Raw genomic sequence first — 373,575 nt, forward strand, 5'->3', positions numbered from 1 at the left:
TTTGAGGTCAGCGCGCGTATCGGCAATTTCGCGCTCGGTTTCAATCCGGTCACGCCGCGGAATCAGCCCTTTTTCCTCGAGCTGTGTCTCGATCTGGTAGCGCTCCTGATTGATTGCGAGGAGTTCCTCGAGATTGGCGCGACGCTGATCGATGAAAGCGGACTGCAAGGCCCTCTGCTGTTCGTGGTGACGACGCAGCTGCTCTTGCTGTCTGGTCAGCGAATCCACCCGGGTCTGCTTGGCGCGCATTTGGGCGAGGAGCGCTGGCTGGCTCAGACGCGCAACGATCTGCCCCTGGTGTATTTGATCACCCACTCCAACGGACAGATCACTAACGCGTCCCGCGGTGGTCACGGTGACGGGCTGGACGCCACCGGTGCGGATGAAAACGCCCTGGGCGTCGACGCGGGTCGGCACCACGCCGATGACGCCCCAGACGACTAGGCCGACGATCAGCAGCATGAGCCCGGCCAGGGCCAGCCAGCCGCGCCGCGAGGTCACCACCATCAATGCATCCAGCTGCTCGGGCGAGGACAACTGATCCAGCGCCTTTTTGCGAAACATCGTTGACTGGGGCATGGACCAACGCTATCCCGGGCGCGTGGTGCGCGTTTGATCGCCCATTCGGCTTACTTTGCGGGACGTTTGCGGGTGTACTCAGGCCGAGAGGTGGTGGAGCCAGTGCTCGTAACGACGGTCGACACAACCCGGATCGGCAACCGGCTCGGTGGCGGCCAGCCCCTCGCGGCGCACCGTGCTCGGGCATACACCGTAGCGACGGCGGAAGGCCCGGCTGAACGCCGCATCGCTCGTGTAACCACTGGCCAATGCGATATCGAGGAGCGTGCGATGGGCCTCCTCGGGGCTGACCAGGGCCAGCATGGCCTGCCGCAGCCGTCGCTCCCGGATATAGGCCCCCACACCGCCCAACCGCTCGAAGAGCTGGTAGAGCTTGGAGCGCGACATGCCCACCTCCGCGGCGATCCAGTCGGCGGAGAGGCGCGGATTGGCCAGATTCGCCTCGATGAAACGCCGGATCGCCGCGAGCCGCACCCTCGCGATGGCGTTATGCTCAAACGGCGACTCCGCGGTGATGGAGTGGTTGAGACAGGTACTCACCATGCCCAGTGTGACGGGCAGTAGTTCGCTGGCCTGCTGCAGGGTGAGGCAGTCGGCAAACCGCTTGAGCATGCGCATGTGGTCATGCAGCATCCGCACCGTGGGGTGGGCCGGCGCGAGCATGCGCATGTGCTGACTATCGGGTTGTCTGAGCTGAGGCTCGAGCAAATCCCGCGGGATGATGAGCGATAGGTTGCAGAAATCGGTGGTCCGGGACACCGCGGGACGCGTGAGATCGAAGACCACCAGACCGTCCCGGGGTAGCTCGCGACGCCCGGCGCCGACCTCCCAGCTCATTTGCCCGCGCTCGAAGAGCTGGATCATGTAATGATCCATGCCGTCGCGGGCCATCACGGCCTCATTGCGTTGCCAGTCATGCTCGGTGGTGGCCGATCGGGCCAGCATGAGCGGACCGAGCATGTGGGCATCAACGCGCGCGAAGAAGCCCTCCTCGCGCCGATTCCTCGCCGTATCCACCTCAAAAATACAGGAAATACTGTCCTGCCATACCTCGTAGCGCTCCCGCGTGGGCACCTCGTCGAGTTCGAACACCGCGTGCGGTGGCGCCTGAACGGCCGCTTCGCCTCGGCCTGGCCGATAATCCTGCATGCCCCTCCCCCTTCGTCGGCAGACCAATGCCCGCATTACCGACGAAACCTTTCAGCAGAGCCTGTCACCAGGTGAGACTCGATTGCAAATACATGGTACTGCCGCCCGCCTCAGCCGCCCTGATTGGCTTTCCAGCCGGCCCAGATCAGCGTTGCCCAGGCAAACATGAGGATCTTGCCACCCACCGGCGAGAAGGACGAAAACGGGCATGAGCCGCCTTCCAGGTTGAAGGATCGGGGATCCGAAAAACCGCCGCGACCGTATCGCAGGGCAACCGGTGGCTGCGAGCGCGTTTACGCAAAGACATCAGGACAGACGGTCAAATGCCGACGCATCACACACCCCACCCTGATGTGGAGACTATTCAAAGGAGAGATTCCACATGTCCAGACAGGCAATAGAGCGTTTCCTGAACCAACTGACTGATGACCAGACCCTGCGGACCCGGCTCTCGGCAGCGCTGGAATCCGGCGATGAGGGTCAGACCGGCGAGACCGTGATTGCCTTTGCCAGCGATGCCGGTTTCGAGGTCGACCTCGACGATCTGGTCTGGCTGCAGGATGCGCTGGCCGAGGTGACTGATGAAAATGGCATCCTGCAGCCCGAGGAGCTCTCGGACGATGAGCTGGACGCCGTGAATGGCGGCGTGCTTGGCGCCATCTCCTATATCGGCAATCAGGTCAGGCAAGGGGCGGTGACAGATAATCCGAAAAACGCCCTCAACCCGTTCAACAAAGCGTTCTGGTGGTAGCGGCGTCGGGCGTTGACCCCGGCTTCGGGGCAACCTGGCTGGCCGATGCAACCCGCGATACAGTCACGCTTCATCCAGACGGCGCCGCGCCGATGCCCATGTACTTGGGATCCACCGCAGCGAGGGATGAACCGACCAGACGCGCCAACGGCGTGATGCCGGACTGCTCGGCAGCCCTCACGCCTGAACACCGGACGCATCGCGCCTGTTTCAGGCTTATGCCGCCCGACTGCATATTCAACCGTTCGCTGTTCTGAGTCCACAGTCGGCCATGCCGTTTGGTCCCGTCCCGGCGCATGCGCTGCCAGGCGGCTGACCTGGTGCTGATATCGGCGGCCGCGAATAGATATCCGGCAAAACAGGCTGGACCGCCAGTGAGGTGTGCTATTCCCAGGTCGGTACGTTGGGGTTGGCAAATGACCGAAGAGGAATAGCCATGAAGACTGAGACTGCACAGGCCTTCCTGAACCAGCTGGCCGAAGACACGGCCTTACAGACGAAGATGGCTCGAGCCGTCGAAGCCGCCCCTCGGGATGGGATTGCCGACGCCATTCTCGCCACCGCCAATGAGGCCGGACACCCCATTACCGCAGACGATATGGTCGCGATAGCGGAGGCCATAGCCCAGTCCGACGAGCTACCGGATGATGCCCTCGATACGGTAAGCGGCGGTTATGACATCGGTTTCCTCAATGCCAAAATCACCTCCAGTGACGTGAAAGACTTCTTCAGCAATCCGTTTCAGAAGCAATACTGGAAGTAATCACGGGCCCAGGGCATCCGGCGCATTCGCCACCGTCGCCGCGGTGCGTCACTGGATCAGCCCAATGCGCCCCGAATGGCCTCTGCGACGTTGGCGCCGGAATGCGTCGTTTGATCAGACATACCGAATAAACCAACATCCATGTACCCAGGTGCGGCGCTGAAAGTCTTTCGGGATAGACCACGCCGTGCGGTCTTCGATGCTGAACTGCTCATGCAGCACCGGGTCGAGCCTGAAGCCTTTGCGGTTGGTGGAAAAGATCAGTAACCCGTCCTCACTCAAACACGCGGCCGCCGCCTGGATCAGCGCCACATGATCGCGCTGGATGTCCAGACTGCCGGCCATGCGCTTTGAGCTGGAAAAACTCGGTGGGTCCAAGAAGATCAGGTCGTACCGCCGATCACAGCCCTTCAGCCACGCCATCACATCCTCTTGAATCAGGGCATGTACGGGGTTGTTGAGCTGATTGCGATGCAGATTGCGCTGCAACCAGGCGAGGTAGGTTTTTGATAGATCCACGCTGGTGGTGCTGGCCGCTCCCCCCAGGCCCGCATGCACGGTGGCGGCACCCGTGTAGGCATACAGGTTCAGGAAATGCTTACCCCGGGCGTTCTCACCAATCCACTGCCGCACCGGCCGGTGATCCAGAAACAGGCCCGTATCGAGACGATCGGTGAGGTTGACCAGCAATCGGCAGGGCCCTTCCTGCACCTCCAGATACTGGCCCTGTTCCGCCAGGCGCTGATACTGCTGCTCGCCACGCTGGCGCTGGCGGACCTTGTAGACCAGTTTTGAAGGGTCGGTGTCGAGTGCGCCGGGCAACGCACTCAGAGCGGCGCGCAAGCGGGCCTGCGCCTTGCCGGCATCAACGGTGGCGGGGGCGGCATACTCCTGGACATGCAGCCACCGGCCGTCCTCGCTGTTGTACACATCCACGGCCAGGGCGTACCCGGGGATGTCGGCGTCATAGACCCGATAGGCATACACATCCTCACGCGCCAGCCATTTCTTCAATTGCCGCTGGTTTTTATGCAGGCGGTTGACCAGGTCCTGCGCGGGTGTCGCGTCCCCGCCTCCGGCTTGCAGCTCGAAGCGCTCGAGGCGGCATTCAATGGGCCCATTGAACACCTGCCAACTGCGCTCGGGTTTCAAGCCGAGCGCACAGCCCGAGCCATTGAGCACCATCGCCCGCCAGCCCGCAAACCGCGTCTTCAGGGTCTGGCCCAGGCTCAGGTACAACGGCACCAACTCATGTTGCTCGGCCAGGCGCTGGCCATAGGGTGGGTTGGTGATGACCAGACCGCGCGGCCGATCGGCCGGGCGTTGCAGCTGGCCCACCTCCGCGCACTCCACAGGCACCCAATCAGCCAGACCCGCTCGACGCAGGTGATCGCGGGTGGTGGCGACCGCCTCCTCATCCTGATCAAACCCCAGGATGGTCGGTGGATTTTCAGCCCCGCGCTCCTGGCGCTCCAGCGCTTCGTCGATCAGGGGTTTCCACAGGGCATCATCGTGGCCACGCCAGTGATGAAAACCAAACCGTGTGCGCAATAGACCCGGCGCAGTGTCGGTCGCCATCCACGCCGCCTCGATCAACAGCGTGCCCGAGCCACACATGGGGTCAATCAACGCCCCGCCTTGGGCGGCCAGTGCGGGCCAGTCGCCGCGCAACAGCATGGCCGCGGCCACGTTCTCTTTTAACGGCGCCCTTCTGCCCTCGCGCCGATAGCCGCGCTGGTGCAGGCTCTCGCCCGACAGATCAATCGCCACCGTCACCGCCGCTTCCATCATGTGAACGTTCACCCGCACATCGGGCTGATCGGTGTCCACGGACGGCCGCCCGCCATTGGCGTCACGCAGCTGATCGACCACGGCATCCTTAACGCGCTGCTGAGCGAATCGGCTATGGGCGATGCGCGCCCGCACCCCGGTGAAGTCCACCGCCAGCGTGTTCTCCACCCCCAGATGCGGCGACCAGTCGATGCCCTGCACCCCGGTATACAGGGCCTGTTCGTCCTGGGCCTCAAAGTGGGCGATGGGCAGGAGGATGCGGTTGGCGAGCCGGGACCACAAACACGCCCGGTAGGCACCCGCCAGCGATTCGGTGAAGGCGACTCCGCCGCGCTGCACCCGCGCGCTGCCCAGGCCGAGGTCGCGCAACTCAGCGGCCAGCAGCTCTTCGAATCCGCGCGGAGCGGTGGCGAAAAATTCAGTCATTGGGCGTGTGGCTCGGTTGCGCCGGGGCAAGCAGGTGCATGACCAGCCGCAGCAAGCAGGGTCAGTGCCGTGAGGCCATTGTCATTCAGGGTCAACGGCATACCTTCCTGGCGCAGGTAAAGGAGAAACAGGAAGGCGCCCGAGCGCTTGTTGCCATCGGTAAAGGGGTGATTTTTGATCACGAAATACAATAGATGGGCGGCGCGTTCTTCGCGCGTCTTGTATAGCGGCTCGCCGAACATGGTCTGCTCGATGCTACCGAGGATCGCGGCCAGTCCCTCGCCCCGGTCACGAGCGAATAGTTCGTCGGCCTCGCCACGGCTTTTCAACTCGTTCGCCAGCGCATCGAGCGCCCCACGTGCTTCGTCCAGGTTCAGCACGCCGCGTGCCGGCTGACCTCCGGCCAGTTCACCGAGCTGGTCTTCGTCGTAATCGAGCAGCAAGCGCCAGGTACGGGCATACCCGAGCACCAGACCGATCACATCGCGCCCGATGTCGCTCACCCGCTCCTGGCGCACCAATGTTTCGCCCAGCAGATGGACGGCCTGCTCCAGTTCGGTCAGGCCGCGTTGCCCCAACCGATGCTGATTGAGGCTGTAGCCCTGAGTGAGATGCTCGCGAAGGACGTGGGTAGCCCATTGGCGGAAGCGGGTAGCGCGCATGGAGCTGACCCGATAGCCCACCGAGATAATAGCGTCTAGGTTGTAGTGTTTGAGGCGGCGCTTGACCTGCCGGGCGCCTTCCTGACGAACCACCGAGAAATCCTCGGTAGTTGCGCGTTCATGCAATTCCCCGTCTTTGTAGATATTCTTCAAGTGCAGCCCGATGTTGTCCGTCGAGGTGTCTAACAGAGCCGCCATCTGCGACTGGCTGAGCCAAACGGTCTCCCCTTCCAGCCGCACTTCTACCTGCTGGGCATCGTCTTCGAAAATGATCAGATCGCTCATCGTGGAACCCTGAAGTGGACCCCGGTTTTCGGACCAGGTGAGACGTAAAGATGAGGAGCCTTCACCATGACTCGAGGACCTCGTCCACCCAAGCGGGCACCACCTCGCTGGCCGGACCCTCGATGACACGGTCGAAGGCATCGCTCGCCTCGCTGCGGCCCAAATTGATCTCCACCGTGTACGCGCCCAGTTGGCCGGCCACCTCCACGAATCCAGCGGCAGGATATACCGTCCCCGAGGTCCCGATGACCACCAGCTGCGTGGCGCGTCGCAGGGCCTGCTCGATTTCGTCGAGGTGATAGGGCATCTCGCCAAACCAGACCACATCGGGGCGACAGGTGCTCTGCCCGCATGCCGGACATGCCGTCTGGGTTGATAGCTGTGGCGGCGATGGCCAGCAGTGCGCGCAGGCAGCGCAGACGGCCCGGTCAACCCGGCCATGCATGGCGTAGAGCCGACGGCTGCCCGCGCGCTCATGCAGACCGTCGATGTTCTGGGTGATCAGCGTGACCCGGCCGGGCAGAAGGCGCTCGAGTCGGGCCAGCGCCTCATGGGCGGCATTGGGTCGGGCAAGCGCGGCGTTCTCCCGGCGGGTATTGTAGAAGTCGTGGACAAGCGCCGGATTGCGAGCGAACCCCTCCGGCGTTGCGACGTCTTCGAGCTCGTACTGGTCCCAGATTCCTCCGGCATCGCGAAAGGTTCCCAAGCCGCTTTCGGCGGACACCCCGGCACCGGTGAGAATGACGATGGATTCAGGCATGGTGGCTGGCTACTACTGGATGTGGATTCAGTATAAGCGTTGAAAGCGACACGCTACGCACTTCGAAATCAGGAATGCATCTGTGGCGGATTACTACTCGGACAACGCCGAGGCCCCCTTTCGAGCGCATTGCGCGCGCCGTTGTGGCCTATCTGCCCATGCTGCTGGGCGATTGATGGTCGTCGCGTCATCAGTCACGCCGATCCCCATCGTCATCTGACGGTCGATTCAGCAGCCGGTAGACGGATTCGTTGTGCCGGCGGACGGTGTGATCGCCCCAGATGATCGCCGCGATCCAGCACAGCACGGGGCCAATGAGCGTGCCCGCGCTAGCAAGCGCCACCAGAATCAACACGATGGCCCCTGCCGCGCTGGAGTAAAAAACGCCCAGAGGCCCGAACACGAATGTCAGGATCGCGGAGGTGGTGCGGGATTTCTGGCGCAGATTCATGGGGGCTCCGGGTGTTCTTAAACGTCTAACCGACTGTCGCCACGTACTCGGCCAGCACCCGCAGATCAAAGGCTTCGTCCTGCGATCCGGCGGCTGATTTGGTCGGTACGCCTTGAACGATACATCCTGTGGACACCGGACCGGAATCAGTGAAGTAATCATGGCGGAGTATTATTCGGACAACGCCGACGCGCTTTTCGAGCGCTACACCGCTCTCGATTTCGAGACGGTCCATGCCGAGCTAATGCCTTGTCTTCCCGATACCGCTGGCGCCGCGCTGGATGTTGGCGCGGGGGCGGGCCGGGACGCGCTCGCACTCGCCAAACGGGGCTGGGAAGTGATTGCCGTGGAACCGGCACGGCGGCTGCGTGAGCGGGGTGCGGGTCACACCAATGGCCATCCTGTGCAGTGGATGGATGACCGGCTTCCGGGCCGATGGCCCGAATCAGGTCTGGTCGTGGGACACGACATGGCTGCCGGGTCCCGTGGTCGGGTTGTTCTTCTACCTGACCCTCATCATCGATCTCTACAGCCGCAAGGTAGTGGGCTGGGAGGTCGAAGCCCGGGAGTCATCGGCACTGGCCGCCCAGGTCCTGGAGCAGGCCCTGCTCAAGGAGCAGTGCTTCAACCAGCCGCTGGTGCTGCACTCCGACAACGGCAGCCCGTTCAAGGGGGCGACCCTTAGAGCCCGACTGACGGCCTTGAACATCGAGCCCTCATACAGCCGGCCGCGGGTGTCCAATGACAACCCGTTCTCGGAGTCCATCTTCGCCACCTGCAAGGCCATGCCAGCCTATCCGGCCAACGGCTTCGGAAGCCTGGAAGCCGCCCGGAAATGGGTCCAGCGCTTCGTGCAATGGTACAACCGCGAGCACCGGCACAGCGGCATCCAGTACATCACGCCGGTGGAGCGGCACAACGGCGAGGATGCGGCTATCCTTGCCCGACGCCAGCAGGTCTACGCCGAGGCGAAGGCCCGGAATTCGCGCCGCTGGAGCCGGGAAACCCGAGACTGGCGCCCCGTCGGCGCGGTCCATCTCAACCCGGAGAAGGAGCGCCGGGACTCAAGCTTGGCCAGGGTGGCCTGAAACGCTTTGAGGCGACAACTTTGTTGACAGACACCGTAGGGAACAGGTCATAAGTAGACACTTCTGCCATCCTTGAGCGTAAGCGATAGGAGAAGTGGCAATGGGGAAGTCCCGTTTCAGCGAGAGCCAGATCGTCTCGATCCTCAAGGAGGCCGAGAACGGTCGTAAGGTGAAGGACCTTTGCCGGGAGCATGGCATTAGTACGGCCTGCTTCTATCAGTGGAAGTCGGAGTATGGCGGGCTCGAGGCCTCCGACCTGAAGCGCCTGAAGGAGCTGGAGGCCGAGAACAACCGGTTGAAGAAGATGTATGCCGACATGGCCCTGGAGCATCAGGGCATGAGGGATCTTCTGGGAAAACACTAAGGCCATCCGACCGCCGTTGGGCGGCCGAGTACCTGACGCAGTTCTGGTCGCTGTCCATATCCCGTGCCTGTGGGCTTGTCGATCTTGCGCGCAGTGCCTGGTATCGCGGAGAGACAGCAGAGAAGCAGGCGCAGGCCGATGCCCCGATAATTGACGCACTCAACCACATTATCGAAGACCACCGACGCTGGGGGTTCTGGAAGTGCTTCGGCACGCTCCGCAACCGGGGCCATCACTGGAACCACAAGCGTGTCTGGCGCGTATATCGGGCCATGGGGCTCAATCAGAAGCGGCGGACCAAAAAGCGCCTGCCGGATCGCGAACGCCAGCCGCTGGAGGTGCCGGCGCAGATGAACCACACCTGGTCGTTCAACTTCGTGAGTGATGCGCTGCACTGCGGCCGCCGGTTCCGGTGTCTCAACATCATCGACGAGGGCACACGGGAGGCGCTCGGCGTTATCCCCGACACATCGTTGCCAGCAGCACGGGTGGTGCGCGAGCTCAAGCAGGTTGGCTCCGTTAAAGGGCTGCCGGCCCGCATCCGCATCGACAACCGCCCTGCGATGCACGCGCAGGCGTTCACCGACTGGTGCGAGGACAACGGCATTGAGCTTGCCTATATCCAGCCCGGCAAGCCATACCAGAATGCCTACATCGAGCGGTTCAACCGCTCCTTCCGCGATGAGTTATTGGACCCGTACCTGTTCACCAGCCTGAGCCAGCTCCGGGAGATGAGCGCTGCATGGATGATCAGCTACAGCGAGGAGCGACCCCATGACTCGCTCGGACGAGTACCGCCGGCGGACTTCCGGCGGCAGACAACCGGCGAAGTGTCTACTTTCAAACTGTCCGCTTGGCGGGGGAGCATACGAATTGGCTGTATGAAATTTTTATCACACCGACCCCTTGAGTCGTGGAACCATCCAAAGACCAAGAGCGAACTAATCCACCATATTCTCATTCATGATGCGGTCGGTTTCTGACAAAATTTTCAAAATGCGTTGGTAGTGTTTAATGTCGTCAAAGGACAGCGTTCGGCCCTTCCGGTCTTTAAGCCATTTTTGAGCGGGTTGGTATCCTCCCATGTAGAAAACCCATGACACCTCGGGCACATCCGAGAAATATTGCGTTTCGTTGATCCAAATCTTCCCATATTTGAACTCGGGCCTTTCGACAATGTTGCCGCCACGGGTCCCGTCCACAGTCGTAAAGGGATAAGGCGTTCGCCCGATGGTGACGGGATCCATCAAGTGCAGCTTTCGCAACTCGGTGCCCTTGCACGAAACTTCCCAAAATTCATCGGGGGTGGTAGGCCACGGGATTCGGGGAAAGTCGATTTTCAGAAATTCGGCGTAAGTGTCGCGATACGCGGGGGAGTGCAGGACGCCGTAAATATAGTCGAATACTTGAACCTCGTCTGGCGTTCCGTGTTCGGGATGTTTGGCCAGCTCTTGTAGCCTCTCGTATAGCTTGGGATCAAAGTTAACCCGGCGGGTTTGATCGAAATCTTGTCCGTCTGGGAAGAGGTAGAGAGGCGCAGCTTGGGAAATGCCTTTGTTGCTATAGACACCACGATTATCAAAGATATGCTTTGATACCAGAACATTCACAGGGGGCGCATCTGACCTTACCGTCTGTCGCGAAAAGATAAGCGCAAAATTATCTGCAGCGACAAGGTTACGCATAACCCTCTTGCGCCACCTCCAGAGAATGCGATTATCAAAGTACGTCATCTTAACATCGAAAGGCCTGTATGTAATCGGTATCGGTTTCAAATCGGCAGTAGATAAGTTTGACTTGTTCCCAAGTATCCATTTTGCATAATTCTTCCCCAATGAATACTTTTCTTTGAGACTTGATTCCGTGTGATCCGTGCTTATAAAATCCGTTAATTTTTTATTCAACTGCAAGGCTGTCTCTGCAATCGCAAAGCCATCTCCCATTGTCACTATACCTGTTGTGTTTTCGGGCATAAAGTCAGTCAAATCGAAACCTTCCCAATAGGCTTTAATCGGTGAAATATCACGCGGGACAAAAGGATATTGCGGGGCAGGACTTGCGATCTTCTGTGTGATGAGGTCACCAAAACCTTCTGAACCCAGGGCTTTGTATTTGTATTCCCTTGTCCCCCAAAGGTCGCCGTAGCAAACCTCTGCTAAACCTTGCTTTTTGGTGGCTGTCTTTACGGCAATAATGATTGCCACGCCTTGCTGGATGTCGAAAACGTTCTTGTCGACTTCTCCATCAGGCCCAATCTCTTTCCGATTTGTGTTCCCGTGGAGGTTGAGTATATGAATTCGGTCGAAAGTGTTTAGGAGATGCCAGCGCATCCCGCGAAACGTCGGGTTGTCGAGATAGCCGTGATTGGTGATTAAACCAAGAACGCCCTCGCCGTTCTCCTCCATCAGGCGCTCAGAGAGCCGGATGAACTTCACATAGTCGTCGTGTAGCCAGTGTTTACGCTCGCCAAAGTGTTTCCCATCGACGTACTTGTAGTCATCGATTAGCCCTGTGATCCAACTTCCCATATTCTGCGATATACCCGAATACGGGGGGTTCCCGATCACGCACATGATGGGCAGATCGTGCTTTATGGTATTCGCCCCCTTGGCCTCTCGGCTCAGCCATTGGGTAAAAGGTAGACTTTGATTGGCTGGTTCGGCCTCTTCCAGCGAATTGGTCAGGTAGACCGAGAGGCGCGGTGGCGCTTTTTTTGGGTTATAGCCCAGTTCGTTCAGGATCATATCCAGCTTCATGTGGCACATGGCGTATGAGGCCATTAGCAACTCGAACCCATGCAGGCGCGGAATAAGGTCATCTTCGATAAATTGGGACCACATCCCGGGGGCGACGTCTTGGACTGTCGGCGCAATTTGTTTAATCACCTCGGCGAGAAAGGTGCCGGTGCCGGTGGCCGGATCAAGGATCTGCACGCGGTGCACATCTTTTTTAATCGTGACTGCTTTGCCTTTCTTGTCAGTCTGACCGACGTCCCAGTCAATTGTTACCTTGGATGTATCGGCCAAGCCATCAGGCAGGCCGAATTCGGTTTGCAGCACATCATCGACGGCGCGCACGATGAAATTGACCACGGGTTGTGGGGTATACCACACACCGCGCGCCTTCCGTTTGGACGAGCTATATGCGGCGAGGAAGGTCTCGTAGAAGTGCAGGAAGGGATCATTATGGCCAGTCAGCTTGCCGAAGCCTTCCATGAGTTTTGCGACGTCGCAGGCGCGGAAGACGCGGGCTAGATCGTCGATGATCCACGCGATGCGGTCGTCAAGGTCATAGCCAGCCACATAGGCAAACAAGCTGCGCAGGAAAGGGTTGGATTTTGGTAAGAGGTCAAGCGCCTCTTGGCGGCTGAAGGTGTCCAACGAGGCATCGTGCAGGCGCGCGGCGAACATGCCATAAGCGATAGTTTCGGCATAAATATCCGCGAAATCCTCAGGCGTAATATCGTGGATTAGGTTTTCCTTGAAGGCGTGGTATTGGGCTGCCAACTCTGATTGCAGATTTTCATCTTCGCGCAGGGTGTTACTCAAAACGTCTTTGATCAGGGTGGCCTTGCCTGCCATCCGTTCGGCGAGTTCTTTGGGCGACGTGATGGTTTGGGGGCGTTGCGCGATGAAATTTTTCAGAAGGTTTTCAAGAGTTTCAAATTGGTCGGGGTTGGGCTCAATGCCCGTGACGAAATCGGCAATGGTGACGGATGCAACCAGTTCGCCGTTACGGTAGAAGTCCCAATCCAGCGCGTTGGAGTAGATCAGGTTGGATAGGGCGGCCCTGTACCGCTCTTGCTGCTTCTTATTGGCGTCTTTCATGTCGCGCAGGCCGACGTGCAGGTCTTTCGCCTCGATATGACCGATCACGATATCGCCTCGAGTCACCATGAAATCAGGCGCACCGCATTTCACACGTTGGGGTTCGTTCAGAGCATTTATGTCATCGCCCAGCGCCGCAAACAGAGATTCAAAGGCAGAGCGATAGGAAGGTTCGGTCGCGTTGCCGGTGGCATAAATAGACTGTACCTTAGAAAGGAATTCCGAGATCAACGACATGCGATAGTTCCTTGGATTTTTCTGGATGACCGTAACCGGTGCAATCAGTCTGCGAAAATCTCTGGAGGGCGCGAGGTTAACTGGTCAAGGCGCCCACCAGAATCATGTGTCCCGTCCAAGCCAGCAAGCGCTAGTTGTAATCTCTCAGTAGAGTTTCGTCGGAGGAGCTTTTGGGGGCGCTGAGTTTGTGGACTTAGTAACCCAATGAAGGCTCCCTTGGACATACACCAGAATACGGCGCTGCACCGAGCAGGCACTTGGGCCGAATTAGGCCTGTGGGCTATGAAAGCCCTCGCCAACATGACATACGCCGGCCATTGCATCAGCATGGCCACTAAAGCGGCAATAAAAATGTGTCCATCAGCAACTTGCATCCGCTACCTAAGTTATCTTGGCGTCAGACCCCCACAAAACCATCGGCATTAATACTTGCCTCTCCCTCCCTGCGATAGGCCGTCAGTTTCCCCTCTGGCGCCGGTTCTGTGACGGTATAGTCAAGGCAGGCTACTCGATCACTCATGGGCTCAGGCGTCCCCCGGAGCCAATAGTGGCCGACGAATACGGGCTTTTCGTCAACGTACCCCGGCAAAATTTCGGGGAGGACTGGCTGATCTGAGAGAGTTTCCCGAGTAGCGTCATCCAGTATGGCGACGGACCGATAGGTCCCAGCGCCCGTTCCCCACCAGCGCGTGCGGATATGATGGCCCTCATAGCCGTCCTTATCGAAGAAGGTCTCGCCCGCCGGGAGCGGTATCTCAAGGCCCTTTAGCACGGTTTCAGCGGCGGCATACGCATCAGTTCCTTTGCGCGCAGCGCCCTGCCAAGCGGCTTCCCGCAAACACTGCTGCTGATCGAGAAGCGGCCTCAGAGTCTCGAGCGCCTCGTCGTGCCAGCAGGCTTGCACGCCCCGCAGCCCCTTGAGGTCGAGGTAGAGCGGCAGCGTTTTAACCAGGCGACAATCTCGTCATGCAGGGCGCTGTCTTCGCCAACCTGTTCAAGGAAGGCCGCGTGCTGGTTGCGGTTCTTTTCGGTGTGCGGTCGAAGGCGCTCGCCGGGTTGCTCCGGGTGCGGCGTCTTAAAGGCGACGGCGTTGAATTCGTGATTGCCCATTACGGCAAGTGCGGTGCCACGGTCGATCATCGAGCGCACCAGGCGGTACGTCTCGATCTGCTCCGGGCCGCGGTCGATGAGGTCGCCAACGAAGATAGCCTGGCGATCCGGATGCCGCCATCCGTCAGCGTCCCGCTCGTAGCCCATGCGCTCGAGCAACTGTTCAAGGCGACTGGCATGTCCATGAATGTCGCCAATGATGTCGTACATGACCTGCTCCCTGGCCCTAGATGGCTATCACGGTACTAATGGTTGACCTCAACCGCCACCCCAAGCTGCACCCGCTCTATTGAATTACCGAGGTTAAACGGACACTCCGACAGCAGGGGTCGCAAGTCCTATCTAGGCTGTCGCTATGAGCATGTTGATCGTGACTGAGACCGGTGAACTCTGGTCGTTTAGAGATTTTTGCCGCAGCGAGCACGCAAAGCCCATACCGCCGAAGGCGTACGGCACGAACCACTCCATGGACGACCTGAGCGCAAAGGAGGAGGTGGGGCGGTGGGTCACCTATTCGCGCCTGGACGGGGTGCCATGGTGCATCGCGATTGCATCGGATGGACGAGTGTCTTTTCTCGCCCGCTGCGACGAATCAAGGAAAGCGAGTCATTACGTCGACAGTCGCTACAGCACTCGGGCTAGCGTCATGGCGCTTGGCCGATTGCTCGGCGTTCTGCTCGCGATTCTTCGTCGGCGAGGGCCAGCGAGTTTGCCCGAGGTCTCCTTCGATCCCGAGAGCCCCGCCCTCGGTATGGTATTCCGGCATATGACTCAAAACCCTTGGACCCTGGAGGCGTTCCGGAGCGAAGGCTTATACCTTGTCGGTCTCTCTGGCGAGGCCATCCGATTCCGGCGTTAGTCACCGCATGCGACCATTCGCTGCATCGCTTTCTAGCGGCTACCTCCAAGCCTTCAGCTCCGCGACCTTCATGATTGAGGTCTTATCTTCCGAGACGCAATAAATACGCAGCTCGCTCGCGGGTTTCAGCCAGTCGGCCGTCAGCCCGGTATCCACCCAGTTCTGGAGTGGTTGGCGTGTCCCGGGACCCAGATCGTAGATCGTCACGCTCCAGTAAGTGCTTGGCCGAATGCACCGTCGCGTCCGAATCCAGCCCGCCGTAACCAGATGTCGAATAATGGCGGCCCGCGCGCGGCCCTCGCAGCCAAAACGCTCGGCTTCGCCGTGCTCGGCATAGACTGCTCGCAACCACTCATCGGTAGCGTCAAAGCGGGCCGGGTCCGCAATGACGGCCGCGATGTGCGAGGTGCGAACGTCGAGGCACTCGCCATCCGGGGCGATCCAGTGGGCCGGGGTCAGCATCAATCGGTCACCGTGCCGTCGGGGTGATGAACCTCCACCGGGACGCCGGCCAGACGCTCGGCGAGCGCATCGGCGCCCCTGGCACCGCCAGAGACAAGCACAGCCGGCAGATGGGGCTCGAGCACGGACTCAAGCCGTGCATAGTCCTCAAAATCCCGGGAGCCGATCACGGCAATGCGTTTGAGCGTGGGATCCGCCATCAGTCGAGCACCCAACCTGCTTCGATGACCGCATCCGGCGTATCGAAGGACTCCACAGTGTCTATCTCGCGCCGGGAAATCACGAACCGGCCCATCAGCAGCTCATCAATCGGCATCAGTCCGTAGCCGCCATCGGCGTTTTTAAAGTTGGTGTATTCCCAGGCGAAGCCAAGCATATCCAGTCCATGGCTCTCGAGCGCCTGGCGCGTTTGATTTGTCAGGGTGTCAGACCACTGGATGGATGACATAGCGGGACCTCCTCTGCGATTGGACGTAGAACGTAACGCGTCACTCCGACGGCTAATGTCGCACTCACGAGGTATTGTTTCCCGGCAATGGGCCATCACCGCCCATCCTCTCCCTGCCGGAAAAGGAGGCAAAACCATGCCCGGTATGCCATCCATCGAGCGTCATGCCTTCAAAGTCGACGGCTTTGACTACGTCCTTGTCCTGCGCGAGGCAGGCCAGATCACCCTCGCTCTCACCGGCGGCCACATCCCCGGCCGCGGTCACCTCTTTGATCTCTACCGCGAATACGATCCCTTCGAGAAATGGGAGGACTATGTGCCGCGTATCGAGCTGTTCGACGACATCGATACCGGTGTCAACGCTTTCCGGCTGATGCGCGCCGTGCAGGGGCGCATGAACGGCTGGATCAACCGGGCCCGGCCGAGCTACTTCGTCATCGCGCCGAACAGCACCCGAAAGGCGACGGTCTATAACCGTGCAACCGCCCTGCTCGCCCGGCGCATCCGTGGCTATCAGTGCCAACAGATCGACCAGCGCTTCTATTTCTTTCGACTCGCGACAGGTGCGACCGGGCAGGCCCACGGGAGCAACGACGCACGGGAGGCCGCCGATGCTTGAGCCAACAGCGCTCGAGCAACTGCTTCGTGGGCGCATGGCTGCCCTCGACCTGTCCCGCGGGGATATCGGCCAGCGCTTGAGCCCGAGCAACCCGAGTAAGGCGCTGCGGCGGCTCGATGCGTTCGCGGCAACCGGTGAATGTCCGGAAGACAACCTCTGTGAGCGCCTTGCCAACGCGCTGGACCTATCCATTCCTCGCATCGTCACCGCGGCACGGGCCACCCGCGAGGCCATCGAGGCGCAGGCCGAAGCCGACTACCGCGCCCACTTCACCCCCCATGCCATCTGGACCACCGCCCGCAACACCCCGAGCTCCACGGCCATGGCGGGGTTCATTAACGCGCCGGCGAGACTGGTCCTGACATTCCCCTCGAATCTACCCAGCGAGTCGTTCATTGCCTACTGTCAGGATCATGCACCGGCGGGCGTTCCCCTCTATGGCCCGGTCACTGGATTCATCATCAATTACACCCCGGACCACGCATGTCGGTATGACCGGGAAGGGCAGCGACTCGAGACGCTGCTGAGCGCGGTCCGGGTTGGATGCGCCTTGACCCGGGTCTAGTGATATCCGCCGGGCCCTTGCGCCCTGGCTGGCTGCGGGCTCAAGGTTTAGGGCATCGCCATGGCTGGCACAAAAAGGAATCAAGGATGGCACCAGGAAAGGCACGGGTCATGCCCACCAATATCGCCGAGCTCCGGCTCGGTGGTGCCTCGGAGGCCGAGCTGGCGACGCTGCAGCGCCTCGCTGATGAGTTATCTGCCGAATACACGGTTTTCTATAGCCGCCATGTCGCCCACCTCACGCCCCGCCGGCAGGCATTCGGTGAGATCGACTTTGTGATCGTCAATCAATCCGGCGACGTCCTGCTGATTGAGCAGAAGAACGGATCATTGCAGGAGGCGGATGATGATCTCGGCATCCGCTACGCCGGCCAGGTGCAGCCGAAGTCTGTCGTTGAGCAGATGCACCGCTCGCGGGCGCTGTTTCTGCAGGCGTTAAAGGCGGCCGATCTGCCACCGGTCACCGTCTCATCCCTACTCTATTGCCCGGACCATCGGGTCGAACAGGTGAATGCCGCCGGCCTCTCGATTGAAGGCATCGTCGATGCCCGGGACGACAAATCACTCGCAATGCGCGTGGAGCAGTTGCTGCCCGCGGCGCACAGCCAGGACCAGACGCCGCGGTTGATGCGCGACTTCCTCATGCATTCGCTCTCGCTCGAGCGGGATATGACGCGGACGACGGAGCGGCATGAAGCGGTCTATCAGCGACTGGCGAGCCCGCTCCAGGAACTGCCTGCCGCGCTCGACTTCAGCCCCTGGCGCCTGCGCATCCAGGCGGCGGCGGGGGCCGGCAAAAGCCTGGTGGCCATCGAGGCGTACGAACAGGCGATCGCTAACGGCGAGAACCCCTTACTCGTCTGTTTCAATCGGCCTTTGGCCGACGCACTGCAGACCCGCCTGGGAAACGCCGAGAACGTCAACAACTTCCACGGCCACTGCCGGCAGTGGCTCAGGGCGTTCGGTGATGCGGACCGCCTACAAGCCAGTGAATCCGATGGCAGCGCATTCTGGGACGAGCTTGTCGAGCAGATGACGGATATCGCTGATCAGGCCGGGCCGTTTGATGTACTGATCATCGACGAAGGCCAGGACTTCAAGCCCGACTGGTACGAGGTGCTCAGGCTCGCCATGAAACCCGATTATCGCTGCCTATGGCTGGAAGACGCCGAGCAGGCGCTCCTCGGCAACGATCCGGTACCGCTGGAAGGCTTTGTTCGCTACAGCAACCATCGTAACTTCCGGACACCCGCGCGCATTGCCCGCTTCATTGATGGGCTCCTCGACAAGCACGTGGACTGGGCCAACCCGTTGGATGGCTGCATCCCGGTTGTCTCCACCTATGCGACCGAGGGCGGGCAACGTGAACAACTGGAGCAGCGGGTCCAGGCCTTGATGCGTCAGGGCTTTCAGGCCGAACAGATCGCCATCGTCAGTCTGCGGGGGCAGTCGTCCGCCGTTTATCGGGATCTGAGCAGCGTCGCCGGTAAGGGGATTCGGCGTTTCACCGGCCGATACGACGACGACGGCAACCCCGTCCACACGGTTGGCCCCCTCCACGCCGAAACCATCTACCGCTTCAAGGGCCAGCAGGCGCCGGCTATCGTCCTGACGGATATCGACCTATCCGGCGAACCGGTCCAGTGCGACCGCGAAACAGCGCTCCTCTGGTGCGGCCTTACCCGCGCGACCGTTGCCTGTGAGCTCCTGGTACAAGAGGAATGCGGTTGGTTGAAGGCCTTGCAGCGGGCCCGAAAGTAAGAGGGCCTCGTCTTTCCCACCGGCAGTGGACACCTGAGTAAGTTAATAGACTGGAGGTAAACCATGGCAACAGCAGCCAACGACATGCCCAAGCGCAAGAAGGCCCGCTACAACGCGGAGTATCATGCCGACGCTTTGGCACTCGCCGAACGCATCGGTGTTACGTACCTGCCACAAATCACTAGCACTCACTCGCATCAGTCTGCGAGGCGAATGAAAAACCCAGCTCCAACCCGATCGAAAGGGCCATCCTTCTGGATGAGTCGGACTCGGTCTTCAAGCGGTGCGTCGTAGAGCAGATATGCACGACCGTCCACTTCCGCCGCCGGTGCAAGCAGACTACTCGATTCGCCATCGACCCGGAATTTTGTCGGATGGTGGGCATCTGGACTCAGCATGAAGCTGATCGCGGACATCTCACCTTCCATGGCCGTGAAATCATCACCCGTCTGTAACGCAACGCGATGGTATGCGGGCAGGCTGGCCGATTCGCTCACGGCAATGAAGTAGGCATGATCGGCACGTGGCGCATTAATAACGGGGATCTCGCCCTCGATCGTGACCTCAAAGCCGGTATCTGTGGTCTCTAACTCAAAATCGTCAATCGCCATGTACTGCTCGAGGATGTCGCGGACAGCATCGACCTGCGCCCGCTGCTCGTTGTCGAGCTCTCCGAGGTTGGAGAATACGGCCTCGAACTCTGCCATCACTTCAGCACCATCCGCCGCCGACTGGAGCTGCTGGACATCGAGCTCGACTTCCACCTCGTCGGCTTTACAGGCGACGAGCACGATCGCTGCACCCCCGAGAATGAGCGCCCGCCTGACGTATCGAGCTAAAGAGGTCTTCATGGCTACTGCTCCATTCAGGTGAGTTCGACCTAGACGCTACCCGGGTCGAGTAACATTGAACAGAAGCAGGTGGCCTTCCCTGGCCAAATCCGGCCTCACAGCCCGATCGCGTTCCCTGCGGAAAAGACCTTAATGGCATGAGGCGTCATATCGTGTCGCAGGTAATGCTAGCCCCGTCCAGCGGCATACCGCGCATAGTCTCCGTCCGGTATCCACGCATGTTCCGGCACTGGGCGGTTATAGCGATAGGCCTGGACTGGGATCGCCTCGCCGCTGGCCACAAGCCAGGCCATCACCGTCGTGCGAATATAGAGCGAGCCGGCGGGATCAGCGGGGTTGTAATCCTCGAAGGCGTCGAGCGCGGGTAGACGGGCGTCGTCCACCGCGCAGATCTCGCCGTGGACAACGCCATCGCCGGGTACCAGGCCCGGATAGCCGCCAAGGTCGTAGAGCAGACCCGATGTTGTCGCCGCGCCCAGCGGCCGAGCATCACCCAGCAACCCGGCGCCCTCGAAACCCGGTCGCAACAGCCCGTAGACAAAAATGCGTTTCACAGATCACTCATGATGAGGCGTATATTCAGACGTCATGGACACCATCGAATTTGAGGACTTCGCCCGCGTTGAGCTGCGCGTCGGCACGGTGATCGAAGTGGAGGCATTTCCCGAAGCCCGGCAGCCCGCCTGGCGACTGCGCATCGACTTCGGCCCGGAGATCGGCGAGCGCAACTCCAGCGCGCAGATCACTGACCTCTACGATCGGCAGAGCCTGCTTGGCCGCCAGGTGGTGGCCGTCATCAACTTCCCGCCCAAACAGATTGGACCATTCCGGTCGGAATGCCTCGTCACCGGTTTTCACCGGGCGGATGGGGCCGTTGTGTTATGTGCCCCTGATGGCGCCGTCCCCAACGGCAGCCGGCTGGCGTGATCACACCCCAGGCAGCTTACCTCCACCACAACTGTAGGTTATATCTTCCCATGGGCCCGCAAGTCATCCAGAAGTGCTTCATAGGAGATGGTCGGTTCGGCGACCCGGTCCTTAAAAGCCGCGAGATCCTCCTGATCTTCCGCTAGAGAAGATCGCTCGGCCGTGCGGCGGATGGCATCGGCGACCCGTTCGGGATCGGCGTGGTGGGGCATATGACCCATCCCCTCGACACGGGTGAGGTTGACGCTATCGACGGCCGCGGCAAGGCGCTCCGCGTGGTATTGAAGGCCAACGGTTCGATCGGCCCGTCCATGCACGACCTCAATGGGAATGCTCAGGTCGGGATACTCCGGGACCATTGCCTCGAGATAACCCTCGAGCCGGTCGATCTGAAGCGCATTGATCTGCATCTGGCGGGTCCTTAGCGTGAGCTCGAGCCCAAGATGATCCAGATACCCGTCGGGCACCTCATTGGGCTGGAAGACGCGCTCAACCGAGGCATTCACCAGCTGCCGGGGCGCGATGTGCGAGATCGTCGGCAGGACAATATGCTGCCCGAGGGGTGAAGCGGAGAGCTCACGCCAGAACCCAAGCCCTCCGGGCCATGGGTGAGAGGCCGGCGCGAGCAGCGTCAGACCCGCCACGTCATCACCGGCGCGCAACGCCCAGGCAAGGGCCACGGCGCCACCGTAGGAATGCCCGAGCACAATGGGCTGATCAACCCCGAGCTGCCCGGCCGCTCGGCGCAGGATCTCGGCCTGCTCCATCGGGCTGAGCGGCTCGCCGAGGCTGTCCGAATAGCCGAACCCCGGCCGGTCAAAGGCGATCACCCGAAATTCATCAGCCATCCGGTCGATCAAATCAAAGCTGAAATCCCGCGCGTTGCTGCTCGCGCCGTGGATCATCACCAGGTCCGGGCCCTCGCCCTTCACAATGGCGTGGACCCGCCCTTGCGGCAGCGTGATGAACTGCCCCTCCGGGCCCATCTCTACATGCGGCATGTGGTCCTCCATTCCGAGCGAACAGGCGGTGATCACCGCCATGCCCAACAGCAGCGCTAGCCTCTTGGCGCAGGCACCTTTTTGACGTACGTTATAGACCATGTTCTTCATGGAGACCGATCGCATGAGTGCAAACACGGACAAAAAGCAGGAGCGAATTAACCTCAGGCTACAGCCTCAGGCCAAAGCAATGCTGGAGCGTGCCGCGAGCTTTGAAGGCAAGACCGTGAGCAGCTTCATCCTAGCCAGCGCGATCACGCACGCCGAAGAGAAGATCCATGAACATGAGACCATGCAGCTAGCCGCCCAGAATGCCAATGAATTCTTTCAGGCGCTGGACAAGCCTGTTCGATTCAACCCGAGGCTCGTCGCGGCGCTCGAGGAACATCAATATCGCGTCGCGAATCATTAGCACAGGCCTCGAGAGGGATGCACGACCTCGTCATCGAAGCGCTGAGTTCTCGACACGATAGAACCGGCTTTTCCAGCGCTGAGCCCTCTCTCGACGAATATCTCCGTAAGCGTGCACGACAGGATGTCAAACGCCAGACCAGTCGGGTATTCGTGGCAACTACATACGACAACCCTTTGGTCATTCTAGGGTATTACACACTCTCCAGCCTCTCGATAGCGCTGAACGACCTCCCGGAGGACCACGCGCGCAGATTGCCACGCCATCCAATCCCGGCGGCGTTACTTGGCAGATTGGCCGTGCGGAGGGATGTTCAAGGACAAGGCATTGGCCGGCTGCTTTTGGCCGATGCCATCAAACGCACCCTGGGCGTGAGCGAAGAGATCGGCATTTACGCAATGATAGTCGACGCGATCAACGAAAGCGCCCACAACTTTTACGAGCAATACGGTTTCATGCCCCTAGGCCACTCCAGCACCCGATTATTCTTGCCGCTGAAGCGGATTTGATCGCCTGGCGGGCTTGCAAAACCTTTCACTCACCCTGCAACGTCATCACCAGCGTCCGCGGCCCGCCCCGGTCGCGGTGCTCGCAGAAGTAGATGCCCTGCCAGGTGCCGAGGTTAAGCCGCCCCTCGGTGATCGGGATCTGCACGCTCGCGCCCATCAGGCTCGCCTTGATGTGGGCGGGCATGTCATCCGGGCCCTCGATGGTATGGGTGTACCCGGTCGGCCCCTCGGGGACGAGTCGGTTCATGCTGGTCTCGTAATCCACGCGAACCGAAGGGTCGGCATTCTCGTTGATCGTCAGCGATGCCGAGGTGTGCCGCATGAACACGTGCAATAGACCGACACGGAGCTGAGCGATCTCGGGCATCGCCTCGCACACCGCCTCAGTCACCAGATGAAAGCCCCGCGGCCGGGCGAGTTCAATTTCCCGCTGAATCCACATATCGCTTAGGATACAAGATTAACCGGGCAATAATGGACGTGACTGTGAACACCCGGCTGCCACCGCCCGTTATCCTGCTGTTCGCCGTCGCCGCCGTCTGGGGAATCGACTGGTTGGCACCCGCGACGCGGTTTGAGGCGCCCTGGCTGACCCCGATGGCGGTGACGCTCGCCGCGGCCGCCGCTGGCATCATGCTGGCCGCGGCACTGTGGTTTGCCCGGCAGAAGACGACGCTCAACCCCATGCACCCGGAGCGGGCCCGCCATCTGCTGACCACCGGGCCATATGCGGTCAGCCGCAACCCCATCTACCTCGCGGACGCCGCGCTGCTCCTTGCCTGGGCACTATGGCTCGGCAATGCGGCCGGGCTGCTCATGGTGCCGGTGTTCATACGCACCCTGACCCGCCTGCAGATCGACCCCGAGGAGCAGGCGCTCGCCCATAAATTCGGCGAGGCCTATCGCGACTACTGCCGCCGGGTCCGGCGGTGGCTGTAAAGGGCGTTTCAACCCACCACCGCCCTGCCCTCTGCCTCGCGGATGACAACAGGATCCCTCGCCGCATCGGTGCATAGATACTGCGGATCCACCTTGATCCCCACCCGCGGCAGGTCCAGGCGGTCGGCATCCCAGCAGGTCGCGATCGTGGCATCGGCATGCGTGCGCTCGACGGTATGGCCCCGGCAGGCGATGACAAGCAGATCGAGCTCCGCGTCACTGGCCGGCAACAGTCCCTCGGCGTGGTAGGCAAGCGCCAGTTCAGCGCCCTTCGGGCCGTGTTCTATATCCCAGCCATCGGTTTCGCGGCAGCTGTCATGAAAGAAGGCAAACAGCTCGATGACCCGGCGATTGGCACCGGTAGCGCCGGCAAGCAGCAGCCCGTTGCGGCGCACACGATGCCAGTGATCCGGCCCATGCGGGCTGTGGTCGGGCAGCACGAAACAGCCGCTGGTGTATTCAAGAACCGCCTCGCGTTCTGCGGCGGAAAGCGCCTCGGCGATGGTTGATTGATTCAAATCGAAGTCCTCACTCAGCCGACTGGGCAGGCGGCAAATTGATGAGTCTGCGCCACGCCTGCATGATCTCGCGGCAGGGATTGCGCGGGAAGTTGCCCTTGGCGGTGGGTTTAAGCCCCTTCCCGCCAATGGCCTCGGCGAGCAGGCCGAACAGCTGCGCGAGGGGCGCATCGGGCTCGCTCTCAAGCACGGTACTGACCTGTAGTACGTCGGGGGATTCCAGCGGAAAATGCAGTAGCTGCCGCATCTGGTCAGGGGATAAGCCGCGAAAATCCTCGAAACAACGATGGTTGCGCTGGAACTGAAACGAATCCAGGAACGCCTGCAGTTCTTCCGTGGAGCCGAACTCCCGATCGCCAATCGCCTGCTCGAGCTCCTCGATCGCCGCCGTGGCCGGCCCACCCAGGGTTGGATCATTCCGACCGATCTTGTTCAAGGACATCACTGCCTCCCCAGCGGGTCATTCGTAATGGCTCCACAGGCTCAAGACTCTAACAACATCGTTCTGGGCTTGCTCGTGTAAACCCAGCACCACTGGGGTGATCAGATTGTACGTTATGATGACGAAAATCAGTGGTGAACCCCATGTCCGTAAAGCCTTTGATCCGCTTATACCCCCTGCTGCTCTGCGCTGCCCTGCTGCTTGTCTTCGCGACGGCCGGGGCCGATCACCGATCACAGTCAGGCATGGTTGTGGCGGCCCATCCGCTGGCGACCGACGCGGGGGTCGAGATCCTCGAGGCCGGCGGCACCGCCATTGATGCGGCGATCGCAATACAGGCCGTCCTGACCCTGGTTGAACCGCAGTCCAGCGGGATCGGCGGCGGCGCGTTCTTGCTGCACTACGACGGCGCAACCACCGATGTGCAGGCCTATGACGGGCGCGAGACCGCTCCCGCAGCGATTGAGTCCGACCACTTCCTCACCGAGACCGGCGCCCCGATGGACTTCCTCGATGCCGTCCCTGGTGGCCAGTCGGTGGGCGTACCCGGCACCCTGCGCATGCTCGAGCTCGCCCATGCGGAACATGGCGAACTACCGTGGGGATCACTCTTTCAGCCGGCCATCCGCCTTGCCGAGGCCGGCTTCGAGGTGACACCCCGGCTGGCCGGGATGCTGCGCATCGATCTGCCACTGGCGGCGTTCGAGCCCATGGCCGGGTATTTTTTCCCCGATGGCGCGCCGGTCAGCGCCGGGATGACACTGACCAACCCGGCCCTTGCCGAAACCCTTGCGGCAATCGCGGACCGCGGCGCGGACGTCTTTTATGAGGGCGCGATTGCGGATGCCATCGTGACCACCGTGCAGGCCCACGGGGGCAAGCTCACCCGTCAGGACATGGCGGATTATCGGGCGGTTGAGCGCCCGCCCGTCTGCCGATCGGTCACGGGGCACTCAGTCTGCGGCATGCCGCTCCCCAGCAGCGGGGGTATGACCGTTCTGCAGATCCTCCGCCTGCTCGAGATCGCGGGCGCTGAAAACAATGACAGTATCCGGCTCGCCTGGGCGCATTTACTGCTCGAGGCGTCGCGCCTTGGCTTCGCGGACCGCAACGAATACCTCGGTGACACCGACTTCGTCGAAGTCCCCGTGGAGACTCTGCTGAGTGAGCGCTATCTGACTGAGCGCGCCGGGCTGATCTCGCCGACGCAGTCCATGGGCAAGGCGCGCCCGGGCCTGAACGATCCCGACACCGCCATGAGCGGCGCAAAGCCCATCAATCACTCCACCAGTCACTTCAGCGTACTCGACGCCGCCGGCAATGCCGTCTCGATGACCAGCTCAGTCGAGATGCCCTTCGGCTCGCGCCTGATGGTGGGCGGCTTTGTGCTCAATAATCAGCTCACGGACTTTCGGTTTGATCCCGCGGCGGCCGATGGACGCCCGCATCCCAACCGGGTCCAACCCGGCAAGCGCCCCCTGTCCTCCATGTCACCGATGATCGCCCTCGACCGGGACGACCAACCGCGGTTGATCATCGGCTCACCGGGCGGGACACGGATCATTGGCTATGTGGCACAGCGCGTGGCCGATGTGCTGATGCGCGGCGGAGAGATCAAACCGGCGATTGAGACCGGGAATCTCGTCAACCGCAACGGCGCGACGCAGGTGGAGGCCGGCACCGAGGCGCAGGCCCTGGCTCCCGACCTTGAGGCACTGGGCCATGAGGTCGAAGTCGAGACCATGACCAGCGGGCTCCACGGCATCGAGCGCCTACCGGATGGGGTCATCCGCGGCGCAGCCGATCCGCGCCGGGAAGGAACGGTCGGTCGTCCCGGCCCTCCGTAGTCGAATCATCGCGATTGGCATCTGAGATGTTGCACTGCATCAGCCGACTTGATATATTGCACTGCAACAAGACGGCGAAAGCCGTTAAATGCCCCAAACGAGCGATGAGGACGACATGATGAATACCGATATGTTTACCAAGTACACCGAGCAGGCCGAGAAGCTTTTCATGGGCCCGACCCGCAGCTACGCCAAGCTGGCGATGGACTACACCCAGAAAGTGATGGATGCCCAGATTGAGGCGGCACGCACCTACACCGATCTTGGCATGCAGCAGGCCCGCGCCGCGCTGGATATCAAGGACCCGACCGCCCTTCACCAGTACGCCGAGAAGCAGCAGGAAGCCGCCAAGAACCTGGGCGAGCGCGTCAAGGCGGACGGTGAAAAGGTCGTGGCCCTGAATCAGGACTTTGCCAACGAGGCCCGCAAGCTGGTCGAGTCCAGCGCCCAGAGCGCCTCGGAGACCGCCAAGGAGACCGTCTCGGCCGCCCAGAAGGCGACCAAGGGCAACTAAACCGCCCTCCGGACCACAATCCGGAATACCTCGAACCGCCGGCCATCCACCGGCGGTTTTTTAATGCGCGATCTTGCAGATCCAGCGTTCATGAGCCGGCAGACCCTGAGGTGTAACTACGTGCTGATCGAACCTGCCGACAGCGGACCGCGGGGCTGAGGCCGGAATCGTGCAGGCCGTCATCAACCTCGCGCTCCCCTTCTTCGCGCTGATCTTCACCGGCTACCTCGCTGCCTCGGCACGGATGCTCAGTGAACACACAGTCGGCGGTCTGAACACCTTTGTGTTTTATTTCGCGCTCCCCGCCCTGCTGCTCATCGAAATCTATCAGGCACCGGCTGCGTCAGGTGATCTCGGCGCACTCATCGCCGGTTATTATCTACCGGGGATCGCGCTGTTCTTCACAGCGCTATTAATCGCCCGACGGTTCATTGGACTCCGGCTCGCCGATGCATCGATACAGGCGCTCGCTGCCGTGTTCTCTAATGTCGGCTTCATCGGACTGCCGCTTGTCATCCTGCTTTTCGGGAGCGAGGCAGCGCTACCGGCCGTTGCGATTGTGATGGGCGATACCATTGTGATGCTCGGTCTCGCGACGGCGCTGATCGAGGCGGATCTTGGCGACCCGCGTGCGCTCTCCGCACTGGCCTGGCGGATCGCCGCGGGCGTGGTGAAAAACCCGATCGTCATGGCTGGGGTGGTCGGACTAACGCTGAATCTCACCGATGTGCCCGTCGCTGACCCGCTGATCCGCTATGGCGGTTTACTGGCTGATGCCGCCGGTCCGTGCGCACTTTTCGCGCTGGGCGCGACACTCGCTGGCCGTCCGATCAGTCAGGGCGCAGGCGAGACCGCTTGGATCTGCCTTCTCAAACTTATCGTACATCCGGCGCTGGTGGCCGTCGCGCTGATCGGCGTATTCGACCTGCCTCCCGTCTGGATCGCCGTCGGCATTCTCCAAGCCGCGCTGCCAGTCGCCGCTAACGTCTACGTCCTGGCCCAGCGCTATCAACTTCGCCCCGCACAGGCCTCTACCGGGATCTTCTTCTCAACCGCCCTCGGCATCATCACGCTCAGCCTGCTGATTGGCTGGCTTTATCCGCTCTGATCCGCCGGCCACCCACCGGCGGTTTTTTAATGCGCGATATCGAACTCGAAGTGGTCCCAATGACCGCCCCGATCATCGTATTCAATGACCCGCCATTCGCCCGGTCGATTCCAGAAGACAATGAACGAGCGCAGCTTGTGCGAGTGGGGCCCCAGCAACTTCTTGAGCTGCCGGCTGCTTCGCGTATCGCCGGCCGAGGGCGCCGTTCCACCCTCGTGGACGGGATGGTTGTGATACTGACGGATCTCGTCGCAACCCAGTCGATCCAGGTGATCGCGCCACTTCGCCGGGTCGTCGGCCGGCCGGCACCGATACCGGGACCCGATTGACGCCGTCGCCCGAACCACCACGCCCTGGCGCACGAAGGCGGTCACGAAGACCTCACGGCCCTCGCGGTACATGCCCACGGCAAGCGCCTCCTCCAGGCTCGGGACATCCCGCCCCGCAAGCCCGTACGCCTTTTTAAACGACTCTCCCTGCCGCCGGCGGCGGAATGCGCCAAAGCGCGCAGCGAGGGCCTGCTCAAGGGTTCTGACTTCGACGCGGATCGCCGAGGCGCGCTGACAGGCCGCGCGATACCACCGGGACACCAGCAGCAGGGCGCCATGAGCCATTGCGGGGGTGATCACCATCGCGACCGCGCCCTGAGTCAGCCCCTGTACGGCGCGGTCCGCCAGGCCATAAGCCACGACCACGACCGGTATCGTCACAAGGCTCAGCACAAGGATCTGTTGCTTGCGAAGGATCAATGCCTCGGCATTGAGGCGTTCGTAGGTGGACACGCGAAATCCCCGCCATCAGGGCTTACGAAAAACGAAAATGCCCCAGGTCAGGTCGCCGCGATGGCCCCCATCCACCCAATGCTGCAGGCCGCGCTTCATGCGCTCGATGTACGCCGTGCTCACGGCCTGGGCGATCTGCGGTTCCTCGTCTGTCAGGACATCAAGCACCCGCCCGTAATGCGCGGCGATCATGTCGCCTCGCTGATCAAAGTTGAGTTCTTCAAGGCCGAGGGCTTCGAGCGTGTCGCGATAGAAAGCCGGGGAGCCGAGGGACTCAAGGTGCAGGCGATCAAGAATGGGCTGCAGCCCCTCATTGCTGCGGTCATCCGCCTGCATCGGATCGGTGAAGATGAGGGTTCCGCCCGGGCGCAGCACACGCACCGCCTCCTCCATCACGCGGCGCCGATCACCACTATGCAGAAAGGCCTCCTGCGAGCGTACGACGTCAAAACTGTCATCGGCGTAAGGCACGTCTTCGAAATTGCCACCGACAATCTCGATGCGCTCGGCGAGGCCCTGCTCGGCATTCTGGCGCCGTGCACGCGCATTTTCCCGCGCGCTGAGATTCAGGCCGACGCCCGAGCAGCCATAGTGGCGGGCGAGGTAGCGCAGCGCACCCCCATAGCCGGACCCCAGATCGATGACCCGCGTATCGGCGTTGAGTCCGGGGGTCAGCTCGGCCATGACCTGATTGCTGCGACGGCTTGCGGTATCAATGGCCTCCTGCGGATGGTCGTAGAGACCGACATGGATGTCCTCGCCGCCCCACACGAGCGCATAGAAATTGTCGGCGTCCTCGCTATCGTAGTAATCATGCGCAGTCTGGACCGCGGCGCTGTAGCGTTTCTCACTCATCATCGTCTCCCGTCGCTCAGGCCAGGGAAAGCTCAATCGCCACCACGATCGCGAGCGCCAGCCCAGCCGGCCAGGCTCGGCGTAGAAACACCCCGAAAAGCGTCAGCGGCACCAGCACCGTGAGCGCAGCCAGAATATGGGGCAGCGACGCGGCACCGCTCGCCGCCATGCTCCAGACCCGCACCCCGCCAAGCAGACCCAGCAGTGCTCCCAGCCAAAGACTGCGATCGGCGATCATCGCTCCCCCATCAGCATCGGCGCCCGCGTCCACGGGCCAGTCCGGTTTCGCGCTGTATCCACATGGCGTCGATCCTATCGTATCAGGGGATTACTTGTGCCCCTGTGCCTGAGCATAGGCGGTTACGCCGTTATCAGGTAGGCTTCGCAACGATTCAGACGACGTCCGACCCTGAGACAACCACGAGGCAGATATGGAAGGCACCCTGGCGCTGGCGGCGGACAACCTCACCTCGCCGATCATTCTTTTCTTTGTGCTCGGCGTCGCGGCGGCTTTCGCGCGATCGGACCTGTCCATCCCCGAGGCCATCGCCAAGGGCCTGTCGATCTATCTGCTGTTTGCGATCGGCTTCAAGGGCGGCGCGAGCGTCGCCAATCACGGTGTCGATGCCACGCTGGTCCTCTCGCTGGTGGCCGGGATTATCCTCTCGTTCGTCCTCCCCCTGGTGGCGTTCGGACTGTTGCGGGTGATGTCGCGACTCTCGGTCACCGACGCCGCGGCCGTCGCCGGGCATTACGGCTCGATCTCGATCGTGACCTTTGTCGCGGCCACCTCGGTGGCGGAGTCGGCGGGGCTCTCGCCCGAGGGCTATATGGTCGCGGTTGCCGCCGTGATGGAGGCGCCGGCCATTCTCTCGGCGCTTTGGATCATCGCCCGCTCCGGCCAGCAGTCCGGAGAAATGGAGCAGGGGCTGGTCCGTGAGATCCTGCTCAATGGCTCCATCGTCCTGCTGGTGGGATCGTTTCTGATCGGCGGGATCACCGGCGACGAGGGCATGGCGATGATCGCGCCATTCATCGAGGAACCCTTCCAGGGCGTGCTCTGCCTGTTCCTGCTCGACATGGGACTGGTGGCCGGGCGCGGCCTGCGCGAGGCGAAGTCGGTCCTGACGGCGGGGCTGTTCGCCTTCGGGGTGGTCATGCCACTGATCGGCTCAGTATTCGGTCTGGCGGCCGGGCTGGCGCTGGGGCTGAGCACCGGCGGCGTCCTGCTGTTCATGACCCTCGCCGCGTCAGCATCCTACATCGCCGTGCCGGCCGCGATGCGCGTGGCGCTGCCCGAGGCCAATCCCTCGATCTACCTGACCCTGTCGTTGGGTGTAACCTTTCCGTTCAACCTTACGCTGGGGATACCGATCTATCTGGCCCTGTCACAGACCCTGACCGGAGGCTGATGCCATGCAGACTCACAAGGCAAAACGCGTCGAAATCATCATCGAGTCGATCATGGAGGACCGCCTGAGCGCGGCGCTCATCAAGGCGGGCGTCACCGGATTCAGTGTGCTGCCCGTCCTTGGTGGCTCGGGCCGGTCCGGGCACTGGAGCGGCGAGGGACAGGTCAGCCGGGCGGGCGGCATGGTCAATGTCGTCTGCATCGTCCGCCCCGAGCGCGTCGACTCGCTGCTTGATGCCGCCTTTGAGGTGGTGGATCGCCATATTGGTGTGGTCAGTGTCGCCGACTGCGAGGTCCTGCGCGCCGAGCGCTTCTGAACGCCGCCGCTTCAGCCGCCTGCTGACTGACACACAGCCCGCCGGGCGGCGGCCGGCTCAAGCCCCTCGCCGGACGGCAGCACGGCACCCGGATCGGCGATGAACCGGCGGATGTCCGCGAGCACGGCCGCAGCGCCGGTATAGCGGGTTAGCATGTGATAACCCCCGGGGTAGAGGGCGGCGCGCCAAGGCGCGTCGTCGGGCAGAGCCCGGAACAGCGCGCAGACCGCCGCCGGGGGGATGACCTCATCCGCGCTGCCGTACTGAATGAGTGTGGCGGGGCCATTGAACCCGGAGGCGCCGCGGAGCGCCTGATCCATGAGATCACTGACGCCGACAATCGCCTCAAGCGTTGGCGCGCCAATCCACCGCGGATCAGCCTCAAGTGCCTGCAGCACGGCTGGATCATCGCTCGGCTCAATGCCGATCCACTCGTTGCTGACCCGCAGCCCCGGCGCCATCCTTTCGGCGGCCCACAGGGCGAACCGCTGATAGGCGGGCATGGCCGAACCGCCCCAGAAGGCCGGCCCGACCAGCACGGCCGCTTCCGGATGGAGCGTCGGCGCATCGTCCAGCGCGAGTGTCGCTACGGCCGCGCCCATGCTCAACCCCATCACGACGATGGGGGTGTCGGGGTAGCGGCGCTGGAGTGATCCCAACGCCCAGCGTGCGTCGCTGACCAACACGCCGGTGCCGGGCCAGTCGCCGCGTGACCCGGTCGCGCCAAAGCCGCGCTGGTCATAGGCGTACACGGCAATGCCCTCCGGCACCAGCGCTGCGGCGGTGGCCACGAATGCACCCGCATGATCGTTGAATCCATGCAGCCCGAGCACCACCGCCTCGGGTGATTCCCCGGCCTCGGGCGCCGGGCCCCAGCGTCTCAGCGGCAGCGCGGTATCATCCGGCGCGACCAGACGATGCGGCGTGGCCTCGTGCACGCTGAATGATTGAGTGGGCGGCTCGGGGGGTTGGCGCAGCGCTTCGGGGGCGAGACGCAGCCCCGGCTCAGACGCCGTCACGGCCGTGGTGAGCGCGAGGCCCATCATCGCCGCCAGACGACCTGGGCGTGTATCGTACTTCACGAAGGCTCCCTGTGCCGGATGGCGGGTCACCATGATAAACGCAGTCACCACTGGAGGTGTCCATTGCTCGCAATGATCCATCGCAGCACCCGACGCATTCTCATGCTGAGCGCCGTGGCGATCGCGCTGGCCGGCTGCCGGGCGGATGAGGTTGAACTGACCGTCAACAGCACTCAGCTGCGCTCGGCGCTCGCGGGCAACGAGGTCGTGGCCGAGTTCCAGGCCGTTTTCACCCATGACCGCCCGTTGAATACCCGCCAGAGCGCGCAGGTCGACGATGTCTGGAGCGTATTGGATGAGTACATGGACATCTCGGATTTCTCACGCGAGAACGTCGATGGCGGGCTGAAAGTGACGATTGAGGGCGAGATCCCGGTGCGGACCTCGCGCACTGCGCGTGATGCCTATTACCTTTCGCTGACCGAGTCACGCACGTTCAACGGGCTCCATCGGGTCAACCTGCAGGCCGGGGAGCAGTTTGAGGCGATGCGTCAGGCGCTTGCCGCGGTGAATTTCGAGCTGGACATGGCGAAACACCACCCTACCGTCATGACGGTCACCGGACGCTCATCCCGGCTCATCGCTCCGTCGGCGGCCATGGCCGACGAGGCGCATCTGGTCTACGAAGGCCGGCTCGATGGGTCGGTGAGCTTCCGCCAGGCCGGCGAAGGCTTTGACCAGACCGGCCCGGGGTTTTTCATCCGCCTCGATGGGTGAGCGGAGATTGCCTTCTCTGTGACTTCGTCACTCGGATCACCTGGGCTGTCCGTTATCATATTTGCAATAGTTCCAAACTGATAACGCAATCCTCAGGATGACGCCCATGGCTATGGAAGTCTCGCTACTCACCGTGTTCATCGCCGCGCTGATCACCGCGATCACCACCGGGATCGGCGCCTTTCCCCTTGCTTTCGCGCACCGGGTCGGCGATCGCTGGCTGGCGATTGGTGCGGCCTTGGCCGGGGGGCTGATGCTCGCGGCCAGTCACAGTCTGGTCTCCGAGGGCAACACCCTGGACGCCTGGCGCACCCTGATCGGCATCGGCAGTGGCCTGGTGCTGGTGGTGCTGGCCGATCGCTGGGTGGATCAGCATGACACCCCTGACATTGGCGACCTGCAGGGCGCCAACGCCCGCAAGGCGCTGATGATCGTCGGCATCATGACCATCCATTCCTTCGCCGAGGGAATCGGCGTGGGCGTAGCCTATGGTGGCGGTGAGGAGCTGGGCGTGTTCATCACCACGGCCATTGCCATTCACAACATCCCCGAGGGGCTTGCCATCGCCCTGGTCCTGGTGCCGAGGGGTGTATCGGTGTGGAAGGCGGCCGGCTGGTCGGTGTTCTCCAGCCTGCCGCAGCCACTGATGGCCATTCCCGCCTATCTGTTCGTGTCGGTGTTCGAACCTTTCCTGCCCATTGGCCTGGGGCTGGCGGCCGGGGCGATGATCTGGATGGTCTTTGCCGAGATGATCCCGGATGCCAACAAGGGACTGACCGCCTCGGGCGTCGGTATCGTCATCGTGCTGGCCTTCATGGGAATGTTCGCCTTCCAGACGCTCATCCCGCACTGATTGCAGCCCGTAGGCAGGATCTGCAAACTATATCGGTTGGGACTGAGTGAGGTGCCCTGCGGGCACTGACAGGACATAAAAACGAACGCCTGACTGGAGGAGATTGGCCATGAACCTGGCGCTGATCGTTCTCATGGCGCTGTTGCCGCTGGTGACCGTCGCCGTGTTCCTGGTGATGCTGCGCTGGCCGGCGAAGTACGCCATGCCGCTGGCCTATGCCGTCGCGGTGGCCGTGGCCCTTGGCTTCTGGGGGACCGATCTGAATATCGTGGCCGGTGCATCGGTCAACGGGGTCGTCACCGCCCTCAACATCCTTTTCATCGTCTTTGGCGCCATTCTGTTGCTCTACACGCTCCGCGAGAGCGGTGCGATCAGCGTGATACAGAAAGGTTTCGAGGACATCTCGCCCGACCGGCGCGTTCAGGCGATCATCGTTGCCTGGCTGTTCGGCGCGCTGATCGAAGGCGCCTCCGGATTCGGCACACCCGCCGCCATCGCCGCGCCGCTGCTTGTCGCCCTCGGGTTTCCCGCCATGGCGGCGGTGGTCTCGGCGATGATCATCCAGTCGACGCCGGTCTCCTTCGGCGCCATCGGCACGCCGATCATCGTCGGGGTCAACGCCGGGCTGTCCGACCAGTCGGTGACCGATCGCATGGTCGAGGCGGCCGGCATCCCCTATGCCCAATACCTTGACCAGATCGGCATGCAGGTCGCGCTGCTCCATGCGCTGGTGGGGGTTTTCATCCCGCTGATCATGGTAGGCATGCTCACGCGCTTTTTCGGCGCGAATCGCTCGTTCGTCGAGGGCCTGCGCGCCTGGAAGTTCGCCCTGTTCGCGGGCGTCGTGTTTGTAGTGCCCTACTACGCCGTGGCCGCCCTGCTGGGTCCGGAGTTTCCGGCACTGATCGGCGGGTTGATCGGGCTTGGCATCGTCATCCCGGCGGCGCGTCGCGGCTGGTTTCTGCCGAAGGACACCTTCGAGTTCGAGCCCCGCGAACACTGGCAGCCCGAGTGGATCAGCTCGCTGCAGGATGCGGTACAGCCCACGCGGGACGAGAACCAGCCCCTTTCCCAGCTGCAGGCGTGGATGCCCTACATCATCGTTGCCGGCCTGCTGGTCATCACCCGCGTGATACCGCCGGTCACCGATGCGCTGCGCGCCGATGCCGTGACCCTGGCGATCCCCAACGTCTTCGGCTCGGGCATTACCGCCGCCTCGCAGCCGTTGTATCTGCCGGGCTTCGTGCTGCTGGTCACCTCGCTGATCACCTATTTTCTGCACAAGATGTGGACCCATGGCGATTATGGTCGCGCCTGGAAGACCGCCGGCCGGACCATCGTGTCGGCCGGCTCGGCACTGATCTTTGCCGTGCCCATGGTGCAGGTATTCATCAACTCCGCGCCGGACGGCCACGACACGGTGGGTGCCATTCAGTCGGCACTGGCCAGCGGCATCCCGATGGGCACCCTTGATCAGGTCGCGAGCATGCCCGAGATGCTTGCCCAGGGCGTCGCTGCGCTGACCGGCCAGCTCTGGCCACTGTTTGCCCCCACGGTGGGCGGCCTGGGTGCCTTTCTGGCGGGCAGCAACACCATCAGTAACATGATGTTCTCGTTCTTCCAGATCTCCACGGCCGAGCAGATCGGTCTGGGCTCGTTCGGCGCCTCGATGGTCGTCTCGCTACAGGCGGTCGGCGGCGCAGGTGGCAACATGGTGACCGTGCACAACGTAGTCGCGGCGTCCGCCACCGTGGGCCTGCTGGGTCGGGAAGGCGATGTCATCCGCAAGACCCTGATCCCCATGGCGTATTACATGATCGCCGCGGGTCTGCTGGGAATGGCGATCATCACCGGTGGCACGAACTTCTGGTACGCCGGATGGCTCGGTTTTCTAGGGGTTGTGCTGGCATTCATGCTCACCAATCGCGGAGGCCGATGACGTGGCGGTTATCACCTGCATTGACGATCTGAAGCGTATCTACCGGCGCCGGGTGCCGAAGATGTTCTACGACTACTGCGAGACCGGAAGCTGGTCGGAGCAGACGTTCGAGGAGAACACCAGCGACTTCCGGTCGATCTATTTCCGTCAGCGGGTGGCCATCGACATGACCCGGCGCACCACCGAAAGCCGCATGCTTGGCGAGACCGTGAGCATGCCGGTGGCACTGGCCCCGGTGGGCCTGACCGGCATGCAGCACGCGGACGGCGAAATCCTTGCCGCCAAGGCGGCCGAGGACTTCGGCGTGCCCTTCACGCTCTCGACGCTGTCCATCTGCTCGATCGAGGATGTGGCGGCGGAAACCACCCGGCCTTTCTGGTTCCAGGTCTACACACTGTCCGATGATGACTTCATGCGCCGGCTCATGGAGCGGGCCCGGGCGGCGAACTGCTCGGCCATCGTCATCACGCTGGACCTGCAGGTGCAGGGTCAGCGCCATAAGGACCTGAAAAACGGGCTGAGCGCTCCGCCCAAGCTCACCATCAAGTCCATCGCCAATCTCGCCACCAAGGTGTCGTGGGGGCTGGAGATGCTGGGCGCCCGGCGGCGCACCTTCGGCAATGTGGTCGGTCATGCCCAGGGCGTCACCGATTCCAGCTCGCTGTCCTCCTGGACCGCCGAGGCGTTCGATCACTCCCTCGACTGGGATCGGGTCAAACAGCTCATGGACATGTGGGGTGGCAAGGTGGTGCTCAAGGGCATCATGAACCGCGAGGATGCCGAACGCGCCGCCGAACTGGGGGCCGATGCCATCGTCGTATCCAACCACGGCGGACGCCAGCTCGATGGGGCACTCAGCAGTATTCGGGTGCTGCCGGACATCATCGCCGCGGTGGGTGATCGCATGGAGGTGTACTTCGACTCAGGCATCCGCTCGGGCCAGGACATTCTCAAGGCCCTCGCGCTGGGGGCGGACGGGGTCATGATCGGCCGGGCCTGGGTATACGGCCTGGGCGCCATGGGCCAGGAGGGGGTCACCCGATCCCTCGAGGTGCTGCATAAGGAGCTTGATACGACCATGGCGCTGTGTGGCCATCGCGACATCAATGCCGTCGACCGCAACATCCTGCATGTGCCCGAGGACTTTGCCGGACGCTGGGCCGTCTGAACGCGGCCGGGAGGACAGATCCATGAGCCAGACCCAGGCAATGATCGAGCGCCTGACGGCGATCGCCGGCGCCGGACACGTACTGACCGACGAGGCGGCGACGCGGCCTTACCGCACGGGCTACCGCTCGGGCAGCGGCGAGGTGGTGGCGGTGGTACATCCGGGCTCGCTGGTCGAGCTCTGGCACTGCACTCAGGCGGCGGTCGAGGCCGGCGCGGTGATCGTGCCGCAGGCGGCCAACACCGGCCTTACCGAGGGCTCGACCCCCAAGGACCACTACGACCGCCCGGCCGTTGCCATCAACGCGATGCGCATTAAGGGTCTGCAGCTGCTCGGCGACGCCGAGCAAGCCATCGCCCTGCCCGGGGCCACGCTGTTCGAGCTCACCCAGACCCTCGCGCCGTACGGGCGTGAGCCGCATTCGGTGATCGGCTCGACGTCGCTGGGCGCCACCGTGGTGGGCGGTGTCTGCAACAACTCCGGGGGCGCACTCTGCCGGCGTGGGCCCGCCTACACCGAGCTCGCCGTCTATGCCCGGATCAACGCGCACGGTGAGCTTGAGCTGATCAACGAGCTGGGAGTGGCACTCGGTGACACCCCCGAGACCATCCTCGATCGCCTCGAGCGCGGTGATTACCGGCCCGAGGACGTGGACTGGCACGCCGGCAAGGCCAGCGACGATGGCTATCCCGAGATCATCCGCGGGGCCGATGAACCCGGCGCGGCACGATTCAACAACGACCCGCGCCTGCTCTACGGGGTATCCGGCAGCGCCGGCAAGGTCATGGTGTTCGCCGTACGCATGGACACCTTCGAGCAGGAGTCGGACGTGCGCACCTACTACATCGGCAGCAACGATACCGCGCAGCTCGCACAGTTCCGCGCGCGGTTCCTGCGCGAGGCGAGCAAACTGCCGATCACCGCCGAGTACCTGCACCGCGAGCTGTTCGACGTAGCGCGGCGCTACGGCAAGGACAGCTTTCTGATCATCAAGAAACTCGGCACGGCGCGGCTACCCGGGGCGTTCGCCCTCAAAAACCGCATCGACCGGCTGTTCCGCCCGCTGCCGCTGCTCCCCGACCCGATCACTGATCACGTCCTCCAGCGCCTCTCCCGGCTGCTGCCGGATCCGCTACCGGCGCGGGTGGTGGAGTGGCGCGACCGCTTCGAGCATCACCTGATCCTGCGGGTCAACGGTGACATGGTCGAGGAGACCGAGGGGTTTCTTGACGAGTGCTTCCCCGAGGCGTGGTTCCGCTGCACCGCGGACGAGGCCGAGCGGGCGATGCTGCATCGCTTTGCGGCGGCCGGGGCGGGCGTGCGCTACCAGACCATCCATCATGACGAAGTCGAGGACATCCTGGCGCTGGACATCGCCCTCGCGCGCAACGATCGGGACTGGTTCGAGGAACTGCCCGAATCGATCAGCCGCGACCTGGTGCACCGGCTCTACTACGGGCATTTCTTCTGCAACGTGTTCCACCAGGACTATGTATTCCGCAAGGGCGCCGATGTGGCGGCCCACAAGGCGAAAATGCTCGAGATCCTCGATGCGCGGGGCGCGGAATACCCGGCGGAGCATAATGTCGGGCATCTGTATCCGGCCAAGCCACCGCTGGCCGCGTTCTACCGCCGTCTCGACCCGACCAACACCTTCAACCCCGGGGTCGGCAAGCTGCCGCGCGATCCTTACTACGGCCGCCCCGCCGAGGGCTGATCACGCCCCGGCGGGCTCGGCATCAAGGCCGAGGTCGAGGATCGGCGCACTGTGGGTCAGCGCACCCACCGAGATGATGTCGACACCACTGGCCGCCACCGCGGCCACGGTGTCGCGGCTGACACGGCCCGAGGCCTCGGTGACGGCGCGGCCATCGACCCGCCGCACGGCCGCCGCCAGCGTGGCCGGGTCCATATTATCCAGCAGCACCGCATCCGCCCCGCCGGCGAGCGCCTCATCGAGCTGATCCAGGGTGTCGACCTCGATCTCGATTTTCACCAGATGCCCCGCCGCCGCCCGGGCCCGCGCCAGTGCCGGTGCAATCCCCCCGGCCACGGCGATGTGGTTGTCCTTGATGAGCATTGCATCATCGAGCCCAAAGCGGTGATTGACCCCACCGCCGGCGCGCACGGCCTGCTTTTCCAGTGACCGCAGGCCCGGCGTGGTCTTGCGGGTGCAGGCAATGCGGGCGGGCCAGTCCGCCACCGCATCGACCAGCGCCGCGGTGGCGGTAGCGATTCCACTGAGATGACAGAGCAGGTTGAGGGCGACACGCTCCGCCGCGAGGATCGCGTGGGCCGGACCATCAACCGACAGCACGGTCGTGCCGGCTTCGACCCGCGCCCCGTCGGGCTGTGCCACCGCGACGTTCACCGCCCCGTCCACTAGGTTGAAGGCCAGTGCCGCCGCCTCGGCTCCGGCGATGCGCCCGGCCTCGCGACTGCGCACGACCCCCTCCATGGGGGTATCAGCGGGGATGACCGCATTGCTGGTGATGTCCCCCGCCCGGCCCAGATCCTCGGCCAGCGCCGCCCGGATCAGCGGTTCAAGGCCGGGTTGTGTCAGTGCCACACGACTCATCGGACCGGCCCGCCTGCCGCTACCAGCGGCTCGTGAGTCGCCGGCGGCTGCGGGCACAGCGCGGCAAGCGTCAACGCCTGCCTGGCCGGCGGCGGTGACTGCGTGTGTGCAAAGTCCCGGCGCAGGTGCCCGCCCCGGCTCTCGCAGCGCCGCTGCGCCGCCGTTGCGACGAGAAGCGCGGTCAGCGCATGGTCGCGCTGCGGATCGTCCCGATCAAACGCTACGGCCGAGAGGGCATCGATTGCCCGCGCCAGCCCGTCGTTGTCGCGGACCACACCCACCGAGCGGCTCATCAGCGCCCGGATCCACGGTGCGACCCATGGCGCGGTGGGGACCGTCGCGGTGGGCGGCGTCGGTCCATCGCCGGCATCCGCCACTGAGCGGACGGGCGATGCGGCAATGTCTTCGGCAATCCAACGCGCGAACACCAGCCCCTCGAGCAGGGAATTGCTGGCCAGGCGATTGGCGCCGTGGAGCCCGGTGCAGGCCACTTCGCCGCAGGCCCAGAGGCCGGGCAGGTCAGTCCGTCCCCGGTCATCAACCGCGATGCCGCCCATGTGGTAGTGGGCCGCCGGCCGGATCGGAATCAACTGGGTGGCCGGATCGATGCCGGCCGCGCGGCAGGCGGCATGCACCGATGGATAGCGCTCGGCGAAGGCGCTGCCAATCGCGCGGCGCCCGTCCAGGTAGACCCGATCGCCCGCCGCCAACGCCGCATGGATCCGCCGGGCGATCACATCGCGCGCCGCCAGATCACCGCCCGGCGTATCGGCCATCAACCGCTCGCCAGCGCCATTGACCAGGGTCGCGCCCTCGCCGCGAAGCGCTTCGGTGGCAAGCGGCATGGGATCGCGCCCCACGGCCATGGCGGTGGGATGAAACTGAACAAACTCGGCATCCGTGACGCCCGCGCCGGCGCGGGCCGCCATCGCAATGCCCGCGCCCACGGCGCCCAGGGGGTTGGTGGTCTCGGCGTAAAGCCCACTCAGGCCGCCGGTGGCCAGCACCACGGCGCGGCCCGGCAATGCCCCCTCCGCCAGTCGTACGCCATGGACGCCGCCGGCGTCGGCCAGCAGGCCGTTGACCGGCGTATTCTCGGACACGGTAATGGACGGCGTGGAACGGACCTGCTGGATCAGCGCGTTGAGGATCGCCACACCACTGCCGTCGCCGCCGACATGCACGACCCGGCGCCGGCGATGCGCGCCCTCCAGGCCCAGCGCCCAGTCGCCCTGGGGGGTGCGATCAAAGCGCGCGCCCCACTGCTCGAGCTGCGCGAGACACTCGGGTGCGGCCGCCGTGACCGCCCGGGCAACCGCCGGATCCACCAGCCCGACGCCGGCGGCCTCGGTATCCGCCTGATGCAGAGCCGGGGCATCGTCATGGCCCAGCGCGGCGGCAATGCCGCCCTGCGCCCAGGCCGTGGCGGTGTTCTCGCGCAGGGCACCGGCGGTCAGGACCCGCACCGGCAGCGGTGCAAGCCGTAGCGCCGTCGCCAGCCCGGCGATCCCCGCCCCCACGACAATCACTGGGGGTGACGTGGCTGCGACCCGACTCACTGGACCGCCAGCATCCGCGTGACCGCCTGACGGGCGCGATCCGCCACGCCGGGGTCAATCTCGACGCGCGGGGCAAGCTGCTCCAGCGCCTGGCGGATCTTTGGCAGGGTAATGCGCTTCATATGCGGACACAGGTTGCAGGGCCGCACGAATTCCACCTCGGGCACTTCAGCCGCCACGTTATCGCTCATCGAGCACTCGGTGACCATCAACACCCGTCGCGGCTGGCGGGTCTTGACCGCGTGGATCATCTGCGCGGTCGAGCCCACCTGGTCGGCGGCGTCGAGCACATCCGGCGGGCACTCGGGATGGGCGATGACCATCAGGTCATCGTGGGCCTGGCGGTAGGCGCGGATCTCGTCGCCGGTGAATCGCTCGTGCACCTCGCAGTGGCCCTGCCAGGCAATGATCTGGACATCGGTCTGCAGCGCGACATAGTGGGCGAGGTACTCATCCGGCAGAAAGATCACCCGGTCGACGCCGAGTGACTCCACCACGGCCACGGCGTTGCCCGAGGTCACGCAGATATCCGATTCCGCCTTCACCGCCGCGGAGGTGTTCACGTAGGTCACCACCGGCACCCCGGGATGGCGTTCGCGCAGTGCCCGCACATCGGCGGCGGTGATCGATTCGGCCAGCGAACAGCCCGCCGCAAGATCCGGAATCAGCACGGTCTTCTCGGGGCAGAGCAGCTTCGAGGTCTCCGCCATGAAGTGCACCCCGGCCTGGACGATGACATCGGCATCGGTCTCGGCCGCCCGGCGCGCCAGCGCCAGGGAATCGCCGACAATATCCGCGACGCCGTGGAAGATCTCGGGGGTCTGATAGTTGTGGGCCAGAATGACGGCGTTGCGTTCAGCCTTGAGGCGGTGAATGGCATCGATGTCGGGCTCCAGCGCGGGCCATTCGATGGGCGGAATCACGTCCTTCAAACGCTGCTCGGCCGCGGCCGTCTGCTCCATTACCTCTGCCATGAACCGCTCCTTATGCTCGATCTGAGCATTATTGGCGTCAACAAAATGCCGCTTATGCTGAGTTGGAGCATAAGCCCGCGGGCAGAGTTCAATCAATAGCGGTGGGTGCTGCGACTGCCCGTCTTGATGCCCACCCCCGGGGCCGGGCGCTCGAGGGTAACGGCTGGTCGAAACCGCATCAGCCTTGCCGGCCGCCCGCCGGTGCGGGTTTCATGCTGGCCCGTGGCCTCGACCAGCTGCTGGCGCTCCACCAGGCGACGGAAGTTCTGCTTGTGCAGCCGCGTGCCGGACAGTGCCTCGGCGGTGCGCTGCAACTGCAGCAGGGTAAAAGTGGGCGGCATCAGCTCAAAGAGCAACGGGCGGTATTTGATCTTGCCCCGTAGCCGGCCCATGGCCGTTGCCAGAATGCGACGGTGATCCGTCGCCATGGATTGATCAACGCGCGTCGCCACGGATTCCGGTGGCTCGGCGCCCTCGTCGTGCCACGCCTCCGCCACCAGCCGCGCGCCGTAGAGCAGCTCATAACGCTCCAGCGAGCGCTCCTCATCCCAGGGCGTCGAGCCATTGGCAAAGGTCAGGCGCAGCCGCTCGGCCCGCCGCCGGCGTTTGGGCGCGCTGGGCGCCTGATCCCGCCAGTCGGCCAGCGCCGCGAGCAGTCGATCGACCACCGGCGGGCGCTGGGTGCGCCAGTCCTCCCAGGGCAGATAGTCATACCAGGGCTGCCAGGCCGTCGCGCGACCGGTCTGCGGATCAGCGTCGTGAACCAGGGCCAGATAGGCCACCGAGACGGGGCGAACGTCCTGTTCCGGCGGGCCGTCATCGCCGCCGGCCCGGTTGCGGTCGGCAAAGGTATAGAGCTGCTCCATGTAACCGAGCCGCAGCCCGGTCTGGTACTCCACCCAGCTGCGCAGGCCCGCCTGGAGTGTCCGGTGGTCGGGCTGCAGGGGCCCGCAGGGCAGCGTATCGGGCTCACCCGGCCCGGACTGGACGGTCAGGATGCAGGGCTCGCCGTCGATCATGGCGACGATGACCGCCGTCAGATCGACCGTGGCGGGACTGGCGCGCTGGTCGAGCTCGATCATGCACTGTCCCGGTCCGGTTCACCCAGCGCATGACGCTGCAGCCGCTTGACCTCGTCACGCAGCTTGCCGGCTTCCTCGAACTCGAGGTTGCGGGCGTGCTGATGCATCTTCTGCTCCAGCTCCTTGATGCGCTTGACCGCCTGGGCGGTGCTCAGATCGGCATAGGCCTTGGCCTCGTCGGCAACCTGCGCGTAGTGCTCGGCACTATCCGGCGCGCTCGCCCCGCCCCGCTCCATGACATCGGCGATGGCCTTCTGGATGCCCTGGGGCGTGATGCCATGTTCCTCGTTGTGGGCGATCTGTTTCTCGCGCCGCCGTTCGGTTTCGTCGATGGCCTTTTTCATGGAATCGGTCATCTGATCGCCGTACAGGATGGCCTGGCCGTTGACGTTCCGCGCCGCCCGGCCAATGGTCTGGATCAGGGAGCGCTCGGCGCGCAGGAAACCCTCCTTGTCGGCATCGAGGATGGCCACCAGTGAAACCTCCGGGATATCCAGTCCCTCGCGCAGCAGGTTGATGCCCACCAGCACGTCAAACGCCCCCAGCCGCAGGTCACGGATGATCTCGGTGCGCTCGACGGTGTCGATATCCGAGTGCAGGTAGCGAACCCGGACGCCGTTTTCCGCCAGGTATTCGGTGAGATCTTCGGCCATGCGCTTGGTGAGCGTGGTCACCAGCACGCGCTCGCCAGCCCGGCTGCGCTCATTGATCTCGCCGAGCACATCATCGACCTGCGTGCTGGCCGGGCGCACGTCGATGGCCGGATCCACCAGGCCGGTGGGCCGCACCACCTGTTCGGCAACCGCCGAGGAATGCTGCTTTTCATAGGGCCCGGGCGTCGCCGAGATATAGATGCGCTGCGGCGCGATGGTATCGAACTCCTCGAACTTCAGAGGCCGGTTGTCGAGTGCCGAAGGCAGCCGGAAGCCATACTCCACCAGCGTCTCCTTACGGGCCCGGTCGCCGCGGTACATGCCGCCCACCTGCGAGACGGTGACATGCGATTCATCGATGAACAGCATGGCGTCATCCGGCACATAGTCGAACAGGCACGGCGGCGCCTCGCCCGGCCCGCGTCCCGACAGATAGCGCGAGTAGTTCTCGATGCCGTTGCAGTAGCCAAGCTCCTGCATCATTTCCAGGTCAAAGCGCGTGCGTTGCTCAAGGCGCTGGGCCTCGAGCAGTTTGCCGGCGCCCTGGAGCTGCTCGAGGCGCTCCTTCAGCTCGACCTTGATCTTCTCCACCGCGCTCAGCACCGTCTCGCGGGGCGTGACATAGTGGGACTTGGGATAGACGGTCAGCCGCTGGACCCGACGCAGGACCTCGCCGGTCAGCGGGTCGAACCAGGCGAGGCTCTCGATCTCGTCATCAAACAGTTCGACGCGCACCGCCTCGTCCTCGGACTCGGCCGGGAAGATATCGATGACATCGCCCCGGGCCCGATAGTTGCCGCGGGCGAAGTCATAGTCATTGCGCGCGTACTGCAACTGCGCCAGCCGGCGCAGGATCCGGCGCTGATCGACGGACTCCCCCACCTCGAGATGCAGCACCATTTCGAGATAGGCGGTGGGGTCACCCAGCCCGTAGATCGAGGACACCGACGCGACGATGATGGTGTCGCGGCGCTCGATGATCGCCTTGGTGGCCGACAGGCGCATCTGCTCGATGTGCTCGTTCACCGAGGCATCCTTCTCGATGAAAGTGTCCGAGGACGGCACATAGGCCTCGGGCTGGTAGTAGTCGTAGTACGAGACGAAATACTCGACGGCGTTGTTGGGGAAAAACGCCTTCATCTCGCCGTAGAGCTGCGCGGCCAGGGTCTTGTTGGGCGCGAGCACCACCGCCGGGCGCTGCTCTTTCGCGATCAGGCTGGCCATGGTGAAGGTCTTGCCCGACCCGGTCACCCCCAGCAGGGTCTGATGCGGGTGGCCGGCGTGCAGGCTGTTGGCGAGGGTCTCGATGGCCGCCGGCTGATCACCGGCGGGCTCGAAGTCGCTCTGCAGCTGAAAACGCAGTGTCTCGTCAGTCATGGCAATGCAGGCCCTGTCATGTTTGGCGTATCATCTCGGCAAACGGTAAAAAAACGGAGACCATCCTTGGCTATTGAACTCTCTGAGCGCGTCGGGCGCGTGAAGCCTTCCCCGACCATGGCGGTCACGGCCCGCGCCGCGGAAATGCGCGCGGCCGGTCACGACATCATCGGTCTGGGTGCCGGCGAACCGGATTTTGATACCCCTGATCATATCAGCGCCGCCGCGGTGCAGGCGATCCAGGCCGGTCAGACCCGCTACACCCCGGTCGACGGCACGCCGGCCCTCAAGCAGGCCATTCAGGCAAAGTTCGAGCGCGACAACGGCCTCGAGTACGACGCCAACCAGATCCTGGTGTCCTCAGGCGCCAAGCAGAGCCTCTATAACCTGTTCATGGCGGTGCTTGGCAGTGGTGACGAGGTGGTCATCCCGGCCCCCTACTGGGTTTCATACCCGGACATGGCGCTGCTCGCCGATGGTGTCCCCCGGATCATCGAAGCCGATCAGTCGCAGCGCTTCAAGATCACGCCGGCGCAGCTTGAGGCCGCCATCACCGACCGCACCCGGATCGTGGTCCTCAACAGTCCTTCCAACCCCACTGGGACCGCCTACAGCCGGGCCGAGTTCGAAGCACTGGGCGAGGTCCTGCGCCGCCACCCCGACCTGCTCATTGCCAGTGACGACATTTATGAGCCGATCCTCTGGACCGACGAGCCGTTCAGCAACATCGCCATGGTCTGCCCGGATCTGGCTGAGCGCACGGTCGTCGTCAACGGCGTCTCCAAGGCCTATGCCATGACCGGATGGCGCATCGGCTATGCCGCCGGCCCCGCGAACGTCATCGGTGCCATGAAAAAGATCCAGTCCCAGAGCACCTCCAACGCCAGCTCGATCTCGCAGGCCGCTTCCGTTGCAGCACTCAATGGAGACCAGAGCGTGATCGGGCCCATGGTCAAGGCATTCCGCGAGCGCCATGACTTTGTCGTCAAGCGGCTTAATGCCATGAAAGGCGTGAGCTGCATCGCCGGAGACGGCACCTTCTATGCGTTCCCCGACGTCAGCGGTGCCATTGCTGCCATCGACGGCGTGGATACCGACACGGCGCTCGCCGAGCACCTGATCGCCGAGGCCAACGTGGCCCTGGTGCCCGGCACGGCGTTTGGTGCGCCCGGCCATGCCCGGATCTCCTTCGCCACCAGCATGGAGAATCTGGAAAAGGCGATGGATCGCCTCGAGGGCGCCTTCGGGCGCGGGTAGGTGCCGTTTTGATGCGCCGCGCCGGTTGACGGCGCGGCGTAAAACGCTAGACTACGCAGCGAGCTAGAGAGCGATTCCCCGGTAGCTCAGTGGTAGAGCGAGTGACTGTTAATCACTTGGTCGGCGGTTCGAATCCGTCCCGGGGAGCCATTCCGAACAAGTAGTCACCTCCCTGCATCGACTGCGCCGCCGCCCTAGGGCACCAGCCACTGCGCCGCCCAATCCTGAGAGCGATCAAACCCCGCGCGCCGATGGCGATGGCCGAGGTGCAGCGCCTCGAGGTAGACGACGTTCAGCTCGATGACCGCGAAATCTTCAGGCTGGGGCCAGACGGCATAATCCAGCGCATCGGTAATGGCCAGGCCAGACGCCGGCTGAAAGCCGTAGCAGCGCTGCGCATGCGCCGAAAGCCCACTCCATATCGACTCAACAGCCGTCCCGGTATGGACCACGGCCTCAGCCATCACCCGGATCTGCAGGTGCGCGGTCTGATCCCAGACATGCAGCGAAGCCCGGGGCGCCGCCGCGAGTTCTGCAACCTTGCCTGCTTTTCGATCGGTATAGACGCGCAGCTGTGAGGCCGCCCGATCCGCGCCCCGCAGCACCACCGTCCGCACCTGAGGCCAGCCGTTCGCATCAATGGTGGCCAGCGTGGGATGCCGCGCCGCCGCCCGCCGGTCAGCCACTCCGCGGCCAAATCGCTTCCAGGCCTGCTCGAGCAGTCCATCCAGCGATTCCGCCCAGTCATGCCGCTCCTGTGTCATCCTTCGCCTTCTCTCATGTTTCTAACGGAGTGAGTGCATGCGCTGGGACCCGCGTCTCACCGGAATGTTGCAGCTGATGGGTGCAGCGCTACGCCCGCCGCCCGGCAAGGGCCGCGTCGCCCTGGCACTCGGTATGGGTATCGTGACACATCTCGCGTTTGCCGGCGGTGTGCTTGCCATGATGATCGCCATGTTCAACGGCATGAGCGCGACCTTCGGGCGTATCCCCCAACCCTGGGCCTGGGGTGTCAACGCGCTGCTGATCCTGCAGTTCCCACTGGTTCACTCCCTGCTGCTGACCCGCCGGGGCGGGCGATGGCTCAGTCGGCTGATCCCCGGCCCCCACGGCGGCACCCTGGCGACCACCACTTATGCCCTGATCGCGGCTTTGCAGCTGCTGGCGCTTTTCACGCTCTGGACGCCCAGCGGTATCGTCTGGTGGCGCGCTGAGGGCATGGTTTTCTGGGTAATCGTCGCTACCTACGGACTGGCCTGGCTGATGCTCACCAAGGCGAGTTTTGATGCCGGCGTCGAGGTCCAGTCGGGCGCGCTGGGATGGATGTCTTTGCTGGCCCGGATCAAACCCCGCTTTCCCGATATGCCGACACAAGGGCTTTTTCGGGTGATCCGCCAGCCGATCTATGTGGCCTTCGCCCTCACACTCTGGACGGTGCCGGTGTGGACGCCGGATCAGCTATTGCTGGCCATCAGCTACACGGCTTACTGCCTGCTGGCACCGCGGCTGAAGGAGCGTCGCTTTGCGGCGCGCTACGGCGAGCGCTTCGCGCGCTACAAAAACGCCGTACCCTATGCCCTACCCCGATTGCACCGCCGAGGCGAGGATCACAATGCGCAATAATCTGGCCCTTTATGACGACGTCGCGGATCAGTGGTGGTCGGACGACATCCGCTGGGTGCGAACCCTGAAAAACCTGGTCCCGGGACGACTGGCGTGGATGGACCGGCAGATCGACTGGCGCGACCGCGCCGTACTCGATCTGGGCTGCGCTGGCGGATTCATGGCCGAGGCACTAGACGACCGCGGCGCCCGTGTGAGCGGCATCGACCCAGCCGCACGGGCCATCGACGCGGCTGAGCAGCATGCCCGGGCCGAGGGGCGGGCCATTGATTACACCACCGGCGTTGGTGAGGCCCTGCCCTACCCCGATCAGGGCTTTGACGCCGTGGTCTGCGTTGATGTCCTCGAGCACGTGCAGGACCTCGATCAGGTGCTCGCGGAGGTCTACCGCGTGCTCCGACCCGGTGGCTTGTTTCTGTTCGATACCATCAACCGCAACCCATTGGCGCGGCTTGCCACCATTACGGTCGCCGAAGATATCCTGCGGCTGTTGCCCCGGGGCACCCACGACCCGGCGCTGTTCATCAAGCCGACCGAACTGCGCACGGCACTCGCCCGCGCCGGGCTTGAGGCGGGATCGTTCACCGGCCTTGGTCCCCGCGGCATCAACCGCCGCGGGGACCTGACCTTTGGCCGTCTGCCACTGACCGCGATCCTCTACATGGGCACTGCCCGGCGGCCGGTGGACGACGCTGACTGACCGGGACTAGCGCGATTCAACCTCGCGCCAGATCTGCTGCAGGAACTCGAGCGACTCACCCTGCAGGCTGGGGATGAAGGTCAGCCGTTCCATCTGCTCGTCGGTGGGCAGGATCGGCGGCTCCTGCAACACCGCATCAAGCATGGGCAGCGCCGCTGCATTGGGGCTTGAGTAGTAGTTCCAGTTGGACAGCTGGGCGCCGATCCGGGCCTCAAGGATATAGTTGATGAAGGCGTGGGCGAGTTCGGGATTGGGGGCGTTGGCGGGGATCATCATGTTATCCACCCAGCGCTCGGCTCCCTCTTCGGGGATGACGAAGCGGATATCCTCGAAGCCTTCCGGGTCCTCGCTCTTGTAGAACAGGTAATCGCCGTTGAAGGTCATCCCGGCGGCCACCGAGCCGCGCACGAGCTGCTGGAGAATGGGCGTGCCCTGGACAAAGCCGGCGAAGTTGTCACGCTGCTTGGCGTCGAGCACTTCACGGGCCGCCGCCTCAAGGGCATCCCGGCCTATGCAGTCATAGCCCTCGCCCTGATAGGCGCACGCCGCCCCAAGACTCACCTGGGCGTCCTCGGGCACCGCGAACGGGGCATCCGGGTTGACCGTCGGGTCGAACAGGACCGACCAGCTGTTCGGGACATCGCCAAGGGCGGACTCGTCGTAGACCAGGCCCGTGGTGCCCCACTGGTAGGCAACGCTGTATTCGTTGCCCGGGTCAAAGGACGGGTCCAGGAAGGCGTCCATCAGGTTATCCAGATTGGGCAGCCGATCGTGATCGAGCGGCTGCACCAGGTCGCTGTTGATCAGCCGCGGGACATAATAATTCGACGGCACGATGACGTCGTACTGGCTGTCGCCGCCGGCCTGCAGTTTGGCGAACAGCTCGCCGTTGGAGTTGAAGTAATTGCGGACGACCTCGACGCCATGGCGATCTTCGAACTGCTGGATGATCGCCGGATCCATGTACTGCGACCAGTTGAATAGATAAAGGGTCTCACCCTCGAACTGGGCGCTGGCGGACCCCGCAGCGGTGGCGAGGGTGGTGGCGAGCAGACCCGCCCTGAGCGTTGGATGCGTCATGATGAGGCGCTCCTGTTGGTGGTGGATGAGGCCGATGGCCGTCGCTGGACGACCAGACTGATCAGGGCCATGAGAAAGACGCTGCCAATCATGAGCGTGGCGATGGCGTTGACCTCGGGCGTCACCCCTTTTTTGATGGCACTCCAGATATAGATTGGCAGTGTGGTGCTCTCCGGGCCGGCGGTGAAAAAGCTGATGACAAAGTCATCGATGGACAATGTCAACGCCAGCAGGAAACTCGAGACGATCGCCGGCGAGAGCACCGGCAGCAGAAAGAAGCGGGCACGCTGCCAGGGCGCGGCGTAGAGATCCTGCGCCGCCTCGAACAGCTGCGGGTCGAGCGCCAGCAACCGGGCATTGACCAGCAGGGCGATGAACGGCACCTGAAACGTGACATGGGCGATGATCATGGTGCCCAGCCCCGGCGCCAGAATGCCAAGGCGCTCGTCGATGGCGATGAAAAAGATCATCTCGGCGATGCCGAAAATGATGTCGGGCATCACCATGGGCAGGTAGATCAGCCAGATCAGCCAGCTGAGCCGTCGCAGCCGGTAGCGGTAGAACCCGTAGCCCAGCATCCCGCCGATCACGATGGCGATCAGCGACGAGGTGAGCGCAAGCGCCACGGTGTTGAGCAGCGCCCCGATGATGGCATCGTTGCTGAACAGCTGTTGGTACCAGGTCAGCGAAAACCCGGCGAAACGCGCCGATGAGTTGATGGCGTTGAACGAGTAGAACACCACCACCGCGAGCGGCGCGTAGAGAAACGCGAGCAGCAGATACCAGAACACCCGCAGGCCGCGGTCCATTGCCCGAGCGGTCATAGCAGCACCTCACGGTCACCGCCGACGCGCCGGCCCAGGTCGCGCAGCACCTTGAGCCCCACCAGCGTCACCACGATCATGATGATCGCGCCAGCGGCGCCCAGTGGCCAGTTGCTGGCCTGGACGAACTGCCGGGCCACCAGGTTGCCGATCATGGTGGCCTTGCCACCCCCGAGCAGCTCGGTGACCACGTACATACCGAACGCCGGTATCGCCACGAGCACCGTGCCGGCCATCAGTCCGGGCAGGGTCTGCGGAAAGACCGCATGCCGGAACACGGCCACCGGCGAAGCGAACAGATCACGGGCGGCCTCGACCTGCTCGGTGTCGAGGCGCTCGAACGCCGCGTAGAGCGGCAGCACCATGAACGGCAGGAAGTTGTAGACCAGGCCCACGATCACCGCGAACTGCGAGGGGAAGAGCCCCATCTGCGGCTCGGTCAGTCCTACGCGCACCGCCAGGTCCGAGACCACGGTGTCCGGCGCGAAAATATTCATCCAGCCCACCGATCGGATCACCTGATTGGTCCACGACGGCACCACCACCGCCAGCAGCATGACGGCCCGCCAGCGCACCGGCTGGCGGCTGATGAAGTAAGCGGCCGGATAGGCGATGACGATCACAATGGCAGTGGCGAGCAGGCTCTGCCAGACCGAGCGGATCAGTGTGTAGAGGTTGCCGGGCGACCAGCCGAGGAACCCGAAGCCGGCCAGCTCGCGGAACGCATCCAGCGTGAGCGGCGCGGTGGGCAGACCGTACGGTCCATTACTGAGGAATGCCATGGCGACCAGGTAGGCGCTGGGCAGGACCAGAAAGACAACAATGAAAAACACCCCGGGGGCGGTGGTCGCCAGCAGATAGCGGGTATCGCGACGCAGTCCGGACAATCGATGCGGCCTCCTAATCTGAAACGGTCGCGGTGCCACGCGGTGAGACGCCGACGCGGATGGTCTCGCCCACCTGGTGCTCGGGCTGGCCGCGGTTGGCGCGACTCGCCAGCAGTCGCAGCCCCCCGCAGGCCAGGCGATACTCGGTGGTCTCGCCCCGGTAGAGCCGCTCCTCGACGGTTGCCTCGAAACGGTTGGGGACCGTCTGCGCCTCGTCACCCAGGCGGATGGTCTCGGGGCGCAGCAGCAGATGATCGCCCGTGCCGAATGCGCCCTCAAGGCGCCCCAGCGGGGTATCGACGCCCGCCGCGTCGCGGCCATGAATGGGGACGAAATTCTGATGACCCATGAAGCGCGCCACGAACAGCGCCGCCGGTGCCTCGTAGATGGCATCGGGCGGGCCCACCTGAACGATCCGTCCGGCATCGAGCACCGCCATGCGGTCGCTCATCACCATGGCCTCCTGCTGGTCGTGGGTGACAAACACGAAGGTCATGCCCAACCGCCGCTGGAGACGCTTCAGTTCGAGCTGCAGCCGCCCGCGCAGATCGGCGTCCAGGGCGGACAGCGGCTCGTCGAGTAACAGCACATCGGGCTCATTGATCAGCGCCCGGGCCAGGGCGACGCGCTGGCGCTGCCCTCCGGATAGCTGCGCGACTTCGCGATCGAGCAGACCGTCGATGCCAATGAGTTCAGCCATGCGCCGGGTTCGCGCGTCGATCTCGCCGGCGTCCGTCCCCCGCATTTCGAGGCCAAAGCCGATATTGCGCCGGACATTGCGGTGCGGGAACAGCGCATACGACTGGAACACGGTGTTCACACTGCGCCGGTGCGGCGGGACGCCGTCCATCACCTGTCCGCCGATGGTGATGCGTCCGCTGTCAGGCTGTTCGAGCCCGGCCAGCAGTCGCAGCAACGTCGTCTTGCCGCAGCCCGAGGGTCCCAGCAGCGTGAAGAACTCCCCCGCGCCGACTTCAAGATCGACGGCATCGACGGCCCGGACGCCCTTTTCGAACGATTTGCTCGCGGCGTCCACGCGGATCGCGGATTCGGTTCGCGGGGAACCGACGGCTCGATCGGCCATGGGCAGCATCCCTCGACGGCTTTGTTTCGATGGATCGGCCAGTATACCGAAACTCGGCCGCCGATGGCGGATCAGGGCGCGGGGAGATTGGCCTGTTCGCGGGCGAGCCGCTCGCGGGCGCCACTGCAGACGATGTCGCAGAGGTCGAAAATGAACGGCGCGGTAATCTCGAAATACGCGCGATTGCCGGCCTGGCGACGCCCGACAAGCCCCGCGGCCCGCAGCGTGGCGAGGTGCTTGGAGACATTGGAAGGGCTTGCGCCGGTGTGCGTCGCGATCTCGCCCACCGTGCGTTCGCCGTCTTGCAAACAGTGGAGGATGCCCAGACGCTGGGCGTCACCCAGCACCCGGAAGTACTGGGCGATGAGCTCCATGGTCTCGGGGCGCTGGGGATCAATATCCGGCATGGTCAACTCCTTTACTATGTGAGCATGTACGCATATAGTGAGATTTCTTTCAAGGATCAGGAGCACTCATGGGTCGCCGGATTGCCAGTCTTGCCATGCACCACCCGCGAATGGTCTTTGTGGCCACGTTGCTGCTCACCCTCGTCGGCACGGCCCTGATCCCGCTCATCCAGATCGACACCGACCCTGAGAACATGCTGCCCGCCGACCAGTCCGATCGGGTGCGCCACAACGCGATCAAGGACCAGTTCAACCTCCATGACATGATTGTCGTGGGTGTGGTCAATGAACAGCGCGAAGAAGGCGTGTTCAACCCGCGCTCGCTGGCGGCCGTCCATTCGCTCAGCGATTCGGTGGCGGACATCGACGGCGTCATCCGCCGCGACCTGCTCTCGCTGGCCACCGTCGACAATATCGCCCAGGCCGGCCCTGGCACCATCCGCTTCGAGTGGATGATGAACACGCCGCCGACCACCCAGGCCGGCGCCGACCGCATCCGCGAGGCCACGCTCGATCTGCCGCTGTTCCGCGACACCCTCATCTCGGGCGACGGCGAGGCCACCGCGCTCTACGTGCCCATCGAGTCCAAGGATCAGAGCCATCGCATTGCCGGCGAGATCGAAGAACTGATCGCGGGACTCGACAGCAGCGATGAATACCACATCACCGGCCTGCCAGTGGCCGAGGATACCTTCGGCGTCGAGATGTTCATCCAGATGGCCATCTCCGCCCCGCTGGCGGCGCTGGTGATCTTTGCCCTGATGTGGGGATTCTTCCGCTCGGTCACGCTGGTCGCAGCGCCCATGCTGATGGCCTTCGCCGTGGTGCTCACCACCATGGGGGCGCTGATCGGCATGGGCTATACCGTGCATATCATGAGCTCGATGATCCCGATCTTTCTCATGCCCATCGCGGTGGTCGACTCGGTTCATATCATCAGCGAGTTCGCGGACCGCTATCGGCCCGAGCGGGGGGCGCGCGAGACCATGAAAGATGTCATGGGTCACCTGTTCACGCCGATGCTCTACACCTCGATCACCTCGGGCATCGGCTTCGCCTCCCTGGCGTTCACCCCGATTCCGCCGGTGCAGGTGTTCGGGCTGTTCGTCGGGGCGGGCATCATCCTGGCGTTTATCCTCACCATCGTGTTCATCCCCGCCTATGTGGTCAGCCTCCGGCCCGAGCGGCTGGCCGCCATGCAGGCCGCGAGCCAGCGCCGCGACCCGGAGCACACACCCCTTGCCCGGGGTCTGCAGGGGCTGGGTGGACTGGCGCTTCGGCATGCCAAATGGGTCGTGAGCGGATCGGTGATCGCGATCATCATCGCCGGTTATGGCATCAGCCAGATCACCGTCAACGACAACCCGGTCCGCTGGTTTCAGTCGGATCACCGTATCCGGGTGGCCGACCGGGTGCTCAACGAGCACTTTGCCGGCACCTACAGCGCCTATCTGCGGCTTGAATCGGATGTCGCCGAAGACGCTCCCGAGCGCCTGCGCGAGACCGCCGGTTCAATCATCGATAACGCCGAGCAGGAAGGCGTCTCGCTGCAGGCCCCGTGGGAGCGGATGCGGGCATCGGCACGGGCGGATAGCGAGACCTTCGAGGCCGAGCTCGAGGCGCTCGGTTCGGATCTCTCGGATCGGGTATTCACCGCCGACGAGGCCGCCGTTCCCTATTGGGAGTCACTGCTCACGGCCGTGGATGAGACCCGCGGCGCGTTGAATTACTTCCAGCGCCCCGAAGTGCTGCGCTACATGGCCGACTTTGAGCAGGCGCTGGTGGAATCCCCCAAGGTGGGCAAGGTCAACAGCCTCACTGACCTGGTGCGGACCGTCTATCGCGAACTGCGCAGTGGCGAGTCAGCGGACTATCGCATCCCGGATTCGCGCCGGGGCGTCGCCCAGACGCTGCTGAGCTTTCAGGGCTCACACCGCCCACACGATCTGTGGCGGATGGTGACGCAGGACTACCAGGCGGCCAATCTCTGGCTGCAGCTCTCGAGCGGTGACAATCAGGACATGCAGGCCGTGGTGGACCGCGCTCAGGCCTATGTGGCCGAGAACCCCCTGCCCGAGGGCGTGAGCATGAGCTGGGGCGGTCTGAACTACATCAACGTGGTCTGGCAGGACGCCATGGTCAAAGGCATGGCCCAGAGTCTGGCGATTGCCTGGGTGATGGTGGCGATCATGATGCTGGCGCTGTTCCGGTCACTGCGCTTTGGCCTGCTTGCCATGATCCCGATGACCGTCAGCATCGCGCTGATCTATGGCGTCATCGGGCTGATTGGCAAGGCCTATGACATGCCCATCGCAGTGCTTTCGTCGCTGACGCTGGGTCTGTCGGTGGACTTCGCCATCCACTTCATCGAGCGCAGCCGCGAGGCCTATCGGCGCACCGGCCGGTTCATGGAGAGCATGCGATCGGTGCTGGGCGAACCCGCCCGCGCGATCAGCCGCAACGCCATCGTGATCGCGCTGGGTTTTACGCCCCTGCTGGCGGCGCCACTCGTGCCCTACAACACGGTCGGCATCTTTCTGGCGAGTATCATGGCCGCCTCGGCCCTGGCCTCGATCGTCCTGCTGCCGGCGATCCTGTCCCTCGGGCGGTCGAAGTTCATGCCGGATACCACCCCCCACACCGATGACTCGACGGAGGTGCACTCATGACGCCTGCACTCAGACTTGCCCTGGTACTCACCGCCGGCCTGCTGACCGGCGCGGCTCAGGCCCAGATGACCGATGCCACCGCGATCGTCGAGGCCGCCAATAAGGCCTCCTACTACGCCGGCGACGACGGTCGTTCCGCGGCCCGCATGATGATCGTCGATGGCGACGGCAATCGGCAGCGCCGGCAGTTCACGCTGCTGCGTCAGGACGTCGCGGATGGCGGCGATCAGCGCTATCTGGTGGTGTTCAGTCGCCCGGCGGATATCCGCGGCACGGTCTTTCGTGTGGAAAAGCACGTCGGCGAGAGTGATGATCGCTGGCTGTATCTGCCGGCCCTCGATCTGGTCAAACGCATCGCCGCGGGCGACAAGCGGACCAGCTTTGTCGGCTCGCATTTCTACTACGAGGACATTTCCGGGCGCGGTGTTGGCGAGGACCGGCATGCTCTGATCGAGACCACCGACGACGCCTATATCATCGAGAGCACGCCGCGCGATCCTGCCGCGGTGGCGTTCGCGCGCTACCGCACACGCATCGACCGCGACACCCTGCTGCCCATGCGCACCGAATACGAGCGCGAGGACGGCGAGGTGTACCGGCGCATGGAGATCACCGAGGTGGAGACCATCGACGGCTACCCCACCGGGACCGAGACGCGCATGACGGATCTGGACAGCGGCGGCTATACCGTCACCCAGTTCCGCTATTCGGAATACGACATTGGCCTGCCGGCGGACATCTTCAGCGAGCGCTCGCTGCGCAACCCGCCACGGGAATGGCTGCGCCGGAACTGAGTGCAGGAGGCCATCGCTCATGCTCCACACAGCACGACCCATCGCCGCAAGGCTGGTTCTGCTCATCGCCCTGGGCGGACTGGCACCGGCACTCGCCGGCGCCCAGGACACCGATGAGGGCTGGGACGACGAGGGCTGGGGAAGCGACCCCTGGGCCGAGGAGCAGACCGGCTGGCAGTGGTATGGATTCATCGAGGGGGCGGTGGCGCCCCGCCTGCAGTCCGATCCGGCCGTCAATGACGACTTCACCCTGGCCGAGACGCGCCTGCAGCTGGAAGGCGAGCGTCGGCTGGGCGACTACACCGCCAACCTGAAGGGCGATGTCTGGCTCGACGGGGTCGAGGACGGCGGCCGCGGCGACCTGCGCGAAGCCAATCTGACCGGCCGGCTGACCGCGCAGACCGACGTCGTCGTGGGTCGCCAGATCATCACCTGGGGCACCGGTGATCTGGTCTTCCTCAACGACCTGTTCCCCAAGGACTATGTCGCGTTTTTCAGCGGCCGCAGCGACGAGTATCTGAAAGCTCCCACGGACGCGTTGAAGCTCTCCTGGTTCGGCCCGCTGAACGTCGACTTTGTCTGGATGCCCCGGGCGGTCCCCAACCGGTTCATCAGCGGCGAGCGCCTGTCCTATTTCAGTCCACGGGCGGGTCGACGGGTGGCGGCGCCGCCCAAGCTCGATCCACGCGATCGCGATGACTTCGGTGGCGACAGCGAACTGGCCCTGCGGTTATACCAGACCCTCAACGGCGTGGAGGTGGCGGGTTACGCCTACCACGGGTTCGACAATCAGCCGAGCGCCCGGGACGCCGACGGCCAGGCCTACTTCCCGCGTCTGTCATCCCTGGGAGCGAGCGTCCGCGCGCCGGTCCTCGGCGGGATCGGCAATCTGGAGACCGCCTATTACCACGGTGAGGACGATAGCGGCCGGGACCCGGACCGGCCCAACGACCAGTGGCGCTGGCTGGCGGGATACGAGAGCGAGCCGCTGTCGGATCTGACCGTGGGCTGGCAGTACTCGCTGGAGTGGATCCAGGACCACGACGCCCTGCTCGCCGCCCTGCCGCGGCAACAGCGTCGCTATGCGCCTGACGAATACCGGCATCTGCTGACCAACCGCATCACCTGGCAGAGCCCACGACAGGATCTGACCCTGTCGATGTTCACGTTCTATTCACCCTCGGACGCCGATTACTACCTCCGGCCCCGGGCGCAGTACCGCTTCAGTGATTCACTGACCGGCACAGCGGGCGCCAACCTGTTCGGCGGCGAGGATGACTGGACCTTTCACACGCAGCTCGAAGACAACAGCAACCTTTACCTGCGACTTCGATACAGCTTCTAGGAGGAACTGCCAATGAGTGTTAATGAGGGCCTGCGGGCGATGGCCGGATTCTTTGTGCTGCTGAGCGTGGCACTCGGCACCTGGGTGCATCCGGCCTGGTATCTGTTCACCGCGTTTGTCGGCGTCAATCTGCTGCAGTCCGCCTTTACCCGCTGGTGTCCGGCGATGGCCATCCTGCGCCGTATCGGCCTGCGCGAGGAATCAGACGCAGGGAAGGCCGCGGAATGACCGGTCAGCGCTCGGTCAGATAGCGGGCGAACGCCTCGCCGAATTCGGGGTGTTTGACCCCGAACTCGACGGTGGCCTGCAGGTAGCCGAGTTTATCCCCGCAGTCATAGCGGGTGCCCTCGAACTCGTAGGTGAAAACGGGGGCATCCTGCATGAGCGCGGCGATGGCATCGGTCAGCTGTATCTCGCCACCCGCACCGGGCGCGGTGGCGCGGAGTTTCTCGAAAATACGGCCATCGAGCACATAACGCCCGACAACGCCCAGATTGGAAGGCGCCCGCGCCGGGTCAGGCTTCTCGACAATGCCTTTCAACCGGCCCAGACGCGGCGATACCGCCTCGGTATCCACGACGCCATAGCGGTCCGTGCGCTCCGGAGGCACACGCTCGACACCGAGAATACTCGCGACCTGTTCGTCGTAGCGCTCCACCATCTGGGCGAGGCAGCCGCCGTTGCGCTCATCATCGATCAGGTCGTCCGCAAGGATGACGGCGAACGGTTCGTCGCCGACCACTGGCTCGGCGCAGAGCACCGCATGACCGAGACCCAGCGCCTCGGACTGGCGGATATAGATGCAGGCCACCTCGGGCGGGACGATGTTGCGGACCGCTTCAAGGCGCTCGAGCTTGCCCGACTCCTCAAGCTCGGTTTCAAGCTCGTAGGCCTTGTCGAAATGATCGGGAATGCTGCGCTTATTGCGCCCGTTCACGAAAATCAGGGTTTCGATACCGGCCCGCACCGCCTCTTCGGCGGCGTACTGGATGAGTGGCTTATCAACGACCGGCAGCATTTCCTTGGGATTGGCCTTGGTCGCCGGCAAAAAACGCGTTCCCAGGCCGGCAACCGGAAAAACGGCTTTGCGCACTCGCTGAGTCATTGCCACTACTCTCCCTGTTGGACACTTGTTGTTTTGGCATTGAGCATAAACCAAGCCGGCAGACCTGTCAGGCCTGCCGGCGGTGGCTGGGCATGAGTGATTGCGGGCCGAGACTCAGTCGAGGGTCACCGACTCGCGCAGACTCTCGAGGGTGGCCTCGCCGATGCCGTTGACCCGGGTCATGGCGTCAATGCGCTCGAAAGGCCCGTTCTCCTCCCGGTCCTGGATGATGGCTTCGGCAGTCGCGGGCCCCACTCCGTTGAGCTGCTGAAGACGGTCGATGCCCGCCTCATTGACGTTGACGGGATCAGTGCTCGCGACGGCGGCACCGGCGATCAGGCTGGAAGCGGCCAGTAGGCCGAGGGAACGCGAAACAGTCATAGCAGGCTCCTTGGTTGGGCTAATGACACCCGAAGCCTAGCCCGCGTCCATCGCCGCCGCTGTGAGCTGGATCTCAGAGACCAGGGTTTCCACGGCCTGCGCCGGATCGGCGGCCTCGGTGATGGGCCGACCCACCACCAGATCCGTCGCCCCGGCCTGAATCGCGCCGGCGGGCGTGAGCACCCGGCGCTGATCACCGCGGGCCGCGTCCGCCGGGCGCACCCCGGGCGTTACCCGCCGAAAACCCGCCCCGGCCTGGTCCCGCACGGCGGCGGCTTCTTCGCCGGAGCAGACCACGCCATCCAGACCGGCGGCGGTGGCCAGCCCCGTGAGCCGGGCCACCGCATCGGCGGGTGTCCCGCGCAGCCCAATGGCATCCAGGGTGGCCTGGTCGTGGCTGGTGAGCACGGTGACCGCCGTCAGCAGTGGCGCCGGCCCCGAGCGCGCGTCAAGCGCCGCCCGCGCCGCGGCCAGCATCGCCGGCCCCCCGAGGGCATGAACGTTGACCATCCAGACACCCAGATCGGCCGCGGCCCGGCAGGCCCCGGCAACAGTGTTGGGGATATCGTGGAATTTCAGATCCAGGAAGACCTCCCAACCGGCGCGGGTCCATTCCTCGATCAGCGCCGGACCGGCCCGGGTGAACAGCGTCTTGCCCACTTTCAGCCGACACCGACCGACCGGCAGCGTATCCACCAGGCGGCGGGCGGCGGCGGGATCGTCGTAGTCGAGCGCAACGATCAGGCTTGGCGCGGGGTTCATTCTCCCTCCAGTCCGCGACGCGGCTTGATGGTGGACCAGGCGCGGCAGCTGGGGCACTGCCAGTGCAATTGACGGCCCTCGAACCCGCAGCTGACGCAGCGGTACGGCAACCGGTCGGCGAGCAGGGCCTGGAAGAGCTCCCGCAGGACCGTCAGATCACGCTGGCGGCGCGGGTCCATGTCGTCGTCCTGGATATTGAGCTCGATCAGCCGATTGAGGCCGCGCACCGACGGGCGCTCGCGGAGCTGCGTCGCGAGAAATTCCACGGCCGCCTCACGCCCCTCGTCGGCCTCGATCAGCTCGCTCAGCTTGACGATCACTGAGACCGTGGGCTGGCGGTCGAGCAGGCGCTTCAACTCATCGCGATACCCGTGGCGGTCGTTGATGGCCAGGCAGGCGGCCTCGAGTCGCGGCAGCGCCTCCGGGATGTAGTCGGGATCCTGATGTTTAACCGCCTGGCAGGCCTTGATCGCCGCCCGCCAGCGCCCCTCATCCCGCTCCAGGTCGGCCTTTAGCAGCGACGCCCGCACACAGTTGCGATCGAGATGGGTGGCCCGGCGCAGGATCTGGCGAATGGCTGACGGGTCGCCATGCTGGCGGCGCAGGCGCTCGGCCTGTTCGCAGGCAAACTGCGCCATTTCCGTCTGCAGGCTGCGCCCGTCGGCGCGCTGCAGCCGTTGGGCGGTCGCGATCGCCGCCTCCCACTCGCCCTCCTGCTGATAGATCTCGAGCAGCGACTGGAGTGACTGAACCCGGAACCCGGGGAACTCCTTCGCCTCAATGAAAAGGGTCTCGGCCCGATCCAGCAGGCCCGCAGCCAGATAGTCTCGACCCAGCTCCAGCAACGCCGCCGCACGCTGCTCGGGAGCCAGCGAGGGGCGCGCGATCAGGTTCTGGTGGATGCGCACCGCCCGGTCGGCCTCGCCCCGCCGGCGAAACAGGTTGCCCAGGGTCAGGTGCGTCTCAACGGTCTCGGAATCCACCTCGACCATGCGGGTGAACACTTCAATGGCCCGGTCGGGCTGTTCGTTGAGCAGGTAATTGAGGCCCTGGAAGTAATCCGCCGGCAGGCGGGGAGTGGGTGATCCCGACCGCGTCGACCGGCGGCCGATCCACCAACCGGACAGGGCTGCCAGCGGGAGCAGCAGCCAGAGCGCCTGCCACATGGTCAGTTGTGAGTCCGGAGCGGCAACTTGCGTAGTTCCGAGACCTCTTCGCGCGACGAGGCAGCCTCGCGCCGAAGCCGTTTCAGTTGCCAGCGCTGGCGGGTGAGGATCCCCAATGCCGAGCCCAGGCCCAGCAGAACACCGACCGCGAGGGCCAGCACCAGCCAGAGTGATACCGGGAGCGAGAGCGCCCCGAGGTAGAAATCAAGGGTGATCGGCTCGGAGTTGAGCATGGCAAAGCTCAGGCCCAGCGCCACCACGATGAGCGCCAGCAGCAGGACGATCAGGCGTTTCATGCGTCCTCCCCCGCGGACCGCCGCCCGCTTTCATCGACACGCTGGCGCATCGCCTTGCCGGGCTTGAAGTGCGGGACGTACTTGCCGGGCAGGGAAACCGGCTCTCCCGTGCGGGGATTACGGCCGATGCGTGGCGGGCGATGGTGGAGAGCGAAACTCCCGAACCCGCGGATCTCGATACGCTCGCCGCCGGCGAGGGATTCACTCATCTGCTCGAGCAGCGTCTTGACGGCCAGCTCGACATCCCGCTGAGCGAGTTGCTGTTGCTGGCCGGCAATCCGGTCAATCAGTTCGGACTTGGTCATGGCGACTCAACCCCCGTTACGGTGCCGGTGGCACGCCGTCGCTGCGGCGCGCCACCCACACTGCCGACGGCTTCAGCTGTCGTTGCCGCGGTCACCCATCTGCTCCTTGAGCAGATCGCCCAGCGTCGTCGTACCGGCCGCGCCGGTGCTGCCAAAGCCTTCAAGCGCCTCACGCTCATCCTGCTGGTCCTTGGCCCGGACCGACAGGCTGATCATGCGATTGCGCCGGTCGACCGCCATCACCTTGGCCTCGACCTCGTCGCCCTGGCTGACCAGCGAGCGCGCATCATCGGTGCGCTCCTGTGCCAGATCGGCGGCGCGGACATAGCCCTGAACCTCTTCGTCGAGATCCACGACCACGCCCTTGGCGTCGACTTCGCTGGCAGTCCCGGTAACCACGGTGCCCTTGGGATGGTTGGCCACCCACTGCGACACCGGATCCTGCGCCAGCTGCTTGACGCCGAGGCTGATGCGCTCGCGCTCCGGGTCCACCGACAGCACGACGGCCTCGACCTCTTCGCCCTTCTGGAAGTCGCGGATCGCCTCCTCGCCGGCGTCGCTCCAGGACAGGTCCGAGAGATGCACCAGACCATCGATGCCCCCCTCGAGCCCCACGAAGATACCGAAGTCGGTGATCGACTTGATGGTACCGGTCACGCGGTCACCCTTGTTGCGGGTGGCGGCGAACTCATCCCACGGGTTGGGCTGGCACTGCTTCATGCCCAGCGAGATGCGGCGGCGCTCCTCGTCGATGTCGAGGATCATCACCTCGACCTCGTCGCCCACCGACACCATCTTGGCCGGGTTGACGTTCTTGTTGGTCCAGTCCATTTCGGAGACGTGGACCAGACCCTCGACGCCCTCTTCGATCTCGACGAACGCACCGTAATCGGTGATGTTGGTGACCTTGCCCACCACCCGGCTGCTTTCCGGGTAGCGGCGCGCGATGGCCTCCCACGGATCCTCGCCCAGCTGCTTGAGGCCCAGCGAGACGCGGTTGCGCTCGCGGTCGAACTTGAGGACCTTGACCTCGATCTCCTGGCCGACATCCACCACCTCGGACGGGTGCTTGACGCGGCGCCAGGCCATATCGGTGATATGCAGCAGGCCATCGATGCCCCCCAGATCGACGAATGCGCCGTAGTCCGTGAGGTTCTTGACGATGCCCTTGATGGACTGGCCTTCCTGGAGCTTTTCGAGCAGCGCTTCACGCTCGGCGCTGTACTCTTCCTCGACCACCGCGCGGCGCGACACGACCACGTTGTTGCGGCGGGCGTCGAGCTTGATCACCTTGAACTCGAGATCCTTGCCCTCGAGATACGTGGTGTCGCGCACCGGTCGGATGTCCACGAGCGAGCCCGGCAGGAAGGCGCGGATGTGCCCGAGATCGACGGTGAACCCGCCCTTGACCTTGCCACTGATCTGACCGTTGACGGTCTCGCTGTTCTCGTAGGCCGCCTCGAGTACCCGCCAGGCGCGGGCGCGCTTGGCCTTCTCGCGGGACAGGCGCGTTTCACCGCTCCCGTCTTCGACCGCGTCGAGGGCGACTTCCACCTCGTCACCGACGCTGACTTCGACTTCGCCGTTTTCATTGGTGAACTGACGAAGCGGGATGACCGCCTCGGACTTCAGTCCCGCATTGACAACAACGTCCTCGCCGTCGATGGCGACCACCTGGGCGGTGACAATGGAGCCCGGCCGCATATCGGTCTGTACAAGGCTCTCTTCGAAAAGTTCTGCAAAGCTTTCGCTCATGGGATGATTTGATCCGGGATCGACAGGCCGATCCATTTGGTTGCTGAAAAAAACGGCGCCGCTCCGGCGGCACCCCCTACTGGAGACAGGCCCTGGCCTGCTCCATCACTGTCTGGACCACCGTGTCGATCGACGCCCCGGTCGTATCCACGGTGACCGCGTCTTCTGCCGGTCTGAGCGGCGCGGTCTGACGCTGCGAATCGCGGGCGTCACGAGCCTTCAGCTCTGTCAGAAGATCGTCGAGACTAGCAGTAACACCCTGTTCCATCAACTGCTTATGCCGCCGGCGCGCCCGCTCCTCGGCACTCGCGGTCAGGAAAATCTTGACCGGTGCATCGGGGAAGATGACGGTCCCCATATCGCGCCCGTCGGCGACCAGTCCGGGGGGCTGGCGGAACGCCCGCTGGCGTGCCTTGAGTGCCTCGCGCACCGGTGGCAGCGCGGCCAGCACCGAGGCGCGCTCGCCGCAGGCCTCATCGCGGATGGCGTTGGCCACGGGCTGGCCGTCAAGTATAGCCTCCCCCGCGTGCTCGCCGTCGGTCCGGAAATCGATGTCCAGCTGTTCGGCGCGCCGGGTCAGGCCCGCCAGATCGTCCGGTGCGATCCCGTCCCGCAGCGACGCCAGTGCCAGCAGCCGATAGATGGCCCCACTGTCGAGGAGATGAAAACCCAGCCGTTGCGCGAGCGCCCGGGCGATCGTGCCCTTGCCGGCACCGCCGGGGCCGTCGATGGTGATGACCGCGGAATGCTCCGTCATGCCCCTCCCTCCTCGCTGCGGATCCGCAGGCCCGCCTCGCGGGCGCGGTCGACGAACCCGGGAAACGACGTATCCACCTCGCTGCAGCCATCGATGGTGATCGGCGCATCCGCCACCAGTCCGGCCATGGCAAAGGCCATGGCGATGCGATGATCGCCCCGGGCCTGGATGTGACCGCCACGCACCGGTCCGCCGACAATGCGGATCCCGTCGGGCGTCGGCTCGGCCTGGATGCCGAGCGCACCGAGCCCATCGGCCATGACCGCGATGCGGTCACTTTCCTTGACCCGCAGCTCCTCGGCCCCGGTCAGTGTGGTCTCACCCTCGGCGCAGGCCGCCGCGATGAACAGGGCCGGAAACTCGTCGATCGCCAGCGGCACGCGGTCGGGCGGAATCGCGATGCCCTGCAGCCGCGACGGCTCAACGGTCAGCGTGGCCACCGGTTCGCCGGCACCGCTGCGCTCGCGCTCGACGTGGATCCGCGCCCCCATGCGCTGGAGGATGTCGATGACGCCGGTGCGGGTGGGATTGAGCCCGAGGTTGGTCAGTGTCAGCGGCCCCGTCCCGGCAATCGACGCGCCGACCAGGAAGAAGGCCGCCGATGAGATATCGCCGGGGACCACGACCGCGCCGCCCTGCAGGCTGCCGCCCCCGCGCACGCTGACCTGCGATCCGGCCACGCGGACATCCGCGCCAAACGCCTCGAGCATCCGCTCGGTGTGGTCGCGGGTGACGGCGGGCTCGGTAACGCGGGTCTCGCCGCTCGCGTACAGCCCGGCCAGCAGCAGCGCGGATTTGACCTGGGCGCTTGCCACCGGCAGTGGGTAGTCGATGCCCTCGAGGGCGGCCACCGGCTCGATCACCAACGGGGCAGTCCCGCTGGGCTCGGTGTGGATGTTCGCCCCCATCCGCGCCAGCGGTTCGGTCACCCGGCGCATGGGCCGTTTCATCAGCGAGCGATCCCCCACCAGTCGACTGGCAAACCGCTGGCCGGCCAACAGCCCGGCGAGCAGCCGCATGGAGGTGCCCGAGTTGCCCAGATCCAGCGCCCCGGCGGCGGCCTGCAGCCCCCGCAATCCGACCCCCTGAATGCGCAGCCGCCCCTGTTCGGGCCCGTCGATGGCGACCCCCAGGGCGCGCATCGCCGCGAGGGTGGCCATGGCGTCATCCCCGTCCAGAAAGCCGCTGACCGCGGTCTCGCCTTCGGCGATGGCGCCGAGCATGACCGCGCGGTGCGAGATCGACTTGTCGCCGGGAACCTGCAGCGTGCCGCTCAGGGCCCCGCCCGGCTCCACGACGAACCGGCGTTCGGGCTTTTCCGTCATGATCGTGTCCGTGACTGCATCAGCGCTCAAATCCATGTTTGTGGGCGTCGCGGGTCGCCTTGGCGCGGCGGAACACCCCTTCGAGCCCGGCGGCATCGGCCGCCTCGACTTTTTCGGTCAGCTGTTCGAGGTCGCGGCGGAAATGGCCCAGCGCCTCGAGCACCGCGTCGCGGTTACCCAGACAGATGTCCCGCCACATCACCGGGTCGCTGGACGCGATGCGGGTGAAGTCACGGAATCCACCGGCGGCGTAGCCGAGGATCTCCTCGTGGTCCGGGTCTTGGGCCAGCATATCCACCAGGCCGAAGGCGAGCAGGTGCGGCAGGTGCGAGGTGATCGCCAGCATCCGGTCGTGGTGGGCGACCGACATGGCCGTCACCTCGGCGCCGGCCTGGCGCCAGAGCCAGTCGACGGCGCTGACCGCCGCCCCGGCACTGGATTCCAACGGCGTAATGATGACCCGGCGGCCATCGAACAGCTCGGCGAATGCCGCCTCGACGCCGCTATGCTCGGTGCCGGCGATGGGATGACCCGGCACGAACCCCGCAGGCAGCCCGCCGAGGACGGTGCGCAGGTCGTCGACGACGCAGCCCTTGGCGCTGCCCACGTCGGTGATCACCAGGTCATCGCGCAGATGCGGGGCGAGCTCGCGCATCACCGTCGCGGTGGCACCCAGAGGCACCCCCAGCACCAGCAGTTCGGCGTCGGCCAGGGCCTCGGCCGGGTCGGTGGTGGCGTGGTCGATGGCGCCGACGGCCCGGGCCCGGGCCAGACGCTGCGGATCGCGCCCAAGGCCGGTGATGCGCTCGGTGACGCCGGCGCGCTTGAGCGCCAGCCCGAGCGACCCGGCGATCAGGCCGACGCCGACCAGACAGATCCGTTGTGGCTCGGTATTCAAGCGCGCGCCCTAGACCACCGAGCGCGGATACGAACCCAGCACCTTGAGCAGACTGGCGAGTTTCTGCATCTCGCCCAGCGCGCGCTTGAGATCGGGATCCTCGGCATGCCCCAGCAGATCGACGAAGAACACGTACTCCCACATGCCCTCCGGCGATGGCCGGGATTCGAGCCGGGTCATGTTCAGCCCGTACCGCGCCAGCGGCGCGAGCAGCCCCGCCAGTCCGCCGGGGCGGTTTTCCCGGGCGATGACCAGTGAGGTCTTGTCCTCGCCGGTGGGTTCCGGGCTCTCGCGGCCCAGCACCAGAAACCGCGTCGCGTTACGCGATCCGTCCTGCATGGCCGCCTGCAGGATGGGCAGCTCGTAACGCTCGGCGGCCGCCTCGGAGGCGATGGCCGCCGCGCTGTCATCGAGGCTGGCCAGCCGCGCCGCCTCGGCGGTGCTTGCCACCGGGATACGGTCCACCGCCGGCAGGTGGCGGTCGAGCCATGACCGGCACTGGGCAAGCCCCTGGCTGTGGGAGTAGACACGCTGGATGGAGGCGACATCGGCGGCACGGGTGGCGAGGCTGTGAACCACCGGCATCTCCACCTCACCGACGATCTGCAGCGGCGAGGACGGCAGTCGGTCGAGGGTGTGGGTGACCATGCCCTCGGTGGAGTTTTCCACCGGCACGACGCCATAGGCGGCTTCCCCCGACTCCACCTCGCGGAACACCGCATCGATGTTGTCCATGGGCCGGCTGTCGACGGAGTGGCCGAAGTGCTTGAGCGCCGCTTCCTGGGTGAAGGTGCCCTCAGGCCCCAGAAAGGCCACGGTCAGGGGACGCTGCAGGGCCAGGCACGAGGACATGATCTCGCGGAACAGACGCGTGACGTCGCCATCGTTGAGCGGCCCGGGGTTGGCATCGCGGAGCCGCCGCAGGACTTCCGCCTCGCGCGCCGGGCGGTAGAAATCCGCCGACTCGCCGGCGGCCTGCTTGGCACCGGCCACCTCGGCCGCCGCCGCGGCCCGCTCATTGATCAGCGCCAGGATCTGGTCATCAATGCCGTCAATGCGCGCCCGGATGCGCTTCAGCGTTTCGTCGTTCACGCTCGCCCCCCGTTGTCAGTCGCTAGATGACCCGAACCATGAGCACGCCATCAATGCCCTGCAGGCGCTCGATGACCGCTGGCGGGATCGTGCCGTCGACATCGGCGACGCTGTAGGCCAGTTCGCCCTGCGACTTGTTGTACATGTCGTCAATGTTGAGGCCCGCCTCGGCCAGCGCCGAGGAGATCTGCCCGAGCATATTGGGGACGTTGGCGTTGACCACGGTCAGGCGGTCGCCCCCGGCATTGCGCGGCAGGATGAGCTCGGGAAAGTTGACGGCGTTGGTGACGTTGCCCGTCTCAAGGAAGTCACGGACTTCGTCGGCCGCCATGATCGCGCAGTTTTCCTGGGCTTCATCCGTCGAGGCGCCGATGTGCGGCAGTGCCACCACGCCATCGTGGCCCTTGAGCGCCGCGGCCGGGAAGTCGCAGACGTAGCGGCTCAGCCGACCCTCGTCCAGTGCCTTGATGATGGCGTCGTCATCGACGATGCCGGCGCGGGCAAAGTTGAGCAGGACCTGGCCTTCGCGCGAGGCCGCCAGGCGCGCGGCGTTGATCATGCCGCGGGTTTCATCCACCTCGGGTACATGGAGGGTGACGATGTCAGAGGCGGTCATCACCTCGTCGACGCTCTGCGCCCGGTATACCCCCGACTCGAGATTCCAGGCGCTGCGCACGGTGATCTTGGGATCGTAGCCCACCACCTTCATGCCCAGCGCGGCGGCGGCGTTGGCGACGCTGACGCCAATCGCCCCAAGGCCGATGACGCCCAGCGTGCGCCCGGGCAGTTCGAAGCCGGTGAACTGCTTCTTACCGGCCTCGGCCGCCTTGTTCATCGCGGCATCATCGCCTTCAAGCGTCTGGGCAAAGGCCCAGGCGGGGCAGATGTTGCGCGCGGCGAGGAACATGCCGGCCAGCACCAGCTCCTTGACCGCGTTGGCGTTGGCGCCCGGGGCGTTGAACACTGGGATGCCGCGCTCGTTCATCGCCGCCATGGGGATGTTGTTAACGCCGGCACCGGCCCGCCCTACGGCCTTGAGCGTGTCAGGCACCGCCCAGTCGTGGAGCTTGGCGGAGCGCAGCAGCACCGCATCAGGGTGCTGGATCTCGGAGGAGACCTCGAACCGCTCGCGCGGCAGGCGCTCGAGTCCGCGGGTGGAAATATTGTTGAATGTCAGGATCTTGTACATTTTTCTCGGTTATCCGTGGCGTCGCTCGAAATCGGCCATGAAGTCGATGAGGGCATCCACTCCGGCCTCGGGCATCGCATTGTAGATGCTGGCACGCATGCCGCCTACCGAGCGGTGCCCCTTTAGGGTCTCCAGCCCGGCCGCACTCGCTTCCTTGAGGAAGGTCGCGTCCAACGAATCATCGGCCAGCACGAACGGCACGTTCATCCACGAGCGCGCATCCGGGGCCACCGGGTTGCGGTAAAACGCCGAGGCATCGATGGCCTCGTAGAGCCTGGCGGCCTTGCGGCGATTGATCTCGCCGATCGCGGCCAGCCCGCCCTCGTCCTTGAGCCACTGGAAGACCAGGCCGGCGATATAGAGGCTGTAGGTGGCCGGCGTATTGAGCATGGAGTCGGCTTCGGCCTGGCGCCGGTAGTCCCAGATCGCCGGCACCTGGGCGCTGGCACGATCCAGCAGGTCATCACGGACGATGACCACGGTCAGTCCCGCGGGACCGAAGTTCTTCTGGGCCCCGGCGTAGATCACGCCGAACCGCGAGACATCCAGCGGCCGGGACAGGAACGTCGACGACATGTCGCTGACCAGCGGTACGTCACCGGCATCCGGGATCTCGGGGAACTCGACGCCGGTGATGGTCTCGTTGGCGCAGTAGTGCAGATAGGCGGCGTTGGGATCGCACTGCCACTCGGCCTGCGGCGGAATGGCCATGGGATCACCATTGCCCCCCTCGGCCGCCACGTTGACCGCCGTGTACTTGCGCGCCTCGGCGATCGCCTTTTTCGACCAGCTGCCGGTGTTGACATAGTCGACGCTCGAGGCATCGCCGATCAGGTTCAGGGGCACTGCGGAGAACTGTGCCGTGGCACCGCCCTGCAGGAACAGCACCCGGTAGTTGTCCGGCACCTGGAGAAGTTCACGAAGATCGGCCTCGGCCCGCTCGGCGATGGACACGAAGGACTTGCCGCGATGGCTCATTTCCATCACCGACATCCCGGTGCCGTGCCAGTCGAGCATTTCCTCGGCGGCCTGGCGCAGGACCGGTTCCGGTAACGTCCCGGGCCCCGCGCTGAAGTTGTATACACGCGACATAATGCGCTCCCGCTGATTGATTGACTGCGTATCGGAGGGGCTCAGTCGTCGCCGGCCCCGTCGTCGGCGCCGGCCTCTTCACCCAGCGCCTCGACCCGGGCCAGGCCGACCAGCGCCTCCTCCTCGGACAGGGCGATCAGCTTGACCCCCTGAGTGTTACGGCTCAGCACCGAGATTTCGGCGGCCCGGGTGCGCACCAGCGTCCCGCCGTTGGTGATGAGCATGATTTCGTTGTCTTGGGTGACCTGCAGCGCTCCCACCACGCCGCCATTGCGCGCCGTGGTCTGGATGCTGATCACGCCCATCCCGCCACGCCCACGCAGTGGGTAGTCCGCCACCGGGGTCAGCTTGCCGAAGCCGTTCTCCGTCACCGTGAGGACATCGCCTTCATCGAGTATCAGGGACTGGATGACGGTCTGATCAGTTCCCAGCCGCACACCGCGCACGCCGGTGGCGGTGCGCCCCATGGCCCGCACTTCGGATTCATTGAAGCGGATCGCCTTGCCGGCGTTGGTCAGCAGCATGACATCGCGCTGGCCATCGGTGACGCCCACGTTCACCAGGCTGTCGTCGTCGCCGAGATTGAGGGCGATGATGCCGTTGGCGCGGGGCCGGGAGAAGTCCACCAGCGGGGTCTTCTTGACGGTGCCCTGGCGCGTCGCCATGAACACGAAATGATCGGCGTCGAATTCGCTCACCGGCAGCACGGCATTGATGCGCTCGTCGGCCTCCAGCGGCAGGAGGTTGACGATCGGCTTGCCCCGCGCCCCGCGGCTGCCGTGGGGCAACTCATAAACTTTGAGCCAGTAGCATTTGCCGCGACTGGAAAAGCACAGCAGCGTGTCGTGGGTGTTGGCCACCCAGAGCTTGTCGACAAAGTCCTCGCCGCGCATCTGGGTGGCGGCCTTGCCCTTGCCGCCGCGGCGCTGGGCCTGATAGCCGTCGAGCGGCTGCGACTTCGCGTAGCCACTGTGCGAGAGCGTGACCACCACGTCCTGCGGCGGGATCAGGTCCTCGATGGACAGATCGAGCCGGGTCTCGAGGATCTCGCTGCGGCGCTCGTCGCCGTAGCGCTCGCGGATGGCGGTCAGCTCGTCGCGGATCACCTGCATGAGCCGGTCACTGCTGGCGAGGATGTCCAGCAGATCGGCGATGGTCTCGAGGATCTGCCGGTACTCGTCGACGATCTTGTCCTGCTCGAGGCCGGTCAGCCGGTGCAGGCGCAGATCGAGGATGGCCTGGGCCTGCGCCTCGGTCAGGCGATAGCCACTGTCGAGCCAGCCGACACCCGCCCCGAGTGATTCCGGGCGTGACGCCTCGGCCCCGGCCCGCGAGAGCATCTCGCTGACGATACCGGGGGCCCAGTCGCGGCTGACCAGCGCGGCCCGCGCATCCGCGGATGACGGCGACGCCTTGATCAGCGCAATCACCTCGTCGATGTTGGCCAGCGCAACGGCCAGACCTTCGAGGACATGGGCCCGGTCCCGGGCCTTGCGCAGCTCGAACACGGTGCGCCGGGTGACCACCTCGCGGCGGTGGCTGATGAACGCATCCAGCACGTCGCGCAGGTTGTGCTGGCGCGGCTGCCCCTCGTGGAGGGCGACCATGTTGATGCCGAAAACCGTCTCCAGCTGGGTGTGCTGGTAGAGATTGTTCAGCACCACCTCGGGCACCTCGCCGCGGCGCAGCTCGATGACCATGCGGATGCCGTCCTTATCGGACTCGTCACGCAGCTCGGTGATGCCCTCGATGCGTTTTTCCTTGACCAGCTCCGCGATTTTCTCGAGCAGTCGGGCCTTGTTGACCTGGTAAGGGAGCTCTTCGACGATGATCGACGCCTTGCCATTGGCGGGATCGTGCTCAAAGCGGCAGCGCGCCCGCATCACCATGCGTCCGCGCCCGGTGCGGTAGGCCTCGCGGATGCCCTCGACTCCGTTGATGATGCCGCGGGTGGGCAGATCGGGACCGGGGATGTACGCCATCAACGCCTCGACGTCGAGACTGTCGTCATCGATCAGCGCCAGACAGGCGTCGACCACTTCGCTCAGATTGTGCGGCGGGACGTTGGTGGCCATCCCCACGGCGATGCCCGAGCCACCGTTGACCAGAAAGTTGGGCACGCGGGTGGGCAGGACCTCGGGCTCCTGCTCGGAGCCGTCGTAGTTGTCGCCGAAGTCCACCGTTTCCTTGTCGATATCGGCGAGCAGCTCATGGGCCATGCGCGCCATGCGCACCTCGGTGTATCGCATCGCCGCGGCATTGTCGCCGTCGATGGAGCCGAAGTTGCCCTGCCCGTCCACCAGCAGATAGCGCATGGAGAAGTCCTGCGCCATGCGCACGATGGTGTCGTAGACCGCCGTGTCGCCATGCGGGTGGTACTTACCGATGACATCACCCACCACCCGGGCGGATTTCTTGTACGGCCGGTTCCAGTCGTTGCCGAGCTCGCGCATCGCATAGAGCACGCGCCGGTGCACCGGCTTGAGCCCGTCGCGCACATCCGGCAGGGCTCGGCCCACGATGACGCTCATGGCGTAGTCCAGGTAGGACTGACGCATCTCGTCTTCGAGATTGACCGGGAGGATTTCCTTGGCAACGCTGGACATGGCGGGGGGTCTCGACCGTCGTAGAATTCGCTGTAATTAAGCCACTAGTCTAACACGCGCGGGCGGCCGCGGCACGGCGGCGGCGCGGCGACGCTCAGTCGCCATCCACCCGCCGTGCCGCCTCCACCACCACGGGATCCACCGGCACATCGGCCATGCCGTTACGGCGCCCGGTCTCGCCCGCCGCGATGCGATCCACCACCGCCATGCCATCGATGACCCGGGCAAAAACGGCATAGCCGAAATCGCGCTCGCCATGATCGAGGAAGGCGTTGTCGGACAGATTGACGAAGAACTGCGACGTCGCGCTGTCGGGGTCGCGGGTACGCGCCATCGACAGGGTGCCCCGCTCGTTCAGGCGGCCGTTGTCGGCCTCGTTGACGATCGGCTCACGGGTGGGCTTGCGCTCAAGCCCGGCGGTGAAGCCGCCGCCCTGAATGACAAAGTCGGGGATCACCCGGTGGAAGATGGTCCCGCGATAGAAGCCATCGTCGACATAGCCGAGAAAGTTCTCGACGGTCACCGGTGCGTCGTCCTGGAACAGCTCGATGCGAATGTCGCCGGCGGTGGTCTCGAAGACCACCTGCGGGTTGGCGGCGCCCGCCGCGCCGGTGCCGATCGCGGCGGCCAGGGCGAGACTCAGGGGGAAGGCTTTCATGGCGATGACTCCTGCATTGCGGGTAAAGCCGGCAGTATCCCATATCCGGCGCCGACAGGCGCTGCCGTGCTACCATGACAGCATTATTCAAGCGGACCACGAACGGACAGGCCCCATGCGCGAGCAGAACGCGGACGCGGATGAAATCGCCAAATTCGACGACGCCGCGGACGCCTGGTGGGACCCGGAAGGCCCCTTCGCCCCGCTGCATGCCATCAACCCGCTGCGGCTTGACTATATCGAGCGTCACAGCGGGCCGATCCGCGGCCAGCGGGTTGCGGATGTGGGCTGCGGCGGGGGACTGCTGAGCGAGGGGCTGGCGGCACGCGGCGCGCAGTCGGTGGTGGGTATCGACCTGGCCGCCGACAGCCTCGAAGTGGCTACGCGTCACGCCCGCGGGCGGTTTCCGAACATCGAGTACCGCTGCATGGCGGCCGAGTCCCTCGCCGAGGCCCAGCCCGGCGAATTCGACCGCGTGACCTGTCTCGAGCTGCTCGAGCATGTCCCCGACCCGGCCGCCATCGTCCGGGCCTGCGCCCGGCTGGTGCGCCCCGGCGGGTCGGTGTTCTTCTCGACGATCAACCGGAACACCCGGGCCTGGCTGCTGGCGGTGGTGGCGGCGGAACGGGTCCTCGGCCTGCTGCCGCGGGGCACCCATGACGCCCGAGGGTTCATCCGCCCGGCCGAGCTCGCCCGCTGGGCGCGCCAGGCCGGGCTGCAGCTGCGCGATCTGACCGGGCTGCACTACCACCCGATCAGCCGCGAGTACACGCTGGGCGGCGACACCTCGGTCAACTACCTCGCCCACTGCCACCGCCCGGAGGCGCCATGACGGCCGCCACCGGGGAGCGCGCCCATGGCGTGCTGCTGGACCTGGACGGGACAATGCTCGACACGGCACCGGATCTGATCGACAGCCTCAACCGGCTGCGCGGCGAACAGGGACTGGCGCCGATGGCCGATGCGGAATTCCTGCATGCGGTCGGGCACGGCAGCATCCCGATGATTGCCCGCGGCTTCAACCGCCATCCCGGCGATGCCGGGTTCGATGCCCTCCGCGACCGGTTTCTGGCGATCTATGCCGAATCGGTCAGTCGCCGCACACGCCCCTATGCAGGCATGGAGGCAACCCTGCAAGCCCTCGAGGCGGCGGCCATTCCCTGGGGCATCGTCACCAATAAGCCGGGCTGGCTGACCACTCCGCTGCTTGCGGATCTGGGCTATGCCGGCCGGCCGGCCTGCGTGGTCACCGGCGACGACCTGGCGCGGCGCAAGCCCCATCCCTACCAGATCACCGAGGCGGCCCGGCAGCTTGATCTGCCCGCCTCGGCCTGTCTGGTGGTGGGCGACACCGAGCGCGACATCCGCGCCGGCCATCAGGCCGGCGCGCTGACCGTGGTGGCGCTTTACGGCTACCTGAGTGGCGACGATCATGTCGAGCACTGGGGTGCCGATGGCCTGATCGGCCAGCCCGCCGAGCTGCTGCGCTGGGTGGCGGACCCGGCAGCGCCCCACCGTCAAGCCATCGCGGTCTAGATTATGGAACCGGTCGAATACTGCCGGCGCAAGGTCGCGCCGGACGGCTCAAGCACCTATTACGCCCTGCTGTTCGCACCGCCGGCGGCGCGCGACGGTCTGGCCGCCCTGGCCGCCTATCGCGCCGAGGTACTCGAGATCCCCCGCGAGGTCAGCGACCCGGGGGTGGGGGCGGTCAAGCTCAACTGGTGGCAGGAAGAGCTCGAACGGCTCGCCGCGGGGGCGCCCCGGCATCCCGTCAGTCAGGCCCTGCTCCCCGCCCTCGAGGCCCATCAGCTGGAGATGGACAGGCTCGGCGAGGTGATCGAGGCGAGCCGCATGGACCTCGAGTACGGGCGCTACCCGACGCTGCGCGAGCTCACGCTGTACTGCCACCGTGCCGGCGGCGCGGTGGCGGATCTGGCCTGGCGGATGACGGGCTCGAGTGGCCTCGAGGCCGCGCCGTTCGCCCACGACCTCGCCATGGGGCTTGAGCTCACGCGCATGCTGCGCCACCTGCGCCGGGACGTCCGCGCCGGCCGGCTGTACATTCCCGAAGACGAACTCACCCTGAGCGGGCTCGGCAGCGAGGATCTGCTGGCGGCCGATCAGGCGGATGCCGTGCGCAGCCTGCTGTCCCGTCAGGGCAATCGCGCGCGGCAGTTTCTGGACAGCGCCATCACCCGACTGCCCTATTCGGCGCGGCCGGCACAGGCCTACGGGCTGGTGCTGGCGGTGCTGCACCGGCGCCTGCTGGACGACATGGCCGCCGACGGCTATGCCGTGGCCGAGCGCCAGGTCCATCTGACGCCCCTGCGCAAGCTCTGGCTCGCCTGGCGGACCGCGCGGCGTCCGCACAAAGTCCACCCGCTTCCGGAGTCCTCCTCAACATGAACCAGCCCCTGCCTGCCCCCGCCGATGCCACCCTCGATCCCACCCGCCTGTCCGGGCAGCGCATCCTCATCACCGGCGCCGCGGGGGCGCTGGGCAGTGCGCTGGCCGAGCAGTTGGCCGCGCAGGGCGCCGATACGGTTCTGCTCGACAAATCACTGAACGGGCTGGAAGCCCTTCACGACCGCATCGAGGCGGCCGGCCATGGTCAGCCGGCGCTTTATCCGCTGGATCTGATGGGCGCCGGACCGGATGACTATGCCGAGCTGGCCGACAGGCTGGCCGAATCCCTGGGCGGAGTCGATGCGGTGGTGCATGCGGCGGCGGATTTCGGGTCGCCCGCGCCACTGAGCCTCTACGATCCGCAGGCGTGGCTCAAATGCCTGCATGTCAACATCAACGCCGCTTTCCTGCTGACCCAGGCGCTCCTCGGTCTGTTGCGCGACAGTCAGGGCCGGGTGATCTTCATCTCCGATGCGGCCGGGCGCAGCGGTCAGGCGGCGATGGGGGCGTATGGGGTGAGTAAATGGGCGGTGGAGGGGCTGGCGGCCACGCTGGCGGCCGAGTATTCGGCGGCGCATCCGGTGATCAGCTGCAGCGTCGACCCCGGGGCCATCCAGTCCACGCTGCGGCGACAACTTTTTACCGGTGAGACGGTCGATGAAGTACCCACGGCCGAGATCGCTGCCCGCGCTGTGGCGACGCTTGTCGATCCGGCGGCGACGCCGGCCAATGGCGCCATGTACCGGGTCTCGCGCTGACAGAGATTGCAGGCTTGTGACAAGGCCGGTGGAAGTGCAAGCATGCGCAACATTTGAACGGGACTGGAGAATAACCCCATGGGATTTGCCCTATCGGCCATGCAGGCGCGCAGCAACGCGTTCGGCCCCCATCAGCCCATTCCGGTGCGCTATACCGGCGAGGGTGAAGACATTGCACCGGCGCTTCACTGGACCGGCGCGCCCGAAGGCACGCAGGGTTTTGCGGTCATCTGCCACGATCCCGATGCGCCGCTGGTCAATCCCGGCAGCTACGGCTTCGTCCACTGGGTCTACTACAACATCCCCCACGATGTGACCTCGCTCGAGGAAGGCAGCGAGGCCTACACCCACGGGGTGACCGACTTCGGGCGTCAGACCTATGGCGGGCCCATGCCCCCGGAAGGGCACGGCGTGCATCACTACTACTTCTGGGTGCTGGCGCTTGATCAGGCCCTGCAGCTCGAGCCCGGGCTGACCATGCGCCAGTTCCTCGAACAGGTCGAGCCGCATGTGATCGGCATGAGCCGCCTGATCGGCACTTACGAGCGCTAGGCCCCGTCCAGCTGGCTACGGCCGTGATCGCAGGCCGGCTGCAGCGGACAGGCGCTGCAGCGCGGCAGCCGCGGCCGGCAGTAGTCCTTGCCCACGCTCACGATCAGTGCGTGGGCCTCGTTAAAGCGCGCCGCATCGCGCGGCAGTTCGGCCTCGAAGGCCGCCTGAAGATCGTCATAGCCGATGCTCGCCGGCACCACGCCAACCCGTGAGAAGATCCGCCGGGTGTAGGCATCCACCACGAACACCGGCCGGTGGAAACCGTAGAGCAGGACGTCATCGACGCTCTCCGGCCCCAGTCCCCTGACCGCCAGCAGCTCGGCCCGAGCCGTCGTAGTGGGCATCGCGTCGATCCCCGCCTCACCGCCCAGTGCCAGCCAGGTCTCGCAGGCGGCGCGCAGGCGCTGGGTCTTGACGTTGTAATAGCCACTCGGGCGCAGGCACTCCCGCAGCTCATCGACGGGTGCGTTGACGATGGCCGATGGCGACAGCCAGTCCCGGGCCCGGAGTCGGGCGATGGCGGTCTCGACGTTACGCCAGGCGGTGTTCTGGGTGAGCACGGCGCCGACCAGCACCTCGAAGGCGCTCTCGGCCGGCCACCACTGCTGGGGGCCGAACGCCCGGGTAAGCCGATCCAGCAGGGCCAGCAGGCCGCGTGACTGCCCGCTCATGAGCGGTTACGACGGTGGGCGCGGGGGCGACGGTCGCCGTCACCGGCCTCGGCCTCGGCCAGGCCGACGCGATGGGCCAGATCGCGGACCTCGCCGGCGGTGAAGGCCTGAATCTGGCCCTCGCGCAGCCGCGGCGGCATTTCATAGGGGCCGTACTGGACGCGGATCAGCCGGCTGATCTGCACACCCTGGGATTCCCATAGCCGCCGCACCAGCCGATTCTTGCCCTCACGAAGCCGCACGCGGTACCAGGAATTCGCCTGCTCGCCGTGATCCAGCGGCTGCAGCGACTCGAAGGCCGCCCGACCGTCATCCAGCTCGACGCCGGCCAGCAACCGCCGGCAGATCGAGTCGTCCACCGACCCGAAGATGCGCACCGCGTAGTCGCGCACCATTTCATACGAGGGATGGGCCAGCCGGTTGGCCAGCTCGCCGTCGTTGGTGAACAGCAGCAACCCCGAGGTATTGATATCGAGGCGGCCGACCGACAACCAGCGCCCGCTGCGCAGCCGCGGCAGGCGCCGAAAGACGGTGGGCCGGCCCTCGGGATCATGACGCGTGACCACCTCGCCGGTGGGTTTGTGATAGGCGATGACCTGGCGCTCGCCGGCACTGCGCGCGGCAGCGCCCACCACCCGGCCATCGACGCGGATCCGGGCCCGCTCGTCGACACGGTCGCCAAGGCTTGCCCGGCGGCCGTTGACTTCGACGCGACCCTCGTCGATGACACGCTCCATCTCGCGGCGCGAGCCGATGCCCGCGCGGGCCAGGACTTTCTGCAGTTTCTCCGAGGTCATTCGCTCCCCTATTCCGGGTGTTCGGTCAATGTGGGCAATTCATCGAGGCTGGCAAGATTGAAATGGTCGAGAAAATCGCGGGTGGTGGCGAATACCGCCGGCCGGCCGGGGCTGTCCCGATGGCCGGCCACCCGGATCCAGCCGCGCTCCTGGAGTGTCTGCATGATCGCGGTACTCGGCGGGACTCCACGGATCGCCTCGATCTCGGCCCGCGTCACAGGCTGTCGATAGGCAATGATGGCCAACGTCTCGAGCACTGCCCGGGAATAGCGGGCGGGTTTTTCCTCCCACAATCGGGCCACCCATGGCGCGCAGCGCTCGGGCACCTGCAGCCGCCAGCCGCCGGCGACCCGGCAGAGCTCCACACCGCGGTCGGCGAGCTGCGCCTCAAGCCGTGCCAGGGCCGCCTCGAGGCTGGCACGATCCGGCGGATCATCGCCGAACACGGCCTGCAGCTGCGCGAGATCCAGCGGCGTCCCGGCGGCGAGCAGAGCGGCCTCGAGGATCACCTCCGGCGCGGGTTCGGCCGCCGCGCTCATGCCGTCTCAGCGCCAGACGCCTGCGTGCCCCGGGCGCGCAGGTACAGCGGGGCGAACGCCTCGGACTGGACGATCTCGAGCAGCGCATCCTTGAGCAGCTCGAGAACGGCCAGAAAGGTCACCACCACACCGGCGCGCCCCTCGCGCGCATCGAGCAGTTCAGTCAGTGGCACGAACCGCTCGCTCTGGAGCCGGGCCAGCGTCCCGGTCATGCGCTCGCGCACCGACAGGGCTTCGCGGCGGACCGCGTGATGGGTATTCAGATCGGCCCGCGCCATGACCGCGGCAAAGGCGTCAAACAGTTCATCAAGCGCCAGCGGCGGCGCGGGGCGGGTCGCCGCTGCCGGGGGGTGACCGGCCTGGGCCGGGAACACATCCCGCGCCACCCGCGGCAGTTGATCGATCCGCTCGCCGGCCGCCCGGAACTGCTCGTACTCGCGCAGCCGCCGCACCAGTTCAGCACGCGGGTCGGGGTCGTCCCCGTCATCATCCTCACGGGGTGCCCGCGGCATGAGCATGCGCGCCTTGATCTCGGCGAGCATGGCGGCCATCACCAGGTATTCCGCCGCCAGCGCCAGGCGCCGGTCGCTCATCAGCTCAACGTAGTGCATGTACTGATCGGTGATGCGGGCGATGGGGATATCGAGAATGTCCAGATTCTGCCGCCGGATGAGGTACAGCAACAGATCGAGCGGCCCCTCGAAGGTCTCGAGGAACACCTCGAGGGCATCCGGCGGGATGTAGAGGTCGTGGGGCAGCGCCTCGTAGGGCTCGCCCCGCACCGTCGCAATGCTCATCGCTGGCGGTAGTCCAGTCCAATGGCCGAGCGGACTTCCTTCATCGTGTCGCGGGCCACGTGGCGGGCCCGGTCACAGCCATCGTTGATGATCTGCTGGACATGATCGGGATCGGCCTCAAGCTCGGCGGCCCGCTCGCGGATCGGCGCCACCTCGGCCTGGACCGCGTCGATGAGGGGTTTCTTGCAGTCGAGACAGCCAATGCCCGCCGACCGGCAGCCCTCCTCGACCCAGCGCCGCGTGGCGTCATCGGCGTAGACCTTGTGCAGATCAAACACCGGACATTTTTCGGGCTCGCCGGGATCGTTCCGCCGCACCCGCGCCGGGTCGGTGGGCATGGTGCGGATCTTGCGATCAATGTCGGCGTCCGATTCGCGCAGGGACAGGGTGTTGCCGTAGGACTTGGACATCTTCCGGCCATCCAGGCCCGGCATGCGCGGCGCCCGGGTGAGCAGCGCCTCGGGCTCGGTGAGTACGCTGCGCCCGCCACCGTCGAGGTAACCGGCCAGACGGGCGCGGTCGGCGATGGTCAGGTTCTGCTGATTCTCGAGCAGCGCCTGACCTTCGCTGAGCGCCTCGCCATCGCCGGCCTCCTGATAGCGCCGCCGCAGCGATCGATAGAGCCGGGCGTGTTTCTTGCCCATCTTGGCGATGGCCGCCTCGGCTTTTTCGGCAAACCCGGGCTCGCGACCAAACAGATGGTTGAACCGTCGCGCCAGCTCACGGGTCAGCTCGACGTGCGAGACCTGATCCTCGCCCACCGGCACGCCACTCGCCCCATAGATCAGGATGTCGGCACTCTGCAGCACCGGGTAGCCGAGGAACCCGTAGGTCGCCAGGTCCCGGTCCCGCAGCTCGGCGATCTGATCCTTGTAGGTCGGCACCCGCTCCAGCCAGCCCAGGGGGGCGATCATCGAGAGCAGCAGATGCAGCTCGGCATGCTCCATGACCCGTGACTGGATGAACAGCGTCGAGAGATTGGGATTGACGCCGGCGGCGAGCCAGTCCACCACCATGTCCCAGACACTCTGCGAGATCACTTCGCGGTTTTCGTAGGCCGTGGTCAGCGCATGCCAGTCGGCGACAAAGAAAAAGCACTCGTGGGAGGCCTGCAGCGAGGTCCAGTTGCGCAGGACCCCGTGGTAGTGCCCCAGATGCAGGCGCCCGGTGGGGCGCATGCCCGAGAGGATGCGATCGCGACTCGCTGGCGATTGGCTCAAGGTGACCTCCGCATAGACCGTTGACTGGCCCCCATCATAGCCGATCAGCCCTCGAAAACGTGTGCATCACCGGCGCCACGCCGGATCACTTCGGGCCGCTCGCCACTGAGATCCACCACCGTGCTCGGTTCGAGCCCGCCGGGACCGGCATCGATGATGGCATCCACCTGGCGGCCGAGGCGCTCACGCATGTCCACCGGATCGGTCATGGGATCGGTCTCGCCGGGCAGCAGCAGCGTGCTGGTGGTCAGCGGTTCGCCCAGCGCCTCGAGCAGCGCCTGGGCCACCGGGTGATCCGGCACGCGGATACCGATGGTTTTACGGCGGGTGTGCTGCACCCGACGGGGGACCTCGGCAGTGGCCCGCAGCACAAAGGTGTAGGGGCCCGGGACATGGGCCTTGAGCAGGCGGAACGCCGTGTTGTCCAGGCGGGTATAGCTGCCGATATCCGAGAGATCACGACAGGCCAGGGTAAAGTGATGCCGCTCCTCAAGCCCACGCAGCTGGCGGATGCGGTCGACGGCGGCCTTCTCGCCCATCGCACAACCGAGCGCATAGGTGGTGCCGGTGGGATAGACGATCACCCCGCCATCGCGGAGTATCTCGACGGCGCGCCGGATAAGCCGGGGCTGCGGGGTTCGCGGATGAATCTCGAAATACTGACTCATGGGGCAACTCCTCGGGTGTCCACCGCACCCAGTTATGATAGCGTCCCGACAGTCTAACGAACGGAAGCCTATGTACTACGCGATTATCAGTGAAGACGTGAGCGACAGCCGCGAGCGTCGGGCCGGTGCCCGCGACGCGCATCTCGAGCGGCTCCGGCAGCTTCGCGATGACGGCCGTCTGCTCGTGGCCGGCCCCAACCCGGCCATCGATGCCGACGACCCGGGCGAGGCGGGCTTCAGCGGGAGCGTCGTGATCGCCGAGTTCGACTCGCTGGCGAGCGCCCGGGCCTGGGCCGACGCCGACCCCTATGTCGCCGCAGGGGTCTACAGCGCCGTCACCGTCAAGCCGTTCAAGAAGGTGCTGCCATGAGTGATGTCCCGCGCAGCGAGCGGCCGGCCATGATCCGGTCGCGACTGGAACACAGCCTGTCCATCGACTCGCTCGAGGTCCAGGATGACAGCCATCGGCATGCCGGCCACGCCGGCGCCCAGGCCGGTGGCGGCCACTACAGCCTGCGGATCGTCAGCGACGACTTCGCCGGCCGGCGTCGCCTCCAGCGGCATCGTCTGGTCTACGACGCGATGGGGGATGCGATGCGCAATGACTGCATCCACGCCCTCAGCATCGAGGCGCTGACGCCCGCCGAGGCCCGCTCCCAATCCCCCGAAAGCCAATGAGTACTACAATGTCATTCAGTCCCCTTACCGCCCTTCGCCTGACCCTGCCCGCCCTCGCCCTTGGCGCCGGAATGGGCATGGCCCAGGCTCAGGAATCGGCCGATGGCGCGGACAGCGCCGAGGTCGAGGTGCTTGCCGAGATCAATGGCGAGACCATCACCGCCCGCGAGCTCGATCAGCTGGTCTCACAGCAGACCCAGGGCCAGTCCGAGATCCCGCCGCCGCAGCGCCGTCAGTTCCTCGAGGAGATCATCAACCTGATGCTGCTCGCCCAGGCCGGTGACGCCGCGGGCATCGATGAAAACCCGGACGTCGCCGCGCAGCTCAACAACGATCGCCGCCGCACCCTGGCCCAGGGCTTTGTGCGCCAGCTTACCGAGACCGAGCCGGTTGCCGAGTCGGTGCTGCGCGACCGCTACGATGAGATCTATGGCGGGGAAGCCCCGCGCGAGTACAAGGCCCGGCATATCCTTGTCTCGGATGGCGAGCAGGCGGCCGCCCTGATCGACCGGCTCGACAGCGGCGAGGCGTTCGTCGAGCTCGCGGGGCAGTACTCCGAGGATGGCACCTCGCGGGATGGCGGCGATCTGGGCTGGTTTGCCCCGGGTGACATGGTCGAGCCGTTTTCGGCGGCGGTCGCCGAACTCGAGCCCGGTGAGGTGACCGACGAGCCCGTGGAAACGCGCTTCGGCTTTCATGTCATCCGGCTTGATGACACCCGTGAGACCGACGCGCCCGCGTTTTCCGACGTGGCGGGTCAGCTGCGCATGAGCATCGTCAACGAGCGCATCCAGGCCGAGCTCGGGAGCCTGCGCGAGGAGGCCGACATCGACTACGAGGCGGCCTGGGCCCAGCCCGACAACGGCTGACGTCTAGTTGATCAGGGCGTTGAAGCCCGCCTCATCGAGGACCGTCACCCCCAAACTGTCGGCGCGGTCGCGTTTCGAGCCCGGCTCGGCGCCCGCGACGACATAATCGGTGCGACTGGACACGCTGCTCGTGACCTTGCCCCCAAGGGCCTCGATGCGGGCACGGGCCTGATCGCGGGTCTGGCCCTCGAGGGTGCCGGTCAGCACAAAGGTCTGCCCGGCCAGCGGCTGGGCGGGTGCCGCTTCGGCCGCTGATCCGGGGTCGGGCCAGTGCACGCCCGCCTCGCGCAGGGCCTCGATCACCTCGCGATTATGCGGCTGGGCAAAGAACTGGCGCACCGATTCCGCCACCACCGGCCCGACATCGGGCACCGCCGTGAGATCCTCCTCGTCAGCGGCCATGAGCGCCTCCAGGCTGCCGAAGTGCGTTGCCAGGGCACGGGCGGTCACCTCACCCACCTGATCAATGCCCAGGGCGTAGAGGAACCGCGCCAGCGTGGTCTCCCGCGAGGCCTCAATCGCGCTCAGCAGATTGGTGGTGGAGCGCTCGCCCATGCGCTCGAGGCCGAGTAGATCGCTGCGGGTCAGGGCATACAGATCGGCGGCGGTGCGCACCCGCTCGTGGGAGACCAGCTGCTCGATGAGCTTTTCACCCAGCCCATCGATGTCCATCGCCCGCCGTGAGACAAAGTGCATCAGCGCCCCCATGCGCTGCGCCGGGCAGTAGAGCCCGCCCATGCAGCGATGCGCCGCCTGGTCATCGATCCGCACGACGTCGGATCCGCAGACCGGACAGGCCGCCGGCATCTGCCATGCCCGGGCGTCGGCGGGCCGGCGTGATTCGATGACACTGACCACCTCGGGGATGACATCGCCGGCCCGGCGGACCATCACCGCATCGCCCTCGCGGACATCCTTGCGATGGACCTCGTCGAGGTTGTGCAGCGTCGCGCGGGTCACGGTCACACCGCCGACTTCCACCGCCTCCAGGTCGGCCACCGGAGTGATGACGCCGGTCCGGCCCACCGAGGGCAGAATGGCCCTGACCCGGGTGGACGCCTCGCGGGCCGGCAGCTTGTGGGCGAGCGCCCAGCGCGGTGCCCGCGCCGTGGCCCCCAGCCGCTGCCAGACCTGACGATCATTGACCTTGTAGACCACACCATCGATTTCATAGTCGAGGCGGTCACGGACCTCGACAAGATGCTGTTGGTAGGCGAGGCAGCCGCTGACACCGGTCACGCGCTGGACCTGGTCATTGACCCGGAACCCCCATTGCCGGAGGGTTTCGAGGACCGCCTCGTGGGTGGCGGGCAACGCCTCGCTGGCCTCGCCCGTGCCAAAGACAAACAGCGTCAGCGGGCGATGCGCGGTGATCCGCGAATCGAGCTGGCGCAGGCTACCCGCCGCGGCATTGCGCGGATTGGCGAAGGGGCGTTCACCGCGCGCCAGACGGCGTTCATTGAGGGCCTCAAAGTCGGCGCGCTGGATCACCACCTCGCCGCGGACCTCGATCACCGCCGGCACCTGATCACCCTGCAGGCGCAGCGGGATGCTGCGGATGGTACGGGCATTGGCGGTGATGTCCTCGCCCACGCGGCCATCACCGCGCGTCGCCGCCGTCACGAGCTGTCCCGATTCATAACGCAGGTTGACGGACAGACCGTCGAGCTTGGGCTCGGCCATGTAGTCGATGTCGCTGACGCCCAGCGCCTCGCGCAGACGCCGGTCGAAGTCGGCCACATCCGCTTCGCTGAAGGCATTCGCCAGCGACAGCATGGGCTCGCCGTGGGCCCGCTCGACAAAGCTCGACAGCGGCGCCGAGCCCACCCGCCGGGTCGGCGAATCATCCCGCTGCAGCTCGGGATGATCGCGCTCGAGGGTCATGAGCTCGTCCATCAGCCGATCGTATTCGGCATCGGCGATGGTCGGATCGTCGAGGACGTAGTAGCGGTAATTGTGGGTCTCGAGCTGGTCGCGAAGGCGGGCGGCACGCTCCGCCGGGGCGTCCGCTGCGCTCATGGGCGGCCGCCCGGCCGCCGATCGGCGACCCGTGCCCGGCGTCGGTACTCGAGCAGCGCCTCACGCCAGTGTTCGATGGCCTGGGGTGTCAGATCGCAGCGCCGGCCATCCAGCAACTGGCCCCCCAGGCTCTGGGCCACGCGCCGGGCCGTCGCCAGCATGCGCTCGAAAACCGCCAGCCCGTCGAACGGCGCGGGCACCTGCATGATGAAAACGATCCCCGGCGTGGTGGTGGCCGCCGGGTCGGTCCGGTCAAAGGTACCCGGCTCGACAATGCTGGCCACGGTATAGAGCGCGATGGTCTCGCCGTTCACGCTGAGCGGGCGCTCGAAAACGCCCTGATCGGTCAGACCGAGTCCCGCCGCCTCGAGCACCTCGGCGATGGATCCGCCATCATAGGGTCGCCCCTCGGGCGCCATGACCGACAGCGCGATAATCCACTCCTCGCCGACCGCTCGACCCCGCACATCCTCCAGCTCGTCCTCCAGCTCGTCCTCCGAGTGGACGACCCGGGCGGGGCCGACAATGCCCTCGCCGCCGGGTGTCTCCGCGGGGTCAGCCGCTGGCAGGTCATCGTCAGCGATGGGATCGTCGGCGACAGGTTCCCCGGCCAGCGGGTCGCCGGCGTCCAGCGCCGGCTCCTGATAGTCGGCGAAGGGCTCGCGCTGCGGGCGCGCGCGACGCCGCCACGGTGGGCCGTCGCGGCGCCAGTCCTGGAGGCGGGTGTAGCCATAGACGCCGGCGATGATCACAACGCCAAGGCCCAGAAGAATCCAGCGCAGTTCGTTCATTCCCAGTTCCGTTCCCCCATCTCCCTGTCAGGTTGCAACGCCACCTGTCTCAACTCAAGTCTCGCCGGCGGTCATTTCCACGGCCGCCTCGACGTCCACGGCCACCAGCCGCGAGACCCCCGGTTCCGCCATTGTCACCCCGGCCAGGTGGCTGGCTGCCTCCATGGTGGCCTTATTGTGCGTGATCACGATGAATTGGACGCGATCCGACAGGCTGCGCAGCAGATCGCAGAAACGCCCCACATTTGCTTCATCCAATGGGGCATCGACCTCATCGAGCATGCAGAACGGGGCGGGGTTGAGCTCGAAGATGGCGAACACCAGCGCCACCGCCGCCAGCGCCTTTTCGCCCCCGGAGAGCAGATGGATGTTGCTGATGCGCTTGCCGGGCGGTCGGGCCATCAGGGTGACGCCGGTCTCGAGCAGATCCGCTTCAGTCATCTCGAGATAGGCCTCGCCGCCGCCGAACAGCGTCGGGAAAAGCCGCTGCAGCCCGGCGTTGACCTCGTCAAACGTGGCCCGGAAACGGCTTCGCGTCTCGCGGTCAATGCGCTGAATGGCGTTCTCCAGCGTCTCGAGGGCGGCGCTCAGGTCGGCCTGCTGGTCGTCTAGATAGGTCTTGCGCTCGGCCAGCGTGGCCTGCTCGTCAATGGCCGCGAGATTGATCGCCCCCAGTGCATCAATGGCCGCGGCAAGGCGCTCGAGCTCGGCGATGTAGGCCGATTCATCGGCGTCCTCAGGTAACGCTCCGGCGATGGCGTCGCCGTCCACCGGCAGCGCGGCAAACTGCTCACGCCGGTCGGCAAGCCGTGCCTCCACCTCAACCTCGCGGTGGCGCAGGCCATCGCGGGTCTCACGTCGCTCGCGCACCGCCTGCTCCGCCAGCGATCGCTCGGTGTCGAGCTGGCGCAGCATGGCGGCCTGATCATCAAGACGCCGACGGGCACCCTCGAGGGCGCTCTCACGCTCGGCCCGACGGCTCAGTAGCGACTGCCGCTCATTCGCCCGGGTGGCGTCCGGGTCACCCAGGGCGTCGATGGTGGCCTGCAGTTCATCGGCGCGTTGCTGCAACTCGCTGGCCTGGGCGGCCAACCGGGCGATGGCCTGATCCCGTGACTGCCGCGCGGTCTCGGCCCGCTCCAGACGCAGGGCGACCGCCTGGCGCTGATCGCGGGCCGCCGCGGCCGCCGCCCGGGCGCGCTCCAGGCCCGCCCGGGCGGTGTCCAGCGCTTCATCCAGGGGGATCCGTCGATCACGGGCGGACTGCACCTGAATCCGGGCGGCGTCGCGCTCGGCCACGGCCCGGTCGATGGCCGCGCGGGCCTCATCCCGCGACTCGGTGAGCTCCGTGCGCTCGCGCATCAGCCGTTGGCGCTGCTCAGCCTGTGCCCGCTGCTGATCGATGGCCGCCTGTTGTCGGGCGCGTGCCGCGGCGAGTGCCTGGTCCAGGCTCTGACGAGCCTCCACCGCCCGCTGCCGGTCGGCCTTTGCGTCGGCGCTGCGCGCATCGGTGGCCTCCCGCCGGCTCATGAGATCATCCAGGGCATGCCGCGCCCCAGCAATCTCGGCGGTGACGGCCTCGATGGCCCGGCTCCGCGCCACCACGCCGGCTTCCGGATCGGTCGCGGTGGCGCGCAGACGCCGCCAGCCATGGCCATACCAGGCCCCATCCGCGGTCATCACCGACTCGCCCGGCGCAAGGCGGCTCAGCCAGCCGCGCGCCTCGGCCCGGCTATCCGCCGTCCGGATACGGGCCAGCAGATCGGTCACCGCGGCCGGACCCGCCACCTTCGCGGCCAGCGAATCGGGCGGGGCGTCGGCCCCGGGTACGGCACTGAAGAGCATCACCTCGCCGGCCTGGGGCGTGTCCGGGTCGGCGTCGCCGGCCTCCACGGCCTCCAGCGCGCGCTCCAGGGCCCACTCCACCGCCATATCCCAGCCAGGCGCCACGGCAAGCTGATCCCCCAGGCGCCGATGTCCTTCAAGCCCCTGGGCCTGCAGCCAGCGGGCCATTTCGTCATGCCGGCCCAGGGCCTCGTCCTGGAGGGTCTGCAGCGATTCGCGCCGGGCTTCGCAGGCGTTCAGCCGCGAGCGCTGCTCATCGATCCGGGCATCCAGCGACTGGCGCTCCTCGGCCGCCGCGGCCAGCTGCGTATCGGCCGCCGCAATACGGGCGTCCAGCGGTTCACGATCGGCCACCAGCGCCTCGATATCGGCACGGTCGGTGGCGTCGGCGGAAGCGTCCTCGCCCGCCTGCAGATCGAGTTCCTCGGCAATGCGCGCCAGACGCCGGTCCTGATCGGCGACGCGGGCCTCGAGCTGATCGATCCGGGTCTGCTCGAGCTGCATCCGGCGCTCGGCCTCGGCGTGTTCCTGCCCCACCGCATCGCGTTGCTCGCGGGCTTCATCGAGGCGGGCGCCCGCCGTGGCAACGGTCTGCTCGGCCTCCGCGAGGGCCTGGTCAGCGGCGGCGAGCGCCGGCGTTTCGGTGTCGATGGTCGCCGTCAGCGTCTGACGTTCATCGCGGTCGTCACTGAGGGCACGGTCGTTCTCAGCGATAGCGGCCCGTGTCTGCTCAAGGGCCTGGCGGCTCTGGCTGAGCGTCTCCTGGTCGTGGCGGATACGCTGCTCGAGGGCGGCCAGCGTCGATCCGAGTTCGTAGTACTCGGCCTGCACGGCATTCAGGTGATCACTCGCCGCGGTCTGTTCGGCGCGCACCGATTCCATCCCGCGCTCGCAGCGCCGCTGTTCCGCCAGGCGTGCCTCGAGGGCGGTCTCGGCATCGGCTCGCTGGGTCTGCAGATCGGCCTGTTCAGCCTCGAGCTGGCGGATACGCAGCAGGGTCAGCTCGGCATGACACTGACGCTCATCGGCCTTCAACTGGCGGTAGCGCTCGGCCGTCCGGGCCTGATCATTGAGCCGGTCGAGCTGGCGGGCGACCTCGGCGCGCATGTCATCGAGCCGCTCGAGGTTCTCGCGGGTGTCGCGGATCCGCCGCTCGGTCTCGCGGCGCCGTTCCTTGTACAGGCTGATCCCGGCGGCCTCTTCGAGGTAGCCGCGGAGTGCCTCGGGGCGCGCCTCGATCAGTCGCGAGATGGTGCCCTGCTCGATGATCGAGTAGCTGCGGGGCCCGAGCCCGGTCCCCAGGAAGACATCGGTGATATCGCGACGCCGACAGCGGCTGCCGTTGAGAAAATAGGCCGATTGCCCGTCGCGGTTGACCTGACGGCGGATGGCGATTTCGCTGAAACCGGCGTACTGCCCGCCCAGTGAACCGTCGGCATTGTCGAACACCAGCTCGATGCTGGCCTGCCCCACGGGTTTGCGGCTGCCGGATCCACTGAAGATGACATCGGCCATCGAGCCGCCACGCAGATGCTTGGCCGACCGCTCGCCCATGACCCAGCGCACGGCATCGATGATGTTGGACTTGCCACAGCCGTTGGGGCCGACGATGGCGGTGATGCCCGAGCCCAGCGGGACCGGCGTCGTGTCGACGAAGGATTTGAAACCGCTCAGGCGGATTTTACTGAGCCGCATCCACGCGGGCGTCCCTGTTGCCGTGCAGCATTCAAGATACTCATTTTCCCCGGGAGGAGGAACCAATGCGCCGGTAGAGGGTGCTGCGACTGATGCCCAGCGTCTGCGCGGCGCGACTGACGTTACCGCCGTGCTCCGCCAGTGCCGCCTGAATATGGCGTTGCTCCACGGCTCGAAGGTCGGTATCCGGACAGGCCTCAGCCGACATGTTTCCGACGTCCGTCTCCAGGATGACATCAGGCAGGTCCGCCCGTGTCACCGGCGCGCCCGGTCGGCGTAACGCCAGCGCCGTCTGCATGACGCTGTGCAGCTGACGCAGATTGCCGGGCCATGAATAGGCGAGAAGCCGCGCGCGGGCATCCGGCGAAAGCCTCGCCATGGGATCCTCCTCGGCCAGAAGCCGGTCGATCAGCGGCTCACGATCGCTGCGCCGGCGAAGCGGCGGCAATTCGATCCGCAGTCCGCACAGCCGGTAGTAAAGGTCGGCGCGAAACGCACCGGCCTTGACCCGGGCTGCCAGATCGCAATGAGTGGCGCTGACCAACGCAAAGTCCACCGCCCGGGGCTGACCGCCACCCACCGGCAGGACGGTGCGCTCCTGGAGGACCCGCAGCAGTCGGGTCTGAAGCGCGACCGGCATGTCGCCGATCTCGTCGAGGAAGAGTGTTCCGCCATTGGCTTCGGCGATGCGACCGTCGGCACCGCGCGGGTTTGCACCGGTAAACGCCCCCGGGGCATAACCAAACAGTTCGGCCTCGGCAAGGCTCTCGGGGATTGCCGCGCAGTTGACGGCGACGATCGGCCCGTTCGCCCGCGGCCCCGCCGCATGGAGGGCCCGCACCACCCATTCCTTGCCGGTGCCGGTCTCGCCCTCGATCAGAAGGGGGATATTACGGACGAAGACACGATGGGCACGACGGAGTGTATCCGCCACTGCGTCATCCCCGGCGTGCAACCGCTCGAACGTCGTGCCATCGGACAGCGCAGCCGCCGGCGTCGAACCGTGGATGCGCGACGGCGGCGCGACCAGTCGCAGGCAGGTCATGATCCCACTGAGAGTCCGCCGCAGCGGCATCGATTCGTCACTGCGCAGCAAGCCCTCGAACGTCTCCTCAAAAAGCCCTTCGAAGCGCTCGCCCACGCAGTCGTCACCGAAGTAGCTGCGCGCCACCTCGTTCAGGGCCAATACCCGTCCATCACCATCGAGCGCGAGAATCCCCTCGCTGAGGGTGCCCAGCAGCTCCGGCCGCGCATGGAGATGAAGGTGAAAGCTGTCGGCGAACTCCGCCGTGAGCCAGCGGTTTTCGATCATTCGTGCGCCCATCCGCACCAGCCCCAGGGCATGGATCTGACGGGCCGACTGATCCCCGGAGACATCCAGCAGGCCAATCACGGTCCCCGCCGTGTCACGGATCGGCGCCGCCGCACAGGTCAGGAACGTATTGCACTGCAGATAATGCTCGGGGCCGTGGACCGACGCTGGACCGGCCTGTGCCAGCGCGAGGCCGATGGCGTTGGTCCCGCGCACCGGCTCGCCCCAGCATGCACCCGGCGCCAGTGCAACGCGCTGACTGCGGGCATGGAAATGCGGGTCACCGTGGCGCTCGAGGATCGTGCCGTGCGCATCGCAGAGCAATACGGCACTGTTGCTGCCGCTGATCTGGTGATACAGGTTTTCGATTTCCGGCAGCGCCAGCGCGATCAGCGACTCGTTGTCGGCCCGGGCCGCCCGCAACGCCGCCGCATCAAAAACGGCATCAGCCGCCTGTTGCCGCGGTGAGAGCCCGGCCGCCGCCACCCGCTGCCAGGAGGCCGCCACCCCATCCGCCACACCGGCCGGCGTGCGCTCACCCGCCAACAGCTGACGCCGCGCGCCGGCAAGCCGGGCGCGATCGTTAAACGGCCGCTCGTCCATCGCCCTCCTCCTCTGTCGCAGTCCGCGACAGACTGTTCTAAAACGGCACACCGGCCACCCGTCTCTAGCGGACAGGTTGAACAGCACGATCGCCCAGTCCCGGGCGCGACGCAAGCGCCGGGCGCGCAGCCATCAATTGGCGCGGATCTTGCTGGGTGCCTGGTGCGGGCACGCATCGCGTCCCGACCCATAAAAACGGAGGAGAGACCATGATCTACGCCAATCCCGGCAGCACGAACGCCATCGTCCATTTCAAAAGCGAATATCAGAATTTCATCGGCGGCGACTGGCTGGCCCCGCTCGACGGCGAGTACTTCGATAATCCCACACCGGTCACCGGGCAGACCTTCTGCCGCATTCCGCGCTCCAAGGCAGCCGACGTCGAAAAGGCGCTGGATGCAGCCCACGCGGCAAAGGCGGCCTGGGGCAGGACGGCGGTGGCCGAGCGCGCCGTCATTCTGAACACCATCGCCGATCGCATGGAGGCCAACCTCGAGGCGCTTGCCGTGGCGGAGACCTGGGAGAATGGCAAGCCGGTCCGGGAAACGCTGGCGGCCGATCTGCCGCTCGCGATCGATCACTTCCGTTATTTCGCCGGCGTCATCCGTGCCCAGGAGGGATCACTCGGCGAGCTCGATGACGACACGGTGTCCTATCAGATCCATGAACCCCTCGGTGTGGTCGGTCAGATCATTCCCTGGAATTTCCCGATCCTGATGGCCACGTGGAAGCTGGCGCCGGCGCTGGCGGCCGGCAACTGTGTGGTACTCAAACCCGCCGAACAGACACCGGCCAGCATTCTGATGCTCACCGAGCTGATCGCCGACCTGCTGCCGGCCGGTGTGCTCAATATCGTCAACGGCTTCGGCGCCGAGGCGGGCAAGGCGCTTGCCTCGAACCCGCGGATCAGCAAGGTGGCCTTCACCGGAGAGACCACCACCGGGCGACTGATCATGCAGTACGCATCGGAAAACCTGATTCCGGTCACGCTGGAGCTGGGCGGTAAGTCACCCAACGTGTTTTTTGATGACTGCTTTGCCGCCAATGACGGCTTCCGGGAGAAAACCCTCGAGGGGTTCGCGATGTTCGCCCTCAATCAGGGTGAGGTCTGCACCTGCCCGTCACGGGCACTGGTGCAGCGCTCGTTCTATGGCGACTTCATGGATGCTGCGCTTGACCGGGTGGCCCGCATTAAAACGGGCAATCCGCTTGATACCGAGACGATGGTGGGCGCGCAGGCATCGCGCGATCAGCTGGAAAAAATCATGGCCTATCTGGATATCGGCCGGCAGGAGGGTGCCAGAGTCCTCGCCGGCGGTGAGAGTCTGGACCTGGGCGGCGAACTGAGCGGTGGCTACTACGTTCAGCCCACCGTCTTCGAGGGCGACAATCGCATGCGCGTCTTCCAGGAAGAGATTTTTGGCCCGGTGGTCTCGGTCACCGGCTTTGACGATCGGGATGACGCCCTGAGTATCGCCAATGACACGCTGTACGGGCTCGGCGCGGGCCTGTGGACGCGCAACGTCAACACGGCCTATCGCATGGGCCGCGGCATTCAGGCCGGCCGTGTCTGGACCAATTGCTATCACCTCTACCCCGCGCACGCGGCGTTTGGTGGCTACAAGCAGTCAGGCTTCGGTCGCGAAAACCACCTCATGATGCTCGCGCACTACCAGCAGACCAAAAACCTGCTGGTGAGTTACAGCGAGTCCCCCATGGGACTGTTCTAGGCGGGCGGACAACGCCGGGCGGGCGGGTCACGCCCGCCCGGTGCTGCGGACGAGGAGACGAAAATGAGCACGAATGAAATGGGCGTTGTGGCGACACCTGCGGCAGAGGCACTGATCGCCGAGCTGCAGCGGCGCCACGGGCCATTGCTGTTTCACCAATCCGGCGGTTGCTGTGACGGGAGTGCACCCATGTGCTATCCCCGCGACGAATTCAGGGTGGGCGCGCGCGATGTCCATCTTGGCGACATCGGCGGACAGCCCTTTTACATCGGCGGCGACCAGTATGCGCTCTGGGCGCACACCCGATTGATCATCGACGTGATCGAGGGGCGTGGCTCCGGATTCTCACTGGAAGCGCCCGAGGGCAAACGCTTCCTGACCCGGTCTGAACTGTGCAGCGTACCTCCGCGGGATCAGCCACCGGCGGCCAGATAGCGCTGGATGCGACTCACCGCCGTTGCCAGTCGGTCGGTGTCGGTGGTGTAGGCGAAGCGCAGATGCCGCTCGGGTGCCGTGCGTTCAAAATCCAGTCCGGGGGTCACCGCCACACCGGCCTGTTCAAGCAGTCCGCTTGCAAGATCGGCGCTGTCATCGCCGAGCGCGGTGATATCGGCATACAGATAGAACGCCCCGGCAGGATTGCCCGGGATGTGGAAGCCGAGGTCGCGCAACGCCGGCAGCAGAAAGTCCCGACGCTGGCGGAACGCCTCGCGTCTCGCCTCGAAGATCTCGCGGGACGCCTCGGTAAAGCAGGCCAGCGCCGCATACTGGGCGGGCGTCGAGGCGCTGATGAACAGGTTCTGCAGCAGCTTTTCGGCAACCGGCACCCAGTCGGCGGGGACCACCATCCAGCCAAGCCGCCAGCCGGTCATACCGAAGTACTTCGAGAAACTGTTCACCACAATCGCGTCCGGCGCATGCGCCAACGCCTGGGCGGGCGCGCCGTCGTAATGCAGTCCGTGATAGATCTCATCGACGATCAGCCCAATGCCCCGGCGCTGGCCGAGGGCCGCGAGTCCGGCCAGATCCGCGCTGCTCGCCAGCGTGCCGGTGGGATTGCCCGGCGAGCCCACGAGCATCGCCGCCGTACGCTCGTCACAGGCCGCGGCCGCCAGCCCGGGCGTCAGCTGATAATCGCTGCCGGCGTCCACGCGCACCGCCCGCGGCGTGGCGTCCACGGCTTCGACGAAGTTGCGGTTGCACGGATAGCCCGGGTCGGGCAGCAGGACGTTGCGGCCCGGATCCGCCAGCATGGCCAGGGCCACCAGCAACGCCCCGCTCGCCCCCGGGGTGATCAGAATGCGACCGGGATCGACCTCCACGCCATGGTCACGCTGGTAGTGCCCGGCGATGGCCTCACGCAGGGCCGGCAGCCCCGCCGCCGGCTGATACCCGGTCCGCCCGTCGGCGAGCGCCTGGCGGCCCGCCTCACGCACCGGCGCCGCCGTGGGGAAGTCGGGCTCACCGATCTCCATATGGACAATGTCGGCGCCGCCCGCCTCAAGCTCGCGCGCCCGGGCCAGCAGGGTCATGACGTGAAACGGTTGGATGCGGTGACTGCGCGCGGACAGATCAGGGCGTGGCACGGCGACCTCAGCGAATGACTGGACTCGCAGTGTAGCAACCCGCATGGCAAGCTGAGGCAACAACGCATGGATGGTGCTATGACCGACACGCGCTACATCGGCCGCTTCGCCCCCAGCCCGACCGGGCCGCTCCACCGCGGCTCGCTGATCGCGGCGCTGGCGAGCTGGCTGGACGCACGGGCGGCCGGCGGCGAGTGGCGATTGCGTATCGATGACGTCGACCGCGGCCGCGCCCGGGTCTCGGCCGCACGTGACATCCGCGCGGCACTGGAGGCCCTGGGCCTCGAATGGGACGGCCCGGTGCAGGTCCAGGACGCGCGGCGCGATCATTATCAGGCGGCCCTCGAAAGGCTCCAGGCAAGTGGCGACGCCTACCCCTGCGCCTGCACCCGGCGCGAGGTGGCCGCGGGCGGCGAGGCCGGCCCGGCCGGTATCATCTATCCCGGGACCTGCCGCGACGGCCTGCCCGCCGGCCGTGAAGCGCGCAGCTGGCGGTTCCGCGTACCCGATGGCCCCCTCGGCTTCGAGGATCGGCGCCTGGGCCCACAGTCCCTGGTCCCCGCGGCCGTGATCGGCGACTTCGTGATCCGCCGTGGCGATGGCCTGCACGCCTATCACCTGGCCATGGTGGTGGATGACGCCGCGCTGGGCGTCACCGATGTGGTCCGGGGTGCCGACCTGCTGCCCGCGACGCCACCGCAGATGCTGCTGCGCAGCGCCCTGAGCCTCCCGCAGCCGCGCCACCTGCATGTGCCCGTCGCCACCGACCCCCAGGGCCGCAAGCTCAGCAAAACCAACGCGGCCCCGCCCGTGGATACCCGTCGGGCGGGGGCCGCCGTGGCCGACGCGCTGGCCTTTCTCGGGCATCCTCCGCCGGCCGACCTGGCGGATGCCCCACCCGCGATGCTTCTGGAATGGGCGGTTGGCCACTGGCAATCCGGGGCAATTGCGCGCGATGGCTTGGCATCAGGCCTCCAACACCCGCAGTATAGGGCTTATAAGATTTAGAACAGACGTCGAACGCTGTCATTTACGAGGAGAAAACGGCATGGCCGCAGAAAAACGCTATCCGGTGCCGCCGGAAACCGCCGATCACGCATTGCTCAGCCGCGAAGCGTACGAGCGCATGTACCGCCGGTCACTGGAAGCGCCGGACGCATTCTGGGCCGAACAGGCGGAGGCCTTCCTCACCTGGTTCGAGACCTGGGACCGCGTAAGTGATAACGACCTCACCAAGGGGCAGATCCGCTGGTTCGAAGGCGGCAAGCTCAACGTCAGTTACAACTGCCTGGACCGGCACCTCGACACCCACGGTGATCGCAACGCCATCATCTGGGAAGGCGACGAGCCGGGCGTCACCCGGCACATCACCTACCGCGAACTGCATGCCGATGTCTGTCGGCTGGCCAACGTGCTCAAGTCCCGCGGCGTTTCGCGGGGTGACCGGGTCTCGATCTACATGCCGATGATCCCGGAAGCCGTGGTCGCCATGCTGGCCTGCACGCGGATCGGGGCGGTGCATTCCATCGTCTTCGGCGGGTTCTCGCCGCATGCCCTGCGCGATCGCATCGTCGATGCCGACTGCCGCACCGTGATCACCGCCGATCAGGGCCTGCGCAGTGGCAAGCCGGTCCCGCTCAAGGAAAACGTCGACAAGGCCATTGATGGCCTCGACGCCGTGCACTCGGTGATCACGGTCCGCCACACCGGCAACCCGGTGTCTTGGAACGACGCGCGCGACATCGACTATGGCAAGGCGCTGGCTGCCGCGTCCGATGAGTGCGCCCCCGAGGCGATGGACGCCGAGGATCCGCTGTTCATCCTTTATACCTCGGGGTCCACCGGCAAGCCCAAGGGGGTGCTGCACACCACCGGGGGCTATCTGCTGCAGGCCGCGATGACCTTCAAGTACGTCTTCGACTACCACGACGGCGAGGTCTACTGGTGCACCGCCGACGTCGGCTGGATCACCGGCCACAGCTACATCGTCTACGGGCCGCTCGCCAACGGCGCCACCAGCCTGGTGTTCGAGGGTGTTCCGACCTATCCCGATGCCGGGCGTTTCTGGCAGATCATCGACGACCATCAGGTCAACATCTTCTACACCGCTCCCACCGCGATCCGCTCACTGATGGGTCAGGGCGAGGAACTGGTCAAAAAGCACTCCCGCCAGTCGCTGCGGGTGTTGGGCACGGTTGGCGAGCCCATCAACCCGGAGGCCTGGGAGTGGTACTACCGCGTAGTGGGCGACGAGCGCTGCCGCATCGTCGACACCTGGTGGCAGACCGAGACCGGCGCCATCATGATCTCGGCACTGCCCGGCGCCATCGACCTCAAGCCCGGCTCCGCCACACTGCCATTCTTTGGCGTTGAACCGCAGCTGGTGGACAACGAGGGCAACGTGCTCGAGGGCGCCACCGAGGGTAACCTGTGCCTCACTCAGGCCTGGCCCAGCATGATGCGCACCATCCACGGCGACCATGAGCGGTTCATGAACACCTACCTCACGACCTATCCGGGCAAGTACTTCACCGGCGACGGCGCGCGCCGCGACGAGGAAGGCTATTACTGGATCACCGGGCGGGTGGACGACGTCCTCAATGTCTCCGGCCATCGCATGGGCACCGCCGAAATCGAGAGTGCGCTGGTGCTGCATGATGCCGTCGCGGAGGCGGCGGTGGTGGGATACCCCCACGACCTGAAAGGCCAGGGGATCTACTGCTACGTCACGCTGGTGCAGGGCACAGAGCCCAGTGACCATCTGGAAAAGGAACTGGCCAGTCTCGTGCGTAGCGAAATCGGCCCCATCGCCAAGCCCGATGTCATCCAGTGGGCGCCGGGCCTGCCCAAGACACGCTCAGGCAAGATCATGCGGCGCATCCTGCGCAAGGTGGCCACCAACGAGCTGGACAGTCTGGGAGACACGAGTACGCTGGCCGACCCCGGTGTGGTGGATGATCTGATCAGCCAGCGGGCCAACCAGTAGCAACCACTGCCCGGCGAGGCCCTCAGGGGTGTCGCCGGGCGATCTCAAAACAATGAATCGAGCCAGGGAGGATCTGACCAACCGGACGAGATTTCGACGCATCCATAATCACAAAAAGCGACAGGTCGCTGGACGACACTGTCATACGACATCACCGCAGGAGGAGCGGAAGCATGGCTTCTAATCAGGAACAGGCCGCCATGGCCTACTGGAAGGAGAACGTCAGACTGCTGATCACACTGCTGATCATCTGGTTTGTCGTCTCTTATGGACTGGGCATCATTCTCGCCCCATTGCTCAACAACATAATGATTGCGGGCTATCCCCTCGGCTTCTGGTTCGCCCAGCAGGGCGCGATTTACACGTTCATCGTCCTGATTTTCGTCTACGTGTTCCGAATGAACGCGCTGGATCGAAAATACGACGTGTACGAAAAGTAACGAGGGGAATTCGACATGGATCTCGCACTCACCACCTATCTGATTGTCGGCGCCACCTTCGTCCTGTACATCGGTATCGCGATCTGGGCCAAGGCCGGAAGCACCGGCGAATTCTACGTCGCAGGCAAGGGGGTTCACCCCATTGCCAACGGCATGGCCACCGCAGCGGACTGGATGTCCGCGGCATCGTTCATCTCAATGGCCGGTCTGATCGCCTTTCTGGGCTATGACGCCTCCGTCTACCTGATGGGCTGGACCGGCGGCTATGTGCTCCTGGCACTACTGCTTGCGCCGTATCTGCGCAAATTCGGCAAGTTCACGGTCCCCGAATTCATCGGCGACCGGTTCTACTCCAAGACGGCCCGCGTCATTGCGGTCATTGCCCTGATCGTTGCCTCGATCACCTATGTCATCGGTCAGATGAAGGGCATTGGCGTCGCGTTTTCGCGTTTTCTTGAGACGAGCTACGAAGTGGGGCTTTTCATCGGGATGGCGATCGTCTTTTTCTATGCCGTGATCGGCGGTATGAAAGGCATCACCTATACCCAGATCGCCCAGTACTGCGTGATGATCTTCGCGTATACCATTCCGGCCATCTTCATATCGCTGGCCATCACCGGCAATCCGGCACCACAGCTGGGTCTGGGCGGGACCGTCGCCGATGGCACCTATCTGCTGAACAAGCTGGACAACATCCTTGTTGATCTTGGCTTCTCGCAGTACACGGCGATGAAGGGCACCACGCTCAACATGTTCTTCCTGACCATGTCGCTGATGATCGGTACAGCCGGTCTGCCCCACGTCATCGTGCGCTTCTTCACGGTGCCGCGGGTCCGGGATGCCCGACTGTCGGCCGGATGGACGTTGATTTTCATCGCCATCCTCTACACCACGGCACCGGCCGTGGGCGCGATGTCGTTCTACAACCTGATCAACACCGTCCAGCCGGGCGAGATCGGGGCCGAAGACGGCAACCTGGCGTACGAGAACGTGCCGGGCTGGTTCTCGCGCTGGGAAGAGACCGGTCTTCTCGCCTGGGACGACAAGAATGATGACGGCCGTATCCAGTACTACAACAGCGACAACCCGGCCTTCGAGCCCACGGCCGAGTCCTATGGCTGGGAAGGCAATGAGCTGACCGTTGACCGTGACATCATGGTCATGGCCAACCCCGAGATCGCGCAGTTACCCAACTGGGTGATCGCCCTGACCGTCGCGGGTGGCCTTGCGGCGGCCCTGTCCACGGCGGCGGGACTGCTCATGGCGATCTCCTCATCGATCTCCCATGACCTGATCAAGGGCGTCATCAATCCGAAGATCGGCGAGAAGAGCGAATTGCTAGCGGCTCGAATCGCAATGGGTGTGGCGGTCCTTGTGGCAGGCTACCTGGGTCTGAACCCACCAGGGTTCGCGGCACAGGTCGTTGCACTGGCCTTCGGGTTGGCGGCCTCGTCGCTGTTCCCGGTTCTCATGCTCGGCATCTTCAACCGGCGCATGAACAGTGCCGGCGCCATCGCGGGCATGCTCTCGGGTCTCAGCTTCACCCTGGTGTATGTGTTCATCTTCAAGGGCTGGTTCTTCATCCCTGGCACCAACATGCTGCCGGACACGCCGGAGCACTGGCTGTTCGGGATCGGACCGCAGTCCATCGGTGCCATCGGCGCATTGATCAACGTCATCGTTGCATCGCTCGTGTCACGGGCAACGGCGCCGCCGCCGGAGAACATCCAGGAACTAGTGGAGAGCATCCGGGTCCCGCGCGCTTCCTGAGCGCCCTGGCCCGTCAGAAAAACCCCGGTGGCCCCGCCACCGGGGTTTTTTTATAGCTGGAACCGCACTTCGAGCTTTTTGTGAAGCCGCCGCGCCTCGCGGAAGGCCTCCTTGAGGATCCGCCGATCCATCGGATTGACGTTCTCCGGATCCAGCCGATTGCCCATGGTGTCGCCGGCCACCGACTGCTGCTGGTGCTCGCGCATCCTCAGCAGCTGCACAAAGGCGAACGAGCGCTCGAACGCCCCGGCATCCTCGGCGCTCAGCACCCCCGCGCGGGCCAGCTCGCGTAGACGCGTCTGGGTGTGTCCATCGGCGATCCCCGCCTGCAGGGCCAGCACCCGGGCGGCATCCACGAACGGGGTCAGGCCACGCACCTTGAGATCCAGTCGATGCACACCATCGGCATCGCGATCGGTGACGAAGTCCCGGAACACGCCGAGCGGCGGCTTGATGGCCAGGGCGTTGGCCGCAAGGGTGTGCAGGAAGACCGAGTTGCCGGCCGCCAGCTCCACCACCCGGCGCTGCAGGGCCTCGCCGGTGACCAGATCCCCCCACACGGGCCGAAAATCGAAGTAAATGGTCGAGCTGAGCACGTTCTCCGGCGTGGCACTGGCCACCAGCCGGCCAAAGGTGGCCTCCCACTCCGCAAAGCTCAGGCAGAGCCCCGGATTGCTCGCCATGACATTGCCCGTGCACAGCGGAAAACCGCAGGCGTCGAGCACCTCGTTGATGCGCCGTGCCAGCGGCAGCAGACGCTCGCGTACCGCCTCCGGCGTCTCATCGCCGGGGTCAAACAGAATCCCGTTGTCCTGATCGGTCACCCGCGTCTGCTCGCGTCGACCTTCGCTGCCAAAGGCAATCCAGGTAAACGCCACGCCGGGGTCGTCGCGCTCGGCCAGGACCAGTTCAATGGCGCGGGTCACCGTGCGGTCGTTGAGCAGCGTGATGATGCGGGTGATCTGCTCAACGCCGGCGCCGTGGGCCATCATGCTGTCGATCAGCGCCCCCACCTGGCCGCGGGCCAGCACCAGCGCGTCCACGTCCTCGGCGCCGGTGATCGAGCGGGTCAGATGCACCAGGTTGATCCGCTGCAGGGCAAAGATGTCGCGCTCGGAAATGACACCGGCGAGCCGGCCCTGCGGATCGGTGACGATCATATGCCGGATGTGGTGACGCGCCATTTCCACCACCGCCTCAAACGCATAGGTCTGGGTGTCGAGGGTGACCGGCTCGCGGGTCATCACCGCCGCCAGCGACTCGTCCAGGTGACTGCCCTCGGCGACGACGCCCCGCAGGTCATGCAGGGTGAAGATGCCCTGCGGACGCTCGTCCGGGTCGGTGACCAGCACGCTGCCCACCTTGCGCGCATGCATGGTGGCCACGGCCTCCCGCACCGAGGTATGCGCCTCGCAGGTCAGCGGGTGGCGGTTCATCAGCTCTCCCAGCGGCGTATCCATGGTGGTATCGCTGCCCAGATTGCCGGCGGCACGGTGCTGGATATCCTGCTGGACCTGCTCGAGCAGCCCGCTCACCCCGCGCAGACAATAGTCGCGGAACAGCGGGCTTTCGCTGACGAGGTGCTCGAAGGTGGTCCGGGGAACGCGCAGACACTGGGTGGGCGTGCTGGCGCGATAGACCGTGCGCGTGGCCCGCTGACCGATCATTGCGGCCATGGGAAAGTTATCCCCGGGGCCCATCTCAAAGCGCTCACCGCCGGGGCGCTCCGCGCGCACCTGCCCGTCGACGATCAGGTAGAAGTACCCGGCGGGCTCCACCGACGGCTCGAGGATGACGGTGCCGGCGGTGTAGCGGCAGACCTCGCAATGCTCGCGGAAATGCTGCTGCAGGGCCCGCGGCAGGCGGTCAAAGGGCGCATGCGCGTCCAGAAATCCGCGCACCACCGAGGCATCGGTATCGGCCGTGTCGTCGCTCATCGCTGTCTCCCGCGTGGTTCATCGGCGTCTACCGGCAGCGTACCTCGACAAACGGGCATGGGAGTAGCCTATACTGGCGGAAAAGAGGAGGAGGCAGCATCCACGGATGCTGAGTGGCTGATGGTTAAAACAATTCTGATTGTCGACCATGAATCCAACCTGACCAGTGCCCTGCGTTTTCTACTCGAGCAGTCGGGCTTTCGCGTGGCACTGGCCAACAGCGGCAACCAGGCCGAGGCAGCGATGGCCGAGGCCGCCCCGGATGTCGCCCTGGTCAACACCACATTGCCCGACCGCAACGGGTACGACCTCTGCCAGCGCCTGCTACAGGGGTCAGGCCCGATGGGCCTGCCGATCCTGATGCTCACCTCGCACAGCCTCGAGGTGGAGCGCGAGAAGGCGTTTTCGCTGGGTGCCACGGACTTCATCGTCAAGCCGTTCGATCCCGCGGCCATCCTCGGCCGGATCCGGTCGCTGGCGAGCGGAGCCGCCTGAGGGTGAGAGCCTTTCGGCTCCCGCGGCTGCGCAAGCGGCTATGGGGATCGACAGCGGCCATCGCCCTGCTCGCTGGCCCCGCGGCATTCCTGCTCAGTGGGCTGCATCCGCTGCTGGCCGGTGCGGTGGCGGGGCTGGCACCGCTTATCGGCGGCCTGCTGCTGGATCGGCGCGTGACCCGTCCGCTGAGTGCCACCGAGCGCGGGGCCGGGATTATCGCCGGCTCCAACCCCGGCCATCGGCTGGAGCTGCCGTCGCGGCACTGGCTGGGCCGCCTGCCCGAGACCATCGAGCAGCTCGGTGGCACCCTGGCACGCAGTCGCCGCGAGATGGAAGAAGCCGCCTCGGCATGGACCACCCGCATCGAAGCCCGCAAGGCCCGGCTCGAGACCATCCTGCGCGAGATCCGCGAAGGCGTCGTGGTCTGCCGCGACGACGGTCGCATCACCCTCTACAACCGCACCGCGCGCGTGCTGCTGGACGCCGAACCGGCGCTGGGTCTGGGGCGCTATCTGCATGAAGTCCTCAACGACGGGCCGCTACGGCATGCGCTGAGCCTGATCGATCCATCCGCCGATGCCGCCAGCAACGCCGACACCGAACTGGTCTGCGCGACCGCCAGTGGCGAGCGACTGCTGCGCTGTCGGGTGGCGCGGCTGATCACCGACGATCCGGGGACCGACGGCTTTGTCATCACCCTCACCGACGTCTCGCGCCAGACCCGGGCGGTGCTGCGGCGCGAGCAGAGCCTGCGCGAGGCGGTGGAGTCGCTGCGCGATCCGCTGACCAGCCTGTGCACCGTCAGCGAAAGCCTGCGACTGGCCCAGCAGGCGCAGATGGGCGAGGACGCCGAGCGCTTCGGGCGCATGCTGCATGAAGAGACCCGACGCCTGACCGATGCCTTCGCGCACCTGTCCGACGAGACCGCCTCGATGGTCACCGATAACTGGCGGCTGGAGGACCTGCACCTCGGCAGCCTGATCGCCGGCATCAAGAAAAACGCCGCGGCAGGCCGGCTGCCCCGGGTGCAGTGCAGCGCCGATGTGTGGGTGTCCGCGGAACCCTATCTGCTCAGCCAGGTGATCGAGGCGCTGCTGATGCGTCTGGCCGATACCCTGGCGGTCAGCGCCGTCGCCGTGTCCGGACGCGGTCAGGGCAGCCTGGTCTATCTGGATATGAACTGGTCGGGCGACGTCGTCAGCCCCGATCAGCTCGACGAGTGGCTGGATGCGGGCCTCGATGATGTCGGCGGGACGGTGACCCTGCGCGAGGTGCTGCAGCGTCATGACACCACCGTGTGGAGTCAGCCGGACCTGTCACGGCCCCACCGGGCGCTGCTTCGACTGCCACTGCCCGGTGCGCCGGCGAAGACCGAGGCGCCCACCCCGGTCGCCGCGCGGCCCGAGTACTACGACTTCGCCGCCGACGAGGCCGAGCCGGTGCGGGCGCTGGGCGAGGCGGCCGACACCCGGCTCGGCGACCTCGACTATGTCGTCTTTGACTGCGAGACCACGGGCCTCGAGCCCGGTCATGGCGATGAAATCGTCGCCATCGGTGCCGTGCGCATCCACCAGGGACGGGTCATGCACGGCGAGACCTTCGAGCTACTCGCCAACCCGGAGCGCCCGATCCCCGCGCTGGCATCAAGTATTCATGGGATTCATGACGAAGACGTGGCCGATGCCCCGCCGGTGGACGAGGTGATCCGGCGCTTTCATGCATTCGCCGGCGACGCCGTGTTGGTGGGCTTCAACATCGCTTTCGACATGCGCTTTCTGCGCCTCAGGCAGCGCCGCTGCGGGGTGCGCTTTGATCATCCCACGCTCGACGCCCTGCTGCTGTCCATCCTGCTGCACGACCACACCGGCGAGCACACCCTTGAAGGCGTCGCCCGGCGGCTGGGGGTGGGCGTCGGTGGGCGTCACACCGCGCTGGGGGATTCGCTGACCACCGCTGAGATCATGATCCAGCTCTTCGGACTGCTCCCCGAGGCGGGCATCAACCGGCTTGAGGAGGCGATTGACGCCCAGGAAAAAATGGTCGAGTTCCGCCGCCAGCAGCGCGCCTTCTAGACATGAAAAACCCCCGGGGCCCGAGGGACCGCGGGGGTTCTGACCGTCCGGGCGGGACGATAGCGGTAATCAGCTCTCGGCCTCTTCCTCGCCAAGCGCCTTGATGCTCAGGCGGATACGGCCCTGGCGATCCACCTCGAGGACTTTCACCCGCAGGTTCTGACCCTCGGCGAGCTCGTCGGAGACGCTCTCCACCCGCCGGTCCGAGATCTGCGAGATGTGCACCAGCCCATCGCGACCGGGGAGGATGTTCACGAAGGCGCCGAAGTCCATCAACTTGATGACCTTGCCCTCATAGACCTGTCCGACCTCGACGTCGGCGGTCAGCAGCTCGATCCGGCGCCGGGCCTCCTCGCCGGCCGCCTTGTCCACCGATCCGATGGTGACCACGCCCTCATCGGTGATGTCGATGGTGGTGCCGGTCTCCTCGGTGAGCTGGCGGATGGTGGCGCCGCCCTTGCCGATTACGTCCCGGATCTTGTCCGGATCAATCCGCAGGGTGATCAGTCGCGGCGCGTAGGCGGACATCTCCTCGCGGTGCTCGGCGATGACGCCGTTCATCTCGCCGAGGATATGCAACCGCCCGTCGCGGGCCTGGCTCAGGGCCTGTTCCATGACCTCGCGGGTGATGCCATCGATCTTGATGTCCATCTGCAGCGCCGTCACACCACTATCGGTGCCGGCCACCTTGAAGTCCATGTCGCCGAGGTGATCCTCGTCACCGAGGATGTCGGTGAGCACGGCAAAGTCATCGCCTTCCTTGATCAGCCCCATGGCGATACCGGCCACCGGCGCCTTGATCGGTACGCCGGCGTCCATCAGCGACAGACTGGTCCCGCAGACCGACGCCATGGAACTCGAACCGTTGGACTCGGTGATCTCGGAGACCACGCGCACCACGTAGGGGCAGTCCTCGGGCTCTGGCATCACTGCCTGGACGCCGCGCTTGGCGAGCTTGCCATGGCCGATCTCGCGGCGCTTGGGCGAGCCCATGAAGCCGGCCTCGCCGACGCTGTAGGGCGGGAAGTTGTAATGCAGCATGAACGGCTCGCGGCGCTCGCCCTCAATGCCGTCAATGATCTGCGCATCGCGGCCGGTGCCGAGGGTCGTGACCACGATCGCCTGGGTCTCGCCGCGGGTGAAGATCGCCGAGCCATGGGTGCGCGGCAGCGACCCGACCTCGATGTCGATGGGCCGCACGCTCTGGTTGTCACGCCCGTCGATGCGCCGCTCACCGGCGAGGATCCGACCACGCACGATGGTCTTCTCGAGCGCCTTGAAGGCATCACTCACCGCTTCCGCGGACCAGCCCTGCTCGCTGTCGTCGACGGCGACCAACGCCGCGTTGACGGTCTCGCGCACACTGGCGACAGCCTCCTGCCGGGCCTGCTTGTCGGCCACGGCATAGGCGTCGGTGAGCGGCTTCTCGGCGTGCTCGCGTACCCGCTCGGCCAGCGTCTGGTCGGCCGTCTCCGGTGACCAGTCCCAGCGCGGCTTACCGGCCTCGGCCGCCAGCTCGTTGATGGCCATGATGGCCGACTGCATCTGCTCGTGACCGAACAGCACCGCGTCGAGCATGGTCTGCTCGGGCAGCCGGTCGGCCTCGGACTCGACCATGAGAACACCCTGCTCGGTGCCCGCCACCACCAGGTCCAGTGCGGAGTCCTCGAGCTGCGAGATCGCCGGGTTGAGGACGAATCCGCCATCCCGATAGCCGACGCGCGCGGCGCCGATAGGCCCATCGAACGGAATACCGCTGACCGCGAGCGCCGCCGAGGTGCCGATCAGTGCCGGGATGTCGGGATCGACCTCGGGATTCATGGAAATCACCGTGGCGACGACCTGCACCTCGTTGGTGAAGCCGTTGGGGAAGAGCGGCCGGATCGGCCGGTCGATCAGACGACAGACCAGGGTTTCCTTCTCGGACGGCCGGCCCTCGCGCTTGAAGAATCCGCCAGGGATCTTGCCCGCCGCGTAGGTCCGCTCCTGGTAGTTGACCGTGAGCGGCAGAAAGCTTCGTCCGGGCACGACTTCGCGCTTGCCGACGACCGTGACAAGGACAACGGTATCGGCCATGTTGACCATGACCGCCCCGCTCGCCTGCCGGGCAATCCTGCCGGTCTCGAGCGTGACGTTGTGTTCCCCGTATTGGAAAGATTTTTTGACGGCGGTTGGAGTCACTGAGTTTTATCCCCTGGTCTTCTGTGGAGCGGCTTACTTACGCAGGCCGAGTCGCTTGATCACCGTCTGATAGCGCTCGAGGCTCTTGCGGTGGAGATAATCCAGCAGCTGCCGACGCTGATTGACGAGCTTGAGCAGCCCGCGGCGGGAGTGATGGTCCTGTTTATGGGTGGCGAAATGATCGGTGAGGTACTGGATCCGGGCGGTGAGAAGCGCGATCTGCACTTCCGGGGATCCGGTATCACCTTCCGCCCGCCCGTAATCACGGACGATCTCCTGCTTCTGCTGCGCGCTGAGCGACATCAATGACTCCTGAATGAAAAACTGATTAACAACAATTCGATATTCTATCCGTGGGGGCGTCGCTGAACAAGCAAACGCCGGGGCGCGACGCCGCGGTCGCCGGCGCGCTCACCCAGGCCAAGAAAACCCTCCGCCTCGGCATAGACCCGGCAGAGCCCGGTCGGCGCCGTTTCGTCGGCCGCCAGGGCCACCGCCTGCCCCTGGCAGAAACGCGCCGATTCGCCGCTGGGGAGCGTCACCGCCGGATAACCGCGCAGTCCGCGGTCGGGCGGCAGGAGGCAGGCATCCAGCGCCCCGGAACCGCTCTGGTAACGCTGCTCAAGGGCGTCGAGGGTCCACATGCCATCACCGTCGAAGGGCCCCAGTGCGGTGCGCCGCAGCGTTTCAATGTGGGCGCCGCAGCCCAGTGCCTCGCCGATGTCGGCGGCGAGGCTGCGGATGTAGGTGCCCTTGGAGCAGCTGACCGTCAGCCGCAGCCGGTCGGCCTGGATCCACTCGCCGGTCAGCGAGTGAATGGTCACGGGCCGGGGCGCCCGCTCCACCGTCCGGCCCTCGCGGGCCAGCTCGTGCAGGCGACGCCCCTGATGCTTGAGTGCGGAGACCATGGGCGGGACCTGCTCGATGGGCCCGCGGAACCGCGCCAGCACCGATTCGAGGTGCCCGGCATCAACGGCGGGCACCGGCCGTTCATCCAGCGGCGTGCCGTCGGCATCGGCGCTGTCCGTGACCACCCCCAGGCGCACGGTCGCCACATAGGCCTTGTCGGCATCCAGCAGCCAGCCACTGATCTTGGTGGCCTCACCGAAACACATCACCAGCAGACCCGTGGCCAACGGATCGAGATTGCCGGTATGCCCCGCTTTGCGGGCGTCCAGCCAGCCGCTGACCCGTCTCAGGGTCTGATTGGAGGTCTGCCCGGCGGGCTTGTCCACCGTCAGGATCCCGTCCACCGCGCGGCCCCTGCGACGCCCCATCGCCCCGGGTCAGTCCGAATCCCGCGAGCCCGACCCGTCATCCGGCTGGACATCGTCGATCAGGCGGTTGAGCCGCGCACCCCGCTCGAAGGTGGGATCGTACTGAAAGCGCAGTGTGGGCACTTTGCGCAGGGTCAGTCGCTGTGCGAGCTGATGGCGCAGAAAGGCGCCGGCGCCGGTCAGCACCCGGACCATGTCGCGGGATTCATCGGCGTCCATCCCCAGACCGGTGACGAACACATCGGCGTAGGAAAAGTCGCGGCTGACCTGGACCTCCGAGACGGTGACCGACCCCACGCGGGGATCGCGGACCTCGTCCCGGATGAGCCCGGCCAGCTCGCGCTGGATCTGGTCGCCGACGCGGCGGGCCCGTGAGAAGTCCCGTGGCATCCCTAGAGGGTCCGCTCGACGGTGATGCGCTCGTAGCACTCGATCTGGTCACCGGCGCGCACGTCGTTGTAGTGCTTCACGCCGATGCCGCACTCGGTGCCCGACTGCACTTCGCGGACGTCGTCCTTGAAGCGGCGCAATGATTCGAGCTCGCCTTCGAACACCACCACGCTCTCGCGCAGCACCCGGATCGGGTTGCGACGCCGCACGACGCCGTCCACCACGAGGCAGCCGGCGATCTGGCCGAGCTGTGACGAGCGGAACACCTCGCGCACCTCGGCGGTGCCGATGATATTCTCGCGGGTCTCCGGCTCAAGCATGCCGCTGATGGCATTGCGCAGCTGATCGATGGCGTCGTAGATGATGCTGTAGTAATGCGGCTTGACGTCGTTTTCCTGCGCCAGGCGCCGGGCCTTGGCATCGGCACGGACGTTGAAGCCGATCAGCAGGGCTTCGGAGGCGATCGCCAGGTTGACGTCGGACTCGTTGATCGCGCCGACGCCGGTGGCCACGGGCACGATGCGCACCTCGTCGGTGGACAGGTTGGCCAGCGACTGGGTCAGCGCCTCGACCGAGCCCTGCACGTCGCCCTTGATGACCAGATTGACGGTCTTCACCGCCTCGTCCTGCATCGAGTTGAACAGCTCGTCCATCTTGGCCGCCTTCTGCGCCTGCAGGCGCTTGTCGCGGCTCTTCTCGCGGCGCCGGTCCACCAGCTCGCGGGCCTTGCGCTCGTCCTCGACGGCCAGGACCTCGTCACCGGCTTCGGGCAGTCCCGAAAGCCCCAGGATGACCACCGGTGTCGATGGCCCCGCCGATTTCACGCGCTCGCCCCGCTCGTCGAGCATGGCGCGGACACGACCGAACTCGGTGCCCGAGATGATCGTATCGCCCTGCTCGAGGATGCCGTTCTGCACCAGAATGGTCGCCACCGGACCGCGGCCACGATCGAGGCTGGATTCCACCACCACGCCCGAGGCCGGGCAGTCGCGGACGGCCTTGAGCTCGAGGAGCTCCGCCTGCAGCGCCACCGCCTCGAGCAGTTCCTCGACGCCCTGGCCGTTGATCGCCGAGCAGGGAATGAACTGCGTATCGCCGCCCCATTCCTCGGGGACGACTTCGCGGGCCACCAGCTCGTTTTTGACGCGATCGGGATCGGCCTCCTCGCGGTCGATCTTGTTGACCGCCACCACCAGCGGCACACCGGCCGCACGGGCATGCTTGACCGCTTCTTCGGTCTGCGGCATGACGCCGTCATCGGCCGCCACCACCAGGATGACCACGTCGGTGACCTGCGCCCCGCGGGCCCGCATGGCGGTGAACGCCTCATGACCGGGCGTATCGAGGAAGGTCAGATCGCCCCGCTCGGAGTGCACCCGGTAGGCACCGATGTGCTGGGTGATGCCACCCGCCTCGCCGGATGCCACTTTGGCACGCCGGATGTAGTCGAGCAGAGTCGTCTTGCCGTGGTCGACGTGGCCCATGATGGTCACCACCGCCGAACGCGGCTCTTCGGTGCCCTCGGGCTCGGTGGTCTGACTGAGCACCTCGTCCTCGAGGTCGTCCTCGCGCACGATGTGCGGGCGATGCCCCAGCTCTTCGACCAGCAGGACGGCCGTGTCCTGATCGATCGCCTGGTTGATGGTGGCCATCACACCCTGCTTCATCATTTCCTTGATCAGGTCCGCCGCCTTGACGCTCATGCGCTGGGCGAGGTCGCCCACGGTAATGTTCTCGGGCACCTGGACATCACGCACCACCGGAGCGGTGGGCTTTTCAAACCCCTGCTGGAGTGCCGAGCTCGCTGCACCGGCGGCGCCGCCCTTGCGCGCCCGCCGGCCACCGGACTCGGCCTTCTTGCGCGCCTTGCCCTTGCCGCGCGACGCCTTGCGGGCGGCCCGCTCCTCGGCCTCACGCTCGCGCTTGGCCTCGGCCTCGAGGCGCTTGCGCTCCTTGTCGTCCTCGATTTCCTTGTTGCGCGCCGCTTCCGACTCGGTCTTCTGCGTCTGCGCTTCGAGATCGGCCGGCGACTGGGCCGGCTCGGCGGCGGTCTCGCTGCCGGCGGTCGCGGACTCGGCGTCGGCCGCGGTCCCACCCTCGGCGGCGCGGGCCTCGGCCTCGGCGGCTTCCGACGCCTCGCGGGCCTGCCGGTCGGCCTCGGCCTGGGCCGCCGCTTCGGCCTGGCGCTGGGCCTCGGCCTGACGCGCTTCCTCGGCGGCTGTCACATCCTGCTGGAGGACACGCTCAAGCACCTGGACATCCTGCTCGGCGGCCTCGGCCTCGACCACGCTGCGCTTGACGTAGGTCCGCTTCTTGCGCACCTCCACGTTCACGGTCCGGCCGGCGCCGGCGCCGCGGCTGCCCCGCGGACTGCGCCGCTCGCCGCCGCCCGAGGGCATCTTGAGCTGACTGTGACTGCGTCGCTTGAGAGTGATCTGCGATGGCCCACCGTCTTCGCTGTCATCGCGCCGACCGTGGGTCTTGCGGATATGCTCGAGCAACGCGGACTTGTCCGCATCGGAGAGCGTCGCGTCGGGATCATCGCTGGCAAGCCCCGCCTCGCGGAGCTGGATCAGCACCCGATCCAGCGGCACGCCCGTCCTGTCTGCAAAATCCCGGACTGTGCTCTGCGCCATATTCAATACCTCCGTCCCGGCTTGACCGAGATTAGTCCTGACCCTCGCCGGCGTCGGCGAACCAGGGCTCTCGGGCCTTCATGATCAGCGCTCCTGCGCGCTCCGCATCAAGACCTTCGATATCACTTACATCATCCACCGACTGCTCGGCCAGGTCCTCCATGGTCTGGATTCCCCGCGCGGCGAGCTGCTCGGCGACGGCCGTGTCCATACCCTCAAGCCCGAGCAGGTCCTCAGCAGGCGCCTCCGCCGCTGCGGCCTCGGCTTCACGCTCGGCCAGCACGTCGCGGGCGCGCTGCCGAAGCGCGTTGACGAGGTCCTCGTCAAAGCCCTCGATCTCGAGCAGCTCGACCACCGGTACATAGGCGATTTCCTCGAGACTCGAGAAGCCCTCCTCGACCAGCAGCCCGGCCAGATCTTCGTCCACATCCAACGACTGAGCGAATCGATCGACCAGCTCCGCCGCCTCGGACTCGCTCTTGGCCTCAGCCTCGGAAGCGGTCATGACGTTGAGCTCCCAACCGGTCAGCTCACTGGCGAGGCGGACGTTCTGCCCACCACGACCGATGGCCTGGGAGAGCTGATCCTCACCCACGGCGATATCCATGCTATGGCGATCCTCATCGACGACGATGGACTCCACCTCGGCCGGTGCCATCGCGTTGATGACGAACTGGGCGGGATTCTCGTTCCACAGGATGATGTCGATGCGCTCACCGGAGAGCTCGTTGGACACGGCCTGCACGCGCGAGCCACGCATCCCCACACACGCCCCCACCGGGTCGATGCGGCTGTCCAGCGCATTCACCGAGATCTTGGCGCGCAGGCCCGGGTCGCGGGCGGCGCCCAATATGTCGAGCAGCTCCTGGCCCACCTCGGGCACCTCGAGCTTGAACAGTTCGACGAGAAACTCGGGTGCCGAGCGGCTGGCGAACAGCTGCGGCCCACGGGCCTCTTCACGCACCTCGCGCAACCAGGCCCGCAGTCGGTCGCCGGGGCGCACCGCTTCCCGCGGAATCATCTCCTCGCGGGGGATGAACGCCTCGGCATTACTGCCCAGATCCAGAAACACGTTGCCCCGTTCGACGCGCTTGACCACGCCCGAGATCAGCTCACCCGTGCGGTCGCGGTAGGCCTCCACCACCTTCGCGCGTTCCGCGTCGCGGACCCGCTGGACGATCACCTGCTTGGCGGTCTGCGCGGCGATACGACCGAACTCCACGGACTCCAGCGGCTCCTCGATGGTGCCGCCCACCTCGACCTCGGGGTCGATGGCACGGGCTTCGCTGAGCGTCAGCTGCTGATCGGGATACTCCTGCTCGGCGTCATCCTCGACCACCTCCCAGACACGGAATGTCTCGTAATCGCCCGTGCGCCGATTGACCGAGACCCGGGCACCAATCTCGCCCTCATGGCGCTTCTGCGTCGCCGAGGCAAGGGCGGCCTCGATGGCTTGGAAGATCACTTCCTGCTCGACACCCTTCTCGTTTGCGATCGCGTCGACTACCAGCAGAATTTCCTTGCTCATCGTCTACCGTTCTCCGATTGGATTACGCCGCGGCTTACGGCTCCAGCTCAATATGTGCATTGTCGATGGCCTCCAGCGGCACGACCCGGCGACCGTCCTCGGACGCCACCGCCACGCCCCCGTCGGTCAGCCCCTCAAGTCGACCGCTGATCCGGCGCTGCCCGTCGATCCGCTCGCGAAGCCGCAGACGCACTGTCTCGCCGGCGAACCGCTGGTAATCGGAAGACTTGAAGACCGGGCGATCGAGCCCGGGAGAAGAGACCTCGAGGTGATAGTCCCCGGCAATCGGGTCTTCAACGTCGAGCACCCCACTGACCTGATGGCTGACCCGGGCACAATCATCTACGGTGATGCCCGCCGGGGCGTCGATGAATACGCGCAGACAGGCATCGCGCCGGCCGGGCTGAAACTCCAGGCCGACACATTCGTAGCCCAGTCCTTCGATGACCGGCTCAAGCAGTTCAGTAACGTGTTCGGGCGCTTTCATGTCTGTTCGTATCCGGTCCCTGCCGGAACAAAAAATGGGCCCGAGGCCCATTTCAACGCCGGCTGTCGCCACTGCAACACCGGCAAAAAAAAAGGCCGCAAGCGGCCTTCTCGAAGATGCCTAATTGGTAGCGGGGGCAGGATTTGAACCTGCGACCTTCGGGTTATGAGCCCGACGAGCTACCGGACTGCTCCACCCCGCAACCGACTCGAGGAATGTTAGACGCTCCGATCGCATTTTTCAAGACTCGCGACGCCGCCCGCGACGCTGAAGCCGGCGGCGAAGATCGTGATGGTAGATGAATCCCGGCAGCGCGAAGACCGCGAACAGCGACAGGTTCATGACCCAGAACTCCCAGCCCTGCGCCTGCAGCTGCCCCTGGGTGCGGTATTCAAGCCCCGCGGCGATGAGTCCGACCAGACAGAACAGCAGCAGCCATTCCACCAGCCGGATCCATTCCGACTTACCGCGTGCGGGCGGCGTCCCGACAAACGCCACCCGCTCGCTCATCCAGGGCAGGTTGGCGGCGATAATGGCCACCACCAACAACGCGATGATCGCTGTCTGCGTCGCCATCGTCGGGTCAGAGCCCCAACGCGATCCGGCAGATTTCAATCAGCCGGTCCGGGAACAGCCCAAGCAGCAGGATGGCGCCGCCGTTCAGCGCGACGATGACCCGCTGGCCGGCGGGCGCTTCGATCGGCACTGGCGACTCGAGCCGGTCAAAGTACACCGCCTTGAGCACCCGCAGGTAATAGAACGCCCCGATGACGGCGAACACGACCGCCACCACGGCCAGCCATATCATGCCGGTGTCGATGAGCGACTGCAGCACCAGCCACTTGGCATAGAACCCCACCGTGCCGGGGATGCCGGTCATTGAGAACATGAGCAGCAGCATGACCAGCGCGAAGCCGCTATGGCGGTCGTTGAGCCCCCGCATGTCATCAATCATCTCAGCCTCGAACCCGCGCCGCGAGAGCAGGATAATCATCCCGAAAGCGCCACTGGCCATGATCCCGTAGCTGATCGCATAGAACAGCGCCGCCGAATAGCCCTCGGGCGTTCCGGCGATCAGGCCGAGGAACAGAAAGCCGATATGCGAGATGGTGGAGTAGGCCAGCATGCGCTTGAAGTTGGTCTGCACCAGCGCGAACAGATTGCCGACCGCCAGCGACCCGACCGCCAGCAGCACCGCCATTGCCTGCCACTGATCATGCAGATCGCCCAGCCCGTCCACCAGCAGACGGAGGAACAGAGCCAGCGCCGCGATCTTGGGCGCGGTGCCCAGGAATGCCGTGGCCGAGGTCGGCGCGCCCTGATAGACGTCCGGCAGCCACATGTGAAAAGGCGCGGCACCAAACTTGAAGGCGACCCCCACCAGCGCGAAGGTCATGCCGAAGGCCATGAGCAGCAGATTATCGCCGGCCGCCGCGTGACTCGCGATGGTGTCGATCAGCAGACTGCCGGAAGCGCCGTAGATCATCGACATGCCATAGAGCATCATCCCCGACGACAGCGCGCCCAGGACGAAGTATTTCATCGCCGCCTCGGCACCGATGCGGCTGTCACGGTCGAAGGCGACCATGGCATAGAGGCTCAGCGAGAGCATCTCGAGTCCGACGTACAGGACCAGCAGGCTGCTGGCCGATGCCATGACGAACATGCCCAGATTGGCGATCAGCGCCAGCAGGTAGAACTCGCCCTTGAGCAGATCGCGCTGGCGCAGGTAATCACGACTATAGCCAAGAGTGACCATGGACAGACCGGCCACCGTCACCTTGAGCACCGCGGCGAGGCTGTCACTGACATACATGCCATTGAAGGTGATCGCCCGCTCCACACCCCAGTGGGTGTAGAGCGCGAGACCGATGGCCCCCAGCAGCGTCAGCTGGGTCAGAAAGAACGCAAGCCGGCTCTGCTGGCTGCGGTCGAACAGATCGGCGATCAGCACGACACAGACCATCACCCCCAGCCAGATCTCCGGGGCGGCCATCGCGAATTGCGGCATTTCGAAATTCATTATCGTCCTCTGGCCTGCATACTAGAGAGCGGGCATCACGATGCCCAGAAGGGCTTCCAGCGAAGGCGCCATGACATTGATCAGGGGGGCCGGATACACGCCGAAGAACAGCACCACACCCACCAGGCTGCCGAGCAGCAGGCGCTCACGCGCATTGATGTCGCGCAGCTCATCCACCTGCGTGTTCCTGACCTGGCCATAGACCACGCGCTTGATCATCCACAGGCTGTAGGCGGCGCCCAGAATGAGGGTCAGCCCGGCGATGGCCGCATACCAGAAACCCGCCTGGAAGCTCGCGAGGATCACCATGAATTCACCGACGAACCCCGAGGTGCCCGGCAGCCCGGCATTGGCCATCGCAAAGAACACGAACAACCCGGCAAACACCGGCATGCGGTTGGCCACCCCGCCATAGTCGGCGATACGCCGGGTGTGCATGCGGTCATAGAGCACACCGACACACAGGAACATCGCCGCCGACACGAAGCCGTGCGAAATCATCTGCACCAGCCCGCCCTCAAGCGCCAGCAGCGCGCCATCGCGGGTGCCCTCGCCGGCCACGATGCGGAAGATCAGGAAGAACGCCAGAGTGACGAAGCCCATGTGGGCGATGGATGAGTAGGCGATGAGTTTTTTCAGATCCTCCTGCACCATCGCCACCAGGCCGATGTAGACCACCGCGATCAGCGACAGCCCGATCAGCAGCCAGTCCAGCGCCATGCTGGCCTCGGGCGCGATCGGCAGACTGAAGCGGAGGAAGCCGTAACCACCGATCTTGAGCGTGATCGCCGCGAGGATCACCGAGCCGCCGGTGGGGGCCTCGACGTGCGCGTCGGGCAGCCAGGTGTGAACCGGGAACATCGGCACCTTGACCGCGAAGGCGGCCAGGAACGCCAGAAAGATCAGCACCTGGGCCGCGAACGGCAGCCCCAACCCATAGAAATCCTCGATGGCAAAGCTGCCCGCCTGGCCGCGCAGGTAGATCAGCGCGACCAGCATCATCACCGACCCGAGGAAGGTGTAGAGAAAGAACTTGAGGGTCGCGTAGATGCGGTTCGGCCCACCCCAGATGCCGATGATCAGGAACATCGGAATGAGCATGGCCTCGAAAAAGACGTAGAACAGCAGCGCATCGAGGGCACTGAACACCCCGATCATGATGCCTTCCATGATCAGGAAGGCGGCCAGGTACTGGGCGGGTTTGTAGCGCACCACCTCCCAGGCCGCGATCACCACCAGAAGCGTCGAGAAGGCGGTCAGCACCACCAGCGGCATCGATATGCCATCGACGCCCAGGTAATACTCGATGCCGAAGGACTCGATCCACGGCGCCCGTTCAACGAACTGCATCCCGGCGACGCCGGTCTCGAAGCCAAACCACAGCACCAGCCCCAGGATGAGGGTGAGCCCGGCGACCGCCAGCGCCGACCAACGGGCCCGATCCGCGTTATCGCGCCCCGTCCACAGGACGACCGCGCCGCCCAGGATCGGCAGCCAGATCAACAGGCTCAGCAAAGGCCAACCTCCCAACATGTTCAGAACCACCCCCGCCAGCTACCCACGAACACCGTCAGCAGAACCAGCAGGCCGACAATCATCACGAAGGCATAGTGATAGAGAAAACCCGTCTGCCCGCCCCGCAGCGCCGTGGCAAGCCGCCCGACGGTGCGCGCGGTGCCATTGACGATGACACCGTCAATCAGCCCCTGATCGCCACCGCGCCACAGGGCCCGGCCGAGCAGGCGCCCACCGCCGGCGAATACGGTGTTGTAGACGTCATCGAAGCCGTACTTGCGCTTGAGCACCCGTACCGCAAGGGACAGCCGCGCGTTGATGGCAGGCAGCAGATCGGGCCGCTTGAGATACAGGAACCACGCCAGTACCGCGCCGGCAACGGCCAGCCAGAACGCCGGATTGACGGCCGCATGCAGGCCGAAGGCGAATGGCCCATGGAAGCTCTTCGCCTTTTCGGCCAGCACATCGTTGGCGGGCGCCACCTGGATCGCCGAGCCGAAGAAGTCCCCGAACAACAGCGGCTCGATGGTGAAGTACCCCAGCACCACCGACGGGATCGCCAGCGCCACCAGCGGCCATTCCATCACCGGCAGCACGTACCGGGGCAGCTGCTTGATGTGCTCCTTGGCATGGGGATCAATCCGCTCCTCGCCCCAGAACACCAGAAAGTACAGGCGGAAGCTGTAGAGCGCGGTAATGAACACGCCCAGTAGCACCGCCCAGTAGGCGAAGCCGGCCCCGAAGCGATCGGCGAGATGCACCGCCTCGATAATGGCGTCCTTGGAGTAGTAGCCCGAGAAGAACGGCGTACCGACCAGCGCCAGCGTCCCCAGCAGCATGGTGATGTGGGTGACCGGCAGATAACGGCGCAGGTTGCCCATGCGGCGCATGTCCTGCTCATGGTGCAGGGCGACGATGACCGCGCCCGCCCCCAGAAACAGCAGCGCCTTGAAAAACGCGTGGGTCATGACGTGGAACACGCCGGCGGCGTAGGCCGACGCGCCCAGGCCGACGAACATATAGCCCAGCTGCGAGAGCGTGGAGTAGGCGATCACCCGTTTGATGTCGGTCTGCACCAGCCCGACCAGCCCCATGAACAGGGCGGTGACCGCGCCCAGGATGAGCACCACCGACAGCGCCACGTCCGAGAGTTCGAACAGCGGCGAGAGCCGCGCCACCAGGAAGATGCCGGCGGTCACCATGGTGGCGGCGTGGATCAGGGCCGAGATGGGCGTGGGGCCCTCCATGGAATCGGGCAGCCAGACATGCAGCGGCACCTGCGCGGATTTGCCCATGGCCCCGATGAACAGCAGGATCGCCGCGACGGTGGCCACCAGTGCCTCGGTACCGAACAGCGTCATGGTCTGATCCGGCGCGGCGGCCGCGGCCGTGAAGACCTGGGCGTAATCCAGGCTGCCGTAGTAGGTCAGCACCGCGGCAATCCCCAGCAGAAACCCGAAGTCACCCACCCGGTTGACCAGAAACGCCTTGAGGTTGGCGAAGATCGCCGTTTCCTTCTGGTACCAGAAGCCGATGAGCAGGTAGGACACCAGACCGACCGCTTCCCAGCCAAAGAAAAGCTGCAGGAAGTTGTTGGCCATCACCAGCATGAGCATCGAGAAGGTGAACAGATTGATGAAGCTGAAAAACCGCGCGTAACCGGCGTCGTCGTACATGTAGCCGATGGTGTAGACGTGGACCGCCAGCGACACCGTGGTCACCACCACCATCATCAGCGCGGTCAGGCGATCGACCAGAAACCCGACCTCGAGGTTGAGACCGCCGACCAGCGCCCATTGATAGAGCGATTCATTGAAAACGCCGACACCGCCCCAGACATGCTGGTAGAGGACCACCAGCGACAGCAGCGCCGACACCGCCACCGCCCCCACAGTCAGGCGGTGCGCGTTCTTCCAGCCGATGCGCCTGCCGGCAAGCCCGGCCACTGCGGCGCCGAACAGCGGCGCCAGCACGATAAGCAGATAGATCGACTTCATTCCCTAACCCCGCATGGTATCCAGGTCGGCGACATTGATGGTGCTCCGGTTGCGGAACAGCACCACGAGAATCGCCAGGCCGATGGCCGACTCCGCCGCCGCGACGGTGAGGATGAAGAACACGAACACCTGGCCGTGGATATCACCGAGGAAATGCGAGAAGGCGATGAAGTTGAAGTTCACGGCGAGCAGGATGAGCTCGATGGACATGAGCAGGACGATGGCGTTCTTCCGGTTGAGAAAGATGCCCGCCATGCCAATGGAAAACAGCAGTGCGCTGAGGACCAGATAGTCGGAGAGCGCTAACATGTAAGCCCCGGTTGTTGTTATGAGTCGGAATCGCGTTCGCTTGGCATCCGCACCATCCGCAGCCGATCGGCCTTCCGGGTGCGGACCTGCGCGGCAATGTCCTGATGCTTGGTATCACCCCGCCGCCGGTGGGTGAGCATGATGGCCGCGATGATCGCCAGCAGCAGCACGATCGCCGCCAGCTCGAACGGATACACGTAGACGGTATAGAGCACGCTGCCGAGCAGGCGGATGTTGTTGCCGTCCAGCGCCCCGCCGGCCGCCGCCTGCTGCGCGGGCTCGAGATCGATCACGCCGGCGCCGATCACCAGCAGCATCTGCAGGACCATCACCAGCCCCACCAGGACCCCCAGCGGCAGGTAGCGCGCGAACCCCTCGCGCATCACCGACAGGTTGATGTCGAGCATCATGACCACGAACAGGAACAGAACCATGACCGCCCCGACGTATACGAGCACGAGTGCGATGCCCAGAAACTCCGCCTCGATGAGCAGCCACAGCGCCGCGCTGCTGAAAAACGCCAACACCAGGGACAGCGCGGAGTGCACCGGGTTGCGGGCGGTCACCACCAGCGTCGCCGCCAGCAGCAGGATCGCCGCGAAAAAATAGAATATCGCTTTCTCAATCACGTCGTGCCCCTACCCCCCCTGAGGCTTATCGATATGGTGCGTCGGCGGCGCGGTCCTTGAACAGCTGGCCTTCGTACTTGTCGCCGACCGCGAGGAGATCCTGCTTGGTCATGATCTGCTCGCCGCGCTCCTCGAAATGGTACTCGTGAATGCGCGTCTCGACGATGGAATCCACCGGGCAGGACTCTTCGCAGAAGCCGCAGTAAATGCACTTGAAGAGGTCGATGTCGTACCGCGTCGTCCGACGGGTGCCATCCTCGCGCTGTTCGGAATCAATGGTGATCGCCAGCGCCGGGCAGACCGCCTCGCAGAGTTTGCAGGCGATGCAGCGCTCCTCGCCATTGGGATACCGGCGCAGCGCGTGCAGACCGCGGAACCGCGGCGACTGCGGCGCCTTCTCCTCGGGGTATTCGAGCGTGTACTTGGCCTCGAACAGGTGCCGACCGGTCAACCGCATGCCCTTGAGCAGTTCGGTCAGCATGAACGTGCCGAAAAATTCCTTCACTGACTGCATGGTCGCCTACCTACCTATGAAAACCACGGACCGACCTCGCCCAGGCTGAGGCCCGCAACAACAATCAGCCAGACCACGGTGACCGGAATGAGTACTTTCCAGCCCAGCCGCATGATCTGGTCGTACCGATACCGCGGGAACGTACCCCGGAACCAGATGTACAGGAACAGGAACAGGCACACCTTGAGCAGGAACCAGACCAGTCCCGGCACCCAGCCGAACAGCGGCCCCAGCAGCGGCAGTCCCTCGAACGGCGAATACCACCCGCCCAGGAACAGAATGGCCGCAAGTCCCGATATCAGGATCATGTTCGCATATTCGGCCAGGAAAAAGATGGCGAAGGCCATCCCGGAGTACTCCACGTGGAAGCCGGCGACGATCTCCGACTCGCCCTCGGCCACGTCGAAAGGCAGACGGTTGGTCTCCGCCACCCCTGAAATCCAGTAAACGACGAACAGCGGCAGCAGGGGCAGCCAGAACCAGTTCCAGAATGGCCCCTGCTGCGCCTGGATGATCTCGCCCATGTTGAGGCTGCCCGCCGCCATCAGCACGCCGACCAGCGCGAAGCCCATGGCGATCTCGTAGGACACCACCTGTGCGCCGGCCCGAAGGGCACCGAGCAGGGCGTATTTGGAGTTGGAGGCCCAGCCGGCCAGGATGATGCCGTAGACCCCCATGGAGGTCATGGCCAGCACGTAGAGCAGACCGGCATTCACATTAGCGATGACCAGTCCGTCGGCGAGCGGCAGTACCGCCCAGGCCGCCAGCGCCGGCATGATCGAGAGCATGGGTGCGAGCACGAACAGAAAGCGGTTGGCGTTCTGCGGCAGCACCACCTCTTTCATCAGCAGCTTGAGGGCATCGGCAAACGGCTGCAGCAGGCCATGCCAACCGACCCGGTTGGGGCCCCGCCGCAGCTGCATCGAGCTGATGACCTTGCGCTCGGCATAGGTCATGTACGCCACCGCCAGGAACAGCGGCACGATCAGCGCCACGATCTTGGCGGTAATCCAGCTCAACTCGATCAATGCGTTCATGCCGCGGCTCCGTCCGCCACCACCTCGATGGCTCCCATCAGCGCACCCAGACCGGCGCTGCCTTCGACGCCCGCCGGAATCCAGACACTGCCCGCCGGCACGGCGTCGCTGACCGCCACCGGCAGCCGCCGGGCCGCACCCGACTGGCGGACATGGACGGCATCGTCCTCAGAGACACCGAGACGCCCGGCGTCCACCGGATTCATTACTGCCCGCGCCGGGGCCGCATGATCGGTCTGCTGCAGCGAGGCGGCATGCCGGGTCAGCGGATCCACGCCGAACATCGCCGGATAGCCGATGCGGGTGAGCTCACTCGGGGCCGGCGTCTGCGCCGCGATGGGTGCTGACGGCCGGGCGACCCCCGTACCTTCGGACAGGCGCTGGAGCTCGTGATGGATCTCATCCGGGGCCTGGTAGTTGAAGCCCTCAAGGTCCAGCACGTTGCCCAACACCCGCAGGAGCCGCCAGGCCGGCCGGGCATCGCCCTGCGGATAGCCGACGCCGGCGAAGGTCTGCCAGCGGCCCTCGGCATTGACCAACGTGCCAGCGGTCTCGCCCAGCGTCGCGATTGGCAGCAGCACATCGGCATGCTCGCGCAGCGCGGGGCTGTCATAGGCCGACAGGGCCACCACGGCCTCGGCCCCGGCGAGCGCCCGAGTGGCCGTTTCACCGTCAAAGAAGTCGTGCTCAGGCTCGGCATTCATCAGGATATAGCCCTGACGGGGCGTCGCGAGCATTGCCGCGGCATCCAGGCCGTCAGTGGCTTCGCCGTTGGCCGTGCGACCCGGCACGGCCCCCGCCAGCCAGGCACCCGCCGTGTTGGCGCCCGGCGTCAGCTCGCCGTAATCGGCACCCGTGAGGCGCGCGATTTCCGCCGCCAGATAGCGCAGCTCGGCGCCGGCCGGATGGCTGTCAGCCAGACCGCCCAGAAGCAGCGCGCGCCGGCCATCGCCCACCAGCGCCGCCGCGATCTGTCGGGCGGGTTCGTCGGCCTCGGCCGTGCCCAGCCACTGCTCGAGTCCGGCGGGTTCATCCACCCCGCGGAGCGCCGCCGCGGCCCGTGCGACACCCGCCAAGGCCCGGGGCATGGCGTCCGCCGGGACCACCTGCTCCACGCCGAGCGGCAGATTCCAGTCGAAGGCCCGCGGGTTGAGCACCATGACCTCGGCGCCATTGCGGGCGGCCTTACGCAGGCGGTGGTTGATCAGCGGCTGTTCATGGCGCGGATAGCCGCCGATGACCAATGCCGCGTCCAGATTCTCGAGGTCGGCGACGGGCGTTTCGAGCCCGGCGAACCCGGCGGTCTCGATCCCGTCACGGAAGTCGCCGCGGCGCAGCCGCGCGTCGATGTTGTGGCTGCCCATGGCCCGGACGATCCGGCCCAGCAGATACATCTCCTCGAGCGTCGACGACGGCGATACCAGCGCCCCGAGCGCTTCGGGGCCATGACGCTCAACGCTGTCCCGCAGGTGATTGGCCGCCGCCTCGATGGCGGTCTGCCAGTCGACGCTCTGCCATTCGCCGTTCTCGCGGATCTGCGGGGTGGCAAGCCGGGCATCGCTGTAGATGCCCTCATACGAGAACCGGTCGCGGTCGCTGATCCAGCACTCGTTGATCGCCTCGTTGTCGCGCGGGACCACGCGTTTGACCGTGCCGCGGACCTGGTGGAGATCGATGTTGGAACCCTGGCAGTCGTGCGGGGCGATGCTCGAGTGACTGAGCATTTCCCAGGCCCGGGCGGTGTAGCGATAAGGGCGCGATGTCAGGGCTCCCACCGGGCACAGATCGATGATGTTACCGGACAGTTCCGAGTGCACACCGCTGCCCACCAGGGTGCTGATCTCGGTGTGCTCACCACGGTACATCGCCCCCAGCTCAGAGGTGCCGGCGACTTCATCGAGAAACCGCACGCAGCGCGTGCAGTGGATGCAGCGGGTCATCTCGGTGGCGACCAGCGGCCCCAGGTTTTCATCCTTGACCACGCGTTTGCGCTCGGAGAAGCGCGAAACACTGCGACCATAGCCCAGCGCCAGATCCTGCAGCTCGCACTCGCCGCCCTGATCACAGATCGGGCAGTCGAGAGGATGGTTGATGAGCAGAAACTCCATCACGCCGCGCTGCGCCTTGAGCGCCCGCTCGGAGGTGGTCTGCACGACCATGCCGTCCGCCACGGCCGTAATGCAGGCCGGCAGCGGCTTGGGCGCCTTGCGGCCGTTCATCTCCACATCCACCAGGCACATCCGGCAGTTGGCCGGCGCCGAGAGTTTGCTGTGGTAGCAAAAGCGCGGGATGTCGATGCCATGCTCGTCGGCGACGGAGATCAGCGAGGCCCCCTTGGGCGCCTCGATGGACTGGCCGTCGATGGTGACGTTGACCGTCTCGGGGTTCTGGGTCTTGACTTCTGCGCTCATGCGGCCGCCTCGACAATGGAACGCTTGTGTTCGATGTAGTGTTCAAACTCGTGACGCCAGTGCTTGAGCACGCCCTGCACCGGCCAGGCCGACGCCTCGCCAAAGGCGCAGATGGTGTGGCCGGCGATCTGCCCGGCCGCCGAGTCCAGGAGCTCCAGGTCCTCGGGGCGACCGTGCCCTTCGTAGATGCGCTTGATCACCCGGTACATCCAGCCGGTGCCCTCGCGGCACGGCGTGCACTGACCGCAGGATTCGGCGTAGTAGAAGCGACTGATGCACATCAGCGCCCGCACCATGTCGGTGGTCTCGTCCATGACCACCACACCGCCCGAACCCAGCGCCGAGCCGGCCTCCATGAGGGCATCGTAGTCCATGGTCAGCTCCATCATCTGATCACCGGGGATCATCGGCATCGATGACCCGCCGGGGATGACGGCCTTCAACCGCCGGCCCTTCCAGACGCCGCCGGCCATGGCCAGCAGATCACTGAACGGCGTCCCCAGCGGCACCTCGAAATTGCCGGGGTTCTCGACGTGGCCCGACACCGAGAAGATCTTCATCCCGCCATTGTTGGGCTTGCCCAGCTCGAGGAACCAGTCCGCACCGTTGCGCATGATCGACGGTACCGAGGCGATGGTCTCGGTGTTGTTGATCGTGGTCGGACGGCCATAGATACCTGACTGGGCCGGGAATGGCGGCTTGTTGCGCGGCATACCCTTCTTGCCCTCGATGGACTCCATCAGCGCCGACTCCTCGCCGCAGATGTAGGCACCGGCGCCGACGTAATTGTAGACCTCGAAATTGACCCCCGAGCCTAGAATATCGCGGCCCAGATAGCCGGCCTCGCGGGCTTCCCGCACGGCCTGCTCCATCCGCTCATTGGGCTCGCGGATGAACTCGCCACGCATGTAGTTGTAGGCCACTTCCACGCCCATGGCATAGCCCGCGATGATCATGCCCTCGATCAGGGCGTGCGGGTTGTAGCGAAGGATGTCGCGATCCTTGCAGGTCCCCGGCTCGGACTCATCGGAGTTGACCAGAAGGTATTTGGTGCCGGGGGCGTTGCGCGGCATGAAGCTCCACTTGATGCCGGCCGGGAACCCCGCACCGCCACGGCCGCGCAGGTTGGCGGACTTCACCGTCTCGATGATGTCTTCCTGGCTGATGCCGTCGCGGAGCACCCGCTCCAGCGCTTCGTAGCCGCCGATGGCCCGGTAGTTCTCGAGGGTCCACGGCTCGTCGAATTGCAGTGTCGTGTAGCAGACGTTGGTCATGGCTACTCCAGATCGTCGAGGATCCGATCGACCTTCTCGGGCGTCAAATCCGTGTAAAACACCTCGTCCACCAGCATCATGGGCGCGCTGCGGCAGGCTGCCAGGCATTCTTCCTCGCGTTTGAGGGTGATGCGACCGTCACTGGTGGTTTCGCCAAGGCTGATTCCCAGCTTTTTCTCGACATGCTCGACGATCTCATCCGACCCCCGGAGCATGCAGGAAATGTTGGTACATATATTGACCCGGTGACGGCCACCGGGTTCGACCTCGAACATGCCGTAGAAGGTGGCCACTTCGTAGACCCGGGCCGGCGCCATGCCGAGGTACTCCGCCACCGCGTCCATCCGCCCGCGGGGCAGCCAGCCGGTGTTGTGCTGCACCACATGCAGCGCCGGAATCACGGCCGACCGGCGCCCCTCGGGGGTGTCAGGAAACTGTGCCAGCCAGCGGTCGATTTCCTCGCGCTCGGGCGCAGTCAGTTCATTCTGATCCGGGCTCTCGGCTGTGCTCACCGGTCCACCTCTCCAAAAACGATATCCATGGTTCCCATCACCGTGACGACGTCCGCGAGCATGTGGCCGCGGACCATTTCGTCCATGGCCGACATGTGGGCGAAACCCGGAGCGCGCAGCTTGAGCCGATAGGGCTTGTTGGCCCCGTCGGAGACGATGTAAGCGCCAAATTCGCCCTTGGGCGCCTCGACCGAGGCATAGACCTCGCCGGGCGGTGTGCAGTAGCCCTCAGTGAACAGTTTGAAGTGATGGATGAGCGACTCCATGTCGTCTTTCATCTCTTCGCGGCTCGGCGGGACCACCTTGTGATCACCCAGGATGACCGGGCCGTCATTGCGCCGCAGCCAGTCGGCACACTGGCGGATGATCCGCACCGACTGACGCAGCTCTTCCATGCGCACCAGATACCGGTCATAGCAGTCGCCGTTGGTGCCCACGGGGATATCGAAGTCCATGCGGTCGTAGACCTCGTAGGGCTGCTTGCGGCGCAGATCCCACTCGACCCCCGAGCCACGCAGCATGGGCCCGGTAAAGCCGAGCTGCAGGGCCCGCTCGGGCGGGACCACGGCCACGTCAACCAGGCGCTGCTTCCAGATGCGGTTGTCGGTCAGCAGGGTATCGATCTCGTCAATGGTGCCCGAGAACCGGTCGCAGAACGCCTCGATGAAGTCGAGCATGCTGCCTTCGCGATCGGCATTCATGCGCTTGAGGTCCTTGTCGCTGCGATACTCCGAGTCGCGGTATTTGGGCATACGCGCCGGCAGATCGCGGTAGACACCGCCGGGCCGGTAGTAGGTGGCGTGCATCCGCGTCCCGCTGACCGCCTCGTAGCAGTCCATCAGCTCCTCGCGCTCCTTGAACGCATAGAGGAAGACGGTCATGGCGCCCACATCCAGCCCGTGCGCGCCGATCCACAGCAGGTGATTGAGGATCCGGGTGATCTCATCGAACATCGTGCGGATGTACTGGGCCCGCTCCGGCGGCTTGATCCCCAGCAGTTTCTCGATGGCGAGCACATAGGCATGCTCGTTGCATATCATCGACACGTAATCGAGCCGGTCCATGTAGCCGATGCTCTGGTTGAACGGCTTAGTCTCGGCGAGTTTTTCGGTGGCGCGGTGCAGCAGGCCGATGTGCGGGTCGGCATGGCGGACCACCTCGCCGTCCATTTCGAGCACCAGACGCAGTACGCCGTGGGCGGCCGGATGCTGGGGGCCGAAGTTGACGGTGTAACTACTGATCTCAGGCATCGGGGGCCTCCTGCTTGGAGGGGTCGGCGTAGCGGTTGTCGTCGCGGATCACCCGCGGCACCAGCACACGCGGCTGGATGGAGACCGGCTCATAGACCACTCGACCCCGGTTTTCGTCGTACCGCACTTCGACATTGCCGATCAGCGGAAAGTCCTTGCGGAAGGGATGGCCGACAAAACCGTAGTCAGTCAGGATCCGGCGCAGGTCGGGATGCCCGTTGAAGATGACCCCGAACAGATCGAACGCCTCGCGCTCCTGCCAGTTGGCCGATGCATAGAGCGGCACGATGGAATCGAGCATGGGCAGATCATCATCGGCGGCAAAACAGCGCACTCGCAGGCGATGGTTATGGCTGACCGAAAGCAGATGATAGACCGCCGCAAAGCGGCGCCCGGTGCTCTCGCGGACCGGCTGGACGCCGTAGATGCCGGTCAGCCCCAACCGCCCGGTGCTGAAGCCATCGACGCCCCGGCTGAAGCCCGTGTTGGTGGCCTCTTCGGTGATCCACTCATCCTGCCCGTAGGCCGCGTAGTCGACGCCGGCGATGTCCAGCAGCTGGCTGAAAGCCAACCCGGGCTCGTCGCGCAGGATCTGCATGGCCGCATAGAGATCGCCGGGAGCGACTTCGATTTCCGCCTCGCGGTATTCGCAGCGGCTGGCGACGACCTGGTCACCCAGCGATGAACGGACCTGTTCGAGCACCTTGTCAGCCGTCAGGGCCATGGCGATTCTCCCTAGCGTGCGATGGTGTTCGTGCGGTGGATCTTGTTCTGCAGCTGGACCACGCCATAGAGCAGCGCCTCGGCGGTGGGCGGGCAGCCGGGCACGTAGATGTCCACGGGCACGATCCGGTCACAGCCCCGTGTCACCGAATAGGAGTAGTGGTAATAACCACCGCCGTTGGCGCACGAACCCATCGAGATCACCCACTTGGGATCGGGCATCTGGTCGTAGACCCGACGCAGCGCCGGCGCCATCTTGTTGACCAGCGTGCCGGCGACGATCATCACGTCGGACTGCCGTGGCGACGGCCGGAAGATCAGCCCGAGCCGATCCATGTCATAGCGGGCCGCGCCGGCATGCATCATCTCGACCGCGCAGCAGGCCAGACCAAAGGTCATCGGCCATAGCGAGCCGGTGCGCGCCCAATTGATGAGCTTGTCCGCCGAGGTTGTGACGAAGCCCTTGTCGAGAGCGCCTTCTATTCCCATTCCAGAGCCCCCTTCTTCCACTCATAGAGGAAACCGACCAGGAGAACGCCAATGAATATCGCCATGGCGCCGTAACCGAACAGCCCGATCTCGTCGAGCACGATGGCCCACGGAAACAGGAAAGCGATCTCCAGATCAAAAATGATAAACAGGATGGCGACGAGGTAGTAACGCACGTCGAACTGCATGCGCGAGTCCTCGAACGCCTCGAACCCGCACTCGTACGGCGACAGTTTTTCGTGGTCCGGTCGTCGGGGTGCAAGGATGAAGCCCGCGGCGAGAGGCGCGATGCCAATCCCCATTGCGATGGCGATGAACACGAGGACGGGCAGATAGCTCTCGATCATAGGCGAATGCCACCTTTCAGTCGAAACGGTTGGTAGGACCAAGATGGTGCGGATGGCCGGACTCGAACCGGCACGGCTTGCGCCACTGCCCCCTCAAGACAGCGTGTCTACCTGTTCCACCACATCCGCGGCACGGTGGCCTTGAACAATCGAGATATTACCAGCGCAGCCCCCGGCGGGCAATCCGCAGGGGCCGCGCAGCCAGCTCAGTCGGGGGCGGGCGCCGGGGCCGAGCTGCCCTCACCATTGCCCGCGTCATCGGCCGCTGGCGCCGGTGCGCTTTCGGTGGCCGGAGTGTCGGTGGCCGACCCGTCAACGACACTGCCGCCGGAACTGAAGGTGCCGGCCATGATCGCCAGCGTGAGGCTGGTGGCGAAAAAGCCCACGCCGAGAATGCCGGTCAGCCGCCCTAGGAAGGACGCCGACCCGCGGGCGCCGAAGACCGTGTTGGAAGCGCCGCTGCCAAAGGCGGCGCCGGCGTCGGCGCCCTTGCCGTGCTGGAGCAGCACCACGCCGATCAGCACCAGTGCGAGCCCAAGATGGATGGCCAGAACAATCGTGTACATCAGTCAGTCGATTCCGTTTGTTGACGGGGGTCAGCCCCGCGCTGCCGTGGCGCAGATGGCCACAAAATCATCGGCCTTGAGCGATGCGCCGCCAATCAGGCCACCGTCGATATCCGGCTCGGCAAGCAGCTCGCCCGCGTTGGCCGCCTTCATGCTGCCGCCGTAGAGCAGTCGCATCCGCTCGGCCAGGTCGGCATCACGTGCCGCTAGCGTCTGGCGGATGAAGGCATGCATGGCCTGCGCCTGCTGTGCGGTCGCCGTGCGGCCCGTGCCGATGGCCCAGACCGGCTCGTAGGCGATCACGCCGTTGCCGAGCCCGATGTTGGCATCAAGCCGGTCGATCACGCCATTCAGCTGACTGGCCACCACCGATTCGGTCCGATCGGCCTCACGCTCTTCAAGGGTTTCACCGACACAGAGGATGGGCCGGAGCCCCTGCTCGAGGGCCTGGGCGTAGCGCGCGGCGATCAGCGCGTCGTCCTCGCCATAATGCTGGCGCCGTTCAGAGTGGCCGAGGATGACGTAACGCACGCCCAGATCCGCCAGCATTGCCGCCGAGACCTCGCCGGTGCGGGCGCCCTCGGCGGCATCGGCGCAGTTCTGCGCGCCCACCGACAGTGCATCGCCCACCCGGTCACGGACCGTGTCGAGGTGGACGAACGGCGGGCACACCGCGATCTCAACGCCGCCCAGGCCAGCGACGCCCTGTGCCACCGCAGTGGCGAGGTGGCGGGCGTCGTCGCCCAGGCCATTCATTTTCCAGTTACCGGCAATCAGCGGCGTGCGCATGGCAGTCCCCTGCTAAAAACCGGGAAGGTTACTGATCGGACCGCGCCGAATCAATTCACATTGGCCCCGGCCGGCTCGGTCACACCACACAGGGCCCGCACTTCGGCGGCTAGCGCACGGGCCTGCGCCTCGACCTGCGCGGCCTCTTCGCCCTCGACCATCACCCGCAGCAGCGGCTCGGTGCCCGAGGCGCGCAGCAGCACCCGACCGCGCTCGCCGAGCTCGGCCTCGAGGGCTTCCACGGCACGGGTGATCCGCGCGTCGCTCATGGGCCGGCTGCCCCGCTCAATGGGCACATCCACGCGGTGCTGCGGCATGGCCGTCATGCCGTCGAGCAGATCCGCCAGCGGCCGCCCGGCCCGGACCATCGCGCCCAGCACCTGCAGCGCCGATACGGTGCCGTCACCGGTGGTGGTGCAGTCCAGGCAGACGATGTGCCCCGAGGATTCGCCACCTAGTGTGCCCGCGTGCTCGCGGAGCATTTCCAGGACATAACGGTCCCCGACCCGGGCACGATGGAAGTCGATATCGAGGCTGCGCAGCGCCCGCTCAAGCCCCAGATTGCTCATCTGCGTGCCCACCACCGGCCCGCGCAGCGTGCCCTGACGGGCGCGCTCGGCGGCGATGATCCACAGCAGCTGGTCGCCATCGAGAACCTCGCCGCGATGATCGACCATGATCACCCGATCGCCATCGCCATCCAGGGCGATGCCGGCATCAGCCCCCTGCTCGATGACCGCCGCCTGCAGCCCCGCGGGATGCGTCGAGCCGCAGTCGACGTTGATGTTGAGGCCATCGGGATGGGTACCGCGACGGATCACGGTGGCCCCCAGCTCCTCGAACACCGCCGGGCCGACCTGATAGCCCGCGCCGTTGGCGCAGTCCACCACCAGCCTGAGCCCGCGCAGATCAAGGCCGGCCGGACGCGCGGCCTTGCAGAATTCTATGTATCGCCCCGGGGCGTCCATCAACCGCGTGGCCTTGCCGAGCTGGGCCGATTCAACGGTGGCGAGGGGCTCGTCGAGCTGCGCCTCAATGGCCAGCTCGGCGGCGTCGTCAAGCTTGAAACCGTCGGCGGAGAAGAACTTGATGCCGTTGTCCTGATGGCCGTTGTGCGAGGCGCTGATCACGATGCCCGCGCTGGCCCCCAGCGTGCGGGTGAGATAGGCGATCCCCGGGGTCGGCATGGGGCCCAGCAGACGGATATCGATCCCGGCCGCCGAGAGCCCCGACTCGAGGGCCGACTCGAACATATAGTTGGACAGCCGCGTGTCCTTGCCGATCAGCACTTCCCCGGCGCCATGGCGCGCGCCGATGACGCGCCCCACGGCCCATCCCAGCTTGAGGACGAAATCGGCGGTGATGGGCGGCTCACCGACCCGACCGCGGATGCCATCCGTCCCGAAATACCTGCGCGTCATGCGTCCCCTCCTCCATGTTGACGGACATACGCCATCAGATTCACCGCATCCAGGGTCTCGGCCACGTCATGCGCCCGAATGATGGATGCCCCATGCCACGCCGCCAGCGCCGCAGCCGCCACGCTGCCGGCCAGGCGATCGGGCAGCTCGCGCCCCAGCACGCGGCCCACCAGCGACTTGCGCGACAGGCCCGCCAGCACTGGCACGCCCAGCTCGGTCAGGGCCGGCAGTCCGGCCAGTAGTCGGGCATTATGCGGGTCCCGCTTACCAAACCCGAAACCCGGGTCGACCAGCAACCGGGATCGCGGGATGCCTGCCGCCGCGGCGGCGTCCAGCCGCTGGCGCAGGAAGGCGGTGACTTCGCCGAGGACGTCGCTGTAGGTGGGATTGTCCTGCATGGTCGCCGGCGCGCCCTGCATGTGCATCAGGCACACCGGCAGTCCGGTCTCGCGCGCGGCCTCCAGCGCGCCGGGACTGCGCAGGGCGGTAATGTCATTGATCAGGCCGGCGCCGGCCGCCGCCGCCGCCTTCATGACCCCGGGCTTGGTGGTATCCACGGACAGCGGCACCTCGACGGCCCCGTGGAGCGCCTCGAGCATCGGGATCACCCGATCCAGTTCTTCCTGCTCCGGGACCCCGGTGGCCCCGGGGCGGGAGGACTCGCCGCCGACATCGATGATCGCCGCGCCGGCTTCCTGCATGGCCCGGGCATGATCGACGGCGGCCTGGGCGCCGACGAAACGACCCCCGTCCGAGAAGGAATCGGGGGTCACGTTGAGAATACCCATCACGCGGGGGTGACGCAGCGACAGCTCACGCCCCCCGCAATCCAGCGTCTCCGTCACGGCGGGACTAATGCTCGCTGGCGGGCTTGCCGACGCCGACTCCGTCATCGGCGACCTGACCGTCGCCCTCGTCGGCGGTGCCACCGCCCGGTGCCGTGCCCGAGGGGCCTTCGCTTTCCTTGGGCGGACGCGGTGGCCGTCCGTTCATGATGTCGTCGATCTGATCGCGATCGATGGTCTCGTACTTCATGAGCGCGTCGGCCATGGCATGGAGCTTGTCGTCGTGGGCCTTGAGCACCCGGGTCGCCTCGGCATAGTTCTCCTCAACGATCCGCCGGACCTCCTCGTCAATGGAGTGTGCGGTCTCATCGGAGATGTTCTTCTGCCCCATCGGCAGCCCCATGGCGTTATTGCTTTCGTCCTCGCCATAGGCGAGCGGCCCCATCTTGCTGGACAGTCCCCACTTGGTGACCATGTTGCGGGCGATTTCGGTGACCCGCTCGATGTCGTTCTGGGCACCGGTGGTGACCCGCTCGGCCCCGAAGATCAGCTCCTCGGCGATACGGCCGCCGAAAAGCCCGCAGATGGAGCTGTTCAGCCGCTGCTTGGTATAGCTGTAGCGGTCTTCCTCGGGCAGGAACATGGTCACACCCAGCGCGCGGCCGCGGGGGATGATGGTCACTTTGTGCACGGGATCATGATCGGGCACGTTGAGCCCGACGATGGCATGCCCCGCCTCGTGGTAGGCGGTGAGGCGCTTTTCGTCCTCGCCCATGACCATGGACTTGCGCTCGGCGCCCATGATGATCTTGTCCTTGGCATCCTCGAAGTCGTTCTGATCCACGACCCGCTTGTTGCGGCGTGCCGCGAACAGGGCCGCCTCATTGACCAGGTTGGCGAGATCCGCCCCCGAGAATCCCGGGCATCCGCGGGCGATGGTCCGCGCGTTGACGTCGTCGGCCAGGGGGGTCTTGTTCATGTGGACGTTGAGGATCTGCTCACGCCCCCGCACGTCCGGCAGCGGCACCACCACCTGCCGGTCGAACCGCCCCGGCCGCAGCAGCGCCGGGTCGAGCACATCGGGCCGGTTCGTCGCCGCGATGACGATGATCCCCTCGTTGCCCTCGAAGCCGTCCATTTCAACCAGCATCTGGTTGAGGGTCTGCTCGCGCTCGTCATTGCCGCCGCCCATTCCCGCGCCGCGCTGGCGGCCGACGGCATCGAGCTCGTCAATGAAGATGATGCAGGGCGCCTGCTTTTTGGCCTGCTCGAACATGTCACGCACCCGGGAGGCGCCGACACCCACAAACATCTCGACAAAGTCCGAGCCCGAGATGCTGAAGAACGGAACCTTCGCCTCACCGGCAATGGCCTTGGCCAGCAGGGTCTTACCCGTGCCGGGCGGTCCGACCATCATGACGCCACGCGGGATGTTGCCCCCGAGGCGCTGGAACTTGGACGGGTCGCTGAGGAACTCCACCAGCTCGACCACGTCCTGCTTGGCCTCTTCCACGCCGGCGACATCCTTGAAGGTCACCTTGACCTGCTCTTCGGACATCATCTTGGCGCGGCTCTTGCCGAACGACATGGCGCCACGGCCGCCACCGCCGCCCTGCATCTGACGCATGAAGTAGATCCACACGCCGATCAGCAGCAGGAAGGGGAACCACGAGATCAGGATCTGCAGCAGCATGCTGCGCCCCTCGGGCTCTTCGGCGCTGATATTGACGCCGCTGTCCATCAGCTGCCCCACCAGGGCGCTGTTATCGGTCTCGGGGCTGTAGGTCGTGAAGTTCGACCCGTCGCCGCGGGTACCACGAATGACCGGCCCCTTCATGGTGACCGAATCCACCCGACTGTTCTCGACCTCGGTCAGGAACTGCGAATACGGGATTTCCTGGGCGGTGGTCCCCTGCCCCTGGAAATTGCTGAAAACGGACATCAGCACCACGGCGATGACCACCCAGAGGAGCAAATTCTTGGCCATGTCGTTCAAGACGGCTCACCTCTACAGATCGAATAATTCGGCAGCCTACACTGCCCGAAAGCCACGGGCCAGCAGATAGACTTCTCGGCTCCGGCCGCGTGAGGCCGGGGGTTTGCGGCTCTGAACCCGGCGGAATGCCTGGCGCATCGCCTGGAGCAGTTCATCAAAGCCCTGTCCCTGAAATGTTTTGACCAGCAGCCCACCCTCAGGTTTCAGCCGATCGTCACAGAAGTCGAGGGCCAGCTCGGCGAGCCGCATGGCCGCCGGCTGATCAATCGCCTTCTGACCGGCGAAATTGGGGGCCATGTCCGAGAGTACAAGGTCGACCGACCGACCGGCGAGTGCCGTATCCACCGCGGCGAGCCCGGCATCGGTGTCGAAGTCGTCATGGACGAAGGTCACCCCCGGTGGCGGCGTCATCTCGAGCCGGTCAACGGCGATCACGCAGCCGCTCGCCCCCACGCGGTGGGCGGCGTATTCGCTCCATCCCCCCGGCGCCGCTCCCAGATCGACCACGCACTGGCGTGGCTTGAGGAGCTGATCCCGCTGGTCGATCTCCTCGAGCTTGAAAGCGGCCCGGGAGCGCAGGCCCCGGCGCTGAGCCTCGCGGACGTAGGGGTCGTTGAAGTGCTCGTCGAGCCAGCGCCGACTGCCGCTGCTACGCGCCACGCTGATGGTCCCGCAGTACGCCCCGGGTGCGCCAGGCGATCCAGCCGCCGGCGCCGAAACCACTCAGTGCCAGCAGTGCCAGATCCGCCCAGTGACTCATGTCGACCCGCCAGATCACGATCAGCACTCCCACCAGCAGACCCACCACCACGGCGAGCTCGAGCTTGATGGCGTCGAGCCGCGACAGGCGGTTACTCGTATCGGACCTCGACGATTTCATAGCCTCGGTGGCCTCCGGGTGTCTGGACGTCGACGACATCGCCCTCTTCCTTGCCGATCAGCGCGCGGGCGATGGGTGACTGCACCGAAATACGGCCGTTCTTGATATCCGCCTCGTCCTCGCCAACGATCTGATAGGTCTTCTCCGTGCCATCCTCCTCGTCGGCCAGCACCACGGTGACGCCGAACACGACCTTGCCGTTGGCCGGCAGCGTGGTCACGTCGATGACCTGTGCATTGGCGAGCTTGGACTCGATCTCAGCGATCCGCCCCTCAATGAAGCCCTGCTGCTCGCGGGCGGCATGATACTCGGCGTTTTCCTTGAGATCGCCATGGGCCCGCGCCTCGGCGATGGCGTTGATCACCCGCGGACGGTCCTCGGTCTTGAGCCGGTTGAGCTCGTCACGAAGCTGCTCGGCACCGCGCACGGTGAGCGGTGTCTTACTCATGCTCTGGCCTCCCTGTGCAGATCCTGGAGTGAACGCACATCATCGGATTCAAGATACCCCAAGGCCTGGCCGGTCGCCCGGGCACCGGCAATGGTGGTGGTGTAGCACACCTTATGCTGCAGCGCCTCCCGACGGATCGAGAACGAATCGGCGATCGCCTGCCGGCCTTCGGTGGTGTTGATGATCAGCTGGATCCCGCCGTTCTTGATCGCATCGACGATATGCGGGCGTCCTTCGGCGACCTTGTTGATGCGCTCACAGGCAATGCCGGCCTGCTCGAGGACATCACCGGTCCCGCGGGTGGCGACCAGCTCGAAGCCCTTGCGCACCAGGTCCCGGGCGATCGGCGCGATCACCGGCTTGTCGGCGTCCCGGACACTGATGAACACCCGGCCGCTGCGCGGCAGCTCCACCCCGGCGGCATGCTGGGACTTGGCATAGGCCTCGCCAAAGACCGGGCCGATGCCCATGACCTCGCCGGTGGACTTCATCTCCGGGCCCAGGATGGGGTCGACACCGGGGAACTTGATGAACGGGAAGACCGCCTCCTTGACCGAGTAGATCGGCGGGATCCGCTCGCGGGTGCAGCCCTGATCGGCCAGGCTCTGGCCCACCATGCAGCGCGCGGCGATCTTCGCCAGGGGCAGGCCGGTGGCCTTGGAGACGAACGGCACCGTGCGGGACGCCCGCGGGTTGACCTCGAGCACGAACACCTCGTCGCCCTTGATGGCGAACTGGGCGTTCATCAGGCCGACCACGTTCAGCCGCAGCGCCATGGCCCGCATCTGCTCGCGGAGCCGGTCCACCACCTGGGGGGCCAGGCTGTAGGGCGGCAGCGAGCAGGCCGAGTCGCCGGAATGCACGCCGGCCTGCTCGATATGCTCCATCACCCCGCCGATCAGGACATCCTCGCCGTCGCAGATGGCATCAACGTCCACCTCCACGGCGTCATCGAGGAAGCGGTCGAGGAGCACGGGGGATTCATTGGAGACCCGGACCGCCTCGTTCATGTACTGGGCGAGCTCGGATTCCTGGTAGACGATCTCCATCGCCCGACCGCCCAGCACATAGGACGGCCGCACGACCAGCGGATAGCCGATCTCTTCGGCCAGCCGGAAGGCCTCGTCGGCACTGCTCGCGGTGCGGTTGGGCGGCTGCTGCAGCCCGGCCTCGTTGATCAGGCCCTGGAAGCGCTCGCGATCCTCGGCCAGATCGATGCAGTTGGGCGTGGTCCCGATGATGGGCGCGCCACAGGCCTCGAGATCGCGGGCCAGCTTGAGGGGCGTCTGGCCACCGTACTGGATGACGATACCGGCGGGTTTCTCGACCTCGACGACCTCGAGCACGTCCTCGAGGGTCAGCGGCTCGAAGTACAGCCGGTCCGAGGTGTCGTAGTCGGTGGAGACGGTCTCCGGGTTGCAGTTGACCATGATGGTCTCGTAACCGTCCTCGCGCAGGGCCAGTGCCGCGTGAACGCAGCAGTAGTCGAACTCGATGCCCTGACCGATGCGGTTGGGCCCGCCGCCCAGGATCATGATCTTCTCGCGATCGCTCGGCTCGGCCTCGTCCTCTTCATCGTAGCTTGAGTAGAGATAGGCGGTTGCGGTGGCGAACTCCGCGGCGCAGGAGTCGACGCGCTTGTAGACCGGCCGCACACCCATTGCGTGCCGGCGGGCGCGGACCTCGGCCTCGGTGACACCCAGCACACGGGCGAGGCGGGCATCCGAGAAGCCGCTGCGCTTGAGCCGCCGCAGGGCGTCGGCGTCGAGCCGCTGCAGATCGGTGGCGGCGAGCGCTGTCTCGCGTTCGATCAGATCACCCACTTGGGCCAGGAACCACGGATCGATCCAGGTGTGCTCGAACAGCTGCTCGAGAGTCAGGCCGGCCCGGAAACCATCCGCCACCCACAGCAAGCGCTCCGGGCCCGGCTGGCGCACTTCCTGGACCACCCGGTCGAGCGCCGTGTCACTGGGCACCACCCGTGGGTCAAGGCCCTCCAGACCGTTCTCGAGCCCGCGCAGGGCTTTCTGCAGCGATTCCTGAAAATTCCGCCCCATGGCCATGACCTCGCCCACCGACTTCATCTGCGTGGTGAGCACGGGCTTGGTGCGCATGAACTTCTCGAAGGTAAAGCGCGGGATCTTGGTCACGACATAGTCGATGCTGGGCTCGAACGATGCCGGCGTCCGCCCGCCGGTGATCTCGTTGCGCAGCTCATCCAGCGAGTAGCCCACCGCAAGCTTGGCCGCCACCTTGGCGATGGGGAAGCCCGTCGCCTTGGAGGCAAGCGCCGAGGAACGTGATACCCGGGGGTTCATTTCGATGACCACGAGACGCCCGTCGTCGGGGTTGACCGCGAACTGCACGTTGGAGCCGCCGGTCTCGACACCGATCTCGCGCAGCACCGCCAGCGAGGCGTCGCGCATGATCTGGTATTCCTTGTCGGTCAGCGTCTGCGCCGGCGCCACGGTGATCGAGTCACCGGTGTGCACGCCCATCGGGTCGAGGTTTTCGATGGCACAGATGATGATGGCGTTGTCGCTGTGATCGCGCACCACCTCCATTTCAAATTCTTTCCAGCCCAGCACCGACTCCTCGATGAGCAGTTCATTGGTGGGCGACAGATCCAGCCCGCGCTCGCAGATCTCGGCGAATTCCTCGGCGTTGTAGGCGATGCCGCCGCCACTGCCGCCGAGGGTGAAGGACGGCCGGATGATGGTGGGAAACCCGATGGCACGCTGCGCCTCGTGGGCTTCGTCCATGGACTGGGCGATGCGCGCGGTCGGTGTCTCGAGATTGATCCGCGCCATGGCCTGACGGAACGCCTCGCGGTCTTCGGCCTTGTCGATCGCGGACTTGGTGGCGCCGATCATCTCGACCCCGTATTCCTCAAGCACACCGCGACGGTCCAGCTCGAGCGCGCAGTTCAATGCCGTCTGCCCGCCCATGGTGGGCAGCACCGCATCCGGGCGTTCACGCCGGATGATGCTCGCCACCACCTGGGGCTGAATGGGCTCGATGTACACGGCATCGGCCATTTCCGGATCGGTCATGATGGTCGCCGGATTCGAGTTGACCAGAATGACGCGATAGCCCTCCTCGCGCAGGGCCTTGCAGGCCTGGGCGCCGGAGTAATCGAATTCGCAGGCCTGGCCGATGACGATCGGCCCGGCCCCGATGATCAGAATGCTTTGGAGGTCGGTACGCTTGGGCATAGGGGGATGTCTACCTGGTGGTACGGGCCGCCTGCCGGGCGGCCATCAAATCGACGAAGCGGGCAAAGAGCGGGGACACGTCATGGGGGCCGGGGCTGGCTTCGGGATGGCCCTGGAAACTGAAGGCGGGCGTATCGGTCAGCTCGATGCCCTGCAGCGTGCCGTCAAACAGCGAGCGGTTGATCACCCGCACGTTGTCCGGCAGCGAGTCAGCGTCCACGGCGAACCCGTGGTTCTGGCTGGAGATCATGACGCGCTGCGTGTCGGCATCCACCACCGGATGGTTAGCGCCGTGATGGCCGAACTTCATCTTCACGCTGCCGGCGCCGGCGGCCAGGCCCAGCAGCTGATGACCCAGGCAGATACCAAACACCGGCATGCCGGCGGCAAGGAACTGCCGGGTCGCCTCGATGGCGTAATCGAGCGGCTCGGGATCCCCCGGCCCGTTGGACAGGAAGACGCCGTCCGGGGCATCGGCCAGTACCGTCTCGGCCGGCGTATCGGCGGGCACCACCGTGACCCGGCAGCCGCTGTCCACCAGACGCCGTAGGATGTTGCGCTTGATGCCGAAATCATAGGCCACCACGTGCCAGGGCAGATCGGCATCGGCCACCGCATCGCCCTCGCGCTCGCCCCGCGCCAGCGACCAGCTGCCCAGCCGCCACGAATAGGCTTCGGTCGTGGTCACCGAGCGCACCAGATCGCGGCCGGTCAGTGGCGGGTGGGCCCGGGCCGCGGCGACGGCGGCGGCTGGATCAGCGGCGTCACCGGCAATGATGCAGCCGTTCTGCGCGCCCTTTTCGCGCAGCAGCCGGGTCAGCCGCCGGGTGTCGATATCACAGATCCCGACAACGCCGTGTTCGGCGAGGTAGTCCGGCAAGGGCGTGCGCGAGCGCCAGTTGCTCAGGCGCACCGGCGCGTCGCGGATGATCAGTCCCGCGAGCTGCGGGCCCAGGGACTCTTCATCCAGCGGCGTGGCGCCGGTGTTGCCGATGTGGGGATAGGTCAGCGTCACCATCTGCCCGTAGTAGGACGGATCGGTGCAGATTTCCTGGTAACCGGTCATTGCCGTGTTGAAGCAGACCTCGCCGGCCGTCTGGCCGCTGGCACCCAGTGCCGTCCCCCTGAAAATCGAGCCGTCTTCCAGCCCCAGAATCGCCAATTGAGTCACGCCTGTACCCCGTCTGCTCGCAAAAACGGGAGGGTTCCGCGGAAGCCCTCCCGTCCACTGTTTCAGCGCCGAAGTTTACGCCGTCGGCGGCTTGACTGTCCAATCACGGCACCGCCCCCATTGCTTGCACCGGCGGCGCGAAAGGGGCTAGCCTTGGCGTCTTTCCGCCGCGATTCCGCGGTCTACCAATCCGGTCCAATTCAGCATGAACGCGCTCTCTCTTCGTCAGTTGAACAAGACGTATCCTGGCGGCGTCACGGCCCTTCGCGACATCAATCTCGAGGTCCGTCCCGGCGACTTCTATGGCCTGCTCGGGCCGAATGGCGCCGGCAAGACCACGATCATCGGCACCGTGGCCTCACTGGTGCGCCCCACCTCGGGCAGCGTCGAGGTGTTCGGGCACGACATCCTCAAGGATCCGTGGCAGGCCAAATCCAACATCGGCCTGGTGCCCCAGGAATTCAACTTCAATCAGTTCGAGACCGTCGCCCAGATCGTCACCAACCAGGCGGGCTTCTACGGCATCGACCGGACGACCGCCCGGGAGCGGGCGGAGAAGTATCTGCGCGAGCTCGACCTGTGGGGCAAGCGTGACGCCCCGTCGCGGCAGCTGTCCGGGGGCATGAAACGCCGCCTGATGATTGCCCGCGCCCTGGTCCATGAACCGCGGCTGCTGATTCTCGACGAACCCACGGCCGGCGTGGACATCGAGCTGCGACGCTCGATGTGGGACTTCCTGCGGCGTATGAACGAACGCGGCACCACCATCATCCTGACCACGCATTACCTCGAGGAGGCGGAATCCCTCTGCCGGGGCATCGGGATCATTGATGGCGGGCGGATTGTCGAAGACACCGACGTGCGATCGCTGCTGACGAAACTCAAATCCCAGAGTTTTGTCCTTGATGTGACGACACCCGTCAACTCGCTTCCCGCACTCCCGGATTTCGGCGTGCTGCCGCTCGATGAGCGCACCATCGAGGTCGAAGTGCGTGGCGAGCAGACGCTCACGGAACTGTTCAGCGCGCTCAACGCCGCCGGGGTTGAAGTGACCAGCATGAAAAACAAGTCCAACCGGCTCGAAGAGCTGTTCGTTCGCATGCTCGGCACCGGCAACGCTGAACCCCAGTCGGAGACTGCTTGATCATGGCCGGATTCTATCCCGCGTATCCCCGCCAGACACTGACGGCGCTGCAGACCCTGGCCGGCAAGGAAACCCAACGCTACATGCGGATCTGGGTGCAGACCCTGGTGCCGCCGGCCATCACCATGACGCTGTATTTCGTGATCTTTGGCGGCCTGATCGGCTCGCGGGTCGGCCCCATGGAGGGATACAGCTTCATGGAGTTCATCGCCCCCGGGATCATCATGATGGCGGTGATCACCAACTCCTACAGCAATGTGGCCACGTCGTTTTTCGGCGCCAAGTTCCAGCGGCATATTGAAGAGCTGCTGGTCTCGCCCACCCCCAATTACGTCATCCTGGCCGGCTATGTCGCCGGAGGCGTCGGACGTGGGTTATGCACGGGGCTGATCGTCACGATCATCGCCAGCTTCTTTGCCGATCTGAATATCCACAACCTCCCGGTGACGATCTCGGTGGTTTTCCTCACCGCCGTGCTTTTTTCGCTGGGCGGGTTCATTAATGGCGTCTTCGCGAAGAAATTCGACGATATCTCGATCGTGCCCACGTTCGTCCTCACGCCGTTGACCTACCTGGGCGGCGTGTTTTATTCGATCTCGCTGCTGCCGGAGTTCTGGCAGCATGTATCGCTGGTCAACCCGATCTTCTTCATGGTCAATGCGTTCCGCTACGGCGTCCTGGGCAGCTCCGACGTACCCATCGCGATCGCCTACGCCCTCATCCTCGGATTCATCACCGCGGGGACGGCACTCAGCCTCTGGCTGCTCAATCGCGGCACGGGCCTGCGCACCTGATGGCGGGCTCGACCCTGGATCTGGAGCGCACCCCGCTTCTCACCGATCTCTACGAACTGACCATGCTGCAGACCTACTACGCGCATGGGATGACCGAGGAAGCGGTGTTCGAGCTGTTCATGCGGCGGTCGAGCCACCGCGGCTTTTTCGTGGCAGCCGGGCTTGATCAGGGACTGGAGTGGCTCGAGACCCTCACCTTTGGCGACGCGGAGCTCGAATGGATGCGCAGGTCGGGGCTTTTCTCCGACGCCTTCATCGAGACCATGGCGGGGTTCCGGTTCAGCGGCCGGGTCAACGCCCTGCCGGAGGGGACCGTGTTCTTTGCCGAAGAGCCGCTGCTGCAGATCGTCGCCCCCCTGCCGGAGGCGCAGCTGATCGAGTCGCGGCTGATGAATATCCTCCACTACCAGACACTGATCGCCTCCAAGGCGGCGCGCTGTCGGCTGGTGGCGGGGGACACGCCGGTGATCGACTTCGGCATGCGTCGCGCCCATGGCGGCGAGGCCGGTACCTGGGCGTCGCGGGCCTGCTATATGGCGGGATTCGAGGCAACGGCCACCTGCCTCGGCAGTGCGCGCTACGGCATCCCGCCCACCGGCACCATGGCGCACGCCTTCGTCCTTGCCCACGACAGCGAGGCCGAAGCGTTCGAGCGCTTTGCGCGCAATCACCCGGACAACGTCGTCCTGCTGATCGACACCCACGATGTCCGCCGCGGCGCCGAGCGGGTGGTGGAAGTGGCCCACCGTCTGGCGCAGGACTCGATCCCGGTCAAGGGCGTGCGCATCGACAGTGGTGACCTTGCCGCCAACGCCCGCATGACCCGGGAGATCCTCGATGAAGGCGGCCTGCAGGACACCCGGATCCTGGTGAGCGGCGGGCTCGACGAATACCGCCTCGAAACCCTGCTCGCGGACGGCGCGCCGATTGACGGGGTGGGCGTGGGCTCCAACGTCAACACCTCGGCCGATCAGCCCTTCCTGGATTCGGCCTACAAGCTTCACTACTTTCGGGGCAAGCCGCGCAGCAAGCACTCCTCGGGCAAGACCGATCTACCCGGGCGCAAGCAGATCCACCGGCACTATGACGGCGCCGGCATGATGCAGGGCGATACCCTCGGTCTGATGGAAACCGCCGACGCCGCCACGGGCCTGCTCAAGACGGTGATGGAAAACGGCCGGCGGCTGCCGGCCGGCGATGGCTCGCTGGCCGATGCCCGCGAACGCTGTCAGACCCAGCTCCATGCTCTGCCCGAGGGCGTCCGGGCGCTGCGCGAGCCCGCTGAGTATCCCGTGACGCTGTCAGCGGAGCTTGAGGAGCTGCTCACGCAGACCGCCCCCGAGCGCTAGGGCTCGAGGGCGGTCGCCGGTCAGTCGACGCGCAGTTCGTCGAGCGAGCGGCCTTCGGCCTCCCACTCCTTGATCCAGACCGGCTTGCGGCCGCGGCCCGACCAGGTCTTGGCGGCGTCGGACGGATGCTGGAACCGCACCTTGCCCTTGGCACGGGTCTTGGCCGGCTGGCCACTGACCAGATCATTGAGCGTAAAGCCGTAGCGCTCGGCGACCTGCTTCATTTCCTGCTGGGCCTTTTTCGCGTCTTCCTTGCGCCGGCTCTGGATTTCGACGTCGATATCCTTTTTCAGCTGGTTCAACTGCTCGGTGGTGTAGTTTGAAAGATCCATGTATTCCCCATCTGGATTGGTTGGATGTTGATAGCACCGCACAATATAATCCATTGCGGATTTGAAAACAGCCCCGTCAATGCATCGATTCTGCCCAGCGGATGATAGACTTGCAGTTTTCAAATTAAAGAGAGGCAGGAATGCCGTCCGCCCTTTCCGCGACCCCCGCTGTTCTCACCGTTGAACTCGATCCCGAACAGATCATGCGCCGGCGTCCGCCCGAAGCGCTGAGCCGCGATAACGCCGAAGTGCTGGCCGCCCCGATCGCCGATGATCTGCGGCGCATTGTCGGCGAAGATATTGCCGAGTCGGGTTTTGTCATGCCGGCCGCGCTCTACGACCTCACCGAGCTGCTGCGCCCGGGCCTCCCCATGGTCGAGGCGCTCCTCGACGTCTATCGCGGCAGCCTGCGCGGCGGGCCATTCATTCCGCAATTGCTGGCTCTGGGGAGCAATGCCGGACGTTTTCCCGAATCGGCGATCGCACCGCTACGCCGCCCGGGCTCGGGGCCGTTGCTGGCGATTCCCTTTGCCCTGGTTGCACCGGGTGAACAGCTCGATCCGTTACGCCGTAAACTCGAAAACGTGCTACTGGAAAAAGGCCGCGCGGGACTGGCCACGGATCGGGCCGTTCGTCAGCTGATGGGCGTTGACCCCGTCAATCTGAGTTATGCCACCTTTCACGATCTTTCGGCGCTCATGAAAGTGCAGCTCGAGCATGCTCAATTCGGTGATCTATGGCGATTGATCGAGGCCGCCCTGTATCGCCCGGACAGCATCGAGGACTGCCAATTGGAAAGTGGCAATCGCTTTCTGGGTACGGGCGGCGATGTCTGGACACCGTGGCAGAGCCTTGATGCCTGGGCGGCGCATCACGAAGCGAGCGCTGAGGAGGCGATCCGCGGCTACGGTGATTGGGTGCGCCAGCAACGCCAGTATCTATCCGGCCTTGAAAGCCACGGAATCGCCGTGCATGCCGTGGCCCCCAGCAAAGGGGTGGCCTCGGCGGACCCCGAGGTCGCCCTGTCGGTGGCCCAGGCGCATGTCATCGACCCACAGCAACCCTGGTATCGCGAGATCATCACCGAGGACCCGACGGCGGAACGGGCGGCGATCGTGACCCTCACCGAGCAGGCCGACCCACAGCTGGGGCCCATCGCCTATACCGCGCTGGTCCAGGCGGCCGACGGCGAGCTGCTCAGCCTGGTCCATGACTACCCGGTCATGCCCGCGGGGATGCAGGCGGTGATCGGTCACTGGCAGGCCCGTGCCGAGGCGCTGGGAGCCCAATGGCGGCTGGAGCGGCCCGGGCATATCGTCGCCGCCGGGCATCCAGCCGCGCTCCAGCCGTGGCTCGAGACCCGGGGCAATGCCTAGGGGTTGAGCAGGGTCCAGGTCCACTCCCCGTCGTCACCGCGAGTGTAGCGCTCGCGGTCATGGAGCCGGCCGTCGCGGCCCTGCCAGAACTCGAGCATGGCGGGACGGACGCGGTAGCCGGTCCAGTGCGGGGGGCGCGTCACCGGCGCGTCGGCAAACCGCGCCTCGACCTCCGCGAGGCGGGCCTCGAACTCATCACGGTCGGTGAGCACCTGTGACTGATGCGACGCCCAGGCCCCCAGCTGGCTCAGCCGCGGACGGCTGGCGAAATAGGCATCGGCCTCAGCATCGCTCACAAACTCCACACGGCCCTCGACGATGACCTGCCGCGCGAGGGGCGCCCAGAAGAAATTCAGCGCCACCTGCGGGTTCTCCGCCAGCTGAGTGCCCTTTTTGCTGAGGGTGTTGGTGTAGAACACGAACCCATCGCCATCGAAATGCTTGAGCAGCACCGTGCGCACACCGGGCTGGCCATCGGCGCGGGCCGTCGCCAGCGTCATCGCCGTGGGCTCGATCACGCCCTCGGCCTCACGGGCGGTTTCCAGCCATTCGCCGAAGCGCTCGATGGCGGTCTCGTAGAGTGTCATTGCGTCCCCCTCCCGGGTATCTGTTCCGTGGGCTCGACCGTGACGGTAAGCCCGTTCACCGCTTTCACGCGGACCCTATCACCGACTGCGAGCGGTTGGTCGCAGACGGCCCGCCAGCGCTCACCCTCAACCCAGACCCGCAGCTGCGGCTGAGTGGCGGTCACCGTGCCCGTCAGGCCCTGCATATGCGCCCGACCCGCCACGCCACGCCGCCGGAACGCCCGCAGCGCCAGCCAGCCGGTGCCCATGAAGATGACCAGACTGGCGGCGGTGACACCGGCGACCAGCAGCAGCGAGAGCTCATAGCCGGGGCCCTGCATGTCGAACAACAGCACCGACCCCAGCCCGAAGGCCAGCACACCACCCACACCCAGGGCGCCGAACGACGGCACAAGCGCCTCGCCCACCATGAAGGCGACGCCCAGCACGATCAGGGCGAGACCGGCGTAGTTCACCGGCAGCAGCTGAATCGCGAACAGCCCCAGCAGCAGCGAGGTCCCGCCAATCACCCCGGGCACAATGGCCCCTGGGTTGGCGAGTTCGAAGATCAGCCCGTAGAGCCCGACCAGCAACAGGATGTAGGCCACATTAGGGTGCGTGATCACGGCGAGGAACTCATCCGACCACTCCGGCGGGCGTTCCTCGATGCGGCGCTCGGCGACCTCCAGGGGCGCGGCGTCGGCGCTGTCCATCAAGCGCCGCCCATCCACGGCGGCCAGGACGGCGCGTGGCTCGGCGGCGACCTGGTTGATGACGTTGTCCGCCAATGCGCGGCGTGCCGACAGGCTGACGGATTCGCGCACCGCCCGCTCCGCCCAGTCGGCGTTGCGCCCCCGCAGCTCCGCCAGCGAGCGAATGTACGCCACCGCATCGTTGATGCGTTTGCGCTCCATGGTTGAGGCATCGTCTTCGGCACTGCCCTCGGATCCACCGCCGGGGCCCACCTGCACGGGGGTCGCGGCGCCAAGGTTGGTGCCCGGGGCCATGGCCGCCCAATGCGTTGCGTAGAGGATATACGTGCCGGCACTCGCGGCGCGGGCCCCCGAGGGGGCCACATAGCCGAGGACCGGGACCGGCGAGTCGAGAATGACCTGAACAATGTCGCGCATCGCGGAGTCAAGGCCGCCCGGGGTATCGATGCTCAGCAGTACGGCGACGGCGGAATCGTCGCGGGCGTCCTCGATGCCATCTGCCACATACTGCGCCGTGGCGGGCCCGATGCTGCCCTCAATGCTGAGACGGTGGACGGACTCCCCCGCCGCCGAATTGGCGAGGGTCAATAGCAGGACAAGGAGCAGCGCACGCATCATGCATGGTCAGAACGCATGATGCGCGCACCGGTTCCCGGCTCAGTCCGCGAGGGCGTCGATGATCCGCTGGCGCACGGCATCGATTTCGCCCTCGCCCTCAACGCAGACGTAGCGCGGCGCGGCCGCATCGCCGGACTGCGCCCAGGACTGGTAGTAGTCCACCAGCGGGCGGGTCTGCTCGTGATAGACCGCCAGGCGCTGACGCACGGTCGCGGGCTGATCGTCCTCGCGCTGTACCAGCGGTTCACCGGTCACATCATCCTGGCCCGCCGTGGCCGGGGGCGCATTGTCGACGTGATAGACGCGGCCTGAGCCGGGATGACACCGACGGCCGACCATGCGCGAGACGATGGACTCGTCATCGACCCGGATTTCGACCACGGCATCGATGGCGATACCGGCATCGCTCAGGGCATCGGCCTGGGCAATGGTGCGGGGAAAGCCGTCAAACAGAAACCCGTTGGCACAGTCCGGCTCGGCGATCCGCTCGCGGACCAGCCCGATGATGATGTCGTCGGAAACCAGCTCGCCGGCATCCATGACCGCCTTGGCCTGTACACCCAGCTCGGTGCCCGCCTTCACGGCGGCTCGCAGCATATCGCCGGTGGAAATCTGCGGAATCCCGTAGGCTTCGCACAGCCCCGCCGCCTGCGTGCCCTTACCGGCCCCGGGGGGGCCGAGCAGAATCATCCTCATGGTGCTCTCCTCGCCTTATTGTTGATTGACGCTGATCGAGCGGAGCTGACCCCGGCGATCCAGCACGACAATCCGCTCGCCATCCACCCGGGGCGCCACGGAAAGCCGTGAATTATCGAGGGCATAACGCGCTTCAAGGGCGCCATCCCGAAGCCCGATCCAGTTCAGGTAACCGTCACTGCCGGCCACGATCAGGCCATCCCGATACCGACGCGGCGCGGTGAGGGAGAGCCCCTCGAGGGCGTCAAGACGCCACACCGAAGCGCCATTGCGGCGGTCGAATGCCCACAGCCGGCCACGCTCGTCGGTCACATAGACATTGCTGTCATCAACACTGATGCCACCCAGCACCGAGACCTCCCGGGTCCAGGCAATCTGTCCGTTGGCGAGCGCAATCCCGGCCACACGCCCCTGGTAGGCGCCCGCGAACACGTCACCGCCGGCCACCGCCGGGTCGACGTCCAGATCGACCATGCGCTCGAGATCGCTACGCCCCTCCGGCACCGCGACACTGGCCTCCCAGGCGACGTCGCCGTTGCCCAGCTCCAGCGCTCCGAGGCGGCCGTTATCGAAACCGACCACAACGCCGCCATTCACCAGTACCGGCGAGCCGTGACCGCGCAGACTGAGCGCCGGGACGCCGCTGCGATAGAGCCATCGCTGCTCACCCGTATCGGCCTCAAGCGCGAACACCCCTCCATCGCCGGTGCGAACGACCACACTGCCCTGCCCCACCGCCGGGGGCGCGAGCACTTCGCTGCTGACCCGCTGACGCCACTTGACAGCGCCACTGGCGGGATCCAGCAGGACCACCTCGGCATTGGCCGTGCCCAACGCGACGCCGGCCTCGCCCACGCCAACGGCGCCGGTGATGGCGACGTCCAGGTCCTGTCGCCAGCGCCGTTTGCCACTCGCCGCGTCATAGGCCGCCACCGTGCCGTCGGCGCCCGCGGCAAAGACCCGTTCATCCATCAGCGCCGGCTCAAGCCGATAACCCGGCGGCGTGGCAGCGCCCAGTGAGACCGACCAGTGTTCGGTAACGGCGGGCTCGCCCGGCGGCGTCTCGAGCGCCGGCGGATCCTCCGCCTTGATCAGTGACGGCCCGCCACAGCCCGCCAGCATGCCGGCGACCATCAGCGCGAACGTGATCCTGAGGTTGCGGGCCTTCATGATGCGGGGGCTCCACCCAGATCAAAGAGCTTGATCTCTACCAGCGAGCGGCGTTGCCCGGAGATTGCCTGCAGTGCCTGCTGATAGGCCTCGATGGCGGCATCGGCATTGCCCTGCGCCACCTCGAGGTCACCCTGCAGCTCGAGGAACCGGCCGCGCAGCGGCCCATCGGGTAGCGGCTCGAGCACCGCCAGCGCGGCGCTCCGGTCACCTTCTACCCGCAGCGCCTCGGCCTGACGCAGGCGCGCCACCACCGCCAGCGGGCTGTCGGCCTGCTGGTCGGTCACCCAACCCAGGGCATCGGCCGCGCGACCGGGATTGCCGGCGTCCATCGCCGCGGTCGCCACCGCAAAGGTGGCCATCGCCACATAGGGGCTGTCGGCGTGCGCTTCACGCAGTGTGCGCAGGCGATTGCCCGCCGCTTCCCGATCATCGCTGTTGAGCGCCTGCAGGATGGCGGCATAGTCCGCCGAGGCATTCGCCGCCTGACGCGCCTGCCAGGCCGTCCACTGCTGCCAGCCCAGTACGGCCGCCAGTACTGCGATGGCGGCAATGATCACCAGGCGTCCATAACGGTGCCACCAGTCGCGGATTGCCTCGAGTTGTTCTTCGTCGTCGTATGCCACGGCTTTTTACTGTCCTTTCACTGGGTCTGCAGCGCGGAGAGTATCTCCGGGAGCTGCCCGATGGCCACCGTGATCTGGTCGAGGTCATCGCGCAGATACTTCACGGTGAGGGTGTCGGCGGCCGCCTCCTCGGCGCCGCGGATCAGCGCCACCGCTGCGCCGCTGCGATCGGCACGGCGCAGCTGGCTTTTCATGGAACCCCCGCCCAGCGGCATCTGCAGATGCAGCCACGGGAGCGCGTCACGCAGGCGCTCGGCCAGCGCCAGGGTGTCGCCCTGCAGCTCGGGATCGCCCACCACCAGCGCGGCATGCGGCGTCGGCGCGGGCGGCGCCGTACCGGCCGCCTCCACCAGCGAGACCAGCCGCTCGAGACCAGCCGCGAAACCGATGGCGGGCGTCGGCCGGCCACCGATCATCTCCACCAGCACGTCGTAGCGTCCGCCGGCCAGCACCGTGCCCTGGGCGCCCAGATCGGCACTGATCCACTCGAACACGGTCCCGCCGTAGTAATCGAGCCCGCGCACCAGCCGCGGGTTGACCTGATAGGGCTGTCCGGCCTGATCGAGCATGCGGCACAGGGAATCGAAATGCGCCCGTGACTCGTCGTCCAGGTGATCAGAGAGTACCGGCGCCGCGGCAATGACCGGGGCCATGGCCGGGTTCTTGCTGTCGAGTACCCGAAGCGGATTGCTGTAAAGCCGCCGCCGTGCATCGTCATCGAGGGCCTCGGCATGCGCCTCGAAGTGTTCTATCAGCGCCGCCCGGTAGCGGCCACGGTCGGCGGATGACCCCAGACTGTTGAGCTCGAGACGAAGATCACTGATGCCCAGTGCGCGCAGGATGCGCCCCGAGAGCAGGATCAGCTCGGCATCGATGTCCGGCCCGGAGACGCCGAACGCCTCGGCGCCCACCTGATGAAACTGTCGATAGCGCCCTTTCTGCGGGCGCTCATGGCGGAACATCGGCCCGCTGTACCAGAGCCGCGGCTGGGCATTGTGAAGCAGCCCACGCTGCAGCGCGGCGCGGACGCAGCCGGCGGTGCCCTCGGGCCGCAGGGTCAGACTGTCGCCATTGCGGTCGGTGAAGGTGTACATCTCTTTCTCGACGATGTCCGTCACCTCACCGATGGTGCGCGAGAAAAGCTCGGTCTTCTCGACGATGGGCAGGCGGATCCCGGCGTAGCCATAGCGCTCGAGCTCGCGGCGGAACGTCGCCTCAACAAACTGCCAGGCCGGCCCTTCCGCCGGCAGCACATCACCAAAACCACGGACGTTCTGGATGGCCTTACTCACCATTGTCCCCCAGGGTCAGGCGGGCCACGCTCCCCCGCGCATAGTCGGCCAGATTCACCGGCTCGCCCTCGTATTCAATCTCGACATTACTGGTATCACCCACGACGATGTCATACGGCGCCTCGCCGTCGAGCCGCTCCTCGCCGGACTCGGCGATCCCGAACAGAAGCCGCTCGCCGCCGGCATCGGTCACCTCCATCCACGACTCGCCGCTGAAGCGCAGCACCAGCGGCGCAGAACCGGTGTCCCCGGGTTCATCGCCCGCCGCGGTTTCCTCGCCGTCGTCCGCCCCGCCGATGACCGCATCGGCGATCGCCTCGCGGTCAAGCTCAGGCGTCGGGGCGGCATCGGCTTCAGCGGGCTGCGCCCCGGGCTCGAGCCCGGGCTCCGGTGCCGGTTCGGGCGTCGGCTCAGGTGCCGGTTCCGGTTCCGGCTCCACTGCAGGTTCCGGGTCAGGTTCCGGCTCCGTTGGCGTGACGGATGACTCGTCCGCGTCCGTGACACGCGTCTCGCCGGCCGGTTCATCCTCCGCCGTCAGCGTAGCCAGAAAAGGCAGACTCAATTCCGAGCGCGACAGCCACCAGCCGCCGGCGACCAGCGCACCGATAATCACCGCCAGACCCAGCGCGACGCCCACAAACCCGGTACCACGGCCCGCCACCGGCCGGGCCCGACGCTTGCGCGTCTCTTCGCCGACATGCGGGTTCAGCGTCTGCGGCTCACCGGTGCCACCGGCCTCCGCCAGCTGCCGGATCAGCGGCTCCGGGTCCAGATCGAGCAGCTGCGAGTAACTGCGCACATAGCCGCGCACATAGGCGAGCGGCGGCAGTCTGTCGAGATCATCCGCCTCGAGGGCCTCGATGGTGCGCCGATTGAGGTGCAGCGCGTCGGCCACCATTGCGGTGTCCTTATCCTGGCGCAGGCGCTCATCGCGCAGTGTGCGGCCCGGACCGGACCGGGGCCGCTCGGTTCGGGTTGTCTCACCCGATTCGTCGTTTTGCGTCATCAACCCGTTACTCCGTCAGTCGTGCGGCCTGCTCGGACGCGGGAAACCGTTCCCTGAGCCTCGCCGTCAGCGCCCGCTGACGCGCCGCCTCATCACCGGCTCCGGCAATCCTGATCCCCAGCCAGAGCCCTGCAGGATTCTCCTCCACGGACGCAGTGTAGCGTGAATACCAGGCGCCTGCGGCATTCAGCTCGCCCCGCGCAAGGCTCCACTCGGCCAGACCGCGCAGGGCCGGCGCATAATCCGGCTCGATCCGCAGGGCGCGGCGCCAATAGCGGTCCGCCCGCAGCACCGGGCCGGAGGCGTTGGCCTGAACGAGGCATTGCGCGGCATTGCTGAGTGCCATGGCGCGACCGTCGTAGCGGCGCAGCGCGGCGGCCTGGCGCCAGTGCTCAACGGCGGCGACCGTCTCCCCGGCACGGCACAGGAAACCCGCGTAGTTATTCAGCGCCGCCCCGCTGCGGCCACTGAGCGACAACGCCCGGCGATAGTGGCGCTCGGCCCGGACGGGCTCCGCCAGCCGGTCGCGGATCTCGGCGGCTACCAGATGCGCATCCACCCGATCATCGTCCTGGGCCAAGGCCTGACTGACCTTGGCCAGCGCGGTCTCAAGCGCCCCGCTGCGCAGATGATAACTGGCGATTTCAGTGTTGGCGCGGGCGGCCATGGATGCCTGCTCACGGCTGGCCGGCCCGGTCTGCTGGATCGTGCACCCGACGATCCCCAGCAGCAGCAGGACCGACATCAGGCTACGCATCAGGCGTTGGCCGATGGGGATCCGCGCTTGCCCTGGTTGCGGCGGTTGATTACCTGCCCCACCAGCTGCCCGCAGGCCCCGTCAATGTCCTGCCCCCGGGTGCGCCGGGTGGTGGTGATGAAGCCCGCGTTCTGGAGAATCTCCGAGAAGCGCTGGATCCGCGACCGCGGCGAGGCCTCGTAACGCGTACCGGGAAAGGGGTTGAACGGGATCAGGTTGATCTTGGAGGGGATATGCCGGAGCAGCCGGGCCAGCTCCCGCGCCTGGGCGTCGCTGTCATTGACGCCATCAAGCATGACGTATTCCCAGTAGATGCAGTGATGCGGGGTGTTGCCCAGATAATGCTCACAGGCGGGCAGCAGCTCGCGCAGCGGATACTTGCGGTTGATCGGCACGATCTCGTCGCGCAGCGCGTCGTTGGGCGCATGCAGCGAGACCGCCAGGCTGATGTTGCTGACGTCCGCCAGCCGGTAGAGCGCCGGCACCAGCCCCACGGTGGACAGCGTGACGCGGCGCCGCGACAACCCCCAGGCGTAGGGGTCGACCATCAGGTTGGTGGCGGCGATGACGTTGCGGAAGTTGGCGAGCGGCTCGCCCATGCCCATCATCACCACATTGGTGACCCGGCGCTCGCGCCCCTCGTCCTCAAGGGCCTGGGTGGCATAGTGGAGCTGGCCGATGATTTCCGCGGCGGACAGGTTGCGGTTGAAGCCCTGCTTGCCGGTGGAGCAGAACCCGCAGTCAAGCGCACAGCCCACCTGTGACGAAACGCACAGCGTACCGCGCCCGCGCTCGGGGATATAGACCGTTTCCACCGCCTGCCCGCTTTCCAGGGCCAGCAGCCACTTGCGCGTGCCGTCCTCGGACTCGCGGTCAAAAATGGCGCGCGGGACCTGCAGCTCAGCCACGTCGACGAGCTTGCGCCGAAACCCCTTGGCCAGGTCCGTCATTGCGTCAAAGTCGAACACCCGGCGCTGGTGCAGCCATTGCCGCAGCTGCTTGCCGCGGAATGGCTTTTCATCGAGTTCACGCAGCAACCCGTCCAGCCCGGCCGCATCCAGGCCGAGCAGGTTGAGCCGTCCGGACTCGGTGCGGGGCTGACCGTCAGCCGCGGCTGTGGAGGTCATCTTCACCAAAGAAGAACGCGATCTCTTCGCGCGCGGTCTCGGGCGAGTCCGAACCATGGGCGGCGTTCGCATCAACCGTTTCCGCGAGGTCGTGACGGATCGTGCCGGCAGCGGCCTCGGCCGGGTTGGTGGCGCCCATCACTTCGCGGTTCTTGCGGATGGCGTCATGGCCCTCGAGCACCTGGACCATCACCGGCCCCGACATCATGAAATTGACCAACGCGGTGAAGAACGGGCGATCGCGATGCACGGCGTAAAACGATTCGGCCTGCGCCTGGGTCAGGTGGGTCATGCGCGCGGCGATGATCTGCAGGCCCGCCATCTCGAAGCGGCGATAGATTTCGCCGATGTTGTTCTGGGCGACGGCGTCTGGCTTGACGATGGAAAGGGTGCGTTCAACGGCCATGCAATGAGCTCCTGTGTGTGTTGATCAAGACAAGCCGATCAGTCTACCCAGCGGCTCGCCCAGCGACAATCACCCGACGGCAAAGCTCTCGCCACAGCCGCAGGCAGCCGAGACGTTGGGGTTGCGAAAGCTGAACCGCTCATTGAGGCCTTCGCGCACGAAGTCGACCTCCATGCCCTCCAGGAACGGGAGGCTCTTACGATCAATGACCACCGCAACGCCGTGCTGCTCGACCACCAGATCGTTGTCGCCCGGCGCCTCGGCGTAATCCACGGTGTACATGAAACCCGAGCAGCCCGAGGTGCGCACACCCAGCCGCAGTCCCATGCCCTTCTGGTGGCGAACCAGCGAATCGCGGATGTGGTCCGCCGCCCGTTCGGTCAGTTCAATGCTCATCGCTCGCTCCATTTTCCTGCGGCCACCCGGTCAATGCCGACCGCATGGCGTCTTCAATACACAGCGCCCCGGTGCGCGCCTCATCCGGCAGGCCGGCGGCCTCCGCCAGCCAGCGCCCGGTCACCGTCCGCGCCACCGCCGGTGTCCAGCCCTCGAGCCAGGCGGCGAGCCAGCCCGCCGCGCGAATGATCTCGACCTCACCGAACACCTCGAACCGGGCCGCACGGATGCGCGCCGCGTCACCACAGAGCCAGCAGTCCACCCGGCAGCCCTCGTCGATCCGGCCCGCGCTGCCGTGCTGCCAGCCACGGCGCTCAGCCGGTGCACCCAGATGACGACAATCCCACCATCCCCGATCCGCTGGCATGGATTCAAGCCATTTCCAGCGCGGTTGTGACGCCGTAGGCAGAATCCACCGTCCGACGGCCTTCCTCGATCTCGCGCCAGAGGGGCGATATCCCGCGCAGCGCCGCCACAGCGGCCACCACCTGGGCGCCCGCCGCGTCGATGTCGGCCATTTCGGTGAACCGGCCGATGCTGATGCGCACCGAGGCATGGGCCAGCGCGTCCGGTCGCCCCATGGCGCGCAGTACATGCGAGGGACCATCGCGCCCGCTGCACGCCGAGCCGAACCCCACCGCCAGGTCACCGAGGGCGTCCCGCAGCGCGCCGCCATGCACCCCCGGAAACGAGACGTTGAGAATCGCCGGCGCTCCGTCGGCGCGGCCGTTGATCACGACGCCGCCCGCGGCCCGCAGGGCATCGACGAGTCGCCCGCGCAGTGCGCGCTGCCGCGCCTGTTCGTCGGCATCGTCGCGGTAACCAAGGGCATCGCCCATGCCCGCGATCAGGCCCACCGGCAGCGTCCCCGAGCGCCGCCCCGACTGCTGGCCACCGCCGTGCATCAGCGGCGCCAGGCGCACGTCGGAGCGCACGCACAGCGCACCAATGCCCTTGGGCCCACAGCATTTGTGAGCGGATAGTGAGACCAGATCGGCATGCCGGTAGGGACCGGGCTCGGGCACCCGACCCACGGCCTGGGCCGCATCCAGATGCAGTCGCGCCCCCACCGCCCTGACCAGCGGGGCCAGGCGTTCGATGGGCTGAATGACGCCGGTTTCATTATTGACCGGTGCCAGCGAGACCAGCGCCACGTCGGGGGCGAGTGCCGCTTCGAGGGTGGCCGGTGTCAATTGCCCGTCCGCCGCCACGGGCAGCCGCTCGACCTGCATTCCCGCCTCGCGGGCGGCTGCGTCGGCGGCGGCGAGAACGGCGGAATGCTCGGTGGCGGTGACCAGGATCCGGCGACGTTCGCCACCGCGCCGGGCAATCGCCCGCGCGAGACCGAGGATCGCCAGGTTGTCCGCCTCGGTCGCCCCACTGGTCCAAATGACCTGAAAGTCGCGGTCGCCCAGGGTTTCCAGCACCCTTTCCTGCGCGGACTCGACCACCGCCGCCGCCCGGCGGCCATAGGCATGACTGCTCGCGGGGTTGGCAAAGACCCCATCGGGCCCCTCGAGCGCCGCCATTCCGGCCGCCACCCGCGGGTCAAGCGGCGTGGTGGCCGCGTAGTCCAGATACGCGGGGGTCATGAGCCCTCGTTTTTCGAGCGATCCTGCATGCCACAGTCTTCGATATCGGGGATGTCGCTGTCGTTGACCTCGCCGCCCAGCGCCCGCAGCGCATGGCACATCTCCTGCAGGCGCTCGTCGGTGTGATGGACATGATCAAGGATGGCATTGATCGCATTGGCGACCGGATCGGGCATGTCCTGGGTGGCGCCGTAGGCATCAAACCCGATCCGGCGGGCGGTCTCCTCACGCCGCTGCTCCGCCTCGGAGCGTGGCGGTGCCTCGCTACCGATCCGCGCGACCCGCGCGGGGATGCCGACCATCGTCGCCTGCGCCGGCACGTCCTTGACCACCACCGCGTTGGAGCCGATCCGCGCGCCCTCGCCGACATCCAGCGGCCCGAGCACCTTGGCGCCCGCGCCCACCACCACGTCGTTACCCAGGGTCGGATGACGCTTGCCGGCCCGCCACGAAGTCCCGCCCAGGGTCACCCCCTGATAGAGCGTGCAGTCATCGCCCACCTCGGCCGTTTCGCCGATCACGACGCCCAGGCCGTGGTCGATGAAAAAGCGCCGCCCGATCCGCGCCCCGGGGTGGATCTCAATCCCGGTCAGAAGCCGCGCGATCAGCGCCAGAAAACGCGCCACGCCGCCCAGGCGGTGTCGCCACAGCCAGTGGTTCATCCGATGCAGGATCAGGGCATGGACACCCGGATAGCTGATCAGGACCTCGAAGTGATTGCGGGCCGCGGGGTCGCGGTCGAAGACGCAGTTGATGTCTTCACGAAGCCGTTTAAACATGGCGTCAGTATACTCGGGTGGCGTCACCGCCAGCCAGCCGGATTGTCATGGCCGCAGCCGCTTGAGCAGGCCCCGGAGCAGATCCACTTCGTCGACGCTCGGCCGCGCGCGGTTGATGAAATGGCGCAGCCGCCGAAGCATGACGGCGCGCGGGCCGCGGCGGGTATAACCCGTGGCATCGGCAAGGGCCTCGAGCTGGCCGTGCAGGCCCTCCAGATGGGCGCCGGTGGCGTACGGCGTCGCCGGCTCGGGACTGGGCACCGATCCACCGGCAACCGCGTCGCGGGCGACAAAGATCTCGTACGCCATCAACTGCACCGCCGCGGCCAGATTGAGCGCCGGGTAGTCGGGGTTGGCGGGGATATGAACCAGCCGATGGCAGCAGGCGAGCTCGGCATTGGTCAGCCCGGTGCGCTCGCGCCCGAACAGCACCGCCACCGGTCCGGGTTCGGCGACGATGGTGGCGGCCGCCTCCCGCGGTGTGAGCGCCGGGACGCCATCGCGTCGCGGCCGTGCCGTCAGCCCCAGACACAGCCCGGTATCGGCCACCGCCGGGGCGAGGGCCGCGTGCTGATCCGCCCCCGTCAGCACCGGTGCCGCGTGGGCGGCCATGGCGATGGCCTGCTCGTCGACCGCGCACTGCGCGTCCACCAGCACCAGCCGGTCCAGCGCCATGGTCAGCATCGCCCGCGCCGTGGCGCCAAGGTTGCCGGAATGCGAGGTCCCCACCAGCACGAAGCGGCAGTCTGGGGTATTCGGATTGTTCAAGACACGGACTCCCCGGTTTGCTGTTATCATTGTCGATTACGCAGCGTTTCACGGCGTCGCACGTCGTCACCAGCCCGATTTCAGGACCGATTCATGCAACCGATGATCAACGTTGCGGTGCGCGCCGCACGCAGCGCCGGCAACATCATTGTCCACCATATCAACCGGCTTGACCGCATCAATGTCGAGGCCAAGGGCGAAAACGATTTCGTCAGCGACGTCGATCGCATGGCCGAGGACGAGATCCGTGCCAGCCTCAAGCAGGCGTATCCCGATCATGCCGTTGTGGGGGAAGAGCGCGGCGGGGCCGAGGACGCCGACTATTGCTGGGTGGTGGACCCCCTCGATGGCACCCTCAACTACCTGCGTGGCGTTCCGCATTTTGCCGTCTCCATCGCCCTGAAACACCGCGGCGCCCTGGAAGCCGGTGTGATCTACGACCCGGTCCGCCAGGAGCTGTGGACGGCGAAGCGCGGTGGCGGCTGCACCTTTGAGGGACGGCGGATGCGCATCCAGCCACGCCCGTCCATCGACAACGCCTTGCTGGGGACGGGCTTCCCGCTACGCCTGCACGCCTACCACGATGCCTATCTGGGGATGTTTGGCGACGTCTTCCGCCGCGCCGGCGATCTACGCCGCGGCGGCTCGGCCGCGCTGGATCTGGCCTATGTGGCCTGCGGCCGGCTTGACGGGTTCTGGGAGATCGGACTCAAGCCCTGGGACATGGCGGCCGGGGCGCTGATGATCCGGGAGGCGGGCGGCATCGTCGGCGACTTTGCCGGCGGCGACGGCTATCTGGACACCGGCAACATCATCGCCGGCAGCCCCAAGCTGTTCGCCGACCTGGTGCGCACCATCGCCCCGCACCGCATCGAAGGGATCCGCGCCTGATCGCGGATCAGGCCACGTGCTGCTGCCGGGCCGGTGCCTGACCGGTGGACTTGAGGGTTTCGCGCACTTCACTCCAGCGCAGCAGTGACAGCTCGCCGGCGTGGGATTCCACCAGCGCGGTGCAGCTCTCCACCCAGTCGCCGTCATTGCAGTACAGCACCCCCTGCTGGTCGAGAATCTCGGCGTGGTGGATGTGCCCGCAGACCAGACCGTCAACCCTCGCCTCGCGCGCCTCGTGCAGGAGCGCCTCCTCGTAGCTGGCGATGTAGCGCATGACATTCTTGGTGCGCTGCTTGAGATGCGCGGCCAGCGACCAGTAGGGCCGGTTGAGCGCCTGGCGGACGCGGTTGACCCAGTGATTCGCCCGAATCAGCCAGGCGTACATTCGGCTGCCGAGTACCGCGACCAGGCGGCTGTACTGCACCACCGTGTCGAATTCATCGCCATGGAGCACGAGAAGGCGCCGGCCGTCCGCACACTCATGGGTGTCGCGCAGTTTGATGCTGATGCCCTCGATGGACATCCCGGCATAGTCGCGCATCATCTCGTCATGGTTACCGGGGATGTAGACCACGCGGGTCCCCTGGCGGGCGCGCTCGAGGATGGTCTGGACGACGGCGTTGTGGCTGTCCGGCCAGTTGAAGCGTCGCCGGCGCATTTCCCAGATATCGAGGATATCGCCGACCAGATAGAGGGTGTCGCATTCGATGGACTGGAGAAAATCCAGCAGGAATTCGGCCTGCGCCCCGCTGAATCCGAGATGCGTGTCGGAGATGAAAACACTCCGGTAGCGCAGCGGCCTGAGCATTTCGACGTCCGGCATGATCGTGTCCCCGTTGCTCATCTGAGGCGCATCGTAGCCGGGGTTTGTGACCGTCTCGTGACGTTGCTGCGGTTCGGGCTCAGGGCTGCTCGTCATCGGCATCCTCGCCTTCCTTCGGCGGCGGGACCAGATCCTCTTTACTGACGCCCAGCGCCAGCGCCGCCGCACTCGCGACATAAATGGATGAATAGGTTCCCACCAGCACGCCGACGATCAGCGTGACGGCAAAGCCGCGGATCAGCTCGCCGCCGAACAGCGCCAGCGCGAACAGCACCAGCAGCGTGGTCAGACTGGTCACCAGGGTGCGCGGCAGCATCTGATTGATGGAGCGGTTGGCGATGGACTCGGCGGTGCCCTTGCGGATCCGCAGGAAGTTCTCGCGGATGCGGTCGAACACCACGATGGTGTCGTTGAGGGAGTAGCCGATCACCGCCAGCAGCGCCGCCAGCACGGTCAGGTCAAAGGTCATGCCAATGGCGGCGAAGATGCCCAGGGTAACCACCACATCATGCACCACGGCGGCCACCGCCCCGATGGCGAAGCGGTATTCGAAGCGGAACGCCACATACAGCAGGATCCCGCCCAGGGCGTAGAGCAGGGCCAGTCCGCCCTTTTCGGCCAGCTCGTCGCCCACCTGCGGGCCGACAAACTCGACCCGCCGCAGCTCGGCCGCCGGATTGTCGGTGCGCAGGGTCTCGAGGACCGCGTTGCTCAGCGCATCCCCCTGCCCCGCATCCGGTGCCAGTCGGATGAGGATGTCACGGGCGGTGCCGAAGGTCTGGACCACGGCGTCATCATAGCCGTCCTCGGCCAGCACCTCGCGCACTTGGGCGAGCTCCACGGCCTCGGGATAACCCACTTCCACCAGCGTCCCGCCGGTGAAGTCGAGCCCCAGATTGAGGCCGCGCACGCCCAGAAAGCCGATGGCGGCCACGATCAGCACTGCCGTCAAAAGCGCCAGCGGGCGGCGATAGGCCATGAACGCAATGTCGGGCTCGCGCTTGAAGAAATCCACAAGCGTCTCCTCAGATAGCCAGGCGCGCGCCGCGACGCCCGCCGTAAATCAGATTGACGACCGCGCGCGTGCCGAGGATCGCCGTGAACATCGAGCTGACGATGCCGATCGACAGGGTCACCGCGAACCCTTTCACCGGTCCACTGCCGAACGCGAACAGCACCACCGCCGCGATCAGGGTCGTCACGTTGGCGTCGGCAATGGTCGAAAAGGCCTTGCCATAACCGGCCTCAATGGCCTGCTGGGTGCTGCTGCCGCCACGCAGTTCCTCGCGGATGCGTTCGTAGATGAGCACGTTGGCGTCCACCGCCATGCCCACGGTCAGCACGATCCCGGCGATGCCAGGCAGGGTGAGCGTCGCCTGCAGCAGCGAGAGCACCGCCACGATGAGGATCAGGTTGGCCAGCAGCGCGGCGTTGGCGATTATGCCGAACACCTTGTAGTAGACGGCCATGAAGACCACCACGAGCAGAAAACCGGCCACAACCGCGGCGAGGCCCTGATTGATGTTCTCCTGCCCAAGGCTGGGCCCGATGGTCCGCTCCTCGACGATCTGCATGGGCGCGGCCAGCGAGCCGGCGCGCAGCAGCAGAGCCAGATTGCGCGCCTCGCGCGAGCTCTCCAGCCCGGAAATGCGGAAGCGGCTGCCGAGCTGCTCCTGGATGCGCGCGATGTTGATGACCTCTTCGGTCTCGACCTGCCGGCGCACCACCTCGCCGTCGACGCGACGCGGTTCGATCTGGGTTTCCTTGAACAGCACCGCCATGTGATCGCCGACCCGGTCGGCGGTTGTCCGGTTCATGACGCTGCCGCCGCTGCCGCTCAGGCGGATGTTCACCTGGGGCTGCCCGTTCTGGGTGTCGATACCGGAGGAGGCGTCGGTGATTGCCTCGCCGGTGATGATGACCTCGCGCTCGAGCAGGACATAGCCGCCGCCACGCTCGGGATAGCGCTCACTGCCGGGCGGGACCGGGTCATCCTCATCACCGCGGTAGGGGAAGTTCGCCGAGTCCACCATCCGAAACTCGAGGGTGGCGGTGGCACCGATGATCTCCTTGGCCCGGGCCGTGTCCTGAACGCCGGGCAGCTGCACGACGATGCGGCTCAGGCCCTGACGCTGGATCACCGGCTCGGCCACGCCCAGCTCGTTGACCCGATTGCGCAGCGTGGTCATGTTCTGCTCGACCGCCGCATTGCGCACCTCACGCTGCTTTTCCTCGCTCAGCGTCGCGGTCAGCAGCGGCCGGTCGTCGTCGCTCGACCCGGCATCAAAGCCGAGATCGAGATAGTCGGGGCTCAGCGTCGAGCGCGCCGCATCGCGGGCCTGTTCGTCGGCAAAGGCGAGTCGTACCGTGGTGCCCTCAACACTGGCATCCCGGTAGCGGATGTCGGCCTCGCGCAGCTGACGGCGAAACTCGTCGCGGTAGCCGGTCATGGTCTGATCGAGCACCGCTTCAACGTCGACGTCCATAAGAAAGTGGACGCCGCCGCGCAGATCAAGGCCCAGATACATGGGCTGACCGCCCACGCCCTGAAGCCAGTCGGGGGTGGCCGGCGCCAGGTTGAGGGCAACGGTGTAGTCACCGCCCAGCGCGAGTGCCAGCTCGTCCGCCGCCCGCACCTGCGCCTCGGCACTGCCAAGGCGCAGCAGCAGGTGATCGTCGGTCAGCTCCTGCCCCTGAACCCGGATACCATCCGCGCTCAGCTGTTCGCTGATCCGCTCCCGTACGTCTGCCGTCGGGGCACCCCCCGACGCGCTGCTGATCTGCAGGGCCGGGTCCTGGCCGAAGAGATTGGGCAGGGCGTAGAGGCAGCCGGCCGCAATAACGGCCACCACCAGCACATACTTCCAGAGCGGATAGCGATTCATCATGCCTACTTCGACGCGTCGCCCTTGCCGGTGTCGTCCTTGCCACCCGCGTCGGCCTTATCGAGGCCCGCCTTCATGGCACCCTTGGGCAGCACCTGGGCCACCGCGCTTTTCTGCAGCCGCACCTCGACGCCTTCGGCGAGGCTCACGTTGGCATAGGTATCACCGACGTCGCTGATGCGACCAACGAGCCCGCCATTGGTCAGGACTTCATCGCCCTTGGACAGGTTCTGGACGAGCTTCTTGTGCTCTTTGGCGCGCTTCTGCTGCGGGCGGATGAGCAGAAAGTAGAAGATCACGATCAGTGCAATGGGAAAGATCAGACCGGTCAGACCGGCACCGGGCTGGCCACCGGACTGGGCCAGGGCATCGTTGATAAAGAAATCCATGGAAGTCTCCCTCGAATGAAAGGTCGAGATTATGTCATATCCGCTCGTCGGGCATGGAATGCCCGGGCGAATTCGTTGAAAGCCTGCGCCTCGATGGCCTCACGGATGGCCTGCATCAGGCGCTGGAAGTAGCGCAGGTTGTGAATGGTGTTGAGTCGGCCACCGAGCATCTCACCACAGCGGTCGAGATGGCGCAGATAGGCGCGACTGTAATGCCGGCAGGTATAGCAGTCACAGTCCGCCTCGATCGGCCGGGTGTCATGGGCGAACCGGGCGTTGCGCAGTCGCAGGGTCCCGGTATCGGTGAACAGATACCCGTTGCGCGCATTGCGGGTGGGCAGCACGCAGTCGAACATGTCGATGCCGCGCGCCACACAGTCCACCAGATCCTCCGGCCGACCGACACCCATCAGATAACGGGGCTTGTCCGTGGGCAGCTGCGGGGCCAGCGCATCGAGCACCCGCAGACGCTCAGCCGGCGGCTCCCCCACCGATAGACCGCCCACGGCCATGCCATCAAAGCCGATGGACTCAAGCCCTGCCAGCGAGGCGGCTCGCAAGTCATCGTACATCCCGCCCTGGACGATCCCGAACAGCGCGGCCTCACTGTCGCCATGGGCCTCACGGCTACGCTCGGCCCAGCGCAGGGAGCGCTCCATGGAGCGCTTCGCCTCGGACCATTCCGCCGGCCAGGCCGTACACTCATCAAAGATCATGACGATGTCGCTGCCAAGGGCCCGCTGGACGGCCATGGACCGCTCGGCATCAAGGAATACGCGGGATCCGTCCACTGGCGAGCGGAATTCGACACCGGCCTCGGTCAGCCGCCGGCCTTCGGCAAGACTGAACACCTGGAATCCGCCCGAATCGGTGAGAATGGGAGACGGCCAGTGCATGAAATCGTGTAGATCACCGTGCTCGGCAATGATCGATGTCCCCGGCCGCAGCATCAGATGGAAGGTGTTGCCCAGCAGGATCTGAGCGCCGCTGCCGGCCACCTCCTCGGGTGTCATCCCCTTGACCGTCCCGTAGGTGCCCACGGGCATGAAGGCGGGCGTATCGATGGTGCCCCGAGCAAACTCGAGCCGGCCGCGGCGGGCCCAGCCATCGGCTGCCGACAGCGTTAACCGCAGGGTCATGATGGCACCTCCGCGGTACCAGCCATGATCAGCATGGCATCGCCATAACTGAAAAACCGGTACTCCGCCTCCACCGCATGCCGATAGGCGGCCAGGATCGACTCGCGCCCCGCCAGCGCACTGACCAGCATCACCAGTGTCGAGCCGGGGAGATGGAAATTGGTGATCAGCCCATCGATGACCTGAAACGGGAAACCCGGGTAGATGAAGATCTCGGTCTCCCCCTCGAAGGGCTGCAGCTCACCGGTCTGCGCCGCCGATTCGAGCGCGCGCACGACCGTGGTGCCGACCGCCACCACGCGCCCGCCGCGGGCGCGGGTGCGCGCCACCGCCTCGCAGACACTGGCGGGCACCGAGAGCCATTCGGCATGCATGCGGTGGTCCTCGAGGCTGTCGGTGCGGATGGGCTGAAAGGTCCCGGCGCCGACATGCAATGTCAGCGTGGCCGTCTCGATTCCATCCGAGCGGAGCGCCTCGAGCAATGGCTCATCAAAGTGCAGGCCCGCCGTGGGTGCGGCGACGGCACCGGGGCGTTCGGCAAACACGGTCTGGTAGCGCTGGCGATCATCCGGGCGGTCGGCACGCTTGATGTACGGCGGCAGCGGCATATGCCCGTGGCGCTCGAGCAGCACCGGCAGCGGCTCATCACCGGCGAAGCGCAGGCGGAAGAAATCGCCCTCGCGCGCCACCACCTCCACTGACAGATCACCCTCAAGGGTCAATGTCGAAGGAATCGCCGGCGTTTTATTGGCACGCAGCTGGGCCAGCGCCTCGCCCTCGCCGGTCAGCCGCTCGAGGAGGATCTCGACCTGCCCGCCCGAGGCCTTACGCCCGTACAGCCGTGCCGGCAGCACGCGGGTGTCATTGACCACCAGCAGATCCCCCGGCTGCAGATAGTCACGGATCGCCGGGAACCGACGATCGGTGATCCCACCGGTGGCGGGATCGAGGACCAACAGGCGGCTGTCGGTGCGGTTGGGAAGCGGCTCCGAGGCGATCAGATGCGTCGGTAGCTCGTAATTGAAATCGCTGACTTGCATGCAGTGCTGTTATACTTGTGGTTAATGCCGGGGTGGCGGAACTGGTAGACGCGCCGGACTCAAAATCCGGTTCTCGCAAGAGAGTGCGGGTTCGAGCCCCGCCCCCGGCACCAGAAACCTGATGGCGGGTATCCGTTGTCGCAACAACCCTCGCGTTATCATAACAAGGCGTCTGACGCCTGTGGCATCCTTTGCGTCAGCAATGTTAAGCTTTGAGCCATCAATGGGGCCGTAGCTCAGCCGGGAGAGCGTCGCGTTCGCAACGCGAAGGTCAGGGGTTCGATCCCCCTCGGCTCCACCATCCTCCCGATGCACTCACCTGAACGGCCGTGAATGCCGGCGGAATCGTCCCGTTGGTCAGGTTCACCCGAACGATCTGCGAGCGCTGTCGGGGTTGAAAAGCCCGCTGGAACTCCTCGGGCAGTCGCACCGAAACGGGTCGAATGGACTCGACAATGCCGTCGAGTCGCTCAAAACCATAACTGACCCGGACTCTGTCCCCTTCGCTCACTGAGTAGAGCGCCCCGGGCGGGATATAGGCCAGCACATAGGGTTCGCCGACGACCATTGTCATGAGGTCGCCTGGCTGGCCGGTATGGCCACCCGCTTTGACGTGTACATCGGTGATGATGCCGTCGTGTCGGGCATAGACCTCGCCGCCGTCAAAGCGCGCGCGTACACCGTCAAGACTGCGCTCGAACCGGGTGACGATATCATCAAGGGTGTCGATCTCGCGCGCTATCCCCTGCTCCCGGGCCTCGAGTTCGGTCGCCTGCAGGGTGCTCCGGTAATCCGCCGTCACCAGTTCGTGCAGGGTCAGATGCGTACTGAGTCCTTCTTCGTAGGCCTTTTCACGCAGGCCGAGCAATTCGGCGATGGTGCTCGCCTGCTCGCGGGCGACCGGCAGCATGCGGCGGATCGTGTAGCGCTCGGCAGCCAGCGCCGCGCGTCGACGTCGCCATTCCGCCCATTGTGCCGAGAGATTGGCGACATCGCGCTGCACCGGCAGCGATTCAAGCGTGGCGAGCCGCTGACCGGCCTCCACGCGATCACCTTCGCGGACATGCAGCGCTGTCACCCGCCCCGAGTAACTGACGCTGACCGCGACCTGATCGCGGGTCACCATCCCGGGCGCGGATAGATACACCCGATCCCCGAAAAAGATATTCAGTAGCCACACCACCAGACCCAACAAAAGCAACAGGTAAATCCACCGCCCAATGCGCGCTCGATGGCGGCGCTGCTCGGTCTGCAGACGATCCACGCGCGGTGGTCGGCGCAGGCGCTGCATCAGAAACGCTCCGCCGCGTCGCGGACTTTTGACGGCACATACGGATCCGCATACGAGCGACGGAAGATCCACTCATCCAGATAGGCGATCATGCGAATTCCTCGCTGCACGAAAGTCGAGAACAGGATCTGGCCGGGGACGTACAGCGCATAGGCAAGCGGCGCACGGGGACCGCTCATGATCCACGCCACACAGTAGACCAGCAGGCCCTGGAGGATATAGATGAGCATCGTCGCACCCAGCACGGTCAGGGCGCCGTACGGGCCCAGCGTCGCGAAAAGCCAGACAATATAGACGTAGAAACTGATCGACAGGACGACCTGATAGAACAGGATATTCGCCATCGCGAGGGCATTCTCGGCGCGAAAACCCCGCCAGAACGGGTTAAAGGCGGCGCCGTACTTGCGCAGCCGAAAGCGGATGACGCTGCGGTTCCAGCGCAGCCGCTGGTGAGTGAAGCCGCTCAGGGTCTCGGGTACATCGGTCATCGACCAGGCATGCGGCGCGAACTCGATCGCCCAGCCGGCCCGGCGCAGTTTGTCGGTGATGTCAGCATCCTCGCCGGGCCCCACGTCCCAGCCCCCGATCTGCCTGAGTGCCTGTCTGCGGAATACGCCAAACGCCCCTGAGACGATCGACAGGATCCCCAGCGCCGCGGTGAAGCGGCGGCCCAGGGCGATACTGGTGATGTATTCAATGGCCTGGAAGCGGGCCATCAGGGTGGTATCGGCATTACGCACCGCCAGGTTACCGGCGACCGCCCCGACCTGCGGATCGGCCATCCCCGCCACCAGCTGCTCGAAGGCGTCGCGATCGAAGGTGGTATCAATATCGACGATGCTCACCAGGTCATGGCGGGCGTACTCCAGGCCCATATTGATGGCACTGGACTTGCCACCGCGGATGCCGGTGGATACCACCCGATCAAGCTCGCCACGACGTCGCAGCGACCCGCCGATCTCACGCATGCGATCAATCGATCCGTCATCCACGAGAATCAGTTCCAGATTCTGATGCGTCTGCTCGCCGAGCGATCGCACCGTACGCCGCAGTGCCTTGGCCTCGTTGAAACCGACCAACAGCACGCTTACCGCAGGGCGATGGGAGGGATCCGGTGATGACCGCTCCCATGGCGCCGCCAGCAGAATGGCGATCACGCTCAGACCGTAGCGCGACAGATCAAAGATGACGTAGTGCCAGAACAGGTAGACAAAACCCTGCAGATCCAGTTGAGCGAGCAGCGCGATGGAGCTTTCCATCAGTCCGTCAGCGCCTCGAGCACTGTGGAGAGGCCATCCACTCCCCCACTGCGCTCAACCGTGATCTGCATCGGCGATGCCACCACTGTCTCAACGGTCTCGCGCAGGCGCTGGGCAATGACCTCGGTTTCGGCCATTGGGGTTTCGGGCAGGAGGACGTAGACGACGTGGTCGCGGGCGGTCACGGCATCGGTCTGGCGCAGGCACTCCGAGAGCACATCCACCAGATGCGCAAAGACCTGTGAGAGACCGCGGCCACCCCACGCGTCGCTCATCGCCTCGATGTTGTGCACACGCAGAATGAGGACTGACAGGGGACGCTGGTAACGACGGGCCTGAGCCTGCTCGAACCGCAGCAGCGTCATGAAGTCCCTGACCCAGTAGCCCATCGGACCACGGGCCATGCTCGCCTCGAGGCTCAGATGCGGCAGAACACCGCGGTGCAGCGCCGTGACCCCACCCGACGTAATGGCGTAATGCCACCAGGTACGAGTGTCCATCCGCTCGCTGTCGGTGTGCCGACCGCAGTCCGCGCAGAGAAAACCTACCGCGGGATCACTGCTTTCGGCACCACAATGACCACAGACGAAGACCACGCCGGGTTTATCGTAATCCACCCCATAATGGCGAAGCGCCCGCCGACACTTGGGGCACTCCAGCGAACGCCCCCGCAGGAATTCGGACTCCCGGGCCTGATAGGCACAGCGATAGTGGTGGACCAGAGGCTCGGACCCCAGGTCACTGCTGCGGCATTCGGTGCACTCCTCGCGGACGTTCAGACGCGAGCCGTCGCAGGCCGGGCAGTAGTGGATGCAGTCGAATCGCTCCCGGACCAGCAATTCGGCCGCGGCCAGCTCTTCGAGCAGCTCTCTGACATTTTCGATGCCCCGCAGAGCCGCGTAGCGGACGGCGGCCGGCCGGGTAAAGTCCCAGGTGGCCTGAATCGGTGTCTGCCGCGAATGGGCCATGGCGAGCACCATCAATGCGGCTGTGTCGGCCAGTGCATCAATCTCGGGCAGCTGCGCGAGTCGCTCAACCACCGGCCGCGCGACGCCAAGCGCCTCATCCAGTAGCGCCGGCTGCAGGCTGGCGACATCACACAGTGCCCCGGGCATCGACTGACCTGAGGCGTTGATCACGGGCATCAACGCGGCGTGCGCGGAGGCGCGGCGGTCGTCGAGGGCCTCGACCGGCGTGCCGGGCATGAGCACCGCAACGTCCGCGTGCTCCGGCCCGTCGGCCACGGTGTAGGCGTCGCTGAGCCAGGTCGGGCGGGCCGATTCGCCCACCAGCCATAAACGAAGACGCGCGGTTGCGGAATCCATTCGCATGATCGCCTTTTAACACGTCTCGGCAGAGAACCTCGACTGCCTGTAAACTTTACCTATACGCCCCGATAGCTCAGCTGGATAGAGCGATCGCCTCCTAAGCGATAGGTCGCAGGTTCGAATCCTGCTCGGGGCGCCACCCCAACGCCTACCGGTCCGCCGTTATCCAGCCGATCGATGCGTCAAGCGACCAGCCCGCCTTCTCGGCATGCGCGTGCATCAGTCGCAGCACCTCATGGGCATGCGCGCGGATCAGCGACAGCCCGGCGATGGGCATCGGATCGAGGCGCTCGTCGGGGGTTCCCGGCAGCGGTTGGCCCATCAGGGCGATGACGATCTCCTCATGCTGGCTTTCAACCCGCGCCTCGGTCACCAGCCAGTGGGTCCATGCCTCGGGGCCGGGTGGTGTCGTGGTCTCGCCGGCCTCATCCTGGTGGCGCTGCGCCGCCACCTGCGAGCGGGCACCGATATGCTCCAGCGCCATCACCGCATCGTGAGCGGCCTCGCCCTCGGCGGCCGGATGCGATTGCTTGAGCGTGTCATTGATGGGTTGCATGAGCCGATGCAGGGCCCGGCGGGATAGCCAGGCGATGCGCCCTTCCCCGGAGGCCATCGTCAGCCTCAGCGCAAGACGATCCTCCAGGGGCGAGTAGACCATTCGGATGCGGTTGGCCCGCGGCAGCGAGACATTCGTCATTGTGCCGCCCTAGCGTCGGTTCCGACGCACGACCCGATCGCGTTTTTTCTGCTGACGCGGCGTGAGCTTGTTACGACGGCCGGCATAAGGGTTCTCGCCGGTGCGCAGCTCCAACCGAATGGGCGTGCCGTGGAGCTGGAACGCCTTGCGGAACCGGTTGATCAGAAACCGCCGGTAGGCATCCGGCAGGTCGCGGGTCTGGTTGCCATGGACCACGATGGTGGGCGGGTTGCGGCCGCCCTGATGCGCGTAGCGCAACTTGATGCGCCGGCCGCGGACGAGCGGCGGCTGGTGGGCGCTGATGGCGTCTTCAAGCACCCGGTTGAGCGCCGGTGTGGGCAATTCGCGGCGCGCCGCTGCATGCACATGCGCCACCTCCTCGAGCAGCCGACCGACCCCCGTGCCATGTAGCGCGGAGATGAATCGTGGCCGGGTAAAATCCAGGAATCCCAGCTTGACGTCGAGTTCACGACGGATGCGCTCGCGGTTTTCAGCGATCAACCCGTCCCATTTGTTGACCGCCAGGACCAGCCCGCGCCCCGCGTTGATGGCATGACCGATGAGGTGGGCATCCTGTTCGGAGATCTCCTGCTGCGCATCGAGCACCATGATCACCACCTGCGCCGCCTCGATCGCCTGCAGGGTCTTGATGACACTGAATTTCTCGACCCCATCGCTGACCCGGCTCCGGCGTCGCACGCCCGCGGTATCGATCAGCGTGAAGGCCCGCCCGTCCCGCTCGAACGGCACTCGGATGGAATCCCGCGTGGTCCCGGGCATGTCATACACCAGCACCCGCTCCTCGCCGATGAGCCGGTTCACCAGCGTGGACTTGCCCACGTTGGGCCGGCCGATGATGGCCACATCAATGGGCGCATCCGGCTCGTCGGGCGCTTCGGCATCGGCATCGGGATCGGCGTCGGCTGGATCGGCGGATGCCGGGGCGGCCCAGGCGGCTCCCAAGCAATCCTCCAGTACCGCACCGATGAGCTGAGTGACGCCGCGCCCCTGCACCGCCGCGATCGGCCAGGGCGAATCCATGCCCAGCGAGTGGAATTCGGCGCCGGCAACGTCCGCATCGACCCCGTCAATCTTGTTCATGACCAGCCAGACGCGTTTACCGCGGCGGCGCAGATCGCGGGTGAGGGCCTCGTCGCCGGGGGTGACGCCGACCCGCGCGTCGACCAGGAACAGGATGACATCGGCCTCGTCCAGCGCGCGCAGGGCCTGACGCTGCATGTGATGATAGGTGACGTCGTCGGGCTCGCCGAGCCCGCCGGTGTCCACCACCACATAGGGCGCCGGCCCCAGGCGGCCGACGCCATACTGCCGGTCGCGGGTCAGCCCCGGGAAGTCCGCCACCAGGGCATCCCGCGTCCGCGTGAGTCGGTTGAACAGGGTGGACTTGCCCACATTGGGCCGCCCCACCAGGGCGATTACCGGTTGTTCCATCCAGTCATGATAGCAGCCGGCAGCCCCGGTCGGGGTGGCGATCCGCGCTCACAATGCCGCCGCCAGCAACCGTTGGGTGTACGCCGCCTGCGGGTCGGTGAAAATCCGCTCCGCCGGCCCTGATTCCACCACCTGACCGGACTGCATGACGAGCATGCGGTGGCTCATGGCCCGCACGATCTTCAGGTCGTGGCTGATGAACACGTACGCCAGCCCGTGCCGCGCCTGGAGTGATCGCAGCAACTCGACGAGCTGGGTCTGAACGCTTCGGTCGAGGGCCGAGGTGGGTTCATCCAGCACCACCACCGCGGGCTTGAGCACGATGGCGCGCGCCACCGCCACGCGCTGACGCTGGCCGCCCGAGAGTTCGTGGGGAAACCGCTCAGCCAGCGCCGGGTCGAGGCCGACCTCGGCGAGCGCCTCGCGGGCCAGGGCGCCGCGCTCGGCCGCATCGGCACCGATGCGGTGCACCGCCAGCCCCTCGCCGATGATCTGCTCGACGGAAAGCCGCGGGCTGAGACTGCCATAGGGGTCCTGGAAGACCACCTGCAGTCGCCGCCGCAGCGGCCGAAGCGCCCCCTTGCCCAGGCGACTGATATCACGACCCTCGAAGCGGATCTGACCGGTGGCGGCCTGCAGCCGCAGCAGCGCCATGCCCAGCGTGGTCTTGCCGGATCCGCTCTCGCCCACGACCCCCAGGGTTTCCCCGGCGCCCACCGCCAGATCAATGCCGTCCACCGCCTTGAGGTGGCCCACCACGCGTTTCAGCAGACCACCGCGGCGCGGAAACCACACCCGCAGATCGCGGGCCTCGAGCACCGTCTGCGGATTGGCGACGGGCCGCGGTCGGCCACTGGGCTCGGCGGCGATCAGCGCCCGGGTATAGTCACTGCGGGGCTGTTCGAACACGCTGGCGGCCTCACCCTGCTCAACTACGCGTCCCTGCTGCATGACCGCTACGCGATCCGCCACCCGGCGGACCACATTCAGGTCATGGCTGATCAGCAGCATGGCCATGTCGAGTCGTTGCTTGAGATCAGCCAGCAGCTCGAGGATCTCGGCCTGAATGGTCACATCCAGCGCCGTGGTGGGCTCATCGGCGATCAGCAGCCGGGGGCTGTTGGCGATCGCCATCGCGATCATCACACGCTGGCGCTGCCCGCCGGAGAGCTGATGCGGGAATGCCCCCAGACGGGCCGAGGCCTCGGGCAGCCGGACCATCTCAAGCAGTTCGACGATGCGATCCCGGGCCGCGGCGGCGCTCAGGCCCTGGTGGATGCGCAGGGTCTCACCGATCTGCTTTTCCAGCGTATGGACGGGGTTGAGCGAGGTCATGGGCTCCTGGAAGACCATGCCCAACGCACCCCCCCGGAACCGCCGCAGGGTCGCCGTGCTGGCACCGATCAGTGATTCGCCCTCCACCAGGATGCGGCCGGTGGGGTGACTGGCCAACGGATAGGGCAGCAGCTGGGGCACCGACAGCGCCGTAATGGACTTGCCCGAGCCACTCTCGCCCACCAGCGCCAGCGTTTCCCGTGCATTCAGGGTCAGATTGACGCCCTGCACGACCGGGGTCTGGCGCCCGCCCCGGCCGAAGGCGATGGACAGATCCTCAATCTGCAGCAGGGCGCTCATCCCGGGTCTCCGCCGCCAAAGGTCTTGCGCGGGTCGAACGCATCCCGTGCGGCCTCGCCGATGAACACCAGCAGCGAGAGCATGATGGCCAGTGTGAAAAACGCCGTCAGCCCCAGCCAGGGGGCCTGGAGATTATTCTTGCCCTGCGCCAGCAGCTCGCCCAGCGACGGCGACCCCGGCGGCAGGCCGAAGCCCAGAAAATCCAGCGAGGTCAGAGTGGTGATCGAGCCGGTGAGAATGAACGGCATGAAGGTCACCGTGGCCACCATGGCGTTGGGCAGCGCATGGCGGACGATGATCACCCGATCGGCGACGCCCAGCGCCCGGGCCGCCTTGACGTAGTCGAAATTGCGCACCCGCAGGAACTCCGCACGCACCACGCCCACCAGCTGTGTCCAGCTGAACAGCAGCATGATCCCCAGCAGCCACCAGAAGTTGGGCTGCACGAACCCGGCCATGATGATCAGTAGATAGAGCACCGGCAGGCCGGCCCAGATCTCGATGAAGCGCTGCCCCAGCAGGTCCACCCGGCCGCCGAAATAGCCCTGGACCGCGCCCACCGCCACACCGATCACCGAGCTGGCCAGCGTCAGCGCCAGCCCAAACAGGACCGACAGGCGAAAGCCGTAGATCAGCCGCGCCAGCACGTCGCGCGCCTGATCGTCGGTGCCCAGCCAGTTGGCGGCCGACGGCGGCGCCGGGGCCGCCGATTCGCTGGCGTAGTTGATGGTGTCGTAGTGATAGGGAATCGGTGGCCAGAGCATCCAGCCCCGGGCGTTGATCAGCTCGGCGACGTAGGGATCGCGATAGGCCGCCTCGGTGGGAAAGTCCCCGCCGAAGGTGGTCTCGGGATAGCTCACCAGCACCGGGAAATACCAGTCGCCGTCGTAGTGCACGAGCAGCGGACGGTCATTGGCGATGAACTCCGCACCCAGCGACAGACCGAACAGCACCAGGAACAGCCACAGCGACCACCAGCCCCGGCGATTGGCCCGGAACTGGGCCCAGCGGCGCTGATTGATGGGGTTCAGGCGCAGTCGGTCCATCACCCGTCCCGAGCCTCGAAATCGATGCGGGGGTCCACCAGCACATACATCAGATCGCCCAGCAGATTGAGCACCAGGCCGATCAGCGTGAAGACGAAAAGACTGCCGAAGACCACCGGATAATCCCGGTTGACCACCGACTCGAAGCCCAGCAGCCCGAGCCCATCCAGCGAAAAGATCACCTCGATCAGCAGCGCGCCGGTGAACAGCACCCCCACGAACGCGGCCGGGAAACCGGCGATCACGATGAGCATGGCGTTGCGGAAGACATGCCCGTAGAGGACGCGGCGCTCGCTGACGCCCTTCGCCCGGGCGGTCATGACGTACTGCTTGTTGATTTCCTCGAGAAACGAGTTCTTGGTGAGCATGGTCAGACCGGCGAAACCGCCGATCACCATTGCCAGCACCGGCAGCACCAGATGCCACAGGTAATCGAGAATGCGGGCCGGCCAGGCGAGCTGCTCCCAGTTATCGGAGACCAGCCCGCGCAGCGGAAACCAGTCCAGATAGCTGCCACCGGCAAAGACCACGATCAGCAGAATGGCGAACAGGAACCCCGGGATCGCATAGCCGACGATGACCACGGCGCTGGTCCAGACGTCAAACCCCGAGCCGTCGCGGACCGCCTTGCGGATGCCCAGCGGGATCGAGATGAGATAGGTGAGCAGCAGCGTCCACACCCCCAGCGACACCGACACCGGCAGCTTATCGACGATCAGCGAGAGCACCGTCTGGTCACGATAGAAACTCTCGCCCAGATCGAACTGCGCGTAGTCCACCAGCATTTTCGCAAACCGCTCGTGGGCCGGCCGGTCAAAGCCGAACTGCGCCTCGAGCTCGGCGATATAGGCCGGATCCAGCCCGCGACCGCCGCGACTCTCGCCGGAGACCTCATCCGCGGCGACCCCCGAGAAACGGCTGGTGGACAGGTCCGCCGTGCCCTGGACCTGGGCCATTACCTGCTCGATGGGCCCACCCGGGGCAAACTGGACGATGACGAAGTTGATCAGCAGCACGCCGATCAACGTCGGGATCATCAACAGCAACCGGCGCGCGATATAGGCGTACACGCTCAGCGACTCCGCGGTCCGCGACTAGCGGTCATCCACCCGGGCCGCCCGTTCGGGGTCCACCCACCAGCTGTCCAGCGCCAGGCCATAGGGCGGGTTGTCCGCCGGCCGCCCGAAGCGATCCCAGTAGGCCAGGCGAAAGCGATCGATATACCAGTTGGGGATGGCGTAGAAATGCCACTGCAGCACGCGGTCCAGGGCCCGGGTGCGGGTCACCAGTGCCTCACGATCGGGCGCGTCGATCACCGCGGTCACCAGTTCGTCGATCACCGGATCGCAGACGCCGGCCACATTGCGGCTGCCAGTGATCTCCGCGGCCTCACAGCTCCAGAAGTCGCGCTGCTCGTTGCCCGGCGACAGCGACTGCGGCGCCACGTGCACGGTCATGTCAAAGTCGAACGCCTCCATGCGGTTCTGATACTGAGTGGGATCCACGGTGCGCACGCTCACCTCGGCCCCGAGCCGCTCGAGATTGCGCTTGAACGGCAGCACCACCCGTTCGAACGACGGCGAGACCAGCAGGATCTCGAAGGCCATGGGCTGACCCGACTCGGTGTGCGTCAGCGTGCCATCGCGGACCGCCCAGCCGGCGTCGCGCAGCAGCGCAAGCGCCCGGCGCAGGTTGGCCCGGCGTGACCCGTCGGTGGTATCCGGCGGTGCGTAGGCCTCGGTGAACACCCGCTCGGGGAGCTGGTCGCGGTAGGGCTCGAGCAGCTCGAGTTCCGCCTCGGAAGGCAGCCCCGTGGCCGCCAGCTCGGAGTTCTGGAAATAGCTGCGGGTGCGGTCATAGGCGCCGTAGAAGAGATTCTCGTTGGTCCACTCAAAGTCGAAGGCGTACGCCAGGGCCTCGCGCACGGCCGGGTCGGCGAACACCGCCCGGCGCGTATTGAAGAAAAATCCCTGCATCCCCGCCGGGCGATCATGGGGGATCTCGACGCGTTTGAGCAGGCCCGATTCCACCGCGGGCGTGTCGTAGGCGGTGGCCCAGTTGCGCGCCACGTTCTCGCGGCGCAGGTGATACTCCCCGGCCTTCAGCGCCTGCAGCGCGACGGTGCCATCACGGTAGTAGTCGTAGCTGATGCGATCGAAGTTGTAGCGCCCGCGATTGACCGGCAGATCCGCCGCCCAGTAGTCATCGACGCGCTCGTAGACGATGCGCCGTCCCTGCTCCACCGAGGCCACGCGATACGGCCCGCTGCCGAGCGGCGGCGTCAGTGTGGTGGCGGTGAAGTCGCGCTCCGCCCAGTCGTGGGCGGGCAGCACCGGCAACTGACCGAGTATCAGCGGCAGCTCGGCATTGTCCGTGGTGGCAAAATGAAACTCCACGGTCAGCGGGTCGATCACCTCGACACGATCGACGTCCGCATAGTAGGCCCGGTAACGCGGATGGCCGTCCTCGCGCAGCCGGCGGAACGTCCAGGCGACGTCGTCGGCGGTGATCGGTTCGCCGTCATGAAAGCGCGCCGTATCGCGCAGGTTGAAGCGGACGCTGGAGTGATCGTCGGCCACCTCGATGGAGCGGGCGATCAGTCCGTACTGCGTAAACGGCTCGTCCAGCGACTGCACGGTGAGCGTATCGAAGACCCGACCCATGCCCTCGGCGGCGGTGCCGCGGAGGATGAACGGGTGCAGGCTGTCGAAGGTCAATGCCGCCACATTGGCGAGCTTGAGCGTACCGCCCTTGGGCGCCTGCGGGTTGACGTAATCGAAGTGCTCGAACCCGGGCCCGTAGCGGGGCTCGCCATGCAGCGCCAGGGCATGCTCGGCCTCGGCCGCCAGCGCCTCGCCCATCCCGATCAGCGATCCCAGCGCGATGGCCCGCAGGGTCAGTCGGACGGCATCGAATGACAGCATTGAAACGCTCCTTATGGCATTCATACCCGGCGCCGCTTGGCCGCGCCAGCGCTTTTGAGTAACGTACCGAGGATTATGACAGGGGCAAAGGGGTTCCCATGGGTTTTCTTGACAATCGCAAGGCACTGATCACGGGTGTCGCCAGCAACCGCTCCATCGCCTGGGGCATCGCCGAGGCCATGCACCGCGAGGGCGCCGAGGTCGCGCTCACCTACCAGAACGAAAAGCTCAAGCGCCGCGTGGAGCAGTGCTCCGAGGCCTGCGGCGGCGGGCCCGTGCTGCCCCTCGACGTGGCCGATGATGCCCAGATCGATGCCGTCTTTAAGTCGCTGGCCGACACCTGGGGCCATCTCGACATTGTCGTCCATGCCGTGGGTTTCGCGCCGCGCGATGAGCTCGAGGGCTCGTTTGTCGAGAACACGACCCGCGCCGGTTTCGGCATGGCCCACGACATCAGCGCCTACAGCTTCATCGCCCTGGCCCGAGGTGCCCGGCCGCTGATGCAGGGACGCAACGGCAGCCTGCTGACCCTCACCTACCTGGGGGGCGAGCGGGCGCTGCCCAATTACAATGTCATGGGCGCCGCCAAGGCGAGCCTGGAATCATCGGTGCGCTACATGGCGAGTGATCTGGGCGCCGAGGGTATCCGCGTGAATGCCGTCTCAGCCGGTCCGATCCGGACGCTGGCCGCCTCCGGCATCGGCGACTTCCGCCGCATGCTCGACTTCAATGCCGCCGCCGCGCCCATGCGGCGCAACGTCAGCATCGAGGAAGTGGGCAACACCAGCGCCTTTCTGTGCTCAGACCTTGCCTCGGGCATCACCGGCGAGATCGTGCACGTCGATGGGGGCTTCCATTCGGTGGCACTGGCCGGCACCGCGATGGATGGCGAGGGCTGACCCGCCCTCGCCCGGCAGCGACGATCAGAGATTGCTTTCGCGAATCTCCACATCCGCCCGGTCGCGGAGTGCCGCGACCACGGCCTGCACACTCGCCTCGCCGTCCAGCTCACTCAGCGTCTGCCTGAGCTGACCGCGACGTTCCGCACCGACCTCGGACGGGTCGCCGGGCTCCACCGCCTCCACCGCCACGGCGGCCCAGCCGTTGGCCAGGCGACCGACGCCGGCCCGGTCACCGCTGCCCGCCGGGCCGCTCAGCCGAAAGCCCCGCTCGCGAACGCCGGCCGGCAGTGACCGGTCATTGCGCCCACCAAGGGTGGGGGCGGTGTACTGCGCCGATTCGATGCCATCGGCCGCACTCTGTAACGAGTCACCGGCGTTGACCGCGTCGGCGATCCGCTGGGCGTCCGCCCGCGCGGCGGCGGCGGCCTTCCCGTCCAGATAAGCGGTGCGGGCCTGCTCGCGGACCTCGTCCAGCGGCCGGACCCGTGCGGATCGGTAATCGGTCACCCGGATCACGGCGTAACCGCCGTCTTCGCGTTCGATCAGATCGCTGTTCTCACGATTATCCAGCATGGCGTCGCTGAAGGCGGTCTCAAGCACCGCCGGATCGCCGGCAACGCCACTGCCATCGGCGGCGGCATCGATCCACTCCGTGGATTCGACCGGGATGCCCACCGCGTCGGCCGCCGGCTCCAGCGTGGTCGGGTTTTCGAAGGCAAGCGTCTCAACGGTGTTGATCTGCTCGGTCACGCGCCGCTCGGCACGCTCCATGGCGATGTCCTCGCGGATTGAGTCGCGCATCTGCTCGAAAGGCGGCAACTCCGCGACCTGCACATCGGTCACCTCGATCAGGTGCCAGCCAAACGGCGTGCGGACCGGCTCGCTCAGCTCACCGGGCTGCAGCGACCAGGCCGCCTCGGCAAACGCATCGGCCACATCCGCCTGCTCGATCACGCCCAGCGAACCGCCCTGCGCCGCCGACCCCGAATCATCCGAGACCGCCTCGGCCACCGCGGCGAAGGACTCGCCCCCGCGAATCCGCTCGCGGGCCGCCTCGACGGTCTGACGCGCCGAACTCACCGCCGCCTCATCGGCGTCCTCGGGGACCGCCGCGAGGATATGCCGAACCGTACGCGCCGCGTCCTCGCCACTGCCGCTGGCCCGCTCGTCATAGCGCTCGCGCACCGCCGACGCCGAGACCTCGATGCTCGGGGCAATGGCCTCCGCGGACAGGCTCAGATAGCGCAGCTGGACCTGTTCGGGTTCGCGGAACCGTTCACGGTTCGCCTCATACCATTCCTGCAGATCGGCATCGGTCACCTCGATGGTGTCGCGGTAGTCCGCGGTCTCGAGGGTGGCCCAGCTGAGCCGGCGCTGCTGCGCCTGGAGGGCGATCAGGCGGTCCACCGTCTGCTCCGGGGTAAAGGTCGTGGACTGTACCGCGCGCTGGAGCAGTGAAATCGACAGGTCGCGGCGGATCTGGGACTCGTAGGCCTCCGCGGTCAGGTTGTTCTGCTGCAGAAGGCTCTGATAGCGCTCGGTGGAAAAGCTTCCATCCACCTGGAACATGGACTGGCTGCGCACCGCCTGCGAGACATCGGCGTCGCTGGCCCGCAACCGCTTGTCACGGGCGTAATTGATCAGCGCCTGGCGATCGATGAGCTGCTCGAGGACCTGCCGGCGCAGATTGTCCGTGCTGAACACGGCGGGATCGTACTGATCGCCCAGCATGCGGCGCAGTTCCGACTGGCGCTGCTGATAGGCCTGATCAAGCTGGGTGCGGGTAATCTCGGCATCCCCGACGGTCGCCACCACCTGGGGGCCGCCATTGCCGACATAGTTATACAGCCCGAACAGGGCGAAGGGGATCACCAGCAGGCCCACGATGACGTAGGCGATCCAGCCGCTGGTTCGATCTCTGATGGAGAGCAGCATGGTTGGATTCCGTATAACAAAAAGGCGCCTTGGGGCGCCTTCCTGAGGGTGGGATTGTATGGCGGAGCGGACGGGATTCGAACCCGCGACCTCCGGCGTGACAGGCCGGCATTCTAACCTGCTGAACTACCGCTCCGTTTTTCACCTTGGTGGGTGGTGAGGGGTTCGAACCCCCGACATTCGCCTTGTAAGGGCGACGCTCTCCCAACTGAGCTAACCACCCCGATAAAGCGGCGCTTAGTTTACCGCATCCTTGAGTGCCTTGCCAGCCTTGAAGCCGGGCACTTTCGAGGCCGCGATGTTGATGGACTCGCCGGTCCGCGGGTTGCGACCGGTCCGCGCCGCGCGCTCGCGCACGGTGAAGGTCCCGAAGCCGACCAGCGTGACCTGGTCACCCTGATTGAGCGCATCCGTCACGGTGGAGGCAAAGGCATCAACCGCCTTGGTGGCGTCGGCCTTGGACAGGTCGGCCGATTCGGCGACGGCGTCGATGAGTTCAGACTTGTTCATGGATGAATCCCCTTCGAAATTATTCTATCAATGATCGCCCGTTGGTCGGCTGACTCGCATGCTATCGCTACGCCCTCCCAACGACAATCGCATAGCGCCAGATCATTAAGCATTGTGAGGTTGGTCGCTGTCAAACGACAAAGCCTTTCAGTGCGGGCGTTGGCTGGTCGCAGGAGCCTCTTGGCCACTGCCGGTCTCGGCCACCGGCTCACCCGCCCCGGCAAGCGCGACCGGTTGCGAGACCAGCGCGGCGGCCAGCACTTCATCCATCCAGCGCACGGTGCGGATATCCAGCTTCGACTGGATGTCGCGTGGGATATCGGCCAGATCCTTGCGGTTGTCCGCCGGGATCAACACCGTGCGGATCCCCCCGCGCAGCGCCGCCAGGAGCTTTTCCTTGAGCCCGCCGATGGGCAGCACCTCGCCCCGCAGGGTGATCTCGCCGGTCATCGCCACTGCCGCGGACACCGGTATCCCGGTGGCGGCGGAGATCAGTGCCGTGCACATGCCGATGCCCGCACTGGGTCCATCCTTGGGGATGGCGCCCTCGGGGACATGGATATGGATGTCGTGACCGGCGTGGAAGTCGGCGGGAATGCCGAGTGACGCCGAGCGGCTGCGCATCACGGTCTGCGCCGCGTGAATCGACTCCTTCATGACATCGCCCAGCTGACCGGTGTTCTGTAACCGGCCCTTGCCCGGCACCACGGCACTCTCGATGGTGAGCAGCTCGCCGCCGACCTCGGTCCAGGCCAGCCCGGTGACCCGACCCACCTGATCGCTGGTCTCGGCGACGCCATAGCGATGGCGCCGCACGCCCAGATACTTATCGAGGTTCTGCGTGTTGACCTGGACCGCCTTGTCGCGCGGCTTGATCAGCACCTCCTTGACCACCCGCCGGGCGATCTTGGCCACCTCGCGCTCGAAGTTGCGGACACCGGCCTCGCGCGTGTAATAGCGGGCGATGTCGCGCAGCGCGTTGTCGCTGACTTCCAGTTCGCCGGGCTTGAGGCCGTTGGCCTTGATCTGCTTGGGCAGCAGGTAGTGCCGGGCGATGTTGACCTTCTCCTCCTCGGTATAACCGGACAGGCGGATGACCTCCATGCGATCGAGCAGCGGCCCGGGAATATCCAGCGTGTTCGCCGTACACACGAACATGACGTCGGAGAGGTCGAAGTCCACTTCCAGATAGTGATCGTTGAAGGTGGCGTTCTGCTCGGGGTCGAGCACCTCGAGCAGTGCCGAGGCCGGATCGCCCCGAAAATCCATCGCCATCTTGTCGACTTCGTCGAGCAGGAACAGCGGATTGCGCTTGCCCACCTTGGTGAGCTTCTGGACGATCTTACCCGGCAGCGAGCCGATGTAGGTCCGCCGATGACCGCGGATCTCGGCCTCGTCACGGACACCGCCCAGCGACATACGCACAAAGCGGCGGTTGATCGAGCGCGCGATGGACTCGCCCAGCGAGGTCTTGCCGACACCCGGTGGCCCCACCAGGCACAGGATGGGGCCTTTGAGTTTGCGCACCCGCTGCTGGACGGCCAGATACTCGAGAATCCGTTCCTTGACCTTCTCAAGCCCGTAGTGGTCCGCATCGAGAATCGCTTCGGCCCGGCCCAGGTCGTGGCGCACGCGGGTGCGCTTTTTCCAGGGCAGCGCCACCATCCACTCGAGGTAGCTGCGCACCACCGTCGCCTCGGCGGACATGGGCGACATCATCCTGAGCTTGTTGAGCTCCTGATCCGCTTTCTCGCGCGCCTCGCTGGACATGCCCGCGGCCTCGATCTTCTGCTCGAGATCCTCCACCTCGTTGGGGGCGTCGTCCATCTCGCCGAGCTCTTTCTGAATGGCCTTCATCTGCTCATTCAGGTAGTACTCGCGCTGCGACTTCTCCATCTGCTGCTTGACGCGGCCACGGATGCGCTTTTCGACCTGCAGCACGTCCAGCTCGCCCTCGATCAGCCCCATCAGGTGCTCAAGCCGTCGGGCCGGGTTCTCCATTTCGAGGATGGCCTGCTTTTCGTCGATCTTCAGGCTCATGTGCGCGGCGATGGTGTCGGCAAGCCGTCCCGGGGCTTCAATACCCTGCAGCGAGGACAGCACCTCGGGCGGGACCTTCTTGTTGAGCTTGACGTACTGCTCGAACAGCGACATCAGCGAGCGGATCATGACCTCGACTTCGTCGTTGCCCTCCACCGACTCATCCGGCAGCGATACGGCGCTGGCGGCGAAATGGCCGTGCGCGTCGTCAAGATCGGCGACCTGGGCACGCTCGACCCCCTCCACCAGCACTTTGACGGTGCCATCGGGGAGCTTGAGCATCTGCAGGATATTGGCGATGGTGCCCACGGTGTAGAGATGACCCGCCGCCGGGTCGTCCACCTCGGCGCTGTGCTGGGCGACCAGCAGTATCCGCTTGTCCTCGGTCATCGCCCGCTCGAGGGCCTCGATGGACTTCTCCCGACCGACGAACAGCGGAATGACCATGTGCGGGTAGACGACGACATCGCGCAGCGGCAGCACCGCCATGGCGGTGCCGCTCGCCGGCGTCAGTTCCTGAGTCATAGGAATCCTCTTGGGGCCGGGCTGCCCGGCCGCGGGTCAGTCCGACGCCGCGGCAGGCTGCTGCTCCGAGCCATCATAGATCAGATAGGGGGCCGTCTCGCCGCGGATGACCGCGTCATCCACCACGACCTTGCTGACATTCTCGAGCGAGGGGAGCTCGTACATGGTATCCAGCAGGACATGCTCGACCAGGGTCCGCAGTCCCCGCGCCCCGGTGTTGCGGGCGATGGCCTTGCGTGCGACTTCGTAGAGCGCCTCGTCGCGGAACTCGAGTTCGACGTTTTCCATCTCGAAGAGGCGATGGAACTGCTTGACCAGCGCGTTCTTGGGCTCACGGAGGATCTGCACCAGCGCATCCTCATCGAGCTCGTTGAGCGTGGCCACCACGGGCAGCCGTCCCACAAACTCGGGGATCAGCCCGTAGCGCATCAGATCCTCGGGCTCGACATCCCGAAGCGTCTCGCCCACGGCCTTCTGCTGCGAGGCGTCCTTGATTTCGGCGGAAAAGCCGATGCCGCCCTTCTCGGAGCGCTGCTCGATGACCTTCTCCAGCCCGGCGAACGCACCACCACAGATGAACAGGATATTGCTGGTGTCGACCTGCAGGAACTCCTGCTGCGGGTGCTTGCGCCCGCCCTGGGGCGGCACCGACGCGGTGGTGCCCTCGATGAGCTTGAGCAGCGCCTGCTGGACACCTTCGCCCGAGACATCACGGGTGATCGAGGGGTTGTCCGCCTTGCGCGAGACCTTGTCGATCTCGTCGATGTAGACAATGCCGCGCTGCGCCTTCTCAACGTCGTAATCACACCGCTGCAGAAGCTTCTGAATGATGTTCTCGACGTCCTCGCCGACGTACCCCGCCTCGGTCAGCGTGGTGGCATCGGCAATGGTGAAGGGCACGTCCAGCAGACGGGCCAGCGTCTCGGCGAGCAGCGTCTTACCCGAACCGGTGGGGCCGATGAGCAGGATGTTGCTCTTGTTGAGCTCGACGACATCGCGGCCCTGGGGCGCCTGCATGCGCTTGTAGTGATTGTAGACCGCCACTGACAGGACCTTTTTGGCGTGGTCCTGCCCGATGACGTGTCCGTCAAGCTCGGCGTTGATCTCATGGGGCTTGGGCAGGCTCGCGCTCTTCTCGGCGCTCGCCTCCTCCATTTCCTCGCGGATGATGTCGTTGCAGAGCTCGACACACTCATCGCAGACAAACACAGAGGGCCCCGCAATGAGCTTGCGTACCTCGTGCTGGCTCTTGCCGCAGAATGAGCAGTGGAGCGGCTTGCCGTTGTCGTCGCCGCGACCGCCATCATTTTTGTCAGTCATGGGCTACCTTTGTGCATGCCAGAAACAGTCAATTTCGACGATGCCCGCTTTTCCACGGGCACGCAAGGCGCCGCTACTCGAGCGGCAGCTTGCTGCGATCGGTCAGGACCTGGTCCACCAGGCCATAGTCGCGCGCCGCCTCGGGATCCATGAAGTTGTCACGCTCGGTATCCTGGGCGATCGTCTCGATGGGCTGACCGGTGTGATGGGCCAGAATGCCGTTGAGACGCTCGCGGGTGTTGAGGATCTCACGGGCATGGATGTCGATATCCGTTGCCTGACCCTGGAAGCCGCCCAGCGGCTGATGGATCATCACCCGCGAGTTGGGCAGCGCGAAGCGCTTGCCCGCCGCACCCGCCGCCAGCAGCAGCGAGCCCATGCTGGCCGCCTGGCCAATGCACACGGTGCTGATGTCGGGCTTGATGAACTGCATGGTGTCGTAGATCGCGAGCCCCGCGGTGACCATGCCACCGGGGCTGTTGATGTAGAAGTGGATATCCTTATCGGGGTTTTCCGACTCCAGGAACAGCAGCTGGGCGATCAGCAGATTGGCCTGATGATCCTCCACCGGCCCCACCAGGAATATCACCCGCTCCTTGAGCAGCCGCGAATAGATATCAAATGCACGCTCGCCACGTGCCGTCTGCTCGACCACCATCGGCACAAGGCCGGTGGCCATCGGGCCGTTATCGGGGCGCTCTTCGCTCATGTTCACTCTGACTCCTGACCGTTTTTGGTCTCGGTGCTGTCTTCATCCTCGACGCCACTGGTAAGCGCGTCGAGACTCATCGGTTTTTCCACGACACTGGCCCGCTCGAGCACCCAGTCGACCACCTGATCCTCCATCACCTGGAGCTGCAGGCTCTGCATGGCCTCCTGGTTCTGCAGGTAGTGCTGCATGACCTGCTGCGGCTGTTCGTAGCCGGCGGCGATCCGCTGCAGCGCCGACTGCATACGCTCGGGATCGATCTCGATGCTGTTCGCCCGGACCACTTCGTTGACCAGCAGCCCCAGCTTGACCCGCCGCTGGGCCTCTTCTTCGAAACGATCCGCCGGCAGATCGGGATCGTCTCCCGCGGCGCCGGCCTGACGCATCTGCTCGAGCGTCTGCTCACGGACCTGCTCGATCTCCTGATCCACCAGCGTGCGTGGCAGCGTCACCTCGTGGCGTTCGACCAGCGCACTCATCACCTGGTTCTTGATCCGACTACGAACCGCCTGGTCGCGTTCCCGTTCGAGGCTCTCGGCGATGCGCGTGCGCAGTGCCTCGACGCCGCCTTCAATGCCCAGGGTCTCGGCAAAGGCCTCGTCCGCTTCCGGCAGCTCCGGGGCCTCGACCTTTTTCATGGTCACGGCGAACTCAGCCTCACGCCCGGCGATCGTGGTATCCGGAAAGCCATCGGGGAAGGTATAGCGGATGGTCTTCTGATCACCGGCCTGCATGCCGGTCAGCGCCTCTTCGAAGGGGCCGGGCATCTGCCCGTCGCCCAAGGTGACTTCAACGTCTTCGCCCTGGTTGCCCTCGAACTCCTCGCCATCGACCCGGCCGTCGAAATCGATGGTCACGCGATCACCCTCCGCGGCCGCGCGCTCGACCTCGGTGTACTCGGCGTGCTGACGCCGCAGCCGGTCGAGGATGCGATCCACGTCGGCCGCCTCGATATCCACCGCCGGGCGCTCAAGCTCAATGGACTCGATACCCTCGACCTCGATATCGGGGATCACCTCGAAGCGCGCTTCGTACTCCAGATCCTTACCGGGCTCCACCGTCAGCGGCTGGATATCGGGCGTGCCGGCGGGCCGGAGCGACTCCTGCTCGAGCGCCTCGGAATAAGTGGTCCGCACCACTTCGTCGAGCACCTCGCTGCGCACCTGCGGCCCATAGCGCTTTTCCACGACTTTCATGGGCACCTTGCCGGGCCGGAACCCCTGCAGGCGGACCTGGCCACGCATCTCGCGCAGCTTTTCATCGACCTTGCCGTCCACCTGTTCGGAGGGCACCTGGACCTTCAACGTACGCTGCAGGCCGTCGCCCGACTCCACCGATACTTGCATTACCTACCTCTGGATTTTTGGTGCGAAAGGCGAGACTCGAACTCGCACGGGGGGATGCCCCACTGGGACCTAAACCCAGCGCGTCTACCAGTTCCGCCACTTTCGCGCAGTAAAACGTCATCACGCAGTATACCGGCATGCCGCATCCGGCAAAAGCTAACCCCGATGGACGCGCCCGTCCTGCGCCGGGCGGCGCCGCTGCCAGGCCTTATGGCCCTCGACCACCGCCACCACCGGCAGACTGACAAGCACCGCGACCAGCCAGTCCCGCAGACCCAGCGCGCGGGTGTCGAACAGCAGCTGCAGGGGCGGCGCATAGGTGAACAGCAGCTGGGCGAGCACGATCACGGCGATTGCGCCCAGCACGTAGCGGTTTCCCAGCAGCCCGCCGCGATTGAGGGTGCCGGCATGCAGGCGGCGGGCCGAGAACAGGTACCAGACCTCGAACAGCACCAGGGTATTGATGGTCAGCGTGCGCACCTCGGCCAGATCGCGCCCCGCGGCCTGCTCACTGAGGAACACCGCCAGCGTTCCGCCCAGCATCACCAAGGCCACCAGGCCCAGCCGCATGCCCATGCCCGGGGGGATCAGCGCCGCATCGACGGGGCGTGGCGGTCGCTCCATGACCGCCGCCTCGGCGGGCTCGAAGGCCAGCGCCAGCGCCAGTGTCACCGCGGTGATCATGTTCACCCAGAGGATCTGGACCGGCGTCACCGGCAGGACCAGGCCCGCCATCACGGCCACCACCAGCAGCAGGGCCTGGGCGGCATTGGTGGGCAGGATGAACAGGATCGACTTGACGATATTGTCGTAGACGACGCGCCCTTCGTGGACGGCCGCCTCGATGGTCGCGAAGTTGTCGTCGGCGAGGACGATCTCCGAGGACTCGCGGGCGGCATCGGTGCCCCCCCGCCCCATGGACACGCCGACATCCGCGCGCTTCAGCGCCGGGGCATCATTGACGCCGTCGCCGGTCATCGCCACCACCTGCCCATCGGCCTGCAGGGCCTCCACCAGGCGCAGTTTGTGAGCCGGTGACACCCGCGCGAACACCGAACGCCCGGCGGCGGTGCGCTGGAACTCATCGTCGTCCATGGCCTCGAGAGCGTCGCCGGTCACCCCGCGGTTTTCGTCTCCCAGCCCCAGCTGACGGCCGATCGCCGCGGCGGTCACCGCGTGGTCGCCGGTGATCATCTTAATGCGGATGCCCGCCCGCTGGGCCGCCGCCACCGCATCGATCGCCTCGCGCCGGGGCGGGTCGATGATGCCGACCAGGCCGATCAGTACGAACGAACCGGGGCCCGCCTCCTGGTGCAGGTCCACCGCCGCGTCATCTCCGCGCTGCTCCGCCACCGCCAGCAGGCGCAGCCCGCGGCCGGCCAGCTCCTCGGCGCGACCATGCCACGCCGCCTCATCCAGTGCCGCGGTACCGGCGCCGGTGAGCACCCGGTCGCAGCGCGGCACGATGGCTTCCGGCGCGCCCTTGACCACCAGCCGCCGGGCCTCGCCCTCACCATGTTGCGTGGCCATGTAGCGATGCCCGGCATCAAACGGAATGCTGTCGACCCGCGGGTGCTGCGACCGCCAGGCCTCGACATCGACATCACTGGCCGCCGCCAGATGCAGCAGCGCAACCTCCATGGGATCGCCACTGACCTGCGTCTCGCCGGTGCTGTCCGGCGTAATGGTCGCATCGCTGCAGAGCGCGACCGCCTCGGCCAGCACCCGGGCGGTGTCCCCGTGTGGCGGGTCGTGCTGCGGATCGACGGTCTGCAGCCCATCGGCCAGCAGCAACGCCTGGACGGTCATTTCGTTGCGCGTGAGCGTGCCGGTCTTATCCGAGCAGATCACCGTGACCGCGCCCAGCGATTCCACCGCCGGCAGACGTCGCACAATGGCATTGCGGCTCGCCAGCCGGCGCACCCCGAGAGCGAGGGTGATGGTGACGATCGCGGGCAGGCCCTCCGGGATCGCGGCCACCGCCAGGCCGACCGCCGCCATGAACATCGCCACCGGCGAGAACCCGTGCAACAGCACCCCGGCCACGGCGGTCGCCGCCCCGGCCGCGACGATGATCACCGCCAGCTGGCGTCCCAGCTGATCAAGATGACGCAGCAGCGGCGTGGTCAGTGTCTCGACCCGCGAGAGCATTTCGGTGACCTGACCGAGCTCGGTCCGGTCCCCGGTCTCCACCACGAGACCTTCGCCCTCGCCGGCGGTCACCAGCGTGCCGGCGAACGCCATCGAGCGCCGGTCCCCCAGACTGGCCCCGGCTTCGACCGGCTCGTGGGTCTTGTCCACGGGCACCGACTCGCCGGTCAGTGCCGACTCGTCGACGGCGAGGCCGCTCGTGCGGATCAGGCGCACATCGGCGCTGACCTTGGCGCCGGGTTCAAGGATCAGCACATCCCCGGGCACCACCCGGGCGGCATCCACCGTCTGGCGCCGGCCGTCGCGCCGCACCGTGGCTTCCGGGGCCAGCATGCCGCGGATCGCGGCCATGGCGCTTTCGGCCTTGCCCTCCTGGATGTAGCCGATCACCGCGTTGATCAGCACCACCGCCAAGATGACCCCGGAGTCGATCCAATGCCCCAGCGCCGCGGTGATGACCGCGGCCACCAGCAACAGATAGATCAGCAGGTTGCGGAACTGGCTGATCAGGCGCTGGAACGCGCTGCGGCGCGCCGGGGGACGTTGGCGGTTGGCGCCGTAGCGCTCGAGCCGCTGGGCCACCTCGGATTCATCGAGCCCGCCGCGGTCGGTGTCGAGCTGGTCGACGGTGGTCTCGACGCTGCGTGCGTGCCAGTCCATTGGCGCTACCAGTGACCGGTGCCGGCCTCACCCTTCCACGGGCCGACCAGCTCATCGGTCACCCAGCCGCCGTAGTAGCGGCCTGACTGGGCCTTGACCGGCTCATCGCCGACGTAACAGGTGAGTTGCTCCGGATACAGCGAGTACCAGCCGGCAATGGACTCCGCCCCCGGCAGGGGGACCGGATAGCGCCAGACGGCCGCCTCGGCCACCGCCGTGGGCGTGACCACGTCAAAGTACTCCGCCTCGCCCTTCCATTCGCAGAAGGTGCGCTGTGATGACGGCCGCAGCCAGCGGGACTCCATCGCCTCGGGCGGCAGGTAGAAGGCCGGCGGACTACCGGTCTCCTTGACGCGGATGGCGTGATCGCTGCGGGCCACCGGGTGATCGTCCAGGCTGACGCTGACCCCACGCGGGTCCGGTTCGTAGGCCGGCGGGCGGGGATAGTCCCAGACCGACTCCTGCCCGGGCCCGGGCGCAACCGCAAAATGCGGCCGATCACCCCCTTTGTAGCGCCAGGCCTCGCGGCGCGCGCTGATGTCCGTGGGATCCGTCATGGTGCCCTCCTCATCCAAATCGCCTTTGGTGCATTGCAACACGGGACCGAAGATTGTGCCAGTCGCTCCGGGCGTGACGCGGGTCCTGAAGGGCTCGATGCAGACAGGGGCTTCGCGTACCGTGGACCATTGTTCATTCACCTATCAGGAGACACCCCGATGGTCGACCATCGCATCACCCGCCCCGTGCTGGGCAGTCTGATCCTTGCCGGGGCATGGCTGAGCGCCCCGGCCATGGCGGCGGACTATGTCATTGACACCGAAGGCGCCCATGCCTCCATCAACTTCCGCATCAGCCACCTCGGCTACAGCTGGCTGACGGGACGGTTCAACGACTTCAGTGGCCAGTTCAGCTACGACGCCGACAACCCCGAGGCGGCGAGCATCTCGGTGGATATTGATCCGGCCAGCGTTGATTCCAATCACGCCGAACGCGATGAGCATCTGCGCAGCGACGACTTTCTGGCGGTCGAGTCCCATCCGGAGGCCGGTTTCGTCAGCACCGACTACATCCCCCACGGCGACGGCACGGCCACGCTCGAGGGCGAGTTCACGCTGCGCGGTGTGACCCGACCGATCAGTATTGATGTGGAGAAGATCGGCGAAGGCGAGGATCCATGGGGCGGCTATCGCGCGGGCTTCACCGGCGAGACCTCGTTCCAGCTCGCCGACTATGGCATCGACTACAATCTGGGCCCGGCCAGCGAGACCGTCTACATCCAGCTCGAGGTCGAGGGCATCCGTCAGTAGGTGATCAGCATGTCGCCGGGGTCGATCCACCCCAGCGACAGGCCGACGGTGTAGAAGCTGGTCACCGAAAACTCATGGACCGTGGAGTCGGTATGGGCGACGGTGATCGCCCCGCAGACCTGCCGACAGGCGGCCTTGGTGACCTCCTGGAGCAGCGCGAAATCGCGGAAATAGGCCTTCAGGGGCGGCTGCCCCTGCGCCCTGCGCCGGGCGTTCTTGGTGGCAATGGCCTCGTCCACCGCCGCTTCCAGGCGGGTGATGGCCCCGGGGCTGGCGGCTTCCAGACAGGCTTCAAGCTGCGAATAGCGGAACTCGGTGATCACCCCCTGCCGATCGGCATCGCGGGCGTGGTAGGGGGCAATCGCCTCATCGAGGCAGACCAGTCCACGATCCAGTGACAGCCGCTCTGCGACCCGTGGCGTGATCGCCGCAATGCCCCGCGCCTCGCGCGGATCGCCCTGGGTGATCAACAAGGGGGTCCGGGGATCGGGCCGGGACTGCCAGTGCAGCTGCAGGCGCTCGCCAAGCCGCTCGGCCACGGCGGCCGGGTCACGGTCGTCGCGCCCGCCGGCGCCTTCAATCACGACCGGGTGATAGCGGCTGAGGCGGCTCAGCGGATCGCCGGACAAGGCATTGCTCCGTGAATGAGGTTGCCGGGTGGTCGGGATCGGATGGTGGGCCGTGAAGGACTCGAACCTTCAACCAACTGATTAAGAGTCAGCTGCTCTACCAATTGAGCTAACGGCCCATCGAAAAAGGTGGGGTGAGCGATGGGACTTGAACCCACGACCACCGGAGCCACAATCCGGAGCTCTACCTAACTGAGCTACGCCCACCACCGATTGTTTTCCTGCGGTATGGCTGGTCGGGGTGGAGGGATTTGAACCCCCGACATCCTGCTCCCAAAGCAGGCGCGCTACCAGGCTGCGCTACACCCCGCTTCGTCCGCAGGATTCCCGCCGCATTCGTCAGGAATCCCGAAATAATACTGAGCCCCCTACTGGCGGTCAATGCGCGTATAGTGGTGGCGATCACAAGGAGTAACCATTCGATGACATTTGATGATTTCGGTCTCCAGACCGAACTGCTCGACGCCGTGAAGGCATCGGGCTACACCACCCCGACGTCCATTCAAGAGCAGGCCATCCCCCAGGTCCTTGACGGCAAAGACCTCCTCGGCGCCGCCCAGACCGGCACCGGCAAGACCGCCGCCTTCACCCTGCCGCTGCTCCAGCGGCTTGCCGCGGTCGAGCCCCAAGGCAAGCGCCGCCCCGTGCGGCTGCTCATCATTGCCCCCACCCGCGAGCTGGCGGCCCAGATCCATGACAGTGTCAAGCAGTACGGCCGCAATCTGCCGCTGCGCTCGGCTGTCATATTCGGCGGCGTTGGCATGCAGCCCCAGATCGATCGTCTGCGCAAGGGGGTCGATATTGTCATCGCCACCCCGGGACGCCTGCTCGATCACCTCCAGCGCGACAACCTGCGCCTCGACCGCGTCGAGAGCGTGGTACTGGATGAAGCCGACCGCATGCTCGACATGGGCTTCATCCACGACATCCGCAAGGTCATGAAAAAGCTGCCCACCGAGCGGCAGACGCTGATGTTCTCGGCCACTTTCTCCCGCGAGATCCGCCAGCTTGCCGGGGGCATGCTGAAAAACCCTGTCGAAATCGACGTCGCCCCCAAGCACAGTGCTGCCGATACGGTGGAGCAGTCGGTCTATCGCCTGGACAAGGCTGAGAAGCGGCCGCTGCTAAGCCGCCTGATCCGCGAAGGCGACTGGCAGCAGGTGCTGGTGTTCACCCGCACCAAGCACGGCGCCAACAACCTGAGCAAACAGCTCGACAAGGATGGACTGAGTACCGCCGCGATTCATGGCAATAAGAGCCAGACGGCGCGCACCAAGGCGCTGGACGGCTTTAAAAAGGGGCACGTGCGGGTTCTGGTGGCCACCGACATCGCCGCCCGCGGGCTCGACATCGACCAGCTGCCCCATGTGGTCAATTTTGACCTACCGCATGTGGCCGAGGACTACGTCCATCGCATTGGTCGCACCGGTCGTGCCGGCAATTCCGGTGAGGCGATTTCGCTGGTGGCGCCGGATGAGGGCAAACTGCTGAAAGGCATCGAGCGCCTGCTCAAACGCTCCCTGCGGCGCGCCGACGCCGCCGCCTGATAGAGACTGGCGCGCCCGGCAGGGCTTGAACCTGCAACCCTCGGCTTAGAAGGCCGATGCTCTATCCGATTGAGCTACGGGCGCATGGGGCGGGATTGTACAACCATTCCCGCTCCAGATCATGTCAATGGCTGGATCCGCCCGGGCTCGGGCGGTAAAGTCCGCGCAGCGTCGAATCCACACCGGTGAGGAGCCCGCCCATGGCCGCCCGAATCATCGACGGCAAGGCGATTGCCGCCGACATCCGTGAGCAGATCCAGACCGCGGTCAGCGAGCGTCGCGAACACGGTCAATCCACACCCGGCCTGGCCGTTGTGCTGGTGGGTGACAATGCCGCCTCATCGGTCTATGTGCGCATGAAGCGCCGCGACTGCGAGCAGGTGGGCTTCGTCTCGCAGGATTACGATCTGCCCGCCACCACGACCCAGGCCGAGCTCATGGCGCTGATCGATGAGCTCAATGCCAATCCCGCCACCCATGGCATCCTCGTACAGCTGCCGCTGCCCGAATCCATTGATGCCCAGGCGGTCATCGAGCGCATCGATCCCGCCAAGGATGTGGATGGCTTTCACCCGCAGAACGTCGGCCGGCTGGTCCTGCGCCTCCCGGGGCTTCGCTCGTGCACGCCACACGGCGTCATGACCCTGCTGCAGCACACCGACGTCGACCCGGTCGGGGCCCACGCGGTGGTGGTCGGACAGTCGAATATCGTCGGACGGCCCATGGCGCTCGAGCTGCTGAATGCCCGCTGCACCGTCACGGTCTGCCATAGCCGCACCCGGGATCTACGCGACCAGGTGGCCCAGGCCGACATCCTGGTCGCCGCGGTGGGGCGGACAGGCTTTATCCCCGGGGAGTGGATCAAGCCCGGTGCCACGGTGATCGACGTGGGCATCAACCGCCAGCCAGACGGGCGTCTGTTGGGGGACGTGGCGCCGGAGACGGCCATGGCCCGCGCGGCATGGATGACACCGGTACCGGGCGGCGTGGGACCACTGACCCGCGCGACGCTGCTGGAGAATACCCTGGCGGCCACCCGCCAGCTCGACGGCTAATCCGCCTCGCGGATCCAGTCGAGGGCGGCGTCGAGCCGCTCGACGCCGATGACTTCAAGCCCGTCCGGGGCCTCGCCCCGCGCCGGCGCGTTCTTGGCCGGCACCAGGGCGCGCCGGAAACCGTGCCGGGCCGCTTCCGCGAGCCGGTCCGGGCCGTTCGGCACCGGCCGGATCTCGCCGGCCAGACCCACCTCACCAAATATCACCCAGTCCTGGGGGATCGGGCGATCACGCAGGCTTGAGATCACAGCCAGCAGCGCCGGCAGGTCGCTGGCCGTTTCGGCGATGCGCACCCCGCCGACGACATTGACGAAGACGTCCTCGCCGGCGGTGCTCACCCCGGCGTGACGCTGCAGCACCGCCAGCAGCATGCCCATGCGATTGCCGTCCATGCCCACAGCCAGCCGCCGCGGATTGGACAGCGGGCTTTCCGCCACCAGTGCCTGGAGTTCAAGCAGCAGCGGCCGGGTGCCCTCACGGGTGACCAGAATGGCACTGCCGGGCACCGGCTGTTCGTGGCGTGACAGGAAGATCGCGGAGGGGTTTTTCACCTCCTTGAGGCCGGTCTCGAGCATGGCGAACACCCCCAGCTCGTTGGCCGCGCCGAAGCGGTTCTTGACCGCACGCAGCAGTCGATAGCGACTGCCGGAGTCGCTCTCGAAGTAGAGCACCGTGTCGACCATGTGCTCCAGCACCCGTGGCCCGGCGAGCTGGCCTTCCTTGGTGACATGGCCGACCAGGAACAGCACCGTCCCGGTCTGCTTGGCAAACTGCACCAGCTGAGCGGCCGCCTCGCGCACCTGCGCAACGCCCCCCGGGGCCGAGCCCAGGGCATCGCTGTGAATGGTCTGAATGGAATCGACGACGAGCACCTCGGGGCGCTCGCGGGCAGCCAGCTCGATGATGGTCTCGACCCGGGTCTCGGCCAGCAGCTTGAGTCCGGCATCCCCCACGCCCAGCCGCTCGGCGCGCAGGCCGACCTGCTGGAGCGACTCCTCGCCGGTGACATACAGCGCCCCATGGCGGCTGGCCACTCGGGCCACCACCTCGAGCAGAAGGGTCGACTTGCCAATGCCCGGATCACCGCCCAGCAGGATGACGCCGCCGGCCACCAAACCGCCGCCCAGCACCCGATCAAACTCCCCGACCCCGGCTGAAAACCGTGTCTCGCGATCGCGCGGGACTTCGGCCAGTGTGCGGATGCCACTGTCGCCCGCATACTGCGCCCGCCCCTGGATGGATCCGCGGGTGCCGGCGGCCGGCGTCGGCGCGCGCTGCTCTTCGAGGGTGTTCCACTGACCGCACTCCGGGCACTGGCCGGCCCACTGGGGGGATACCGCCGCGCAGGCGGTGCAGATGTAGCGGGTCTTGGTACTACCCTTGGCCATGCTCGTCTCCACGCCGGTACACCCGTTCAACACGCGGCGTCAGCCGGCAGAACAGCTCATAACTGATGGTCCCGCAGGCCGTCGCCACCGTGGTGGCCAGCGGCGCCTCCCCCCACAGGACCACGCGGTCGCCCACCGCCGCCATCGGCGCATTGCGCAGATCCACCGCGATCATGTCCATGGAGACCTTGCCGATCAGCGGGCAGGGGCGGCCGGCCACCTGAACCGGGGTACCATCCGGCGCATGCCGCGGGTAACCGTCGCCATAGCCGATGGAGGCCACCCCCACCGGCATTGATTCGGGGCAGACAAAACGACTCCCATAGCCCACGCCATGCCCCGCCGGCAGCCATTTGACCGAGATCAGCGCGGCCTCGAGGCGCATGACCGGCTGCAGTGGCGGATGCCCATCGGCGTCGATCAGCGGCGATGCGCCATAGAGCATGATGCCGGGACGGATCCAGTCGGCGAACGGCTCGAGCCCGCGCAGGGTCGCCGCGGAATTGGGCAATGTCACCGGACGGGCGTCATTCACCACCTCGCCGAAACGCTGCATCTGCGTGGCCGTGCCCGCATGGTCGGGGGTGTCCGCGTGGGCCAGATGCGTCATCCAGCGCACTGATCCCACAGTGTCCAGTGCCAGGAGTTGCTCCAGCGCCGATGCGGCATCTTCCGGCAGAAACCCGAGCCGCCCCATGCCGGTGTCCACCTTGAGCCAGCAGTCGATGGGCGTCGTAATATCCGCCTCGGCCAGCGCCTGGATCTGCCAGGGCTGATGGATGACGGCGTCCAGCCGGCGCGCTGAGAGCACCGGGATCTCGCCGGCATCGAAAAATCCTTCCAGCAGGATGATGCGGTGCATCAGCCCGGCCGTGCGCAGCGGCAGCGCCTCCTCGAGGCAGCTTACCGCGTAGCCATCAGTGAGTGCCGCCAGCTCGTGGGCCACCGGCAGCAGACCATGACCATAAGCATCGGCCTTGAGCACCGCCATGACATTGGCGGTGGGTATCTGTGCGCGAGCCACACCCAGATTGTGTCGCAGGGCGTCGAGCCGAATCGTTGCCCGGGCCGTGCGACTCACTGCCAGCCACCGCCTCCGTAGCCGGCATCGGCGATGAAGTTCTCAAAGCGCGTGTACTGTCCCAGAAACGTCAGCCGGACGTTGCCGATGGGCCCGTTGCGCTGCTTGCCGATGATGATCTCGGCCGTCCCCGCGTCGGGGCTTTCCTCGTTGTAGACCTCATCGCGGTAGATGAACACGATGACGTCGGCATCCTGCTCGATCGCTCCCGATTCACGTAGATCCGACATGATCGGGCGCTTGTTGGGACGCTGCTCGAGACTACGGTTGAGCTGCGAGAGCACCATGACCGGAACGCCCAGCTCCTTGGCCATGCCCTTGAGGGCCCGGGAGATCTGGGAGATTTCGGCGGCGCGGTTCTCCTTGAATCCCGGCAGCTGCATAAGCTGCAGATAGTCCACCAGCACCAGGCCCAGGCCGTGTTCGCGCTTCAGGCGCCGACAGCGGGCCCGCATTTCGGTGGGGGTCAGGCCCGGCGTGTCGTCAATGAACAGGTTCGCCTGCGAGAGCAGGTTCATGGTGCTGGTCAGTCGTGGCCAGTCATCGTCATTGAGCCGGCCGGATCGGATCTTCTGCAGCTCGACCCGCCCCAGGGACGAGAGCATGCGCATGGCGAGCGCGTCGGCGGGCATCTCCATGCTGAACACCGCCGTTGGCGGGCCGCTCTGCAGCGCCGCCGCCTCGGCGATGTTCATGGCAAAAGTAGTCTTGCCCATGGAGGGCCGCCCGGCGACGATCACCAGATCGCCGTCCTGCAGGCCCGAGGTCATGCGGTCGAGGTCGGTGAACCCGGTCGGCAGGCCGGTGACGTCACTGTCCTGGTGATAGAGCGTGTCGATGCGGTCGACTACATCCGGCAGCACATCGCGGACGCCGACAAAACCGCGCCGGTTGCGCCCGGACTGTTCGGCGATCTGAAAGATCTGCCGCTCGGCGTTGTCGAGCAGATCAGCGGAGTTCTGGCCCTCGGGGTTGAACCCGGCATTGGCCACTTCGGTGCCCGCTTCGATGAGCTGGCGCAGCACCGACTGCTCGCGCACGATGTCGGCATAGGCGCGGATGTTGGCGGCACTGGGCGTGTCCCGCGCCAGCAGGCCCAGATAACCAAGCCCGCCCGCGCTCTCGAGGAGGTCGTTGGACTTGAGCCACTCCGAGAGCGTGACGGCGTCCATGGGCTGGCCGGATTCCGCCAGACCGTCCAGGGCGCGGAAGATCAGGCGATGATCGCGACGGTAGAAGTCCGCCTCGCTGACGCGATCGGCGATCTGATCCCAGGCATTGTTATCGAGCATGAGTCCGCCAAGCACCGCCTGCTCCGCCTCGATGGAGTGCGGTGGCACCTTGAGTGCCTCGGCGCTGACGGCATTGCCGGACTCAACCATCCCGGGTGCGGGTCCTTCAGGCGTCGCCGCTGACGTTCACATAGGCCGTGGCATTGACGTCGGCATGCAGATGAACCTCGACGCTGTACTCACCCACGGCGCGGATCGGGCCATCGGGCATGCGCACTTCGTGGCGGCCGACCTCGACGCCGGCGGCGGTCAGGGCCTCGGCGATGTCCTGCGGGCCGATCGAGCCGAACAGCTTGCCCTCTTCGCCGACATTGGCGGCGATGGTGACGGGCTGGGCGTTGACCTGCTCGGCACGCTGGCGTGCCGCGGCCAGCTCTTCGGCGGCCTTGCGCTCAAGCTCGGCGCGCTGGGCCTCGAAATAGGCCACGTTCTCGGCCGTCGCAGGCCGGGCCTTGCCCTGCGGGATGAGATAGTTCCGACCATACCCGGCGCGGACGCGGACCGTGTCACCCAGCCCCCCCAGGTTGGCCACTTTTTCCATCAGAATGACTTCCATTTTTCGTACCCCGACTTCAAGTCTGTTCGTTTGTCAGCTCTCGGGCGCAAGCCGCGCCCGAAAATTCATGATTGGATCGGCCAGGCCGATCAGTACCGCCGGTCGCAGCAGCAGCGGCAGGACCAGGTAGAACCCGACCAGCCAACCGGTGTGCCAACCGCGGCGGGCGACAATCGCATGCGCCACCGCCACCGCCTGCAGGATGAACACCGCGCCCAGAATGGTGCCCAGGTCCGCCAGCAGCCCCGGCGCGTTGAACGCCCCGGCCAGTACCGCCGCCGCGGCCAGCGCGGCAAACCAGCGGCTCAGGTGCAGGTCATGAAACTCGCTGCGAAATCCTCCGGGATTGTACAGCATCGCCTGCCACCAACGACCCAGCAGCAGACACAGCAGCGCCACGCCGAGGACGTTCGTCACCCACAGACCGGTCAGTCGCGGCGCGAGCTGCTCCACCGTCCGATCCCAGCCCTCACCGGGCGGCGCGGCGAGCAGCTGTTGCGAGAGCACCTCGAGGACCTGGCGCCAGAACACCGACGGATCCCCGTAGAGCCCGTAAAACGCCACGACGGCACCCGCCGCCACCAGCGCACCGGCCTGGATGGCGGTCGCCAGCGATACCCGGACCCGCAGGACCTGGGCCATGCCCATGACCGGCAGCCAGATCAGCGCCAGCGGCTGGAGCACCGCCAGCGGTGTCCCCAGCATCACCGCGTAGATGGGCACCAGCGCCGCGGTGGCCCCCGCCAGGATGAGACCGCCCTCGGCCAGCCCCCGGCGCAGCGTAATCAATGCGAGCAGCCCGGCACTCAGCCAGAACAGCAGCGGCATCAGCGCGCCGAGCGCGACCATGCCCACCGCGGCAAGGCGGCTGCGCATGGCGAACTCGAGCAGGGCACGCATCAGCGGGGGCCGGGCGCGGTCACGCGCTCAGTGGCTGTCCGTGTACGGCAGCAGCGCCAGATAGCGGGCACGCTTGACCGCGGTGGACAGCTGACGCTGATACTTGGCGCGGGTGCCGGTGATCCGGCTGGGCACGATCTTGCCAGTCTCAGTGATGTACTGGCGCAGCGTGTTCAGGTCCTTGTAGTCAATTTCCTTCACCCCTTCAGCGGTGAAGCGGCAATACTTACGGCGACGGAAAAAACGGGCCATGTCTGAATCCTCTATTCGGTCGGGGTCATCCGCTCGAGGCGGCTGACGCTGATGATGATCGGGTCGGTATCGGGCGTGCGCTGACGGGAGCGGCGCATGTAACCACTGACGCGGACCGGGCTGCCGGCGGGCAGCTCATTGAGCTGCTCCGCCAGCGGCGTGCCGGCGGCGCTGACCCCCACCCGGAATCGGATGGGGCGCGAGGCGCCGGCCTCGGTCTGCTGCGATTCATGCTCGATCAGCCCGCGGGCGATCGGGACGCCGGCCGGCGAATGACGAAGCCCCGCGGCCTCGACCAGCCAACCGGTCAGCTCGACGTGATTGCTCACGCGCCGGTGTCGGTGTCCGCCTCGTCGGCGGTATCACGCTCGCCGCCATCGGTGTCGGCGTCGGCGTCATCACGCTCGCGCCGCGGGGGCCGCTCACGCTCTTCCTCCTGTCCCTTGGCAAGGGGCGACGGGTCGGTCACCGCCTCGCTGCGCGCCAGAACCATGTTCCGGATGACGGCGTCGTTGAAGCGGAACATCGATTCCAGCTCTTCGATATCCGAGGGCTCGCACTCGATGTTCATCAGAACGTAGTGCGCCTTGATGAGCTTGTTGATCGGGTAGGCAAGCTGGCGCCGCCCCCAGTCTTCAAGCCGGTGGATACTGCCGCCGTTGCCCTCGATGAGCCCGCGATAGCGCTCGATCATGGCAGGGACCTGGTCACTCTGGTCGGGATGGACCAGAAAGACGATTTCATAGTGCCGCATTGTGGCTCCTTTCGGTTGATCCGGCCTGTGCCGGGAAAGCCGCCCGCCATAACGGGCAGCAAGGAGAAATCAGCGTCGGCTGATTAATCCATCAGTATAGTCGAGCGGGGTGTCAGGATAAAGCGCTGCGCTGCCGGACCGCCTCGAACAGCACGACGCCCGTGGCGACGGAGACATTCAGGCTCTCCACGCGGCCGGCCATCGGAATGGCCACGAGGGCATCACAATGCTCGCGGGTGAGCCGCCGCAGCCCGGTACCCTCGGCGCCCATGACCACCGCGACCGCCCCGCCCAGGTCACTGTCATGCAGGCCGATGGCCCCCGTATCGGCCAGACCGAACAGCCAGATCCCCCGATCACGCAGATCCCGCAGGCAGCGCACCAGGTTGGTGACCTGATACAGCGGCACCGCCTCCGCGGCCCCGGCAGCCACGCGGTGGACCACCGGCGTCAGGCCGGCGGCGCGGTCGCGGGGCGTAATCACCGCATCCACACCCGCCGCATCGGCGCTGCGCAGACAGGCGCCCAGATTATGGGGATCCTGCACCTGATCGAGGACCAGGATCAGCGGCTCGTGCGAGAGCCCGTCCAGATGCTGCGCCAGATCGCCCTCATCCAGCGGCGGCCGGCCCTGCCAGGCGACGATGACACCCTGGTGATTGAAATCCGGCAGCTTCTCATCAAGGGCGCGCGGGTGGCTGACATGCACCGGGCACTCCAGCGCCTCGAGCTGCCGGCGCAGCTTCTGGTGGCGGCCGTCACGACGGCGGCTGTCCAGCCATACCTCGCGCACCCGTGACGGGTCGTAGCGCAGGGCCGCCTGCACTGAGTGGAGGCCGCCGATCAGCGTTGTCTGGCTCATCCGCGCCGGCGGCGGTTGCGCGACTCCGAGCGACGGCCGTTGCGGGACTTGCCCCCCGACTTATCCCGATGCTTGCCCTTGTCCCTGCCCTTGCCGTTGCCTTTCGACCGGCTGCCGGCGCTGTCACCCAGCGGCTCGCCATCAGGTCCCAGGGGATGGGCAATGGGGTCGAAGTCGATCTTGCCGTCGTCGACGTTCACCTGGGCCAGCCGGACCCGGATGCGGTCGGTGAGCCGGTACTCCTTGCCGGTGCGCTCGCCCACCAGGCGATGGCCGATGGCGTCGAAGTGGAAGAAGTCCTGCTCGAGGTTGGTGATATGAATGAGCCCGTCGACGTACAGGCCATCCAGCTCGACGAACAGCCCGAACGAGGTCACGCCGCTGATCACACCGGTGAACTCCTCGCCAATGCGGCTCGCCATGAACCGGCACTTGAGGGTCATCAACGCCTCGCGGGTGGCTTCCTCGGCGCGGCGGTCGGTCATTGAGCAGTGCTCGCCCACGGTCACCAACTGGTCTTCGGTGTACTCGAACGCCTCGATCGGCTGCTTGGACAGCACGTGCTTGATGCCGCGATGAACGATCAGGTCGGGATAGCGACGGATCGGCGAAGTGAAATGCGCGTAGGCATCCAGCGCCAGTCCGAAATGGCCGGCGTTGTCCGGGCGATACTCCGCCGCCATCATCGAGCGCAGCATGATCGACTCGATGAAGTGGCGGTCGGGGCGCTGCTTGACGGTTTCCATCAACGCCGAGAAGTCCTGGGCGGTGGGCTCGTCGCCACCCCCCAGGGTGAGACCGGTCTGGGCCAGGAACTCGCGCAGATTCTTCAGGCGCTGCTCCGCCGGCGGCTCATGCACCCGGTACAGCGACGGGATGCGATGCCGGCGCAGGAAGCGTGCGGTGGCGACATTCGCCTTGACCATGCACTCCTCGATCAGGCGATGGGCATTGGTCCGCTCGGCGGGATGAACGTCGGCCACCTGGCCCTGATGATCAAACTCGATCACCGACTCGCTGGTATTGAAATCGATGGCGCCGCGCTTCTGGCGATCGATCCGCAGCGCATCGAACACCGCGTAGAGATCGCCGATGTGCTTGAGCAGCGGCTCGTGCTCACGCAGCAGCGAAGGGTCGCGCTCGTTATGGATCGCGTCCACGTCCTCGTAAGTCAGGCGCGCCGCCGACTTCATCAGCCCCTCATAGAACCGCGAGCGCTTGAGCTGACCCTCGCGGTCGATCTGCATTTCGCAGACCATGCACAGCCGGTCGACGCCGGGATTGAGCGAACACAGTCCGTTGGACAGGTTCTCCGGCAGCATGGGCACGACATTGCGCGGGAAATAGCAGGAATTGCCGCGCTCGGCCGCCTCCGTGTCCAGCGCTGAGCCGGGCGTGACGTAGGCGCCCACATCGGCGATCGCCACGATCAGTTTCCAGCCGCTGGCGGTGGGCTCGCAGTAGACCGCGTCGTCAAAGTCACGCGCATCGGCACCGTCGATGGTCACCAGCGGGAGCTGGCGCAGATCCTTGCGCCCCGCCTTGCTCGACTCGGGCACCTCGTCGCCAAAGCCGGCGGCTTCGGCCAGCACCTCGTCGGGCCATTCCACCGGTATGCCGTGGGTGCGCGCCGCCACCGCCACCTCGTCGCCCGGGGCGATGCGGGTACCGAACACCTCGATGATGCGGCCGATGGGCTGACGGCGCTGCGAGGGCTGACTGACCACTTCGGCGGTCACCAGCTCGCCGTTGGCAGCGCCATTGGCGTCCGCGCCGGGGATGATCAGATCCTGATGCAGGCGCTTGTTGTTGGGGACCACAAAGCCGATCCCGCTTTCCTCGTAATAACGCCCGGCGATTTCCTGATTGGCATGCTCGATGATCTCGACCAGTTCGCCGGTGGGCCGGCCATCGTCATCGTCGCCGGTCAGTCGTACCACCACCCGGTCGCGGTTGAGCAGCCGGTGCATCTCGCGGGGGGCGAGATAGACATTGGGCCCCGGACGGTCGGGATGGACGACCCCCGAGCCGTCCGGCGATGAGCGGATGCGCCCGCGGACCAGCTCCTGGTTATCGACCACCACATAGCCGTTGCGGCGGTTACGCACCAGCTGGCCGTCACGCTCCATGGCCTTGAGGCGCCGCCGCAGGCCCTCGAGGGCATCCTCGTCGGTCAGCCCGAACAGTTCGGCCAGGTCCTTGCGGGACAGGGGGCGGGCCTGGGCCTCGAGTTGCTGGGTGATGTATTCCCGGCTGGGAACCGGGGATTCGTACTTGCCTTTCTCGCGATCGAGATACGGATCGCGGGAGGGATCCGCGCTTTCGGTGTCTTTTTCTGTCATGGCCGGCAGGATACGGCATGCGCGTCCCGGTGCCTACGCGGATGCTCGATTTCGTTGACAGATCCGGGGCCCGTCGGTACTCTTCGCTGCGTTGTTGAGGACGGCCTCATCAATGCCGAGGTGGCGGAATTGGTAGACGCGCTAGCTTCAGGTGCTAGTGGGGGAGACCCCGTGGAGGTTCAAGTCCTCTCCTCGGCACCACATCTGACTTCGACCCGCATTTGAATCCCTCCCCTGCCTGATCAATACTTGCTCATTGAATGCTTGACGATTCAATGGAAAGGAATTGATTCCATGTCAGACCGTGCCGACCGCTCCGATGACGAGCTCTATGCCTCGCACACACTCGCCATGGGGCTCGAGAAATCGCGATTCCCTGAGGCCACCGCCGATCCCCGCGCCGTCAGCTCCGCGATCCGCGACGAGCTGCTGCTGGACGGCAACTCGAGACAGAACCTCGCCACCTTCTGCCAGACCTGGGAAGAACCCGAGGTCCACGCCCTCATGGACGTGTGCATCGACAAGAACATGGTCGACAAGGACGAATATCCCCAGACCGCGGAGATCGAGGCCCGCTGCGTGCGGATGCTCGCCGAACTCTGGCATGCCCCGGACGGGCCGGCCACCGGCTGTTCAACGACCGGCTCGAGTGAGGCCGCCATGCTCGGTGGCCTGGCGATGAAACGCCGCTGGGAAGCCGGGCGGAAGGCGAAGGGACTGAGTACCGAGCGGCCCAACCTCGTCACCGGTCCGGTGCAGGTGTGCTGGCACAAGTTCGCCCGCTACTGGGACATCGAGCTTCGCGAAGTCCCCATGGCGCCCGGCCGCCGGCTCCTCACCGCCGAGGAGGTGCGCCGGCACTGCGACGAAAACACCATCGGCGTGGTCCCGACGCTGGGGGTCACCTTCACCGGCGAGTTCGAACCGGTGAAGGCGATCAGCGATGCGCTCGACGAGCTCGAGCGCGACACCGGGCTGAATATTCCGATTCATGTCGACGGCGCCAGTGGCGGCTTCCTCGCCCCCTTCTGCGCGCCGGATCTGGTCTGGGACTTTTCCCTCCCGCGGGTGCGCTCGATCAATGCCTCGGGCCATAAATTCGGTCTCGCCCCCCTCGGCGTCGGCTGGGTACTGTGGCGCGAGCAGAGCGACCTGCCGGAGAACATGATCTTCTGGGTGAACTACCTGGGCGGCGACATGAAGGACATCGCGCTCAACTTCTCCCGCCCCGGCGGTCAGATCGTGTGTCAGTACTACAACTTCGTGCGTCTGGGCCGCGAGGGCTACGCGCGGGTGCATGGCGCCTGTTACGACACCGCGGCCTATCTCGCCGGCGAGATTGCGGCAATGGGCCCCTTCGAGATCATCTACGACGGCGATCGATCGCGCGGCATCCCGGCCGTTTCCTGGAAACTCAGGGACGGGACGGATCCGGGGTTCACGCTGTTCGATCTGGCCGACCGGCTGCGGGCACGCGGCTGGCAGGTGCCGGCCTACACGCTGCCACCGGCCTGCGATGATCAGCCGATCCAGCGCATTCTGGTGCGTAATGGCGTGAGCCGCGATCTCTGCGAGCTGCTGGTTGCCGACATGAAGTCCGCCCTCGCCCACCTGGAGGCGCATCCGGCGCAGGTGCCGCTCGGCGAGGCCGAGGCCTCGGGGTTTCACCACTAGGGGGTTTCCGTTGGCGCTGCGGTTCTGGCAATCGCCCGGCTACGACGCCGGGACCGCCGGTTTTTTTGCCGTCGGCTCGCTGCTGTTCATGCTGGGGGCGGCCCTGTCGCTGGTCGCCAATCCGCTCACCGGCACGCAGATCGCCATCGTGTTTTTCCTCGGCTCGATCCCCTTCACGATCGGCGGCTTTCTGCAGAATTTCCAGGCCGCGAATGCATCGGATCCCTCGCCCGCCAGCGAACATCGCCCGGCCAGGCGGGTGCGGCTCGTCGGCTGGCGCCCCCGAAGCCTGACCTGGCTCAGCTCGGTGACCCAGTTCGCGGGCACCGTCGCCTTCAACGTCAATACGTTTGATGCCATCTACCCCGGCATCGGCTGGTACGACCGGGACGTCACGATCTGGGTGCCGGGGATGATCGGATCGGTGCTGTTCCTGATCTCGGGTTATACCGCCTTTGTGGCGACAAGCCACGGCGCCTGGTCATGGCGGCCGGCGTCGCGGGACTGGTGGAGCGTGGCGGTCAACCTGCTCGGCTGCATTTTTTTCATGACCGCCGCGGTCACCGCCTTCGTACCGCCCGAGCGGGCACCGGCCTGGATCGCGGCCGTGGCCAATATCCATCTCTGGCTGGGTGGCGCCTGCTTTCTGATCGCCGCGTTACTGACGATCGTGGGCAGTCTCAGTGATCGAAGGGGTGGCGCCGGATGATCGTATCGCGCCGGTCGGCCCCGGTGGAGATGATGTCCACGGGCACGCCACACAGCCGCTCGATGGTCTCGAGATAATCCCGCGCCGCCGCGGGCAGATCCGCGTAGCGCTGGATCCCCAGCGTGGAGGTCTTCCAGCCCGGCATCTCCACATACTCGGGCTCGCATTCCGCCAGCGCCTCGGCACCGGCCGGCAGGACGTCGCTGCGCTGGGCGCCACAGCGGTAGCCGGTACAGATACGCAGTGTGTCCAGCTCATCGAGCACATCGAGCTTGGTCATGCACAGCCCCGACAGGCTGGAGATCTGCGCCGCCCGGCGCATCGCCACGGCATCAAACCAGCCGCAGCGGCGCGGGCGCCCGGTGGTGGAACCGAACTCGTGGCCGCGCTCCGCCAGGTGGCGTCCCAGATGATCCGAGAGCTCGGTGGGAAATGGCCCCGCCCCCACCCGGGTCGTGTACGCCTTGGTGATCCCCAACACATAATCCAGCTCGAGCGGTCCCACGCCGGTGCCGGTAGAGGCCGCGCCGGCGGTGGTGTTGGATGAGGTGACGTAGGGATAAGTCCCCTGATCGATGTCCAGCAGTGTGCCCTGCGCGCCTTCAAACAGCAGGCTGTCGCCCGCCGCCCGGTAGCGGTGCAGACGGTGGGAGATATCCGCCACCATCGGCTCGAGCTCCACGGCCATCGCCAGGCACTCCTCCTGAATGGCCTGGAAGTCCTGCCCGGCCTCGCCGTAATAGTGCTTGAGCACGAAATTATGATAATCCAGCAGCTCGCCCAGCTTGGCGGCCAGGCACTCGCGCTGGAACAGATCGCCGATGCGGATGCCGCGCCGCGCCACCTTGTCCTCGTAGGCGGGGCCGATGCCCCGCCCCGTGGTGCCGATGGCGGCCTTGCCGCGGGCCCGCTCGCGGGCCTGATCGAGGGCGATGTGCGAGGGGAGGATCACCGGGCAGGCCGGGCTGATGCGCAGGCGCTCGCGCGCCGGGACACCCGAGGCCTCAAGGGCGGTGAGCTCGTCCATGAGCGCCGCCGGCGAGATCACGACGCCATTGCCGATCAGACACTCCACGCCGTCGCGCAGGATGCCGGAGGGGATCAGATGCAGGACGGTCTTGTGGCCGTCGATCACCAAGGTATGACCCGCGTTATGCCCGCCCTGGAAGCGCGCCACCGCCGATACCCGATCGGTGAGCAGATCCACGATCTTGCCCTTTCCCTCGTCCCCCCACTGGGAGCCGATCACCACCACACTTTTTGTCATTCGTTCTCCGCTGGTTCGATGGTCTCGATCTGCCAGTCGCCGCCGGCGGCCTGTACGAGCTGGCGATTGCAGCCTTGACCGGCCGCTGCCCCGGGATGCCCGGGCAGCGCCCAGATCACCGTTTCGCCGGCCTCGCGCAGTGCCGCCACGCGCCGACGCAGCGCCTCGTCCGCTGACCACGGCGCGGCAATGGCGCCGCCGCCCGGTGGATTGTCGGTGGTCGTCGCGGCCGCCCGCCGCAACGCCTTGAGATCGGCGCTGAATCCGGTGGCCGGCCGCCCACGCCCGAAGACCGCCCCGATGTCGTCATAGCGCCCGCCACGGGCCAGCTCGCCGGACACCCCGGGCGTGTAGGCCGCGAAGACGATTCCGGTGTGGTAGCGATAGCCGCGCAGTTCGCCCAGGTCGAAGTGCAGCGTCATATCCGGTCGGGCCGCGGCAAGGGCCTCGGCGGTGCGGGTCAACGCCTCGAGCGCGGCGTCCACGGGGTCGCCGGCCCCGGCCAAGGCCTGCGTCGCCGCCGTGAGGACCTCCGCGCCGCCACTCAGGCCCGCCAATGCCGAGAGCCGGCGATGATCGGCCGGAGCGACGTCGAATTCCCCCAGCAGTGCCTCGATATCAGCGGTGGATTTGCGCTGCAGGGCATCCCACAGACGCGCTTCGGCGTCGCCCTCGAGGCCGGCGGCACTGCAGAGTCCACGAAAGATACCCACGTGACCGAGGTCGACATGCAATGGCTCAATGCCGGCGGCACTGAGGATCTCGGCCATCAAACCGATGACCTCGACATCACTCTCGATACCGCCGTGACCGTACAGCTCGGCGCCCATCTGCAACGGGTTGCGCGACCCTTCGGCCCCCTCGGCGCGGGTGCGCAGCACCGTACCGCTGTAGCACAGCCGCACCGGCCCCTCGCGGCGCAGCTGGTGGGCATCGATACGCGCCGCCTGCGGCGTAATATCGGCACGCACCCCCATCATTCGCCCGCTCATCTGATCGGTGAGCTTGAAGGTCTGCAGGTCAAGATCGTGGGCGACACCTGAGAGCAGTGCCTCGAGGTACTCGATGACCGGCGGCATCACCAGTTCATAGCCCCAGCGCGCGCAGCGCTCCAGACTCGACTGGCGCAGGTGCTCCAGCGCGGCCGCCGCCGGCGGGAGCAGTTCTTCAACCGAGTCGGGCAGCAACCAGGGGCTGTGCGGGCCCGGCGATCTGTCAGTCATGAAATCGTCCTTCAGCGAACCAGATAAAGGAGCAGGATACCGGCCAGCATTGATGCCACGCCGGTCAGCCGAAGGCTTTTATCATTTTGCTGGACGATAGAGAAGAGCGCCCGCCGCAGATTGCGTGGGCTGAGAAAGGGCAGGATCCCCTCGAAAATCAGAAGCAGTGCCACTGCGGTGAGAAGATCCTGCATGGTCGGTTCAGTCGATCAGGGCGAGGTCGTTAACGAGTCGAGCTGATCAAAGTACCGGAAGAACTCCGAATCAGGCGACAGCACCAGCATGTCGGTATCGTCGTTAAAGGTGTTCTCGTAGGCGCGGAGGCTGCGGTAGAAGCGGTAGAACTCCTCGTCGGCCTCATAGGCATCGGCGTAGATCCGCGTCGCATCGGCGTCCGCCGCACCACGCACCTCCTCGGCCTTACGCCGCGCCTCGGCGAGGATTTCCTCGCGGCGACGGTCGGCCGCCGAACGGATCCGCTCGGCCTCTTCCTGGCCCTCGGCCCGGAACTGGCGCGCGACCTGCTCACGGGCGGCGACCATGCGGTTGAACACCGACTCGCTCACGCCCTCGGGCAGGTCCACACGCTGCAGCCGGACGTCAAGAACGCTCACGCCCAGTGAATTACCGGCCTGACTGGCCGCGTCGGTGAGCAGATTCATGATCTCGGCCCGGTCCCCGGAGATGACCTCCTGGACCGTGCGCTTGCCGAATTCGGCCCGCAGCCCGTCACGGACGATTTCTGAGAGCCGCAGGTTGGCCTCACGCGGGCTGGCCCGCACCGTGATGTAGTACTGCTCGACGTCTTCCACCCGCCATTTCACGAACGTATCCACGATCAGGTTCTTCTGCTCGCTGGTCAGAAAGCGCTGCGGGCTTTCGTCCAGCGTCTGGACGCGGGCATCCACCTTGCGGACGTTGTTCACGAACGGAATCTGGAAGTACAGGCCAGGCTCGAAGTCGGTCCGAACGACCTCACCCAGTCGAAACTTCAGTGCCCGCTCGGTTTCCTTGACGGTGAACGTCCCGAAGGTGATTCCAATGACCAGCAGCAGGACTACCGCCGCCACGATTGCACTCAGGCGATTCATTAGCGTGTCTCCCGCATCCGCAGCGAACCGCTCGATGCGCTGCTGCTCTGTGAGCCGCTCGAGCTGCTATTGCTCGAGACGGTGTTGTTCATGGACGAACCGGCGGTGTCGCCTGAATTGCTCGATGAGGCTCCACCCGAGCGCATCATCCGGTCGAGCGGCAGATACATCAGCTGCTGGCTCGACTCATTGTCGATCAGCACCTTGCCGGTGTTACCCAGCACCCGCTCCATGGTGTCGATGTACAGGCGATCACGGGTGACCCGCGGTGCCTGGGCATAGGCCTGCTGCTGCTGGCTGAAGCGGCTCGCGTCACCGCGGGCATTCTGGACGATCCGGGCCGTGTAACCCTGGGCTTCCTCCGTCAGGCGGGCGGCCTGACCCTGCGCCCGGGGAATGACCTCGTTGCGGTAGGCCTCGGCCTGATTGATCAGCCGCTCGCGGTCCTCACGCGCCTTGATGGCATCCTCGAAGGCGGGCTGGACCTGCTCCGGCGGCTGCGCATCCTGAATCACCACCTCGACTACGTTGATGCCGGTGTTATAGCCCTCCATGGTCTCGACCACCAGCTCACGGGTCTGCTGGGCCACCTCGGTCCGTCCTTCAGTGATGACGAAGTCCATGTTGCGCTTGCCGACGATCTCGCGCAGGGCGCTCTCGGTCACGCTCTTGAGCGTCGCCTCGGGCTGCACGAAATTGAAGATGAAGTCCGCCGCATCCGAGATGGTGTACTGAACCGCCAGCTGCACGTTCACGATATTCTCGTCTTCGGTGAGCATCAGGGCTTCAGAGAGCACGGGCCGCGTCTGCTGCGCCGCCACAGCCTGATAGCCGACGGTCACTCGCCGGCGCTGCGAGACATCCACGGTCTGCACCGCGCTGATCGGGTACGGCCAATGCCAGTGCGGCCCGGGGCCCGCCGTTTCCTGATAGGCCCCGAAACGGGTCACGACGCCGCGGGTTCCCTGATCGACGATGTAGATTCCGGACAGGAGCCAGACACCCACGAGGACGGCCACGATGATGCCGATGCCCTTGGCACTCGGCAGACCGGGGCCACCGCTACCGCGGCCGCCATCACTGCCGCCGGAACCACGGCCCCCGCCGGTCTTTTTACCGAACAGTCCCTCGAGGCGCTGCTTGGCTTTGCGGATTGCCTCGTCGAGGTCGGGCGGTCCCTGATTGCCGCCGCGATTGCCCCCGCCACTGCTCCAGGGATCGCGGTTGTTACCGCCGGGTTCGTTCCAGGCCATGAATGTTCTCCAGTAATGATCGGCCGGCGCTGTGCGTCGCACCAGACCGGGGATTCTAATGAGCCACTGCGCCCGCGGGCAAGTTGGCATCGGTGAGCGGGATGAGTTCCGCCGTCAGGCCCTCATGTCGATGGAGCCGTGCCAGCGCCCGCGCCGGCAGTTCCACCACCAGTTCGATGGCCCCCTGCTCGGTGATGCGCTCATCGAGCACGTCACCGAGCGCATAGAAGCGCGCCCGCAGGCGACCTTCCGCGGGGCTGAGCCGGATCAGGCCGCGGGCCTGCTCGGCGCTGACCCGCTCGGCGATGGCGGCGTGGAAAAGGTCCAGTCCGGCGCCGGTGGCCGCCGACAGCCAGACCGCCACCGGCCGACCGTCGTCATCGCGATCAATGCGTGGCGCCACGCCCCGCGCATCGATCTTGTTGTAGACCCGCAGCTGAGGCACTTCATCGGCGCCCAGCGCCTCGAGCACCGCTTCGACTTCGCGGGCGTTTTCCTCGCGGATGGGATCAGCGGCATCAATGATGTGCACCAGCAGCTCGGCCTCGACCACCTCCTCGAGCGTGGACCGGAACGCCGCGACGAGCTGAGGCGGCAGATCGCGGATGAACCCCACGGTATCGGCGATGACCGCCGCCTCGCCACCAGGCAGCTCAATGCGCCGGAGGGTGGTATCCAGCGTCGCGAACAACTGATCCGCGGCGTAAACGCCGGACGCGGCGACACGGTTGAACAGCGTCGACTTGCCGGCGTTGGTATAGCCCACCAGCGAAACCGCGGGCAGATCCTGCTGGCGGCGCGCCTTGCGACCCTGGTCGCGCTGCTGACGAACCCGCGCCAGGCGCTTTTCAAGCTGTCGGATGCGGGTCCCCAGCATCCGCCGGTCGAGCTCGAGCTGCGTCTCACCCGGGCCCCGCAGGCCGATGCCGCCCTTCTGGCGCTCGAGATGCGACCAGCCGCGCACCAGTCGGCTGGCCAGGTGCCGCAACTGGGCGAGCTCGACCTGCAGCTTGCCCTCATGCGAGCGGGCGCGCTGCGCGAAGATGTCCAGGATCAACCCCGTCCGGTCCAGCACCCGGCACTGCAGGGCATGCTCAAGGTTGCGCTCCTGCACCGGTGACAGGGCGTGATTGATCAATACCAGATCGGCGCCATGCGCCTGCATGGCCTCGCGCAGTTCATCAACCTTGCCGCCGCCCAGGTAGGTGCGCGGGTCGGGCCTGCGGCGCCGCCCGGTCTGTCGGGCCACCACAACGGCACCGGCGGAACCGGCCAGGGCCTCGAACTCGCGCAGCGCCTCGTCGGCGTCGACCACGCCGTCGTCCACCTGCACGAGGATGGCGTTCTCACCGCCGCCGGGGCGATCGAACAGCTGCGCCGGGGCGGTCTCCAGCGTGGGCGAGGCTTCACTCCGGGTCGGTTTCGGGATCTCGCTCCTCCTGCAGAAGCTCGCGGACGTTGCGCGATGGCACGATCGTGGAAATGGCGTGTTTGTAGACCAGCTGACTGATCGAGTTGCGAAGCAGGATCACGAACTGGTCGAACGAGTCCACCTGACCCTGGAGCTTGATGCCATTGACCAGATAGATCGACACCGGGACCTTTTCCTTGCGAAGCGCGTTGAGGAAGGGTTCCTGCAGTGATTGTCCTTTCGACATGGTGCCGTGACTCCTTGCTTGTCCGCGGCGATTATTATTGTCCGTTTCGATCCCTACGCTACCACGCGATTGATGAGATCACTAAGCCTGTCACAAGGCCTGTGCGCCAGCGGATCGAGCCATTCCAGACGATCCTCACGCCGTAGCCAGGTCACCTGGCGCCGGGCGAACTGACGCGTCGCCACCGTGCCCCGAAACGCCAGGTCATCACGGGCGATGCGCCCGTCGAGATACTCGACGATCTGGCGATACCCCACCGCCCGCATGGCAGGCAGATCGGCGTGGATATCGGGACGCGCCCAGAGCCCGGCCACCTCGTCGATCACCCCTTCGGCCAGCATCGCGTGAAAGCGCTGCTCGATGCGCGTATGCAGCATCGAACGTGATGCGGGCATTACACCCATTTTGACGACAGGACCGGGCAACGGTTCCGGTGCCGCCGTTGATTGCAGGTGACTCAATGACTGACCGGTCAGCTCATAGACCTCGAGCGCCCGCTGGATGCGCTGTGCGTCATTGCGATGCAGCCGCTGCGCGGTGCGCGGATCGACACCCGCCAGCCGCGCGTGCAGGGCCGCCCAGCCCCGCACCCGGGCCTCCGCCTCGAGACGGGCCCGCACCCCGGCGTCCGCCGCCGGCAGGCGCGATAGCCCGTGCAGCAGCGAACGGAAATAGAGCATGGTTCCCCCCACGAGCACCGGCAGACGCCCGGCCTGCCGCGCCGCCGCGATATGCGCCCGGGCATCGGCGACGAACTCGGCCGCGGAATACGCCTCGGCCGGGTCGCGGATGTCGATCAGGGCATGCGGGGCCCGTGCCTGGACCGCCGGTGAGGGCTTGGCGGTGCCAATGTCCATGCCCCGATAGACCATCGCCGAATCAACACTGATCAGATCCACGCCACCGCGCGCATGCAGGGCGAGGGCCAGATCGGTCTTGCCGGCCGCCGTCGGCCCCATCAGACAGACCACCGGGAGCGTATCCGCTGCCATGGGGACTAGCGGCCGCGCAGAAAAAGCCGATCAAGGTCCGCCATGCCCAGGGACACCCAGGTGGGACGGCCATGATTGCACTGATCGATGTTGGGGGTGCGCTCCATTTCGCGCAGCAGATTCTCCTGCTCGGCCGGCGTCAACCGCCGGTTGGCGCGCACCGATCCATGACAGCCCATGGTCGCCAGCAGATGCTGCTGGCGGGCCTCGATCGCGACCGCTCCCCGATCAACGCGCAGATCCGCCAGCACATCGCGCAACAGCGCCTCGCCATCCGCCCGCGCCAGCAGCGCTGGCAGACCCCGAAGGCGGAGCTGCTCGGGACCGACCCGGTCCACATCCAGGCCCACCGCCTCGAGCAGCGGCTGACTGTCCTCCACCAGGTCGGCCTCGGCCGGCGTCACATTGACCGCCACTGGCATCAGCAGCGGCTGGCGCGCCACACCCTCGTCCCGGTACTGGCGCTTGAGGCGCTCGTAGACGATGCGCTCATGGGCCGCATGCATGTCCACAAGGACCAGACCGCTGGCCGATTCGGCAAGCACATAGACACCATGAATCTGCGCCACCGCATGCCCGAGCCGCGGCACCGGGTCTGTGGACGCCGGCGCTTCGGGCGCGGGCGTGCCAGCGTCGAGGGTATCGCCGTAGACCGCTCGGGCCTCGGCCACGGGCAGTGCCAGGGCACCGGTCTGCGGCGCCGCGGCCGCGGGTGGCGGACCGGGCGACGCTCCGCCGGACTCGGACGGCGCGGTCGCGCCACTCGCACCGCCCTGGGCGAGGGCGCGTTCCACCTGGCGGTGGAGGAAATCGAAGATCAGCCGGCTGTCGCGGAACCGCACCTCATGCTTGGTCGGATGGACATTGACATCGACCCGGGCGGGATCCATCTGCAGGTGCAGCAGATACGCCGGATAGCGATCCTTGAACAGGACATCGCTGTAGGCCCGCCGCAGGGCCTGCATGACCAGTCGGTCGCGGATCATGCGCCCGTTGAGGTAGACATACTGCAGATCCGGCTGACCCCGTGAGGCCGTTGGCAGGCCGAGCCAGCCCTGTAGGCGCAGCCCCGCGGCCTCGGCATCGATGCGCAGCGCTGCATCGACGAAGCTGCCGCCCATCAGTTCGCCCACACGGCGCTCAGCCGCCTCAGGCCCCAGCGCCGGCAGATCCAGCAGCCGCCGGCCGTTGTGCGTCAGCGCGAACCCCACCTCGGGGCGCCCCAGCGCGATCCGACGGACCAGCTCCTGAATGTGGCGCAGCTCCGTGCGCTCGGTGCGCAGGAACTTGCGCCGGGCCGGGACGGCATGAAAAAGGTCCCGCACCGTCACCGTGGTGCCCGGCGGATGCGGCGCCGGTGCGGGCGTATCCGAATGATTCGGGGTCAGGCAGTAGCCATGCGCCTCGGTGGCCGTCCGCGAGGTGATCTCCAGCTCCGCCACCGAGGCGATGCTGGGCAGTGCCTCACCGCGAAAGCCGAGGGTGGCGATATGCTCGAGATCATCCAGCGCACCGATCTTGCTGGTGGCGTGGGACTCCACCGCGAGGGGCAGATCGGCCGCGGTCATGCCGCGGCCGTCGTCGCGGACGCGGATCAGGGTCAGCCCGCCGCCCTCGAGATCGACCTGAATGCTCTGCGCCCCGGCATCGAGGGCATTCTCGAGCAGTTCCTTGAGCACCGAGGCCGGTCGCTCGATGATCTCGCCGGCGGCGATCTGATTGACAAGCTCGGCGGCGAGACGCTGGATCGCCATGCCGCTCAGGGGATCCGCAGCGTATGACCGGCGACGATGGTGCTGCCCGCCAGCTCGTTGGCGCGGCGCAGCTCGCTCACACTCACCGCATGGCGCTGGGCGATGTCGGATAGCGTGTCGCCGGGCCGTACCCGATACTCCTCGTCGCCGCCCGACAGCGCCAGCGCCGGACGCGTCTGCTCAACATAGGCGCGGACCCCCTCGGTCAGGCCGCGCGCCAGCTGATGCTGATAGCTCGACGACTTCAACCGGCGCTCCTCCTCGGGATTGGAGATGAACGCCAGCTCCACCAGCACGGAAGGCATATCGAGCGACTTCAGCACCGCGAAGCCCGCCTGCTCGACACCGGTGCCGTGAACATCGCCCAGCGTATCGAGCTTATTGAACAGCACATCGGCCACATCCAGGCTTTCTTCAACCGTGTGCGCGCGGGACAGATCCACCAGCACCGAGGCCACCTGCTCGTCCTTGTCGGCCAGCGACACGCCGCCGATGCGATCGGCGCGGTTCTCGCGCCGGGCCAGCATGCGCGCCATTTCACTGGTCGCGCCGTTGCGCGAGAGCACGAACACCGACGAGCCGCGCACCCGCCGGTCATGGAAGGCATCGGCATGCAGCGAGACAAACAGATCCGCCCCCGCCGCCTGCGCCTTGCGGGTCCGCTCGCGCAGGCCGATGTAGTAGTCACCGTCGCGGATCAATACCGACTCGAGCCCCTGGATGGCGTCGATCCGGTCGGCAAGCTTGCGCGCCACCGAAAGGACAATGCCTTTCTCGTAGGTGCCGGCGGCCCCGATCGCGCCCGGGTCCTTGCCGCCATGCCCGGCATCAATGGCGACCACGAAGGGCTCAGCGGCCTGGTCCGGGGCCCGGCGGACGGCCGTATTGGGCTGAGGATCGCTGAGGTCCACCACCAGCCGATGCCCGCCGGTGTCGTTGGGCGTCATCGTAAACGACTCCGCAGCGACGGCCCGGTCCAGATCAAGGACGATGCGCACGCCCTGATCGCGGCGGCCGCTGCGGACCCGCCGGATCGGTCCCTCGTCGCGGATGCCCTCGACCTGGTCGGCGCTGATGCGCCCGCCGTGCAGGTCAATGACGGCTCGGTGCGGATCGGTCAGCGTAAAAAGGCGGTGATCCGGTGCCCGACTCAGGTCAAAGACCACCCGCGTATGACTGGGCCCGTCCCAGGTGCGGACGTCCTCGACCAGCGTCGCGCCCAACGCGGCGCCGGCCAGCGGTAGCATCGCCAGGGCGATGGCGATCGAAATGATCCACACAGGTAGTCGCATGATGTCTGAGAGTACGCCACAGGCCGATGACGATTTCAAGAAATGCCTGCATTCATAACAGGATAGCGCCATGTCCTATTGCATCGCCTGAATCAGCTGCATCGCCGTCGGCCAGTCGCGGGAGTGACTCTCGACGGTGACGTCCCGACCCGGGCCCGCGGCGGTCAGTGACACACTCAGACCGGGCGGGGGCAGCACGCCGGCGCCCCGCGCCGGCCACTCCACCAGCAGCAGACCCGCGTCCACCCAATCACGCAGGCCGATGAACTCGAGCTCCTCGGCATCCGCCAGCCGGTAGAGATCGAGGTGGAAGATCGGTGGCTCGATCAGGGCATAGGGCTCGACCAGGGTGTAGGTGGGACTGCGTACCGCCCCGGCATGACCCGCCGCCCGCAGCCAGCCCCGCACCAGCGTGGTCTTGCCGGCGCCAAGGTCGCCGATCAGGTGCACACAGCCGCTGGCCGGCTGGTGACGGTGCAGGGCCGCCCCCAGGGCCTCGGTGGCCGCCTCGTCGACAAGGTGCCCCCGGGCGCGGGTCATGGGTTGATGACGCCACGCAATTGCGCGAGCACGTCACCGGCCAACAGCCCCCGCTCGCCGCCACCGGCCGCCCGGTCAGCGGCCCGGGCATGCGCCTGCACGCCCAGGCAGGCGGCCTCGAAGGGCGCCCAGCCCTGGGCCCGCAGGCCCGCGATCACGCCGGTCAGCACATCGCCCATGCCCCCGCTGGCCATCCCCGGATTGCCCTCGCCCACCACGCGCCGGCGGTGCCGGTCGGCAATCAGCGTGCCGGCGCCCTTGAGCACCACCACACCGCCATAGCGCTCGACCAGTGCGTCCGCCGTTGCCCAGCGATCGTCGAGCACCGCCTGGATGTCGATGCCCAGCAACCGCGCCGCCTCGCCGGGATGCGGCGTCAGTATCCAGTCGTCGCGGTGACGGGGCTGTCCCGCCAGCAGGTTGAGGGCATCGGCGTCGACCACCAGCGCCCCGGCGTGTTGCATGCCGCGGTCAAAGGCGCATCGCCCCCATTCCGCCTGGCCCAGGCCGGGCCCGAGGGCAACGGTGTCAGACTCGGCGATGACGGCCTCGGCGAACCCGGCGGCGGCCATGCCCGCGACCATCAGCTCCGGCCGTGCCGCGAGCACGGCGCCGACATGGGCCGACCGCGTCAGCACCGACACGCGCCCTGCCCCGCTGCGCGCGGCGGCTTCGCCGGCCATGCGTACCGCACCGCCCATGCCATGATCGCCACCCAGCACCCGCACATGGCCGAACGCCCCCTTGTGGGCCGTCCGCGGCCGCCGTCCCAGGGCGTCTGCCAGCGCCGCGGCCGGCAGACGCCAGGCGGCCGGCGTCATCCCCGCATGGACCGCATCCGGGACGCCCAGATCGTCAAACAGGATCTCGCCGACATGGTCGGCGGCATCGCCGGTAAAAAGGCCCTGCTTGAGCCCGATGAATGTCGCTGTGACCGCCGCCCGCACCGCCGTTCCCAGCACCCGGCCGCTCGCCGCATGCAGCCCCGACGGCACATCCACACTCAGCACCGGACACTCCGCTGCATTGACGGCATCGATCAACGTCGCCAGGCGGCCGGTCACCGGCCGGTCGAGACCGGTGCCGAGCAGGGCATCGACCACCCCATCCGCGGCCGCCAGGGCCTGCTGCGGGTCGTCAATCGGCGTGAGAATCGCCAGCGCCGCCTCCGCGGCCCGCCGGGCATCGCCCTCCAGCCGGGATGGATCGGTCAGCGCCCACAGATCAACCGACCAGCCGGCCTCGGCCGCCCGCCGGGCGATCACATAGCCGTCGCCGCCGTTGTTGCCGCCGCCACACAGCACCAGCAGACGGCCCGGTTGCGGCCAGCGCTGTTGCAGCGCCTGCCAGGCCGAGCGGCCGGCGCGCGCCATCAGCACGCGACCGGGAATGCCTTCGTGCTCGATGGCACGACGGTCGAGCTCGCGGACCTGCGCCGGGGTGTAGAGGGCATGGGGCAGTGTTTGCATGATCGGGATTATAACGTGCTCACACCCATATCGCCTGAGACGCTAGACTGAGGCCATGGCGCAGGCGTTCGACAGCACCCGGCTTCTGCCGACCCTCCGGCAATGGGCCCATGAGCTGGGATTCAATGAGCTGGGCGTGGCGCGACCGGCGCTTGCCGAAGACGAGCGCCATCTGCTGCGCTGGCTGCAGGATGGCCGCCACGGCACCATGACCTGGATGGCCCGCCACGGCGTCAAGCGGGCCCGCCCCGAACGGCTTGTGCCGGGCACCGTGCGCATCCTGAGCGTGCGCATGGACTACCGACCGCCGGATCTCGAGGCCGACGACGCGCTCCTTGCCGACAATCGCCGGGCGTTCATCGCCCGCTATGCGCTGGGCCGGGATTACCACAAGCTCATGCGCAAGCGCCTGCAGGCACTGGCCAACCGGATCGATACCGCGGTGGGGGGATTCGGCTATCGGGTATTCGTCGACAGCGCCCCCGTGCTGGAGAAGGCCCTGGCGCGCAACGCCGGGCTGGGCTGGATCGGCAAGAACACGCTGGTCCTCAACCGCCACGCCGGGTCGTATTTTTTTCTCGGCGAGATATTCACGGATCTGCCCCTGCCCGAGAGCGAACCGGTGGATGATCTGTGCGGCAGTTGCCGGGCCTGCATCGATGTCTGCCCCACCGGCGCCATCACCGGCCCGCAGCAGCTCGACGCCCGGCGCTGTATTTCGTACCTGACCATTGAGCATGAGGGCAGCATCCCCGAAGACCTGCGCCCGGCCATCGGCAATCGCGTGTTCGGCTGCGACGACTGCCAGGCGGTCTGCCCCTGGAATCGTTACGCCCAGCCAACGGATGAGGCGGATTTCCATCCCCGCCACGGGCTGGAGGATGCCTCGCTGGTGGCGCTGTTTCGCTGGGACGAGGCGACATTCCTGAAGCGCACCGAGGGCTCGGCCATCCGCCGACTGGGTCACGAGCGCTGGCTGCGCAACCTCGCGGTGGCGCTTGGCAACGGGCCCGCAGACGCCGACGCCATCGAGGCGCTGCGCGAGCGCCTCGAACATCCCTCGGCCATGGTGCGCGAGCACGTCACCTGGGCGCTGGAGCGGCTCAGTCGTCCCGGCGCCGCTGCAGCGGCTCACCCGTAGTCGGGTCGATGTCGGTCTCGATCACCATGCCCTGGCCATCGATCATCATGACCTCGTAAGCCCCGTCATCGATCTCGATCTCATAGGGGGTATAACCCTGGGATTCGAGCTGCTCGGCCACCTCGAGGAGGCTCATCCAGCCATCACGCGGCATGTCGTCGTCCCGATCATGGCGATCATCGCCATCGGCCATGGCAATGCCGGCACTGACGAGTACGGCAACGGCGAGACCACCTGCGAGGCCCGGGATCATTCGATTGCGATTCATCATTGATACTCCTTACGAATTTTGCGAGTGCAGCCCCTTGCTGCGGGACCCAATCTGCCACCCGGCGACTGACCGCAGCCTGACGGGGGCTGTCAGGGATCTGTCAGGCGGCGGCGCGCTACACTGGCGGCATGAGAAATGCGATACCGGCCCTGCTCGTGGTCGCGCTGCTCGCCGCCACTGCGGTCTATGCCGATGACGACCACACACGCGCCCGCAAAGCGCTTGAGCGCGGCGAAGTGCTGCCGCTGACCGCAATCCTCGCGCGCGTCCGCGAGCAGTACCCCGGCAATGTCCTCGAGACGGAGTTTGAGATGGAGGACGACGGGTATCGCTACGAACTGGAGCTACTCGACGAGGATGGCTATCTGCTGGAGATCGAGCTGGATGCCGCCACCGGGGAGATCCTCGAAGTCGAGCGCGAGGACGACTGATGCGCGTACTGGTGGTCGAAGACGATCCGCTCATCCGCACTGATCTCAGCGACGCCCTGACCGCCGCCGGCTTTCTCGCCGAATCCTGCGGCGATGGGGCTGAGGCGCTATTCCTCGGCGATACAGAAGGCTATGACCTGATCGTGCTTGATCTCGGCCTGCCATCACTGGATGGCCTCAGCATCCTGCGCCAGTGGCGCGACAACGGCCGTGGCATGCCCGTACTCTTACTGACCGCCCGCGGCACCTGGAGCGAGCGGGTGGCGGGTATCGAGGCCGGCGCCGATGACTATCTGCCCAAACCCTTCCACATGGAGGAGCTTGTGGCCCGGGCGCGCGCCCTGGTGCGTCGGGCCGCGGGCCATGGCAGCGCAATCCAGACGCTCGGCGACCTGCGCCTCGACACCAATCAGATGCGCGTCACGCAACGGGGCAGGCCGGTGAGCCTGACCGCCCTCGAATACCGGCTGGTGGCCTACCTTTTCCACCATCAGGGTCGAACCGTCCCTGTGACAGAGCTGCTCGAACATCTCTATGGCGATGACGAATCCCGCGACGTCAATGCCATCGAGGCGGTCATCACCCGCCTCCGTCGGAAGATGGGCGCGGGGGTCATCGGCAACCGTCGCGGCTTTGGCTACTACCTGAGCGGGAGCGCCGGGTGACCCGCGGCTCGCTGCGCCTGCGCCTGGCGCTGGCGGGGGCGGTTGCCATCTGCCTCAGCCTTGCACTCGCCGGATGGGGTCTGACCCTGCTGTTCGCGGCCCATGTCGAGCGGCGCGCTGTCGGCGAACTGGAAACCCACCTGGACCAGGTACTAGGCGCGCTACAGCAGACCCCAAACGGCGCACTGACCCTTGGCAACCAACCCGCTGACCCACGCTTTCGGCAGCCCTATGGCGGGCTTTACTGGCAGATCGATTCCGCCGAGGGGACGCTCCGCTCGCGGTCACTCTGGGACTGGCAGCTCACACTCCCCGCCATCTCGCCCACGGACGGACTCGCGGTGTTGCGCGACCTCCGGGCACCCGATGGCCGCCGCCTCCTTGGAGTGGAGCGCAGCGTCGTGCTGTCCCCCTCACTGGGTGGTGACACCGTGACCCTCCTGCTGGCGATGGACCGGAAGGCGCTGAGCGCGGCGACCCGGGACTTTGCTGAGGATCTGCTGCCCTATCTCGGTCTGCTCGCAGTCGCACTGATTGCCGCCGGCTGGCTGCAGCTTCGCATCGGCCTGCGCCCGCTCGCCGAGCTTGGCCGGCGCCTCTCGGCGATCCGCACGGGGAATGCCGAGCGCCTGGGCGAGAATTTCCCGAATGAGGTGGGCCCGCTCGCCTCGGATTTCGACGCACTGCTCGCCGCCCGTGAGGCGGAAATGCAGGCAGCCCGGCAGCGGGCTGGCGATCTCGCCCACGGACTGAAAACACCGCTCCAGGCGTTGCTCGGGGAAAGCCAGCGGCTGCGCCAGGCAGGTCAGGAGCAAACCGCCGGGAGCATCGAGCAGATCGTCGGCCGGATGCATGAGCATGTCGATCGCGAGCTCACCCGCACCCGGGTCGCGGCCCGCGCCGGCCGCGCCAGCAGCGATGTCCCCGCGGTCATTGCCTCGGTGGCCGATGTCATTATGCGCACGCCGGCGGGTGCCCGCCTGGACTGGGACACATCGGCGACGGCCGCCACGCCGATGCCGGTGGCACTGGATCCGGCGGATCTTGCCGAAGCGCTGGGCGCACTGCTGGAGAACGCCGCCCGCCACGCGAGCCGACGAGTGGTGGTCCGCACCCGGATCAGAGACACCCGCTCTATCGAGGTCAGCGTGCGGGATGATGGTCCCGGCCTGCCCGAGTCGGCCCTCACCGGGCTACTTGATCGAGGGGTACGGCTTGACGAGCGCAGCGGAGACACCGGCCTCGGCCTCGCCATCTGCCGCGAGATCGTCGAAGGCGCGGGAGGCCGTGTCAGGCTGGAGAATGCCCACCCGGGGCTGCGCGCACGCCTGACCCTGCCGACGGCGCGCCAGGCCCTGCGCCGAACCTAACCCCGCCAGTCGCGGTAGCGGGCGATGAGCCCCGCGGTGGAGCCATCCACCCCCTCAGCGGCCTGACCGCCGGCGATCAGGGGCTTGAGCTCGTCGGCCAGCACCTTCCCCAGCTCAACACCGAACTGATCGAACGCATTGATCCCCCAGACGGCCGCCTCGACAAAGGTACGATGCTCATAGAGCGCGATGAGCGCACCGAGGGTGGCCGGCGTCAGTGCCTTGAGCAGGATGGTGTTGCTGGGCCGGTTGCCGGGGCATCGCCGCGCTGCGGGCATATCAGCGTCGCCGCGGCCCTGCATCAGCGCCTGGCTCTGCGCGAACAGGTTCGCGGTGAGGGCAAGGGGATCACCCCGCTCGCCGGCCACCGGACGGGCCACGCCCACAAAATCCACCGGCACGACGTCGGTCCCCTGATGCAGCGCCTGGAAGAAAGCATGCTGCCCCGGCGTCCCGGTCTGCCCCCAGATGGCCCCCGCCGTGGGGATACTGACCGGATGGCCCGCGCGGTCCACCGACTTGCCGTTGCTCTCCATGACAAGCTGCTGGAGATAGGCGGACAATCGACCGAGGCGCTCGGTATAGGGCACCACCGCCTGGCTGCGCCGATCCAGCAGCGTGCCATTGAATATCGAAACCAGGCCGAGTAGCACCGGCATATTCGACTCAAGCGGCGCTTCAGCGAAATGCCGGTCCATGGCATGCGCCCCGGCCAACACCTCGTCAAACGCCGTGGGACCAATCGCCAGCATGATCGCAAAGCCCACCGCCGACCACAGCGAGTAACGCCCGCCGACCCAGTCCCACATGGGCAGCGCCAGCTCGGGATCCAGGCCCAGTTCGCGCACCCGATCCAGGTTGGCCGTGATCGCCAGGACCTGGCGCTCAAGGACCGTGTCAGACGGCACGCTGCGCCGCAGCCAGGCCATCGCCTCGTGGGCGTTGGCCATGGTCTCGACGGTGCCGAAACTCTTCGAGACCACCAGCACCAGGGTGCGCTCGGGATCACACTGGCCCATGGCCTGCTGCCACTCGACGCCATCGACGTTGGCGACGAAATGCACCGTCGGGCCATCCGCCAGCGGCGCCAGCGCCTCCAGCACCAGCCGCGGCCCCAGATCCGAGCCGCCGATGCCGATATTGATGACATGCTCGATGGGCTGGCCCGTTGCCCCGGTCCGGCGGCCGTCACGGATGGCCGCCGCCAGTTCGGCCATGCGCGAGCGCGTAGTGGCCACCTCGCGGGTGATCGCCGGCGCCGCCCAGCCAGTCCCGCCGTCCGGGACCCGCAGCGCGGTATGCAACACCGCCCGTCCCTCGCTCTCGTTGATCGGCTCGCCGGCGAGCATGGCGTCGCGCTGGCCGGCCACATCCCGCGCCCGCGCAACCTCGAGCAGACGCTCACGGGTCTGCCGGTCGATGGGCTGCTTGCTGTAGTCAAGCAGGATGCCGGCGGCGGTCAGCGAAAAATGCTCGAATCGCCCGGCATCCGCGGCAAAAAGGCCATTGATGGACTGCTCGGCAAGCCGGTCGCGCGATGCCCACAGGGCCTGCCAGGCATCGATTGCCTCCAGTGTCTGCATCCTTTGCCCCCTTATCCGGAAGACGGGCGAGTCACCCGCACATTGTCGATCAACCGCGCACGACCCAGGTAAGCCGCCACCGGAATCACCCACTCGCGATCGTGCGGCCCGGCCGGCGCCAGGTCTTCCGCCCGCCGGATCTCGAGATAATCCACCGTCAGGCCCGCCTCATGAATCCGCGCGCGGCCGTCGGCCAGGAGTCGCTCGAAGTCGGTCTCACCGGCCTGCAGCCGGTCAGCCAGGGCGCAGAGGGTGCGGTAGAGCACCGGCGCCCGCTGCCGCTCGGCGGGTTGCAGATAGGCATTACGGCTGCTCATGGCGAGGCCGTCCGACTCACGCGCCACCGCACCGCCGACGATCTCCACCGGCAGGCTGAGGTCATCCACCAGCCGGCAGATGACCCGATACTGCTGATAATCCTTGAGGCCGAACACGGCCAGATCGGGCTGGACGATGTTGAGCAGTTTCGTCACCACCGTGGCCACGCCGGTGAAGTGCCCCGGCCGCGATGCCCCGCAGAGGATGTCGTTGAGTTCCGGGACCTCCACCCGCGTGCGAAGGCCCGGCCCGTCCGGGTAGATCGTCCCGACGTCGGGCGCGAACAGCCAGTCGGTCTCGTGCGCCCGCAGCGCCTCACAGTCCGCCGTCCACGTCCGCGGATAGCTCTGGTAATCCTCACCGGGCGCGAACTGCGTTGGGTTGACGAAAATGCTCGCCACCACCCGATCGCTGCGCCGGCGCGCTTCATCGATCAGGGTCAGATGGCCGCCATGGAGATTGCCCATGGTGGGCACAAAACCGATTCGCTCGGCGTTGCGGCGCCACTCCGCCACCTGCGCGCGCAAAGCGGCCGCATCGGATCCGATCTGCATGGGCTACTCGAACGTGTGCTGGAGCTGGGGAAACTGCCGCGTCCGCACCGCCTCGACATAGGCCTCGAGCGCCGTCTGGATGCGGCCGGTATCGGCCAGAAAATCGTGACTGAAGCGCGGCGGCTGCCCGGGGGTGATCCCCAGCATGTCCTGGAGCACCAGGATCTGGCCGTCGCAATCGGCGCCGGCGCCAATGCCGATCAGCGGTCGGTGGGTCTGCTCACGCACCCGGGCCGCCACTGCCGCCGACAGGCATTCCACCAGCAGCACATCCGCGCCGGCGGCTTCCAGCGCCTGCGCATCGTCAAGCACCTGCTGCGCGCCGGCCTCGTCGCGGCCCTGCACCCGGTAACCCCCGAGCTGACCGACCCGCTGCGGTCGCAGGCCGAAATGGGCGCAGACCGGCACACCCGCCCGGGACAGCGCCTCGACCACCGGCGCCTGGGCGGCATGCGCCTCGACCTTGACCATGTCCGCGCCCCCTTCTTTCATCAGCCGAGCGGCGCTTTCGAGGGCGGCGCGGTCATCGGTGTCGCTGAGAAACGGCAGGTCCACCATCAGATAGGCGCGCTCGAGCCCCCGGGCCACGCAGCGCGTGTGATACACCATGTCGGCCAGGGTGACCGGCACGGTGCTGGCGTGGCCCTGCATGACCATTCCCAGCGAATCGCCCACCAACACCACATCGACACCGGCGGCGTCCACCTGGCGGGCAAAGCTGTAGTCATAGGCCGTGAGGGCGACGATGGGCGCCTGCTCGGCTTTCATCCGACGCAGGGTTGCAAGCGTGACGGTCCGGCTCATGCTGTCAGTCCTCCTCCACCGTCAGTGCGGCGCCATCCAGCGCGGCGGCCAGCTCCCTCACCCGGCCCAGCCCCGGAATCCGCCAGTCCGGCGCGATCTCCGCCCAGGGCACCAGTACGAACGCGCGCTGCGCAATCCCCGGGTGCGGCACCGTCAGCGCCGGGGCACTGATCTGGCGGTCATCATAGACCAACAGATCCAGGTCGAGCGGCCGCGGCCCCCAGCGCCGCCCCGAGCGATCCCGCCCGGCCGCCGCCTCCAGCGCCTGCAGCCGGGTCAGCAGCGCCTGCGGATCGAGTCCGGTCTCCAGCGCTGCCACCGCATTGACGTAATCGGGTTGATCGGCGGGCCCCATGGGGGGGTTGCGGTGACGCCGTGACGCCGCCACACAGCGCGTCCCGGCAATGCCGTCGAGGGCCTCAATGGCGGCCCGCACCTGCGCCCCGGGACCATCGAGGTTGCTGCCGATGCCGACGAACGCCCGGCTCATCCGTCCCCCGCATCCGGCGCGGGACCCCGCCGGCGGCCACCGCGCCGACGCCGCCGGGCCGGTGTGGGTGGCGGCGCGTCTTCGCTGCTTTCGGTATAACGCTGCCAGGCATCCGCCAGCTCCGGGTCCACCAGCCCCGCATCACGGCGCAGCAGCAGAAAGTCGTAGGCCGCCCGGTAGCGCGGGTGCGAGAACAGTCGACGGGCCTTTTTATCGGATGCCGAGTGAAAGCGTGGCTGCAGGGCCCAGATTTCGCGCATCGGCAGGGCAAACCGCTTGGGGATGGCCACCTGCCGAAGCTGTCGCTCCAGCGCCTCGGTGACCGACTGCTCGAACAGCTCCGGGTCGATGCCCGGCTCGAGCCGAGCGGCCGGCAGCTGCCCGAGGATGGCCGGCCACAGCAGCGCGGCAAACAGGAACGCGGGCGTCACCGGGCGGTCATTGTTGACGCGGGCATCGGTGCTCTCCAGCGCCCGGGCCACAAAGGTGATGAGCTGGCCGTGATCGTCATCATCCAGGGCGGTATCGCTGGCCGGGAACAGATACCGGAACAGGCCGTGGTGGCGCAGCGCCTCGAAGGTTTCCACCCCCTGGCCGGCCATGAACAGCTTGAGCACTTCGTCGAACAGCCGCGCCGGCGGAATGTCATCGAGCAGATCGGCCATCCGCGGGATCGGCGCGGCGGTGGCCGAATCAATGGTAAAGCCCAGCTTGGCGGCGAACCGCACCGCGCGCAGCATACGCACCGGATCTTCGCGATAACGCACTGCCGGATCGCCGATCAGTCGCAGGCGGCCGGCCTGCAGGTCGGCCATACCGCCGGCGTAGTCCACCACCGAGAAGTCAGCGATGTTGTAGTAAAGCGCATTGATGGTGAAGTCGCGCCGCAGGGCGTCCTCTTCAATGGTCCCGTAGACGTTGTCGCGGAGGACGAGCCCGTCTTCGACCACATGGTCCTTGTCCCCCGAGTCGGCGTCCGGGGTCATCGCCCGGAAGGTCGCCACCTCGATGATCTCGGGCCCCCAGTGCACGTGGGCCAGACGAAACCGTCGGCCGATCAGTCGGCAGTTGCGGAACAGCGCCTTCACCTCGTCAGGCGTGGCGTCAGTGGCCACGTCAAAGTCCTTGGGCTCGCGGCCCAGCGACAGATCGCGCACGCCGCCGCCCACCAGGTAGGCGCCATAACCGGCATTTTTCAGCCGATAGAGCACGCTCAGCGCCTTGTCACTGATCTGTGCCCGCGAGATCACATGCTGATCGCGGGTGATGATGGTGGGGTCGACCCCCCGGGCTTGCGTGACGGTCACGGTCTGAACTCAGCCTCTTGTGCGTGAACAACGAGGCCGTATAATAACAGGCTGTGCTGAGGACGCCGATCACGGCCGCAGCACGGGCTTGAAACGACATTGCTCCCATCGTCTAGCGGTAAGGACGCCGCCCTCTCAAGGCGGAAACCGGGGTTCAAATCCCCGTGGGAGCACCATCTTTTCAAGGACTTACGACTCTCCTGCCTGAAAGTTTTCTAAAAGTTTCCAAAAATACAGCGGCGGATATCGCCGCATGTGGACGACTCTCAGTGAACAAGAGAGTCGACCATCGCTGCGATACATTTAGGTCGAGGGCTGGATGAGTGGTCGCCGGGTTGGGGCTGGCTACAGATAAGCGCTGAACCGAATCAAGCCCAGAGATGACGGGATACCCAGCCACTTGAGTCGGCCGGCTCTCCAGCAGTGATCCCGGTCTCTTTCCAACTCCAAGCCCCGGGTCCTGTCGTCGTGGCTGAACCAGACTGCTGCCAGTTTTTCCATCAGTCTGGGAGGCGGATGACAAACCCAGTCTTGATCATCACCCGTACAACGCGACGCGTCGGATGAGTCGCGCGGCTATGAGCCTGCCCCCAGACCCTGATCCACCGCCGCCTGCTCCGACGGGAATGACTGCCCCGCAAGCGGCCCCTGATGGCAGTGGTATTCGCCCGTCGACCCATCGTTGTGGCATCCATGCCGGTCGAGACCGCCGCCGTGGGCGAAAAGGTTGGCCGATATGCCAACCAGCAGTGCCATCCCGAGTTGGGCAATCAGTAACCAGCGGCGGTTGCGCCGTCCGTGACGAGGGCGAAGCGCGTTATCCACAGTCTCACTCACAGTTTTTGGGGATATCTTTCGTATAATCGGACGACGGCTGCTTGACTGAACCGACTTGCTTGCCCATCACCGGCCATAATCTTACGTGCAAGCAGTTCCATGAATTTACTTGATCGCAATGCTGAGTGAGGCGATCGTTAACTAACGCTTAATTCCGCCATGATCCATGGTTCGCCAAACTAACGCTCGGCCATCTCAAGTACCCGCGCCTCAAGGGTGCCCTTGGGAATACAGGTATAGGATCGCTCGAAGACTTCTCCCTCATAATAAGTTTCCATGGCTGACTCGCCGGTTCTGAAGGCCGGGTAATCAATGACGGATTCGCTCTTATTCCAGCCTATCATTCTTGATTTGCCGTAGCTGTCACCGTCCATCGATGAAAACTTTTTGTAACGGAATTTCAGGTCAAAACCCAAATCATATTCGGCTTCGACCCTGAGATCGGTTTTGTTTCCTTCAGGCTTGACTGAGACATTAACTATACCTTCTAGTCTGCTATTCCTATCTACTTCCTGCACACCAGGCTGATATTCCGACCCTACCTCCCAGGAAACTACTTCTTTGAACGAGGCATCCTCAGCAGTCTTATAGTTGTATTCCTCAAACGTTCCCTGGAAGTCGAACGTGCTGTGTTCTCGACCACAGTCAACATACTTACTTGGTTCGTCTGATTGGTAGGACATCTTTATCAAACCCGATGCTTTATCAATATCCTCAATGTCGAATCCGTCTGGAACATTTTTCTTGATCCGATCCCAGACAACATCAAAGCTTTCTTTTACCTCAAAGCTGTTCTCTACATCGGGAGACCCTTCCGGGGGATAGTAGTTATACTCCGACATCTGCAGTTCTTTCGAGAATCCGGCCACGACGGAGTCAGATGCCCCGAAACCGGTTACTATGACAAAGGAGGTTAATAGTGTGGTGGTGATTTGCTTACGCATGGTTTCCCTCGCTTGTTGTATGAGTACAAATTAGATACTTCCCGTTTTGCGCCTATTGTCAGTGATAGTCACCAAAATCGGCTAAGCCTGGCAATGCTCGAAGCTCCTGTTAGACTATCTAGCCAAACAATCATATCCCTAGACACGGGCATTCATGGCCTGTAGAGCTTCTTCTTCCATATCCGAGGATTTCATGGCCTGTTCCAGTTCTTCGTTTTCCGCTATATCAGCAAAAAAATATCCATTGACTTTAATGCAGTGACCCTCGCAGAACAAGCCAATCATTCGATCTCCTTGACTACGATCACGAGCCACGGCGCCTGAGATATCTTTCACTCGGCACCACTCCTTCTCGTTCCACACAAGATTCTCCCCCGCACATATCAAGCCACTATAGTCGTAGGTATGTGTGAGATTGACTTGCACGGCCCCGGTAACCAAGCCACCTTGGTCGACGAAATCACCTACGCGAACCGCCTCGATGAGCTGCTCGGAACCGTCTGCCATTGTAATAGAAGCCCCCGGGGCAAACGAGCCCCCTATGAACCGATCCATAGTCGGCTCAGCATCCGATGAGGGATTATCCTGTCCTTTGGAACTCGTCAGCACATCAATAGCCGCCTCACCCCATATATAGTCACAGTGGTCGGTTGCCACCCTGCAGTCATGCTCAGACTGAAAAAGCGCCCAGACCGTCTTCGCGCCATTCGATTGGGCTCTCTTGGTCAACGCATTTACCAGTGTTATGAGCGCGTCGTCATACGCCTCGCTCTCAAGCCCCGGGTCGATGACAACCCAATCAAGGGAGCTCATTGGAATGGTGCTGACATGGTAGATCATTGCAAGGGCGATAATCTCCCCTTTGTGTCGAACCACCTGCGTATCGGGGTAATCCGGGATTGATTCCTCAACCGGTGCGAACCGGCCTTTGACAGAACAGAGACGTTCCAGCGTTTTACGATCCACCGCTGGATCATAGACTTGCTCCATGGTTACTCCTCCATTGCCACAATTCGCTTCGAATTGCTTGTCCAGTAGGCGGTATAAACCGGAATAGAATTGGGAGATAGGTCAGTATTGTTTTCCGCGATCCTTCTCATCGCGGCATTACCTCCGGGGGTTGCAATCTGACTCGCTCCACTGGCCAACGCATGGTCAGCTAAACGCTGGAAAAGAACCTTGGCCGCCATCGGGAGAAGCTTTAACGAGCAATCGGGGGAGAAGACCGGAAAAAGCAGGTAGGCCATTGGCGCATTATCAGAAATAAGCCAAAAACCCGCACAGACCGGTTCTCCTGTCCTTGAAAGAATCACCCCAGTATCAGGCAATACCTGCAAGGGTGGGGGTTCCCACCCATCCAATGCCCACCACCAAGCCGCAAGCATCTCGTAATCCGTGTCTCGACTCCAAATTTTTTCTTCGAGACCAGACCTTAGTGGTGTTATTGCCGTGTTCATCATGCAACGCTCGCTTTCGCTTTCATGGCGTGATTCACGCCGCCATACTTGGCAACCATATTCGTCCAAATGGACTGCCTGAAAGCCCCGCCAACCTCTAAATAGTCGGCAAAGAGCTTGCCACCAGCCTGAATCCGGTGGGTGTCAGTGACGAGATTAATGACTCTCTGGCGTGAGACCGCCAGGCGAGTGGCACCGGCCGCGTCGCGAACCCGCTTCCACTCACCCTGTTCATAGACCGCGTGTGAGCCAGACACCCATACATTGCCCACTTGGTATAGGTCATCTGTAAGGAATTCGAGTGTCATTTGAACACTTGAGCCATCCGCGAGCCGATCGCCAATGCGGACATCGCCTACACGCACCGTGGACCCATCGGCCAGACAAACCGGCGTGTCGGGGTGGAAGCACATACCGCCACCCCCCGTCATGCTGCCGTTGGAGCCGCCTGTCATGCCACCGCCAACAGCGCCGGTTGCTCCTGATCCGCAGTCGATGCCCTTAAGTAGCCCCTGACGAACATCCATCCCCCCGATCGTATCGATTAGGGTCGCTAATACCACGATGTATCGCTTTGGGCCCTAAAACGATACTTATCGATACTTATTTGGCCATCGGATGGGTGTATCGGTTGACGTATACCAAAAAGATACGGCTGGTAGACGTCAGGCTGATGCGTGACGCCGGGATAGTTTGAGGTTTCCTGAAGGTCGCTTAGCGGGCGTCAGTCGCAGTCTTGGTAACCTGACTCCATGCATGCCCGCGCTCGGCGCTGGGCTTCGGCGATTTCTTCGCGAGACATGCGCTCAGCCGCTATCCGTCGCCCCTCTCTTGCCTTTTGAGAACCGTTTGCCGAGGCAATGTTGAACCACATGTGGGCAGTGATTTGATCCTGATTAACTCCATTACCGTTGCCGTACATAGCCCCAAGGTTATTCTGAGCACCGGCATCACCTTGCTCGGCAGCAGCTCGGAACCAACGGAGAGCTTCTGAGTAGTCCTGAAGGACGCCCTCACCGTCGGCGTACATAACCCCGAGGTTGAATTGGGCGTTGGCATTACCTTGCTCAGAAGCATGTCTATACCAGCGAACGGCTATTGAATCGGCCTGAGGTACTCCTTGACCCTTTTCGTACATATACCCGATGTTGTACTGAGCCTCAGCACTGCCCTCTTTCGCGAGAGACCGAAATACCTCGAGGGCGGTCCCGTAATCGCCCTCGTTGTAGGCGTTCACGCCTTCCGAAAAGCTCTGCGCCCAAGCGGTGTTGAACAGCAGCGCCAGAAGGATAGCGGTGGTCCGGGTGATGGTTTTGATGCTCATGACTGGGTTCTCAGTGTGTCGCCGCGAGTATTAATCTGAGGATGTCGATCGGCGGGCGTCATTCACAGTCCTGATAGCCCGACTCCATGCAGGTCCGCGCTCGGCTCTGGGCTTCCTCTAACGCTTCGCGAGACATCACGTCAGCGAAGATGTCCATGCCCTCCTTCGCTGTTTCATTACCATTTGCTGAAGCGATGTTAAGCCACATATGGGCAGTAACATGGTCTTGAATCACCCCTTGACCTCCCCCGTACATCTTCCCTAGCTGGAATTGAGCTCGGGCAACGCCTTGCTCGGCCGCTGCTCGGAACCAGCGCATGGCCTCTGAATAATCCTGCGGTACCCCATTACCTGCGTAGTAACTGTGGCCAAGGATAAGCTGACCCCCTGCATGACCTCGCTCGGCGGCAGCTCGATACCACCGAACGGCTTCCGAGTCGTCCTCGGGCACTGGTTTGCCAGCGGCATACATGCCCCCTAGTACAACCTGAGCCCGGGTATGGCCCACTTCCGCAAGAGGCTGCATTATCTCGAAGGCGGTCTCGTAGTCGCCTTTATTAATGGCATCCATACCGTCCTCAAAGCTCTGCGCCCAGACGGTATTCAATACGAACACCAAGAGGATAACGGTGCCTCGGGCGATGGTTGTGGTACTCATGCTTTGGCCACTGTTGCTTAAGGTCTGATTCCAACCCGATGGAATCTTCGCGATCTGAGAAAGCGTCGACAGGGTACCGTGCCTTCCATATTCCACCACCCCCCATATGGGGGAGTCATTGGCCCAGCATCCCTTGTACGCTCATGACTCATGTTCTCGCGGATGCTTCGCTGTCTACAGGAGCATTTCGATCGACTACTGCTGAAACAGCCACACAATACGATCTGGGCGGCGATCACAGGAGCCGGATCTCGTGCCGTTCCAGGTCGGAGTCACAGGCAAGGAACCAAAGCATGGCAGCCAATAACTTCCTGATCGGCATCCAATCCGCAACGGTAATAAGCCTACTCTTGAGCAGCACGCTGATGGCCAGCGAGCCTGACGAAGCATCCATTGCCGAGCGAGGCCGGATGGGCATCGAGGCCTACGCTCGAGTCATGGACGCCCTCGAGGTACCCGACGCGCAACGGTTGAGCGCCGATACGGTAACGGCCTACTCAGGCGCTGATACCCTCCTCGAGGCCATGCAGACCGCCCGTGAAGCGCAACGCGAAGCGCTTGAGGGTGAGGATCGTCGGTTTGGGTATATCGACATGCCGGATGCGGACTCGGCAGAGTGATTTGCATGCCCCAACATCAAGGACGAGGAGACATCACAGTGAGCAAAGGATACGCAGCCATCCTAGGTCTGGCAGTGCTCAGTGCGGGGTGTGCAACTGTTGAACCATCGAAAGATAATCCACCTAGCTACAGCACCGACGAACAGGCCATGCTCGCCTCTGGTTTTCCTATCGAGCGTATTGAAAAGCCTGACGACTACTACCTTATTGATCGCTATTCCGAGACAACGCGAGACGACTACGACCATAGTCCGGGTGCGACGTACCGGAAGGCTTATACGATCCAGGGTGGCGCTGTCTGGATCAGCAAGGCTGGATCCACGAGCGTGGCTGCTGTTCATCATGCCGGACTGAAAGACTCCGTCAGCGGCAAAGGCAGATGGATGCAGTGGGAAGGCAGCGACGGAAGCGAGGAGGTCGGTGGCAGGCGGTACGTCTACAAGAACCTCTCAGGTTTCTACACCGATATGCTCAGCAACACCTCTTACGCCCCGAACAACGCCCCGGAGTGCGCCGCGGGAGTGGTCATGCAGACTTACTCGCTCGACCGGGGAGAGCGCACATTGCTCCAGTACCTCGAAGGGCGAGAGGATTGCGGTCCGATGAGTCGCCAGGAAAAGACAGCGGTCCGCAACACGGCTTATGAGCTGTTCGACCTGGACTAAATAAAGATGCCCAAACGGCGGGGGCCGAGGGCCCCCAACATCAAGGATAAGGAGACACGACAATGAGCACCGACGGATTTTTCTGGGCCGGCATGGCCGGCGGGCGGCAGAACCAGATCGACAAACTGAACCGCTCTATCGACAAGTGGGAAGCCCACACCCAGAAGCTTGAGCGCATCATCAACGACCTGCGTGCCGAGAACCGGGCGCTTCGCAAGTCACGGCTGGTGTGGCTGGATAATGCGACTCGCAGGGAAGGCGAAGGAAAACTCATAGCCCAGTCTTTCAGGGAAGTCTACGGGACTTCGGCTACGGAATATCTGGGCGGACCTGATGAAGCGGACAAAAAGATAGAGAAAGCCAGGATCGAGTCAAGAAAGAACGGCATTGGCAAGAACTTCGACTGGAATCTTTAACAAATGGATAAGCAGAGATAAGGCACCCTGACCTGAAATATAAACAGTAATCAGGGTGCCGTTCGTAGAGTTAATCTAGTTATCCCCGATTCTACTTCCTCCACCCCCCTCATCACCTGAACGCTTATTCCCGGGCGCTTCCGCACCACCTGACTGGGTCGTATCTCCGCCGGGGAGTGCGCCGGTGGAGCGGCCATTGTTACCACCCCCGCCACCACTGTCGCCCGGGGACTTCGGGCTGCCACTGTCACCGGCAATCCGCCCGACACCAGCCTGCGTCATGCGCTCGGTGGTCGCGGTGCCAGCCCGGGCCTGCTGACGGATATCGCCCTCGTTCTGCACCGACCCGAGCGGCTGCACGCCGAAGCCGATCCAGCGCATGACCTCATCGGCAAAGCCGTAGATCAGCTCATGGGCCTTGTGCGAAACCGTGATCACCAGGATCACCATGATGAGGTTGGTGAACAGAATCCCCACAATCGCACTGCTCGTCGTTGAGTTCACTACCGACTCGTTGAACACCATGTAGCTCTCAAGCGCGAAGTAGGCGATCCCCTTCATCACAAAGATCGCCACAATCACCCCGATGGTGAGCAGAATCGGGCGAAGAACCACATTGAGCAGAAGCTGATAGCCCTGCAACGCATACCGCCCGGCAAACCCCTCACCCTCGGGGACCGCATGGGAGGCAGCCCAGAGTGAAATTAAGCAGGGGGCATGAGCGCTGACTACCTCTCAGGAACCTTATGCCTTATATCAATACCTATAGGTCCCGCCAACGGATATGCCCGAGACTTCGAAGTCGCTCCCATCGATGTACTGGACGTACTCGACGAAACCGGTGATCCGGTCAGTTAATCCAATCTGGCCACCAACGCCGTAGGATAGGTCGCTTTCACTTTCTTCCTCGACGCCGCCCGGACCCTCAAACTTCGTTTCGCCATAGGTGTAACCGGCAAGCCCATAAAAAGAGATACGGTCTGAGATAGGCAAACGCCCTATGCCATAGGCGCCATAGAAGGGGTTAAGGCTCACATCAACGTTTGATCCAAGGACATCGATATCGTCATCGGCGATACCGTTGCCAACACGGAACTCATAACTGAAGTACTCGTTAACTTCGCCACCGAAGTGACTGATAAAGGCAGTCGGAGTCGCTGTTGGGTAGCCCTCAATATCCACATCGACAGAGCCAATACTAAAGCCTACGTAACCCTGCTGTGCGAGCACAGGACCGGAAATCCCAGTGAGGACTAGCGCTAGAGGGCACAGCTTTTTCATACGCATGGTGCATCTCCATTGCTGTGTGATTGACCGCGGCGGGAGCCTACAGATTTAAAGGCGACCTTGACCACCCGGACAATCGGTCAATGTCGTTACCGCCACCCTTATCTTGCCCTCCTGATCCGCATAGGATGTTGTGAATCCCGATAACCCGTCCAATACAGTGTTAGGAGCGGGGGCCGGTGTCTGTCAACAAAGTTGTCGCCTCAAACCGTTTCAGGCCACCCTGGTCAATCGTGAGTCCCGGCGCTCCTTCTCCGGGTTGAGATGGACCGCGCCGACGGGGCGCCAGTCTCGGATTTCCCGGCTCCAGCGGCGCGGGTTCCGGGCCTTCGTCTCGCCGTAGACCTGCTGGCGTCGAGCCAGGATAGCCGCATCCTTGCCGTTGTGCTGCTCCACCGGCGTGATGTACTGGATGCCGCTGTGCCGGTGCTCGTGGTTGTACCACTGCACGAAGCGCTGGACCCATTCCCGGGCGGCTTCCAGGCTTCCGAAGCCATTCGCCGGATAGGCTGGCATCGCCTTGCAGGTGGCAAAGATGGACTCCGAGAACGGGTTGTCGTTGGATGAAGCGGACCCCGGTTTTCGAATCAGGTGAGAAGCAAAGAGTCGGAGGCTATCCTCGGCCCATTCCAGAGGTGATCTTTCCCACCGCCAGAGGAGACCTGCGTAAGTGAGTAGACTGGCCGTGAACCATGGCAACAGCAGCCAACCACACGACCAAGCGCAAGAGGGTCCGAGGACAGACGGGAGAGGGGTATGGTGCTAGTGAAGGCCTGTCAGGCCCCTGAAGGCATTTTCTCCACGGTAACCTTCCCAGAATACGGCACCACGAGTCGAAAATGCCGGGCCTGTAGCACGTCCTGTATCTTGCTTGGCCGATAGGCCACCCAACTCACGCCACCTGGATGGCGCACGCTGCTATAGACGATCCCGTCGTGCGAGCTGGCTCTGATGCTTTGCCCAAAAGCCTGGGTCAGTTGACAGCTCGCCGGGTCCGGGTCGTGCAGGTCCGGGCGGGTTCCTCGGATATCGACAAAGTCACCCTCGAGTCGCGCGGTGTATTCGCGCAGCTCCTCTGTCTTCTGCTCCAGCGCGCTCAGTGCGATCTCGCGGCGAATGCCGTTGGCCACCTCAAGAAACGATGTCTCGAGCGCACTCGCGGCGTACCAGGCACCAAGATCAGGTCCAGCAAAACGGGTGCCCTGCGGTGCACTGTGCAGGAAAGCGGCCAAGACAACGCTTGCATTGGGGCGTCCATACACCCATTCGGATTCGGGAAGCCGTCTGAGTCGCGTTTCGACGAGACGATCGTTAGTCCAGCCCTCGAGCTCGAGGACCCTCTCAAGATCGGACGGGCTGGCCACCCGATCGAACGTATCGATTGGAGGGAATCGCAACGGGACAAGGCGGTGCGTGCGCTCAGGAGCGCGGGAGAGGTGCATCAGATGAGGACAAGGTCTGCTTCGCGTACTGGCTCGATATCTGCTCCCTCTCCAGGCCCTCCACGGAGCCCGCCACGCCAACCATCTAGGTAGCGCCGGACAGTGAGAATGCCATCAAGACCGCCTTCAACCATCACATCGAGCGGAGCCTGCCCGCCAAAGAGCTCACCGCCATGTGGGCCCTTCAGCCATGTCATCGCCTCGGCTTCAATTGGGAATAGGACATTCAGGGCCTTATGAACCCCTAGCATGCCGGAGATTCGCGTCAGCGTATCGAGCGGTAGCGTCAGTGGCTCATGCGCGCGCGCCTTTCTCACCCACTCGTAGTAGGTCGAGCGTGACGGTTCGCCAAGCAGCGACACTCGGTTATTCGGCGAGAGATTGTAGCGATCGGCAATGGCAAGGAAGGTGCGCAGGCCCGGCCCGCTCACGCGGCCCCGAGCATCAGCATCGATCCTCTTGAGAACGGGTTCTCCGTCTACCTTTTCAGGGAATTGGACAATAGCCATAGCGCGCCTCCTTCCTGATTTGTAGTTGTATTCCAAATCTGGACATTTATCAACAACTCCTCCCTGCCATGGAGATCAGCCATGTGGCGGAATGACGACGGTCCTTCATAACCCCACCAGTGTCGCCCACACCCCGCAAAATCCGTATCCTTTCGAGCATGATCTCTCCGGAAAACCGTCCCAGCCTCCTGCGCCGCCTGGCCGCCGTTCTCTACGACGGCATGCTGCTGATCGCGCTGTGGATGGGTGCAGGCGCCCTGTGGATCGCCTTTCAGGGGGGTGAAGCGGCACCCGCCGGCGACGCGCTGTTCCGCGTGTATTTGCTGGCGGTGGCGTACGCGTTTTTCATCGGCTTCTGGGTCTGGGGCGGCAACACGCTGGGGATGAAGGCGTGGCGGCTGCGACTGGTGGATGCCGACGGCGCGAGGGTGACGACCCGCGCCGCCACGCACCGATTCTTTACGGCAATGCTCTCGTGGCTGCCGGCCGGGCTCGGTTTTTTGTGGGCGATGATCGACCGGCAGGGCCTGACCTGGCACGACCGGCTCTCGCAGACCTATCTGATGCTCGAGCCCAAAAAGCGCTGAACCCGCCCCGGCCGGCGATCAGCGCACGCGCCGCAACGCCACCAGCGCAATCAGCAGAAACAGTCCGGTGGGCGCCAGGGCGCTTGCCGCCGGCGGCAGGCCATAGACCAGCCCGGCGTTGCCGAGAAACCGATTGAGCAGGAAAAACGCCAGCCCGATCAACACCCCCAGGAACACCTGCTGCCCCACCCCGGTGCTGCGCTGCGAACCAAACACCAGCGGCACCGCCAGCAGCAGCATCACCACTGTGGCCAGCGGTGTCGCGAGCTTGACCCACAGGGCGAGCTGATATTGATCACTGCGCAGCTCGTTGGCCTGCAGATACTTGATATAGCGAAACAGCTCGCTGGCCGGCAGCGCCTGGGCATCCTGCACCACCACCTCGAGGGTGGCCGGGCGCAGCTGCCCGCCAAGGGTGATGCGCTCGCGGGTCTCGACGCGGATCGGGAAGTCGCCCAGCGCGGTCACCCGGGCGTCGCGCAGCTGCCACTGCCCGTTGACGAACCGCGCCCGCGGCGCCGTCACGATGCGCATGAGCTGATTGCCGTCGATTTCATAGGCGCGCACTCCGGCGAGCAGGTCGGCGCGCACCACGCGGTCGGCGCGCAGGCGATAGTCGCCATCCCGCGCCCACAGACCGCCGCCGACGGTGCCGATACGACCGCCCGCGGCCTCCGCGCGAATGGTCTGGGCCAGCTGATTGGCCGGCGGCGCAACAAACTCCCCCAACAGCCCGGCCAGCACGGCGAGGCCGATGCCGGCCACCACCACGGCGCGGGCGATCTGGCCCACGGAGCGGCCCACCGCCCGCATCACGATCAGTTCGCTGCGGGCGGCGAGCGCCCCCAGGCTGACCAGCGCACCAATGAGTGTGGCCATGGGGAAGGCCTCGTAGGCGCGCTGCACCATCGAGAGGGCCACCACCGCCATGGCGGCCGCCAGGTCATAGTCGCCGCGGCCGATGTCATCGGCCTCGTCGATGAACTCGAACACAAAGCTGAGACTGACGATGACCACCAGCCCCATCAACGCGCCCACAAGCACGGTGGAGGCGATATAACGGTCGAGCCGGTTCATGCCGCCCGCCGCCGTCGCCACTGCCATCCCAGCATCCCCCGCAGTGCGGTCAGTACGACCAGCAGCGCCAGACCATGCACCCAGGCCACGCCCAGCCAGCGTGGCATCACCCCGCTCGCCAGCCAGTCGCTGGCGGTGTAGAGCAGGTTAAAATAGATCATGAACAGCAGCACGGCGGTCACGACCCGGCCGTACCGGCCGCTGCGCGGGTCGCTGCGCGCCAGGGGCAGACTGCCCAGCGCCAGCACCAGCACCATGACCGGGAATGACAGGCGGCGCTGGAGTTCGGCCCGCGCGCCCGGCGCCTCGCTTGCCCAGAGCGCGGCGAGGGACTCGGCATCGCGGCCAACGCCTGGGTCCACGGGATCCGGCTCGGCGATGCGCACGCCGTGCTCGGCGTATTCCATGACCCGCCAGGCGGCCTGACCGGCCCGCCCGTCGTAACGCCAGCCGTCCCCCAGGACCAGGAACTCGCCCGGTGCCACGCCGTTGATCTGACGCTCCCCGCGCTCGGCCACCCAGATCTGGCGTGTACCGTCGACGCGGCGCTCGGCGAACACGCCGCGCAGGGTGCCGTCATCATCAATGCGCTCGACATAGACCGTGACGTTGTCGCCGGGGCTCAGAAACCGCCCCGGCTGGACCCCGCCAAAGCGGGCCTGCTGCTGGGCGTTGGCCAGCACCTGATCGGCCTGACGTTCCGCGGCCGGCCCCAGCGACAGCGACAGTCCGCCCACCAGCACGGCGAGCGGTACGGCAAATGCGAAAATCCCGGTATAGACCCGGCCGGGGCCGATGCCGCAGCCCGCCATGGCGGTCATCTCAGAGTCGCGGTAGAGCCGTCCCAGCGCCATGACACAGCCCAGAAAGAAGCTGCCCGGCAGCACCACCCCCAGGTTGGCGACGGCCTTGAGCCCCAGCAGGGTAAAGATCACCTCGGGCGGGATGTCGCCACTGGCCGCATCGGCCATGAACTGGATCAGCCGGTTGGTCAGCAGCACCACCACCAGCACCACGGTGACGCCCAGCCAGGCCAGCAGCACTTCGCGGCCCACATAGCGGGTCAGGCGCCTCACGACCACGACAGTGACCCTGTGCCTGCGGTAATCTGTAGCGGTTTATGCAATGTGGTTGTATCCATGCCAGATCGCCGTGACCGGCTCATGGTACAGCGCCGGAGCGAATGATGCCGCGCGTCGATTTCTACATCCTGGATCAGGCCGACCCGGCCCAGCGCACGCACTTCTGCTGCCGGCTGGCCGCGCGCGCCTGGCGCGAGGGGCTGCGGGTCTGGATCCGCACCGCCGATGCGGCCATGACCGAGCGACTCGACACGGCATTGTGGACCTTTGATGAGGCAAGCTTCATCCCCCATGGCACCACGGCGCTCGACGGCGACAACCCGATCGTGATCAATGAGGCCGACAGCCCCGGCGCCCTGCTGATCAACCTGGGCGACTCGCTGGCCGCCGACTGGCAGCAGCGCGACCGCATTGCCGAAATCATCACCGCTGACGAGGCGACCCGCCAGGCCGGCCGCGCACGATACCGCGACTACCAGCAGGCCGGCGCCGCCCTGCAGACCCACCGCATCGACCACTAGGAGCGCTCACCGCCCATGGAAAAGACCTACACCCCCGCCCGCATCGAGTCTCACTGGTATGCGCAATGGGAGCAGGCGGGCTATTTCCGACCCGGCGAGTCGGGGGATCCCTACTGCATCATGATCCCGCCGCCCAACGTCACCGGAACGCTGCACATGGGCCATGCGTTTCAGGACACGCTGATGGATGTGCTGGTGCGCTATCACCGCATGGCGGGCTACAACACGCTCTGGCAGCCCGGTACCGATCACGCCGGCATTGCCACGCAGATGGTGGTCGAGCGCCAGCTCAATGCCGAGGGCCACGATCGGCACGCCCTGGGACGCGCGGCGTTCGTCGAGAAGATCTGGGAGTGGAAGGCGCAGTCCGGCGGCACCATCCAGAACCAGATGCGGCGCTTGGGTGCGTCGGTGGACTGGTCCCGCGAGCGCTTCACCATGGACGAGGGCCTGTCCGAGGCGGTCGAAGCGGTGTTCGTGCAGCTCTACCGCGAGGGCCTGATCTATCGCGGCGAGCGGCTCGTGAACTGGGACCCGGTGCTGCAGACCGCGGTCTCCGACCTGGAAGTCGAGTCGGCCGAGGAGCAGAGCTCGATCTGGCGGCTGCGCTATCCGATCGTCGACAGCGACGAGTGGCTGGTGGTGGCCACCACCCGGCCCGAGACCATGCTGGGCGACACCGCGGTCGCGGTGAACCCGGACGACGAACGCTATCAGTCACTGATCGGGCGCCGGGTGCGCCTGCCGCTGGTGGACCGCGAGATCCCCATCGTCGGGGACGACTACGTCGACCCGGCGTTTGGCACCGGCTGTCTCAAGATCACGCCCGCGCACGACTTCAACGACTACGAGGTCGGTCTGCGCCATGGCTGCACGCCGATCAACATCCTCACCGAGGATGCCCGCATCAACGCCAATGCGCCGACGGCCTACCAGGGGCTCGACCGCTACGCGGCCCGCGAGCGCATCATCGCCGACTTCGAGGCCGCCGGGCTGCTCGACGGCATCGACCCGCACCGCCTGATGGTGCCGCGCTGTGATCGCACCGGCGTGGTGGTCGAGCCATTCCTGACCCGGCAGTGGTTTGTCGATCTGACCCGCGAGACCCAGTCGGACGGGCGGCCGGGCGGCTGGCGCGAGATCACCCGACCGGCGCTGGACGCCGTGCGCAACGGCGACATCCGCTTCGTGCCCGAGAACTGGACCAAGACCTACTACAACTGGCTTGAGGACATCCAGGACTGGTGCATCAGCCGCCAGCTGTGGTGGGGCCATCGCATCCCGGCCTGGTACGACGCCGAGGGCGCGGTCTATGTCGGCCGCGACGAGGCGGAAATCCGCGCCCGTCATGACCTGGGCCCGGAGGTATCGCTGCGCCAGGACGAGGATGTGCTCGACACCTGGTTTTCCTCGGCGCTATGGCCTTTCTCGACACTGGGCTGGCCCGAGGAGAGCGTCGAGCTCAATCGCTTCTACCCCACCAGCGTGCTGGTCACCGGCTTCGACATCATCTTTTTCTGGGTGGCCCGGATGATCATGATGGGCCTCAAGTTCCGCGGCGAGGTGCCGTTCCGCGAGATCTACATCCACGGACTGGTGCGCGACAGCAGTGGCGCGAAAATGTCCAAGTCCAAGGGCAATGTGCTCGACCCCCTCGACATCATCGACGGCATCGACCTGGAGTCGCTGGTCAAAAAGCGCACCACCGGGCTCATGCAGCCCCAGCGCGCGCCGGCCATCGAGGCACAGACCCGGGAGGCCTTCCCCGAGGGCATTGCCGAGCACGGCACGGATGCGCTGCGCTTTACCTTTGCGAGCCTTGCCACCACCGGTCGCGACGTGGTTTTTGACATGGGCCGTGTGGATGGCTATCGCAACTTCTGCAACAAGCTCTGGAACGCCGCGCGCTTCGTGCTCATGAACACCGAAGACCGGCTCGAGGGCATCGACGCGGGCGAGATGAGCTACGGCACCGCCGAGCGCTGGATCGTCACCCGCCTGCAGCGCACCGAGCAGACCGTCAACGAGGCCATCCAGAGCTATCGTCTGGATCTGGCCGCGCAGGCGATCTACGAGTTCACCTGGGACGAGTACTGCGACTGGTACCTGGAGCTCAGCAAGCCGGCCCTGCAGGGCGATGCCGACACGCCACAGGCCCGCGGCACGCGCTACACCCTGGTGCGAGTGCTCGAGGGACTGCTGCGCCTGCTCCACCCGATCATGCCGTTCATCACCGAGGCGATCTGGCAGCGCGTGGCCCCGGTGGCGGGCCTGAGCGGCGAGACCATCATGACCCAGGCGTTCCCGATCGCCGATCCGGAGCGCATCGACACCGCCGCCGAGGCCGAAATCGATTGGCTGCAGCGCTTTATCCTGGGGATACGGCGCATCCGCGGGGAGATGGACATCGCCCCCGGCAAGCGCCTGCCGGTCATCCTGCAGAACGGCAGCAACGCCGATCGCCAACGCGTCGAGCACCATCGCGCCGCGCTGGACTTTCTCGGTCGGCTGGCCTCGATCGATTGGCTGGGCCCTGATGAAGCGGCCCCGGAATCGGCCCTGGCGCTGGTGGACGACCTGGAGATCCGCGTGCCGATGGCCGGTCTGATCGATCGCGACGCCGAGCGGGCCCGCCTGGAAAAGGCCCGCGCCCGCCTCGCCGACGATCTGGCCCGCACCCGCGGCAAGCTCGACAATGCCGCGTTTGTGGAAAAGGCACCGGCCGAGGTTGTCCAGCGCGAGCGCGACAAGCAGGCCGAGACCGAGTCGGCACTGGCCCGCATTGACGAGCAGATCCGTCGCGTCGAGCGCCTCTAGCCGCGGGCCGGCGGCGGGCTGACGGCCAGGGCCCTAGCCACCCGGGGCCCAGGCCGGTGTCTGGCCGTGGATACGCAGGCTGCCCTCATCCACGGCCAGTGCCAGGCGCCAGTCGCCATCGCGGCGGCGCAGAAAGCCGAAGGCCCGGCCCAGGTCCAGCCACGCCCGGACCTCGCCGGGCAGCACGGCGACCAGCGCCTGGTCGATGACCAGCTCGGTGTCAAGGCGCAGCGCCTCCCATAAGACCATTCCGCTGGCACCGGAGTGCAACCGTTCGGCCATCGCCGGGCGGATTCGCAGACTGGCCTCGCCGCTCAGTCCCTGCTCCTGCGGGGTCTCGAGCCGTAACGCGGCGAGCGACAGACGGGGTGACTCGCTGGCCAGTGCGGCCAGGGACGGCCGCCACTGATCCGCGCTGAGCGTCAGCAGCGCCGCGGCGTCGATCCGCTCGAACTCCACCACGGCCCGGCCCTGCAGGGGCGCCACGTCGGGCAGCTCGAGTGCGTCGATGACGAGCCGTGCGTCACCACTCCAGACGCCCGCCGCCCCGGGCCGACCCGCCACCGGGCGCAGATCGGTGCTTGCCCGCAGCCCACCCAGCTCGAACAGGTCCGGCGCCCCCGCCAGCTGCTGGACGCGGACTGCGATTGACTGGGTGTCAAAGCCCAGATGCCCCCGTACCGAGATGCTCTCCGCGTCGCCGCCAAGCCGCTCGAACACCGGGGCCAGCGCGCCGGTGGGCTGCAGATGACCGTCAAAGGCCACACCCCGCCAGCCGTGCCGCAGGGTCTGCTCCAGCACCCAGTGCACCGGCTGCGGGGCACTCAGCCCAAGGGCGGCGCGCCATACCGGCGGCATCATCGACGCCGGCAGCACCAGCTCGGTCCGCACGGACGCGCGGTAGAGACCGCGCTGGTAGTCGACGACCCGCGCCGTCGCACCGGCACCGGCCGTCTCGCTGAGCGCGCGCTGCCACTGCTCGACCCGGTGCTGCCAGGTCTGCTCGGCCTGCCAGCCATTGAACACCGGCAGGCCCGCCATCACGGCGGCCAGCGCCACGGCCGGTACCCCGACCCACCATCGCCAATGCCTGCCCATGGATCATCCCGCTGCTGCCTTGATGGTCGTTCAGCCTGCCCCATTTGCATTTGCACGGCCACCGGCCGGTCGGCATACTCAGGCCTTCCAACAATCTGAACCCACGTCGCCAGGGGAGTCTTCGGACTGAGAGTGCGCCATCGCGCAGACCCTGGAACCTGAACCGGATCACACCGGCGGAGGAAGCGCGACATGCCCATCATCCCGCTCGCAGCGGTCAGCACCGCCCTTATCGTATTTGTCCTGCTCGGGCTTCGGGCCCGGCACAGCCGCAACCTCGACGATTACCTCACCGCCCGGCGCAGCCAGACCGGCACGACCCTGGGGCTGTCGTTTCTGGCCTCGGGCATGGGGGCCTGGATTCTGTTCGCGCCCCCCGAAATCGGCGCGTTCGTCGGACCGGTGGCGGTGGCCGGTTATGCCATCGGCTCGGCGCTGCCGTTCATCATCCTGGGACTGATCGGCCCGGCCATCCGCCGGCGGCTGCCCAGCGGGCGCAGCCTGACGGAGTTCAGCGCCGGGCGTTTCGGTAACGGCTTCCGCGCCTGGGTGGCGATCCTCTCGGTGCTTTATATGCTCTGCTTTCTCGCCGCCGAGCTGACCGCCGTGGGGGCCATCACCGCCCTGCTCTCGAATGCCGACGGCCGCTATGCGATCACCGCGGTGGCCGTCGCGACGGTGATCTACACCGCGGCCGGTGGTCTGCGCGCAAGCCTTGTCACCGACCGCTGGCAGGCCGGGCTGCTGGCGGCGCTGATCGTGATCGTGGCGGCGGCGGTGCTGGGCCTCGCGCCCGAGCGCCCGGCCGGCACCGGCGGCAGCCTGCCCACGCCCGCCCTCGGCGATGCGCTGGGGGTGGCGCTGACGCTGATCATGGCGGTTACCGCCGCGAACCTCTTTCATCAAGGCTACTGGCAGCGGGTGTGGGCGGCCCGGGATGACCATGCGCTGCGGCGCGGCGCGGTGATCGGCGGGCTGGCCACCATTGTCGTGGTGGCCATGCTGGGGGCGGCGGGACTGCTGGCAGCCAGCCGCGGACTGCCCCTCGGCACACCGCCGATCCCGCTGTTCGCGCTCATCACCGATGCCCCGGCTTGGCTGACGCTGCCGGCGCTGGTGCTGGGCATCACGCTGGTGGCCTCATCCGTCGATACCCTGCAGAACGCCCTGGTGTCGCTGGGGGTGACGGAGACCGGTTGGCTGCAGCGCCGCGGCGCCCGCTGGCTGTCGGCGCTTTTAATGATCCCGGTGGTGCTGATCGCCTGGCAGCAGATCTCGGTCCTGCGATTGTTCCTGATCGCCGATCTGCTCTGCGCCACCGCCGTGATTCCGCTTTTGAGCGGCCTGTCGGACCGGGTCTCCCCGCGTGCCGCGGTCCTGGGCGCGGGGGCCGGGCTGGTCGGCGCGGTGCTGCCCGGTGCCCTTGCCACTGGCAGTCTGATGGGCGGACTGCAGGTGGCGAGCTTTCCCGACAGCATCCCCACGCTGGGCCCCTTCCTGGGCGCCCTGAGCGCCTCGGGCCTGGTGGTCGCGGCGCTGGCGCTGCGCGGCGGGCGGGCTAACCGGCCTGACTCAGCACCAGGTTGACGATCACCAGCAGCACGACGACAAAGACCACGGTAAAGATCAGCCCCGCGATGATGAAATGCGCCGGGTTGCCGTGGCTGAAGTCGCGCTGCCGGGCGGCTTCGGTCTGCACGCCGAAGGCCGCGGCGGCTGTGCTCTTGAGGGCCTGCCACAGCGAGACGCGGGCCGGCCGGTCGCCGGAGGGTTGCGGGTCGGTCATCGGGTCGGATCCTCCTTGGGGTCGATGCGCGTGAGTATAAGCGCGCCCGCCAGAAACACCGCAATGAGCGCGAGCATCGAGTAGCGGACGTCGCCCAGCCATACGCCCAGCGCACCAAAAAGCGGTGGGCCGATGAGCGCAGCGGACTTACCCAGCACATTGTAGAAGCCGAAGAACTCGCCCGCACGCGCCGCGGGAATCAGCCCGGCATAGAACGACCGGCTGAGCGCCTGCACCCCGCCCTGGGCCACACCCACCAGGGCGGCAATGGCATAGAACTCCCACGCCGCCTCGATGAATGCGCCCCACAGGGCAATCCCGATATACAGGGTGAGGCCCATGAGGATGCCGCGGCGCGGCCCCAGCCGCGCCCCCACGACACCCATCAGCAGGGCGGCGGGAAAGCCGACGAACTGGGTAATGAGCAGCGCCAGCATCAGGTCGGTCTGGGCAAAGCCGAGCGAGCGGCCATAGGCCACCGCCATGCGGATGGTGGTGCCCACCCCGTCGATGTAGAGGAAGTAGGCCAGCAGGAACAGCCACACCGGGCGATAGGCCCGCAGGTGGGCGAAGGTGGCGCGCAGCTGACGCAGTCCGCCCGCCAGACCGGCGGCCCCGGCGCGTTCGCGGGCCGGCTCGGGCACCAGAAAGGCCAGTGGCAGCGAGAACAGCGCCCACCAGACGCCGGTGACGATGAATGCCGCCAGCGCGGCGTCCGTCGCCGAGCCGAACCCCAGCATGGCGGGGTGCATGATGGCGACAATGCACAGCAGATAGACCAGTCCGCCGCCCAGGTAGCCGACACCGAACCCGAGTCCCGAGATGGCGTGCCAGCGTGCCGGCGGGGCGATGCCCACCAGCAATGCATCGTAGAACAGGTTGGCCGCCATGAAGCCGATCACCGCCAGGGTGAACAGCGTGGCCGCCGGCAGGCTGGCGCCGGCGGGCACCCAGGCGAGCGCCGCAGTCAGTGCCGCGGCGGGCAGGGCGAACCCCAGCAGTGCCTGTTTGCGACGCCCCGCGCGGTCGGCCATGGCCCCGGCGAGCGGCGCGATCAGCACGATCACCGCGCTCGCCAGGCCATTCGCCCAGCCCAGGCGCAGGTTGGCCTGGGCGGGGCTCGCATCGGCACTCCAGTAGTCCTGGAACAGGATGGGGAAGATCCCCGCCATCACCACGGTCGCGAAAGCCGAATTGGCCCAGTCGTAAAGCGCCCAGGCCACCACCACCCGGCGGCGTTCACCGCCCAGCTTCATCGCCGCCCGACCGGTGCGACCTCCCGCAGGTCATAGCGCATGACCAGGGCGTCCTCCCGGCCGTCGTCAGTCCGGTAGTAGCCCGGGCGCCGGCCGACCCGGCGAAAGCCGGCGCTTTTGTACAGGCGCACGGCCGGGGCATTGCTCGGTCGCACCTCCAGGAACACCGACTCCGCGCCCAGCTGCTCGGCGCGCTCAAGGGCCTGTTCGAGCAGTGCCCGACCAAACCCCTGCCCGTGCCAGTCGGGATGCACCGCCAGGTTGAGGACATGCGCCTCGCCGGGGCCCATCGCCAGCACCACATGGCCGACGATGCGATCGGTGGCCAACTGCACCCAGCATTCATAGCCCATGCGCAGGCAGTCGCGGAAGATGTTCTGCGCCCAGGGAAAGCCATAGGCATTGGCCTCGACGCCGTGCACGCTGGGCACATCGCGGCGCCGCATGGGCCGGATCACCGGCAGGAAGTCCACCGGCGCGGCGGTCATGCCGACGCCCCGCGAAGCGCGCGGCGCACCGCCACCAGATCGGCCCAGGCCCGGGCCTTGGCATCGGGCCGGCGCAGCAGATAGGCCGGATGATAGGTCGCCCGCAGCGGAATCCCGGTGTCACCAAACCGGTGCCACTGATCCCGCAGCCGGCCCATGGTCTGCCGACTGCCGGTGAGCGACTGCGCCGCGATCTTGCCCACGGCCAGAATCACCCCGGGCTGGATCAGCGCCAGCTGGGCGTCCAGCCAGGGGCGGCAGGCGGCGATTTCCTCGGCGGTGGGATCGCGGTTTTCCGGCGGCCGGGACTTGACCACGTTGGTGATGAACACGTCCTGCTGCCGATCGAGACCCATGGCGGCCAGCATGGCGTCGAGCAGCTGACCGGCACGGCCGACGAACGGCTCGCCACGGCGGTCCTCCTCGGCCCCCGGGGCCTCGCCGATGATCATCAGCCGCGCGGCGGGGTCACCCACTCCCGGCACCGCGCGCTGGCGGGTGGCATGCAGCGGGCAGCGCTGGCACGCCTCGATCGAGGCGATCAGGCTGGACCAGTCACCGGCCGGCTCGGCCGGCGCCGTCTCACTGACCGGTTGACCCGCCCGGGCGCGTGACCGCCACACCGTCAGGCCCATCTCGTCGAGCATCCGTCGGCGCCGCTGGTCGATCATGCCGCCCCGCGCTCCGCCGCGCTCAGACGCCGTCGGTCTGGGGGTGGGTCCGCCCGCCGGTGGTGCGCAGGCGATTGAGGGCGTTCAGATACGCATTCGCCGAGGCGATGACAATGTCGGTGTCCGAGCCCTGGCCATTGACCACCCGGCCGCCCCACTCAAGGCGCACCGTCACTTCGCCCTGGGCATCCGTGCCCGAGGTGATGTTGTTCACCGAGTAGAGCAGCAGCTCCGCCCGCACGTCGAGCAGCCCGTCGATCGCCTTGAACGCCGCATCCACGGGCCCGTCGCCGGCGGCCTGGTTATGCCGCTCCTCGCCGTCGATCTCGAGGGTGACATCCGCCACCGGTGTCTCGCCGGTCTCCGAGCAACAGCGGAACGCCACCAGCGTCACGCTCTGGTCTTCTTCCATGGCCGCCACCGCCTCGGTGGCCACGGCCTGAAGGTCTTCATCGAAGATCTCGTGTTTCTTGTCCGCCAGGTCCTTGAAGCGCTGGAACGCCTCGTTGAGCTGCGCCGCGGTCTCGAAGCGGATGCCCAGCTCATCGCAGCGGCTGCGGAATGCGTTACGTCCCGAATGCTTGCCAAGCACCATGCGGTTGGTGCCCCAGCCAACGTCCTCGGCCCGCATGATCTCGTAGGTCTCGCGGTGCTTGAGCACGCCGTCCTGATGGATCCCCGACTCGTGGGCGAAGGCGTTGATGCCCACGATCGCCTTGTTGGGCTGGACCTGAAAGCCGGTGATATTGGCCACCAGCTTGGAGGTGGGCACGATCTCGCGGGTCTCGATGCGGGTATCGCAGGGCAGATCGTCCTGGCGTGTGCGCACCGCCATGACGATCTCCTCGAGCGCGGCGTTGCCGGCCCGCTCACCCAGCCCGTTGATGGTGCACTCGATCTGCCGGGCGCCCTCACGGACCGCCGCCAGCGAGTTGGCCACCGCCACACCCAGATCGTTGTGGCAGTGCACCGACCAGACCGCGCGGTCGGAATTGGGGACGCGCTCGCGCAGGTCACGGATCAGCCCGGCGAACTGCCTCGGCAGGTTGTAACCCACGGTATCGGGGATATTGATGGTCGTGGCGCCGGCGGCAATGGCGCGCTCGATGATGCGGCACAGGAACTCCGGGTCGGAGCGGCCGGCGTCCTCGGGCGAAAACTCGACGTCGTCGCACAGGTTGCGGGCACGGCCGACCGCCGTCACCGCCCGCTCAATGACCTCGTCGGGCTGGAGCTGGAGCTTTTTTTCCATGTGCACCGGCGAGGTGGCGATGAACGTGTGAATACGCCCCGCCGGCGCCGGCGCCACCGCCGCACCGGCGCGGTCAATGTCCTGCTCGTTGGCCCGGGCCAGCCCACAGACGCGCGCGTCGGTGATGGTCTCGGCCACCGCCCGCACCGACTCGAAATCGCCCTGGCTGGCGGCGGGGAAACCCGCCTCAATCACGTCCACACGCAGTCGCTGCAGCGCCCGGGCGATGCGCACCTTCTCCTCGCGGGTCATGGAAGCGCCCGGCGATTGCTCGCCGTCGCGCAGCGTCGTATCAAAGATGATCAGCCGGTCGGCTTCACTCATCATTCTTTCCTCACGTGTGATCTTTCTGCCAGTCTAACCCGCGTGCCGGCGTCTGCGCCGCCGGCGTCGCCGGATGACTGTCAGAATCGGCCCCGAGCTGAGATACGTCAATGCAAGCCCGAACAGCACCAGCGGCGGGTGCACCGACATCAACGCCACGCCCATCACGCCCAGCACAATGGCGACGAAGGGCACGCGGTAGCGGAAGTCGATTTCCTTGAAGCTGTCGTAGCGCACGTTGCTGACCATGAGCACGCCCGCCACCACGGTCAGCACCAGCGCCGGGATTCCGGCCGGCCAACCGCCGAACTCGAGCCGGTCGCCGGACCAGACCATGCCGGCCAGCGCGGCGGCGGCGGCAGGACTGGGCAGTCCCTGGAAGTAGCGCTTGTCGGCGACGCCCACCTGGGTGTTGAAGCGCGCCAGCCGCAGCCCGGCGCAGGCGGTGTAGATGAACGCCCCGACCCAGCCCAGCTTGTCCCACATCGAACCCAGCGCCCCCAGGTCATCCAGGGCCCAGGCAAACACCACCAGCGCCGGCGCCATCCCGAACGAGACCATGTCGGCGATGCTGTCGTACTGCACGCCGAACTCGGTCTGGGTGTTGGTCAGGCGCGCCACCCGTCCGTCGAGGCCATCCATGACCATCGCCAGCAGGATGGCGACCGCGGCGGCCTCATAGGCACCCGACTGGGCGGCCACAACGGCGTAGAAGCCGAACAGCAGCGCCAGCGTGGTGATCAGATTGGGCAGCAGATAGATGCCGCGGCCCGAGCGGCGCGGCATCTCCCGGGGGTCGGTCATGACGACCTCGGCATCGCGCGGATCCGCGCCTAGTTGCGGTCCCGGTCCACCAGCTGATTGGCCTGGATCCACGGCATCATGCCGCGCAGCTTGCTGCCGACGGCCTCGATGGGATGCTCGGCCGCCCGCCGGCGCATGGCCTTGAGCCGCGGCTCGCCGGCCTTGCTCTCGAGCACGAACTCCTTGGCGAACTCGCCGTTCTGGATCTCCTCGAGCAGCTCGCGCATGGCCTGGCGGGACTGCTCGTTGATCACCCGCGGCCCACGGGTGAAGTCACCGTACTCGGCGGTGTTCGAGATCGAGTAGCGCATGTTGGCGATGCCACCCTGGTAGAGCAGATCGACAATCAGCTTGGTCTCGTGGAGGACTTCGAAGTAGGCCATTTCCGGGGCATAACCCGCCTCAGTAAGGGTCTCGAAGCCGGCCTCGATCAGCGAGGTGATGCCGCCACACAGCACGGCCTGCTCGCCGAACAGGTCCGTTTCGGTCTCTTCCTGGAAGCTGGTCTCGATCACCCCGGAGCGGCCGCCACCGTTGGCCGATGCATAGGCCAGCGCGATCTCACGCGCCCGACCACTGGCATCCTGCTCGACCGCGATCAGGCTGGGCACGCCATTGCCCTCGACATAGGTCGAGCGCACCAGATGACCGGGTCCCTTGGGGGCGACCATGACCACGTCCATATCGCCCCGCGGCTCGATCTGCTGGTAGTGGATATTGAAGCCGTGAGCAAAGGCGATGGCACCGCCGGTGCGCAGGTTCGGCGCCACGATCTGCTCGTAGACCGCGGGCTGGTGCTCGTCCGGCAGGGTCATCATGACCAGGTCGGCCGACGCCACGGCATCCGCCATCTCGGCGGTCTCCAGACCGGCGGCCTCGGCCTTGGCCGCACTCGCCGAGCCGGCCCGCAGGCCCACAACGACCGGGACACCCGATTCCTTGAGGTTGTTGGCATGGGCGTGGCCCTGCGAGCCGTAGCCGAGAATGGCCACCTTCATGCCCTGGATGATGGAAAGATCGGCGTCCTTATCGTAATAGACCTTCATGGCTCCCCCGATGGATGGTTTCAGACACGCATTTGTTTGTCGCCGCGCGCGATCCCGATGACCCCCGAGCGCACCACCTCCATCGGCGTCTGGTCGCTGAGCAGCTCGAGGAACGCATCCAGTTTGCTGCCGCGGCCGATGACCTCGATGGTGTAGGTCTTGTCGGTGACATCGACGACGCAGGCGTCGAAGATATCCGCCAGTCGCTTGAACTCCTCGCGGGACTCGCTGGCCGTGGCCTGGACCTTGACCAGCATGAGCTCGCGCTCGATGTGGCGGGCCTCGGTGATGTCCAGCACCTTGACCACGTCGAGGAGCTTGTTGAGCTGTTTGCGGATCTGCTCGACGGTCTGCTCGTCCCCCTGGGTGACCAGGGTCATACGCGACAGGGTCGAGTCATCGGTGGGCGCGACCGTGAGCGAGTCGATGTTGTAGCCGCGGGCGGTGAACAGCCCGGCGATGCGCCCCAGCGCACCGAACTCGTTCTCGACCAGAATGGAGATGATGTGTCGCATACCCTGTCGACCAGCGCCGTGTGATCCGCAATTGACGTAATGTAAGCCGTGCAAGTTACGGCGCGCGCATGGGGGCGTCAAGGACAGGGGTGGGCGACCCGGCGGCGGTCGGCTAACCTGTGGGTTTTCGACCGATGACAGGACAGGCCAGCATGCGCACCAGCCGTTTTCCACTTTTCACCAGCAAGGAGACACCGGCCGATGCCGAGATCGTCAGCCACCAGCTGATGCTGCGGGCCGGCCTGATCAAGCGCCTGGGCGCCGGACTCTATACCTGGCAGCCGCTGGGCCTGCGCGTGATGCGGCGGGTCGAGCGCATCGTGCGCGAGGAGATGGACCGCATCAATGGGCTCGAGGTGCTGATGCCGGCGGTGCAGCCTGCCGAGCTGTGGCGCGAGTCGGGTCGCTGGTCGCTGTACGGCCCGGAACTGCTGCGCCTCGAGGATCGCCACGAACGCGACTACTGCATCGGCCCGACCCACGAAGAGGTGATCACCGATTATCTGCGCCAGGAGCTGCGCAGCTATCGCCAGCTGCCGGTGACCTACTATCAGATCCAGACCAAGTTCCGCGACGAGATCCGCCCGCGCTTCGGGGTGATGCGCGCCCGCGAGTTTGTGATGAAGGATGCCTATTCGTTCCATCTCGATCAGGACTCGCTCGAGACCACCTATCGGGACATGCACGCCGCCTACAGCGCCATATTCTCGCGGCTCGGCCTGCGCTTCCGCTCGGTCGGCGCCGACAGTGGCGCCATCGGTGGCAGCGTCTCGGAGGAGTTCATGGTGCTCGCCGACTCCGGCGAGGACGAGATCGCGAGCTGCGATCAGTGTGATTACGCCGCCAACACCGAGCTGGCCCGCAGTCGCCCGGCAGCGCCGGCGGCCACCGATCCGCTGCCCGCCGAGCGGCGTTCGACGCCGGGCATCGAGAGCGTGGCGGAACAATGCACCCTGCTGGGACTCACCCCCGGACAGGTCATCAAAAGCGTGGTGGTCATGGCCGACGAGGCGCCGGCGGTGCTGTTCGTCGCCGGCGACGACGAACTCAACGAGGTCAAGGCTGCCCATGCCCTGGGCGCTGAGACGGTGCGCCTGGCCGAACCCGCCGAGGCCCTGGCCGCCACCGGGGTCCCGCGCGGGTTCATCGGCCCGCGCGACCTGCCCGCCGGCCTGACCCAGCTTGTCGATCACCGCGCCGCCACCCGGGTCAACTTCTCGAGCGGTGCCAATCAGGCCGACGGCCACTGGATCAATCTTAACTGGGACCGGGACATGCCCCTGCCGCCGACGGCGGATCTGCGTACCGCGCTGGCCGGCGAAGGCTGTCCGCGCTGCGCGGACGGCCGGCTCGAGATCCACCGCGGCATCGAGGTGGGCCACATCTTTCAGCTCGGCACCAAATACAGCGAGGCCATGGACGCCCGGGTCCTCGACGAGGCGGGCGACGCCCGGCCACTGATCATGGGCTGTTACGGCATCGGTGTCTCACGGGTGGTCGCCGCGGCCATCGAGCAGAACCACGACGCGCGTGGCATCCGCTGGCCTGCCCCGCTGGCGCCCTTTGATGTGGCGATCGTCAGCATCGGTGCCGAGCGCTCAGCGGCCGTAGCCGAGGCCGCCGAGCGCCTCTATGCCGATCTGCAGGCCGCGGGGCTTGATCCGCTCTGGGATGATCGCGACGCCCGCCCGGGGGTCAAGTTCGCCGACATGGAGCTGATCGGCATCCCCCATCGGGTGGTGATCGGTGAGCGCGGTCTGAACGCCGGCGAGCTGGAATACCGGGCGCGCGACGCGACGGCCAGCGAGGCCCTGCCGCTGGATGATGCGGCCAACCGACTGGTGGCCCGGATCCAGGACGGGGCCTGAGCGGTGGACACGGCGAGGTCGCAGCAGCCGGCGCGGGTGCTGATCGCCGGCTGCGGGCGGATCGGCACCCGACTCGGCCAGGGGCTCGCCGACCAGGGCCACACCGTATTCGGCCTGCGCCGCCGGCCCGAGGGCCTGCCGGCACCGATCATCCCCTGCGCCGCCGACCTCAACGCGCCCGCCGGGCTGGCCGATCGCCTGCCCGGCGGGCTTGATCGCGTGGTGGTCATCCTGACGCCGCCGAGCTATGACGATGCCGGCTATCGACGCGGCTATGTGGAAGCCCTCAGCCACCTCTGCGCGGCACTGGCGGCCTCGGGCAACGCCGGGGCGCGACTGGTGTTCGTCTCGAGCACCGGTGTCTACGGCGAGAACGGCGGCGCCTGGGTGGATGAGTCGACACCGCCGGTGCCGTCACGATTCTCGGGACAGCGCCTGCTTGAGGCCGAGGCGGTGGCAGCCCGGCATCCGGGCGGCAGTGTGGTGGTGCGGTTTGCCGGCATCTACGGACCGGGGCGGGAATCCCTGCTGCGGCGGGTGGCATCGGGTGCCGGCTGCCAGGCCGAGCCGCCGCGTTATACCAACCGCATCCACGAGGACGACTGTGTGGCGATCCTCGACTGGCTGAGCGGCCACCCGGATCCGGCCCCGCTTTACCTCGGCGTCGACGATCGACCCTGTCCGCAGTGCGAGATCATGGACTGGCTGGCCGCCGAGCTGGGCCAGCTGACGCCGGCGCGCACCGCTGGCGAGGCGATGGGCCGGCGTTGCAGCAACCGGCGGTTGAAGGCGGCCGGCTATCGACTCCGGCACCCGGACTATCGCAGCGGCTATCCGTCGCTGTTGGCCGAGCGCCGCTCCAACGTCTGAATGGCGCTGTCCTGGGCGGCGTAGTAGGCCGCCAGATCGCGCATATCCTCTTCGCTGAGCGCGGCCGCCTGGCCGTTCATGATGGCGTTCTGCCGGTCCCCGCTTTTGTAGGCCTTGAGCGCATGCAGAAGGTAATCGGCATGCTGGCCGGCGAGCATCGGAAAGGCGGGGTTATCCGACGCGCCGTTGGCGCCATGACAGGCCGCACAGGTCTGGGACTTGGCCTTGCCGGCCTCAATGTCGCCGATGGACTGGGCCTGGGCGACTCCGGCGGCCAGGATCATCAGCGCGCTCAGGCATCGAATGCAATGCATCATCACTGCCCCTCCGGTCCGCGCGATGCGAAGTACGCGGCGATGTCCTGAATGTCCTCATCACTCAGCGTCGATGCCAGCGCCTGCATGGTCGTGTGCTGACGCGCGCCGCTGCGATAGGCCTTGAGCGACGAGACGAGGTAGCCGGCGTGCTGGCCCCCCAGCTTGGGCACCCGATAAGAGGGGTACGCGTTGCGATAGCCCTCGACGGCATGGCAGCCCAGACAGGTGTAGGCCTTGGCGCGGCCCGCCTCGATATCGCCCTGGGCACTGCTGAGCCCGGGCATCAACAGCGCCGCACTCAGCGCTACTCCTCCAATCAATCGCCCGCAGATCATGGTTTCTCGTCTCGCCATTGATAACTGCGCAAAGTATCGCGGGAAAGTTGATATCGGTCAATTTGCGCGGGACGCCCGGACGGTGGGGTCAGACGATGGCAAAGCCCTCGCTGCCCGGATCGGCCACGGGCTCGGCCTCCACCGAATCGACCCGTGCCGCGGGCGGGCCGCTCCAGAGCCACTCGCGCAGCGTCTCGACCGCGGGCTCGGGGCCACAGACCACCACCGAGACACTGCCGTCGGCGCGGTTTTCGACCCAGCCGCGCAGTCCCAGCGCGATCGCCTCATCGCGGGTGGCGGCCCGGTAGTACACCCCCTGCACATGACCGCGTACGCGGAACTGGTGGCAGGCTTCCTGTGTGTCGTCCATCGTCACCTCCTGGCTGCTTGCGTGTCGGTAATCTAACACCCAATATTGCCCCATGAGCTGCGAAATCCTGATCCTGTACTACAGCCGCCACGGCGCCACCGCGACCATGGCGCGCCGGATCGCCCACGGCGTCGAGGCCGTCAGTGGCGTGAGTGCGCGGGTCCGCGCCGTGCCACCGGTCTCGGAGGTGTCCGAGGCCACCGCGCCACCGGTGCCCGATGCCGGCCCACCCTACGCCGCGCTGGATGACCTGGCCGAGTGCGATGGACTGATCCTTGGCAGCCCGACGCGGTTTGGCAACATGGCGGCACCGCTCAAGCATTTCCTGGATCAGACCACCAGCCTGTGGCTGAGTGGTGCGCTCAACGGCAAGCCCGGCGCGGTGTTCACATCCACCGGCAGCCTCCACGGCGGTCAGGAGGCGACCCTGCTGTCGATGATGCTGCCGCTGCTGCATCACGGTCTGTATCTGGTCGGCCTGCCCTACACCGAGGCCGGTCTGACCGCGACCACCACCGGTGGCACCCCCTATGGCCCCAGCCATCTGGCCGGGGCCGAGGCCGACCGGCCGGTGGATGACACCGAGGCGGCCCTCTGTCAGGCGCTGGGATCAAGGGTGGCGCAGGCGGCCCTGCGGCTGGGCGCCCCGGGCGACCCGCGCCCGGCATGAAGGCGGTCAAAGGCAAACCCCCGGCGGCGGCCGGCGAGACCGCGCGTGAAGTCGCCGCGTCGCGGCTCTACTGGATGGCCGCGGGCTGTTACGTCGCACTGACCGCGCTGCTGTTCGCCTGGCTGATCTGGCTGGCACCCCCGCCGGAATCGCTGCGCAGCCCGGTACTGCTGATCTTCCTGCTGCCGCTGGTGCTGGGCCTGCGCGGCGTGCTGCATCGGCGACGCTACACCCTGCAGTGGACGGGCATGCTCATCCTGCTGTACTTCATCCACGGGCTGCTGGCGGCCACCGGTGCGGCGCCCCAGCGCTGGCTGGGCGCCGCGGAGATTCTGCTGACGCTCGGCTACTTCAGCGCCGTCATGCTCATCCTGCGGCGCGGCAAGCAGCGCCACAAAGCGGGTCAGTCCGCGGGCTGACCGCGTAGCACCGACTGGATGAAGGGCACGGTCAGCCGCCGGCCGGCCTGCAGCGAGGCACTGTCGAGTCGGTCCACCACTCCCAGCAGATGGTTCAGATCGCGGGCCTGGTGGCGCAGCAGATAATCGACGCCGGCGGCGGGCATGCGAAGTCCACGCCGGGCCAGCGCACCGGTCAGTATCTCCCGGCGGCGAGCGTCATCGGGGGGCGTCAGGCGCAGGCGCAGCATCGACTCAAGCCGTGAGACCAGATCCGGCAGGGCAATCCCCAGACCGGCCGGCGCGCCCGCGGCGGCCACCATCAGCAGCCCGCCAGCATCCCGCAGGCGATTGAACAGGTGGAAAAAGGCCTCCTGCCAGTCCCCGCGCCCGGCCAGCAATTCGAGATCATCCACCGTGACCAGCGACAGGGACTCAAGCCCGTCCAGCGGCGCGGTGGGGCCGTCGATGTGCTGGCCGAGGGGGATGTACACCGCGGTCCCGCCGGCGGCACTCATGCGCCCGCAGGCGGCCTGCAGCAGGTGGCTGCGACCACTGCCCGCGGGCCCAGTCAGGTAGAGCGACTGGGCGAACCAGCCGGTCAGCCCCTCGACGGCGGCCACCGCCTGCTCGTTGCCGGTGGCCACGAACGCCTTGAGATCGGCGGCGTCGTTCCAGCGAAAATCCAGCGCCAGCTGCGCGCCGCGACCCTGATCGATCATTGCCGCCAGCGGTAGCCATCACCCGTGGGTTGCAGGCGCGGATCGGCGGCCAGGGCCCGCTCGACGCGCCCGGCGTCGACGCCGATGGCCAGCCGCCAGCGCACCCGGTCCCCGCCCACCTCGGCGGGGATCACGCGGGTGACGCCCACCAGTTCGCCAAGCCGCGCCGCCACCGCCTGATGGGCGGCCAGCGAGTCGATGCCGTCGACGCTGACGGTGAACTGGCGGCGCGAATCGGGATCGGCGACGTAGGCGAGGCTCTGGCGAAGGCGCTCGGCCAGCCCCCGCGCGCCCGCGGCCATCACCGCCTCGAGGCTTGCGGCACGGGTCCGCCAGCGCTGCACCGGCTCGCCGTCGCCGGGCAGCAGTGTCCAGCGCACTTCATCCTCCCGGCCCGCACCCTGCTGCAGACGCCCCATCAGCACCGCGTCGGCGCCGTATCGCTCGGAGGCGGCGCGCACCGGCTCGACAAAGCCGCCGGCGATGTCGGCGAAGCCCAGGTTACGACGATCCTGAAGGTCCATCAGCGGCGCGACAGGGCGGATCCCGAGGGGGCGGGCCGCCGCCTCCAGCGCGTCGAGCAGCGCCTCGCCCCGGTCGCTGCCGGCAATGAACCGCTCGCCATCGCGCTGCGCGCCCAGCCAGACCAGCACCGTGGGCGGCGAAGGCGGCCAGACGGCGACCCCATCACGGGCCAGGGCGTTGCGCACGGCGGCCCGCGAAAAGCGCACCCGAAGGCGGGTCTCGCGCTCCGCCTGATCGCCGTCATCCACCTCGACCGAGCGATACGAAAAGCCATTGACCGTGTCACTGACCCGCCCGCGCAGGCGCTCGGCCACCGCCGACCCGACAATATCGGGCTGGCCGGTGAGGCGCACCAGAAGCGCGTCAAGGGCCTCGACAAGCACGTCGTCGCGGGCCGCGGCGCTGTTGTCGGCCACCGGCACCTCGACGGCGCCGAGGTTGTCCTGAGCCGGCACCACCGGGGCCATGACCAGCACGGTCATCCCCATGGCAAAAGCGAGACTGATGCGCAGCACGTTCAACATCCGAGTGAGTGGCGAGCCCGTGACCCCAAGAGGTTTTAAGGTACCATGACGCCATCCAACGGCACGACCAGACCCAGACAGGAGCGAGATCTTGGACTCCCCGGATTCCCGACCCGGACTGACCTACCGCGACGCGGGCGTCGACATTGATGCCGGCGCCGATCTTGTCGAGCGCATCAAGGGCGATGTCGCCGCCACCCGGCGCCCGGGCATGGTCGGCAGCCTGGGCGGGTTCGGCGGACTGTTCGAACTGCCGGTGGAGCGCTACCGCCACCCGCTGCTGGTGGCAGGCACCGACGGCGTCGGTACTAAGCTGCGCCTTGCGCTCGAGACCGGCCAGCATGATGGCATCGGCATCGATCTGGTCGCGATGTGCGTCAACGATGTGATCGTCGGCGGTGCCGAGCCGCTGTTCTTTCTTGACTACTACGCCACCGGCCGGCTCGAGCCGGCCATCGCCGAGCGGGTCATCCGCGGCATCGCCACGGGCTGCCGCGAGGCGGGCGCCGGGCTGATCGGCGGCGAGACGGCCGAAATGCCCGGAATGTACCGCGATGGCGACTATGACCTGGCCGGCTTCTGCGTGGGCGTGGTCGAGCGCGATGCGCTGATCGACGGCTCGGGCATCCGCGCCGGCGACTGTCTGATCGCGCTGGCAAGCAGCGGGGTGCACGCCAATGGCTACTCGCTGGTCCGGCGCATCCTCGAGCGCGATCCCGACGCCCTCAGTCGATCGCTGGACGGCCGCCGCATTGATGAGTGGCTGCTGGCCCCCACGCGGATCTACGCACGCACCGTCCAGCAGCTGCAGCGCGAGGTGGCCATCCATGGCATCAGCCACATCACCGGTGGCGGGCTCACCGACAACCTGCCACGCATTATGCCCGAGGGCCTGACCGCGCGCGTCGACACCGGCAGCTGGCAGTGGCCGGCGCTGTTCGACTGGCTGCAGACCACCGGCGGGGTGGACATCGCCGATATGCGCCGGACCTTCAATGGCGGCGTCGGCATGGTGGTGATCGTTCCCCCGGACCAGGCCGACCTGGCCCTCGATCAGCTGCGGGCAGCCGGCGAAACGGCCTGGCGCCTGGGCGACGTGGTGCCCGCCCGCGAATCCGCCAACGCGGTCATTTACCAGGAGGGGGTTTGAGCGATACCGGCGGTTTCCGCATCGCGGTGCTGATCTCCGGCAGCGGGACCAACCTGCAGGCCATCATTGATGCCGTCCAGGCCGGGCGGATCGCCGCCCATGTGGGCCGCGTGATCAGCAACCGTCCCGACGCCGGAGGGCTTGAGCGCGCGGCCGCGGCCGGGATCGCCACCGAGGTGATCGATCACCGCGACTTCGAGCGGCGCGAGGCCTACGATCAAGCCCTGGCTGATCGGCTTGAGGCCGCCCGACCCGATCTGATCGTTTTGGCCGGGTTCATGCGCATCCTGGGGGCGGCGTTCGTCGCCCGGTTCACCGGCCGGCTGATCAATATCCACCCGTCACTGCTGCCCGCCTACCGCGGCCTGCATACCCACGAGCGGGCCATCGCCGCGGGGGAACGGCAGCATGGCTGCAGCGTGCACTACGTGATCCCCGAGCTGGACGCCGGCCCGGTGATCGCCCAGGCGGCGGTCCCCATCCACCCGGACGATGACGCCGCGCGACTCGCCCAGCGCGTGCAGGCCATGGAGCATGTCCTCTACCCCCAGGTGGTGGGCTGGATCGCCGACGGCCGAGTGCAGCTGGGCGACGGCGGCGTCCGCCACGATGGCCGGATCCCGCCGCATCCGCCCTGCCTGACGCCGACGGCGGCCACCCCGGGCTGATGCGCGGCGCCTGGCTCTGCGCCATGGCCCTGGGGCTGTTGCTGCTGGCGGCGAACGCGGCGACGCTGGCGACACCCGTCGAGGCGCCACCGGCGTTCAGCGCGCGCTATGACGTCCGCAAGGCTGGATTGACCCTGGGCCACGCCGAGCTGCGCTTTCGCCGGCCGGCGCAGGACCGCTACCTCTACCGGCTGTCGGTCCGGCCCAATCGTCTGGCCGGGCTTTTCTACTCGAGCAGCGTGCGCGAGATGAGCATCGGCCACATCCAGGCCGACGGCTTCCGGCCCGACGTCTACCGCTATACCCGCAGCGGCGGTGACGACGACCGGCGCGCGGAACTGCGCTTCGACTGGGAGGCGATGCGGGTGGTCAACGATGTGGCCGACCGGCCCTGGCGCATGGCCATTACGCCGGACACCATCGATCGGGTGATCAGTCCACTGCAGCTGATGCACGACCTGGCCGAGCGGGATGACGGCGATGACACTCTGGTCTATCGCATCGCCGACGGCGGCCAGCTCAAGACCTATGAGCTGCGCATCGGCGACACCACCCAGGTGGATACCCCCGCCGGCCGCTTCGAGGCACTGACCGTCCACCGCTCGGACCCGGACAGCGATCGGGTGACCACGCTGTGGGTGGCGCCGGCCCTGCGCTATCTGGCCGTGCAGGTGGAGCAGCGCGAGGCCGGTGATCGCAACTTCCGCATGGTCCTGAGCCGTCTGGACGGCCTTGACCGCCGCCGCTAGGGCCGCGGCAGCGTCACCCCGCGCTGGCCCATGTACTTGCCCGAGCGGTCTTTGTACGACGCCTCGCAGACTTCGTCCGATTCCAGAAACAGCATCTGCGCCACACCTTCGTTGGCGTAGATCTTCGCCGGCAGCGTCGTGGTGTTGGAAAACTCCAGGGTCACATGGCCCTCCCACTCGGGCTCGAGGGGCGTGACATTGACGATGATGCCGCAGCGCGCATAGGTCGATTTGCCCAGACAGATCGTGAGGATGTTGCGCGGAATACGGAAGTACTCAACGGTGCTTGCCAGTGCGAAGCTGTTGGGCGGGATGATGCAGACGTCCGACTGCAGATCGACGAAGCTCGATTCGTCGAAGTTCTTCGGATCGACCACCGCCGAGCTGATGTTGGTGAAGATCTTGAACTGATCGGCGCAGCGCACGTCGTAGCCGTAGCTCGACGTGCCGTAGGAGATCATCCGCTCGCCGTCGGCCTCCCCCCGTACCTGCCCGGGTTCGAACGGCTCGATCATGCCGTCCTCCGCCATGGACCGTATCCAGCGATCGGATTTGATGCTCACTGTGTCTGTTCCCCCTGCCCTAGTCGTCGTCGACGACGATATTCGGGAACCGGCTGGTGCCCGCCGGATCCTGTCGTGAAAGAAGTGCCGCGGTCCGCCGGGCCGCCTCGCGGAAGCGCTCCGCCGCCGCCGATGCCGGTGCCGCCGTGACGGTGGGCGCGCCCTGATCGGACTGCTCGCGGATGCCGATCTCCAGCGGCAGCGCGCCAAGCAGCGCCACCCCCTCGTCGTCGGCCAGCTGCTGGCCACCACCGGTGCCGAACAGTGCCTCCTCATGGCCGCAGTTCGAGCAGATGTGCAGGCTCATGTTCTCGAGGATGCCCAGCACCGGCACCTTGACCTTCTCAAACATCCGCACGCCCTTGCGGGCGTCCAGGGTGGCGATGTCCTGCGGCGTGGTGACCACCACCGCGCCGGCCACCGGCACCTTCTGCGACAGCGTCAGCTGGATGTCACCGGTGCCCGGCGGCAGGTCAATGATCAGGTAATCGAGCGCATCCCAGCGCGTGTCGTTGAGCAGCTGGGTCAGCGCCTGGGTCACCATGGGCCCGCGCCAGACCATCGGCGAATCCTCCTCAATCAGGAACCCGATGGACATGATCTGCACGCCGTGGTTTTCCAGCGGGAACATGGTCTTGCCCTCGGGGCTGTCGGGCTTCTGCCCGGCCACGCCCATCATCCGCGGCTGGCTGGGGCCGTAGATGTCGGCATCCAGGATGCCCACCCGGGCCCCCTCGTCGGCGAGGGCGAGGGCCAGATTGGCGGCGCAGGTGGACTTGCCGACACCGCCCTTGGCCGAGGCCACGGCAATGATGTTGCGGACGTTGTCCATCGGCTTGAGACTCGCCTGCACCTGACGGGCCCCCACCGACCAGTCCACGCTCACGCTCACCGACCGCGCGCCGGTCGCCTCGCGCACGGCGGCTTCCAGCGTGCCGCGCAGGGTGTCCTGGTACCGCCCGGCGGGAAACCCCAGGCTCAGATCGATGGCCACCGCGTCACCATCCAGCCGGATGTCGCTCACCGCCCCGGCAGTGATCAGATCCATCCCCAGCGCCGGCTCGGTCCACGCGCCCAGCGCCTGCTCCACCGATTCGCGGTTGAGTTCAGTCATTCATCCCCCGTCGTTACGACGCCCTATAGATCAGGCGCGAGTGTAAACAGCCCGCCCCCCGCATTAAACACGTCCGGGGCGGGGTTGGCACGCGGGTTGCCGCCGGCGCCGCGTTGCGGCAGATTCACGGCATGACCGACGCGCGCCACAACCTGGTCCTCATCGGCATGCCGGGGGCCGGCAAGTCCACCCTGGGGCAGTCCCTGGCCACCGCCCTCGGGCTCGGGTTCACTGACACCGATGCCCTGATCGAGACCCGCGAGGGGCAAACCCTGCAGGCGATCGTCGATACCCGCGGCCACCGCGCCCTGCGCACCCTCGATGCCGATACCCTCGCCGCACTCCAGTGCCGCGGCCATGTCATCGCCACCGGCGGCAGCGCCGTCTACAGCCCGGCGGCAATGGCCGCGCTGCAGGCCGACGGCATCCTCGTGCACCTGCATGCCGATCTGGCGGTGCTGCTCGAGCGGGTCACCGACGTCGACACCCGCGGCCTGGCCCGCGCCGCCGACCAGAGCCTCGAAGACCTCTACGCCGAGCGCGAGGCGCTGTACCGCCACTATGCCGAAATCAGTGTTGATGTCGGCAGGCAGTCGCCGGCCGCGGCCACCCGCTCGATCATCGCCGCCCTCAACCGGCCGCAGGCTCCGCGACTGGCTTCGCCTCTGGCATAATGCGGGTTTACTGACTGCCAACGCGGAGTGTGCATGGCGCGCAAGATCCTGGTCACCAGCGCCCTACCCTATGCCAATGGGCCGATCCATCTGGGTCATCTCGTCGAATACATCCAGACCGACATCTGGGTGCGCTTCCAGAAGCTGCAGGGTAACGAGTGCTGGTATGTCTGCGCCGACGACGCCCACGGCACGCCCATCATGCTCAAGGCCCGCGAGCAGGGGATCACACCCGAGACACTGATCGAGCGGGTCGGCGCCGAGCATCGGCGCGACTTCGCCAGCTTCGGGATCGCCTTCGACAACTACTACACCACCCACTCCGAGGAAAATCGCCACTACGCCGAGCTCATCTACACGCGGCTGCGTGATGGCGGCTGGATCGACCGCCGGACCATCACCCAGGCCTATGACGGGCACGAGGGCATGTTCCTGCCGGACCGCTACATCAAGGGCACCTGCCCGCGCTGCGGCGCCGATGACCAGTACGGCGACAACTGCGAGGCCTGCGGGGCGAGCTACTCCCCCGACGAGCTGCGCAACCCGGTGTCGGTGATCTCGGGCGAGGCCCCGGTCCAGCGCGAGTCCGAGCACTACTTCTTCCGCCTCCAGGACTTCGAGCCCATGCTGCGCGAATGGGCCTCGAGTGAGGGTCTGCAGGACGAGGTCTCGAACAAACTCCAGGAGTGGTTCGACGCCGGCCTGCGCGCCTGGGACATCTCCCGCGATGCGCCCTACTTCGGTTTCCGCATCCCGGATACCGATGACAAGTATTTCTACGTCTGGCTGGACGCCCCGATCGGCTACATGGCCAGTTTCCAAGACCTGTGCAACCGCCAGGGTCTGGATTTTGACGAATGGTGGAACGCCGATTCGGACACCGAGCTGTACCACTTCATCGGTAAGGACATCGTTTACTTCCACGCCCTGTTCTGGCCGGCGATGCTGCACGGCGCCGGCTTCCGGACCCCCACTCGGGTCTGCGCCCACGGCTTTCTCACCGTGGACGGGCAGAAGATGTCGAAGTCACGCGGCACCTTCATCATGGCGGAAACCTACCGGCGGCATCTGAATGCCGAGTACCTGCGCTACTACTTCGCCGCCAAACTGGGCGCCGGCGTGCATGATATCGATCTGAGCCTGGAGGATTTCACCCAGCGGGTGAATGCCGATCTGGTGGGCAAGCTGGTCAACATCGCCAGCCGCTGCGCGGGTTTCATCAACAAGCGCTCCGAAGGATGGCTGGGTCCGCGTCTGGACGCCCCGGAGCTGTTCCGGCGCATGAGCGCCCGGGCCGAGGTGATCGGCGGGCATTATGAGGACCGCGCCTATGCCCGGGTGGTCCGCGAGGTGATGGCCCTGGCCGACGAGGCCAACCAGTACATCGACGAGAAAAAGCCCTGGGTGCTGGCGAAGGATCCCGACCAGGCCGAGGCGGTGCAGGCCATCAACACCACCGGGCTCAACCTGTTCCGGGTGCTGATGCTCTACCTCAAACCGGTGCTGCCGGATACCGCCGCCGCGGCAGAGCGCTTCCTGCAGATTCCGCCCATGGAGTGGGCCGATGCCGGCCAGCCGCTGCTGGATCACCGGATCGACACGTTCAAGCCGCTGATGACCCGGGTGGATCCGGCCGCCATCGAGGCGATGATCGAAGAATCACGGGATAACCTGAAACCGGCATGAGCGGCGGGGCCTCCGTGACCGAGCGCATCGACGCCCTGCTGCCCCAGACGCAGTGCGAGCAGTGCGGTTATCCGGGTTGCCGGCCCTACGCCGAGGCCATCGCGCAGGGCGAGGCGGAGATCAACCAGTGCCCGCCCGGCGGTCAGGCCACCATCGATGCGCTGGCGCAGCTGCTGGACCGGCCGGCACTGCCCCTCAACCCCGAACATGGCGACTACCGGCCGCCGCGGGTGGCCTGGATCGACGAGTCGGTGTGCATCGGCTGTACCAAATGCATTCAGGCCTGCCCGGTGGATGCCATCGTCGGCGCCCGTCAGCGCATGCACACGGTCATCGCCGAGGAGTGCACGGGCTGCGATCTGTGCCTGGCCCCCTGCCCGGTGGATTGCATTCATATGCTGCCCACCGAGCGCGAGGCCGAGCCCGTCGATCAGCAGCAACAGCGCCGCGATCGTGCCCGGCGGCGCTTTAACGCCCGCCAGCAACGCCTGCTGCAGCGCCAGGCCCGGCGTGAGGAAAAGCGCCGCCAGCGGCGTGAGACCCAACGCGCCTCGCCCACCACGCCGGCGGCGCCGGCGCTGCCCGATCGCGAGACCCGCCGCGAGACCGCGAAGGCGGCCCTGGCCCGGGTGCGGGCAAAGCGACGTCAACGGGGTCGCGGGTCATGAACCGCGACAAGCGCCGGGCCATCTTCGAGCGGTTGCGTGAGGCCAACCCGCAGCCCACCACCGAGCTCAACTACTCGACGCCCTTCGAGCTGCTCATCGCGGTCATCCTGTCGGCCCAGGCCACCGACCGCGGCGTCAACAAGGCCACCGGGCCGCTCTTCCGCGATGCCAATACCCCGGGCGCGATCCTCGCCCTGGGCGAAGACGGCCTGCGGGACTACATCCGCACCATCGGGCTTTTCAACAGCAAGGCGAAGAACATCATCGCCACCTGCGAGGCCCTGGTGGCGTCCCACGATGGCGTGGTGCCCCACGACCGCAAGGCCCTCGAGGCGCTGCCCGGCGTCGGCCGCAAGACGGCGAACGTCGTGCTCAACACGGCCTTCGGCGAACCCACAATGGCCGTCGACACCCACATCTTCCGGGTCGCCAACCGCACGGGCATTGCGAAAGGCAAAACCGTCCGGGCCGTGGAAGACAGATTAATGCGCCAGGTACCGAAGGAATTTCTGCAGGACGCCCATCACTGGCTGATCCTGCACGGCCGCTATACCTGCCTTGCTCGCCGGCCGCGCTGCGGGGCCTGCCCCCTCTACGACCTCTGCGAGTTCCCCGAGCGTCACCGCTACGCCGACGGCGGGTCGGAGTAGGCCGCTGACGCCGGCGCGGCGCGCCGTCCGCCACGCCAGCGCCGCCAGCCATAGGCGGCCAGTAGAAACGGCCCGTTGGCCAGCGCCATCGACCCGCCGATCGAGACATTCAGCGCGATCGCCAGCGCATAGCCGAGCGGCGCGCTCAGCGCGGCGATCAGCATGGCCAGGGCGATCATCGGCAGCAGGCGCCGGGTCAGCAGGTAGGCCGTGGCCGGCGGCACCACCACAAAGGTAATGAACAGCACGACGCCGACGGCATCAAAGGCCGCCACCGCCGTGCCACTGACCAGCGCCAGATGGGCGTAGAAAATGATCCCCGGGGCCAGGCCCAGCGCCCGCGCCAGATCGGGGTCGAACGTGGCGAGCTTGAGCGCCTTGTAGAAGGCCAGCACGAATGCGGCATCCAGCAGCAGCATCACGCCGGTGGCCAGCATCGCCCGGGGCAGCTCGATACCGGCGATGGTCACCGTGTCCAGCCAGACGAAACCCACTTCCCCCAACAGCACGGTGTGCTCATCGAGATGCACATCCCGCGCAGTCACATTGATCAGCAGAACGCCGGCACTGAAAAGCGCCGGAAACACCAGACCGGTGGCGGCATCATCGCGCAGCCGCCGCGTGCGCGTCAGCGTCTCGATGAGAAACACCGCGAGCACACCACTGAGCGCGGCACCGGCGATCTGCACCGGCCCACTGGTCTGCCCCGACAGCAGCCAGGCCACGGCAATGCCGAACAGGATCGAATGGCTGATCGCATCGGCGAGCATGCTGTTGCCGCGCAGCACCAGGAAACTGCCCAGCAGTGCGGCACTGGTGCCCACCAGCATCCCCGTGACCAGGATCGCGACCAGGGGCTCGGCAAGCAGGGTCATGATCGCCTCCGGCGGCCGCCGCGCTGGCGCCTTTCGCGGGCCGCGGCGTGATCGACCCCGGCCTCGGTCAACTGCCAGTGGGGCCCTTCGTCGGGGAGATGCTGAACCGGCGTGACCAGCCCACGCTCGGCCAGCGTGACCAGCTGCGGCTCGGTGACCATGCCGTGGTAGGCGTCCACGGCCCCCTGTTCAACCCGATACCGCCAGTCATCGTGCTCGCGGGCGAGCTCGTAGAGCGTTCCCAGAATGCGGTCGGTAGACGTCGAGCGGCGCCGCCGGCGCTGCCGCCACCACTGCGGGACCAGCCCCCGGTGCGGTGCCACCAGTAGCGAGACCAGAGCGATGAGCGTGGCGGTCAGGACAATCAGCGGCCCGGTGGAAAGCCCCGGCGCGAGGGCGCTGCCAAGCCCGCCCACGCCCCCCGCCAGGGCGCCGAGCAGCGCCGAGAGCAGGACCATGCCCATCAGACTGCCGCACCACTGACGCGCCGCGGCACCCGGGGCGATCACCATGGCCGTCATCAGCACCACGCCCACCATCTGCAGCCCGGTGACCACCGCAAGGGCGATCATCGCGGTGAGCAGCGCCTCGAGCCGGTGCACCGGCAGGCCCACCACCGCCGCGAAGGTCGGGTCAAAGGTCATCACCTTGAGCGGCTTCCACAGGAGCACGACCCCCAGCAGACTGATGCCCACCAGCGCCATCATCGGGTAGAGGTCGGCCCGCGTGGTGGCGGCCGCCTGACCGAACAGGAAGCTGTCGAGACCGGCCTGCGCCGCCCCGCCCCGGGACTGGATCCAGGTCAGCAGCACCACCCCCAGGGCAAAACCGAGGCTGAGCGTCGCGGCCAGTGCCGCGTCCATCTTGAGCCGGGTATGCCGGGTGATGGCCACGGTCATCAGCGCCGCCGCCACGGCCGTCACCAGCGCACCGCCCATGATGCTGCCAAGATCCCGGGCCCCCGCCAGCATGAAGCCGATGCACACCCCGGGCAGGGCCGCGTGCGAGAGGGTATCGCCCAGCAGGCTCTGGCGCCGCAGCACCGCGAACGAGCCGAGCACACCGCTGATCACGCCGATCAGCACCGCCCCGAGCAGGACGTTCTGCAGGGTGTAATCAGTCAGCAGCGTCGCCATCATCCCGCGTCCCGGTTGCCTGACCGCCCTCGTCCAGCAGCGCGACCTGACCGCCGTAGGCCCGACGCAGGTTGCGCGCCGTGTACACCGAGCCGATGGGGCCTGCCGCAATGACGCGCACGTTCAGAAAGACCAGCCAGTCGAAATAGCGCTCCACGGTCTGTAGATCGTGATGCACGAGGATGATGGTGCGCCCCTCGTCGCGCAGTCGCCCGAGGATCTCGATGATGCTGCGCTCGGTGGTCGCATCGACCCCGGCCATGGGCTCATCGAGCAACAGGATGTCGGGCTGCTGGACCAAGGCCCGGGCAATGAACACGCGCTGCTGCTGACCGCCCGAGAGCTCGCTGATCTGGCGGTCGGCCAGCATTTCCATGCCCACCTCCTCCAGCGCCCGCAGGGCCCGGTCGCGCTCGCGGCGCCCCGGCCAGCGCAGCCAGCCGAGCTGGCCGTATAACCCCATGGTCACCACATCGACGGCGGTGGTGGGAAAGTCCCAGTCCACCGACGATCGCTGCGGCACATAGCCCACCCGCTGGCGCTGCTCGCGATAGCGGCGGCCGAACAGACGGACATGGCCCGCCGACAGCGGCACCAGACCCAGCACCGCCTTGAGCAGGGTGCTCTTGCCCGCGCCGTTGGGGCCGATGACGCCGGCGAGCACACCCGGCGGGATGTTCAGGTCGATGTCCCAGAGCGCCGGACGATCACCGTAGCTGACGGTCAGATCCTCGGTATGCAGGGCCCAGCGCGCCGACGGGCGTTCTCCGGCCGGCGGATCCATGGCGGCCATCACTCGCCTCCGTGGCGCGCGCGCAGCGGCGCCCGCCAGTCGCTCAGCGCCGCCGGCAACGGTGCGCGCTCACCACCCAGCTCGCGGGTGATGGCCGCGGTGTTGTGAATGAGCAGGCCCGGCAGGCTGTCGGCGAGGGTCCCGGACTCGCCCAGGGCATCGCCATAGAGGGTATCGCCAATGACCACCTCGGCCCCGCGCTCGCGGGCCGCCGCCACCACCGCGTCCACCGTGCGCGGGTTGATCGTGCTCTCGACGAACAGGGCCGGCAGTTCCCGCTCGGCGATCAGGCGGGCGTTGGCCTGGATATCGGCCACGCTCGCCTCGGCGGTGGTGCTGATGCCCTGGATGCCGCGCACCTCGATATCATAAGCCCGACCGTAATAGCCAAAGGCATCATGCGCGGTCAGCAGCACGCGCTGACCCGCCGGAATACTGGCGATGCTGGCGCGCATCCACGCATCTAGCGCGCTGAGCTGTCCCCTCAGGGCGGAGGCCCGCTCACGCAGCCCGGCCGTGCAGTCCGGCACCGCCTGACGAAGCGCCTCCACCGTGGGCGTGATCGCCTGCGACCAGAGCGCGGCATCCATCCAGACATGCGGATCGGGTGCGCCGTCGCCGTCCGTCTGAATTAGATCAACCGGCCCGGCCGCGGCCGCCGCCTCGGCCACCGCCAGCGTCGGCCGGCGCTCGCCGAACCGCCGCAGGACGCTGTCGAGCTGACCTTCCAGCCCCAGGCCGTTGTAGGCGATCAGCGACGCCGACTGGAACGCCTGCACGTCGGAGGCGGCGGCGCGATAGAGATGGGGGTCGATGCCCGGGCCCATCAGTGCCTCGGTCTGGATGCACTCGCCGCCGATGCGATCCACCAGATCCGCGACCATGCCGGTGGTGGCCAGCACGCTGGGGGCCGCCGGGGCGACCGAAGTCAGCGCAAGGCCGACGGCCATCACTGCCGCCCGCGCTATCCAGCCGTCGCGTCTGCGCTGCATCAGGACCCCCTGTCGATCAGAATTTGGAATAATTCCAATCTAAACCGAGACCCGTGGTGGGTCAACGTACCGGCCTATTCACCGCGCCGGGCAGCCACCCGAAGCCGCAGGGCATTGAGCTTGATGAAGCCTTCAGCGTCCTTCTGGTCGTAGGCGCCGGCATCGTCCTCGAAGGTGGCGATGCTGTCATCGAACAGGCTGTCGGTGGCCGAGCGCCGGCCCAGCACGATGACATTGCCCTTGTAGAGCTTGAGCCGGACCACGCCATTCACCCGGGTCTGGGTCTGGTTGATCAGCGCCTGCAGCGCCTCGCGCTCAGGACTCCACCAGTAGCCGTTGTAGATCAGCTCGGCGTAGCGCGGCATGAGCTCGTCTTTGAGATGCGCCGATTCGCGGTCGAGGGTGATCGACTCGATGGCGCGATGGGCCCGCAGCAGGATGGTGCCACCGGGAGTTTCGTAACAGCCGCGGGACTTCATGCCGACATAGCGGTTCTCGACAATGTCGATCCGCCCGATGCCGTTGTCATTGCCCAGCTGATTGAGTCGCGAGAGCATTTCATGCGGCGCCAGCGACTCGCCGTTGATGGCCACCGGATCACCGCCCTCGAAGGTCAGCTCGATCTCGGTGGGCGTATCCGGCGCCGCCTCGGGCGCGACGCTCCAGCGCCACATATTCTCCTCGGCCGGGGTCCAGGTGTCCTCCAGCACGCCGCCCTCATAGGAGATGTGCAGCAGGTTGGCATCCATGGAATAGGGCGATCCGCCGCCCTCGGTCCTGCCCTCGATGGGAATGCCGCGATCCTCGGCGTAGGCGAGCAGACGCTCGCGGGAGTTGAGGTCCCACTCACGCCACGGCGCGATGACATGTATCCCGGGCTCGAGGCCGTAATAGCCGAGCTCAAAGCGCACCTGATCGTTGCCCTTGCCGGTGGCGCCATGGCAGACGGCGTCGGCGCCGGTCTCGCGGGCGATCTCGATCTGGCGCTTGGCGATCAGCGGCCGTGCGATGGAGGTGCCGAGCAGGTATTCACCCTCGTAGAGGGCGTTGGCGCGGAACATCGGAAAGACGAAATCGCGCACGAACTCCTCGCGCAGGTCATCGATATAGATCTCCTCGACGCCCAGATCCTTCGCCTTGGCGCGGGCGGGCTCGAGCTCCTCGCCCTGCCCCAGGTCGGCGGTGAAGGTCACGACCTCGCACTGGTAGTGATCGCGCAGCCACTGCAGGATGACCGAGGTATCCAGGCCACCGGAGTAGGCCAGAACCACCTTTTTGATTGTGCTCATGGATTGCTCTCTCGAATTGCGGGGTTGGGAGCGGGTTCGTGCCGCAATGATCGGCGCGCCGGCGCGGAGAATCAAGGCGCCGGCCGGTGGCCCTGATATACTCCCGCCATGGAAACGCTGACCATCGCCCGACCCGACGACTGGCACCTGCACCTGCGCGACGGCGCCGCGCTGGCGGATGTCGTGCACTGGAGCGCGGCGCGCTTTGGCCGCGCCATCATCATGCCCAACCTGACACCGCCGCTGACCACCACCGACGCGGTCGCCGCCTATCGCGAGCGGATCCTTGCGGCCCGCCCCGCGGGAAGCCGGTTCGAGCCACTGATGACGCTTTATCTGACCGACAACACGCCAGCGCGCGAGATCGAGCGCGCGGCGGCCACCGGGTTCATCCACGCGGTCAAGCTCTACCCCGCCGGGGCGACCACCAACAGCGACTCGGGCGTGACCGATCTGCGGCGCTGCGACGAGGCGCTCGCCGCCATCGCCGAGCACGACCTCACGCTCTGCCTGCATGGCGAGGTCACCCATCCCGAAACGGATATCTTTGATCGTGAGGCGGTTTTCCTCGATGAGCGCCTAGCGCCCCTGCTCGACCGCCACCGCCACCTGCGCGTCGTGCTCGAGCATCTCACCACGGCGACCGCGGTGGATTTCGTGCGCCAGGGGCCCGAACGGCTCGGCGCCACCATCACCCCGCAGCACCTGCTGATGAACCGCAACGATCTGCTCGCCGGCGGGATCCGTCCCCACCACTACTGCCTGCCGATCCTAAAGCGCGAGGGGGATCGCGCCGCCCTGCTCGAGGCCGCCACCAGTGGGCATCCGCGATTCTTCCTCGGCACCGACAGCGCGCCCCATGCCCAGTCGGCCAAGGAAGACGCCTGCGGCTGCGCCGGCATCTTCACCGCCCCGCTCGCCATCGAACTCTATGCCGAGGCCTTCGAGCAGGCCGGTGCGCTGGATCGGCTGGAGGGCTTTGCCAGCCATTTCGGCGCCGACTTCTACGGCCTGCCGCGTGCCACTGACACCCTGACACTGACCCGGCAGGCACGCCGCCTGCCGGATACCCTGCCCTATGGCGACGCACGCATCGTACCGCTGCGCGCCGGTGGCACCATTGACTGGTCGCTGGCCAGCGACCCGCAGACGGAGTCCGCATGAACGCCCGCCCCATCAACCAGCGATTCCGCGGCTTTCTGCCAGTGGTCGTCGACATCGAAACCGGCGGCGTCAATGCCGCCACCGACGCCATGCTGCAGATCGCCGCGGTGATCGTGAGAATGGACGACGCCGGCCGGCTTTATAACGGCGAGACCTTCACCACCCACGTCGAGGCCTTCGAAGGTGCCCACCTCGACCCGAAGTCGCTGGAATTCAACGGGATCGACCCCGATCACCCGCTGCGCATGGCGGTGCCCGAGGACGAGGCCCTGCGCTATGTCTTTCAGCCCGTGCGTGAGGCGATCCGCGCCAACGACTGCAGCCGTGCCGTGCTGGTGGGACATAACGCCTGGTTTGATCTGGGGTTTCTGAACGCGGCGGTGAAGCGGTGCGGCATCAAGCGCAATCCGTTTCACCCATTCTCGTGCTTTGACACCGCCACGCTGTCCGGGCTTGCCTACGGTCAGACGGTACTGGCGCGGGGCATTGCGGCGGCGGGGATTCACTGGGACGCGCGTGAGGCCCACTCGGCGATCTACGATGCCGAGAAGACCGCCGAGCTGTTCTGCACCATCGTCAATCGCTGGGATGCCGCCCACGGGCATCCCCTCGACGCACCCGGCGCCTAAGCGTCGGGCGTGGCGGCCTTGACCGCCTCCTGCAGCTCGCCGGACTCGTGCATCTCCATGATGATGTCACAGCCACCGAGCAGCTCGCCGTTCACATACAGCTGCGGGATGGTCGGCCAGTTGCCGTATTCCTTGATGCCCTGACGGATGCCTTCGTCCTCGAGCACGTTGACATAGGCGAACTCCACACCGCAGCCCGCCAGGGCCTGGGCGGCGCGCATCGAGAACCCGCACTGCGGGAACTGCGGTGAGCCTTTCATGTAGAGAATCACCGGATTGCCTTCGACCTGCTCGCGGATGCTGTCCTGTACGTCGCTCATTTTGGCTCCTCATTGAATGCGTACCATTAGTGTACGGATTGCGGACGATATCGACGAGGGGCATAAAAGCGATCAATACGGTATCCTCGGCGGTCATGGAACAAAATCATCTCTCTGACACCGCTTTCGAGTCCCTCGGACTTCACGAATCCCTTCTCACAGGCCTGCGCGAGGCCGGCTTCGAGCATTGCATGCCGATCCAGGCCGCGGCCCTGCCCATCGCCCTCGAGGGCCGCGACGTGGCCGGCCAGGCCCAGACCGGCACCGGCAAGTCGGCGGCCTTTCTGCTGGCCACCATGCACTGGCTGATGTCGCGCCCCGTGGCCGCCGACAAGAAAGGCCCCTGGGCCATCATCCTCGCGCCCACCCGCGAGCTCGCCCTGCAGATTCACAAGGATGCCGAACGGCTCGGCTGGTTCACCGGCATGGACTTTGCCTGCATCTACGGCGGCACCGGCTACGAAAGCCAGCGCAAGGCCCTGGAGCGCGGCACCGACGTGCTGATCGGCACACCGGGGCGGATCATCGACTTTTTCAAGCAGGGGGTGTTCAGCCTCGACAATATCGAGGTCTGCGTGCTCGACGAGGCCGACCGCATGTTCGACATGGGCTTCATCGCCGACATCCGCTATCTGCTGCGGCGCATGCCGGCGCCGGACCAGCGCCTCAACATGCTGTTCTCGGCGACGCTGTCCGAGCGCGTCCGCGAGCTTGCCTACGAGCATATGAACGAGCCCGAGTCGGTGCAGATCGAGTCGGACACGATCACCGCCGACCGCGTCCGCCAGACCCTCTACCATGTCGAGAACAACCAGAAGATCGGCCTGCTCATCGGTGTACTGCGCCAGCAGGCGCCCACGCGCACGCTGCTGTTCGTCAACACCAAGCGCGACGCCGACCGGGTGGCCGCCTATCTGATCGGCAACGACATCAAGGCAGCCGTCATCTCCGGCGACATCCCGCAGAACAAGCGCGAGCAGCTGCTGGAGAAATTCCAGGGGGGCGATCTGCCAATCCTCGTCGCCACCGATGTGGCCGCGCGCGGGCTGCATATCCCTGAGGTCAGTCACGTCATCAACTACGACCTGCCCCAGGATGCCGAGGATTATGTGCACCGCATCGGGCGCACGGCCCGGGCCGGCGCCGCCGGTGATGCGATCAGCTTCGCCTGCGAGACCTACGTCTATTCGCTGCCCGACATCGAGCGCTACATCGATCAGAAGATCCCGGCGGAAATGGCGCCCGCCGAGCTGATCGTCGACGACCTCAAGCCCGCGGCGCGCATGAACAACCGCCGCAGTGGCAACAGCCGGCGCAGCGGCGGCAACCGTCGCCAGAGCGGGTCATCCGCGGGCGGCGGCGATCAGTCGTAGTCGAACGAATAGAATACGTCGAAGGCGCTTTCCGCACCGCTGACCGCCTCGAGGTAGAACTGGCGGGTCAGGTAGTAGCGCAGGCTGAGCGTGGTCGTGGGTTCGAACACCCCGACGCCATAGCGCACCATCAGATTGGGGGAGAGATAACCGCTGACCGCCACCTGGGCGTCCTCGCCCTGGCCGTCGGCGGCGATCTGGAAGTCCTCCACCCCCAGCTCGCTGGCCAGCGACTCGCCCAGCTGCCCGCCACCGAACACGCCCAGTGACAGCGCCGCCCGGCTCAGCAGTGCCTCTTCGCCGGGGCTCGCCTGCCCCGGCGGCCGACCGGTGAGCAGCACCGCGAGGATGTCCGCCTGCGCCATGGCCGGATCCGAGAACAGCCGCACCCGGGGCTGATCGGCCGGGCCGGTGATGCGCAGTCCCGCGGTAATCCCGGGGGTCTCGCGCACCGCCTCGATATCAAGCTGCGGCCGGGTCAGTGGACCGCTGAACACCAGGCGGCCGCGCTGGACCGTCAGTGACTGGCCATACGCCTCGTAGCCGGCCTCCTCCAGGGTCAGCACCCCCTCGGCCTCGGCCCCCTCGCTGCCCACCTGACGCAGCCGCAGCCCGCCGGCCAGCCGACCGCTGGCGCCGCGGGCGGCGAACCGCACCGAGTCACCCAACCGCAGCCGCAGATCGCTTTCCAGCGTGCGCCCGGCCTCCGCCTCATCCGCGGGTGCCAGCGGCCGGCCCCGGGCATCGACGCGCACCGCATCCGGCGAGGGGCGGATCGCCCCGGCCGACCCGCCGGTGGGCTCGATCCGGGCGCGGGGCACATCGATGCGACCGGTCAGTTGCAGGGTCTCGGCGCCCACGCCCAGGCGGATATCCGGACTGACCGTGAGCTGCGCCAGATTACCGACCTGCACATCCAGCGCTTCGCCCACAAGGTTGACCGCGCCTTCAAGAGTGCCCCCGGCCCAGTCCAGCTGACCGTCCAGGCTGGCCTCGCCGTCGCCGGCCGCGAACCCGCCACTGAGGCGCGCGGTTTCACCGGCCACCTCGGCGCTCAGATCAACCGCCGTCAATGGCTCGACCAGGGCCGAGGGCAGCAGCACCCCGTCCCGCAGGCGCAGCGTGCCGCGGAACCGCGGCGCGGCCAGAGTGCCCGCCAGTTCGCCGCGGGCACTGACGCGGCCCTCGGCGCGCCGCAGCTGCGGCAGCGCGCCGGCGAGGGGGGCCAGCCCCACACCGTCGAGCCAGACCCGCCCGGTCAGCGGACGGCTGGCATCACCCGGATCGGTCTGCACGGCAAAACCGCCCTGTCCGATGTCAGGCGAGGCCAGTCCCAGGCGCAGCTGCGCCCGCGCCGGCGTCAGATCGGCGTCCACGACAATCCGATCGTAGTCGAGCACCAGCGGCTGCTCGCGATCGGGCTGGGGCAGTTCGATCCGGCTCGCGGGGCTGACCAGTGTCAGCCGCGCCGAGGCGCCGGTATCGGCCTGCCATTCAAGGCGGGCGGTGCCGGTGACCGAGCCGGGCAGACTGACCCCTGCCGGCAACTGCGGCTGCAACAGCGCCAGCGGCACGGCGGACAGATTGATCCGCCACTGCGCCGAGCGGGGTGTGGCCTGCAATGGCTGACTGCAGGCGCGGACCGACGGCCACGCCCAGCAGTGGCCGTCGAGGCGCAGTCGCTGGGGCCCGACCGTCAGTCCCGGTGTGCCCAGCAGGCGACCGGTCCGCCCGTCGACGGTCAGCGAAGCCTGCTGCAGCCGACCGGTCCACTCCCGCGCTCCCGCCGAGCGTCCGCCGATCAGTCGGGCCTCCAGCCCCACCGGCAGCGCCCCGGACTGGCCCTCGAACTGCAGGTCAATCCGGTGATCATCGGGTTGCCCGCTCAGCGTGAGCTGACCTGAGCCGCGCAGTGCCGTGCCCTGCCGCAGCCCGGTGACCTCGAGGCGGGCGCGCCCGCCCTCTGCGCCGTTCCAGTCGGCACTGAGCCGGGCGTTTTCAAGGGCCAGATCGCCCACGCGAAGGTCCGTGGCGGTCAGCGCCGCACTCAGGGACGGTTGCAGCAGCCGGCCGGCCACCCGGAAATCGCCCTGCAGCTGCCCCTCGAGCCCCGGCCAGAAAGGCGCGAGCGAGGGCGCCTGCAGATCCCCCTCCAGCTCAATCCGCTCATCCGCCCGGCCCCGGAGATTGAGGACGCCGTCGCCAGCGGCGATGCGCGCCTCCAGCCGTCGCGGGGCGTCAAGCGCTGCGACGCCGATGGAAAACTCCACGGTCCGTGCCCCCCTCACCGAGCCGGTGAGGCGCAGATCGGCCAGGGATCCCTCACCCCGGCCCTGCAGCGTCAGCGACTCGCCGGCCGTCAGCGCGGCGACCGGCTCAACGCGCCAGTCGGCCTCGAGCGGCCAGTGGCCGTCCATGTCGACCCGGGCCTCCAGCCGGGCGCGACCGGCCGTTCCCGCCACCGACAGCGCGGTGATGTCCAGCTGCCGGCCCGTCACGTGCGCGCTCAGTCGCAGCGCGTCGATGCCCGCCGCCAGCGCCCGGTCGGCGCGCTGCACACTCAGTCCGTCGATGCGCAGCTGCTCCAGACGCAGCGGCACGGGGGATTCCAGGGTGGGCAGTGACAGGCGGCGCGGCAGCGCCTCGAGCGGGTCGGTCGCCGGCGCTGACGACGCGGCGGCCGCCTCGCCGGCCGGCAGATCAAGCCGCAGACCGGTGACGCGCACCGCATCGACGCAGACCTGCCCGCGCAACAGGCAGCGCGGCGACCAGTCGATCGCCACGGCCTCCGCCGCCAGGCCGCGGTCTCCATCGCGCCAGCGCAGATCCCTGGCCTGCAGGCCGTGCCAGAGACTGCCGTCCGTGATCTCGAGAGCGAGTGCCGGCTCGAACGCCTGGGCCCGGGCGGCCAGCCAGCGCGCGCCCTCGGTGGTGCTGATCAGCCAGGCACCGGCCAGCGGAACGGCCAGCATCAGAGTGATGAGAAGACTGCGCAGACCCGGCATCAGAACGGCGGCCCGATGGAGAAATGCAGGCGAAACGGTACGTCCTCGCGACTCACGCCCCAGGCCAGGTCGAGCCGCAGCGGCCCCACCGGCGACGTCCAGCGCACGCCAAAACCCGTCCCCACCGCCGGGTCGAAGGCGCTGGGTTCGCGGTAGGCGTTGCCGGCGTCCACAAAGGTGGCCAGCCGCCAGTCATCGGTCAGGCCGTAGCTGTACTCAGCGCTGCCGGTTGTCAGGTAACGGCCGCCGATCACGTCGCCATTATCGTCCTTCGGCCCCAGGCTGCGATAGGCGAAGCCGCGCACGCTCTGATCGCCGCCGGCGAAAAACCGCAGCGAGGTGGGAGTCTGCTCGAAGTCGCTGGTCGCCACGCCGCCCAGATGGGCACTGAGTTTGAAGCGGTGGGCCTCGCCGACACTGCGCAGCCAGGTGTTGTCCAGGCGCAGGCGGGCGATGTCCACATCCGAGAGCAGCGCCTCACTCGCCCCCTCAAGGGAGTAGCGCTGCTGATCACCCCAGTCGGGGTCGAGCCCACCGCGCGATCGGGTGCGCGAGAAACTGATCCCGGGCAGCACCAATCGGCTGCGGCCGCTGTCGACGCCCACCGTGAAGCGCTCCTCAAGCCAGCGCAGCGACTGCGTGCGCGTCCAGCCCGAGGTGAATGTCTGCCGCCGGGCCAGCCGTACGCTGTAGCGCTCGCTGCGGGTGTCCTCAATGTCGGCGTTCTCCCAGGCGGTGCTCAGGGTGAGATGGTCGTTGATGGGGTCGGCCAGCGGAATCTCGTAGCGGGCATCGATGCTCTGGCGCACCGTCGAGACGCGCAGCTGACTGCTCAGCTGATGGCCGCGGTTGTTGACGTAATGGCGCTGATAGCCCAGCTGCAGACGCGGCCCCTCGTCGGTTGAGTAGCCGGCGCCGGTGGTGACGGTGTTGCGTTCACGGATCACCACATCGGCCTCCACCGGTATCCGGGCGGGCGGCCCGGCATCGCGCCGGGTCTCGACCTGCGCGTCGGTGAAGTAGCCACTGTCGAGCAGGCGCTGATTGAGATCCGCCACCGCCTCAGCGGTGTAGGGGGTGCCCGGCTCGAACGGGACCAGCCGGCTCAGGAAGCGCTGGCGGAACGGCGACGGCGAGAATGTGACCTCCCCCAGGGCATAACGGGCTCCGGCGTCCATCACCAGTATGGCCTCCGCCCAGCCCCCATCGACGTTCACCGCCAGTTCGGCGGTGGTGAAGCGGTAATCGAAATAGCCCCGCTGCAGCGCCTCGTTGATCAGGGCGCGTTTACTGCGCTCGTAGTCGGCATGATTGAGGGGTTCACCGGCACGCAGTGGCAGCCGCTCACTCAGGGCCGCGAGGACGCGGTCATCGGCGCCATCGCCGGTGATGCGCACCTCGACGTCGCGCACCCGGACCCGCGGACCCGGCGTGACGGCCACGTCCAGTCGCCAGTCCTCCGGCGAGGCGGTCAGCGTGATGTCGAATCGCGCCTCGTAATAGCCCAATGCCTCGGCGCCATCGCGCAATGACTCGCGCACCTGATCGCGGTAGAAACGCCCGGCCAGATCCGACTCCAGTGAGACATCGGTGTCGACGTGGGCACGCAGATTATCCGCCAGCGCCCCATCGGCGCCGGTCAGTGTCAGATCCACGGCCGCCCGCCCGGGGGCACTGACCACCATCATCGCCAGCGCCACGCTGGCCATCAGACACCGCGCTAGAGACGTGGCGGCCGGCCTCCTGCCTGCTGCTCGCGGCGGGTCTCACAGTCAATGCAGCGTGCCGCCGACGGCAGGGCCTGCAGCCGCTCGAAGGGGATGGGCTCGCCGCAATCGACACAGCGCCCGTAGCCCCCCTCGTGCCAGGCCCGTAGGGCCGCCTCATTGGCCCGCAGCGCGGCGATGTGACGATCGATATCGGCATACTCGATGTCGGCGAGCAGATCCACCAACGACTCGTCGCCGGCATCGCGCACGCGATCCGCCACCTCCTCGGAGCGATGCAGGTCGGCGGCCAGCACCTCCGCGCGGATCTCCTCGCGCAGCGCCGCCTGCTCGTTTTCCAGGGCCTCGCGAAGGGCCTGCCGCTGTTCGTGGGAAAGCTCGTCAGTCATCGCGCACTCCTTTTTCCGTGATGGGCAATGATATCCTTGGCGCATGAGTGAACAGGATACGACCACCGAAGAACACCACCTGCGGCTGCGTCATCTGCGGCCGTCGGATTATCCCGACATCAAGCACATCATGGACGCCGTCTACCCCGACCTGGGCGGCGCCTGGACGCGCAAGCAGTTCTCCGCGCAGATCAGCCGTTTCGCCGAAGGCCAGATCTGCATCGAGGATAACGGCCGTGTGGTGGCCGGCGCCATCTCCATGATCGTCGATTACGACCGCTATGGCGACCGCCACAAATACGACGACATCATCGGCAACGGCTACCTGACCAATCACGATCCCAACGGCGATGTGCTCTATGGCGTCGATATTTTCGTCGACCCCGAGTACCGCGGTATCCGCCTGGGCCGGCGGCTTTATGATGCACGCAAGGAGCTGTGCCGCAGCCTCAACCTGCGCGCCATCGTCGCCGGCGGGCGCATGCCCGGCTATCGCGAACACGCCGAGGCCATGAAACCCGAGGAGTACATCGACCGGGTCCGGCGACGCGAACTCTACGATCCCATCCTGTCGTTCCAGTTCGCCAACGACTTCCATGTGCGTCGGGTGATCACCGCCTATCTGCCCGAGGATCAGGACTCGGGCGCGTTCGCCACGCTGCTGCAGTGGGACAACATCTTCTATGAAAACGAGCGCACCTCGCTGATCGGCGGGCGTAAGTCCACCGTGCGGGTGGGCACGGTCCAGTGGCAGATGCGCCGGGTGACCAACTTCGAGGACCTGATGTCGAACATCGAGTTCTTCGTCGACGCCATGGCCGGTTACAACTGCGACTTCATCCTCTTTCCGGAGCTGTTCAACGCCCCGCTGCTCGCGCAGTTCAACCAGGAAGACCCGGCTGAGGCGATGCGCGGGCTCGCCCAGTACACCACCGAGATCGCCGATGCCATGAGCCGCATGGCGGTGTCCTACAACATCAACATCATTGCCGGCTCGATGCCGGTGTACGAGGACAACGCCCTCTACAACGTCGCCTATCTGTGCCGCCGCGATGGCACCATGGACAACCATTTCAAGCTGCATGCCACCCCGGACGAGCGTTTCTACTGGGGTGTCCAGGGCGGCGATGCGCTGAAGGCCTTCGACACCGACGTCGGTCGCATCGGCATCCTGGTCTGCTACGACGTCGAGTTCCCCGAGGCCTGCCGCCTGCTGGCCGACCAGGGCATGGAGATCCTGTTCGTGCCGTTCTGGACCGACACCAAGAACGCCTACCTGCGGGTGCGCCGCTGTGCCCAGGCGCGCGCCATCGAAAACGAGTGCTACGTGGCCATCACCGGCAGTGTCGGCAACCTGCCGCGGGTGGAGAACATCGAGATCCAGTACTCCCAGGCCGCGGTGTTCTCACCCTCGGACTTCGCCTTCCCCCACGACGGCATCGTCAGCGAATCGACGCCCAACACCGAAATGACCCTGGTGGTGGACCTCGATATGGACAAGCTCACCCAGCTCCGGGCCGAGGGCTCGGTCCAGAACGCCCGCGACCGGCGTCTGGACCTCTACCGCGTGCAGTGGCTCGACGACTGATCAGAAGTTCTGTCGGGCCAGCCACGGCTGCATGCGGGCGAACGCCTCCTCGATGTTCTCCATCGAGTTGGAAAAGCTGATCCGCACGGCGTTGCTGCAGGTATCACCAAAGGCATCGCCGGGGATCACGCACACGCCGGTCTCCTCGAGCATGCGCAGGGCCAGATCCGTGGCATCGGTGCGTGGCGGCAGCGACGGGAAGATGTAGAACGCCCCCTGGGGGACGTAGCCGGTCAGGTGCGGTGTCTCACTGACCAGCTCCACCACCCGGTCGCGGCGCCGCCGGTACTCGGCGTTCATGTCGTCGACGCAGGCCATGTCGCCCTTGAGCGCGGCCACCCCGGCCCACTGCGCCGGCGTGCTGGCCACGGTGGTGGTGAACATGTGATAGCGCCGCAGCTTTTTGATGGCGCCCTGGCTGGAGATCATCCAGCCGATCCGCATGCCGGCCATGCTGAAGGTCTTGGAGAAGCTCGAGACCGACATCACGTGATCCAGATCCGACGCGCAGTTGATCACACTGGGGAACTCCATCCCCTCATCCAACAGGATATGGTCATAGACCTCGTCGGCGAACACATAGACGCCGCGGTAGGCCGCCTCCTGGACAATGGCCTCGATGGTCTCGCGCGGGTAGACCGCCCCGCTGGGGTTACTCGGCGAGTTGAGCACGATCGCGAAGGTGCGCATGCCGATGGCGTCGATCACCTCCTGCGGGTCGACCTGGTGACCATGCTCGGGCCGCGTCGGGATGACCTTGACCTCGCCGCCGTTCATACGGATCAGCGGGGCGTAGAGCAGAAAGGTCGGGTCGGTGACGATGAACTGCCGACCGGGCGCCGCGGTGGCCGTCAGCGCCAGATACATGGCCTCGGTGGCGCCGGTGGTCACCAGGAAATTGTCCTCGGTCAGCTCGCGGTCATAGCGCTTCGAGTAGTAACGCGCCAGCTCGCTCAGCAGCTCCGGCAGACCGGCATCCATGGTGTAGCCCGTATACCCCTCGCGCAGGGCATCGATATGCGCCTCGACGATGTGCGGGGGCGTGGGGAAGTCGGGCTGGCCGATGGACAGATGGATCACATCCTCCATGCCCGCAGCGGTGTTGATCATCCGCCGGATACCCGGCATTGGAATCGCCTGCAGAGACGGACTGAAAAGCGGCGCCTCGGCCTGGTCGCCCTGCTCCATCTCGACCGGATTCACCATGGCCCAATCCTCTTTTGCTGCGGTGTGGAAAAACAGTGCCCAACACGGCGAAGCTAGACCTCGGCGGGAAGTCGGTCAAGCCCCTCGCGACGCGCTCTGCAGGCCAGTTGACCCACCCATGGCGGGTGTATACCGTCACTGCAGCATCAGGCGTTGAAAAGGGGTTTCACATGGCCGGCGCGCCGCCACGAATCGTTGTTCTGACCGCCCCCGGCGAAGGGCTTCCCCAGGGCATGGAGGCCCTGCAGGATGACGCCGATCTGCGGGTGGCCGAAGACACCGCCAGTCTCGAGGCCGCGCTGCCCGGCGCGAGCGTGCTCTGTGTGACCGACTTCCGCACCGACGCCCTGGCCGAGGCCTGGCCGGCGGCGGATTCGCTGGAATGGATCCACGCCACCAGCGCCGGCGTCGACGCACTCATGATCCCCGCGGTGCGCGACAGCGACATCCCGGTCACCAACGCCCGGGGCATTTTCGATCGGTGCATCGCCGAATACGTACTGGGCCAGATCATCGCCTTCTGCAAGGACTTCGCCGGTAACTGGCAGCTCCAGCAGGCCCACGAGTGGCGGCACCGCGAGACCGAGCCGGTGGCCGGGCAGCGCCTGCTGGTGGTGGGCAGTGGCGCCATCGGCCGGCGCATCGCGCGCACCTGTAGCGCCATCGGCATCGAGTGCGATGGCGTGGGGCGCCGCGCGCGCGGTGGAGATGATGACTTCGGGGCGATCTATGCCCAGGCCGATCTGCTCTCGCTGTTGCCCGACTATGACTTCGTGGTCATCGCCGCACCGCTCACCGAGGCCACCCGCGGACTGTTCGGCGCCGCCGAATTCAAGGCCATGGCCGAACATGCCCGGCTGATCAATATCGGCCGCGGGCCGATCGTGCAGACCGACGCCCTGGTGGCGGCCCTTGAGGACGGCGCCATCGACGGCGCTGCGCTGGATGTGTTCGAGCACGAGCCGCTGCCCGCCGATCATCCCCTCTGGGATCTACCCAATGTGCACCTCTCGGCGCATATGGCCGGCGATTTCATTGGCTGGAAGACCGCCCTGTCCGAGCAGTTCATCGACAACTTCCGGCGCTGGCAGCGCGGCGAGGCCCTCAACAACCCCGTGGACAAGGCCCAGGGCTTTGCCGCTTCGTCCTGATCACAACGCACGAACCCACAAGCGAGGCAGCTGATGATCGACTCTCCCCTTCTCCCGTCGCTCGGCGGTTACATCAATGGCGAATGGCTGATGGCGGACAAGGGCCATACCCTGACCGTGACCAATCCCGTCGACAATGCCCCGCTGGCGGCGGTGGCGGCGATGGGCGCCGATGAAACCCGACGCGCGACGGCCGCCGCCGAGCAGGCCCTCGAACGGCCCGCGACGCTCGAGCAGCGCCGCGAGTGGCTGAATGCCATCGCCGATGCGCTGTCGCGGCATCGCGAGGAGATCGGTCGCATCCTCTGCCTCGAGCATGGCAAGCCGCTGGCCGAAGCGCAGGGCGAAGCCGACTACGCCGCCGGGTTCTTCCGCTATGCCGCGACCCACATCGACGCACTCGCCTCACACACCCTGGACGAGCGGCCGCGCGACTGCGAATGGCATATCCACTACCGCCCGGCCGGCGTGGTGGGGCTGATCACCCCGTGGAACTTCCCCATCGGCATGATCGCGAAAAAGCTCTCCTCGGCGATCGCCGCCGACTGCGCGAGCGTGGTCAAGCCCTCGTCGAAGACGCCGCTGACCATGATCGCGCTGTTCACGCTGCTCGACCGCGAGGTCGGACTGCCGGCGGGCAAGGCCAATCTGGTGCTGGGCTCGGCCGGGCCGATCACCGATGCGCTGTTCGATACCCCCTCGGTGCGGGTGATCAGCTTCACCGGTTCCACCGAGGTGGGGCGCACGCTGATCGAGCAGTCAGCGCCGGGGATCAAGCGCCTCACCCTGGAGCTCGGCGGCAATGCCCCCTACATCGTCTTCGCCGATGCCGATCTGGATCACGCCGCGGATCAGTTGATCGGCAACAAGTTTCGGGGGGGCGGGCAGACCTGTGTCTGCGCCAACCGGATCTTCGTCCAGCGTGACGTCGCCGCGGCGTTCGCCGAAAAGCTTGCCGTGCGCGTCAAGGCCCTGACCGTGGGCGACGGCATGGCGGCCGGCACCAAACTGGGCCCGCTGATTGATGAAAACGCCGTCGCCAAGGTCGAGCGGCATGTCAGCGACGCCCTCGATCGCGGTGCCCGGCAGATCTTCCAGGGCGATGCCGGCGGCCTGCCCGGCACATTCTATCCGCCGACGGTGTTGCTGGATGTGCCCAGCGACGCGGCCTGCTACCGCGAAGAGACCTTCGGCCCGCTGGTCCCGCTGATCAGCTTCGATGACGAGGACCAGGCCGTGGCCATGGCCAACGACACCGACTTCGGCCTGGCCGCCTATGTGTTCACCGCCGATCAGGCGCGGGGCCATCAGGTCATCGCCCGGCTGCGCTTCGGCCATGCCGCCCTCAACACCGGCAGTGGCCCGACCCCCGAGGCCCCGTTCGGCGGCATGAAGCAGTCCGGCTTTGGCCGTGAGGGCGGGCTCGAGGGCCTGTTCGAGTTCACCGAGGTACAGACCGTGCCGGTGGGTTAGCGGCCACAGCCACCGGCCGCACCAGCAGGATCGCGATGGATAGATAGGCCATCATGATCAGCGCAAGGGTTGGAACGTTCATACCGATATCCAGTAGAAAACCGATCAGCACGGGGCCAGCGGCGGTGCCAAGCACCATCGCTCCGTGCGCCATGGCGCGGATCCCGCCCAGATGCCGGAGGCCATAGAGCTCCGGCCACAGGGCGCCCATCAGCGTCCCGGCCGTGCCGATGCACAACCCGGCGAGCCCCAGATACAGCGGTGCCGCCCAGCCACCGGGGACGAACCCCACCACCGCCAGGGCAAAAAGCAGCGGCAATAGATAAAAGCCAAGCAAGCGCTGTGCACCGATTCGGTCGACCAACGGGCCACTCAGCAGCAGGGAGAGGACGTGCGTACTGGCGAATGCCGTGAACGCCGTTGAAACCAGCTCCAGGCTCCACCCTTTGGCCTCGGCGATCGGTACCTGATGGAAAAACAACGCCGTGATCAGGATAGGCGGTGCCAGCAGCGCGGGCAGAATACGATAGAAGCGGCTATCGCGCAGGACCTCGGCCCGGGTCCAGTCCCGCCGCTCTGGCGCCGCCCCGAAGGACTCCTCCTCACCGGAAAGCGCATCCCCGGATCCCCGATCACGGGACGACTGGATCGAACGCCTCTCCATCCGGAGCAGCGTGAGCGCGAGGGGCAAGGCAACGATGACGAGAAACAACGCCAGCAGCAGCCAGCTCCCGCGCCAGCCGAAGGCAGCGATCAGCGCCACCACCACCATGGGCATCACTGCTTCAGCGGTCGGGAAACCAACCGTCACCATGCTGATCGCCGTGCCCCGGCCCGTCTCGATACGGCGGCCCACCGTGGTCTGCGCGACATGCACCATCAGCCCCTGCCCGCACAGGCGGAGCAGCAGAAAAGCCGGCACCAGCAGCCAGGCCATCGGCGCCAGCGCAAGCAGCAGACCGCCCGCGGCCGCCCCCAGGATGACCCCAGCGGTAAACACCGGCAGCGGCAACCGGTCGACACCCCGGCCAACACTGATCACCAGAAGCCCGCTCATGAGGGTAGCGAGCGAGTAGAGCCCACCAAACTCGGCATTGCTGAGATCGAAGGTCGCGCGCAGTTCACCGCCGTAGAGCGAGATCAGAAACGTCTGACCCTGCCCCGAGAGGAAAACCATTAAAAAGCCGAACAACAGCAGGTATCGGTGGGCTCCAAGCCCCCGAACGGCCGAAATCATGCGCAGACTCCCAATAAAAAGGCCCGGGCAAAAGCCCGGGCCTGGGTTCGTGGGCCGGAATCAGCCCGGAGGTGTCTAGCCGGTGTTGCGGATCGCCGCCGGCTGCTCGCCGCCGCCGGTCTCCACCAGTGCCGCCTCGAACTGCTCCACCGCCCAGTCGATCTCCTCGGCGGAGACGATCAGCGGCGGGATCCAGCGCACCACGTTGCCACCCCAGGGGCCACAACGGATCATCAGCAGACCGCGGTGCTCGCAGGCCTTGAGCATCTTCGCGCCGCGGTCACCATCCGGTTTGCCGTGGGCATCGACGAGATGCGTGCCGATCATCAGGCCGCGGCCGGTGATGTTGCCGATCTCGGGATGCCGCGACTGCACGTCTTCCAGGCGTGCCCGCAGCTGCGCACCGCGGTCCGCCGCATTCTCGACCAGCTTTTCATCGCGGATCACGTCGAGCGTGGCCAGTCCGGCGGCGCAGGCCACGGCGTTGCCGCCGTAGGTGCCACCCTGCGAGCCCGGCAGGGCCCGGCTCATGAGCTCCGCCGGGGCGGCCATGAACGACAGCTGAAAGCCGCTGGCGACCCCCTTGGCCGAGACGACCACGTCGGGCTCGACCCCGAAGTGCTCGTAGCCCCACATCAGGCCGGTACGGCCATTGCCCGACTGGACCTCGTCCATGATCAGGAGGATGCCGTGCTTGTTACAGCGTTCCTGCAGGCCCTGCATGAACCGGGTGTTGCCGGGGATGTAGCCCGCCTCACCCTGGATGGGCTCGATCAGCATGGCGGCGGTCTCCATGGGCACGCTCTGCACTTGGAGGATGTAGTCGAGCTCGCGCAGCGCGAAATCCGCCGCCTTGTCCTCGCTCATGTTGTACCAGTTCGTATCCGGGAACGGTGCCGTCACGACCCCGCCCATCAGCGGCTGTACGCCCTGACGCACGGCGGCACTGGAACTGGTGGTGGCCAGCGACCCCATGGTGCGGCCATGGAAGCAGCCGCGGAAGGCGATGATATTGGGCTTGCCGGTGGCCTGGCGGGCCAGTCGGATCGAAGCCTCCACCGCTTCGGTCCCGGCGTTGGAGAAGAACACGCTGTCGATGGCGTCAGGCATCAGCTCGACGATGCGATCCGAGAGATCCAGGATCGGCTGATGCTTCATGATCGCGTACTGGGCGTGCACGACCCGATCGATCTGATCCTTCGCCGCCTCGACCACCCGCGGGTGGCAGTGACCGGTGCTGAGCACACCGATGCCCGACGCAAAGTCCATGTACTTGCCGCCATCCTCGGAATAGACGTACATCCCTTGCGCGCTCTCGACCAGAATGTCGCTGGACTGGCGCAGCAGCGGGGAGAGATGGTGGACATTGTCATTCATGACACAGCCTCCTGGCTTGTTGATTCATGGTTCACGATACGCGAACTGAAAAACGATTTCTCCCCGGGTCGGACAGCGGATCGCGCAGTGGTATCCTGACTTCCCACGATGGGCAATCAATCCGGGAGACGATGATGCAGAGTAACGAGCCGGTCATTTTCGAGCGCGACTGCGAGGCGGCCCTGATTCCGGCGGGCGATACCGGCATCATCCCCCAGGGGGCGGAGGGCATGATCACCCAGGCCCTGGGCGGCAGCTATACGGTCTACATCCAGGGCAACCTGTTCCGGGTGGATGGCAAGGATGCCGATGCCATCGGCAAGGATCCCGAGCCGGCGCCCGAGCTGCCCGAGAACGCCACACCCGAGGAGGTCGAACAGCTGGTCTGGGATCAGATGCGGCGCTGCTTCGACCCGGAAATCCCCATCAACGTGGTCGAGCTGGGGCTGGTGTACCGCTGCGACGTCAGCCTGCGTGACGATGGCACGCGGTCGGTGGAAATCGATATGACGCTCACGGCACCGGGCTGTGGGATGGGCGACATCCTGGCCTATGACGTGCGCGAGAAGGTCAAGCAGATCCCCACCATCGAGGACGTCAGCGTTGAGATCGTTTTCGACCCGCCGTGGAGCTTCGAGATGATGTCCGAGGCGGCCAAGCTTCAGACCGGGATGATGTAACCCCCGGGGCGGCAGGCCCTGGCCGGGCGATGCTGGCGGTCTACGCCGCCAGCTCGGCGAGGGCCTCCACCGAGAGCAGCTCCACCTCGCGCCCTTCGGCGCGGATCCAGCCCTGATCCTGAAAGCGCCGGAACACCCGGCTCATGGTCTCCGGCGCCAGTCCCAGATAATTCCCCAGATCGCTGCGCGCCATGGACAGGCGAAAGCGCGTGCCGGACAGGCCGCGTTGCCGGAAGCGCTCGGAGAAGCTCAGTAACAGGATGGCCAGCCGCTCGTCGGCGTTGCGCCGGGCCATGGTGAAGAGCATGTCCTGATCGTCGGCGATCTCCTGCGACATCAACCGCAGCAGCTGGCGCTGCAGATCGGGGATGTCGGCGGCGAGATCCTCGAGCTTTTCAAAGGGCAGCTCGCAGACGCTGGTGGTCTCGAGCGCCACCGCCGATCCCGGATGCTCCCAGCGGTTGATGGCATTCAACGCCACCAGCTCGCCCGGCAGATGGAAACCGGTCACCTGCTGTTCGCCGCTCGCCGTGGTGGTGAAGGATTTAAGCGACCCGGCCCGCACGGCATACAGCGCCCGAAACCCGTCGCCCTCGTTGAACAGCGCTTCGCCCCGGCGCAGCGTCGGCTGATGCTCGATCAGCCGCCCCAGCGTGCCGATATCCGCCTCGTCCAGCGACACCGGCAGACAGATCCGGCTCAGGCTGCAGCGGCTGCAGGTCTTTGTCCGACAGGATCCCGAAGGATCCACCCGATCACGCATTTCCATAATCTAAATATTACACCGCGGCCCGGGACCCCGCCACCGGGATCAGTCACTGAAATGGCGGTAGCCGGCGGTGTCGGCGGTCAACGCCTCACCATCAAGCCACACGCCGGCACCCGCGCGCACCGCGCCGATGCAGCGGACCGGCGTGCGACTGGCCCGTGCCGCCTGCAGGACGGCCGCATCGGCGGCCGCCGGGGCGGTAAAACACAGCTCGTAGTCGTCACCACCGGCAAGCAGGGTCTGGCGCGCGGCGGTATCGCCCAGCCAGTGACACAGCCGTGCCGAGGGCCGGCAGGCCGCCGCCTGCAGCGCGATGGCCACGCCGCTGCCGCGGGCGATGTGCCCGGCATCCGCCACCAGCCCGTCGGAGACATCAATCGCGGCGCTGGCGATGCCGGCCAGCGCCTGACCCAGTGCGACGCGCGGACGCGGGGCGATGAACGCCCGCTGCAGCCCCCGCCACTGGCGCCGATCACGCTGCGTCGGATCCTGCCAGACCGCCAGGCCGCCCATGGCATCGCCGGGCCGACCCGATACCCAGACCCGGTCGCCCACAGCGGCGCCCGCCCGACGCAGCACCGGCCCGTTGGCGTGGCCGGCGACCTGCACACTGATACTGAGCGGCCCGCGGGTCACATCACCCCCCACCAGGGCCACCGCGTGGCGTCGGGCCAGCGCATCAAGGCCATCAGCAAAAGCCCTGACCCAGGCCTCGTCGGCCTCGGGCAGGGTCAGCCCCAGCAGCGCCCAGCAGGGCTCGCCCCCCATGGCGGCGATGTCACTCAGGTTGACCGCCAGGGCCCGGTGACCGACCCATCCGGCCGGCAGATCCGCGGGGAAATGCACCCCCTCGACCAGGGTGTCCAGGGCCATCAGCAGCGGCCGGTCGTCGCCGGCCAATATCGCGGCGTCGTCCCCGACACCCAGAACCACATCGCGGCGCCGGGCGCCGCGGTCCGCCAGATAGCGGCCGATCAGATCAAACTCCGAGGCCCTGGCCATCGTCTTGCCGCTCAGCGCCGGCGGCGCTTCCGCTCCTCGGCCCGCAGTGGCTGGTCGCGGGCCACGCGATCCAGCACGCCATTGATGTACTTGTGACTCTGCTCGGCGCCGAACGCCTTCGCCAGCTCCACCGCCTGATCGATGCACACCCGGTAGGGCACCTCGAGGCGTTCTTCGAGCTCGTAGCTGCCGAGCCGCAGCAGGGCGCGTTCCACCGGATCGAGGTTGACGGCGGGCCGGTCCAGATAGCGGTCATAGGCGGCATCCAGTGACTCGACGCGTTCGGTCACGCCGCGGAACACCTCGCTGAAGTAATCCAGATCCATGTGCCCCAGACGATGGTCGCTGAAGAACTGACGCTGGATGTCGCCGACGTCGCCGCCGGTCATCTGCCACTGATAGAGGGCCTGGAGGATGCGCCGACGGGCCCGGGCCCGCGAACGATTGGCGCCCGCCGCACTCACAGTCGACGCAGCAGGCTGATCATCTCGAGCAGTGCCATGGCGGATTCGGCGCCCTTGTTGCCGGCCTTGGTCCCGGCCCGCTCGATGGCCTGCTCGATGGTATCGGTGGTGAGCACGCCAAACGACACCGGTACGTCGCGCTGCTGACTGACCTGCCCCAGGCCCTTGGCACATTCGCCGGCGACATACTCGAAATGCGGCGTTCCACCGCGGATGACACAGCCGAGGGCGAGAATGCCGTCGTAGTCGCCCGAACGCGCCAGCCGGTCGGTGACCAGCGGCAGCTCCCATGAGCCGGGCACCCGCACCAGCGTCAGCGAGGCGTCCTCTGCCCCGTGGCGGACCAGCGTGTCGCGGGCCCCGCCGATGAGTGAGTCGACGATAAAATCATTGAATCGGGTGGCCACCAGCGCGATCCGCGCATTGGCGGCCATAAAATCACCTTCAAGGGTCTTCATGCTGCTACCGTTGTTGTTATCCATGTGGGCCGCAAGCGTATATCGCCGCGGGCTGCCTGCAAACCGCCCGTCTAGCCGCCAACGCCCCGGTCATCACCGGTCTGGACGTAATCGACGACTTCCATGCCGAATCCCGACAGGCCGTACATGATCTTCGGCGACGAGAGGACGCGCATGCGCCGAATGCCCAGATCGGTGAGGATCTGCGCCCCCACGCCATAGGTGCGCAGCGACTCGCTCTGATCGGTGACCGGGCGCGGCTCGGGCTGAATCTCACCGCTCTGGGCCAGGGCCTGGAACTCGCGCATGCGCGTCAGCACCTCGGAGCGGTCATCGGCGGTGCGCAGCATCAGCAGACAGGCCGCCCCGGCATTGCTACCGGCGATCTCGTCCAGTGACTGTCGCAGCGACCAGGTCTGATCGGGGGCGATGGCGCCGAACAGATCCGACAGGGTGTTTTCGACCTGCACGCGCACCAGCGCCGGCTGCTCCGGCTCGGGCCGGCCGCGCAGCAGGGCGAAATGCAGAGCGCCGTCCACCACGTCCTGATAGGCATACAGGTGGAAGGGGCCATGCTCGGTGGGCAGCTCGCAGTCGGCGATCCGCTCGACGGTGCGCTCGTTGCGGACCCGATAGGCGATCAGATCCGCCACCGTGCCGATCTTGATGTCGTGCGCCCGGGCGAACGCCAGCAGATCATCCCGCCGGGCCATGGTGCCATCCTCGTTGAGCACCTCAACGATCACCGCCGCCGGTTCAAAGCCGGCCAACCGGGCCAGGTCGCAACCGGCCTCGGTGTGGCCGGCCCGGGTCAGCACGCCGCCCGGCTGCGCCATCAGCGGAAACACGTGCCCGGGCTGGATGATGTCCTCGGGACGGGCCTGCGGGGCGACGGCGGCCTGGATGGTGCGGGCGCGGTCGGCCGCGGAGATCCCCGTGGTCACGCCCTGCGCCGCCTCGATGCTCAGGGTGAACTGGGTGCCCTGGTGATCACTCGAGCCGGAGACCATCAACGGCAGGCGCAGCTGCTCGCAGCGCTCGCGGCTCAAGGTCAGGCAGATCAGACCGCGGCCATAGCGGGCCATGAAATTGACGTCGTCCGGCCGCACCATGGAGGCCGCCATGAGCAGATCGCCCTCGTTTTCACGGTCCTCGTCGTCGAGCATCAGCACCATGCGCCCGGCGCTGATGTCGTCGACGATCTCGTCGATGCTGTTGAACGCCATGATCAGTCCTTCAGAAAGCCATTGCGCCGCAGGAGGGCCTCGCTCACCCCGCCCGTGGAGCCCGCCGTGTCGCCCTGCAGGAGGCGCTCGAGATAGCGGGCGACCAGATCCACTTCCAGATTGACCGGGTGGCCGGCCTGATAGCGACCCAGGGTGGTCACCGCCGAGGTATGCGGCACGATGTTGACCTCGAATTCACTGCCCTCGACGCGATTGACCGTGAGGCTGATGCCCTCGATGGCGATCGACCCCTTCTCGGCGATGTAATGCGCCAGCGCCTGCGGGGCGCGGAACCGCCAGCGCTCGGAGCGGCCCGCCGGCGTCCGCGCGACCACCTCGCCGACGCCGTCGATGTGGCCACTGACCAAATGCCCGCCAAGCGGCGTCGACAGGGTCAGGGCCGGCTCCAGGTTGACGCCGTCACCGGGCGTGAGCCGACCCAGCGTCGTGCGCTCGAGGGATTCCAGCGACACATCGGCGGCGAACCCGTCGGCATCGATTTCGACGGCGGTCAGACAGCAGCCATTGACCGCCATGCTGTCACCGATCTGCAGCCGCTCCGTGTCCAGCCCATCCACCGTAAAGCGCATGCGCCGGTCCGAGCCGGTCTCGCGGCTTTCCTGCAGCACGCCCATTGCCTGAATAATGCCCGTGAACATTCAACCGTCCTCCGCGTCATCCCGCATTGTCATCGTCAGCCGAAGATCGTCGCCCACGCGGCGAACGTCCTGCCAGCGCAGGGCGATCCGATCGCTCATCGCCTCGAGACCCGGCACGGTCAGCAGGGGCTGACCGTCATGCCCCATCAGATGCGGCGCTAGATAGACGATCAGCTCATCGACCCAGCCCGCCTGCAGCCATGCCCCGGTCAGCCGCGAGCCGGCTTCCAGCCACACCTCGTTGATGTCCGCCGCGCCCAGGGCGTCGAGGGCCGCCAGTGGTGAGACATGGCCATCCTCGCCCGGTGCCACCTGCCAGAGCTCGGCGCCGGCATGCACCCGCTCGGCCTCGCGGGCGGGCATGGTGCCGCCGTGGATCAGCACCACCCCGCGCTCGTCCGCCAGCAGCCCGGCGTCCGGCGGGGTGCGCAGGTCGGTGTCGATCACCACCCGCCGCGGCGCCAGCCAGTCGCCGTCCACATCGCGCACGGTCAGCGCCGGATCATCGGCGATGACGGTATCCACCCCGGTGACGATGGCGCTGCTCGCCGCCCGCCAGCGGTGCACATCGCGGCGGGCCGCGGCACTGGTGATCCAGCGGCTCTCGCCGGCGGCCATGGCGGTACGGCCATCCACGCTCGCCGCGAGCTTGGCGCGCACATAGGGCCGGCCGTCGCGCATGCGCCGGAAAAACCCCGGATTGAGGGCCTCGCTCTGCGCGGCCATCAGACCTGCCGCCACCGCGACACCGGCGTCCCGCAGGCGCTCGAGCCCCTGCCCCGCCACCCGCGGATTGGGGTCGCTGGCCGCGGCCACCACCCGCGCCACGCCGGCTTCGATCAGCGCATCGGCGCAGGGCGGCGTACGGCCGTAGTGACTGCAGGGCTCGAGGGTCAGGTAGGCCGTCGCGCCCGCGGCATCGCCGCCGGCGGCCCGCAGCGCGAGCACCTCGGCATGCGGCTCACCGGCCCGCTCGTGCCATGCCTCGCCGATGCAGACCTCATCGCGCACTAGCACGCAGCCCACCCGCGGGTTGGGATCCGCTGTCCAGCGGCCGCGCTCGGCGAGCTGCAGGGCACGGGCCATCCAGGCATGGTCGGCGGTACTGAAATCACTCAAGAGCGGGGTCCGTCATCCGTCGGCTGCCGATCGTGCTCCTCCAGGCCCTCGATGACTTCGCGGAACGCACTCACGTCCTGAAAGCTGCGATACACCGAGGCAAACCGCACATAGGCCACCTGATCAAGCTCACGCAGCTCCTCCATCACCCAGTCGCCCAGCGTGCTGGCATTCACCTCGCCGTCACCCAGCGCCTGCACCCGCTGGCGGATGCGGCTGAGCGCGGCCTCCACCGCCTCGGTGGCCACCGGGCGCTTCTCGAGGGCCCGCAGCATGCCGTTGCGCAGCCGCTGGTCATCGAACTGCACCCGTGTGCCATCGCGCTTGACCACCCGGGGCATCAGCAGTTCGGCCGACTCATAGGTGGTGAACCGCTCGTTGCAGCCGGCGCACTCGCGCCGGCGCCGGACCTGATCACCCTCGCTGGCGAGCCGCGAGTCGATGACCCGGGTGTCCTGCGTGTGGCAGAAGGGACAGCGCATGGGGCCCGATCAGCCCTGCAGGGCTTCGTAGACCGGAAAGCGGTTGCAGATGTCGGTCACCTGTTCGCGGACGCGCCGGCGCACCGACTCGTCATTGATGTGATCGAGGACATCGCAGATCCAGCCGGCCAGCTCGCGGCTCTCCGCCTCGCGGAAGCCCCGGGTGGTGATCGCCGGCGTGCCGATGCGCAGGCCCGAGGTCACGAACGGCGACTGCGGGTCGTTGGGCACCGTGTTCTTGTTGACGGTGATGTGCGCGTCTTCCAGCGCCGCATCCGCTTCCTTGCCGGTCAGCCCCTTGTTGACCAGGTCCATCAGCAGCAGGTGGTTGTCGGTACCGCCGGAGACCACATCGTAGCCACGGGCCATCACCGTCTCGGCCATGGCCCGGGCGTTGGCGACCACCTGCTCCTGATAGTCGCGGAAGCCCGGATCCTGCGCCTCGAGAAAGGCCACCGCCTTACCGGCAATGGCGTGCATCAGCGGCCCGCCCTGGGTGCCCGGGAAGATCAGCGACTGCAGCTTTTTGGTGACGTCGGGGTTCTCCCGCGCCAGGATCAGCCCGCCGCGCGGCCCGCGCAGGCTCTTGTGCGTGGTGGTGGTGACGACGTCGGCATGGGGCACCGGGCTGGGATAGACCCCGGTGGCCACCAGCCCGGCGATATGCGCCATATCGGCCACCAGCCAGGCGCCCACCGCGTCGGCGATCGCCCGGAAGCGCGCCCAGTCAATGACCCGCGAGTAGGCCGAAAAGCCCGCCACGATGATCGTCGGGCGGTGCTCCCGGGCCAGCCGCTCGACCTGCTCGTAGTCGATCTCGCCGGTGTCCGAGGTCACGCCGTACTGCACCGGGTTGTAGATCTTGCCCGAGAAATTCGGCTTGGCGCCGTGGGTCAGGTGCCCGCCATGGTCGAGGCTCAGCCCCAGCAGGGTGTCGCCGGGCTTGGCCAGCGCCATGAACACCGCCAGGTTGGCGCTCGAGCCCGAGTGCGGCTGGACGTTGGCGTAGGCCGCCCCGAACAGCGTCTTGGCGCGCTCGATGGCCAGATTCTCGGCAATGTCCACGTACTGGCAGCCGCCGTAATAGCGCTTGCCCGGATAGCCCTCGGCGTACTTGTTGGTCAGCACGCTGCCCTGCATCTCGAGCACCCGCGGGCTGGCGTAGTTTTCCGAGGCGATCAGCTCGATGTGCGTCTCCTGACGGTCGCGCTCCTGATCGATCGCGGCGGCCAGCTCCAGGTCGAATCCGGCAACACTCATGTCGGTGGAATACATGCCTGTCCTCGTCGTGTGGGGGTAACCGGTGTGAGTCCGCCAGTCTAGCGAAATTCCCTTTCGCGTGCATTGACTGGGTGCTTCTCTCGGCGGCCGAGAGTTCGTAGACTAAGGGGATGGCACAATATATCTACACGATGAATCAGGTGGGCAAGGTCGTCCCGCCGAAAAAGCCCATCCTGCGCGACATCTCGCTGTCGTTTTTCCCCGGCGCCAAGATCGGTGTGCTGGGCCTGAACGGCTCGGGCAAATCGACGCTGCTGCGGATCATGGCCGGACTGGATACCGAGATCGAGGGCGAGGCCCGCGCCCAGGCCGGCACCCGCATCGGCTACCTGCCCCAGGAGCCTGAACTGGACCCGGCCAAGGACGTGCGCGGCAACGTTGAAGACGGCGTCGCCGACACCAAGGCCCTGATCGACCGGTTCAACGCCGTCTCCGCCCAGTTCGCCGACCCGGATGCCGATTTCGAGGCGCTGATGGCGGAACAGGGCAAGCTCCAGGACCAGATCGACGCCGCCGATGCCTGGGATCTCGAGCGCAAGCTCGACCAGGCCGCCGAGGCCCTGCGCCTGCCGCCATGGGAGGCCGCGGTCGACACCCTGTCGGGCGGCGAGCGCCGCCGCGTGGCGCTGTGCCGGCTGCTGCTGTCCAACCCCGACATGCTGCTGCTCGACGAGCCCACCAACCACCTCGACGCCGAGTCGGTGGCCTGGCTCGAGCGCTTTCTGGCCGAATTCGAGGGCACCGTGGTGGCGGTCACCCATGACCGCTACTTCCTCGACAATGTCGCCGGCTGGATCCTGGAGCTGGACCGCGGGCACGGCATCCCCTGGCAGGGCAACTACTCATCGTGGCTCGAGCAGAAGGAAAAGCGCCTTGCCCAGGAGGCCCGCGAACAGGCCGCGCACCGCAAGGCCATGCAGGCCGAGCTCGAGTGGGTCCGCTCCAACCCCAAGGGCCGGCAGTCCAAGAACAAGGCGCGGCTCAAGCAGTTCGACGAGCTCCAGTCAAAGGAATTCCAGGCCCGCAACGAGACCAACGAGATCTACATCCCGCCGGGGCCGCGTCTGGGCAACGTCGTGGTCGAGGCCGATGGCGTGCGCAAGGCGTTCGGCGATCAGCTGCTGGTCGACGACCTCTCGTTCACCCTGCCCGCGGGCGGGATCTGCGGGATCATCGGCCCCAACGGCGCGGGCAAGACCACGATGTTCCGCATGATCGTCGGCCAGGAAGCACCCGATGCCGGCCAGCTGCGCTTGGGCGACACCGTCGATCTGGCCTATGTCGATCAGAGCCGCGACCACCTCGACGACACGCGCACCGTCTGGGAGGAAATCTCCGACGGCCACGACCTGCTTCAGGTGGGTCACTACGAGGTCAACTCGCGCGCCTACGTCGGGCGTTTCAACTTCAAGGGCCAGGATCAGCAGAAGCGCATCGGCGAACTCTCCGGCGGCGAGCGCAACCGCGTGCATCTGGCCAAGCTGCTGCAGCGTGGCGGCAACCTGCTGCTGCTCGACGAGCCGACCAACGACCTCGACGTCGAGACACTGCGTGCCCTGGAAGAGGCCCTGCTGGTGTTCCCCGGTTCGGCCATGGTGATCTCCCATGACCGCTGGTTCCTCGACCGCATCGCCACCCACATCCTCGCCTTCGAGGGCGACAGCCAGGTCAACTTCTTCGAGGGCAACTACCAGGAATACGAGGCGGACCGACGCCGGCGCCTCGGCGACGAGGCCATGAACCCGCACCGCATCAAGTACCGCAGGCTCGCCGGCTGATGGCCGACCGCCGTGCGCGTACCGCCACACTGCTGATGCACTGCCCCGACCGCCCCGGGGTCGTCGCGGCGGTCACGCGGTTTCTGGCCACCCACGGCGCCAACATCGTCGATCTGGACCAGCATGTCGACCGCGCCGAGGGCGTGTTTTTCATGCGCGTGCGCTGGGAGCTCGAGGGATTCGCCCTGGATGCCGAGGCGTTCGAGGCGGCGTTCCGCAGCGGCATCGCCGATCACTTTGACGCCGTCTGGCAGCTCCATCACCAGGATCGGCCGCTGCGCCTGGCGCTGTTCGTCTCAAAGATGTCGCACTGCCTCTATGATCTGCTGTCGCGCTGGCAGTCCGGGGAGTGGCGGGTCGAGATCCCGCTGATCATCAGCAATCACGACACCCTGCGCCCCGTCGCGCAGCAGTTCGGGATCCCGTTTCACTGCTTTGCGATCAGCCCCGAAAACAAGGCCGAGCAGGAGGCCGCTGAAATCGAGCTGCTCGAGCGGCACGGCATCGACCTGGTGGTGCTGGCGCGCTACATGCAGATCGTCGGCCCGGCGCTGATCAACGCCTTCCCGCAGCGGATCATCAACATCCATCACTCGTTCCTGCCCGCCTTCGCCGGCGCCCGGCCCTACCACGCGGCGCACGCCCGGGGTGTGAAGATCATCGGCGCCACCAGTCACTACGTGACCGAAGACCTGGACGCCGGGCCGATCATCGACCAGGACGTCACCCGCATCACCCATCGCGATTCCATCAAGGCGCTGGTGCGCAAGGGTCAGGATCTTGAAAAGCTGGTGCTGGCGCGCGGCGTCTGGGCGCACCTGCAACGCCAGACCCTGGTCTACCGCAACCGCACCATCGTGTTCAGCTAGCGCAATCCGGCCGGCGGCCCGCCGCACGGGCCTGCTCGTAGCGGTAGATGGCGGTGGGCAGTTCAGCGCGCAGGTCAGCGATGCGCGTCTCGCCTGAGGGATGGGTGGAGAGGAACTCCGGTGGCGCCTCGCCCCCGGCATCGGCCATGTTCCGCCACAGTGCGACACTGGCGCGCGGATCGAACCCGGCATCCGCCATCAGCCCCAGGCCGATTTCGTCCGCCTCCGACTCATGGGTGCGGCTGAACGGCAGGATGATCCCCACCTGCGCGCCCACGCCCAGCACCGCCATCAGGCGCCGGCGCTGCGGATCATCGCCCGCCGCCACCTGCAGCGCTCCCAGCCCCAGCGCGGTGGCCATCTCGGTGGACATCCGCTCATTGGCATGTTCCGCCATGACGTGCGCGATTTCGTGGGCGATCACCGCGGCCAGCTGATCGGGGTTTTCGGTGACCTCCAGCAGACCGGTGTAGACGCCGATCTTGCCGCCGGGCAGGGCAAAGGCGTTGACCTGATCGCTCTCGAACACCGTGACTTCCCAGCCATTGCCGGCGTACTCATCGGGCACCTGGGGGATGATGGCCTCGGCCACGCACTCGACCCGGGCCACGCGCGGCCCCGCCTCGAGGACGGGCTCGGCGTCCTGCATCTCGCGGTAGGCCTCGACCCCCATGCTGCGGATCTGCGCATCGGGCATGAACTGCAGCTGCGGCCGGCCGGTGGGCGATGTCGCGCAGGCGCTCAGCAACGCCACCAGCACCAGGGCCGCCAGCGCCCGTGAACCGCTAGCGATCATCGGCGTCGTCGTGGTGGTCGCGGCGCGGGAAGTCCGCTGGTGGCTCGATGGGGGGCGGGCCCGCGCGGCGCTGGGCGAGGATCTGTCGGGTCAGCGTGGCCATGCCCACCGCCAGCGCCAGCACCCCGGCAATGCCGAGCGGCACGAACGCCACGAACGGCGTCATGAACAGCAACCACAGCACCGCCCCCAGGCCCAGCCAGCGCCCGGCGAACGTCCCCGCATGATCCCGGCACCAGCGCGCCCGCTCATCGGCATCCGCATGGGCCAGCGGCGGCCGGCGCAGATGCCAGGTCAGCGACCAGAAGGCCAGCAGGCGTGCGATCCAGTGGTTCATGACCGCATTATGCATCGCCACTGGCTGGGGTAAAGCGCCGGATGGCGTATACTGCCCGGTCAACCCCTCTATGCGGAGACGACTTGATGGCGGATCGCGTCCAGCGACTGCGGGAAGCGCTCAACCAGCGCATCCACCTGCTCGACTGTGCCATGGGCACCATGATCCAGGCCTGCGAACTGGCCGAACCCGACTTCAGGGGCGAACGGTTCGCCGACCATCCCCGGGACCTGAACGGCAATAACGATCTGCTCGTGCTGACCCGCCCGGATATCATCGAGCAGATCCACCGCGACAACCTCGCGGCCGGTTCGGATATCGTCGAGACCAACACCTTCTCGGCCACCACCATCGCCCAGGCCGACTACGGGCTCGAGCACCTCGCCCGCGAGATCAATGTCGAGGCCGCGCGGATCGCCCGCCGCGCCTGCGATGAAGCCGAGGCCCGAACCCCGGATCGACCGCGCCTGGTGGCCGGCGCCATCGGCCCGACCAACCGCACCGCCTCGATCTCGCCCGACGTCAACGACCCGGGCAAGCGCAACGTCACCTTCGACGAGCTCAGCGTCGCCTACCGCGAGGCCGCGGAGGGCCTGATCGAGGGCGGCGCCGATCTGCTGCTCATCGAGACGATCTTCGACACCCTCAACGCCAAGGCCGTGATCTACGCCCTCGAGGCGCTGTTCGCCGAGCGGGGCGAGCGCTGGCCGGTGATGATCTCGGGCACCATCACCGACGCCTCCGGGCGCACCCTGTCGGGCCAGACCACCGAGGCATTCTGGAACTCGGTGCGCCACGCCCAGCCCTTCACGGTGGGGCTCAACTGCGCGCTGGGCGCCGATCTGATGCGTCCGTTCGTCCAGGAAATCAGCCGCGTCGCCGACACGTTCGTGACCATCTACCCGAACGCCGGGCTGCCCAACGAATTCGGCGAGTACGACCACTCCGCGGAGTTCATGGCCGGGATCATGAAGGAGTTCGCCGAGAGCGGCTTCGTCAACATCATCGGCGGCTGCTGCGGGACCACGCCCGAGCACATCCGCGCCCTGGCGCGGGCCGTCGACGGCATCCCGCCACGGCCCGTGCCCTCGCCCGAACCGGCCATGCGCCTGTCCGGGCTCGAACCCTGCAACATCGGCGACGACGCGCTGTTCGTGAACATCGGCGAGCGCACCAACGTGACCGGCTCGGCACGCTTCAAGCGCCTGATCATGGAAGGCGATTACGACACCGCGCTCGAGGTGGCACGCGACCAGGTCGACGGCGGCGCCCAGATCATCGACGTCAACATGGACGAGGGCATGCTCGACGCCACCGAGGCGATGGAGAGCTACCTCAAGCTGATCGCCACCGAGCCCGAGATCGCCCGGGTGCCGATCATGGTCGACTCCTCCAAATGGGACGCCATGATCGCCGGGCTCAAGTGGATCCAGGGCAAGTCCGTGGTCAACTCGATCTCGCTCAAGGAAGGCGAGGCCCCGTTCCTCGCCCAGGCCACCGATCTCAAACGCCATGGCGCCGCCGTGGTGGTGATGGCCTTCGACGAGCAGGGCCAGGCCGACACCTACGAGCGGCGCATCCAGATCTGCCAGCGCGCCTATGAACTGCTCACCGGGCGGATCGGTTTTCCGGCCGAAGACATCATCTTTGACCCGAATATCTTCCCGGTGGCCACGGGCATCGCCGAGCACGACCGCTACGCCGTGGACTTCATCGAGGCGACGCGCTGGATCAAGAACAACCTGCCCCACGCCAAGGTCAGCGGCGGGCTGTCGAACCTGTCGTTCTCGTTCCGCGGCAACAACGCCGTGCGCGAGGCCATGCACTCGGTGTTCCTCTACCACTCGATCCGCGCCGGGCTGGACATGGCGATCGTCAACGCCGGCCAGCTCGAGGTCTACGACGACATCGACCCCGAGCTGCGCGACCATGTCGAAGACGTGGTGCTGGCGCGGCGTGACGATGCCACCGAGCGGCTGCTGGATCTGGCCGAGCGCTACAAGGGCCAGGGCGGCCGGAAAAAGGAAGAGGACCTGGCCTGGCGCGAGCAGCCCGTGGCCAAGCGCCTGGAGCACGCGCTGGTCAAGGGCATCGCCGATTACACCGATGACGACGTCGAGGAGGCGCGCCAGCAGTTCAACCGCCCCATCGAGGTCATCGAAGGCCCGCTGATGGACGGCATGAACGTGGTCGGCGACCTGTTCGGCGAGGGCAAGATGTTCCTGCCCCAGGTGGTGAAGTCGGCACGGGTCATGAAAAAGGCCGTCGCCTATCTGCTGCCCTACATCGAAGAGGAAAAGGCCGCGAATGGTGGCGGCGACGACGAGCCCGCCGGGCGCATCCTGCTGGCCACGGTGAAGGGCGATGTCCACGACATCGGCAAGAACATCGTCGGCGTGGTCCTGCAGTGCAACAACTTCGAGGTCACCGACCTGGGCGTGATGGTGCCCGCCGAGCGGATCCTGGATGCCGCCGTCGAGCACAACGCCGATGTCATCGGCCTGTCCGGGCTGATCACGCCGTCGCTGGATGAGATGGTCAACGTCGCCAAGGAGATGCAGCGCCGGGGCATGTCCACCCCCCTGCTGATCGGCGGCGCCACCACCTCGCGGGTGCACACCGCGGTCAAGATCGACCCGCGGTATGACCAGGACGTCATCTACGTCAAGGACGCCTCGCGTGCCGTCGGAGTCGCCAGCAACCTGGTCAGCGAGACCCGCTACGAGGCCTTTGCCGCCGACCTGCGCGAGGAATACGAACGCGTGCGCAAACAGCACGAGGGCCGGCAGCGGCGCCATAAGTGGCTGGACATAGAGACCGCCCGCGCCAATCGCACGCCCATCGACTGGCAGGCCTATACTCCGGTGCAGCCCGTCGCGCCCGGCATCCACGAAATCGAGCCCGCCCTCGATGAACTGGTGGACTACATCGACTGGACGCCGTTTTTCCATGCCTGGGAACTGGCCGGCTCGTACCCGAAGATCCTCGACGACGAGATCGTCGGCGAGGAGGCGCGCAAGCTGCATGCCGACGCCGTCGCCATGCTCGAGCAGCTGGTGGCCGAAAAGTGGCTCACCGCCCGGGGCGTGTTCGGCCTGTTCCCCGCCAACGCCGTCGGCGATGACACCGAGCTCTACACCGGCGAGGACCGCACCGAGGTGCTGACCACGCTGCATCATCTGCGCCAGCAGAATGAAAAGCCCGACGGCCGACCCAACCAGTCACTGGCCGATTACGTCGCCCCGCGCGAGACCGGTCACGCCGACTGGATGGGGGCCTTTGCGGTGACCACGGGACTGGGCATCGATGCACCGGTGGCCCAGTTCGAGGCCGACCACGACGATTACAACTCGATCATGGTCAAGGCCCTCGCCGACCGGCTGGCCGAGGCCTTCACCGAGATGCTGCACCAGCGGGTACGCCGCGAGTTCTGGGGCTATCAGCCCGACGAAAGCCTCGACAACGCCGCCCTCATCGCCGAGAAGTATCGCGGCATCCGGCCCGCGCCGGGGTATCCCGCCTGCCCCGACCACACCGAAAAGGACCGACTCTGGTCACTGCTGGATGTTGAGAACCGGATCGGCCTGCGCCTGACCGAAAGCCGCGCCATGTTCCCCACCGCCGCGGTATCGGGCTGGTATTTCGGCCATCCGGACAGCCGCTACTTCGGCGTCGGGCGCATCTATCGCGACCAGGTCGAGGACTATGCCCGGCGCAAGGACATGCCGGTCACCGAGGTCGAGCGCTGGCTCGCCCCCAACCTCGGCTACGAGCCGGACGAGGGCTGATTTGCATGCACGCCCCAGTCCGGCAGACTGGGGGCACTCAAAGGCAATCGAGAGACATCATGAAGCGAGTGACTGCCCGCGCGGCCCTGTTTGCCACCCTGTCCAGCCTGATGCTGCTGGTGCTCACCGCCGGCACCGCGGGTGCCCAGAGCGAGGGGACCGATTCCGCCCTCGAGCCACAGGCGGAGCGGCCCCAGGCCGAAGTCCGCGAGCGCAATCAGGACTGGATCGTGCGCTGCCAGCCGGCCCCGGAAGACGCCTTCGGCGCCGGCGAGTTCTGCGAGATGTACCAGCAGGTGAGCGAGCAGGAAAACGACCAGACCGTCCTCGAGGCGGTGATCGGCTTCCCGCCGGATTCCGACCGGCCGGTGGCCCTGTTCAACCTGCCCCTGGGCATGCTGCTGCCGCCGGGCGTCGCGCTGAGTATTGACGGCGGCGAGGCCGAGCGGTTTGCGGTGCAGATCTGCCTGCAGGCCGGCTGCCGCACGAGCATCGAGCTCGGCGATGACCTGCTCAGCCGCATGCGCGCCGGCGAGCGCGCCACCCTGACCATCGCCGATCCGCAGAACCGCGAGGTCGAGATCCCGCTGTCGCTGCTTGGCTTCAGTGCGTCACTCGACACGCTGCGCGAGAACCGGCCCTGAGGCCGGCCTGTCATTCACGCACGAGGAGGGTCTGATTCCAATGGAACTGATCATCAACCCGGGCGACGGGGTGCATCTCTCGGATGCCCTCCGCGACCACGTCCAGCACAAGCTCGAGCCGGTTGAGCGCAAGCACGGCGAGCGCCTGACGCGCATCGAGGTGCACTTCAAGGACGACAACGCCGGCAAGGGCGGCGCCGATGATGTGCACTGCCTGCTCGAAGCCCACCCGCGCGGCCGCGACCCGCTGGTGGCCGAAGCCGTCGCCGAGGATGCCTACACCGCCGCCCACCAGGCCGCCGGCAAGCTGGACCGCAGTCTGGCGCACCACTTCGGCAAGGATGATCGCGTCCGGCGGCACTGAGTGATCCGCGTCATCACCGACTGGCTCGGGCTGATCGGCTCGGGCCTGATCCCCGTTCGCGACGGCGTGTTGCGCAACGGGCCGCGGCGCTGGGCGGTCACCCTGTTGCTGGGAGGAGGCCTGCCCTTCGCCCTTGCCTACTACGCCCTGGGCCTGGGCCTCGACGAAGTCCTCTTCCGGCGCTACCGGCGCCAGCCCGTCCGGCGTCCGGTTTTCATTCTGGGGGTGCCACGCAGCGGCACCACGGCGCTCCACGAAGCGCTTGCCCACGATCCCCGCTTCACCACCCAGCAGACCTGGGAATGCCTGCTCGCCCCGGCCATCAGCCACCGCTACGCCTGGCACGGACTGGCACGCCTCGACCGACGTCTGGGGCGGCCGCTGCAGCGCCTGGCCGGTGCCCTCAACCGCCGCTTTCTGGCCCCGCTCACCGATGCCCACCCCATCGCGGCCCGCGCGCCCGAGGAAGACTATCTCAGCCTGCTACCGTGGCTGTCGGCGTTCATCCTGGTGGTGGCGTTTCCCGACAGCCGCCGACTGTGGCGCCTGGGCCGCGGCGACGCCGCACTCACCGAGGCCGAAAAACGACGCCTGATGCGCCACTACCGGCGCAACATCCAGCGCCACCTGTTCTTTCATGGCGGCCAACGCACCTATCTGGCCAAGAACGCCAGCCACGCGACCCTGGTGGCGACGCTGCAGACCGCCTTCCCGGATGCACGCTTCATCGCCTGCCTGCGCGATCCCGCCGAGGTCGTCTCGTCGCAGCTCTCAAGCCTTGCCCCGGGGCTGGAGGCACTGCATGGGCACATCCACCGCGGTGCCCTCGCCCGGCGCATGCTCCGGCAGCTGCATTTCGGCTATACCGAACTGCTCTCGGTGCTGCCCCGACGCGCCGCCGGTCGCGCCGTGCTGATCCCGCTGCCCGCCCAGCGCCAGGGGCTGGCCGCCACCCTGCGCGAGACCTATGCCGCCCTCGACCTGCCCCTGGACCCGGCCTTTGCCGGGCATCTCGAGACCCTCGATGCACGGGCGCGCCAGCATCGCTCGGGGCACCGCCACGCCCTGGGCGACCATGACCTGGACGCCGACACCATCGCCGAGCGCTTCGCCGACATTCGTGCGGCCTTCGACTTTGCCGCCACCCGACCGCTCAAGGCCGAGGAGGCGACGCCGATGGATCCTCGCCCGCGGGTACTGGTGGTCTCGGACGCCGCGCCCCAGCGCAATGGCGTGGGCACCTATTACAGCGATCTCATCGAACATCTGCGCGACAGCGTCGGTGACATCGCCCTGATCGCCGCCGGCGACCCGGCGCATCCCCGCCGCCACTGGTTCGAGACCGGCCTGCCCGGCGATGCCACCCAGCGCATCGCGGTGCCGGCGCCACGCGCGTTCTGGCGCAGCCTCGAGGCCTGGCGGCCGGACACGCTGATCGTAGCCACCCCCGGGCCCTACGGCGTACTCGCCGCCCTGATGGCGCGACGCCTGGGCGCGCGGCTCATCTTTGGTCTGCACACCGACTACGAGGCGCTGGCCACCCTTTACTGGGGCCGACTGCGAGGCTGGCTGAACCGCGCGCTGATGGCGCGGGTCAATGCGGTGGTCTTCCGGCGCGCCGCGGTGGTGGTCAGCAACTCGGCGCATATGCACCAGCTGGCCCGCGACAAGGGCGCCCATCACGCGGTCCGCGTCCATACCCCGGTCCCCCGGGCGTTTCTCGACACACCCGTGGCAGCGCTCGAAACCCCGCCACGGCGGATACTGTTCGTCGGCCGGCTGGCGGCGGAAAAGCGCGTCGAATCGGTGATTGACGCCGCCGCGGCCCACCCGGGGTGTACGGTGCGTATCGCCGGCGACGGCCCGCAGCGCGGCACCGTCGAGGCGGCCGCCGCGCGGCTCGACAACCTCGAGTACCTGGGCTGGCTGGATCGCGGCGCCCTGCTCAGCGCACTGGACGCCAGCGACCTGCTGGTCCTGCCCTCTCAGGTCGAGGCATTCGGCACGGTCGCCCTCGAAGCCATGGCCCGTGGGCGGGTGACGCTGGTCTCGCCGGGCTGCGGGATTGCCGACTGGCCGGAGTTTGCGCCGGGTCTGCGGGTGATGGGCGCCGACGAGACGGTCGAACAGGCCCTGGAGCGGCTTTTCAGCGAACCCCCGGCGGCCCTTGCCGACTGTGCGGCCACGGCCCGGGCCCAGGCGGTCGCCATGACCCGGCGCTGTCTGGATGAATGGCAGGCGCTGATCCGGCCATGAGCCACCCCGCCGTCTGTCTGAGCATTCACGATGTCATGCCCGACACCCTGACCCCGGTGACGGCCCTGATCGACCGCTGCCGGCGCCATGGCTGGCCGCCCCCCACCCTGCTGGTGGTGCCCGGACGCGACTGGGACCGCGCCGGTATCAGCCAGCTGCAGCGCTGGCAGGCCGACGGCCACCCCCTGGCCGGCCACGGCTGGCGGCACGCCATCGACGGGTTCGGTGGGATGGGGCATCGTGTCCACAGCGCGCTCATCTCGCGCCGCGTGGCCGAGCACCTGAGTCTGGACGCCGAGGGCATCCTCGCGTTGATGCGGCGCTGTCACGCCTGGTTTGGCCAGCATGACCTGACCCCCGACGGGCTTTATGTGCCGCCGGCCTGGGCGCTCGGCGCCCTACCGCTGCGACGCCTCGACGAGCAGCCGTTCAGCATGGTGGAGACATTGCGGGGGATTCATTCACGCGCCGATGGGCGCTGGCGCTATCGGGCGCTGCTTGGCTACGAGGCGGGCAACCGCCTGCAGAAGGCGGCGCTGCAGGTGAGCAACGCCGTCAACCGACGCCGCGGGCCGGCGGCGGGGCTGCGCATCGGGCTGCATCCCCATGATGCGCAGCTGCCGCTGGCGGGCGCCATGGACCGGGATCTGGCGCGGTTCAGCCCGCGTCCGCCAGCAGGCGGTTGACCTCGTCCCAGTTCACCACGTCCCAGAACGCCTCGACATAATCCGGGCGACGGTTCTGGTAGCGCAGGTAATAGGCGTGCTCCCAGACATCAATGCCCAGCACCGGGTGGCCCGGCTGCTCGGCGACGTCCATCAGCGGGTTGTCCTGATTGGGCGTCGAGGTGACCTTGAGGCCCTCCGGCGTGTGGATCAGCCACGCCCAGCCCGAGCCGAACCGGCCCAGTGCGGCGTTGGTGAACGTCTCGCGGAAGGTCTCGAACGAGCCGAACGCCGCGTTGATGGCATCGGCCACCGCGCCATTGGGCGCGCCGCCCCCGTTGGGCGAGAGCATCCTCCAGAACAGCGAATGGTTGTAGTGCCCGCCGCCGTTGTTGCGCACGGCCGTCGGCAGGGCCGAGACACCGGTCAGCAGCGACTCGAGCGGCTTATCGGCGTGCTCGGTCCCCTCCACCGCGGCGTTGAGTTTGGTGACGTAGGTGTTGTGATGCTTGGTGTGGTGGATCTCCATGGTGCGCGCATCGATGGAGCGATCCAGTGCATCATAGTCGTAGGGCAAATCCGGTAGCGTAAAGGCCATTTGGATCTCCTTTTGCGGTTTCAAGGACGGGGGCCGCTGCGGCCCGATCCCGAAATCGTACCCCCGCAGTCCCATTTTGGCCAGTATCGGGCTGGCCAAGTATCGGGCTGGCCAAGCCCCGCCCCCATCGGCAATACTCACGGGTTATAGATCCCGTTGTCATCGGAGTCCGATCATGGTTTTTCCCAAGTCCCTGCCCATTCTCGCGGCCTGCCTCGGCCTTGGCGCCTGCAGCATGCTGCCGGGCATCAGCGACGGCGATCCGGCGGACCCCGCCCGCGCCGAAGCCGAGGCCCCGTCGGCGGCCGACGGGTTCATCAGCCGCGTCAGCACGCCCGAGCTCACGGTCAGCACCGACGCGCCGGGCAACGAATTCCGTCAGGTGGATCAGTTCACCCGCTACGCGCGGGTCAACTGCAATATCGCCTCGCAGCGTGACGCCGGCCTCGAGACCATCGTGCGCAAACTCCGCGACGAGGCCGCCGCGGGCAATGCCGACTACCTGCGCATCGTCGGCGCCGGGCCGTTCTACAATCGTGGCATCTGCGACGAGTCCCAGCTGCAGCTGAGCGGCACCGCCTATCGGCGCGACACCGGCGGCACCAGCGGTCAGGTCGGCGGCAGCGCGGCGTCAGCCCCGGCCACCGACTCGCTGGCCGGCCGGCTTGAAGAGCTCGAGGCGCTGCGCGATCGGGGTCTGATCAATCAGAATGAATACGAACAGCTCCGTGAGCGGGTTCTCGACGAAGCCTACTGAAGGGTCCAGGGCACATGAGTGACAGCCTGCGCGATCAGCTGCTCAAGTCGGGTCTGGTCGACGAACAGTCGGTCAAGAAGACCCGCAGCAGCAAACGCAAAAAGCGCCGTCGCGGCGAAACCGATGCCGAACAGGCCGCCGCCAGCGACGCCGCCGCCCAGCGCGAGGCCGACCGCCGTGCCCGCGACCGCACCCTCAATGCCCGCCGCCAGGAAGAGCGGCGCCAGCACGAGGCCGAACAGGCGGCGCGGCAGAAGGTCCTCGACGCGCAGATCCGCCACGACGGCGATGAGCGTTTTCAGTTCAGCCACAACGGGCGCATCCGCCCGATCCACGTCAGTGCCGCCCAGCGCCGCGATCTGGCGGCCGGACGGCTCGCCATTGCCCGCACCCGGGGGCGCTACCGGCTGATCCCGGCGGACATCGTCGAGTTCGTCCATGCCCGGGCGCCGTTTCTGATCGCCTGGACCGCCGAGCAAAGTGGCGGCGATGATGAGGACGATGCCTACGCCGACTTCCCGGTCCCCGATGATATGATCTGGTAGCTCCACAGCAGAAAGGCGTAGCGGTAGGCGACCTCCTCGAGGTACTGGAAACGCCCGCCCGGCCCGCCGTGGCCAGCGCTCATGTGGGTGTGCAGCAGCACCGTCCCGGCGGGTCGGCCTTCGCTGCGCAGCCGGGCCACCCACTTGGCCGGCTCCCAGTAGGTCACCCGCGGGTCCGACACCCCGGCGGTCACCAGCAGATCCGGGTAGGCCCGCGGCGCGATGTTGTCGTAGGGCGAATAGGCGGCGATATCGGCATAGGCGCGGGCACTGTCGATCGGGTTACCCCACTCCGGCCACTCCGGTGGTGTCAGCGGCAGGTCGGGATCGAGCATGGTATTGAGCACATCGACGAACGGCACATCCGCCACCGCCGCCTGGAACAGCTCGGGGCGCTGGTTGAGCACCGCCCCCACCAGCATGCCGCCGGCACTCCCGCCATGGGCCGCGATCCGCCCGGTGCCGGTGTAGCCCGCCTCGATCAGTGCCTCGGCGCAGGCGATGTAATCGCTGAAGGTATTGGCCTTCTCGGACAGCCGCCCCTGGCGGTACCAGCGATAGCCGCGCTCCTTGCCCCCGCGGACGTGGGCAATGGCATAGACGAAACCGCGATCCACCAGTGACAGTCGATTGGGACTGAAGCCGGGCAGATCACTGATGCCATAGGCGCCATAGCCATAGAGCAGCAGCGGCGTGTCGGCGTCGGGCTGCAGGTCGCGGCGGTGGAACAGCGAGATCGGCACCCGCTCGCCATCCGGTGCGGTCGCCATCAGCCGGCGTGACACATAGGCCGCCGGATCATGCCCCGAGGGCACCGCCTGGGTCTTGCGCAGCAGGCGCTCGCCGCTGCGCATGTTGTAGTCGAACACCTGGGCGGGTCGGGCAAAGCCGCTCACCCCAAAGCGCAGCCAGTCAGTGCGGTACTCAAGCCCGCCCATCAGGCTCACTTCAACGCAGGGGTCGGGCTGATCCAGGACCTGCTCCGCGCCACTCGCGAGGGCCCGGATCACCAGCCGCGACTCGGCATCCTCCAACTCCTGGCGCACCAGCCAGTCGGCATAGACACGCATGCCCTCGATCAGCCGCCCGGGGCGGTGCGTGACCAACGGCGTCCAGTCGCCGCGGCCGGTGCTGGCGATCGGCGCACGGGCGATCATGAAGTCCTCGGCGCCGTCGGCGTTGGTGTGAATCAGCCACTCATCGCCATGATCGCTCACCGAATACTCCACGCCGCGCTCGCGCGGGGCGATCAACTGCGGCTCGGCGGCCGGGCGGTCGGCCGGCAGCCAGCGCACCTCCGAGGTGGTGTGATCGTGACTGTCGATGATCAGGAAGCGGCCGCTTTCAGTGCGCTCCACGCCCAGGAAAAAGCCGGCATCGGTCTCGGTGTAGACCGCCTCGTCGGCATCGGCCGGGGTGCCCAGCACATGCCGATACACCCAGCGCGGGCGATGCTCGTCGTCGATGACGGTGTAGAGAAACGTCTGCCCGTCACTGGCCCAGGCGATGTCGCCACGCGCCGGCTGGATGACCTCGGCCAGGTCCTCGCCCGTCGCCAGATCCCGCACCCGCAGGCTGAACGACTCGGCGCCGGCGCGATCCTCAGCCCAGGCCAGGTAGCGGTGATCCGGACTGTGCGCGGCGCCGCCCAGCTGAAAGTAGTCGCTGCCCTCGGCCTCGGCGTCGCCGTCGAGCAGGATCTGCTCATCGCCGCCCTCCCGCGGACGGCGGCACAGCAGCACATGCTGACCGCCCTCGCGGTAGCGCGAGTAGTAGGCCCATGGGCCATCGGGGGCCGGTACACTGGAATCATCCTCGCGGATGCGCCCGCGCAGCTCGGCGACCAGCTCGGTGCGGATCGCCTCAAGCGGCGCCATCACCGAATCGGCATAGGCGTTTTCCGCGCTCAGGTAATCCCGGATCGCGGGGTCCAGGCGCTCGGGCTCGACCATCGCCTCGCGCCAGTTCGGATCGCGCAGCCAGGCATAGGGATCCTCGCGGGTGATGCCGTGGCGGGTGTCGGTCACCGGCTGGCGCGCAGCCACCGGCGCAGGGGTGCCAGGCGTCGTCGCCATCAGGTTTTCTCCTCTTTGAGGGCAAGCATGGCGTGCACCGCCACGGTCAACAGAATCACGGATCCGCCCACGGCGGTCAGCGACGGCACCGCCTCACCGAGCACCCACCACACCCAGATCGGCGCCAGCACGGTCTCGACCAGCAGCGCCAGGCTGACCTCGGGCGAGGGCAGGTAACGGGTGGCCACGGCCAGCATCACGGTGGCAAGCGGCATCTGCACCACCCCCATCAGCGCGATCACCGCATAGCTCTCGGCACTCAGGGCCAGCGGGTTGGCGAAGGCGACGGCGGTGAGCGCGGCGAGCACGCCCGACAGGCAGATGAGCGGCAGCCGCGGCACCGCCGGAAACCGGCGTAGGATGGTCAGATGCGCACCCACCGTTACCGCCAGGGTCATGGCAAAGAAGTCCCCCAGACCGGTGCCGCCGCGCATGCCGCCGCCAAACACCACGATCACCCCGGCCATGGCCGCTGCGATGGCCACCCAGGTCCGCAATGGCACCCGCTCGCGCAGGAACAGCGCCGAGAACAGGGCGGCGAAAAACGGCGACGCCGCCAGGATGACCACCGTATTGGCGGCCGCCGTGTAGGTCACCGACAGCACGAACAGCGTGGTGTTGCCTGAGAGCATGACCACGCTCAGGCCGATCAGCCAGCGGTCGCGCCGCCGTGGCGGCAGGTGCAGGCGCTGGCCACTGACCAGCATCCAGGCGGCCAGGGTCAGGGCGATGAGCGTGCCGCGCCAGAACACCACATCCCAGTGCGGCGCATCGGCCAAGCGCACCAGCAGGGCATCAAAACTGATCAGCAGCACGGCACCGCCGGCCAGCATCAGGCCGCGGGCATGATCACTCGCCTGCGCAAGCGTTGCGCCGGGTGTGGGGACAGCCAAGGACTTACCTCCCGGGAGTTGTCGGACAGGGCGGAAAGGCTAGCGCCCCCATGCCGTAATGGCCAGCCACCGAGGTTTGTCCGGTGATTGGCGGGCGTTTACACTAGCGCTTTAATTCAATAGATCCAGAGGATTCCATGCAGATCGAAAAGAACGCGGTGGTTGCCATCGACTATACCCTGCGCGACACCGAGGGCGAGGTGCTCGACGCCTCCCCCGAAGGCCAGCCACTGCAGTACCTGCATGGCGCCGGCAACATCATCCCCGGGCTCGAGAACGCCCTCGAGGGCAAGACCGCCGGCGAGGATGTCGACGTGAGCATTCCGCCGGAAGAGGCCTACGGCGAGCGTGATGACCGCCTCCAGCAGGACGTGCCCAAGAGCATGTTCGAGGGCGTCGACAACGTCGAGGCCGGGATGCGCTTCCAGGCCCAGACCCAGTCCGGCACCCAGGTGGTGACCGTGGCCGCGGTCAGCGGCGACAACGTCACGGTGGATGCCAACCATCCCCTCGCCGGCCAGACGCTCAACTTCAAGGTCAAGGTCTCGGACGTGCGCGAAGCCTCGGCCGAAGAGCTCGAGCATGGCCACGTCCACGACGGCGACAGCGACGGCGAAGCGGCGGAATAGCCTAGGGCCACCCCATGATCGAAATCGAGCGGATCTCCCGGGCATTCGGTGGCCTGCAGGCAGTGCGGTCGGTTTCGTTCACGGTCGCCGAGGGCAGTGTCACGGGGCTGATCGGCCCCAATGGCGCCGGCAAATCGACGCTTTTCAGCATCATTGCCGGCGCCCTGGCACCGGACAGTGGTGTCGTGCGCCTGCGCGGCGAGGACATCACCGGCCTGCCCACCCATCAGCTCTTCCATCAAGGGCTGGTGCGCACCTTCCAGATCCCCCATGAGTTTTCGCGCATGACCGTGCGCGAGAATCTGATGGTGGTGCCGGCCCGCCAGCGGGGCGAAAACCTCATCCACAGCTGGCTGCGCTGGCCGCGGGTCATCGAGCAGGACCGCGCCATCCTGCGCCAGGCCGACGAGGTGCTCGACTTTCTTGAGATCGGTCACCTGCGTAACGAGCTGGCCGGCAATCTCTCGGGGGGACAGAAAAAACTCCTCGATCTGGGCCGCACCATGATGACCGACGCCAAGGCGGTGCTACTCGACGAGCCAGGTGCCGGGGTCAACCGGACGCTGCTCGGTAAGCTGGCCGACGCCATCGAGCGGCTCAACCGCGAGCGCGGCTATACCTTCTGCGTGATCGAGCATGACATGGACCTGATCGCCCGGCTGTGCGACCCGGTGATGGTGATGGCCAACGGCGAGCTGATCGCCGAGGGCGACATGGCGACGCTGCGCCGTAATCCCCAGGTCCGCGAGGCGTATCTCGGCACCGGCGTCAGCGGTAACGCCGGCGGGGTCGCGTCATGAGCCTGCTGAGTGCCGAGGCGCTATACGCCGGCTACGGCGGTGTCGACATCCTGCGCGACCTGCACCTGCGGGTGGAGGCCGACGAAATCGTGGTCATCATCGGACCCAACGGTGCCGGTAAGTCCACCGCCATGAAGGCGATGTTCGGGCTGGTGCCCATCCGCAGCGGTCAGGTGCGCTATCGCGGCGAGGCCATCACCAACCGCCCCGCCGAGCGCATGGTCAGCCGCGGCATCGCCTACGTCCCCCAGGAGGCCAACGTGTTCCCGTCCCTGAGCGTGGTGGAAAACCTCGAGCTGGGCGCCTATGTGCTGCGCGGCCCCAACGGCCCGCGCATGGAGCGGGTCTTCGAGATCTTCCCCCGGCTCAAGGAGCGCCGCCACCAGCAGGCGGGGGTCATGTCCGGTGGCGAGCGCCAGATGGTGGCCATGGGCCGGGCGCTGATGGTCGAGCCGACGCTGCTGATGCTCGATGAACCCACCGCCGGGCTGTCACCGCGGCTGATCGACGAAACGTTCGAGCGCATCCGCGGCATCAACCAACTGGGCATCGGCGTGCTCATGGTCGAGCAGAACGCCCGTCAGGCCCTGGCGGCCGCCGATCGCGGCTATGTGCTGGCCACCGGCGAGAACCGCTACGAGGACACCGGCCCCGCCCTGCTCGCCAACACCGAAGTCGCCGAAATGTTTCTGGGTGGATAGGCGCACATGATCGAGATCATCCAGCTGCTCATCAACGGCATCCTGCTCGGCAGCATTCTGGCACTGGGCGCGGTGGGGGCCACCATGATCTTCGGCGTGCTGCGCTTCGCGCATTTCGCCCACGGCGATTTCATGGCGATCGGCGCGTACTTCGCACTCACCGTGGTGACGGTGTTCAACCTGCCGGTGCTGGCGGCACTGCCCGTGGCGATGCTGCTGACCGGTGGGCTGGCGATCCTCATCGACCAGGTGGTCTATCGCCGCATCCGCCGGGTGCAGCCGGTGATCCTGCTGATCGCCTCTTTCGCCACCGCGCTGGTCCTGCGGTCCTTCATCCAGATGGTCTGGGGCGGCAGCAACCAGGTCTATGAGGCGGGCATCCAGCTGCCGCTGCGATTCGGTCCGCTCACCGTCAAGCCCGATCACCTGCTGATCTTCGCCGCGGCGGCGGGACTGGTGCTGATCGTACACCTGTTCCTCAGCCGCACCCGTATGGGCAAGGCCATGCGGGCGATGAGCGACAATATGGACCTGGCCCTGGTGACCGGTATCCCCGCCAACCGGGTGATCATGTGGACCTGGGGGATCGGCGGCGCGCTGGCCGCCGCGGCGGGCGTGTTCCTGGGCATGGACACGCGCCTGCATCCGGTCATGGGCTGGACACTGCTGCTGCCGATCTTTGCCGCCACCATCCTTGGCGGGATCGGCCGCCCATATGGCGCCATCCTGGGCGGCCTGGTGATCGGCTGCGCGATGGAGCTCTCGACACTGGTCATTCCCGGGGCCTACAAGCCGGCGGTGGCGTTCGCCATCATGGTGGCCACGCTGGTCTTCCGGCCCCAGGGCATCATTAAGGGGAATGCCTGATGGACATTGCGGGACTGAGCGCCTACGCGGTGTTTTTTCTGAGCCTGGTCGGCATCTACGCGATCATGGCGCTGGGCCTGAACATGCAGTGGGGCATGACCGGGCAGTTCAACATCGGCATCGCCGGTTTCTTTGCCGTGGGCGCCTATACCACGGCCATTCTGACCACCGCCCCGGCCGAGGGCCGCGTCGGTGGCTTTGATCTGCCGTTTGGGGTGGGACTGGTCGGGTCAGTGATCGCCTGTATCCCCGTGGCGTGGCTGGTGGCCCGCATCACCGCACGGCTGCGTACGGATTATCTGGCCATTGCCACCATCGGCATCGCCGAGATCATCCGCCTGTTCTTCGTCAACGAGGGCTGGCTGAGCAACGGCACACGCGGTATCCCCGGCATCGAGAAACCCTTCGGCCTGGGCAACAACGGATACCTGTTGATCATCGCCGCGTTCGTCGCGGTCACCTGGCTGCTGGTGGAAATCGCCCGGCGCTCGCCCTGGGGCCGGGTGCTGCGGGCCATCCGCGATAATGAACCGGCCACGGCCGCCGCGGGCAAGGACATCGCGCGATTCCGGCGGCAGGCGTTTGTCACCGGTTCCTGCCTGATGGCACTCGGCGGCGGGCTGTATGCCCACTTCGTCGGCTTCGTCAGCCCGGAGGCCTTCCGTCCGCTCTATGGCACCTTCCTGGTCTGGGTGATGCTCATCGCCGGCGGCAGCGGCAACAACCTGGGCGCCATGCTGGGGGCGCTGGTGGTGTGGCTCATCTGGTCGTCCACCGAGATGATCGCCGGGCTGGTGCCCACTGCGCTGATCGGCAGCGAAAGCGCCTTCCGCGTGTTTCTGATCGGCATCCTGCTGCAGATCATCCTGGTCAGCCGACCGCAGGGTCTGCTGCCGGAGAAACGCCCGCCGATGCCCGGCGAGAAACGCTGACGGCCATCACCCTATAACTCAGGGTTTTAAGCTGAGTCCGAATCCGTCTGCTCGATCCATTGTGGCTGAGCGACTGTCCGACTATCTTCCGGTTCTAACGAGACACTTTTTATAGTTCAAAAGTGCATATTGAACCGTCGACAATCGGAGCATTCATCGCCATGACCCAGACGACCAGATCCCTGATCACCGCGCTCGCGCTGGCCATTGCCGTTACGGCACCGGCCTCGGCGCAGACCCGCGAGCTGCTGAACTCCTCCTACGACATCGCCCGGGAGCTGTTCGCCGACTACAACACCCTGTTCAAGGCCCACTGGAAGGAGCAGACCGGCGAGACCGTCACCATCCGCCAGTCCCATGCCGGCTCGTCCAAGCAGGCCCGTGCGATCCTGCAGGGGCTCAAGGCGGATGTTGTGACCTACAACCAGGTCACCGACGTCAACATCCTCGCCGAGCGCGGCCGTCTGATCCCGACGGACTGGGCTGACCGGCTACCCAACAACAGCTCGCCTTACTACTCGACCATGGCCTTTCTGGTCCGCGAGGGTAACCCGAAGGATATCGACAACTGGGATGATCTGGTGCGCGAGGATGTTGACCTGATCATGCCCAACCCCAAGACCTCCGGGAACGCGCGCTACACCTTCCTCGCCGCCATGGGCTACGCCCAACAGCGCTTCGGCGACGATCCCGAGCGCATCGATGCCTTCCTGAGCGATCTGCTCGAGCGGGTGCAGGTATTCGACTCGGGCGGGCGTGGCTCAACCACCACGTTTGTCGAGCGGGGCCTGGGTGATGTGCTGCTTACCTTCGAGTCCGAGGTCAACAACATCGCCACCCTGCATCCCGACCAGCGCTTCGAGGTCGTAGTGCCCGAGGTCAGTTTCCGTGCCGAATTCCCCGTCACGATGATCGATGCGAACGTTGAAGCCAACGGCACTGAGGATCTGGCGCGGGCCTATCTCGAGCACCTCTACTCCACCGAGGCGCAGCGTCTGCTGGCCGGCTTCAATTACCGGGTCCACGACGATACCGTCCAGGCGGAAAACGCAGACCGGTTCCCTGACGTCGAACTGCTGAGCGTCGAGGAAATTGCGGGCAGCTGGGACAACGCGATGGAGATCTTTGCAAGCGGAGGCAGACTCGATCAGCTCCAGCGTCGCTAAGCGCGTCCTGCCGGGGTTTGGTCTGAGCCTCGGCGTCTCGCTGTTTTTTCTCGGCCTTGTCGTCCTCCTGCCCATCACCGGTCTGTTCATCCGAGCAGCCGGGATGGGCTGGGAGGCGTTCTGGTTCGTGATCAGCGACCCGCGGGTGGTGGCCGCCTTCCGGGTCACCGTCCTGACCGCGCTGGCAGCATCACTATTCAACTGCGTGTTCGGGGTCCTGATGGCCTGGGTACTGGTACGCTATTCATTTCCGGGGCGACGTCTGCTGGATGCCCTCATGGATCTGCCCTTCGCCCTGCCCACGGCGGTGGCCGGCATCACTCTGGCAGCGCTGTTCGCCGAGAACGGCTGGTACGGTCAGGCCCTGGCTCGGGTGGGCATCGAAGTGGCCTACACCCCGCTTGGCATCATAGTGGCCATGGCATTCACCAGTGTGCCGTTCGTCGTGCGGACTGTGCAGCCGGTACTCGAAGATCTGCCCGGTGAGGACGAGGAAGCGGCCATGAGCCTGGGCGCCTCGGACCTGACGGTGTTTCGGCGCATCCTGCTGCCCAGTCTGTGGCCGGCGATCGTCACCGGCGGTGGGCTGTCTTTCGCGCGTAGCCTGGGCGAGTACGGAGCGGTGATCTTCATCGGTGGCAACTCGCCGTATATCAGCGAGGTGATCAGCCTGATGATTCTCGTGAGACTCGAGGAATACGACTTCCCGGCGGCCAGTGCCATTGCGGCGGTGGTCCTGACCGCTTCGCTGGTACTGCTGCTGTTGATCAACATCTGGCAGGAGCGCAGTGTGAAGCGCCTGCACGGGGGCTAGCCGATGCCAGCACGCATCGCTCGTCGGGTGGGAGACGGCGCCGCCGTGCGGCGAATACTGATCGGGCTCGCCACGCTGATCAGTGGGCTTTTCCTGTTCATGCCGCTGGTGGTGATTGTGACCGAGGCCTTCGCCAAGGGCTTGAGCGGGTACACCGGCACGCTGCTCGATCCCTACACCCTGGACGCCATCGGTCTGACACTGTTCGTAGCGCTGCTGACCGTGCCGCTCAATATGGTCTTCGGGGTGTTTCTGGCCTGGCTGGTCACCCGCTTCCGGTTTCCCGGGCGTCGGTTGCTGACCGCGTTGATCGACATCCCCTTTGCAGTCTCGCCCATCGTCGCCGGCCTGTTGTATCTGCTGCTCTACGGGCGCAACGGCGGGATCGGCGCATGGCTTGGCAGTCAGGACATCCAGCTGATGTTTGCCTGGCCCGGCATCGTGATGGTCACGATTTTCGTGACCTGCCCGTTCGTCGCCCGCGAGCTGATCCCGGTCATGCAGCAGCAGGGCAGCGACGAGGAAGAAGCCGGCGTCGTGCTGGGTGCCTCAGGCTGGCAACTGTTTTGGCGGGTGACCCTGCCCAATATCCGCTGGGCGCTGCTCTATGGGGTGATCCTGACCAACGCCCGAGCGGTGGGTGAGTTCGGTGCCGTCTCGGTGGTCTCGGGCAGCATCCGGGGGCAGACCAATACCCTGCCGTTGCAGGTGGAACTGCTCTATCAGGATGCCAACGTCGCCGGCGCCTTTGCCGCCGCCTCGTTGCTGGCCGCGATTGCGCTGGTCACGCTGGTCGCCAAATCCATCGTCGAGTGGCGGCAGGACCGTCCATGAGGATCATCGGATGAGTATCGAGATTGATGCGATAGAAAAGTCCTTCCGCGGCGTGAACGCCCTGGGCCGGATCGATCTGGAACTCCCGGCGGGACAGCTCACCGCCCTGCTTGGCCCGTCCGGGTCAGGCAAGACCACGCTGCTGCGCATCCTCGCCGGGCTCGAAGCCCCCGATCGGGGCCGCGTCCGGCTGGCTGGTCGCGATGTCACTGATGTGCCGGTGCGGGACCGGCGGGTGGGCTTCGTCTTTCAGCATTATGCGCTGTTCCGGCACATGAGTGTGGCCGAGAATGTCGCGTTTGGGCTCAGCGTACGGCCCCGCCGGACGCGCCCTGATTCGACACGCATTCGGCAGCGGGTGAATGAGTTGCTCGACATGGTGCAGCTCGGCCACCTCGCGGATCGCCATCCCGCCCAGCTATCAGGCGGCCAGAAACAGCGTATTGCTCTGGCCCGGGCGCTGGCGGTGGAACCTGACATTCTATTGCTCGATGAGCCGTTCGGTGCCCTTGATGCGCGGGTGCGTAAAGAGCTTCGCCGGTGGCTGCGGAATCTGCACGATCAATTGCATTTCACCAGCGTGTTCGTTACCCACGACCAGGAAGAGGCGCTGGAGCTGTCCGATCAGGTGGTGGTCATGAACCAGGGCCGTGTCGAGCAGATCGATGCCCCGCAGCGCCTGTACCAGCACCCGGCGAGTCGTTTCGTGTTCGACTTCCTGGGTCGCGTCAACGTGCTGTCAGGGTCGGTGCATGACAATGCCCTGACCCAGGGTGTGGCGTTCGTCCGACTGCCCGCTGCGTATGCCGGGGAGTCAGCGCAGCTCTACATGCGCCCGCATGCCGTGCGACTGGTCGATCAGCCCACCGCCGATGCCTATCTGCCCCTGCGGGTCGAGGCGGTCAATCTGATCGGTGCGGAGGTACGTATCGAACTCCGCCCCGATGGCTGGGAAAGTGAGGAGCTCTGGGAAGTGGGCATCTCCCACTCGGCATTCGATGCCCGCAGACCGCAGCGCGGTGAACGGTATTTTGCGATTCCCGAGCACGGGCACCTGTTCAGCGATTACGTCCAGGCGCCCCAGCCAATCGTCTGGCCCCGCACCGGCCCGGCGGCCGGTGCGGGCTGAAGGCCCTTTTACATCGAGGGCTCGAACACGCGGACGGTCACATACTCGCCGTCCTCGATCTCCCAGTGGGCGAAGGTGCCCGCCACATCGCCATTCTCGTCGTAGTTGACGCTGCCGGAAGCCCCCTCGTAGTTGACCGCCTGGCCATTGCCGAGCAGCTCGGCGGCCTCGGCGAAGTCACCCGGGCCCACCGGCTCGCCGTCCGGATCGTTCACCGCCCGCAGGTGATCGCGGATGGCCACCGGATCGGTGCTGTCGGCCGCCACCGCGGCCAGGGCGATGGTGTAGACGGCATCATAGGCGGTGTCGATATAGGGCACCGGCGGCAGCTCGCCAAAGCTGGCCTCGTAGGCCTCGGTGAAGTGCTGCGCGGCGTCCGTGTCATCGCGGGCCTGTGGCACGGTCCCGGCACTGCCGTTCAGGTACTGCGCGCCCAGGTTCTCCACGATCTGCGGCGACTTCATGCCATCGGTGAAAAGGAAGTCGCGGAAATGGCCGCCCTCGAGCGCCTGGCGCAGGATGGTCTGACCGTTTTCGGGATAGCCGATCAGCAGCAACGGTGACTCGCCATCGGAGACCTGACTCAGCTCGCCGCGATACGAAGCGAGGCCCGGTTCATAGGCCGAGGTGCCCACGACCTCTCCGCCGGCGGCCTCGAACGAGTCGGTGAAGGCATCGGCCAGGCCTTCGCCATAGTCATTATTGATGTACATGATGGCGACGCTGTCCATGCCCTCGTCGCCGGCCACTTCAGCCAGCGCCGTGCCCTGGAAGGCGTCCGAGGGCGTGGTGCGGAACAGGAAGTCGTTGTCATCGAGATCGGTCATCACCGGCGAGGTCGAGGCCCCGGAGATCTGCGGCACGCCTTCCACCGCCGAGACACTGCTGGCCACCGGAATGGTGACACCGCTCGACAGGGCACCGACGATCGCCGAAACCCCCTGCACCGAGACCAGCCGCTGGGCGGCATCGACGCCCGACTGCGGTTCGGTCTGGGTGTCGGCGATCTCGATGGTCATGGGCTCGCCCAGCACACCGCCGGCGGCGTTGATCTCCTCGGCGGCCAGGTTGATGCCGTTGCGCGAACTCTCGCCATAGGCCTGGAGATCGCCGGTCAGCGGCAACAGCGCCCCGACCTTGAGTTCTGCCTGGGCGCCGCCGGCGGCGACGGCCAGGGACAGGGCGCCCAGCGCCCCTGCTAGCTTGCCATTGATGCTCATGTCACAGACTCCGCTGAATGGTTGCAGAACAGTTACGGCGTCGAGAATACGCAGGCCCGGCCGTCGAGGCAAAGTGGCACCCGATCAGGCCGTCTGATCGGCATCCGCGCCGTCCCGCGCGGCCTCCAGCGCTTCCTCGGCGGCCATCCACTCGGCCTCGGCCCGCGTCTTCTCGGCCTGTTCGCGACGCTGCTCGTCCAGCAGGGACTGGAGTCTCGCCTCGGCTCCCTCGGCGTAGAGCGCCGGGTCGGCGAGTTGGGCATCAATGGCTTCCAGCCGTGCGTCCACCGCCTCGAAGGCGGTCTCGGCGGCGCGCACGCGCTTTTCCAGCGGCCGCAGACGGGCCTCGTCGCGGGCCGGCTTTGCCGGGGCGGCGGCTGGCGCAGCGGTCGGAGCGCGGGCGGCACGACGGCTGTCCCGCTCCTGCTGCGCCAGCCAGCGCCGATAATCGTTGAGATCGCCCTTGAAGTCGCGCACCGTGCCGTCCGCCACCAGCCAGTAGTCCGCCACGGTGCTCTCGAGCAGGCTGCGATCATGGGAGACCACCACCACCGCCCCCTCAAAGGCCTGCAGCGCCACATTGAGGGCATGGCGCATTTCCAGATCCAGATGGTTGGTGGGCTCGTCGAGCAGCAACAGATTGGGCGCCTGCCAGACCAGCATGGCCAGCACCAGCCGGGCCTTTTCGCCGCCCGAGAAAGGCGCCACCGGGTCAAGCGCCTGATCGCCGCGGAAGTCGAAACCGCCCAGAAAACTCCGCAGCTTCTGCGGATCGGCATTGGGTGAGAGTCGCTGGAGATGGACCACCGGGCTTGCCTCGGCATCCAGCTGCTCGAGCTGATGCTGGGCGAAATACCCCACCGCCAGATTGCGGGCCCGCTGAATGCGGCCGCCCAGCGGTTCCAGGTCGCCCGCCAGGGCGCGGATCAGGGTCGACTTACCGGCGCCATTGCGACCCAGCAGACCGATGCGATCACCCGGCGCCAGGGTCTGGCGCAGGCCACTGAGAATCGGCGCACCCGCGTACCCGAGGCTCAGATCCTCGAACCCGATCAGCGGATTACCGGCATCCGGGGCGGGCGGAAACTGAAAGTGGAAGGGTGAGTCGACATGCGCCGGGGCCACGGTTTCCATGCGCTCCAGCGCCTTGATGCGGCTCTGCGCGGCGCGTGCCTTGGTGGCCTTGGCCCGAAACCGGTCGATGAACTGCTCCATGTGCGCGATCTCGCGCTGCTGGCGCTCGTAGAGGGCCTGCTGCTGGGCGAGGCGCTCGGCGCGCTGACGCTCGAAGGCGCTGTAGCCCCCGGTGTACTGGTGCAGGCGGCGATGCTCGATCTGGACGATCCCCTCCGCCACGGCGTCCAGAAAGTCCCGGTCATGGGCGATCAGGATCAGTGTGCCGGTATAGCTCTGCAGCCACTGCTCGAGCCAGATCACGGTCTCGAGGTCGAGGTGGTTGGTGGGCTCGTCGAGCAGCAGCAGATCCGACGGCGCCATCAGCGCCCGGGCCAGGTTGAGGCGCACCCGCCAGCCGCCGGAGAACTCGCTCACCGGCCGCTCCTGGACCGCCGGATCAAACCCCAGGCCGTGCAGCAGCATGCCCGCCCGGGCGCGGGCGTCATAACCCTCGGCGGCGCCGAAGTCGGCATGGGCATAGGCGATGCGCTCGCCATCGCCACTGGCCTCGGCGGCCTCGACCTCGGCCTCGGCGGCGCGCAGGGCCGAGTCACCATCCAGCACGTACTCGATGGCGGGCCGCGGCACGCCCGGGGTCTCCTGCGCCATCCAGGCCATCCGCCAGTCATTGGGGATGGACACCTCGCCGGCGTCCACCGACAGCTCGCCACGCAGCAGCGCGAACAGGGTCGACTTGCCGGTGCCGTTGGCCCCGACCAGCCCCAGTTTGCGGCCGGCGTGCACGGTCAGGCGGGCGTCCTCGAGCAACGGGTCGGGCCCGAGTCGAAGGGTGATGTCGCGCAGCTGAATCATTCCGGGCGCCCTCCGCAGCGCCAGCATTCGGCGAACTGCCCCTCGATGACTTCGCCGCAGTCGGGGCATTGCCAGTCTTCACCCACGGGCGCGTCCGGCGGCCCGATCACTTCATCGATCAGACGCCGGGCGACGGCCTCGTCCTCGGCGGTCACCCAGACCTCCGGCCACGCCTCCAGCGGCGGCACCTCGCCCGCCGCCCCGGTCAGAAACCGGTTGCGCACAAAGCAGTGAATACCGCGCTCGCTGAGGATTGTTTCGATGTGGCCGGCGATCAGCGGGTCGGCGACGACGTAGACGCGCTTGAGATTGCCCGCTTCCTTTTCCATTGCGAGAGGCTAACATAGGGGCATGGATCGACTGGACTCATTGGCCGACCGAATCGATGCCCTGCTCGACCGGCTCGAGCCGCTGCTGCCCGCGCGGACCGCCGCCATCGACTGGTCCGATCAGGTCGCGGCGCGCTGGGTGGAGGGCCCGGGCGGCGGCGGGTTCGAGCCGGTGGCCCACCGTCACCCCATCCGCCTCGATGCGCTGCAGCATATCGAGCGCGCCCGTGACGCCGCCGAGCGCAACACCCGGCAGTTCCTCGCCGGGCTGCCGGCCAACAACGTCCTGCTCTCCGGCGCCCGGGGGACCGGCAAGTCGTCACTCATCAAGGCGCTGCTCAATGAGTACGCCGCGCAGGGCCTGCGTCTGGTCGAGGTGCAGCCCGCCGATCTGATCGCCCTGCCACGCATCATCGCCGCCCTCGACGGCCGGCCCGAGCGCTTCATCCTGTTCTGCGACGATCTCTCATTCGAGGCCGACGATCCCAGCTACAAGGCGCTCAAGGCGGCGCTCGACGGTTCGGTGGCGGCGCCGCCCGACAATCTGGTCATCTACGCCACCTCGAACCGGCGCCACCTGCTGCCCGAATACTTCTCCGAGAATGAACAGGCGCGGCCGGTGGAAGGCGAGATCCATCCCGGCGAGGCCGTGGAAGAAAAGATTTCCCTGTCCGAGCGTTTCGGTCTTTGGCTGTCATTCCAGCCCTTTGACCAGAACCGCTATCTGGATATCTGCGCGCTGTGGATCGGGCGCCTGCACCCGGCGCCGGCCCCCGACCCCGAGGCCTGGCGGGCCGATGCGCTGCGCTTTGCGCGGGCCCGCGGCTCGCGCAGTGGTCGGGTGGCCTGGCAGTTCGCCCGCGACTGGGTGGGCGCCCGCGGGCTTGCGCCACCCGGCGGTTAGGCGTTCAGTCGAGCGCCCGCCGGGCGTTGCGGAACAGCCGCATCCAGGCGCCATCCTCCCCCCAGGGCGCCGGACACCACGAATGCTGGATCGAGCGGAACACCCGCTCGGGATGCGGCATCATGATCGTCACCCGGCCATCGGCATTGCACAGCCCGGTGATCCCGTCCGGCGAGCCGTTGGGATTGGCGGGATAGCGCACGGCCGGTCCGCCCCGGGCATCCACATAGCGCAGCCCCACCAGACCCGCCGCCTCGGCCGCGGCAGCACCCCCGGCGTTGTCGAACACCGCCCGGCCCTCGCCATGGGCCACCACGATAGGCAGGGTCGAGCCGGCCATGTCGCCCAGCATGAGTGAGGGGGACGGCAACACCTCGACCTGCGCGAGGCGCGCCTCGTACTGGCGCGAGCGATTGCCGCGAAAATCCGGCCACTGCGCCGTGCCGGGGATGATCCCGCGCAATGCCGAGAGCATCTGGCAGCCGTTGCACACCCCCAGCGCCAGGGTGTCGGGGCGCGCGAAAAAGCCGGCAAAGGCATCCCGCAGCCGCTCGTTATAGAGGATCGTGCGCGCCCAGCCCTGGCCGGCACCCAGCACATCGCCGTAGGAGAAACCGCCACAGGCCACCAGTGCCTGGCAGTCGGCGAGCCGCTCGGGGTCGGCCATCAGATCGGTGGTGTGCAGATCCACCGGTTCAAAGCCGGCGCGCTCGAAGGCCGCCGCCATTTCGATGTGGCTGTTCACCCCCTGCTCGCGGAGCACCGCCACCCGCGGCGCGGCGCCGCGCTGCACCGCCGGGGCCACCGCCTCGGCCGGATCAAAGCTGAGCCGCGCGCGCAGCCCTGGATCATCACGCTCGGCGATGGCCGCATGGGCCTCGTCGGCGCAGTCCGGATCATCACGCAGCGCCTGCAGATGGTGGCTGGTCTCGTGCCAGACCTGTTCGAGATCAGCCAGCGATTCGTCCAGCACCACCGCGCCATGATGGCGGATCAGCAGATGTCCGCCGGCGGCCGGGCGGCCGATGCGATGCAGCCGCGCGCCCAGCTCCGCCGCCTCGAACGCCGCTTCCACCGCCGGGCGGTCGGCTTCGAGCACCTGCAGCACCACGCCCGGTTCCTCGGCAAACACGGCGGCCATGGGGTCATCCCCCAGCATCGAGACATCCACCGCCAGGCCGGTGCGTGCGGCGAAGCCCATCTCGGCCAGCGTCACGAGCAGGCCGCCGTCCGAGACGTCATGCAGTGCCTGCAGCCGCCCGGCGACCATCAGATCCTGGACGGTGTCGAAGCCGGCGGCGAGGGCATCCGGGTCATCCAGGTCGGCGGGTTGATCGCCGATCTGGCCGTAGACCTGCGCCAGCGCCGAGCCACCCAGCCGACGGCCGCCGCCCAGATCCAGCAGATACAGGTGGCTGCCAGGATCGGTGACGAGCTGCGGGGTCAGCGCCTGACGCGCATCCGCCACCGGCGCAAACGCCGACACCACCAGGGTGAGCGGCGAGGTCACCGACCGTTCGCCGCCCTCAGCGGGCCAGACGGTCTTCATGGACAACGAATCCTTGCCCACCGGAATGGCGATGCCGAGCTGCGGGCAGAGCTCGCGGCCCACCGCCGCCACGGTGTCGTAGAGGCGGGCCGCCTCGCCCGGGTGATCACAGGCCGCCATCCAGTTCGCCGACAGGTTGACCGCGCGCAGCCGCCCGACGCCGGCGCCCATCAGGTTGGTCAGCGCCTCGGCGATGGCCATCCGGCCCGACGCCGGCGCGTCCAGCAGCGCCACGGGGCTGCGCTCGCCCATCGCCATGGCCTCGCCGCGATAGCCCTGATAATCCCCCAGCGTCAGGCCGTAATCGGCCACCGGCACCTGCCAGGGCCCCACCATCTGATCGCGTGCGGTCAGTCCGGTCACGCTGCGATCGGCGATGGTGATCAGGAATTCCTTACTCGCCACCGTGGGCAGGCGCAGCACGCGGTGGGCGGCCTCGCGGATGCTCACCCCGTCCAGCTGCAACGCCCGGCGCACCGGGGCGCGGCGTTCCACCACGCGGCGCATCTTGGGCGGTTTGCCCAGCAGCAGATCCATGGGGATATCCACCGGGGTACTGTCAAACTCGGCGTCCCCCAGCACCAGCTGGCGCTCGTCGGTGGCCTCGCCCACCTGGGCGAACGGGGCGCGCTCGCGCTCGCAGATGGCCTGAAAGGTCTCGAGACGCGCGGCGTCCAGCGCCAGCACATAGCGCTCCTGGGCCTCGTTGCACCAGATCTCCAGCGGCGACAGCCCGGCCTCGGCGCAGGGGATGGTGCGCAGCTCGAGCCGCCCGCCGCGGTCGGAATCGTCCATCAACTCGGGCAGCGCGTTGGACAGCCCCCCGGCGCCGACGTCGTGCACGGCGATGATCGGGTTGGCTTCGCCCAGCCGCCAGCAGGCATCGATCACCTCCTGGCAGCGCCGCTCCATTTCGGGGTTGCTGCGCTGCACCGAGGCAAAATCCAGTGCCTCGGCGCTCTCGCCGCTCGCCACCGACGACGCCGCGCCGCCCCCCAGGCCGATCAGCATGGCCGGGCCGCCCAGCACCACCAGCGGCGATCCCTCGGGGGCGATGCCCTTGTCCACCTGCTCGGGGGCGATGGCCCCCATGCCGCCGGCGATCATCACCGGCTTGTGATAGCCCCGGACCTCGTCGCCGTCCGGCCCGGGCTGGGCCTGCTCGTAGCTGCGGAAGTAGCCACACAGCTGCGGGCGGCCGAACTCGTTGCCGTAGCGCGCCGCACCGATGGGCCCGTCCAGCATGATTTCAAGCGCCGAGGCCAGACGCGCCGGCCGCCCATGGTCCACCTCCCAGGGCTGTTCGGCCCCGGGAATGCGCAGGTTGGACACCGAAAACCCCGCGAGGCCCGCCTTGGTGCGGGCACCCCGGCCGGTGGCCGCCTCGTCGCGGATCTCGCCGCCCACGCCGGTGGCCGCGCCGGCGAACGGCGAGATGGCGGTGGGATGATTATGGGTCTCGACCTTCATGACCAGATGCGCTGGGGCGTGGTCATGCCGGTAATGGCCATCCGGCCCCGGGTAGAAGCGATCCACCGGCGCGCTTTCGATCACCGCGGCGTTGTCGCTGTAGGCCGACAGCACCCCCTCGGGGCGCATGGCGTGGGTGTGGCGGATCATCGCAAACAGCGATGCGTCCATGGCCACCCCGTCGACCACCCAGTCGGCATTGAAAATCTTGTGCCGGCAATGCTCGGAATTGGCCTGGGCGAACATCATCAGCTCGACGTCGGTGGGATTGCGCCCCAGGGCCTGATAGTTCTCGAGCAGGTAGTCACGCTCATCGGCGGACAGGGCCAGGCCCAGATCGCGGTCGGCGGCGGCCAGGGCGTCGGCGCCGCCGCCGCGCACATCGATCCACTCGAGCGCCCGGGCGGGATGGGTCGCGAACAGGCCCTCGGCGTCATCCAGGGTGGTCAGCACCGACTCGGTCATGCGGTCGTGCAGGGCGGCTTGCAGAGCGGGCCGGCGCCGCAGGTCCAGCGCCGAGCCGGCGGCATCGACGGCGCGATAGGCGAGGCCCCGCTCGAGCCGCACCACCGCATTCAGTCCGCAGTGCTCGGCGATATCGCCGGCCTTGCTCGCCCATGGCGAAAGGGTGCCCAGGCGCGGCACCACCAGCAGTTCCACCGGTTCGGCGCCCGCCTCGATCGGCTCGGCATCCAGCAGGGTGGCCAGCCGCTCGGCCTCGGCCGCGGTCAGGGCCCGTTCGGTGTCAACGAAATAGACCGCCAGCGCGTAGAGCTCGCCTAGCGCCGGCTCAGCGGCACGGGCCCGCTGGCACTGACGGGCGTCGGTCACCGACGCCCAACCGGATTGACTGACCAGGATCTGCATCAGGCTCAGGGCTTGAGCTGTTCGGCCAGCACGGCCAGGACCTGTCGGGCCGCGCCCGGGGCGGCCGGATTGCCGCTGTCGTCCTGCACCGTGACGCGGGCCCCCGTGCCGCGCTCGGTGACCACCACTTCATACGGCTGCAGCGAGCCTTCGGGCTTTTCACGCCAGAACGCCAGCGAATCCAGCAGGCCCGCGTCGCCCTCATTCTCCACTTCCGAGGCCACGGAACCGTCGTAGCGGATGCGGTGGGTGTAGCGGTCGCGATCGGAACCCAGCAGCTCAAAACCCACCCGATCAATGGCACGACCGGTCACCGCCCAGGCCGCGTTCAACGGCAGGCCCAGATCCAGCACCGGCTGACCGTCCAGCGTTCGCACCGCGCTGCGCTCAGGCGTCGCCGCCTCCCGGCCGTCGGCATCGGCCCGGGCATCCGCACCGGCCGACCCGTCACCGGCGGCCGGTCGCGCGTCGGCCAGCACGTCCGGCGGCTGACGCAGGGCCTCGGCGCGGCGTTCCGCCTCGTCCGGGGGGCCACTCATCAATCCGCAGCCGGTCAGCGCCAGCGCCAGCAGTCCCGCCATGATCCGCCTCATAGGGCATCCGCCAGTTTCAGGGCCTGGCGCACCGTCTCGTGATACGGCGCGGACAGCGGTGTCATCGGCAGTCGCATGCCGTCCTCGATGAGCCCCATTTCGTGCAGCGCCCATTTGACCGGGATGGGATTGGTCTCGAGGAAAAGCGCGTTATGCAACGCCGCCAGCCGCGCGTCCAGCGCCTCGGCCCGCGGCTGATCGCCGGCCAGCGCCGCCGCGCACATCTGATGCATCAGTGCCGGGGCGACATTCGCGGTCACCGACACGCAGCCGCGGGCGCCGGCGTTCATCAGCGCCAGATTGCGCGCGTCCTCACCGCAGTACAGGTCAATGCGATCGCCACAGCGCTCGATCACCTCCTCGGCACGCTCAAGACTGCCGGAGGCCTCCTTGATGGCGACGATGTTGGGGACGTCGGCGAGCCGGTCGACGGTCTCGGGCAGCAGGTCGACCCCGGTGCGGCCCGGCACGTTGTAGAGGATCTGCGGGATCGGCACCCGGTCGGCGATATGCCGGAAGTGCTGATAGAGCCCTTCCTGGGTGGGCTTGTTGTAGTAGGGGGTGACCAGCAGCGCGGCCGCGCAGCCCACCTCGAGGGCGCGGCGCGCCAGCGCTTCGGCCTCCCAGGTGCTGTTGGCGCCACAGCCACCCATCACCGTGATCCGGCCGCGGGCGATCTCCACCGTACGGCGCATGACATGATGATGCTCGTCATGATCGAGGGTGGCGGACTCGCCGGTGGTGCCCACCGCGACGATGGCATCGGTGCCCCGATCGATATGAAACTCCACCAACCGCTCGAGGCCTGCCTCGTCCAGGGCCCCGTCAGTGTGCATGGGGGTTGCCATCGCAACCATGCTGCCCTGGAACATCGCCAAAATCCCCGCCGCTGCCACAATGCGAGGATGTTAGCCGCGCACTCCCGGACTGACAAGCCGCCGGGCGGCACTGACGTGGTACACTGCGGCGCTTCGATCACGGGGCTTCAAGCGGGCAGTATCGGGCAGCGGCATGCACAAAAACTACCTCGTCGTTTCCGCCCTGGGCGAAGACCGCCCCGGGCTGGTGGAGGCCGTCTCGGCCCTCATCCGCGATACCGGCTGCAGCATCGGCGACAGCCGCATGAGCGTGCTCGGCGGCGACTTCGCGATGATCCTGACGGTGGAAGGGCGCTGGAACGAGCTGGCCAAGCTCGAGTCATCGCTGCCCGCCGCCGGCCGCCGGCTGGACCTGGATGTGCAGGTGCGTCGCACCCGCCCGCCCGAGCCCACCGCCGATGTCATGCCCTACAGCGTCGAGGTGGTCTGCGTGGATCATGCCGGCATCGTCCATCAGCTCGGGCATTTTTTCGCCAGCCGCGAGATCAATGTCCGCGACCTGACCACGACCACCTACGCCGCGGCCCATACCCGCACGCCCATGTTCCAGCTGCAGATGACCATCGACGTCGCCGCCTCGCTGCATATCGCGCGGCTGCGCGAGGAGTTCATGGACTTCTGCGACCAGCTCAACCTCGACGCCATCATCGAACCGCTGAGGCACTGACGTCATGACCGAGATCCTGCTCAATCAACCGGTTGCCGATTTCGAACGGCCCACCGACCGCGGCGACACCTGGCGGCTCGCCGACCAGCGCGGCGGCTGGGTGGTGCTGTACTTCTTCCCCAAGGCGAGCACGCCGGGCTGCACGGTGGAAAGCGAGGCCTTCCGCGACCTCGACCCGCGCTTCAACGCCCTCAACGCGCAGGTGGCCGGCATCTCCCGGGACGGCCCGCGGGCGCTCGCCAACTTCCGGGCCAAGTACGACTTCCCGTTCGTGCTGCTCAGCGACAAGGATGAAACCGTCTGCAACCAGTTCGCTGTCATGCGCGACAAGGTGATGTTCGGCAAGCCCGCCCGCGGGATCGAGCGCAGCACCTTTCTGATCGACCCCGAGGGCGTGCTGCGCGAGGAATGGCGCAAGGTGAGCGTCGAGGGCCACGCCGAGGCGGTCCTCGAGGCCCTGCGCGCCCACAGCGGCGGCTAGGCACACCGGCATGCATCAGGCCTGCCTGCTCGACACCTCCGTGCTGCTCCACGACCCGGCGGCGCTGTTCCGTTTCGAGTCGCGCGATATCTATCTGCCGCTCGCGGTGCTGCACGGCCTGGATGCCGCGCGCCATGGCAACAGTGAGGAGGCGCGCAACGCCCTGCAGGCGGCCCGTTTCCTCGACGAGCGGCTCGCGGGTGTCGCCCCCCGGTCGCTGGCCGACGGGCTGCCACTGGGCGAGGGGCTGGGGCGGCTTTACTTTCTGACCGACACCGAGGCCGGCCAGGCCCCGCCGGTGCTCGCCGCCGCGCAGACCCTGGCACGCACCCACCCCGACATGCAGCTCACGGTGGTGGCCCGCGACATCAACCTGCGCATCCAGGCCAGTGTGCTGGGGCTCGAGGCCAGTGACCATGAGAGCGAGGCGCGCCTCGACGACCCGGACCTGCTGCCCGACGGCATGCACACCCTGCCGCCCGGCACCCCGGCCGCCACCGAGCCCCCCGCGACGGCCACGGCCAACGAGTTCCTGCTTGGCGACGAGCAGGCCTGGCGCCTTGTGCCCGGCGCCAGCGGCGCGCTCGAGCCAACGCCGGTGGTCGACTACCGCCCCGGGGGCGAGTCGGTGTGGGGCATTCATGCCCGCAATCGCCAGCAGGCACTGGCCCTCGACCTGCTGCTCGACCCCGAAGTCGATCTGGTGACGCTGCTGGGGCCGGCGGGCACCGGCAAGACCCTGCTCACCCTGGCGGCGGGCCTGACCCAGACCCTTGAGACCGACCGCTACGATGAAATCCTCATGACCCGCGCGACGGTGGCCATTGGTGAAGAGATCGGCTACCTGCCCGGCACCGAGGAAGAGAAGATGTCACCGTGGATGGGGGCGCTGATGGACAACCTCGAGGTGCTGAGCGCGCCGTCCCGGGGGGCCGGTGGCGGCAATCGCTGGGGCCAGGCCGCCACCCAGGACCTGCTCCAAAGCCGTATCCGCATCCGCTCGCTCAATTTCATGCGCGGGCGCACCCTGCTCAACCGCTTCATGGTGCTCGATGAGGCGCAGAACCTGACCCCGCAGCAGATGCGCACGCTGATCACCCGGGCCGGGCCCGGCACCAAGATCGTCTGCCTCGGCAACATCGGCCAGATCGACACGCCCTGGCTGACTCCCACCACCTCGGGACTGACCTATCTGGTGCGGCGCTTTCGGGACTGGCCCCACGGCGGTCATCTGACCCTGACCCGCGGCGAGCGCTCGCGCCTCGCCGCCTACGCCAGCGACGTGCTCTAGCCGGCGGCGTCCGCCTCGCCCGCCCCGTCTTCGCCGTCCTCATCCTCGATGCTGACCCGCGGCCAGGCATTGATTACCGCCTGGATGAGATTGGCCAGCGGAATCGCGAAGAACACCCCCCAGAACCCCCAGATGCCACCAAAGATCAGGATGGCAATGATGATGGCCACCGGATGCAGGTTGACCGCCTCGGAGAACAGCAGCGGCACCAGCACATTGGCATCGATGGCCTGGATGATGGCGTAGGCGATGAGCACCCACATGAACTCGCTGCTCGCCCCGAACTGGAAATAGGCGACGATGGCGATGGGCAGGGTCACGACGATGGCACCCACATAGGGGATGATCACCGACAGCCCCACCATCAGCGCCAGCAGCATGGCGAAGTCGAGCCCCAAGGCGAGAAAGGTCAGGTAGCTGCCCACCCAGACGATCGCCACCTCGACGAACTTGCCACGCACATAGTTGCCGATCTGCAGATCCACCTCGTGCCACACCGAGGCCACCAGGCCGTAATGGCGTGGCAGAAAGCGCACCGTCCAGCCCAGGATCCGCGACTTGTCCCACAGGAAAAAGAAGATCAGCACCGGCAGCAGCACCGCGTAGACCATGATCGTGACCACCATCACCACCGAGGCCAGCGACAGCGACGAGGCCAGGCTGCGGGCGTAGCCAATGGCCTCACGGCGGATGGTATCCAGCAGCGCCGCGACCTGGTCGGCCGAAAAGTAGGCGGGATAGCGCTCGGGCAGCTGCAGCAGGGCCTGCTGACCCTGCTCGAGCATGGCCGGGAGGTTTTCCACCAGCTGAATGACCTGGTTGACGATGGTCGGCAGCAGCGCCAGCAGCCCCGCCACCAGACACAGCAGAAAGAGCAGATAGACGATCAGCACGGCCGGCCCGCGCGGGACGTGATAGCGGGTCAGGGTGCGGACGATGCCCTCAAGCAGATAGGCCAGCACGATCGAGGCGAACACCGGCACCAGCATGCTGCCCAGAAACGTCACCACGGCGACGCCGATCAGCAGGATCACGGTCAGTCCCACCACCTGCGGATTGCTCAGGTGGCGGTTGAGCCATTGGCGGATGGGGTACATGGGCGTCGACAAGGCAACCTCCTGCAGCCGGGTTATACTGTCCCACAAACGGCGCGGCGGTGGAACGTGCCGGTCAGGGCATCGGTCCATGGAGGCATGATGAGAGACACACTGGCGGTGGGCATTCGGGTAACGCTGGGCGCGCTCGCGCTGGCGGCGGCGGTGGCGCTGGCGGGACCGGCGGCGAGGGCGCAGGCCGACAACCTCGACCTGTCGCTGCCCGATCTCGGCAACCCGTCCAGCCAGGCGCTGCCGGCGGGTGAAGCGGCGCGGATCGGTCAGGAGATGATGCGCGAGATCCGCCGGGAGGTGGACGGGCTCGATGATCCCGCGGTCAATGCCTACATCCGTGATCTGGGGGCGCGCATCACCACCGCCACCGACACCCCGGCGGCCGACTATCGGTTTTTCGTCATCAACGACCCGCGCATCAACGCCTTTGCCATGCCGGGCGGGTTCATCGGCGTGCATACCGGCCTGATCAGCGCCGCGCGCAATGAAAGCGAACTGGGATCGGTGATCGCCCATGAGCTGGCCCACGTCACCCAGCGCCACATCGCCCGGCGCATCGCCGCGGCCGAGCAGACCAGTCTGCGCACGGCCGCCATGGTGCTCGCCGGGCTGGTGATCGGCTCGCAGAATCCGCAGGCGGGCGCGGCGGCGGTCACCACCGGAATGGCATCGGGCATCGACAGCCAGCTGGCCTACTCCCGCGATCACGAACGCGAGGCGGATCGCACCGGCATGCGCATCCTGACCCGGGCCAACCTCGAGCCCATGGGCATGGCCGACTTCTTTGAAGTGCTGCAGGCCGATAATCGCTATCGAAGCCGTGCGCCGGCGTTTCTGAGCACCCATCCGCTGACCCGGGCCCGGATCGCCGACGTGCGCTCGATGGCCCGTGATCTGCAGCCCGACTCGGTGTTCGAGAGCCCGGATTTTGGCTACATCCGTGCCCGGGTGGAGGTAGCCACCGCGGATCAGCCGGACGCGGCCCTCGAGGCCTTCCGCGCCCGCATCGAATCGGGGGATGACAGCCACCCCCAGCGCTATGGCCGGGCCGTGGCACTGATTGCCGACGGCCAGCCGGCGGCCGCCACCCGACGGCTCGAGGCGCTGCTCGATGACGCCGGCGCCCATGACCTGCTGTACCTGGCGCTGGCCGAGGCCGCCCTCGAAGCCGATCGGACCGACGCCGCGCTGGGGCGCATCGATGACGGGCTGAGCCTGTTCCCGGACAGCGTCGGCCTGCGGGTGACCCGCGTCGAGGCGCTGCTGCAGGCGGACCGGGCCCGGGACGCGCTGGCCGCCACCCGCCGCCTGACCCATGACCAGCCCGATGCCCCGGGGATCTGGGCGCTGCATGCCCGCGCCGCCAGCGCCGCCTCGGACCCCGATGAATCGGCACTGGCGATGGCCCACCACTATGCCGTGCAGGGCGATCTGCGCGCCGGGCTCTCGCAGCTGCGGCGGGTCAGCGACATCAGCGCCACCGCCGGGCAACTGGCCCGCGCCGATGCGCTGCGCAGCCGCTGGGAGGCACGGCTCGACAGCGCCGGCTGAGCACCCCGAGGGGCGCAGTGTTAGCATGCTCCCATCCAATCGGAGGGGGTCATGGTCAGCGACGGATCAAAGCGGCAGGACGGCACCGATCAGGGTGACTGGGCGGCCTGGCTGGGGGCGTTTTCCCCGCAGTCGGATCCGCTAGGCGTTCAGGCGCTGCTGATTCGCAGTGCCGACGCGCTGGGGCAGGCCCGCACTCCGGCCGACGCGCTCCGCGCCCTCGGCGATGCCATTGCCGCCGAGCGCGAACACCGGCAGCGGCAGGGCGATCAGCTCGACACACTGCTCGAGCAGTGGTCCACCACCCTGCAGGCCATCGCCCCGACATTCCCGGACCATCGGCCCGCGGACACGCCCAGTCTGGGCCCCTATCCCCGCCGTCAGGACCAGCTCCGGGCGCTGGGCGAACAGATCGATACCTATCAGGCGGCGCTGGCCGATCATCTGGACGGCGTCACCGACCTGGCCGAGGCCTGTCTGAACGACCTGCGCGCCGAGCTCAACGCCGCCGACGCCCCGCCGCCGGACCCTGGCGCGCTGGCCGAGCGCTGGGCCGCCATTGCCGAGCCCCGCTACGAGGCCTGGCTCGCCCGGCCCGATACCGAGCGGCGCATCGCCGCACTGGTCAACGCCTGGAGCGCGCTCCAGACCACCCTGCGGGCCCTTGCCGACGATCTCCTCGAGGGCCTCGGCCTGCCCTCGGCCCGTGGCATGGATGACCTGGCGGCCGAGCTGCAGCGCCAGCGCCGCCGCCAGCGCCGCGAGACCACGGCACTGCGGGCCGAGATCGCGGCGCTGCGGGCGCAGCTGCACGGCGACGGTGAGTCGGCCCGCTAGCGCCGGGGCAGCGACCGCCATGGCCGAGACCGATCCCATCACCCCCAGCGCGGTCGTCACCGAGACGGACAACGCCACGCTGCACCGCTATGGCAGCTCCGGCGATCCGCCCCTGCTGATCATCTACTCGCTGGTCAACCGCCCGGCGATCCTTGATCTGAGCCCCGAGCGATCGGTGATCGCCCGGCTGCTCGCCGGCGGCTTCTGCGTGTACCTGCTGGCCTGGTACCCGCCCGGCGCGGCGCGGCGCTATCTGGGGCTGGCCGACTATGTGCTCGGTGACATCACCGATGCCGTCGACTGGGTGGCCGATCGGCACGCCATGCGCCCGCATCTGCTGGGTGTGTGCCAGGGCGGGGTGCTGGCGCTCTGCCAGACGGCGCTGCGCCCGCGGCAGATCCGCAGCCTGACCACCCTGGCCACGCCCATTGCCACCGACGGCCCCGATGACGCACTGGCGCGGCTGGCGCGGGGCATCGACTTTGATGCCCTGGTCACGGCCACCGGCAATGTCACCGGCGAAGGGCTGGCCACGGTATTCGCCAGCCTCAAGCCATTCGCCCTGGGCCCACGGCGCTACAACGGCCTGGCGGCCCTGGCGGATGCCGATGCGGCGGCACGCGATGCGTTCCTGCGCATGGAGCGCTGGATGTACGACGGGCCGGATCTGGCTGGCCGGGCGTTCGCCGAGTTCGCCCGCGAGATCTATCAGAACAACGCGCTGATCCGCGATACGCTCACCCTTGACGGCCAGCCGGTACGCCTGGCGGCCATCGATACGCCGGTGTTCAATGCCTGGGCCGAGGATGACCATCTGGTCCCGCCGGCCACCGCCCGCGCCCTCGCCGCGCACCTCGGTGGCGACTGCGCCGAGCACGGGCTGCCCGGGGGGCATCTCGGGCTTTTCATCGGGGGGCGCGCGCACAAGCAGCTCTACCCCGCCCTACTCGACTGGCTGAGGAGCCACTGACCATGTCCCGCGTCACCGTTCTGGGCCTTTTCTGCGCCGATCTGATCACCCGCACGACCCGTCTGCCGGTCTGGGGCGAAACCCTGCATGGCCGGGGCTTTCGCCTGATGGCCGGCGGCAAGGGCTCGAACCAGGCCGTCGCCGCCGCCCAGCAGGGCGCGGCGGTCACGTTCATCTCGCGTCTGGGGGATGACGCCTTCGCCCCCATCGCCCGCACCCTCTACGAATCCGTCGGCATCGACATGAGCCATGTCGGCACCGATGCCGAGCTCAACACCGGCACCGCCACCATCCTGGTGGATGATGACCGGGGCGATAACGCCATCGTCATCGACCCGGGTGCCTGCGCGCATCTGACCACCGGGCATGTCAGCGCGGCCGAATCGGCGATCGCCGGCTCGGCCGTATTCGTCTGCCAGCTCGAACTGCCCCTGGCGGTCAGCGAGCACGGGATCCGTCTGGCGCAGCGCCACGGCGTGCCGGTCATTCTCAACCCGGCGCCGGCCTGCGCACTGCCGGCGGCGATTTACTCGGCCATCGACTACCTCACGCCCAACGAATCGGAGGCCGCCGAACTCGTGGGCCATCCGGTTGAAACCGATGCCCAGGTCGCCCGCGCCGCCGCCACCCTGCGGCAATGGGGCACGCGCAACGTGCTCATCACGCTGGGCGAGCGCGGCGTGTATATCGACAGTGATGCCTTTCAGGGAATGATTCCGGCGGTCAATGCCGGGCCAGTGGTGGACACCATCGGCGCCGGCGATGCCTTTAACGGCGCCCTGGCCGCCGCACTGGCGGAGGGCCGCGATCTGCCCGCTGCCGCGCGCCGGGCCTGTGCCACTGCGGGCCTGTCGGTGACCCGGGCCGGCGCCGCCGCGGCACTGCCGGACCGGGCCGCCGTGGACGCCCAGCTCGACGGTGCGGCCGAATGAAGCGATCGCAGTCGTGCGGCGCAACAACGAAAGTGCTTGCGTTGCGCCAGACGGCCCATTAACGTCGTGAATCACAACGATAAAGCGCCAAGAGGAGGAGCCGGCGGACTCCACCGATGATCAAGCATCACAAAAGGTGGAGGGGCCACGGATAAAGCACCCCGTCATGAGGGTGCATTTTCCTCGGGAGACATCGTCTCCCCTTTTTTCGGCGCCGCTTGCTGCAGCGCAACACATCCCCTCGATTAAAAGCTACAGAACAGCGCGCCGTTCACCGGCAGGTTCGCGCCATTGATGTAGCCCGCCTCATCCGCCGTCAGAAAGCCCACCGCACGGGCGATATCCTCGGGCCGGCCCATATCGCCGGCGGGGATCTGGGCGACGATGGCGTCGCGCACCTTATCCGGCATGGCATCGGTCATGCTGGTCTTCACATACCCGGGCGAGACCGTATTGGCCGTCACGCCCTTGGCCGCGCCCTCCTTGGCCAGGGCCATGGTAAAGCCGTGCATGCCCGCCTTGGCGGCGGAATAGTTGGTCTGGCCGAACTGACCGGTCTGGCCATTGACCGACGAGATGTTCACCACGCGGCCAAAGCCCTGGTCGCGCATGCCGGCGACGAACTGATGGGTGACGTTGAAAACGCCGCTCAGGTTGATGTCGATGACCTTGTCCCAGGCATCGGCGCTGATCTTGTGCAGGAAGCCGTCACTGGTGATGCCGGCGACGTTGACCAGGATGTCGACGCCCCCGAAGCGCTCGCGCACCTCGTCGGCCATGGCCACACAGGCGGCATGGTCACTGACATCGCACTTGACCCAGTCGGCCTCGATGCCTTCACCGCGCATCATCTCGACCCAGGCTTCGATGCCCTCGGCCTCGGGATCCACACAGGTGGTGACGATGCGCCGGCCATCCGCGGCCAGCTGCCGACAGATGGCCGTGCCGATTCCGCCGGCGCCCCCGGTTACCAGTGCCAATCGCTGCGTCATGATGATGCTCCTAGTCAGTTGTGCGTCGCACAAAAAATGTTGCGGAGCATCATAGAAACGAAGCGATCAGACTGTCAACGCTCGTCCTCGCGGCTGTCCCCGGCGGACTCGTCATCGCTGGATGACGGCGGCGCCTGATCGCGACGATACCGGTCCATCGCCTGCTGCCACATCGACAGATTCTGCTCGGTGATCTGCGAGAGCATGCTCACCGGGTTGCTGGCATCCATGAACGTCCGGGCCCGCTCGCGCAGGGCACTCTGCTGATCGGCCCACAGGGCCATGCTCTTTTCGAGATAGCTGGTGAGCAGGCTCTGCATGTTGCCGCCATAGGCACGGATGATCTGCGCGAGCAGATCGCTGGAGAAGATCGGCTCGCCGCCCTCCTCCTCCTCGCTGATGATCTGCAGCAGGATGGTGCGGGTCAGATCAGCCCCCGATTTGGCATCGGTGACCTCGAAGTCCACCCCATCGAGCACCAGCCCCTTGACGTCCTCCAGCGTGACGTAGCTGCTGATGGCGGTGTCGTAGAGCCGCCGATTGGGGTATTTCTTGATCAGGCGCTTGTCCGTCATCGGTCTCACCCTCCCGGGTTAACGTTCCACCGCCAGCGCAACGCCCTGGCCACCGCCAATGCACAGCGTCGCGAGGCCGCGGTTGACATCCCGACGACGCATCTCATGGAGCAGCGTGACGAGGATTCGGGCGCCGGAGGCACCGATCGGATGACCGATGGCAATCGCGCCGCCGTTGACATTGATCTTCTCCGGATCCCATCTGAGCGCCTTGTTGACCGCCAGTGCCTGGGCGGCGAAGGCCTCGTTCGACTCGATCAGCTCAAGGTCGTCGATGGACCAGCCGGCCCGCTCGAGGCAGCGCTGCGTGGCCGGGATCGGGCCGCTACCCATCAGACTCGGCGCGACACCGGCGTTGGCATAGGCCTTGATGCGGGCAATCGGCTCGAGCCCCAACGCCCGGGCGCGGCTCTCGCCCATCATCAGCACCACCGCGGCGCCGTCGTTGATGCCCGAGGCGTTACCGGCGGTGACCGTCCCGTCCTTGGCGAACGCCGGGCGCATCTTCGCCAGGCCTTCGGCGGTGGTGCCGTGGCGCGGGAACTCGTCGGTGTCGAACACCACCGGGTCGCCCTTGCGCTGGGGGATCTCGACGGGAACGATCTCATCGTCGAAGCGCCCGGCCTTCTGCGCCGCCTCGGCAAGCTGCTGCGAGCGCGCCGCAAACGCATCCTGCTCCTCGCGGCTGATGCCGTACTCGGTGGCGAGATTCTCGGCGGTCACACCCATGTGATAGTTGTTGAACACATCGGTGAGGCCATCCTTGAGCATGGTGTCCTCAAGCTTCCACGGGCCCATGCGCTGGCCATTGCGCGAGTTGGGCAGGGCATGCGGCGCCTGGCTCATCGACTCCTGACCGCCGGCAAGAACCACGCCGGCATCCTCCAGCGCGATGGCCTGGGCGGCCATATGCGTCGCCTTCAGGCCGCTGCCGCAGACCTTGTTGATGGTCATTGCCGGAGTGGTCTCGGGCAGTCCGGCATTCAGCGCGGACTGGCGCGCCGGGTTCATACCAACGGCCGCGGTCAGGACCTGGCCCAGCACCACCTCGTCAATCACCGCGGGGTCGATGTCCGCCCGCGAGAGCACGCCACGGATCACCTGCGTGCCGATATCCGCCGCACCCAGCGGGGCCAGCGTGCCGCCGAAGGACCCCACCGCACTGCGGCCCGCCGCCACGATCACCACATCTTCCATCGTTCCTGCCTCCTGTTCGACCGACTCGTTTGATTATCTGCGATTTCACCCTACCACTGCCAGCAGCCGGCGAAAGGCCGCCGCCTTGGATTCAGTCTCATCAAATTCCGCGCCGCACTCCGAATCGACGACCAGTCCGCCGCCGGCGCGATAGTCGAGCATCCCGTCGCGGGCGGTCATCGTGCGGATGGCGATGCTGGTGTCCATCGCCCCGTCGGCGCCGAGATAGCCGATGGATCCGCAGTAGATGCCGCGCGGCTCACCCTCGAGCTCATCGATGATCTCCATGGCACGGTATTTGGGGGCACCGGTGATCGATCCGCCCGGCAGGCAGTCGCGCAGCAGATCCGTGGCCACCCGGTCGGCGCGCAGCCGCCCCACCACGGTGCTAACCATATGGTGCACCGTGACAAACGACTCCAGCGCGAACAACCGCGGCACGCTCACCGACCCGGTGCGACAGGCCCGGCCCAGGTCATTGCGCAGCAGATCGACGATCATCAGGTTTTCGGCGCGGTCCTTGGCACTGCTGAGCAGCTCGTCGCGGCGTGCCGCATCGGCGCGCGGATCCACCGCCCGGGCCCGCGTGCCCTTGATGGGCGCGGTCTTGACCCAGCCGTCGCGCAGTTCCAGAAACCGCTCGGGCGAGCCGCTGAGGATCGGCCCACCGGCGAGCTCGAGGTAGGCGGCGAAGGGGCCGCCGGCCGCCTTGCGGAAATCGCGGTAGACCCCCAGCGGGTCACCGTCGAAGGGCGCCTGCAGCCGCCGCGCCAGATTGACCTGATAGCAGTCACCGGCATGCAGATAGTCGCGGACCCGGCGGAAGGCCCGGTCATAGGCCGCGCGGTCCGGGGTGGCGGCGGGCTCGCCGGTGGGCCACCAGGCGCCGGGGGCCTGCGCGGGCCCGGTCGCCAGCCAGTCGGCGACATCCGCCGGGGGATCGCCGGCCAGCCAGGCGCAGTGCTGCTGATGGTCCAGCACCAGCGCCCAGTCATACAGCCCCACCGCCATTTCCGGCATGCCCGCATCGCGCGTTGTCTGGCCCTGCAGGCGCCGGCCCAGCTCGTAGCTGAAATAACCGATGGCCCCGCCGGCGAACGGCCCACTCGCCGCCACCCTCGGGCCCAGCGACTCGTGCAGCAGCGCCAGCGGGTCCGCTGTCCCCAGATCGTCCCCGTCACCCCCCTCGCCGGGCAGCCAGCGCGTGCGCCCGTGGCGGCTGACCAACTGGCCGCGCGGGGCGGCGCTCATCACGCTGTAGCGCCCGCCGGCGGCGCCATCCAGCCATACCGGTGCCGGCAGGCGCGCGCGCAGCGCCGCGAAGGTCATGAGTGCCGAGCTCGGAAACGCAAGGGGGATCTGGGTCACAGGTTGTCAGCCAGCCATCGGTGCCGGGTTTGCGGACATGGTAATGTGAACGCCTCGTGAACACGATCATTCGGCCGAATCGAGGGGGATCATGGCAGGTCACAGCAAGTGGGCGAACATCCAGCACCGCAAAAAGGCGCAGGACGCCAAGCGCGGCAAGATCTTCACCAAAATGATCCGCGAGATCACGGTGGCGGCGCGTCAGGGCGGCGACGACCCCGATGCCAACCCGCGCCTGCGCCTCGCCGTGGACCGGGCCCTTGGCGTGAACATGCCCAAGGACAAGATCGACAAGGCCGCCGCCCGGGGTGCCGGCAATGATGAGGGCACCGCCTATGAGGAGGCCCGGTTCGAGGGCTATGGCCCCGGTGGCATCGCCATCATGGCCGACTGCATGACCGACAACCGCAACCGCACGGTCGGCGAGATCCGCCACGCCTTCAACAAGCACAACGGCAACATGGGGACCGATGGCTGTGTCGCGTTCATGTTCCAGCAGCGCGGCGTGATGCTGTTTCCGCCGGACACCGACGAGGACACCCTGATGGAGGCCGCGCTCGAGGCCGGCGCCGAGGATGTCATCGCCAACGATGACGGTTCGTTCGAGGTCCTGACCGCGCCCGAGGACTTTCCCGCCGTGCGCGACACCCTGACGGACAATGGCCTGACCCCGGCGGACGCCGAGGTGACCATGCGCCCCGAGAACACCACCGAGCTCGATGATGATGACGCCCGCAAGGCGGTCAAACTGATCGAGCGGCTCGAGGACCTGGACGACGTCCAGCACGTCTACACCAACGCCGAGCTCCAGGCCGCCGCCTACGAGGACGCCTGACCGGCATGGCGGCGGCGGGCGGTGAGCGACGCATACTGGGCATCGATCCGGGATCGGTGCGCACCGGCTTCGGCATTGTCGCCGTGGACGGGGCGCGCAGCCGCTATATCGCCAGCGGCGTGATCCAGGCCGGCAGCGGCGCGTTCGCTGAGCGCCTGCACACCATCTTCGCCGGGCTCACTGAGGTGATCGCCGAGCATGCCGCCACGGAAAGCGCCATCGAGGAAGTCTTCGTCAACCGCAACATCCAGTCCGCGCTCAAGCTGGGCCAGGCCCGCGGGGCGGCGATCTGCGCCTGTGCCGGCGCCGGCCTGAGCGTGGCGGAATATAGCGCCCGCGCCATCAAGCAGGCCCTGGTGGGCCGCGGAGGGGCCGAGAAGACCCAGGTGGGTTATATGGTGCGGACCGTGCTGGGGCTTCAGGGCGAGCTGCGCGAGGACGCCGCCGACGCCCTGGCCGTGGCCCTCAGCCACGCCCAGCATGACCGGTTCCGTCGCCAGATGGCGCGTTCGTCACCCGGGGGTGCGGCATGATCGGGCGGCTGCGCGGCACGCTGATCGACAAGCAACCGCCCTGGGTGGTGGTGGACGTGAGCGGCGTGGGCTATGAGATCGAACTGCCCATGTCGAGCATCTACCAGCTGCCGGCCAGCGGCGAGACCGTGGTCCTGCGCATCCACCAGGGGCTGCGCGACGAGGTGCCGGTGCTCTATGGCTTTTACACCGAGGGCGAGCGCGGCCTGTTCCGTGCCCTGATCCGGGTCAATGGCGTCGGCCCCAAAATGGCCCTGGCGATCCTCTCCGGCATCAGCGCCGAGGAATTCCGCCGCTCCGTCGAGCAGAAAGACACCGCCACCCTCACCCGCCTGCCCGGCATCGGCAAGAAGATCGCCGAGCGCCTGACCCTGGAGATGCAGGACCGGCTGGATGGACTGGGCAGCGCGGCGGGCGGCCTGCCCGGTGCCATCGCCGGGGCCGGCACCGCGCCGAGCGCCGACGACCCGCGCGCCGAGGCCAGCGCCGCGCTGGTGGCGCTGGGCTACAAACCCGCGGAGGCCCAGCGGCTGCTGCAGGGGATCGAGGCCGAGGACAGCGAGCAACTCATCCGCGCCGCCCTCAAAAAGGCGGTACGCTAGCGCCAGGCAGCGACCCGGGACGCCATGATCGACAACGACCGCATTATCGCCAGCAACGCCGCGCCCGATGACGAGGCCGTGGATCGCGCCATCCGCCCGCGGCGGCTTGCCGACTACATCGGCCAGCAGGGCGTTCGCGAGCAGCTCGAGATCTTCATCGGCGCCGCCCGCGGTCGGGCCGAGGCGCTCGACCACGTGCTGGTGTTTGGTCCGCCCGGGCTCGGCAAGACCACCCTGGCGCACATCATCGCCCAGGAGCTGGGCGTCAACCTGCGCCAGACCTCGGGCCCGGTCATCGACCGCCCCGGCGACCTGGCCGCGCTGCTCACCAACCTCGAGCCCGGGGATGTCCTGTTCGTCGACGAGATCCATCGCCTCTCGGCGGTGGTTGAAGAGGTCCTCTACCCCGCCATGGAGGACCAGCAGATCGACATCGTTGTCGGCGAGGGGCCGGCGGCGCGCTCCATCAAACTCGACCTGCCGGCCTTCACCCTGGTCGGGGCGACCACCCGCGCGGGGCTGCTGACCTCGCCCCTGCGCGACCGCTTCGGCATCGTCCAGCGGCTTGAGTACTACTCGGTCGACGAGCTCACCACCATCGTCAACCGCTCCGCCGGGCTGCTCAACCTGAGCATGGCCGCCGACGGCGCCACCGAGATCGCGCGCCGGGCGCGGGGCACCCCGCGCATCGCCAACCGCCTGCTGCGCCGGGTGCGCGATTACGCCGAGGTGCGTGCCGACGGCCGCATCAGCCGCGCCGTGGCCGCCGACGCCATGGACATGCTCAAGGTCGATGACAGCGGCTTCGACATCCAGGACCGACGCCTGCTGCACGCGATCATCGACAAGTTCGACGGAGGCCCCGTCGGCGTCGAGAGCCTCGCCGCCGCCATCGGTGAAGAACGCGGCACCATCGAAGACGTCATCGAGCCCTACCTGATCCAGCAGGGCTTCGTGCATCGCACGCCGCGCGGCCGCATGGCGACGCGCAACGCCTATGCCCACCTGGACATCCCGGCGCCACCGCGCATCGATGACCCCAACGGCGAGCTGTTCCGCCGCTCATGAGCCGGGCCGCTTGCGCCGTTCCCCGCCGGTCGTTAGTGTTTTCAGGCATTCTGCCAGGGGATGCCCATGACCGTTGATCTGTCCATTACCCAACTCATCGCCGAGGCCAGCCTGGTCGTCCAGCTCGTCATGCTGGTGCTGCTGCTCGCCTCGATCAGCTCGTGGGCGATCATCATCCGCAAGGCCCGGGAGCTGCGCCGCGCCCGCGGCGGCGCGGAGGCGTTCGAGGACAGCTTCTGGTCCGGCGGCAACCTGACCGAGATCTATCAGAACAGCGAACAGCCCGACATCGACTCGGGCGGTATGGAGCGGATCTTTCGTGCCGGGTTCCGCGAGTTCAGCCGCATGCGCCGCCAGAGTCCCGCGCCCGAGCCCGTCATCGAGGCCGCCCAGCGCGCCATGCGGGTGGCGCTCAATCGTGAGATGGACCGTGTCGAGCAGTCGGTGCCGTTTCTTGCCACGGTCGGCTCGACGAGTCCGTATATCGGCCTGTTCGGGACGGTCTGGGGCATCATGAACGCCTTCCTCGCCCTGGGCGCCATGCAGCAGGCAACGCTCGCCACGGTCGCCCCCGGCATTGCCGAGGCCCTGATCGCAACGGCGCTGGGCCTGTTCGCGGCGATCCCGGCGGTGATCGCCTATAACCGCTTCGCCAACCAGTCCGAGCAGATGACCAACCGCTACGAGATGTTCATCGACGAGTTCACCGGCATTCTCCAGCGCCACCTGCAGGCCGGCGCATCGTGAATCCCCAACCCGCGCGACGGCGGCGCAGTCGCCGCAAGCCCATGGCCGAGATCAATGTCGTCCCGTACATCGACGTCATGCTGGTCCTGTTGGTGATCTTTATGGTGACCGCACCGCTGCTCTACCAGGGCGTGGAAATCGACCTGCCGCAGTCAAGCGCCGAGCCGATGCCTCCGCAGGAACAGGAGCCGGTGATCGTCGAGGTGGACCAGCAGGGGCGCTACTACCTGAGCGTAGGCGAGCAGGATGACGATGAGCCGGTCAGTGCCGAGGACGTGGTGCTGAACGTGACCGCCGTCATGCGCACCCGCCCCGACACGCCGGTGTTCGTGCGCGGCGATGGCGATGTGGCTTATGCCCGCGTGATCGATGTCATGACCGCCCTGCAGCGTGCCGGGGTGCCGCAGGTGGGGCTGATGACGCAACCGTCGGGGGATACCCCGGCCAACAGCGGCTAGGCCCGCGGGCGCATGGGCAGGGTTGGGGACATCGGCCTGTCGGTGCTGGCGCACGCCTTGCTGTTCGGCCTGTTTGCGGTGAGTTTTCAGATGACCGGGATCACCGATCAGGCCAACCCCGGCACTGAGCAGAGCGTGCAGGCGGTGGCCGTGGAAGAGGCCGAGGTCCAGCAGGCCATCGAGGCACTGGAGGCAGAAGAGGCCGCCGAGCAGCGCCGCCGCGAAGAGGAACTGGCCGAGCTGGAAGCCGAGCGCGAGCGTGAGGCGGAACGCCTGGCGGCCGAGCGCGAGGCCGCCGAAGCCGCCGAACAGGCCCGCCGCGAGGCGGAGGCCGAGGCCGAGCGCCAGCGGGAAGCGGCCGAGCAGGCCCGTCGCGAGGCGGAGGCTGAAGCTGAAGCTGAGGCCGAGGCCGAACGCCAGCGCGAAGCCGCCGAGCAGGCCCGTCGGGAAGCGGAGGCCGAAGCTGAGGCCGAGCGCCAGCGCGAAGCGGCCGAACAGGCTCGTCGCGAGGCAGAAGCCGAAGCGCAGCGCCGCGCCGAGCGTGAGGCTGAGGCCCAACGCCAGGCCGAGCGCGAAGCCGAGGCCCGGCGCCAGGCCGATGCCGAGGCCCTGCGTGAGGCCCGCGGCACCTACGACGCCGCCATTCGCCAGCGCGTCGAGGGCACATGGACCCGCCCCGCCGGTATCCCCGACGGGCTGAGCGCCCTGGTCGCGGTGCGCCTCGGCCCGGGTGGCATCGTCCTGTCGGTGGAAGTCGCACGCTCCAGCGGCAACGCCGCCTTCGACCGCTCGGCGGTGACCGCCGTGCGCCGCGCCGACCCGCTGCCCATGCCCGATGACCCCGATCTGGCCCAGCCCTACCGCGAGGGCATCGAAATGGTCTTTGCCCCCGATGCCTGAAATACGCCGCACATCCTCCATCCGTTAGGATAGGATCCACACAGGCCCCCATGGACAGGCAGAATATCGCCCAATGAAGTCACTGATCGCCGCCCTCCTACTGGCAGTGCTCGCCCTACCCGCCGCCGCGCAGGTCCGCATCGAGATCAGCGGCGGCGAGGCGGCCGCGCTGCCCATTGCCGTCGTGCCCTTCCAGATGCAGGACGCGGCCGAGGGCGATGCCCCCGATGTCGACCTGGCCGGGATCATCCGCGACAACCTGTTCCGCAGCGGGCTGTTCGCGCCGCTCGACCCGGACAACCACCTCAGTCAGCCGAGTCGGCTCGAGCAGGTGCGCTTTCAGAACTGGCGCGCTCTGGGTGCCGATACCGTACTCATCGGCCGCATCACCCCGCTCGACGGCGACGCCTATCGCGTGCGCTATGAACTGCTGGATGTCTACGCCGGCGAGCGCATCGCCGGTCAGCGCTTCCGCGTGACATCGGCGGGGCTGCGCAACCTCGCCCACACCATCAGCGATCAGGTGTTCGAGACGCTGATCGGCCGGCCGGGTGGGTTCAATACCCGCATCGCCTATGTCGAGGAGACGGGCACGGGGGATGAGCGCTCGCACCGGCTGATGGTGGCCGAGGCCGACGGCCACCGACCCCAGACCATCCTCACCTCGAGCGAACCCATCCTCTCGCCCGACTGGTCGCCGGACGGCGAGCGCATCGCTTATGTCTCGCTGGAGTCGGGGCGGCAGTCGCAGATCTACGTGCAGAACGTCGCCACCGGCGAGCGCACCGCCCTGCCGTCGTTTGACGGCATCAACAGCGCCCCGGCCTGGTCACCGGACGGCGAGCGCCTGGCGGTGACGCTGTCCCGCGACGGCAATCCCGATGTGTTCATCCTTGACCCCGATGGCGACGCTGACCCGCGCCCCATCACCCGGCACTTCGGCATCGACACCGAGCCGGCCTGGTCGCCGGATGGCGAGACCCTCTATTTCACCTCCAACCGCGGCGGCAGCCCGCAGATCTACCGCCAGCCGGTGAACGGCGGCGATGCCGAGCGGGTCACCTTCGATGGCAACTACAATGCCAGCCCCAGCGTCTCGCCCAACGGCCGCTTCCTCACCTTCGCCCATCAGCGCGACGAAGGCTTTCAGATTGCCGTGCTCGATCTCGAAGACGACATCATGCGGGTGCTCACCGATGGTCCGCTCGACGAGTCGCCGAGCTTTTCGGCCAGCAGCAGCATGATCGCCTATACCCGCGATACCGGCGACGCGACCGAACTGGCCACGGTGTCGGTGTTCGGCCGGGTCCAGGGTGGACTGACCGAGTTTGACAACACCGTGCGTGAACCCGACTGGGGTCCGCTGCCGTCCGCAGACTGAACCCCTGCCCTTTTCTGACTGAATGGAGATTCTCTCATGCGCTCACTCCGACAATGGCTGACCCTGCTGGCCCTGACCGCCGTACTGGCCGGCTGTGCCACCACCGACGATTCCATCGATGATGCCGAAATGGCCGAGATCGATCAGGCCGCCGCCACCGAGGCCGAGATCGACGCCGAAGAAAGCGCGGCCGCCGCAAGCGGCGCCACCGCCAGCGGCAGTGTCTCAGGCGAGCCCCTCGACGACCCGGACAGCGCCCTGGCCGACCGGGTGGTCTACTTTGAGTACGACAGCGCCACGCTGAGTGACGAGGCCATGGCCCTGATCGAGGCGCACGGCGAGTACCTGGCCCGCAACAGCGACCGTCAACTGCTGGTGGAAGGCCACACCGACGAGCGCGGCGCCCGTGAATACAACCTCGCGCTGGGCGAACGCCGTGCCGAGTCGGTCAAGCAGGCCCTGCTGATCGCCGGTGCCGACGACGCTCAGGTCGATGTGGTGAGCTATGGTGAGGAAAGCCCGGCGGTGAGCGGCAGCAATGAATCCGCCTGGGCCGAGAACCGCCGCGCCGCCCTTGTCTACGAGCGCTGATCCGATCCCGCAGGAGGTACGCCCCATGACCGGTACCCAAAGCCGCCGCCCGATTCTGGCCATCGCCGTGGCCCTTTCGATGGGCACCGCGCTGATCGTCCACTCCCCCGGCAGCGGGGCGCAGACCCTCGAGCGCCGGGTTGATCGGCTCGAAGACCGCGTCTCGGGCCAGGCCATGATGCGGATGATGAACCAGAGCGAGCAGCTGCAGCGCGAGGTCACCACCCTGCGCGGCGAGATCGAGCGGCTGCAACGCCAGATCGACGACATCCGCAGTCAGCAGCGGGAGCTGTATCTGGACCTGGATGGGCGGCTGCAGGCACTGGAATCAGCCGGCGACGAGGAGGCGACCCCTGACGGACCTGCGGCAGGTGAGCCCGCCCCGGCTGATGCCCGCGAAGACCCAGGGGGCGAAGCACAGGCCGATACCGGCGCGAGTGACGGCGGCGACGCCGAAACCGACAGCGCTGACGCCGCGGCCCGTGAGGCCTATGACGCCGCGTTCAGCGAGCTGCAGGCCGGTCGCTATGATACGGCTGCCGACGCGTTCAGTGCTTTTCTCGACAACCACCCCGAGGCCGACCTCGCCGCCAACGCCCGCTACTGGCTGGGTGAGTCGCACTATGTCGTCCGGGATTTCGACCGGGCGCTGGAGGCGTTCGAGGCGGTGATCGACAACCACCCGGAGAGCCGGAAACACCCGGATGCGTTGCTCAAGGTCGGCTACGTCCACCTCGAACAGGGCCGCGAGGAGGCGGGGCGTGAGGCTTTGCAACAGGTGATTGACGAGTTTCCTGACCGCACCGCAGCCAACCTGGCCGAGCAGCGCCTCGATCAGCTCTGAGGGCCGGCCCTCCGGGCATCACACAGGTTTCATCATCGTGTCATAAGCGGCCCGCATCCTGACGTCTTTCACTCAGGAAGCGGAGCAAAACCATGATGAAATCGATGCTGAACGGCGGCATGGCCGCCACTGATGATCAGTGGCGGAATAATTGGGACGGCCGTTGCCGACAATCACCCGGCTGACGTCTGTCCGTCCACACTGTCGATGGCCGATACCGGTATCGAGGGGATGGGCACGCTCGAAGAGGCCTTTGCCCCTTTCGCGGAGGACTTCGAAGAGATGACCGGGGTGGAGCTTGAGCTTTACTTCATCGCCAACCGCACCGCCGCGGGAACGGCGCTCCAGTACGATGAGGTTGATCTGGTCTTCGGCGGGCCGTCCGAGTTCGTGCTCTTCGAGGAGCTGACCGACCTGGATGTGCTGTTCTCCATCGTCCGTCCCAACTACGGATCAAGCTTTGTCGTGAAGGCTGACAGCGGCATCGAAGAGCTCTCTGACCTCGAGGACAAGCGCATCGCGCTCAAGGATGTTGGCTCGACCTCCGGGCACATCTTCCCCTCGAAAATGCTCGCCGACGCCGGGCTCAACCTTGATCAGCTCGACATCGTGATGGCGGGTGATGCCCGTGTGCAGGTCCTGATCAACGATGATGTCGACGCCATGGGCGGCGGCAACAAGGACTGGGACGCCGTCCGCGAGCAGGATCCGGACACCGAGTACCGTCTGCTGGCCCAGACCGACACGCTGCCGGGTGACCCGGTCATCATGCGGGCCTCACTGCCGCAGGACTGCCGTGATGCCCTGCGCAGCACCCTGTCCGAGAACACCGATCGTGTCTGGGACTCGCTGACCTCCACCGAGCGGAACGCCGATAAGTTCATCGAGCGCGATGCCTACATCTCGTTCGAGACGGACCCGGCGATCTACGACCAGGTCCGCGAGGCCTACGACGCCGCCGGCATCCCGCTCGGCGAATAACCGTCAGTTGCTGGTCGGTGCCGTCCCCGGGCGGCCCGGCCCCGTTCACACCCGATCGCCCCGACACCGTTGGGGCGATCGGTCGTTGTTATGCAGGCACGCTTGTATGAGCGATCACGAAAATCCCGTCAGCGTCGACTCGCTGCATGTCCGCTATGGCCGCCTGGAGGTGCTCAAAGGCGTTACCTTCGACATCCACAACGCACAGGGCGTGGTCCTGCTGGGTGCGAATGGTTCGGGCAAATCAACGCTGATGCGCACCCTCAACGGTCTCGCCCGCCCCCAGTCCGGCGAAATCCGGGTCAACGGCGAGTCCGTCACGCAAGCGCGACGGCCGCAACTGCGCGTTCAACCTCGTCCCGCAGCTCACGGCTTTTCAGAACGTGCTGATGGGCGTTCTTGGCCAGCGCCGGTTCGGACTGATCAACTGCGTCAGCGGGTTTGCCTCCAACAACGACCGCGAAGCGGCCATGGCCTGTCTCGAACGGGTGGGACTGGCGGACCGCGCAGGCAATCGCCCGACACAACTCTCCGGCGGTCAGCAACAACGCGTCGCGATCGCCCGAATGCTCATGCAGTCGCCGACGGTCGTCATCGCCGACGAACCCATCGCCAGTCTTGACCCGCGAGGGGGCCGCGAGGTCCTCGACCTGCTCTGGGAGATCGTTCGCGAGCGCAACCTCGCGATGCTCTGCACGCTTCATCAGCTCGAGCTGGCAAGGGACTATGCCGACCGGATCATCGGGCTGAAAGACGGCGTCGTCGCCATTGATGAAGCCGCCAGCCAGGCCGACGAGATACGTCTGAACGATCTCTACCAGCGCGCCGGTGATGCGCCCGCCGGTTTTGAAGACGCGGCACTGACACCGGAGGCCAGCGCATCATGAAATCCGCCGTAACAAGCCATCCCCTACCGCCCCGGTTCCGCCGTCCGTCGCCCATCGTCTGGGCGATCGGTCTGGGATTTTTCGCGTTTTTCATCCAGGGCGTCATCGCCGCCGACATGACGCCGGAGCGGCTCGTCGCCGGCGCCGGCAATCTGGTGCGATTCCTCAGTCAGGCCATTCCGCCCGACTACAGCGGCGCCGGCGGCATCGCCTCGGCAATGCTCGAGACGCTGAACATCGCCATCGTCGGCGTCACCTTCGGATGCCTATTCTCGGTGCCGCTGGGGTTGCTCGCCGCCCGCAACACCAGCCCCAACCGCGTCGTCCATGCCCTGGCCCGACTCATCATCGCCATCGCACGGACCATCCCCGACCTGATCTGGGCGCTGATCTTTGTCGTCGCCGTCGGCCTCGGGCCGCTGGCCGGCATCCTGGCCATCATCATGGACACCATCGGCCTGGCCGCGCGTTTCTACTCAGAGCGATTCGAGGAAGTCACCGAAGGCCCCTCGCAGGCGCTTACCGCCACCGGCGCCGGCCGCATCTCGGTGATCTTCGGCGCCGTCATCCCGGAGAGTTTTGCGTCGATGACCGCCGTGTCCCTGTTCAGCGTCGAGAAAGCGATCCGATCGGCGGTCACACTGGGCCTGGTGGGCGCCGGCGGTATCGGTGTCGAGCTGTCGACGGCGATGCGACTCTTTCGCTATGACGAAGCCGCCGCCGTCATCCTGTCCATCCTGGTCGCGGTCATCGGGTTCGAACAGCTTTCCTCGGCGATCCGCCGACGGATCATCGGCAGCACGGGGGCGATGGGTTGAACCCGGCCCCGGCGGCCGCTGCATTATTGCCGCCAGGGTCGGTGCCGTCGTATCATTATTGCCCTTCGGGTCGTTAGCTCAGTTGGTAGAGCATCGGACTTTTAATCCGCTGGTCGCAGGTTCGAATCCTGCACGACCCACCAGCCTTCCCCTCACTGACACGCCTCGAGGCCGCCTTTGACCAAGCGCTGGAGCTCGGTCTGATAAGGACCTCAGAGCTCGTCGGCTTCCGCCCCCAGGATCTGGCAGTCCACGCCGAAGGTATTCGCGGCTATGGCCAATGGCCGATCGGCGGTGAGAAGGCAGCTCTCTTGTTGGGCCGCGGCCGCAAGATGCAGGGCGTCCAACGTTCGCAAATTCGTTTTACGTGACGACAACCAACGCAGGGCTTGATCAAAAACCTCCACGGGTATGGGCACAGGTCGGTAGCGGCCGGCGGCAATATCGTTTTCCAAGGCAGATTCAATACGGCGAGCCTGTGATTCGGTGATTTCACCCATGCGAGCCCAACGGGCGATTGCTGAGGCTGTCTCGACCCGGACCAAAGGGCTCAATCCAATCTGCCCGGCTTGACGCAGGAAGATCAGCTCCACAGCAGTGCTATTCACCTCCGAGCGATAGAACGGCAGAACGGCACTGGTATCCACGTAAAGCATCAGCCGCGTTCGTCTTCCTCTCTTAATGCACGCACCGTGTCCACTGCCGTTCCCTGCATCGGCGGTATGCCCTCGCGGAGCGAGGCCCTGGAGATGAAGGGAGCAGCGTCTTGTGCCTCGACCCGTGTCATGCGTGCGACCGGCTTGCCATGACGCAGAATCGTAATCTCTTCGCCTCCCTTCTCGACCTGTGTCAGCAGACTGGCGAAGTTTTCCCGAGCGTCTCGCACATTGATTTCTTTCATTGATTACCCTTCAATCTCTTGTGTACATCTTTAGCGTACACAGGGTTCCCCTCGCTTTCAATGATGCTCACCCCGTGACTAAAGCTGATCTGGGTGCACGACTTCTATTGGCCTCGCCCTCGGCGCGCAATGCTCGACAGGGCTACGGGTGATCCCCGAGTGCCTCGATGGCGCCTACATGTCGCGCCTTCCGGTAGTAACGCTCATCCGCCGTGATCAGTCGCACACCCGGATTTGTGAGGGCAACCGCGTGGTACATCGTCTCGAAAAGGTGATGCTGGAGCTGGACGGAGAGTCGGCTCGCCTCCTGATAGACATCATAAAACCGCGGCCACCTCCGTTGTGAAATGCGGGGGCTGCAGAAAACGCACGTCGCCCGAACAACTCAGCCGCAACCACCGCAGCGCGTTGGTGGCGTGCCTCTCGTCATCGCTGTCGCGCAAGAACCACTTGACCGCGACGCCGGCATCGATCACAACAGGAGTCACGGTCGTCCGGTTTGCCTTGCCGCTCGGATATCAGCCTGATAAACCCCTGGCGCCGTGTCCCGTCGTGCGAGAATCCGGTCCACTGCCTGGCAATGCCGTTGGCGCCGCTGTTCACGTTCCACCGCCTCGCGCATCAAATCCGAGATTACGGCGCTTTTGTTCCTCCCCTTAAAGGTCTCGTTGAACGCTTCCTTCACTTCCTCGGGGACGCTGTAGTTGACGCTACTCATGGCACAGGCACCAGATTATAGAAATTCTCTATGAAATAGCATCGTAAGGGTCGATTGAATACCCGAGAGCCACTGAGAGTTTCGGCGCCGCCGGGGCTGGACAATCATATCTTCAGGGCGCACAAAACAGGGATGGACATGAGTGCGGAGACAACGCGACGGGCAAGCGGGTGGCAGGTGCTGCTCGGGGCGTTGCTCTGGCTGGCGACACCGGCGGCACTGGCAACCATCGCGGCCGATCAGGACCCGGCGCCAGGCGGGCAGCAAGGCGCTTCGCCAGCGGCGGGGCGGGCGGAGAATGTCGCCACACCCCTTCCCCATCGACTTCGCTACTGCCCGGCGGGCGTCACGCTGAACACCCCGGAGGCACTCGCGGGCTGTGACCTTATCCAGCGCCCCGCCGAACAGGGCCAGCGCTTCGACAACAGCCCGCAGCTCATGCGACTGACCCTCACCAATCCCAGCGCCACACGCCGGGATGCCCGGCTTTTCATCGGGCCTTACTATCTGGCCTCGATCGAGCTCCTCCGCCCCGCCGCTGCCCCGGCAAGTGGGTTCGGCTCCAGGCCATTCATCCCCATCGGCGCGGGCGGCGCCTTTGCCGGCGGTGGCGGGGATAGCGCGGCCATCGGCGGGCATGTGTTTCCGGTGACCCTCGCCCCCGGGACGAACCCGTTCCTGCTGCGTGTGGAGGCGCCCGGCTTTGCGCATCTGTCGATCCGCGCCGATCTGCAGGGCAACGCCGACCTGGGCCAGCCCCCCACTCCGGCGGTACTCTCCATCGGGATGCACCTGGGCATGCTCGCCGCGCTGGCGGGGCTCGCGCTGGTGCCGATGGGGCTGCGGCCCGGGCCGGTGAGCAACCGACTGTTCCTGTTCATCAGCGTGATTCTTCTGCAGTTCAGTCTTGGCAGCGGGGTACTCCCCACGCTTGTGCCCGCCCTACCCGGTCAGCCCGTCATGACCGTGTTCATGATCCTGATCATGCTGCGTTTGGCCGCCTGGGGCTGGCTCTATCAGGCGTTGATCCAGCCACACTACGATCGCCTCTGGTACCGACTGGGGTGTTGGCTAAGCTATGCGATCGCGGGCGTGGCGGCTCTGCTTTATGTCGTGGAATGGCTGGTGGCGGCGCGGCTGCTCAGCCTGCTGCTGGTCCTGGGGGTGCCGGTGCTGCATACCGTGGCCGGCCTGCGATCGGCCATCCGGGTGCGGATTTTCAAACACGCGCTGGTGGGCTCGCTGATCTTTTACGATCTGCTGCAGATCCTCGCCATTGTGCTGCTGATCACCTACAGCGGGCAGTCGGACCTGCCGGTGATCATCTCCCGGGTGCTCGATCTCGCCATCCCGCTGCTCGCGATCGGCACCGTGCTGCTGCGCAACCGCGCGAGCGACCGGCAACTCGCCACCGCCGAGCAGGATCTCGCCCGCAGCGAGGCGCAACTCGCCGCACAGACCGCGGCGCGGGAGGATAAACGCCTGCTCCTCGACATGCTCACCCACGAGATCCGCAACCCGCTCGCCACCATCAACCTCGCAAGCCGCGCCCTGCAGGGCCAGACCGAGGCCGCTGAGCCGAGCGTCCGGCGCCGGTTGATCAACATCGACCGCAGCATTCGCGCCATCGATGCGGTCATCGAGCGTTGCGATCTGCACAACCGCATCGAGGAGAGCGGCATCACCCCGGAGCGGCGGGCGGTCAACGTCGACCGACTGATCGAGTCGCTCATCGAGCGCTTCGGGGTGCCGGACCGGGTCCGCATCGACGGTCCCGCTCTGCCGAGTGTGAGCACCGACCCCCAACTGCTGGAAACCCTGCTAGGCAATCTGCTGGACAACGCCATCAAATACTCGCCCCCCGGCAGCCCCATCGAGATCACGCGATGCCGGAACTGGGGCGTGCGGGTCAGCAATACCATCGAGCCGGACATGGCCCCCGATCCGGACCGGCTTTTCGAGCGCTACTACCGCCATGCCCATACACGTCGGCTGGGTGGCTCGGGACTGGGCCTCGCCCTATCGCGCCGGATTGCCGAGCTGCTCGGGGGCAACCTCGTGCCACGGCTCGATGAGCGCCGGATCGACTTCGAATTCCGTGTGGAGGGCCACTGAATGCGCCACGAAATCGTCATCGTCGAGGATGATGCCTCGCTGCGTGAGGAGCTCGCCTATCTGTTCGAGGACGCGGGCTATACCGTCCATCAGGCACTCAACCTCGACGGGCTGCTGGATGTGCTGCGGCTCCACCCGGTGCGGCTGGTCATCCTGGATCTCAACCTGCCAGGGGTGAGCGGCTATGAGATCGCCCGCCAGTTGCGCCAGACCCAACCGGGCATCGGCATCATCATGCTCACCGCCCGCTCGCGCACCGCGGACCGGGTCAAGGGCTACGGCACCGGGGCGGATATCTACCTCACCAAGCCCGCCGACCCCATGGAGCTGACCGCCGCCGTGGCAAGCCTCAGCCGGCGGCTGCTGGGCGAGCGCAACGTCAAGGGGCTGGCACTGGACTGTCTGCGCGGTGAACTCAGCACCCCCGGTCACCCGGCGGTGGAGCTGACCCCGGCGGAGACTTTCATCCTGCGCACCCTCGCCCTCGCGCCGGATGCCACGCTGGACAGTGGCGAGCTCATGGATCTACTGGAGGAGAAATTCCCCGAGCGCAGCCGCACCCGCCGGTCACTGGAGAACACCATCAGCCGCATCCGCGGAAAGGCCGCCGACAAGCTCCCGGAGAGCGCCAGCCTGATCCGCTCGGTGCGCGGGCTCGGCTATCAGCTCGGGATGCCCGTCCAGCTCGTCGACTGACATCCCTGCCGGGCTGAGAGACATTGAGAGCCTTGCGCTCCGGCCCTGTGGTCTACTCGAGCATCGCGCAAGCGTATTTACGGATAATCAATGATGGCCTACCGCAAAGAGTATCTGACCGGCGAGCTGAACCGGCAATCGACTCCGCCGGCATCGGCGTTTGGAACTGACAGGCCCATTCCGTTCCCGGCGCTTCGCGTAGCCGGCCACCCCCGGGACGGCGATCGCCTCGGCGTGCGGGAGCGGCTGCGCCGCGAGGCCACCAGTGCCCTTGTCATCGAGGCCGAACTCAAGGCCGATGGCCTGGCACTTATCGAGCGCATCAAGGCACTGCAACTGCCCTGGCTGGACGCCCTGTTCCATAGCCCCGAATCCGTCCACACGTTCCTCAACGCCCACGGGCTCAGTGCGCCCGACGCCCAGCGCATGACAACCACCCATCGCGAACTCTCCACGCCCGCCATCGACTCCGAGGTCGCGCTCATGGAGGCCATCCAGCAGCGGCTTCGCGTTCTGCGCCTGATCCGCACCCGCGCCGCACCGCACGGCCTGTGCGGGCAACGGCGCGAGAAGCGCTGGTCACAACTGCTATCATGGCTGGCGCTCTGGGAGACGACGCTTCGAGCGTAGCGGGTCGATACCGCCCCCACCAGCACACCCAGCGCGACGTCGGTGGGCGCGATGCTCATACCCTAGGCGCTTGCTCGCCCGCCACGTTCAGCCCGCCGCCGCCAGCGCCTGATCGACGTCGGCGAGGATGTCGTCGATGTGCTCGATGCCTACCGAGATCCGCACCATGTCACGGCTGACCCCGGCGCTCGCCAGCTCCTCGTCGTTCAACTGGCGGTGCGTGGTGGTGGCCGGATGGCAGGCCAGGGACTTGGCATCGCCGATGTTGACCAGACGCACGATGAGCTGCAGCGCATCGATGAACTTCGCACCTGCTTCCTCGCCGCCTTTGATCCCAAAACTGAGGATGCCACCGGCGTTGTTGCCGCCCATGTATTTCTGCACCAGCGGGTAGTAAGGACTGTCAGGCAGGCCGGCGTACTTCACCCAGGTCACGCCCGGATGGGCTTTCAGATGCTCGGCCAGCGCAATGGCGTTTTCGCCGTGACGGGCCATGCGCAGGGGCACGGTCTCAATGCCCTGCATCAGCAAAAACGCGTTCATCGGCGAGAGCGCCGCGCCCATGTTGCGAAGCGGTGCGACCCGGCAGCGCCCGATATACGCCGCCGCGCCCAGCGCCTCGGTGTAGACCACGCCGTGGTAGGACGGATCAGGCTCGGTGAGCATGGGGAATTTCTTGGCGTAGTCCGCCCAGGGGAAGTTGCCCGAGTCGACGATCACGCCGCCCACGGTGGTGCCGTGCCCGCCCATCGCCTTGGTCAGCGAGTGGATGACGATGTCGGCACCCTGCTCGATGGGCCGCCAGAGCACCGGCGTCGGCACCGTGTTATCGACGATCAGCGGCACACCATGGCGATGAGCGATGGTGGCGAAGGCTTCGATGTCCACCACGTTGCCGTTGGGGTTGCCAACGGTCTCGGCGTACACCGCCTTGGTGTTGTCATCGATCAGTGCCTCGATGGCGGCCGGATCATCGCCGCTCGCAAACCGCACCTCAATGCCCATGTTGGGCAGGGCGTGAGCGAACAGATTGTAGGTGCCGCCGTAGAGCTGACTGGTGGTGACGATGTTATCGCCGACACGGGTGATGCATTGAATGGCGTAGGTGATGGCCGCCATCCCCGAAGCCACGGCCAGTCCGGCGATGCCCCCTTCCATCTCCGCCACGCGCTGCTCAAGCGCACCGTTGGTGGGGTTCATGATGCGGCTGTAGATGTTGCCCTCGACCTTCAGGTCAAACAGGTCCGCCCCATGCTGGGTGTCGTCAAAGGCGTACGAGGTGGTCTGGTAGATCGGCACCGCCACCGCCTTGGTCGTCGGGTCCGGGGAATAGCCGCTGTGGATGGCCTGAGTCTCGAGTTTCATGGAGGGATCTCGCTGTTGGTCTGTAATCAGATCGCGTTATACCCCAAAACTCTAACGCGTTTGAGCGCAGGCGTCTGGAATATGTGGTGATAAGGAAAGCGTGGGATGGAATAAAGGCCGGCCATCGGGTGGTGGGGACCGTCTGGCGTCGCGGGCGGTGATATCGAAGGAGCGCGTTGTTAACTGTCTTCCGCGGCCCGCGCACACGCTGAATACACACGTCCGATACACATGCCCCATACACACTAACCAGGCAGACGAAGACATGGTTCTCGGTACTCGAACACCCCGTATGCCGCTTCAGAAAAGGCGCATCAATGTCAGCATCGATCCCGATCTCCTCGACGAGGCCCGGGCGCTGGAGATGAACCTCTCGGGATTCTTTGAGGATCATCTGCGTGAATCACTGCATGCACTCCGCTGCCGTACCTGGCTCAAGCGCAATCGCCGCGCCCTGATTGAGAATCGCGTTGACCCCCCGAGCGCCCGGAACAATCGGCCGACCAGGCCAATACCCTTCATCAATATCGACGATATCGACGACGCTAACGGCACCGATGGCGCAGATGGTCATCACGGTCATGACGACTTTCTGACCGACGAGTGGGTCCGGGCGATGATCGATCGTGTGCCGATTCTCAAGGAATCGGTGGATCGACGGCTGAGCAGCCAGCTCGCCTCGACGACCTACCCGGTATACCGCGCCGACAAGCTCCGCATCGACTCGCGGGCACCGTTTCTGGTCAGCCTGCAGAACGCCCTGCTCCAACCCCTCGGCCGGGCGATTGTCGCGCCGCTCGTGCCCACGGCCCATTTCGAACGCCCGCTGCAGGAAGCCCACCCGATCGTTGCGCTCGAGTGCTCGCCCGGCAGCCGTTTCGTCGTGGTGGTCGATCGGCTCATGACGGTATCGGATAACGCGCTCGGCAAACCGGCGGGATCCCTCACCGGCGAGACGCAGCAGATCATGCGCGCCATCGACTTTGTGTTCGGCGGCATTTAGGCGCGCCGCTGCCGCGTGTGTATGCCGCACCCACATCCTCGCGATGTGGACCAGGCGTGTGGATGAGGCGTGTGGATAGCCCGTGTGTTGCGCGCGTGTTCACGCGGCAAGAAAGAGGATGACAACGCGCCTTCCACAAAAAAAACGGCCGGGGGCAGACGCATCCACCCCCGGCCGCGACGGCGAGCAACGCCGTATCCGCTATCCAGACCGCACGATCACTCCAGCATGCTGCGCAGCATCCACGCCGTCTTCTCGTGAAGCTGCATGCGCTCGGTCAGCAGATCGGCGGTCGGCTCGTCATGCGCCTCATCCGCCGTCGCAAACACCTCGCGCGCCGTGCGGGCGACGATCTCATGACCCGTGACCAACTGACGGATCATCTCCTGGGCATCCGGCGTGCTGCTCTCCTCGGGGATGGAGGTCAGCTTTGCATACTCACTGTAGCTACCCGGCGCGCGGGCCCCCAGTGCGCGGATGCGCTCAGCAATGTCATCCACCGCCGTGGCAAGCTCGGTGTACTGCTCCTCGAACATATTATGCAGGGAGTTGAACATCGGCCCGGTCACGTTCCAGTGGAAGTTATGGGTTTTCAGGTACAGCGAATAGCTGTCGGCCAGCACACGACTGACCCCCTCCGCGATCTCGACGCGGGCGCTTTCCTCGATCCCGATATTGATTGCCGGTGTGGCCATGTTGACCTCCTTATTCCGTCATCCTGACGTGCTGTTTGAAACCATTCCAATTTAACACCGCGGCGGCCCAAGCCCAAGCCCAAGCCCAAGCTCAAACCCAAACCATCGATGTCCTGCCCCTGAGATATTCCACCTCAACCGGCCAGATTCAACCCCACCAGCCCCAGAATGATCAGCAGCAGGCTGCCGGCCTTGACCCAGCTCATCGCCTCACCAAAAAAGAAAACCCCCACCAGGGCCACCAACGCGGTGCCAAGCCCGGCCCACACCGCATAGGCCACGCTCACCTCCATGCGCTTGAGCACCAGCCCCAGCGCAATGAACGCAAGCCCATAGCCCGCCACCACAATGAGGCTCGGCCAAAGGCGTGAAAAACCGTCGGATAACTTGAGCGCCGTGGTGCCGATCACCTCCATGGTGACCGCGCCCACCAGTAACAGCCATGCGGGCATGACCCCTCCTTGCAACCAACCAGCCGCCGACGCTACGCCGATCCATCGTCCCCGGCCACCCGGGCGCGGCGGCGATTGCCGCGATGATGGGCATTGGCCAGCACCGCAATCGCGCACAGCGTGACAAACGTCGCCGCATTCGCCGGGATCTGCAGGTTGAAATCGGCAGCCGAGTGGATCATCAACGCCAGGATGCCCATGGCAGCGCCCACCCCCACACCGCTGCGATACAGCGAGCGGCGTTGCCACACCGGCGTCAGCGCCCGGTAGAAGGCAAACACCACAAACCCCGCCAGCGGCAGCACACCCACCCCGCCATACTCGATGGCGAACTGCAGGAAGTCGTTGTGGGCATGATCAAACAGCCCGGTCACATCCCGGCCGGGAAAGCGCTGGAAAGTGGTCTCGAAACTGCCTGCGCCATAGCCCTGCCAGGGGCGCTCAAGCAATTGCGGCCAGGCATACACCGCCACATCGTCGCGATCGACGTTCTCGCGCCGCACCACCACCTCGCGGGTGGCGCCATCGGCCTGCTCGACCAGCGCCACCTCGTCCTCAAACCGGGTATCGGCCAAGCGCTGCTGGAGTTCCTCCAGCCCGAACCACTGGCTGATCACCAGCACATCGATGACCAGCACACTGACAAGGATCAGCGCGTTGCGCGTTCGGTGCGTGGGCGTCACCAGCGTGAACAACCCACCCATCACGATCAGGCTCGAGAAAAACGCGGTATTACCCATGCGCGAGTGGCTCATCACCAGGGCGATCACCATGATGATCAGCGCCAGACGGATCCGGGCCTTGGGCCCGATCAGCAGCTCCGCCAGATGGTGCCAGCGAAAGTCACGATCCTCGCGCAGCGCGAGCATCAGGCCGATGCCACAGGCGAGCGTCATCTCCAGATAGCCGGCGAGGTGGTTGCGATTGACAAAGGTCCCGCTCACCACCCCACCACTGTCCGGGCCGATCTGCAGCCATTGCAGATCGGTGAGCACCATGAGCGCGCCGTAGAACGCCTGCAGCGTCCCGCTCACCACCAACACACCCAGCAGCCAGTTCAGGCGCTTCCGCGTGGTGAACACTCCCACCAGCAGGGCGAACAACCCCGTGTAGGCAAGCCCCAGGGCCAGATACTCAACGCTGGCGCCGCTATCGCGGGTGAGCCCCGTGGCGATCTGAACCGCCACCCAGGCCTGCGCGGCGATTAACAGCGCCAGCCCGACACCACCGGCACGCAGGCCGCGCCAGCGCCGCGGGGAGCGGTCGCGCAGCACCTGCAGGCCCCAGAGCAGCAACAGCCCGCCCACCGCCATCACCAGCAACGCCGCCGACCAGGGCCGGTTGCTGGCCAGCGGCAGCGGCAGCCAGACCAGCAGCGCCAACACCCCGGCAATCACGGCGCGCTCAAGCGTCATGGCAGCACCAGCGCATCAATGAGCACGCTATGACCGGTCTGCCGGGCGACATCAATGACATGCTGACGATCGGCGTCGCTGTAGCGAACGGCCCGGCGGGCATTGGTCAGAACGACATCGCGGGCCGCCGGCGTCAGTGCGTCCCAGCCGCGCAACCCCATCGCGGCGATGCGGCGATTGACCGCCGGGCGCCAGGGCCCCAGAGCAAAGGCGCGTTGCAGCCGATGACTCAACGCCTCCCCGTCAACGCCGGCGCGGCGCTGGGCATCGGCCAGACGGACCTGACCATAGGGCCAGAGCGGGCGGTGACGCACGGCGTTTTCAAAAGCCACCAAGGCACGCCGCCGGGTGGCATCGACGTCGGTCGCCGCCTGCTCGCCCAACGGGTTTTCAAGCAGATGTGCCGCCGCCAGCCCTGGCATCGCCGAATCGCCATCAGCCACCGGCGCCCGCCAGTGTGCCCAGCTATACACACGACCGAGACGATCCCAGTGTTCACCCGCCGCCCCGGGGTAGAAGCGCACCGCGCGGATGGCGGCCGCCTCCGCGGCGGCGAACGCCCGCGGGTCCGGAGTCTGGCCGGTCCGCCCCCAATCATCCAGAAAGCGTTGCGCGTTGGCGGCGTTGAGCGCGCTCAGCAGCAGGGCCGCGCCAAGCACCGCCAGCGCGAACCCCGCCAGCAGCAACGCCACGCCGGTTCGCCAACGCGCCGCACCGGGGGAGGCGCGCGAGGCCAGGGCAGAGGAAGGTTCAGTCACCATCGCGGGCGCCGAGTGAATCAGGCGGGGGCGAAGGCACGCTCGACAATCCGCCAGGGGTTGTCCTGGCTGAGTGTCTGCGCCGCCTCGCGGCCAACCAGTCCGGCCGCTGCCTCGGTGCCCCGGCTCAGGCAGGGCACACGATTGCGGGTGTTGTGCGCGTCCGAGGCCAGGCAGGTGGCCTGGCCGTCGATGACCAGTTGCTCGGCGCGGTGCTGTGAGGCCGGCCCGAACTGCCCGGTCAGCGCGCTGGCGGTGACCTGGGTGAGACAGCCCTGCGAGAGAAACGGGCCCAGCCGGCCGACGTCATTGATGATGTCGCGGTTGCGCTCCGGGTGAGCGATCATCGGCCGCACGCCGTTCTGGATCAACCAGTCGGTCAGGCGTTCGGCCCCGAAGGGCACTTCGGTGTGCGGGAACTCGAGCAACAGCACCGACTGCCCCTTCCAGTCGCCCAGAAACGGCAGTGTGCCCTGCTGGACACCGGTCATCACCTCAAGCCCGAAGCGCACTTCCGCGGCAGCCGCCACCGCCAGTGCGATCCCGGCGTCGGCGAGTGCTGCGCGATACGCATCGAGCGTCGCGGCAATGCCATGGGCGGTGTTCTCATAAAGCCCGGGGTGGATGTGCGGTGTACACAGCAGGTGCGTGACCCCGTCGGCCACGGCAAGCCGTGCCAGCGCCAGCGCCTCGGCCATGTCCTCGGCGCCATCATCGATGCCCGGCAGCAGGTGGTTGTGAAGATCGACGGCCACGCCGCGCTAGGACCGACCGGGGCCGCTGTAGCCATAGTAGTCGTAATAGCCCTCAGCCCCGTATTTGCCGCCGTAACCATAGCCATAGCCGTATTTGCGGGACTTCTTCACATCGACATGGTCGAGCACGATGCCAGCGATGGGGGCGTTGACTTCGGCCAGCCGCTCCAGCCCCTTGCGCACCAGCGGCACGGGTGTGGCATCGGACTTGACCATGTAGATCACGGTGTTGGCGTGGGTCGAGAGCACGAGCGGATCACTCACCGCCTGCACCGGCGGCGCGTCGATGACGATGCGATCGTACTGCTGGTCGAGCTTTTCCAGCAGATCGGTGAACCGCTGACTGGAGACGAGCTCAAGCGGATTGGGTGGCGTCGTGCCGCAGGCCATCACGTCGATGCCATCAAAGCACTGAATGGCCTGCTCGCTGGTCGCATTGCCCGCCGTCACATCGGCAAGCCCGGGACGATCCTGATCAAACTCGAAGATCCGGCGGAAACTCGGTCTGCGCATATCCGCCTCCAGCAGCAGGACGCGCTCCATCTGCCCCAGCGATGCAGCGAGGTTGGAAGCGAGCGAAGTCTTGCCCTCATCTGGCACCGACGACGTGACAACAATGATCTTATGCGGATTATCCAGTCCAGATAGGACCACCCCGGTGCGGATCGTACGCACCGCCTCCGAAAACCCCTTGTCACGGTCCCGCGAGAACAGCCGGGCGATCTGATTGCGGTGGCTGACTTTTTTCTGCAACGGCAGAAGCCCCAGCATGGGCATTCCAAGCTTGCTCTCCACCTCCGCGCTCCCGCGGATGCGGTTGTCGAACTGCTCGCGCAACAGCGCGAGGCCGATGGCCGCCATGAACGCGAGCACGCCGGCGATCAGGGCATTTCGGCTCTTCTGGGGCTTGACCGGTGCACCAGAGACGGTGGCATTTTCAATCACTCTGGCGTTCGGATCCTCTACATCCGCCGTCGCGGTGGTCTCTTTCAGGCGGTTGAGGAAGGTGTTGTAGAGCGTGCGGTTGGTCTCCACCTCGCGCTCAAGCTCGCGAAAGCGGAACTCCTTCTGCTGAACCTCACGGATGGCCTCGCGGTTGTCATCGAAGGCGCTCTCGAGCGAGCGTAGATTGGTGCGCGCCAGTTCGTAGTCCTGCTGGATGCTCGCCACGACCTGCTCGACCTGACTGCGCAGCGTCTCCGTGGCGGCGTTGAGCTCGTCCTGTGCCTCGATCATGGTCGGATGGCGCGGGCCGTAGCGCTGGGAGAGCTCATCGACCTTCGCGCGGGCGGCGGATTCAGCGGACAGCGCTTCAGAGACCAGGGAGTTGCTGCGCACCACCGGCACAGTGGCCTGCTCGCGCCAGTTCGCCTCGGTAACGCCGGCGATCTGCTGGTACTGATTCTCGGCGCGGGCGAAGTCCTGGCGGGCGTCCACCAGCCGACTGTTAAGCTGTGATAGCTCTGAGGCCTCAACGGTCGTGACACCGTCCATGTCGACCAGATCCTGCTCCTCGACATAGGCCTGCAGACGGCGTTCGGAGGCATCAAGCTGATCTTTAAGGTCAGCCATGCGATTGCTCATCCAGCCCGTCGCCTGCTCGGTCATATCGAGCCGCGCCTGGAGCTGGCGCTCGATGTAAGTGGTCGCCACCGCGGTGGCAGCCTCGGCGGCCGCCACGGGATCAGACATCTCAACCGAAATATCCACGAGATGCGTATTCCGGCGGGGCGCTACAGAGATACGACCGAGTAGACCGCCGATGGCTCGCTGTCGACGCTGCTCAGCAGTTGACGGACCCGCATTGTCATCACCCGGCTCGGCAACCGGGACGAAGTCGTCCAGGCCCAGCGCGGTCACCCAACCCCGCCAGTCGGTCAGCGCCGCCGTATCGATCAGGCCAGCATCCTGCTGGGAAGGATCGAACTCCGGGTGGTCAGCCAAATCAAGCTGGTCGACCACGTCGGCGACCAAACGCCTCGATTTAAGCAACTCAAATTGCGTCTGAAGGTACTCACGGCTGGCAGACATGGAGTCCACACCCTGGATGCCCACCACATTGCCGGTATCGGGTTCGATCAACAGCGTACTGGTACCACGGTAAATCGGCGTGAGTGTCGAGACGTACAGGTAGACCAGCATCGCCACCAGCAGCGGTAGCGTAATGATGCCCCACTTGTGGCGCATGAGCGTGACCCAGAGCTTGCGGAGGTCGATCGACTCATCCTCATACTCGGATGCCCGATTCCGCGGTGTTTCGCCTGGGTCCATGTGATCGCCTACCATGATCAGAAAAAGCTCTCTTCGATGGTCAGGATGTCGCCGGGTTGGAGCCGCTCGTCGATGGAGACCCGGCGTTCATCGCCCTCTGCCTCGTCGTCACGGTTGACGAACATCTTGGTGTTGGACGCGCGATCGGTACGGCCGCCGGCGAGCGCGATCGCCTTGCGCACGGTCATGCCGGGCTGAAACGCATACCCACCCGGCGACTCCACCGCACCGTTGACATAGAACTGGCGGTAGTCGAGCACATTGACCGTCACCCGGGGGTTGATCAGGTAACCATCCTTGAGCCCCTCGGTGATGAGGTCTTCAAGCTCGCTCGGCGTGCGCCCCTTGGCCCGCACCTCGCCTAAAAACGGATACGGGACCGTAGCGGCATCACTCAGCCGGATCCGCTCAAAGCTGAGATCTTCCTCGCCAAAAACGCTGATGCTGATGACATCCCCGGAGCCCAACCGATAGCGCTCGGCCACTTCGGCGTTCTGAGCGTTTGCGATGGATGCCCCCGTGAGCAGCAGCACAAGGCCCAGTAAACGGATCAGCGGCATGGCAGTGGCGGTCTCCTCACGCGATTAAAATATTTTCTCTCACTCGATAACTTACAGGCTGAGCGTCGCAGTGAGGAAGTAGGTGTTCCGATCATAACTCTCGAATTTATCGGTAGAGTCATTGTCCTGGAAACGGGTCTCGATCCCAATATCGAACCAACGCCGAAAACTATAGCTTACGCCCACCGAGACGGTGTGCAGCTCATCGTTACGACCGTCGTCATCGCCAATGTAGTCCTGGTCACGAAAGCGGTACGCAACGTTACTGCTGACCTGCCCGTCCCAGTCGTAATTCCAGCTCAGCCCGTAGGTGGTCTGCTCGATGGCATCCTCGGTGGCGCTGCCCTCGTTGAGCGAATTCGCAGTATTGAGGCGCAACCGCGAATGCGCCGCCGGCCGCCAGTTCACCTGCGCCTGCCAGCGGGTAGCGCTGGTATCCTCCTGTCCCGCGTCGTCAAAGTCCTTTTCTTCCTGACCCACACGGACGCTGCCCGAGGTTTTGGCGGTGGCCTGCCAGCGGGCGCCGACAAGAGCACTCAGGTTGGTGCTGTCCAGGCCACTGCCCGACCAGGTGTAATCGAAGTCCGCATAGCGACCCTCGATCAGTAGCTGCGTGCGGGGTGCGACGCGCCAGAGGAACGTGGCGCCGGCGCGCGGACTGTTGTATTCCTTGGACCGGTTATTGTTGGAATCCTTCCCAAGGTTGTTGGCGTAGCGATTCCAGACATAACTGCCATCGAGCTCGATCCGGCCCGTGGCGCCACGTGCGCCGAAGGTGTAGGTGCCGTCGAGGGTGTAACGCTCGTTGATGTCCCCCTCAAGACTGGCACCCTCACTGTCTGGCTCATTGTCCGGCGTTGATTGATTCCGGCGGGCGTTCAGCCCCAGATTGACGCGATTGCGGGCGTCGAGGGTGAGGCGACTGTTCGCGCTTGCGAGGTGGTTGACGCGATTGTCATCACTGTCGCGACTGTAGCGCTGAAACGTGGGGGTATAACGGAGCTGGTAGCGGTTGGCCCGCTCCTGCGCACGCAGGAGGAATGTCGGCGCAACCTTGGTGACGTTGGAGCTGCGCTCGTCGCCGTCCTGTGACGCATCCACGTTATCGTCATATCCCTGACTGATCTTCAGCGTGGGGATGAACTCGAAAGGTCCGTTCTGGTTGACCGGCATGGGATCAATAGCGTTCGCTGCCTCTGTGGCGACACCAAGTGTGGCGGCCATCACGAGTGCCGAGGTTTTCTTCGTAAACCTCATTGCGGCAACTCCTTGCGGTCGGTGATCAGTGATCAGTTCGGGCTTGCGGTCCCGTCTTCAGTGTCGTCCACGTCCGGGCTGCTATCCGCTTCCGCCTGCGCCTCGATCTCGGCCTCTGCATCGGCCGCCGCGGCTTCGACGCTATCCGCCTGATCCGGTGCCGCCTCCACCGCAGCCGCCGTGATCTGCTGAGCCGACTCAGGCGCGGTTTCAATCGCGGCCGCCGTGACCGCCGCGGCTGACTCCGGCGACGCGGTGACCGCGGCGCGGGTGATGTCGACCGCTGCCTCCGGTGCAGTACTCACCGCCGCACGGGTCACATCGGCGGCGGATTCGGGCGAAGCCTCGACAGCGGCGGATGTAACGGCCGCGGCCTGCTCGGGCGAGGCGACCACCGCCGCAGAGGTGACCTGCGCGGCCTGCGTGGGCTCGGCGGTGACGGCACTGCGCACGATATCGGCGGCCGCCGCGGGATTGGCGCGGACCGCCTGATCAACAATGCCGGGGAGGAGGCCAGCGCTGTCCTCGGCAGACGCGGCTAGTAGCTGTGCCTCGGCCTCAGCGGTCAACGGGAAACCGGCTGCCCGAAGTCGATCCACTGCCGCCTGATCAGCCATTGCGAATGGCGCAATCAGCACAAGGACCAGTCCTGCAACGAGCAATCCGTTTCTCATGGAGGCATCCCTCAACCCTGCATTGCTTTTGGAGTGTAAGGGTTTGTCGGTCAGATGCAAGGCGAAGTACGCCGAAGAGCCTAAGCAATCACTATTTGCGCCTTGTTTGCAAACCCTGTGTCTGCATCGGCATCTTGCCCCCCGCACACGCAGCGCGGCAATCACCGGAGCTCGGGCCGCGTTCATCGGTGTTTTGGGCGCACTGCACACGATTTCTATGCATTGGTGAGCCACACAAATCGTGTGGCCGATGCGTGTGCGCAGGGCGTGTGTATCGGGCGTGTGTATCGGGCGTGTGCACGGGCCGCGTGACAGGACTACCTCCGACACCTCTAATTATGACGGACTGGGCGGGTCAGTCGGTCCATCATCCACATCCGGCGGATCGACGGGCAGCGGTTCCGATTCGGGTTCCGATTCCATCACCCCCTCGAACGTGCCCTCGGCGGCTGCGTCGGCGAGGGAAGCGGCATCCTCCCCCGTGGCGGCCGCGCCTTCCTCCGCACCCTCCACCGCGCCCTGTTCCGTGGCTTGGGCCGTCTCCTCTGCGGAAAGACCGGCTGCCTCAGAGCCACGGGTCGCACCGGCACCTGCGCCCGCGGCTGCGGCAGAGACTGCGGCCTGCGCATCCTGGCCCGCCGCCGCGGCTTCTTCCACCGCGCCCGAGACCGCCCCGGACGAGGAAGCGCGGCTGGCTTCGAGCGCATCGGCTCCCAGCTCCGCCGCGCTCATGATCGCGGACTCGGAGGAACCGGTGGAGGCACTGCGGATGAGTTGGTCCCGAGAGGCGGAATTGAGACCGAAAGCCGTCGCCCCCCGCGAGGCGCCCTGCACCGACCCGCGCGCCGCCGCGCGGACCGCATTACCCACCGGACCGCCAGTGGCCACCGCACCTTCCACCGCCGCTCGGCTCGAGCCCGCCGCCGATCGCTCGGCCACCGCAGAGGGATCGACCCCCATGCGCACCGACGCCTCCACGGCTCCTTCCGAGGACCCTCGGGAAGTGCGGCTGACCACCTCATCGCGATCGCGGCTATCGGCGGTGCCGTCGCCGTTTACATCTGCGGATCCCGCGGAGTCCGAAGCGCCCCGGGTACCCCCGCGCGAGGCCGCTTCCGCGGCCTCTCCGGGATCGGCTCCGACGCTGAGAGCAACCGCCACGGAGCTTCCTGTGGCCCCGGCCGATGCCGCTTCCGCCGCCGAGCCGACATCCCCACCGGTCTCCGCCGCCGCTTCGACTGCGCCTCCCACCACCGTGGAGGAGATAGCCTCCAGCGCCTGCGCGGCACCCGCCGCATCCACCCCGGCAGAGGCCGACTCCACCAGCGAGCCCACCGCCTGCCGCACGGCCTGCGGATCGTTGAGGTCGACCCCATTGCGGCGGAGGACCTCCTTAACCGCCGCGCGGTCACCGCCCTGGATCGCGGAGATCTCACTCGGGCTCACTTCAAGGGTCTGGGCATGCAGCAATGCCGCACTGGCAAGAAACATCGTAAGCCCGACGAAGAGACGAAGGAGCAGGGATTGAGTTTTCATGTGATCAGGGAACTCCGCGCTTGGGAATTGCAAGGGTTAGGAAATACCACCCCGAACGTGGGTTATATCCCACGCCCGGGGCGCAATCAAGCGGGCCTGTGGAAAGTATCGCATTGAGCGATTCCACAACCCGAGAATGCGTCGGCGGGTTGAGCAACCAATGGATCAGAAACAACGCTTAACGAAACCGTCTGCGGTGGTGGGGTAGAACTCCACCAAGGTGGAGGTCAGGCGTGAATTAACGGTATTCGGGGCGCACTGCACAACATCGGCACGCCACATCAACTGAGCGCCAGATACCTGCGCATGCGCACCGGAATAAAAATCCAGCATCAGAAAATCCTGTCCTGCCAGATGGGCAGGCTCCCATGGCCAATCCGCCCGCTGAATCCGAAGTCAGCGCTCGACTAAGGGATTGCAGACATCGACCCCCGTCGGGCGGAAGTGCCGCTCGTTGCGGGTGACGACGGTTAGGCCACGCGTCAGGGCGCTCGCCGCAATCAACAGATCCGCCCCACTATTTCCATGCGCGGCCGAGAGCTCACCCCAGCGCCTTGCCGTCGCGGTATCCACCGGCAAGATGCGATCGTCATAGAGCGTGAGCACACGGTCCAGCCACTGACTCAATGTCTGGGCAAAGTCGGGGTTGCGCGTCTGCTGCTGGGCAATGCCCCGCTCGATTTCGCCAATGGTGACAACACTCAGGTAGAGATCAGCATCGCGTTGCTGCGACAGCCACGTCACCACACCCGGGTCACGATGACGCTTGCGCGTCTCCGACAGAATCACGGTGTCCAGCAGGAACATTAAAGCTCAACATCCCGCGGTTGCAGCGGCAGACGCTCGAACTCCCCATCGTCCTGCGGCATGGCGAGCAACAGGCTCGCAAACCCGGGGGCTGACCCTTTCTCAATAGCCGTCAGCCGCTCGTACTCCTGCGCCGAGATAACCACGCTCACGCGCTCGCCGCGGCGGGTGACCCACTGCGCCTCACCGGTCATCGATGCCTCAACCACAGCGCTGAAGCGATTTTTCGCCTCGTAGAGCGACCAGGTTTTTTCCGCCATCACAGACCGTCCTTTGAATTGGCTAGATTTTCTATCTAGATTGAGTAGAGTGGCGTTTGGTGTCAATTAACGACATCAACAGTGTCATCAGTGGTTTGCGCACACTGCACACGATTCCGATGCATCGGCGCACCACATCCAACGTGTGGCCGATGCGTGTGTACACGCCGTGTGTATCGGGCGTGTGCAAGGGCCGCGTGACCGCGGCGTTGATATCGCGATCGTGCTCCGTCCCGCACTCGGAGCATTGCCACCGACGAGTGCTAAGTGGCCCGGCGGCGCGCACATGCCCGCACCCTGAGCACTGATCGCCTCCCGCGATCTCACAGACTGCCACGACCATCACGCCGCCCGCCTCGCCCGCACCCGCGCCATCATCCCCTCGAACGCCTCCCCCTCGCCGCCCACGGCGTTGGGGACGAACGGCGCGTAGCGGCGGAACAGCAGCTCGCCGGAGCTGTGTCCAAGTAGCCGGGAGATGAAGATTGGGTTCTCCCCGGCGGCGAGATGCAGGACGGCTGCGGTGTGCCGGGTCATGGTGAATCAACTAAGCAGCTCTCCCAGCGCCTCGCGCTGCGCTGCATGCTTGGCTGGGTTTTCGTCTTTCAGCCGCTTTAGGTTCTTAAGCTTCCATCGGATAGCAGGTAGGTTGACGGCTTCTGACAATCCAACGAGGCCAAATTCAGGCGAGGCGTCGTGAAGCGATAGCAGAAAAGTGGCGATATCGCCTGTCAACCGTTGCCGGATATCCGTATAAAGCTTGGCCCCGGTCTCGATCAGCTCATCTTTTTGGACTGGCTGTCGCGTCATGCCAACAAATTCACTGGTGTACAGTCCGTCGTCGAGCAATGCCGTGGGCGCCAAAAGCTCATGTAGGGGGCGGCCGGAACTGGCCGCGTAGATCATAAACGTCCGAAATAAATCCTCCGAGAGCCCCTCGTTCTCGTATAACAGCTTTACATCGAAGAGATCACGCGGATGCTGGCGATCGAGAGCGGCATGAAGCTTGCCGCCATAGAGATCCTCGAACGCAACCACGTTCATCTCGGCAAAGCCAAATTCCTCGATCACCGCATCCGATGCCACCCGCCTCATCGGCGGATGGACCACACCACGGGCTACTGGAGATGTTTCAACTTTGATCTGGGCTTGCCCTTCGCTAATCGCGATGCGGGTGTCATTGCTGCCACCGCCGGCAATCCGCCGGGCATGAATTTGGGGATTGCGCTTGGTGACCGCCATCTTGATGCGATCAAAAGCCTCATTGATGTCTCGAAGCGAGGCGTCACGTTCGCGAACCGGCAGGTACACCAAGTCGATATCAACCGACAGGCGCGGCATATCGCGATAGAACAAGTTGATGGCTGTCCCACCTTTTAAGGCAAAGACCTCCTCACCAGCGATATCTGACAGGACGCGCAGCAGCAGCCGGGTCTGATTCAGATATCGCTCAAGCACCCGCGTCGGCCTCCGATTCGCTCCTCGGTATGAAGTCGTCCGGCACATAAATGCGATATGTCGGGTGCAACCTGCCGCCCTCGACGAGCGCCCGTGGTCCGGATCCAAAACCAATTTTCCCGGCATCCAGGTGCTTACGCCACGCGTGCCCATGGCGATCTGCGAACACAAAAAACAGTCGCCGCACCTTCACGCTACGACAGGCCGTTAGCAGTGCCATCAGCACCCGGGGTCGAAGCATCGTCAGGCTCTCGAACCTTTTATCGAGGGGCTCGAAGCCGGATCTGTCGGTTACTTCATCAAGCGCCTCGAGGATGCCTCGCTCAGGGGACGATACCCGCAGAGGGTAAGGCCAGATGCTCACGGCCTGGGAACCCGCCTCGGTGCGCCGGTCTGAATCCATTATGCCTAAGTGGTTATCACCGAAGATATTGCGTCGGTGTACGACAAACCTCGCATTGCTTGGCAGTCGCTTCAGCCAGGTAGGCACACCACCGTAGAGATGAATTGGTGGCGTTCCACCGAGGGGCAGATGGTGGGCATAACCGGCGAGGTCGAGCGCGCTCACCCCACCTAGATGCACGTCATATTTCATGATCCACTGCAAAGAAAGAAGCACACTCTCCCAAGAGAGCGCTGAAAGCGATCTAGCTCCTGTTGGCAGGGGCCTGCGGTAAACACTCCATACGACCCGCTCCAGCCAGCCCCGAGCCACGTAGTTGTGGATCGACTTGGCGTCGACGCCCTGGCCCTTGAGCCACTGCGTATCCACCAAGAGACCCGGTGGCACTCTATCCAGCATCGGTTTTAGTCGTTGCGTTTTTTGATGGCCCATAGCCATTAAATTCGCACATATTCAAAACGCTGCCAACCCTCTGGCTGATCGCCTCCCGCGATCTCGCAGACTGCCACGACTCTTACGCTGCCCGCCTCGCCCGCACCTGCGCCATCATCCCCTCGAACGCCGCGCCATCATCGCCCACGGCGTTGGGGACGAACGGCGCGTAGCGGCGGAACAGCAGCTCGCCGGAGCTGTGC

371 protein-coding genes, 16 tRNA genes, 6 pseudogenes and 1 riboswitch (1 of these 394 running past the window's edge) are annotated in these 373,575 nt (G+C 66.2%); of the genes and pseudogenes, 135 read left to right on the top strand and 258 right to left on the bottom strand.

Annotated features, from left to right (window positions below; all coding sequences use genetic code 11):
* A protein-coding gene (locus FPL11_RS04405; RefSeq protein ID WP_144347586.1) for an NHLP bacteriocin system secretion protein crosses the window boundary here: on the bottom strand, nucleotides 1–579 show its beginning. The gene continues 648 nt to the left of window position 1, outside the view; only the first 579 of its 1,227 coding nucleotides appear in the window; the start codon lies at nucleotides 577–579; its stop codon lies beyond the left edge, outside the window.
* 78 nt (nucleotides 580–657) lie between these two features.
* The gene (locus tag FPL11_RS04410) at nucleotides 658–1,728 is read right to left on the bottom strand and encodes a helix-turn-helix domain-containing protein (protein WP_159308462.1); all 1,071 of its coding nucleotides are present in this window, start codon (nucleotides 1,726–1,728) and stop codon (nucleotides 658–660) included.
* A 382-nt stretch (nucleotides 1,729–2,110) separates the two neighbouring features.
* Between FPL11_RS04410 and FPL11_RS04415 the strand changes: the two genes are divergently transcribed.
* Both FPL11_RS04415 and FPL11_RS04420 read left to right on the top strand, forming a co-directional pair.
* Nucleotides 2,111–2,479 carry a Nif11-like leader peptide family natural product precursor gene (locus FPL11_RS04415; RefSeq protein ID WP_144347588.1) on the top strand — a complete coding sequence of 123 codons (369 nt, stop codon included), beginning with the start codon at nucleotides 2,111–2,113 and terminating at the stop codon, nucleotides 2,477–2,479.
* 436 nt (nucleotides 2,480–2,915) lie between these two features.
* On the top strand, nucleotides 2,916–3,242 hold the full coding sequence (locus FPL11_RS04420) for a Nif11-like leader peptide family RiPP precursor (RefSeq protein WP_144347589.1): 327 nt from the start codon (nucleotides 2,916–2,918) through the stop codon (nucleotides 3,240–3,242).
* A 114-nt stretch (nucleotides 3,243–3,356) separates the two neighbouring features.
* On the opposite strand, the gene rlmKL is transcribed toward FPL11_RS04420, so the two are convergent.
* The 5 genes from rlmKL to FPL11_RS04445 form a co-directional block, all read right to left on the bottom strand.
* The gene (rlmKL, locus tag FPL11_RS04425) at nucleotides 3,357–5,459 is read right to left on the bottom strand and encodes a bifunctional 23S rRNA (guanine(2069)-N(7))-methyltransferase RlmK/23S rRNA (guanine(2445)-N(2))-methyltransferase RlmL (RefSeq protein WP_144347590.1); all 2,103 of its coding nucleotides are present in this window, start codon (nucleotides 5,457–5,459) and stop codon (nucleotides 3,357–3,359) included.
* Nucleotides 5,456–6,406 carry a virulence RhuM family protein/type II toxin-antitoxin system death-on-curing family toxin gene (locus tag FPL11_RS04430; RefSeq protein WP_144347591.1) on the bottom strand — a complete coding sequence of 317 codons (951 nt, stop codon included), beginning with the start codon at nucleotides 6,404–6,406 and terminating at the stop codon, nucleotides 5,456–5,458. Before FPL11_RS04430 ends, rlmKL begins: the two co-directional genes overlap by 4 nt.
* A gap of 61 nt (nucleotides 6,407–6,467) precedes the next feature.
* The gene (locus FPL11_RS04435) at nucleotides 6,468–7,166 is read right to left on the bottom strand and encodes an NAD-dependent deacylase (RefSeq protein ID WP_144347592.1); all 699 of its coding nucleotides are present in this window, start codon (nucleotides 7,164–7,166) and stop codon (nucleotides 6,468–6,470) included.
* Nucleotides 7,167–7,356: 190 nt separating this feature from the next.
* Nucleotides 7,357–7,617, bottom strand: a complete 261-nt coding sequence (locus FPL11_RS04440; protein ID WP_144347593.1) for a hypothetical protein — start codon at nucleotides 7,615–7,617, stop codon at nucleotides 7,357–7,359.
* A gap of 25 nt (nucleotides 7,618–7,642) precedes the next feature.
* On the bottom strand, nucleotides 7,643–7,852 hold the full coding sequence (locus FPL11_RS04445) for a hypothetical protein (RefSeq protein ID WP_144347594.1): 210 nt from the start codon (nucleotides 7,850–7,852) through the stop codon (nucleotides 7,643–7,645).
* Between the two features lie 181 nt (nucleotides 7,853–8,033).
* Between FPL11_RS04445 and FPL11_RS04450 the strand changes: the two genes are divergently transcribed.
* Nucleotides 8,034–8,705 carry an IS3 family transposase gene (locus FPL11_RS04450; RefSeq protein WP_159308461.1) on the top strand — a complete coding sequence of 224 codons (672 nt, stop codon included), beginning with the start codon at nucleotides 8,034–8,036 and terminating at the stop codon, nucleotides 8,703–8,705.
* A gap of 100 nt (nucleotides 8,706–8,805) precedes the next feature.
* Nucleotides 8,806–9,887: pseudogene (locus tag FPL11_RS04455) on the top strand (IS3 family transposase); the annotation flags it as partial.
* A 123-nt stretch (nucleotides 9,888–10,010) separates the two neighbouring features.
* Here the strand turns inward: FPL11_RS04455 and FPL11_RS04460 are convergent.
* The 5 genes from FPL11_RS04460 to FPL11_RS04480 all read right to left on the bottom strand — a co-directional run bounded on the left by FPL11_RS04460 (nucleotide 10,011) and on the right by FPL11_RS04480 (nucleotide 16,012).
* Nucleotides 10,011–13,133, bottom strand: a complete 3,123-nt coding sequence (locus FPL11_RS04460; protein ID WP_144347596.1) for a type ISP restriction/modification enzyme — start codon at nucleotides 13,131–13,133, stop codon at nucleotides 10,011–10,013.
* An 864-nt stretch (nucleotides 13,134–13,997) separates the two neighbouring features.
* Nucleotides 13,998–14,453, bottom strand: a complete 456-nt coding sequence (locus tag FPL11_RS10140; RefSeq protein ID WP_200833584.1) for a metallophosphoesterase — start codon at nucleotides 14,451–14,453, stop codon at nucleotides 13,998–14,000.
* 688 nt (nucleotides 14,454–15,141) lie between these two features.
* Complete coding sequence (locus tag FPL11_RS04470) at nucleotides 15,142–15,564, bottom strand: hypothetical protein (protein ID WP_144347597.1); 423 nt, start codon at nucleotides 15,562–15,564, stop codon at nucleotides 15,142–15,144.
* On the bottom strand, nucleotides 15,564–15,764 hold the full coding sequence (locus tag FPL11_RS04475) for an SLOG family protein (protein ID WP_144347598.1): 201 nt from the start codon (nucleotides 15,762–15,764) through the stop codon (nucleotides 15,564–15,566). The genes FPL11_RS04470 and FPL11_RS04475 overlap by 1 nt, the downstream gene beginning before the upstream one ends.
* The gene (locus FPL11_RS04480; RefSeq protein ID WP_144347599.1) at nucleotides 15,764–16,012 is read right to left on the bottom strand and encodes a hypothetical protein; all 249 of its coding nucleotides are present in this window, start codon (nucleotides 16,010–16,012) and stop codon (nucleotides 15,764–15,766) included. The genes FPL11_RS04475 and FPL11_RS04480 overlap by 1 nt, the downstream gene beginning before the upstream one ends.
* Nucleotides 16,013–16,148: 136 nt before the next feature.
* Between FPL11_RS04480 and FPL11_RS04485 the strand changes: the two genes are divergently transcribed.
* The 3 genes from FPL11_RS04485 to FPL11_RS04495 all read left to right on the top strand — a co-directional run bounded on the left by FPL11_RS04485 (nucleotide 16,149) and on the right by FPL11_RS04495 (nucleotide 18,956).
* Nucleotides 16,149–16,631, top strand: a complete 483-nt coding sequence (locus tag FPL11_RS04485) for a hypothetical protein (protein WP_144347600.1) — start codon at nucleotides 16,149–16,151, stop codon at nucleotides 16,629–16,631.
* Nucleotides 16,624–17,196, top strand: a complete 573-nt coding sequence (locus FPL11_RS04490; protein WP_144347601.1) for a hypothetical protein — start codon at nucleotides 16,624–16,626, stop codon at nucleotides 17,194–17,196. Before FPL11_RS04485 ends, FPL11_RS04490 begins: the two co-directional genes overlap by 8 nt.
* An 86-nt stretch (nucleotides 17,197–17,282) precedes the next feature.
* Entirely contained in the window at nucleotides 17,283–18,956 is a 1,674-nt protein-coding gene (locus FPL11_RS04495; protein WP_159308460.1) for a nuclease-related domain-containing DEAD/DEAH box helicase, read from the top strand.
* 197 nt (nucleotides 18,957–19,153) lie between these two features.
* On the opposite strand, the gene FPL11_RS04500 is transcribed toward FPL11_RS04495, so the two are convergent.
* Together FPL11_RS04500 and FPL11_RS04505 are read right to left on the bottom strand one after the other, a co-directional pair.
* Nucleotides 19,154–19,807, bottom strand: a complete 654-nt coding sequence (locus FPL11_RS04500) for a hypothetical protein (protein WP_144347603.1) — start codon at nucleotides 19,805–19,807, stop codon at nucleotides 19,154–19,156.
* 167 nt (nucleotides 19,808–19,974) lie between these two features.
* Nucleotides 19,975–20,361 carry a gamma-glutamylcyclotransferase family protein gene (locus tag FPL11_RS04505; RefSeq protein WP_144347604.1) on the bottom strand — a complete coding sequence of 129 codons (387 nt, stop codon included), beginning with the start codon at nucleotides 20,359–20,361 and terminating at the stop codon, nucleotides 19,975–19,977.
* Between the two features lie 34 nt (nucleotides 20,362–20,395).
* On the opposite strand from FPL11_RS04505, the gene FPL11_RS04510 reads away from it, so the two are divergent.
* Nucleotides 20,396–20,734 carry a tRNA-binding protein gene (locus tag FPL11_RS04510; RefSeq protein ID WP_144347605.1) on the top strand — a complete coding sequence of 113 codons (339 nt, stop codon included), beginning with the start codon at nucleotides 20,396–20,398 and terminating at the stop codon, nucleotides 20,732–20,734.
* A 38-nt stretch (nucleotides 20,735–20,772) separates the two neighbouring features.
* On the opposite strand, the pseudogene FPL11_RS10185 reads toward FPL11_RS04510, so the two are convergent.
* Nucleotides 20,773–20,895, bottom strand: a pseudogene (locus FPL11_RS10185) (CopG family transcriptional regulator); the annotation flags it as partial.
* Between the two features lie 24 nt (nucleotides 20,896–20,919).
* Nucleotides 20,920–21,861, bottom strand: a pseudogene (locus FPL11_RS04515) (alpha/beta fold hydrolase); the annotation flags it as partial.
* Between FPL11_RS04515 and FPL11_RS04520 the strand changes: the two are divergent.
* Together FPL11_RS04520 and FPL11_RS04525 are read left to right on the top strand one after the other, a co-directional pair.
* Entirely contained in the window at nucleotides 21,845–22,147 is a 303-nt protein-coding gene (locus FPL11_RS04520; RefSeq protein ID WP_144347607.1) for a type II toxin-antitoxin system TacA family antitoxin, read from the top strand. The pseudogene FPL11_RS04515 and the gene FPL11_RS04520 overlap by 17 nt on opposite strands.
* A gap of 17 nt (nucleotides 22,148–22,164) precedes the next feature.
* Entirely contained in the window at nucleotides 22,165–22,656 is a 492-nt protein-coding gene (locus FPL11_RS04525) for a GNAT family N-acetyltransferase (protein ID WP_144347608.1), read from the top strand.
* 25 nt (nucleotides 22,657–22,681) lie between these two features.
* On the opposite strand, the gene FPL11_RS04530 is transcribed toward FPL11_RS04525, so the two are convergent.
* Nucleotides 22,682–23,098, bottom strand: coding sequence for a secondary thiamine-phosphate synthase enzyme YjbQ (locus FPL11_RS04530; RefSeq protein WP_144347609.1), 417 nt, complete (start codon nucleotides 23,096–23,098; stop codon nucleotides 22,682–22,684).
* A 38-nt stretch (nucleotides 23,099–23,136) separates the two neighbouring features.
* On the opposite strand from FPL11_RS04530, the gene FPL11_RS04535 reads away from it, so the two are divergent.
* Nucleotides 23,137–23,595 carry a methyltransferase family protein gene (locus FPL11_RS04535; RefSeq protein WP_200833583.1) on the top strand — a complete coding sequence of 153 codons (459 nt, stop codon included), beginning with the start codon at nucleotides 23,137–23,139 and terminating at the stop codon, nucleotides 23,593–23,595.
* Between the two features lie 8 nt (nucleotides 23,596–23,603).
* On the opposite strand, the gene FPL11_RS04540 is transcribed toward FPL11_RS04535, so the two are convergent.
* Nucleotides 23,604–24,113, bottom strand: a complete 510-nt coding sequence (locus FPL11_RS04540) for an HD domain-containing protein (RefSeq protein WP_144347610.1) — start codon at nucleotides 24,111–24,113, stop codon at nucleotides 23,604–23,606.
* Nucleotides 24,114–24,123: 10 nt separating this feature from the next.
* Entirely contained in the window at nucleotides 24,124–24,555 is a 432-nt protein-coding gene (locus tag FPL11_RS04545; RefSeq protein WP_144347611.1) for a hypothetical protein, read from the bottom strand.
* Nucleotides 24,556–24,698: 143 nt separating this feature from the next.
* Between FPL11_RS04545 and ggt the strand changes: the two genes are divergently transcribed.
* The 3 genes from ggt to FPL11_RS04560 all read left to right on the top strand — a co-directional run bounded on the left by ggt (nucleotide 24,699) and on the right by FPL11_RS04560 (nucleotide 28,024).
* A complete protein-coding gene (gene ggt, locus FPL11_RS04550) occupies nucleotides 24,699–26,402 on the top strand; it encodes a gamma-glutamyltransferase (protein WP_144347612.1) in 1,704 nt (567 codons plus the stop codon).
* Between the two features lie 115 nt (nucleotides 26,403–26,517).
* Nucleotides 26,518–26,916, top strand: coding sequence for a phasin family protein (locus tag FPL11_RS04555; protein ID WP_246085263.1), 399 nt, complete (start codon nucleotides 26,518–26,520; stop codon nucleotides 26,914–26,916).
* Nucleotides 26,917–27,085: 169 nt separating this feature from the next.
* Nucleotides 27,086–28,024, top strand: a complete 939-nt coding sequence (locus FPL11_RS04560; protein WP_144347614.1) for an AEC family transporter — start codon at nucleotides 27,086–27,088, stop codon at nucleotides 28,022–28,024.
* A 26-nt stretch (nucleotides 28,025–28,050) separates the two neighbouring features.
* Here FPL11_RS04560 and FPL11_RS04565 read toward each other — a convergent pair whose 3' ends face one another.
* From FPL11_RS04565 to FPL11_RS04575, 3 genes are read right to left on the bottom strand one after another with little or no spacing between them, the layout of a single operon-like run.
* Complete coding sequence (locus FPL11_RS04565; RefSeq protein ID WP_144347615.1) at nucleotides 28,051–28,806, bottom strand: hypothetical protein; 756 nt, start codon at nucleotides 28,804–28,806, stop codon at nucleotides 28,051–28,053.
* Nucleotides 28,807–28,821: 15 nt separating this feature from the next.
* Entirely contained in the window at nucleotides 28,822–29,661 is an 840-nt protein-coding gene (locus FPL11_RS04570) for a methyltransferase domain-containing protein (RefSeq protein ID WP_144347616.1), read from the bottom strand.
* Nucleotides 29,662–29,677: 16 nt separating this feature from the next.
* Nucleotides 29,678–29,932 (bottom strand): hypothetical protein, encoded by a 255-nt coding sequence (locus FPL11_RS04575; protein ID WP_200833582.1) that lies wholly within the window; start codon nucleotides 29,930–29,932, stop codon nucleotides 29,678–29,680.
* A 160-nt stretch (nucleotides 29,933–30,092) separates the two neighbouring features.
* Between FPL11_RS04575 and FPL11_RS04580 the strand changes: the two genes are divergently transcribed.
* The gene (locus FPL11_RS04580) at nucleotides 30,093–31,073 is read left to right on the top strand and encodes a sodium-dependent bicarbonate transport family permease (RefSeq protein ID WP_144347617.1); all 981 of its coding nucleotides are present in this window, start codon (nucleotides 30,093–30,095) and stop codon (nucleotides 31,071–31,073) included.
* Nucleotides 31,074–31,077: 4 nt separating this feature from the next.
* Nucleotides 31,078–31,389 carry a P-II family nitrogen regulator gene (locus FPL11_RS04585; RefSeq protein WP_069134304.1) on the top strand — a complete coding sequence of 104 codons (312 nt, stop codon included), beginning with the start codon at nucleotides 31,078–31,080 and terminating at the stop codon, nucleotides 31,387–31,389.
* Nucleotides 31,390–31,400: 11 nt separating this feature from the next.
* Here FPL11_RS04585 and FPL11_RS04590 read toward each other — a convergent pair whose 3' ends face one another.
* The gene (locus FPL11_RS04590; RefSeq protein ID WP_235013437.1) at nucleotides 31,401–32,471 is read right to left on the bottom strand and encodes an alpha/beta fold hydrolase; all 1,071 of its coding nucleotides are present in this window, start codon (nucleotides 32,469–32,471) and stop codon (nucleotides 31,401–31,403) included.
* 63 nt (nucleotides 32,472–32,534) lie between these two features.
* On the opposite strand from FPL11_RS04590, the gene FPL11_RS04595 reads away from it, so the two are divergent.
* From FPL11_RS04595 to dld, 5 genes are all read left to right on the top strand, one after another.
* On the top strand, nucleotides 32,535–33,188 hold the full coding sequence (locus tag FPL11_RS04595; RefSeq protein ID WP_144347618.1) for a hypothetical protein: 654 nt from the start codon (nucleotides 32,535–32,537) through the stop codon (nucleotides 33,186–33,188).
* A gap of 106 nt (nucleotides 33,189–33,294) precedes the next feature.
* Nucleotides 33,295–34,041, top strand: a complete 747-nt coding sequence (locus FPL11_RS04600; RefSeq protein WP_144347619.1) for a ZIP family metal transporter — start codon at nucleotides 33,295–33,297, stop codon at nucleotides 34,039–34,041.
* Between the two features lie 109 nt (nucleotides 34,042–34,150).
* On the top strand, nucleotides 34,151–35,980 hold the full coding sequence (locus tag FPL11_RS04605) for an L-lactate permease (RefSeq protein ID WP_144347620.1): 1,830 nt from the start codon (nucleotides 34,151–34,153) through the stop codon (nucleotides 35,978–35,980).
* A 1-nt stretch (nucleotide 35,981) separates the two neighbouring features.
* Nucleotides 35,982–37,148, top strand: coding sequence for an alpha-hydroxy acid oxidase (locus tag FPL11_RS04610; protein WP_144347621.1), 1,167 nt, complete (start codon nucleotides 35,982–35,984; stop codon nucleotides 37,146–37,148).
* A 22-nt stretch (nucleotides 37,149–37,170) separates the two neighbouring features.
* A complete protein-coding gene (gene dld / locus FPL11_RS04615; protein WP_144347622.1) occupies nucleotides 37,171–38,865 on the top strand; it encodes a D-lactate dehydrogenase in 1,695 nt (564 codons plus the stop codon).
* Here the strand turns inward: dld and nadC are convergent, their stop codons facing one another.
* The 5 genes from nadC to uvrB form a co-directional block, all read right to left on the bottom strand.
* Entirely contained in the window at nucleotides 38,866–39,726 is an 861-nt protein-coding gene (gene nadC / locus FPL11_RS04620) for a carboxylating nicotinate-nucleotide diphosphorylase (protein ID WP_144347623.1), read from the bottom strand.
* On the bottom strand, nucleotides 39,723–41,285 hold the full coding sequence (locus FPL11_RS04625; RefSeq protein ID WP_200833581.1) for an L-aspartate oxidase: 1,563 nt from the start codon (nucleotides 41,283–41,285) through the stop codon (nucleotides 39,723–39,725). Before FPL11_RS04625 ends, nadC begins: the two co-directional genes overlap by 4 nt.
* Nucleotides 41,282–42,259, bottom strand: coding sequence for a quinolinate synthase NadA (gene nadA / locus FPL11_RS04630; RefSeq protein ID WP_144347624.1), 978 nt, complete (start codon nucleotides 42,257–42,259; stop codon nucleotides 41,282–41,284). Before nadA ends, FPL11_RS04625 begins: the two co-directional genes overlap by 4 nt.
* Nucleotides 42,260–42,351: 92 nt before the next feature.
* Nucleotides 42,352–43,341, bottom strand: coding sequence for an NUDIX hydrolase (locus tag FPL11_RS04635; RefSeq protein WP_144347625.1), 990 nt, complete (start codon nucleotides 43,339–43,341; stop codon nucleotides 42,352–42,354).
* On the bottom strand, nucleotides 43,338–45,371 hold the full coding sequence (gene uvrB / locus FPL11_RS04640) for an excinuclease ABC subunit UvrB (RefSeq protein WP_144347626.1): 2,034 nt from the start codon (nucleotides 45,369–45,371) through the stop codon (nucleotides 43,338–43,340). The genes FPL11_RS04635 and uvrB overlap by 4 nt, the downstream gene beginning before the upstream one ends.
* A gap of 66 nt (nucleotides 45,372–45,437) precedes the next feature.
* Here uvrB and FPL11_RS04645 point away from each other — a divergent pair, with 66 nt between their 5' ends.
* Together FPL11_RS04645 and FPL11_RS04650 are read left to right on the top strand one after the other, a co-directional pair.
* Nucleotides 45,438–46,628 (top strand): pyridoxal phosphate-dependent aminotransferase, encoded by a 1,191-nt coding sequence (locus FPL11_RS04645; RefSeq protein WP_144347627.1) that lies wholly within the window; start codon nucleotides 45,438–45,440, stop codon nucleotides 46,626–46,628.
* 75 nt (nucleotides 46,629–46,703) lie between these two features.
* Nucleotides 46,704–46,778: transfer RNA gene (locus FPL11_RS04650), tRNA-Asn, on the top strand.
* A 44-nt stretch (nucleotides 46,779–46,822) separates the two neighbouring features.
* On the opposite strand, the gene FPL11_RS04655 is transcribed toward FPL11_RS04650, so the two are convergent.
* Nucleotides 46,823–47,392, bottom strand: a complete 570-nt coding sequence (locus FPL11_RS04655) for a pyridoxamine 5'-phosphate oxidase family protein (protein ID WP_144347628.1) — start codon at nucleotides 47,390–47,392, stop codon at nucleotides 46,823–46,825.
* Nucleotides 47,393–47,429: 37 nt separating this feature from the next.
* Between FPL11_RS04655 and FPL11_RS04660 the strand changes: the two genes are divergently transcribed.
* Nucleotides 47,430–48,251 (top strand): methyltransferase family protein, encoded by an 822-nt coding sequence (locus tag FPL11_RS04660; protein ID WP_144347629.1) that lies wholly within the window; start codon nucleotides 47,430–47,432, stop codon nucleotides 48,249–48,251.
* Nucleotides 48,241–48,951 (top strand): bifunctional 2-polyprenyl-6-hydroxyphenol methylase/3-demethylubiquinol 3-O-methyltransferase UbiG, encoded by a 711-nt coding sequence (gene ubiG, locus FPL11_RS04665; protein ID WP_144347630.1) that lies wholly within the window; start codon nucleotides 48,241–48,243, stop codon nucleotides 48,949–48,951. The genes FPL11_RS04660 and ubiG (FPL11_RS04665) overlap by 11 nt, the downstream gene beginning before the upstream one ends.
* 6 nt (nucleotides 48,952–48,957) lie before the next feature.
* Here the strand turns inward: ubiG (FPL11_RS04665) and FPL11_RS04670 are convergent, their stop codons facing one another.
* From FPL11_RS04670 to FPL11_RS04690, 5 genes are all read right to left on the bottom strand, one after another.
* Entirely contained in the window at nucleotides 48,958–50,031 is a 1,074-nt protein-coding gene (locus FPL11_RS04670; RefSeq protein WP_144347631.1) for an ABC transporter substrate-binding protein, read from the bottom strand.
* Nucleotides 50,028–50,855, bottom strand: a complete 828-nt coding sequence (locus FPL11_RS04675) for an ABC transporter permease (protein ID WP_144347632.1) — start codon at nucleotides 50,853–50,855, stop codon at nucleotides 50,028–50,030. Before FPL11_RS04675 ends, FPL11_RS04670 begins: the two co-directional genes overlap by 4 nt.
* A complete protein-coding gene (locus tag FPL11_RS04680; RefSeq protein ID WP_144347633.1) occupies nucleotides 50,852–51,742 on the bottom strand; it encodes an ABC transporter permease in 891 nt (296 codons plus the stop codon). Before FPL11_RS04680 ends, FPL11_RS04675 begins: the two co-directional genes overlap by 4 nt.
* A gap of 13 nt (nucleotides 51,743–51,755) precedes the next feature.
* Nucleotides 51,756–52,826: an ABC transporter ATP-binding protein gene (locus FPL11_RS04685; protein WP_235011906.1), complete on the bottom strand. Its 1,071-nt coding sequence runs from the start codon at nucleotides 52,824–52,826 to the stop codon at nucleotides 51,756–51,758.
* 71 nt (nucleotides 52,827–52,897) lie between these two features.
* Nucleotides 52,898–53,233, bottom strand: coding sequence for an ArsR/SmtB family transcription factor (locus FPL11_RS04690; protein ID WP_110883036.1), 336 nt, complete (start codon nucleotides 53,231–53,233; stop codon nucleotides 52,898–52,900).
* Nucleotides 53,234–53,301: 68 nt separating this feature from the next.
* On the opposite strand from FPL11_RS04690, the gene FPL11_RS04695 reads away from it, so the two are divergent.
* The 4 genes from FPL11_RS04695 to FPL11_RS04710 are packed head-to-tail and all read left to right on the top strand — an operon-like array spanning nucleotide 53,302 to nucleotide 58,269.
* The gene (locus tag FPL11_RS04695) at nucleotides 53,302–55,902 is read left to right on the top strand and encodes an efflux RND transporter permease subunit (protein ID WP_144347635.1); all 2,601 of its coding nucleotides are present in this window, start codon (nucleotides 53,302–53,304) and stop codon (nucleotides 55,900–55,902) included.
* Nucleotides 55,899–56,696 (top strand): outer membrane lipoprotein-sorting protein, encoded by a 798-nt coding sequence (locus FPL11_RS04700; RefSeq protein ID WP_110883038.1) that lies wholly within the window; start codon nucleotides 55,899–55,901, stop codon nucleotides 56,694–56,696. The genes FPL11_RS04695 and FPL11_RS04700 overlap by 4 nt, the downstream gene beginning before the upstream one ends.
* A gap of 19 nt (nucleotides 56,697–56,715) precedes the next feature.
* Nucleotides 56,716–58,041 (top strand): DUF1302 family protein, encoded by a 1,326-nt coding sequence (locus tag FPL11_RS04705; protein WP_144347636.1) that lies wholly within the window; start codon nucleotides 56,716–56,718, stop codon nucleotides 58,039–58,041.
* A 12-nt stretch (nucleotides 58,042–58,053) separates the two neighbouring features.
* A complete protein-coding gene (locus FPL11_RS04710; protein ID WP_144347637.1) occupies nucleotides 58,054–58,269 on the top strand; it encodes a YgaP family membrane protein in 216 nt (71 codons plus the stop codon).
* 4 nt (nucleotides 58,270–58,273) lie between these two features.
* Here FPL11_RS04710 and galU read toward each other — a convergent pair whose 3' ends face one another.
* The 15 genes from galU to FPL11_RS04785 form a co-directional block, all read right to left on the bottom strand.
* Nucleotides 58,274–59,146 carry a UTP--glucose-1-phosphate uridylyltransferase GalU gene (gene galU, locus FPL11_RS04715; protein ID WP_144347638.1) on the bottom strand — a complete coding sequence of 291 codons (873 nt, stop codon included), beginning with the start codon at nucleotides 59,144–59,146 and terminating at the stop codon, nucleotides 58,274–58,276.
* A gap of 114 nt (nucleotides 59,147–59,260) precedes the next feature.
* On the bottom strand, nucleotides 59,261–59,527 hold the full coding sequence (locus FPL11_RS04720) for a ComEA family DNA-binding protein (protein WP_144347639.1): 267 nt from the start codon (nucleotides 59,525–59,527) through the stop codon (nucleotides 59,261–59,263).
* A gap of 36 nt (nucleotides 59,528–59,563) precedes the next feature.
* A complete protein-coding gene (gene pyrF, locus FPL11_RS04725) occupies nucleotides 59,564–60,289 on the bottom strand; it encodes an orotidine-5'-phosphate decarboxylase (protein WP_144347640.1) in 726 nt (241 codons plus the stop codon).
* A complete protein-coding gene (lapB, locus tag FPL11_RS04730; RefSeq protein ID WP_144347641.1) occupies nucleotides 60,286–61,455 on the bottom strand; it encodes a lipopolysaccharide assembly protein LapB in 1,170 nt (389 codons plus the stop codon). Before lapB ends, pyrF begins: the two co-directional genes overlap by 4 nt.
* A gap of 2 nt (nucleotides 61,456–61,457) precedes the next feature.
* Nucleotides 61,458–61,751, bottom strand: a complete 294-nt coding sequence (locus FPL11_RS04735; RefSeq protein ID WP_144347642.1) for a LapA family protein — start codon at nucleotides 61,749–61,751, stop codon at nucleotides 61,458–61,460.
* A complete protein-coding gene (locus FPL11_RS04740) occupies nucleotides 61,748–62,056 on the bottom strand; it encodes an integration host factor subunit beta (protein ID WP_144347643.1) in 309 nt (102 codons plus the stop codon). The genes FPL11_RS04735 and FPL11_RS04740 overlap by 4 nt, the downstream gene beginning before the upstream one ends.
* A 72-nt stretch (nucleotides 62,057–62,128) precedes the next feature.
* Entirely contained in the window at nucleotides 62,129–63,811 is a 1,683-nt protein-coding gene (gene rpsA, locus FPL11_RS04745) for a 30S ribosomal protein S1 (protein WP_110883046.1), read from the bottom strand.
* A 76-nt stretch (nucleotides 63,812–63,887) separates the two neighbouring features.
* Nucleotides 63,888–64,568, bottom strand: a complete 681-nt coding sequence (cmk, locus tag FPL11_RS04750; protein ID WP_144347644.1) for a (d)CMP kinase — start codon at nucleotides 64,566–64,568, stop codon at nucleotides 63,888–63,890.
* The gene (gene aroA / locus FPL11_RS04755; protein ID WP_144347645.1) at nucleotides 64,565–65,893 is read right to left on the bottom strand and encodes a 3-phosphoshikimate 1-carboxyvinyltransferase; all 1,329 of its coding nucleotides are present in this window, start codon (nucleotides 65,891–65,893) and stop codon (nucleotides 64,565–64,567) included. Before aroA ends, cmk begins: the two co-directional genes overlap by 4 nt.
* A 19-nt stretch (nucleotides 65,894–65,912) precedes the next feature.
* Nucleotides 65,913–66,791: a prephenate dehydrogenase gene (locus FPL11_RS04760; protein WP_144347646.1), complete on the bottom strand. Its 879-nt coding sequence runs from the start codon at nucleotides 66,789–66,791 to the stop codon at nucleotides 65,913–65,915.
* A gap of 9 nt (nucleotides 66,792–66,800) precedes the next feature.
* Nucleotides 66,801–67,883: a prephenate dehydratase gene (pheA, locus tag FPL11_RS04765; protein WP_144347647.1), complete on the bottom strand. Its 1,083-nt coding sequence runs from the start codon at nucleotides 67,881–67,883 to the stop codon at nucleotides 66,801–66,803.
* A 22-nt stretch (nucleotides 67,884–67,905) separates the two neighbouring features.
* The gene (locus FPL11_RS04770; RefSeq protein ID WP_144347648.1) at nucleotides 67,906–69,072 is read right to left on the bottom strand and encodes a phosphoglycerate dehydrogenase; all 1,167 of its coding nucleotides are present in this window, start codon (nucleotides 69,070–69,072) and stop codon (nucleotides 67,906–67,908) included.
* Between the two features lie 9 nt (nucleotides 69,073–69,081).
* Nucleotides 69,082–70,164, bottom strand: a complete 1,083-nt coding sequence (gene serC, locus FPL11_RS04775; protein WP_144347649.1) for a 3-phosphoserine/phosphohydroxythreonine transaminase — start codon at nucleotides 70,162–70,164, stop codon at nucleotides 69,082–69,084.
* A 41-nt stretch (nucleotides 70,165–70,205) separates the two neighbouring features.
* Nucleotides 70,206–72,770, bottom strand: a complete 2,565-nt coding sequence (gyrA, locus tag FPL11_RS04780; protein WP_110883053.1) for a DNA gyrase subunit A — start codon at nucleotides 72,768–72,770, stop codon at nucleotides 70,206–70,208.
* A 94-nt stretch (nucleotides 72,771–72,864) separates the two neighbouring features.
* Nucleotides 72,865–73,428, bottom strand: coding sequence for a peptidylprolyl isomerase (locus FPL11_RS04785; protein WP_144347650.1), 564 nt, complete (start codon nucleotides 73,426–73,428; stop codon nucleotides 72,865–72,867).
* A 115-nt stretch (nucleotides 73,429–73,543) separates the two neighbouring features.
* Between FPL11_RS04785 and ubiG (FPL11_RS04790) the strand changes: the two genes are divergently transcribed.
* The 5 genes from ubiG (FPL11_RS04790) (at nucleotide 73,544) to FPL11_RS04810 (ending at nucleotide 77,147) form a co-directional block, all read left to right on the top strand.
* Nucleotides 73,544–74,260 carry a bifunctional 2-polyprenyl-6-hydroxyphenol methylase/3-demethylubiquinol 3-O-methyltransferase UbiG gene (gene ubiG / locus FPL11_RS04790; RefSeq protein WP_144347651.1) on the top strand — a complete coding sequence of 239 codons (717 nt, stop codon included), beginning with the start codon at nucleotides 73,544–73,546 and terminating at the stop codon, nucleotides 74,258–74,260.
* Nucleotides 74,257–74,964, top strand: coding sequence for an HAD family hydrolase (locus FPL11_RS04795; RefSeq protein ID WP_144347652.1), 708 nt, complete (start codon nucleotides 74,257–74,259; stop codon nucleotides 74,962–74,964). The genes ubiG (FPL11_RS04790) and FPL11_RS04795 overlap by 4 nt, the downstream gene beginning before the upstream one ends.
* Before the next feature lie 3 nt (nucleotides 74,965–74,967).
* Nucleotides 74,968–75,837 (top strand): squalene/phytoene synthase family protein, encoded by an 870-nt coding sequence (locus FPL11_RS04800; protein WP_144347653.1) that lies wholly within the window; start codon nucleotides 74,968–74,970, stop codon nucleotides 75,835–75,837.
* Entirely contained in the window at nucleotides 75,834–76,595 is a 762-nt protein-coding gene (locus FPL11_RS04805) for an SDR family NAD(P)-dependent oxidoreductase (RefSeq protein ID WP_144347654.1), read from the top strand. The genes FPL11_RS04800 and FPL11_RS04805 overlap by 4 nt, the downstream gene beginning before the upstream one ends.
* A gap of 78 nt (nucleotides 76,596–76,673) precedes the next feature.
* Nucleotides 76,674–77,147, top strand: a complete 474-nt coding sequence (locus tag FPL11_RS04810; protein WP_110883059.1) for a YbhB/YbcL family Raf kinase inhibitor-like protein — start codon at nucleotides 76,674–76,676, stop codon at nucleotides 77,145–77,147.
* Here the strand turns inward: FPL11_RS04810 and FPL11_RS04815 are convergent.
* From FPL11_RS04815 to FPL11_RS04840, 6 genes are read right to left on the bottom strand one after another with little or no spacing between them, the layout of a single operon-like run.
* The gene (locus FPL11_RS04815; RefSeq protein ID WP_144347655.1) at nucleotides 77,144–77,818 is read right to left on the bottom strand and encodes an endonuclease III domain-containing protein; all 675 of its coding nucleotides are present in this window, start codon (nucleotides 77,816–77,818) and stop codon (nucleotides 77,144–77,146) included. The genes FPL11_RS04810 and FPL11_RS04815 overlap by 4 nt on opposite strands.
* Nucleotides 77,815–78,615 (bottom strand): 23S rRNA pseudouridine(2605) synthase RluB, encoded by an 801-nt coding sequence (rluB, locus tag FPL11_RS04820; RefSeq protein ID WP_144347656.1) that lies wholly within the window; start codon nucleotides 78,613–78,615, stop codon nucleotides 77,815–77,817. The genes FPL11_RS04815 and rluB overlap by 4 nt, the downstream gene beginning before the upstream one ends.
* An 8-nt stretch (nucleotides 78,616–78,623) precedes the next feature.
* Nucleotides 78,624–79,154, bottom strand: a complete 531-nt coding sequence (gene scpB / locus FPL11_RS04825; protein ID WP_144347657.1) for an SMC-Scp complex subunit ScpB — start codon at nucleotides 79,152–79,154, stop codon at nucleotides 78,624–78,626.
* Entirely contained in the window at nucleotides 79,151–79,951 is an 801-nt protein-coding gene (locus FPL11_RS04830; protein ID WP_144347658.1) for a segregation and condensation protein A, read from the bottom strand. Before FPL11_RS04830 ends, scpB begins: the two co-directional genes overlap by 4 nt.
* Nucleotides 79,948–81,171: a tryptophan--tRNA ligase gene (locus tag FPL11_RS04835; RefSeq protein WP_255425098.1), complete on the bottom strand. Its 1,224-nt coding sequence runs from the start codon at nucleotides 81,169–81,171 to the stop codon at nucleotides 79,948–79,950. The genes FPL11_RS04830 and FPL11_RS04835 overlap by 4 nt, the downstream gene beginning before the upstream one ends.
* Before the next feature lie 44 nt (nucleotides 81,172–81,215).
* A complete protein-coding gene (locus tag FPL11_RS04840; protein ID WP_110883064.1) occupies nucleotides 81,216–81,839 on the bottom strand; it encodes an L-threonylcarbamoyladenylate synthase in 624 nt (207 codons plus the stop codon).
* A gap of 70 nt (nucleotides 81,840–81,909) precedes the next feature.
* On the opposite strand from FPL11_RS04840, the gene FPL11_RS04845 reads away from it, so the two are divergent.
* The 3 genes from FPL11_RS04845 to FPL11_RS04855 are packed head-to-tail and all read left to right on the top strand — an operon-like array spanning nucleotide 81,910 to nucleotide 83,386.
* Complete coding sequence (locus FPL11_RS04845; RefSeq protein ID WP_144347659.1) at nucleotides 81,910–82,209, top strand: YciI family protein; 300 nt, start codon at nucleotides 81,910–81,912, stop codon at nucleotides 82,207–82,209.
* Nucleotides 82,206–82,517, top strand: coding sequence for a BolA family protein (locus tag FPL11_RS04850; RefSeq protein ID WP_144347660.1), 312 nt, complete (start codon nucleotides 82,206–82,208; stop codon nucleotides 82,515–82,517). The genes FPL11_RS04845 and FPL11_RS04850 overlap by 4 nt, the downstream gene beginning before the upstream one ends.
* An 8-nt stretch (nucleotides 82,518–82,525) precedes the next feature.
* Nucleotides 82,526–83,386, top strand: coding sequence for a peptidylprolyl isomerase (locus FPL11_RS04855; RefSeq protein ID WP_157809057.1), 861 nt, complete (start codon nucleotides 82,526–82,528; stop codon nucleotides 83,384–83,386).
* Nucleotides 83,387–83,389: 3 nt separating this feature from the next.
* Here the strand turns inward: FPL11_RS04855 and ligA are convergent, their stop codons facing one another.
* The 4 genes from ligA to FPL11_RS04875 are packed head-to-tail and all read right to left on the bottom strand — an operon-like array spanning nucleotide 83,390 to nucleotide 91,651.
* The gene (ligA, locus tag FPL11_RS04860; RefSeq protein ID WP_144347662.1) at nucleotides 83,390–85,405 is read right to left on the bottom strand and encodes an NAD-dependent DNA ligase LigA; all 2,016 of its coding nucleotides are present in this window, start codon (nucleotides 85,403–85,405) and stop codon (nucleotides 83,390–83,392) included.
* Complete coding sequence (locus FPL11_RS04865; RefSeq protein WP_144347663.1) at nucleotides 85,402–86,196, bottom strand: cell division protein ZipA; 795 nt, start codon at nucleotides 86,194–86,196, stop codon at nucleotides 85,402–85,404. The genes ligA and FPL11_RS04865 overlap by 4 nt, the downstream gene beginning before the upstream one ends.
* Before the next feature lie 54 nt (nucleotides 86,197–86,250).
* Nucleotides 86,251–89,736 carry a chromosome segregation protein SMC gene (smc, locus tag FPL11_RS04870; RefSeq protein WP_144347664.1) on the bottom strand — a complete coding sequence of 1,162 codons (3,486 nt, stop codon included), beginning with the start codon at nucleotides 89,734–89,736 and terminating at the stop codon, nucleotides 86,251–86,253.
* Nucleotides 89,737–89,776: 40 nt separating this feature from the next.
* Nucleotides 89,777–91,651 (bottom strand): sigma-54-dependent Fis family transcriptional regulator, encoded by a 1,875-nt coding sequence (locus FPL11_RS04875; RefSeq protein ID WP_144347665.1) that lies wholly within the window; start codon nucleotides 91,649–91,651, stop codon nucleotides 89,777–89,779.
* 209 nt (nucleotides 91,652–91,860) lie between these two features.
* Between FPL11_RS04875 and exaC the strand changes: the two genes are divergently transcribed.
* Nucleotides 91,861–93,381: an acetaldehyde dehydrogenase ExaC gene (gene exaC / locus FPL11_RS04880; RefSeq protein WP_023366045.1), complete on the top strand. Its 1,521-nt coding sequence runs from the start codon at nucleotides 91,861–91,863 to the stop codon at nucleotides 93,379–93,381.
* A 63-nt stretch (nucleotides 93,382–93,444) separates the two neighbouring features.
* Entirely contained in the window at nucleotides 93,445–93,816 is a 372-nt protein-coding gene (locus FPL11_RS04885; RefSeq protein WP_110883073.1) for a DUF779 domain-containing protein, read from the top strand.
* Here the strand turns inward: FPL11_RS04885 and FPL11_RS04890 are convergent.
* The gene (locus tag FPL11_RS04890; RefSeq protein WP_412549241.1) at nucleotides 93,795–94,967 is read right to left on the bottom strand and encodes a pyridoxal phosphate-dependent aminotransferase; all 1,173 of its coding nucleotides are present in this window, start codon (nucleotides 94,965–94,967) and stop codon (nucleotides 93,795–93,797) included. The two genes, FPL11_RS04885 and FPL11_RS04890, sit on opposite strands and share 22 nt — an antisense overlap.
* Before the next feature lie 78 nt (nucleotides 94,968–95,045).
* On the opposite strand from FPL11_RS04890, the gene gluQRS reads away from it, so the two are divergent.
* From gluQRS to FPL11_RS04910, 4 genes are all read left to right on the top strand, one after another.
* Complete coding sequence (gluQRS, locus tag FPL11_RS04895) at nucleotides 95,046–95,975, top strand: tRNA glutamyl-Q(34) synthetase GluQRS (RefSeq protein WP_144347666.1); 930 nt, start codon at nucleotides 95,046–95,048, stop codon at nucleotides 95,973–95,975.
* Nucleotides 95,976–96,015: 40 nt separating this feature from the next.
* Nucleotides 96,016–97,953, top strand: a complete 1,938-nt coding sequence (acs, locus tag FPL11_RS04900; RefSeq protein WP_144347667.1) for an acetate--CoA ligase — start codon at nucleotides 96,016–96,018, stop codon at nucleotides 97,951–97,953.
* A gap of 173 nt (nucleotides 97,954–98,126) precedes the next feature.
* Complete coding sequence (locus FPL11_RS04905; protein ID WP_110883077.1) at nucleotides 98,127–98,393, top strand: DUF4212 domain-containing protein; 267 nt, start codon at nucleotides 98,127–98,129, stop codon at nucleotides 98,391–98,393.
* A 15-nt stretch (nucleotides 98,394–98,408) separates the two neighbouring features.
* A complete protein-coding gene (locus FPL11_RS04910) occupies nucleotides 98,409–100,163 on the top strand; it encodes a sodium:solute symporter family protein (RefSeq protein ID WP_144347668.1) in 1,755 nt (584 codons plus the stop codon).
* 50 nt (nucleotides 100,164–100,213) lie between these two features.
* Here FPL11_RS04910 and FPL11_RS04915 read toward each other — a convergent pair whose 3' ends face one another.
* On the bottom strand, nucleotides 100,214–102,100 hold the full coding sequence (locus tag FPL11_RS04915) for a DUF294 nucleotidyltransferase-like domain-containing protein (RefSeq protein WP_144347669.1): 1,887 nt from the start codon (nucleotides 102,098–102,100) through the stop codon (nucleotides 100,214–100,216).
* 120 nt (nucleotides 102,101–102,220) lie between these two features.
* Between FPL11_RS04915 and FPL11_RS10085 the strand changes: the two genes are divergently transcribed.
* Together FPL11_RS10085 and FPL11_RS04925 are read left to right on the top strand one after the other, a co-directional pair.
* Nucleotides 102,221–102,595, top strand: a complete 375-nt coding sequence (locus FPL11_RS10085; protein WP_157809056.1) for a response regulator transcription factor — start codon at nucleotides 102,221–102,223, stop codon at nucleotides 102,593–102,595.
* A gap of 2 nt (nucleotides 102,596–102,597) precedes the next feature.
* Nucleotides 102,598–104,667, top strand: coding sequence for a 3'-5' exonuclease (locus tag FPL11_RS04925; protein ID WP_144347671.1), 2,070 nt, complete (start codon nucleotides 102,598–102,600; stop codon nucleotides 104,665–104,667).
* A 69-nt stretch (nucleotides 104,668–104,736) separates the two neighbouring features.
* Here the strand turns inward: FPL11_RS04925 and pnp are convergent, their stop codons facing one another.
* The 34 genes from pnp to carA all read right to left on the bottom strand — a co-directional run bounded on the left by pnp (nucleotide 104,737) and on the right by carA (nucleotide 139,467).
* Nucleotides 104,737–106,848, bottom strand: a complete 2,112-nt coding sequence (gene pnp / locus FPL11_RS04930) for a polyribonucleotide nucleotidyltransferase (protein WP_144347672.1) — start codon at nucleotides 106,846–106,848, stop codon at nucleotides 104,737–104,739.
* 33 nt (nucleotides 106,849–106,881) lie between these two features.
* The gene (gene rpsO / locus FPL11_RS04935; protein WP_110883082.1) at nucleotides 106,882–107,151 is read right to left on the bottom strand and encodes a 30S ribosomal protein S15; all 270 of its coding nucleotides are present in this window, start codon (nucleotides 107,149–107,151) and stop codon (nucleotides 106,882–106,884) included.
* A 44-nt stretch (nucleotides 107,152–107,195) separates the two neighbouring features.
* On the bottom strand, nucleotides 107,196–108,125 hold the full coding sequence (gene truB / locus FPL11_RS04940) for a tRNA pseudouridine(55) synthase TruB (RefSeq protein ID WP_144347673.1): 930 nt from the start codon (nucleotides 108,123–108,125) through the stop codon (nucleotides 107,196–107,198).
* Between the two features lie 9 nt (nucleotides 108,126–108,134).
* Nucleotides 108,135–108,515 carry a 30S ribosome-binding factor RbfA gene (rbfA, locus tag FPL11_RS04945; RefSeq protein WP_110883084.1) on the bottom strand — a complete coding sequence of 127 codons (381 nt, stop codon included), beginning with the start codon at nucleotides 108,513–108,515 and terminating at the stop codon, nucleotides 108,135–108,137.
* Nucleotides 108,516–108,517: 2 nt separating this feature from the next.
* On the bottom strand, nucleotides 108,518–111,151 hold the full coding sequence (infB, locus tag FPL11_RS04950) for a translation initiation factor IF-2 (RefSeq protein WP_144347674.1): 2,634 nt from the start codon (nucleotides 111,149–111,151) through the stop codon (nucleotides 108,518–108,520).
* Nucleotides 111,152–111,182: 31 nt separating this feature from the next.
* The gene (gene nusA, locus FPL11_RS04955; protein ID WP_110883086.1) at nucleotides 111,183–112,679 is read right to left on the bottom strand and encodes a transcription termination factor NusA; all 1,497 of its coding nucleotides are present in this window, start codon (nucleotides 112,677–112,679) and stop codon (nucleotides 111,183–111,185) included.
* A gap of 34 nt (nucleotides 112,680–112,713) precedes the next feature.
* Complete coding sequence (gene rimP / locus FPL11_RS04960) at nucleotides 112,714–113,166, bottom strand: ribosome maturation factor RimP (protein WP_110883087.1); 453 nt, start codon at nucleotides 113,164–113,166, stop codon at nucleotides 112,714–112,716.
* A gap of 125 nt (nucleotides 113,167–113,291) precedes the next feature.
* Nucleotides 113,292–113,368: transfer RNA gene (locus FPL11_RS04965), tRNA-Met, on the bottom strand.
* 38 nt (nucleotides 113,369–113,406) lie between these two features.
* Nucleotides 113,407–113,742 (bottom strand): DUF2818 family protein, encoded by a 336-nt coding sequence (locus FPL11_RS04970; protein ID WP_144347675.1) that lies wholly within the window; start codon nucleotides 113,740–113,742, stop codon nucleotides 113,407–113,409.
* A 7-nt stretch (nucleotides 113,743–113,749) separates the two neighbouring features.
* Nucleotides 113,750–115,189, bottom strand: coding sequence for an NADH-quinone oxidoreductase subunit NuoN (gene nuoN, locus FPL11_RS04975; RefSeq protein ID WP_110883089.1), 1,440 nt, complete (start codon nucleotides 115,187–115,189; stop codon nucleotides 113,750–113,752).
* Nucleotides 115,190–115,210: 21 nt separating this feature from the next.
* Nucleotides 115,211–116,722, bottom strand: a complete 1,512-nt coding sequence (locus tag FPL11_RS04980) for an NADH-quinone oxidoreductase subunit M (protein WP_144347676.1) — start codon at nucleotides 116,720–116,722, stop codon at nucleotides 115,211–115,213.
* 2 nt (nucleotides 116,723–116,724) lie between these two features.
* Nucleotides 116,725–118,701: an NADH-quinone oxidoreductase subunit L gene (nuoL, locus tag FPL11_RS04985; RefSeq protein WP_144347677.1), complete on the bottom strand. Its 1,977-nt coding sequence runs from the start codon at nucleotides 118,699–118,701 to the stop codon at nucleotides 116,725–116,727.
* A gap of 3 nt (nucleotides 118,702–118,704) precedes the next feature.
* Nucleotides 118,705–119,010 (bottom strand): NADH-quinone oxidoreductase subunit NuoK, encoded by a 306-nt coding sequence (gene nuoK / locus FPL11_RS04990; protein ID WP_144347678.1) that lies wholly within the window; start codon nucleotides 119,008–119,010, stop codon nucleotides 118,705–118,707.
* Between the two features lie 17 nt (nucleotides 119,011–119,027).
* Nucleotides 119,028–119,636, bottom strand: coding sequence for an NADH-quinone oxidoreductase subunit J (locus FPL11_RS04995; RefSeq protein WP_110883240.1), 609 nt, complete (start codon nucleotides 119,634–119,636; stop codon nucleotides 119,028–119,030).
* Nucleotides 119,637–119,664: 28 nt separating this feature from the next.
* Complete coding sequence (nuoI, locus tag FPL11_RS05000) at nucleotides 119,665–120,153, bottom strand: NADH-quinone oxidoreductase subunit NuoI (protein ID WP_144347679.1); 489 nt, start codon at nucleotides 120,151–120,153, stop codon at nucleotides 119,665–119,667.
* A gap of 14 nt (nucleotides 120,154–120,167) precedes the next feature.
* The gene (gene nuoH, locus FPL11_RS05005; protein ID WP_144347680.1) at nucleotides 120,168–121,190 is read right to left on the bottom strand and encodes an NADH-quinone oxidoreductase subunit NuoH; all 1,023 of its coding nucleotides are present in this window, start codon (nucleotides 121,188–121,190) and stop codon (nucleotides 120,168–120,170) included.
* Entirely contained in the window at nucleotides 121,187–123,601 is a 2,415-nt protein-coding gene (nuoG, locus tag FPL11_RS05010) for an NADH-quinone oxidoreductase subunit NuoG (protein ID WP_144347681.1), read from the bottom strand. Before nuoG ends, nuoH begins: the two co-directional genes overlap by 4 nt.
* Entirely contained in the window at nucleotides 123,598–124,875 is a 1,278-nt protein-coding gene (gene nuoF, locus FPL11_RS05015; protein ID WP_110883096.1) for an NADH-quinone oxidoreductase subunit NuoF, read from the bottom strand. The genes nuoG and nuoF overlap by 4 nt, the downstream gene beginning before the upstream one ends.
* Nucleotides 124,876–124,877: 2 nt before the next feature.
* Entirely contained in the window at nucleotides 124,878–125,387 is a 510-nt protein-coding gene (gene nuoE, locus FPL11_RS05020; RefSeq protein ID WP_110883097.1) for an NADH-quinone oxidoreductase subunit NuoE, read from the bottom strand.
* The gene (locus tag FPL11_RS05025) at nucleotides 125,384–126,637 is read right to left on the bottom strand and encodes an NADH-quinone oxidoreductase subunit D (RefSeq protein ID WP_144347682.1); all 1,254 of its coding nucleotides are present in this window, start codon (nucleotides 126,635–126,637) and stop codon (nucleotides 125,384–125,386) included. The genes nuoE and FPL11_RS05025 overlap by 4 nt, the downstream gene beginning before the upstream one ends.
* Nucleotides 126,630–127,361, bottom strand: a complete 732-nt coding sequence (locus FPL11_RS05030) for an NADH-quinone oxidoreductase subunit C (RefSeq protein ID WP_144347683.1) — start codon at nucleotides 127,359–127,361, stop codon at nucleotides 126,630–126,632. The genes FPL11_RS05025 and FPL11_RS05030 overlap by 8 nt, the downstream gene beginning before the upstream one ends.
* Nucleotides 127,362–127,372: 11 nt before the next feature.
* Entirely contained in the window at nucleotides 127,373–127,849 is a 477-nt protein-coding gene (locus tag FPL11_RS05035; RefSeq protein WP_023365985.1) for a NuoB/complex I 20 kDa subunit family protein, read from the bottom strand.
* Entirely contained in the window at nucleotides 127,840–128,196 is a 357-nt protein-coding gene (locus tag FPL11_RS05040) for an NADH-quinone oxidoreductase subunit A (protein ID WP_110883100.1), read from the bottom strand. Before FPL11_RS05040 ends, FPL11_RS05035 begins: the two co-directional genes overlap by 10 nt.
* A gap of 44 nt (nucleotides 128,197–128,240) precedes the next feature.
* Nucleotides 128,241–128,325: transfer RNA gene (locus FPL11_RS05045), tRNA-Leu, on the bottom strand.
* 77 nt (nucleotides 128,326–128,402) lie between these two features.
* Complete coding sequence (gene secG / locus FPL11_RS05050; protein ID WP_186295094.1) at nucleotides 128,403–128,762, bottom strand: preprotein translocase subunit SecG; 360 nt, start codon at nucleotides 128,760–128,762, stop codon at nucleotides 128,403–128,405.
* Between the two features lie 30 nt (nucleotides 128,763–128,792).
* Entirely contained in the window at nucleotides 128,793–129,551 is a 759-nt protein-coding gene (gene tpiA, locus FPL11_RS05055; RefSeq protein WP_144347684.1) for a triose-phosphate isomerase, read from the bottom strand.
* A gap of 50 nt (nucleotides 129,552–129,601) precedes the next feature.
* Nucleotides 129,602–130,972, bottom strand: a complete 1,371-nt coding sequence (glmM, locus tag FPL11_RS05060) for a phosphoglucosamine mutase (RefSeq protein WP_144347685.1) — start codon at nucleotides 130,970–130,972, stop codon at nucleotides 129,602–129,604.
* A complete protein-coding gene (gene folP / locus FPL11_RS05065; RefSeq protein ID WP_412549240.1) occupies nucleotides 130,969–131,865 on the bottom strand; it encodes a dihydropteroate synthase in 897 nt (298 codons plus the stop codon). Before folP ends, glmM begins: the two co-directional genes overlap by 4 nt.
* Entirely contained in the window at nucleotides 131,825–133,744 is a 1,920-nt protein-coding gene (ftsH, locus tag FPL11_RS05070) for an ATP-dependent zinc metalloprotease FtsH (RefSeq protein WP_144347686.1), read from the bottom strand. Before ftsH ends, folP begins: the two co-directional genes overlap by 41 nt.
* A 45-nt stretch (nucleotides 133,745–133,789) precedes the next feature.
* Nucleotides 133,790–134,413, bottom strand: a complete 624-nt coding sequence (locus tag FPL11_RS05075; RefSeq protein WP_110883105.1) for an RlmE family RNA methyltransferase — start codon at nucleotides 134,411–134,413, stop codon at nucleotides 133,790–133,792.
* Nucleotides 134,403–134,633: a hypothetical protein gene (locus FPL11_RS05080; protein WP_144347687.1), complete on the bottom strand. Its 231-nt coding sequence runs from the start codon at nucleotides 134,631–134,633 to the stop codon at nucleotides 134,403–134,405. The genes FPL11_RS05075 and FPL11_RS05080 overlap by 11 nt, the downstream gene beginning before the upstream one ends.
* A complete protein-coding gene (gene greA, locus FPL11_RS05085; protein WP_144347688.1) occupies nucleotides 134,605–135,081 on the bottom strand; it encodes a transcription elongation factor GreA in 477 nt (158 codons plus the stop codon). Before greA ends, FPL11_RS05080 begins: the two co-directional genes overlap by 29 nt.
* Complete coding sequence (gene carB, locus FPL11_RS05090; RefSeq protein ID WP_110883107.1) at nucleotides 135,078–138,296, bottom strand: carbamoyl-phosphate synthase large subunit; 3,219 nt, start codon at nucleotides 138,294–138,296, stop codon at nucleotides 135,078–135,080. The genes greA and carB overlap by 4 nt, the downstream gene beginning before the upstream one ends.
* Before the next feature lie 10 nt (nucleotides 138,297–138,306).
* Complete coding sequence (gene carA, locus FPL11_RS05095) at nucleotides 138,307–139,467, bottom strand: glutamine-hydrolyzing carbamoyl-phosphate synthase small subunit (RefSeq protein WP_144347689.1); 1,161 nt, start codon at nucleotides 139,465–139,467, stop codon at nucleotides 138,307–138,309.
* A gap of 205 nt (nucleotides 139,468–139,672) precedes the next feature.
* Between carA and FPL11_RS05100 the strand changes: the two genes are divergently transcribed.
* From FPL11_RS05100 to FPL11_RS05110, 3 genes are read left to right on the top strand one after another with little or no spacing between them, the layout of a single operon-like run.
* Entirely contained in the window at nucleotides 139,673–140,611 is a 939-nt protein-coding gene (locus FPL11_RS05100) for an ABC transporter ATP-binding protein (protein WP_144347690.1), read from the top strand.
* A gap of 2 nt (nucleotides 140,612–140,613) precedes the next feature.
* Entirely contained in the window at nucleotides 140,614–141,405 is a 792-nt protein-coding gene (locus FPL11_RS05105; protein WP_144347691.1) for an ABC transporter permease, read from the top strand.
* Nucleotides 141,405–142,754 (top strand): nicotinate phosphoribosyltransferase, encoded by a 1,350-nt coding sequence (locus FPL11_RS05110; RefSeq protein WP_186295095.1) that lies wholly within the window; start codon nucleotides 141,405–141,407, stop codon nucleotides 142,752–142,754. Before FPL11_RS05105 ends, FPL11_RS05110 begins: the two co-directional genes overlap by 1 nt.
* 20 nt (nucleotides 142,755–142,774) lie before the next feature.
* Here the strand turns inward: FPL11_RS05110 and FPL11_RS05115 are convergent, their stop codons facing one another.
* Entirely contained in the window at nucleotides 142,775–143,086 is a 312-nt protein-coding gene (locus FPL11_RS05115) for an H-NS histone family protein (protein ID WP_144347692.1), read from the bottom strand.
* A 140-nt stretch (nucleotides 143,087–143,226) separates the two neighbouring features.
* Here FPL11_RS05115 and FPL11_RS05120 point away from each other — a divergent pair, with 140 nt between their 5' ends.
* Nucleotides 143,227–144,462: a hypothetical protein gene (locus tag FPL11_RS05120; protein ID WP_110883112.1), complete on the top strand. Its 1,236-nt coding sequence runs from the start codon at nucleotides 143,227–143,229 to the stop codon at nucleotides 144,460–144,462.
* Here the strand turns inward: FPL11_RS05120 and pdxH are convergent.
* From pdxH to FPL11_RS05195, 15 genes are all read right to left on the bottom strand, one after another.
* Nucleotides 144,459–145,049 (bottom strand): pyridoxamine 5'-phosphate oxidase, encoded by a 591-nt coding sequence (gene pdxH / locus FPL11_RS05125; protein ID WP_110883113.1) that lies wholly within the window; start codon nucleotides 145,047–145,049, stop codon nucleotides 144,459–144,461. The two genes, FPL11_RS05120 and pdxH, sit on opposite strands and share 4 nt — an antisense overlap.
* Entirely contained in the window at nucleotides 145,046–146,356 is a 1,311-nt protein-coding gene (locus FPL11_RS05130) for an NfeD family protein (protein ID WP_144347693.1), read from the bottom strand. The genes pdxH and FPL11_RS05130 overlap by 4 nt, the downstream gene beginning before the upstream one ends.
* Nucleotides 146,357–146,398: 42 nt before the next feature.
* Nucleotides 146,399–147,055 (bottom strand): adenylate kinase, encoded by a 657-nt coding sequence (gene adk / locus FPL11_RS05135; protein ID WP_144347694.1) that lies wholly within the window; start codon nucleotides 147,053–147,055, stop codon nucleotides 146,399–146,401.
* 15 nt (nucleotides 147,056–147,070) lie between these two features.
* A complete protein-coding gene (gene bamB / locus FPL11_RS05140; RefSeq protein ID WP_186295096.1) occupies nucleotides 147,071–148,225 on the bottom strand; it encodes an outer membrane protein assembly factor BamB in 1,155 nt (384 codons plus the stop codon).
* Nucleotides 148,222–148,851, bottom strand: coding sequence for a YfgM family protein (locus FPL11_RS05145; protein ID WP_144347695.1), 630 nt, complete (start codon nucleotides 148,849–148,851; stop codon nucleotides 148,222–148,224). Before FPL11_RS05145 ends, bamB begins: the two co-directional genes overlap by 4 nt.
* A 17-nt stretch (nucleotides 148,852–148,868) precedes the next feature.
* On the bottom strand, nucleotides 148,869–150,143 hold the full coding sequence (gene hisS, locus FPL11_RS05150) for a histidine--tRNA ligase (RefSeq protein WP_186295097.1): 1,275 nt from the start codon (nucleotides 150,141–150,143) through the stop codon (nucleotides 148,869–148,871).
* Complete coding sequence (locus FPL11_RS05155) at nucleotides 150,136–151,149, bottom strand: RodZ domain-containing protein (protein WP_144347697.1); 1,014 nt, start codon at nucleotides 151,147–151,149, stop codon at nucleotides 150,136–150,138. The genes hisS and FPL11_RS05155 overlap by 8 nt, the downstream gene beginning before the upstream one ends.
* A gap of 7 nt (nucleotides 151,150–151,156) precedes the next feature.
* Complete coding sequence (gene pilW / locus FPL11_RS05160) at nucleotides 151,157–151,894, bottom strand: type IV pilus biogenesis/stability protein PilW (protein WP_186295098.1); 738 nt, start codon at nucleotides 151,892–151,894, stop codon at nucleotides 151,157–151,159.
* 11 nt (nucleotides 151,895–151,905) lie between these two features.
* Nucleotides 151,906–153,033 carry a dual-specificity RNA methyltransferase RlmN gene (gene rlmN, locus FPL11_RS05165; protein ID WP_144347699.1) on the bottom strand — a complete coding sequence of 376 codons (1,128 nt, stop codon included), beginning with the start codon at nucleotides 153,031–153,033 and terminating at the stop codon, nucleotides 151,906–151,908.
* On the bottom strand, nucleotides 153,011–153,439 hold the full coding sequence (ndk, locus tag FPL11_RS05170; protein ID WP_144347700.1) for a nucleoside-diphosphate kinase: 429 nt from the start codon (nucleotides 153,437–153,439) through the stop codon (nucleotides 153,011–153,013). Before ndk ends, rlmN begins: the two co-directional genes overlap by 23 nt.
* Nucleotides 153,440–153,508: 69 nt before the next feature.
* Nucleotides 153,509–153,835, bottom strand: a complete 327-nt coding sequence (locus FPL11_RS05175) for a HesB/IscA family protein (protein WP_144347701.1) — start codon at nucleotides 153,833–153,835, stop codon at nucleotides 153,509–153,511.
* On the bottom strand, nucleotides 153,825–154,202 hold the full coding sequence (locus FPL11_RS05180; RefSeq protein ID WP_144347702.1) for a hypothetical protein: 378 nt from the start codon (nucleotides 154,200–154,202) through the stop codon (nucleotides 153,825–153,827). Before FPL11_RS05180 ends, FPL11_RS05175 begins: the two co-directional genes overlap by 11 nt.
* 4 nt (nucleotides 154,203–154,206) lie before the next feature.
* On the bottom strand, nucleotides 154,207–155,427 hold the full coding sequence (locus FPL11_RS05185) for a cysteine desulfurase family protein (protein WP_144347703.1): 1,221 nt from the start codon (nucleotides 155,425–155,427) through the stop codon (nucleotides 154,207–154,209).
* Nucleotides 155,424–156,206, bottom strand: a complete 783-nt coding sequence (gene cysE / locus FPL11_RS05190) for a serine O-acetyltransferase (RefSeq protein ID WP_110883246.1) — start codon at nucleotides 156,204–156,206, stop codon at nucleotides 155,424–155,426. The genes FPL11_RS05185 and cysE overlap by 4 nt, the downstream gene beginning before the upstream one ends.
* Before the next feature lie 45 nt (nucleotides 156,207–156,251).
* Nucleotides 156,252–156,974 carry an RNA methyltransferase gene (locus FPL11_RS05195; protein WP_200833579.1) on the bottom strand — a complete coding sequence of 241 codons (723 nt, stop codon included), beginning with the start codon at nucleotides 156,972–156,974 and terminating at the stop codon, nucleotides 156,252–156,254.
* Nucleotides 156,975–157,067: 93 nt separating this feature from the next.
* Between FPL11_RS05195 and FPL11_RS05200 the strand changes: the two genes are divergently transcribed.
* Nucleotides 157,068–157,865, top strand: a complete 798-nt coding sequence (locus FPL11_RS05200) for an inositol monophosphatase family protein (protein WP_144347705.1) — start codon at nucleotides 157,068–157,070, stop codon at nucleotides 157,863–157,865.
* Nucleotides 157,866–157,872: 7 nt separating this feature from the next.
* Here the strand turns inward: FPL11_RS05200 and FPL11_RS05205 are convergent, their stop codons facing one another.
* The 6 genes from FPL11_RS05205 to queA are packed head-to-tail and all read right to left on the bottom strand — an operon-like array spanning nucleotide 157,873 to nucleotide 164,141.
* The gene (locus FPL11_RS05205; protein WP_327437314.1) at nucleotides 157,873–158,790 is read right to left on the bottom strand and encodes a UDP-2,3-diacylglucosamine diphosphatase; all 918 of its coding nucleotides are present in this window, start codon (nucleotides 158,788–158,790) and stop codon (nucleotides 157,873–157,875) included.
* Entirely contained in the window at nucleotides 158,768–159,703 is a 936-nt protein-coding gene (gene secF, locus FPL11_RS05210; RefSeq protein WP_144347706.1) for a protein translocase subunit SecF, read from the bottom strand. The genes FPL11_RS05205 and secF overlap by 23 nt, the downstream gene beginning before the upstream one ends.
* A 10-nt stretch (nucleotides 159,704–159,713) precedes the next feature.
* On the bottom strand, nucleotides 159,714–161,576 hold the full coding sequence (gene secD, locus FPL11_RS05215) for a protein translocase subunit SecD (RefSeq protein WP_186295099.1): 1,863 nt from the start codon (nucleotides 161,574–161,576) through the stop codon (nucleotides 159,714–159,716).
* A 2-nt stretch (nucleotides 161,577–161,578) separates the two neighbouring features.
* Nucleotides 161,579–161,962 (bottom strand): preprotein translocase subunit YajC, encoded by a 384-nt coding sequence (yajC, locus tag FPL11_RS05220; protein WP_110883126.1) that lies wholly within the window; start codon nucleotides 161,960–161,962, stop codon nucleotides 161,579–161,581.
* Nucleotides 161,963–161,991: 29 nt separating this feature from the next.
* Nucleotides 161,992–163,101 carry a tRNA guanosine(34) transglycosylase Tgt gene (gene tgt / locus FPL11_RS05225; protein ID WP_144347708.1) on the bottom strand — a complete coding sequence of 370 codons (1,110 nt, stop codon included), beginning with the start codon at nucleotides 163,099–163,101 and terminating at the stop codon, nucleotides 161,992–161,994.
* Nucleotides 163,098–164,141 carry a tRNA preQ1(34) S-adenosylmethionine ribosyltransferase-isomerase QueA gene (gene queA / locus FPL11_RS05230; RefSeq protein WP_144347709.1) on the bottom strand — a complete coding sequence of 348 codons (1,044 nt, stop codon included), beginning with the start codon at nucleotides 164,139–164,141 and terminating at the stop codon, nucleotides 163,098–163,100. Before queA ends, tgt begins: the two co-directional genes overlap by 4 nt.
* Nucleotides 164,142–164,167: 26 nt before the next feature.
* On the opposite strand from queA, the gene FPL11_RS05235 reads away from it, so the two are divergent.
* Both FPL11_RS05235 and FPL11_RS05240 read left to right on the top strand, forming a co-directional pair.
* Nucleotides 164,168–164,254, top strand: a tRNA-Leu gene (locus FPL11_RS05235).
* Between the two features lie 112 nt (nucleotides 164,255–164,366).
* Nucleotides 164,367–164,442 (top strand) — tRNA-Ala (locus FPL11_RS05240).
* Here FPL11_RS05240 and FPL11_RS05245 read toward each other — a convergent pair.
* The 3 genes from FPL11_RS05245 to FPL11_RS05255 are packed head-to-tail and all read right to left on the bottom strand — an operon-like array spanning nucleotide 164,413 to nucleotide 168,016.
* Complete coding sequence (locus tag FPL11_RS05245; RefSeq protein ID WP_144347710.1) at nucleotides 164,413–165,432, bottom strand: HlyD family secretion protein; 1,020 nt, start codon at nucleotides 165,430–165,432, stop codon at nucleotides 164,413–164,415. The genes FPL11_RS05240 and FPL11_RS05245 overlap by 30 nt on opposite strands.
* A complete protein-coding gene (locus FPL11_RS05250; RefSeq protein ID WP_144347711.1) occupies nucleotides 165,432–166,691 on the bottom strand; it encodes a glycosyltransferase family 2 protein in 1,260 nt (419 codons plus the stop codon). The genes FPL11_RS05245 and FPL11_RS05250 overlap by 1 nt, the downstream gene beginning before the upstream one ends.
* Nucleotides 166,691–168,016, bottom strand: a complete 1,326-nt coding sequence (locus FPL11_RS05255) for a TackOD1 domain-containing metal-binding protein (RefSeq protein WP_159308458.1) — start codon at nucleotides 168,014–168,016, stop codon at nucleotides 166,691–166,693. Before FPL11_RS05255 ends, FPL11_RS05250 begins: the two co-directional genes overlap by 1 nt.
* Nucleotides 168,017–168,081: 65 nt before the next feature.
* Between FPL11_RS05255 and FPL11_RS05260 the strand changes: the two genes are divergently transcribed.
* Nucleotides 168,082–168,158 (top strand) — tRNA-Arg (locus FPL11_RS05260).
* Between the two features lie 9 nt (nucleotides 168,159–168,167).
* Here the strand turns inward: FPL11_RS05260 and FPL11_RS05265 are convergent.
* Genes FPL11_RS05265 through FPL11_RS05290 form a run of 6 tightly spaced genes read right to left on the bottom strand, consistent with a single transcriptional unit; the run spans nucleotide 168,168 to nucleotide 175,773 of the window.
* Nucleotides 168,168–168,716 (bottom strand): hypothetical protein, encoded by a 549-nt coding sequence (locus FPL11_RS05265; protein WP_144347713.1) that lies wholly within the window; start codon nucleotides 168,714–168,716, stop codon nucleotides 168,168–168,170.
* Between the two features lie 9 nt (nucleotides 168,717–168,725).
* Nucleotides 168,726–170,168, bottom strand: a complete 1,443-nt coding sequence (gene der, locus FPL11_RS05270) for a ribosome biogenesis GTPase Der (RefSeq protein ID WP_144347714.1) — start codon at nucleotides 170,166–170,168, stop codon at nucleotides 168,726–168,728.
* Nucleotides 170,169–170,216: 48 nt separating this feature from the next.
* Entirely contained in the window at nucleotides 170,217–171,803 is a 1,587-nt protein-coding gene (locus tag FPL11_RS05275; protein ID WP_144347715.1) for an ABC transporter ATP-binding protein, read from the bottom strand.
* Nucleotides 171,800–172,849, bottom strand: a complete 1,050-nt coding sequence (locus tag FPL11_RS05280) for an ABC transporter permease (RefSeq protein WP_198515235.1) — start codon at nucleotides 172,847–172,849, stop codon at nucleotides 171,800–171,802. Before FPL11_RS05280 ends, FPL11_RS05275 begins: the two co-directional genes overlap by 4 nt.
* Nucleotides 172,849–173,919, bottom strand: a complete 1,071-nt coding sequence (locus FPL11_RS05285) for a microcin C ABC transporter permease YejB (RefSeq protein WP_144347716.1) — start codon at nucleotides 173,917–173,919, stop codon at nucleotides 172,849–172,851. Before FPL11_RS05285 ends, FPL11_RS05280 begins: the two co-directional genes overlap by 1 nt.
* Before the next feature lie 24 nt (nucleotides 173,920–173,943).
* On the bottom strand, nucleotides 173,944–175,773 hold the full coding sequence (locus FPL11_RS05290; RefSeq protein ID WP_144347717.1) for an extracellular solute-binding protein: 1,830 nt from the start codon (nucleotides 175,771–175,773) through the stop codon (nucleotides 173,944–173,946).
* Between the two features lie 98 nt (nucleotides 175,774–175,871).
* Here FPL11_RS05290 and FPL11_RS05295 point away from each other — a divergent pair, with 98 nt between their 5' ends.
* On the top strand, nucleotides 175,872–176,672 hold the full coding sequence (locus tag FPL11_RS05295) for an enoyl-ACP reductase FabI (protein WP_110883135.1): 801 nt from the start codon (nucleotides 175,872–175,874) through the stop codon (nucleotides 176,670–176,672).
* Nucleotides 176,673–176,696: 24 nt separating this feature from the next.
* Here FPL11_RS05295 and FPL11_RS05300 read toward each other — a convergent pair whose 3' ends face one another.
* The 11 genes from FPL11_RS05300 to FPL11_RS05350 all read right to left on the bottom strand — a co-directional run bounded on the left by FPL11_RS05300 (nucleotide 176,697) and on the right by FPL11_RS05350 (nucleotide 188,428).
* Nucleotides 176,697–178,610 (bottom strand): SurA N-terminal domain-containing protein, encoded by a 1,914-nt coding sequence (locus FPL11_RS05300; protein ID WP_144347718.1) that lies wholly within the window; start codon nucleotides 178,608–178,610, stop codon nucleotides 176,697–176,699.
* A 59-nt stretch (nucleotides 178,611–178,669) separates the two neighbouring features.
* Nucleotides 178,670–178,746, bottom strand: a tRNA-Asp gene (locus FPL11_RS05305).
* 11 nt (nucleotides 178,747–178,757) lie between these two features.
* A tRNA-Val gene (locus tag FPL11_RS05310) sits at nucleotides 178,758–178,833 on the bottom strand.
* A gap of 14 nt (nucleotides 178,834–178,847) precedes the next feature.
* Nucleotides 178,848–179,120, bottom strand: a complete 273-nt coding sequence (locus FPL11_RS05315; protein ID WP_110883137.1) for an HU family DNA-binding protein — start codon at nucleotides 179,118–179,120, stop codon at nucleotides 178,848–178,850.
* 147 nt (nucleotides 179,121–179,267) lie between these two features.
* Complete coding sequence (gene lon, locus FPL11_RS05320; RefSeq protein ID WP_144347719.1) at nucleotides 179,268–181,685, bottom strand: endopeptidase La; 2,418 nt, start codon at nucleotides 181,683–181,685, stop codon at nucleotides 179,268–179,270.
* Between the two features lie 36 nt (nucleotides 181,686–181,721).
* Nucleotides 181,722–183,005, bottom strand: coding sequence for an ATP-dependent Clp protease ATP-binding subunit ClpX (gene clpX / locus FPL11_RS05325; protein WP_144347720.1), 1,284 nt, complete (start codon nucleotides 183,003–183,005; stop codon nucleotides 181,722–181,724).
* 73 nt (nucleotides 183,006–183,078) lie between these two features.
* Nucleotides 183,079–183,714 carry an ATP-dependent Clp endopeptidase proteolytic subunit ClpP gene (gene clpP / locus FPL11_RS05330; protein ID WP_110883140.1) on the bottom strand — a complete coding sequence of 212 codons (636 nt, stop codon included), beginning with the start codon at nucleotides 183,712–183,714 and terminating at the stop codon, nucleotides 183,079–183,081.
* 2 nt (nucleotides 183,715–183,716) lie between these two features.
* Nucleotides 183,717–185,060, bottom strand: coding sequence for a trigger factor (gene tig / locus FPL11_RS05335; RefSeq protein ID WP_144347721.1), 1,344 nt, complete (start codon nucleotides 185,058–185,060; stop codon nucleotides 183,717–183,719).
* 18 nt (nucleotides 185,061–185,078) lie between these two features.
* Nucleotides 185,079–185,166, bottom strand: a tRNA-Leu gene (locus tag FPL11_RS05340).
* A 50-nt stretch (nucleotides 185,167–185,216) separates the two neighbouring features.
* On the bottom strand, nucleotides 185,217–187,871 hold the full coding sequence (locus FPL11_RS05345; protein WP_144347722.1) for a cation-translocating P-type ATPase: 2,655 nt from the start codon (nucleotides 187,869–187,871) through the stop codon (nucleotides 185,217–185,219).
* A 5-nt stretch (nucleotides 187,872–187,876) separates the two neighbouring features.
* A complete protein-coding gene (locus tag FPL11_RS05350; RefSeq protein ID WP_144347723.1) occupies nucleotides 187,877–188,428 on the bottom strand; it encodes a DUF427 domain-containing protein in 552 nt (183 codons plus the stop codon).
* A gap of 159 nt (nucleotides 188,429–188,587) precedes the next feature.
* Between FPL11_RS05350 and FPL11_RS05355 the strand changes: the two genes are divergently transcribed.
* Nucleotides 188,588–189,178, top strand: a complete 591-nt coding sequence (locus FPL11_RS05355) for a YceI family protein (protein ID WP_186295100.1) — start codon at nucleotides 188,588–188,590, stop codon at nucleotides 189,176–189,178.
* Here the strand turns inward: FPL11_RS05355 and FPL11_RS05360 are convergent.
* The 4 genes from FPL11_RS05360 to FPL11_RS05375 all read right to left on the bottom strand — a co-directional run bounded on the left by FPL11_RS05360 (nucleotide 189,172) and on the right by FPL11_RS05375 (nucleotide 190,117).
* Nucleotides 189,172–189,807, bottom strand: coding sequence for a shikimate kinase (locus FPL11_RS05360; RefSeq protein ID WP_144347724.1), 636 nt, complete (start codon nucleotides 189,805–189,807; stop codon nucleotides 189,172–189,174). The genes FPL11_RS05355 and FPL11_RS05360 overlap by 7 nt on opposite strands.
* A 43-nt stretch (nucleotides 189,808–189,850) precedes the next feature.
* Nucleotides 189,851–189,926 (bottom strand) — tRNA-Lys (locus FPL11_RS05365).
* A gap of 11 nt (nucleotides 189,927–189,937) precedes the next feature.
* Nucleotides 189,938–190,014: transfer RNA gene (locus FPL11_RS05370), tRNA-His, on the bottom strand.
* Nucleotides 190,015–190,040: 26 nt separating this feature from the next.
* Nucleotides 190,041–190,117, bottom strand: a tRNA-Pro gene (locus FPL11_RS05375).
* Nucleotides 190,118–190,229: 112 nt separating this feature from the next.
* Here FPL11_RS05375 and FPL11_RS05380 point away from each other — a divergent pair.
* A complete protein-coding gene (locus FPL11_RS05380) occupies nucleotides 190,230–191,354 on the top strand; it encodes a DEAD/DEAH box helicase (protein WP_144347725.1) in 1,125 nt (374 codons plus the stop codon).
* A 7-nt stretch (nucleotides 191,355–191,361) separates the two neighbouring features.
* On the opposite strand, the gene FPL11_RS05385 is transcribed toward FPL11_RS05380, so the two are convergent.
* A tRNA-Arg gene (locus FPL11_RS05385) sits at nucleotides 191,362–191,438 on the bottom strand.
* 116 nt (nucleotides 191,439–191,554) lie between these two features.
* On the opposite strand from FPL11_RS05385, the gene folD reads away from it, so the two are divergent.
* Nucleotides 191,555–192,409: a bifunctional methylenetetrahydrofolate dehydrogenase/methenyltetrahydrofolate cyclohydrolase FolD gene (gene folD / locus FPL11_RS05390; protein ID WP_144347726.1), complete on the top strand. Its 855-nt coding sequence runs from the start codon at nucleotides 191,555–191,557 to the stop codon at nucleotides 192,407–192,409.
* Here folD and radA read toward each other — a convergent pair.
* The 10 genes from radA to rnr all read right to left on the bottom strand — a co-directional run bounded on the left by radA (nucleotide 192,406) and on the right by rnr (nucleotide 201,836).
* Complete coding sequence (gene radA, locus FPL11_RS05395) at nucleotides 192,406–193,797, bottom strand: DNA repair protein RadA (RefSeq protein ID WP_144347727.1); 1,392 nt, start codon at nucleotides 193,795–193,797, stop codon at nucleotides 192,406–192,408. The genes folD and radA overlap by 4 nt on opposite strands.
* A complete protein-coding gene (gene alr / locus FPL11_RS05400) occupies nucleotides 193,784–194,878 on the bottom strand; it encodes an alanine racemase (RefSeq protein ID WP_144347728.1) in 1,095 nt (364 codons plus the stop codon). The genes radA and alr overlap by 14 nt, the downstream gene beginning before the upstream one ends.
* Nucleotides 194,875–196,260 carry a replicative DNA helicase gene (dnaB, locus tag FPL11_RS05405; RefSeq protein WP_144347729.1) on the bottom strand — a complete coding sequence of 462 codons (1,386 nt, stop codon included), beginning with the start codon at nucleotides 196,258–196,260 and terminating at the stop codon, nucleotides 194,875–194,877. The genes alr and dnaB overlap by 4 nt, the downstream gene beginning before the upstream one ends.
* A gap of 16 nt (nucleotides 196,261–196,276) precedes the next feature.
* Nucleotides 196,277–196,726: a 50S ribosomal protein L9 gene (gene rplI / locus FPL11_RS05410; RefSeq protein WP_110883150.1), complete on the bottom strand. Its 450-nt coding sequence runs from the start codon at nucleotides 196,724–196,726 to the stop codon at nucleotides 196,277–196,279.
* Nucleotides 196,727–196,759: 33 nt separating this feature from the next.
* A complete protein-coding gene (locus FPL11_RS05415) occupies nucleotides 196,760–197,626 on the bottom strand; it encodes a hypothetical protein (RefSeq protein WP_110883151.1) in 867 nt (288 codons plus the stop codon).
* 27 nt (nucleotides 197,627–197,653) lie between these two features.
* Nucleotides 197,654–197,878 (bottom strand): 30S ribosomal protein S18, encoded by a 225-nt coding sequence (gene rpsR / locus FPL11_RS05420; RefSeq protein ID WP_110883152.1) that lies wholly within the window; start codon nucleotides 197,876–197,878, stop codon nucleotides 197,654–197,656.
* 11 nt (nucleotides 197,879–197,889) lie between these two features.
* Nucleotides 197,890–198,207, bottom strand: coding sequence for a primosomal replication protein N (gene priB / locus FPL11_RS05425; protein WP_110883153.1), 318 nt, complete (start codon nucleotides 198,205–198,207; stop codon nucleotides 197,890–197,892).
* Nucleotides 198,204–198,632, bottom strand: a complete 429-nt coding sequence (gene rpsF / locus FPL11_RS05430; protein ID WP_144347730.1) for a 30S ribosomal protein S6 — start codon at nucleotides 198,630–198,632, stop codon at nucleotides 198,204–198,206. The genes priB and rpsF overlap by 4 nt, the downstream gene beginning before the upstream one ends.
* 112 nt (nucleotides 198,633–198,744) lie before the next feature.
* Nucleotides 198,745–199,494: a 23S rRNA (guanosine(2251)-2'-O)-methyltransferase RlmB gene (gene rlmB, locus FPL11_RS05435; protein WP_144347731.1), complete on the bottom strand. Its 750-nt coding sequence runs from the start codon at nucleotides 199,492–199,494 to the stop codon at nucleotides 198,745–198,747.
* Complete coding sequence (rnr, locus tag FPL11_RS05440; protein ID WP_144347732.1) at nucleotides 199,491–201,836, bottom strand: ribonuclease R; 2,346 nt, start codon at nucleotides 201,834–201,836, stop codon at nucleotides 199,491–199,493. The genes rlmB and rnr overlap by 4 nt, the downstream gene beginning before the upstream one ends.
* A gap of 114 nt (nucleotides 201,837–201,950) precedes the next feature.
* Here rnr and FPL11_RS05445 point away from each other — a divergent pair.
* The 3 genes from FPL11_RS05445 to FPL11_RS05455 all read left to right on the top strand — a co-directional run bounded on the left by FPL11_RS05445 (nucleotide 201,951) and on the right by FPL11_RS05455 (nucleotide 204,219).
* Nucleotides 201,951–202,037 (top strand) — tRNA-Leu (locus tag FPL11_RS05445).
* A 93-nt stretch (nucleotides 202,038–202,130) separates the two neighbouring features.
* Nucleotides 202,131–203,510 (top strand): glutamate decarboxylase, encoded by a 1,380-nt coding sequence (gad, locus tag FPL11_RS05450; protein ID WP_144347733.1) that lies wholly within the window; start codon nucleotides 202,131–202,133, stop codon nucleotides 203,508–203,510.
* Between the two features lie 10 nt (nucleotides 203,511–203,520).
* Nucleotides 203,521–204,219 (top strand): hypothetical protein, encoded by a 699-nt coding sequence (locus FPL11_RS05455; RefSeq protein WP_144347734.1) that lies wholly within the window; start codon nucleotides 203,521–203,523, stop codon nucleotides 204,217–204,219.
* On the opposite strand, the gene FPL11_RS05460 is transcribed toward FPL11_RS05455, so the two are convergent.
* From FPL11_RS05460 to FPL11_RS05515, 12 genes are all read right to left on the bottom strand, one after another.
* Entirely contained in the window at nucleotides 204,191–205,486 is a 1,296-nt protein-coding gene (locus FPL11_RS05460; protein WP_144347735.1) for an adenylosuccinate synthase, read from the bottom strand. The two genes, FPL11_RS05455 and FPL11_RS05460, sit on opposite strands and share 29 nt — an antisense overlap.
* Nucleotides 205,483–206,709 carry an ATP phosphoribosyltransferase regulatory subunit gene (locus FPL11_RS05465; protein ID WP_144347736.1) on the bottom strand — a complete coding sequence of 409 codons (1,227 nt, stop codon included), beginning with the start codon at nucleotides 206,707–206,709 and terminating at the stop codon, nucleotides 205,483–205,485. Before FPL11_RS05465 ends, FPL11_RS05460 begins: the two co-directional genes overlap by 4 nt.
* 11 nt (nucleotides 206,710–206,720) lie before the next feature.
* On the bottom strand, nucleotides 206,721–206,903 hold the full coding sequence (locus FPL11_RS05470) for a DUF2065 domain-containing protein (protein ID WP_110883161.1): 183 nt from the start codon (nucleotides 206,901–206,903) through the stop codon (nucleotides 206,721–206,723).
* A gap of 15 nt (nucleotides 206,904–206,918) precedes the next feature.
* Nucleotides 206,919–207,800, bottom strand: coding sequence for a protease modulator HflC (gene hflC, locus FPL11_RS05475; protein WP_144347737.1), 882 nt, complete (start codon nucleotides 207,798–207,800; stop codon nucleotides 206,919–206,921).
* Complete coding sequence (gene hflK / locus FPL11_RS05480; RefSeq protein ID WP_144347738.1) at nucleotides 207,800–209,053, bottom strand: FtsH protease activity modulator HflK; 1,254 nt, start codon at nucleotides 209,051–209,053, stop codon at nucleotides 207,800–207,802. Before hflK ends, hflC begins: the two co-directional genes overlap by 1 nt.
* A gap of 55 nt (nucleotides 209,054–209,108) precedes the next feature.
* Entirely contained in the window at nucleotides 209,109–210,425 is a 1,317-nt protein-coding gene (gene hflX, locus FPL11_RS05485; RefSeq protein ID WP_144347739.1) for a ribosome rescue GTPase HflX, read from the bottom strand.
* A 34-nt stretch (nucleotides 210,426–210,459) separates the two neighbouring features.
* The gene (hfq, locus tag FPL11_RS05490; protein WP_110883165.1) at nucleotides 210,460–210,711 is read right to left on the bottom strand and encodes an RNA chaperone Hfq; all 252 of its coding nucleotides are present in this window, start codon (nucleotides 210,709–210,711) and stop codon (nucleotides 210,460–210,462) included.
* Nucleotides 210,712–210,764: 53 nt separating this feature from the next.
* A complete protein-coding gene (gene miaA, locus FPL11_RS05495) occupies nucleotides 210,765–211,703 on the bottom strand; it encodes a tRNA (adenosine(37)-N6)-dimethylallyltransferase MiaA (protein ID WP_144347740.1) in 939 nt (312 codons plus the stop codon).
* Between the two features lie 5 nt (nucleotides 211,704–211,708).
* On the bottom strand, nucleotides 211,709–213,457 hold the full coding sequence (mutL, locus tag FPL11_RS05500) for a DNA mismatch repair endonuclease MutL (RefSeq protein ID WP_144347741.1): 1,749 nt from the start codon (nucleotides 213,455–213,457) through the stop codon (nucleotides 211,709–211,711).
* Nucleotides 213,458–213,462: 5 nt separating this feature from the next.
* On the bottom strand, nucleotides 213,463–214,749 hold the full coding sequence (locus FPL11_RS05505) for an N-acetylmuramoyl-L-alanine amidase (RefSeq protein WP_186295101.1): 1,287 nt from the start codon (nucleotides 214,747–214,749) through the stop codon (nucleotides 213,463–213,465).
* 75 nt (nucleotides 214,750–214,824) lie between these two features.
* Nucleotides 214,825–215,289 (bottom strand): tRNA (adenosine(37)-N6)-threonylcarbamoyltransferase complex ATPase subunit type 1 TsaE, encoded by a 465-nt coding sequence (tsaE, locus tag FPL11_RS05510; protein ID WP_144347742.1) that lies wholly within the window; start codon nucleotides 215,287–215,289, stop codon nucleotides 214,825–214,827.
* The gene (locus FPL11_RS05515; RefSeq protein ID WP_144347743.1) at nucleotides 215,286–216,758 is read right to left on the bottom strand and encodes an NAD(P)H-hydrate dehydratase; all 1,473 of its coding nucleotides are present in this window, start codon (nucleotides 216,756–216,758) and stop codon (nucleotides 215,286–215,288) included. Before FPL11_RS05515 ends, tsaE begins: the two co-directional genes overlap by 4 nt.
* Nucleotides 216,759–216,813: 55 nt before the next feature.
* Between FPL11_RS05515 and queG the strand changes: the two genes are divergently transcribed.
* Nucleotides 216,814–217,899 (top strand): tRNA epoxyqueuosine(34) reductase QueG, encoded by a 1,086-nt coding sequence (gene queG / locus FPL11_RS05520; RefSeq protein WP_144347744.1) that lies wholly within the window; start codon nucleotides 216,814–216,816, stop codon nucleotides 217,897–217,899.
* On the opposite strand, the gene FPL11_RS05525 is transcribed toward queG, so the two are convergent.
* Complete coding sequence (locus tag FPL11_RS05525; RefSeq protein ID WP_159299628.1) at nucleotides 217,862–218,167, bottom strand: PepSY domain-containing protein; 306 nt, start codon at nucleotides 218,165–218,167, stop codon at nucleotides 217,862–217,864. The genes queG and FPL11_RS05525 overlap by 38 nt on opposite strands.
* A gap of 131 nt (nucleotides 218,168–218,298) precedes the next feature.
* On the opposite strand from FPL11_RS05525, the gene FPL11_RS05530 reads away from it, so the two are divergent.
* Genes FPL11_RS05530 through FPL11_RS05540 form a run of 3 tightly spaced genes read left to right on the top strand, consistent with a single transcriptional unit; the run spans nucleotide 218,299 to nucleotide 220,636 of the window.
* Complete coding sequence (locus tag FPL11_RS05530; RefSeq protein ID WP_144347746.1) at nucleotides 218,299–218,601, top strand: PepSY domain-containing protein; 303 nt, start codon at nucleotides 218,299–218,301, stop codon at nucleotides 218,599–218,601.
* The gene (locus FPL11_RS05535; RefSeq protein ID WP_144347747.1) at nucleotides 218,601–219,266 is read left to right on the top strand and encodes a response regulator transcription factor; all 666 of its coding nucleotides are present in this window, start codon (nucleotides 218,601–218,603) and stop codon (nucleotides 219,264–219,266) included. Before FPL11_RS05530 ends, FPL11_RS05535 begins: the two co-directional genes overlap by 1 nt.
* A complete protein-coding gene (locus tag FPL11_RS05540) occupies nucleotides 219,263–220,636 on the top strand; it encodes an ATP-binding protein (protein WP_144347748.1) in 1,374 nt (457 codons plus the stop codon). Before FPL11_RS05535 ends, FPL11_RS05540 begins: the two co-directional genes overlap by 4 nt.
* Here the strand turns inward: FPL11_RS05540 and pgi are convergent.
* The 5 genes from pgi to pcnB are packed head-to-tail and all read right to left on the bottom strand — an operon-like array spanning nucleotide 220,633 to nucleotide 225,692.
* On the bottom strand, nucleotides 220,633–222,219 hold the full coding sequence (pgi, locus tag FPL11_RS05545; RefSeq protein WP_144347749.1) for a glucose-6-phosphate isomerase: 1,587 nt from the start codon (nucleotides 222,217–222,219) through the stop codon (nucleotides 220,633–220,635). The genes FPL11_RS05540 and pgi overlap by 4 nt on opposite strands.
* Nucleotides 222,220–222,230: 11 nt before the next feature.
* Complete coding sequence (gene panC, locus FPL11_RS05550; protein WP_144347750.1) at nucleotides 222,231–223,091, bottom strand: pantoate--beta-alanine ligase; 861 nt, start codon at nucleotides 223,089–223,091, stop codon at nucleotides 222,231–222,233.
* A 3-nt stretch (nucleotides 223,092–223,094) separates the two neighbouring features.
* Entirely contained in the window at nucleotides 223,095–223,895 is an 801-nt protein-coding gene (panB, locus tag FPL11_RS05555; protein ID WP_144347751.1) for a 3-methyl-2-oxobutanoate hydroxymethyltransferase, read from the bottom strand.
* 4 nt (nucleotides 223,896–223,899) lie between these two features.
* On the bottom strand, nucleotides 223,900–224,385 hold the full coding sequence (gene folK, locus FPL11_RS05560) for a 2-amino-4-hydroxy-6-hydroxymethyldihydropteridine diphosphokinase (protein WP_144347752.1): 486 nt from the start codon (nucleotides 224,383–224,385) through the stop codon (nucleotides 223,900–223,902).
* Nucleotides 224,382–225,692, bottom strand: coding sequence for a polynucleotide adenylyltransferase PcnB (gene pcnB, locus FPL11_RS05565; protein ID WP_144347753.1), 1,311 nt, complete (start codon nucleotides 225,690–225,692; stop codon nucleotides 224,382–224,384). Before pcnB ends, folK begins: the two co-directional genes overlap by 4 nt.
* A 101-nt stretch (nucleotides 225,693–225,793) precedes the next feature.
* On the opposite strand from pcnB, the gene FPL11_RS05570 reads away from it, so the two are divergent.
* A tRNA-Glu gene (locus tag FPL11_RS05570) sits at nucleotides 225,794–225,868 on the top strand.
* 400 nt (nucleotides 225,869–226,268) lie between these two features.
* On the opposite strand, the gene FPL11_RS05575 is transcribed toward FPL11_RS05570, so the two are convergent.
* From FPL11_RS05575 to FPL11_RS05605, 7 genes are all read right to left on the bottom strand, one after another.
* Complete coding sequence (locus FPL11_RS05575; protein WP_144347754.1) at nucleotides 226,269–226,448, bottom strand: YHYH domain-containing protein; 180 nt, start codon at nucleotides 226,446–226,448, stop codon at nucleotides 226,269–226,271.
* Nucleotides 226,449–226,708: 260 nt separating this feature from the next.
* Entirely contained in the window at nucleotides 226,709–227,473 is a 765-nt protein-coding gene (gene bamC / locus FPL11_RS05580) for an outer membrane protein assembly factor BamC (protein WP_144347755.1), read from the bottom strand.
* A 138-nt stretch (nucleotides 227,474–227,611) separates the two neighbouring features.
* Nucleotides 227,612–228,463: a hypothetical protein gene (locus FPL11_RS05585; protein ID WP_144347756.1), complete on the bottom strand. Its 852-nt coding sequence runs from the start codon at nucleotides 228,461–228,463 to the stop codon at nucleotides 227,612–227,614.
* 2 nt (nucleotides 228,464–228,465) lie between these two features.
* Entirely contained in the window at nucleotides 228,466–228,930 is a 465-nt protein-coding gene (locus tag FPL11_RS05590) for a hypothetical protein (protein ID WP_144347757.1), read from the bottom strand.
* Nucleotides 228,930–229,457: a Hint domain-containing protein gene (locus FPL11_RS05595; protein WP_144347758.1), complete on the bottom strand. Its 528-nt coding sequence runs from the start codon at nucleotides 229,455–229,457 to the stop codon at nucleotides 228,930–228,932. Before FPL11_RS05595 ends, FPL11_RS05590 begins: the two co-directional genes overlap by 1 nt.
* Before the next feature lie 197 nt (nucleotides 229,458–229,654).
* Complete coding sequence (locus FPL11_RS05600) at nucleotides 229,655–230,254, bottom strand: tetratricopeptide repeat protein (RefSeq protein WP_144347759.1); 600 nt, start codon at nucleotides 230,252–230,254, stop codon at nucleotides 229,655–229,657.
* Between the two features lie 58 nt (nucleotides 230,255–230,312).
* Nucleotides 230,313–230,912 carry a tetratricopeptide repeat protein gene (locus FPL11_RS05605; RefSeq protein WP_144347760.1) on the bottom strand — a complete coding sequence of 200 codons (600 nt, stop codon included), beginning with the start codon at nucleotides 230,910–230,912 and terminating at the stop codon, nucleotides 230,313–230,315.
* A 293-nt stretch (nucleotides 230,913–231,205) separates the two neighbouring features.
* On the opposite strand from FPL11_RS05605, the gene FPL11_RS05610 reads away from it, so the two are divergent.
* The 3 genes from FPL11_RS05610 to FPL11_RS05620 all read left to right on the top strand — a co-directional run bounded on the left by FPL11_RS05610 (nucleotide 231,206) and on the right by FPL11_RS05620 (nucleotide 232,613).
* Entirely contained in the window at nucleotides 231,206–231,532 is a 327-nt protein-coding gene (locus FPL11_RS05610; protein ID WP_144347761.1) for a hypothetical protein, read from the top strand.
* 38 nt (nucleotides 231,533–231,570) lie between these two features.
* Nucleotides 231,571–232,197, top strand: coding sequence for a hypothetical protein (locus FPL11_RS05615; protein WP_144347762.1), 627 nt, complete (start codon nucleotides 231,571–231,573; stop codon nucleotides 232,195–232,197).
* Between the two features lie 62 nt (nucleotides 232,198–232,259).
* On the top strand, nucleotides 232,260–232,613 hold the full coding sequence (locus FPL11_RS05620) for a hypothetical protein (protein WP_144347763.1): 354 nt from the start codon (nucleotides 232,260–232,262) through the stop codon (nucleotides 232,611–232,613).
* Nucleotides 232,614–232,688: 75 nt separating this feature from the next.
* Here the strand turns inward: FPL11_RS05620 and FPL11_RS05625 are convergent, their stop codons facing one another.
* The 5 genes from FPL11_RS05625 to FPL11_RS05645 form a co-directional block, all read right to left on the bottom strand.
* Entirely contained in the window at nucleotides 232,689–233,255 is a 567-nt protein-coding gene (locus FPL11_RS05625) for a hypothetical protein (RefSeq protein ID WP_159308455.1), read from the bottom strand.
* A gap of 114 nt (nucleotides 233,256–233,369) precedes the next feature.
* Entirely contained in the window at nucleotides 233,370–233,900 is a 531-nt protein-coding gene (locus FPL11_RS05630; RefSeq protein WP_144347765.1) for a porin family protein, read from the bottom strand.
* A 213-nt stretch (nucleotides 233,901–234,113) separates the two neighbouring features.
* Nucleotides 234,114–234,599 carry an integrase core domain-containing protein gene (locus FPL11_RS10235; RefSeq protein WP_159308454.1) on the bottom strand — a complete coding sequence of 162 codons (486 nt, stop codon included), beginning with the start codon at nucleotides 234,597–234,599 and terminating at the stop codon, nucleotides 234,114–234,116.
* A gap of 77 nt (nucleotides 234,600–234,676) precedes the next feature.
* The gene (locus FPL11_RS05640) at nucleotides 234,677–235,132 is read right to left on the bottom strand and encodes an RES family NAD+ phosphorylase (RefSeq protein ID WP_200833578.1); all 456 of its coding nucleotides are present in this window, start codon (nucleotides 235,130–235,132) and stop codon (nucleotides 234,677–234,679) included.
* Nucleotides 235,133–235,341: 209 nt separating this feature from the next.
* On the bottom strand, nucleotides 235,342–235,851 hold the full coding sequence (locus tag FPL11_RS05645; RefSeq protein WP_144347768.1) for an MbcA/ParS/Xre antitoxin family protein: 510 nt from the start codon (nucleotides 235,849–235,851) through the stop codon (nucleotides 235,342–235,344).
* A 158-nt stretch (nucleotides 235,852–236,009) separates the two neighbouring features.
* On the opposite strand from FPL11_RS05645, the gene FPL11_RS05650 reads away from it, so the two are divergent.
* Nucleotides 236,010–236,438 (top strand): RDD family protein, encoded by a 429-nt coding sequence (locus tag FPL11_RS05650; RefSeq protein ID WP_144347769.1) that lies wholly within the window; start codon nucleotides 236,010–236,012, stop codon nucleotides 236,436–236,438.
* A gap of 18 nt (nucleotides 236,439–236,456) precedes the next feature.
* On the opposite strand, the gene lptG is transcribed toward FPL11_RS05650, so the two are convergent.
* A complete protein-coding gene (lptG, locus tag FPL11_RS05655; RefSeq protein ID WP_235013434.1) occupies nucleotides 236,457–237,542 on the bottom strand; it encodes an LPS export ABC transporter permease LptG in 1,086 nt (361 codons plus the stop codon).
* On the bottom strand, nucleotides 237,512–238,591 hold the full coding sequence (gene lptF / locus FPL11_RS05660) for an LPS export ABC transporter permease LptF (protein WP_159308453.1): 1,080 nt from the start codon (nucleotides 238,589–238,591) through the stop codon (nucleotides 237,512–237,514). The genes lptG and lptF overlap by 31 nt, the downstream gene beginning before the upstream one ends.
* A gap of 110 nt (nucleotides 238,592–238,701) precedes the next feature.
* Here lptF and FPL11_RS05665 point away from each other — a divergent pair, with 110 nt between their 5' ends.
* Nucleotides 238,702–239,118, top strand: coding sequence for a DNA polymerase III subunit chi (locus FPL11_RS05665; protein WP_159299614.1), 417 nt, complete (start codon nucleotides 238,702–238,704; stop codon nucleotides 239,116–239,118).
* A gap of 15 nt (nucleotides 239,119–239,133) precedes the next feature.
* The gene (locus FPL11_RS05670) at nucleotides 239,134–241,935 is read left to right on the top strand and encodes a valine--tRNA ligase (RefSeq protein ID WP_144347772.1); all 2,802 of its coding nucleotides are present in this window, start codon (nucleotides 239,134–239,136) and stop codon (nucleotides 241,933–241,935) included.
* Between the two features lie 33 nt (nucleotides 241,936–241,968).
* On the opposite strand, the gene FPL11_RS05675 is transcribed toward FPL11_RS05670, so the two are convergent.
* Complete coding sequence (locus tag FPL11_RS05675) at nucleotides 241,969–242,994, bottom strand: DUF945 family protein (protein ID WP_159308452.1); 1,026 nt, start codon at nucleotides 242,992–242,994, stop codon at nucleotides 241,969–241,971.
* A gap of 140 nt (nucleotides 242,995–243,134) precedes the next feature.
* Nucleotides 243,135–243,236, top strand: a riboswitch (TPP riboswitch).
* Here FPL11_RS05675 and FPL11_RS05680 point away from each other — a divergent pair.
* Nucleotides 243,226–244,620: a sodium:solute symporter family transporter gene (locus tag FPL11_RS05680; protein ID WP_144347774.1), complete on the top strand. Its 1,395-nt coding sequence runs from the start codon at nucleotides 243,226–243,228 to the stop codon at nucleotides 244,618–244,620. It overlaps the preceding riboswitch by 11 nt.
* Here FPL11_RS05680 and FPL11_RS05685 read toward each other — a convergent pair.
* The 8 genes from FPL11_RS05685 to ilvN are packed head-to-tail and all read right to left on the bottom strand — an operon-like array spanning nucleotide 244,592 to nucleotide 251,175.
* Nucleotides 244,592–244,819: a DUF2970 domain-containing protein gene (locus FPL11_RS05685; RefSeq protein ID WP_110883188.1), complete on the bottom strand. Its 228-nt coding sequence runs from the start codon at nucleotides 244,817–244,819 to the stop codon at nucleotides 244,592–244,594. The genes FPL11_RS05680 and FPL11_RS05685 overlap by 29 nt on opposite strands.
* A complete protein-coding gene (locus tag FPL11_RS05690) occupies nucleotides 244,816–246,075 on the bottom strand; it encodes an MFS transporter (protein ID WP_144347775.1) in 1,260 nt (419 codons plus the stop codon). The genes FPL11_RS05685 and FPL11_RS05690 overlap by 4 nt, the downstream gene beginning before the upstream one ends.
* Nucleotides 246,072–246,563 (bottom strand): ribosomal protein S18-alanine N-acetyltransferase, encoded by a 492-nt coding sequence (gene rimI / locus FPL11_RS05695; RefSeq protein WP_144347776.1) that lies wholly within the window; start codon nucleotides 246,561–246,563, stop codon nucleotides 246,072–246,074. Before rimI ends, FPL11_RS05690 begins: the two co-directional genes overlap by 4 nt.
* Nucleotides 246,560–247,234, bottom strand: a complete 675-nt coding sequence (locus FPL11_RS05700; protein ID WP_144347777.1) for a uracil-DNA glycosylase — start codon at nucleotides 247,232–247,234, stop codon at nucleotides 246,560–246,562. The genes rimI and FPL11_RS05700 overlap by 4 nt, the downstream gene beginning before the upstream one ends.
* 22 nt (nucleotides 247,235–247,256) lie before the next feature.
* Nucleotides 247,257–248,810 (bottom strand): 2-isopropylmalate synthase, encoded by a 1,554-nt coding sequence (locus FPL11_RS05705; protein WP_144347778.1) that lies wholly within the window; start codon nucleotides 248,808–248,810, stop codon nucleotides 247,257–247,259.
* 33 nt (nucleotides 248,811–248,843) lie between these two features.
* Nucleotides 248,844–249,614: a CDP-diacylglycerol--serine O-phosphatidyltransferase gene (gene pssA, locus FPL11_RS05710; RefSeq protein ID WP_144347779.1), complete on the bottom strand. Its 771-nt coding sequence runs from the start codon at nucleotides 249,612–249,614 to the stop codon at nucleotides 248,844–248,846.
* 29 nt (nucleotides 249,615–249,643) lie between these two features.
* The gene (gene ilvC / locus FPL11_RS05715; protein WP_144347780.1) at nucleotides 249,644–250,660 is read right to left on the bottom strand and encodes a ketol-acid reductoisomerase; all 1,017 of its coding nucleotides are present in this window, start codon (nucleotides 250,658–250,660) and stop codon (nucleotides 249,644–249,646) included.
* Between the two features lie 20 nt (nucleotides 250,661–250,680).
* Nucleotides 250,681–251,175, bottom strand: a complete 495-nt coding sequence (gene ilvN / locus FPL11_RS05720) for an acetolactate synthase small subunit (RefSeq protein WP_110883194.1) — start codon at nucleotides 251,173–251,175, stop codon at nucleotides 250,681–250,683.
* 152 nt (nucleotides 251,176–251,327) lie between these two features.
* Here ilvN and FPL11_RS05725 point away from each other — a divergent pair, with 152 nt between their 5' ends.
* Both FPL11_RS05725 and FPL11_RS05730 read left to right on the top strand, forming a co-directional pair.
* Complete coding sequence (locus FPL11_RS05725; protein WP_144347781.1) at nucleotides 251,328–253,043, top strand: proline--tRNA ligase; 1,716 nt, start codon at nucleotides 251,328–251,330, stop codon at nucleotides 253,041–253,043.
* A gap of 3 nt (nucleotides 253,044–253,046) precedes the next feature.
* On the top strand, nucleotides 253,047–253,913 hold the full coding sequence (locus tag FPL11_RS05730; protein WP_144347782.1) for an SDR family oxidoreductase: 867 nt from the start codon (nucleotides 253,047–253,049) through the stop codon (nucleotides 253,911–253,913).
* On the opposite strand, the gene FPL11_RS05735 is transcribed toward FPL11_RS05730, so the two are convergent.
* The 3 genes from FPL11_RS05735 to FPL11_RS05745 all read right to left on the bottom strand — a co-directional run bounded on the left by FPL11_RS05735 (nucleotide 253,874) and on the right by FPL11_RS05745 (nucleotide 254,935).
* Nucleotides 253,874–254,230 carry a c-type cytochrome gene (locus tag FPL11_RS05735; RefSeq protein WP_200833577.1) on the bottom strand — a complete coding sequence of 119 codons (357 nt, stop codon included), beginning with the start codon at nucleotides 254,228–254,230 and terminating at the stop codon, nucleotides 253,874–253,876. The genes FPL11_RS05730 and FPL11_RS05735 overlap by 40 nt on opposite strands.
* Nucleotides 254,230–254,583, bottom strand: coding sequence for a c-type cytochrome (locus FPL11_RS05740; RefSeq protein ID WP_110883197.1), 354 nt, complete (start codon nucleotides 254,581–254,583; stop codon nucleotides 254,230–254,232). The genes FPL11_RS05735 and FPL11_RS05740 overlap by 1 nt, the downstream gene beginning before the upstream one ends.
* Nucleotides 254,584–254,653: 70 nt before the next feature.
* The gene (locus FPL11_RS05745) at nucleotides 254,654–254,935 is read right to left on the bottom strand and encodes an acylphosphatase (RefSeq protein ID WP_144347783.1); all 282 of its coding nucleotides are present in this window, start codon (nucleotides 254,933–254,935) and stop codon (nucleotides 254,654–254,656) included.
* A gap of 52 nt (nucleotides 254,936–254,987) precedes the next feature.
* Between FPL11_RS05745 and wrbA the strand changes: the two genes are divergently transcribed.
* Together wrbA and FPL11_RS05755 are read left to right on the top strand one after the other, a co-directional pair.
* Nucleotides 254,988–255,605: an NAD(P)H:quinone oxidoreductase gene (gene wrbA, locus FPL11_RS05750; RefSeq protein ID WP_110883199.1), complete on the top strand. Its 618-nt coding sequence runs from the start codon at nucleotides 254,988–254,990 to the stop codon at nucleotides 255,603–255,605.
* The gene (locus FPL11_RS05755; RefSeq protein ID WP_144347784.1) at nucleotides 255,602–256,024 is read left to right on the top strand and encodes a DUF2069 domain-containing protein; all 423 of its coding nucleotides are present in this window, start codon (nucleotides 255,602–255,604) and stop codon (nucleotides 256,022–256,024) included. Before wrbA ends, FPL11_RS05755 begins: the two co-directional genes overlap by 4 nt.
* Here the strand turns inward: FPL11_RS05755 and hda are convergent.
* Both hda and FPL11_RS05765 read right to left on the bottom strand, forming a co-directional pair.
* Nucleotides 256,009–256,725 carry a DnaA regulatory inactivator Hda gene (gene hda, locus FPL11_RS05760; protein ID WP_144347785.1) on the bottom strand — a complete coding sequence of 239 codons (717 nt, stop codon included), beginning with the start codon at nucleotides 256,723–256,725 and terminating at the stop codon, nucleotides 256,009–256,011. The genes FPL11_RS05755 and hda overlap by 16 nt on opposite strands.
* Nucleotides 256,722–257,774 (bottom strand): DUF2066 domain-containing protein, encoded by a 1,053-nt coding sequence (locus FPL11_RS05765; protein ID WP_144347786.1) that lies wholly within the window; start codon nucleotides 257,772–257,774, stop codon nucleotides 256,722–256,724. The genes hda and FPL11_RS05765 overlap by 4 nt, the downstream gene beginning before the upstream one ends.
* An 88-nt stretch (nucleotides 257,775–257,862) precedes the next feature.
* Here FPL11_RS05765 and purM point away from each other — a divergent pair, with 88 nt between their 5' ends.
* Genes purM through FPL11_RS05780 form a run of 3 tightly spaced genes read left to right on the top strand, consistent with a single transcriptional unit; the run spans nucleotide 257,863 to nucleotide 260,341 of the window.
* Nucleotides 257,863–258,924: a phosphoribosylformylglycinamidine cyclo-ligase gene (gene purM / locus FPL11_RS05770; protein ID WP_144347787.1), complete on the top strand. Its 1,062-nt coding sequence runs from the start codon at nucleotides 257,863–257,865 to the stop codon at nucleotides 258,922–258,924.
* Nucleotides 258,921–259,592, top strand: a complete 672-nt coding sequence (purN, locus tag FPL11_RS05775; RefSeq protein WP_144347788.1) for a phosphoribosylglycinamide formyltransferase — start codon at nucleotides 258,921–258,923, stop codon at nucleotides 259,590–259,592. The genes purM and purN overlap by 4 nt, the downstream gene beginning before the upstream one ends.
* Nucleotides 259,592–260,341 carry a DUF3108 domain-containing protein gene (locus FPL11_RS05780; protein WP_144347789.1) on the top strand — a complete coding sequence of 250 codons (750 nt, stop codon included), beginning with the start codon at nucleotides 259,592–259,594 and terminating at the stop codon, nucleotides 260,339–260,341. The genes purN and FPL11_RS05780 overlap by 1 nt, the downstream gene beginning before the upstream one ends.
* On the opposite strand, the gene dcd is transcribed toward FPL11_RS05780, so the two are convergent.
* Entirely contained in the window at nucleotides 260,338–260,904 is a 567-nt protein-coding gene (dcd, locus tag FPL11_RS05785; protein WP_144347790.1) for a dCTP deaminase, read from the bottom strand. The two genes, FPL11_RS05780 and dcd, sit on opposite strands and share 4 nt — an antisense overlap.
* Before the next feature lie 19 nt (nucleotides 260,905–260,923).
* Nucleotides 260,924–262,018, bottom strand: a complete 1,095-nt coding sequence (apbC, locus tag FPL11_RS05790; RefSeq protein WP_144347791.1) for an iron-sulfur cluster carrier protein ApbC — start codon at nucleotides 262,016–262,018, stop codon at nucleotides 260,924–260,926.
* Between the two features lie 131 nt (nucleotides 262,019–262,149).
* Between apbC and FPL11_RS05795 the strand changes: the two genes are divergently transcribed.
* The 4 genes and pseudogenes from FPL11_RS05795 to nth all read left to right on the top strand — a co-directional run bounded on the left by FPL11_RS05795 (nucleotide 262,150) and on the right by nth (nucleotide 265,696).
* Entirely contained in the window at nucleotides 262,150–262,692 is a 543-nt protein-coding gene (locus tag FPL11_RS05795; RefSeq protein ID WP_144347792.1) for a shikimate kinase, read from the top strand.
* A 33-nt stretch (nucleotides 262,693–262,725) separates the two neighbouring features.
* Nucleotides 262,726–264,366 (top strand): annotated as a pseudogene (gene metG, locus FPL11_RS05800) (methionine--tRNA ligase); the annotation flags it as partial.
* Nucleotides 264,367–264,392: 26 nt separating this feature from the next.
* Nucleotides 264,393–264,824: pseudogene (rsxB, locus tag FPL11_RS10195) on the top strand (electron transport complex subunit RsxB); the annotation flags it as partial.
* A 218-nt stretch (nucleotides 264,825–265,042) separates the two neighbouring features.
* A complete protein-coding gene (gene nth, locus FPL11_RS05810; RefSeq protein WP_144347795.1) occupies nucleotides 265,043–265,696 on the top strand; it encodes an endonuclease III in 654 nt (217 codons plus the stop codon).
* Here the strand turns inward: nth and FPL11_RS05815 are convergent.
* The 5 genes from FPL11_RS05815 to FPL11_RS05835 form a co-directional block, all read right to left on the bottom strand.
* Nucleotides 265,672–266,571 carry a metal ABC transporter permease gene (locus FPL11_RS05815; protein WP_144347796.1) on the bottom strand — a complete coding sequence of 300 codons (900 nt, stop codon included), beginning with the start codon at nucleotides 266,569–266,571 and terminating at the stop codon, nucleotides 265,672–265,674. The two genes, nth and FPL11_RS05815, sit on opposite strands and share 25 nt — an antisense overlap.
* Nucleotides 266,568–267,707, bottom strand: a complete 1,140-nt coding sequence (locus FPL11_RS05820) for a metal ABC transporter permease (RefSeq protein ID WP_144347797.1) — start codon at nucleotides 267,705–267,707, stop codon at nucleotides 266,568–266,570. The genes FPL11_RS05815 and FPL11_RS05820 overlap by 4 nt, the downstream gene beginning before the upstream one ends.
* Nucleotides 267,688–268,500, bottom strand: a complete 813-nt coding sequence (locus FPL11_RS05825) for a metal ABC transporter ATP-binding protein (protein WP_235012034.1) — start codon at nucleotides 268,498–268,500, stop codon at nucleotides 267,688–267,690. Before FPL11_RS05825 ends, FPL11_RS05820 begins: the two co-directional genes overlap by 20 nt.
* Nucleotides 268,500–269,492 carry a metal ABC transporter solute-binding protein, Zn/Mn family gene (locus FPL11_RS05830; protein WP_200833576.1) on the bottom strand — a complete coding sequence of 331 codons (993 nt, stop codon included), beginning with the start codon at nucleotides 269,490–269,492 and terminating at the stop codon, nucleotides 268,500–268,502. The genes FPL11_RS05825 and FPL11_RS05830 overlap by 1 nt, the downstream gene beginning before the upstream one ends.
* Nucleotides 269,493–269,566: 74 nt before the next feature.
* Nucleotides 269,567–270,781 (bottom strand): argininosuccinate synthase, encoded by a 1,215-nt coding sequence (locus FPL11_RS05835; RefSeq protein WP_144347798.1) that lies wholly within the window; start codon nucleotides 270,779–270,781, stop codon nucleotides 269,567–269,569.
* 108 nt (nucleotides 270,782–270,889) lie between these two features.
* On the opposite strand from FPL11_RS05835, the gene pyrC reads away from it, so the two are divergent.
* Together pyrC and rnt are read left to right on the top strand one after the other, a co-directional pair.
* Nucleotides 270,890–271,945, top strand: coding sequence for a dihydroorotase (gene pyrC / locus FPL11_RS05840; RefSeq protein ID WP_144347799.1), 1,056 nt, complete (start codon nucleotides 270,890–270,892; stop codon nucleotides 271,943–271,945).
* Nucleotides 271,942–272,574, top strand: a complete 633-nt coding sequence (gene rnt, locus FPL11_RS05845) for a ribonuclease T (protein ID WP_144347800.1) — start codon at nucleotides 271,942–271,944, stop codon at nucleotides 272,572–272,574. The genes pyrC and rnt overlap by 4 nt, the downstream gene beginning before the upstream one ends.
* On the opposite strand, the gene grxD is transcribed toward rnt, so the two are convergent.
* Nucleotides 272,571–272,894, bottom strand: a complete 324-nt coding sequence (grxD, locus tag FPL11_RS05850) for a Grx4 family monothiol glutaredoxin (protein ID WP_144347801.1) — start codon at nucleotides 272,892–272,894, stop codon at nucleotides 272,571–272,573. The genes rnt and grxD overlap by 4 nt on opposite strands.
* Before the next feature lie 95 nt (nucleotides 272,895–272,989).
* On the opposite strand from grxD, the gene FPL11_RS05855 reads away from it, so the two are divergent.
* Nucleotides 272,990–274,267, top strand: coding sequence for a DEAD/DEAH box helicase (locus tag FPL11_RS05855; RefSeq protein ID WP_144347802.1), 1,278 nt, complete (start codon nucleotides 272,990–272,992; stop codon nucleotides 274,265–274,267).
* Here FPL11_RS05855 and FPL11_RS05860 read toward each other — a convergent pair.
* The 3 genes from FPL11_RS05860 to FPL11_RS05870 are packed head-to-tail and all read right to left on the bottom strand — an operon-like array spanning nucleotide 274,258 to nucleotide 279,388.
* Nucleotides 274,258–277,239 carry a translocation/assembly module TamB domain-containing protein gene (locus tag FPL11_RS05860; RefSeq protein ID WP_144347803.1) on the bottom strand — a complete coding sequence of 994 codons (2,982 nt, stop codon included), beginning with the start codon at nucleotides 277,237–277,239 and terminating at the stop codon, nucleotides 274,258–274,260. The two genes, FPL11_RS05855 and FPL11_RS05860, sit on opposite strands and share 10 nt — an antisense overlap.
* A 32-nt stretch (nucleotides 277,240–277,271) precedes the next feature.
* Entirely contained in the window at nucleotides 277,272–278,981 is a 1,710-nt protein-coding gene (locus FPL11_RS05865) for an autotransporter assembly complex protein TamA (protein WP_144347804.1), read from the bottom strand.
* An 11-nt stretch (nucleotides 278,982–278,992) separates the two neighbouring features.
* Nucleotides 278,993–279,388: a TraR/DksA family transcriptional regulator gene (locus FPL11_RS05870; protein WP_110883222.1), complete on the bottom strand. Its 396-nt coding sequence runs from the start codon at nucleotides 279,386–279,388 to the stop codon at nucleotides 278,993–278,995.
* A 43-nt stretch (nucleotides 279,389–279,431) separates the two neighbouring features.
* Between FPL11_RS05870 and FPL11_RS05875 the strand changes: the two genes are divergently transcribed.
* Complete coding sequence (locus tag FPL11_RS05875) at nucleotides 279,432–280,976, top strand: bifunctional GNAT family N-acetyltransferase/carbon-nitrogen hydrolase family protein (RefSeq protein WP_110883223.1); 1,545 nt, start codon at nucleotides 279,432–279,434, stop codon at nucleotides 280,974–280,976.
* Here FPL11_RS05875 and FPL11_RS05880 read toward each other — a convergent pair whose 3' ends face one another.
* A complete protein-coding gene (locus FPL11_RS05880; RefSeq protein ID WP_144347806.1) occupies nucleotides 280,977–282,182 on the bottom strand; it encodes a pyridoxal phosphate-dependent aminotransferase in 1,206 nt (401 codons plus the stop codon). It lies immediately after the preceding gene.
* A gap of 170 nt (nucleotides 282,183–282,352) precedes the next feature.
* Here FPL11_RS05880 and FPL11_RS05885 point away from each other — a divergent pair, with 170 nt between their 5' ends.
* Both FPL11_RS05885 and FPL11_RS05890 read left to right on the top strand, forming a co-directional pair.
* On the top strand, nucleotides 282,353–283,333 hold the full coding sequence (locus tag FPL11_RS05885; protein WP_144347807.1) for a D-2-hydroxyacid dehydrogenase: 981 nt from the start codon (nucleotides 282,353–282,355) through the stop codon (nucleotides 283,331–283,333).
* A gap of 33 nt (nucleotides 283,334–283,366) precedes the next feature.
* Complete coding sequence (locus tag FPL11_RS05890; RefSeq protein ID WP_144347808.1) at nucleotides 283,367–284,806, top strand: NAD-dependent succinate-semialdehyde dehydrogenase; 1,440 nt, start codon at nucleotides 283,367–283,369, stop codon at nucleotides 284,804–284,806.
* Here FPL11_RS05890 and FPL11_RS05895 read toward each other — a convergent pair.
* Together FPL11_RS05895 and FPL11_RS05900 are read right to left on the bottom strand one after the other, a co-directional pair.
* Nucleotides 284,775–286,043, bottom strand: coding sequence for an MFS transporter (locus tag FPL11_RS05895; protein ID WP_144347809.1), 1,269 nt, complete (start codon nucleotides 286,041–286,043; stop codon nucleotides 284,775–284,777). The genes FPL11_RS05890 and FPL11_RS05895 overlap by 32 nt on opposite strands.
* Before the next feature lie 75 nt (nucleotides 286,044–286,118).
* Nucleotides 286,119–287,420, bottom strand: a complete 1,302-nt coding sequence (locus FPL11_RS05900) for an aspartate aminotransferase family protein (RefSeq protein WP_144347810.1) — start codon at nucleotides 287,418–287,420, stop codon at nucleotides 286,119–286,121.
* 134 nt (nucleotides 287,421–287,554) lie between these two features.
* On the opposite strand from FPL11_RS05900, the gene sufT reads away from it, so the two are divergent.
* Nucleotides 287,555–288,100 (top strand): putative Fe-S cluster assembly protein SufT, encoded by a 546-nt coding sequence (gene sufT / locus FPL11_RS05905; protein WP_200833575.1) that lies wholly within the window; start codon nucleotides 287,555–287,557, stop codon nucleotides 288,098–288,100.
* Between the two features lie 40 nt (nucleotides 288,101–288,140).
* On the opposite strand, the gene fnr is transcribed toward sufT, so the two are convergent.
* Genes fnr through glyA form a run of 9 tightly spaced genes read right to left on the bottom strand, consistent with a single transcriptional unit; the run spans nucleotide 288,141 to nucleotide 295,554 of the window.
* A complete protein-coding gene (fnr, locus tag FPL11_RS05910) occupies nucleotides 288,141–288,869 on the bottom strand; it encodes a fumarate/nitrate reduction transcriptional regulator Fnr (RefSeq protein WP_281283406.1) in 729 nt (242 codons plus the stop codon).
* Between the two features lie 42 nt (nucleotides 288,870–288,911).
* The gene (gene thiL, locus FPL11_RS05915; protein ID WP_144347811.1) at nucleotides 288,912–289,871 is read right to left on the bottom strand and encodes a thiamine-phosphate kinase; all 960 of its coding nucleotides are present in this window, start codon (nucleotides 289,869–289,871) and stop codon (nucleotides 288,912–288,914) included.
* Between the two features lie 11 nt (nucleotides 289,872–289,882).
* A complete protein-coding gene (gene nusB / locus FPL11_RS05920; RefSeq protein WP_110883232.1) occupies nucleotides 289,883–290,335 on the bottom strand; it encodes a transcription antitermination factor NusB in 453 nt (150 codons plus the stop codon).
* Nucleotides 290,332–290,817: a 6,7-dimethyl-8-ribityllumazine synthase gene (gene ribH / locus FPL11_RS05925; protein WP_281283407.1), complete on the bottom strand. Its 486-nt coding sequence runs from the start codon at nucleotides 290,815–290,817 to the stop codon at nucleotides 290,332–290,334. Before ribH ends, nusB begins: the two co-directional genes overlap by 4 nt.
* 47 nt (nucleotides 290,818–290,864) lie before the next feature.
* Nucleotides 290,865–292,019 carry a 3,4-dihydroxy-2-butanone-4-phosphate synthase gene (gene ribB, locus FPL11_RS05930; protein WP_144347812.1) on the bottom strand — a complete coding sequence of 385 codons (1,155 nt, stop codon included), beginning with the start codon at nucleotides 292,017–292,019 and terminating at the stop codon, nucleotides 290,865–290,867.
* Between the two features lie 2 nt (nucleotides 292,020–292,021).
* The gene (locus FPL11_RS05935; RefSeq protein WP_110883235.1) at nucleotides 292,022–292,678 is read right to left on the bottom strand and encodes a riboflavin synthase; all 657 of its coding nucleotides are present in this window, start codon (nucleotides 292,676–292,678) and stop codon (nucleotides 292,022–292,024) included.
* Nucleotides 292,679–293,797: a bifunctional diaminohydroxyphosphoribosylaminopyrimidine deaminase/5-amino-6-(5-phosphoribosylamino)uracil reductase RibD gene (gene ribD, locus FPL11_RS05940; RefSeq protein ID WP_327437312.1), complete on the bottom strand. Its 1,119-nt coding sequence runs from the start codon at nucleotides 293,795–293,797 to the stop codon at nucleotides 292,679–292,681.
* Nucleotides 293,794–294,279, bottom strand: coding sequence for a transcriptional regulator NrdR (nrdR, locus tag FPL11_RS05945; RefSeq protein WP_110883236.1), 486 nt, complete (start codon nucleotides 294,277–294,279; stop codon nucleotides 293,794–293,796). Before nrdR ends, ribD begins: the two co-directional genes overlap by 4 nt.
* A gap of 9 nt (nucleotides 294,280–294,288) precedes the next feature.
* Nucleotides 294,289–295,554, bottom strand: coding sequence for a serine hydroxymethyltransferase (glyA, locus tag FPL11_RS05950; RefSeq protein WP_144347813.1), 1,266 nt, complete (start codon nucleotides 295,552–295,554; stop codon nucleotides 294,289–294,291).
* Between the two features lie 116 nt (nucleotides 295,555–295,670).
* On the opposite strand from glyA, the gene ettA reads away from it, so the two are divergent.
* Together ettA and purU are read left to right on the top strand one after the other, a co-directional pair.
* Nucleotides 295,671–297,338 (top strand): energy-dependent translational throttle protein EttA, encoded by a 1,668-nt coding sequence (gene ettA, locus FPL11_RS05955; RefSeq protein WP_144347814.1) that lies wholly within the window; start codon nucleotides 295,671–295,673, stop codon nucleotides 297,336–297,338.
* Nucleotides 297,338–298,207 carry a formyltetrahydrofolate deformylase gene (purU, locus tag FPL11_RS05960; protein WP_144347815.1) on the top strand — a complete coding sequence of 290 codons (870 nt, stop codon included), beginning with the start codon at nucleotides 297,338–297,340 and terminating at the stop codon, nucleotides 298,205–298,207. The genes ettA and purU overlap by 1 nt, the downstream gene beginning before the upstream one ends.
* Here purU and FPL11_RS05965 read toward each other — a convergent pair.
* On the bottom strand, nucleotides 298,200–299,003 hold the full coding sequence (locus FPL11_RS05965; protein WP_144347816.1) for a M48 family metallopeptidase: 804 nt from the start codon (nucleotides 299,001–299,003) through the stop codon (nucleotides 298,200–298,202). The two genes, purU and FPL11_RS05965, sit on opposite strands and share 8 nt — an antisense overlap.
* Nucleotides 298,993–299,340 carry a hypothetical protein gene (locus tag FPL11_RS05970; protein WP_144347817.1) on the bottom strand — a complete coding sequence of 116 codons (348 nt, stop codon included), beginning with the start codon at nucleotides 299,338–299,340 and terminating at the stop codon, nucleotides 298,993–298,995. The genes FPL11_RS05965 and FPL11_RS05970 overlap by 11 nt, the downstream gene beginning before the upstream one ends.
* Nucleotides 299,341–299,426: 86 nt before the next feature.
* Here FPL11_RS05970 and metH point away from each other — a divergent pair, with 86 nt between their 5' ends.
* From metH to FPL11_RS05995, 5 genes are read left to right on the top strand one after another with little or no spacing between them, the layout of a single operon-like run.
* The gene (gene metH, locus FPL11_RS05975; RefSeq protein ID WP_144347818.1) at nucleotides 299,427–303,128 is read left to right on the top strand and encodes a methionine synthase; all 3,702 of its coding nucleotides are present in this window, start codon (nucleotides 299,427–299,429) and stop codon (nucleotides 303,126–303,128) included.
* Between the two features lie 59 nt (nucleotides 303,129–303,187).
* Complete coding sequence (locus FPL11_RS05980) at nucleotides 303,188–303,772, top strand: invasion associated locus B family protein (RefSeq protein WP_159308451.1); 585 nt, start codon at nucleotides 303,188–303,190, stop codon at nucleotides 303,770–303,772.
* Between the two features lie 40 nt (nucleotides 303,773–303,812).
* Nucleotides 303,813–304,136, top strand: a complete 324-nt coding sequence (locus FPL11_RS05985) for an HPF/RaiA family ribosome-associated protein (protein ID WP_110882544.1) — start codon at nucleotides 303,813–303,815, stop codon at nucleotides 304,134–304,136.
* Nucleotides 304,137–306,392, top strand: a complete 2,256-nt coding sequence (locus FPL11_RS05990; RefSeq protein WP_144347820.1) for a sulfotransferase — start codon at nucleotides 304,137–304,139, stop codon at nucleotides 306,390–306,392.
* Nucleotides 306,389–307,078: a DUF2334 domain-containing protein gene (locus FPL11_RS05995; RefSeq protein ID WP_144347821.1), complete on the top strand. Its 690-nt coding sequence runs from the start codon at nucleotides 306,389–306,391 to the stop codon at nucleotides 307,076–307,078. The genes FPL11_RS05990 and FPL11_RS05995 overlap by 4 nt, the downstream gene beginning before the upstream one ends.
* Here the strand turns inward: FPL11_RS05995 and FPL11_RS06000 are convergent.
* A complete protein-coding gene (locus FPL11_RS06000) occupies nucleotides 307,050–307,655 on the bottom strand; it encodes a superoxide dismutase (RefSeq protein WP_144347822.1) in 606 nt (201 codons plus the stop codon). The genes FPL11_RS05995 and FPL11_RS06000 overlap by 29 nt on opposite strands.
* 175 nt (nucleotides 307,656–307,830) lie before the next feature.
* On the opposite strand from FPL11_RS06000, the gene FPL11_RS06005 reads away from it, so the two are divergent.
* Nucleotides 307,831–308,412 carry an SHOCT domain-containing protein gene (locus FPL11_RS06005; RefSeq protein ID WP_144347823.1) on the top strand — a complete coding sequence of 194 codons (582 nt, stop codon included), beginning with the start codon at nucleotides 307,831–307,833 and terminating at the stop codon, nucleotides 308,410–308,412.
* 14 nt (nucleotides 308,413–308,426) lie between these two features.
* On the top strand, nucleotides 308,427–308,957 hold the full coding sequence (locus FPL11_RS06010) for a DUF2058 family protein (protein ID WP_144347824.1): 531 nt from the start codon (nucleotides 308,427–308,429) through the stop codon (nucleotides 308,955–308,957).
* On the opposite strand, the gene FPL11_RS06015 is transcribed toward FPL11_RS06010, so the two are convergent.
* Both FPL11_RS06015 and FPL11_RS06020 read right to left on the bottom strand, forming a co-directional pair.
* Nucleotides 308,918–311,032: a S9 family peptidase gene (locus FPL11_RS06015; RefSeq protein WP_144347825.1), complete on the bottom strand. Its 2,115-nt coding sequence runs from the start codon at nucleotides 311,030–311,032 to the stop codon at nucleotides 308,918–308,920. The two genes, FPL11_RS06010 and FPL11_RS06015, sit on opposite strands and share 40 nt — an antisense overlap.
* The gene (locus FPL11_RS06020) at nucleotides 311,032–311,925 is read right to left on the bottom strand and encodes a DMT family transporter (RefSeq protein WP_235011935.1); all 894 of its coding nucleotides are present in this window, start codon (nucleotides 311,923–311,925) and stop codon (nucleotides 311,032–311,034) included. The genes FPL11_RS06015 and FPL11_RS06020 overlap by 1 nt, the downstream gene beginning before the upstream one ends.
* A gap of 137 nt (nucleotides 311,926–312,062) precedes the next feature.
* On the opposite strand from FPL11_RS06020, the gene FPL11_RS06025 reads away from it, so the two are divergent.
* The 9 genes from FPL11_RS06025 (at nucleotide 312,063) to FPL11_RS06065 (ending at nucleotide 319,797) form a co-directional block, all read left to right on the top strand.
* Nucleotides 312,063–312,554, top strand: coding sequence for an FKBP-type peptidyl-prolyl cis-trans isomerase (locus tag FPL11_RS06025; protein WP_144347826.1), 492 nt, complete (start codon nucleotides 312,063–312,065; stop codon nucleotides 312,552–312,554).
* A gap of 14 nt (nucleotides 312,555–312,568) precedes the next feature.
* Nucleotides 312,569–313,354: an ABC transporter ATP-binding protein gene (locus FPL11_RS06030; RefSeq protein ID WP_144347827.1), complete on the top strand. Its 786-nt coding sequence runs from the start codon at nucleotides 312,569–312,571 to the stop codon at nucleotides 313,352–313,354.
* Nucleotides 313,351–314,055, top strand: a complete 705-nt coding sequence (locus FPL11_RS06035) for an ABC transporter ATP-binding protein (protein ID WP_144347828.1) — start codon at nucleotides 313,351–313,353, stop codon at nucleotides 314,053–314,055. The genes FPL11_RS06030 and FPL11_RS06035 overlap by 4 nt, the downstream gene beginning before the upstream one ends.
* Before the next feature lie 6 nt (nucleotides 314,056–314,061).
* Nucleotides 314,062–314,922 carry a branched-chain amino acid ABC transporter permease gene (locus FPL11_RS06040; protein WP_110882533.1) on the top strand — a complete coding sequence of 287 codons (861 nt, stop codon included), beginning with the start codon at nucleotides 314,062–314,064 and terminating at the stop codon, nucleotides 314,920–314,922.
* Entirely contained in the window at nucleotides 314,922–315,854 is a 933-nt protein-coding gene (locus tag FPL11_RS06045) for a branched-chain amino acid ABC transporter permease (protein ID WP_110882532.1), read from the top strand. Before FPL11_RS06040 ends, FPL11_RS06045 begins: the two co-directional genes overlap by 1 nt.
* A 161-nt stretch (nucleotides 315,855–316,015) precedes the next feature.
* On the top strand, nucleotides 316,016–317,020 hold the full coding sequence (cysP, locus tag FPL11_RS06050) for a thiosulfate ABC transporter substrate-binding protein CysP (protein ID WP_144347829.1): 1,005 nt from the start codon (nucleotides 316,016–316,018) through the stop codon (nucleotides 317,018–317,020).
* Nucleotides 316,980–317,834, top strand: coding sequence for a sulfate ABC transporter permease subunit CysT (gene cysT, locus FPL11_RS06055; protein ID WP_144347830.1), 855 nt, complete (start codon nucleotides 316,980–316,982; stop codon nucleotides 317,832–317,834). The genes cysP and cysT overlap by 41 nt, the downstream gene beginning before the upstream one ends.
* Nucleotides 317,835–317,837: 3 nt before the next feature.
* A complete protein-coding gene (cysW, locus tag FPL11_RS06060) occupies nucleotides 317,838–318,668 on the top strand; it encodes a sulfate ABC transporter permease subunit CysW (protein WP_144347831.1) in 831 nt (276 codons plus the stop codon).
* Nucleotides 318,669–318,678: 10 nt separating this feature from the next.
* The gene (locus FPL11_RS06065) at nucleotides 318,679–319,797 is read left to right on the top strand and encodes a sulfate/molybdate ABC transporter ATP-binding protein (RefSeq protein ID WP_144347832.1); all 1,119 of its coding nucleotides are present in this window, start codon (nucleotides 318,679–318,681) and stop codon (nucleotides 319,795–319,797) included.
* 8 nt (nucleotides 319,798–319,805) lie between these two features.
* Here the strand turns inward: FPL11_RS06065 and FPL11_RS06070 are convergent, their stop codons facing one another.
* The 3 genes from FPL11_RS06070 to FPL11_RS06080 form a co-directional block, all read right to left on the bottom strand.
* Nucleotides 319,806–321,017, bottom strand: coding sequence for an ABC transporter substrate-binding protein (locus tag FPL11_RS06070; protein ID WP_144347833.1), 1,212 nt, complete (start codon nucleotides 321,015–321,017; stop codon nucleotides 319,806–319,808).
* 84 nt (nucleotides 321,018–321,101) lie between these two features.
* Nucleotides 321,102–323,006, bottom strand: a complete 1,905-nt coding sequence (locus FPL11_RS06075; RefSeq protein WP_144347834.1) for an ABC-F family ATP-binding cassette domain-containing protein — start codon at nucleotides 323,004–323,006, stop codon at nucleotides 321,102–321,104.
* Entirely contained in the window at nucleotides 323,003–323,335 is a 333-nt protein-coding gene (locus FPL11_RS06080; RefSeq protein WP_110882530.1) for a putative signal transducing protein, read from the bottom strand. The genes FPL11_RS06075 and FPL11_RS06080 overlap by 4 nt, the downstream gene beginning before the upstream one ends.
* 22 nt (nucleotides 323,336–323,357) lie before the next feature.
* Here FPL11_RS06080 and FPL11_RS06085 point away from each other — a divergent pair, with 22 nt between their 5' ends.
* Nucleotides 323,358–324,239, top strand: coding sequence for an ATP-binding protein (locus FPL11_RS06085; protein ID WP_144347835.1), 882 nt, complete (start codon nucleotides 323,358–323,360; stop codon nucleotides 324,237–324,239).
* 4 nt (nucleotides 324,240–324,243) lie between these two features.
* On the opposite strand, the gene purL is transcribed toward FPL11_RS06085, so the two are convergent.
* Genes purL through dapA form a run of 3 tightly spaced genes read right to left on the bottom strand, consistent with a single transcriptional unit; the run spans nucleotide 324,244 to nucleotide 329,590 of the window.
* Nucleotides 324,244–328,125 (bottom strand): phosphoribosylformylglycinamidine synthase, encoded by a 3,882-nt coding sequence (gene purL / locus FPL11_RS06090; protein ID WP_144347836.1) that lies wholly within the window; start codon nucleotides 328,123–328,125, stop codon nucleotides 324,244–324,246.
* Nucleotides 328,126–328,130: 5 nt separating this feature from the next.
* Nucleotides 328,131–328,706, bottom strand: coding sequence for an outer membrane protein assembly factor BamC (locus FPL11_RS06095; RefSeq protein WP_159308450.1), 576 nt, complete (start codon nucleotides 328,704–328,706; stop codon nucleotides 328,131–328,133).
* Between the two features lie 8 nt (nucleotides 328,707–328,714).
* Nucleotides 328,715–329,590: a 4-hydroxy-tetrahydrodipicolinate synthase gene (gene dapA, locus FPL11_RS06100; RefSeq protein ID WP_144347838.1), complete on the bottom strand. Its 876-nt coding sequence runs from the start codon at nucleotides 329,588–329,590 to the stop codon at nucleotides 328,715–328,717.
* 139 nt (nucleotides 329,591–329,729) lie between these two features.
* Between dapA and FPL11_RS06105 the strand changes: the two genes are divergently transcribed.
* The 3 genes from FPL11_RS06105 to FPL11_RS06115 are packed head-to-tail and all read left to right on the top strand — an operon-like array spanning nucleotide 329,730 to nucleotide 332,035.
* Nucleotides 329,730–330,263, top strand: a complete 534-nt coding sequence (locus FPL11_RS06105; RefSeq protein WP_144347839.1) for a glycine cleavage system transcriptional repressor — start codon at nucleotides 329,730–329,732, stop codon at nucleotides 330,261–330,263.
* A gap of 4 nt (nucleotides 330,264–330,267) precedes the next feature.
* Nucleotides 330,268–330,744 carry a peroxiredoxin gene (locus tag FPL11_RS06110; protein ID WP_110882524.1) on the top strand — a complete coding sequence of 159 codons (477 nt, stop codon included), beginning with the start codon at nucleotides 330,268–330,270 and terminating at the stop codon, nucleotides 330,742–330,744.
* A gap of 10 nt (nucleotides 330,745–330,754) precedes the next feature.
* Entirely contained in the window at nucleotides 330,755–332,035 is a 1,281-nt protein-coding gene (locus FPL11_RS06115) for a PhoH family protein (RefSeq protein ID WP_144347840.1), read from the top strand.
* Here FPL11_RS06115 and FPL11_RS06120 read toward each other — a convergent pair.
* Nucleotides 332,032–333,132 carry an AI-2E family transporter gene (locus tag FPL11_RS06120; protein WP_144347921.1) on the bottom strand — a complete coding sequence of 367 codons (1,101 nt, stop codon included), beginning with the start codon at nucleotides 333,130–333,132 and terminating at the stop codon, nucleotides 332,032–332,034. The two genes, FPL11_RS06115 and FPL11_RS06120, sit on opposite strands and share 4 nt — an antisense overlap.
* Before the next feature lie 99 nt (nucleotides 333,133–333,231).
* On the opposite strand from FPL11_RS06120, the gene FPL11_RS06125 reads away from it, so the two are divergent.
* Genes FPL11_RS06125 through rbsK form a run of 4 tightly spaced genes read left to right on the top strand, consistent with a single transcriptional unit; the run spans nucleotide 333,232 to nucleotide 337,434 of the window.
* On the top strand, nucleotides 333,232–334,695 hold the full coding sequence (locus FPL11_RS06125) for a M48 family metallopeptidase (protein WP_268815717.1): 1,464 nt from the start codon (nucleotides 333,232–333,234) through the stop codon (nucleotides 334,693–334,695).
* A 51-nt stretch (nucleotides 334,696–334,746) separates the two neighbouring features.
* Nucleotides 334,747–335,532 carry a poly(R)-hydroxyalkanoic acid synthase subunit PhaE gene (locus FPL11_RS06130; protein WP_144347842.1) on the top strand — a complete coding sequence of 262 codons (786 nt, stop codon included), beginning with the start codon at nucleotides 334,747–334,749 and terminating at the stop codon, nucleotides 335,530–335,532.
* 19 nt (nucleotides 335,533–335,551) lie between these two features.
* On the top strand, nucleotides 335,552–336,502 hold the full coding sequence (locus tag FPL11_RS06135) for an alpha/beta fold hydrolase (protein ID WP_159308446.1): 951 nt from the start codon (nucleotides 335,552–335,554) through the stop codon (nucleotides 336,500–336,502).
* 2 nt (nucleotides 336,503–336,504) lie between these two features.
* Nucleotides 336,505–337,434 carry a ribokinase gene (gene rbsK / locus FPL11_RS06140; RefSeq protein WP_144347844.1) on the top strand — a complete coding sequence of 310 codons (930 nt, stop codon included), beginning with the start codon at nucleotides 336,505–336,507 and terminating at the stop codon, nucleotides 337,432–337,434.
* A gap of 245 nt (nucleotides 337,435–337,679) precedes the next feature.
* Here the strand turns inward: rbsK and phbB are convergent, their stop codons facing one another.
* From phbB to pabB, 4 genes are all read right to left on the bottom strand, one after another.
* Nucleotides 337,680–338,426: an acetoacetyl-CoA reductase gene (gene phbB / locus FPL11_RS06145; protein WP_144347845.1), complete on the bottom strand. Its 747-nt coding sequence runs from the start codon at nucleotides 338,424–338,426 to the stop codon at nucleotides 337,680–337,682.
* A 74-nt stretch (nucleotides 338,427–338,500) separates the two neighbouring features.
* A complete protein-coding gene (gene phaR, locus FPL11_RS06150) occupies nucleotides 338,501–339,001 on the bottom strand; it encodes a polyhydroxyalkanoate synthesis repressor PhaR (RefSeq protein ID WP_144347846.1) in 501 nt (166 codons plus the stop codon).
* A gap of 18 nt (nucleotides 339,002–339,019) precedes the next feature.
* Entirely contained in the window at nucleotides 339,020–340,198 is a 1,179-nt protein-coding gene (locus FPL11_RS06155; RefSeq protein ID WP_144347847.1) for an acetyl-CoA C-acetyltransferase, read from the bottom strand.
* Between the two features lie 45 nt (nucleotides 340,199–340,243).
* Entirely contained in the window at nucleotides 340,244–341,566 is a 1,323-nt protein-coding gene (pabB, locus tag FPL11_RS06160) for an aminodeoxychorismate synthase component I (RefSeq protein WP_200833574.1), read from the bottom strand.
* A 91-nt stretch (nucleotides 341,567–341,657) separates the two neighbouring features.
* Between pabB and FPL11_RS06165 the strand changes: the two genes are divergently transcribed.
* The 15 genes and pseudogenes from FPL11_RS06165 to FPL11_RS06235 all read left to right on the top strand — a co-directional run bounded on the left by FPL11_RS06165 (nucleotide 341,658) and on the right by FPL11_RS06235 (nucleotide 352,354).
* Nucleotides 341,658–342,401 carry a YebC/PmpR family DNA-binding transcriptional regulator gene (locus tag FPL11_RS06165; RefSeq protein WP_144347848.1) on the top strand — a complete coding sequence of 248 codons (744 nt, stop codon included), beginning with the start codon at nucleotides 341,658–341,660 and terminating at the stop codon, nucleotides 342,399–342,401.
* A 5-nt stretch (nucleotides 342,402–342,406) separates the two neighbouring features.
* On the top strand, nucleotides 342,407–342,934 hold the full coding sequence (gene ruvC / locus FPL11_RS06170) for a crossover junction endodeoxyribonuclease RuvC (RefSeq protein ID WP_110882513.1): 528 nt from the start codon (nucleotides 342,407–342,409) through the stop codon (nucleotides 342,932–342,934).
* A complete protein-coding gene (gene ruvA, locus FPL11_RS06175) occupies nucleotides 342,931–343,536 on the top strand; it encodes a Holliday junction branch migration protein RuvA (protein ID WP_144347849.1) in 606 nt (201 codons plus the stop codon). The genes ruvC and ruvA overlap by 4 nt, the downstream gene beginning before the upstream one ends.
* A gap of 24 nt (nucleotides 343,537–343,560) precedes the next feature.
* A complete protein-coding gene (ruvB, locus tag FPL11_RS06180) occupies nucleotides 343,561–344,604 on the top strand; it encodes a Holliday junction branch migration DNA helicase RuvB (protein WP_110882511.1) in 1,044 nt (347 codons plus the stop codon).
* A gap of 66 nt (nucleotides 344,605–344,670) precedes the next feature.
* Nucleotides 344,671–345,351, top strand: coding sequence for a protein TolQ (gene tolQ / locus FPL11_RS06185; protein WP_110882581.1), 681 nt, complete (start codon nucleotides 344,671–344,673; stop codon nucleotides 345,349–345,351).
* Between the two features lie 41 nt (nucleotides 345,352–345,392).
* Nucleotides 345,393–345,809: a protein TolR gene (gene tolR, locus FPL11_RS06190; RefSeq protein ID WP_144347923.1), complete on the top strand. Its 417-nt coding sequence runs from the start codon at nucleotides 345,393–345,395 to the stop codon at nucleotides 345,807–345,809.
* A 12-nt stretch (nucleotides 345,810–345,821) separates the two neighbouring features.
* Nucleotides 345,822–346,709, top strand: coding sequence for a cell envelope integrity protein TolA (gene tolA / locus FPL11_RS06195; protein WP_144347850.1), 888 nt, complete (start codon nucleotides 345,822–345,824; stop codon nucleotides 346,707–346,709).
* A gap of 73 nt (nucleotides 346,710–346,782) precedes the next feature.
* Nucleotides 346,783–348,090 (top strand): Tol-Pal system beta propeller repeat protein TolB, encoded by a 1,308-nt coding sequence (gene tolB, locus FPL11_RS06200; RefSeq protein ID WP_144347851.1) that lies wholly within the window; start codon nucleotides 346,783–346,785, stop codon nucleotides 348,088–348,090.
* A 36-nt stretch (nucleotides 348,091–348,126) separates the two neighbouring features.
* The gene (gene pal, locus FPL11_RS06205) at nucleotides 348,127–348,681 is read left to right on the top strand and encodes a peptidoglycan-associated lipoprotein Pal (protein ID WP_144347852.1); all 555 of its coding nucleotides are present in this window, start codon (nucleotides 348,127–348,129) and stop codon (nucleotides 348,679–348,681) included.
* 25 nt (nucleotides 348,682–348,706) lie between these two features.
* Nucleotides 348,707–349,525 carry a tol-pal system protein YbgF gene (gene ybgF / locus FPL11_RS06210; RefSeq protein WP_159308445.1) on the top strand — a complete coding sequence of 273 codons (819 nt, stop codon included), beginning with the start codon at nucleotides 348,707–348,709 and terminating at the stop codon, nucleotides 349,523–349,525.
* Between the two features lie 132 nt (nucleotides 349,526–349,657).
* Entirely contained in the window at nucleotides 349,658–350,506 is an 849-nt protein-coding gene (locus tag FPL11_RS06215; protein WP_144347854.1) for a phosphate/phosphite/phosphonate ABC transporter substrate-binding protein, read from the top strand.
* A 106-nt stretch (nucleotides 350,507–350,612) separates the two neighbouring features.
* A pseudogene (locus FPL11_RS10280) lies at nucleotides 350,613–350,795 on the top strand (ATP-binding cassette domain-containing protein); the annotation flags it as partial.
* 100 nt (nucleotides 350,796–350,895) lie between these two features.
* Nucleotides 350,896–351,393 carry an ATP-binding cassette domain-containing protein gene (locus FPL11_RS10240; RefSeq protein ID WP_159308443.1) on the top strand — a complete coding sequence of 166 codons (498 nt, stop codon included), beginning with the start codon at nucleotides 350,896–350,898 and terminating at the stop codon, nucleotides 351,391–351,393.
* Nucleotides 351,390–352,211 carry a phosphonate ABC transporter, permease protein PhnE gene (gene phnE / locus FPL11_RS06230; RefSeq protein WP_144347857.1) on the top strand — a complete coding sequence of 274 codons (822 nt, stop codon included), beginning with the start codon at nucleotides 351,390–351,392 and terminating at the stop codon, nucleotides 352,209–352,211. Before FPL11_RS10240 ends, phnE begins: the two co-directional genes overlap by 4 nt.
* Nucleotides 352,212–352,278: 67 nt before the next feature.
* Nucleotides 352,279–352,354 (top strand) — tRNA-Lys (locus tag FPL11_RS06235).
* A gap of 69 nt (nucleotides 352,355–352,423) precedes the next feature.
* Here FPL11_RS06235 and FPL11_RS06240 read toward each other — a convergent pair.
* From FPL11_RS06240 to FPL11_RS06250, 3 genes are all read right to left on the bottom strand, one after another.
* Nucleotides 352,424–352,867 (bottom strand): type II toxin-antitoxin system VapC family toxin, encoded by a 444-nt coding sequence (locus tag FPL11_RS06240; protein WP_144347858.1) that lies wholly within the window; start codon nucleotides 352,865–352,867, stop codon nucleotides 352,424–352,426.
* A complete protein-coding gene (locus FPL11_RS06245; protein WP_144347859.1) occupies nucleotides 352,867–353,112 on the bottom strand; it encodes a type II toxin-antitoxin system Phd/YefM family antitoxin in 246 nt (81 codons plus the stop codon). The genes FPL11_RS06240 and FPL11_RS06245 overlap by 1 nt, the downstream gene beginning before the upstream one ends.
* A gap of 484 nt (nucleotides 353,113–353,596) precedes the next feature.
* Nucleotides 353,597–353,830, bottom strand: a complete 234-nt coding sequence (locus FPL11_RS06250; protein WP_144347860.1) for a hypothetical protein — start codon at nucleotides 353,828–353,830, stop codon at nucleotides 353,597–353,599.
* A 138-nt stretch (nucleotides 353,831–353,968) separates the two neighbouring features.
* Here FPL11_RS06250 and FPL11_RS06255 point away from each other — a divergent pair, with 138 nt between their 5' ends.
* From FPL11_RS06255 to FPL11_RS06265, 3 genes are all read left to right on the top strand, one after another.
* A complete protein-coding gene (locus tag FPL11_RS06255; RefSeq protein WP_159308442.1) occupies nucleotides 353,969–355,945 on the top strand; it encodes a sensor histidine kinase in 1,977 nt (658 codons plus the stop codon).
* Nucleotides 355,946–356,641 (top strand): response regulator transcription factor, encoded by a 696-nt coding sequence (locus FPL11_RS06260; RefSeq protein ID WP_144347862.1) that lies wholly within the window; start codon nucleotides 355,946–355,948, stop codon nucleotides 356,639–356,641.
* A 93-nt stretch (nucleotides 356,642–356,734) separates the two neighbouring features.
* Entirely contained in the window at nucleotides 356,735–357,271 is a 537-nt protein-coding gene (locus FPL11_RS06265; RefSeq protein ID WP_144347863.1) for a hypothetical protein, read from the top strand.
* An 87-nt stretch (nucleotides 357,272–357,358) separates the two neighbouring features.
* Here FPL11_RS06265 and FPL11_RS06270 read toward each other — a convergent pair whose 3' ends face one another.
* Entirely contained in the window at nucleotides 357,359–358,636 is a 1,278-nt protein-coding gene (locus FPL11_RS06270; protein ID WP_023365563.1) for an O-acetylhomoserine aminocarboxypropyltransferase/cysteine synthase family protein, read from the bottom strand.
* Nucleotides 358,637–358,928: 292 nt separating this feature from the next.
* Between FPL11_RS06270 and FPL11_RS10090 the strand changes: the two genes are divergently transcribed.
* Nucleotides 358,929–359,639, top strand: coding sequence for a CcdB family protein (locus FPL11_RS10090; RefSeq protein ID WP_159308441.1), 711 nt, complete (start codon nucleotides 358,929–358,931; stop codon nucleotides 359,637–359,639).
* 218 nt (nucleotides 359,640–359,857) lie between these two features.
* On the opposite strand, the gene FPL11_RS06280 is transcribed toward FPL11_RS10090, so the two are convergent.
* The 17 genes from FPL11_RS06280 to FPL11_RS06355 form a co-directional block, all read right to left on the bottom strand.
* Nucleotides 359,858–360,334 (bottom strand): Dps family protein, encoded by a 477-nt coding sequence (locus tag FPL11_RS06280; protein WP_144347864.1) that lies wholly within the window; start codon nucleotides 360,332–360,334, stop codon nucleotides 359,858–359,860.
* 134 nt (nucleotides 360,335–360,468) lie between these two features.
* Nucleotides 360,469–360,786: a DMT family transporter gene (locus tag FPL11_RS06285; RefSeq protein WP_110882502.1), complete on the bottom strand. Its 318-nt coding sequence runs from the start codon at nucleotides 360,784–360,786 to the stop codon at nucleotides 360,469–360,471.
* 32 nt (nucleotides 360,787–360,818) lie between these two features.
* The gene (locus tag FPL11_RS06290; RefSeq protein ID WP_144347865.1) at nucleotides 360,819–362,201 is read right to left on the bottom strand and encodes an O-antigen ligase family protein; all 1,383 of its coding nucleotides are present in this window, start codon (nucleotides 362,199–362,201) and stop codon (nucleotides 360,819–360,821) included.
* Nucleotides 362,198–362,962: a hypothetical protein gene (locus FPL11_RS06295; protein ID WP_144347866.1), complete on the bottom strand. Its 765-nt coding sequence runs from the start codon at nucleotides 362,960–362,962 to the stop codon at nucleotides 362,198–362,200. Before FPL11_RS06295 ends, FPL11_RS06290 begins: the two co-directional genes overlap by 4 nt.
* Nucleotides 362,963–362,979: 17 nt before the next feature.
* Nucleotides 362,980–363,714, bottom strand: coding sequence for a tyrosine-protein phosphatase (locus FPL11_RS06300; RefSeq protein WP_200833573.1), 735 nt, complete (start codon nucleotides 363,712–363,714; stop codon nucleotides 362,980–362,982).
* 6 nt (nucleotides 363,715–363,720) lie between these two features.
* Nucleotides 363,721–365,985: a GumC family protein gene (locus FPL11_RS06305; protein WP_200833572.1), complete on the bottom strand. Its 2,265-nt coding sequence runs from the start codon at nucleotides 365,983–365,985 to the stop codon at nucleotides 363,721–363,723.
* 17 nt (nucleotides 365,986–366,002) lie between these two features.
* Nucleotides 366,003–366,545: a polysaccharide biosynthesis/export family protein gene (locus FPL11_RS06310; RefSeq protein WP_144347868.1), complete on the bottom strand. Its 543-nt coding sequence runs from the start codon at nucleotides 366,543–366,545 to the stop codon at nucleotides 366,003–366,005.
* A gap of 51 nt (nucleotides 366,546–366,596) precedes the next feature.
* A complete protein-coding gene (locus FPL11_RS06315; RefSeq protein WP_144347869.1) occupies nucleotides 366,597–367,802 on the bottom strand; it encodes an outer membrane beta-barrel protein in 1,206 nt (401 codons plus the stop codon).
* 32 nt (nucleotides 367,803–367,834) lie between these two features.
* The gene (locus tag FPL11_RS06320) at nucleotides 367,835–368,419 is read right to left on the bottom strand and encodes a hypothetical protein (RefSeq protein ID WP_144347870.1); all 585 of its coding nucleotides are present in this window, start codon (nucleotides 368,417–368,419) and stop codon (nucleotides 367,835–367,837) included.
* A gap of 393 nt (nucleotides 368,420–368,812) precedes the next feature.
* Nucleotides 368,813–370,012, bottom strand: a complete 1,200-nt coding sequence (locus FPL11_RS06325) for a hypothetical protein (protein ID WP_144347871.1) — start codon at nucleotides 370,010–370,012, stop codon at nucleotides 368,813–368,815.
* A 165-nt stretch (nucleotides 370,013–370,177) separates the two neighbouring features.
* Nucleotides 370,178–370,345 (bottom strand): hypothetical protein, encoded by a 168-nt coding sequence (locus FPL11_RS10095; RefSeq protein WP_159308440.1) that lies wholly within the window; start codon nucleotides 370,343–370,345, stop codon nucleotides 370,178–370,180.
* A gap of 63 nt (nucleotides 370,346–370,408) precedes the next feature.
* On the bottom strand, nucleotides 370,409–370,819 hold the full coding sequence (locus FPL11_RS06330) for a type II toxin-antitoxin system VapC family toxin (RefSeq protein ID WP_144347872.1): 411 nt from the start codon (nucleotides 370,817–370,819) through the stop codon (nucleotides 370,409–370,411).
* Entirely contained in the window at nucleotides 370,819–371,079 is a 261-nt protein-coding gene (locus FPL11_RS06335; protein WP_144347873.1) for a type II toxin-antitoxin system prevent-host-death family antitoxin, read from the bottom strand. Before FPL11_RS06335 ends, FPL11_RS06330 begins: the two co-directional genes overlap by 1 nt.
* 31 nt (nucleotides 371,080–371,110) lie before the next feature.
* The gene (locus FPL11_RS10285; RefSeq protein WP_412549233.1) at nucleotides 371,111–371,422 is read right to left on the bottom strand and encodes a zinc ribbon domain-containing protein; all 312 of its coding nucleotides are present in this window, start codon (nucleotides 371,420–371,422) and stop codon (nucleotides 371,111–371,113) included.
* Nucleotides 371,422–371,616: a site-specific integrase gene (locus tag FPL11_RS06345; protein WP_144347875.1), complete on the bottom strand. Its 195-nt coding sequence runs from the start codon at nucleotides 371,614–371,616 to the stop codon at nucleotides 371,422–371,424. The genes FPL11_RS10285 and FPL11_RS06345 overlap by 1 nt, the downstream gene beginning before the upstream one ends.
* A gap of 6 nt (nucleotides 371,617–371,622) precedes the next feature.
* Complete coding sequence (locus tag FPL11_RS06350) at nucleotides 371,623–372,537, bottom strand: nucleotidyl transferase AbiEii/AbiGii toxin family protein (protein ID WP_235013432.1); 915 nt, start codon at nucleotides 372,535–372,537, stop codon at nucleotides 371,623–371,625.
* Nucleotides 372,530–373,378 carry a type IV toxin-antitoxin system AbiEi family antitoxin domain-containing protein gene (locus tag FPL11_RS06355; RefSeq protein WP_342781669.1) on the bottom strand — a complete coding sequence of 283 codons (849 nt, stop codon included), beginning with the start codon at nucleotides 373,376–373,378 and terminating at the stop codon, nucleotides 372,530–372,532. Before FPL11_RS06355 ends, FPL11_RS06350 begins: the two co-directional genes overlap by 8 nt.
* Nucleotides 373,379–373,575: the final 197 nt, after the last annotated feature.

Source organism: Spiribacter aquaticus (assembly GCF_007625215.1).
Lineage (GTDB): Bacteria > Pseudomonadota > Gammaproteobacteria > Nitrococcales > Nitrococcaceae > Spiribacter > Spiribacter roseus.

Excerpts from the sequence above, each read along its gene's own strand:
- pilW (WP_186295098.1), bottom strand. The coding sequence starts at position 151,894 with ATGTCGGTCCTGCTGCTGCTGGGGATCGTCGGGTGCACGATCCAGCAG.
- FPL11_RS06165 (WP_144347848.1), top strand. The coding sequence starts at position 341,658 with ATGGCAGGTCACAGCAAGTGGGCGAACATCCAGCACCGCAAAAAGGCG.
- ggt (WP_144347612.1), top strand. The coding sequence starts at position 24,699 with ATGTCCGTAAAGCCTTTGATCCGCTTATACCCCCTGCTGCTCTGCGCT.
- rnt (WP_144347800.1), top strand. The coding sequence starts at position 271,942 with ATGAACGCCCGCCCCATCAACCAGCGATTCCGCGGCTTTCTGCCAGTG.
- uvrB (WP_144347626.1), bottom strand. The coding sequence starts at position 45,371 with ATGACTGACGAGACACTGCGTTTTCAGCTGCAGAGCGACTTCGAGCCC.
- cysE (WP_110883246.1), bottom strand. The coding sequence starts at position 156,206 with ATGTTTAAACGGCTTCGTGAAGACATCAACTGCGTCTTCGACCGCGAC.
- FPL11_RS05935 (WP_110883235.1), bottom strand. The coding sequence starts at position 292,678 with ATGTTCACGGGCATTATTCAGGCAATGGGCGTGCTGCAGGAAAGCCGC.
- FPL11_RS04850 (WP_144347660.1), top strand. The coding sequence starts at position 82,206 with ATGAGTGATGTCCCGCGCAGCGAGCGGCCGGCCATGATCCGGTCGCGA.
- FPL11_RS04510 (WP_144347605.1), top strand. The coding sequence starts at position 20,396 with ATGGACACCATCGAATTTGAGGACTTCGCCCGCGTTGAGCTGCGCGTC.
- pgi (WP_144347749.1), bottom strand. The coding sequence starts at position 222,219 with ATGCAGACACTGGAGGCAATCGATGCCTGGCAGGCCCTGTGGGCATCG.
- FPL11_RS06310 (WP_144347868.1), bottom strand. The coding sequence starts at position 366,545 with ATGCCGCTGATCCGTTTACTGGGCCTTGTGCTGCTGCTCACGGGGGCA.
- FPL11_RS05530 (WP_144347746.1), top strand. The coding sequence starts at position 218,299 with ATGAGAAATGCGATACCGGCCCTGCTCGTGGTCGCGCTGCTCGCCGCC.
- FPL11_RS04740 (WP_144347643.1), bottom strand. The coding sequence starts at position 62,056 with ATGACCAAGTCCGAACTGATTGACCGGATTGCCGGCCAGCAACAGCAA.
- FPL11_RS04440 (WP_144347593.1), bottom strand. The coding sequence starts at position 7,617 with ATGAATCTGCGCCAGAAATCCCGCACCACCTCCGCGATCCTGACATTC.
- FPL11_RS04475 (WP_144347598.1), bottom strand. The coding sequence starts at position 15,764 with ATGGCGGATCCCACGCTCAAACGCATTGCCGTGATCGGCTCCCGGGAT.
- pal (WP_144347852.1), top strand. The coding sequence starts at position 348,127 with ATGCGCTCACTCCGACAATGGCTGACCCTGCTGGCCCTGACCGCCGTA.
- FPL11_RS06155 (WP_144347847.1), bottom strand. The coding sequence starts at position 340,198 with ATGGAAGATGTGGTGATCGTGGCGGCGGGCCGCAGTGCGGTGGGGTCC.
- folD (WP_144347726.1), top strand. The coding sequence starts at position 191,555 with ATGGCCGCCCGAATCATCGACGGCAAGGCGATTGCCGCCGACATCCGT.
- FPL11_RS04980 (WP_144347676.1), bottom strand. The coding sequence starts at position 116,722 with ATGTTGGGAGGTTGGCCTTTGCTGAGCCTGTTGATCTGGCTGCCGATC.
- lapB (WP_144347641.1), bottom strand. The coding sequence starts at position 61,455 with ATGTGGCAGGCGCTCTGGCTGCTGCTCCCGCTGGCAGCCCTGTCCGGT.
- FPL11_RS05465 (WP_144347736.1), bottom strand. The coding sequence starts at position 206,709 with ATGACTGACAGATCGCCGGGCCCGCACAGCCCCTGGTTGCTGCCCGAC.
- bamB (WP_186295096.1), bottom strand. The coding sequence starts at position 148,225 with ATGAAGGCCCGCAACCTCAGGATCACGTTCGCGCTGATGGTCGCCGGC.
- rimP (WP_110883087.1), bottom strand. The coding sequence starts at position 113,166 with ATGAAAGCGCCCGAACACGTTACTGAACTGCTTGAGCCGGTCATCGAA.
- FPL11_RS05820 (WP_144347797.1), bottom strand. The coding sequence starts at position 267,707 with ATGGCGACGCTGCTGACTGATTACACCCTGCAGAACGTCCTGCTCGGG.
- ubiG (WP_144347630.1), top strand. The coding sequence starts at position 48,241 with ATGCGCAATAATCTGGCCCTTTATGACGACGTCGCGGATCAGTGGTGG.
- thiL (WP_144347811.1), bottom strand. The coding sequence starts at position 289,871 with ATGGCCAGGGCCTCGGAGTTTGATCTGATCGGCCGCTATCTGGCGGAC.
- FPL11_RS05880 (WP_144347806.1), bottom strand. The coding sequence starts at position 282,182 with ATGGTGAATCCGGTCGAGATGGAGCAGGGCGACCAGGCCGAGGCGCCG.
- metH (WP_144347818.1), top strand. The coding sequence starts at position 299,427 with ATGGCGGATCGCGTCCAGCGACTGCGGGAAGCGCTCAACCAGCGCATC.
- FPL11_RS04500 (WP_144347603.1), bottom strand. The coding sequence starts at position 19,807 with ATGAAGACCTCTTTAGCTCGATACGTCAGGCGGGCGCTCATTCTCGGG.
- FPL11_RS06320 (WP_144347870.1), bottom strand. The coding sequence starts at position 368,419 with ATGGCTGATCAGGCGGCAGTGGATCGACTTCGGGCAGCCGGTTTCCCG.
- pdxH (WP_110883113.1), bottom strand. The coding sequence starts at position 145,049 with ATGACACTCTACGAGACCGCCATCGAGCGCTTCGGCGAATGGCTGGAA.
- FPL11_RS05245 (WP_144347710.1), bottom strand. The coding sequence starts at position 165,432 with ATGCAGCGCCTGCGCCGACCACCGCGCGTGGATCGTCTGCAGACCGAG.
- hfq (WP_110883165.1), bottom strand. The coding sequence starts at position 210,711 with ATGTCGAAAGGACAATCACTGCAGGAACCCTTCCTCAACGCGCTTCGC.
- radA (WP_144347727.1), bottom strand. The coding sequence starts at position 193,797 with ATGGCCAAGGGTAGTACCAAGACCCGCTACATCTGCACCGCCTGCGCG.
- FPL11_RS04795 (WP_144347652.1), top strand. The coding sequence starts at position 74,257 with ATGACGGCCGCCACCGGGGAGCGCGCCCATGGCGTGCTGCTGGACCTG.
- FPL11_RS05650 (WP_144347769.1), top strand. The coding sequence starts at position 236,010 with ATGATCTCTCCGGAAAACCGTCCCAGCCTCCTGCGCCGCCTGGCCGCC.
- FPL11_RS04675 (WP_144347632.1), bottom strand. The coding sequence starts at position 50,855 with ATGACCGCTCGGGCAATGGACCGCGGCCTGCGGGTGTTCTGGTATCTG.
- der (WP_144347714.1), bottom strand. The coding sequence starts at position 170,168 with ATGGAACAACCGGTAATCGCCCTGGTGGGGCGGCCCAATGTGGGCAAG.
- FPL11_RS10095 (WP_159308440.1), bottom strand. The coding sequence starts at position 370,345 with ATGCTGGATTTTTATTCCGGTGCGCATGCGCAGGTATCTGGCGCTCAG.
- queG (WP_144347744.1), top strand. The coding sequence starts at position 216,814 with ATGGCGCAGGCGTTCGACAGCACCCGGCTTCTGCCGACCCTCCGGCAA.
- FPL11_RS04710 (WP_144347637.1), top strand. The coding sequence starts at position 58,054 with ATGAGTGTTAATGAGGGCCTGCGGGCGATGGCCGGATTCTTTGTGCTG.
- rlmN (WP_144347699.1), bottom strand. The coding sequence starts at position 153,033 with ATGACCTCCACAGCCGCGGCTGACGGTCAGCCCCGCACCGAGTCCGGA.
- FPL11_RS05300 (WP_144347718.1), bottom strand. The coding sequence starts at position 178,610 with ATGCTGCTCTCCATCAGAGATCGAACCAGCGGCTGGATCGCCTACGTC.
- FPL11_RS05870 (WP_110883222.1), bottom strand. The coding sequence starts at position 279,388 with ATGACTGACGAGCTTTCCCACGAACAGCGGCAGGCCCTTCGCGAGGCC.
- FPL11_RS05620 (WP_144347763.1), top strand. The coding sequence starts at position 232,260 with ATGAGCACCGACGGATTTTTCTGGGCCGGCATGGCCGGCGGGCGGCAG.
- FPL11_RS05585 (WP_144347756.1), bottom strand. The coding sequence starts at position 228,463 with ATGGAGCAAGTCTATGATCCAGCGGTGGATCGTAAAACGCTGGAACGT.
- tpiA (WP_144347684.1), bottom strand. The coding sequence starts at position 129,551 with ATGCGCACGCCGCTGATTGCCGGTAACTGGAAAATGAATGGCCTGGGC.
- nuoF (WP_110883096.1), bottom strand. The coding sequence starts at position 124,875 with ATGACCAACGTCTGCTACACGACACTGCAATTCGACGAGCCGTGGACC.
- FPL11_RS05515 (WP_144347743.1), bottom strand. The coding sequence starts at position 216,758 with ATGCAAACACTGCCCCATGCCCTCTACACCCCGGCGCAGGTCCGCGAG.
- FPL11_RS06125 (WP_268815717.1), top strand. The coding sequence starts at position 333,232 with ATGAGAGACACACTGGCGGTGGGCATTCGGGTAACGCTGGGCGCGCTC.
- ndk (WP_144347700.1), bottom strand. The coding sequence starts at position 153,439 with ATGGCCGTTGAACGCACCCTTTCCATCGTCAAGCCAGACGCCGTCGCC.
- phnE (WP_144347857.1), top strand. The coding sequence starts at position 351,390 with ATGAAATCCGCCGTAACAAGCCATCCCCTACCGCCCCGGTTCCGCCGT.
- FPL11_RS06330 (WP_144347872.1), bottom strand. The coding sequence starts at position 370,819 with ATGTTCCTGCTGGACACCGTGATTCTGTCGGAGACGCGCAAGCGTCAT.
- FPL11_RS05630 (WP_144347765.1), bottom strand. The coding sequence starts at position 233,900 with ATGCGTATGAAAAAGCTGTGCCCTCTAGCGCTAGTCCTCACTGGGATT.
- FPL11_RS04470 (WP_144347597.1), bottom strand. The coding sequence starts at position 15,564 with ATGCTGACCCCGGCCCACTGGATCGCCCCGGATGGCGAGTGCCTCGAC.
- FPL11_RS06290 (WP_144347865.1), bottom strand. The coding sequence starts at position 362,201 with ATGACGCTTGAGCGCGCCGTGATTGCCGGGGTGTTGGCGCTGCTGGTC.
- rimI (WP_144347776.1), bottom strand. The coding sequence starts at position 246,563 with ATGACCGCCGCGCCGGTGGACTTCCTGCCGGTGATCCGGCCCATGCGG.
- cysW (WP_144347831.1), top strand. The coding sequence starts at position 317,838 with ATGCCAGCACGCATCGCTCGTCGGGTGGGAGACGGCGCCGCCGTGCGG.
- FPL11_RS05700 (WP_144347777.1), bottom strand. The coding sequence starts at position 247,234 with ATGATCGACCAGCGGCGCCGACGGATGCTCGACGAGATGGGCCTGACG.
- FPL11_RS05680 (WP_144347774.1), top strand. The coding sequence starts at position 243,226 with ATGCCCATCATCCCGCTCGCAGCGGTCAGCACCGCCCTTATCGTATTT.
- FPL11_RS10285 (WP_412549233.1), bottom strand. The coding sequence starts at position 371,422 with ATGGTCGTGGCAGTCTGTGAGATCGCGGGAGGCGATCAGTGCTCAGGG.
- cysP (WP_144347829.1), top strand. The coding sequence starts at position 316,016 with ATGACCCAGACGACCAGATCCCTGATCACCGCGCTCGCGCTGGCCATT.
- FPL11_RS05575 (WP_144347754.1), bottom strand. The coding sequence starts at position 226,448 with ATGGCACTGCTGGTTGGCATATCGGCCAACCTTTTCGCCCACGGCGGC.
- FPL11_RS04445 (WP_144347594.1), bottom strand. The coding sequence starts at position 7,852 with ATGGACCGTCTCGAAATCGAGAGCGGTGTAGCGCTCGAAAAGCGCGTC.
- wrbA (WP_110883199.1), top strand. The coding sequence starts at position 254,988 with ATGAGCTGCGAAATCCTGATCCTGTACTACAGCCGCCACGGCGCCACC.
- ruvA (WP_144347849.1), top strand. The coding sequence starts at position 342,931 with ATGATCGGGCGGCTGCGCGGCACGCTGATCGACAAGCAACCGCCCTGG.
- adk (WP_144347694.1), bottom strand. The coding sequence starts at position 147,055 with ATGAGGATGATTCTGCTCGGCCCCCCCGGGGCCGGTAAGGGCACGCAG.
- FPL11_RS04845 (WP_144347659.1), top strand. The coding sequence starts at position 81,910 with ATGTACTACGCGATTATCAGTGAAGACGTGAGCGACAGCCGCGAGCGT.
- ruvB (WP_110882511.1), top strand. The coding sequence starts at position 343,561 with ATGATCGACAACGACCGCATTATCGCCAGCAACGCCGCGCCCGATGAC.
- FPL11_RS05100 (WP_144347690.1), top strand. The coding sequence starts at position 139,673 with ATGAACGCGCTCTCTCTTCGTCAGTTGAACAAGACGTATCCTGGCGGC.
- FPL11_RS05595 (WP_144347758.1), bottom strand. The coding sequence starts at position 229,457 with ATGGATGTTCGTCAGGGGCTACTTAAGGGCATCGACTGCGGATCAGGA.
- FPL11_RS06095 (WP_159308450.1), bottom strand. The coding sequence starts at position 328,706 with ATGGCGGGACTGCTGGCGCTGGCGCTGACCGGCTGCGGATTGATGAGT.
- FPL11_RS05080 (WP_144347687.1), bottom strand. The coding sequence starts at position 134,633 with ATGAAATCGTCGAGGTCCGATACGAGTAACCGCCTGTCGCGGCTCGAC.
- ruvC (WP_110882513.1), top strand. The coding sequence starts at position 342,407 with ATGGCGGCGGCGGGCGGTGAGCGACGCATACTGGGCATCGATCCGGGA.
- FPL11_RS05380 (WP_144347725.1), top strand. The coding sequence starts at position 190,230 with ATGACATTTGATGATTTCGGTCTCCAGACCGAACTGCTCGACGCCGTG.
- FPL11_RS10090 (WP_159308441.1), top strand. The coding sequence starts at position 358,929 with ATGCCGCTTCAGAAAAGGCGCATCAATGTCAGCATCGATCCCGATCTC.
- FPL11_RS05355 (WP_186295100.1), top strand. The coding sequence starts at position 188,588 with ATGGTCGACCATCGCATCACCCGCCCCGTGCTGGGCAGTCTGATCCTT.
- FPL11_RS04905 (WP_110883077.1), top strand. The coding sequence starts at position 98,127 with ATGGCTTCTAATCAGGAACAGGCCGCCATGGCCTACTGGAAGGAGAAC.
- FPL11_RS05525 (WP_159299628.1), bottom strand. The coding sequence starts at position 218,167 with ATGAATCGCAATCGAATGATCCCGGGCCTCGCAGGTGGTCTCGCCGTT.
- FPL11_RS05030 (WP_144347683.1), bottom strand. The coding sequence starts at position 127,361 with ATGGCCCTGACGGCTGACAAGGTGCTCGAACAGGTCCGTTCATCGCTG.
- FPL11_RS06115 (WP_144347840.1), top strand. The coding sequence starts at position 330,755 with ATGCATCAGGCCTGCCTGCTCGACACCTCCGTGCTGCTCCACGACCCG.
- FPL11_RS04705 (WP_144347636.1), top strand. The coding sequence starts at position 56,716 with ATGCTCCACACAGCACGACCCATCGCCGCAAGGCTGGTTCTGCTCATC.
- gad (WP_144347733.1), top strand. The coding sequence starts at position 202,131 with ATGTCAGACCGTGCCGACCGCTCCGATGACGAGCTCTATGCCTCGCAC.
- FPL11_RS06010 (WP_144347824.1), top strand. The coding sequence starts at position 308,427 with ATGAGTGACAGCCTGCGCGATCAGCTGCTCAAGTCGGGTCTGGTCGAC.
- FPL11_RS04695 (WP_144347635.1), top strand. The coding sequence starts at position 53,302 with ATGGGTCGCCGGATTGCCAGTCTTGCCATGCACCACCCGCGAATGGTC.
- FPL11_RS05175 (WP_144347701.1), bottom strand. The coding sequence starts at position 153,835 with ATGAGCATTGAACTGACCGAACGGGCGGCGGACCACATCCGCGATTCG.
- gyrA (WP_110883053.1), bottom strand. The coding sequence starts at position 72,770 with ATGTCCAGCGTTGCCAAGGAAATCCTCCCGGTCAATCTCGAAGACGAG.
- FPL11_RS06285 (WP_110882502.1), bottom strand. The coding sequence starts at position 360,786 with ATGCCCGCATGGCTGTTACTGGTGGGCGCGGTCACCATGGAGGTGATC.
- FPL11_RS05865 (WP_144347804.1), bottom strand. The coding sequence starts at position 278,981 with ATGGCCAGCGTGGCGCTGGCGATGATGGTGGTCAGTGCCCCCGGGCGG.
- FPL11_RS05590 (WP_144347757.1), bottom strand. The coding sequence starts at position 228,930 with ATGAACACGGCAATAACACCACTAAGGTCTGGTCTCGAAGAAAAAATT.
- phbB (WP_144347845.1), bottom strand. The coding sequence starts at position 338,426 with ATGACGCAGCGATTGGCACTGGTAACCGGGGGCGCCGGCGGAATCGGC.
- lon (WP_144347719.1), bottom strand. The coding sequence starts at position 181,685 with ATGACTCAGGAACTGACGCCGGCGAGCGGCACCGCCATGGCGGTGCTG.
- FPL11_RS06025 (WP_144347826.1), top strand. The coding sequence starts at position 312,063 with ATGCAGATCGAAAAGAACGCGGTGGTTGCCATCGACTATACCCTGCGC.
- FPL11_RS05350 (WP_144347723.1), bottom strand. The coding sequence starts at position 188,428 with ATGACGGATCCCACGGACATCAGCGCGCGCCGCGAGGCCTGGCGCTAC.
- FPL11_RS06355 (WP_342781669.1), bottom strand. The coding sequence starts at position 373,378 with ATGGCTATGGGCCATCAAAAAACGCAACGACTAAAACCGATGCTGGAT.
- grxD (WP_144347801.1), bottom strand. The coding sequence starts at position 272,894 with ATGAGCGACGTACAGGACAGCATCCGCGAGCAGGTCGAAGGCAATCCG.
- hflK (WP_144347738.1), bottom strand. The coding sequence starts at position 209,053 with ATGGCCTGGAACGAACCCGGCGGTAACAACCGCGATCCCTGGAGCAGT.
- FPL11_RS04815 (WP_144347655.1), bottom strand. The coding sequence starts at position 77,818 with ATGAGCGGGCAGTCACGCGGCCTGCTGGCCCTGCTGGATCGGCTTACC.
- FPL11_RS06295 (WP_144347866.1), bottom strand. The coding sequence starts at position 362,962 with ATGGTGACTGAACCTTCCTCTGCCCTGGCCTCGCGCGCCTCCCCCGGT.
- folK (WP_144347752.1), bottom strand. The coding sequence starts at position 224,385 with ATGAGCCGGGCGTTCGTCGGCATCGGCAGCAACCTCGATGGTCCCGGG.
- FPL11_RS05795 (WP_144347792.1), top strand. The coding sequence starts at position 262,150 with ATGACCGACGCGCGCCACAACCTGGTCCTCATCGGCATGCCGGGGGCC.
- FPL11_RS05120 (WP_110883112.1), top strand. The coding sequence starts at position 143,227 with ATGCCGTCCGCCCTTTCCGCGACCCCCGCTGTTCTCACCGTTGAACTC.
- FPL11_RS06260 (WP_144347862.1), top strand. The coding sequence starts at position 355,946 with ATGCGCCACGAAATCGTCATCGTCGAGGATGATGCCTCGCTGCGTGAG.
- FPL11_RS06240 (WP_144347858.1), bottom strand. The coding sequence starts at position 352,867 with ATGCTTTACGTGGATACCAGTGCCGTTCTGCCGTTCTATCGCTCGGAG.
- purL (WP_144347836.1), bottom strand. The coding sequence starts at position 328,125 with ATGCAGATCCTGGTCAGTCAATCCGGTTGGGCGTCGGTGACCGACGCC.
- tig (WP_144347721.1), bottom strand. The coding sequence starts at position 185,060 with ATGCAAGTATCGGTGGAGTCGGGCGACGGCCTGCAGCGTACGTTGAAG.
- FPL11_RS05725 (WP_144347781.1), top strand. The coding sequence starts at position 251,328 with ATGCGCACCAGCCGTTTTCCACTTTTCACCAGCAAGGAGACACCGGCC.
- FPL11_RS06040 (WP_110882533.1), top strand. The coding sequence starts at position 314,062 with ATGATCGAGATCATCCAGCTGCTCATCAACGGCATCCTGCTCGGCAGC.
- carB (WP_110883107.1), bottom strand. The coding sequence starts at position 138,296 with ATGCCCAAGCGTACCGACCTCCAAAGCATTCTGATCATCGGGGCCGGG.
- nth (WP_144347795.1), top strand. The coding sequence starts at position 265,043 with ATGAACCGCGACAAGCGCCGGGCCATCTTCGAGCGGTTGCGTGAGGCC.
- FPL11_RS05315 (WP_110883137.1), bottom strand. The coding sequence starts at position 179,120 with ATGAACAAGTCTGAACTCATCGACGCCGTCGCCGAATCGGCCGACCTG.
- acs (WP_144347667.1), top strand. The coding sequence starts at position 96,016 with ATGGCCGCAGAAAAACGCTATCCGGTGCCGCCGGAAACCGCCGATCAC.
- yajC (WP_110883126.1), bottom strand. The coding sequence starts at position 161,962 with ATGGATTTCTTTATCAACGATGCCCTGGCCCAGTCCGGTGGCCAGCCC.
- FPL11_RS05200 (WP_144347705.1), top strand. The coding sequence starts at position 157,068 with ATGCAACCGATGATCAACGTTGCGGTGCGCGCCGCACGCAGCGCCGGC.
- purU (WP_144347815.1), top strand. The coding sequence starts at position 297,338 with ATGGCCGACCGCCGTGCGCGTACCGCCACACTGCTGATGCACTGCCCC.
- FPL11_RS06315 (WP_144347869.1), bottom strand. The coding sequence starts at position 367,802 with ATGAGGTTTACGAAGAAAACCTCGGCACTCGTGATGGCCGCCACACTT.
- FPL11_RS06280 (WP_144347864.1), bottom strand. The coding sequence starts at position 360,334 with ATGGCCACACCGGCAATCAATATCGGGATCGAGGAAAGCGCCCGCGTC.
- rbsK (WP_144347844.1), top strand. The coding sequence starts at position 336,505 with ATGTCCCGCGTCACCGTTCTGGGCCTTTTCTGCGCCGATCTGATCACC.
- FPL11_RS06030 (WP_144347827.1), top strand. The coding sequence starts at position 312,569 with ATGATCGAAATCGAGCGGATCTCCCGGGCATTCGGTGGCCTGCAGGCA.
- sufT (WP_200833575.1), top strand. The coding sequence starts at position 287,555 with ATGCAGAGTAACGAGCCGGTCATTTTCGAGCGCGACTGCGAGGCGGCC.
- FPL11_RS04410 (WP_159308462.1), bottom strand. The coding sequence starts at position 1,728 with ATGCAGGATTATCGGCCAGGCCGAGGCGAAGCGGCCGTTCAGGCGCCA.
- FPL11_RS05900 (WP_144347810.1), bottom strand. The coding sequence starts at position 287,420 with ATGAATGACAATGTCCACCATCTCTCCCCGCTGCTGCGCCAGTCCAGC.
- FPL11_RS05860 (WP_144347803.1), bottom strand. The coding sequence starts at position 277,239 with ATGCTGGCCGTTCCGCTGGCCGGTGCCTGGCTGATCAGCACCACCGAG.
- aroA (WP_144347645.1), bottom strand. The coding sequence starts at position 65,893 with ATGACGGAAAAGCCCGAACGCCGGTTCGTCGTGGAGCCGGGCGGGGCC.
- FPL11_RS05105 (WP_144347691.1), top strand. The coding sequence starts at position 140,614 with ATGGCCGGATTCTATCCCGCGTATCCCCGCCAGACACTGACGGCGCTG.
- FPL11_RS05205 (WP_327437314.1), bottom strand. The coding sequence starts at position 158,790 with ATGCCGATGACGAGCAGCCCTGAGCCCGAACCGCAGCAACGTCACGAG.
- FPL11_RS04970 (WP_144347675.1), bottom strand. The coding sequence starts at position 113,742 with ATGGCGACGCAGACAGCGATCATCGCGTTGTTGGTGGTGGCCATTATC.
- ubiG (WP_144347651.1), top strand. The coding sequence starts at position 73,544 with ATGCGCGAGCAGAACGCGGACGCGGATGAAATCGCCAAATTCGACGAC.
- FPL11_RS05665 (WP_159299614.1), top strand. The coding sequence starts at position 238,702 with ATGCCGCGCGTCGATTTCTACATCCTGGATCAGGCCGACCCGGCCCAG.
- FPL11_RS05890 (WP_144347808.1), top strand. The coding sequence starts at position 283,367 with ATGATCGACTCTCCCCTTCTCCCGTCGCTCGGCGGTTACATCAATGGC.
- FPL11_RS04530 (WP_144347609.1), bottom strand. The coding sequence starts at position 23,098 with ATGTGGATTCAGCGGGAAATTGAACTCGCCCGGCCGCGGGGCTTTCAT.
- FPL11_RS04480 (WP_144347599.1), bottom strand. The coding sequence starts at position 16,012 with ATGTCATCCATCCAGTGGTCTGACACCCTGACAAATCAAACGCGCCAG.
- FPL11_RS05895 (WP_144347809.1), bottom strand. The coding sequence starts at position 286,043 with ATGATTTCGGCCGTTCGGGGGCTTGGAGCCCACCGATACCTGCTGTTG.
- FPL11_RS04700 (WP_110883038.1), top strand. The coding sequence starts at position 55,899 with ATGACGCCTGCACTCAGACTTGCCCTGGTACTCACCGCCGGCCTGCTG.
- FPL11_RS05130 (WP_144347693.1), bottom strand. The coding sequence starts at position 146,356 with ATGCGTGCGCTGCTCCTTGTCCTGCTATTGACCCTCGCCAATTCGGCG.
- FPL11_RS06070 (WP_144347833.1), bottom strand. The coding sequence starts at position 321,017 with ATGAGCATCAATGGCAAGCTAGCAGGGGCGCTGGGCGCCCTGTCCCTG.
- tgt (WP_144347708.1), bottom strand. The coding sequence starts at position 163,101 with ATGACCCTGCGGTTAACGCTGTCGGCAGCCGATGGCTGGGCCCGCCGC.
- FPL11_RS06335 (WP_144347873.1), bottom strand. The coding sequence starts at position 371,079 with ATGGCGGAAAAAACCTGGTCGCTCTACGAGGCGAAAAATCGCTTCAGC.
- FPL11_RS06255 (WP_159308442.1), top strand. The coding sequence starts at position 353,969 with ATGAGTGCGGAGACAACGCGACGGGCAAGCGGGTGGCAGGTGCTGCTC.
- FPL11_RS05735 (WP_200833577.1), bottom strand. The coding sequence starts at position 254,230 with ATGATGCATTGCATTCGATGCCTGAGCGCGCTGATGATCCTGGCCGCC.
- FPL11_RS05670 (WP_144347772.1), top strand. The coding sequence starts at position 239,134 with ATGGAAAAGACCTACACCCCCGCCCGCATCGAGTCTCACTGGTATGCG.
- nusA (WP_110883086.1), bottom strand. The coding sequence starts at position 112,679 with ATGAGCAAGGAAATTCTGCTGGTAGTCGACGCGATCGCAAACGAGAAG.
- FPL11_RS10085 (WP_157809056.1), top strand. The coding sequence starts at position 102,221 with ATGGTTAAAACAATTCTGATTGTCGACCATGAATCCAACCTGACCAGT.
- nadC (WP_144347623.1), bottom strand. The coding sequence starts at position 39,726 with ATGAGTCGTGTGGCACTGACACAACCCGGCCTTGAACCGCTGATCCGG.
- FPL11_RS05180 (WP_144347702.1), bottom strand. The coding sequence starts at position 154,202 with ATGCCAGCGGATCGGGGATGGTGGGATTGTCGTCATCTGGGTGCACCG.
- FPL11_RS04490 (WP_144347601.1), top strand. The coding sequence starts at position 16,624 with ATGCTTGAGCCAACAGCGCTCGAGCAACTGCTTCGTGGGCGCATGGCT.
- FPL11_RS05275 (WP_144347715.1), bottom strand. The coding sequence starts at position 171,803 with ATGAGCGCCCTGCTGCAGATTGAGGATCTGTCCATCGCCTTCGGCCGG.
- FPL11_RS05600 (WP_144347759.1), bottom strand. The coding sequence starts at position 230,254 with ATGAGCATCAAAACCATCACCCGGACCACCGCTATCCTTCTGGCGCTG.
- infB (WP_144347674.1), bottom strand. The coding sequence starts at position 111,151 with ATGGCGCAGAGCACAGTCCGGGATTTTGCAGACAGGACGGGCGTGCCG.
- FPL11_RS04415 (WP_144347588.1), top strand. The coding sequence starts at position 2,111 with ATGTCCAGACAGGCAATAGAGCGTTTCCTGAACCAACTGACTGATGAC.
- FPL11_RS04495 (WP_159308460.1), top strand. The coding sequence starts at position 17,283 with ATGGCACCAGGAAAGGCACGGGTCATGCCCACCAATATCGCCGAGCTC.
- scpB (WP_144347657.1), bottom strand. The coding sequence starts at position 79,154 with ATGAGCGCGGCGGCCGAACCCGCGCCGGAGGTGATCCTCGAGGCCGCT.
- glyA (WP_144347813.1), bottom strand. The coding sequence starts at position 295,554 with ATGTATTCCACCGACATGAGTGTTGCCGGATTCGACCTGGAGCTGGCC.
- FPL11_RS06080 (WP_110882530.1), bottom strand. The coding sequence starts at position 323,335 with ATGGAAAAGGAAGCGGGCAATCTCAAGCGCGTCTACGTCGTCGCCGAC.
- FPL11_RS05830 (WP_200833576.1), bottom strand. The coding sequence starts at position 269,492 with ATGCAGCGCAGACGCGACGGCTGGATAGCGCGGGCGGCAGTGATGGCC.
- FPL11_RS06270 (WP_023365563.1), bottom strand. The coding sequence starts at position 358,636 with ATGAAACTCGAGACTCAGGCCATCCACAGCGGCTATTCCCCGGACCCG.
- FPL11_RS05765 (WP_144347786.1), bottom strand. The coding sequence starts at position 257,774 with ATGTTGAACGTGCTGCGCATCAGTCTCGCTTTTGCCATGGGGATGACC.
- FPL11_RS06135 (WP_159308446.1), top strand. The coding sequence starts at position 335,552 with ATGGCCGAGACCGATCCCATCACCCCCAGCGCGGTCGTCACCGAGACG.
- FPL11_RS05535 (WP_144347747.1), top strand. The coding sequence starts at position 218,601 with ATGCGCGTACTGGTGGTCGAAGACGATCCGCTCATCCGCACTGATCTC.
- FPL11_RS05040 (WP_110883100.1), bottom strand. The coding sequence starts at position 128,196 with ATGATCGAGAGCTATCTGCCCGTCCTCGTGTTCATCGCCATCGCAATG.
- FPL11_RS06110 (WP_110882524.1), top strand. The coding sequence starts at position 330,268 with ATGACCGAGATCCTGCTCAATCAACCGGTTGCCGATTTCGAACGGCCC.
- FPL11_RS05755 (WP_144347784.1), top strand. The coding sequence starts at position 255,602 with ATGAAGGCGGTCAAAGGCAAACCCCCGGCGGCGGCCGGCGAGACCGCG.
- dapA (WP_144347838.1), bottom strand. The coding sequence starts at position 329,590 with ATGTTCCAGGGCAGCATGGTTGCGATGGCAACCCCCATGCACACTGAC.
- FPL11_RS05025 (WP_144347682.1), bottom strand. The coding sequence starts at position 126,637 with ATGCCTGAGATCAGTAGTTACACCGTCAACTTCGGCCCCCAGCATCCG.
- FPL11_RS04910 (WP_144347668.1), top strand. The coding sequence starts at position 98,409 with ATGGATCTCGCACTCACCACCTATCTGATTGTCGGCGCCACCTTCGTC.
- FPL11_RS05155 (WP_144347697.1), bottom strand. The coding sequence starts at position 151,149 with ATGACGCAAAACGACGAATCGGGTGAGACAACCCGAACCGAGCGGCCC.
- FPL11_RS04685 (WP_235011906.1), bottom strand. The coding sequence starts at position 52,826 with ATGGCCGATCGAGCCGTCGGTTCCCCGCGAACCGAATCCGCGATCCGC.
- FPL11_RS05815 (WP_144347796.1), bottom strand. The coding sequence starts at position 266,571 with ATGACCCTGCTTGCCGAGCCCCTGGTCGCGATCCTGGTCACGGGGATG.
- secG (WP_186295094.1), bottom strand. The coding sequence starts at position 128,762 with ATGTACACGATTGTTCTGGCCATCCATCTTGGGCTCGCACTGGTGCTG.
- FPL11_RS06245 (WP_144347859.1), bottom strand. The coding sequence starts at position 353,112 with ATGAAAGAAATCAATGTGCGAGACGCTCGGGAAAACTTCGCCAGTCTG.
- FPL11_RS06305 (WP_200833572.1), bottom strand. The coding sequence starts at position 365,985 with ATGGACCCAGGCGAAACACCGCGGAATCGGGCATCCGAGTATGAGGAT.
- FPL11_RS05835 (WP_144347798.1), bottom strand. The coding sequence starts at position 270,781 with ATGAGCACAATCAAAAAGGTGGTTCTGGCCTACTCCGGTGGCCTGGAT.
- FPL11_RS05035 (WP_023365985.1), bottom strand. The coding sequence starts at position 127,849 with ATGGGAATAGAAGGCGCTCTCGACAAGGGCTTCGTCACAACCTCGGCG.
- FPL11_RS06075 (WP_144347834.1), bottom strand. The coding sequence starts at position 323,006 with ATGATTCAGCTGCGCGACATCACCCTTCGACTCGGGCCCGACCCGTTG.
- FPL11_RS04785 (WP_144347650.1), bottom strand. The coding sequence starts at position 73,428 with ATGAAAGCCTTCCCCCTGAGTCTCGCCCTGGCCGCCGCGATCGGCACC.
- FPL11_RS05110 (WP_186295095.1), top strand. The coding sequence starts at position 141,405 with ATGGCGGGCTCGACCCTGGATCTGGAGCGCACCCCGCTTCTCACCGAT.
- FPL11_RS04915 (WP_144347669.1), bottom strand. The coding sequence starts at position 102,100 with ATGAGCGACGACACGGCCGATACCGATGCCTCGGTGGTGCGCGGATTT.
- FPL11_RS05825 (WP_235012034.1), bottom strand. The coding sequence starts at position 268,500 with ATGGCCGCCATGGATCCGCCGGCCGGAGAACGCCCGTCGGCGCGCTGG.
- FPL11_RS06015 (WP_144347825.1), bottom strand. The coding sequence starts at position 311,032 with ATGGCGACGACGCCTGGCACCCCTGCGCCGGTGGCTGCGCGCCAGCCG.
- FPL11_RS04690 (WP_110883036.1), bottom strand. The coding sequence starts at position 53,233 with ATGCCGGATATTGATCCCCAGCGCCCCGAGACCATGGAGCTCATCGCC.
- clpP (WP_110883140.1), bottom strand. The coding sequence starts at position 183,714 with ATGAGCGAAGAGCGCCCCGATAACGGCCCGATGGCCACCGGCCTTGTG.
- ftsH (WP_144347686.1), bottom strand. The coding sequence starts at position 133,744 with ATGGCCAAGAATTTGCTCCTCTGGGTGGTCATCGCCGTGGTGCTGATG.
- rlmKL (WP_144347590.1), bottom strand. The coding sequence starts at position 5,459 with ATGACTGAATTTTTCGCCACCGCTCCGCGCGGATTCGAAGAGCTGCTG.
- FPL11_RS05415 (WP_110883151.1), bottom strand. The coding sequence starts at position 197,626 with ATGCGTGCCCTGCTCGAGTTCGCCATGCGCAGCCGCCTTGCCGCGGTG.
- FPL11_RS04800 (WP_144347653.1), top strand. The coding sequence starts at position 74,968 with ATGGAACCGGTCGAATACTGCCGGCGCAAGGTCGCGCCGGACGGCTCA.
- dnaB (WP_144347729.1), bottom strand. The coding sequence starts at position 196,260 with ATGGTTGAGTCCGGCAATGCCGTCAGCGCCGAGGCACTCAAGGTGCCA.
- FPL11_RS05780 (WP_144347789.1), top strand. The coding sequence starts at position 259,592 with ATGCGCGGCGCCTGGCTCTGCGCCATGGCCCTGGGGCTGTTGCTGCTG.
- apbC (WP_144347791.1), bottom strand. The coding sequence starts at position 262,018 with ATGACTGAACTCAACCGCGAATCGGTGGAGCAGGCGCTGGGCGCGTGG.
- FPL11_RS05460 (WP_144347735.1), bottom strand. The coding sequence starts at position 205,486 with ATGACAAAAAGTGTGGTGGTGATCGGCTCCCAGTGGGGGGACGAGGGA.
- secD (WP_186295099.1), bottom strand. The coding sequence starts at position 161,576 with ATGATGAATCGCTATCCGCTCTGGAAGTATGTGCTGGTGGTGGCCGTT.
- rplI (WP_110883150.1), bottom strand. The coding sequence starts at position 196,726 with ATGGAAGTCATTCTGATGGAAAAAGTGGCCAACCTGGGGGGGCTGGGT.
- lptG (WP_235013434.1), bottom strand. The coding sequence starts at position 237,542 with ATGGCAGTGGCGACGGCGGCGGGCGGCATGAACCGGCTCGACCGTTAT.
- FPL11_RS05290 (WP_144347717.1), bottom strand. The coding sequence starts at position 175,773 with ATGCTGTCATTCGATGCCGTCCGACTGACCCTGCGGGCCATCGCGCTG.
- panC (WP_144347750.1), bottom strand. The coding sequence starts at position 223,091 with ATGCAGATCGGATCCGATGCGGCCGCTTTGCGCGCGCAGGTGGCGGAG.
- FPL11_RS04865 (WP_144347663.1), bottom strand. The coding sequence starts at position 86,196 with ATGAACGAACTGCGCTGGATTCTTCTGGGCCTTGGCGTTGTGATCATC.
- ribB (WP_144347812.1), bottom strand. The coding sequence starts at position 292,019 with ATGGCGTTCAACAGCATCGACGAGATCGTCGACGACATCAGCGCCGGG.
- pyrC (WP_144347799.1), top strand. The coding sequence starts at position 270,890 with ATGGAAACGCTGACCATCGCCCGACCCGACGACTGGCACCTGCACCTG.
- galU (WP_144347638.1), bottom strand. The coding sequence starts at position 59,146 with ATGACTCAGCGAGTGCGCAAAGCCGTTTTTCCGGTTGCCGGCCTGGGA.
- tsaE (WP_144347742.1), bottom strand. The coding sequence starts at position 215,289 with ATGACCCGCGCCCGGGGGCACCTTGTCGACGAGGCGGCCACCGAGGCC.
- FPL11_RS04435 (WP_144347592.1), bottom strand. The coding sequence starts at position 7,166 with ATGCCTGAATCCATCGTCATTCTCACCGGTGCCGGGGTGTCCGCCGAA.
- ribH (WP_281283407.1), bottom strand. The coding sequence starts at position 290,817 with ATGGATAACAACAACGGTAGCAGCATGAAGACCCTTGAAGGTGATTTT.
- gluQRS (WP_144347666.1), top strand. The coding sequence starts at position 95,046 with ATGACCGACACGCGCTACATCGGCCGCTTCGCCCCCAGCCCGACCGGG.
- rpsA (WP_110883046.1), bottom strand. The coding sequence starts at position 63,811 with ATGAGCGAAAGCTTTGCAGAACTTTTCGAAGAGAGCCTTGTACAGACC.
- FPL11_RS04735 (WP_144347642.1), bottom strand. The coding sequence starts at position 61,751 with ATGAAACGCCTGATCGTCCTGCTGCTGGCGCTCATCGTGGTGGCGCTG.
- rnr (WP_144347732.1), bottom strand. The coding sequence starts at position 201,836 with ATGACAGAAAAAGACACCGAAAGCGCGGATCCCTCCCGCGATCCGTAT.
- ettA (WP_144347814.1), top strand. The coding sequence starts at position 295,671 with ATGGCACAATATATCTACACGATGAATCAGGTGGGCAAGGTCGTCCCG.
- panB (WP_144347751.1), bottom strand. The coding sequence starts at position 223,895 with ATGAGCCGGACCGTCACGCTTGCAACCCTGCGTCGGATGAAAGCCGAG.
- FPL11_RS04460 (WP_144347596.1), bottom strand. The coding sequence starts at position 13,133 with ATGTCGTTGATCTCGGAATTCCTTTCTAAGGTACAGTCTATTTATGCC.
- FPL11_RS04570 (WP_144347616.1), bottom strand. The coding sequence starts at position 29,661 with ATGAGTGAGAAACGCTACAGCGCCGCGGTCCAGACTGCGCATGATTAC.
- FPL11_RS06265 (WP_144347863.1), top strand. The coding sequence starts at position 356,735 with ATGGCCTACCGCAAAGAGTATCTGACCGGCGAGCTGAACCGGCAATCG.
- dld (WP_144347622.1), top strand. The coding sequence starts at position 37,171 with ATGAGCCAGACCCAGGCAATGATCGAGCGCCTGACGGCGATCGCCGGC.
- exaC (WP_023366045.1), top strand. The coding sequence starts at position 91,861 with ATGATCTACGCCAATCCCGGCAGCACGAACGCCATCGTCCATTTCAAA.
- bamC (WP_144347755.1), bottom strand. The coding sequence starts at position 227,473 with ATGCGTAAGCAAATCACCACCACACTATTAACCTCCTTTGTCATAGTA.
- FPL11_RS06000 (WP_144347822.1), bottom strand. The coding sequence starts at position 307,655 with ATGGCCTTTACGCTACCGGATTTGCCCTACGACTATGATGCACTGGAT.
- nadA (WP_144347624.1), bottom strand. The coding sequence starts at position 42,259 with ATGGCAGAGGTAATGGAGCAGACGGCCGCGGCCGAGCAGCGTTTGAAG.
- ligA (WP_144347662.1), bottom strand. The coding sequence starts at position 85,405 with ATGAGCGCAGCGGACGCCCCGGCGGAGCGTGCCGCCCGCCTTCGCGAC.
- FPL11_RS05265 (WP_144347713.1), bottom strand. The coding sequence starts at position 168,716 with ATGACGAATGTCTCGCTGCCGCGGGCCAACCGCATCCGAATGGTCTAC.
- serC (WP_144347649.1), bottom strand. The coding sequence starts at position 70,164 with ATGTCGCGTGTATACAACTTCAGCGCGGGGCCCGGGACGTTACCGGAA.
- FPL11_RS04660 (WP_144347629.1), top strand. The coding sequence starts at position 47,430 with ATGCGCTGGGACCCGCGTCTCACCGGAATGTTGCAGCTGATGGGTGCA.
- queA (WP_144347709.1), bottom strand. The coding sequence starts at position 164,141 with ATGCAAGTCAGCGATTTCAATTACGAGCTACCGACGCATCTGATCGCC.
- FPL11_RS04770 (WP_144347648.1), bottom strand. The coding sequence starts at position 69,072 with ATGTACAAGATCCTGACATTCAACAATATTTCCACCCGCGGACTCGAG.
- tolR (WP_144347923.1), top strand. The coding sequence starts at position 345,393 with ATGGCCGAGATCAATGTCGTCCCGTACATCGACGTCATGCTGGTCCTG.
- hflC (WP_144347737.1), bottom strand. The coding sequence starts at position 207,800 with ATGAATCGCCTGAGTGCAATCGTGGCGGCGGTAGTCCTGCTGCTGGTC.
- FPL11_RS05875 (WP_110883223.1), top strand. The coding sequence starts at position 279,432 with ATGAGTGAACAGGATACGACCACCGAAGAACACCACCTGCGGCTGCGT.
- tolA (WP_144347850.1), top strand. The coding sequence starts at position 345,822 with ATGGGCAGGGTTGGGGACATCGGCCTGTCGGTGCTGGCGCACGCCTTG.
- FPL11_RS06065 (WP_144347832.1), top strand. The coding sequence starts at position 318,679 with ATGAGTATCGAGATTGATGCGATAGAAAAGTCCTTCCGCGGCGTGAAC.
- clpX (WP_144347720.1), bottom strand. The coding sequence starts at position 183,005 with ATGACTGACAAAAATGATGGCGGTCGCGGCGACGACAACGGCAAGCCG.
- FPL11_RS06130 (WP_144347842.1), top strand. The coding sequence starts at position 334,747 with ATGGTCAGCGACGGATCAAAGCGGCAGGACGGCACCGATCAGGGTGAC.
- FPL11_RS06345 (WP_144347875.1), bottom strand. The coding sequence starts at position 371,616 with ATGACCCGGCACACCGCAGCCGTCCTGCATCTCGCCGCCGGGGAGAAC.
- miaA (WP_144347740.1), bottom strand. The coding sequence starts at position 211,703 with ATGGCAGCGGATACGCTCCCGGTGGTCTGTCTGATGGGGCCGACGGCG.
- FPL11_RS05610 (WP_144347761.1), top strand. The coding sequence starts at position 231,206 with ATGGCAGCCAATAACTTCCTGATCGGCATCCAATCCGCAACGGTAATA.
- glmM (WP_144347685.1), bottom strand. The coding sequence starts at position 130,972 with ATGACGCGCAGGTATTTCGGGACGGATGGCATCCGCGGTCGGGTCGGT.
- nrdR (WP_110883236.1), bottom strand. The coding sequence starts at position 294,279 with ATGCGCTGTCCCTTCTGCCACACGCAGGACACCCGGGTCATCGACTCG.
- pssA (WP_144347779.1), bottom strand. The coding sequence starts at position 249,614 with ATGACCGACCCCCGGGAGATGCCGCGCCGCTCGGGCCGCGGCATCTAT.
- FPL11_RS05255 (WP_159308458.1), bottom strand. The coding sequence starts at position 168,016 with ATGGATTCCGCAACCGCGCGTCTTCGTTTATGGCTGGTGGGCGAATCG.
- fnr (WP_281283406.1), bottom strand. The coding sequence starts at position 288,869 with ATGGAAATGCGTGATCGGGTGGATCCTTCGGGATCCTGTCGGACAAAG.
- FPL11_RS04885 (WP_110883073.1), top strand. The coding sequence starts at position 93,445 with ATGAGCACGAATGAAATGGGCGTTGTGGCGACACCTGCGGCAGAGGCA.
- ilvC (WP_144347780.1), bottom strand. The coding sequence starts at position 250,660 with ATGAAGGTCTATTACGATAAGGACGCCGATCTTTCCATCATCCAGGGC.
- FPL11_RS05885 (WP_144347807.1), top strand. The coding sequence starts at position 282,353 with ATGGCCGGCGCGCCGCCACGAATCGTTGTTCTGACCGCCCCCGGCGAA.
- FPL11_RS06035 (WP_144347828.1), top strand. The coding sequence starts at position 313,351 with ATGAGCCTGCTGAGTGCCGAGGCGCTATACGCCGGCTACGGCGGTGTC.
- FPL11_RS04875 (WP_144347665.1), bottom strand. The coding sequence starts at position 91,651 with ATGGACGAGCGGCCGTTTAACGATCGCGCCCGGCTTGCCGGCGCGCGG.
- ybgF (WP_159308445.1), top strand. The coding sequence starts at position 348,707 with ATGACCGGTACCCAAAGCCGCCGCCCGATTCTGGCCATCGCCGTGGCC.
- hda (WP_144347785.1), bottom strand. The coding sequence starts at position 256,725 with ATGATCGATCAGGGTCGCGGCGCGCAGCTGGCGCTGGATTTTCGCTGG.
- folP (WP_412549240.1), bottom strand. The coding sequence starts at position 131,865 with ATGACGGAGTCGGCGTCGGCAAGCCCGCCAGCGAGCATTAGTCCCGCC.
- mutL (WP_144347741.1), bottom strand. The coding sequence starts at position 213,457 with ATGGCGATCCAGCGTCTCGCCGCCGAGCTTGTCAATCAGATCGCCGCC.
- FPL11_RS04810 (WP_110883059.1), top strand. The coding sequence starts at position 76,674 with ATGGGATTTGCCCTATCGGCCATGCAGGCGCGCAGCAACGCGTTCGGC.
- FPL11_RS05470 (WP_110883161.1), bottom strand. The coding sequence starts at position 206,903 with ATGCAGGATCTTCTCACCGCAGTGGCACTGCTTCTGATTTTCGAGGGG.
- nuoK (WP_144347678.1), bottom strand. The coding sequence starts at position 119,010 with ATGTTAGCGCTCTCCGACTATCTGGTCCTCAGCGCACTGCTGTTTTCC.
- FPL11_RS04525 (WP_144347608.1), top strand. The coding sequence starts at position 22,165 with ATGCACGACCTCGTCATCGAAGCGCTGAGTTCTCGACACGATAGAACC.
- FPL11_RS05690 (WP_144347775.1), bottom strand. The coding sequence starts at position 246,075 with ATGAAGCTGGGCGGTGAACGCCGCCGGGTGGTGGTGGCCTGGGCGCTT.
- FPL11_RS04585 (WP_069134304.1), top strand. The coding sequence starts at position 31,078 with ATGCAGACTCACAAGGCAAAACGCGTCGAAATCATCATCGAGTCGATC.
- FPL11_RS04600 (WP_144347619.1), top strand. The coding sequence starts at position 33,295 with ATGGCTATGGAAGTCTCGCTACTCACCGTGTTCATCGCCGCGCTGATC.
- FPL11_RS05740 (WP_110883197.1), bottom strand. The coding sequence starts at position 254,583 with ATGGCGAGACGAGAAACCATGATCTGCGGGCGATTGATTGGAGGAGTA.
- FPL11_RS04720 (WP_144347639.1), bottom strand. The coding sequence starts at position 59,527 with ATGACTGTTTCGCGTTCCCTCGGCCTACTGGCCGCTTCCAGCCTGATC.
- FPL11_RS06045 (WP_110882532.1), top strand. The coding sequence starts at position 314,922 with ATGGACATTGCGGGACTGAGCGCCTACGCGGTGTTTTTTCTGAGCCTG.
- nuoH (WP_144347680.1), bottom strand. The coding sequence starts at position 121,190 with ATGAACGCATTGATCGAGTTGAGCTGGATTACCGCCAAGATCGTGGCG.
- nuoL (WP_144347677.1), bottom strand. The coding sequence starts at position 118,701 with ATGAAGTCGATCTATCTGCTTATCGTGCTGGCGCCGCTGTTCGGCGCC.
- FPL11_RS06105 (WP_144347839.1), top strand. The coding sequence starts at position 329,730 with ATGCACAAAAACTACCTCGTCGTTTCCGCCCTGGGCGAAGACCGCCCC.
- nuoN (WP_110883089.1), bottom strand. The coding sequence starts at position 115,189 with ATGAATTTCGAAATGCCGCAATTCGCGATGGCCGCCCCGGAGATCTGG.
- FPL11_RS04420 (WP_144347589.1), top strand. The coding sequence starts at position 2,916 with ATGAAGACTGAGACTGCACAGGCCTTCCTGAACCAGCTGGCCGAAGAC.
- FPL11_RS05970 (WP_144347817.1), bottom strand. The coding sequence starts at position 299,340 with ATGAACCACTGGATCGCACGCCTGCTGGCCTTCTGGTCGCTGACCTGG.
- FPL11_RS04450 (WP_159308461.1), top strand. The coding sequence starts at position 8,034 with ATGACCGGCTTCCGGGCCGATGGCCCGAATCAGGTCTGGTCGTGGGAC.
- tolB (WP_144347851.1), top strand. The coding sequence starts at position 346,783 with ATGAAGTCACTGATCGCCGCCCTCCTACTGGCAGTGCTCGCCCTACCC.
- FPL11_RS04655 (WP_144347628.1), bottom strand. The coding sequence starts at position 47,392 with ATGACACAGGAGCGGCATGACTGGGCGGAATCGCTGGATGGACTGCTC.
- FPL11_RS06325 (WP_144347871.1), bottom strand. The coding sequence starts at position 370,012 with ATGAAAACTCAATCCCTGCTCCTTCGTCTCTTCGTCGGGCTTACGATG.
- FPL11_RS05250 (WP_144347711.1), bottom strand. The coding sequence starts at position 166,691 with ATGGAAAGCTCCATCGCGCTGCTCGCTCAACTGGATCTGCAGGGTTTT.
- FPL11_RS05115 (WP_144347692.1), bottom strand. The coding sequence starts at position 143,086 with ATGGATCTTTCAAACTACACCACCGAGCAGTTGAACCAGCTGAAAAAG.
- FPL11_RS06120 (WP_144347921.1), bottom strand. The coding sequence starts at position 333,132 with ATGTACCCCATCCGCCAATGGCTCAACCGCCACCTGAGCAATCCGCAG.
- FPL11_RS04605 (WP_144347620.1), top strand. The coding sequence starts at position 34,151 with ATGAACCTGGCGCTGATCGTTCTCATGGCGCTGTTGCCGCTGGTGACC.
- FPL11_RS04670 (WP_144347631.1), bottom strand. The coding sequence starts at position 50,031 with ATGACGCATCCAACGCTCAGGGCGGGTCTGCTCGCCACCACCCTCGCC.
- FPL11_RS05995 (WP_144347821.1), top strand. The coding sequence starts at position 306,389 with ATGAGCCACCCCGCCGTCTGTCTGAGCATTCACGATGTCATGCCCGAC.
- rluB (WP_144347656.1), bottom strand. The coding sequence starts at position 78,615 with ATGACCTCGGAGAAACTGCAGAAAGTCCTGGCCCGCGCGGGCATCGGC.
- truB (WP_144347673.1), bottom strand. The coding sequence starts at position 108,125 with ATGGGGCGTCGCAGGGGCCGCGCGGTGGACGGGATCCTGACGGTGGAC.
- FPL11_RS04580 (WP_144347617.1), top strand. The coding sequence starts at position 30,093 with ATGGAAGGCACCCTGGCGCTGGCGGCGGACAACCTCACCTCGCCGATC.
- FPL11_RS04555 (WP_246085263.1), top strand. The coding sequence starts at position 26,518 with ATGATGAATACCGATATGTTTACCAAGTACACCGAGCAGGCCGAGAAG.
- FPL11_RS05345 (WP_144347722.1), bottom strand. The coding sequence starts at position 187,871 with ATGGACTGGCACGCACGCAGCGTCGAGACCACCGTCGACCAGCTCGAC.
- FPL11_RS05280 (WP_198515235.1), bottom strand. The coding sequence starts at position 172,849 with ATGGACCGACTGCGCCTGAACCCCATCAATCAGCGCCGCTGGGCCCAG.
- FPL11_RS05645 (WP_144347768.1), bottom strand. The coding sequence starts at position 235,851 with ATGGCTATTGTCCAATTCCCTGAAAAGGTAGACGGAGAACCCGTTCTC.
- rbfA (WP_110883084.1), bottom strand. The coding sequence starts at position 108,515 with ATGCCACGGGACTTCTCACGGGCCCGCCGCGTCGGCGACCAGATCCAG.
- FPL11_RS05980 (WP_159308451.1), top strand. The coding sequence starts at position 303,188 with ATGAAGCGAGTGACTGCCCGCGCGGCCCTGTTTGCCACCCTGTCCAGC.
- nuoG (WP_144347681.1), bottom strand. The coding sequence starts at position 123,601 with ATGAGCGCAGAAGTCAAGACCCAGAACCCCGAGACGGTCAACGTCACC.
- FPL11_RS04805 (WP_144347654.1), top strand. The coding sequence starts at position 75,834 with ATGAACCAGCCCCTGCCTGCCCCCGCCGATGCCACCCTCGATCCCACC.
- FPL11_RS04855 (WP_157809057.1), top strand. The coding sequence starts at position 82,526 with ATGTCATTCAGTCCCCTTACCGCCCTTCGCCTGACCCTGCCCGCCCTC.
- greA (WP_144347688.1), bottom strand. The coding sequence starts at position 135,081 with ATGAGTAAGACACCGCTCACCGTGCGCGGTGCCGAGCAGCTTCGTGAC.
- FPL11_RS10140 (WP_200833584.1), bottom strand. The coding sequence starts at position 14,453 with ATGTACGACATCATTGGCGACATTCATGGACATGCCAGTCGCCTTGAA.
- cmk (WP_144347644.1), bottom strand. The coding sequence starts at position 64,568 with ATGACGGAGCATTCCGCGGTCATCACCATCGACGGCCCCGGCGGTGCC.
- rlmB (WP_144347731.1), bottom strand. The coding sequence starts at position 199,494 with ATGAGCCAGACAACGCTGATCGGCGGCCTCCACTCAGTGCAGGCGGCC.
- ilvN (WP_110883194.1), bottom strand. The coding sequence starts at position 251,175 with ATGCGACACATCATCTCCATTCTGGTCGAGAACGAGTTCGGTGCGCTG.
- FPL11_RS05985 (WP_110882544.1), top strand. The coding sequence starts at position 303,813 with ATGGAACTGATCATCAACCCGGGCGACGGGGTGCATCTCTCGGATGCC.
- FPL11_RS05185 (WP_144347703.1), bottom strand. The coding sequence starts at position 155,427 with ATGACCCCCGCGTATCTGGACTACGCGGCCACCACGCCGCTTGACCCG.
- FPL11_RS10240 (WP_159308443.1), top strand. The coding sequence starts at position 350,896 with ATGGGCGTTCTTGGCCAGCGCCGGTTCGGACTGATCAACTGCGTCAGC.
- FPL11_RS04485 (WP_144347600.1), top strand. The coding sequence starts at position 16,149 with ATGCCCGGTATGCCATCCATCGAGCGTCATGCCTTCAAAGTCGACGGC.
- FPL11_RS05855 (WP_144347802.1), top strand. The coding sequence starts at position 272,990 with ATGGAACAAAATCATCTCTCTGACACCGCTTTCGAGTCCCTCGGACTT.
- FPL11_RS06005 (WP_144347823.1), top strand. The coding sequence starts at position 307,831 with ATGGTTTTTCCCAAGTCCCTGCCCATTCTCGCGGCCTGCCTCGGCCTT.
- FPL11_RS05745 (WP_144347783.1), bottom strand. The coding sequence starts at position 254,935 with ATGGACGACACACAGGAAGCCTGCCACCAGTTCCGCGTACGCGGTCAT.
- phaR (WP_144347846.1), bottom strand. The coding sequence starts at position 339,001 with ATGACGGACAAGCGCCTGATCAAGAAATACCCCAATCGGCGGCTCTAC.
- tolQ (WP_110882581.1), top strand. The coding sequence starts at position 344,671 with ATGACCGTTGATCTGTCCATTACCCAACTCATCGCCGAGGCCAGCCTG.
- FPL11_RS04430 (WP_144347591.1), bottom strand. The coding sequence starts at position 6,406 with ATGAGCGATCTGATCATTTTCGAAGACGATGCCCAGCAGGTAGAAGTG.
- FPL11_RS05705 (WP_144347778.1), bottom strand. The coding sequence starts at position 248,810 with ATGAGTGAAGCCGACCGGCTGATCATCTTTGATACGACGCTGCGCGAC.
- nuoI (WP_144347679.1), bottom strand. The coding sequence starts at position 120,153 with ATGCAGTCAGTGAAGGAATTTTTCGGCACGTTCATGCTGACCGAACTG.
- FPL11_RS06085 (WP_144347835.1), top strand. The coding sequence starts at position 323,358 with ATGGATCGACTGGACTCATTGGCCGACCGAATCGATGCCCTGCTCGAC.
- FPL11_RS06250 (WP_144347860.1), bottom strand. The coding sequence starts at position 353,830 with ATGAGTAGCGTCAACTACAGCGTCCCCGAGGAAGTGAAGGAAGCGTTC.
- smc (WP_144347664.1), bottom strand. The coding sequence starts at position 89,736 with ATGCGGCTCAGTAAAATCCGCCTGAGCGGTTTCAAATCCTTCGTCGAC.
- FPL11_RS05965 (WP_144347816.1), bottom strand. The coding sequence starts at position 299,003 with ATGATCGCTAGCGGTTCACGGGCGCTGGCGGCCCTGGTGCTGGTGGCG.
- FPL11_RS04635 (WP_144347625.1), bottom strand. The coding sequence starts at position 43,341 with ATGATCGAGCTCGACCAGCGCGCCAGTCCCGCCACGGTCGATCTGACG.
- FPL11_RS04545 (WP_144347611.1), bottom strand. The coding sequence starts at position 24,555 with ATGTCCTTGAACAAGATCGGTCGGAATGATCCAACCCTGGGTGGGCCG.
- FPL11_RS05685 (WP_110883188.1), bottom strand. The coding sequence starts at position 244,819 with ATGACCGACCCGCAACCCTCCGGCGACCGGCCGGCCCGCGTCTCGCTG.
- pyrF (WP_144347640.1), bottom strand. The coding sequence starts at position 60,289 with ATGAACCCCGCGCCAAGCCTGATCGTTGCGCTCGACTACGACGATCCC.
- rpsR (WP_110883152.1), bottom strand. The coding sequence starts at position 197,878 with ATGGCCCGTTTTTTCCGTCGCCGTAAGTATTGCCGCTTCACCGCTGAA.
- FPL11_RS05505 (WP_186295101.1), bottom strand. The coding sequence starts at position 214,749 with ATGCGACTACCTGTGTGGATCATTTCGATCGCCATCGCCCTGGCGATG.
- FPL11_RS05295 (WP_110883135.1), top strand. The coding sequence starts at position 175,872 with ATGGGTTTTCTTGACAATCGCAAGGCACTGATCACGGGTGTCGCCAGC.
- FPL11_RS04520 (WP_144347607.1), top strand. The coding sequence starts at position 21,845 with ATGGAGACCGATCGCATGAGTGCAAACACGGACAAAAAGCAGGAGCGA.
- rpsF (WP_144347730.1), bottom strand. The coding sequence starts at position 198,632 with ATGCGGCACTATGAAATCGTCTTTCTGGTCCATCCCGACCAGAGTGAC.
- FPL11_RS06215 (WP_144347854.1), top strand. The coding sequence starts at position 349,658 with ATGATCAGTGGCGGAATAATTGGGACGGCCGTTGCCGACAATCACCCG.
- FPL11_RS04840 (WP_110883064.1), bottom strand. The coding sequence starts at position 81,839 with ATGAGTCAGTATTTCGAGATTCATCCGCGAACCCCGCAGCCCCGGCTT.
- rpsO (WP_110883082.1), bottom strand. The coding sequence starts at position 107,151 with ATGTCGCTCAGCGCGCAGCAGAAGCAGGAGATCGTCCGTGATTACGGG.
- FPL11_RS05605 (WP_144347760.1), bottom strand. The coding sequence starts at position 230,912 with ATGAGTACCACAACCATCGCCCGAGGCACCGTTATCCTCTTGGTGTTC.
- FPL11_RS04830 (WP_144347658.1), bottom strand. The coding sequence starts at position 79,951 with ATGAGCATTGCGACGGTGCGGGGCGAGCCCTACGAGGCGCTGCCCCAC.